Annotated in this window: 376 protein-coding genes and 3 pseudogenes (2 of these 379 running past the window's edge); 273 read left to right on the forward strand and 106 right to left on the reverse strand. The window is 44.3% G+C overall.

Annotated elements, in window-relative coordinates:
- From NYE45_RS13930 to NYE45_RS13965, 8 genes are all read left to right on the forward strand, one after another.
- Positions 1 to 735, forward strand: the 3' portion of a protein-coding gene (locus NYE45_RS13930) for a carbohydrate ABC transporter permease (protein ID WP_083679484.1). 135 nt of this gene lie to the left of the window's left edge; 735 of the gene's 870 nt are visible here — the last part of the coding sequence; the start codon falls outside the window, past its left edge; the stop codon is at positions 733 to 735.
- Positions 736 to 758: 23 nt separating this feature from the next.
- Complete coding sequence (locus tag NYE45_RS13935) at positions 759 to 2297, forward strand: extracellular solute-binding protein (RefSeq protein WP_340017091.1); 1539 nt, start codon at positions 759 to 761, stop codon at positions 2295 to 2297.
- Positions 2294 to 3622, forward strand: a complete 1329-nt coding sequence (locus NYE45_RS13940) for a Gfo/Idh/MocA family oxidoreductase (RefSeq protein ID WP_340017092.1) — start codon at positions 2294 to 2296, stop codon at positions 3620 to 3622. The genes NYE45_RS13935 and NYE45_RS13940 overlap by 4 nt, the downstream gene beginning before the upstream one ends.
- 1 nt (position 3623) lies before the next feature.
- Positions 3624 to 5855, forward strand: a complete 2232-nt coding sequence (locus tag NYE45_RS13945) for a glycoside hydrolase family 88 protein (RefSeq protein ID WP_340017093.1) — start codon at positions 3624 to 3626, stop codon at positions 5853 to 5855.
- A 102-nt stretch (positions 5856 to 5957) separates the two neighbouring features.
- A complete protein-coding gene (locus NYE45_RS13950; protein WP_340017094.1) occupies positions 5958 to 8237 on the forward strand; it encodes an AraC family transcriptional regulator in 2280 nt (759 codons plus the stop codon).
- A gap of 44 nt (positions 8238 to 8281) precedes the next feature.
- The gene (locus NYE45_RS13955) at positions 8282 to 10339 is read left to right on the forward strand and encodes a glycoside hydrolase family 65 (protein WP_340017371.1); all 2058 of its coding nucleotides are present in this window, start codon (positions 8282 to 8284) and stop codon (positions 10337 to 10339) included.
- A 69-nt stretch (positions 10340 to 10408) separates the two neighbouring features.
- A complete protein-coding gene (locus NYE45_RS13960) occupies positions 10409 to 11554 on the forward strand; it encodes a glycoside hydrolase family 88 protein (RefSeq protein WP_340017095.1) in 1146 nt (381 codons plus the stop codon).
- Positions 11551 to 14094: a glycoside hydrolase N-terminal domain-containing protein gene (locus NYE45_RS13965; RefSeq protein ID WP_340017096.1), complete on the forward strand. Its 2544-nt coding sequence runs from the start codon at positions 11551 to 11553 to the stop codon at positions 14092 to 14094. The genes NYE45_RS13960 and NYE45_RS13965 overlap by 4 nt, the downstream gene beginning before the upstream one ends.
- A 45-nt stretch (positions 14095 to 14139) precedes the next feature.
- Here NYE45_RS13965 and NYE45_RS13970 read toward each other — a convergent pair whose 3' ends face one another.
- The 4 genes from NYE45_RS13970 to NYE45_RS13985 all read right to left on the reverse strand — a co-directional run bounded on the left by NYE45_RS13970 (position 14140) and on the right by NYE45_RS13985 (position 18707).
- Positions 14140 to 16368, reverse strand: a complete 2229-nt coding sequence (locus NYE45_RS13970) for an ABC transporter permease (RefSeq protein ID WP_340017097.1) — start codon at positions 16366 to 16368, stop codon at positions 14140 to 14142.
- A 51-nt stretch (positions 16369 to 16419) separates the two neighbouring features.
- Positions 16420 to 17118: an ABC transporter ATP-binding protein gene (locus NYE45_RS13975; protein WP_340017098.1), complete on the reverse strand. Its 699-nt coding sequence runs from the start codon at positions 17116 to 17118 to the stop codon at positions 16420 to 16422.
- On the reverse strand, positions 17075 to 17707 hold the full coding sequence (locus tag NYE45_RS13980) for a TetR family transcriptional regulator (protein WP_340017099.1): 633 nt from the start codon (positions 17705 to 17707) through the stop codon (positions 17075 to 17077). The genes NYE45_RS13975 and NYE45_RS13980 overlap by 44 nt, the downstream gene beginning before the upstream one ends.
- A gap of 214 nt (positions 17708 to 17921) precedes the next feature.
- Positions 17922 to 18707 carry a DUF817 domain-containing protein gene (locus tag NYE45_RS13985; RefSeq protein WP_340017100.1) on the reverse strand — a complete coding sequence of 262 codons (786 nt, stop codon included), beginning with the start codon at positions 18705 to 18707 and terminating at the stop codon, positions 17922 to 17924.
- Positions 18708 to 18979: 272 nt separating this feature from the next.
- Here NYE45_RS13985 and NYE45_RS13990 point away from each other — a divergent pair, with 272 nt between their 5' ends.
- The 8 genes from NYE45_RS13990 (at position 18980) to NYE45_RS14025 (ending at position 24910) form a co-directional block, all read left to right on the forward strand.
- Positions 18980 to 19315, forward strand: coding sequence for an antibiotic biosynthesis monooxygenase (locus NYE45_RS13990; RefSeq protein WP_076331085.1), 336 nt, complete (start codon positions 18980 to 18982; stop codon positions 19313 to 19315).
- A 136-nt stretch (positions 19316 to 19451) separates the two neighbouring features.
- The gene (locus NYE45_RS13995) at positions 19452 to 19796 is read left to right on the forward strand and encodes a YojF family protein (RefSeq protein ID WP_340017101.1); all 345 of its coding nucleotides are present in this window, start codon (positions 19452 to 19454) and stop codon (positions 19794 to 19796) included.
- Between the two features lie 23 nt (positions 19797 to 19819).
- Positions 19820 to 20494: a bacillithiol biosynthesis deacetylase BshB2 gene (gene bshB2 / locus NYE45_RS14000; RefSeq protein ID WP_340017102.1), complete on the forward strand. Its 675-nt coding sequence runs from the start codon at positions 19820 to 19822 to the stop codon at positions 20492 to 20494.
- Positions 20495 to 20893: 399 nt separating this feature from the next.
- Positions 20894 to 22201, forward strand: a complete 1308-nt coding sequence (locus NYE45_RS14005; RefSeq protein ID WP_340017103.1) for a NosD domain-containing protein — start codon at positions 20894 to 20896, stop codon at positions 22199 to 22201.
- Positions 22198 to 22794 (forward strand): nitrous oxide reductase accessory protein NosL, encoded by a 597-nt coding sequence (locus tag NYE45_RS14010; protein ID WP_340017104.1) that lies wholly within the window; start codon positions 22198 to 22200, stop codon positions 22792 to 22794. Before NYE45_RS14005 ends, NYE45_RS14010 begins: the two co-directional genes overlap by 4 nt.
- Before the next feature lie 28 nt (positions 22795 to 22822).
- Positions 22823 to 23644, forward strand: coding sequence for an ABC transporter permease (locus tag NYE45_RS14015; protein WP_340017105.1), 822 nt, complete (start codon positions 22823 to 22825; stop codon positions 23642 to 23644).
- Positions 23637 to 24350, forward strand: coding sequence for a heme ABC exporter ATP-binding protein CcmA (ccmA, locus tag NYE45_RS14020; protein WP_340017106.1), 714 nt, complete (start codon positions 23637 to 23639; stop codon positions 24348 to 24350). The genes NYE45_RS14015 and ccmA overlap by 8 nt, the downstream gene beginning before the upstream one ends.
- 23 nt (positions 24351 to 24373) lie before the next feature.
- Positions 24374 to 24910, forward strand: a complete 537-nt coding sequence (locus tag NYE45_RS14025) for a redoxin domain-containing protein (RefSeq protein WP_340017108.1) — start codon at positions 24374 to 24376, stop codon at positions 24908 to 24910.
- A 174-nt stretch (positions 24911 to 25084) separates the two neighbouring features.
- Here NYE45_RS14025 and metE read toward each other — a convergent pair whose 3' ends face one another.
- The gene (gene metE / locus NYE45_RS14030) at positions 25085 to 27379 is read right to left on the reverse strand and encodes a 5-methyltetrahydropteroyltriglutamate--homocysteine S-methyltransferase (RefSeq protein ID WP_340017109.1); all 2295 of its coding nucleotides are present in this window, start codon (positions 27377 to 27379) and stop codon (positions 25085 to 25087) included.
- A 191-nt stretch (positions 27380 to 27570) separates the two neighbouring features.
- On the opposite strand from metE, the gene NYE45_RS14035 reads away from it, so the two are divergent.
- Complete coding sequence (locus tag NYE45_RS14035; protein ID WP_340017110.1) at positions 27571 to 28194, forward strand: hypothetical protein; 624 nt, start codon at positions 27571 to 27573, stop codon at positions 28192 to 28194.
- Here NYE45_RS14035 and NYE45_RS14040 read toward each other — a convergent pair.
- Positions 28174 to 28854: an MBL fold metallo-hydrolase gene (locus NYE45_RS14040; RefSeq protein ID WP_340017111.1), complete on the reverse strand. Its 681-nt coding sequence runs from the start codon at positions 28852 to 28854 to the stop codon at positions 28174 to 28176. The genes NYE45_RS14035 and NYE45_RS14040 overlap by 21 nt on opposite strands.
- Positions 28855 to 29059: 205 nt before the next feature.
- On the opposite strand from NYE45_RS14040, the gene NYE45_RS14045 reads away from it, so the two are divergent.
- Positions 29060 to 29530, forward strand: coding sequence for a GNAT family N-acetyltransferase (locus NYE45_RS14045; RefSeq protein ID WP_062834343.1), 471 nt, complete (start codon positions 29060 to 29062; stop codon positions 29528 to 29530).
- 130 nt (positions 29531 to 29660) lie between these two features.
- On the opposite strand, the gene NYE45_RS14050 is transcribed toward NYE45_RS14045, so the two are convergent.
- On the reverse strand, positions 29661 to 30026 hold the full coding sequence (locus NYE45_RS14050; protein WP_340017112.1) for a helix-turn-helix domain-containing protein: 366 nt from the start codon (positions 30024 to 30026) through the stop codon (positions 29661 to 29663).
- A 105-nt stretch (positions 30027 to 30131) separates the two neighbouring features.
- Between NYE45_RS14050 and NYE45_RS14055 the strand changes: the two genes are divergently transcribed.
- Together NYE45_RS14055 and NYE45_RS14060 are read left to right on the forward strand one after the other, a co-directional pair.
- Complete coding sequence (locus NYE45_RS14055; protein WP_340017113.1) at positions 30132 to 30989, forward strand: arginase family protein; 858 nt, start codon at positions 30132 to 30134, stop codon at positions 30987 to 30989.
- Positions 30990 to 31117: 128 nt separating this feature from the next.
- Positions 31118 to 32296, forward strand: a complete 1179-nt coding sequence (locus NYE45_RS14060) for an MFS transporter (RefSeq protein ID WP_340017114.1) — start codon at positions 31118 to 31120, stop codon at positions 32294 to 32296.
- An 85-nt stretch (positions 32297 to 32381) separates the two neighbouring features.
- On the opposite strand, the gene NYE45_RS14065 is transcribed toward NYE45_RS14060, so the two are convergent.
- On the reverse strand, positions 32382 to 33194 hold the full coding sequence (locus NYE45_RS14065) for an undecaprenyl-diphosphate phosphatase (RefSeq protein ID WP_036608062.1): 813 nt from the start codon (positions 33192 to 33194) through the stop codon (positions 32382 to 32384).
- Between the two features lie 210 nt (positions 33195 to 33404).
- Here NYE45_RS14065 and NYE45_RS14070 point away from each other — a divergent pair, with 210 nt between their 5' ends.
- The 5 genes from NYE45_RS14070 to NYE45_RS14090 all read left to right on the forward strand — a co-directional run bounded on the left by NYE45_RS14070 (position 33405) and on the right by NYE45_RS14090 (position 37351).
- Positions 33405 to 34433: an ABC transporter substrate-binding protein gene (locus NYE45_RS14070; RefSeq protein WP_340017115.1), complete on the forward strand. Its 1029-nt coding sequence runs from the start codon at positions 33405 to 33407 to the stop codon at positions 34431 to 34433.
- Positions 34434 to 34617: 184 nt separating this feature from the next.
- The gene (locus NYE45_RS14075) at positions 34618 to 35043 is read left to right on the forward strand and encodes a MarR family transcriptional regulator (protein ID WP_340017116.1); all 426 of its coding nucleotides are present in this window, start codon (positions 34618 to 34620) and stop codon (positions 35041 to 35043) included.
- A gap of 137 nt (positions 35044 to 35180) precedes the next feature.
- Positions 35181 to 35825, forward strand: a complete 645-nt coding sequence (locus tag NYE45_RS14080; protein WP_340017117.1) for an SDR family oxidoreductase — start codon at positions 35181 to 35183, stop codon at positions 35823 to 35825.
- A gap of 50 nt (positions 35826 to 35875) precedes the next feature.
- Positions 35876 to 36241, forward strand: coding sequence for a hypothetical protein (locus NYE45_RS14085; RefSeq protein ID WP_340017118.1), 366 nt, complete (start codon positions 35876 to 35878; stop codon positions 36239 to 36241).
- Positions 36242 to 36328: 87 nt separating this feature from the next.
- Complete coding sequence (locus tag NYE45_RS14090) at positions 36329 to 37351, forward strand: NADH:flavin oxidoreductase/NADH oxidase (protein ID WP_340017119.1); 1023 nt, start codon at positions 36329 to 36331, stop codon at positions 37349 to 37351.
- 139 nt (positions 37352 to 37490) lie between these two features.
- On the opposite strand, the gene NYE45_RS14095 is transcribed toward NYE45_RS14090, so the two are convergent.
- The gene (locus NYE45_RS14095) at positions 37491 to 38414 is read right to left on the reverse strand and encodes an AraC family transcriptional regulator (RefSeq protein ID WP_340017120.1); all 924 of its coding nucleotides are present in this window, start codon (positions 38412 to 38414) and stop codon (positions 37491 to 37493) included.
- Between the two features lie 292 nt (positions 38415 to 38706).
- On the opposite strand from NYE45_RS14095, the gene NYE45_RS14100 reads away from it, so the two are divergent.
- Positions 38707 to 39285 carry a TetR/AcrR family transcriptional regulator gene (locus NYE45_RS14100; RefSeq protein WP_340017121.1) on the forward strand — a complete coding sequence of 193 codons (579 nt, stop codon included), beginning with the start codon at positions 38707 to 38709 and terminating at the stop codon, positions 39283 to 39285.
- Positions 39286 to 39386: 101 nt separating this feature from the next.
- Here the strand turns inward: NYE45_RS14100 and NYE45_RS14105 are convergent, their stop codons facing one another.
- Positions 39387 to 39800: a MerR family transcriptional regulator gene (locus tag NYE45_RS14105; protein WP_340017122.1), complete on the reverse strand. Its 414-nt coding sequence runs from the start codon at positions 39798 to 39800 to the stop codon at positions 39387 to 39389.
- A 192-nt stretch (positions 39801 to 39992) separates the two neighbouring features.
- Here NYE45_RS14105 and NYE45_RS14110 point away from each other — a divergent pair, with 192 nt between their 5' ends.
- From NYE45_RS14110 to NYE45_RS14120, 3 genes are all read left to right on the forward strand, one after another.
- Entirely contained in the window at positions 39993 to 41033 is a 1041-nt protein-coding gene (locus tag NYE45_RS14110; RefSeq protein WP_340017123.1) for an NAD(P)-dependent alcohol dehydrogenase, read from the forward strand.
- Positions 41034 to 41212: 179 nt separating this feature from the next.
- On the forward strand, positions 41213 to 41686 hold the full coding sequence (locus tag NYE45_RS14115; RefSeq protein ID WP_340017124.1) for an HIT family protein: 474 nt from the start codon (positions 41213 to 41215) through the stop codon (positions 41684 to 41686).
- A gap of 127 nt (positions 41687 to 41813) precedes the next feature.
- Positions 41814 to 42185 (forward strand): iron chaperone, encoded by a 372-nt coding sequence (locus NYE45_RS14120; RefSeq protein WP_340017125.1) that lies wholly within the window; start codon positions 41814 to 41816, stop codon positions 42183 to 42185.
- Positions 42186 to 42260: 75 nt separating this feature from the next.
- Here NYE45_RS14120 and NYE45_RS14125 read toward each other — a convergent pair whose 3' ends face one another.
- The 3 genes from NYE45_RS14125 to NYE45_RS14135 all read right to left on the reverse strand — a co-directional run bounded on the left by NYE45_RS14125 (position 42261) and on the right by NYE45_RS14135 (position 44838).
- Positions 42261 to 43241 carry an aldo/keto reductase gene (locus NYE45_RS14125; RefSeq protein WP_340017126.1) on the reverse strand — a complete coding sequence of 327 codons (981 nt, stop codon included), beginning with the start codon at positions 43239 to 43241 and terminating at the stop codon, positions 42261 to 42263.
- Positions 43242 to 43492: 251 nt separating this feature from the next.
- Positions 43493 to 44425 (reverse strand): NmrA family NAD(P)-binding protein, encoded by a 933-nt coding sequence (locus NYE45_RS14130; protein ID WP_340017127.1) that lies wholly within the window; start codon positions 44423 to 44425, stop codon positions 43493 to 43495.
- Positions 44426 to 44520: 95 nt separating this feature from the next.
- On the reverse strand, positions 44521 to 44838 hold the full coding sequence (locus tag NYE45_RS14135; RefSeq protein WP_340017128.1) for a helix-turn-helix domain-containing protein: 318 nt from the start codon (positions 44836 to 44838) through the stop codon (positions 44521 to 44523).
- Positions 44839 to 45210: 372 nt separating this feature from the next.
- On the opposite strand from NYE45_RS14135, the gene helD reads away from it, so the two are divergent.
- Together helD and NYE45_RS14145 are read left to right on the forward strand one after the other, a co-directional pair.
- A complete protein-coding gene (gene helD, locus NYE45_RS14140; RefSeq protein ID WP_340017129.1) occupies positions 45211 to 47625 on the forward strand; it encodes an RNA polymerase recycling motor HelD in 2415 nt (804 codons plus the stop codon).
- Between the two features lie 221 nt (positions 47626 to 47846).
- Entirely contained in the window at positions 47847 to 48551 is a 705-nt protein-coding gene (locus NYE45_RS14145; protein WP_264926096.1) for an SDR family oxidoreductase, read from the forward strand.
- Positions 48552 to 48672: 121 nt separating this feature from the next.
- Here NYE45_RS14145 and NYE45_RS14150 read toward each other — a convergent pair whose 3' ends face one another.
- The 3 genes from NYE45_RS14150 to NYE45_RS14160 all read right to left on the reverse strand — a co-directional run bounded on the left by NYE45_RS14150 (position 48673) and on the right by NYE45_RS14160 (position 51759).
- Positions 48673 to 49503 (reverse strand): carbohydrate ABC transporter permease, encoded by an 831-nt coding sequence (locus tag NYE45_RS14150; protein ID WP_017688542.1) that lies wholly within the window; start codon positions 49501 to 49503, stop codon positions 48673 to 48675.
- A gap of 1 nt (position 49504) precedes the next feature.
- Positions 49505 to 50377 (reverse strand): sugar ABC transporter permease, encoded by an 873-nt coding sequence (locus NYE45_RS14155; protein ID WP_062834362.1) that lies wholly within the window; start codon positions 50375 to 50377, stop codon positions 49505 to 49507.
- A 68-nt stretch (positions 50378 to 50445) separates the two neighbouring features.
- Positions 50446 to 51759, reverse strand: coding sequence for an ABC transporter substrate-binding protein (locus NYE45_RS14160; RefSeq protein WP_340017130.1), 1314 nt, complete (start codon positions 51757 to 51759; stop codon positions 50446 to 50448).
- A gap of 206 nt (positions 51760 to 51965) precedes the next feature.
- Here NYE45_RS14160 and NYE45_RS14165 point away from each other — a divergent pair, with 206 nt between their 5' ends.
- The 3 genes from NYE45_RS14165 (at position 51966) to NYE45_RS14175 (ending at position 57661) form a co-directional block, all read left to right on the forward strand.
- A complete protein-coding gene (locus tag NYE45_RS14165) occupies positions 51966 to 53729 on the forward strand; it encodes a histidine kinase (protein WP_340017131.1) in 1764 nt (587 codons plus the stop codon).
- 178 nt (positions 53730 to 53907) lie between these two features.
- The gene (locus tag NYE45_RS14170; RefSeq protein ID WP_340017132.1) at positions 53908 to 55434 is read left to right on the forward strand and encodes a response regulator; all 1527 of its coding nucleotides are present in this window, start codon (positions 53908 to 53910) and stop codon (positions 55432 to 55434) included.
- Positions 55435 to 55675: 241 nt separating this feature from the next.
- Positions 55676 to 57661, forward strand: coding sequence for a methyl-accepting chemotaxis protein (locus NYE45_RS14175; protein WP_340017133.1), 1986 nt, complete (start codon positions 55676 to 55678; stop codon positions 57659 to 57661).
- A 92-nt stretch (positions 57662 to 57753) separates the two neighbouring features.
- On the opposite strand, the gene NYE45_RS14180 is transcribed toward NYE45_RS14175, so the two are convergent.
- Complete coding sequence (locus NYE45_RS14180; protein ID WP_340017134.1) at positions 57754 to 58620, reverse strand: AraC family transcriptional regulator; 867 nt, start codon at positions 58618 to 58620, stop codon at positions 57754 to 57756.
- 244 nt (positions 58621 to 58864) lie between these two features.
- Here NYE45_RS14180 and NYE45_RS14185 point away from each other — a divergent pair, with 244 nt between their 5' ends.
- Positions 58865 to 60064 (forward strand): MFS transporter, encoded by a 1200-nt coding sequence (locus tag NYE45_RS14185; protein ID WP_340017135.1) that lies wholly within the window; start codon positions 58865 to 58867, stop codon positions 60062 to 60064.
- Positions 60065 to 60276: 212 nt separating this feature from the next.
- Positions 60277 to 61032 carry a gamma-glutamyl-gamma-aminobutyrate hydrolase family protein gene (locus NYE45_RS14190; protein WP_340017136.1) on the forward strand — a complete coding sequence of 252 codons (756 nt, stop codon included), beginning with the start codon at positions 60277 to 60279 and terminating at the stop codon, positions 61030 to 61032.
- Positions 61033 to 61130: 98 nt separating this feature from the next.
- On the opposite strand, the gene NYE45_RS14195 is transcribed toward NYE45_RS14190, so the two are convergent.
- Both NYE45_RS14195 and NYE45_RS14200 read right to left on the reverse strand, forming a co-directional pair.
- On the reverse strand, positions 61131 to 63455 hold the full coding sequence (locus NYE45_RS14195) for an MMPL family transporter (protein WP_340017137.1): 2325 nt from the start codon (positions 63453 to 63455) through the stop codon (positions 61131 to 61133).
- 20 nt (positions 63456 to 63475) lie between these two features.
- The gene (locus NYE45_RS14200) at positions 63476 to 64123 is read right to left on the reverse strand and encodes a TetR/AcrR family transcriptional regulator (RefSeq protein WP_340017138.1); all 648 of its coding nucleotides are present in this window, start codon (positions 64121 to 64123) and stop codon (positions 63476 to 63478) included.
- Between the two features lie 236 nt (positions 64124 to 64359).
- On the opposite strand from NYE45_RS14200, the gene NYE45_RS14205 reads away from it, so the two are divergent.
- The 5 genes from NYE45_RS14205 to nspC all read left to right on the forward strand — a co-directional run bounded on the left by NYE45_RS14205 (position 64360) and on the right by nspC (position 70039).
- The gene (locus NYE45_RS14205; protein ID WP_340017139.1) at positions 64360 to 65253 is read left to right on the forward strand and encodes a TetR/AcrR family transcriptional regulator; all 894 of its coding nucleotides are present in this window, start codon (positions 64360 to 64362) and stop codon (positions 65251 to 65253) included.
- A gap of 217 nt (positions 65254 to 65470) precedes the next feature.
- Positions 65471 to 66730 carry a cytochrome P450 gene (locus NYE45_RS14210; RefSeq protein WP_340017140.1) on the forward strand — a complete coding sequence of 420 codons (1260 nt, stop codon included), beginning with the start codon at positions 65471 to 65473 and terminating at the stop codon, positions 66728 to 66730.
- 175 nt (positions 66731 to 66905) lie between these two features.
- Positions 66906 to 67127: a hypothetical protein gene (locus NYE45_RS14215; RefSeq protein ID WP_340017141.1), complete on the forward strand. Its 222-nt coding sequence runs from the start codon at positions 66906 to 66908 to the stop codon at positions 67125 to 67127.
- Positions 67128 to 67671: 544 nt separating this feature from the next.
- Positions 67672 to 68910 (forward strand): saccharopine dehydrogenase family protein, encoded by a 1239-nt coding sequence (locus NYE45_RS14220; RefSeq protein WP_017688530.1) that lies wholly within the window; start codon positions 67672 to 67674, stop codon positions 68908 to 68910.
- Between the two features lies 1 nt (position 68911).
- The gene (gene nspC, locus NYE45_RS14225) at positions 68912 to 70039 is read left to right on the forward strand and encodes a carboxynorspermidine decarboxylase (protein ID WP_062834375.1); all 1128 of its coding nucleotides are present in this window, start codon (positions 68912 to 68914) and stop codon (positions 70037 to 70039) included.
- Between the two features lie 182 nt (positions 70040 to 70221).
- Here the strand turns inward: nspC and NYE45_RS14230 are convergent, their stop codons facing one another.
- A complete protein-coding gene (locus NYE45_RS14230; RefSeq protein WP_340017143.1) occupies positions 70222 to 70995 on the reverse strand; it encodes an SDR family NAD(P)-dependent oxidoreductase in 774 nt (257 codons plus the stop codon).
- A 111-nt stretch (positions 70996 to 71106) separates the two neighbouring features.
- Between NYE45_RS14230 and NYE45_RS14235 the strand changes: the two genes are divergently transcribed.
- On the forward strand, positions 71107 to 71463 hold the full coding sequence (locus NYE45_RS14235) for a MerR family transcriptional regulator (protein ID WP_340017144.1): 357 nt from the start codon (positions 71107 to 71109) through the stop codon (positions 71461 to 71463).
- A gap of 90 nt (positions 71464 to 71553) precedes the next feature.
- On the forward strand, positions 71554 to 72426 hold the full coding sequence (locus tag NYE45_RS14240) for a YitT family protein (RefSeq protein WP_036670902.1): 873 nt from the start codon (positions 71554 to 71556) through the stop codon (positions 72424 to 72426).
- Positions 72427 to 72498: 72 nt separating this feature from the next.
- On the opposite strand, the gene NYE45_RS14245 is transcribed toward NYE45_RS14240, so the two are convergent.
- Complete coding sequence (locus tag NYE45_RS14245; RefSeq protein WP_340017145.1) at positions 72499 to 73170, reverse strand: cyclase family protein; 672 nt, start codon at positions 73168 to 73170, stop codon at positions 72499 to 72501.
- 160 nt (positions 73171 to 73330) lie between these two features.
- Between NYE45_RS14245 and NYE45_RS14250 the strand changes: the two genes are divergently transcribed.
- From NYE45_RS14250 to NYE45_RS14270, 5 genes are all read left to right on the forward strand, one after another.
- Positions 73331 to 73525 carry a hypothetical protein gene (locus NYE45_RS14250; RefSeq protein WP_017688524.1) on the forward strand — a complete coding sequence of 65 codons (195 nt, stop codon included), beginning with the start codon at positions 73331 to 73333 and terminating at the stop codon, positions 73523 to 73525.
- Positions 73526 to 73706: 181 nt separating this feature from the next.
- Positions 73707 to 75677 (forward strand): AraC family transcriptional regulator, encoded by a 1971-nt coding sequence (locus NYE45_RS14255; RefSeq protein ID WP_340017146.1) that lies wholly within the window; start codon positions 73707 to 73709, stop codon positions 75675 to 75677.
- A gap of 29 nt (positions 75678 to 75706) precedes the next feature.
- Positions 75707 to 76291: a nitroreductase gene (locus NYE45_RS14260; RefSeq protein ID WP_340017147.1), complete on the forward strand. Its 585-nt coding sequence runs from the start codon at positions 75707 to 75709 to the stop codon at positions 76289 to 76291.
- Between the two features lie 330 nt (positions 76292 to 76621).
- Positions 76622 to 77755: a serine hydrolase domain-containing protein gene (locus tag NYE45_RS14265; RefSeq protein ID WP_340017149.1), complete on the forward strand. Its 1134-nt coding sequence runs from the start codon at positions 76622 to 76624 to the stop codon at positions 77753 to 77755.
- Positions 77756 to 78052: 297 nt separating this feature from the next.
- Positions 78053 to 79195 carry a DUF4309 domain-containing protein gene (locus NYE45_RS14270; protein WP_340017150.1) on the forward strand — a complete coding sequence of 381 codons (1143 nt, stop codon included), beginning with the start codon at positions 78053 to 78055 and terminating at the stop codon, positions 79193 to 79195.
- Between the two features lie 99 nt (positions 79196 to 79294).
- Here NYE45_RS14270 and NYE45_RS14275 read toward each other — a convergent pair whose 3' ends face one another.
- Both NYE45_RS14275 and NYE45_RS14280 read right to left on the reverse strand, forming a co-directional pair.
- The gene (locus tag NYE45_RS14275; protein ID WP_340017151.1) at positions 79295 to 80263 is read right to left on the reverse strand and encodes a DMT family transporter; all 969 of its coding nucleotides are present in this window, start codon (positions 80261 to 80263) and stop codon (positions 79295 to 79297) included.
- A 157-nt stretch (positions 80264 to 80420) separates the two neighbouring features.
- Positions 80421 to 80981: a TetR/AcrR family transcriptional regulator gene (locus NYE45_RS14280; protein WP_340017152.1), complete on the reverse strand. Its 561-nt coding sequence runs from the start codon at positions 80979 to 80981 to the stop codon at positions 80421 to 80423.
- Between the two features lie 201 nt (positions 80982 to 81182).
- Here NYE45_RS14280 and NYE45_RS14285 point away from each other — a divergent pair, with 201 nt between their 5' ends.
- Positions 81183 to 81596: a cupin domain-containing protein gene (locus NYE45_RS14285; protein ID WP_340017153.1), complete on the forward strand. Its 414-nt coding sequence runs from the start codon at positions 81183 to 81185 to the stop codon at positions 81594 to 81596.
- Positions 81597 to 81944: 348 nt separating this feature from the next.
- Here NYE45_RS14285 and NYE45_RS14290 read toward each other — a convergent pair whose 3' ends face one another.
- On the reverse strand, positions 81945 to 82799 hold the full coding sequence (locus tag NYE45_RS14290) for a helix-turn-helix domain-containing protein (RefSeq protein WP_340017154.1): 855 nt from the start codon (positions 82797 to 82799) through the stop codon (positions 81945 to 81947).
- Between the two features lie 98 nt (positions 82800 to 82897).
- Between NYE45_RS14290 and NYE45_RS14295 the strand changes: the two genes are divergently transcribed.
- On the forward strand, positions 82898 to 86080 hold the full coding sequence (locus NYE45_RS14295; protein WP_340017155.1) for a sugar-binding domain-containing protein: 3183 nt from the start codon (positions 82898 to 82900) through the stop codon (positions 86078 to 86080).
- A gap of 102 nt (positions 86081 to 86182) precedes the next feature.
- On the opposite strand, the gene NYE45_RS14300 is transcribed toward NYE45_RS14295, so the two are convergent.
- The gene (locus NYE45_RS14300) at positions 86183 to 86752 is read right to left on the reverse strand and encodes a TetR/AcrR family transcriptional regulator (protein ID WP_340017156.1); all 570 of its coding nucleotides are present in this window, start codon (positions 86750 to 86752) and stop codon (positions 86183 to 86185) included.
- Between the two features lie 187 nt (positions 86753 to 86939).
- On the opposite strand from NYE45_RS14300, the gene NYE45_RS14305 reads away from it, so the two are divergent.
- The 10 genes from NYE45_RS14305 to glyA all read left to right on the forward strand — a co-directional run bounded on the left by NYE45_RS14305 (position 86940) and on the right by glyA (position 96862).
- Positions 86940 to 87374, forward strand: coding sequence for a nuclear transport factor 2 family protein (locus tag NYE45_RS14305; protein ID WP_340017157.1), 435 nt, complete (start codon positions 86940 to 86942; stop codon positions 87372 to 87374).
- Positions 87375 to 87622: 248 nt separating this feature from the next.
- Positions 87623 to 88600, forward strand: a complete 978-nt coding sequence (locus NYE45_RS14310) for a LacI family DNA-binding transcriptional regulator (protein WP_340017158.1) — start codon at positions 87623 to 87625, stop codon at positions 88598 to 88600.
- A 4-nt stretch (positions 88601 to 88604) separates the two neighbouring features.
- Positions 88605 to 89483, forward strand: a complete 879-nt coding sequence (gene rbsK, locus NYE45_RS14315) for a ribokinase (protein ID WP_340017159.1) — start codon at positions 88605 to 88607, stop codon at positions 89481 to 89483.
- Complete coding sequence (rbsD, locus tag NYE45_RS14320; RefSeq protein ID WP_340017160.1) at positions 89483 to 89884, forward strand: D-ribose pyranase; 402 nt, start codon at positions 89483 to 89485, stop codon at positions 89882 to 89884. Before rbsK ends, rbsD begins: the two co-directional genes overlap by 1 nt.
- A 15-nt stretch (positions 89885 to 89899) precedes the next feature.
- Positions 89900 to 91381, forward strand: a complete 1482-nt coding sequence (locus NYE45_RS14325) for a sugar ABC transporter ATP-binding protein (protein WP_340017162.1) — start codon at positions 89900 to 89902, stop codon at positions 91379 to 91381.
- Position 91382: 1 nt separating this feature from the next.
- The gene (gene rbsC / locus NYE45_RS14330; protein WP_340017163.1) at positions 91383 to 92354 is read left to right on the forward strand and encodes a ribose ABC transporter permease; all 972 of its coding nucleotides are present in this window, start codon (positions 91383 to 91385) and stop codon (positions 92352 to 92354) included.
- Positions 92355 to 92368: 14 nt separating this feature from the next.
- Complete coding sequence (gene rbsB, locus NYE45_RS14335) at positions 92369 to 93301, forward strand: ribose ABC transporter substrate-binding protein RbsB (protein WP_340017164.1); 933 nt, start codon at positions 92369 to 92371, stop codon at positions 93299 to 93301.
- Between the two features lie 322 nt (positions 93302 to 93623).
- Entirely contained in the window at positions 93624 to 94367 is a 744-nt protein-coding gene (locus tag NYE45_RS14340; protein WP_340017165.1) for a YggS family pyridoxal phosphate-dependent enzyme, read from the forward strand.
- A gap of 19 nt (positions 94368 to 94386) precedes the next feature.
- Positions 94387 to 95592 carry a benzoate/H(+) symporter BenE family transporter gene (locus NYE45_RS14345; RefSeq protein ID WP_340017166.1) on the forward strand — a complete coding sequence of 402 codons (1206 nt, stop codon included), beginning with the start codon at positions 94387 to 94389 and terminating at the stop codon, positions 95590 to 95592.
- A 25-nt stretch (positions 95593 to 95617) separates the two neighbouring features.
- Positions 95618 to 96862 (forward strand): serine hydroxymethyltransferase, encoded by a 1245-nt coding sequence (gene glyA / locus NYE45_RS14350; RefSeq protein WP_340017167.1) that lies wholly within the window; start codon positions 95618 to 95620, stop codon positions 96860 to 96862.
- 136 nt (positions 96863 to 96998) lie between these two features.
- Here glyA and NYE45_RS14355 read toward each other — a convergent pair whose 3' ends face one another.
- Together NYE45_RS14355 and NYE45_RS14360 are read right to left on the reverse strand one after the other, a co-directional pair.
- The gene (locus tag NYE45_RS14355) at positions 96999 to 97619 is read right to left on the reverse strand and encodes an SDR family oxidoreductase (protein WP_340017168.1); all 621 of its coding nucleotides are present in this window, start codon (positions 97617 to 97619) and stop codon (positions 96999 to 97001) included.
- A 44-nt stretch (positions 97620 to 97663) separates the two neighbouring features.
- On the reverse strand, positions 97664 to 99094 hold the full coding sequence (locus tag NYE45_RS14360; RefSeq protein WP_340017169.1) for a PLP-dependent aminotransferase family protein: 1431 nt from the start codon (positions 99092 to 99094) through the stop codon (positions 97664 to 97666).
- Positions 99095 to 99379: 285 nt separating this feature from the next.
- On the opposite strand from NYE45_RS14360, the gene NYE45_RS14365 reads away from it, so the two are divergent.
- From NYE45_RS14365 to NYE45_RS14375, 3 genes are all read left to right on the forward strand, one after another.
- Entirely contained in the window at positions 99380 to 101485 is a 2106-nt protein-coding gene (locus NYE45_RS14365; protein WP_340017170.1) for a serine hydrolase domain-containing protein, read from the forward strand.
- Between the two features lie 342 nt (positions 101486 to 101827).
- Positions 101828 to 103276, forward strand: coding sequence for an amino acid ABC transporter substrate-binding protein/permease (locus tag NYE45_RS14370; protein ID WP_340017171.1), 1449 nt, complete (start codon positions 101828 to 101830; stop codon positions 103274 to 103276).
- Positions 103269 to 103997 (forward strand): amino acid ABC transporter ATP-binding protein, encoded by a 729-nt coding sequence (locus NYE45_RS14375; RefSeq protein ID WP_340017172.1) that lies wholly within the window; start codon positions 103269 to 103271, stop codon positions 103995 to 103997. Before NYE45_RS14370 ends, NYE45_RS14375 begins: the two co-directional genes overlap by 8 nt.
- Positions 103998 to 104085: 88 nt before the next feature.
- On the opposite strand, the gene NYE45_RS14380 is transcribed toward NYE45_RS14375, so the two are convergent.
- Positions 104086 to 104904 carry a MerR family transcriptional regulator gene (locus NYE45_RS14380; RefSeq protein WP_340017173.1) on the reverse strand — a complete coding sequence of 273 codons (819 nt, stop codon included), beginning with the start codon at positions 104902 to 104904 and terminating at the stop codon, positions 104086 to 104088.
- Between the two features lie 134 nt (positions 104905 to 105038).
- Between NYE45_RS14380 and NYE45_RS14385 the strand changes: the two genes are divergently transcribed.
- Positions 105039 to 105857: an NAD(P)H-binding protein gene (locus tag NYE45_RS14385; protein ID WP_340017174.1), complete on the forward strand. Its 819-nt coding sequence runs from the start codon at positions 105039 to 105041 to the stop codon at positions 105855 to 105857.
- Positions 105858 to 106078: 221 nt separating this feature from the next.
- Entirely contained in the window at positions 106079 to 106441 is a 363-nt protein-coding gene (locus tag NYE45_RS14390) for a hypothetical protein (RefSeq protein WP_340017175.1), read from the forward strand.
- Positions 106442 to 106531: 90 nt separating this feature from the next.
- Here the strand turns inward: NYE45_RS14390 and NYE45_RS14395 are convergent, their stop codons facing one another.
- The 3 genes from NYE45_RS14395 to NYE45_RS14405 all read right to left on the reverse strand — a co-directional run bounded on the left by NYE45_RS14395 (position 106532) and on the right by NYE45_RS14405 (position 109441).
- Positions 106532 to 107812 carry a glycoside hydrolase family 27 protein gene (locus NYE45_RS14395; RefSeq protein WP_340017176.1) on the reverse strand — a complete coding sequence of 427 codons (1281 nt, stop codon included), beginning with the start codon at positions 107810 to 107812 and terminating at the stop codon, positions 106532 to 106534.
- A 108-nt stretch (positions 107813 to 107920) separates the two neighbouring features.
- Positions 107921 to 108802 (reverse strand): AraC family transcriptional regulator, encoded by an 882-nt coding sequence (locus NYE45_RS14400; protein WP_340017177.1) that lies wholly within the window; start codon positions 108800 to 108802, stop codon positions 107921 to 107923.
- A 27-nt stretch (positions 108803 to 108829) separates the two neighbouring features.
- Positions 108830 to 109441 carry a TetR/AcrR family transcriptional regulator gene (locus NYE45_RS14405; RefSeq protein WP_340017178.1) on the reverse strand — a complete coding sequence of 204 codons (612 nt, stop codon included), beginning with the start codon at positions 109439 to 109441 and terminating at the stop codon, positions 108830 to 108832.
- 138 nt (positions 109442 to 109579) lie between these two features.
- On the opposite strand from NYE45_RS14405, the gene NYE45_RS14410 reads away from it, so the two are divergent.
- The 4 genes from NYE45_RS14410 (at position 109580) to NYE45_RS14425 (ending at position 113222) form a co-directional block, all read left to right on the forward strand.
- On the forward strand, positions 109580 to 110341 hold the full coding sequence (locus tag NYE45_RS14410) for an alpha/beta hydrolase (RefSeq protein ID WP_340017179.1): 762 nt from the start codon (positions 109580 to 109582) through the stop codon (positions 110339 to 110341).
- A 185-nt stretch (positions 110342 to 110526) separates the two neighbouring features.
- A complete protein-coding gene (locus tag NYE45_RS14415) occupies positions 110527 to 110961 on the forward strand; it encodes a ribonuclease domain-containing protein (protein ID WP_340017180.1) in 435 nt (144 codons plus the stop codon).
- Between the two features lie 14 nt (positions 110962 to 110975).
- A complete protein-coding gene (locus NYE45_RS14420; protein WP_062834405.1) occupies positions 110976 to 111251 on the forward strand; it encodes a barstar family protein in 276 nt (91 codons plus the stop codon).
- A 276-nt stretch (positions 111252 to 111527) separates the two neighbouring features.
- Complete coding sequence (locus tag NYE45_RS14425; RefSeq protein WP_340017181.1) at positions 111528 to 113222, forward strand: ABC transporter substrate-binding protein; 1695 nt, start codon at positions 111528 to 111530, stop codon at positions 113220 to 113222.
- Between the two features lie 112 nt (positions 113223 to 113334).
- Here NYE45_RS14425 and NYE45_RS14430 read toward each other — a convergent pair whose 3' ends face one another.
- Complete coding sequence (locus NYE45_RS14430) at positions 113335 to 114207, reverse strand: AraC family transcriptional regulator (protein WP_340017182.1); 873 nt, start codon at positions 114205 to 114207, stop codon at positions 113335 to 113337.
- Positions 114208 to 114370: 163 nt separating this feature from the next.
- On the opposite strand from NYE45_RS14430, the gene NYE45_RS14435 reads away from it, so the two are divergent.
- From NYE45_RS14435 to NYE45_RS14455, 5 genes are all read left to right on the forward strand, one after another.
- Positions 114371 to 115900: a glycoside hydrolase family 43 protein gene (locus NYE45_RS14435; protein WP_340017184.1), complete on the forward strand. Its 1530-nt coding sequence runs from the start codon at positions 114371 to 114373 to the stop codon at positions 115898 to 115900.
- A gap of 7 nt (positions 115901 to 115907) precedes the next feature.
- A complete protein-coding gene (locus NYE45_RS14440; protein WP_340017185.1) occupies positions 115908 to 117449 on the forward strand; it encodes a glycoside hydrolase 43 family protein in 1542 nt (513 codons plus the stop codon).
- Positions 117450 to 117595: 146 nt separating this feature from the next.
- On the forward strand, positions 117596 to 119275 hold the full coding sequence (locus NYE45_RS14445) for an extracellular solute-binding protein (RefSeq protein ID WP_340017186.1): 1680 nt from the start codon (positions 117596 to 117598) through the stop codon (positions 119273 to 119275).
- 63 nt (positions 119276 to 119338) lie between these two features.
- Complete coding sequence (locus tag NYE45_RS14450) at positions 119339 to 121096, forward strand: histidine kinase (protein ID WP_340017187.1); 1758 nt, start codon at positions 119339 to 119341, stop codon at positions 121094 to 121096.
- Positions 121081 to 122706 (forward strand): response regulator, encoded by a 1626-nt coding sequence (locus NYE45_RS14455; RefSeq protein WP_340017188.1) that lies wholly within the window; start codon positions 121081 to 121083, stop codon positions 122704 to 122706. The genes NYE45_RS14450 and NYE45_RS14455 overlap by 16 nt, the downstream gene beginning before the upstream one ends.
- Before the next feature lie 130 nt (positions 122707 to 122836).
- Here NYE45_RS14455 and NYE45_RS14460 read toward each other — a convergent pair whose 3' ends face one another.
- On the reverse strand, positions 122837 to 123706 hold the full coding sequence (locus NYE45_RS14460) for a helix-turn-helix domain-containing protein (RefSeq protein ID WP_340017189.1): 870 nt from the start codon (positions 123704 to 123706) through the stop codon (positions 122837 to 122839).
- A gap of 173 nt (positions 123707 to 123879) precedes the next feature.
- On the opposite strand from NYE45_RS14460, the gene NYE45_RS14465 reads away from it, so the two are divergent.
- The 14 genes from NYE45_RS14465 to NYE45_RS14530 all read left to right on the forward strand — a co-directional run bounded on the left by NYE45_RS14465 (position 123880) and on the right by NYE45_RS14530 (position 145042).
- Entirely contained in the window at positions 123880 to 125235 is a 1356-nt protein-coding gene (locus tag NYE45_RS14465; protein WP_340017190.1) for an extracellular solute-binding protein, read from the forward strand.
- A gap of 105 nt (positions 125236 to 125340) precedes the next feature.
- Positions 125341 to 128238, forward strand: coding sequence for an extracellular solute-binding protein (locus NYE45_RS14470; RefSeq protein WP_340017191.1), 2898 nt, complete (start codon positions 125341 to 125343; stop codon positions 128236 to 128238).
- A gap of 19 nt (positions 128239 to 128257) precedes the next feature.
- Positions 128258 to 129214, forward strand: a complete 957-nt coding sequence (locus NYE45_RS14475; protein WP_339309423.1) for a sugar ABC transporter permease — start codon at positions 128258 to 128260, stop codon at positions 129212 to 129214.
- Positions 129215 to 129216: 2 nt separating this feature from the next.
- A complete protein-coding gene (locus NYE45_RS14480; RefSeq protein ID WP_340017192.1) occupies positions 129217 to 130092 on the forward strand; it encodes a carbohydrate ABC transporter permease in 876 nt (291 codons plus the stop codon).
- Positions 130093 to 130107: 15 nt separating this feature from the next.
- Positions 130108 to 131571 carry an NHL repeat-containing protein gene (locus NYE45_RS14485; RefSeq protein WP_340017193.1) on the forward strand — a complete coding sequence of 488 codons (1464 nt, stop codon included), beginning with the start codon at positions 130108 to 130110 and terminating at the stop codon, positions 131569 to 131571.
- Positions 131555 to 132190, forward strand: coding sequence for a YIP1 family protein (locus NYE45_RS14490; RefSeq protein WP_017688482.1), 636 nt, complete (start codon positions 131555 to 131557; stop codon positions 132188 to 132190). Before NYE45_RS14485 ends, NYE45_RS14490 begins: the two co-directional genes overlap by 17 nt.
- 17 nt (positions 132191 to 132207) lie before the next feature.
- Positions 132208 to 134784, forward strand: a complete 2577-nt coding sequence (locus NYE45_RS14495; RefSeq protein ID WP_340017194.1) for a DUF5696 domain-containing protein — start codon at positions 132208 to 132210, stop codon at positions 134782 to 134784.
- A gap of 53 nt (positions 134785 to 134837) precedes the next feature.
- On the forward strand, positions 134838 to 135683 hold the full coding sequence (locus NYE45_RS14500; RefSeq protein WP_082219083.1) for a sugar ABC transporter permease: 846 nt from the start codon (positions 134838 to 134840) through the stop codon (positions 135681 to 135683).
- A gap of 17 nt (positions 135684 to 135700) precedes the next feature.
- Complete coding sequence (locus NYE45_RS14505) at positions 135701 to 136648, forward strand: carbohydrate ABC transporter permease (RefSeq protein ID WP_105598719.1); 948 nt, start codon at positions 135701 to 135703, stop codon at positions 136646 to 136648.
- Positions 136649 to 136924: 276 nt separating this feature from the next.
- Positions 136925 to 138631 (forward strand): RICIN domain-containing protein, encoded by a 1707-nt coding sequence (locus NYE45_RS14510; RefSeq protein ID WP_340017195.1) that lies wholly within the window; start codon positions 136925 to 136927, stop codon positions 138629 to 138631.
- A gap of 292 nt (positions 138632 to 138923) precedes the next feature.
- Positions 138924 to 141275 (forward strand): helix-turn-helix domain-containing protein, encoded by a 2352-nt coding sequence (locus NYE45_RS14515; protein WP_340017196.1) that lies wholly within the window; start codon positions 138924 to 138926, stop codon positions 141273 to 141275.
- 275 nt (positions 141276 to 141550) lie between these two features.
- On the forward strand, positions 141551 to 142405 hold the full coding sequence (locus tag NYE45_RS14520) for an ABC transporter permease subunit (protein ID WP_340017372.1): 855 nt from the start codon (positions 141551 to 141553) through the stop codon (positions 142403 to 142405).
- A 27-nt stretch (positions 142406 to 142432) separates the two neighbouring features.
- Positions 142433 to 143362: a carbohydrate ABC transporter permease gene (locus NYE45_RS14525; RefSeq protein ID WP_091030502.1), complete on the forward strand. Its 930-nt coding sequence runs from the start codon at positions 142433 to 142435 to the stop codon at positions 143360 to 143362.
- Between the two features lie 39 nt (positions 143363 to 143401).
- Positions 143402 to 145042, forward strand: coding sequence for an ABC transporter substrate-binding protein (locus NYE45_RS14530; protein ID WP_340017197.1), 1641 nt, complete (start codon positions 143402 to 143404; stop codon positions 145040 to 145042).
- A 228-nt stretch (positions 145043 to 145270) separates the two neighbouring features.
- Here NYE45_RS14530 and NYE45_RS14535 read toward each other — a convergent pair whose 3' ends face one another.
- Positions 145271 to 146413 (reverse strand): glycosyl hydrolase family 8, encoded by a 1143-nt coding sequence (locus tag NYE45_RS14535; RefSeq protein WP_340017198.1) that lies wholly within the window; start codon positions 146411 to 146413, stop codon positions 145271 to 145273.
- A 290-nt stretch (positions 146414 to 146703) separates the two neighbouring features.
- Between NYE45_RS14535 and NYE45_RS14540 the strand changes: the two genes are divergently transcribed.
- The 21 genes from NYE45_RS14540 to NYE45_RS14640 all read left to right on the forward strand — a co-directional run bounded on the left by NYE45_RS14540 (position 146704) and on the right by NYE45_RS14640 (position 169276).
- On the forward strand, positions 146704 to 147987 hold the full coding sequence (locus NYE45_RS14540; RefSeq protein ID WP_340017199.1) for an SGNH/GDSL hydrolase family protein: 1284 nt from the start codon (positions 146704 to 146706) through the stop codon (positions 147985 to 147987).
- A 48-nt stretch (positions 147988 to 148035) separates the two neighbouring features.
- On the forward strand, positions 148036 to 148809 hold the full coding sequence (locus NYE45_RS14545) for an alpha/beta hydrolase-fold protein (protein ID WP_340017201.1): 774 nt from the start codon (positions 148036 to 148038) through the stop codon (positions 148807 to 148809).
- 70 nt (positions 148810 to 148879) lie between these two features.
- Positions 148880 to 149515 (forward strand): glycoside hydrolase family 11 protein, encoded by a 636-nt coding sequence (locus NYE45_RS14550; RefSeq protein ID WP_062834426.1) that lies wholly within the window; start codon positions 148880 to 148882, stop codon positions 149513 to 149515.
- Positions 149516 to 149653: 138 nt separating this feature from the next.
- Complete coding sequence (locus NYE45_RS14555) at positions 149654 to 150493, forward strand: SUMF1/EgtB/PvdO family nonheme iron enzyme (protein WP_340017202.1); 840 nt, start codon at positions 149654 to 149656, stop codon at positions 150491 to 150493.
- 261 nt (positions 150494 to 150754) lie between these two features.
- Complete coding sequence (locus NYE45_RS14560) at positions 150755 to 151867, forward strand: helix-turn-helix domain-containing protein (protein WP_340017203.1); 1113 nt, start codon at positions 150755 to 150757, stop codon at positions 151865 to 151867.
- A 4-nt stretch (positions 151868 to 151871) separates the two neighbouring features.
- Complete coding sequence (locus tag NYE45_RS14565) at positions 151872 to 153653, forward strand: sensor histidine kinase (protein ID WP_340017204.1); 1782 nt, start codon at positions 151872 to 151874, stop codon at positions 153651 to 153653.
- Between the two features lie 13 nt (positions 153654 to 153666).
- A complete protein-coding gene (locus NYE45_RS14570; RefSeq protein WP_340017205.1) occupies positions 153667 to 155208 on the forward strand; it encodes a response regulator in 1542 nt (513 codons plus the stop codon).
- 139 nt (positions 155209 to 155347) lie between these two features.
- Positions 155348 to 157003 (forward strand): ABC transporter substrate-binding protein, encoded by a 1656-nt coding sequence (locus tag NYE45_RS14575; protein ID WP_340017206.1) that lies wholly within the window; start codon positions 155348 to 155350, stop codon positions 157001 to 157003.
- A gap of 110 nt (positions 157004 to 157113) precedes the next feature.
- On the forward strand, positions 157114 to 158079 hold the full coding sequence (locus tag NYE45_RS14580; RefSeq protein ID WP_340017207.1) for an ABC transporter permease subunit: 966 nt from the start codon (positions 157114 to 157116) through the stop codon (positions 158077 to 158079).
- A 12-nt stretch (positions 158080 to 158091) separates the two neighbouring features.
- A complete protein-coding gene (locus NYE45_RS14585; RefSeq protein WP_062834432.1) occupies positions 158092 to 158994 on the forward strand; it encodes a carbohydrate ABC transporter permease in 903 nt (300 codons plus the stop codon).
- A gap of 250 nt (positions 158995 to 159244) precedes the next feature.
- Positions 159245 to 159619, forward strand: coding sequence for a response regulator (locus NYE45_RS14590; protein ID WP_340017208.1), 375 nt, complete (start codon positions 159245 to 159247; stop codon positions 159617 to 159619).
- Positions 159609 to 160244, forward strand: a complete 636-nt coding sequence (locus NYE45_RS14595; protein WP_340017209.1) for a chemotaxis protein CheC — start codon at positions 159609 to 159611, stop codon at positions 160242 to 160244. The genes NYE45_RS14590 and NYE45_RS14595 overlap by 11 nt, the downstream gene beginning before the upstream one ends.
- On the forward strand, positions 160237 to 161208 hold the full coding sequence (locus NYE45_RS14600) for a sensor domain-containing diguanylate cyclase (RefSeq protein ID WP_340017210.1): 972 nt from the start codon (positions 160237 to 160239) through the stop codon (positions 161206 to 161208). Before NYE45_RS14595 ends, NYE45_RS14600 begins: the two co-directional genes overlap by 8 nt.
- Positions 161209 to 161567: 359 nt before the next feature.
- Positions 161568 to 162593 carry a succinylglutamate desuccinylase/aspartoacylase family protein gene (locus NYE45_RS14605; RefSeq protein WP_340017211.1) on the forward strand — a complete coding sequence of 342 codons (1026 nt, stop codon included), beginning with the start codon at positions 161568 to 161570 and terminating at the stop codon, positions 162591 to 162593.
- A 25-nt stretch (positions 162594 to 162618) separates the two neighbouring features.
- Positions 162619 to 164169, forward strand: a complete 1551-nt coding sequence (locus NYE45_RS14610) for an ABC transporter substrate-binding protein (protein ID WP_340017212.1) — start codon at positions 162619 to 162621, stop codon at positions 164167 to 164169.
- 63 nt (positions 164170 to 164232) lie between these two features.
- Positions 164233 to 165138 (forward strand): ABC transporter permease, encoded by a 906-nt coding sequence (locus tag NYE45_RS14615; protein ID WP_340017214.1) that lies wholly within the window; start codon positions 164233 to 164235, stop codon positions 165136 to 165138.
- Positions 165139 to 165156: 18 nt separating this feature from the next.
- Complete coding sequence (locus NYE45_RS14620; RefSeq protein WP_340017215.1) at positions 165157 to 165996, forward strand: ABC transporter permease; 840 nt, start codon at positions 165157 to 165159, stop codon at positions 165994 to 165996.
- A 65-nt stretch (positions 165997 to 166061) separates the two neighbouring features.
- The gene (locus tag NYE45_RS14625) at positions 166062 to 167072 is read left to right on the forward strand and encodes a hypothetical protein (RefSeq protein ID WP_340017216.1); all 1011 of its coding nucleotides are present in this window, start codon (positions 166062 to 166064) and stop codon (positions 167070 to 167072) included.
- Positions 167069 to 167890 carry an ABC transporter ATP-binding protein gene (locus NYE45_RS14630; protein WP_340017217.1) on the forward strand — a complete coding sequence of 274 codons (822 nt, stop codon included), beginning with the start codon at positions 167069 to 167071 and terminating at the stop codon, positions 167888 to 167890. The genes NYE45_RS14625 and NYE45_RS14630 overlap by 4 nt, the downstream gene beginning before the upstream one ends.
- The gene (locus NYE45_RS14635) at positions 167887 to 168669 is read left to right on the forward strand and encodes an ATP-binding cassette domain-containing protein (protein WP_340017218.1); all 783 of its coding nucleotides are present in this window, start codon (positions 167887 to 167889) and stop codon (positions 168667 to 168669) included. Before NYE45_RS14630 ends, NYE45_RS14635 begins: the two co-directional genes overlap by 4 nt.
- A gap of 58 nt (positions 168670 to 168727) precedes the next feature.
- On the forward strand, positions 168728 to 169276 hold the full coding sequence (locus NYE45_RS14640; RefSeq protein WP_340017219.1) for a hypothetical protein: 549 nt from the start codon (positions 168728 to 168730) through the stop codon (positions 169274 to 169276).
- A gap of 87 nt (positions 169277 to 169363) precedes the next feature.
- Here NYE45_RS14640 and NYE45_RS14645 read toward each other — a convergent pair whose 3' ends face one another.
- Positions 169364 to 170035, reverse strand: coding sequence for a Crp/Fnr family transcriptional regulator (locus NYE45_RS14645; RefSeq protein WP_340017220.1), 672 nt, complete (start codon positions 170033 to 170035; stop codon positions 169364 to 169366).
- Between the two features lie 184 nt (positions 170036 to 170219).
- Here NYE45_RS14645 and NYE45_RS14650 point away from each other — a divergent pair, with 184 nt between their 5' ends.
- Positions 170220 to 171398 carry an adenosylhomocysteinase gene (locus NYE45_RS14650; RefSeq protein ID WP_340017221.1) on the forward strand — a complete coding sequence of 393 codons (1179 nt, stop codon included), beginning with the start codon at positions 170220 to 170222 and terminating at the stop codon, positions 171396 to 171398.
- Positions 171399 to 172374: 976 nt separating this feature from the next.
- On the opposite strand, the gene NYE45_RS14655 is transcribed toward NYE45_RS14650, so the two are convergent.
- Positions 172375 to 172728, reverse strand: a complete 354-nt coding sequence (locus tag NYE45_RS14655) for a helix-turn-helix domain-containing protein (RefSeq protein ID WP_340017222.1) — start codon at positions 172726 to 172728, stop codon at positions 172375 to 172377.
- Positions 172729 to 173037: 309 nt separating this feature from the next.
- On the opposite strand from NYE45_RS14655, the gene NYE45_RS14660 reads away from it, so the two are divergent.
- The 6 genes from NYE45_RS14660 (at position 173038) to NYE45_RS14685 (ending at position 181736) form a co-directional block, all read left to right on the forward strand.
- A complete protein-coding gene (locus NYE45_RS14660) occupies positions 173038 to 174141 on the forward strand; it encodes a Gfo/Idh/MocA family oxidoreductase (protein ID WP_340017223.1) in 1104 nt (367 codons plus the stop codon).
- Positions 174142 to 174161: 20 nt separating this feature from the next.
- Positions 174162 to 175508, forward strand: coding sequence for an NtaA/DmoA family FMN-dependent monooxygenase (locus tag NYE45_RS14665; RefSeq protein ID WP_340017224.1), 1347 nt, complete (start codon positions 174162 to 174164; stop codon positions 175506 to 175508).
- 14 nt (positions 175509 to 175522) lie between these two features.
- Positions 175523 to 176263, forward strand: coding sequence for an oxygen-insensitive NADPH nitroreductase (gene nfsA / locus NYE45_RS14670; protein ID WP_340017225.1), 741 nt, complete (start codon positions 175523 to 175525; stop codon positions 176261 to 176263).
- Positions 176264 to 176401: 138 nt separating this feature from the next.
- A complete protein-coding gene (locus tag NYE45_RS14675) occupies positions 176402 to 176827 on the forward strand; it encodes a MarR family winged helix-turn-helix transcriptional regulator (RefSeq protein WP_340017226.1) in 426 nt (141 codons plus the stop codon).
- A gap of 252 nt (positions 176828 to 177079) precedes the next feature.
- Positions 177080 to 179371 carry a glycoside hydrolase family 95 protein gene (locus tag NYE45_RS14680; RefSeq protein ID WP_340017227.1) on the forward strand — a complete coding sequence of 764 codons (2292 nt, stop codon included), beginning with the start codon at positions 177080 to 177082 and terminating at the stop codon, positions 179369 to 179371.
- Positions 179372 to 179471: 100 nt separating this feature from the next.
- Positions 179472 to 181736 carry a glycoside hydrolase family 3 N-terminal domain-containing protein gene (locus NYE45_RS14685; RefSeq protein ID WP_340017228.1) on the forward strand — a complete coding sequence of 755 codons (2265 nt, stop codon included), beginning with the start codon at positions 179472 to 179474 and terminating at the stop codon, positions 181734 to 181736.
- Positions 181737 to 181828: 92 nt separating this feature from the next.
- On the opposite strand, the gene NYE45_RS14690 is transcribed toward NYE45_RS14685, so the two are convergent.
- Both NYE45_RS14690 and NYE45_RS14695 read right to left on the reverse strand, forming a co-directional pair.
- Positions 181829 to 182452, reverse strand: coding sequence for a TetR/AcrR family transcriptional regulator (locus NYE45_RS14690; RefSeq protein WP_340017229.1), 624 nt, complete (start codon positions 182450 to 182452; stop codon positions 181829 to 181831).
- 16 nt (positions 182453 to 182468) lie between these two features.
- Positions 182469 to 183671 (reverse strand): MFS transporter, encoded by a 1203-nt coding sequence (locus NYE45_RS14695; protein WP_340017230.1) that lies wholly within the window; start codon positions 183669 to 183671, stop codon positions 182469 to 182471.
- A 249-nt stretch (positions 183672 to 183920) separates the two neighbouring features.
- Here NYE45_RS14695 and NYE45_RS14700 point away from each other — a divergent pair, with 249 nt between their 5' ends.
- The 15 genes and pseudogenes from NYE45_RS14700 to cydC all read left to right on the forward strand — a co-directional run bounded on the left by NYE45_RS14700 (position 183921) and on the right by cydC (position 203278).
- A complete protein-coding gene (locus tag NYE45_RS14700; RefSeq protein WP_340017231.1) occupies positions 183921 to 185903 on the forward strand; it encodes a glycoside hydrolase family 2 TIM barrel-domain containing protein in 1983 nt (660 codons plus the stop codon).
- 20 nt (positions 185904 to 185923) lie between these two features.
- Positions 185924 to 186346, forward strand: coding sequence for a DUF3237 family protein (locus NYE45_RS14705; RefSeq protein WP_340017232.1), 423 nt, complete (start codon positions 185924 to 185926; stop codon positions 186344 to 186346).
- 241 nt (positions 186347 to 186587) lie between these two features.
- Positions 186588 to 188168, forward strand: coding sequence for a histidine-type phosphatase (locus tag NYE45_RS14710; RefSeq protein ID WP_340017233.1), 1581 nt, complete (start codon positions 186588 to 186590; stop codon positions 188166 to 188168).
- A gap of 151 nt (positions 188169 to 188319) precedes the next feature.
- Positions 188320 to 188811 (forward strand): sigma-70 family RNA polymerase sigma factor, encoded by a 492-nt coding sequence (locus NYE45_RS14715; RefSeq protein WP_036615805.1) that lies wholly within the window; start codon positions 188320 to 188322, stop codon positions 188809 to 188811.
- Entirely contained in the window at positions 188811 to 189782 is a 972-nt protein-coding gene (locus tag NYE45_RS14720; protein WP_340017234.1) for a hypothetical protein, read from the forward strand. The genes NYE45_RS14715 and NYE45_RS14720 overlap by 1 nt, the downstream gene beginning before the upstream one ends.
- 281 nt (positions 189783 to 190063) lie before the next feature.
- Complete coding sequence (locus NYE45_RS14725) at positions 190064 to 190819, forward strand: carboxymuconolactone decarboxylase family protein (protein WP_340017235.1); 756 nt, start codon at positions 190064 to 190066, stop codon at positions 190817 to 190819.
- A gap of 127 nt (positions 190820 to 190946) precedes the next feature.
- The gene (locus NYE45_RS14730; RefSeq protein WP_340017236.1) at positions 190947 to 191828 is read left to right on the forward strand and encodes a LysR family transcriptional regulator; all 882 of its coding nucleotides are present in this window, start codon (positions 190947 to 190949) and stop codon (positions 191826 to 191828) included.
- Between the two features lie 177 nt (positions 191829 to 192005).
- Positions 192006 to 193895, forward strand: coding sequence for a beta-glucoside-specific PTS transporter subunit IIABC (locus NYE45_RS14735; protein WP_340017237.1), 1890 nt, complete (start codon positions 192006 to 192008; stop codon positions 193893 to 193895).
- A 28-nt stretch (positions 193896 to 193923) separates the two neighbouring features.
- On the forward strand, positions 193924 to 195348 hold the full coding sequence (locus tag NYE45_RS14740) for a 6-phospho-beta-glucosidase (protein ID WP_340017238.1): 1425 nt from the start codon (positions 193924 to 193926) through the stop codon (positions 195346 to 195348).
- Between the two features lie 132 nt (positions 195349 to 195480).
- The gene (locus tag NYE45_RS14745; protein WP_340017239.1) at positions 195481 to 196671 is read left to right on the forward strand and encodes an MFS transporter; all 1191 of its coding nucleotides are present in this window, start codon (positions 195481 to 195483) and stop codon (positions 196669 to 196671) included.
- A 53-nt stretch (positions 196672 to 196724) separates the two neighbouring features.
- Positions 196725 to 196922: pseudogene (locus NYE45_RS14750) on the forward strand (MFS transporter); the annotation flags it as partial.
- 416 nt (positions 196923 to 197338) lie between these two features.
- Complete coding sequence (locus NYE45_RS14755) at positions 197339 to 198703, forward strand: cytochrome ubiquinol oxidase subunit I (protein ID WP_340017240.1); 1365 nt, start codon at positions 197339 to 197341, stop codon at positions 198701 to 198703.
- Entirely contained in the window at positions 198703 to 199716 is a 1014-nt protein-coding gene (locus tag NYE45_RS14760; protein WP_339170232.1) for a cytochrome d ubiquinol oxidase subunit II, read from the forward strand. The genes NYE45_RS14755 and NYE45_RS14760 overlap by 1 nt, the downstream gene beginning before the upstream one ends.
- A gap of 14 nt (positions 199717 to 199730) precedes the next feature.
- Positions 199731 to 201554, forward strand: coding sequence for a thiol reductant ABC exporter subunit CydD (gene cydD, locus NYE45_RS14765; RefSeq protein WP_340017241.1), 1824 nt, complete (start codon positions 199731 to 199733; stop codon positions 201552 to 201554).
- Entirely contained in the window at positions 201551 to 203278 is a 1728-nt protein-coding gene (cydC, locus tag NYE45_RS14770) for a thiol reductant ABC exporter subunit CydC (protein WP_340017242.1), read from the forward strand. Before cydD ends, cydC begins: the two co-directional genes overlap by 4 nt.
- A 145-nt stretch (positions 203279 to 203423) precedes the next feature.
- Here cydC and NYE45_RS14775 read toward each other — a convergent pair whose 3' ends face one another.
- The gene (locus tag NYE45_RS14775; protein WP_340017243.1) at positions 203424 to 203699 is read right to left on the reverse strand and encodes a hypothetical protein; all 276 of its coding nucleotides are present in this window, start codon (positions 203697 to 203699) and stop codon (positions 203424 to 203426) included.
- 187 nt (positions 203700 to 203886) lie between these two features.
- Between NYE45_RS14775 and NYE45_RS14780 the strand changes: the two genes are divergently transcribed.
- Both NYE45_RS14780 and NYE45_RS14785 read left to right on the forward strand, forming a co-directional pair.
- Positions 203887 to 205503, forward strand: coding sequence for a helix-turn-helix domain-containing protein (locus NYE45_RS14780; protein ID WP_340017244.1), 1617 nt, complete (start codon positions 203887 to 203889; stop codon positions 205501 to 205503).
- Positions 205504 to 205531: 28 nt separating this feature from the next.
- Positions 205532 to 207277 carry a sensor histidine kinase gene (locus NYE45_RS14785; RefSeq protein ID WP_340017245.1) on the forward strand — a complete coding sequence of 582 codons (1746 nt, stop codon included), beginning with the start codon at positions 205532 to 205534 and terminating at the stop codon, positions 207275 to 207277.
- 39 nt (positions 207278 to 207316) lie between these two features.
- Here the strand turns inward: NYE45_RS14785 and NYE45_RS14790 are convergent, their stop codons facing one another.
- The 4 genes from NYE45_RS14790 to NYE45_RS14805 all read right to left on the reverse strand — a co-directional run bounded on the left by NYE45_RS14790 (position 207317) and on the right by NYE45_RS14805 (position 212003).
- Positions 207317 to 208207, reverse strand: coding sequence for a carbohydrate ABC transporter permease (locus tag NYE45_RS14790; protein ID WP_340017246.1), 891 nt, complete (start codon positions 208205 to 208207; stop codon positions 207317 to 207319).
- Positions 208208 to 208225: 18 nt separating this feature from the next.
- Positions 208226 to 209116, reverse strand: coding sequence for an ABC transporter permease subunit (locus NYE45_RS14795; RefSeq protein WP_340017247.1), 891 nt, complete (start codon positions 209114 to 209116; stop codon positions 208226 to 208228).
- 88 nt (positions 209117 to 209204) lie between these two features.
- Positions 209205 to 210806 (reverse strand): hypothetical protein, encoded by a 1602-nt coding sequence (locus NYE45_RS14800; protein WP_340017248.1) that lies wholly within the window; start codon positions 210804 to 210806, stop codon positions 209205 to 209207.
- A 186-nt stretch (positions 210807 to 210992) separates the two neighbouring features.
- Positions 210993 to 212003, reverse strand: a complete 1011-nt coding sequence (locus tag NYE45_RS14805; protein WP_340017249.1) for an alpha/beta fold hydrolase — start codon at positions 212001 to 212003, stop codon at positions 210993 to 210995.
- A 124-nt stretch (positions 212004 to 212127) separates the two neighbouring features.
- Here NYE45_RS14805 and NYE45_RS14810 point away from each other — a divergent pair, with 124 nt between their 5' ends.
- Positions 212128 to 213015 (forward strand): LysR family transcriptional regulator, encoded by an 888-nt coding sequence (locus tag NYE45_RS14810; RefSeq protein ID WP_340017250.1) that lies wholly within the window; start codon positions 212128 to 212130, stop codon positions 213013 to 213015.
- Between the two features lie 111 nt (positions 213016 to 213126).
- Complete coding sequence (locus NYE45_RS14815; RefSeq protein ID WP_340017251.1) at positions 213127 to 213591, forward strand: NUDIX domain-containing protein; 465 nt, start codon at positions 213127 to 213129, stop codon at positions 213589 to 213591.
- Between the two features lie 162 nt (positions 213592 to 213753).
- Here NYE45_RS14815 and NYE45_RS14820 read toward each other — a convergent pair whose 3' ends face one another.
- Complete coding sequence (locus NYE45_RS14820) at positions 213754 to 214101, reverse strand: helix-turn-helix domain-containing protein (RefSeq protein ID WP_340017252.1); 348 nt, start codon at positions 214099 to 214101, stop codon at positions 213754 to 213756.
- Positions 214102 to 214235: 134 nt separating this feature from the next.
- On the opposite strand from NYE45_RS14820, the gene NYE45_RS14825 reads away from it, so the two are divergent.
- Complete coding sequence (locus tag NYE45_RS14825) at positions 214236 to 215150, forward strand: DsbA family protein (RefSeq protein WP_340017253.1); 915 nt, start codon at positions 214236 to 214238, stop codon at positions 215148 to 215150.
- A 92-nt stretch (positions 215151 to 215242) separates the two neighbouring features.
- Positions 215243 to 215815, forward strand: a complete 573-nt coding sequence (locus tag NYE45_RS14830) for a hypothetical protein (protein ID WP_340017254.1) — start codon at positions 215243 to 215245, stop codon at positions 215813 to 215815.
- Between the two features lie 456 nt (positions 215816 to 216271).
- On the opposite strand, the gene NYE45_RS14835 is transcribed toward NYE45_RS14830, so the two are convergent.
- On the reverse strand, positions 216272 to 217765 hold the full coding sequence (locus tag NYE45_RS14835) for an alpha-N-arabinofuranosidase (protein ID WP_340017373.1): 1494 nt from the start codon (positions 217763 to 217765) through the stop codon (positions 216272 to 216274).
- 226 nt (positions 217766 to 217991) lie between these two features.
- Between NYE45_RS14835 and NYE45_RS14840 the strand changes: the two genes are divergently transcribed.
- Positions 217992 to 218918 carry an ArsR family transcriptional regulator gene (locus NYE45_RS14840; protein ID WP_340017255.1) on the forward strand — a complete coding sequence of 309 codons (927 nt, stop codon included), beginning with the start codon at positions 217992 to 217994 and terminating at the stop codon, positions 218916 to 218918.
- Between the two features lie 453 nt (positions 218919 to 219371).
- Here the strand turns inward: NYE45_RS14840 and NYE45_RS14845 are convergent, their stop codons facing one another.
- Positions 219372 to 220202: an AraC family transcriptional regulator gene (locus NYE45_RS14845; RefSeq protein WP_340017256.1), complete on the reverse strand. Its 831-nt coding sequence runs from the start codon at positions 220200 to 220202 to the stop codon at positions 219372 to 219374.
- 197 nt (positions 220203 to 220399) lie between these two features.
- Between NYE45_RS14845 and NYE45_RS14850 the strand changes: the two genes are divergently transcribed.
- Positions 220400 to 221806 (forward strand): glycoside hydrolase family 4, encoded by a 1407-nt coding sequence (locus NYE45_RS14850; protein ID WP_340017257.1) that lies wholly within the window; start codon positions 220400 to 220402, stop codon positions 221804 to 221806.
- An 83-nt stretch (positions 221807 to 221889) separates the two neighbouring features.
- Here the strand turns inward: NYE45_RS14850 and NYE45_RS14855 are convergent, their stop codons facing one another.
- Positions 221890 to 222777 (reverse strand): LysR family transcriptional regulator, encoded by an 888-nt coding sequence (locus tag NYE45_RS14855; RefSeq protein WP_340017258.1) that lies wholly within the window; start codon positions 222775 to 222777, stop codon positions 221890 to 221892.
- Between the two features lie 151 nt (positions 222778 to 222928).
- Between NYE45_RS14855 and NYE45_RS14860 the strand changes: the two genes are divergently transcribed.
- The 3 genes from NYE45_RS14860 (at position 222929) to NYE45_RS14870 (ending at position 225568) form a co-directional block, all read left to right on the forward strand.
- The gene (locus tag NYE45_RS14860; RefSeq protein WP_340017259.1) at positions 222929 to 223675 is read left to right on the forward strand and encodes an acetoacetate decarboxylase; all 747 of its coding nucleotides are present in this window, start codon (positions 222929 to 222931) and stop codon (positions 223673 to 223675) included.
- A 14-nt stretch (positions 223676 to 223689) separates the two neighbouring features.
- On the forward strand, positions 223690 to 224724 hold the full coding sequence (locus tag NYE45_RS14865) for a ketopantoate reductase family protein (RefSeq protein WP_340017260.1): 1035 nt from the start codon (positions 223690 to 223692) through the stop codon (positions 224722 to 224724).
- Between the two features lie 235 nt (positions 224725 to 224959).
- A complete protein-coding gene (locus NYE45_RS14870; protein WP_340017261.1) occupies positions 224960 to 225568 on the forward strand; it encodes a hypothetical protein in 609 nt (202 codons plus the stop codon).
- A 41-nt stretch (positions 225569 to 225609) separates the two neighbouring features.
- On the opposite strand, the gene NYE45_RS14875 is transcribed toward NYE45_RS14870, so the two are convergent.
- Together NYE45_RS14875 and NYE45_RS14880 are read right to left on the reverse strand one after the other, a co-directional pair.
- On the reverse strand, positions 225610 to 227328 hold the full coding sequence (locus NYE45_RS14875; protein ID WP_340017262.1) for an AraC family transcriptional regulator: 1719 nt from the start codon (positions 227326 to 227328) through the stop codon (positions 225610 to 225612).
- A 175-nt stretch (positions 227329 to 227503) separates the two neighbouring features.
- Positions 227504 to 228454 carry an ABC transporter substrate-binding protein gene (locus NYE45_RS14880; RefSeq protein ID WP_340017263.1) on the reverse strand — a complete coding sequence of 317 codons (951 nt, stop codon included), beginning with the start codon at positions 228452 to 228454 and terminating at the stop codon, positions 227504 to 227506.
- 500 nt (positions 228455 to 228954) lie between these two features.
- Between NYE45_RS14880 and codB the strand changes: the two genes are divergently transcribed.
- Both codB and NYE45_RS14890 read left to right on the forward strand, forming a co-directional pair.
- Complete coding sequence (gene codB / locus NYE45_RS14885) at positions 228955 to 230232, forward strand: cytosine permease (protein ID WP_340017264.1); 1278 nt, start codon at positions 228955 to 228957, stop codon at positions 230230 to 230232.
- Positions 230201 to 231469, forward strand: a complete 1269-nt coding sequence (locus NYE45_RS14890) for a cytosine deaminase (protein WP_340017265.1) — start codon at positions 230201 to 230203, stop codon at positions 231467 to 231469. The genes codB and NYE45_RS14890 overlap by 32 nt, the downstream gene beginning before the upstream one ends.
- Positions 231470 to 231628: 159 nt before the next feature.
- On the opposite strand, the gene NYE45_RS14895 is transcribed toward NYE45_RS14890, so the two are convergent.
- Entirely contained in the window at positions 231629 to 232753 is a 1125-nt protein-coding gene (locus NYE45_RS14895) for a GerAB/ArcD/ProY family transporter (protein WP_340017266.1), read from the reverse strand.
- A gap of 129 nt (positions 232754 to 232882) precedes the next feature.
- Between NYE45_RS14895 and NYE45_RS14900 the strand changes: the two genes are divergently transcribed.
- Both NYE45_RS14900 and NYE45_RS14905 read left to right on the forward strand, forming a co-directional pair.
- Positions 232883 to 233845 carry a WYL domain-containing protein gene (locus NYE45_RS14900; RefSeq protein WP_340017267.1) on the forward strand — a complete coding sequence of 321 codons (963 nt, stop codon included), beginning with the start codon at positions 232883 to 232885 and terminating at the stop codon, positions 233843 to 233845.
- Positions 233830 to 234265: pseudogene (locus NYE45_RS14905) on the forward strand (VOC family protein). Before NYE45_RS14900 ends, NYE45_RS14905 begins: the two are co-directional and overlap by 16 nt.
- Positions 234266 to 234339: 74 nt before the next feature.
- Here the strand turns inward: NYE45_RS14905 and NYE45_RS14910 are convergent.
- Together NYE45_RS14910 and NYE45_RS14915 are read right to left on the reverse strand one after the other, a co-directional pair.
- Positions 234340 to 234834 carry a MarR family transcriptional regulator gene (locus tag NYE45_RS14910; protein WP_248278047.1) on the reverse strand — a complete coding sequence of 165 codons (495 nt, stop codon included), beginning with the start codon at positions 234832 to 234834 and terminating at the stop codon, positions 234340 to 234342.
- Positions 234835 to 234983: 149 nt separating this feature from the next.
- A complete protein-coding gene (locus tag NYE45_RS14915) occupies positions 234984 to 236042 on the reverse strand; it encodes an alkene reductase (RefSeq protein WP_340017268.1) in 1059 nt (352 codons plus the stop codon).
- A 201-nt stretch (positions 236043 to 236243) separates the two neighbouring features.
- Here NYE45_RS14915 and NYE45_RS14920 point away from each other — a divergent pair, with 201 nt between their 5' ends.
- The 9 genes from NYE45_RS14920 (at position 236244) to NYE45_RS14960 (ending at position 245701) form a co-directional block, all read left to right on the forward strand.
- Positions 236244 to 236600 carry a DoxX family protein gene (locus tag NYE45_RS14920; RefSeq protein WP_340017269.1) on the forward strand — a complete coding sequence of 119 codons (357 nt, stop codon included), beginning with the start codon at positions 236244 to 236246 and terminating at the stop codon, positions 236598 to 236600.
- A gap of 30 nt (positions 236601 to 236630) precedes the next feature.
- On the forward strand, positions 236631 to 237398 hold the full coding sequence (locus NYE45_RS14925; protein WP_340017270.1) for a pirin family protein: 768 nt from the start codon (positions 236631 to 236633) through the stop codon (positions 237396 to 237398).
- Positions 237399 to 237439: 41 nt separating this feature from the next.
- Entirely contained in the window at positions 237440 to 237892 is a 453-nt protein-coding gene (locus NYE45_RS14930; RefSeq protein ID WP_340017271.1) for a MarR family transcriptional regulator, read from the forward strand.
- Between the two features lie 65 nt (positions 237893 to 237957).
- Positions 237958 to 239013 carry an LLM class flavin-dependent oxidoreductase gene (locus tag NYE45_RS14935; protein ID WP_340017272.1) on the forward strand — a complete coding sequence of 352 codons (1056 nt, stop codon included), beginning with the start codon at positions 237958 to 237960 and terminating at the stop codon, positions 239011 to 239013.
- A 215-nt stretch (positions 239014 to 239228) separates the two neighbouring features.
- Positions 239229 to 241187 (forward strand): beta-glucoside-specific PTS transporter subunit IIABC, encoded by a 1959-nt coding sequence (locus NYE45_RS14940; RefSeq protein WP_340017273.1) that lies wholly within the window; start codon positions 239229 to 239231, stop codon positions 241185 to 241187.
- Between the two features lie 59 nt (positions 241188 to 241246).
- Positions 241247 to 242689, forward strand: coding sequence for a glycoside hydrolase family 1 protein (locus NYE45_RS14945; RefSeq protein ID WP_340017274.1), 1443 nt, complete (start codon positions 241247 to 241249; stop codon positions 242687 to 242689).
- 17 nt (positions 242690 to 242706) lie between these two features.
- On the forward strand, positions 242707 to 243564 hold the full coding sequence (locus NYE45_RS14950; protein ID WP_340017275.1) for a PRD domain-containing protein: 858 nt from the start codon (positions 242707 to 242709) through the stop codon (positions 243562 to 243564).
- Positions 243565 to 243857: 293 nt separating this feature from the next.
- A complete protein-coding gene (locus tag NYE45_RS14955; RefSeq protein WP_340017276.1) occupies positions 243858 to 244430 on the forward strand; it encodes a TetR/AcrR family transcriptional regulator in 573 nt (190 codons plus the stop codon).
- 137 nt (positions 244431 to 244567) lie between these two features.
- Positions 244568 to 245701, forward strand: coding sequence for an NADH-dependent flavin oxidoreductase (locus NYE45_RS14960; RefSeq protein WP_340017277.1), 1134 nt, complete (start codon positions 244568 to 244570; stop codon positions 245699 to 245701).
- A 147-nt stretch (positions 245702 to 245848) separates the two neighbouring features.
- Here the strand turns inward: NYE45_RS14960 and NYE45_RS14965 are convergent, their stop codons facing one another.
- Positions 245849 to 246727: a helix-turn-helix domain-containing protein gene (locus NYE45_RS14965; RefSeq protein ID WP_340017278.1), complete on the reverse strand. Its 879-nt coding sequence runs from the start codon at positions 246725 to 246727 to the stop codon at positions 245849 to 245851.
- 102 nt (positions 246728 to 246829) lie between these two features.
- Between NYE45_RS14965 and NYE45_RS14970 the strand changes: the two genes are divergently transcribed.
- Complete coding sequence (locus tag NYE45_RS14970; protein WP_340017279.1) at positions 246830 to 248773, forward strand: beta-L-arabinofuranosidase domain-containing protein; 1944 nt, start codon at positions 246830 to 246832, stop codon at positions 248771 to 248773.
- An 86-nt stretch (positions 248774 to 248859) separates the two neighbouring features.
- Here NYE45_RS14970 and NYE45_RS14975 read toward each other — a convergent pair whose 3' ends face one another.
- From NYE45_RS14975 to NYE45_RS14985, 3 genes are read right to left on the reverse strand one after another with little or no spacing between them, the layout of a single operon-like run.
- On the reverse strand, positions 248860 to 249744 hold the full coding sequence (locus NYE45_RS14975) for an SDR family oxidoreductase (RefSeq protein ID WP_340017280.1): 885 nt from the start codon (positions 249742 to 249744) through the stop codon (positions 248860 to 248862).
- A gap of 38 nt (positions 249745 to 249782) precedes the next feature.
- On the reverse strand, positions 249783 to 250730 hold the full coding sequence (locus NYE45_RS14980) for a YafY family protein (protein ID WP_340012905.1): 948 nt from the start codon (positions 250728 to 250730) through the stop codon (positions 249783 to 249785).
- Between the two features lie 59 nt (positions 250731 to 250789).
- Positions 250790 to 251575 (reverse strand): DNA/RNA nuclease SfsA, encoded by a 786-nt coding sequence (locus tag NYE45_RS14985; RefSeq protein WP_340012906.1) that lies wholly within the window; start codon positions 251573 to 251575, stop codon positions 250790 to 250792.
- Positions 251576 to 251938: 363 nt separating this feature from the next.
- Between NYE45_RS14985 and NYE45_RS14990 the strand changes: the two genes are divergently transcribed.
- The 3 genes from NYE45_RS14990 to NYE45_RS15000 are packed head-to-tail and all read left to right on the forward strand — an operon-like array spanning position 251939 to position 255940.
- Positions 251939 to 253633, forward strand: coding sequence for a spore germination protein (locus NYE45_RS14990; RefSeq protein WP_340017374.1), 1695 nt, complete (start codon positions 251939 to 251941; stop codon positions 253631 to 253633).
- 31 nt (positions 253634 to 253664) lie between these two features.
- Positions 253665 to 254762, forward strand: coding sequence for a GerAB/ArcD/ProY family transporter (locus NYE45_RS14995; RefSeq protein ID WP_340012908.1), 1098 nt, complete (start codon positions 253665 to 253667; stop codon positions 254760 to 254762).
- Positions 254759 to 255940, forward strand: coding sequence for a Ger(x)C family spore germination protein (locus tag NYE45_RS15000; protein WP_340012910.1), 1182 nt, complete (start codon positions 254759 to 254761; stop codon positions 255938 to 255940). Before NYE45_RS14995 ends, NYE45_RS15000 begins: the two co-directional genes overlap by 4 nt.
- Positions 255941 to 255984: 44 nt before the next feature.
- Here the strand turns inward: NYE45_RS15000 and NYE45_RS15005 are convergent, their stop codons facing one another.
- On the reverse strand, positions 255985 to 256608 hold the full coding sequence (locus NYE45_RS15005) for a GNAT family N-acetyltransferase (protein ID WP_340012911.1): 624 nt from the start codon (positions 256606 to 256608) through the stop codon (positions 255985 to 255987).
- Positions 256609 to 256792: 184 nt separating this feature from the next.
- Here NYE45_RS15005 and NYE45_RS15010 point away from each other — a divergent pair, with 184 nt between their 5' ends.
- The 3 genes from NYE45_RS15010 to NYE45_RS15020 all read left to right on the forward strand — a co-directional run bounded on the left by NYE45_RS15010 (position 256793) and on the right by NYE45_RS15020 (position 260355).
- Positions 256793 to 258100, forward strand: a complete 1308-nt coding sequence (locus NYE45_RS15010; protein WP_340012912.1) for an AraC family transcriptional regulator — start codon at positions 256793 to 256795, stop codon at positions 258098 to 258100.
- Between the two features lie 112 nt (positions 258101 to 258212).
- The gene (map, locus tag NYE45_RS15015) at positions 258213 to 258953 is read left to right on the forward strand and encodes a type I methionyl aminopeptidase (RefSeq protein WP_340017375.1); all 741 of its coding nucleotides are present in this window, start codon (positions 258213 to 258215) and stop codon (positions 258951 to 258953) included.
- Between the two features lie 163 nt (positions 258954 to 259116).
- Positions 259117 to 260355, forward strand: coding sequence for a DUF418 domain-containing protein (locus tag NYE45_RS15020; RefSeq protein ID WP_340012913.1), 1239 nt, complete (start codon positions 259117 to 259119; stop codon positions 260353 to 260355).
- A 73-nt stretch (positions 260356 to 260428) separates the two neighbouring features.
- Here the strand turns inward: NYE45_RS15020 and NYE45_RS15025 are convergent, their stop codons facing one another.
- A complete protein-coding gene (locus NYE45_RS15025; RefSeq protein ID WP_340012914.1) occupies positions 260429 to 260953 on the reverse strand; it encodes a hypothetical protein in 525 nt (174 codons plus the stop codon).
- A 576-nt stretch (positions 260954 to 261529) separates the two neighbouring features.
- Here NYE45_RS15025 and NYE45_RS15030 point away from each other — a divergent pair.
- Both NYE45_RS15030 and NYE45_RS15035 read left to right on the forward strand, forming a co-directional pair.
- On the forward strand, positions 261530 to 261901 hold the full coding sequence (locus NYE45_RS15030) for a hypothetical protein (RefSeq protein WP_340012915.1): 372 nt from the start codon (positions 261530 to 261532) through the stop codon (positions 261899 to 261901).
- Positions 261902 to 261954: 53 nt separating this feature from the next.
- Positions 261955 to 262386: a hypothetical protein gene (locus NYE45_RS15035; protein ID WP_340012916.1), complete on the forward strand. Its 432-nt coding sequence runs from the start codon at positions 261955 to 261957 to the stop codon at positions 262384 to 262386.
- Positions 262387 to 262525: 139 nt separating this feature from the next.
- Here the strand turns inward: NYE45_RS15035 and NYE45_RS15040 are convergent, their stop codons facing one another.
- Positions 262526 to 262927: a MerR family transcriptional regulator gene (locus NYE45_RS15040; protein ID WP_340012917.1), complete on the reverse strand. Its 402-nt coding sequence runs from the start codon at positions 262925 to 262927 to the stop codon at positions 262526 to 262528.
- A gap of 181 nt (positions 262928 to 263108) precedes the next feature.
- On the opposite strand from NYE45_RS15040, the gene NYE45_RS15045 reads away from it, so the two are divergent.
- The 9 genes from NYE45_RS15045 (at position 263109) to NYE45_RS15085 (ending at position 272169) form a co-directional block, all read left to right on the forward strand.
- Positions 263109 to 263669: a sugar O-acetyltransferase gene (locus tag NYE45_RS15045; RefSeq protein WP_340012918.1), complete on the forward strand. Its 561-nt coding sequence runs from the start codon at positions 263109 to 263111 to the stop codon at positions 263667 to 263669.
- A 288-nt stretch (positions 263670 to 263957) separates the two neighbouring features.
- Positions 263958 to 265265, forward strand: a complete 1308-nt coding sequence (locus NYE45_RS15050) for an NtaA/DmoA family FMN-dependent monooxygenase (protein WP_340012919.1) — start codon at positions 263958 to 263960, stop codon at positions 265263 to 265265.
- 59 nt (positions 265266 to 265324) lie between these two features.
- Positions 265325 to 266269 (forward strand): ABC transporter substrate-binding protein, encoded by a 945-nt coding sequence (locus NYE45_RS15055; RefSeq protein ID WP_340012920.1) that lies wholly within the window; start codon positions 265325 to 265327, stop codon positions 266267 to 266269.
- 211 nt (positions 266270 to 266480) lie between these two features.
- Positions 266481 to 267101 carry a TetR/AcrR family transcriptional regulator gene (locus NYE45_RS15060; RefSeq protein ID WP_340012921.1) on the forward strand — a complete coding sequence of 207 codons (621 nt, stop codon included), beginning with the start codon at positions 266481 to 266483 and terminating at the stop codon, positions 267099 to 267101.
- A 189-nt stretch (positions 267102 to 267290) separates the two neighbouring features.
- Positions 267291 to 268058 carry an ABC transporter ATP-binding protein gene (locus NYE45_RS15065; protein ID WP_340012922.1) on the forward strand — a complete coding sequence of 256 codons (768 nt, stop codon included), beginning with the start codon at positions 267291 to 267293 and terminating at the stop codon, positions 268056 to 268058.
- 47 nt (positions 268059 to 268105) lie between these two features.
- Positions 268106 to 269137, forward strand: coding sequence for an aliphatic sulfonate ABC transporter substrate-binding protein (locus tag NYE45_RS15070; RefSeq protein ID WP_340012924.1), 1032 nt, complete (start codon positions 268106 to 268108; stop codon positions 269135 to 269137).
- 15 nt (positions 269138 to 269152) lie between these two features.
- Positions 269153 to 269947 carry an ABC transporter permease gene (locus NYE45_RS15075; RefSeq protein ID WP_340012925.1) on the forward strand — a complete coding sequence of 265 codons (795 nt, stop codon included), beginning with the start codon at positions 269153 to 269155 and terminating at the stop codon, positions 269945 to 269947.
- Between the two features lie 6 nt (positions 269948 to 269953).
- Positions 269954 to 270787, forward strand: a complete 834-nt coding sequence (locus NYE45_RS15080) for an ABC transporter permease (protein WP_340012926.1) — start codon at positions 269954 to 269956, stop codon at positions 270785 to 270787.
- A gap of 35 nt (positions 270788 to 270822) precedes the next feature.
- The gene (locus NYE45_RS15085; RefSeq protein ID WP_340012927.1) at positions 270823 to 272169 is read left to right on the forward strand and encodes an LLM class flavin-dependent oxidoreductase; all 1347 of its coding nucleotides are present in this window, start codon (positions 270823 to 270825) and stop codon (positions 272167 to 272169) included.
- 119 nt (positions 272170 to 272288) lie between these two features.
- On the opposite strand, the gene NYE45_RS15090 is transcribed toward NYE45_RS15085, so the two are convergent.
- Both NYE45_RS15090 and NYE45_RS15095 read right to left on the reverse strand, forming a co-directional pair.
- Positions 272289 to 273638, reverse strand: coding sequence for a response regulator (locus tag NYE45_RS15090; protein WP_340012928.1), 1350 nt, complete (start codon positions 273636 to 273638; stop codon positions 272289 to 272291).
- Positions 273638 to 275329, reverse strand: coding sequence for a histidine kinase (locus NYE45_RS15095; RefSeq protein WP_340012929.1), 1692 nt, complete (start codon positions 275327 to 275329; stop codon positions 273638 to 273640). The genes NYE45_RS15090 and NYE45_RS15095 overlap by 1 nt, the downstream gene beginning before the upstream one ends.
- Before the next feature lie 425 nt (positions 275330 to 275754).
- Here NYE45_RS15095 and NYE45_RS15100 point away from each other — a divergent pair, with 425 nt between their 5' ends.
- The 5 genes from NYE45_RS15100 to NYE45_RS15120 all read left to right on the forward strand — a co-directional run bounded on the left by NYE45_RS15100 (position 275755) and on the right by NYE45_RS15120 (position 282101).
- Positions 275755 to 276549, forward strand: coding sequence for an ABC transporter permease subunit (locus NYE45_RS15100; protein ID WP_240768014.1), 795 nt, complete (start codon positions 275755 to 275757; stop codon positions 276547 to 276549).
- Between the two features lie 18 nt (positions 276550 to 276567).
- A complete protein-coding gene (locus NYE45_RS15105; protein WP_047843039.1) occupies positions 276568 to 277437 on the forward strand; it encodes a carbohydrate ABC transporter permease in 870 nt (289 codons plus the stop codon).
- Between the two features lie 254 nt (positions 277438 to 277691).
- A complete protein-coding gene (locus NYE45_RS15110) occupies positions 277692 to 279377 on the forward strand; it encodes a hypothetical protein (RefSeq protein WP_340012930.1) in 1686 nt (561 codons plus the stop codon).
- Between the two features lie 71 nt (positions 279378 to 279448).
- Positions 279449 to 281167: a discoidin domain-containing protein gene (locus NYE45_RS15115; protein ID WP_340012931.1), complete on the forward strand. Its 1719-nt coding sequence runs from the start codon at positions 279449 to 279451 to the stop codon at positions 281165 to 281167.
- Positions 281148 to 282101, forward strand: coding sequence for a family 43 glycosylhydrolase (locus NYE45_RS15120; RefSeq protein ID WP_340012933.1), 954 nt, complete (start codon positions 281148 to 281150; stop codon positions 282099 to 282101). The genes NYE45_RS15115 and NYE45_RS15120 overlap by 20 nt, the downstream gene beginning before the upstream one ends.
- A 66-nt stretch (positions 282102 to 282167) precedes the next feature.
- On the opposite strand, the gene NYE45_RS15125 is transcribed toward NYE45_RS15120, so the two are convergent.
- The 3 genes from NYE45_RS15125 to NYE45_RS15135 form a co-directional block, all read right to left on the reverse strand.
- A complete protein-coding gene (locus tag NYE45_RS15125; RefSeq protein ID WP_340012934.1) occupies positions 282168 to 282695 on the reverse strand; it encodes a DinB family protein in 528 nt (175 codons plus the stop codon).
- Between the two features lie 151 nt (positions 282696 to 282846).
- Positions 282847 to 284868: an ATP-dependent DNA helicase gene (locus NYE45_RS15130; RefSeq protein WP_340012935.1), complete on the reverse strand. Its 2022-nt coding sequence runs from the start codon at positions 284866 to 284868 to the stop codon at positions 282847 to 282849.
- A 60-nt stretch (positions 284869 to 284928) separates the two neighbouring features.
- Positions 284929 to 286419, reverse strand: a complete 1491-nt coding sequence (locus NYE45_RS15135) for a PLP-dependent aminotransferase family protein (RefSeq protein ID WP_340012936.1) — start codon at positions 286417 to 286419, stop codon at positions 284929 to 284931.
- A 149-nt stretch (positions 286420 to 286568) separates the two neighbouring features.
- Between NYE45_RS15135 and pdxS the strand changes: the two genes are divergently transcribed.
- From pdxS to NYE45_RS15165, 6 genes are all read left to right on the forward strand, one after another.
- Positions 286569 to 287450 carry a pyridoxal 5'-phosphate synthase lyase subunit PdxS gene (gene pdxS, locus NYE45_RS15140; RefSeq protein ID WP_036671277.1) on the forward strand — a complete coding sequence of 294 codons (882 nt, stop codon included), beginning with the start codon at positions 286569 to 286571 and terminating at the stop codon, positions 287448 to 287450.
- A 204-nt stretch (positions 287451 to 287654) separates the two neighbouring features.
- Positions 287655 to 290114, forward strand: a complete 2460-nt coding sequence (locus NYE45_RS15145) for a helix-turn-helix domain-containing protein (RefSeq protein ID WP_340012938.1) — start codon at positions 287655 to 287657, stop codon at positions 290112 to 290114.
- A 203-nt stretch (positions 290115 to 290317) separates the two neighbouring features.
- Entirely contained in the window at positions 290318 to 291550 is a 1233-nt protein-coding gene (locus NYE45_RS15150; protein ID WP_340012941.1) for a PTS transporter subunit EIIC, read from the forward strand.
- A gap of 19 nt (positions 291551 to 291569) precedes the next feature.
- Positions 291570 to 293843, forward strand: coding sequence for a glycoside hydrolase family 3 C-terminal domain-containing protein (locus NYE45_RS15155; protein WP_340012942.1), 2274 nt, complete (start codon positions 291570 to 291572; stop codon positions 293841 to 293843).
- A 259-nt stretch (positions 293844 to 294102) separates the two neighbouring features.
- A complete protein-coding gene (locus NYE45_RS15160; RefSeq protein ID WP_340012943.1) occupies positions 294103 to 295185 on the forward strand; it encodes an ABC transporter substrate-binding protein in 1083 nt (360 codons plus the stop codon).
- Between the two features lie 177 nt (positions 295186 to 295362).
- The gene (locus NYE45_RS15165) at positions 295363 to 296202 is read left to right on the forward strand and encodes a copper amine oxidase N-terminal domain-containing protein (protein WP_340012944.1); all 840 of its coding nucleotides are present in this window, start codon (positions 295363 to 295365) and stop codon (positions 296200 to 296202) included.
- A 197-nt stretch (positions 296203 to 296399) separates the two neighbouring features.
- Here NYE45_RS15165 and NYE45_RS15170 read toward each other — a convergent pair whose 3' ends face one another.
- Positions 296400 to 296738, reverse strand: coding sequence for a cupin domain-containing protein (locus NYE45_RS15170; RefSeq protein ID WP_340012945.1), 339 nt, complete (start codon positions 296736 to 296738; stop codon positions 296400 to 296402).
- A gap of 79 nt (positions 296739 to 296817) precedes the next feature.
- The gene (locus tag NYE45_RS15175; protein ID WP_340012946.1) at positions 296818 to 297645 is read right to left on the reverse strand and encodes an AraC family transcriptional regulator; all 828 of its coding nucleotides are present in this window, start codon (positions 297643 to 297645) and stop codon (positions 296818 to 296820) included.
- A gap of 278 nt (positions 297646 to 297923) precedes the next feature.
- Between NYE45_RS15175 and NYE45_RS15180 the strand changes: the two genes are divergently transcribed.
- The 6 genes from NYE45_RS15180 (at position 297924) to NYE45_RS15205 (ending at position 305322) form a co-directional block, all read left to right on the forward strand.
- Positions 297924 to 299393, forward strand: a complete 1470-nt coding sequence (locus tag NYE45_RS15180) for a HAMP domain-containing sensor histidine kinase (RefSeq protein WP_340012947.1) — start codon at positions 297924 to 297926, stop codon at positions 299391 to 299393.
- 6 nt (positions 299394 to 299399) lie between these two features.
- Entirely contained in the window at positions 299400 to 300092 is a 693-nt protein-coding gene (locus NYE45_RS15185) for a response regulator transcription factor (protein WP_340012948.1), read from the forward strand.
- A 119-nt stretch (positions 300093 to 300211) separates the two neighbouring features.
- Complete coding sequence (locus tag NYE45_RS15190; protein WP_340012949.1) at positions 300212 to 301720, forward strand: S-layer homology domain-containing protein; 1509 nt, start codon at positions 300212 to 300214, stop codon at positions 301718 to 301720.
- Positions 301721 to 301730: 10 nt separating this feature from the next.
- A complete protein-coding gene (locus NYE45_RS15195) occupies positions 301731 to 302435 on the forward strand; it encodes an ankyrin repeat domain-containing protein (protein WP_340012950.1) in 705 nt (234 codons plus the stop codon).
- Between the two features lie 295 nt (positions 302436 to 302730).
- Positions 302731 to 303444 (forward strand): glycoside hydrolase family 16 protein, encoded by a 714-nt coding sequence (locus NYE45_RS15200; RefSeq protein ID WP_340012952.1) that lies wholly within the window; start codon positions 302731 to 302733, stop codon positions 303442 to 303444.
- 189 nt (positions 303445 to 303633) lie between these two features.
- Complete coding sequence (locus tag NYE45_RS15205; protein ID WP_340012953.1) at positions 303634 to 305322, forward strand: extracellular solute-binding protein; 1689 nt, start codon at positions 303634 to 303636, stop codon at positions 305320 to 305322.
- A 168-nt stretch (positions 305323 to 305490) separates the two neighbouring features.
- Here NYE45_RS15205 and NYE45_RS15210 read toward each other — a convergent pair whose 3' ends face one another.
- Together NYE45_RS15210 and NYE45_RS15215 are read right to left on the reverse strand one after the other, a co-directional pair.
- On the reverse strand, positions 305491 to 307131 hold the full coding sequence (locus tag NYE45_RS15210; protein WP_340012954.1) for a response regulator: 1641 nt from the start codon (positions 307129 to 307131) through the stop codon (positions 305491 to 305493).
- Between the two features lie 11 nt (positions 307132 to 307142).
- The gene (locus tag NYE45_RS15215; protein ID WP_340012955.1) at positions 307143 to 308852 is read right to left on the reverse strand and encodes a sensor histidine kinase; all 1710 of its coding nucleotides are present in this window, start codon (positions 308850 to 308852) and stop codon (positions 307143 to 307145) included.
- Positions 308853 to 309064: 212 nt separating this feature from the next.
- Between NYE45_RS15215 and NYE45_RS15220 the strand changes: the two genes are divergently transcribed.
- The 4 genes from NYE45_RS15220 to NYE45_RS15235 are packed head-to-tail and all read left to right on the forward strand — an operon-like array spanning position 309065 to position 315344.
- Positions 309065 to 309949: an ABC transporter permease subunit gene (locus NYE45_RS15220; protein WP_340017376.1), complete on the forward strand. Its 885-nt coding sequence runs from the start codon at positions 309065 to 309067 to the stop codon at positions 309947 to 309949.
- Between the two features lie 15 nt (positions 309950 to 309964).
- On the forward strand, positions 309965 to 310843 hold the full coding sequence (locus tag NYE45_RS15225; protein ID WP_340012956.1) for a carbohydrate ABC transporter permease: 879 nt from the start codon (positions 309965 to 309967) through the stop codon (positions 310841 to 310843).
- Positions 310844 to 310889: 46 nt separating this feature from the next.
- Positions 310890 to 314291, forward strand: coding sequence for an S-layer homology domain-containing protein (locus NYE45_RS15230; RefSeq protein ID WP_340012958.1), 3402 nt, complete (start codon positions 310890 to 310892; stop codon positions 314289 to 314291).
- Positions 314292 to 314303: 12 nt separating this feature from the next.
- Positions 314304 to 315344, forward strand: a complete 1041-nt coding sequence (locus NYE45_RS15235; RefSeq protein ID WP_340012959.1) for a carbohydrate binding domain-containing protein — start codon at positions 314304 to 314306, stop codon at positions 315342 to 315344.
- A gap of 121 nt (positions 315345 to 315465) precedes the next feature.
- On the opposite strand, the gene NYE45_RS15240 is transcribed toward NYE45_RS15235, so the two are convergent.
- Positions 315466 to 316317: an aldo/keto reductase gene (locus NYE45_RS15240; RefSeq protein ID WP_340012961.1), complete on the reverse strand. Its 852-nt coding sequence runs from the start codon at positions 316315 to 316317 to the stop codon at positions 315466 to 315468.
- Between the two features lie 181 nt (positions 316318 to 316498).
- On the opposite strand from NYE45_RS15240, the gene NYE45_RS15245 reads away from it, so the two are divergent.
- From NYE45_RS15245 to NYE45_RS15255, 3 genes are all read left to right on the forward strand, one after another.
- Positions 316499 to 316627 (forward strand): DUF6254 family protein, encoded by a 129-nt coding sequence (locus NYE45_RS15245; protein WP_222126790.1) that lies wholly within the window; start codon positions 316499 to 316501, stop codon positions 316625 to 316627.
- Positions 316628 to 316970: 343 nt separating this feature from the next.
- Positions 316971 to 318269, forward strand: coding sequence for an NCS2 family permease (locus NYE45_RS15250; protein WP_264926441.1), 1299 nt, complete (start codon positions 316971 to 316973; stop codon positions 318267 to 318269).
- A 161-nt stretch (positions 318270 to 318430) separates the two neighbouring features.
- A complete protein-coding gene (locus tag NYE45_RS15255) occupies positions 318431 to 319426 on the forward strand; it encodes an alpha/beta hydrolase (RefSeq protein ID WP_340012963.1) in 996 nt (331 codons plus the stop codon).
- Positions 319427 to 319480: 54 nt separating this feature from the next.
- Here NYE45_RS15255 and NYE45_RS15260 read toward each other — a convergent pair whose 3' ends face one another.
- The 5 genes from NYE45_RS15260 to NYE45_RS15280 all read right to left on the reverse strand — a co-directional run bounded on the left by NYE45_RS15260 (position 319481) and on the right by NYE45_RS15280 (position 324868).
- The gene (locus tag NYE45_RS15260) at positions 319481 to 320413 is read right to left on the reverse strand and encodes a metal ABC transporter substrate-binding protein (RefSeq protein WP_062834561.1); all 933 of its coding nucleotides are present in this window, start codon (positions 320411 to 320413) and stop codon (positions 319481 to 319483) included.
- The gene (locus tag NYE45_RS15265) at positions 320410 to 321243 is read right to left on the reverse strand and encodes a metal ABC transporter permease (RefSeq protein ID WP_062836048.1); all 834 of its coding nucleotides are present in this window, start codon (positions 321241 to 321243) and stop codon (positions 320410 to 320412) included. The genes NYE45_RS15260 and NYE45_RS15265 overlap by 4 nt, the downstream gene beginning before the upstream one ends.
- A 1-nt stretch (position 321244) precedes the next feature.
- Entirely contained in the window at positions 321245 to 321991 is a 747-nt protein-coding gene (locus tag NYE45_RS15270) for a metal ABC transporter ATP-binding protein (protein ID WP_062834562.1), read from the reverse strand.
- Positions 321992 to 322238: 247 nt separating this feature from the next.
- Positions 322239 to 323381, reverse strand: a complete 1143-nt coding sequence (locus tag NYE45_RS15275; RefSeq protein ID WP_340017377.1) for a glycosyltransferase family 61 protein — start codon at positions 323379 to 323381, stop codon at positions 322239 to 322241.
- A gap of 134 nt (positions 323382 to 323515) precedes the next feature.
- Entirely contained in the window at positions 323516 to 324868 is a 1353-nt protein-coding gene (locus NYE45_RS15280) for an MATE family efflux transporter (RefSeq protein ID WP_340012965.1), read from the reverse strand.
- A gap of 136 nt (positions 324869 to 325004) precedes the next feature.
- On the opposite strand from NYE45_RS15280, the gene NYE45_RS15285 reads away from it, so the two are divergent.
- Together NYE45_RS15285 and NYE45_RS15290 are read left to right on the forward strand one after the other, a co-directional pair.
- On the forward strand, positions 325005 to 325685 hold the full coding sequence (locus NYE45_RS15285; protein ID WP_340012966.1) for a TetR/AcrR family transcriptional regulator C-terminal domain-containing protein: 681 nt from the start codon (positions 325005 to 325007) through the stop codon (positions 325683 to 325685).
- 368 nt (positions 325686 to 326053) lie between these two features.
- Complete coding sequence (locus NYE45_RS15290) at positions 326054 to 327316, forward strand: DUF1565 domain-containing protein (protein WP_340012968.1); 1263 nt, start codon at positions 326054 to 326056, stop codon at positions 327314 to 327316.
- A gap of 453 nt (positions 327317 to 327769) precedes the next feature.
- Here NYE45_RS15290 and NYE45_RS15295 read toward each other — a convergent pair whose 3' ends face one another.
- Positions 327770 to 328702 (reverse strand): DMT family transporter, encoded by a 933-nt coding sequence (locus NYE45_RS15295; protein WP_340012970.1) that lies wholly within the window; start codon positions 328700 to 328702, stop codon positions 327770 to 327772.
- A gap of 154 nt (positions 328703 to 328856) precedes the next feature.
- Between NYE45_RS15295 and NYE45_RS15300 the strand changes: the two genes are divergently transcribed.
- Positions 328857 to 329741, forward strand: a complete 885-nt coding sequence (locus NYE45_RS15300; RefSeq protein WP_340017378.1) for an AraC family transcriptional regulator — start codon at positions 328857 to 328859, stop codon at positions 329739 to 329741.
- 65 nt (positions 329742 to 329806) lie between these two features.
- On the opposite strand, the gene NYE45_RS15305 is transcribed toward NYE45_RS15300, so the two are convergent.
- On the reverse strand, positions 329807 to 330208 hold the full coding sequence (locus tag NYE45_RS15305; RefSeq protein WP_340012971.1) for a VOC family protein: 402 nt from the start codon (positions 330206 to 330208) through the stop codon (positions 329807 to 329809).
- A 151-nt stretch (positions 330209 to 330359) separates the two neighbouring features.
- On the opposite strand from NYE45_RS15305, the gene NYE45_RS15310 reads away from it, so the two are divergent.
- Positions 330360 to 331385: a hypothetical protein gene (locus NYE45_RS15310; protein WP_340012972.1), complete on the forward strand. Its 1026-nt coding sequence runs from the start codon at positions 330360 to 330362 to the stop codon at positions 331383 to 331385.
- Between the two features lie 74 nt (positions 331386 to 331459).
- Here NYE45_RS15310 and NYE45_RS15315 read toward each other — a convergent pair whose 3' ends face one another.
- Positions 331460 to 332119, reverse strand: a complete 660-nt coding sequence (locus NYE45_RS15315) for a metalloregulator ArsR/SmtB family transcription factor (protein WP_340012973.1) — start codon at positions 332117 to 332119, stop codon at positions 331460 to 331462.
- Positions 332120 to 332285: 166 nt separating this feature from the next.
- On the opposite strand from NYE45_RS15315, the gene NYE45_RS15320 reads away from it, so the two are divergent.
- From NYE45_RS15320 to NYE45_RS15345, 6 genes are all read left to right on the forward strand, one after another.
- Positions 332286 to 333644 (forward strand): MFS transporter, encoded by a 1359-nt coding sequence (locus tag NYE45_RS15320; protein ID WP_340012974.1) that lies wholly within the window; start codon positions 332286 to 332288, stop codon positions 333642 to 333644.
- Between the two features lie 24 nt (positions 333645 to 333668).
- Complete coding sequence (locus tag NYE45_RS15325; protein WP_340012975.1) at positions 333669 to 333992, forward strand: helix-turn-helix domain-containing protein; 324 nt, start codon at positions 333669 to 333671, stop codon at positions 333990 to 333992.
- Positions 333993 to 333994: 2 nt separating this feature from the next.
- Entirely contained in the window at positions 333995 to 334354 is a 360-nt protein-coding gene (locus NYE45_RS15330; RefSeq protein WP_340012976.1) for an iron-sulfur cluster assembly accessory protein, read from the forward strand.
- A gap of 23 nt (positions 334355 to 334377) precedes the next feature.
- Positions 334378 to 334665, forward strand: a complete 288-nt coding sequence (locus tag NYE45_RS15335) for a Fe-S cluster assembly protein HesB (protein ID WP_340012977.1) — start codon at positions 334378 to 334380, stop codon at positions 334663 to 334665.
- 195 nt (positions 334666 to 334860) lie between these two features.
- Positions 334861 to 336225: an MFS transporter gene (locus NYE45_RS15340; protein WP_340012978.1), complete on the forward strand. Its 1365-nt coding sequence runs from the start codon at positions 334861 to 334863 to the stop codon at positions 336223 to 336225.
- Positions 336226 to 336295: 70 nt separating this feature from the next.
- Positions 336296 to 337513 carry a macrolide family glycosyltransferase gene (locus NYE45_RS15345; RefSeq protein WP_340012979.1) on the forward strand — a complete coding sequence of 406 codons (1218 nt, stop codon included), beginning with the start codon at positions 336296 to 336298 and terminating at the stop codon, positions 337511 to 337513.
- Between the two features lie 151 nt (positions 337514 to 337664).
- Here NYE45_RS15345 and NYE45_RS15350 read toward each other — a convergent pair whose 3' ends face one another.
- Positions 337665 to 338846 (reverse strand): MFS transporter, encoded by a 1182-nt coding sequence (locus NYE45_RS15350; RefSeq protein ID WP_340012980.1) that lies wholly within the window; start codon positions 338844 to 338846, stop codon positions 337665 to 337667.
- Positions 338847 to 338972: 126 nt separating this feature from the next.
- Here NYE45_RS15350 and NYE45_RS15355 point away from each other — a divergent pair, with 126 nt between their 5' ends.
- The 3 genes from NYE45_RS15355 to NYE45_RS15365 all read left to right on the forward strand — a co-directional run bounded on the left by NYE45_RS15355 (position 338973) and on the right by NYE45_RS15365 (position 341638).
- Complete coding sequence (locus NYE45_RS15355) at positions 338973 to 339566, forward strand: TetR/AcrR family transcriptional regulator (protein ID WP_340012981.1); 594 nt, start codon at positions 338973 to 338975, stop codon at positions 339564 to 339566.
- A gap of 42 nt (positions 339567 to 339608) precedes the next feature.
- Positions 339609 to 340241, forward strand: a complete 633-nt coding sequence (locus tag NYE45_RS15360; RefSeq protein WP_340012983.1) for a nitroreductase family protein — start codon at positions 339609 to 339611, stop codon at positions 340239 to 340241.
- A 167-nt stretch (positions 340242 to 340408) separates the two neighbouring features.
- Entirely contained in the window at positions 340409 to 341638 is a 1230-nt protein-coding gene (locus NYE45_RS15365; RefSeq protein ID WP_340012985.1) for a multidrug effflux MFS transporter, read from the forward strand.
- Positions 341639 to 341722: 84 nt separating this feature from the next.
- Here the strand turns inward: NYE45_RS15365 and NYE45_RS15370 are convergent, their stop codons facing one another.
- Positions 341723 to 342685, reverse strand: coding sequence for an HTH domain-containing protein (locus NYE45_RS15370; protein WP_340012986.1), 963 nt, complete (start codon positions 342683 to 342685; stop codon positions 341723 to 341725).
- Positions 342686 to 342790: 105 nt separating this feature from the next.
- Here NYE45_RS15370 and NYE45_RS15375 point away from each other — a divergent pair, with 105 nt between their 5' ends.
- Together NYE45_RS15375 and cls are read left to right on the forward strand one after the other, a co-directional pair.
- The gene (locus NYE45_RS15375) at positions 342791 to 343270 is read left to right on the forward strand and encodes a GyrI-like domain-containing protein (protein WP_340012987.1); all 480 of its coding nucleotides are present in this window, start codon (positions 342791 to 342793) and stop codon (positions 343268 to 343270) included.
- Between the two features lie 216 nt (positions 343271 to 343486).
- Complete coding sequence (cls, locus tag NYE45_RS15380) at positions 343487 to 344926, forward strand: cardiolipin synthase (protein ID WP_340012988.1); 1440 nt, start codon at positions 343487 to 343489, stop codon at positions 344924 to 344926.
- Between the two features lie 102 nt (positions 344927 to 345028).
- Here the strand turns inward: cls and NYE45_RS15385 are convergent, their stop codons facing one another.
- From NYE45_RS15385 to NYE45_RS15405, 5 genes are all read right to left on the reverse strand, one after another.
- Positions 345029 to 346411 (reverse strand): alpha/beta hydrolase, encoded by a 1383-nt coding sequence (locus NYE45_RS15385; RefSeq protein WP_340012990.1) that lies wholly within the window; start codon positions 346409 to 346411, stop codon positions 345029 to 345031.
- Entirely contained in the window at positions 346401 to 346877 is a 477-nt protein-coding gene (locus NYE45_RS15390) for a MarR family transcriptional regulator (protein WP_340012991.1), read from the reverse strand. Before NYE45_RS15390 ends, NYE45_RS15385 begins: the two co-directional genes overlap by 11 nt.
- A gap of 145 nt (positions 346878 to 347022) precedes the next feature.
- On the reverse strand, positions 347023 to 348144 hold the full coding sequence (locus NYE45_RS15395; protein WP_340012992.1) for a Ger(x)C family spore germination protein: 1122 nt from the start codon (positions 348142 to 348144) through the stop codon (positions 347023 to 347025).
- Positions 348141 to 349229 (reverse strand): endospore germination permease, encoded by a 1089-nt coding sequence (locus NYE45_RS15400; RefSeq protein WP_076333939.1) that lies wholly within the window; start codon positions 349227 to 349229, stop codon positions 348141 to 348143. The genes NYE45_RS15395 and NYE45_RS15400 overlap by 4 nt, the downstream gene beginning before the upstream one ends.
- Entirely contained in the window at positions 349222 to 350748 is a 1527-nt protein-coding gene (locus NYE45_RS15405) for a spore germination protein (protein WP_340012993.1), read from the reverse strand. Before NYE45_RS15405 ends, NYE45_RS15400 begins: the two co-directional genes overlap by 8 nt.
- 106 nt (positions 350749 to 350854) lie before the next feature.
- On the opposite strand from NYE45_RS15405, the gene NYE45_RS15410 reads away from it, so the two are divergent.
- The gene (locus NYE45_RS15410) at positions 350855 to 353119 is read left to right on the forward strand and encodes a stalk domain-containing protein (protein WP_340012994.1); all 2265 of its coding nucleotides are present in this window, start codon (positions 350855 to 350857) and stop codon (positions 353117 to 353119) included.
- A gap of 116 nt (positions 353120 to 353235) precedes the next feature.
- On the opposite strand, the gene NYE45_RS15415 is transcribed toward NYE45_RS15410, so the two are convergent.
- Entirely contained in the window at positions 353236 to 354117 is an 882-nt protein-coding gene (locus NYE45_RS15415) for a LysR family transcriptional regulator (RefSeq protein ID WP_340012996.1), read from the reverse strand.
- A gap of 179 nt (positions 354118 to 354296) precedes the next feature.
- Here NYE45_RS15415 and NYE45_RS15420 point away from each other — a divergent pair, with 179 nt between their 5' ends.
- The 10 genes from NYE45_RS15420 to NYE45_RS15465 all read left to right on the forward strand — a co-directional run bounded on the left by NYE45_RS15420 (position 354297) and on the right by NYE45_RS15465 (position 372559).
- Positions 354297 to 355682: an MATE family efflux transporter gene (locus tag NYE45_RS15420; protein ID WP_340012997.1), complete on the forward strand. Its 1386-nt coding sequence runs from the start codon at positions 354297 to 354299 to the stop codon at positions 355680 to 355682.
- 69 nt (positions 355683 to 355751) lie between these two features.
- Positions 355752 to 356534 (forward strand): SDR family oxidoreductase, encoded by a 783-nt coding sequence (locus tag NYE45_RS15425; RefSeq protein WP_340017379.1) that lies wholly within the window; start codon positions 355752 to 355754, stop codon positions 356532 to 356534.
- Positions 356535 to 356739: 205 nt separating this feature from the next.
- Positions 356740 to 357687: an ABC transporter permease subunit gene (locus NYE45_RS15430; protein WP_091030155.1), complete on the forward strand. Its 948-nt coding sequence runs from the start codon at positions 356740 to 356742 to the stop codon at positions 357685 to 357687.
- 13 nt (positions 357688 to 357700) lie between these two features.
- Complete coding sequence (locus NYE45_RS15435) at positions 357701 to 358570, forward strand: carbohydrate ABC transporter permease (protein ID WP_017688329.1); 870 nt, start codon at positions 357701 to 357703, stop codon at positions 358568 to 358570.
- A gap of 65 nt (positions 358571 to 358635) precedes the next feature.
- Positions 358636 to 360222 carry an extracellular solute-binding protein gene (locus NYE45_RS15440; protein WP_340012999.1) on the forward strand — a complete coding sequence of 529 codons (1587 nt, stop codon included), beginning with the start codon at positions 358636 to 358638 and terminating at the stop codon, positions 360220 to 360222.
- A 92-nt stretch (positions 360223 to 360314) separates the two neighbouring features.
- Positions 360315 to 362054 carry a histidine kinase gene (locus tag NYE45_RS15445; RefSeq protein WP_340013000.1) on the forward strand — a complete coding sequence of 580 codons (1740 nt, stop codon included), beginning with the start codon at positions 360315 to 360317 and terminating at the stop codon, positions 362052 to 362054.
- Positions 362054 to 363664 carry a response regulator gene (locus NYE45_RS15450; RefSeq protein WP_340013001.1) on the forward strand — a complete coding sequence of 537 codons (1611 nt, stop codon included), beginning with the start codon at positions 362054 to 362056 and terminating at the stop codon, positions 363662 to 363664. The genes NYE45_RS15445 and NYE45_RS15450 overlap by 1 nt, the downstream gene beginning before the upstream one ends.
- A gap of 96 nt (positions 363665 to 363760) precedes the next feature.
- Positions 363761 to 365992: an FAD-dependent oxidoreductase gene (locus NYE45_RS15455; RefSeq protein WP_340013003.1), complete on the forward strand. Its 2232-nt coding sequence runs from the start codon at positions 363761 to 363763 to the stop codon at positions 365990 to 365992.
- A 17-nt stretch (positions 365993 to 366009) separates the two neighbouring features.
- Positions 366010 to 367218, forward strand: a complete 1209-nt coding sequence (locus tag NYE45_RS15460; protein ID WP_340013005.1) for a GDSL-type esterase/lipase family protein — start codon at positions 366010 to 366012, stop codon at positions 367216 to 367218.
- A gap of 313 nt (positions 367219 to 367531) precedes the next feature.
- A complete protein-coding gene (locus NYE45_RS15465; RefSeq protein WP_340013006.1) occupies positions 367532 to 372559 on the forward strand; it encodes a hypothetical protein in 5028 nt (1675 codons plus the stop codon).
- Positions 372560 to 372812: 253 nt separating this feature from the next.
- On the opposite strand, the gene NYE45_RS15470 is transcribed toward NYE45_RS15465, so the two are convergent.
- The 3 genes from NYE45_RS15470 to NYE45_RS15480 form a co-directional block, all read right to left on the reverse strand.
- Positions 372813 to 373283 carry a ferritin-like domain-containing protein gene (locus NYE45_RS15470; protein ID WP_340013007.1) on the reverse strand — a complete coding sequence of 157 codons (471 nt, stop codon included), beginning with the start codon at positions 373281 to 373283 and terminating at the stop codon, positions 372813 to 372815.
- Between the two features lie 106 nt (positions 373284 to 373389).
- Positions 373390 to 373830: a hypothetical protein gene (locus NYE45_RS15475; RefSeq protein ID WP_340013009.1), complete on the reverse strand. Its 441-nt coding sequence runs from the start codon at positions 373828 to 373830 to the stop codon at positions 373390 to 373392.
- Between the two features lie 486 nt (positions 373831 to 374316).
- Positions 374317 to 375675: an alkaline phosphatase gene (locus NYE45_RS15480; RefSeq protein WP_340013010.1), complete on the reverse strand. Its 1359-nt coding sequence runs from the start codon at positions 375673 to 375675 to the stop codon at positions 374317 to 374319.
- A 356-nt stretch (positions 375676 to 376031) separates the two neighbouring features.
- On the opposite strand from NYE45_RS15480, the gene NYE45_RS15485 reads away from it, so the two are divergent.
- The 12 genes from NYE45_RS15485 to NYE45_RS15540 all read left to right on the forward strand — a co-directional run bounded on the left by NYE45_RS15485 (position 376032) and on the right by NYE45_RS15540 (position 390983).
- Positions 376032 to 377846 carry a family 43 glycosylhydrolase gene (locus NYE45_RS15485; RefSeq protein WP_340013011.1) on the forward strand — a complete coding sequence of 605 codons (1815 nt, stop codon included), beginning with the start codon at positions 376032 to 376034 and terminating at the stop codon, positions 377844 to 377846.
- A gap of 234 nt (positions 377847 to 378080) precedes the next feature.
- The gene (locus NYE45_RS15490; RefSeq protein WP_340013012.1) at positions 378081 to 378395 is read left to right on the forward strand and encodes a metalloregulator ArsR/SmtB family transcription factor; all 315 of its coding nucleotides are present in this window, start codon (positions 378081 to 378083) and stop codon (positions 378393 to 378395) included.
- On the forward strand, positions 378392 to 380860 hold the full coding sequence (locus NYE45_RS15495) for an FAD-dependent oxidoreductase (protein WP_340013013.1): 2469 nt from the start codon (positions 378392 to 378394) through the stop codon (positions 380858 to 380860). The genes NYE45_RS15490 and NYE45_RS15495 overlap by 4 nt, the downstream gene beginning before the upstream one ends.
- Before the next feature lie 254 nt (positions 380861 to 381114).
- Positions 381115 to 381933 carry a helix-turn-helix domain-containing protein gene (locus tag NYE45_RS15500; RefSeq protein WP_340013014.1) on the forward strand — a complete coding sequence of 273 codons (819 nt, stop codon included), beginning with the start codon at positions 381115 to 381117 and terminating at the stop codon, positions 381931 to 381933.
- Positions 381934 to 381957: 24 nt separating this feature from the next.
- A complete protein-coding gene (locus tag NYE45_RS15505) occupies positions 381958 to 383130 on the forward strand; it encodes an MFS transporter (protein WP_340013015.1) in 1173 nt (390 codons plus the stop codon).
- Positions 383131 to 383454: 324 nt separating this feature from the next.
- Positions 383455 to 384030, forward strand: a complete 576-nt coding sequence (locus NYE45_RS15510; RefSeq protein ID WP_340013016.1) for a TetR/AcrR family transcriptional regulator — start codon at positions 383455 to 383457, stop codon at positions 384028 to 384030.
- 135 nt (positions 384031 to 384165) lie between these two features.
- Complete coding sequence (locus NYE45_RS15515) at positions 384166 to 385059, forward strand: NAD(P)-dependent oxidoreductase (protein ID WP_340017380.1); 894 nt, start codon at positions 384166 to 384168, stop codon at positions 385057 to 385059.
- A 28-nt stretch (positions 385060 to 385087) separates the two neighbouring features.
- Entirely contained in the window at positions 385088 to 386140 is a 1053-nt protein-coding gene (locus NYE45_RS15520) for an LLM class flavin-dependent oxidoreductase (RefSeq protein WP_340013017.1), read from the forward strand.
- 54 nt (positions 386141 to 386194) lie between these two features.
- Entirely contained in the window at positions 386195 to 387151 is a 957-nt protein-coding gene (locus NYE45_RS15525; RefSeq protein ID WP_340013018.1) for an alpha/beta hydrolase, read from the forward strand.
- Positions 387152 to 387728: 577 nt separating this feature from the next.
- Entirely contained in the window at positions 387729 to 388952 is a 1224-nt protein-coding gene (locus tag NYE45_RS15530; RefSeq protein WP_340013019.1) for a sensor histidine kinase, read from the forward strand.
- Positions 388949 to 389596 (forward strand): response regulator transcription factor, encoded by a 648-nt coding sequence (locus tag NYE45_RS15535; protein WP_340013020.1) that lies wholly within the window; start codon positions 388949 to 388951, stop codon positions 389594 to 389596. Before NYE45_RS15530 ends, NYE45_RS15535 begins: the two co-directional genes overlap by 4 nt.
- A 115-nt stretch (positions 389597 to 389711) precedes the next feature.
- Positions 389712 to 390983: a choline esterase gene (locus NYE45_RS15540; RefSeq protein WP_340013021.1), complete on the forward strand. Its 1272-nt coding sequence runs from the start codon at positions 389712 to 389714 to the stop codon at positions 390981 to 390983.
- 146 nt (positions 390984 to 391129) lie between these two features.
- Here NYE45_RS15540 and NYE45_RS15545 read toward each other — a convergent pair whose 3' ends face one another.
- Positions 391130 to 391489 (reverse strand): DUF3221 domain-containing protein, encoded by a 360-nt coding sequence (locus NYE45_RS15545; RefSeq protein WP_340013022.1) that lies wholly within the window; start codon positions 391487 to 391489, stop codon positions 391130 to 391132.
- Positions 391490 to 391665: 176 nt separating this feature from the next.
- On the opposite strand from NYE45_RS15545, the gene NYE45_RS15550 reads away from it, so the two are divergent.
- From NYE45_RS15550 to NYE45_RS15560, 3 genes are all read left to right on the forward strand, one after another.
- Positions 391666 to 391965 (forward strand): immunity 53 family protein, encoded by a 300-nt coding sequence (locus NYE45_RS15550; RefSeq protein ID WP_340013024.1) that lies wholly within the window; start codon positions 391666 to 391668, stop codon positions 391963 to 391965.
- 79 nt (positions 391966 to 392044) lie between these two features.
- On the forward strand, positions 392045 to 392779 hold the full coding sequence (locus NYE45_RS15555) for a hypothetical protein (RefSeq protein WP_340013026.1): 735 nt from the start codon (positions 392045 to 392047) through the stop codon (positions 392777 to 392779).
- 136 nt (positions 392780 to 392915) lie between these two features.
- Positions 392916 to 393305 (forward strand): hypothetical protein, encoded by a 390-nt coding sequence (locus NYE45_RS15560; protein WP_340013027.1) that lies wholly within the window; start codon positions 392916 to 392918, stop codon positions 393303 to 393305.
- A 136-nt stretch (positions 393306 to 393441) separates the two neighbouring features.
- On the opposite strand, the gene sdaAA is transcribed toward NYE45_RS15560, so the two are convergent.
- From sdaAA to NYE45_RS15580, 4 genes are all read right to left on the reverse strand, one after another.
- Entirely contained in the window at positions 393442 to 394317 is an 876-nt protein-coding gene (gene sdaAA / locus NYE45_RS15565; RefSeq protein ID WP_340013028.1) for an L-serine ammonia-lyase, iron-sulfur-dependent, subunit alpha, read from the reverse strand.
- Between the two features lie 45 nt (positions 394318 to 394362).
- Entirely contained in the window at positions 394363 to 395031 is a 669-nt protein-coding gene (gene sdaAB, locus NYE45_RS15570; protein WP_340013029.1) for an L-serine ammonia-lyase, iron-sulfur-dependent subunit beta, read from the reverse strand.
- A 4-nt stretch (positions 395032 to 395035) separates the two neighbouring features.
- Positions 395036 to 396478, reverse strand: a complete 1443-nt coding sequence (locus NYE45_RS15575; protein WP_340013030.1) for a M20 family metallopeptidase — start codon at positions 396476 to 396478, stop codon at positions 395036 to 395038.
- 94 nt (positions 396479 to 396572) lie between these two features.
- A complete protein-coding gene (locus NYE45_RS15580) occupies positions 396573 to 397817 on the reverse strand; it encodes an MFS transporter (protein ID WP_340013032.1) in 1245 nt (414 codons plus the stop codon).
- A gap of 146 nt (positions 397818 to 397963) precedes the next feature.
- On the opposite strand from NYE45_RS15580, the gene NYE45_RS15585 reads away from it, so the two are divergent.
- Complete coding sequence (locus tag NYE45_RS15585; RefSeq protein WP_340013033.1) at positions 397964 to 400033, forward strand: helix-turn-helix domain-containing protein; 2070 nt, start codon at positions 397964 to 397966, stop codon at positions 400031 to 400033.
- A gap of 23 nt (positions 400034 to 400056) precedes the next feature.
- Here the strand turns inward: NYE45_RS15585 and NYE45_RS15590 are convergent, their stop codons facing one another.
- Complete coding sequence (locus tag NYE45_RS15590) at positions 400057 to 400671, reverse strand: TetR/AcrR family transcriptional regulator (RefSeq protein WP_340013034.1); 615 nt, start codon at positions 400669 to 400671, stop codon at positions 400057 to 400059.
- Positions 400672 to 400847: 176 nt separating this feature from the next.
- Between NYE45_RS15590 and NYE45_RS15595 the strand changes: the two genes are divergently transcribed.
- The gene (locus NYE45_RS15595; RefSeq protein ID WP_340013035.1) at positions 400848 to 401585 is read left to right on the forward strand and encodes an SDR family NAD(P)-dependent oxidoreductase; all 738 of its coding nucleotides are present in this window, start codon (positions 400848 to 400850) and stop codon (positions 401583 to 401585) included.
- Between the two features lie 128 nt (positions 401586 to 401713).
- Here the strand turns inward: NYE45_RS15595 and NYE45_RS15600 are convergent, their stop codons facing one another.
- On the reverse strand, positions 401714 to 402586 hold the full coding sequence (locus tag NYE45_RS15600; RefSeq protein ID WP_340013036.1) for an AraC family transcriptional regulator: 873 nt from the start codon (positions 402584 to 402586) through the stop codon (positions 401714 to 401716).
- A gap of 206 nt (positions 402587 to 402792) precedes the next feature.
- Between NYE45_RS15600 and NYE45_RS15605 the strand changes: the two genes are divergently transcribed.
- The 8 genes from NYE45_RS15605 to NYE45_RS15640 all read left to right on the forward strand — a co-directional run bounded on the left by NYE45_RS15605 (position 402793) and on the right by NYE45_RS15640 (position 419830).
- Positions 402793 to 409176 carry a GDSL-type esterase/lipase family protein gene (locus NYE45_RS15605; protein WP_340013037.1) on the forward strand — a complete coding sequence of 2128 codons (6384 nt, stop codon included), beginning with the start codon at positions 402793 to 402795 and terminating at the stop codon, positions 409174 to 409176.
- Between the two features lie 287 nt (positions 409177 to 409463).
- Complete coding sequence (locus NYE45_RS15610; protein WP_340013039.1) at positions 409464 to 411176, forward strand: histidine kinase; 1713 nt, start codon at positions 409464 to 409466, stop codon at positions 411174 to 411176.
- Positions 411173 to 412579: a response regulator gene (locus NYE45_RS15615; protein WP_340013040.1), complete on the forward strand. Its 1407-nt coding sequence runs from the start codon at positions 411173 to 411175 to the stop codon at positions 412577 to 412579. The genes NYE45_RS15610 and NYE45_RS15615 overlap by 4 nt, the downstream gene beginning before the upstream one ends.
- Before the next feature lie 249 nt (positions 412580 to 412828).
- Entirely contained in the window at positions 412829 to 414565 is a 1737-nt protein-coding gene (locus NYE45_RS15620; RefSeq protein ID WP_340013042.1) for a sugar ABC transporter substrate-binding protein, read from the forward strand.
- 62 nt (positions 414566 to 414627) lie between these two features.
- Positions 414628 to 415542: an ABC transporter permease subunit gene (locus NYE45_RS15625; protein ID WP_340013043.1), complete on the forward strand. Its 915-nt coding sequence runs from the start codon at positions 414628 to 414630 to the stop codon at positions 415540 to 415542.
- A 13-nt stretch (positions 415543 to 415555) separates the two neighbouring features.
- Positions 415556 to 416449 (forward strand): carbohydrate ABC transporter permease, encoded by an 894-nt coding sequence (locus NYE45_RS15630; protein ID WP_340013044.1) that lies wholly within the window; start codon positions 415556 to 415558, stop codon positions 416447 to 416449.
- Between the two features lie 22 nt (positions 416450 to 416471).
- Positions 416472 to 418100, forward strand: coding sequence for an alpha-glucosidase (locus tag NYE45_RS15635; RefSeq protein ID WP_340013046.1), 1629 nt, complete (start codon positions 416472 to 416474; stop codon positions 418098 to 418100).
- A gap of 59 nt (positions 418101 to 418159) precedes the next feature.
- Positions 418160 to 419830, forward strand: a complete 1671-nt coding sequence (locus tag NYE45_RS15640) for an alpha-glucosidase (protein WP_340013048.1) — start codon at positions 418160 to 418162, stop codon at positions 419828 to 419830.
- A gap of 92 nt (positions 419831 to 419922) precedes the next feature.
- Here NYE45_RS15640 and NYE45_RS15645 read toward each other — a convergent pair whose 3' ends face one another.
- The 3 genes from NYE45_RS15645 to NYE45_RS15655 all read right to left on the reverse strand — a co-directional run bounded on the left by NYE45_RS15645 (position 419923) and on the right by NYE45_RS15655 (position 421110).
- Complete coding sequence (locus tag NYE45_RS15645; RefSeq protein ID WP_340013049.1) at positions 419923 to 420204, reverse strand: GNAT family N-acetyltransferase; 282 nt, start codon at positions 420202 to 420204, stop codon at positions 419923 to 419925.
- The gene (locus NYE45_RS15650; protein ID WP_091020981.1) at positions 420197 to 420448 is read right to left on the reverse strand and encodes a (4Fe-4S)-binding protein; all 252 of its coding nucleotides are present in this window, start codon (positions 420446 to 420448) and stop codon (positions 420197 to 420199) included. The genes NYE45_RS15645 and NYE45_RS15650 overlap by 8 nt, the downstream gene beginning before the upstream one ends.
- A 212-nt stretch (positions 420449 to 420660) precedes the next feature.
- On the reverse strand, positions 420661 to 421110 hold the full coding sequence (locus tag NYE45_RS15655) for a MarR family transcriptional regulator (RefSeq protein WP_340013051.1): 450 nt from the start codon (positions 421108 to 421110) through the stop codon (positions 420661 to 420663).
- A 189-nt stretch (positions 421111 to 421299) separates the two neighbouring features.
- Here NYE45_RS15655 and NYE45_RS15660 point away from each other — a divergent pair, with 189 nt between their 5' ends.
- Together NYE45_RS15660 and NYE45_RS15665 are read left to right on the forward strand one after the other, a co-directional pair.
- A complete protein-coding gene (locus NYE45_RS15660) occupies positions 421300 to 422466 on the forward strand; it encodes a hypothetical protein (protein ID WP_340013052.1) in 1167 nt (388 codons plus the stop codon).
- Between the two features lie 100 nt (positions 422467 to 422566).
- The gene (locus NYE45_RS15665) at positions 422567 to 423136 is read left to right on the forward strand and encodes a YiiX/YebB-like N1pC/P60 family cysteine hydrolase (protein WP_340013053.1); all 570 of its coding nucleotides are present in this window, start codon (positions 422567 to 422569) and stop codon (positions 423134 to 423136) included.
- Between the two features lie 66 nt (positions 423137 to 423202).
- Here the strand turns inward: NYE45_RS15665 and NYE45_RS15670 are convergent.
- Positions 423203 to 423445: pseudogene (locus NYE45_RS15670) on the reverse strand (CcdC protein domain-containing protein); the annotation flags it as partial.
- A 290-nt stretch (positions 423446 to 423735) separates the two neighbouring features.
- On the opposite strand from NYE45_RS15670, the gene NYE45_RS15675 reads away from it, so the two are divergent.
- The 9 genes from NYE45_RS15675 to NYE45_RS15715 all read left to right on the forward strand — a co-directional run bounded on the left by NYE45_RS15675 (position 423736) and on the right by NYE45_RS15715 (position 440017).
- Positions 423736 to 424284, forward strand: a complete 549-nt coding sequence (locus NYE45_RS15675; protein ID WP_340013054.1) for a cupin domain-containing protein — start codon at positions 423736 to 423738, stop codon at positions 424282 to 424284.
- 65 nt (positions 424285 to 424349) lie between these two features.
- On the forward strand, positions 424350 to 428381 hold the full coding sequence (locus NYE45_RS15680; RefSeq protein ID WP_340013056.1) for an S-layer homology domain-containing protein: 4032 nt from the start codon (positions 424350 to 424352) through the stop codon (positions 428379 to 428381).
- A gap of 334 nt (positions 428382 to 428715) precedes the next feature.
- Positions 428716 to 433107, forward strand: a complete 4392-nt coding sequence (locus NYE45_RS15685) for a LuxR C-terminal-related transcriptional regulator (protein WP_340013057.1) — start codon at positions 428716 to 428718, stop codon at positions 433105 to 433107.
- 172 nt (positions 433108 to 433279) lie between these two features.
- Positions 433280 to 435559, forward strand: coding sequence for an S-layer homology domain-containing protein (locus tag NYE45_RS15690; protein ID WP_340017381.1), 2280 nt, complete (start codon positions 433280 to 433282; stop codon positions 435557 to 435559).
- 392 nt (positions 435560 to 435951) lie between these two features.
- Positions 435952 to 436128, forward strand: a complete 177-nt coding sequence (locus tag NYE45_RS15695; RefSeq protein WP_340013058.1) for a DUF6440 family protein — start codon at positions 435952 to 435954, stop codon at positions 436126 to 436128.
- A gap of 18 nt (positions 436129 to 436146) precedes the next feature.
- Complete coding sequence (locus NYE45_RS15700; protein WP_340013059.1) at positions 436147 to 436521, forward strand: GntR family transcriptional regulator; 375 nt, start codon at positions 436147 to 436149, stop codon at positions 436519 to 436521.
- Between the two features lie 5 nt (positions 436522 to 436526).
- Complete coding sequence (locus NYE45_RS15705; RefSeq protein ID WP_340013061.1) at positions 436527 to 437387, forward strand: ABC transporter ATP-binding protein; 861 nt, start codon at positions 436527 to 436529, stop codon at positions 437385 to 437387.
- Positions 437384 to 438010 carry an ABC-2 transporter permease gene (locus NYE45_RS15710; RefSeq protein WP_340013062.1) on the forward strand — a complete coding sequence of 209 codons (627 nt, stop codon included), beginning with the start codon at positions 437384 to 437386 and terminating at the stop codon, positions 438008 to 438010. Before NYE45_RS15705 ends, NYE45_RS15710 begins: the two co-directional genes overlap by 4 nt.
- 267 nt (positions 438011 to 438277) lie before the next feature.
- Complete coding sequence (locus tag NYE45_RS15715) at positions 438278 to 440017, forward strand: ATP-binding cassette domain-containing protein (RefSeq protein ID WP_340013063.1); 1740 nt, start codon at positions 438278 to 438280, stop codon at positions 440015 to 440017.
- A 146-nt stretch (positions 440018 to 440163) separates the two neighbouring features.
- On the opposite strand, the gene NYE45_RS15720 is transcribed toward NYE45_RS15715, so the two are convergent.
- Entirely contained in the window at positions 440164 to 440928 is a 765-nt protein-coding gene (locus tag NYE45_RS15720; RefSeq protein WP_340013065.1) for an SDR family NAD(P)-dependent oxidoreductase, read from the reverse strand.
- Between the two features lie 139 nt (positions 440929 to 441067).
- Here NYE45_RS15720 and NYE45_RS15725 point away from each other — a divergent pair, with 139 nt between their 5' ends.
- Complete coding sequence (locus NYE45_RS15725) at positions 441068 to 441640, forward strand: TetR/AcrR family transcriptional regulator (protein ID WP_340013067.1); 573 nt, start codon at positions 441068 to 441070, stop codon at positions 441638 to 441640.
- A gap of 197 nt (positions 441641 to 441837) precedes the next feature.
- Here the strand turns inward: NYE45_RS15725 and NYE45_RS15730 are convergent, their stop codons facing one another.
- Positions 441838 to 442212, reverse strand: a complete 375-nt coding sequence (locus tag NYE45_RS15730; protein WP_339308332.1) for a collagen-like protein — start codon at positions 442210 to 442212, stop codon at positions 441838 to 441840.
- Positions 442213 to 442404: 192 nt separating this feature from the next.
- On the opposite strand from NYE45_RS15730, the gene NYE45_RS15735 reads away from it, so the two are divergent.
- From NYE45_RS15735 to NYE45_RS15760, 6 genes are all read left to right on the forward strand, one after another.
- Positions 442405 to 442524 carry a hypothetical protein gene (locus tag NYE45_RS15735; protein WP_340017382.1) on the forward strand — a complete coding sequence of 40 codons (120 nt, stop codon included), beginning with the start codon at positions 442405 to 442407 and terminating at the stop codon, positions 442522 to 442524.
- Between the two features lie 473 nt (positions 442525 to 442997).
- Positions 442998 to 444284, forward strand: a complete 1287-nt coding sequence (locus tag NYE45_RS15740; RefSeq protein WP_340013068.1) for a diguanylate cyclase — start codon at positions 442998 to 443000, stop codon at positions 444282 to 444284.
- Positions 444285 to 444519: 235 nt separating this feature from the next.
- The gene (locus tag NYE45_RS15745) at positions 444520 to 445356 is read left to right on the forward strand and encodes a helix-turn-helix domain-containing GNAT family N-acetyltransferase (protein ID WP_340017383.1); all 837 of its coding nucleotides are present in this window, start codon (positions 444520 to 444522) and stop codon (positions 445354 to 445356) included.
- Between the two features lie 277 nt (positions 445357 to 445633).
- Positions 445634 to 447127, forward strand: a complete 1494-nt coding sequence (locus NYE45_RS15750; RefSeq protein WP_340013070.1) for a spore germination protein — start codon at positions 445634 to 445636, stop codon at positions 447125 to 447127.
- 3 nt (positions 447128 to 447130) lie between these two features.
- Positions 447131 to 448225, forward strand: coding sequence for an endospore germination permease (locus NYE45_RS15755; RefSeq protein ID WP_340013071.1), 1095 nt, complete (start codon positions 447131 to 447133; stop codon positions 448223 to 448225).
- Positions 448222 to 449349, forward strand: a complete 1128-nt coding sequence (locus NYE45_RS15760; protein ID WP_340013072.1) for a Ger(x)C family spore germination protein — start codon at positions 448222 to 448224, stop codon at positions 449347 to 449349. Before NYE45_RS15755 ends, NYE45_RS15760 begins: the two co-directional genes overlap by 4 nt.
- Positions 449350 to 449428: 79 nt before the next feature.
- Here NYE45_RS15760 and NYE45_RS15765 read toward each other — a convergent pair whose 3' ends face one another.
- On the reverse strand, positions 449429 to 449809 hold the full coding sequence (locus tag NYE45_RS15765) for a hypothetical protein (RefSeq protein ID WP_340013073.1): 381 nt from the start codon (positions 449807 to 449809) through the stop codon (positions 449429 to 449431).
- 283 nt (positions 449810 to 450092) lie between these two features.
- On the opposite strand from NYE45_RS15765, the gene NYE45_RS15770 reads away from it, so the two are divergent.
- The 4 genes from NYE45_RS15770 to NYE45_RS15785 all read left to right on the forward strand — a co-directional run bounded on the left by NYE45_RS15770 (position 450093) and on the right by NYE45_RS15785 (position 454475).
- Positions 450093 to 450242 carry a hypothetical protein gene (locus tag NYE45_RS15770; protein ID WP_340013074.1) on the forward strand — a complete coding sequence of 50 codons (150 nt, stop codon included), beginning with the start codon at positions 450093 to 450095 and terminating at the stop codon, positions 450240 to 450242.
- A 527-nt stretch (positions 450243 to 450769) separates the two neighbouring features.
- The gene (locus NYE45_RS15775; RefSeq protein ID WP_340013075.1) at positions 450770 to 451993 is read left to right on the forward strand and encodes a stalk domain-containing protein; all 1224 of its coding nucleotides are present in this window, start codon (positions 450770 to 450772) and stop codon (positions 451991 to 451993) included.
- A 201-nt stretch (positions 451994 to 452194) separates the two neighbouring features.
- Complete coding sequence (locus NYE45_RS15780; RefSeq protein ID WP_340013077.1) at positions 452195 to 453094, forward strand: chromosome condensation regulator; 900 nt, start codon at positions 452195 to 452197, stop codon at positions 453092 to 453094.
- 445 nt (positions 453095 to 453539) lie between these two features.
- Complete coding sequence (locus NYE45_RS15785) at positions 453540 to 454475, forward strand: NADP-dependent oxidoreductase (RefSeq protein ID WP_340013079.1); 936 nt, start codon at positions 453540 to 453542, stop codon at positions 454473 to 454475.
- A 194-nt stretch (positions 454476 to 454669) separates the two neighbouring features.
- Here the strand turns inward: NYE45_RS15785 and NYE45_RS15790 are convergent, their stop codons facing one another.
- The 4 genes from NYE45_RS15790 to NYE45_RS15805 all read right to left on the reverse strand — a co-directional run bounded on the left by NYE45_RS15790 (position 454670) and on the right by NYE45_RS15805 (position 458454).
- The gene (locus tag NYE45_RS15790; protein ID WP_340013080.1) at positions 454670 to 456226 is read right to left on the reverse strand and encodes a BCCT family transporter; all 1557 of its coding nucleotides are present in this window, start codon (positions 456224 to 456226) and stop codon (positions 454670 to 454672) included.
- A gap of 402 nt (positions 456227 to 456628) precedes the next feature.
- On the reverse strand, positions 456629 to 457054 hold the full coding sequence (locus NYE45_RS15795; protein ID WP_062834682.1) for a MarR family transcriptional regulator: 426 nt from the start codon (positions 457052 to 457054) through the stop codon (positions 456629 to 456631).
- 133 nt (positions 457055 to 457187) lie between these two features.
- Positions 457188 to 457826, reverse strand: a complete 639-nt coding sequence (locus NYE45_RS15800; protein ID WP_340013081.1) for a nitroreductase family protein — start codon at positions 457824 to 457826, stop codon at positions 457188 to 457190.
- Between the two features lie 370 nt (positions 457827 to 458196).
- Positions 458197 to 458454, reverse strand: coding sequence for a GlsB/YeaQ/YmgE family stress response membrane protein (locus tag NYE45_RS15805; protein WP_340013082.1), 258 nt, complete (start codon positions 458452 to 458454; stop codon positions 458197 to 458199).
- Positions 458455 to 458611: 157 nt separating this feature from the next.
- Between NYE45_RS15805 and NYE45_RS15810 the strand changes: the two genes are divergently transcribed.
- The 3 genes from NYE45_RS15810 to NYE45_RS15820 all read left to right on the forward strand — a co-directional run.
- The gene (locus tag NYE45_RS15810) at positions 458612 to 459319 is read left to right on the forward strand and encodes a response regulator transcription factor (RefSeq protein WP_340013083.1); all 708 of its coding nucleotides are present in this window, start codon (positions 458612 to 458614) and stop codon (positions 459317 to 459319) included.
- A 41-nt stretch (positions 459320 to 459360) separates the two neighbouring features.
- Positions 459361 to 460743 (forward strand): HAMP domain-containing sensor histidine kinase, encoded by a 1383-nt coding sequence (locus NYE45_RS15815; protein ID WP_340013084.1) that lies wholly within the window; start codon positions 459361 to 459363, stop codon positions 460741 to 460743.
- 128 nt (positions 460744 to 460871) lie between these two features.
- Positions 460872 to 461373 carry the 5' portion of a hypothetical protein gene (locus NYE45_RS15820; RefSeq protein WP_340013085.1) on the forward strand. Its footprint extends 200 nt past the window's final position, so the window shows 502 of its 702 coding nt (coding positions 1-502); it begins with the start codon at positions 460872 to 460874; its stop codon lies off the right edge, out of view.

A 461373-nucleotide genomic window follows, 5' to 3' on the forward strand; every position in this document is an offset into this window, starting at 1 on the left:
AAAGAAGTATTTCTGTGGCCTGTCGGTTTTACCTTCGCTTCATGGAAGCACATTTTGCAAAGCTCGGGTTTATGGCAATCATTTGGTGTAACCGTATTCATTACGGTAGTGGGTACTGCACTTAGTATGTTGTTTTCAGTGCTGACCGCTTTTCCGTTGTCGCGCAGAGAATTCATGATTCGCAAACAAGTCATGCTGGGCATCGTGATTACGATGATTTTTAATGCACCGATGATCCCGTTCTTCCTGACGGTGAGGGAGCTGGGGATGATGAATTCCATCTGGTCTCTGATCATTCCTGGTGTAATTGGCACATTTAATATGGTCATTCTGCGTACCTTTTTTATGAGCTTGCCCAAGGAACTTGATGACACGGCAAGAATCGACGGTTGTCATGACTTCCGAATTTTGTTCCAGATCTATCTGCCGCTATCCAAGCCGGTTCTTGCTACGGTCAGTCTGTTCTATGCGGTAGGATACTGGAATACGTTCCAGCGGGCAGTATTGTTCCTTCGTGATCCAGGTCTCTGGCCTTTGCAGATGAAGCTACGAGCATATTTAACTAGCCCGGAGGAACTGGCTCAGGTGAACATGTTCCTAGGTGATTACAACTTCAATACAACCACGTTAAAGGCAGCGACGATACTTTTTGCAAGCGTTCCCATAATTTTGGTGTATCCTTATTTACAGAAGTATTTTGTGAAAGGTTCCTTGCTTGGATCACTGAAAGAATAAACCATGTTCAGGGGGATGATTCCATGAGAAAACAACTGACCCGCAAGATGATGCCGCTGATGCTCAGTCTAGCCATGCTGTTGGCCGCAGGATGTGGCTCGGCTACTACTAATTCCGGAAATGACGGTGGTAACGGCGAAGGCAGTGGTGGAGCTGTAAAAGTCAAAGTATTCAAAAGCCATATGGGTGTCGGAAGCTTGCCAACTGCGGATAATCCACATGTGAAATACATCGCTGAACAGACCGGAGTCCAGTATGAACTCATTACAACGCCTCCGGGTTCAGAGCCATCCGAATACTTGAACCTGATGATTGCCTCGGATGAACTGCCAGATATCCTGCGCCCGATTGGAGGCATTGAGCAGACGCTGATTCAGCAGGGAGGCGCGTTGCCACTGGATGAACTGCTACCTGAATATGCACCGCATGTGTGGGAAAGTATTCCTCAGGAAGCTTGGGATATCGTACGCTCTGCTTCACCTGACGGTAAAATCTATTATGTGCCCAAGGTATTTCTTGTGCCTGAACGTGCACCGTTAATACGTCAGGATTGGGTGGATAAGGTGGGCATGGAGTTGCCAAAGACCACTGATGAATATGTGGAGCTGCTCACAGCCTTCCGTGACAAAGACCCGAATGGCAACGGCAAACCGGATGAACTGCCAACAAGCGGCAGGGAATTCGGCAGATGGATGGACCATCTGTTCGCCATGTATGGTGTGGCGATGTGGGAAGGATATCCCGAATGGGATGAATACGATGGAAAAATCCAGTACGCAGGGACTACAGACAATATGAGGGAAGCAATCAAGTTCATTCGCATGTTATATGTGGAAAAACTGCTGGACAATGAAACCTTCTTGAACAAAGGGGAAGTCTGGCAGGCCAAAATCAATAATAACCTCGTAGGCAGCTGGTACCATTTGCCTGCAAATGTGCGAGATCGGTACAATGCGATGCTGACCCAGGCTCCAGATGCCTACATTGCAGCAATGCCGTTGCCCAAAGCCGAAGGGTTTGAAGCTTTTGTCACCCAGAAGAGCATGGGCGAACCGGAATGGATGATCCCAGCCACCAAACAGGATAATGCGCCAAATGCGCTGAAGCTGCTGGACTTCTTCTATAATCCTGAAAATGATGAGTTCGGTCGCTTCGGTCTTGAAGGTGAGCAGCATGAAGTCAAGGATGGACGCAAAGTCATTCTTCCACCTGCTGACAATAAACCGCTTGCCTTGGGTATGAAGAATCTCACTACAGCAGAAGACATGAATAAACGAATTGAAGAGACATATCCAGAAGATCAGCAGCAAATGGTCAAAGACATGTTCGAAGTCAGTACTGCCGATGCACGGCAAATTGCAGGTGACGGTCTGCCAGCCTCTGTATATGAAGGTTTTCCTGATATCCAGTCCCACAAGCTGTTCCAGGAGGTATTGACCAAGATTGTCATCGGCGAGCTGCCGATCGAGGCTTATGATGAATATGTGAAGAAATGGAATGCTTCCGGGGGAGAAGTGGTCACCCAGCGTGTACAGGAATGGTATGAGAAGGTGAGAAAATGAAAAAAAGATATGCCCTATGTGGAGTCAGCGGCAGAGCATTAGGACAATTTGCAAAACCAATTCATGAGCTGTTTAGCCATAATTCAGAGGTTGTCGCGCTGTTGGATACCGATCCTGCACGGTTTGAAGTCTATCGCGCCCGTTTTCCTGAGCACACAGAAATAGCAGTATATGGAGCTTCGGATTTCGGGGTCATGGTCGATGATACTCGGCCTGACTGTATCATCGTGGCTGGCAGGGATGATACCCATGTCCACTATATTGTTGCCGCGTTGGAGCGGGATCTTGATGTTATTACCGAAAAGCCGATGACGACGACAGGAGCTGATGCCAAACGTATTCTTGAAGCGGAAGCAAGGAGTAAAGGCAACGTCATCGTAACGTTCAATTATCGGTATATGCCGATCCACATGCGCATCAAGGAATTGATTCAGCAGGGGAAACTCGGTCGCGTCACTTCCATAGACCTTAACTGGTATATCGATACCCATCACGGCTCCAGTTATTTTAAACGCTGGAACCGTGAACGGGCATTCTCAGGCGGTCTGTCTGTCCATAAAAGTACCCATCACTTTGATCTGGTACAGTGGTGGATCAATCAAAAGCCAATTGAAGTTTTTGCCTATGGAGCACTGAACTATTATGGGGCTGAAGGTGAATGGAATCCCGCACAGGAGGACGGAAGACATTGCCGTACATGCGATGTGTCAGAAGAGTGTGCCTATTATTCCCGCTGGACGTCCCGCAGTCGTCAGATCCGGGTACCGGATGACCATCTGAACCAGCTCGGTATAGCAAGCCAGAAGGAGTTTCCGTACACTTCATACCGCCCCGACCAGTGTATCTTCGATTCCACCATTGAGATTGAAGATACGTACGCTGCAGCCGTGAAATATAGCGGGGGTGCACTGATGAGTTATTCGGTCAATTTCTCTCTTCCTTACGAGGGTTACCGTCTGGCGGTAAATGGTACAAAGGGGCGTCTGGAAACACTGGAGTATCATATGCCCGCCCGGACGCCTTTTCCCACACCGGTCCAGACGATTGATTACTTTCCGCTCTTTGGTTCGAAAGAGACGATTCACGTTGTTCATCGTGAAGGTGGGCATGGAGGAGGAGATCCACTGCTGCTCGAGGATATTTTCCTTGGTGAAGATAAGAGACGCCCTTACCGAATTCTGTCGGGCGCTGAAGATGGGGCTTATTCCGTTGCCGCTGGAGAAGCAGTATGGCGATCCGTGGAAGAGCATCGGCCTATTTCCATAGACGAGGTGCTGGGTGGTTGGAACAGCAGAGTGCCCACGCACAAAGGGAGGGAGAAGTGATATGAGTAGCCATGTTTATTTTGAACCGGAGGAGAGCATGGCTTATCAGAGTGGTGGAGGCATTAAGCACGCTCTGATGAGCATTGCGGCAAGGTACATTGGAGCCAATCCTCCTCATCCTCCGGTCTACAGAGTGAGTCGACCAGGACTTGTACGCAAGTGTGATGATCACCGCTACGTCTTCCCGCTGGTGGATCTATTCCCCAACATGCAGAGAGGACAACAGGTCTATACATGGGCCAAACTGTGGAGCGACAGTGATCAGGAATTTGTTTTTCATATCACCTGCTTCGGACCTGTTAGGCTATATCATAATGGCGTGTTGATCTATGGTTCTGCTCCAGAGGAAGAATATCCTGAGATACCTGTTCTGAAACTGAAATGTCAACTGGACAGAGGCTGGAATCACTTCGTTCTTGAATTCAAATTAGGGAAAAAGGGGGGAGGTGGCCAGTTTGGCACTGGCTCCCGGAAGAACAAACCACTTCACTTCATTGTGCCTTCGCTCGAACGAGATGGGGAAGAAGGCTGGCTCTACAGCGAGCCGTTGGATGTTCCGTTGTCGGAAATTCCTTCTGGCCCCATGCGAGAGAAGGCCACTGGCGTTAACTGGTTGCCTCGGGAGGAAGACCCCGAGAAGCCATCGCCTTATGGACAGTTAGCACGGATGTATGGATTGACCAGTGGCATGTCTGCATATGCATGGACGAAGATAAGGGGTACGAAATGTGGCTTTGAGACTGTGCAAATCTCTGGTGAGGCTTACAGCCCGATTGAATTCTCGGTGGATAGCAAGGTGCTATTCCGACAAGAGCAGGCCGGTCTCTTCCGTTTCGAACTGCCATTGTCTGCTGCGGTGCAAGATCTGACTGTAAAGTGTACATGTGGCGACCGGAATTGGGGATTCCGTATGGACCTGACTACACAAGAACTGCTGACGCCTGCACTGGATGTAAAAGGGCATAGAGACAATTGGCTGTACCTGGGTCCTTTTCAAGCGAAACAAGAGATTGATCTGTCTTCCTGCCAGAAGATGAAGCGGACTGTTCGTAGCGGAACAGGTGAAGAAGTATACTGGCGAACAGAGGTGCCAGGCGGAGAGGTACGTCCATTTCTGGAAAATGAATGGTATGGCCGATGGAACTATCCCCTAGGCGTCACGTTATACGGATTGCTTCAGCTCGGCAAAGCGGGTCAGCGAGCGGATATTCGAGACTATGTGCTGAACCACATTGAATTTGCCTCTTCACGTTTCAGCTACTCCTTATGGGACAGAGAACGTTATGGTGCAGCTGGGCTGAATAATCAGCTCTCCCATATCGACAGCCTGGATGACTGTGGATCTTTCGGCGCCACCATGCTGCTTGCCGATCAGGAACGCAAGTTGGACGGCGTTTCAGAGACGGCAGCGCATATCGCAGACTATGTTTTGTATGAACAGGCTCGTCTGGAAGATGGCACGTTATACCGCAAGATTGGTGTCTCCAGATCGATGGATAACACGATGTGGTGTGATGATCTGTATATGAGCATCCCGTTCCTGTGCAGGTACGCCGAATGGTCAGGTGACGATAAGCTGCTGGATGAAGCGGCAAGGCAGGTTCTTTTGTATAAAAAGTATCTGTATATTTCAGAGCGTCAAATCATGTCCCATGTATTCGATGTGGAGCGAGGTGAGCCAACACGGACCCCGTGGGGGCGAGGCAACGGCTGGGTGCTGTTCTCTTTGTCCGAACTGCTGACGGTCCTTCCTCAAAAACATCCATCCTATATAGTTCTCATTCAGTTCTACAGGGAATTGTGTGAAGGATACTTGGCATTGCAGGGTAAAAACGGATTGTGGCATCAGGTATTAACGGACCCGGAGTCGTATGAGGAAACATCCTGTACCTCCATGTTCATCTATGCGTACGCCCGAGGGGTGCGAAAGGGCTGGCTTTTAGATCCGAAACCCTATGCACAAGCGGTGCAACAAGGGTGGAAGGGGCTTGTAGAGCGCACAATTGATAAAAGAGGCAATGTATACGGCGTATGTCGTGGCTCCAGTTACTCTTTCACGAATCATTATTATAAGCACGAACTGGGGTGGAATCTGAATGATACCCATGGGATCGGCATTGTACTTCTTGCTGGGCTTGAAACGATTTCCATGCAGGAATGGCAGACGAACACGCCAAATTTCGCTGCGGAAAGGGTCGAAACTCCGGGAGAAATGGAGAAATCATCTTTTTAGAGGGAGAAAATAGGCTGTTGTACCGGGTCGTATTGGGCATATGGGAACGGTATAATATCGGTATATTGCATATGAGGTGGGATAATTGTGACCCTTTCCTTCTTGAAGTGGCTGAAATTTAATGTCACCAATACCCAGACCCGGCTGCTGTTGATTCTGACCGTGGTTGTCTTCATGATTATTATTGCGGTGGGGATGACAACGTATTATTCTTCCAAGTCGGTGTTACAGCAAGAATTAAGTGAGCCGCAGCACCAGATGCTGCGCATCAGTATGAATGATATTGATGAAGTGATCCGCGAAAGTGACCAGATTGCCGTGAAAATTGCACTGAACAGTAATGTATACCGATTTCTCACCAATGAAGTACAAGGATCATACCGCAATATTACGGAACTGGTACAATTTCTGGAAACTTTAATCAGTAGTACGTCCTTTATTAAGAGCGCTTACATTTATGATATGAATCGGGAGAGCATCGTTGCTTTTCCACAAGGCTACAGCTCAAGCAAGGTTAATTTTCCGGATGCGGGTTGGGTTGGCGTTGCCGATGAACTTGAAGAGCGTCCCATGCTGGTCAAGCAACGTGAGATTTCCACTTCTTCTGGTGCATCCATGCCGCAAATTACACTTTACCGAAAAATAATGATTGCTGGCGACTTAAAAGGGGTTATCGCAGTCAATTTCAAGACAGAGAAGATGTTCGAGCACATGCTGCTCTCATCCGTCTCCGACCTTGACAGCCATCGATTCATCCTCGACACCAACAACCAGCCTTTATATGATCTTGGCAATTATGCCGTCGGAGAGGAAGCCGTCAGTCATGTGCTCACCCAACTGGATGGTGAAAAGCTTGGCGAGTTTAAGCATGAGGGTAAGCTTTTACTGGCTTCACAGACCATTTCACCTTACACCGGATGGCGCTATCTGTCCGTAATATCACAAGACAGTCTGCTGGCTAATGCACAGAAAATCCGTAATATTGTTTTTATCGTATCTCTGTTGGCTCTTGTAGCAGGAGCGGCTACAATCACATTTTACAATGCAGCTGCTTTTAGACCGGTAAGACGCATGAGGCAACTACTCAGTGGGTACGACCAGGAGAAAATTCATCCGGAAGAGATCGATCTGGAGAAAATAACGGGTCAACTGTTAACAGATCATGCTCAGCAGGCCATCAATCTCAGGCAGACCCTTCCGGAAGCTTCATCCAAATTTCTGACGGATATTTATAACGGACATATGACAGGAAGTCGGGAGATTAGCGAGAAATGGTGCCGTTACTTCAAGGATTGGAGCGATGAGCCACTCTCTATTGCTATGTTGTCAATTGACAATTATCAGGCCTGGTGTGAACGCTTCAAGAAATCGGATCACTCCCTGCTGAAATTTGCCATTGGGAATATCACTGCTGAACTGTTGTCTGGACAGTGGCGAGTGTTATCTGCCGATCTGGGCAGAGATCGGATGCTCGTGATGCTGCAACCGCTTGATTATGGCGGGGAAATGAGCGTAGCGACATCAATTCGAGAGGCAATTGGCATGATTTCCCGCTTGCTCAAGTTCCAGGTGTCGAGCGGCGTTAGCGGGGGTCAAGACGGGTTCGTACACCTTCAGCGAGCCATGCATGAAGCGGAGAGTGCGTTGGATTACAGATTGTACCGGGGGAATGAGCGAGTTATTTCGTATGAAGAGATATCAGGTCTGCAACCGCCGGAGAACACATCGGAAGAACATGAATTCATGACTCAACTGACGGAGATCATCGAAGCAGGCAGAGACGAAGAAGCCCTGAAGGCTTTTGACAAAATAATCGGTCGAATGGCACATGAGCAATGGCATCCTTCATCTGCGCTGGCCTTTCTTGAAGCTGTTGCAGCTACACTTGAACGTATTCGCCTGAAGCGCGAGACAGAAGGTTGCAGACTCGAAATGGTGGATATGCGGACCATGCATCTTGAGGCTGTCTGTGAAGTGCTGCGAAGTCAGATCGAAAGTTTGGCTGATTGGTTCGATAGCCTTATGCTCAGCAAAGATTTTTTACAATGCCAACATATGATTGCTTTTATGAACAACCACCTGGAAGATCCGGTAAGCATTCAGGAGATTGCCGAGCATGCCGGGATCGGAAGCAGTCTGGCAAGCCAATTGTTCAAGCAGGAAATGGGCGATACCATCCACGGATATTTCACCAAGCTTCGGATGGAACGTGCCTGTGAACTATTGCTGGATACGGATTACAGAATCTCCGAGATCGCAACGATGGTGGGTTATCAGCATGAGAACAGCTTTATTCGTGTGTATCGAAAATACAAGGAAATTACACCGGGTAAGTACAGAGAGATAATGCGAAGCCGTAGGGGTGTGCTAGGTGAGTCTTGATCCATACTTGAATCCCAGATAATGATAAGGAGGCAGAACCATTGATAGATCGACATTCAGTCATCACCAGGAATCATCCGGTATTAACTCAGCTTGAGCCCAGATCAGCTTTATCAGTAGGTAATGGAGAATTTGCGTTCAGCGCTGATTTTACGGGACTTCAGACGTATCCAGATCTGTATGAAATACCTCTCGGTACACAATCCAACTGGGGGTGGCATTATACAGGCGGTCATCATGTATTCGGAGATGAGGATATCGTCTATCAAGCATTTGAGACACATGGCCGTAAAGTGCCGTATCCCATGAAACCCGAAGATAAGGAAGAAGCCTATCACTGGCTTAGGCAGAACCCGCATCGACTTCAGCTTGGACGCATTTCATTTCGTTTGTTAGGAGAAGATGGTCAGGACACGGACGTCAACCATGTGGTCCCTGTACGTCAGGAATTGAATCTTTGGACCGGAATTCTGCACAGTGAATTTACAGTAGAGGGGGAAGAAGTACGTGTAGAGACAGCTTGTGACCCACAGCTCGATTGTATCGCCATTCGTGTACAATCCGGATTAATCCGTAAACAGCGTCTGCAACTGTTTCTTGTATTTCCATCCCCTGATATGACACACCGGAACTGGTCGAAATCAGTATTCCCCGACTGGAAGCAACCTGACAGACATTCTACTGTGCTTACATCGGTCACTTCAACTTCCGCATCATTGAAGCGTGTGCTGGATGAAGATGAGTATGAAGTGAAATGGGTCTGGGACGCAGGCCGGCTGGAACAGACGGGAGCCCATGAATTCACACTATCTCCCGAGGCTGTACATGACTCAGACATCTGGTCTTGCAGTGTATCTTTTGCTGCACATAAGCCGGAAAGCTTGCCAGCAGATGCTGTGTTGCAAGCAAGCTCGGTCCATTGGAATCGGTTCTGGAACGATGGTGGAGTGATTGATTTCGAAGGCAGCTCAGATCCGCGTGCCGCCGAACTAGAGCGCAGAGTAGTCCTATCCCAGTTTCTGAGCGCGGTGCACAGCGGTGGGTCCCTGCCGCCGCAGGAGACCGGATATATGTACAACAGCTGGTTTGGCAAAATGCATCTGGAGATGCATTGGTGGCATGCAGCGCATTTTCCACTCTGGAATCGTACCGATCTGTTGTGCAAGAGTATGGACTGGTACCGGACCATCCTGCCAGAAGCTCGCGAACTGGCCCATTCTCAAGGTTATGTCGGCGCACGCTGGCCCAAAATGGTGGGTTATAACGGGCATCAGACTCCGTCGCCGGTAGCTCCGGGATTGATCTGGCAGCAACCCCATCCCATGGCACTAGCTGAGATGTGTTATCTGTCCCGGCCTGACCCTGCTATGTTAACAAGGTATAAGGATATCGTATTTGAAGCGGCTGACTTTATGGTGTCCTATGCCCATTGGGAAGAGGAAAGACAAGCGTATGTGTTAGGTCCCCCGCTTATTCCTGCCCAGGAGAATCACGCCATGAACGATAGTTTGAATCCGCCTTATGAATTGGAGTACTGGAAATTTGGCTTGGAGATAGCCATCCTGTGGGCAGAGCGCTTGAATCATCCAGCCAATCCAGACTGGGCAAGAGTGGCTTCGCGCATGGTTAAACCTCGACATGAGGACGGTGTGTACCTTGCACACGAGAATTGTCCGGACACTTTTACTGCTAAGAACCACGATCATCCCTCGATGGTTGGAGCACTTGGACTATTGCCAGGTTCGTTGATCGATCCGGAGATCATGAGAAATACGTTGCTCAAGGTTAAAGAGTGCTGGGACTGGGAGTCCGCCTGGGGATGGGATTTTCCGATGTGTGCGATGACAGCGGCAAGACTGAATGAACCTGAGCTTGCAATGGATTTCTTGTTGATGGATGCGACGAAGAACACGTATTTACCTAATGGGCACAACTATCAGAGAGCCGGGTTGTGGGCATATCTGCCCGGGAACGGTGGCTTGCTGACTGCTGTTGCCATGATGGCTGCAGGCTGGACAGGGACGGGAGAAAAAGAAAATCCGGGATTTCCGCGGGATGGAAGCTGGATTGTGAAGTGGGAAGGTCTTCATCCGTTGATGTAATCGTCAGAATGTTAAACCCTCGAAATAACGGTACAGATTGGCTTAGTCCATCAGAAGGAGGATTTCGATATGGTTGGAACGTCGACAAGGGCAGTTACACAGGAACGCAGAATGTCTGTCAAAATAGCAGATACCATGCTTTCCGAATGCCAGAATGGCAATCACCCCAAGATTGCAAACAAATGGGGTTATGTAGGCGGGATGACGTTGATGGCACTTGAACGCGCTGCCGAATGGAATCAAGAATCCCGTTATGCGGAACTTGTTCATCGTCACATGGATGACCTCATTGAGAATGACGGCACCATTCGGACCTATCAGCTGAATGATTACAACCTGGATATGATCAATGAAGGCAAAAATCTGTTCAGTCAGTGGAAGAATTCCGGCAATGAAAAGTATGTTAAAGCGATCCTGCACCTCGTTGACCAGCTTAAAGGACAGCCCCGGACATGTGAAGGTGGGTTCTGGCATAAGAAAATATATCCCTTTCAGATGTGGCTGGATGGCATTTATATGTCTTCACCCTTTCTGGCGGAATACGCCAGTACTTTCGATCACCCCGAGAGCTTCGATGAAGTGGCACGGCAGATTCTGTTGATTGAGCGAAAGACACGTAATCCACGAACTGGTTTATTGCATCACGCCTGGGATGAGAGCAAGGAACAACGCTGGTGCGATCAAAATACTGGTCGATCCTTTCATGTTTGGGGCCGGGCCATGGGATGGTATGCAATGGGGGTGGTGGATGCACTGGAGCACTTTCCGGTGGATCATCCACAGCGTGGACAGATCATGGGTATATTTGAACGAATGGCCTATGCGATTGCTCACGCTCAGGATCAGGATAGCGGACTCTGGTACCAAGTGATGGATCAGAACGGCAGAACAGGAAATTATCTAGAAGCCTCTGCTTCCTGTATGCTGACCTATGCACTCGCGAAAGGCCTTAGGTTACATTATCTGGCTGAGCTGAACCGTGAAGTCGTTGATCATGCCTATGCAGGCATATTGAAGCGGTTGGTCACTGAAGATGAAAATGGGGTGCATCTGCACCACATCTGTCATGGTGCCGGACTCGGTGGCAAGAAGTATCGGGACGGTTCTTATGAATATTACATCAGTGAACAGGTCGTTAGTGATGTACAGATGGGCGTAGCCCCATTCTTGTTAGCCAGTATTGAGATAGAGAGACTTGGAGCGAAAGAAGGGTGAAGCATCACATAGACCATCCAGACACCTCAGGCACACGGCCGGACAAGAACAAGCTATTGCTGAAATATCCCTCTTCCTGGTGGCAAGGGATGTGGCGAGAAGCACTTCCTTCCGGAAACGGTAAACTTGGTGCTTCAGTACAAGGTGGAATTCAGGCGGAAACCGTACTCTTGCAGCACAGTGAATTATGGCACTGGGGGCACAAGGATAAGCTGCCCGATGTCAGTTATACCTTATCAGAGACCCGCAAGTTAATGGATGAGGAACGATATCTGGAGGCAAGTTGGCATCTGACTCGTAAGCTGCAAGAAGAAGGTTACGCGTCAAGGTTGTCTTCCCGCTATCCGCTGGCAACAATGACGGTGGGCATGCCTTGTAATAACGCTTTTCGCAAATATCGGCGGGAACTGCATATGGACACAGGAGAAGTTCAGGTGCGCTGGCTGGAGGGGAGTCAGAGCTATGCAAGAAGTCTGTTTGTCTCGCGAGCAGACGATTGTGTTGTCTATGAGATCCAAACCCATAGAGTGAAAGATGAAGTAAGTGCACAAGGAACAGGTTCGGATGGACATTCATTACTGTCGGGAACTATAGGCCTGCAATTCCCGGAAGGTGACCGGGTGAGAGAAGACGATGAGTTCAACGTTCTACAGTTGTCTATAACAATGAGAATCGACCGGGATGATCGTGGAGACTACCTTTGCTATGGCGGGAAAAATGACGATGGACAGGACTATGGTGCGGTGCTACGACTGATCCAATTGAACGAAATACCTGATGCGATTCATGATAAGCAAAAGGAAAGCGAGCCTAACGAAGATACGCACAGCAGGCAACTTCATTTCCATACCTCTGGAAAAGTGCTTGTGCTTGTCAAAATGTTTGCTACGGGTAGACGAGCGGAGGAATGGACACGGTTGAAGCAGGAACTCGCATTGCTTGAGAGCGACTACAATACGTTGCTGGATCGGCATATCTCACTGCATCAACCGTTATTTAGGTCCGCTGAACTTGATCTGGATGATGAGAATGATGACGGGCGCTGCAATGAAGACTTGCTTATGGAAGCCTATGAAGGTGAAGCACCTACAGGCTTAATGCGCAAGATGTGGGCCTATGGTCGATATCTCTTCATCAGCGGAACTTCTGAACATAGCGGATTGCCATTTGGATTATACGGCTTGTGGGGTGGAGATTATCGCTTGATCTGGGGCCACAATATGGCGAATGAGAATGTGCAAATGATGTATTGGCACACTGCGGTAGGTGGTTTATCCAATCTGAATCGTTCGTTGTTCCGCTATTACAACGGATTAATGGATGACTTTCGGGATAATGCTCGCAAGCTATATGGATGCCGTGGGATTTACATTCCTGCTGGAACAACACCAGGTATCGGTGTGCCTAACCAGATTGTTCCGGTAATCATGAATTGGACGGGAGCAGCAGGATGGATCGCCAGGCATTATTATGCTCATTATCAGTTCACTGGGGATAAGCAATTTCTGCTGGAGGAAGCCCTGCCCTTTATGAAGGAGGCCCTTCAGTTCTATGAAGATTTTTTGGTGCTGGGTGCAGACGGAAAATATAAGATATACCCGTCTGTTTCGCCAGAGAATACACCTGAGAATTTTATGCCTAAGCATGGACAGCCATTGGCCCACCCTATGCCTACAGCCATTAATGCGACTATGGACATTGCAATTATGAAAGAACTGCTACAGCATGTCATTGCAGCCAGTCGACGAACTGGATTGCATACGTCTAAGATTCCGTGCTGGGAAGCCATGCTGAAGCATATGCCCGATTATCTTCTTGAACCTGAGGGAGCTGTGAAAGAATGGCTGCATCCTGCGTTTGAAGATCGACGTGATCATCGTCATCTTTCACACCTGTATCCTGTTTTTCCAGGACAGGAGGTCACCCGTGAAGAACAGCCAGAACTGTTCCAAGCGTTCGAGACAGCAGTTGATCAGCGAAGGCTTGGTGCTCAGAGTGGCTGGTCTCTTGCACATATGTCGTCCATATATGCTCGACTTGGTAATGGTGAGCGAGCGCTGGAAAGTCTCGATATTCTTGCGCGCTCCTGTGTGCTGAGTAATGGATATACGTTGCATAATGACTGGCGCAATATGGGGATATGTATGTCCATGCCTGCTGCCCCGATTCAGTTGGATGCCAATATGGGCTGGGTTAATGCAGTGCAGGAAATGCTGCTCTATGTATCAGAACACTGGATCAAGCTGCTGCCGGCTTTGCCAGAACGCTGGGTACGAGGTTCCATACACGGCTGGCGTATTCCCGGAGGTAGTGTGTCCTGTACATGGGATCAGAGCTCCGGTTTGTTCCGGGCAGAAATCAGCGCCTATCGCCGGATCATGACGAAGCTTCATATTCCTGAATGGGTAAAAGCATGCGAGATGCTCAGTAGAAGTGCCTGCCTATGTGAACTCGATGAGAATGGCATCTATGAGCTTGAAATTGAAGCTGGAGGGAAACTCATTCTGGGGCGAACAAAGTTTGGAACAAATGATGAATAAAATGCCGCCAAATGGCGGCATTTTTTACATAGGGATTTAACCAATCTAATAAATGCCAAGGCTATCGGCCAACTCCATGCCTTGTGTCTGCTTGAACACTTTTCGCTTAAATAAAGTAACGACCAACTGATATTGAAGCAAAATCAGTATGAGGATCAGGATTAGAACCCACCAATGGATCTGAAACGGGATATAATCCCCAGTCTGTAATGAGATCATGTGCAAGATTGCACGCGCTGCCAGGATCGCAAAGGGTATAACAAGCATATACAGAAGGACAAATAGTGGCTTGTATACATCGACGAGCATACGGTTAATGTCTCGATGGCTGTACCCAAGCAATCGAAGGATATGCATATCCTTATGGCTATCCTGAACATTCAGCAGAATGACCAGATATATCAACAGGAAACCGACAAGAATCCCTGCCACTTGATTAATGACAGCACTGGATTGGCTCGATACTGCATCACTACGCAGAGTAGCTAACTTGTTCTCGGCAGTGACCACTCGAGCATTTGAATCCAGAGGACCACCGTTGCTGTATTCCCCGTTATGCATGGAGGGGCTAACGTTCATCCACCTCGCTAGTTGTGTTTTGGATGTATAGATTGTATCTGCTTCACCATTCTGGCTAATCTCCCGGACAGAGACGTTATGCGGTTGATGATTAATGATCAGTTGAACGGTATCTCCCGATTGGATTCCATACAACCAACGGGTCGCCTCACTCACCACAATACCATCTAGCTCAGAAGGCAGAATTAGGGTGTTGTCATGATTCATGAGTTGCACCTGTGTTCCCTGGTCGTCCATACCAACCAGCTCTACTGAGAATTTTTGCCCCTCAACTCCCCTGAGCTGGATGGACTGTCTGAGGTAGTACATGCTGGAGCTATGCGAGGTTACTTCATCTTCCCTTAGATCCGGATAACGGATATCGTACATGTAGTTCATGCCTGCCGTCTGCGATTCCAGGGCGACACCGCTCGATTGATACAATGAAGCACTCATGATAAATAACAAGGTCATCAGAAAGATTGCTGTTGCACTTAAAAATATGGCATTCCACTTGCGAAGTACGACGCGCAGAGGAAGCCTTAATGTTTCCGGCAAAAGGCCAATTACGGATTGAAAAGCTGCGGTTAATCTTCCGTTCGGGAGAGGTTTAATCGTGTTATGCATGACATAAAAGGTTTCCTGGCGTAAAAAAGGGAAGATTGCCATCCAGGTGACCAGCACCGTTCCGATGACAGGAATCCAAAGCCCGAACAAGATAGAACGGAGTTCCAGGCCACGTTCCCAGAAGGGGAAGGAGTACATTTGAGCATACATTTGGATTAGGACAGACGAACCGAAGAAACCCAAAACCATCCCGACGAGTCCTCCCGCGGTCGATAGGATCAGTGAATAAACGAGCGGTGCGCAGCTGATCTGTCTTGCCGTATATCCCAATGCCTTGAAGCAACCGAAATCTTGACGGTGAAGGCGGATGAAACGGGTGTAGAACATGTAGAAAATAAACAAAGTAATGAGTGTGAACAAAAAAAGAAAGCTGTGGGCCAGGCTTTGATTGGAATCGATTGCGATCAGTGGTTCAGTGCTACTTTCAAGACCAGAATCGAAAGCTAAATATGAGAAGGCGGGGTCACTACTTAAGCGCAATTCAGCTGAGCCGGAGTCCACACCAGGTTTGAACTGTGCTGCGTAATAACGCTCTTCCTGACCGTTTATCATATGGTACATATCAGGGGTAACGACTCCAAATGTGGCTTGATTATAATCCTGCTTCAGGTCATTGAAAGGAATAAACGATTGGTAGTCTGGCAAAAACATGGAGCCAACGATGGTGAGATTGTGACTGCCAATCGTAATCGAGTCTCCTATAGTCAGGGCATGATTATCCATATACTGCAGCATTAGGGCAACTTCCGTAGAAGCTACCGGCAGTCGGCCTTCCAATAGATAAGGTACATTAAGCATCTGGGGTGGAGCTAGCAGATAATAATTTGTACTGATTTGTGTAACTTTCTTGAATCTTTTTTCCTCGATAATAGCTTCTGTATGTATCTTCTCTAACACACGTGAACGATCTGTATCCTCTTGCAATTGGAAACGGAAATCTTCCAAATGCTGTGACTCTGCGTATTCTTGAATACGAACCTGATTACGATCCACCGAGAATTCTACAAAAAAATACATAAACGAAGTCAGCACAACCATGAGAAATAGTAGGATAGTGTATCCCCGGTTTTGCTTCAATAAACGGTACACATGCTTGTTAAGATAGCGCACTAGCCTTCCGCCTTCCCATTGTGAGTATCTCTATGCCCAATGCATCTGCGCAGCAGTAATCGGGTACTCGTTCAATCGATCCTGATAGATGGAGCCGTTCTTGATTGTAATTACGCGCTGAGCAGTCTTGGCAATTTCAGGGTTATGGGTGATGAACACAATGGTCACTCCGTATTGCTGGCGGGCAAGATGAAGAAGCGCTATCACATTTTTGCTGTTCATCTCGTCCAATGCACCCGTGGCTTCGTCGCAGAACAAGATACGAGGTCTCTTAATTAATGCACGTGCGATGGCTACCCGCTGCTGTTGTCCACCAGACAGTTGACCGGGAAACTGATTCAGTATGTCCTCAATCCCCAGAAGGGCAGCAAGCTCCTCAACCGTGTGGGGTTCCCCTGTGCCAGAGAGCCCAATGTATATATTTTCTCTAACCGTAAGATGAGACAGCAGGTGGTAGTGTTGAAAAATGTGCCCCAGATGCAGTCTGCGAAAGTTGGCAAGTGCATCCTCATTCAGTTCAGTAATGTCCCGGTCATTGATGAAGACGTGACCATTCGAGGGTCTGAGCAGTCCTGACATTAGATTTAGCAACGTGGATTTTCCGGAGCCACTTGGGCCAATGATGGCTGTAAATTCACCTTCGGCGAGATCTAGACTGATTTCACTGAGTATCATTTCATTTTTCTTAAAATGTTTCGTTACGTTCTGAACGGAAATGGCGATGTTCATTAGGCACGCTTCTTTCATAAAGATGAGTTTGGATGAAATCTAGCTGTTCGCGAATAAAATCTTCAGTCAAATGAGTAGACAGGGCAAGCACTCTTAGTCCCTCCAGAAAAATAACAATATGAGCAGCCGCTGTTCGGCTTGCCTGAACTTGTATTTCACCGCGTTTGACTCCATAATCGATCACTCGACTAAGCTCTGTGATGCTATGATCCTGCTGATGGTGAAGCAACTCACGATCTTCTGCATCGCGGTGTGACAAGAAGAACTCATACGCAGCGGTCATGATACTGTCATTGATCTCCGCCAGCTCGATCTGTTGACTCGACCAGAATGCATCCATGATCTGCTGAAATGGCGTAGCCGCTTCCATCTGGGCTGTAAAAGCTTCTTGCGTCTGCTGACTGTTTTCCATCAGTAACGCTCTGAATATCTCATCTGTGGAGTTAAAATAACGATAGAGGCCTCCGCGGCTAATTCCGCATTGCTCCACAATGTCTGTCATGGTGACAGCATGGAATCCTTTCCTTACAAATACCTGATGTGCGCCTGCAAGGATCATCATTTTTTTTGAGAACGATTTTTGGGTCATAGTTTCCTCCTAATTTAACAGAAGACATAAGTGACACTTGTGTCGCTTTTTTGATTTTATGACGCTGGTGTCGCTTTTGTCAATTGGAATTGTCATCACGTGGGGAAGGGAGATTCTAGAGCGTATTAACATAGCAAAAAAAACAGCGGCATTCGAAGACTTATATTCCAGTCTAAGCATGCTGCTGTTTTTTAGGTTAGGGATGTAATAGTGGTTAGATGGGTTTTGGATCATCTGGGGTTCGATTGGCCTTCACATATTTAAGCTGCGCAACGATGATGACGCTGATGATCACCAGCAGGAACCACGAACTGATCTTACTGAAGCTAACCAGTTGCCAGGCATCATGTTGATCAGGATATTTCCAGGCATTGAAGAATGTCGCGATGTTCTCAGCAGTCCAGATGAAGAAACCAACAATGATAAATGCGAGCGATAACGGCATTCGATAGATCGTTGCCCGTACCCGGTAGATAATCCACGTTTTATAGAAGACTATAAAGACAAGCGCCGTCAACCACCAGCGAAAATCGGGAATAAAATGATGGGTGAAAAAGTTAATATAGATGGCTGCTCCGAGCAGAACAGAAGGTAATAAACCAGGCCATCCGGTCATGTCCATGCGCAGTCTTCGCCACACCTGACACATAAAACTGGCTACACTTGCATACATAAATCCACTATACAAAGGGACACCAAAGATTTTCGTATAGGCTTGCTCAGGGTATGACCAAGATCCCATCCATACTTTATAGATTTCCAGCACCAGGCCAATAATGTGAAATACACAGATGACCTTGATTTCATCCCGGGTTTCCAAGCCGCTTCGATACATCAGATACTGCACACCAAGCAATACGAGCAAAATGGCATCATATCGATGCAGGAAAGGAATCGGGATTACGCTGGAGAGAGCCAATGTTCCAAAGATCGCTACAGGAAATATGCAGCTCATGGCCTGATGATAGCCGAAATGAAGTAGTTGTATTAGAGGTTTCAATTCAAGTGTAACTCCTTTCCAAGCACGTTTGAGCATAATTCAATGATATGATTTAAGGGTGTTCATCATGGGCGTTTTTTTGCCTACACTCCATAATATAGAGTTCATCGGTGAATAAAAAGAGAAAAAAACACGCAAATCTGTTCTTGTTTTCAAATTAAAACGACTCCCTTTCATTGATAATGATTTTCAATTAGATTAGAATGAAAGAATAAAAAGCTCACTATGTCTCGCATAATGCTAGGCATGTGACTCTACCAGGAGGAATGAATATGTTGATTCAAACTCGAAGCATCATTGTCAAAAAAGGAAATAGCGATAAGATCGTGGAACGTTTCAGTGGTCCAACTCCTGTTGTGGACATGCCTGGTCTGATTGATTTCAGTGTCATGGTCAACAAGAAAAGTACAGAGAACGAAGAAGTGATGGTCATCATTCGCTGGGAATCGGAAGAAGCATGGAAGAATTGGGAGAAAAGTGATGTACATATCAAAGGCCACCGTGAGAAGAGAACACAGGAGAAACCTGATTATCTGATAAGCACGACCGTAAATATGTATCAGGTACAGACCGTGAAGACAGGTAACGGTTCCGAACAAGGGGCATAATCAGGCAGCGATTGTTGGAATTTGGCCGATTCTATGAGATGGCTCTATGAGCGTGTGACAGGGTCGCTCCATGTATATTCTCTCGTGGTTATGTTAAAATGAAATTCGTACAATTACATTAGACAAGGAGGCCGCTATGCAACCGATAAAACCTCAAGACATTCAGCTCCGGATCAATCAACTTGCTGATCAGGACTTATACGTACATCTCGAACTCACGTCAGGTGCTTACGCACACCACATGGATAGCACAAGACATCCAGCATCTGCATTCATTACCAATGCGGCCATACGATATACGCAGGGCTCCATCTCAGGTACAGGTCCTTACCGGGTTGGTCTGAAAACAACTCAAGGTTGGCTCTACGCCGAAGGCCTTACACACATTGATGAGCGTGAAGAAGAAAGACTGATTCTGGCTGGTCACGACAGTCAAGGCAAGCTGGTTGTGGCGTTACAACTGAGTCGGGAGATGTTCTGATGAAGACGGAGGATGGAATAACCATGAATACTACACACAACGAGCATGAGCGCATCTTGGTGGTTTACCCACATCCGGATGATGAAGCTTTCTCTGTATCTGGAACGTTAGCGAAGTACATAGATGGCGGTGCTCATGTAACCTATGCTTGTCTGACACTGGGCGAGATGGGTCGCAACATGGGGATTCCTCCATTTGCCAACCGAGTGACGTTGCCTGCTATCCGTAAACAGGAACTCATCGAAGCTTCTGAAGCGATTGGTATTCAGGACCTCAGGATGCTGGGCTTCCACGATAAAATGCTGGAGTTCGAAGACCCACAGTTACTGGAAGACACCATCATGTCACTACTGAAAGAGTTAAACCCCACGCTGGTCATTACGTTTTATCCAGGGTACAGTGTTCATCCGGATCATGATGCAACGGGAGCCGCTGTTATACGTACAATTGCTAAACTTCCAGTGGATGAGCGTCCGATTGTTCACTGCGTTGCGTTCGCTAATAATCAGGAACAGTACATTGGCAAGCCGGATGTATTCGTTGACGTAACCGAATTTTTGGACAGAAAGATGGAGTCCATTCGTGCCCATCGTTCACAATTCCAGGCAGCGGAGCTTGTCGGAAATCGTGAGCTGAATGATGAAGAAATCAAGAAACGTTTTGGTAAAGAAACATTTTGGACCTATCCATTTGAATAATATAATTACGTAGAAGTCGCCTATATGGCGGCTTTTTTCGTTTGACATCACAATATCGACACAAAAATGTATGGTCTATAGCCTGATTGAGCTATATGGAAAAAATATCGTTTTAAGTACACTATGATCAGGATTGTGATAACGCTTCATTTATTGCGTTGCTTCAATGGATGAGGAACATGGAGGGTTGATGCGGAGTGGAAAGGAGGGATGGTGTGTACAACCAACGTATACTTGGGGTTAACGAAAGACCTGTTGAACACAATGCCACAGCAATGAGCATCTGCAACAAGGATCTGGAATTGCGCTGGAAGTTACATGCGTAATCCTTGGGTGAAGTTAGGCATATTCAAGAGCTGTGAGAAGAGTAGGGGTCGAGGATTGGTTTTTCTAATTGGCATGATAATTTTCTTATTATTTTTCCCGCATGGTAAGGCAATGGCCGGCTCCGGCGAGCGTGATCTCATTCCCCTTCAGCCTATAATTGACCGTTCTGCACCGGGAGATATTATTGATCTTGCATCAGGCCGATATTCCGGCCCTGTAACGATTGATAAGAACATCACCATTCAGGGTGATCCTACGGTCATCGTCGTGAATGAGAAAACCACCTCTACGATAACCATTCAGTCGGATGGGGTGAAGTTGAGCGGGTTTACAATTGAGCATAATGCGAATGAACAGACCGCAGCGATTCAGGTTGAAGGTGAAAAAAGTGAAATCACGGATCTGCATATTCAGACCCAGGGTTATGGGATGATCATCCGTAATTCGATTCATGCGACGATTCAGCGGAACCACATTACTTGGGTCGGGTCTGATTCTGCAACCAGCAGCCAGAAGGGCAATGGTATTGATCTGTATAACTCCCATGATAGCTATATTGAAGGCAATGAGATCACCGGCATGAGGGATGGAATCTATCTAGAGAACAGTCGCAAGTCTATCGTGCAACATAACAGGCTGTTACATACAAGGTACGGCATCCACTGTATGTACATTGACGGCTCTTCTGTCATGGACAATACCGGAGAGGAAAACATGACAGGTGCCATGATTATGGGCGTCAAGAATACGGTCATATCGGGCAATTCTTTTCGCAAACAGAGTACTAATGTTCATTCCCAAGGGATTCTATTGTATGACGTGCATCAATCCTCAATTCACAACAATGTGGTGGAGGGGAATCGTGTCGGCATGAATATTGCAGAATCATCCGGCAATGAGATCCGTGGCAATGCGGTGCTTCGGAATTTTGTTGGCATCCAGCTTGTTCTGGCAGAGGCTAATGAGTTTACACGTAACCAAATGGTGTCTAATGTCATTGAAGCTTCGGCGCTGGATAGCCCGAATAATGTCCTGATGGAGAACTACTGGGATTCCTTTCAGGGACTTGACCTGAATCGGGATGGGATCAGTGAAATATCCTATGCCATCAATCCTTTTTATGAGCAACTGGTCAGTCGAAATTCAGCGTATCAGCTCTTTTTTCAATCACCGGGTATGGTCTTTCTGAGTGAGTTGTTTACAGAAGGCAGAGAACAATGGACTACCGACGATTCGCCACGAATGAGCATGGATACGGGATCTGATCTGAACATGTCAGTGGAAAGGGCAACAGGTTCCAATGTGGTGTGGATGCTTGGTTTAATTCTGCTGGGCATAGCAACTTTTATAATCATCTATATGGGGGTATTACGAAAATGAACAAAAGCTTGAACAGAAGATGGACATTGGTCATGGTACTTATGTTTGGCATGGTACTGTTAACCGCTTGCGGAACAAAATACGCGGCATTGCCGATCAATGAAGACGTGGATATCTGTGCGATCTGTAAAATGCAGGTGAAGGACGATGCGTATGCAACCCAGCTCACTACGAAAGACGGCCAAAATTACAAGTTCGATGACATCGGGTGCATGAACCAGTGGAAAACAGAAAATGGCACGGACAACATCGGCATGGACTATGTTCGTGATTATAATGACAAGGAATGGATTGAATACAGCAAAGCCACGTATGTATACGATGCTTCATTGCGCACGCCTATGGCCTATGGAATTCTTAACTTTAAGGACAAGCCTTCGGCCGAAGCTTTCATTGCAGAGCAAGGTGTAGGAACCATTATGACCGCTGAGGATCTTGCTTCTCATGACTGGAAACAGAATACAGAGAACATGGACATGATGGGTGAACATGGACATGATGCACACGGACATGATGCACACGGACATGGTGAAGAAGGGGCAAGTGAGGGAACACACCAAGAAGGTGAGATGGAAGAAGAGTCGGGTCACTAGGTATGACAATAGAAAATGGTGATCAATGATGGCAGATATGATACAGATTGCAAGACGAGAAGTGAAAATGGGGTTTCGCAATCCATGGGCCTATTCGTTTCTAATCCTTTTTTGCACCTTTAGCTTAAGCTTGTTACTCCTGAATTCGCAGAATCTGGTTCAAGGATATTCGGGCACAACAGGTTCGATGTTGAATCTTATTCTCTACCTTTTGCCATTAATGACGCTGTTCCTCGGTTCCTTCTCATTAACATCCGAAAAAGAAGACGGTAGCTGGCAACTGCTGTCCACGTATCCCATCGGCACAATGTCCTTTATTGTTGGGAAGTATCTTGGGCTGTCGATTGTTTTGATCACCATTGTTGCATTTGGATACGGCCTAATGGGTGGCATTAGCGGGTTGATCGGGAATCCACTGGATGTCATGACATATCTTCTCTTTCTGGCATTTTCTTGTGGACTGGTGTTGTTATTCCTGACGCTGGCTCTATTTATCGGTTCGTTGTCACGCAATCGGTGGCAGGCGTTAACCATATCCGTGACCGTATGGTTCTTCGCTGTCATTGGATGGCCGACGTTATTGCTCTCTGTGCTGGGATTAATGCCTTATCTGTGGGTGAAACCGCTGTTGATTATACTAACGCTCATCAATCCGGCTGAACTGGTGCGATTGTTTGTCGTGATCAAACTGGGAGGCGGCTCCATTCTGGGACCGGAGTATTACCAATGGGTGGAATGGGTGCAGCAACCAAGTGGCAGTTGGATCTTCATCGGGATATGCCTGTTCTGGATCACCTGCTCTGTCCTGGCGGTATACGCGATCTGGGAGAGGGGGCGTTCTCATGGATAAGGCGGGACTCGAAGTGATAGGATTGTGCAAATCCATTAAAAAGCAGACTATTGTTGAGGATATCTCCTTTCACATGAATTCTGGCCAAGTGCTTGCGCTCTGTGGAGGGAATGGCGCAGGGAAAAGCACAGTTCTGCGTATGATCGCAGGAATTCTTCGGCCTACCTCCGGCGAGGTTGTGGTGAACAATGTGCGATGGTTGAAGGAACGCAAGCGTTATTCAGAGCAGATTGGATATATGCCGGATGATTATCAATTTAATCAGGGACTGACTGCAGAGGAAGTACTTCTATTCTGGGCTTCTCTGAGGAAAGTTCCGAAGGAGAGAGTACAGGAAGTGCTGACCATGGTCGGGTTGGCGGATCAAAAGAACAAACGGGTCACGACCTTCTCCAAAGGCATGCGTCAACGTGTGTTATTCGCCCAGGCTGTACTGTCGAAACCTCCACTGCTCATCATGGATGAGCCAACGAATGGATTGGACCCATTCTGGATGCAGGAACTAGCTCAGCTGCTCAAGGGCATCAAGCAGGATGGCCACATGGTCGTGTTCTCGACCCATCAGTTGGAGATTGCAGACGATATTGCGGATCAGGTGATATTCATGAACCATGGACGTAATGTGGGAGAGGGCTCCACTCACGACTTTCGTGATCAATTCGGCTCGCTCCATGCAGCATTTCATCAAAGTCTTGGCTTAAAGTGAAGGTGAGTTTATTGCAGAAGAAGATGAAGAGGTTTAATAACAGACATATACTTACAATACTGATTGGCTTGGTTGCGTTGTTCACAGGTGTATGGGCCGTTTTTGAAAATATGTCGACACCCGAGTCTCAGCGAGGCAACGCTATTCAAGCAGGTGCAGTAGCTCCTGAGTTCACAGCGGTTAATTCAGCAGGCGAACAAGTGAGACTGTCCGATTATCGGGGCAAAGCCGTCATGATTAACTTTTGGGCTTCATGGTGCACACCTTGTGTAAGGGAGATGCCGCTCGTTCACCAGATTGCTCAGGATTATCAGAACGACGTGGAAACGCTGTTTGTTAACGTGGGAGAATCGAAGGGGACGATTCGTGAGTTTATGGATAAGCAGGCGTTTGATTTTCCGGTCATTATTGACGTGACAGGCAATATATCAGGCATGTATCGGATTACAGGTTTACCGGCAACGATGGTTATTGATAAGGACGGGAAGTTCCGTCATATATTGCTCGGTGAACTGACCGAAGATACACCGTTGCAGCAATGGCTGGAAGAGAGTATCTAGTCGTAAGCGTTGGATGGTGAGAAAAGGGCAGGAACGCCTGAGTTCGCCCATGTTACAAGTGAAATGAATGTACGTTAAAAGTAACCATATAAAGTAACCACATAAAAAGCCGGACACCCATTTAACGAAGGGGTGTCCGGCTTTGCTTTTGAAGCTATGCTGCTTCGTCGCCGATTACAATACAGCAGCTGAAGCGTGATTGGTACGAGCGATTCTGGTTGCATCAACCATGTTGCGCAGGGAAGCGACCGTTTCTTCCTGCCCACGGGTTTTCAATCCGCAGTCCGGGTTAATCCAGAACAGCTTCGGATCAAGAACGCGCAGGGCACGTTCAATCATGCTGCTCATTTCATCCACACTCGGAACCCGTGGACTATGGATATCATATACGCCAAGACCGATACCGAGCTCATACGTATTTTCTTCAAAGCTGTGAATCAGTTCACCGTGACTACGGGATGTCTCAATGGAAATGACATCTGCATCCATAGCTTCGATGGAATCAATCATGTCATGGAATTCGCAATAGCACATATGTGTATGAATTTGAGTCGTTTCGTGCACTGTGCAAGTGGAGATGCGGAACGCTTTAACTGCCCAGGCCAAGTAATCGGCTTGTTCATTTTCCTTCAGCGGAAGTCCTTCACGAACCGCTGGTTCATCCACCTGGATCATGCCAATGCCTGCCTGTTCAAGTGCCTCGACTTCCTGTCTCAACGCATACGCCAACTGATAAGCAATCTGCTCACGGGCAATGTCTTCACGTACGAATGACCAGTTCATGATGGTAATCGGGCCAGTCAGCATGCCTTTGACAGGGCGCTCAGTCTGCGATTGGGCATATTTCGTTTCTTCAACTGTCATTTCACCAGTAAACGCAACATCGCCGAAGATAATAGGTGGCTTCACGCAACGTGAACCATACGATTGTACCCAGCCAAACTGTGTAAAGGCAAAGCCGGCCAGTTTCTCGCCAAAGAATTCAACCATGTCGGTACGCTCAAACTCACCATGCACCAATACGTCAATTCCGATCTCTTCCTGAAGCTTAATCCAAATATCAATCTGCTCACGGATAAAGGCAGCATACTGTTCGTTGTTCAACTCACCCTTGCGCCACAATTGACGTGCTTTTCTGACTTCAGCAGATTGCGGGAAACTACCAATCGTTGTAGTCGGGAAGAGTGGCAATTGCCATTTGGCCTGTTGGGCTTCATGACGCTCGGCAAAAGGACGGGAACGCTCAGGCTGTTGAACACTGATGGAAGCAACGGCTTTCTGTACAGCGGTGCGGTTCCGGTCTTCGGATTGTTGAAGCGCCTGAAGAGGAAGCTCTGCTTCGTTAATTTTAGCGGTAATCTCTGCACTTGGTGAAGATAAGGCAGTAGTCAAAAGAACGATCTCATCCAGTTTTTCATCTGCAAATGCGAGGGCATTCTTCAGTTCGGATGTAAGTTTTGCCTCACGTTCTGTTGTAACTGGCACATGCAGCAGGCTGCAAGACGATTGCACAATAATATGTTCAGGCGTCACGAACTCAGTCAATTCATTCAGCAAATTCAGTTTTGTTTGAAGGGAAGCTTTCCAGATCCCACGTCCATCAATAATACCTGCTCCGAGCACTTTGTCTGCCGGGAAACCGGATGTCCGAATGGATTGTGTGTTACCAGAGAGTCCGTGTACAAAATCAAGTCCTACACCTTGAACTGGCAATGCCACAATGTCGCTATAGTTTTCGACAGATTCAAAGTACGTTTGCAGCATGATATTCAAGCCTGGAGCGGCTGCTGCAAATGTTTCATATATTTTATACAGACGCTGTACGTCTTCATCGCTTAATTTGGTTACCAGGATAGGTTCGTCGATCTGCACCCATTGAACGCCTTCGCTCGCAAGTTCTTGAAGCAATTGAGTGTAGAGTGGAAGCAAGCGGTCCAACCAAGCGTCTGTCTCGGATTTATCATAGCCTTTGGAGAGCTTCAAGAAGGTTAACGGTCCAACGATAACCGGTTTTCCTTCAATACCAAGTTTTTCTTTTGCTTCACGATAAGCGAGAAGCGGTTTGTTTTCCGTCAGAGTTGGGGAAGCCCCGTCCAGTTCAGGTACAATGTAGTGGTAGTTGGTGTTGAACCATTTTGTCATTTCGCTTGCTGCGGCATCTTTCGTTCCCCGGGCAATACCATAATATACGGACAACGGAACGGAACCACCATCATAAGCAAATCGTTTAGGAATAATGCCGAACATCACGGCCGTATCCAGGATATGATCGTAATAGCTGAAATCATTCACCGGAATGATGTCGATGCCTTTCGCTTGTTGCTTGCGCAAATGATCGATGCGGATCTCCTGCAGACGTGCATGAAATTCGTTTTCCTCCAGCTTGCCTGCCCAGAACGCTTCCAACGCTTTCTTCCATTCCCGATCAGCACCAATACGCGGATATCCTAATACACTACTTTTCGTCATCGCTTAAAACCCCTCTGCTTTTATGTTACACAAAATTTATCACAGATCCGGAGTTATAAAGTAATTCCATTAAATTATACCTAGTTATAGCCTGAGGCTATATCGAAGAGATCATTACGTTTGAAATAGACCCCACTAATGTTACAATGGTGAACTACGTTCATACGAATGATTGAAAGGAAGGCGGTACCATGAATCTGTATCACATCCAGTCCAACGTGCACGGAATCAACAGAGTAGCATCTTTTTTGGAAGACAATTACATTGGAATCGCTTGGTCAGGTACAGGAGATCTGGAGCAAACGCCCTCGGAGCTATGGAAGGAACAGCTGGTTCAACACTATAGCTTGGATGAGTCGGAATTGGCGAGTACACTTGCGACACTACATACGTTTGCTAGCCTCATGCAGGATGGAGATTATGTGTTAATTAGTGATGATGAATGGACGTATGTTGGTGATATCGGGGATTATTATTACGACGATTCCGCTGGTTCTGAAGAGGACTTGATCTGTCACCGTCGCGGAGTTACATGGTTGGGGCGTATTCCTCTCGCTGAGTTGAATGACAAAGTGCAGGCACTGCAAAATGACTCATCCATCCTTGCGAAGTTTGAGTATCCCATATCACAAGCACAGCTGGATCGCGGACTTGCAGTCAGCGTAGCGGCTGAAGCAACCAACCCACCCTCAACGAGGGTAGATGAAGCCACGATTCAAACAGCTCTCCATGTACTGAGAGAAGCGTTGCACAGTGAAGAAGAAGAGCTGCGAATTCGTGCGGCTACAGCTATTTTACAGTTTGCAAAACAATAAACCCTTAACTAGCCCTGAGATCTGTTCATTCACATTCACATGACTTCGTCCACCGTGGTAACAAATCACAGATGAAATGTGGAGTTCCATATACTTTTTCAAGGAGCAACGAGCCGTCTCGATATCAAGTGTGGTAGGGCCATGAACGCCGCCGAGTACGCCGTCGACACTGTACATAGAATCTCCGGCGATGAGCGTCTTGCTACCCATCAAATAAAGACTAATATGTCCTGGCGTATGACCAGGTGTATGAATAACGCGAATGCCGCCGCAAAACGGCAGTTCCTGACCATCGATTACCGTTTCATCAACTTTGCCCTTTGGAGGGTACGCAAGGTGAGCGTCTTTGAGAAGAGGGAGCTGCCCCTCAATATACGGCTTATCCAGTTCATGTGCATATACCCTGACATGATCACCACACGTCTGCAAAATCTCGGGAAGACAGCCGATATGGTCCACATCCTGATGCGTCAAAATCACTGCCTTAAGTTGGTTGATCGGCACGCCTGCCTTTTCGAGTTCGGTACATAAATCGTCATATTGTCCTGGGAAACCGGCATCGATTAACACAGCCATTTCTTCATCCCATATCAGAACAGGGTGAATTATATTTCCATCAAAATCAAGCTGAAGCATTTCTATTCCCTTTGAAATTTTCATCATACCAGACCTCCGAGAGATAAAATTCATATACATCGTTGCTTATTACATTTCTTATGTAAACGAATAGAGACGGCGATAAGATACGCTCGGGTACTTATAGAAATATTCAATGAATGAGGGAATTGACGCTTGCTGTTGGGAATGATAATTTATATATATCAATTAAACCAATAAGTCCAATAAGATAAAGGGGGTATGTGGGATGACACATATCGTGCATGCAGCAGCTGAAGATATTCGAAGCGAGGATTCACTGCAATTGATCAAGGAACTGAGCGAAGAACTCGGTTTGTTATATGGCGGTGATGGAACAGCGGGATTTCAACTGTCAGACGTTGAAGTGCCACGGGCGGCCTTTATCGTTGCCAGAATCGACGGGTATCCGGTTGGTTGTGGAGCACTTAGACCCCTTGATGAAACATCTGTAGAGGTTAAACGCATGTATACTCGCAGTGGCTACCGCCGTAAGGGCATTGCGCAGGCTATTTTGGCCGAGGCGGATCGTCTTGCGAGCGAACTTGGTTACACCAATCTCAAACTGCAAACAGGTCCGCTGCAGCCAGAAGCAGCCGCGCTGTATGAGCGCGTAGGGTATTATCGAATCCCGATTTTCAGTGGCGATTGGGACCGAGTGTTGGCCTATCAGAAAGATCTGGTACACGAAAAAGTATAATTCTACGAACGAATCACAGCTTCCATTCACTGAATGGAAAGAGGAGTATAAGATACAAGAAAAGTCGCCTATGGGCGACTTTTCTGCGTTGTAACTTATCCAATTTTTCTAAAGGAATAGAATCAAGATTTTAATTCTTTGCGCAATGAATGATCGAAGGGTCTTGATGTTGGACCCCCCACTCACATAGTCCTTCCAAAACGGGCAAAAGCGTCTCAGCTTTGGCGGTCAGTCGGTACTCCACTTTAGGAGGGACTTGGGGGTACTCTTTCCGTTCCACCATACCATCTGCTTCCAATTCTTTGAGCTGTGAACTCAATGTTTTATACGTGATGGCACCGATTTGTCTTTTCAGTTCATTGAAACGGACAGGCTGGTTATCAGCCAGAAGATACATAATCACCATTTTCCATTTGCCACCAATAACGGACAACGTGTATCCAAAAGGGGTATCTTGAATATTCTTCACTTTACCATGGTATTCAGCCATACTCATCATTCACACTATCCTTTCGGGTAGTACCTATCCTAAAAGACCGTACTATTTATTTGTTTGGGCTCAGTTTATACTAACCTTACTTTGAAGTAAAGGAGATTTACGATGACTCAAAAAACAATACGTCTGCTTATGCCACAATGGCAAGGTGGGGATAATCCTAACTACTCTTTTGGAGCGGAACTGCTTGCTTGGCTCGCACCTGACAATGATCAACCTCTCATTCATGTTCCTGTTGTGGCTTATGATGGAACACTTCTGGTAAGTGAGAACGGGATAAAAGGCAGAACACCGCTACTTCAGCAATTGCAGGCCGCCCAGCATATCATTCAAGCTCACCAGCCTGATCGCATTGTCATGTTTGGCGGTGACTGTTTGGTTGAACAAGCTCCGTTTGCCTATTTAAATGAACGATATGGCGGAGAACTTGGTTTGATATGGATTGATGCACACGGTGACTTGGTTAAATACGCGGGTTATGACAATGGTCATACATTGCCGCTCGGTAATCTTCTTGGGGAAGGCGATCCGGAGTTTGCCAAACATGTGAAAGTCCCTTTGAAGCCTGAAAATATCTTCATGGCCGGGTTGACGACCCCCACGCAACAGGAAAACGAAGTGATTCAAAGATTGGGTATCCGAACGGCTGGAACCGAAGAGTTAACTCATGGCATGGATTCGATTAAGAAGTGGATTACAGAAAACGACATCAAACACCTGGCAATTCACCTTGATCTGGATGTGCTTGATCCCAGCATGTTCCGTTCATTGTTATTCGCCAAGCCAGGAGAACCTTATGTATTTTCACCAGCAGGAACCATGCAATTACCTCATTTGCTTCAACTGATCAAAGAACTGTCTGAAGAAACAGATGTAGTCGGATTAGGGATAACCGAGCACCTACCATGGGATGCCATTAACTTGAAGAATCTACTTGGAGAAATACCTATTCTGAACCATTGATATAGGATATCAGAATACTGATATATCAAGTCAAAATAGAGGAAGATGACGGATAAAAATATCAATATGATTATATGGGTGGTTCGATGAGAATCAGAAATTAAACGAACTGAGGAGAGTACACCCAGATGGTCACGTTATTGTTAATCATTATCTATCTCGCATTTATAGGGCTGGGATTACCAGATGCTTTACTTGGCAGTGCCTGGTCCGTTATGAAAAACGATATACATGCGACAACAGAAATGGCAGGTTACATATCGTTAATTATTTCATTTAGTACAGTCGTGTCCAGTCTCCTAGCCAGCCGATTGTTACACCGATTCGGAACAGGTAAAGTCACATTATTCAGCATCCTCTCAACAACGATCGCGCTGTTGGGGTTCTCGATCTCTGAGAATTTTGTATTTTTGCTGATTCTGGCGATCCCTCTCGGTCTGGGTGCAGGTTCGGTGGATGCGGCACTAAGTAATTATGTAGCATTGCATTTCAAGGCCAAGCATATGAACTGGTTGCATTGTTTCTGGGGAATTGGAGCGGTGACAGGCCCACTCGTTATGGCATATTGGTTGAATCAAGCAAACAACTGGCGTGCGGGATACGTTACTGTGGGGTTGATTTTGCTTGGGATTGCGGTGATCTTATTGTCAACGTTGTCTCTGTGGAAAATCTTCGAGAAGGGAAGAGTAGAGGAGTCAGGCGATGAGAAGAAACGGGTGAGCAACCGTGAGGCTATCCGTATCCCCGGCGTGAAAATGTCGATGCTGGCCATGCTTTGTTACAACGGTTCGGAAACAGCAGCTGGTCTGTGGATGGCTTCATTCTTCATCGGAAGCAAAGGCGTTTCTCCAGGTACTGCAGCAGCACTATCCTCCCTATTTTTCATTGGCATTATCTTGGGACGCGTAATCTCAGGCTTTCTATCGACTCATGTATCCAGCAAAAATCTCATCAGATATGGTGGAATCGTTGGATGCTTCGGATTGGTTATCCTGGTTATGCCGATTCCTTATTGGCTTGCCGCAGGGGCTTTATTTATCGTGGGATTGGGCGGAGCACCGATCTATCCAAGTATCGTTCATGCGACACCGGAACGCTTCGGAGAGAAAGCATCCCCAAGTGTAATTGGACTTGAAATGGCCAGTGCCTATACAGGTTCAACACTCATCCCGTTAGGTATGGGGCTCATAGCCAGCCAATGGGGAATGTCCATGGTACCCCTGATCCTGCTGATTCTGTTCAGTGTCATGTTCGCGGCTACAGAGCTGATTAACAGGAGCAACAAGGCTACGCGTCTGACCGTCTAGCTCTTGATATGGGTCATTTAGGCTCTGCCACTATACAACAAAGGAACAACCATCGCTGGTTGTTCCTTTTGGTGTGTGGACTTTTTTATAAGAAAATCAGCAATAATGTACCTGCTGCAAAACAGTAATACGAAAAGTATTTCAGGTTGCCTTTGGCCATAATGCCCATAAACCATCTCATGGAGAAATAGGTGACGAAGAGCGTCGTGATGAATGCAATCAGATAAGGGATCGCCAGCTGTGAACGATTCGGATCATTGGCGATGTCGGATACCCCCATGATGAGTCCACCAATGCTTATGGGAATATACAGCATAAAGGAGAACTTCAAAGCTGTTTCCTGTTTCATGCCGACAGCGATGGACGCAATTACAGTTGCCCCTGAGCGGCTAATGCCCGGAATAAGAGCGACTGCCTGAGCCAGACCTACCAACAATGCATCTTTCGTAGACAGATCTCCGTCCTGCTTACGACCACGAAGATTACGAATCAGCCATAAGGCAACCCCGGTGATCAATAGCGCGATGGAAACGGTATATACGGATGAGAAGATTTCTTCAATCCGATCTTTGAACAGGACTGCAACGACTGCCGCAGGAATCGTACCAATAATTATGTATAAGCAAAACATGAAGTCTGCTCGATATTCTTCTTTACGAGTACGCAGGTAACCAAGTGCACCAATAATCAACTTTTTGATATCTTCCCGGAAAATAAAAATAATAGCGATAAGCGATGCCGTGTTTGTTAAAATTTCAAATGACAAGCCATTCTGCTTGATGCCCATGAGTTTCTGAGCGATGATCAAATGACCACTTGAGGAGACCGGGATCGGCTCCGTTGCACCTTGAACAATACCTAAAAACAAATACTTTAACCACAATATAATCTCTTCCATGTTTTCCTCCTTGAATACGTTTCATTGGCTTTTTAATACTCTCTTTTTAAGAAAAAATGAATGGTATACTCTATTGATGATAGCTGTTTAACTTGGTGACTTGCAAGTTAGAGTTCATAGAGGGAGTAAAATAAACATTGCTTGTCAAATCCTGCATAGCATGATATCGTTGATAACGATTATCAATATCAACGAAGAGGTGGGTTTATTTTGCGTAAACAGAGAAAACCAATATGGATCATGATGGCACTCATATTGCTGCTTGTACTTAGTGCATGTGGTCAGGCTGCCACGACGGATAGTACAACCGGGGACAACACGAATGCAGCTGCTGAGACAGAAACCAAGACGGACTCGGATTCAGCTTCTTCCGCTGATGAAGCGGCAACTGGCGAAGAGGAACTCGTTACATATCAATCGGATGCAGGCGAAGTACAGGTGCCCAAAAATCCAAAACGTATTATTGATTTGACATCATTCTCGACAGGGTACTTTGTTGCCTTGGATGCACCGGTAGTCGGCGCTTTATCAGGTGCGATGAACAACAAGTATATCAAGGACCAACTTGCAGCAGCAGGCACCAGCGATCTGGGTGAAGAGCCTACCCCAGAAAAGTTAATCAGCTTAAAACCTGACCTCTTTATCGTGTACACTGGCACAGAGGGCATCGATAAGCTGGAGCAGATTGCACCTGTCGTACAGATTACATTTGGTAAGCGCGATTTCAAAGATTTGATGCTCGAAATGGGTAAGCTCACCAATAGAGAAGACGCAGCTAAAGCTTGGAATGCGAAATGGGAAGCGAAGATCAACGAACTCAAGCCTAAAGTTCAGGAAGCTGTAGGTGATCGCACGGTTTCCATCCTGAATCCGTACGCCAAAGGATTATTTGTATTCGGTCATAACTATGGTCGAGGCGGTGAAATTATTTACGGGGAGTTTGGTCTCAAAGCACCAGCCAAGGCCCAAGCTGAAGCTATTGACAGCGGAACTGGATGGGCTTCGATCTCCATGGAACTATTACCGGAGTATTCGGGTGATATTATCTTCACCAGCCCGTGGTCGGGAGATACAACCGATCCCAAGATCGTGTATGATAATGCATTATGGAAGAACTTGCCTGCGGTGAAGGCAAATCATGTGTTCCAACTTGATCCAACTTCAGATTCGTATAACGATCCGTTAACGTTGGAAGGTCAGCTGCAGTTTATTTCCGATAGTCTGCTTTCGGCGAAGTAATATAGAACTGTATAGATGGTAGTGCAGAGCATTTCCAAGCGTCGTTACTAGACGGGGAATGCTCTTTTTATGAGCGAGTTATTTTATATAGGTCGATTATGGATGGATTTTGACCAATTTAATTAAGCTTGATACAATAAGATAACGGTAGACGAACATTTAAAATCAAGTGGGGTGATCTAGCTTGCAACAAAAAAGTGAACGCTTGAATGTATGGTTGTCTTTGTCTAACATGCATACCCATCTGAACGAGAAGTTGGAACAAGCCCTTCTTCAAGAATATGACTTATCTTTGAAGGAATTTTATGTTTTAAACTTTATATTTAATGCCGAGGGTAAGGAATTACGCCTACAGCAACTACAAGAACTGGTGGGGTTGAGCCAAAGTGCTACATCCAGGCTTGTCGTAAGGATGGAAGCCAAAGATTGTGGGGCTCTGGAAAGACATACATGTGAAGATGATCGGCGTGGCATTTACACTCGTATTACAGAGCTTGGAGAGAATAAATACAAGAAAGCACTTCAAACGTTTAATCAGGTCTTGCAAGCCGAATTGGAACAGGATGGATTTGAGACTCGATTAGAGAACCTCACAAAAGAATTGTTCTAAGGCTAGGGTGAATATAGGGTAATGTATTAATTTACCCTATAGGAAGACTTGACACTCATTCATATATCCGTTAAATTAAATGCATGCGCATGCTTTTATTATGGATGCGGTGATTTTTTTATAAGGAGGCATTGAATATGAAGGTGTTCGTCGTGGGATCGAATGGACAAATTGGTCAACAGCTTATCCAGCTTCTGAAGAATAGTGAAGAGCACACCGTACTTGCCATGGTACGAAAACAAGAGCAGGCAGACAAATTGTCAGCACAGGGTGTGGAAACGGTGCTTGCCAACTTGGAAGGTACGGTTGATTCGATTGCAAATGCTGCAATGGGTTGTGATGCAATCGTATTTGCAGCCGGATCTGGCGGTACAACGGGGCATGACAAAACACTTCTGATTGATCTGGATGGTGCCGGGAAAACCATTGAAGCGGCTCAAAAAGCAGGTATTGATCGATTTATCATGGTCAGTGCAATCCAGGCCAATAACCGTGCAAACTGGCATGATAACATCCTGCCGTACTATGCAGCGAAGCATTATGCTGACAAAGTGTTGGAACTCAGCGGATTAACCTATACGATTATACGTCCAGGGATTTTAAAGAATGAACCAGGAACCGGGAAAATATCTGCTGCTGAGAATATCATATCCGGTAACATTGCTCGTGAAGACGTAGCTCATGTGATTATGGCTAGTTTGAGTGAGAAGAATACCTATAATCGTTCATTTGATCTAATCGCTGGTGAGATTGCAATACCTGAGGCACTGAGTAGACTCTGATCCAGAATGAAAGTTTCTACGATATCAGTAGAGATAAGTGAGGACTTTAAATGATGGGATTCATGCTTTTGTCCTTCATATTAGGTTTTTTCATCGCTGTTCGTCCATTTTGGCCGCAGCCTAATCTTAAACGTATAGATTATGAAGAATTTCTCAGACAACAGAGTGTTTATCGGCAATATAAGGTGATCGATATCCGAGATGCAACAGATTACTGGGCTGATCCTACTCCGGATACCATTAACATCTCACTGGGACGTCTTGCTTTTACATGGGAAAAATACCTTCTGCGAGAAGATAACGTTATTATTATGTCTCCTGGTGTACTCCAATCCAAAAAGGCTGCACGTATATTGCGAAAGCGTGGGTTTAAATGTCTTTATGTGATGAAGTACAAGGTTGATGTGATTTCATGAAATATACAGGAATATTAATGATCGAAACTTTGATGCTTGCGCATGCATTATAATTAGTTTGCTATATGAAAAGGGGAGTTTATTTTGATGACAGATTTGTTTAGTCCATATTCTTTTAAAGGTTTAGAGCTTAAAAACCGGGTTGTAATGGCTCCGATGTGTCAATATTCAGTAGATCAAAAAGATGGTATAGCAACAGACTGGCATTACATGCACTACGTTAGTCGTGCTGTGGGAGGAACAGGTCTCATTATTATTGAAATGACAGATGTGGAGCCGGATGGCCGCATTTCAGACTTTGATCTTGGACTATGGTCGGATGAACAGATCCCAGCTCTGAAGCGGATCGTCGATGCGTGTCACAGTTATGGTGCCAAAGTCGGTATCCAGATTGCTCATGCGGGCCGCAAAGCAGAAGATGCTGAAGTTCCAGTAGCTCCGTCCGCGATCGCCTTTGATGGGAATTCCAAGCAACCTAGAGCGCTCACAACGGATGAGGTTAAAGGAATGGTTGAAAAATTCCGGAGTGCTATAGCTCGTGCTGTAAAAGCGGGATTTGATGCGATTGAGATTCATGGTGCACATGGTTATTTGATTCATCAATTCCATTCTCCACTAACGAACAAGCGCGAAGACGAATATGGTCAAGATTTAACGTTATTTGGCCGGGAGATCATTCAGGCTGCGAAGGCAGAGATGCCCAAAGACATGCCCTTGTTGATGCGTATCTCCGCAAAAGAATATGTGGAAGGTGGATATGGCATTAACGAAAGTTCCGAGTTTGCCAAAGCATATCAAGAGGCAGGCGTTGATGTATTTGACATCTCATCTGGTGGAGAAGGACCTATTGGTGCATCGGGCAGACCAGGAACTCATGCGGCATATCAAGTGCCTCTCGCTAAAGCAATCAAAGAGGCTCTTGATGTGCCCGTGATTGCTGTTGGAAGACTCAATGATCCTACGTTGGCGAACGCAGTCATCGGAAATGAAGAAGCTGATCTCGTTGCAGTGGGCAGAGGTCTGTTAAGAAATCCTTACTGGGCCTTGGAAGCTGCGTCTGCTTTGCGTAAGGCAACGGACGTTCCAAAACAATATACGAATGGTTTTTAATGTATTAACAATTTCATGTTAATGATTTAACGATCTTCATTAATACATGAATAAGAAAGGACTCCTCTGACAAAACAGAAGGAGTCCTTTTTGTGGTTAAACTAGATGAGGTAAAGTGACGATATTAACCAGTAACCAGTCAAGAGATGGTAGTCGTTTCATCGGCTCTGCCTCTCAAGCGTTTAATATCTTCTCTGGGCGGATATCCGAACATGCGAGAATATTCACGACTGAATTGGGAAGGACTCTCGTAACCTACCTGAAATGCTACATCTGCTGCATCGGTGGACTTGGATAATAACAAGCGCCGAGCTTCTTGCAGTCTCAGTTGTTTTTGAAACTGAATAGGACTCATGGCGGTCACTTCTTTAAAGTGTCTGTGCAGCGAAGCAGTACTCATATTCGCCAAATCCGCTAGATCCTCAACCCGAAAATTTTGATCAGAGTGATTCATAATATATTCGATAACGTCTCTGATGCGATAAGTGTGGCTGCCCTCCATGGTAGCTTGTTCCAGGGCAATCCCATGGGGTCCCTTCAGAACTTTATAGAGAATTTCCTTTTTGAACAAAGGAGCGAGTAGTGGGATATCTTCTGAGTGATCTTCCAACAAACGGGCTAACCTGACGACTGCATCGAGCAGAGACGGCTCAGCTTGGCTGACAAACATCGCACGTCGCGTACTTTGCCGCGGTCTTGCTGGGAAATCGGAATGGTTCAATACCTCCAGAATCTCACTGGATGTGAATTCAAGCTTCAGGGCCAGATAGGGAGCCTCAGACGAGGCTTGAATCACTTGTCCACTAACCGGCAAGTCAACGGTTGCCACGATATAACTTCCTAGACCATATCGGAAACGATCCTGTCCCAGCAGGACCTCTTTCTCACCCTGTACGATAATGCAGAAAGAAGGTTCATTCACTCTAAATATAGGTTCAGTAACGATCGATTCACGGATTAGAAATAATGAAGGGATCGCAGTTGAGTGCACTCCATCCTTGTTGGAATAACGGTCAATGCATCTGGCTAATTCGACCTGGTGTTCATGTATTCGATCAGACATACATAGTTCTCCTTTTTCGACACAACATAATAAGTTACATTCTATCGTATTTAGACTCTAGGCGGTAGAAAACGGATAGGAATAGGCAAACAATTGATGTGAATAGATAAGACATGGTGATTGCTGGCGCATATTCACAAGTACACAGGTCATGATATACAACAAGTACACAAGTTATACACTTACGAATTAGCTAATACACGGATCAGATAAGAATGAAAAGAGGTATCTCTGTACATTTTATTTACTGATCGTTCCCAATGTGTTAGATTGATTTTGGGAGGGAAGTCGAATGGCTAGAAGTAAAGAGTTTGAAGTGAACGAAGTATTGGATAAAGCAATGAAGATATTCTGGGAACAAGGTTACGAGAAGACGTCGATGAGTGACCTGGTTGAGCATATGGGCATTCATCGCAGAAGTATATATGATACGTTCGACGATAAACATACGCTGTTTTTGCAGGCTATGGATCGCTATAAAGGGAAGATCAGCACGACATTACTTTCAGAAATTAAAGCGTCCAAGATGGCAGTGGAAGCACTGCATAAAATTTTTGATGTTATGATCAGTGAAGCAGAGGATACACCATCGGGTTGCCTGATCGTAAACTCGGCGGTAGAGCTGGGCACACGTGATTCGGATGTAGATACCCGATCTCTTGAATCCTTTAACGACACAGAGCGGATGTTCGAGCAGATTATCCAATGGGGACAGCGGGACGGAGAATTCGCTTCAGACCATGATGCGAAGGAAATGGCAGAATACCTGCACAATATTTCCGTCGGCATAAGAGCAATGGGAAGAACTTCGATGGATAAAGAAAAATTAAGCCGGATTATCGATGTATCGATAAAACTTTTGGAGAAATGATGAGCAGAGACGTACCACAAAAAAGCAGCTTGAGATCCGTCAGTGGACTTCAAGCTGCTTTTTTTTGTGCGCCAATTTTTTAGAAGAAAAAGCATAAGCCATCAATTGCTGATGGCATTGTCTATCGGTTTAATTTTGTGAATCTCTTCGGTTCCAGCTTCCATAGCCGTTTCGTAGTAGGAGCATTTGTGCTCAATGACTTCCATGGTTCTTCTTAATTCCTCCATTTGTGCTTCCACAATCGCTTTTCGCTCCGTAAACATGTCATATCTTTGCTTCAGCGTGGAGTCCCCTTCAGAGCACCATTCAATGAAGTCCTTAATGTCTTTGATAGGCATTCCCGTTAGTTTCAGGCATTGAATGATCTTTAGAAAATCAATGTCGGAGTCTTTGAACAAGCGTGTTCCGCTCGTGGTACGTTCCACAAAAGGCATGAGTCCTTCCTTATCGTAATAACGCAATGTATATACCGTAAGGTCTAATTTTTTGGCAACTTCACCGATTGAATAGGTCATTTAGAATGAATTCCTTTCTACATGGGGTAGACTTCGAGTTAACTCTAGGATTGATCCGAGTGAATTCTACCATGCTGTATAACTGCATGTCAAAGTGCAGCGAAGATAAAAAAATAAGATAAACATTTGACCTAGAGTTAACTAGAGGGGGTAAGATAACTTTGAACTTTAAATTACTAGGAGGTTATCCCATTGATTATAGCTAAAGCCAGAGCCGTTGACGGACCAGACCAAAAATTCAAAAGTGCTGAAATTAAACGACGTGATCTAGATACCAATGATGTATTAATTGAGATTAAATATGCGGGTATCTGCCATTCTGACATCCATACTGCCCACGGTGAATGGGGTCCTGTGAATTATCCACTCGTTCCTGGACACGAGATTGCCGGGATTGTAACCGATGTAGGAACTGGAGTCTCCAAATATAAGGTCGGTGACCGAGTAGGGGTCGGATGTATGGTGGACTCTTGTGGTGAATGTGTTAACTGTCGCAAAGGTGAAGAGCAATACTGTCTCAAAGGAAATATTCAAACTTACGCTGGAGTAGACAAATACGGTGAGCCTACGCAAGGTGGATATTCAACTCATATTGTTGTCGTAGAGGATTTCGTCGTTCGCATCCCTGATAACATTGCACTTGATGCTGCTGCACCTTTGCTGTGTGCCGGTATTACGACGTATTCACCACTTCATCACTGGGGAGCTGGCCCAGGTAAGAAGGTTGCCGTTGTAGGTATGGGTGGTCTAGGTCATATGGCTGTCAAAATCGCACATGCGATGGGTGCGGAAGTAACGGTTCTCTCCCAATCCTTGAGCAAAAAAGAAGATGGACTGCAATTTGGTGCAGATCACTACTTTGCCACAAGCGAACCGGAAACATTCGAGAAACTTGCAGGCACATTTGATCTGATGATCAACACAGTAAGTGCGAATATTGATATTAACGCTTATTTCTCACTGCTCACACTTGATGGTACACTCGTGAACGTGGGTGCTCCTGCTGAGCCACTAGCTGTAAACGTATTTTCTCTTATCGGCCATCGCCGTTCATTCGCAGGATCCATGATTGGTGGCATCCGTGAGACGCAGGAAATGCTCGATTTCTGTGCAGAACATGATATTGCCCCTAACATTGAGGTTATCTCCGCTGACCAGATTGACGAAGCTTACAAACGTGTATTGGCTTCCGACGTGAAATATCGCTTTGTTATCGATAACAGCACAATGTAATTGTGAAGTGTGATTATTGATAGTTATAGATAGAAGAAAGCAGCTGCCGATAAGGTAAGCTGCTTTTCTGTTTTGTTCATTGCTGATCGTTTTACGACCCACCTTCTTATCGCAACGAAAAGAAGATACCTGCGTCTAATAAATAGTTGGAAAAATATGAAAGGAGTGGGATAAGAAAGATGACAGCATCATTTTCACATCAGCCCGAAGGGTACGAATGTCCATTTTGTCGTATTTGGGGTATTGAGCGACCTGATGAGGGAACAAAACAAAGAGATATCATCTATCAGAATGAAAAGGTAACGGCATTCATAGCGGGCAAATGGTGGCCAAACAATAAAGGACATGTTCTTATAATCCCTAATCAACATTTCGAGAACATCTTTGAACTCCCTGCGGACTACGCTGTTGAAATTCACCGCGCGGCTCAGCTTACAGCATTTGCAATGAAAAGTACATATGGATGTGATGGGATTTCGACGCGGCAACATAATGAGCCTGCTGGTAATCAAGATGTGTGGCATTATCATCTCCATGTTTACCCCAGATACGTGAACGATCAACTTTATCTGACCAATGGTTCTCCGTCCGATCCAGATGAACGCAAGCTCTATGCGGATAAGTTGCGATCTTGGATAAAAGAAAACATTTAAAGTCTAGCAGGCTGCTCATATTTTGTTGAGTTATCGGCAGATAAGGCTTTTTGAATGGGCTATTCATGATAGAATAAGATTGAATTGGGCAAAATAAGTAGCATATTTCTTGTTATAGGGGGAACTAATGGAGACCTTTGCAGAATTTATAGCACGCATCGATAACCCGGAACACCAGGCACGAACGGAAGAAGTCTTGAACTGGATCACTGAAAAATTCCCGAATTTAAAGCAAAAAATAGCTTGGAACCAGCCGATGTTTACCGACCATGAGACCTTTATTATTGGCTTTAGTGTATCCAAGCAACACTTGGCTGTTGCTCCCGAGAAGGCAGGAATTATTCGTTTTTCGGAAGAGATCACGCAGGCAGGTTATGATCACACCAAAGAGTTGGTGCGGATGAAGTGGAAACAGGAGATTGACTTTTCATTACTTGAGCGAATGATTGAGTTCAATATAGCGGATAAGGCAGATTGTTCAACATTCTGGCGTAAATAAATCGCAATAAAAAAAGAAGACCCCCAACTTCCGGATACGGAAAGAGGAGGTCTTCTATATTTTAAGCACAAGCGATTATTGAGCACCTACTACCGGGTGAGGTACATAAGGCTCTTCAAGGAATGTTACGTCTTCTGAGGTCAACTTAACGGAAAGAGCACCTACCGCATCTTCCAGATGCGATAATTTGGTGGCACCGATAATTGGAGACGCTACAGTCTCTTTTTGTAGTAACCAGGCAAGTGCAATGTGAGTGCGAGGGACACCGTATTTTTCTGCAATGGATGCAACTCGCTCAACAACAAGTCGATCCGCATCGCTTGTTGCATTGTACTTGGATTTCTGAATTTCGTCTGTCTCGGATCGCAGTGTCGATACGGACCAGTCACGGGTCAACCTGCCTGAAGCTAGAGGACTGTAGGGAGTTACACCAATCTTCTCTTCCTTGCATAAAGGCAACATTTCTCGTTCCTCTTCACGGTAGATGAGGTTCAAGTGATTTTGCATGGAGACAAATTTGGTCCAACCATTTTTCTCTGCTACATGCAATGCTTTTTGGAACTGCCATGCGAACATGGCTGAAGCGCCAATATATCTCACTTTACCGGACTTCACCACCTCATGTAAGGCTTCCATGGTTTCTTCAATAGGCGTATTGTAGTCCCAACGATGAATGATATACAGATCTACATAATCCGTTTCCAGTCGTTTCAGGCTTTTATCGATCTCACTCAGGATGGCTTTTCTGGAAAGGCCAGCACCGTTTGGTCCTTGATGCATTCGTCCGTGTACTTTGGTTGCAATGACAACCTCATCCCGATTGGCATAATCCTTTAATGCCCGACCAAGGTATTCCTCACTTGTACCCAGAGAGTATACATTAGCTGTATCAAAGAAATTAATGCCTAGATCCAGTGCTTTTTTGATCACGGGGCGAGAGTCTTCTTCATTCAGTACCCACTTATGGACCCATTTACTGGCATCCCCAAATCCCATACATCCCAGGCAAAATCGAGATACGTCCAAACCTGTGTTACCAAGTTTTGTATATTCCATATCATATTCAAATCCTTTCTAATGTTTATTATTGCCACCTGTATGGTGACCTATTTACACATTATTATGTCATATCAAATGAACTAACCTGTACCACATTTCTATCAAAGTTTTGCCTAATCCTATCAGAAGCTCTGAATCAGTTGAGTCCATGAGTTTCTCATATAAAAAGAACAAGCCATTCGTTTCTCCGGTGGAGATTCAAAAGGCTTGTTTATCAATAGAAGGCGAGAGGAGATTTCAAATGAAAACTATTGTTTAATTATTGTTTGATGAATCCAATCGCTTATTTTGGTTAATTTAAGATTGGCTTTGATGTTATCATCCAACTCTTCATACCGTGGAAGAAGATCGGTATGCCCATCAATCCATTGGTACAATCCTTTAAGACCTGCTGCTGTCTCACTTCCCAACAAAGGCTGAATCGCTGCTTCAAAATGATCAAAAGGTAGAGACATGAAGCTGATCTTTTCACCTAATACAGCACTGAATTGTTCCGCTAATTGTGCACCTGTCAGAGCTTCTAATCCGGGTGCTGGGATAATGCTTCCTGCCAATTCCGAATGAGTCAAGGCATAATAGTGGAATTGAGCTGCATCGTTTAAGCTAATCCAGGAGATCGGCTTGTCTGCTGGTACCGGGTAGGCCAAAACGCCATTGTTCAGTATTCCGGGAATCAGGAAGTTTTCCAAGTATACAATGGGTTCCACAATGATATATGGAAGACCACTTTGGTGTAATTCATGGATAACTTCACGTTTCAATTCAATTCCTTTGGAATGGGTGATAGGGTCAGGAACATAGGTACCGGTGTTAACTACAATCAATTTAACGTTTGCCTGTATAGCAGCATCAATTGCATTTTTGGTATATTGTCTGATCTTTTCTGGATTGAACTCCACCGGCAGGTTTAGGAATACTTTACTTACACCTTCATGCGCCGCATGGAGGTGTTCCACATCTGATAAATCCCCGATGAAAGCTTCAATGTTTTGTTCTTTTAGTGTTTTGGCTGTTTCCTCATTTCGAGTAATTGTGCGAACCTCACAACCGTTTTGAATGAGTAATTGAGCGACAGCGCCGCCTTGGGAGCCCGATGCTCCATATACTAAAAATCGATCATTCTGTGTCATAGTGGTCAATAACTTCCTTTCAATATGTGATTGGAATGGATGAGTTAGCACTCAGCATTGACCTCAGCATAACGGATTTAGAATAGGAGGGTAAGTACGCACATTAATGATATAAAGTATCCCTTGAGATACTGTGGGAAGGCGTATTACATATGTTTCGCTCCCCAATCACCTAACTGAAACAAGATCGAAGTCAGACTTTGTCCTTTTTCGGTCAGGGAATATTCAACTTTAGGCGGAACTACAGGGTGAGTAACACGGTTTATCAAACCGGCTTCTTCAAGTTCTCGTAATTGCCTGGTTAACGTACGATGCGTAATAGGACCAAGCATTTTCTGCAATTCATTGAATCGAATTGTTGAATGGCGGATGAGCCGATTTATAATTAATAGCTTCCATTTCCCACCAATCATATTGACTGCAAATTCAACCGGACAGCGGTCCTCCACAGGTTCTATATTCACGGTTATGTATCCCTCCTAGAAAGCATCAACTCATATCTCATGTTTCGTTCATTTTATCGAATTTATAAAGGGGTGTATAGTTTACAACGCATTCAGGTTATGAACCATGCCCAGGACATAAAAAAAAGATGCCCCAAATGTAGCTCAAGGGACATCTTTTTCAAGATGATTTATCGTTCAATTCAGACAGAGAAGAAAAAAAAGCATTGAACGTGAAAAAAAGCCATGATATAATCTATAGCGCAATTGACATTTCAATTAAATATAAAGGGTGAATCATTATTTCTCCTAATTTAATTTTACATCCGACATTCCGATTTGTCAATGCTCTTTTTTTGGTCCTAATAAATGGAAAAGGGAGTGGGCTCATTCATGGATAAAACAAACGAATGGAAGTTGGAAGAGGAAAGATTAGTACAGGTGAGGAACAAACTTCAGGCACGACTCGACGAGTTAGAACCGAAGGTTGCCGGATTGCATGAACAGGCTGCCGAAATTCGTAAACGGTTCTGGGAAGAAGTGACGATTAACACGGGTTCGTACACGGATTTTGAAGATGCATTCTATACCATTAATCAGCAGTCCAGAGTGTTGGCCGAGAGGGAGCGCGGGCACAAGCTGTTAACTCAGCAATGGAAAAATACTAAGAGACTGCTTCCGACGCCGTACTTTGGTCGCTTCGACTATAAGGAAAAAGGCATGACATTTACTGAACAGATCTACATTGGCGTATCATCTTTCATGGATGAGGATGGATTGAACTTTCTAATCTATGACTGGAGAACGCCAATTGCGAGTTTATACTATGATCACTCTCCCGGGCCAGCAGACTATGACACACCTTCAGGACAAATCGAGGGCAAGATGGAGCTTAAACGCCAATTCCAGATTCAACATGGGCAGCTTATTAGCATGTTTGATGCAAACGAAACGATTGGTGACGAATTGTTGCAGCAGGTGCTCGCCAAGGGTGCAGACTCACAAATGAAGAGCATTGTAGCAACCATCCAGAAGGAACAAAACGCCATTATCCGTGATGACCGAAGCCGAATGCTTATCGTTCAGGGGGCAGCTGGCAGTGGCAAGACGTCGGCAGCGTTACAGCGAGTCGCCTACTTACTGTACAAACACCGCCAGACCGTCAAAGCAGATCAGATTGTGCTATTCTCACCGAATCCGATGTTTACCAGTTATATCTCGACCGTACTCCCGGAACTTGGTGAAGAGAACATGCAGCAGACGACTTTTCAGGAATATCTGAATTATTGGCTGGATTCCTCCTTACGACCAGAGGATGCCTTTGATCAGATTGAATATGTGCTGACAGCCCATGAAGATCCAGGTTATGAAGCTCGTCTCGAGGCGATCAAGTACAAAGCTTCCGAGACATTCCTGCAAGTGCTCCAAAACTATGGCGCGTGGCTGGGAAGAGAGGGCATGCGGTTCAACGGTATTCAATTTCGGGAACGTGAATTCATCAGTTCAGACCAAATCAAGACCCAATTTTACAGTTTGGATCAGAATCTTACCTTGTCCAACCGTATACTTCTTTTGCAGGAATGGCTGCTGAGAGAACTTGTTTCGCTGGAACGTCTGGAACGGGAAGCAGACTGGGTTCTGGAGGAGTTGAATTATCTGGACACGGATGAGTATGTGGAAGCTTTCCGCATGTTGCACAAAGAAAAGCCTGTGTTTGATGTGGCGGAAAAATATGCAGCACGAGATAACGGGAATAACAGCGCAGTGCAAGATGAGGGTGCCTTTAACTTTGCAGTGCGAGAAGAGGAGCTGCTTCGTCAGAAACTGGTGAAAGACATGTTTAAACCGTTAAGAAAGAGTGTGCGGAAATTCCAGTTCGTGGATGTAAAAGGCATATATGAACAACTATTTGAAGATGAAGCCGCTTATCGAGAACAAACGAATGGGGCAATTCCCCCACAGCACTGGCCTGAGATTTGTAAACAGACCAAGGCCATGATCCTCCAGAACAAGCTGTTCCATGAGGATGCTACTCCTTATTTATATGTAAAAGAGATGATCGAAGGCGTCCGGACAAACACCGAGATTCGTTATGTCTTCGTAGATGAGGGTCAGGATTATTCGGCGTTTCAGTATGAATATCTCAAGAAACTGTTTCCTCGTGCCCGCATGACCGTGCTGGGTGATTTCGGGCAAGCGATCTTTATGCAGGCTACGGATTTGGCAGCATCCAACTCGCCACTGATTCACCTTTACGGAGAAGCCGAAACTACATTGATACGCCTGGTACGCAGTTATCGTTCAACCAGAGAAATTGTTGAATTTACGAAATGCATGCTACCAGGGGGAGAAGAGATCAGGCCGTTTGAAAGGGGAGATCAGAAGCCTCTTTTAACAAGACTGAAGGACGATAAGCTGCGTAGTGCGCAGATTCTCGCAGACATCGCCGCGCTTAAGGCGGAGGGGTTCGATTCTATTGCCGTAATTACGAAGACTGCGGCTGAAAGCCGTGAGGCCTATGAAAGGTTACGAGGTCAAGGCGGCGAAGGGCTACAGCTCATAACAAAGGACACACAGATTTTTGAAAAAGGAATCATGGTTATCCCTGTGTACCTCGCCAAAGGCGTTGAGTTCGATGCTGTCCTGGTCTATGATGCTTCACCCGAAGCTTACAGCCAGGAATATGATCGCAAGCTTCTGTATACGGCATGCACACGGGCCATGCACCGACTTCATCTATACACAGTGAGTGACTGGTCACCATTTGTGCAGGCTTTACCTGTGAATCTATATGACATAAAATCATAATCAATATGCAAATCCGTTCTCAATGAAGGACCAAAGAAAGATGCTCGGAGCCTTATTTCAAAGGTTAGCGGGCATCTTCTTTTTATAAAGACATGAATCATAAAAGTTATTCTTTACTGATCGTTCCCAATGTGATAGATTGATATTGAGAGTTACGAGAATGATCATTCCCATAACAGCTCGAAAATGAATAAATTCTCAATGAGAGGGAGTAATAATAAATGAATATTTCCAAACAAGTTGCTATTGTAAGTGGGGCTAATCGAGGGTTGGGCAAGGAACTTGCTCTTGAATTGCTGGCGCGGGGAACCAAAGTTTACGCTGGCGCACGAAACCCTGAATCCATTGATCTGCCGGGGGCTATTCCACTGCAACTCGATATTACGGATCCACAATCTGTCATGGCTGCTGCTGAGGTAGCTAGTGATGTAACCCTTCTAATCAATAATGCTGGTTCCGCTACGGGTGCTTCTCTGCTCACAGGTGAGCTGAACGATATTCACTTGGAGTTCAATACACATGTATTCGGTACGCTTTCAATGATTCGTGCGTTTGCACCGGTGATAGAGAAGAATGGGGGCGGTTCGATACTGAATATCCTGTCTGCTCTATCTTGGCTCAGCCTTGGAAACTCAGGTGCATATTCAGCTGCAAAATCCGCTCAGTGGGGAATTACAAATGCATTACGTCTGGAATTAGCCCCTAAGAAGGTTAGCGTTGCCGGATTGCACGTGGCGTTCATGGATACGGATATGACGGCAGGTATCGACGCACCGAAAACGAGCCCAACGGATATTGCCAAAATTGCAATAGATTCAATCGAAGCGGATCTCTACGAGATTATTGCTGATGATACCAGTCGGAATGTACAACAGGGTCTTGCTGGTGGTGTTGCTGCCCTTTACCCGCAATTGTTTCAAAAATAGAGAAGAGAAGTGTAGATGCATTTTCTCGCTATAAATAAAACACCCCCCACCAGAATGGTGGGGGTTAAGTACGTCATGAATACTCCAATTCTATTCCTTGAGAACCGTGAGAATACAAGGTTTATCCTTTAACTGCACCGGCAGTAAGGCCGCTGACAATATATTTTTGCCCGAACAGATACAGGATGAATACAGGCAACGAAGTGAGCACGAGATTGGCGAAGATCAGGTTCCAGTCCCGGCTATATTTGCCGTAAAAATTGTAGATTGATAGTGGCATCGTCCATGTGGAGCTATCTGTCAGGAAGTACACCGGAATTGTGATGTCATTCCATACGGACATGAACACCATGATGGCTACCGTTGCGTTAACGGGCAGGATGAGCGGTGTGACAATGCGGAAGAACACCCCGAACACACTTGCTCCTTCCAGAAATGCCACTTCGTCCAGTGCTCTTGGAATGGTCTTGATGAATCCACTATACAAAAATACACTGAAGGCCGTATTTAACGCGGCGTAGATCAGGATGACACTTGTGATGCTGCCATAGAATCCTAATCCCTGTACGACCCGTATGGTCGTAATAATCGACATCGGCGCAATCAGTCCCATGAAGAAATACATGTAGATCGTACCGGATAGTTTGGTTTCCCGACGTGCCAGAATGAATGCCGCTGCCGAAGAGGCAACGATATTAATGATGGACGATACGCCAGTAATCAAAATGCTGTTGAAGAATGCTCGCGACAGACCACCTTCCTGGAAGACACGAACATAGTTCGAGAACTGCCATGTTTCTGGGAAGCTCAGGGAGAAGCTAAGCACTTCGGCGCTGGTTTTGAAAGAACCAAAGATCAGAATGACAAGCGGCAACAGAACGATAAGGGAGGCCAGAATCAGGAAACCTTCCACGATATAGTTGCGGATGGCGAGTTTGCGTGTATAGCCCATGTTATTCCGTAACCTCCTTACGCCGCATGAAGATCAATAGCGGTATAGCAATAATGGTAACGACCACGAACAGAAGGGTGTTGACCGCCGTACCAAGTCCCCAGTTGCCTTCGCCGAAAGATCGCAGAATGATCGTACCCACGACCTGGGAAGCGTTACCCGGTCCACCACCGGTCATGACATATACTTCGGAGAATACTTTAAGTCCACCGATCAATGTCAGCATCAGGTTAATGTTAATTGCGGGCAATAAGAGTGGCAGTGTGATCTTGAAAAAACTTCTCCACGAGCTTGCGCCATCAATCTTGGCTGCTTCGTAATATTCTTGAGAAATGGACTGCAGACCAGCCAGATAGATGGCCATCTGGAACCCCGCGCTCTGCCAGATCGAGACGATGGCAATTGTCCAGATGACAATCGATGGGTTGGTCAGCCAAGCTTGGCTTAACGAATGTAACCCAACAGATTCCAACAGATTGTTGATGGTACCTTCGGTACGCAACATGGGAGTGAACAAAATGCTGATCACAAGGATGCTGAGAATGGAAGGGGAGTAGAAGATCGCGCGCAGCAGGTTCTTTGTTCTTAATCGCATGTTAAGTCCTACGGCCAGCAATAGACCGATGACATTCTTGCCAACGACGGTGACGATTGCAAATATCGCCGTGTTTTTCAGCGCCAGAATCAGCGTTTTGTCCGAGAAAATTTTCTCGAAATTATCCCACCCGATGAACTTCAGCTCCAGCCGATCCAGCCGCCAATCTGTGAATGAGTAATAGAAAGCGGCGAGAGCAGGCACAACGAAAAAGATGGAGTAGATAATCAGTGCGGGAAATATCATGTAATACGAATACAAATTTTTAGTCCTTTTCATGTCTCACACTCCGTTATAGCTAGGCAGCATAACGATCGTCCATGTTATGCTGCCCTGTATTTCACTCTTTAGAAACCTTCTACACCTTTATCCTGCATCAGCTGACTGAACTTCTCATCCCAGGATTTCAGTACTTCTTCCGGTGACAAACCACCTGCAAATTGATCCTGTAACAACCGATACAATTCGCTGCGGTCAACCAGCATGAAAGCATCCGTTGTCAGCACTGTTTTCTTAGGTGTAATATAGTTGTCTACAATATCCTGCTTGTAAGCCGGCAATTCCGGTGTGGTGACGTCACTAAAATTGGATACGTACCCTTTGGAGTCCACGATCTGTTGTGCAACTTCCTTGGAAGCGATATAGTCCAGGAATTGTTTAGCTTCTTCCAAATGTTTAGATTTCTTAGGAATGAACAGTTGTCCGCCGAGTGGACTTGCACCCAGACTGGCATTGTCTGACGATGGAATCGGGAATACGCCCAGTTCCATATTTGGATCTTGCTCAGCAACGCCTTCAATTAACCAATCTCCCATAAACATCATGGCTACTTCCTTGTTCAGGAATTTACCTACGGCCATGTCATAGCTATCGCTAAGCACATCCGTGTTGGTGTATCCTTTGGTGTAAATTTCATACTGTTGTTCCAGGAAGGTCTTGAATTCCGGAATGTCGGACCATTTTTTCTTATTGCTGTTCAAGTCATCAAAAAACGTCGGCTCATTCTTGGCTACAAAATCGGCAAAAGCTGCAGCAGGCCAAATGTTGGCAGCCCAGGCATCTTTGTAAGGCATGAATACGGGCGTAATGCCACTCGCTTTGATTTTTTCACAGATCGCCAGGAATTCTTCGTAGTTCGTTGGAAGAGACAACCCGAGTTCTTCAAAGATCTGTTTGTTATAAACGACTCCTTGCATCCCTGTATCTTGGCTGACATGGAAACTGTAGAGGTGTCCACCAGAAGAGAGGACGTCTTTGTTCACAATTCTGCTGGCCCAAGGCTCGTTATCCAGAATTTCGAAGTTACGTTCAAGGTTCAGGTCCGTAACAGCGCTCGCCAGATTGTACTGAATAATGTCAGGTGTTTCATCTACAGCGAGTTTGGTTTGCAGTACAGTCGTCGTTTGTTCCGCTGGAATCAGCTGCAAATTGACGCGAATGTTCGTTTGTTTTTCGAATGCATCGAGAATGTCTTGCTGAATGAAGGCAGAGTCCTGAGAACTTTTAGAAATCGCCAGCTCCAGTGTGACTTTACCGCCCTTACTGTCCCCGCCAGCAGCTGTACCGGAATCCGTACCGCCTGATCCACAAGCGGTTAACGAGATGGATAATAAGCTGGCCAGAATAATGGAAATCGCCTTTTTTCTTTTTATTGTTTTCAATGCAAATCCCCCTCTAAAACGTTTAGTGAATCCGTTTACAAGTCCGATTATAGATTCTTTTCTCTCCCCGGTACATGTCTGTGCTTGAACGTTGATGTGTAAAATTCTGAACTTGAAATCGCTATCATTTCATGGAGTACCGTGATAGAGTAGACATGAATGTAAGGGATTTCACATCATGTCGGAACAGGAGGGCACCTCTGAGAATGGCAAAGCTCATACATAAAGCAACTCAATTCAGTTTGCAGACAAAGGTGTTTTTGACGTTTCTGGCTCTGCTTTTGTTCGTGCTGGGCTGTTTTATCGTGTATGTAAATGTGATTGTTGTCCGCCCGCTCAAACTGAAAACGGAACAAGATACCCTTGTGACCGCTACGAAGGTAAGAGAGCAGGTTGACCTTTACGTAGAACAGCAGAACCAGATGTCGCAGCGAATATTGTCCAGTAAGGATATTTTTGCAGCCATGGACAAGAGCTCCTCAGCTCATAGTAATTATGAAAGGCTGAAGCAGATTCGGATCATCAAAGACATCATGTTTCAGGCCATCGGGCCGAGTATGAATATCATGGACATGTCCATCTATGACAAGCAAGGCGTTCTTCTAACGTCCTATCTGGGTTCGGGCAATCCTCCAGCGATCTTGAACACCATGATGAAGAGTAGCCAGATCGGACGAGATTGGACAGAAAGTGGTTTTGTTCTGTTGCGCCAAGCCGATACCATTTCCTTTGTTCGCACGATTAATGATCAGAACGGCAAGGTGTATGGATATCTAAGCATTCAGATGGAACAAGCCTATATACAGAACCTAACGGAAGGCATAACAGCAGGAGATGTTTATATTCTGAATGAACAAGGGGAGCAGATGACAGGCTCGGAAGCGGGTGTGACATTTGCCAATTGGACGAAGCCTGCATCAGATGAGGGACTGGATGTCGACAAAGATGACAATTATATCACGCATTCCAAATCACCCAGTACAGGTTGGATCACGTATATCATAACACCCAAAAAATCCGTACTGGGCTCGATCCATTCAGTTCAGACGATGTCCATTCTGCTGATTACGGCACTGATGCTGGTTTCATTTGTGTATATATTCTTGTCGACGCGTAACCTGCTGTTGCCTATCCGCAAGCTTCGCAGTCAGATCTGGCGTATGAACTATAGCAATATGAATCTGAAAGTGGATGAAACGCCGAAGAATAATGATCTGTTATTGCTAAATGAAGCTTTTCAGGACCTGATGGAAAGACTGCAGCAATCCATTGACCGTGAAAAATCGGCACTTCATGAAGAAGTAAAGGCTCGTAATTCGGCGCTGCAAGCCCAGATTGCGCCTCATTTTATTCATAACGTTCTATATCTGATCAGTATTGCTGCGCAAGAGGGGAAGACCAAAGTTGTATCGGATATGTGCAAGCATCTCTCGGACAGTCTACGTTATATTGTCTCTTCACCATACGCACATGTGACCTTGGCTGAGGAGCTTCAACATACGAGACATTATTTGTCCCTTGTACAACAAAAGTACGAAGAGGATCTGGAGTGGGACATCCGTGCGGACGAGTTAGCGAACGAAATCCGGTTACCTCGTTTGGTCATTCAGCCATTTGTGGAAAACTGCATCGAACATGCCTTTGCCAACACCGCACCGCCTTGGCGTATCCAGATTACCGTGAAGCAATATAACGGATTATGGGCTTTGGAGATCAAGGATAACGGAGAAGGCTTTCCGCCGGATAAGATTCACGAGATTTTAGCCAATATTCAGACATCGGGAACCGGAATGAACCAGACTGCCGATCGTGCCACAGCCCTTGGTAATATGGGGATTATCAACAGTGTCAATCGACTCAAACTAATGTATAACAACCGGCTCTTTATTAATATATTTAACAATCATACGGAAGAAGAACATGGAGCAACGATTCAGATCATCGGCTCATTGACGAAGGATTTTTACTAGGGCGTGTCTGAAAACTCCGAAGGAAGCAGATTTTGCCGAATTTTCGTTCCAAGCAAGGAAGTTTTCCGCAGGCGTGCCGGGGAACGTCAAGGGAAAGTGACGCAGGAGGGGGCGAAAAGGCGGTAAAAGATGCACTTCAGCGAGTTTTGAGACACGACCTAACTAGGAGGTACAGATGATGTATAACGTTATGATCGTTGAGGATAGCAAACCGATATTACGTAATATTAAAATGCTCTTGGAGACGCTGAGCTTCCCGATTCGTATAGCTGCTACGGCAACGAATGGAGAAGAAGCCTTGACAGCGTTAAAGCAGGAACCGATTGACCTGCTGTTAACTGATATCCGGATGCCGAAAATGGATGGCTTATCCCTGATTGAGCAAGCCAAGCTTGCCAACTCAGAGCTGAAGGTTATTCTGATTAGTGGTTATAGCGATTTTGAATACACAAGAAAAGCATTGAACCTGAAAGTATTTGATTATTTGCTAAAACCTGTGGAGCGAGAGGCGCTGGAAGAGGTTATGGGTAGGGTAATTGACCAACTCGATCAACAGATGTCCAAGGACCTGCTGGATTTACAGGAAATCATTCATCCCCAATGTGAAACTGCGCTGAAACAAGGGGAGGCGTTTCCGCCTTTATTCAGCCAGATGATGTTCATTATGAACAAACAGCCCTTCACCGCAGGACATGAACGATGGGTGCAGGTTGAGCTTGAGAGTGTAATGCAGGATTTTTTTACATCCCATGCATGTCGAGTATACACCAGTCAAACTCCGTATCAATTTGTTGCTTTCGTCAACAAGAGTGCACTCGACTTGTACTCTTCCGTACATGAATGTCTAGAATCATTGCGTCGGCATCTGCTTGCACATGACTATGATGGGATAATCGGAGGACAATTGTTGTACGCTGAGTCTGGTAATCTGCCAGAACTCTATCACCGCATGTCCTCCATTGTGTCTGGACAGCAACGGTTGAAACAAGGATTAGCGCTGGATACCGGGAATCCGGTGTCGATGGCCCGATCCGAGACAGGCTGTCTGGATTCGGTGCTGGAATCTGCTTTTGTACAGATGATACAGGCTCGTCAGAAAGAACGATTTACGCTCAAGCTATCCGAATTGCTGAATCGATGGGCAGAGGAAAATGTACATATCACCGAGGTGGAGCGGTTTATCGGGTTAATTGTAGACACGTTCGCTCATCTGTACGAGGAACAGGGGTCGGGGATTCGATTGGGTCTGGAGCTGCGGGCAAGACAATTCACTCAGGCACATTCCTACGCTGATTTTTGCTGGGAACTGACGGAATGGACGGGACAGTGCTTCGATATGCTGCAATCCCACGTTCGAAAAAGCAAGGCGATCTTGTTCGAGCAGATTGACGATCACGTAAAACTGAATAAATACTCTCCATTGTCGATCAACGACATTGCCATGAAATTTCACGTCAGCCCGTCATATGTCAGCAGAGTGATCAAAAATGCAACGCAAATTACGTTTGTTCAGTATTACACCCAGCTTCGCATTCAGGAAGCTTGCAGACTGATGGAATGCCAACCGGACATGAAGTTTAAGGAAGTATCCGATCTGCTGTCGTTTAGTGATCAGCACTATTTCTCGAAGGTGTTCAAGGAATATACGGGGTTAAGTCCTACGGAATATAAACAACAGATGTCTGGCAGTAAGACCCAATCATAGCTAACAAACCCTTTTTATCTGTGGTATAATACAAAACAAATACGGCTTGTTACTGAATTCATTCAGGCAATACCTATGTATATACATGCTCAACGTTTCTTTGAGTGTGTGTATATATGGGTTTTTTTGCGTTTACTTGCTGATTGATTCTACCAAAATGAATAAAGAGAGGGCGATTCATTTGAAAAAGGCAAAGAAACAAAATTCATTTTTGAAGAAAGGAGGAACCGTTTTTCGTTTGATGAGCACCAGACTCATTGCAGCCTTCCTTGCGGTACTTATTATCCCGACTGCACTTATCGGATACTTTTCGTATAATAGTGCCAAAGATCAGGTACAACAAAAAATGACAGATCCCATCAATACCATTTTAACCATGACAGGGCAGCACATTAACAATCTGGTGGGGGAAAAAGCAGCATTATTGAATTATATCGATAGCATGTATGGCTCCACCCTCAGTCAGGCGAACAACGAAGCGGTACAAGTAGGAATCGACCAATTAGCTGATACATATCCTGATATTTTGGCCATAACCGTGGGCAACGACCAAGGTGAGGTTATATCATCTCCAGCAATAGAGGATGCAACATATGATTCACGCAGCACAGAATGGTATGCCAATGGCGAAAGTAACAATGGATCACTCTATTTTTCAAAGATTATGAAGGATTCCGGATCCGGGAAGATTTATGTAGAGATCTCAAAAGCTCTGTCAGATGACCATGGTGTGGCAAGTATTAAACTTGATCTGGAGCGATTAGCAAATGAAATATTGAATGTGGATGTAGGAGGTAATGGGAGTCTGATTGTGGTGGACTCCAATCGGACGATCGCGGCTTGGTCCGGTGCCATTGTAAAAGGTGGGGGAGGAGAGCTCGGCGGAGCACTCATTGAGGGAATTCCAGTCCATCCCAATACGGCTTCAAGTTCAGATGAACCGATGGCATTTTCCCAATTTGTCAGAACGGATCTGGCGTATGATCTTGAAGTGTATAACGGTGTTAATGCCTTAACAGGTTGGAATGTCATTGCTCTGATGGGCCATGAAGACTTTATCGCAGCAGCGAAACCTATCATGGTATCGAGTCTAACCGTCATTGCTATCTCTGTATTGATTGCCGTTGTAATTATTGTCTTCATTCTGCGATCTTTTATCGTACCTATGCAAAAACTGCGAAAGGCAACTCGCAGTGTAAGCGAAGGGAATCTGTCCGAACGAGTGAATCTTAAAACTGAAAACGAATTTGGTATATTGGCAAATGATTTTGATCAAATGACCAGTTCTCTTCAATCGGTAGTTGCTGAACTTCATCAGACATCATCGTTGTTAAGCCACTCTTCCCAAATGATTCAGGAGAGTACTGAACAAACGACCCAATCGGTTCAACATGTGGCTGAAACCATGCAACAGACTGCCGAATCAGCTATTGTTGGGGCGGAAAATTCGGAACAGACAGCGAATGCAGTCGAAGAGATGGCCAGAGGTATCAGTACAATCGCAGAATCTGCGAGTGCGATTGTGGATTCGGCTGAAGAGACGGAGCGCGCTGTCACTAACGGTGGAAAAACGATAAACCAGGTCGGAGCACAAATGGAACATATTCTCGTAGCTGTTGAAGAAACCTCGGCATTGATTAACGAGCTGTCCAGTCTGTCCGCTGAAGCCAATCGAATGAATGAAGCGATTGCGGATATTTCTCGGCAAACCAATCTTCTGTCACTGAATGCTTCTATTGAAGCATCAAGAGCAGGAGAACACGGAAAAGGTTTTGCTGTCGTTGCAGGTGAGGTGCGTACGTTATCCATGCAATCCAAACAAAGTGCGGATGAGATTGGCGCTACCATTGGGAACATGCTCGATCTGATTGCGAAATCCACGTCCCTTATGAATGATAAAGTTCGTAGTCAAGTTGGTGAGGGAATGCGAATCAGCCAAGAAGCTTCTGCAACCATATCCAACATTGAACAATATACAACGCATATCGTGGATCAAATTCAGGATATATCCGCTGTCTCAGAACAGTTGTCAGCCAGTACGGAAGAAGTCTCGGCTACCGTTGCTGCGATGAGTCATATCTCTAAAGTGTCGGCTGACAGTGCTCAGACGACTTCAGCAGCTGCCCAAGAGCAAATGGCGGCAATGGAGGAGATATCGGCATCATCTGCACAGTTATCCAAAACAGCTGAGAACATGCAAGAATTGGTTCGTCGGTTTAAGCTTTAGAGTAGATGTATGTAAGTGTGTACGGAAAAGTGAATAGCCAAGGCGCTCCCCAAGTTGGGAGCGCCTTTTTGCGCTTAGTGAGATTAGTAAGATTAGTATGAATGTGATGCCTCATCCCCGAACATATCCTTTTGATTCTTTTTTCGAAAACTTCTCGGGGATTCACCAACCGTTTTGGTAAATAGAATCGTAAAGTAATTGGGGTTATCGTAACCGACCAGTTTGGCAATTTCCCATATTTTTTTGTTGGTTGAGACTAATAATCGGGTGGCTTCACCCATTCTTCGTTGAATCAGGTAATGATAAGGCGAGGTGCCATAGTGATTTTTATACATATGAATTAAGTAATAAAAATCGATATGAAATTGATCTGCCAATTCCTTCAGTTTAATGTTTTGCCGATAGTTGGTATCCAAATAGTCCTTAATGCTCTCAACTAGGGTGTTGCTCCGAACACTCTCTCCATCAGGAAGCTGCTGACGTGACTGCCGATCGATAATCATAAGTATAGCTTTCAACACATGCCCAGAGATAGACTCGTATCCATGTTCCCGGATTGAAAATTCATTGAAAAGAGTCTGCATTAACGAATGAAGCTCATCGGAATATCGGTTGGCTCGAATGATCGGCTCGTTAGAGGGAGGAATGACCCAATCCTCGTGGGTACCTTCTGTAAAACGAAACCCACAATAAAAGGTGGATAACGGGAATTCAGGATTGGACTTCTCCTCGTGAAGAGTACCCTTGTTATAGATGAGCATGTCGCCTTTTTGAGCCCAGTGCTTGGTACCGTCGATGGTGAACAATCCTTTGCCTTCAGTTACGTAGATAATCTCGTGCAGATCGTCATGCTTATGAGTCGGAAAGCTCCAATGCGGATTGTCGGCCAGTTTTCCTACATAAATAATGGTGCAATCTCCATTTACATGCAGTTGTCCGGATTCGTGGTGTTTGTTCATCTATGTCTTCCCTTCAAATTCTGTAATGAAAGTCTGTGCTGAAATGACAACATATATAATGTTTTGAGATAAAACCACAACAACCTTGATTGTCGTCATGGCAATCTGACAGTACAATTTCACTATCCAAAATGTACTATATATCGAAAGTGAAGGGATGGGAAAGCAGAAAATACATGAATTAATGATTGTGGACAGAATTAAAGCGTTTGCAACAATAGAAAGGATTAGTGAGTATTGATTTATGACTAGAAATAGAGAGAACCTACTTATTTTAACGCTTACGCTGGTCAGCTTTGTACTGGGAACAACCGAGTATGTTATCGTGGGTGTGTTGAAGGAAATTGAAAGTTACATGAAGGTATCACTTGCTGCCGCGGGCATGCTTGTCTCCGGTTTTGCAATTGCATACGCAGTGGGTACACCATTTGCCGTGGCCTTCTTGGCTAAAATATCCAGAAGAAGTTCCATATTGATTGGGTTTGGGATCGTATTAGCATTAAATCTGTTGACCGTGTTCTCAACAACGTTCTATTCTCTAATGGCCATTCGCATCGTGTCAGCCGTTGCTTGTGGACTTACGATATCGCTTTCGATCTCGATCGTAAGCGACGCAGTGAACCGGGAGCGAAGAGGGGAAGCCATCGCCTGGATTTTGGGCGGATTTTCTATTGCGAATGTGCTAGGTGTTCCGCTCGGTACATTTATCGGACAACATCTGAGCTGGTCCATGACATTCGTCGTTACGGCATGCATTGGTGTTGTGCCGTTGGTATTCATGTTTCGCATTCTGCCACGCCGAACGCCAACGATTGCCGGTTCGTTCAGTGATCAGATGTCTCTCTTTTTAAAGCCTCGGATATTACTGGCCTGTCTGATCCCGGTACTGGGCAATAGCTGTATTTTCGTCGTTTTTACGTACATTACGCCACTCCTTAGTGAGACAATGGGTGTGCCTGTACAATGGATTAGTGCCATACTCCTGATCTATGGCGCCTGTAGCATCCTGAGTAACTGGATTGGTGCCAAAATAGCCAAGGGAGACTTCCTGCCCAAGCTCAAGCGTCTTTTCGTCATCCAAGCCATCCTGTTCCTGGGCATGAGTTTTACCGTTTCTAATGTGTGGATGGGCTTGGCATTTCTGTTCCTGATTGGATGTTTGTCATCCTCGATGAGCGCGGCATCCCAGTTATATTTGTTTGATGTGTCTGGAACCATCGCGCCGGGGTCCAAAGCATTCGCATCTACACTCCTGCCTGTGGCAGCCAACGTAGGGATAGCGCTAGGCTCCGGTGTCGGCGGAATTGCCGTCAATATGGGTGGTGTGAAGTGGGTACCTCCAGTGGCTGTGTTGCTTGCGTTGCTTGCTTTTGTTATTACCCAAATATGCCAGCGTTCCATCCAAGTGAGTTCAGACGAAGCAACAACTGCAAAAGCAGCTTAGATGAGATGATGTTTAAACTAAACGGATGAATCCATATCCGTGATTTGAACGACAAACAAAGTCGCTGTTACAGCGGCTTTGTTTGTTTTTATTTTTCCAGCACTCGTGATGAAACGGGTTTGCAGATGATAGAGGTAGGAAAATACAATAATTCAGTGAATTTGTATATGAAGAGATCTGATAAAATGAATGGAACGATAGGAGGGAAACCCATGAAAAAGCCGATGATCGGTGTGCTACCTTTGTACGATACCGACAAAAAAAGTTACTGGATGCTTCCGAACTATATGAACGCCATAGAGGAAGCTGGTGGGATTCCAATGATGCTGCCTTTGACAACGGATACCGAGATCATAGCAACTCTGGCTGATGAGTTCGATGGGTTCCTGTTCACAGGGGGACATGATCTCAATCCTGAGCTCTATCATGAGCATGCAGAGGTTACCTGTGGTGAGTTATGTAATGAACGCGATATCATGGAGTCGAACCTGTTACAAAAAGTGATTGAGCTTGATAAGCCTGCCTTTGGCATCTGCCGTGGACTGCAGCTATTTAACGTTATTATGGGTGGGACGTTGTATCAAGACATTCCAACCAGCCTTCAACTTCAAGTGAACAAGATCGTTACGCACAAGCAAAGTCCGCCGTACACGAATCTTGTACATGATGTACATATAGAGCAAAATAATTTGCTTCATGATATCTTGCAAACCGATACGATAAAAGTGAACAGCTATCACCATCAGGGAATCAAGATGTTATCGGATAAGCTAACTGCCGTGGCAGTTGCTGAAGATGGACTCGTTGAGTCGGTGGTCATGGCGGACCGCTCGTTTGTTTTGGCTGTGCAGTGGCATCCAGAGTACAGCTACAAAGTAGATGACTATAGTCAGAAGTTATTTGCGGCGTTTGTTAATGCTGCTAAATCCCCGCGATATAATATCCATATTGAAGACATAACCGCATAAAAAAATTGGAACAGAAAAAAAGACCTCCTGTTTATAAGAAACAGAGGAGGTCTTTGTATTGGTGATCGTAGTCGCGATATCAGCATTGTATTGGCTGATTATTTTATTCCAGACTTGGTGTTGGCATGCTCTTCAGCATGAAGGGAAGCAATCAGCTTCTCACCTTCAACATCCAGGTTTGGCAGGATGCGATCCAGCCATTTCGGAAGTGCCCAAGCTTTGTCTCCAAAAATAGCCATGATAGCAGGGACCAAGCCCATACGGATGATGAAAGCATCAATCAGAATGCCTACCGCCAAGGTGAAACCAATCTGCTTGATCATGACATCCTCGGTGAAGATGAATCCAGCGAATACAGAGACCATGATCACAGCTGCGGCAACAACCACGCGACTTACCTGATTGTACCCATGAACGACGGATTCGGTTCCGCGTTGCCCATGAACATAGGATTCCCGCATGGAGCTAACCAGGAAGACCTGATAGTCCATCGCGAGGCCATACAGGATACCTGTCACGATAATCGGCATAAAGCTCAGCAGTGGGCCACCGGTATCGAAACCAAAGAGCGAATGCAACCAGCCCCATTGGAATACAGCAGTCGTGATTCCGAATGTAGCCAGGATACTAAGCAGGAAGCCAATCGTTGCCTTGATGGGAACGATGATCGAACGGAATACGAGTAACAGGATGATCAGTGATAGGAGGATTATGATACCTACATAAATAGGGAACACCTGCGCCAGTTTGGCTGACATATCGATGTTAACAGCTGTAAGTCCAGTAACTCCGAGCTTCACATCATAGTTCTGTGCGATGCCGGAATCAGCCGAGCGCAGATCATTGACCAGTGTTTTAGTGAGCGCATCGTTAGGGCCTGTTTTTGGAATAAGACTAAAGATCGCCAAATCTTCTGTCATCCCAAGCGGTGTAACCTGTGCAACGTTGTTTTGACCTTGAAGCTCCATTACGAGACCGCCCAAGAGTTCCGGCGTGACTTTTGCGGAAGATTGATTAGGCTCTGCCACCAGAATAAGTGGTCCATTGAATCCTTCTCCGAAGCCTTCCGAGATGGCATCATAACTCTGTCTTGCGTCTGTATCGAGATTCGCTGAGGAAGCGCCAGGGATACCCATTTCCATTTTCGCGATCGGTGTCGCCGCAAAACCAAGAATGACGATGATGGCGATAATGGTAGCCCAACGATTCTTGATAACGAATTTCACCCATCTATCCGCGACTCCGTGGCTAGTGGCTTTAGGATGTTTCGCGCTTTTCTCACGAGCTTTGGCGGAACAGATGCGTTCTCCTACCAATCCCAGCAAAGCCGGCAACAGGGTTAAAGCAACGAATACGTTGATGAGCACGGTAGCAGCTGCGACCAAAGCCATCGTAGACAAGAAGGTGAGACCGATGACAAGCATACCGCACAGTGCAATAATAACCGTTAATCCGGCAAAAAATACTGCGCTGCCCGATGTGCCAATGGCTCGTGCCGTTGCTTCTTTTGCACTTAAGCCTTGATCAATAATCATTCGACGCTGGCGATTGACAATGAAGAGCGCATAGTCGATTCCGACAGCCAATCCAACCATAAGAGCCAGAACGGAAGTGACACTAGGCATTTCAATGAATTTGGAGATTGAGAACGCACCACCAACTCCAATGGCAACACCGAGGAGTGCTGTGATCAGAGGCAGACCTGCTGCAACGACGGAGCCAAGGGTGATCAGCAATACAATCACAGCAATGACTAGTCCAACAATCTCAGCCGAGCCGACACCAATCGATACCGCTTTGAGCGTTTCGCCCGGTAGCACCGTAATATTGGTTCCTTGCTCTACCGTCATAACCGACTGAATCACGGAATCAAATACATCTTGCGTGATGGCAGACTGTTCGATTGTAAATTGGAACTGGAACAGTGCGATGCTGCCGTCCGAAGAGATCAGCATGCCAGGTACAGGAACACCATCCACCATCAAAGGTCCATAGGGAGGAGGTGTGGTTGTTGCGGATTGCGCCGTATCAGTAGCCTGAGCATTCTGAGCCATCTCAGCCGTAGCACCCGAATTGCCCGCTTCAGCTGCGTAGTCCGCAGGGTTAATGACTTTGTCTAATCCGTAAACTTCATTAACACCTTTCATCATGGCTGCCAAACGTTCAGGCGTATCCAAACGCTCGTTGTCCGGTGCTTTGAACACAACGCTTCCTTGACCGCCAGAGGCGGCTGGCAGTTCTTTTGCCAATTGATCCAGAACCTTCTGCGACTCTGTACCTTCAATCTTCATTTCAGAACTGATGTGAATACCATTGATGCTGATCATGGAGATGACAATTCCCAGAATTAAAACCCAGCCAATAATGAAGTAGGCAGGTTTGCTAAAAGCGGTTTTCCCCACTCGGTATAATAATGTAGACATTTCTCTATTTTACACTCCCTCTAAGATGAATGTGGATGGTTAGCTTGTTCGAATCCTGTTCGCAAGTGACCAAACATGGTTTCTAAAAATTGATCGAACGTTACAGCACCGGGCTTGGTATCTTCAGTAATGGTTTGTCCGGGCAGCAACACATTGAGTCTTCCATCAATTAATGGCAGTATGGTGCCGTACATTGCATTAATTAGAAGATAAGTATAAATCTCGTCGTGCTTTCCGTTAGATAAGTCTAATAAGGTTTCTTGTGCCTGCGTCTGCATTCGGTGCATGGCTCCAAGGTAATGCGGTTCAAGCACGGGATAGGTCTGGGATAGCGATAGTAGCTGATGAAGTCGTCCTATTAGTTCTGTTGTAAGCTGCATCTTGATCAGGTCATACAGTACGTCAAGCAAGGAGACATTTTCGGGCATTTCGGTAAGTAAAGCTTCGAGTTCCGTTGTATTCTGAACGGATGTTGCGCCTCTTGCTACGGCTTCTTCTTTACATGTGAAGTAGTTTGCAAATGTTCTACGTGAACAACCCACCTGATGCACGATATCTTCCACCGTAAAGCCATCAAGGCCATGTTCAAGGGTAAGTTCAAATGCAGCAACAGCAAGCGCTCTTTCGGTTGCTTCTTTTTTCAAATGTCGCAAGTTTCGTTTGATCATTATTCTCCGCTTATGCGTTCACCTCCAGCACCAATAGCTATGGTGTAATTATGTTAATAAAGTGCATACATACTGAGCATGCATGTTGTGAGGTTTATCATAACAAAAATTTGCCCAATGTGCAAATTTACTCATTGTGCAATTATTTTGGTGTAACGGGCATACTTCGAATCAAAGCTTCAACTCCAAAGGAATGAATGTTAAAATCAGAGAAAAACCTGGGGCGATGACGGGACATGAGTAGTCGTAAACAAAGTTTATTGGAAACAGCACTTGCACTATTTTTAGAGCATAGCTATGCAAATACAACAATTCAGATGATCTTGGATCAATCGGGTGTATCCAAAGGCACATTCTACAAATTCTTCAGTTCGAAAGAAGACTGTTTATATTCGATTATTGATCAGCGTATGCAAGAGGATGTTTTCATTCGTAAAGAGCTTGAGCAAAATCACTATACATCGGATTATGACTTGCTCGTAGATCAGATTGCCATTCCTATGTCCGTACCTAATAAAGAGCGAGTATGGGAATTATATTGGACTGGTTTTTATTCCGGGGAGATCAACTCAGCGAAACTAGCTACAGTTCAGCTAAATTGGCTGTCTACCCGCTTGATTGAGGTGTACGGGAAGGACATCAGCTTGTATGCCAACGAAGGTGCAATATTGTGCTATGGCATATTACATCAGATTGCCAACACATCGAGAAGTCTAAATACGCCAAAACCGGTATGGAGCGAAGTGGTTCCCAAAGTATTAACGTACATTGAAGTGATACTAAGAACAATGCACCAGAGAAATGAACATATTTTCGACTTTCAGTCTCTCTATTTCCTGAATGCTGACGAGCGTAACCGTGACATGGGGATGGATATCAATACTCTGCTGGAGGAATTGGAAGAGTTCAACAAGCGTGTTCAAAAATCCAAGGAATCTGCACCATTGAAGCAACTTTCTAAAGGGCTTTTGGCCTTATTACAGGATAAAGAGGATTTAAATATCCCTGTAATTGAAGTTGTACTTCAAGCATTTCACAAAGAGTACAAATCCAGTACTTTTCACGCAGAAGCCAATAGACTCACCGAAGCTTGCTGGTGGTTTTTGGAACTGGTGAAACAACGTCATTAATATGGGGGTTGGCCAAAAAGCCGACCTCTTTTTTTATGCTTTAGGCTTATAAATATTATGATTATACTAATCGTATATTAATAAAATGTTGTTATAACAGTTGTTTTATGTAGTTTTATCTATGAAATTTGAAATTAAATATACGAGTGGTATATAATCGAAATGAACATATATTTCCATAGATTTGAAATAACTTCACTTCGAAAGGAAGATTATTATGAATCATTCGAATAACCAGACATCAGAAAAAGCAGAATTTAATTTATTTAGCGAAGAAAATAGTAAAGATCCATTTGCTATATTTGCACAGATGCGTTCCAAAGGATCCGTTGTCCCTATCCCTAATCCGATGGGTGGGGCAGGGCAAACCTGGATTGTAACTCGGATGGACGTTGCCATGGAAGTGTTGAAAGATCATTCTCGATTTACGGTAGATATGAACTCTATTGATAGTGGCAATGATATTCGAAAGAATCTCTCAGGCGAGCTTGGCTCATCCGAACCCCAGACCTTTTTTACCGGAAAGTCGATGCTCTTTGTCGATGAACCGGATCATCGAAGACTGCGTAGCCTGGTTTCCAAAGCATTCACGCCTAGGTACATGGAAAGCCTACGTCCACGCGTCCAGGAAATTGCCGATGAATTAATTGACCAATTTGAAGGAAAGGGAGAGATGGATCTTGTAAAAGATTATGCCTATCCTTTCCCAATTAACGTTATTTCTGAGATGCTAGGTATACCATTGGAAGACCGACCTCAAATCCATGTATGGTCTGAAGCTATTGCGAAAGGTCTTGGTTTTGGTAAACAGGACCCAGCTGTAGCGCAGCACTTACGATCATTCGCAGAGTACACCTCACAGCTTGTGGCGAATAAACGACTAGAACCTTCAGATGACCTCATCAGTCAATTAATTGCGATTGAGGAGGAGGGAGATCGACTGAATGAAGATGAATTAATATCCATGATCACGTTATTGATATTTGCGGGACATGAGACAACTTCCAATCTGATTGCAACCGGCTCTTATCTTCTTCTGACCCATCCCGAACAACTGGAACAACTGAAACAAGATCTGAATCTGGTTCCTTCTGCGGTGGAGGAGTTGCTGCGATATAACGGACCTGCCACTTCTTCTGGTCCTCGTTATGCAACGCAGGACACGCAGCTGGATGGACAATCGATTCAAAAGGGAGATGTCGTGATTCCTCTTCTAAAATCAGCGAATCGGGACGAACAGCAATTCACTGATCCGGAAGAATTGCATATTGAACGCAAAATAAAACGGCATTTGGCCTTTGGACACGGCATCCATATGTGTCTCGGTGCTCCACTTGCTCGTGTGGAAGGGGACGTGGCGTTTACTACGCTTTTGCGTCGGCTACCGGATCTTCAACTCAGCGTTCCTCAGGAGGAGATTCATTGGCACTCCGCTTTGTCATCACAGGGCTTGGCAGCATTGCCAGTAAAATTTTAATAGAATGAACTTAGTGTGACTCGCTGGAGTATGACGAATTTTCGTCATACTCTTTATTTGTAATGATGATAGAATGGTATGAACAAGAAGCATTTCAATGGAGTGAACATGCTTAATGTAAAAGATAAAGTCGAGTACATAATTTTTGTTGTGGAGGTAAACCTTATGAATAAAGATGAATTTTTCATGCATAAAGCCATTGAAATTGCTCTGCAAGCTTGCAAAGAAGGAAACGAACCATTCGGCCCATGATCAATTAGCTGAAATTGCTGGTGGCAACATCATGATCGCGTGTGAAGAAGTATTCGACAAAAGTCCTCAAAAGCCTGAAGTAACAGGGGAATTACTTAACACAGAAGGCTTGAAAGTCTTCGAAGGATATCAATTTCATGTCTAGTCCTCAGCTGGACAAAAAATTAATTTTTAATTATTGCTTGATTTTTTTTTCAACGTCTGATAGTGTAAGACCTGTGATTTTGGGAAGTTGATTTATCAATATGAATTAGAGCTTTCCAGCAGATAATTTTGACCACTTCACCAGGAAGTTAAGGCCATACGGACAGCCGGGTCAAACGCCGATTGGCAACTTACGTTGCTTTATTGATTGAGTTCAAAGCTCAAATTTTATAAGTTGGTTACTTTACAACCAGTGCAATTGCACATCAACTTGTGAAACGGTCAATAAGAGTGGTAAAGGCGAATTATTTGCTATATAGACTCTGATCCAATATTGATATACATGAAGGAGCTTTCCGCCAAAGGAGTTCTTGTGAACTTTTTTGGTCATGGAGACTTCACGTCTTTTTTATGATGTATATCGATAAGCAAGTGTGATGATGCGCGATTGCGGGCATTTTTCACCTTGCTTTTTTTGTTGTCTTGTTGTTGTCAGCGTATTAAACCAATTAAAAAAAATACATATTGGGATAGGAGAATGTAAAATGGGAAAAGCACTAATCATCGGCGCCGGCGGCGTTGCTTCCGTGGCAGTACACAAATGCGTTCAAAACAGCGAAGTTTTTGAGGAAATCTGCATCGCGAGTCGTACAAAATCCAAATGTGATGAACTCAAAGCCAAGCTGGACGGCGGAAAAACAAAAATTACGACAGCACAAGTAGATGCTGATAATGTTGACGAATTGATCGCTCTGATCAACGAAGTTAAACCGGATATCGTTATGAACCTTGCTTTGCCGTATCAAGATCTGACAATCATGGATGCTTGTCTTGCAACTAAAACGAATTACATGGACACAGCGAACTATGAGCCACATGATACAGCGAAGTTCGAATACAGCTGGCAATGGGATTACAAAGAGCGTTTTGAACAAGCAGGAATCACTGCATTGCTCGGAAGTGGATTTGACCCAGGCGTGACTGGCGTATTCTCCGCTTATGCCCTCAAGCACTACTTTGACGAAATTGAGTACATCGACATTTTGGACTGCAATGGCGGCGACCACGGCTATCCGTTCGCAACCAACTTCAACCCTGAGATCAACATTCGCGAAGTATCTGCGAACGGAAGATACTGGGAGAATGGTGAATGGATCGAAACAAAACCGATGGAGATCAAACGTGTCTACGACTTCAAAGAAGTTGGCGAGAAAGACATGTACCTGTTGTACCATGAGGAACTGGAATCTTTGGCAAAAAACATGCCAGGTCTGAAACGTATCCGTTTCTTCATGACATTTGGTCAAAGCTACCTGACTCACTTGAAAGCTCTTGAAAATGTAGGCATGACTTCAATCGAGCCTATCGAATATGAAGGCAAACAAATTATCCCACTTCAATTCCTGAAAGCAGTGCTGCCGGATCCAGCATCCCTTGGACCACGTACTGTGGGTAAAACGAACATCGGTTGTATTTTCAAAGGCAAAAAAGATGGTCAAGACAAAACATATTATGTTTACAATATCTGTGATCACCAAGAGTGCTACAAAGAAGTGGGTTCCCAAGCGATCTCGTACACAACAGGCGTTCCAGCTATGATCGGTGCAGCAATGGTCATGACAGGCAAATGGAACAAACCAGGCGTATACAATGTAGAAGAGTTCAACCCAGATCCATTCATGGAAGAGTTGAACAAATGGGGCCTCCCATGGGTAGAAGACTTCAACCCGGTACTCGTTGATGAGTTGCCAGAAGAAGTTAAAGAATCGGAGCTTGTTCGTTAAAATGCGGTTTGAGCAATTACCGACACCATGTTTTGTTGTTGACGAGGCGCTTATCGAGAAAAACCTGAAAATCCTGAACGGTGTTATGCAACGTACAGGTGCCAAAATCGTGCTGGCTCAAAAAGCATTCTCCATGACTGCGATGTATCCGCTGATTGGAGAATACCTGAGCGGTGCAACGGCGAGCGGTTTATATGAAGCGCGTCTGGGCCATGAGGAAATGGGCAAAGAGAATCATGTCTTTGCTCCAGCATACCGCGCAGAAGAGATCGACGAGATTCTCTCCATCTGCGACCACATTATTTTCAACTCATTTTCACAGCTTGCAAAATTCAAGGATAAGGCGCTTCAAGCTGGCCGTAAGGTAGGCTTGCGCGTCAACCCTGAATGCTCTACCCAGGAAGGGCACGAGATCTACGATCCGTGTTCTCCGGGTTCGCGTTTTGGCGCGAAACTGGAGGATTTCGATGCAGACCTGTTGGAAGGCGTCTCCGGACTGCACTTCCACACGCTGTGTCAGCAAAACTCCGACGATCTGGAGACTACGCTGAATGCAGTGGTCGAAAAATTCGGACAATGGTTGCCACAAATGGAATGGATCAACTTCGGCGGTGGACACCACATCACACGTGAAGATTATGATATTCCAAGGTTGGAAGCTTGCATCAAGCGTATGCAGAACGATTATGGTCTGGAAGTATATCTGGAGCCGGGAGAAGCGGTTGCGCTGAACGCGGGTTATCTGGTGACTTCTGTACTGGACTTCCATAAAAATGGCATGGACATCGCCATTCTGGATACTTCAGCTACATGCCATATGCCGGATGTGCTGGAAATGCCATATCGCCCGCCGCTGATCGGTTCGGGAGAAGTGGGCGAGAAGGCTCATCTGTATCGCCTTGGTGGACAAACCTGTCTATCCGGTGACGTGATTGGGGATTATTCATTCGATCAGCCTTTGCAAGAAGGCGACCGTCTGGTATTCGAGGACATGGCGATTTACTCCATGGTGAAAACCAACACGTTCAACGGCATGCCGCTTCCAGCGATTGCAGTCAAAAGAAAAGACGGCGATTGCGAAGTTGTCCGCGAATTCGGATATCAGGATTTCAAAATGAGGCTGGCATAATTACTTCATTATATAGTAAGCATTAATATAGAATTGAAAATAAATACAAAGAAGGGAACCTGGAGACAGGTTCCCTTTTTAACGTTAACTGATGTTTAACGATTAGATTAGAAGATGTTTATTAGCCAGGTTAGATGATGTCTAACCGGTTCCGGGGATTCGGTTTCAACTTCAGTTTCGGATTAATTTTGTGGTTTCGAGGCTGCTCGTGCAGCGTACGGAAAAATTGGTTCTCTTAGTTCAAAGTCATATGTTAGCCCATCCACAATGCCGACCACGCTCTCACTGTCATACAATTCAAGTAAAAATCCAGCCATTTGTTCCGCCGTATGGAACTTCGGAACTCTGCCTTCATATTCAAACTCATCTACATTAAAGGAATGTTTCGCAAATTCTGTCTCGGTTGCAGCCGGAGCGAGCACTTTGGCTTGCATTGCTGCGTTCTTACCTTTTAACTCTTGCGCAAGTCCTTCGGTAAAGGCACTTACATAGAACTTGGTTGCGCAGTAGGTTACTGCATCGGCTACAATCGTATATCCTCCACCAGAGGAGATGTTAATGATCTGTGTGCCATCGACATCTGCATAATCGCGTACATATAGGGAAGAAAGAATCGTAAGAGCTTCTATATTAAGATGTAGCATCTGTTCAATCTTGGGCAGATGTTGTTCGCCAACGGAAGCGAAATTCCCGAATCCTGCGTTGTTAATCCATGTCTCAATGGAATAAGCCTGAAGACCTTCATAGAAATCATGCACATTAGTGGCAACGGACAGATCCACTGTACGAATGACAACATCCAGATCAGGATTGATTTCAGCTACTTTTGCTTTCAATTTGTCCAATTCATCGGTTCTGCGAGCTGCCAGGATCATATTTTTGCCACGAGCTGCAAAAGCTAAAGCCGCTTCATATCCAATGCCTGAACTGGCACCGGTAATCACTGTGTATTTCATGGGAATTCCTCCTGAATCTGATTTCATTTTTTATTGTGATGTGACCACGAGTTGATTATACTGATTAGAGCTTACTCTAAGTCAAGCAGGAAAATGGAGGGGAGGTCAACCATGCATACCATTGGTGAAGTGGCAGAATTGCTTCATATTAGTGCGCATACGTTGCGTTATTATGAGAAGGAACAGATTGTGATTCCTCTCCGAGATGCCAGTGGAGACAGGCGATACGACGAGTCACACCTGAAATGGCTTCAATTTGTGATCAAATTAAAAGAGACTCAAATGCCCATTGCGATTATTAAGAAGTATGCATCCTTGTTTCAGGAAGGGGAGCATACGGCGGCAGATCGTTTGAAGCTGCTGGAGGAGCATAAAGAGTCAATCCAAAAACAGATGCACATCCTTAACACAGCTGATGAGATGCTTGAGCATAAAATTTCGTCGTATCGAACGCTCATCGAACAATGAAGTAACACACACAAATGACGATCTATTGCCAAAACAGTGATTTTTATTATAGACTGTTTTTTATCGGTTGTTCATCAAGGGGGAAATGGAATGCATCAAAACAGAAAACAAAAGTCAAACAAGTTAAAGATCCTCTCCAAAGTATTATTGATTATCATTGGGGGATTTATAACGGCATATGGCCTGGAAGCCATATTGATCCCGAATAATGTCTCAGATGGTGGTGTCACAGGTCTAAGTATCGTAGGATCACAGTTGTTCGGATTACCACTGGGGATGCTCATCGGGATTATTAACATTCCATTTGTGTGGCTCGGGTATAAGCAAATCGGTAAAAGCTTCGCGTTATATTCCATCATCGGTATTGCTTCACTGGCAATCAGCACCAGTCTGATGCACCATGTACCAACCATCATTGAAGGTGATACCTTGCTCGTTACGGTTGTCGGCGGGATTATCATCGGTTTTGGTATGGGACTTGCACTCCGTAACGGCGGGGCATTGGATGGCATAGACATGCTGGCTGTACTCCTTTCGCGAAAAGTACCTTTTGGAACCAGTGATCTCATTCTGTTCCTCAACATGTTTGTCTTTATAGTCGTTTCAACCGTATTCGGTTTGCAGGGAGCGATCTTGTCCGGACTTGCGTATTTTATTGCTTCTAAAGTAATACATATTGTTGAAGAGGGCTTGAGCGGCTCCAAAACGTTTAAAATTATTACGAATCAACCTGAAATTATGGTTGAAACCATTCGGGACCGACTAGGTCGTGGAGCAACGTATACCGAGGCATACGGTGGCTACTCTAATGAGCAGTTCAAGGAAATCACTTGTGTCATTAACCGGATGGAAGAGAGTAAAATTAAAGATATCATTCACGAAATTGACCCAACTGCTTTTGTAGTCGTATACGATGTAGCTGAAGTAAGAGGCGGCAATTTCAAAAAGAAAGATATTCACTAACATACAAAAACGCGCTGACAGGAGTAATACTCTTGCCAGCGCGTTTTTGTTTACCTTATGTATATAAAAAAATCAAGCTTCCGTAAAAACTGTACTGAAGCTACTGTCAACGCCTTCAATATATAATGGAACAGCATATACCTTTTCAATTCCAGATAAATCATGGTTTAAATTCATATCCTCTATAAGTAGAATGAACTTGCCATCAACCCGACCTTTCCCAAGCATAATCTGATGAAAAGCGATAGCTTCATCCACATGAATCACAGAGCCTGAAGAGATCATATTCATCCCAACTGCTCGCAATGAATCAAAAACCATCAGGTAGCTTGCAGCATCCGCTGCAAACCCTGGGTTATGATCACTATAACGAACAGGGTCAGATGACCGAAACTTGCCAAAACCTGTACGTATGAGCAGTAGATCAGAGCCAGCGATCTGGTGTTCATACGGCTCCAGGTCAGCTTTTGTAATAAGTTCATCGTCACCTTTGGGAATATAGAGGATTGTTGGATGAGTAAAGATAAAATAGTCTATTGGAATTTCGCTTATCTTTAGACCTTGCGGATTGAAATGCCAAGGCCCGTCAATATGAGTTCCATTATGGTTGAGAGATGTGATGATAAATTGGTTATACAGATCTCCTTGATCTATGCTAGACTGCTGCTGAATCTCAACAGGAGGGTTATCTTTATAAACGGGAGTATTTACACTAAGAGGATAGGACAAGAGGATCCGCTTCATCTGTTGTTCTCTCCTTTATGTCACACAGGCTTTGGTGAATGTATGGACTCATATTATGAAAGGAATCGGTACTTCATGCATAAGCACAGCTCTATTATGGAAAACTTCTGTAGTGCGAATTAAATTGCATGACTTCAAGTATGTATGGGAGGTTAGCATGGTGACAAAACAAGACCCGCAAGAGCTTTTGAAGCAAAAACATGAGTTGGATGAGCAAAAGAGACAGTTCACTAATTTTTCCCGAAATATTTCAGGTCATGGTGAGGTTGAAGCTGGTCAAGAGTTCAGTGTTGACCGGGTACCAGATGATCAAAACCGTATGAAATCGGTTGAGAACAGACGCGGCGAAGTCTAAAACGTTACAACATAAGCTGATCCTTTATTGGATCGGCTTGTTCGTGCGTAACATTTTATCGAATAGGAAGATATATGTTGTAGTTGAGAATGATTATCGATAGAATGGAGAAAAGTGAAAATATCCGCTGATTTTGCTGATGTTTTGCTAACTTAATGGGTTGTGGAAGGTGAAGGAAGAGATGCACGTAGAAGAGCATGTGAAGTTATGGAATCTGGCCTCAATTAAAATATGGGATGTGCGTCACGTCGTCGTGCGCGCTGGCGAACCCATCCATGCCTATCGATTTCCAATTAGCGGTTTTATATATACAGTTCGCGGCAATGCAACGATTACGCTGGATGACACGATGTACGCGATCGATCAGATGCAAGTCTTACATGGAGGCAAGGGGGTATGGATGAATATCTCCCTGAACGAGGATTCATTCGAATTTTATTTGATGTTTTATCGGGCTAATTTGTCGTTATCCAATACTCGTGAGAATCAAGCTCTGCTCAGGCAACATGTCCCGTTTCATGTGCAATATGCTTTCGCCCCAAGCTATCCCATTGATTTATATGATAAAGTCCAAAGAATAGAGCAACATTGGGAACGGACGGATGCGTTCTCGAAATTTCAGGTAAAGACGTTATTTTATCAATTTATTAATGAATTAATGAGGCAATTAAGTGCACAAGGAATTGAGACTGCCAAGCCCGATCTGGTAGCTCAAGCCGTTCGTTATCTTCAAGAGAACTACATGTTGCCCGTTATGGTCGATCCGCTCGCAGAACTTCTGGATTGCAGTACAGGGCATCTGTCGAGAACGTTCAAGAAAGAGACAGGCAGCAGTCTGATTACCTATTTAACTCGGATACGGATGTACAAAGCCAAGGAGCTACTGTTGCACACAGATGCATCTCTTCAGAAGATTGCCGAGGCAATCGGCATTCCGGATGTGATCTATTTTAATCGTTTATTTAAAAAGTATGTTGGCCTTTCACCAGGTCGGTTCAAACAAAAATGTATCGCCCTGCCAACCGATCAGAATAATGCTATCCAAGAATCAGAATTGTCCATTGTCAGTCCCATGCATCGCGGTTATGATCCTATTGATGATGATAATTATTATCAATACAACTCAAAAGGAGAATCACTTACATCTATGAGATCGAGAAAACCCGTTGCATTGCTTTTGATGCTCAGCCTTACATTATTAATATCAGCCTGTTCCCCTTCTCAGGGCAGTTCAGCAACAAGCAGTAATGGAACAAGCGGTAACAATGCTCCAACCACCGAATTCGCGCAATCCACCGAGTCAGCAGTACAGGAGCGTGCTGTTAAACATCCTTGGGGAGAAACTGTCATCAAAGGTGATCCTCAGCATATTATTTCGTTGTTCCCGGCTGCAACTGACTATTTGTTAGCACTCGGTATTGTACCGCAGGCAGCATCCAGTAATGAGGAGGGGAGTGATCAGTTTCCTACCTACCTGTCCGATCAACTACAAGGAAAAGAAAATCTGGGCTGGCAGGTTGATCCCAACTACGAAAGCATATTGGCGGCAGAGCCAGACCTGATTATCGGTCAGGATTTCATGAGTGATGCCTATGACAGCCTCAGCAAAATTGCGCCTACCTTACTGGCAGAGAAGCTGCAGGATGAGCAAGGTATTATTCGTATGAAAACGAGCTTGCTACATATGGGAGATATGTTAGGGAAGACGGAACAGGCAAAACAGGTTATAGAAGCATATGAGAAGAAGGCTGCCGAAGCCCGCGAGAAAATTAAGCATGCCATTGGAGACGAGACGGTGATGTTCCTGCGTTTGTCTGATAAAGAAGTGCGTTATTACAGTAAAAGAAACTATGAGGTTCTGTACGACGATCTAGGCCTGACACCTCCTGTATCCATACCTGACCCGACAGATTCAATGAAAGTAATCTCCATGGAGTCGTTACCATCGATTAATCCGGATCATATTTTCCTGTTGTCATCAGACGAGAATGAAACGACAGAATTGCAAAAAACAGCAGTGTGGAAGAGCCTGAATGCTGTTAAAAACAACAATGTCTACATCGTTGACTACGGCTTGTGGTTCCAAGGTCCAGGAGGACCCATTGGACAGAGCAAGATTATAGAAGAAGCGGTGAGTTTCCTTACCCAATAAGAAAACAAGACAGGAGGACGATCCCCCTTATGGAAACGTCTGTAATGGAAAAGATTATTCGTGAACGAAGAACCATTCGTCAGTTCAATGGCAAACCGCTGGCGAAAGAAACGATCATGCACTTGCTGGAAGCGGCCGTGTGGGCACCTGTTCATTCCCGTAAAGAGCCATGGCGCTTCATATTATTTGTAGAAGAAGGTCGGAAGCAATTTGCTGATGCGGTGCTACATACGTTCTCCAAAGATGAGCGGGAGCGCTGGACAGAGAAGTTGCAAAAGGACTATTGCGAATCTATCCAAGCCCATCTGCTGGTTGTGATTGAGGCTGATCCGAGACAACGGGTATGGGAAGATGCTGTGGGGGCTGGTGCTGCCCTTATTCAAAATATTCAACTCCTGGCATGGGAGCAGGATATCGGCGTAGTGTGGAAGACGAATGAATATAATTTTGACCCTGATTTCTACGCCAAGACCGGTGTAAAAGCAGGGGAGAGAATCATTGGCACACTTCATCTGGGGTATTTTGATACAAACAAGGTTCCCAAACCTCGTCCTCGCACACCCGTAGAAGAATTGATGACCTTTGTCTCCACGGCAAGAGCAGAAGTACAGTAGTAGTGATACTTCATACGGTTCCGAGCTGTGTAGCGAACTCATTGTAAGCCGCGAACATAGCGGCTTTTTTGCATAATTGAATATCGATGTTGATTGGATGTCAGACATTGAGGAGTTCAAACTGTTTCTGATTAACGTTATCTCACACTGCCTGCGAAATCATGAACGAAGTGAAATACAGTATCGGTGGTAAATAAATGGATCGTTGAGCCATTTAGGTGGTGGTCAATATATGTAAAAGGTCGTATATTATTAATATGTGGATTGTAGCAGTGAACATGGACCACATCGCAAAATGATATACGATTATACATAAAAGGACGGGGAAACATGGACTTTAAACCGCTTGCTTCATTTATTGACCGCATGACATCCTGGCGCATTCCGTGGGCAGAGGTGCTGGTGATGCATCGAAATGATACCGTTTTCCATTACCGGAATGGCTACGCCAATCTGGAGGAGAAAACGCCGATCAGCGATGGAGCGATCTTCAATCTATACTCCATGACCAAAATCATGACCTGCGTTGCAGGCTTGCAACTGGTGGAGAGAGGGGAAATGCTGTTAAGCGATCCGTTGTCCGATTATCTGCCAGAGTATGCTGAGATGATAGTTAAGAAAACGATGGCAAACGGAGAGATTCGACTGGAAAAGGCGACAAGAGCCATTACAGTACGCGATTTGTTTACCATGACTGCCGGCTTCTCCTATGATGTTGATAACCCGAGCATTCAGGAAGCTGTCAAAAGAACCAACGGAACATTGCCGACACGGGACTTCGCGAGAGCGCTTGCGAAAGAACCATTGCTGTTTGAACCAGGGACACACTGGAACTACAGCATGTGCCATGATGTGCTCGGAGCATTGGTGGAAGTGGTAAGTGGCAAACGGTTTGGTACGTATCTGCGGGATGAAATCACCGGGCCACTTGGCATGAACGATACGGCATTTAACTTGAATGAAGAGCAGCAGGCGCGCCTGATTCCGCAGTATGCTTACAATGATGAGCTTGAGAGAGCTGTACGTTTGGATGGCAATGGATTCCGTGTGGGCACTGAGCTGGAGAGCGGCGGTGCAGGATTGTTATCCACCGTTAGCGATTATGCACGTTTTCTGAACGCGCTTACTGGTCGTGGTACAAGTCCAGAAGGCGTACGGATTCTGTCTCAAGCCTCAGTGGAACTGATGCGAACGGATCACCTAAACGAGATGACCCGCGGTGATTATTCCTGGGATCATATGTATGGATACGGCTATGGACTGGGTGTCCGGACACATATCTCCAAAGCAGGCAGTGGTTCACTTAGCCCCCTTGGTGAATTTGGATGGAGCGGCGCAGCGGGTTGTATGGCCATTATTGATCCGGATTCAGAACTTACGGTCATGTATGCACAGCACCTGCTGAACAGTCAGGAGCCGTACGTCCAAAGACGCTTACGTAATGTCGTGTATTCCTGTATGTAAATCATAATGTATTCGTAGTTACTTGAAGAGCCGCTAATTAGCGGCTTTTTTATATTATATGGATCGATATTGATTAATTAGATTGTTATTTCTTTATTAGAAAGGGTATGTTATCATTCTTAGGAAAATAGTACTAGTGGGAGGATATGCTTATTGAATATTAACCTATATTAATTACATAGTTTGATCAAGATTACACGTTAGCAAGTACCTGTTTGAATGTTGAGATTGTGCACGGTTTAAAATTAGAAAAGAGCTGTTAGATTTTTATTTTTTTTACTCAAAGGAGAGTCAACGATGATACACCCTAAGCACCAATCAAAATGGGCTTCTCTGGCCTTACTTACCTTATTCGTCTACGTTCTGAGCGCATTGCTGCTGCTACCACCCCATGCCGATGCCAAAGGAGAGCAAATCTCCGCCAAACAGCTCGAAAGTATGAGCCGGCTTTCATTTACGCTTCGTGATGCCAAGCAAACGGCTTACACCGTTTATATTTTCGCTTATGATGAACAGAAGAGCACGTTGACTGAAGAAAATGGCTGGACCAACAATAAAAAAGGCGACAAGAGCTATTCAGGTACGTATCGTGCGGCCTTGCTAAAAAAAGGGGCATCATACGGAACTGTTCAGGCAGCAAAACTGGATCTGAATACGATTATTTTGCCTCAAACCTGGAACTTCGTTGTGAAGAGCAAAGAGACTAGTACACCAGATATGCTGATGATCACTGACTGGGGAACTTCTAATTTCAATGAGGTGAAAACGTATATTGTTCGTTCTGGGGAATTGCGCCGTGTAACATTTGTCGATAATAAGGGGAAAAAAATCGACGATTCCTACTCTGCAAGCAGAAATGATGGAATCCGTACTCTTTCAGGTGCCCGAGTACAGTTCAAAAATTACAACAACCTTCAATTCGTCTATGGAGTTAATACGTTTAAGCTGAGTGTGAACAAATTGGAATTGCGGTTGGAAGATACGCGTAACCTCCGTTCAAAAGCTTGGCCGAACTCGGGTGTTGGCGATCGCGCTTACCTGAAAAGCCTGAAGGATGCCGCTTCAAAGGGTGTATTGCCAGAACGGACGGACGTTAAGATTGGCATGACGCTTCAAAATGCGCAAAAAAAACTGGGGAAACCAACCTCTCGTTCAAACGAGGAATGGGGAGCGTTCTATTATTATTCTAAATTCGGTGTCGGATTCGATTCATACATGCACGAGCTTACCAATAAATCACGTATTGCCGTTTTTGATTTGTACAATGAGAAGCAGAATCTTTCACCATGGAATGTGAAAATATGGATGGGGAAACCTTCCTCAGAATATTACAATGAAGTCGTTGGTGGTTATGAGATGGTATACCAGTTAGGTAATCACGCCATTGTATTCAACTATGAGGAAGAAGAGGACTTGATTGACTTTACGAGTATATATTAAGGTATAACATCGTAAGAAACGATCGTATATCGTATTGGTATATACATGAAAAGCCGCTGATCAGCGGCTTTTTTTGTTGTCCATGAGATGGACGGTTGTCTATTTTATTGGAGTGTTATTAGAGCTTTGCACAGAACGTACACGATTGACTAAATAAATGCCGACCGACACAAACAGCAAAGCAGCCAGATTTTTCAGTTCCAGAATCGTTTCACCTAAGAATAAAGCCGATAACAATGCGCCAAATACAGGGATTAGGAAGTTGTATACAGACACTCTTCCGACCTTGTTGTACTTGAGAAGCATATTCCACAAACAAAATGCGACGGACGACAGTAAAGCCAGGTAGATCAAGTTACTGGTGGATTCCAGAGTAAAATGGGTAACCCGACCGCCGAGTGATAGACCTAACAGCGTAAGTACCAGTCCGCCAACGAACAGGCTGACACCTGTTATGATCAGAACATCGATCGTAGCGGTGAGGCGTTTAGCGTAAAGGGCTGTGACGGAGAAAACAAGTGCTGCTATAATCACGAACCCTTCGCCTGTGAATGAAAAGGAAAAAGTAAGCAGATCCGTATGGAAGTTTACGATGATTACACCAACGAATCCGAGCAAGCAGCCAACGATTTTGTTTCTGCTTAATTTGTCATTCTTATAGATGAAATGGGCCAGAACAACACTGAAAAAGGTCGTAGTTGCATTCATAATGGAACCTTTAACACCCGTTGTATTGGCTACGCCGACGTAGAAAAACATATATTGCAAACCCGTTTGCAATATACCTAACATAATAAGGCCTGTCCACTGAGGCCTGGACAATTGGAGCTTCTGTTTTCTAACGATACGAGAAAGGAGCAAGAGCAGCATGCCTGCCAGTGTAAATCGGTATCCGGCAAAAACATACTTGGAAGCGATATCTTCCGGCAGAATGTTAAATGCGATATATCCAAGTTTGATGGATGGGTATGCACTTCCCCATAACAAGCAACACAGGCTTGCCACGAGCATGACAAAAATGGGATCACTAAACTTACTTGGTTTCTCAAGGGTATTTCTCTCTATCACTTTCGATCTTCTCCTCGCATTTCATGCACATATGTATGTACGAATCTAATATCTTCACTGACCATATCACATAACGCCAATGTTTGTAATGATAATTAATAAACCGCTCCCCAGGTGGTAAGATTATAAAAGAGGAACGGTTCATGAAGCGTCTTTGTTATAGATTCCTTTCTAATAAAATTCCAACTTGTTCTGCGACAATGTGAGGTTTCCGGGGTAATTCATTCGTGAAATAGGATTCCACGATACCAACGATCGCTGTACCAAAGAACGTAAGAATAACTCCTTTTGTTAGTCCTTTATTTTTCCCTTCCGTTATATTCACCTCATCTTCCAGTTCTTCAATGACGAGTGCCAGGAAGCGATTGCGGAAAAAAGGGGCTCCTTTACTCCGTAACATAGCCGAGAAGAATGAATAATGAACTTCAAAATAATCGAACCAAAGTACATTGCTTTCTATAAAATCCAGATCGGATGCTTCCTTGCACAATCTTCTTAGTTCATCGATATGTTCTTCGATTAATTTATCCAGCAAGTCGAATTTGTCCGAATAGTGATGGTATATCGTTCTGCGGCCGACATTCGCATAATCAGAGATATCCTGCATCGTAATGGTATCGAAAGGTTTCTCGTTCATGAGTTTGATAAAAGCGGATTTGATCGCTTCCCGAGACTTAAGTATTCTTCGATCTGTGATAGAAACGATAGTAATCACCATTCTTTCAAGAGAGTAATTGCACAAATGTTGTCCCCTTGCGCAATAAGGCACAGATCAGGTTCATTTGATCCTTGAAGAGGCAGTGCAATTATTTTATATTATACACGAATGTGCGATATCGCACTTATGTGTGCAATCATATTTAGGTCAACATAGGAGCAGGACGGATTAATCAATAAGATCACATTGGAGGTACTTGAAATGGCTAAGCATGAAGAAGTTAGAGATGGAGTTATTTTCCCGGTAGGAGAGAAAAACGAAGCATATGCACAATATTTTGTAGGACAAAGTTATCTCCAATCCTTGGTTGCTGATCCCAAAGTGAATGTGGGTGTTGGGAATGTAACGTTTGAACCGGGATGCAGAAATAACTGGCATATCCACCGTGGTGGATTTCAGCTGTTGTTAGTGACTGGTGGAGAAGGTTGGTATCAGGAAGAAGGAAAACCTGCTCAATTCCTAAAAGCCGGCGATGTTATTGTGACTCATGATGGTGTGAAACACTGGCATGGGGCCGCTAAAGATAGTTGGTTTGAACATATTGCGATCACTGCGGGTACACCGGAATGGTTGGAACCTGTAACGGAAGAAGTGTACGGAAGAGCTACAAAATAAGCGGTGAATAATATGAACAGTAATATGGCGAAAAGGTGACTGAATGTCATCTGGTAAGCCTTCTGTAATGATAGGGAAGTCAAGAAAAGCCTTACCGGGAACGGTAGGGCTTTTTCTGCTTACAACTATAAAAGAATGATAAGGAATACTAGGGATAGAATTCCCAAGTTTTAATTCAATAGGTTTTACATGAGATATTCATTAGTTTAATCACTTTTCAAAGTGGGCTGGCTGAAACTACTATATAAGGAAGCGATGGGCAGGTCATATAAAAAAATGCTGAAGCAACAGTATTCAACATGGCCAACGGACAAGTTAGAATTGCATAGTATTCTGCTTAATTGGAGCTTAAATGGCTTCCCTATATCTCTTCCGATAGTTCGATGGGGAGACTCCAAAGCGGCTGGAGAATTGCCGGGAGAAATAGTCGGGTGAATGGAAACCAACCGCCAGAGCAATCTCGGTAATGGGCCTGAGGGTATATTGAAGTAATGGTTCAGCTTGTTTCAAGCGATACTTCATTAACGTTTCCATGATGGAATCTCCCACTTGTTCCTTGAACAAATGAGACAGACGGGAAGGGGATAAACACACCCTCTTGCCCAAATCTTCGATAAGAATATGATCCATGTAATCCCGAGATATAATGTTTAGCACTTCCTGAACGCGTGAATCCAGTTCCTTCTTCGATTGATTCTGACTGGCGACCAACAAGATGACCTCTTCCAGTGCATTCAATGTCAGCTCATCCCTCAACATGGAATCCTCGTATAATCTGTAGGAGATCACTCTGCTAAAAGCCGATTCAATCGCTCTCCGGGAGCTTTCCTTGTCGAAATGGAGTTGAAAGATCGGGCCATCTGTATTGCTGGAGGGTATCCAATCCATCCAAGGTAGACGTGGAATGAAGTGAGCCCACATTTTATCCCATACATGTCCTTGCTCGGTGAAATAGTCTTGCGCGGTTCCAGGAGAAACAATGGTTAACGTTCCAGCTGTACAGCTCAGGTATCCACTGGCTCCATTATGAATACGTCCTTTTCCCGATAAAGTATATATGATTAGCCAATCCTTGGTTCCCTGTGCACGATGACAGGAGTATCCATAGGGCTGAAAATAATGGTCGGACACCAGAATACCAGGAGGATGTGTGTATTGTTGTCTTGTTGAAAAAATAGCAGGATTGTCTGGTTTGTTAGCCATATCCTCATTCCTTTCGATTCAGTACATATTCTAAAATAATATACGAGAATCACTTGCAATGAAAGCTTATATATCAGTGAAAGCAAGAGGTGGACCGTATGTTAGATCAACAGCATAACAGGAGAATAGTTCAACTTGCGGGGGAGTGGAAATACGTACTGGATCCCCAGGATATCGGCGAAACCGAAGAATGGTACGAGTCGTTCGTTTCCCAATCAAAGAATCTGGTAACACTTCCTGGTACGCTGACAGTCAACGGCATTGGAGACGCAACGGAATGGGGCGATGAGATGAATCGGGAGACGGTCCGTTCTCTACGGCAGCGGTATTCCTATATTGGATCAGCATGGTACGAATACGAAATCCATGTGCCTGCTGAATGGGTTGAAAAACGATTTGTCATATATCTTGAGCGGATCATGTTCCAATCCACCTTATGGGTGAACGGTCAACTTGCCGGACAGCAAGACCATTTATCGGTTGCTCATGAATATGACGTGAGTACATTCATTCAATCAGGAAAGGTCAACCGGTTCACCCTTCGGATTGATAATCGGGATGTTCAGAATCTGGGTAGTCATTCGAGCGCTTATACAGAAGAGACGCAGACGATCTGGAATGGGATTATAGGCCGGATGGAGCTACATATTTCAGAGCAGTTCTGGGTCAATAATATACAGGTCTTCCCAGAGCCGGATCTGCGCTCCGTTGTATTGAAGGGTACATGTCATAATAAAACCGATACTGAAGCTCATGCCAGTTTGCAAATATCCGCACATATCAAACAGGGCGTAGCACCGCATGCGGTTCCTGAGATAGAAAAAAGTATCCATGTCTCCGCCTCATCCTCCGAGAACTTTGAATGGAAAGTGGATATGGGTGAAAATCCCTTGTTATGGGACGAATTCAACCCCAATATCTATGAGTTGAGAATAGAAGCAAATGTATTATTGGAAAAATGCAATCTCATTCACATTGCAGAAAATCAGACATTTGGCATGCGATATTTTCATCGCAAGGACAGAGAATTGCAGATGAATGGAAGGCCTATCTTTTTGCGAGGAACCTTGGAATGTTGCATCTTCCCGCATACAGGTCATCCGCCGATGGACATTGAATCATGGCTCAAGCTGTTTCAGACAGTTAAGAACTATGGATTGAACCATATCCGTTTTCACTCCTGGTGCCCACCTGAAGCTGCATTCGAAGCAGCTGATCAATTGGGGGTCTACCTGCAAGTCGAGTCTCCCATGTGGATGGATACGTGGAATATGGCAGTTGGGGCCCACCCAGAGCACTACACGTACTTGCCTCAGGAGGCTCGACGAATTGCTCATGTCTACGGGAATCATCCTTCCTTTTGTATCTACAGTAATGGCAATGAATTGAATGGTGACTTCGACCTGTTGCACAGGATGGTAGAAGACTTGAAATCGTTCGATGACAGACGGTTATACACGCTCACCACCAATTGGGATCGGCAGCTTGATCCAGCGGATGATCTGTTTATAGCCCAATCGGTTGATGGCATTGGTGTTCGCGGGCAATATTTCCCGGAAGAATTAGCGTTGTCCACGCAGCTAGACTTCCGAGGCGCCGTAGCCAATCGACCAGTACCTGTTATTTCACATGAAGTGGGACAGTATGCTGTCTACCCGGATGTACAAGAGATGGAGAAGTATAGCGGAGCGTTACGTCCCGTTAATCTGGAGGTCATCCACGCAGATATGAAAAAAAGAGGCTTGCTTGGTGACCTTCGTTCATTCGTCCACGGTTCAGGCATGTTGGCGTTGCAATTATATCGCGATGAGATCGAAGCTGCCCTACGCACGCCGAGTCTTGGAGGATTTCAGTTGCTGGATTTGCATGATTTCCCTGGTCAGAGCACCGCAACCGTGGGTCTGCTTAATGCATTTTGGGAATCCAAGGGCTTGATTGAACCTCAACAATTCCGAGAGTTTTGCGGGCCCACGGTACTTTTGCTTCGCATGCCGAAACGCATCTATACGAATACAGAGCTGTATGTGGCAGAGATCAACATTGCCCATTTTGGTGTAAAAGAACTTCCGCCATCCTCCATCCAGTGGACAATTGCAGATGGGCAGGGCCGCACGCTCGATTCAGGTTCTCTGCTTACAGATACAATTCCTCTTGGATCAGGTCAACCGTTAGGTCGCTTGGTTTCAGACGCGCCACATCGAATACAGAAAAGCGACAGACTGACGATATCTTTGGTACTGGAAGGTAGCGAAATACGAAATGAATGGCCGTTCTGGGTATATGAATGCAGCGGGCAGAATCAGGAACTTCCTCAGGGCATAGTGCTGAAACGAAGTCTGGACAAAGGAATGGAACAAACCCTTGAAGAGGGAGGGAGCGTTTTATTTCTGGCGAAGGATAGTGACTTAAGAAATACGACCCCAGGGAAGTTCTATCCGGTGTTTTGGAGTCCGGCACATTTTGCAACTGAAGCTCCGTGTGGCATTATGGTTGATGCTGAACATCTGGCCTTGAGCGGCTTCCCGACCAGGGAGTACGCGGAATATCCATGGAAGGACCTGCTGGAGCGATCCGTAACTCTTGTCGTGAACGATGACATTGCATTTAACCCGATTGTTCAGGTCATACCCAACTTTGTTCACAACCGAAAACTGATGAATCTTGCGGAATATACCATTGGAAAAGGAAAGCTGATCATCTGCGGAATCGATATCGAGAATGATATGGACAGTCGACCTGTCGCAGCGCAGCTTCGCAAAAGCTTAATCGACTATATGTCCTCAGATTCTTTTGCCCCCAAAGTATCGATGGAGTTGAATGAGCTTCGCCAATTGCTTGAGAAGAATGAGCAACCTGCCATGACAGGAAGTGCAGATCTATGTACTTCGGAGCATGAGCTTGCCTGCGGGAAGTTCGCATCAAGCGATAGCATGAACGAAGGCAATGATGCCACGTATGGAAACGATGGTGTCGATGAAACGTTCTGGCAGGCACAAGACAATCATCCAGGCCACTGGTGGCAGGTGGATTTGTTGCAGGAACGTTCCATCACAGGAAGCAAAGTAAGATTTCATGAGGAGGGTAACTTCCTATATGTGATTCAGGTTTCAAGCGATGCAATCGAATGGCGTCTGGTCGTCAACCAGACGGGGCAGACGTCACATGAACAGATACGGATGGATCAATTCGAAGCAAAGGGCAGGTATGTAAGAATCGTATATAATGGGTTACCGAAGGGAGTTAGGGCAGGACATCGTGCATTTGAAGTGTATGGCAGCTGATTCAAGCAATATGAATTGAAGGAAAAATAACGTTACCTTCAAGTAACGTTATTTTTCTTCATGAGAAAGTAAGAGGTACGAATATTTTGCGTAACATTGAGCTTAGTTAATAACTTGGTTTCTTTTTAAAAGCCCCCATAATTGTTCCGCTACCTCTTCCGAGGACTGAGGCATATCATTCATAATCCACCATTCAATGATGCCGACAAAGGCTGATGCCATAAATTGAGTGACGAATTCTTTGCTGTAGCTGCTATTGTCACCATCCATATTAATATTCATCCGGATGTGTGTTGTTACGAGTTCCAACATCTGTTCACGAAACGCAGGAATTCCTTTGTTAGAGAGCATTGAAGCGTAAAAACGATGGTGCTCTTCGAAATATCGAATTACAGGTAGAAAAGAGGATTGAATGAGATCAATCGTTTCACCATTCGCATTCGTTGTCGTGGTTGCGGATATCATTTTGTTCAAGTTCTCTTCGATGCACTTGTTCAACAGATCATACTTATCACTGTAATGAAAGTATACCGTTCCCCGATTGATGTTAGCTCGATCAGCAATTTCGTTAATTGTAATGTCCTCAAAATTTTTCTCGGCAATGAGAGAAAGAAAGGACTGGAAGATAGCTTGCTTCGTTTTGACCACTCTTCGATCGATTTTAATGTGCACTTGGTAACCTCCACACCGAGTTATCTAACACTTTGTTATTGAACGTTGGATATCGAACAAAAAGCGCCAGATTAACGATTGTAGTTATTTTTGTACTCCTTATAATAATCAATAAGTCATACTTATTCAACAAGTGTTGGATTACAAAATGCTATGGCTCAGATGATACATCAAGGAGGACAAGTATATGTCACTGGAAATTTTAAAAGCAAAATCCGAATTGAGAGATTTGGTGGACTCGTATGCTACTTTAACCGATGCCAATAAAATTGCAGATCAGATGCTCTTATTCAAGCCGGATACACGATTCAAAGTATATTTTGGTGATCAACTGATGTCTGAAGTAATCGGAACCAAGCAACTGCAAGAAGAGTTTAACGGTCATGTGGCGCTAGTAAAACGTTATTTCACCACGAACGCACAGCATGTAGTGAATGTGGAAGGTGATACTGCAACAGGCGTTGTATTTTCTCAGATTAAAATGGTTAGGGACGAAGACGGCAAAGAAGTTCTCACGGATTATAGTGTTCAATATCATGATGTTTATGTCCGCCAGGGCGAAAAGTGGTTGATACAGGAGCGTACTTCACAATATATCATCATCGAAGCAAGACCACTATAAGCATAATGATATACGCAGAATAATGGTTAAAGAAATGACGAGGACGTTATTTGATGTTCTCGTCATTTTCTATGTTTTGCAGCATGCTATTTCAGGCGTCGAACTGGCAGTAAGGCTTGGATTTGCGTATATTACAATGCATTTTTCAATGGACTTGGAGAAATTTCCAGAATGAAAACGCTTGTCAAACGGATAAGAATATGATAATTTAATGTCTGTAACCGGTTACACATAGAGGAGAGCAACTTATGACAACAATTAAAGACGTAGCTCAACTGGCTGGCGTATCTGTTGCCACCGTATCCAGAGTCATTAATGATAGAGGTTATGTTCATGCGGACACACGCAAGAAAGTGGAAGATGCTGTGAAGGCGCTTAACTTTTCGCCGAATGAAGTGGCCCGCTCATTATATAAGCGCAAGTCCAAACTGATTGGCCTGTTGTTACCGGATATTACCAACCCTTACTTCCCGCAGTTGGCCCGCGGCGTAGAGGACCGGATGCAGGAGCAGGATTACAGACTGATATTCGGAAATAGTGATGAGGATGAACAGAAGGAGCAGGATTACATCCAGACGTTTATCCAAAACAACGTAGTCGGTGTGATCTCTTCAACGAACTACCCTCATTCTTCAATATATGAAAAACTGAAGATTCCCGTCGTGTATCTGGACAGAACTTCACTGGATCGTCCATCCGTGTATGCGGATGGCAGGGAAGGTGGAAGACTAGCTGCAAGGGAGATCATTAACCGCGGCAGTCGCCGGATCACGGTTATGCAAGGACCGTCACAGATTAGACCTGCGCAGGATCGCTTCGAAGGAGCGATTGAAATTATCCGTGATGCAGGACTAGACTATCACGTCATTCAGACGACCTCATTTTCGATTAACGAGGCAGGGGTATGGGCTGAAGAATTATTCAGGAGATATGCTGACACAGACGGAGTTATTGCCAGCAATGACATCGCAGCCATGGCGGTACTACATGAGGCATCACGAATCGGAAGGAAGGTTCCTGATGACGTACAAGTGATCGGTTTCGATGATATTCCGATGAGCAGCCTGTTATCGCCGGCATTGTCCACCATCCGTCAGCCAGCATACGAGATGGGAAGAGAAGCGGCGGGATTACTTATCCAGCTTGTGGAACAAGCTGCAGTAGAGAACAAAAACATACAGTTGCCCGTCAGCTTCATCGAACGAGGCACAACGAGAAAGGTGTGATCAGATGGCTAAAATATGCGTAATTGGAAGCAGTTCGATGGATCTGGTTGTTACTTCTGCAAGACGGCCGGGAGCGGGTGAAACCGTTCTTGGCGATAGCTTCAAAACGGTTCCTGGCGGCAAAGGAGCTAATCAGGCTGTTGCGGCTGCACGACTGGGTGCCGAGGTTGCGATGATCGGCCGGGTAGGCGACGATGCTTTTGGCAAAGATATTTTAGAGAACTTTAGAGCAAATGCTGTAAATACGCAAAATGTGAAACCGGTTACACATTTGGAAAGTGGAACGGCTCATATCATTCTGGCGGAAGGTGATAATAGTATTGTAGTGGTTGAAGCGGCGAATCGCGAAGTCACTCCTGCATATGTCGATGAAGCAGCGGAAGTGATCCGCAATGCAGATATCGTACTAATTCAGCAGGAAATTCCAGAGGAAACGGTTGTGCATGTGAGTGCACGATGTGCTGAATTCGGAACACCTCTACTGCTTAATCCTGCTCCGGCAAGAACATTGCCGCAAGAAGTCATCGACAACGCCGCATATATCACGCCAAATGAGCATGAAGCGGAGATTTTGTTTCAGGGTATGAGTCCGGCAGAGGCATTACGTCAGTATCCTAACAAATTGTTCATCACGGAAGGCAGTAAAGGCGTTCGTTATTTTGATGGCTCAGAAGAAATTTTAGTCCCAACTTATAAAGTGGAGGCAGTAGATACTACTGGGGCAGGGGATACGTTCAATGCCGCATTTGCAGTTGCTTTGGCTGAAGGAAAAGAGTTACAAGAGAGCATCCGCTTCGCCAATCGGGCTGCATCGTTGTCCGTCACCAAGTTCGGAGCGCAGGGCGGCATGCCAACGCGTGATGAAGTAGAGGAGAGCTTGTAATGAAAAGAAATGGCATACTGAATAGTCACATTTCCAAGATACTGTCTGATCTGGGCCATACGGACATGATTGCAATTGCGGATGCAGGTCTACCCGTACCGGACGGGGTGCTCAAAATCGATCTGGCCCTCAAACTGGGGACACCGAGTTTTCGCGAAGTGGTGGAGGTGATCGCAGAAGATATGGTCATTGAGAAAGTCATTGTGGCCGAAGAGATTCGCGAAGGCAATCCTGTAGCCCTGCAATTCATCACGGAGAAATTTGGGGTAGAAGCAATTGATGCTTCTGTCAGCCACGAAAAATTTAAAGCGTTAACCCGGCAGGTGAAGGCGGTCATCCGCACAGGTGAAGCCACACCTTATGCCAATTGCATTTTACAATCGGGAGTCCATTTCGGGTAAAAAGGAGGTTGCGTAATGCACATTCAGATGCAAGACATTCATAAAGCGTTCGGTACCAATCAGGTGCTGAGCGGAGTGGATTTTGAACTAAAAGATGGTGAGGTTCATGCCCTGATGGGGGAGAATGGAGCCGGCAAATCCACACTGATGAACATTCTGATTGGTCTTCATCAGCGAGATCAGGGAACCATCACCATAGACGGAGAAGAAAACTATTTTGCAAGTCCGAAGGAAGCGGAGAAACTGGGCATCACCTTTATACATCAGGAGCTGAACGTATGGCCTGAAATGACAGTGCTGGATAATCTCTTCATCGGTAAGGAACTGACATCATCGTTCGGATTGCTCAATACAAGACAAATGAAAGCGCTTGCCAAAGAACAGTTCGCCAAGCTTTCCGTAGACATACCACTGGAACGTCCTGCGGGAGAGTGCTCTGTCGGGCAGCAACAGATGATCGAGATTGCCAAAGCGCTAATGACAGATGCCAAGGTCATCATTATGGACGAGCCAACAGCAGCACTTACGGAGCGCGAGATCCAGAAGCTATTTGGTGTAATCAGCTCGCTGAAGAAGGAAGGCGTATCCATCGTGTATATTTCTCACCGAATGGAGGAGATATTCACGATCTGTGACCGGATTACCATCATGCGTGACGGAAGAACGGTAGACACACAAGCTATTCCGCAGACAAGCTTTGATGAAGTGGTGCGGAAAATGGTTGGTCGGGAACTTACGGAGCGATATCCTGCCCGGAATCCTTCCTATGGTGAAGTTGTTCTGGAAGTAAGGAATGCAAGCAGCAAAGGGTTGTTTGAGAATATTAACTTCACTGTAAGAGCGGGGGAGATCCTCGGTTTCTCAGGACTTATGGGTTCTGGACGGACAGAGATCATGAGAACCATCTTTGGTTTGGATACGTTGGATAGCGGTGAAATCTTCATCCGCGGCAAAAAAGCGAACATTCGTAAACCGGCAGATGCCGTGAAACATGGAATCGGGTTTATTACAGAAGACCGCAAGGATGAGGGGTTGGTATTAGACTTCTCCATTCGCGAGAATATGGCCTTGCCGAATCTGTTCAGTTTCTCAAGCAAAGGCTTTATCTCAGCTTCGAAAGAACAAGACTTCGTAGATACACTGATCAAACGGCTCCAGATCAAAACGCAATCCTCCGAGACGGCGGCAAGGAATCTATCCGGGGGTAACCAGCAGAAGGTCGTTATCGCGAAATGGGTTGGTATCGGCCCAAGCGTACTTATCCTGGATGAACCCACGCGCGGAGTGGATGTGGGAGCGAAGCGCGAAATCTATGAATTGATGAATGAACTGACAGATCGCGGCGTTGCAATCATTATGGTATCGTCGGAGCTGCCTGAAGTGCTCGGCATGAGCGACCGGATCGCGGTTGTGCATGAAGGACTCATCAGTGGCGAGGTCGCAAGGGAAGTAGCAACACAAGAACACATTATGACATTGGCCACAGGGGGACAGTGATATGACAACAATGCAGGAAAACAAAACGGTCAAGAGCGGCTTCCGTTTCTCACATGTAATACAAAAATTGGGACCGCTGCTCGGCTTAATCATTCTTATTCTCATCGTATCGGTGTTGAATCCAAGTTTCTTGGAACCGCTTAATATTTTGAATCTACTGCGTCAAGTTTCGATTAATGCGCTGATTGCCTTCGGTATGACGTTTGTTATCCTGACGGGCGGAATCGATCTGTCGGTCGGCTCGATCCTGGCTTTATCCAGTGCTTTTGTAGCGAATATGATGTTGTCCGGCCTGGACCCGATCTTGTCCATCATTATTGGTGTAGCGCTTGGTGGTGTCATGGGTATGGTGAACGGACTGATGATTACCAAAGGCAGAATGGCTCCATTTATCGCTACATTGGCAACCATGACGATATTCAGAGGACTGACGTTGGTGTACACGAATGGTAATCCAATTACAGGACTCGGGGATAATCTGTTGTTCCAACTGTTTGGTCGCGGTTATCTGCTGGGTATTCCGGTACCTGCAATTACAATGCTGATTACCTTCATGATTCTGTGGATTGTTTTGCATAAAACGGCTTTTGGCCGCAAAACGTACGCTATTGGTGGTAATGAGAAAGCCTCCATTATCTCGGGTATCAAAGTCAATCGTGTGAAAATTATGATCTACTCCCTGACAGGTATGCTTGCTGCTCTGGCGGGTGCAATTCTGACATCGCGCTTGAACTCAGCACAACCAACCGCAGGTACATCCTACGAGCTGGATGCAATCGCTGCCGTCGTATTGGGTGGTACGAGCCTTGCTGGAGGACGCGGACGCATCGTCGGTACACTGATCGGTGTTTTGATTATCGGCGTGTTGAATAATGGATTGAACTTGCTGGAAGTAAACTCATTTTACCAAATGGTTGTAAAAGGCATCGTCATTGCCATTGCCGTCCTGCTGGACCGCAAGAAAACAGCATAAGGAGAGAAGCGAATATGAAAAAGTGGACTGTAACACTCGTAAGTATGCTGATGATCATCGTTCTGGCCGGGTGCTCTCTGGAGCCACCGGAATGGGCGAAACCTAACCCTAACAAAAGTAACGGACAGAAGAAAATCGGTTTGTCGATATCTACGTTAAACAATCCATTCTTTGTATCACTGAAGGACGGGGTCATGGCAGAAGCCAAAAAACAGGGAATACAGGTCATCGTGGTTGATGCACAGAATGATTCGGCCAAACAAACCAATGACGTAGATGATCTCATTCAGCAAGGCGTTAGTGCACTTCTGATTAACCCTGCGGACTCTGCAGCGATCTCCACAGCGGTTCAATCCGCCAATAGTGTGGGCATTCCCGTGATCACGCTGGATCGCTCCGCAGATAAAGGTGAAGTGGCGGCATTAGTGGCATCTGATAACGTAAAAGGCGGACGTATGGCAGCTGAATACTTCGTAGAACATCTCGGAGAGGGAGCCAAAGTTATTGAACTTGAGGGTGTGCCAGGCGCTTCCGCAACAAGAGAACGGGGTAAAGGCTTCCACGAAGTGGCTGACAAGCAACTCGATGTAGTTTCCAAGCAATCTGCTGATTTCGATCGGTCCAAAGGATTGAATGTCATGGAGAACCTGCTTCAGGGTAATCCTGACGTGCAGGCGGTATTTGCTCATAATGACGAAATGGCACTGGGTGCGATTGAAGCCATTCAAAGCTCAGGTAAAGACATTCCAGTCATCGGCTTCGACGGCAATGATGATGCAATCAAATCCATTCAGGATGGGAAATTGACGGCAACTGTTGCTCAGCAGCCCGTACTGATTGGCCAACTGGCGTTGCAAGCTGCTCTGGATGTACTCAGTGGCAAACAAGTAGAGTCATCGATCCCAGCAGAATTGAAGCTGGTGACGAAGGAAAACGTGAACGAGTAAATCATGATATAGCATGCTTCCCGTTGGGGATAAGAATAGGATTATACCAAGCCGCTAATTTAGCGGCTTTTTTACATTTTGAAAGTGTGTGTGCATCGCTTTACTAGATTATTAGCTTTTAAAAGCACACAAAAAAGGTACCCCAATTGAATTAATGTTCACTTTATAGTTTTGGACTGCTCTAAAATGGTGTTTTTGGATATGTATAACCAATCCATCTGTTGATACACTAGCATGACGTTCTACACAGTCTTCACAATACATAAGGAGGAGCTAATCTCAATTATCCATTCCTGTGCGGAATAGAAAGAAGGTGGCTGACATGCGGCATCTGGTAGAAGAAAATCTTCAATCTGTAAGACAGCAAATGGCACTGGCCTGCCAGGCTTCCGGTCGCAACATAGAGGAAATTCAGTTGTTGCTCGCGACCAAAACGGTACCGCTTGAGAAACTAGAGGTAGCGATTCAAGCAGGTGAGGTTCTATTCGGAGAAAACAAAGCTCAAGAACTCCGAGACAAATTCCCACTCATGCAGCAACACGAACAGGTGGAATGGCATTTTATCGGACATCTGCAAACCAATAAAGTAAAGGACGTTGTTAAATATGCTACGCTCATCCATTCCGTAGATCGTCTGAAACTGGGTCAAGCGTTACATAACCAGCTTCTCAAAGAGAATAAGACCTTAGACATTCTTGTGCAAATTAACACGTCCTACGAAGAAAGTAAATTTGGTGCCTCTCCAGAAACAGCCGTCGATCTTGTAGAACAGTTAACTCAATTCGAAACGTTAAACGTGAAAGGCTTAATGACCATTGGAAAACTGAATGCAACGAACGAAGAAACACGACATTGCTTTCGATTGTTAAACCGTATTCGCACTCAAATTAAAGAGAAAAACATCCCGCGTGTAGAGATGGATATTCTATCGATGGGTATGTCTGGTGACTTCCAAGTCGCCATTGAAGAAGGAGCTACAATGATACGTGTAGGGACAAGTGTATTTGGTCAACGCTACTTACCGGACGAGTATTACTGGAATGAAAACACACGCATCGATGATTAAGTGAGAGGTAGTGTTAAATATGAAGACAGCATCCCCTTCGTTGAGTGGTCGCGATTTGATATCGCCGGTCATAGCCGCTTTAATATCCGTGATTGTTAATTACGGGGGTACATTTATTCTTGTGTTTCAAGCTGCAAAAGTGGCTGGTTTAAGCCCGGAAATGACTGCTTCCTGGATTTGGTCCATCTCGATTGGGGTAGGCGTAACGGGGATTTGGCTCAGTTATCGATACAAGGAACCGATTATTACAGCCTGGTCAACACCGGGTGTGGCGTTTCTCGTTTCAGCATTAGCGGTAACCCCTTATCCAGAAGCTATTGGCGCTTACATGATTTCAGCAGTCGGATTTATTATTTTGGGTTGGTCAGGCATGTTTGAACGTTTCGTTCGACTTATTCCCCCAGGCATCGCCTCCGGATTGTTAGCAGGTATTTTGCTACAGTTTGGAATATCGGCCTTTGGAGGGGCAAAGCTTGATCCTTTGCTTGTTACTGTGCTATTTGCAGCTTACATCGTCCTAAGAAGGTTTACTTCCCGTTACGCCATTGTTGGCATATTGGCAATTGGTTTGATTTATTTGATATGCATGGGAAAAACAGACTTCAGTACGATCCAATTGGCAGTCGCTTCGCCTGTATTTGTTGTCCCAGCGTTTTCGTTAAATGCTTTACTTGGCGTTGCGTTACCGCTGTTCATTATTACCTTGACAGGGCAGTATATGCCCGGAATGCTTGTTCTCCGTAATGATGGATTCAAGACAAGTGCCAATCCTATTTTAGCTGTAACAGGTTTGGGTTCGCTTCTTGCAGCCCCATTCGGATCACATGCTTTTAATGTGGCAGCTATTACAGCAGCGATTTGTACAGGAAAAGATGCACATGAGGATTCAACTAAACGTTATATTGCAGGTATTGCTTGTGGAATCTTTTATATTTTTGTCGGCATTTTTGGCGTAACATTGGCTGCTTTGTTTTTGATTCTTCCTGCTACCTTTATTGCAACATTAGCGGGATTGGCCTTACTTGGAACCATCGGTGGAAGTCTCGCTAATGCATTAACGGACCCTAAAGGACGTGAAACCGCATTGATCACATTTCTGGCGACAGCAGCGAATGTGACTTTGCTTGGCGTTGGTGGTGCATTTTGGGGATTGTTTGCAGGAATGATGGCACATCTACTGATGAATAGTAAATTTCCCAAAAAGCAATTTGGATCGAATAGATAACCGTAATATTGAGAGGAAGATGTTCATGAAACATTTGGTGAAGCAAGATAAAGGAGTAGGAAATGCTGTTCAGCAAGAACTTGCACGGCAGCGGAATACGATCGAACTGATTGCATCAGAGAATTTTGTAAGTCAAGCTGTGATGGAAGCAACGGGTTCAGTATTGACCAATAAATATGCGGAGGGGTATCCAGGCAGAAGATATTATGGCGGGTGTGAGTATGTCGATACAGTCGAAGAGATAGCGAACCGCCGCCTTAAAGCACTTTTTGGCGCTGAACATGCGAATGTGCAGCCTCACTCCGGTTCTCAGGCCAACATGGCAGTATATTTTGCCTCGGTTGAGATTGGTGAGACGATCCTTGGCATGAATTTATCCCAGGGTGGTCATCTAACACACGGAAGTCTGGTTAATTTTTCAGGGAGATTTTATAATTTTGTTTCATATGGTGTCGACGCACAAACAGGCCGCATTGACTTTGACGAAGTACGTAAACTGGCTTATAAGTATCGTCCACGCATGATTGTTGCAGGTGGAAGTGCATACCCGCGGACCATTGAGTTTGAATTATTTGCTCAGATTGCCGCCGAAGTGGGAGCTCTTTTCTTTGTAGATATGGCGCATATAGCCGGAATTGTTGCAGCAGGTTTGCATCCTAACCCGGTACCACATGCACATTTTGTCTCAACTACCACACACAAGACCTTACGAGGACCACGAGGGGGAGCCATTTTGTGCCGGGAGTCGTGGGCACAGGCGATCGACAAAGCTGTATTCCCAGGAACTCAGGGTGGTCCATTCATGCACGTTATCGCGGGGAAAGCGGTGGCATTAGGCGAGGCATTGCAATCCGAGTTCACAACATATATTGAAGGTGTTCTGAATAACGCCAACGTATTGGCAGAAACTTTAATGAATGAAGGACTTACCCTTGTATCGGGAGGAACAGATAATCATATCGTGTTGGTTGACTTACGAACTATGGGCCTTACAGGCAAAGAAGCCGAAGCTTTACTGGATGAAGTAGGGATTACGGCGAATAAAAATGCAATACCTCACGATACGGCAAGTCCTTTGGTTACAAGCGGCATTCGTTTTGGAACTCCGGCTATGACTTCAAGAGGGCTCGGAGCCAGGGAAATGAAAGAAATTGCTCAGCTGATAGGGCTTGCTTTTAAAAATCCAAAGAACTCGGATGTAAAAAATCAAATATTAGGTAATGTCCGCGAAATCACTTCGCAATTCCCTTTATATGAAGACCTCAAATAGTTTAACAACAGACACAGAATGAGCCTGCAATTGTTAACGACGGATAACAATCGCAGGCTCTTATTTTGCTTGCTTATCTTAAAGCTTACTTTTTTGAACAGAAGAGATGTATCGTTAGTACGATTTAAGACACGCCTTAGTAGGCTATACCTACACGAGACTGCACATACTCAACAGACATTAATTGCTGATAAGCAAACTCCGCAGTATCGATTACAGATATAGAAGTTCCTCCGTCAGGCAAGTAGTCGCGCTCAACCCGGTATTTACCAAGAGATTCTCCATCATATAAGTAGGTAGGGCACACAATGGTCCATTCTAACTTTGAAGCTTTGAGAATGTTGTACATCTCCAGATGTTCTTCAGCTGCCCGCGTGGACTTGCGTCTGGACTCGGTCGATTGAAAACGAAGCAAGCCAGGATCCGTTCGACTTTCCAATATTCCAGCTGTACCAATGGTAATGATTCTTTTGATATGCTCCTGAGCCATAGCCTCAACAATCAATCCCGTGGATAGTGATAAAGTAGTCGTTCCATCGGTACTCAATGAACTAACAACAAGATCCACACCCTGTATGGCGTGATGAATATCTTCTTTGACTAAAGCGTTCCCTTGATGCAGAACGAGATTGTCATCGTTGATTCGTACCTTTTCCGGGCTTCTAACCAGTGCGGTTACATGATGATTGGAACGTAGGGCATGAGAGACGAAATGACTTCCAACCCGTCCGGTGGCTCCTAACACTAAAATTTTCATCACAAAAACATCCTTTCGAATCCGAGTGGAGAGTATGTTCTCCATCATAGTACAATCTTTGCAAGTCGATGTATGCCTTCCTTAATCTGATCCTCATCCACTTTCGCAAAACCTAATATCCATCCTTTACGATGACTCTCCAGGCAATATTTACTAAGCGGATACACGCGCACGCCTTGATCAAGGGCAGCATTCGTCATCGCTTCTTCGTCAAATGACGTTTCAGATTCAAGGAGCATATGCAATCCCGTTTCCACACCACTTAAAGTAAATCGTGAGCTTAGCCCAGAAGCAACAATGGCTTTGGTCATGACTTCGTGTCTGCGTCGATATATGTTCCGAACTCTTCTCATATGACGCATAAAATGACCACGCTCGATAAAATGAGTTAGCGTTAATTGTTCCATAATCGGCAGATGACGATAGGTTAATTCATGAACTTGCGTAAGGCGATCAATGGCTTTTTTGGGTCCGATGATAGCGGATAGCCGAATGCCAGGTGCAACCATTTTGGAAAAACTCATCATATAAAGCGTATTCTGAGGTTGTTGACTGAATATCGTCGGAAGCGGGTCTCCACGGTACCTAAATTCGCTATCGTAGTCATCCTCTACAATCCAATATCGATGATGAGCTGCCAAGTGCATTAATTGTTGCCTGCGTGGCTCCGACATAATAACACCAACGGCGCATTGATGAGAAGGTGTGACAAATACGAGTTTCGTCTGTGGGTGAATATGATCTACACATAATCCATACTCATCGACTGGAACGGGATCGACTTGCATCCGGCGGTATTTCATCGCCATCCAAGCAGCCGGGAAGCCGGGATCCTCTACCGAAACTCTGTCTCCCTCACTTAAAAGTGCCTGGGCAATTAAATCAATGCTATGTTGTGCACCGGAGGTTAACAAGATTTGATCAACATCGATATGAATGCCTCGTTCAAGTGACAAATAACGTTGAATCTGTTCTCTTAACGCCAGTAACCCTCTGGCATCACCATAAGCCCATATATCCAGATTGGGTTCAGTAGAAGCTTGTAAAAAAGATTGCCTCCAGGATTTTGTGAAATTTTCATCCAGATAAGGCTCGTGGGGATTAAAATCAATTTCTACTTTGCGATCGTCTCTATTACCGAACCAACTATGCAGATGACCAATCGAATCGTTTAGTATAGGCAGTTCGGGCTGGATAGGCCCTTTCATTGTGACCTCTTCTAATGAACGAGGTGCATATGTCCAGTCACTAACCCTTGTCCCGGCCCGACGGGAGGTGACCGTATATCCGCGGCTGAATAATTCCTCGTACACAATCTGTATGGTTGACCGTGAAACACCAATTAATTGAGCAAGTTCGCGTGAGGGGAGTAGCAATTCGCCGGGTTGCCATTTCCCGGTTGTAATATTATGAATCGCTTGATCCAGAAGTTGCTGCCAGATCGGGCGATGGTCATTCCGATTTACTTTTAGCATTGTTTCAACTCCAGTGCTCATACTGAATTATGGATTGCATTCACTTATGTAATTATGGATCTTTTGGCAATCCAATGATTGATATATTATTATAGCAAAAGTTTAATTTGCAAACAAAACAAAGCTAGACTAAAGTGATGTTTCCCGTGAATCCAACCTATTTTGGTTGGTTCTGCCTGGTTCATACTCGATTCATATTCAAGCCACAGATAGTTCATCTTCTTCGGTTACACTACTGGAGTAGGACCACAGAGATTCCTAAATCCATAGACTAGACAGGAGAAGATGAGATTGACACGAAAGAAACGAACTTCAATCGCCGCCATTACCTTGGTGATCGCGATGATGTCCCCAATGTCGGCCATGGCCACACCCGCTACCAGTAACGGTAGTAGCCCTACGTATGATCTAACTAAAAAAGCAGTAGGCGCGAAGGCCAAGGTACTTACTGAATCATACGCTACGACAAGTGTGCAGTACGCACTGATGGATGAGGGCCAGATTGTGATCTCCGGTCAGGAAGGCAAAAATGACCTGAAAAACAACATCCCGCTTTCCTCTGATACCATGTATGGCATTGGTTCAACCAGTAAAATGGTGCTCGCCACCGCCATAATGAAGCTAGTAGACCAAGGCAAGATTGATCTTGATGAGCCTGTCGTGAAGTATATTCCGGACTTTAAAATGAAAGACAAGCGTTACCAACAGATTACACCACGCATGCTACTGAATCATTCATCCGGACTTCTCGGAACGTCAAGTAACAGTGCAATACTGTTTGGAGATAATGATACCCACGCACATGATATGTTATTGGATCAATTAGCGACGCAACATCTGAAGGCCGATCCTGGCGCATACTCCGTGTATAGTAATGATGGTTTCACATTAGCTGAGATTCTGGTTGAGCGGGTCAGCGGAATGAGTTTTACCAGTTTCATGCATCGGTACATAACCGAACCCCTGGGTATGGAGCATACCAAAACACCGCAGGATGTAGTGGATACTACCCAAATGGCAGCAACATATTCCCCTGCGCATGAGGGACAGCTTCCATTAGAGACCACAAACATGATTGCTTCCGGAGGCCTATATTCGACTGCTGAAGACCTCGTTCAATTCTCAAAAATCTTTACAGGTGAGGTTGAAGGTGTTCTTTCAGAGGAATCCGTAGAGGCCATGGAGCAAGAAGAATACAAGAGAGGCATGTGGCCGGAAGAAGGGGATTCATCCGTTGGCTACGGCTTGGGCTGGGACAGCGTGAACCTGTTTCCTTTTAATGATTACGGCATCCAGGCAGTAAGCAAAGGCGGCAATACGATAACCTATCATTCCTCATTGATTGTGCTTCCGGAATACAATATGGCTGCTGCCGTAACCTCTTCGGGTGGTCACAGCTCAACGGATCAATTGCTGGCAACTGAACTTTTGCTGGGAGCACTTGAGGAGAAAAATATCATTCCGGAACGCAAGCCGGAGAAGTCATATGATGCACCTGTGAAAGCCACCATGCCAACAGAACTTTCACAGCACACAGGCATGTACGCTGGTGGGGCCAACATGTTAATGAAGCTAAACGTAAAAGATGATGGGCAATTAACGTTATCTAATCTGTCGTCTCCTAACAGTCCTGCTCAGACCTATACGTACACCGCTGATGGCTCATTTGTTAATGATCCAGGTACAGAAAAGCTAAAATTCGTTCAGGAAGTCAACGGGAACACATACTTGTGGTCTCGCTCGTATCAGTCTGTGCCTGGGCTTGGGCAAGTTGCTTCCTCTGAATATAAGGCAGAAAAGCTTGAAACCAATGAATTGTCAGAAGAAGTAAAGGCCGCATGGAAGGAGCGGGAAGGCAAAGCGTATGTGTTAGTCAATGAAAAATACACATCAACACTGTACAACACAGCCATGCCGATGATACCCATTCATACGTTTAATGAGCTGCCCGGTTATGTCTACACGAATAAAATCATTGGAGCTAACCAAGCCGTGAACCAATTGCAAATTCCTGGATTGGCAGGTCGTGACACGATGGAATTCAATTTCTATGAGGAAAACGGCGTGGAATACGTTACAGCTGGAGGTAACGTCTATGCTGCTCAAGACATCATCAAACCGATCTATGCGGGAAAACAATCGAAGACAACGATTCAGGCGAATGGTCATGCCACATGGTACTCGATTCCAGCCTCAGCAGCAGGTAAAGAAATGACGGTCAAGATGTCTGCAAACAGCGCATTTGCTGTATACAACCAAGCGGGCGTAGGCATTAATCATACAGTGGTCAGTGGACAAAACGAAATTGTATTGCCTGAGAACGGAACCATTGTGTTCGCGGGTGAAGCTGGTTCGAAGTTCGATATTGTATTGACAACCAGGGCAAATTAATAGATGATAAAAAAACTGTACAACAAAAAGTCGCGGATAACGCGGCTTTTTTTGAGCTTTAAATTTTAAATACTTCGGTTTAAAGTAAATGAATCTTTTTCAGATTCACGATGTAATATTGGGTTTCGCAAAGCTTACTTGAAGGGTAAGTATAAGAGGACATTTACTGGTTGGAAAAAAAATGACGGAGGAAAATGTTGCAAGTGGAAAGGCAAAGCATTGATTGTTAATATACAGTAAATAATAACAATCTGATGTGCAAAAGTTCGACATAAGGACTACAGAAATACTTATGAAAAGAAAATAATGAATATTCGGACAACACCGAGACGGGGAGGACATATGAAAACAACGAAGATCTCATTTTTTATACTTTCACTGATGCTGCTCCTGGTGAGCGGTTTATCAGGATGGGCGGGAGAAGCCGCGGCAACATCCAATTCCGGTAAGACTTATGTGATCGGGACCGATATCACCTTTGCTCCATTTGAATATCAAGATGAGAATGGTGATTATGTTGGTATCGATATGGATTTGCTGGATGCCATCGCCAAAGATCAAAATTTCAAATATCAAATTAAAGCTCTGGGATTCAATGCAGCTGTTCAGGCACTTGAGACGAATCAGGTCGATGGTGTGATCGCAGGGATGAGTATTACCGATGAAAGAAAAGCAAAATTTGATTTTTCTGATACCTATTTTGAATCGGGCGTCGTGATGGGTGTCAGCGCAAACAATGACACCGTTAAAAGTTATGAAGATCTACGCGGTCAGAAAGTTGCTGTAAAAACAGGTACAGAAGGATACAGTTTTGCTGAGTCTATCGCTTCAGAGTATGGATTTACAATTGTCCCATTCGATGATTCTTCCCAAATGTATGACGATGTAAAGACGGGGAATTCCATAGCCTGCTTTGAAGATTATCCCGTACTGGCTTATGGTGTAAATCAGAAAAACGGTTTGAAAATTGTTACCGACAAAGAAGACGGCGCTCCTTACGGTTTTGCAGTAAGCAAGGGGAAAAACCAGGAGCTTCTGGAGATGTTTAATACAGGTCTTGCCAATATCAAAGCTAATGGTGAATATAAGCGCATTACCGAGACATATCTTGGTGACAACGCTCCGACTGTTGCCAATCAAGGTCGCTGGGAGCTAATTCAGAAATCTCTTCCTGCCCTGTTTAAAGGTCTGGGAAACACACTTTTATACACGATTGTGTCCCTGTTCTTCGCGTTTATCATCGGTCTGATTTTCGGATTTATGAAGGTAGGACAGAATAGATTCCTTCGTGGTGTTGCTACCGTATTTGTAGATATCTTCCGTGGTATTCCGCTGATTGTCCTGGCATTCTTTATCTATTTCGGGATTCCACAGGCGATGGGCTTCACGATGCCATTGTTCCTGGCGGCTATTCTGACACTTAGTCTGAATGCAGGGGCGTACGTAACCGAGATTATCCGAGGCGGGATTCAATCGATTGATCGCGGTCAGATGGAAGCTGCCCGTTCATTGGGACTTCCTTATCGCAAAGCGATGATAAAAATTGTCATTCCGCAGGCAGTGCGGGTTATGATTCCGTCCTTTATTAACCAGATGGTAATCACGTTGAAGGATACGTCAATCTTATCCGTTATTGGTCTCGTAGAGTTGACACAATCGGGTAAAATTGTAATTGCAAGAACGTTCTCCTCTTTTGACATTTGGTTAACGGTTGCTGTTATGTACCTGATTGTTATCATCACATTGACCAAAATTGCTGATTATCTGGAGGTGAAGGTTCGTCGTGGCTAAAATAAAAGTTGAAGGTTTGAAGAAGAGTTTCGGCACGAATCAGGTCCTGAAGGGCATTGATGTGGGCGTTAACGAAGGAGAGGTCGTCTGTGTCATTGGGCCTTCCGGTTCAGGGAAAAGCACTTTCTTGCGTTGCATCAACCAATTGGAAGAGATTACGGCAGGCAGGGTTATTGTAGATAATCAGGATCTCAATGATCCTAAAACCAACATTAACAAAGCGCGTGAAAATATTGGAATGGTGTTTCAACATTTTAACTTATTCCCTCATTTTAGTGTTTTGAAAAATATTATGTTTGCGCCAAGAGAACTAGGAGTTTTAAACGCAGAAGAGGCTCGAAAAACAGGCCTCAGCCTACTCGACCGTGTCGGATTGTCTGATAAAGCGGATAGTTTCCCCAGTCAACTCTCCGGTGGGCAAAAACAACGGGTTGCGATCGCTCGTGCGCTCGCCATGAATCCGGACGTCATGTTATTTGATGAACCGACCTCGGCGCTTGACCCTGAGATGGTAGGAGAAGTACTTGGTGTAATGAAAGACCTCGCGAGCGAAGGTATGACGATGATAATCGTTACTCATGAAATGGGTTTTGCCCGCGAAGTAGCTGATCGCGTGATCTTCATGGATGGTGGTTACATTGTCGAGCAGGGAACTCCCACAGAGATATTTGGAAATCCAAAGAATGAGCGGACGATCAGCTTTTTGGAAAAGGTACTCTAGCACTTAATCAAACAATCTATACAGGTAATACATTGAAAGTCGCTATTTAAGCGGCTTTTTTTGTTGTATTATTTAACGGCATCACTTCTTACTTTGAAATGCGAACCGAAATCTTGATCGTATATTGCTCATAACCTCTGACGGAAAGATCATCTAACAAAACATCCTCATAAAAAAATCCAATTAGTTTTAAACCCTCATGTTCACAGTATTTTAGCATTCGATCATAGGTTTTCTCCACACTGGAATACCCATCTGTATGATAGGCAATCAAATAAGTACCGTTCTCTTTTATGAAATTGGCATGCGTCGAATCCTTACTAATTCGGGTATACAGATAATCATAATTGAACGCTTCATTGGCTAAAACTGCTTTGGTATCTCGCATCCAGCCTACGGTATAAGATGCATTCAGATTATGGCTAACTAAGTACTTATCATGCTTAAGCATCGATTCATAGAAGCTTTCGTCATTAGTGTATGGATCGGCCTCGGTGATAACCAAGGATTGCTCCGATATTTCTTCTAAACCGATGTAGGCATGATTGATTCTCAGCGCAGAAGCAGTGATTTGTTTTTTCTCTGAGATTACCTTTTTCATTTTATTCAGTTTTTCAATCTTTACATTCAGCAATTGTTCTTCTTTTTCAAGTAAAGTGATGAGTTCCTCTGGGGATCTTCGATCCAGATACTCTCTTATTTCCTTTAGAGGCATATCTAATTCTTTGAGGATTGTAATTACTTTGAAGACATCCATCTGATTCATTGAGTAGTACCTATATCCATTATCAGCTTTAATCTCCGGAGAAAGAATGCCCAATCGGTCATAGTGAAAAAGAGTATCTTTGCTGACCCCCATCAATTTAGCAAATTGTCCGGAAGACAGATGAGTTAGAGAATGATTCATAAAACCCTCCTTGACTATGGTGTTACACCATACTTTATTGTAACGAAGTACCTTAAGTTTAACAAACGAGAGGAACGATCAAAGTTAACCCAAAAGTGATGTCGATTGAAATAAAGAATCAGGAGGATTTATCAATGAGAGTATTAGTTACAGGCGCAACAGGTAGTGTTGGAGGACATATTGTTGAGCAGTTATTGGAAAAGGGAATAGCGGTGAAGGCATTATCCAGAAAAGAAGGGAACTTACCTGAGGGTGCACTCGCAGCCCTTGGCGATTTAGACCAACCTGAAACTGTTGAACCTCACCTTCAGGGTGTGGATAGCGTATTTTTGATTACACAAAGTGACCAATCGGATACCAAGTTTGAACTGAACAAAACCATCATTCAAATGGCAAAGAAAGCAAATATTAAAAAAATCGTGGCATTGATTGATTTTTACAATAATCCAATCGAAGAAGTCATTCAACAGAGCGGGATGGAATGGACCATCCTGAAACCTGTTGAATTTATGAAAAATGCTCTTTATGGATGGGACGAGACGATTAAACAAGAAGGTGTCGTACGTCATGCTTTTCCCAATAGTTTAAGTGCACGAATTCATGAAGCAGACATTGCCAGCGTTGCTGTTAAGGCATTAACTGAACCAGAACATAACAGCAAAATATACAACTTGACCGGGCCTGAAGCATTGTCTATTCGGACTATGGTCCAGCAAATATCTGAAGTTATTGAAAGACCGATCAAGCTAATGGAACGAAGTGAAGAGCAAGTGATACAAGAATGGAAGGAAAAAGGGTATGACGACGAGTTCATTCAGTACTTTATTATAGAAATGGTCAAAAATCCGCCAGCAGAGGTATATACGGTACTACCCACTATCGAAGAAGTAACCGGAAAACCAGCTAGAACGTTTGCCCAATGGGTTAGCGAAAATAAATCATATTTTATCTAAACCCGTTCTCAGCAGTTGCTGTCATAACTCACCGATAGCTTGAAAATGAACTTGAACTTTAACACCCGACAAAAGCCTTCGATGACATAACAGTCATAAGGCTTTTTCGTTGTTGTTCTAATTGTTCAATCTCTCTAAGTGGCGTAAGATATATTCAGGATCTGAAATGTATACAAATTGCAAGAGGAATAGTTTTGGAGAAAAAGAGAGGTCAGTGCTCCATGGAAAACGTGTCACATGAAGAACAACTGGAATCCATCAAAGCCTTTCAATCAACCATCCGCAAATCGGAAAATGCCTTAGTGAATATGACTCAGAACAGTAATAACACGACCTTGTTACAAAAACGCCTCAAAGCTCTACACATCGGTGCAGCGTTATTAGAAAATGTCTGGAATCATGAAGTTGAACCTCATTCATACACTAAGGAAGAGATAACAGAAGCTCGCCTTGTTTTGGTTGGGTTGTTTCCATCCCTTGAGAGCATGTATACCAAGTCCAAAGCAGGTAGCCCTCAAAAGACACTTCTGGAAAGAAGAATTAAAGCATTTCATCTGGCTGTTCAAGCCATGGATACATACTGAAATGCTTAAGCAATCCATCTTAACGATGAACATGAAATCAAAGAGAGGTCTGTCTAATGAACGACAGATCTCTCTTTTTCTTTTGTAAGTTTAGGAAAACTGATACAGCCGCACACCATGCGCTGGCACAGTCGTAGCTAAGGAATTCTCGCTAAATTCAGCTGCTTCTCCACTCCACAATTCGGTACCTTTGGTAATGCTCGAGAGGCCGATTTCCTCAATGGACAGATCCACAGGTAGAGCATTCTCACCGGTGTTAAACACAGCGACGTAAGAGGAGCCATCCGCATGCTGGGCAGTCCACACAATAAGATCGTCTTTGCGTAAGGCTTCTTTGGCTCCGTAACTCTCGCGATGCATTCGCAGAACCTCACGATTGGTTAACAGGGACAATGTCCAGTCATCGTTATCTCGCAACTCACCACCGAAGATGAGAGGGGAACGGAAGATGCTCCAGAGCGACATCATCGTCAACTGCTCGTCAGGCGTGAACCGAGTCCAGCGATCCGCTCCACCACCATCTACAGAACGGATACCGATATGACCCAAAGGCAACATATCACAGTCTGGCCAGCAGCCTGCTTGGGGAACGCCCTGCCATGTCCGGCAGCGGTCGAACATATCCAATAACAGCGGCCAAAGGTCCCAGAAATCGTCCGTGACCCGCCACATGTTGGCATGCTCGGCTAAGAATTCGGAGTATTCTACCGGAGCAGGGCCGGGAGAGAGACTCAGTACCATAGGCCGACCAGAGCGCTCAATCGCTTTGGATATCATTTCGATCTCAGGCTGATGGGTGTCATAGAGCCTTGAAGCAGCAATATCGTCTACTTTAACCAAGTCAACGCCCCATTGTGCATACAGTTCAAAAAGCGAATTATAATAGGCCTGTGCGCCTTCTTTTGAGCTATCAACACCATACATATCCGTATTCCAGGGACAGATGGAGTTCGGATGAGCAATATCGCGCGCAGTGGCGGTTGTACCCAGAATCGGAGTAGCCGCATGTGCAGCCTGACGTGGAATACCGCGCATGATGTGAATGCCGAATTGTAGTCCAAGACTATGAACGTAATCGGCTAATGGCTTAAATCCCTGTCCATTTGCTGCGGAAGGAAAGCGATTCTCAGCAGGCATAAGCCGCGAATATTCATCCATAATTAGTGGAACGAACGGACGATATTGCGAAGAATTGGCCAAAGGTTCGTACCATTGAATATCGACCGTAATATAGCTCCAGCCGAAGTCTTTAAGATGTTCTGCCATGTACTCGGCGTTGCCACGGATTTCGTCTTCCGTAACGGCTGCACCGTAACAATCCCAGCTGTTCCAGCCAAGTGGTGGAGTTGATGCTGCAAGCGTATGATTCATGGTAATGCTCCTTTATGGATTAATTATTGCTCTCGCTAAATTCATCATAATAAAGGATTTTATTAATATCTACAGTAATGTTGAGTGTAGAATAGCAAAATATTGCGGTTAGTCGAAGAACAATTTACGGTACACAAGGCTTTCTCCGCCACTACGAAATTCACCTGGTGTAACCCCGGTTATGCTGCGAAAGGCTTTGATAAAATAACTTCCGCTGGAATACCCGACTTGTTCGGCGATGACTTCAACACTAAGGCTAGTTCCGCGCAGCAGTTCCATCGCCTTCTCAGTGCGTACACGGGTCAGATAAGCACCTGGCGTCAAGCCTGTACTGGAGGAAAAGCGACGTATAAAGTGATATTTGGAAAGAGAAACCTGCTCGGCAAGGTGATCGATACTGATCATCTTGGAGTAATTGTTTTCTATGTATTCAACGGCTATTTGAATGTTCTCAGACCAATTTTCCCTGTTGTGCAATGTTGTTTTCTGTAGTCGGGTCAGTTCTGTCATGAATTGATACACGCTGGATGATGCGATCAGAGGATCAGTAATTCTGCCTGCAGCCGCATCAGTCACGATCATCCGCAACAGTCGGATCGGTGTACAATCAGCAGGAAGATAGGGAACTTCTCCCGCTTCACGAAGAAATTTTCGCCAATGGGGCAGAATAAGAGTGGGCTTGACCAGCAGGAACAGAAACTCCCAAGGTTCTTTTGATGCTGGATGGTAGTAATAGCGATGTGGTCCTGGAATTTCTGCTAAAAAAGCTTGTCCTGCGGTAACATGATGAATACGATTATTCGACTCAAATACACCTTCACCCGAAATTGTATATTGGAACAACAGGAGAGGACCGTCCGAACGCTCGAGTCCATCCCAATGATAAGAAGGATCGGTTATTGAATCACATCCAGCCGCAAACAGTACACACAGCTGGAGCTCCTTGTCTTCGGTGAATCGAAACCCATAGGTTCCTCTGGGGATATTCATATCAGTTCTCCTTGTTGCCCTGAATTTTTACTGCGCTCCGCGAATGAATATATCTACTAGCTTTTGGGCCAATGAAAAATTTGAACCATATTTGTGCAGGTTATCTTCCCGATTACCCATAAGCATCAAAGTCGAGAAGGTCTCTGCCAGGAAAAACGGATCGTCCGTCCGCAGTCTATTTTCCTCCATTGCCCGTTGGAAATGGGCGGCTAACACTTCGTGAATCTGATGCTCCGCGTTGCGTATATCCTGAATTTGAGCATGGTCGAGAAAAGGCTCAGCTTTTCTGAGCATGGTTTCAATCTCCGCATGTGGATTGCCCAATCTGGCCTCTGCCAGACGAACAAGCCCCGACTCCAAATTCTCGGCCTGATCAAGCATCTGCGAGGTTAATTGACTCACATTGTGTAGCATCGTTGTAAAGGCAACCTTAAAAAGCTCTGGTTTGCTGGTGAAATGATAATAAATGGTTGGCTTTGACACGCTACATGCTTTGCCAATTTGCTGAAGCGTGACCGTTTCGTAGCCATACTCCATGAATAGCTTTGAAGCCGTTTGAATAATAGTTTGCTGAATTGAGATATCTTCGTCGCCATGTTTCGGTCTTCCAGGCAAACGTTTGGGTGATTTTTTTGTCATTGGACTTCCCTCCATGAATATTTTATGACAAATAACGATAGTAAGCAAAATCACTTGTAATTATACTTACCGGTAAGTATAATTTATAAAGAGTTAACAAAGGCAACACATTATCCTCATGACAAGGTGGTTTTAGGGTTGAAGACAGCACAACGTACAAACAAATGGAAAAAGATAATCATGTGGACAATCTTGTCCATCGTTATCATCGTGGCCGGAGTTTTCGTATATCTCAATTCGGTTACGTATAGTCCTTCTGAACGAGCTGAAACGGCGATGACAAGCGATGCTCAGGTTAATGTCACCAAGATTAAGGACGGTTACCGGTTTGAACCTTTGGGTACAGAGGTAACCGAACCGAATATTATTTTTTATCCGGGCGGTCTAGTTAAACCTGAAAGTTATTCTCCACTCGCCAGAGAAATGGCAGAACAGGGTCACCGTGTATACATCGCGAACATGCCGATAAACTTGGCGATTTTCGGTCAAAACAAGGCTGACTCCTTTATCGAGGAACATCCTAACGAAGCGTTTGTTATTGGCGGCCATTCATTGGGAGGCTCATTCGCAGCACGGTATGCTGCGGAGCACAAGGAGAATTTGGAAGGCGTCTTTTTCTTGGCTTCTTATGCAGACGAAGGGGGTAGCTTGAAGAATACGGACTTGTCTATTTTACAGATTACAGGCTCGGACGACGCAGTTCTTAACTGGGAAGACTGGGAGAACTCCAAAGCAAATCTTCCGGAAGATACGACATATGTAAGTATTGAGGGTGGTAATCACGGTCAATTTGGCTCATACGGCATGCAAAAAGGAGATAATCAACCTGTTATTACGGAAGAAAAGCAGTTGGAAGAGGTTGTCGCAGCACTGGAGAACTGGATGGATACTTTAAATTAAACTATTAAATGAATGTATTGTATGGATAATTAACGTGGTACAATTGAAGTCGCTATTTTAGCGGCTTTTTTTTGTTTAAAGAATTGCTTTAATTACCACTAATCGTTAACATTAGAAGCATTGTCATCGAAGTAGCAGCAAAACGAAGGGCAGCAAGAGCAAGAACATCAAAAGGAGAAAAGATTATGTTTTTCAGAAAATTCACTTACACATTATTGATCATCATCGCCGCATTATTGTTCTCGGGTTGTACTTCACAGTCACTGCTTGATCTCGGGTCACCTCAAGTTTCGGAGGATATGGGATTTGATGAGGTCGCCGACTACATCTCTGAGCACAATGAACTCCCACCTAATTACATTACCAAGAAAGAGGCCAGGGATCTGGGATGGGAACCAAGTGAAGGGAACCTGCATGAAGTGGCTCCAGGCAAAAGCATCGGCGGTGACGTATTCGGGAACCGGGAAGGATTACTCCCCAACAAAAAAGGCCGTATCTGGTACGAAGCCGATATAAATTACTCAGGAGGTCGGCGCGGAAGCGATCGAATTCTATACTCGAATGATGGTCTAATCTACCAGACGACAGATCATTATAAGTCATTTGAACAGTTAAAATAAACGGAGGGATTGCTATGAGCATCATTCAGATTAACGGAAACGATTTTCACAGCAAGGAAGAGCTTCATCAAAGTCTTCAAAACCAGCTTGAGTTAGATGAGAGCTATGGAGGCAATTTGGACGCACTATGGGATGTCTTGACTGGCGCTGTAAGCATGCCGCTTACTTTTCAATGGATCGGGTTCGAGAAGAGCAAAGAGATTCTTGGAGATTACGCTGACCAAGTCATGGAATTGTTGCGGGAAGTTGAAGCAGAGATCCAAGGATTCACGTTGGAACTATATTATTGAAAAGTATTATTAAGATTATGAGGCGATGGACAACCATCGCTTTTTTGATTTTCCACAGTTTGACTGAGACTCATGTCTAGATCATGCTATTTTCATGGCTTAATAATCAAGGTTGGGGTTAATAGACTTCCTTATACTTTAAGCATGGAATAGGGTAGGCAGGATTTTAATCGTTTGTTAACGCTTGGATATGTAAGCGTATACTATTCCGAAGTGAACCATCGTAATGTCTGGATTAGTTAACACGAATAACATCATCTAGGGGGCAGAGAAATAATGAGAGCCGTATCAAAAGTGCTAGGAGCTTGTCTCGTAACAAGTGTTGTGCTAGTTTCCGCCGGTTGCGGAAATGCTGCAGAGAATTCCGAATCAAATACCAGTGACCCTAACAGCCCAATTACATTTAGCTTTTTCGGCGCAGATGCAAGTCCCAACTGGAACAAAATGCAAGATGCGGTAGGGAAGAAAATTACGGAAGAAACCGGTGTAAGCATTGATGCAGAATTCGATATCTCGAGCGGAGGCGGCAACGACCGTATTTCCCTGATGGCTGCCAGCGGTGATTATCCCGACCTGATCTTCCCCAAAGGCAACTTGACCAGACTCGTTGATGCTGGTGCAATGCTTGATTTGACAGATCTAATCGAAGAACATGCCCCCAATTTGAAAAAGATCTACGGTGAGCACTTCAATCGGTTGAAATACAGCAATGATGATCCTTCAATCTATTGGATTCCAACGAACGGTGCAATCGATCAAGTTAGCTTCGATGCCACGAACGGTGCGGCTATTCAACATCGTGTAGTCAAGGAACTCGGGTATCCTGAGATCAAAACCTTAAACGATTTCGAAAATGTGCTACGTGACTTTTACGAGAAGAATCCGACAACAGAGGATGGCCAACCTACAATTCCACTGACGCTTAGTGCAGATGGATGGCGGCGAATGATCACCGTTACCGATCCAGCTGCCATGTCTACGGGTGGCCCTGGAGATGGCGAGTATTTCATCGATCCTGACACTTACGAGGCCGTACTCCATTACAAACGGCCAGAGGAAAAGGAATATTTCCGTTGGTTGAACAAGATGTACAATGAAGGGTTGCTGGACAAAGACAGTTTCGTTCAAAAAGATGACCAGTATAAGTCGAAAATTGCCAGCGGACGCGTGCTTTCTTTGCTTGATCCAAACTGGGGATTCAGTGATGCGGAAAATGCGCTGAAAAGTGCAGGGAAAGACGACATGACCTACGGATTCTATCCGGTAACACTGGATGACAGTTTTCAGCGCAAAGACTTCCAAAATATTGGTTTTGACGGCTATGGCATTGGCATAACGGTCGATTGTGAAGATCCTGTCCGGGCCATCAAATTTTTGGATTGGATGTCTTCCGAAGAAGGGCAAGTATTGAGAAACTGGGGCGTTGAAGGCGAGCAATATAACGTGGAAGACGGTGTTCGCACCATCCCGGCAGATGTACAGGAACGTAAAAACAAAGACAATAACACATTTACAAAAGAAACCGGCGTAGGTTTGTACTACATTTTTGGTGCACATTACGGAGATGGTGTTAAAGATTCAACGGATAACTACTATACAACCAATTATCCCGAACAGATTCAGCAAAGTTATTCTGATGAGGAAAAAGAAGCGTTGAAAGGCTATGGCATCACTACCTGGAAGGACTTGTTCCCTTCCGAAGAGGAATTCCCGGTAAAAGAGTGGGGCGCTGCATACAATATGCCGATTCCATCCGATAGCGGAGATTATAATGTGGTGTATCAGAAAACACAGGATATTATTCAGAAACGGATCGCCGAAGCGATTACATCCTCTCCGAGTGCTTTTGAAGGCATATATGACAATATGATTGCTGAACTTGATAATGCAGGTGCAGTAGGCATGGAACAGCAGTATACCGAGTGGATTAAAGATCGTGTTAGACTGTGGACGGGAAAAGAGATCAATTAACTAACAGATATGATCATAATAAACGGATCAGATTCAATTCCCGATCCTGTGAAGAAAACATCGAGCCATGCAGGATGGCTCGATGTTTTCTTGCCTTCATTGAAAAAGCTGGTCATGATCTTGGTAATGCCTCCATCGCATCACGCCGTCGTTTGATATATCTACCCGGGGAAATGCCGACCATTTTGGTAAAACTGCGAATAAAATTGGCGTAGTCACTGAATCCTGACTGAAAGCACGCATCCGTAATGCTCATTCCTTCAGACAGGTGGTATTTGGCCCGTTCAATACGGCGACCCAAAATGTAGGACCGGATCGTCAATCCGGTATGCTTCTTAAATTGGCGGCTAATGTAGGTGCTGTTCATATAGAACTCTTCGGCAAGTTTGCGAAGTGTAATGTCTTGATGTAGATGTATTTCAATATAATCCATGGTTTCACGAACCAGTTCAGGCATAATGTCATGGGGAACAAAGGAATTGTTATGAAACCAGACGTTAATTATGAGCAATAATTGGGCTACGGCTGCATTTATTTTGATGTCGGTGCCATAAGCATCGGAAGCAAGTAATTTTTCCAGTTCGTTCGTCCATTGCAGCATCTGTTTCAAGTTATAATCGTCTAAATGTACGATGTTGCCTGTCCCTTTGGGGCGATGATCAAAACATGATGATAAATTGGTTGATGGTGTAGACAACTGATATAGATATGTTTTTTTAAGATTGATGGTTATTCGTTCATACTCAGATTCATCCAGAATAAGGGCTCGGTGCATCTCCTCAGGTGACATCACAAGTAAATCCCCTGGCTGCACATGATAGCATCGATTATCTACATAGAAATGAACGTTGCCACGAAGAAACAGATAGATCTCATAAGCATTATGGCGATGGTAAATGGTATCCAGCTTATACGTAGTTACGCGGTGCAGATATAGGAATTCAGGCTGGATAGGGTCATAGAAACACTCAGAGGATCCAGTCATGAAGCACCTCCCGTCATTTCACGCAATAAATTGAGCGGTTTACGCAATGAAATTGTATTCAGCTTACCTTAAAATGTAATCATCCTATCATGATACCTTTTGTATTGCAAACGCTTTCGGAGTAATGTGAGAACTAATAACGTTTACAGGGGGAATTCTTTCAATGAATCATAATTCTACATCACATGCTGGTGAACAAAAGCAAGTCCTGCCTGCCAATCTGGAGAGTATAAACGGGGAGATTGGAAAGCTTCGTCCTAACGGTAACCCTCTGATGGCCCACAAATTCGGAGCCGATCCCTATGCTTTGGTATTTAACAATCGAGTCTACTTATATATGACTAGCGATAAGCTGGAATATGATCAGGACGGTCTTCCTCAGAAAAACAGTTATAGTTCAATCAATCGGATTACGGTGATCTCTTCAGATGATTTGGTCAATTGGACAGATCATGGCGAAATTAGAGTTGCTGGACCTCAAGGTGCAGCGACATGGGCTTCGCAATCCTGGGCCCCGGCCGCTGCTCATCGAATTATTGAAGGCAAAGACTGCTTCTTTTTGTATTTCGCAAATAATGCCAGTGGAATCGGTGTATTGTCCGCACCGACACCTGCAGGTCCATGGGTAGACCCTATAGGAAAAGCACTCATTACAAGAGAGACTCCGGGAGTAGAAGAAGTGACCTGGTTATTCGATCCTGCTGTGTTCGTAGATGACGATCATCAAGCCTATATATACTTCGGTGGTGGTATTCCAGAGGGGAAGGCCGAGAGACCGGACACGGCAAGAGTGATGCGATTGGGAGATGATATGATCAGCGTTGTTGGCACAGCTAAGGTTATTCAGGCGCCTTATATGTTTGAAAGCTCAGGGATACATAAATATAATAATAATTACTACTATACGTATTGTTCCAATTTTGACAAGGCAGATCGGCCAGAGGGTAGCCCGCCACCCGGTGAGATTGCCTATATGACTAGCGTTCAACCAATGGGTCCATGGACATATCAGGGCACGCTGCTCCAGAATCCGGGCCACTTTTTTGATGTTGGCGGCAACAACCATCATGCTATATTCGAACTGGCGGATCAGTGGTATATTGCCTACCATGCCCAGACGTTGTGCCAAGCCATGAATATACCGGAAGGTTACCGCTCAACGCATCTCAATCGAGTGGAACATGACGAAACCTCTGGTCGGATCAAGAAGGTTCAAGCAGATTATCAGGGCGTAGATCAGATCAAGTGGTTCGATCCCTATCAACAGGTAACTGGTTCGACGATTGGATGGAGTAGCGGCGTATCAACAGAGCAATGTCTTGACTCCGATGAGATGTCTGCTGAGATGTCAGCATCAGATTCGAATGTGATTTCTGCTAAGTTGCAAAGTGACAGTTGGATCGCTATATCGAATGTCGACTTTGGTATTGAGGGACCTTCAATCTACAAAGCCCTTATTTCGAATCAAGCAACCGAAGGTGCGTTGGAGCTCCGGCTTGATCGTGCAGACGGACCGTTAATTGGAGAAATGATTATTCCTTCCGCGACCGGATCCCTTCACTGGGTGGAGCTAACAACTGAAGTTACGGGTGCGCAAGGTGAGCATGACTTGTATATTATGTTTAAAGGTTCAACAGACAGCTCAACGATCCTATTAAGAGAATGGAAGTTTAACAGACAAAATGAGGTGTAATTGAAGCATGTATCCGAATCCAATTATTTGGGCCGATTACCCGGATCTTGACGTCATTCGTGTAGATGACACATATTATATGGTCAGTACAACTATGCACATGATGCCGGGATGTGTCATTCTGCGTTCATATGATCTCATTCATTGGGAAGTAGCCACCTATGTATATGATAGGCTTGACGACACACCAGCCCAGCGGCTGGAGAATGGTCAGCACATATACAGCAAAGGCATGTGGGCCGCATCCCTTCGTTATCATCAAGGCAAGTTCTATGTGATCTTTGTCGCGAATGATACCCGTAAAACATACTTATACACATCCACCTCCATCTCGGGAGTATGGAAGAAGCAGATCGTAGAAGGTTTCTACCATGATTGCTCCTTATTTTTCGACGATGATGAACGGATATATCTCGTGTACGGTAATACCGAGATCTATCTGACCGAATTAAGCGCTGATCTTTCCGGGCCCAAACCTGATGGATTGCATCGATTGATCGTAAAAGACGAGCAGCCTTACCACCTTGGTTATGAAGGAGCACATTTCTACAAGATCAATGGTAAGTATATGGTGTTTCTGATTCATATCACGAAAGCTTCCGGACGCAGAACACAGGCATTTTACATGGCTGACTCTCTTGAAGGTATCTTCACGGGTGGTGAAGTATTCAATGATGATATGGGTTATTTCAATTCGGGTATTGCTCAAGGCGGCATCGTGGATACGCCGGATGGGGACTGGTATGCAATGCTTTTTCAGGATCATGGGGCTGTTGGCCGCATTCCTGTTTTGGTTCCGCTACATTTTGATCAATATATTCCGGTATTTGCAAGCAAAGCTCCGAAACAGATTGATATCCCAAGCACCAGACCTGAGCACGGTTATAACCCTTTGGTAGGTAGCGACCTTTTCAATTATGAAGCCGAAGAAGATGGAAGTGTACGCCTCCGCGATTTTTGGCAATGGAATCATACACCTCATGACGAACTCTGGTCCCTTACGGAGAAACCGGGAGTTTATCGTGTTCGTACTGGACAGATCAGCCCAAATCTGACGTTTGCCGTAAACACACTAACCCAGCGTTCCATGGGGCCCGTTTGCGAAGCAACGGTCACGCTCGATGGTAGTCATCTGAATGATGGAGATTTTGCGGGACTGTGTTTCCTGATCGGTTCATACGGTATGATCGCTCTTACGAGACAGGCAGGTAAGTTTTACTTGGTCATGCATGCTAGAGATAGTGTGGATTCAACGATATTTGGTAATCTGATCGATCAGGAGCCAGCTACTGAACATGCACGTATTCCGGTATCAGACCCCGTAGTTAAACTGAAAGCATACGGAAATTTTGAAAACAATCTGGATGAGTGCTCTTTTGCCTACTTCGATGGGACTGAATGGAGAGAGATAGGGATTGCCCATAAAATGATATATAAACTGGATCATTTTATGGGTTGCCGGATAGGGTTGTTTGCATATTCAACCGAAAAGGTTGGAGGAACAGCTGACTTTTCGAGCTTCGAATATTGCGTGATTCATCCTGATTGAGCACAATGATGAGAACAGTGAGAATTTGTAAAAGCCGCCGAACAGCGGCTTTTCGTATTCAATGGGTATAAGTTGTTGTACAATGATATGGATTCAAATCGACAGAGAGAAGAGAGTTGTTCAAACCGAACTGGGGGCATGTCATCATGTATAAGAGATGTCTGGACATAACAAGATGGACCTTCATTCTGTTTCTTGCTGTGTCCATTCCAGCAGGTCATACCGAAGGGAACTCCAAACAACATCATCCGCAGCCAGATGGGCAGCAGATTCAACTTCCCTCTACGATTGAGAGGTATTCTCCTCCCATAGAGGTCTCTTTTGTCAGGGAAACTGGAGATGACCTTGAGCGAATGATTAACCAGTTGCCTGGTGAGACGATGCTGGATAATCGTTGGACTCGTTTGTACGAGAAAGAATTAGGTATTCAAATTCATTATGACTGGATTGCGAACGGGGATGTGTACAGTCAGAAGCTGGGTGTATCCCTCGCTGCAGGACGTTTCCCGGATGTGGTCAAAGTGAATCCATATCAACTTAGACAACTAAGCAATGCTGGAATGATCGAAGACTTAACCGATGTGTACCAAGAGTATGCTTCCCCACTAACAAAGAGTATTTTGGAGGCGGAGGGAAGAGGAGCATTCGACGCGGCAACCATTGATGGCAAACTTATGGCGATTCCCGAATCATCTTCCTCGATTGAGACTGCGCAGTACCTGTGGATTAGAACCGATTGGTTGGAGCATTTAGGGCTACGGCCGCCTGAAACGCTGGAAGATGTGCTTCAAATATCGAAAGCGTTTACAGAGAGAGATCCCGACGGGAACGGAGAGCAGGATACGTACGGACTGGCGCTAACGAATCACTTATGGGATCCCGTTATGGGAGCTGCAGGATTCATGTCCGGATATGGTGCTTTCCCTAATATATGGGTCAAAGATGCAGAAGGACACCTCACTTATGGAGGCATACAGCCTGAAGTTCGCGAGGCGCTGCAAGTATTGCAAACGATGTATCTCGAAGGCCAATTTGATCCAGATTTTGGTTACAAAAGTGGCAGCAAGGCGTTTCGTATGGTTCAGAATGGGAGAATAGGGATGCTCTACGGCGAACAGTGGACATCCTTTATGCTTCAGACTACACGGGCTACAGATACAGATTTAGAATGGCTGGCATATCCCATTGCTGCGAAGTCAGGCAGAGACCTGAAGGTACCTCTCCGTTCTAACACAGGGCAATACTTTGCTGTGAAAAAAGGGTTCTCTAACCCCGAAGTTGTCGTTAAGCTCATGAATTTGCATCTCGAAACGAACTGGGGGGATGAGGCAGAGTACGAAACCTATTACAATGATGATTCCCGAGCCGTGTGGATGCTCTCACCGGTTACGCCTTTTCCCGGCAATAAAAATATAGATGCCTACAAACAAATCCGTGATGCCAGAAGCACAGGAGACTTCTCTATTCTCCAGAATGAAGCTCTCGCCATTCACAAACGAATTGCGGCCTATGAATCAGAAGGTATGGATAGCGGCTGGGGTTGGAAACAAACCTATGGACCTTCGGGTGCCTTTAGCATTGCAGATTCTTACGAGAAAAATGGCCAACTTCTCTATGATCAGTTCACGGGCGGTATTACGGACACGATGGTTGATCGACAGATTATTCTTCGGGATCTTCAGCTTGAAGCATATATGAACATTATTCTCGGTAAGCCAATAGATGAGTTTGATCGATTTGTGGAGAACTGGCGCAAGCTGGGCGGAGATCAGATTACATCTGAAGTTAACGCGTGGTACACAACCAACAAGCCAAAGGAGCGCTAACGTTCTCACTCACTTTACTCATATAAGGAACTAATCCAGCTTTTGGCATTGGAGGTGGATGCATTGATCAAGATCCCGGCTAAATCATGGTTTAACAGTATATTTGCGCGATTAATCATCACCTATCTGGTATTCGTGCTTCCCCTTATTCTTCTTGGCGTGTATCTGTATCATTGGAGTTATGACAATGCAAGCCAGGAAATATCCTTGTCAACGGAGAGACGATTGAACCAATATGTCGTGGAATTGAACAGGGAACTGGAATGGATGGAGCTACAGCAGTTTGATATCGTCGAGGATCGAAAACTGAATCGTTTGGCTATTCTCTGGGACATGATGGATCAGGTTGAGCGGCGTGATACGTTGAATTATTTATCGGAACGGCTCGCTACGTTCAAAAACAGCACAGCTTACATCAAGAACGTTCATGTACATATCCCTACAGTCGACAAAAGTATATCCGCGACACAAGGCATCGACGATTTCGATAAAAGTTCATATCTGTACTTCAGTTCAGGCATAGAAGGAAAAGGTACACGATTCACTGTGAAAGAGGACACCCTGAACTTGAGTGCAGTCCGGTTGACAGGCAAGAGAGAGGAAGCGCCGCTTTTTGTCATTCAAGTAGAGCTGGATACTGAGCATTTTCAAAATGAACTCACGCGGCTTAATTTGTACCCAGAGAGTTCAACTTTTCTGATGGAGGACAAAACGGGACATGCCATCACAGATAAGCAAGAAAGTAGTGTTATTCTGGCGAATTACCGTGAGCACAATGTAAAAGGTACACTTGATGGTTTTCGGATGAAAGTGGGGGACACCATGTATCATGTGAGTCAGTTGCATATGGACTCCCTGGGCCTGTCTGTAGCTACATATTTGCCTGAAGAAATTGTAACCAGACCACTTAGCAAGTTCTATCATTGGGCTTGGTTATTTGCCATTACATCATTTGTTGCGATCACGGCTTATCTCTATTCAAGCTACAAGCTGATCCACATTCCATTGTTATTATTGGTGAAAAGATTCAAAAAAATGGAGGGAGGCGTGCTTGATGTTCCCATCGCTCACAATCGAAAGGACGAGTTTGGCTTCCTTTATACTCGCTTCAATCAGATGATTGAAAATCTTCAATCCCTGATCGACCGAGATTTTAAGAAAACACTGATGATGCAACGGGCCGAGTTGAAACAACTCCAATCCCAAATCAATCCTCATTTTCTGTACAATAGCTTCTTTATTCTAAATTCGCTTGCAAGAACAGGCGAAACAGAACGTATTGAGCAATTCACGAACATGCTTGGTGAATATTTCAGGTTCATTACCCGGAATGAAACAGATCATGTCCAGTTGAAAGAGGAAGTGGAGCATTCACGAATCTATACGGATATCCAACAGTTGCGTTTTTCCAGACGAATCAAGGTCGATTTCGGGACACTACCTGCTAATATGGAACATATTCACGTTCCCAGGCTCATCATTCAACCCATTATTGAGAACGCCTATGAACACAGCCTGGAAAAGAATACGGATTCCGGTCTTCTACTCATCCGGTTTAATCTTGAAGGTTCACATGCTGAGATCACGGTGGAAGACAACGGCAATGAGCTTGAGGAGGGACACATCCATGCCCTTCAACAACGTATGCATAAGGACGGAGGTACGGAAGAAATGACTGGCTTAATGAATATACACCGACGTCTGGTTCTGACGTATGGAGAAGGGAGTGGCCTTTTCCTATCCAGAAGTGAACTTCAGGGATTAAAAGTCACAATTCGAATCCAGTGGGAAGAGGGAGAAAACGAATGTATCGACTTTTGATTGTAGATGACGAGGAGATCATTACGGACAGTCTCTATGAAACGTTTGCCAGACATATGCCTGACCGGCTTGACGTATGCAAGGCCTATTCCGCGGCTGAAGCTTTGTCCTGGATGCGTAGATCAAGAATCGATATCGTGCTAACGGACATCCGCATGCCGGGGATGAGTGGCCTGGAACTGACCGAGCAGATTCAAGCTAGCTGGCCGAACTGTCGCGTCATTTTCCTGACAGGACATAGCGATTTTGATTATGCCTATCGAGCTTTTCAGATGTCCAATGTGCGTTATTTGCTCAAAACAGAAGGCTATGACAAGGTGATGTCTGTCGTCGAACATGTGATGGAAGAGATCCGGCAGAGTCACAGTATGCTTGAATTATTGGAACGATCTCGTGAAGTCAACTCCCAGCTTGCAGTGATTCAGCAAGAGGAATATTTGCGGAAGCTACTTCAGGATTGTACTACAATCATATCTTCTCCGCTTGTAATGCAAGATGAATTCACGAAACGAGATATTCCCTTGCAGGTGGATTCGCCAGTGTATCTCATACTGGGTCGGTTTAACACCTCACCAGAAACAGGATCGGAGCTCACACAACTCCAGGAATCTGTGCGCATTATCGGCTCTTCGCTAATGCATGAGCGTACAGTGTACGTTAGTGTAACGGACCATCATGGGGATACGATCTGGCTGCTTCAGCCGAAGCAGGAGCAAGAGATGGCGAATGATAAACTTGTGCGATTTCTGGAGGGTACATTGGAACTGGTTCAGGAAGCTTGCATGGTATCCCTTGGCGTATCCATTGCTTTTTCATTAAGTGGGCGAAGCTGCGACTGGTCCGAGTTAACCAAACAATATGAACGGCTGAGATTGCTCCAGTGGATGAAAATTGGAGACGGTGTATCCATGGTACTCACGGATCTTCGCAATGATCTTTCGGCTGGTGTACCCAAAGAAGCGATACGGCTCTCAAGCCGAATCGAGATTATGTCGGGCTATTTGGAAACGGGGCGGATCCAACCATTTTACGATAGTTTTGAGGAGCTTGCAGGCGAGCTGCTGCAACAGGAGATTACGATGGAACGTGCTATGGAGACATATTATCATCTGGCATTGTTGTTGCATTCGACAATCAATCGATGGGGGCTCCAAGATAAAATACCGGATCAACGAAGTTTGCTTCATTTGGGGGAGTATACGTGTATGAAAGATGCTGTACAATATCTCTACCTTGTTGCCGACGAACTGGTTCGATTCAAGAGATCCAATGAACAAGAACGCGCCAACATCGTGATTCATTCCTTGTGCAGTTACGTGAAGGAGAACCTTGAGAAAGATCTCTCTCTGGTGAGACTGGCTGAACTTCATCATTTTAACCCATCCTATCTGTCACGATTCTTTAAGCAGGAAATGGGAATCAACGTGTCGGAGTTCATTGATGACTGCCGAATACGGAGAGCCAAAGAATTGCTTCAGAATACGAATCTCATGGTGCGTGAGGTGGCGCTTCAAGTGGGGTACGAGGCTGCGCATTCATTTACTAGACTTTTCAAGAAACTAACGGGAATGACCCCGCAGGAATACCGAGAATCTCTTCTGGTACGCTAAATATGAATCATGCCGAAAGGGCATAAGCCACAGTCAATTCAGACAATGCAAAAACCGCAGGGAGAATAAATCCTGCGGTTTTTTTGTGGTTGATATTCAATGGATGAACATACAAATTCGAGATCCACTCTTAAGCGGAATGGATTTTTTGACGTCTGTAGGCATTTGGACTTGATCCGGCATACGTTTTGAACTTTTTATAAAACCAATCGATGTCTTTATAGCCTACTTCTACAGCAATCTCATATATTCGCAGATTGGTGGATGACAGAAGCTGCTGTGCCTTTTCCATACGTTGCTGGAGCATATAATCATTGAAAGACATCTTTTCTTCCAGCTTGAACTTCTGTCCAAGGTACGCACAGTTAAAATGAAGCATGTCAGAGATCTTCTTCAGCGTGATTTCATCACTCAGATGATCCCGTACATAGGCCTTGACGATACGAATAACATGACTGGAGTGCATGGGCTTGCCATTCAGTTGAACGGGCGTTTTGAAGAACGAAGACGTTTTGTGTGCCGGGTCGGTTTCAAGATGGGATCGAAGTCCATGCAGACTGTTAAGTAAAGAAGAGGGACTAACAGGATACGGGAGATAATCATTTACCTGATACGTCAGGGCTTTGCGTACGAACCTGAAGTGATCTCTTCCACCCATAAGGAGGATAGGTATCTGACTTTTTTTTCGAATGTCGTTGCATAACAAGAGCCCCGCGGTATCAAACCTCTCTGTATGTACCATAACAAGGGAAAAGTCTCGTTCTGACAATGCGGTCAGAGCCTCGTGCGATGAGAACACACAATTTGCGATAGTATATTGAGCTTTGCTCCGTAGCAACATCTGTTGCAACTCTCCGCACAAACGACGGCTGAAATCCACAAGTAAAATATCATACATGAAGAAATACCTCACCTTCTGCTGAATTGTAATGCGCGAGATTAACTGAAATGTTGACTTAATTTCATTATGGTAATAAAAGAAAGCGCATACAATGTGCATATTTTTGTAGACAGTGCATTTCTTTACCAAATAAAACCTATAATGCACTTTGCTCGCACAAAATTACGAGGATCTATATTCACTCCGGGTAAACATCTGTATTCTGGCAGGTTGTTTGCGCTTTCATTTGAACGATACACTGTGAGAGCAAAAGACAATCAGGGGGGAAGACGATGAGAAAAAACAAGTTCATGCTACTGAGCCTGGTATTTGCGGTCTTGTTGGTGATTGCTGCATGCAGTTCTGCACCTACTGCTCAACCCGAGCCGGAAAAGACAACACCACAGGAGGAACAAAAACCCGCGGAAACCGAGCCGAAGAATGAAAACTCCACGCCAGAAATGGACTTTGACATGGGCGGCAGAACCATCAAGGTTGTTGCTTGGTGGGACATGGAGATACAAGGGAATAACCCGGACAACATTCAACGCCTTGAGAATCTCGAAGCGCTGAAGAAAAAACACAACTTTAATATTGAATATGTTTCCATCGATTTCGGTGAATATCAGGAAAAAGTAGTTGCTTCCCTGATGGCTGGTGAACCGCTTGGCGATCTGGTGAGACTGGGCAAAAACTATGCCATTCCGGCATTGACCAAACAGGATTTGTTATGGCCGGTGGATGATTATATTAAAAACGACAAGGTATTCAACCAGAAAACAACCAAAGAATACATGCAATATGAAGGCAAAGGTTACGGCTTTACCGAGGACCAGTCCTCGTTTATCAACGGAATTTTCTATAATCGCACACTCATGCAAGAGCTCGGCTTGAAGCCGCTTCAAGAGTATGTGGATGCCGATGAATGGAACTGGGATACGTTCATCAGTGTTGCCAAGCAAGCGAACAAGGATCGAAACAATGATGGCAAGCTGGACACTTGGGGACTCGCTCAAACGGGCTTGCTGGAACCGATTCTGTATTCCAACGAGGCTTCTCTGACCAATGAGGATAAGCAGAACCTGGAAGATCCAAAAACGAAAGAAGCGTTGAACTTCCTGTCCAAACTGGCTACCGAGAAGGTCGGCAGAGCTTCTGAAGGCGGCGATTGGACAGAGCCATCCACGTTCTTCCGTCAAGGCAACACCTTGATGTATTCAGGTGCCATGTATGAAGTCGAAGGCATTATGACGGATATGCAGGACTACGATATTGGTTTTGTACCGTTTCCAAAAGGTCCAAGTGCAACAGCGTATCACTCCGGTGAGTCACGTTACCAAGCTATAACGATTCCTAAAGCGGTAGAGAATCCGGAACAACTGATGTACATCTGGGAGAAAATTAACGAGATCGATTCGATCTATGAGTATCCGGGGCAATCCACACTGGAGACACATCTGACCGATGAAGCAGATATCAACAACGCCAGAGAGGTCGCGGAAGGTATGCTGGTTCTAGACCATAACACATTCCCGTCCTTGCCTTTCTGGGACTTTGATGCAGAGCTCAAAGAAGGGGTATCCGTATCTACGTTGATCGAGAAATACAAGGCTCCTTTCCAAGCTGCGATTGATGAGGTATACAAATAAGCATCATGTTACACGGGCAGAACGCACCAGTGAAGGTGCGGTCTGTCCGGGTTAGTCAATCGTCCAGTTCTCGCAACACTTAGAGGAAAGGGGATACATTCAAACATGCGGTCACGTAAGAAAAAGGGACTAATCCTGGTGCTTGTCCTGGCCTTGGTGCTCTCCATATGGACACTATATCCATCGCGGGATCGTAATCTGGGAACGGTACATGCGCTTGAGGACTTTGAGGCGGTATCGGGGACCGAGGATTCATTCAGTTATGAGCATTATCTGACTGCTCATGACAATACGGCGAAACCAGATGAAATTGTACGCATCGAAGGCGAATCTTATGTTCAGGCAGAGGATGGGGAATTTGAGGTTGTGCAAGGGTACGCCGGATTAGACGGAAATGCCGTAATTACGCCGGAAACCGGAACCATTCGCTGGGATGTTCCCGTTCAAGTGAGCGGTTTGTACAACATTCGCATTCACTATTATCCCGTAGAAGGCAAAAGCTCCGGGATCGAACGCAGGTTTGAGCTTAACGGTAAGGTCCCGTTTAGAGGGGCCGATATTCTACTGTTTGACAGGGTATGGGGGAACCGCGAGGACAACGTCCGGCAGGACGATCGTGGCAACCAGCTTAGACCAAGACAAGTGGAACAGCCCGAATGGCAACTGACTTCCTTCAAGGACAGCGCAGGGTACTTCGAGGAACCATTTCAGTTTTATTTTGAAAAAGGCAATCAACAGTTCTCGCTTACTTCATTAAGAGAAAGCATGGCAATCGATTATATCGAGTTGTACCAGGAAGGTGAAGTCCCGTCCTACACAGAGCTGGAGCAGACCTATGCCTCACTCGGCTTGAAACAAGCGGCTTCTGTCATGCTGAAAGTACAGGGGGAGGAGGCTGTCAGCAAATCATCCCCTACACTGGCACCAATCTCGGACCGATCAAGCCCTTCACTCGAGCCTTATAATGTATCAAAAATTCGGATGAACGCTATTGGGGGCATTAACTGGAAGCTGCCGGGCGAATGGATTGAGTGGGAGATTGACGTGCCTGAAGACGGATTGTATCAAATCGCGCTTAAGGTGAAACAGGATCAATTGCGTGGCATCTATGCCACCCGCAGTCTGACGATTAACGGGGAAGTTCCTTTTAAGGAAATGAAACGAATTCGGTTTAACTACAGCCCGGCCTGGCAAACTCAGGTGTTGGGATCGGGAGAAGATCAGCCATATCAGTTTCATCTGGAAAAAGGGAAACACCGCATCCGAATGACGGTTACACTTGGCGACATTGCTCCGCTGCTGCGGACCGTGGAATCCAGCGTGCTGGAATTGAATGAGATGTATCGCAAAATATTAATGATCACCTCCAACAGTCCGGACCCACTGCGGGATTACCAGCTGGAACAGCGTATTCCGGAGATGACGGAGGTGTTTGAACGACAAGCTGATACCTTGCGCTCCGTTGCAGATTACCTGGAAAAGGCCACGGGTGAGCAAAGTGACAAAGTGGCCGTACTGCACGCCATGGTATTGCAGCTTGAAGATATGGCGGCCAGACCAGAGACGGTTCCCAAACGGCTGGATACATTCAAAATTAACGTAGGCGGTCTCGGCACATGGATTCTATCGGTACGTGAACAGCCGATTACGTTGGATTACCTTGTCGTATCTCCGCCGGGTGAAGCGTTGCCAAAAGCGGAAGCGAGCACCGTCCAGCAGGTGAAGCACGAACTGGGCGCATATGTTGCCTCGTATACCGAAGATTACGACAGCATTGGCAACGTGGAACAAAAGAAGGATGCCATCACCGTATGGATCACGACCGGACGAGATCAGGCCCAAGTTCTGAAAGGTATGATCGACGATTCGTTTACCCCGGATACGGATGTGTCCGTGCAGTTACGTCTCGTTCCGCCTAATATTTTGCTGCCCGCAACACTCTCGGGGGAAGGACCGGATGTAGCCATGCAGATGGGCGAAGACATTCCGGTGAACTATGCGATGAGGAATGCAACAGCGGATCTGAGCGAGTTCCCCGATTTCGAGGAAATTTCGGGCAGGTTCCGTGAAAGCGGATTGACACCTTACCGCTACAACGACGGGGTATATGCCCTTCCGGAGCAGCAGCATTTTCCAATGCTCTTTTACCGCAAAGATATTCTGAATGAACTGGGCCTCGAACCGCCGAAAACGTGGCAGGACGTATATAACGCCATCGCCGTGCTACAGAAGCATAATATGGAGTTTTATCTGCCGATAGAGGATACGCTGAACAATGCCAACCTGGTTCCGAATTCAACCTTTGCGATGTTGTTATATCAGAATGACGGAACGTTCTACACCGAAGACCAGAAGAAAAGTGCACTGGATTCGGAGATTTCAATGGACGCGTTCAAACGCTGGACGCAATTTTATACCAATTACAAGTTTCCGCTCAAAGCCGACTTTCCGAACCGCTTCCGCACAGGGGAAATGCCGATCGGGATTGCTGATTACACCACGTATAACATGCTGACGGTTATGGCTCCGGAAATCCGCAATCTCTGGGACTTTACGATTGTTCCGGGTACACAGCTTCCGGATGGGTCCATACGGCATGAAGTGGCCAGCGCAACGAGCGCGGTGATGATGCTCGAAAATGCCGACAACAAGGAAGCGGCGTGGAAGTTCATGAAGTGGTGGACTGATGAGCAGACCCAGATTGAATACGGGAGAGAAATGGAAGGTCTTATGGGAGCGGCTGCCCGTTACCCGACGGCCAATATCGAGGCCTTGAAGCAATTGCCTTGGCCTGTGAAGGATTATCAAAATCTCGAGAAACAATGGGAATGGGTACAAGGGATTCCACAGCTTCCTGGAGGTTATTTTACGGGACGACATCTGGACAACGCCTTCCGCAAGGTGGTCAATGCAAATGAAAATCCGCGTGAAGCCTTATCGGACTATGTGTTGTACATCGATGATGAAATTGAGTTGAAACACAAGGAATTTAATCTGAAATAGAGGAAAGGGAGGGTAATGGTTGCAAGCTAAAACTACCAAGACAGCCGCCGCTCCTGCCGTCCATACCCGCCAGGTCGGCTGGTGGTCCCTATTGAAGCGGGATCTGTATCTCAGCAGGCATTATTATGTATTGATGGCACCGTTTATGCTGATTTTTTTCATGTTTACGGTCATTCCGGTCGGCATTTCACTCGGGCTCAGCTTTTTTCACTTCAATATGCTGGAGCTGCCGCGATTTGTTGGCTGGCAGAACTATTCCCGGCTTTTTCTGAACGATGACGTATTTCTGATCGCGCTCAAAAACACGCTCCTTTTTGCCGTAATAACAGGCCCTGTCAGTTATATAGCCTGCTTTTTGTTTGCGTGGATCATCAATGAGCTGTCTCCTAAAATTCGGGCGGTCATGACGCTGGTTTTCTATGCCCCATCCATATCGGGCAACGTCTTTTTCATCTGGCTGATCATCTTCTCGGGTGACAGCTACGGGTATATGAACGGCTTCCTGATGCGCCTTGGCGTCGTACTGGAACCAATCCAATGGCTCGCAGACGAGAAGTATGTACTGGCAATCGTCATTATTGTACAGCTGTGGCTGAGCCTGGGAACCAGCTTCCTGGCCTTTATTGCAGGACTGCAAACCATTGATCGTTCTTTGGTTGAAGCAGGAACCGTAGACGGGATCAAAAACCGCTGGCAGGAGCTCTGGTACATCACCTTGCCTTCGATGAGACCGCAGCTGATGTTTGGTGCGGTAATGCAGATTACCGCTTCCTTCGCCGTAGCCGAGATCTCCATCGCACTGGCAGGTTTCCCGAGCGTCAACTATGCGGCACATACAGTTGTCACGCATCTGATGGACTTCGGAACCATTCGTTTCGAGATGGGGTATGCCTCGGCCATCGCAACGGTCCTGTTTGCCCTGATGCTGGGTACAAACGTTTTCACGCAAAAAATGCTTAGAAAGATAGGTGAATGACGATGACCAGCAAAGTACGTGCCGTGTTTGGCATGCCAAAAAGGCTTAATCGGTCATTTACCGTCAGCCTGATGTTATTTGCATTGCTGGGTGTGTTCGGCTCCTTTATGGTGCTTCCGCTCATCTATGCTGTCAACAATGCATTCAAGCCGCTGGATGAGCTGTTTATTTTCCCGCCGCGCTTCTGGGTGAACAATCCGACAACGGAGAATTTTGCCGATCTGATCAACCTCATGGGCAATTCGTGGGTGCCGTTATCCCGCTATATTGCCAACACATTGCTCATTACGATACTTGGCACAGCGGGGCATATCCTTCTTGCATCTGCAGCGGCTTATCCGCTGGCGAAGTATCGTTTTCCGGGTTCCACAGTGTTGTTCACCATTGTCATTCTGTCCCTGATGTTCTCGCCGCATGTTACGGCGATTCCGAACTACATGGTCATGTCCTGGCTTGGCTGGATTAACACTCATGCGTCCATTATTGTGCCATCACTTGCGTTCTCGCTGGGACTCTTCCTGATGAAACAGTTCATGGAGCAGATTCCCGATGCTTTGCTGGAGGCAGCTAAAATCGACGGAGCCAATGAATACCGGATATTCTGGAGCATCGTGATGCCCAATGTGAAGCCGGCATGGCTCACGCTCATGATCCTGCAGTTTCCAGCGTTATGGGGAACAGATGGCGGGAGCTTCATTTACAGCGAAAATCTCAAAACGCTGCATTATGCGCTCAGTCAGATTGTGCAGGGAGGGATTGCAAGAGCCGGTGTAGGTGCGGCTGTTGCCTTGCTGCTGATGATCGTACCGATCACTCTGTTTATTATCTCTCAGAGCAGTGTTATGCAGACGATGGCCACTTCGGGCATGAAAGAGTAGAAAGGAGGCAGCGAGGTGCGGAGAAGCACATGGAAAAAACGTAAATCGATCATCATGGGCATGATCTGCCTCCTGTTGTTCGTTCAAGAGGCGCCCTACGTGAGTGCAGACGGTAAAACGGATGCGTATCATTATTCCTTCTGGGGTGACGCAGTTCCTTCACCGGCGGCATATGAGGCAACAACCATTATCACCGGCAAGAAGCTGAACACAACTTCTATGAAAGAGCCAAGCGACATGCATGTTACCGCCAATCAGCACGTCTTTGTGCTCGATTCGGGCAATGGCCGCATCATTGAGATGGATCGCAACTTCAAGCTGATACGGACGATTGATTCATTTGAACAGGAAGGCAAGGAAGATCATTTTAAAAATCCACAGGGATTGTACGTCACGGAAAAAGGCCATCTATTGGTCGCTGATTCGGATAATCATCGGGTGGTGCATCTGGATGAACAAGGGAAGTTAGTCAAGATTGTATCTGAACCGAAATCGGATCTGCTAAAAGCAGACTTCCAGTTTAAACCGATGCGGATTGTTATGGACAAAGGGGAACGCATCTACGTCATGGCCGAAGGCGTATTTGATGGATTCATGGAGTTCAGCGCCGACGGTACGTTCTCTTCCTTTATTGGAGCGAACAGAGTTCAGGTGGACCCGGTGGAATATCTGTGGAAACGGTTTGCAACACGGGAGCAGCGCAGTCAGATGGTCATGTTCACTCCAACGGAATTTACCAATCTGGATATGGATGAAGAGGGCTTCATCTACGCCACTAGCGGGGATCGCGGCAAAGATCCGGTCAAGAAGCTGAATGCCCAGGGTACAGACATTTTGCGCAGAGAAGGCTATCAGACTCCACAGGGTGATTTGCTGTATACCCAGGAAGCAGGGCCATCCCGCCTGATTGATGTGGATGTGGGTGACAGTGACATGTATTCCGTACTGGATTCCAGCAAGGGCCGAATCTTTACCTACAATGGAGACGGATATCTGCTCCATATTTATGGCGGCATCGGGAACCGGCTGGGCCAATTTAATACACCTGTTGCTCTGGAACGTGCGGGAGACCGGATGTTAGTTCTGGATAAAGCGCTGGGTGAAATCACCGTCTTTCAGACAACCGAATACGGACGTACACTCCACGAAGCGGTGCGCAGCTACTATAACGGTGATGAAGATCAATCTTCGGTGCTGTTTGCCCAAGCTGCCGAGATGAACGCTAACTTGGAATATGCGTATGCGGGAATTGGCAAAGCATTGCTTCGTCAGAAGGAATACGCCGAGTCTGCAAAATATTTCAAGCGCAGCATGGAGCCCAAAGGGTATTCCAAAGCTTTTCTTTTGTACCGCAAAGAGCTGATGCGTGAGCATTTTTCATGGATGATGTCCGGTATATTCCTGGCTGTCGCTGCGATTGTCACCGTCATCATCGTTCGCAGGCAGAAAAGGAGGACTACGAATGCAGGCATCAAGTAAGCAACTATACCAGTACCCGCTGCATCTGATTTTTCATCCGTTTGACGGATACTGGGAATTGAAATATGAACGGAACCAGAGAAACTCACTGCTGATTGCTTTCATGATCCTGGTGCTTCTGGTCATCACCAAAATTTTGCATGCCCAATACAGCGGTTTTCTCATTAACCTCAGTAATCCAAAGTACCTGAACAGTCTGCTTGAAATGGTATATGTCATTATACCGGTGCTGTTTTGGTGTGTGGCTAACTGGTCGTTAACCACATTGATGGACGGGGAAGGCAAGTTCTCCGAAATTTTCATGTCAACGTGTTTTGCACTGGTACCGTTGTTCCTCATTCATTTTCCATGGATCTGGCTGAGTCTTGTGATCTCTGCGCAGGAAACTGCCTTTTATTATTTCTCCAATGCACTCGCCGTTGCGTGGACGGTATATCTGTTATTTGTGGGGAATATGACGGTTCATCAGTACACACCAGCCAAAACGGTGCTCACGATGCTGCTGACACTTGTAGCGATGGCGTTTATGGCATTTCTGTGCCTGTTATTCTTTAGTCTTGTACAGCAGATTGTATCGTTTGTCGTAACCATCTATCAGGAATTAGTGCTTCGGGGCTAAGGGAGGAGGAAATTGTTATGAATTATACCGTAGCCAAAAAAATAACAGGAATGTTGCTCGCGGGCAGTTTGCTTCTTGGCGGTTGTCAATTCTCGCCAACACCGCTCTCTCACGAGACAGTGACTGCCGCAGATCCGACGGAATTTCCCTCCCTGCCTCCCGGAGAGAAACTGAAATCATCGTTCAGCGATGTCCGCCTTCCCGGCATGGTAGGCATTGCGCAGAATGCTGCGCTGCAGTTGTTCATTAACGAAGAGACTGCCGAGATTGCAGTGATTCACACGCAGAGCGGTCAGATCTGGCGCAGTAATCCTGCAGATCGTGAGCAGGATGGGGTTGCGGCCGGGATAAACAAAGACCTTTTGTCATCACAAACGAAGCTCAGCTTCTTCAACAGCCTTGGACAGAGCAGCACCGTGAATTCCTTCACAGATAGTGTTGCACACAAGCAAATAAGCTACGAGGTGCTGCCAAGCGGCGTGCGGGTCCACTACCAGTTTGGAAGCACTGAGCGATCCATAGAAGACTTGCCGATGAAGATCAGTAAGGAGCGATTTGAACAAAAGCTGCTTGCACAGCTAGATAAGGCTGGGCAGCGGGCCTTGAAGGTCGGTTATGCGGAAGATAAGGATGAAGGCACTTACGTCCGGATTGATAAGGCGATGCAAGGATTGCAATTGTCCCGGGCCTTGAAGGCTTTTGACACAGCCGGTTACACATCGGAGGATCTGGCTCAGGATCATGCCGAGTTTGGCATTGAAGAGGAACGAAGTGGACCACGGTTGTTTATGCTTACGATGGAATATGAGCTGGATGGAGAGGATCTGCTCGTGCGTGTTCCGTCCTCAGGCATTCATTTTCCGGAGGAATATCCGATCAACAGCATATCTGTAATGGATTACTTCGGGGCCGGGGGTTCAGAAGAAGATGGCTCCATACTGGTGCCGGACGGTTCGGGAGCGCTGATCCATTTTAACAATGGCAAGCTGCAGTATCCTGCCTATCAACAAGATATATACGGACCGGATATGACCATGAAACTGCGGGAAGCAAGTTCGAATGAAGCCAGAGCCAGGTTGCCGGTATTTGGACTGATTCGGAAAGAGGGAGCTTTCCTGGGCATTATTGAAGAAGGGGATGCCGTTGCAGTTGTGAATGCCGATATCAGCGGTAAGCTGAACAGTTACAACAACGTATATCCAAGCTTCTATGTGGTGAACAAGAGCGATGTGACGCTTCAGGCAAGTGATATGGTTCGTACACTTCCGAAATTCCAGAAGAAACCGACCGCGTCTGATTTCGTCGTTCGATATACTTTTGTCGGGGCGGATAAGGCCTCGTACTCGGGGCTTTCATCTCTCTATCGGGATTATCTGATGCAAAATGGCGGACTTCCCGAGTTGAACGCCAGCAAGGAGCAGAGTAACGTTCCCTTTTATCTGCAACTGTTCGGTGGCATGACAACAAGACAGCATATGTTGGGCATACCGTATGATTCAACGGAGGCTTTGACCACATTTGATGAAGCCAAAAACATTCTCTCCGCCTTGACGGAGAAGAAGGTATCCAATATTCAGGTGCGTTATGCGGGATGGCTTAACGGCGGACTCCATCATCGACTGCCGGATTCCATCCAAGTAGACGGCGCGGTAGGCGGGAAAAAGGGATTGCGGAATTTCAGTGCATATACACAAGAAGCGGGCATCGGATTCTTTCCCGATATCGCTCTGCTGAATGTGCAATCCAAAAAAGGGTTTAAACCGTCCAAAGAAGCTTCACGCACATTAACTCAGGAACCGGCGGTCTTGTATCCGATGAACCAGGCCATCCAGCGGCGGGACCGGGATCGTTCACCATCCTATGTGCTTTCGCCCAACATGCTGGAGGACGTGACGGCAGACATGTTAGATGAGCTGAGGTCCCTTCAAAAGGATGGACTGTCGCTAAGCCTGAATGATCTGGCAGCTCAGTTAAACAGCGATATGAATCCGAAAAAGCTGGTGGACCGAACCCAAGCGCTCGGCTCCGTGAAGAAGGCACTTGAACAGATCGGGCAGCAGGCTGGCGCGCTTGTTGCTGAAGGCGGGAACGCTTATGCCCTGCCGTATGTAACTGGTCTGACAGATGCACCGATGACCAGCAGTCGTTTCAAGCTGGAGGATGAAGAGATTCCGTTCTATCAGCTCGTTGTACACGGCAGCATCGGTTATACGGGGACGCCATACAATCTCTCCACATATACCAATGCAAGGCAATATGTGCTGAAGCTGATTGAATATGGAGCCAGCCCTTACTTTGCATGGTTCAATGCGCCAAACCATGTTGTGAAAGAAACGGATTATGATGATCTCTACGCGGCGAATTATGAACAATGGATCGATCTGGCTGCCGAAATCTACAACGAGGTGAACCAGGTGAACCAACCGTTTGCCGGACGTTCCATGATATCTCATGATTCCCTGGAGGAGGGCGTCTTCCGGACAACATATGAAGGTGGCGGGTTCGTAATCGTCAATTATAACGACTTCCCTGTAGAAGTTAACAACGATACAGTGGAAGCCCAAAGCTATGTGACTGGTGGTGAGCAGCTCTGAAGACGCTCCTGAAATGGAAATGGGGAAGTCGTACGTATGCTCAGCAGAAAGCCATGTGGGGCGTAATCTACGTGCTTCCCTGGCTCATTGGTTTTGTGTTGTTTTTCTTCATCCCGCTGTTAGCCTCTCTGCGATACAGCATGAGTACAATTCAGGCTAACGCGGAAGGCATAGCGATTCAGTTCAACGGTGTTGCCAATTACATTCAGGCGCTGACCGTCAATACAAGCTTTAACCGTGCGTTAATTGAGGCGATCACAGACGTGCTCATCAACGTACCGCTTATCGTTATATTCAGTCTGTTCCTTGCCGTCATCCTGAATCAGAAGTTCAGGGGCCGTGCTGTAGCGCGGTCGATCTTTTTCCTGCCCGTTATTCTGGCATCGGGAGTGATTATGACACTGGAGAGCACCAGCCTGATTGAAGCGGTTAATCAGAGCAGCACAGGTGGAAGCTCACTCGGGACATTTGAACTCGAAAATCTGATGGTTAACGCCGGAGTGAGCGATTGGATCGTTACGTATCTGAGCAGCGCCGTAGATCGGATCTATCAGATCGTCAGTCAATCCGGTGTACAGATTTTGATCTTTTTGGCAGGGATCCAGACGATTTCCCCTCAACTGTATGAGGCTTCGAAGATGGAAGGGGCAACGGGTTATGAAGCCTTTTGGAAAATTACGTTCCCAATGGTCAGCCCGCTGATTTTTGTCAATGCGATCTATACAATCATTGATTCGTTTGCCAATAACGCCATGACGGAACTGATCCGGGATACCGGCTTCGTCAAATTTGACTTTGGATTAAGTTCTGCCATGGCATGGGTCTACTTTCTGGCCATTGCCATCATTCTGGTTATCGTAAACATCATTTTCTCGAAGCGAGTCTTCTATCAAGATTAGAAAGGAGGGTGTCCCACGTGACAACATCACGATTATTATCGCTGGAGCATTGGAAAGGCTGGCTGTGGGCCATGATCCGATTCGTTCTGATTACCGGGCTTTCCTTCGTGATCCTGTTTCCCATATTTCAGAAGGTTTCCACATCCATCAAAGCTAAAGGTGATCTGTATTCGGCAGTGGTGGTGTGGATTCCACAGAACTTCTCCATCGACAATTTCAAAGAGGCGATACGCGTCATGGATTACTGGGCAACGCTGTTTAATACGTTTGCCCTGTCTGCAACGACTACACTGCTGACTACAGCATCCTGTGCACTTGCAGGATACGGATTCGCCAGACTGAAATTCAGGGGAAGCAACTGGCTGTTTGCTGGTGTAATTCTGACGATTCTTGTACCGCCAACGACCATTCTCATTCCGGTATACCTGAATCTGAAAAGCTTTGATCTCATGGGGCTTATGACGCTTATAGCCGGCAAACCTGTTAATTTGCTTAATACCTATTGGCCGTTTATTCTGACGGCGATTACGGCCAATTCACTTAAAGCCGGTTTGTACATCTTTATCTTCCGGCAATTCTTCAGGGGTATTCCGAAGGAAGTGGAGGAGGCGGCCTATGTGGACGGCGCGGGCATCGGACGAACATTTTCAAGAATCATGCTGCCCAATGCCATTCCGTCCATGGTAACAGTCATGCTGTTTTCCTTCGTATGGCAGTGGAACGATAGCTTCTATACGACGACTTATCTGACTTCAAGTAAAGTCATGTCGACCCAGTTATCGTCCCTTCCGTATAATCTGGCCCAGCAGGTTACCGACGGTGCAGCTTCCCAGGCCGATCCGTTCTATCTGAGCATGATCCAGGATACAGGAATTCTTCTTGCCATTCTGCCTTTGATCGTCATCTATTTGTTTGTGCAACGATATTTCGTAGAGAGTGTAGAGCGTACGGGAATCGTCGGTTAAGTTAAGTTCTCCTGTACGTTGGGAGTGGGATCAGACTGGGAAGAGGAAGGAGGAACTCCATGCAACATTCCATCTGTGAAAAGGGGGCATGTAACGCTCTCATGAACGTCTGCTCACAGCAGAACCGCGATCCTTCCCTGCGCAGAATCCCCCTGCTGGTATGGAACGGGCTGCGGGAGCGGGCGCCGACCTGAACGATCTGTTTGATCAGAGATACTCTGACGGAGCTTACCTCGCAATATTGCAAGGCAATATATCAGATCAGGAGGAATTAAAGTGAAGAAGTTCATGACATCTTGTAAACTTGTACTCATTCTCGCTTTATTGATCACAATTGCTCCATGGGGAGGCAGCCGCGCCGAAGCATGGGTGGGCATGCCGATGGGCAAGCTTCACGTAAACGGCAAAAACCTGGTGAACAGCAACAACCAGCCTGTGCTTCTGAACGGTTGGCATCAACCTTCAGGTGCCTACTGGACATATCAGGACAGCAATTATTATCTCAATCTGCACGGCAATAACCGTCATGCAGCTACACTGGCTTATCTGAAAGACATTACCGATACATTTGCGGACACCAGCGCGAAATACGGAAGCAATCATGGCTGGAATATGAATCAGGTACGTCTGTTCATCGATCGTCAGGACATGGGAGATGTGGCTGCTGGTACATATAACTTTGCCGGTGTGCAGACCGTTACGCAAAATGTAATTATTCCGTACATTCAATATGCCAAAACAAAAGGTGTCTATGTTGTCTTGGGACTGGACTTCACATTGAAGGATGATCAGGCAACAACACCTGCCAACCTGCAAAAATTCAACGAAATCTGGGGTTATCTCGCTTCACGCCCGGAGATCAAAAGTGCAGACAACGTTCACTTCGAACTGATCAACGAACCGGTGAAATCCTATGCCAATGGACATTGGGGTGGATACAACGGGGAAAATGACTTTGTGGATCACTGGAATGACTTGCGTAATTTCCAAAATTCCATGATTTCAACAATTCGCAGCAAAGGTGCGGACAACGTCATCTGGGCGGCAGGTCTGGGCTACAACCAATTTTACAGCTTGACGGCAAGCCATCCATTGACTGACCCGCTCAACAACTATGGGTATGCGGTTCACTGGTACCCTGGTTATGGCGCATACGACAACTTCTCCATCCTGCAAGACCAGTGGAATACCAACGTGAAGGCAGCCGCTGACAAATATCCGATTAACATTACCGAGGTAACCTGGTTCAAAAACAAACCTGGCGATTCGGCCTATTGGAACTTGTTTAATGGCAGCAATGAAGGATTCGGCACGAATACCAAAACGATCTTCAACGCATCAGGCAATGTCAGCATTGCAGCTCATATGAACGGATTCATTCTAAGTGAAGGACCACGAAGCTCCTTTGCCGATCCTACGGCAGGCCTGAAGTGGGACGGGGATGCTTCACGGAGTGCCATGGGACGATTCCTGTTCAACTGGTACCATGAACGTGCTCAGACTTACCCGGGCAGTGGACAAGGCGGCGGACCGACAACGGGTCTTGTATCCGGTGCAACTTATAAAATTGTAGCCCGGCATTCCAACAAGGTTGTTGATGTCCCTGGTGGTCAAAACGAAAACAATCTTCAGCTCCAGCAGTGGAGCGATCTGGGCGGTAACCCTCAGAAGTGGGTTCTGACTTCGATCGGAAACGGCAACTATACACTGACAAGTGTGAACTCGCCTGACAAAGTCATCGATATTCGCAACGGTACCCTCACCAATGGGGAAGCGGTTCAACTCATGAGCAATCTGAACACGACCGCTCAGCATTTTAAGGTCAACGATCTTGGTAATGGGTACTGGAGTATCATCAACGTGAACAGTAATAAAGCGATTGAAGTGGCGAACGCTTCCACTTCGGATGGAGCCAAGCTGCAGCAGAACACCTACACGGGTGCTACAAACCAACAATGGAAATTTGTTGCCGTTAGCAACTAATAGCACAACGTTAATCAAAAACCTCCCCAAGTCATTCCATGTCTTGGGGAGGTTTTTTGCGTTTATTTTTGATACTTTGGGATGGATGTCATGCGAAGGTAAAATACAACTATATTTGTGCGCTAACCCGCAGACTGACAATTATTTTCATGCAAGCATTGTACGCTGCAGTATGTAAATGTACCATAAGGAAGAAGTTGTACCTTCACCAGGAAGAAATGCCCGGTGTATCATTGAACAGCTACCTTATCATAGAGAAATGTAAGCGCTTGATAAAAAAGGGAGGGTACATATGCAGCTCCTATGGTCCAAATTCTCACCCGTGTTCCGCCGATTCCTTATTTCGTATCTCATCATCCTGATGATTCCTCAAATTGCGGGATATGCCTCTTACCGAGCTTCCATTGAAGCGGCTCGTTCAAGCTCCATTGAGAACAGTGTGAAGTCGCTGAGTCTTGGCAAAGAGATCATTGAGCGAAATCTTCTTCAAGTCGAAGCCTTTACCAGACAGCTTGCCGTCAATCCCGATTTGCAAAATTTAATTGCTGGCCCAAAGCCGCATGATCTCTACAATGTCTACGGTATGAACCGCATGCAGCGGAGCCTCTCCATGTACAGCAGCACCAATGATTACTTGTCCCATTTCTTCATTCACATTCCAAACTACAATGCCATCATCACACCAAGAACCGTGTATTATCGTCCAGAGCATTATTATGCTGCCAATCAGCTGGACGGTATGTCGTATGAGCAATGGCATGACCGAATTCTCAAACAACCACACTTTAACGAAATCATACCGCTTCGAAACTATAAACGTGAAATACTCGGCACTGTGCTTGCAGACGTTCCCGCCATTACATTTCTGCAATCTCTGCCTTTGAACAGCTTCAACAAACCGCAAGCCACGATTGGTGTCATGATTGATCAGGATCAGATGGCCAGCCTTACTCAAAATATTGTGGATCAATATGGCGGCTGGACTCTCGTCACCGATGCGGAAGGGCAGATCATTTTCTCCCTTGGCATTGAACAGGCCGAAGCCGAGCAAATGGCACAGAGTCATCGGAGAGAAGGTAACGCTGCGGAAACGGAGCTGAACGTGCAGAATGTAGAGCCTGGAAGCGATGGTCGGCTGCTGATATCGATACAGTCCAGTCAAAATGGATGGAATTACATGGCAGGGATTCCGGAGAAAGCACTCATGACAAAAGCGGACCAAATCAAACAAGTCACGCTGGTCTTTACTTTGGCAACCATTGCTTTGGGACTGTTATTCGGGCTGGTTCTGGCCTATCGGAATAGTGCACCCGTCTACAGATTGTTGGCCTCTTTTCGGGAACAAATCACCGATTCCCCAGGCAGACGGGGCAATGAATATGATTTTTTGGCAAGCCATATTAACAATCTGATTGCTAATAATGACTCACTTAAAAATGCCATGAATGAGCAGATTCCGTTATTGAGAGACGGTTTTATCAAACGTTTGTTAACCGGAGAAGTCTATACCTCACTTGAGCTGGAGGTCATCTCTTCTCAGGCGCACATTTCTCTTCATAGCAGCAAGGGCTTGGCAGGTTTAGTGAAGGTAAACGGATATGCCAATCCGGATAGTGAAGAAACTATTCATGAACTGGGTGTCGCAAGGCTGCTCATCAAACAGGTACTTACAGAGTGGAATGCGCAGCTGCTGATCACGGATTGGGGAACAGACCAGATCGCTTTTGCCTGTCCATTGGATGAGAACTCACTGAATGAAGCTATAGGGAGATGTGAAAAAGAGCTGAACACCTTGATGGAAGTGATCTACCGGGAGCATCGGATATCCACAACAATTGGCACAGGTACAGCTTACGAGGTCTGGAATGACGCAGGACGTTCCTTTGACGAAGCCAAACAAGCTCTGGATTATGCCATTCATATGGGAACAGATCATCTGGTGAGATTTGAAGATACGATGAAGGAAAATGAAATGTTCTATTATCCGATTGAGTCTGAACAGCGCCTGCTGAACACGATCAAAGTCGGTGAGCCTGAAGAGGCGATACGCATTCTGGAGCAATTGTTTCTTCGTAATTTAGAGGAGAGAGAACTGTCCTACGAGATGACACAGCAGTTCATCATGGAGCTGAAGGGGACTTTTCTGAAGCTGGACGAACCAAAATTCAAGCTGGATGCTTCCCTGCTGGAGGAATATAAAACTCGGGTGACATCCATTCAGATGACAGAAACGATCACTTCGCTGCGTGAAAAATTCAAACAGTTAACAGAAGACATCTGCGTTGATTTTCAGAGAAGAAGAGCAGGAGCACATGCGGATACTGTAAACGAAATGATTTGTTTTATCCAACATAATTATGGGGATGCAAACTTGACGATTTATCGGATTGCGGAGCACATGAGCAAGTCCGAGAAGTTTATATCTCAACTGTTCAAAGAACATACGGGAGAGAATCTTTCCGATTATGTAGAACGGGTACGCATTGATGCTGCCTCGAACTTGTTACAGTCTACCGGTCAGACCATTGACGAGATTGCGGAGGCCACCGGGTATAACAGTGCACATTCATTCCGCCGAGCTTTCAAGCGGGTACGTGGCATTTCTCCGAGTGTGTTTCGGAAAATGGACGTTCATAGCAGTTAATGTAGGCTGTTTCTCGGGAACTATATTCGCTTTTTGTACTTTCTCAGCGCAACTGTACCTTTACGCATCCCCAGCGCAATCTTATGATTACCCAAAAAGTAAGCGCTACCAAATTAAGCTGAAGTTCAGCACGATTGGGAGCCAAGAATGGGGGGATGATTCTGAGAACAACAATGACCAGAGAATCAAAGTCTGTGGAGACACCAAGTAAACCGTCTGTTTTGAAGCAAGCATTATTCAGAAGCTGGAGGCGACATTGGCAGCTATACCTGCTGATCCTGCCACCGATTGCTTACTTTATTATTTTTAAGTATGTACCCATGGTGAATGCGGTATTGGCATTTAAAGACTACAACGTCATCAAGGGGATCTGGGGCAGTCCGTGGGCCGGAACCAAGTATTTCGAATTACTTTTTAAAAATCCGGCGTTTGTCATGCTGATCAAGAACACACTCTACATTTCGTTTTACAGTCTGATCGTTGGTTTCCCGATTCCTATATTACTGGCGCTCGCGCTGAATGAAATCAAAAACATACGATTCAAAAAAACGGTGCAAATGGTGACGTATGCTCCATATTTCATCTCTACTGTTGTTATGGTCTCCATTATTATGCTTTTTCTGTCTCCGAGGCTGGGTATTGTGAACACGATTGCAGGCGTCCTTGGTTTCGAAGCGGTGAATTTTCTCGGTGAGCCCGGACTGTTTCGATCCATCTACGTATTTTCCGATGTGTGGCAGGGAATGGGTTACTCCGCTGTGATATATCTGGCTGCTCTTGCAGGCGTTGATCCATCCCTGTATGAAGCCGCCAAAGTGGACGGAGCCAACCGAATACAGAAAATCATCAATGTTGATCTGCCTGGACTACTTCCGGCAGCCGTCATCATTCTGATCCTGAGTGTAGGGAATATCATGGCTGTTGGGTTCGAGAAAATATATTTGCTGCAAAATCCGCTCAACCTGTCTGCTTCGGAGATCATCTCCACGTACGTCTATAAAATAGGATTGCTGAATGCCAATTACAGCTTCGCTACGGCGGTTGGCCTGTTCAACTCGGTGATTAACCTGATTCTGCTATTAATCGTAAACACGGTCGCCAAGCGACTGTCCAATACAAGCTTATGGTGACGGGAGCGAAAGGAGGAGAACCAACCCATGCCTAACACACAGACAAATGCAGGTCGTTCGCGGATCAAGAGCAGCAGTACGATTCGTGAATCCTGGGGAGACCGCGTATTTATAACGGTTGTTTACTTCATGCTGACGGTGGTGCTGATTGCCGTGCTGTATCCCTTGATATATATTGTGAGTTCTTCGCTTAGCAGCCCTGCTGCCGTCTCCTCGGGAAAAGTTTGGTTGTGGCCCATTGACCTGACGTTCGACGGTTACAAATCTGTATTGCGGAATGATCAAGTCCTTACCGGGTATGCCAATTCCCTTTTCTATACAGCCTGCGGCACCTTCATCAGCGTGGCACTAACCATTATGATTGCTTATCCATTATCCAAAAAAACGTTTGTTGGTCGCAGCTCGTTAATGATGTTTATTACCTTCACCATGCTGTTCTCGGGCGGTTTGATTCCTACCTATCTGGTGGTCAAAACCATGGGACTGATTGATACCCGCTGGGCGTTGCTGATTCCAAATGCCGTTTGGGTATGGCAAGTCATCATTGCCCGTACCTTTTTTCAGAATTCGATACCGGAAGAATTGTCCGAAGCAGCAGACATCGATGGCTGCAGTGATATCCGGTTTATCTTCAGTATTATCCTCCCACTCGCCAAACCGATTATCGCCGTATTGTCACTAATGTACGCTGTTGGTCAGTGGAATGCATACTTTGACGCCCTCATTTACCTGAAATCACAGTCGCTCTATCCGCTACAGCTGATATTGCGCAGCATTCTTATTCTGAACAGCAGTACGGGGAACATGGATGCATCGGAAATGATCAAACAGCAGCAAATGGCTGAACTCATGAAGTACTCGTTAATCGTGATGGCCAGCTTGCCGGTGTTAATCATTTATCCTTTTGTTCAACGGTATTTCGTGCAAGGCATGTTGATTGGCTCAGTCAAAGGATAGGTTCATTTTTTTCTATTATTCATGAGGGAGAGGATTGTATTGAAAAAAGCGGGATTCATCATTCTTGCTTGTATGCTGTTTACCTCGTTGGTACTTGCCGGATGTTCAAGTTCTGATAAGGGGAACGGGGAAGGCAGCGATCCATCAGGCAAGACAGCCATTAATGTGTTTGCTCACCAGGGTTCAGATACCAACCTGTCCACTAACAAATTCACGAAGAAAATGGAAGAGAAGTTTGATATTCAGTTCAACTGGACTACGGTTCCATTCGACGGTGCAGCGGAGAAAAGACAGATTTCACTGGCTTCCGGTGATTATCCGGACTTGTATCTGCTTATCCCTTGGGTAGATCGGTTCTCCCAGACAGACTTGTTGAAGTTTGGTCAGCAGGGGGTTATTTTGCCGCTGAATGATCTGATTGAGGAGTATGCTCCCAATATTAAAAAAGTGCTTGAAAGCAATGACTATTATCGGGCCATGAACACTGCTCCCGACGGAAATATCTATGGTCTGACAGGTCTGAATGAATGTTTTCACTGTTCATACCCGAACAAGATGTGGGTCAATACCAAATGGATGGAACAACTGGGCCTGACCGAACCCACGACGACAGAAGAATTTAAGGAAATGCTTCGGGCATTTAAAACGAAAGACCCGAACGGGAACGGCAAAGCCGACGAAGTACCGCTAAGCGGTTCGACTGAAAATTTCGGTGTGCACATTATTCCGTACTTGATGAACGGTTTTATCTATGACGACGATCGGAATTATCTCATTGTCAATCAGGGGAAAGTGGAGACCGTAGTGAACAAACCGGAGTGGAAAGAAGGGCTTGCCTATATTAAATCCCTGTACGATGAAGGGTTGATTGATCCAGGGGCATTTACCCAAAACGTTGGGGCCTTCAAAAAAATTGGAGATAACGCTGATGCACAGCTTCTCGGTGCGGGAGCAGCGATGCATCCATCATTATTCGTAACCACTGCCGAAGGTTCTCCTTACGGGAATGATTACAATCCGATCCCTCCATTGAAGGGACCCAATGCTGCTTATGCTACGTACAACTATCCTATTGATCCCGGAGCGTCCTTTGTACTGACAAACAAAGCCAGTGAGGAAACGCAGATCGCGGCCATAAAGCTGCTGGATTATTTCTATACCCAGGAAGGAACCATGGCATCATATCTGGGAGAAGAGGGCGTAAGCTGGCGCAAACCACAAGAAGGAGAAGTGGCACTCAATGATCAGATTGAGCCGCTATATAAAGCCATTCCGCTTCCTTCTGGTGAAGAACCTCGTAATGACAGTTGGGCTGCATTGAGTCAGTACAATCATCATCGGGCATATCGGGACGCCGAAGTACAGGGTACAGACATCTATGCCAATGATGGTTATGAGCGACGTCTCTATGAGGCGACATTGTTAATGGAGGGCAAGGAACCGAAAGAGGTTTTCCCTCATTGGGCATTGTGGGTAGATCCGTCCCTTGCTGATGAAGCCAGCATGATGCAGACCAATCTCAAGGATTACATTGATCAGAACGCCCTGCAATTTATTACAGGTGCCAAAAGTCTGGATAAGGATTGGGATGAATATGTGAAAGGGCTGGAGGGACTGAACATTAATCGCTATCTGGAGATTATGCAGTCTTCCTATGATACTTCTTCTGTTTCCAAATAATTAAAGTATCTGAATCATATCCAGTCAGAGCGGAAAAGTTAATGCCTGTATTTGCACAAACAAACGTTACCGGTTCGCAGTCAGTACTTGCGAGCCGGTAACGTTTGTTTATTTGTATAGATTAAATCGTAATATCATTGCATCCTTCTTAAAATTCTGTGGTTGAACCTGTCCTGCAAGCCCATTATTCACAGGACAGGTTCAACGGCTCGTGCAAATTCCCTTGGTTTAGTAAATACGATATCGGCCGCTCAGTGCGAGCATGCTGAAAAAATACAGGCAATTGTCGTAATAACGTCGCTCTCCCTGACGCAGAGGTGTGTTCCAGAACTCACGAACGAATGTTTCAGTATGTGGACCGTCCGCAGCAAGTGAAGCCATGGCATTGGTAGCCAGCAAACCTACAGGATGCAGTGAAGGTTCGTCGAAAGGTTCACCTTCTATTGTATAACGACGATAATCGGACATTTCAATATCACTGAAGAAGGATTGAATCCGGTTGGATTGTTCGATCTGCCAGTGATCCTTGCGGAACCATTCCCAGTCCAGCGCAATATTTGCAGCAGTACGATATGCATCACTGTAAAAATGCCTGAAATCCCCATGTGGCTGTATTGGAGCCGGAGATCCGTCATAGTTCGCGTATTCAGGTGAAAGTCCGGTTACGGGATGGCAAGCTGTATGCAGGTAAGCCCGACTAGCGGCCGCCGCTTCATTCCAAAAAGCCTGATCTTCTTCATCCGCATATTTCGCGAATAGTTCATAAAAATGAGGCAGATGGTAGGAGGGATCGCTAAACGGTGTTTCTGGAATGAATTTGATCAGTTTTGTTTCCGGGTCCCACATCGGATCCCCCTCGCCGTCTTCGCCCTGATGTATACAGGCACGAAGGATCTTGCGGGCTTGTGCCTTGTAATCATAAGGTTCAGCGCCATCACCCCAACGATTGGAGGCAAAAAAAAGCGCCATGGCAAAGAACTCTTCACCGTCCGGCGCCGGTCCTTGCGACAAGCGTGTTCCGTCAGGCTTGCAATGCCAAGCGAAGTAATCTTTGTATCGACCCTCGGTATGCTGCATAAACGTGTGGGAGAAATTCCAGAGTCGGTCAAATTCTTCTTTTTTGCCCATTTGCACAGCCATCATCATGCCATAAGACATACCTTCAGAACGAACATCGAGATTACCGGTATCCAGCAAATATCCTTTGTCCTCACCCATGGAATAATATATTCGAGTATTCTCATCGCCATAAAACAGCTCGTTCCATGTGTTTTCCAATCTGGTGGTAATTTCATTCTCATCATAGCCTAATTCGAGAAACAGATTCGTATATGTACTCGTATCGAAAGCACCCTGACCCGTGATATTCATGGATATTCTCCTTCGTTAATGTGGTTTTTCAAAATTATAACATGGAAACAGTATACAAATTAAAGCGTTTACATGAAAAATTATAGGTGTTCGAATCGGTGTGTTATTCTAGTCAACTTGAAATGATATAGTGGTTAAAATCCTATACTTTGCCAGGTTGTTGTAAAATTATGTAAGCGCTACACTTTGGGAGAAGGATCACACCTGAACTAATCATAACGCAAGCTGTGATCCTTCACATGTTGTTCGAGGATGATCAAAATCTAGCGGAAAGGAGGTGACGGCGAGTTATGCTTCAGGATTCAGAAGATACCGGTGGGAACACGGAATTCACTGCACCGCGCGATCCAGTGGGCGTGAAAGAGTCTACAGTCAAGCCTCATATTGACTTTGGATCACATGGATATCGCGATATGATTGGCCGATCTCTTCTGAACAAAGGGAATAATGTCAGATTAAAACGAGCCATTGAGAAGGCAAAAAACGGGGAGCCAGTTGTGATGGCTTTCATTGGAGGTTCCATTACCCAAGGTGCTGGTTCGGCACCGATTCATCTCCAAAGTTACGCTTATCGGTCGTATGAGTCGTTCAAGTTTATGTTTGCGCTTTCAAAAGAGAGTCCTGTACATCTAATTAAAGCAGGTGTGGGTGGTACACCTTCAGAACTGGGGATTGTACGCTATGACCGAGATGTGCTACGGGAAGGTACCGTTCAGCCGGATGTTGTGGTTATCGAATTCGCAGTCAATGACGCAGACGATGAAACCCAAGGCAATTGTTACGAGAGTCTGGTGCTCAAAGCACTTGCTGCCGATAACAAGCCAGCGGTCATCTTATTATTCAGTGTATTCGAGAATGACTGGAATCTGCAGGATCGTCTCGCTCCGGTGGGCTGGCACTATGACCTGCCAATGGTAAGTGTAAAGGACGCTGTCGTAGATCAGTTCCACAAGACAAAAGGTGAGGGCAACGTTATTTCCAAAAAGCAATTTTTCCATGATATATATCATCCAACTAACTTGGGGCATCGTATCATGGCCGATAGTTTGGAATACTTGTTCGACGTGACGAATCGCTCTGAGTGGGACGAGCAAGATCATGATATTGAAAAAGCGCCGCTAATTGGAAATGACTTTGTGCATGTAAAGTTGTTGGATCGGAAAAACGGCAACAATATCGCCCGAATCGATGCAGGTTCTTTTGATAAAACGGACGCTGATCTGCAGATGGCTGAGATGGATGCTCATGACTATGGTACACCCCAATTCCCCAACAACTGGATGCGAACGGGAGAAGGAAACGATGCCCAGCGCAGCTTTAAGATAAGTTTGCGGTGCAAACGCCTTATTCTGGTCTTCAAGGACTCTGGTCACGACGAATTTGGAAGCGCACAGATCAGGATAGATGGGAAAATCGTCAAACAAGTCGATCCACGTCAGGTGAACTGGACCCATTGTCATGCCACACTCCTGCTTAATGAAGAGCACACGGGGGATCACTCCATCGAGATCAAAATGGCAGAAGGCCATGCACATAAATGCTTCACCATTTTGGGCTTTGGCTATGTGGATTAACTGAGGGTGAATGGTCACTCATAGTGAAATGTTCGGAGAGAAAGGAGAATGACATTGATATCATCAGCACCAGCGGGATATGACCAATATCGGGAGAAAATACCGCGTGGAGTAATGGAAATTATAGACTATCCTTCAACATCGGTGGGAAATTCGCGTAAAGCAATGGTGTACACCCCACCACAATACTCTTCCACCAATGCGTATCCTGTACTCTATCTATTGCATGGTATTGGTGGAGACGAAGCCGAATGGCATAATCATGGATCTCCGCAAATTATTCTGGATAATCTGTGCAGCGATAACTTGCTTGAGCCGATGATTGTCGTCTTCCCTAACGGTCGTGCCATGGTTAATGACCGGGCTGAAGGAGACCTGTTTGATCCTGAGAAAATCCAGGCATTTGAAAGATTTGAATCCGATCTGCTTCATGATTTGATACCTTACATCGAGTCCAACTATCCTGCGCACACAAGCCGGGACAAAAGGGCGATTGCCGGTTTATCTATGGGCGGAGGTCAATCCTTGAATATCGGATTAGGCAATCTTGACCATTTCGCCTGGGTCGGTGCTTTTTCCGCAGCTCCAAATACCAGAACACCAGAGATACTTGTCCCCGAACCATCGGAAGCCACGTCACTTCTCTCGTTGTTATGGCTCTCTTGCGGTGATCAGGACAATCTCATCAACATCAGTCTCGGAGTTCATCAGTATCTGACCCAACACGGAGTGCCTCACATTTGGCATGAGGAAAGTGGAGGACATGACTGGCCCGTGTGGAAGAACGATCTGTATCTGTTCTCGCAACGTCTTTTCAAGTAAATCGGCTGGGGAATCTCATATCGGTTGGCGTTTCACCCAAATCTATTAAAATATCAGGAGGTATCATCCTATGTTCAAATTCAGCAAAAAATTAATGACTGTTGTTCTTGCAGCTTCCATGAGTTTTGGCGTCTTTGCAGCAACATCCAGCGCTGCAACAGATTATTGGCAAAATTGGACAGATGGCGGAGGAACGGTCAACGCCGTGAATGGATCGGGCGGAAATTACAGCGTGAATTGGCAGAATGTAGGTAACTTTGTGGTCGGGAAAGGGTGGACATCTGGCACGCCGAATCGGGTAGTCAATTACAATGCAGGTGTATTCTCTCCATCGGGTAACGGATACCTGACCTTCTATGGATGGACCAGAAACGCTCTAATTGAATACTACGTGGTGGATAGCTGGGGAACGTATCGTCCAACCGGAACGTACAAGGGCTCTATGACTAGTGATGGCGGCACATACGACATCTATACAACGATGAGATACAATGCACCTTCCATTGATGGTACGCAGACCTTCCCTCAGTATTGGAGTGTTAGACAGTCCAAGAGACCGATCGGAGTCAACTCTACCATTACGTTCAGCAATCATGTGAATGCTTGGGCGAGCAAAGGGATGAACCTTGGAAATAGTTGGTCCTATCAGGTGATGGCGACGGAGGGTTATCAGAGCAGCGGAAGCGCTAACGTGACTGTTTGGTAAAAATGACGATGTGATGCAGATGAACGTCTGCATTTGTATTTGGAATTAATGTATTCCGGAAGCGTTGAGGACCGCTATTCACCAGACTAACGGCCCTCGACGTTCCTGGATACAAGTTTAGCAAAGGAGGATAGTTGAATGAGAAAGCTGGTATGGTTAACTTTAATCGCCATGGTTATTAGTCTAAGTGCCTGTTCAGCGAGTAATTCTAAATTAAATGATGATATGGTATTCGTCGAAGGAGGAGCGTTCAAGAGCAGTAAGTCAAGTCAAATTGAACGAAATGAAATGATGGGTTCCTTCTATATTGGCAAATACGAAGTGACGCAACGAGAATGGATGGAGGTCATGGGGGAAAACCCGTCTGGCTTCAAGGGAGACGACCTGCCCGTTGAGATGGTGAGCTGGTATGACGCCGTGGAATACTGTAATCAAAAGAGCATCAAAGAGAACCTGAAACCTTATTACAATATAGACAAAGACAACCAGGACACGAATAATCACAATGAAAACGACAATATAAAATGGACTGTAACGATTAATGAGGATGCTAACGGCTACCGTTTACCAACAGAAGCAGAATGGGAGTACGCTGCAAGCGGAGGTCAAAAGAGCTTAGATTACACCTACAGTGGAAGTAATAATCCCGATGAAGTGGCTTGGTACTGGAAAAATGCTGGTGACCACGTATTGACTGGTGACTGGAGCTGGCCCGCTATTGAGAGCAATCGTAATCAAACCCAAAAGGTCGGAACCCAGAAGCCTAATGAGTTAGGAATCTATGATATGTCTGGAAACGTGAGAGAATGGTGCTGGGACTGGTACAGTGATTCAGAGAGTGCAGATCATTCCTGGCGAGTAGTAAAAGGCGGTGGTTGGATTGGCGGCGTCAATAACAATGAAATCTCATTCCGAGGTAAATTTGATGCGAATGGTTATGGTCCTGATCAAGGATTTCGAATCGTGCGTGGAGAATAACCTCCTTTTCCGAAAGAGGCAAGCGCACAGTTCAACCTATACTTTATCGGGTGAAAACCTATAATTTCTCAGGTTGTTGTGTGCAATTGTAAGCGTTACACTTGAATTGCATATGATGAACGTTGGGTTCTTCGAGTTGGGCGAGCAGACAACAATCCTGCTGTTGTTCTGCTGTTTAGTGTGTTCACGAACGACGGGAATCTACTATTCCATATAAACGAGTTTCATGTAACTGATCACGGAGGAATGGCAGGTGAGGTAATGTATAAGGTTATCGTCGCGGATGATGAACCGTTTATGCTAGAAGGATGGAGAACCATGATCGACTGGCAAGCTTGTGGGTATGAACTCTGTGGAACAGCAACGGATGGAGAAGAAGCACTTTCTTTATTCAATGCTGTTGAACCGGATCTTGTGGTCACTGATATTCAAATGCCTGTTATGGATGGTCTGGGTTTGATCCATACCTTGCGAGAGGATCTCGCCTACACTTCGAAAATTGTTATTGTTACAGGATACTCCGACTTTAATTATGCCAAACAAGCGATACGGTATCAGGTTGATCAATATGTGCTTAAACCTCTTGTCCCTGAGGAGATTCATCAAATTCTTATGGAAATGATTGAGCCTCTGGACAAACGGAGAGAAGAACTCCAACAGCAGGATGGAGTCATGTTTACAGATGATGCTCATGTAGATCATCTTGATGAACGACGCATAAGCGAAGAATATGATTTAGAGCAAATGATGAATATCGCTAAAGACATATTGACATTAATTGAAGCGGGAGACACAGATCCGCTCGATACTGCCGTGAGTAAATTGCTGCTGATGACTGAGAACGCAGAGGTTTCATTGGAATGGATACACCATGTCATCCGATATATCCATGGCGATCTGCTACGAAAATATGGCAAAAGGGAGGTTTGCAGAGAAATATTATGCGAGAAGGAATGGCATGAGACTGCAAGTTGGTCTTCCGGCACATTGCAAGAGCTCTGTGTTCGGATATCTGAGCAACTATCCCAGTCTGATCTGAAAAAGTCGGGTACAGGGGGCCTTGTTGCGGAAGCAGTCCATGAACTGAAGCAACACTACCGAAGTAAAATTAAATTGCAAGATGTGGCTAATCGTATTCACGTTAATTCTGCCTATCTGGGCCAGCAATTCAAGCGGGAGATGGGAGTCAGTTTCAGCGACTATGTGCACCAGCTTCGAGTTGAGGAGGCACGCAAACTTCTGCGACGTACCAACATGAAAATTACTGACATAGCATTCAAGCTTGGATATCATGATGCCGAGTATTTTACTCAAAAATTCAGAGCGCATACAGGGGAGCTTCCATCCGTCTATAAAAACAAAAACCAAGGGTGATCACATGCGCCATAAATTCTGGATGTTCCGTAACGTTAATGATATTCCTCTCCGATCCAAATTTCTGCTTATTTATGTACTTAGCATTCTCCTTCCGGTAATAACGATTAATATCTTCTTTTATCAGCGAACCTCTGCAGACATCAAGATTCGAGAACAGGAAAATCTGCGCAAATCCATCGACAGGGCTGCGGGGGAACTGCTGGGCATGATTGATGAGAGCGTAGCTCTGAGCCGAATCATCGCAGCAGACGATTCACTCTATGAGCTACTTGATCGAACGTATCTTTCCCCTGTGGATTATTACAACGAGTACCATGCATTTCTGAGAGATAAATTAACACGTTATATGTCGGCCAATATTTTGGAGGTGCGCATCTTTACCGAGAACGATACTATTCAGACCGGCAGCCATTATATCGTGATGAATGACAAGAATATACTTCCCGGATTAAAACAGCTGAAATCCACCAGCGGCGGCATTCTGGTCGTGGACTATATTGAACCATCCGGGTTTAACGCCGGAAGAAGGATCAGTGTGATTGGCAAAATGGATACCTATACCTCGTATGCGAATTATGCAAAGTATTCCAAGATTGATCTGGAAGTTAGCCGGATATATAGCATTTTAAATCGTGAATCAGACAGTCTTCAGCTGCGTCTGGTGGACAGCAACAATCGTACTGTCGTTACAAGTGGGGAATTCAGCGAAACCGATTTATCCAACTCGAATAACGATTCAATACTCAAGGAATCTGGCAATTCTGCTTACACGCTCGAAAAATCATTGGGGAATCTAGCCTACCTAAAAGGTTGGAAATTGATTGGAGTTGCCGATACGCGTCACCTTGACCACCTTTTGCAAGAAGCCTTTAAATCAATTCTGGGGTTGCTTGCATTAAGTATCGTGGTCCCCTCTGTATTGATCTACATTATTTTGCGTTCCTACCACTATCGGATTCGCAAGCTATCCAGACATATGGAGAAAGTTCGCAACGAACGATTCGATCTGATTGAAATTCACGAAGGCCGCGACGAAATCGGCGGGCTTATTCGTACATTTAACATCATGATTGGTAAAATTCATACGCTGATTAATGACGTATATAAACTGGAAATCCGTCAAAAAGATTTGGAGCTGGATCAAGTGAGGACCGAATTGTCCATGCTTCAGAGTCAGATGAATCCCCATTTTTTATTTAACACATTGAATGCCTTGCTGGTCGTTAGTACGAAGAATGGATATACCGAAGTCATTGAGATTATTAAAAGTCTGTCCAAGCTGATGAGACAGCTGCTCAGTCATTCTGACAATCTGATTCCTTTGCAAGAAGAGCTTCAATTTACGAATCTGTACCTCCAGATTGAGAAGTTTCGCTTCGGAGAATTGTTTGATTACACCTTCGAAGTTGATCCTGATGCAGCTTCCTTGCTCATTCCGCGCATGAGTATTCAACCTCTCGTCGAAAATGCATGCAAACACGGATTGCAAGCGCGCAAAAATGGAAGACAGATCAAGGTGACGGCGAGACAAAACGCTTCTGAGTTGGTTATTCAGGTGATCGATAATGGGATCGGTATGGATGCGGTGAGACTAAGTGAGCTCCTGAGAGATATTCGTTCTGAAAGACCCAGAAATGGCGAGCATGTAGGACTACGAAATGTATATCGCAGATTGGAACTCTTTTATGAAGGGAATGCGATCTTTGATCTAAGTAGTGTGCCTGGAAAGGAGACTATCGCGGGTTACCGTATACCGATCTGCAAGCTGGAACAGAGGAAATAGGAGGTAAACTCTCATGTATAAAGTGCTGTTAGTAGACGATGAACCGTACGCCCTTGAAGGATTACAGCTTCTGATCAACTGGGAGAAGTATGGTTTTGAAATCAGAGGTGTATGTGCCAATGGGGAGGAAGCCATTCGGATGATGCAACAAGACCAACCTGATCTCGTGGTGACGGATATTCGTATGCCTGTCATGAATGGGCTGGAGCTGGTCGAAGAAGCCCGACGTTTGGAACATGAATCCGTGCTGTTTGTCATCACGAGCGGATACAGTGACTTTAATTATGCCAGACAAGCTATCCGATTAGGTGTCTCTAACTATTTAACCAAGCCGGTTGACAGTACAGAAGCAGAGGAGATGCTGGAACGACTCCGTTTGCAGTTGCAGGAACGTGAAAAGCAGGAACGTCTTCGGGAACATGCAAAGATGCAAAAGATCAAAGCATATTTGTCCACACTGATCCGAGATAAACAGAATATATCGGAGCAGGAGATCTCAGAGATCGTTCCTTATGTAAATAAGTCCCATTGGACCTACCTGCGGATTACTTTTCAGGGAGATATTCAGGAGGCCTGTTCAGTGGCTGAACAAACGGCTGGAGGATCAACCTGTTGTTATGTGGTAGACAAAACAAGAGACTCATTAGGACTTGTATGGGGGGAGGATGTTCCTAGCAGAAGCGGGGCATCTGAAGCAATTAAAGCTTTTACACATCGCTTATTGAACAACATGCAAAATAATGGCTGTGAAGATATTCATATCGCTGTCGGATTAATGACCACCAATCTGGAACATTTGTCTGCATCCTTCCACTCTGCACAGGAAGTTGGACGTTATTTGTTTTTTAATCAAGAGCGTCTTTTGTTTGCCGAAGATATCGAGCTGGAGAAATGGCAGTTTGATCCGGAAACCATGTCAGAGGTTGATCGTATTACCGATCTGCTGGAGAACGGATCTGTAGATGAACTCTTAAGTTCCATTCGTGATGTCTTTGAAATCTTTCTGCAGATGAAGGCTGCGCCAGAGATTGTACATATTTTTTCCACACACATTATGTTCCGTGGACACTCCCTATGTAAAGAATTGGGGGGAGATCCTAATGCTCTGATGAACGAATCGACGAGCCGAATTCTGGAGAAGAGTCATCGAAATATAGAAGAGGTTGCTGGCAATCTGGAACACTTCTGTTTGCAGTGCAAATCGGAACTGGCTATTCTGCGTGAGAGGCAAGTCGGGGGCATTCAGGCTAAGGTGGCTGAATATGTGCAGACCTATTACAGGGAAACCTTCACGATCCAGGAGCTCGCAGAACGTTTCTACGTGAACCCCGTCCATTTAGGCCAATCCTTCCTGCGCAAGTACGGCAAGGGTGTCATAGAGGTGGTGCATGACCTGCGAATGGAAGAAGCGAAGCGTCTTCTTCAGGAGACGAATCAGACATCAAGCGCGATTGCAGAACAGGTAGGGTATCGCAGTTACCAGCATTTTCTCAGACATTTCGAGAAACGAACAGCGATGAAACCTTTGGAATACAGGCAAAAGTTTGCGACCTGATTCGCCAAAGAAAAGAACCGCTCTTGAATAAGACCTGCAATTACAGGGGGGAGGAGCTTAAATGTATATATTTTGTAACCGCATACATTTATTCATACTAAAAACAGTAAGACATACCACTTCCAAGGAGGGCAAGTACATGGGGGGACTGAAGAAAAAGAAGCTTTGGGGTTCCGTATCACTCGTTCTGGCTTTAAGTTTGGCACTGGCAGGATGCAGTGGTGACAATGAGAAAGCGACTACACCGGATGGTAAAGAGGTATTGAACATCTCGGCCTTTATCGGAACGCCGAATCAGGCACCAGCTAAAGATAACCGAATCTACAAGAAGATCCAGGATGAACTCGGCGTCAATCTTGAGATGGAGTTTCTGGTAGGTGATCTTCAACAGAAGCTCGGCGTTATGATCGCCGGTGGCGATTTCCCTGACTTGATCACAGCAGACACCAAATTGGTCTCAGCCGGCGCGGTCATTCCGCTGGAAGATCTGATCGAGGAGCACGCACCCAATCTGAAGAAGCATTTCGGTAAAGACTGGAACCGGATGAAAGACTCCAGTGACGGACATATTTACTGGTTGCCTAACTATGGCGTGTATACAGGGGAGTTCATTAGTAACTATTATTCTGGCCCTGCATTCTGGATTCAGAAGTCCGTACTGAAGGATGCCGGGTACCCGACGCCTAAAACGTTGGATGAATTCACACAGTTGATCCGTGATTACGCAGCCAAGAATCCAACCATTGATGGTCAACCGACAATTGGTTTTACTACACTGGCCTCTGACTGGCGGACGTTCCCATTGCTTAATCCACCAGAGCATCTTACGGGTCATCCCAATGATGGCGGTGTGGTCGTAGATGAGAATGGAGTGGCGAGTGTATTTGCCGACAAGGACATCTCCAAACGTTACTATAAGGAACTGAACACATTGTATAATGATGGATTGCTGGATAAAGAAGCCTTTGTTCAGAACTACGATCAATATTTGGCTAAAATCTCATCGGGACGTGTGCTTGGCATGTTCGACCAGCACTGGAATTTCCAATCCGGTGAAGACCCACTCGTAGCTCAAGGCAAGATTGGCCAGACCTACGTAGGTTTCCCGCTAGTCTATGATACAAGTATTACAGACCATTATCTGGATCGCCCAGTTATCAACTTGAACAATGGTTTTGGTATCAGTAAAGATGCTGAAGATCCTGTCGCACTCATCAAATTCCTCGATAAGCTTATGGATGAGAAGTACCAGAAGCTCCTGTCATGGGGTGAAGAGGGTGTAGATTATCAGGTAAATGAAGAGGGAAGATTCTATCGTACACCAGAACAACGGAAAGAGCAGGACGATCCGGCATGGAGACTGGTTAACAAAGCAGAAGGTTTCTATGCTGCGGCACCGAAGCTTGAAGGAACATTTGAAGATGGTAATGCGATTGGAGCGATTAACCAACCTGAGGAATTCTATGACAACCTCAAACCGGAAGATAAAGAACTTCTGGACGCATACGGCTTCAAAACATGGAGTGACTTCTTCTCTCCTGCACCAGAGAATCCGGTGTACTATCCAGCATGGCAGGTCGATCTGAAAGAAGGCTCTGATGCTGCGGTAGCGAACAAGCAGATGACAGACACTTCCTTAAAATTCTTGCCTAAGGCGATCATGTCAAAACCGGATGAGTTTGATAACATTTGGACCGAATATGTAGACGCTTACAAGAAAATTAATGTGAAATCCTATGAAGACCGAATTAATGAACAACTGAAATGGAGAATCGAGAACTGGTCTGTTAAATAAAAAATACGGCAATGATTGCCTCGGAAGGTATCAACCAGAGGATTACTCAGGCGAGTGCCTTCCGGGACGATCATGCATAATGTCGTTGCAAGCCAATAGGAGGAGTGAAGATGGCGAACACGCCTGGAGCCATACCGGAGCAAACTACCCGTACAACCGTTGCCAAAACACCAATACTAAAACGGTTGCGCGGACAAAGACAACTGATGTTCATGTCATTGCCCATCGTTGCGTACATTCTCGTATTCTCGTATTATCCCATTTGGGGTTGGGTTATGGCCTTTCAGAATTATAGTCCTGCCAAAAGCTTCTCCCAGCAGGAATGGGTCGGCCTTAAGCACTTCAAGTTTTTGCTAACAGACGATGCATTTCTAAACGTGCTTCGTAATACCATTGCGATGAGCGTAATCAATATGGTACTCGGATTTGCGACAGCGATTATATTTGCCATTTTACTTAATGAGATCAAACATAAGTTCTATAAACGAACCATTCAAACGATATCGTATTTGCCTCACTTTCTCTCATGGATCATCGTGACAGGCATCGTGGCAAGTTCCCTGTCTGTAGACGGCGGGATTGTCAATGTGGTGCTCATGAAGCTGAACATCATTCAAGAACCGATCATGTGGCTTAGTGTTCCCGAGTACTTCTGGGGCATTGTAGGCGCATCTCATGTGTGGAAAGAAGTAGGCTGGAATGCCATTATCTATTTGGCGGCCATCACGTCTATCGATCCCTCGCTCTATGAAGCGGCAGAGATTGATGGTGCGAACCGATATAAGAAAATGCTGTATGTGACCTTACCCGGAATCAAATCCATTGTTATCATCTTGCTGATCATGAATATGGGCTGGATTTTGGAAGCTGGATTCGAAGTTCAGTATCTGTTGGGTAATGGTGTAGTTGTGGACTGGTCACAGACGATAGATATATTTGTCCTGAAATACGGACTACAGATCGGGAATTATTCTTTGGCTACCGCGGCAGGTATCTTCAAGACGGTGGTTAGTATTACGCTGATCTTTGCGGCGAATTCTATTTCCAAACGACTCGGGGAAGACCGATTAATATAAGGGGGACTAGAGATGGGAATCAATAAATCTCGGCTTGAACCGATTGTCTTCCATACGTTAAACGGTATACTGATGATCGCAATCGCGATTGTTACCCTATATCCGTTTGTGAATACACTCGCCGTATCGTTCAATGCCGGTAATGACACCATCCGGGGTGGGATATATCTGTGGCCTCGGGTATGGACAGATCAAAACTACAGAGCTGTATTTGCAGGAGGGACCATCTTCAGCGCCTTTGGCATCTCGGTTGCGAGAACGGTGCTCGGAACAGTCTTGAGTCTGTTTCTGACCTCCATGCTAGCTTACACATTAAGCCGAAAAGATTATATATTACGGAAACCAATCACCATTTTCGTTGTACTTACGATGTATTTCAGTGCAGGACTTATTCCAACGTACTTCCTGATGAAAGATTTGCATTTGTTAAACAACTTCCTGGTGTACATTATTCCTGGACTGATTAGTGCCTTCAATATGATTGTTATTCGGACCTACATCCAGACACTACCCGAGGGACTGATCGAATCAGCCAAAATTGATGGTGCTGGAGATTTCAGAACATTCATATCCATTATTCTACCGCTGTGCCAACCGGTTCTGGCTACGGTTGCACTGTTCATTGCAGTCGGTCAATGGAACTCGTGGTTCGATACGTTTCTGTATGCGTCTTCCAAGCAAAACCTGAGCACTCTGCAATATGAGTTGATGAAATTACTGTCTTCTTCCATGAACTCCAACAGCAGTGCAGCCGTTGCCAATGGTGCAGATCTCGGCGCTGCGCGTAACATGGTTACTCCTGTATCTATCCGGGCAGCGATTACGATTGTAGCCGCATTGCCGATCTTGGTTGTCTATCCATTTTTGCAAAAGTATTTTGTTCATGGCTTGCAGCTTGGTGGGGTAAAAGAGTAAACTTAGTTGCAGTTGCAGATAACCGATCAAAAACGGTCACGATGGTGACCGTTTTTTTATGTTTTTCAAGTGGCATGCCATGCCATTTCAATTGTACACGAATCTAATCTATTCAATAATGTTGTTGACAATTAAATTAAAGTTACTATAATTTATATTTACTTGATTCACGAGTCAGTCTCTCAAGAACTGTGAACAGCGCCTGACAATCCCGAACTCTTACCATTTTATTGAGGAGATTGAAGAGAAAATGAAAGTATTAATTGTGGAAGACTCCATATTCGTACAGAAATTGCTTCGAAAGCTGATTGTTGATCATATTCCAGAATGCGAGATTCAGATTGCTAGCAATGGAGAGCAAGGATATAACCTATTTCAGGAGTTCCGACCTGATTTTATAACAACCGACCTGCTGATGCCTGGCTTGAACGGACAAGAAATGCTGCGAATGATCCGGGAAACGGATAGCGAAGTCAAGATTATTATTCTATCTGCAGACATTCAGAAGACGACTCGGGATGAAGTAGAGAATCTGGGGATCTCCGGATTTTTAAATAAACCGTTAACCGCGGAAAAGGCAAATACTTTGATTCAACTGATTCAGGCGGCCTATCATGCTGAATGATTTACAGAAAGATCTGCTTACTGAACTTGTGAACGTTTACGTGGGACAAGCGGCTAATATGTTGTCAGAGATTGTAGACAAACGTATCGTTTTGAATATTCCGGAAGTGGAGCTGATCTCCATATCGGATGTTGATCCTGGAGATCGAAGATACAACATTTTCTTCAGTGAAGGTCACCTGTTCAGGTCGTCTTTGCAGTTTGGCTACGAATTTCAGGGGAAAGCATTTCTGATGTTTCCTGTTGAGCAGGCTAAAGTGTTGGCCAATATCTGCCTTGGAGAACTGGGAGAGACCGTTATTCCTGCTGATCCGAGCTTGATGGATACGGATCTGGACGTGCTAAAAGAAGTTAGCAACGTCCTGCTTAACGCCATTATTGGCGAATTCGGAAATTTCCTGGAGATCAAACTGGAATATGTACTGCCTGATATTGAGCTGATCTATGTCACCAATTCCGACCAACAAATACTGTTGCAGAATGAAGTATATGTGCTGGTGTTGCACACATCGTTTTTACTTGCCGATACCGATGTGACAGGTATTATTGTTATAGCGCTGAGTATGAACTCCATATCGAGTCTGTTGGCCAAAATGGACGCTTTACTGGAGGAAGACCATGGATAATCTCATTTCACAAGCTTTGAACAAAGCCAATATGGGCATTATGATAGTCGACAGGCATCTGAAAATTGTTGTGTGGAATGGTTGGTTGGAACGCCTTACTGGCAAGAGTAGGGAAGAAGTCATTGGTCTGAATCTGCTTGAAGTTTGTCCACGCTTTAAATCCAATGTTTACCTGAATATTTTGCAAAATGCACTGTATCATGGTCAGAGCAGGTTTTGCTCAAGCGCCTTACATAAAGCGTTTATTCTCCCTAGTGAAGGCGAGGATGAACATTTAATCAGGCAAAATATGCATGTTGAACCGCTCTATCAGGAAGATCGTTGTTATGCCCTAATTCAGATTACTGACATGACAAACATGAATACCCGGGTATATAAACTTAAAAACCTGATTAAGGAACTGGAGACGGAGTACACCAAAATCAAAATCTCCGAGAAGATCAGTAAGCATATGTCCCTGCATGATCCACTTACAGGGCTGCCTAATCGTCTTGCTTATAATGACCGCCTTGCATGGGCCATCAGCAATGCCCAAAGAAATGATAGCAAACTTGCTGTCATGTTTGTGGATGCTGACGGATTCAAGCAAGTCAATGATACGTATGGGCATGATGTTGGTGATCAAGTGTTGCTGGAAATGGCCAAGCGATTAAGCGAAACGATTCCAACGACAGACACTGTGGCACGGCTCGGCGGGGATGAATTCATCATATTAAGCCACCTGAAGGATGATCACGACGCTGAAATCATCGCCAAACAATTGGAAGCAGCATTCAGCACCCATTTTAAAATTGCCGGAAATTATATTAATATATCGATCAGTATTGGCATAAGCCTATTTCCGAAGCATGGACAGGAACCTTCCGAACTTTTGAGACATGCGGATCGAGCCATGTACAAGATTAAGAAGAACGGAAAGAACGGATACGGAATCTTTGAACCTGAAAGTGATGAACAAACATAAATATGTCATTTCTTAAAGTTGCTGCATAGCAACTTTATTTGTCTATACAATTAACATTAGAAAAAATACGTTTTCTCCTAAACTGAAAAGCGCCTGGTCCTTTGTATTTTCAAGGACAGGTGTTTTTTTGTATACAATTCCTGTTCAACAAAAAAAATCTAAGGAGAAGTATGAGTTTTGATCATAATATAAGATTTTTGTAATCGATATCAATCGTTTATTTCCGCCTTTTATTCGACATATAACGTGGTTAACAGCCATTATATGACATTGACATAAAGACTTATCGTTTGATAGGATCAATTAAATTTTACAATTCATACAAGAATACTTGGTTATAGAAGGGCGGTTAAATTTACATGCAGCAAACCTCATCCGAGACACCATGTTTTGCGGCAACTCATTATGTTTTTGACAATTTGGAGGAGGCCTTCGCTCAGCAACCTGTCGCAACCGTATCCCGAATCAACGAAACTTACGAGGAGCAATCAATCATCTTGTTTCTTGTTAAGGGTTACGAGACTGGACCGTCCGTATGGATTCAGGCCGCCTTACATGGGGATGAGCATGATGGAATTGTAGCTTGTGCCAGATTGTTGGCAGATGTCTCGTCAGAAGACCTGCGTGGGAATTTGATTGTATGTCCTGTCACTAACCCAACGGCCATGCTCGCAGGGACCAACGCCAGTCCGCTGGATGGTATCAACCTAAATCGGGTTTTTGGTCAAAATGTTGATCCAGCGTCATACTCCAGTCGTTATGGTCAGTGGCTGGCTGATCACATTACAAAATATGCCGACTTTTTGATTGATCTGCATGGGGGAGGTCGCTGGCTTGATGTATGTCCGTTCGCAATGGTTGCGAGTGATCACGATGGCGCGTTCAATCGTAGCATGGCTGCGCTAAGCCAGGTACCGCTGACAGCAACGTTCATCTGTCGCGATGATGCCAAAGGCATGCTTATCAACGAGGTTTGCAAAAAAGGCATCCCGGCAGTATTGCTGGAGAGCGGAGGTGGCAACCGTTGGACAGACACTGCCGTTCATACGCACTTTCATAGTATTCGCTTGATTCTGGATCAACTCGGCGCATATTCAGCCGATGCGCAACAGAAAGAGTGCGGAACTTATCGTGCAAACTGCAAACCATTACAGATTAGAGAGATTGCGGAATTGAGGTTCGTGAAGAGTGGTATTCTGACATTCAGCCGGCAAGCCGGGGATGTCGTCAGACAGGGTGAAGAACTGATCCGGGTATTGTCATACCCGGAACTAGAAGAGCATTCTATAATCTGTCCTATTGCACATGGTGTCATTTTATCCATCCATGCAGCATCGACCGTCCACAACGGCGGTTATGCGGTCATGCTGGGCAAATTAACATAAATTAAACAAAACGGGGGTTTACATCATGAAAAAGAGCAAATTTCTCCTGAGCCTTACCTTATTGGCTGTAATTGCCGCAGGCTGCTCAACCACAAGCAAATCGGGGAGCGAACCAGATGTCGCCGGTGAAACACCAGCACAAAAGCTGGAGATCACGATTGCGCGGGCATTCGACGTTAACGGTCTTGATCCTGGATTTCTCACCGAAAATGCACAAGTCGTGGATAACATCTTCGATACACTCGTCAAGCGGGACGAGAATGAACAGCTCGTGCCAGGACTTGCAACAAGCTGGAGCCAAGTCGATGACACCACGTGGGAGTTCAAACTACGGGAAGGTGTAACGTTCACCAACGGTGAGCCGTTTAACGCCGATGCGGTTAAATATTCACTTGATCGCGTTCTTGATCCGGCGAACAATGCACCGACTGCCAGTTACGTTTCCACAATCAAAGAAGTGAACGTGGTGGATGAACATACGATTAATGTCGTGACGAAGAAGCCTGATCCACTCGTCCCTACGCGTTTTAATCGTTATCCAACTGAGATTGTGCCTCCAAAATATGCCGAAGAAGTTGGACAAGAGCAGTTTGCTCAAAAACCGGTCGGCACTGGTCCATACAAGTTCGTAAGTTGGGACAAAGGCAGCAACGTTGTTCTAGAAGCTAATGCTGATTACTGGGGCGGAGAACCTGCTGTCAAAAAAGTAACTTTCCGTTCCATCCCTGAGGCTTCCACACGTGTAAGTGCACTGCTCAATAATGAGGTAGATCTCATCACAGCCGTATCTCCAGAAGATCGTGAGAAGATTGAATCTTCATCTACAGCGCGTTTGTCCACTGTGGAACGAGCAGGCAACACCGTATATGTCGGCTTCAAAACCGATGTGAAACCTTTTGATGATCCAAAAGTAAGACAAGCACTGAACTATGCTATCGACGTGAAATCCATCGTGGACAAAGTACTTCAGGGTGCTGCTGTTCAGACCAACAGCTTGATCGGTCCGAAAGATTTCGGATACGCTGGCGAGCCTGAAGGTTACGGGTACGATCCAGAGAAAGCGAAGCAGCTGCTGGCTGAAGCAGGATACCCAGATGGTTTTTCCGCAACGCTGGATACGGTAGGCTGGTACATTAAAAACACCGATGTGGCACAAGTCATCGCAGAACAACTCAAAGCCGTTGGTGTGAACATCAAAGTCAACAATGTGGAAAGTTCGGTATATCGTACGCTTGTACCTGCAGGTAAGCAATCCGACATGTACGTCCTTGGCTGGAGCAGCACCAACACACTGGATGCAGATGCGGCGATCTATGCGATCCTTCGTTCTGGGGAGTCTTACTCGACATACGCGAACCCAGACGTGGACGCAAAGCTGGATGAAGCACGGTCCGTTACAGACGAGAATAAGCGTAAACAACTTTACCAAGAAATTCAGGATGAAGTGTTGAAAGACGCACCACGTGTCTTCCTGTACCAGGAGAACCAGTATTATGGCGTGGCAGATCGTTTGAAATGGGACGGCCGCGTAGATGGGTCAATTCCAGTATCTACCATTACAGCTAGTAACGAGTAAATCGGCAAGCGTCAACGGTGTTTGGCCAAGTCCGGATGGGAGTGTTAACCATTGAAGCATTACGTGCTGAAACGTTTGGGACAATCGGTACTTGCAGTCCTCGGCGCGGCAACCCTAGTATTTTTCATTATCCGGTTGTCGGGTGATCCCGCACGCCTGATGCTTCCACCCGAAGCCAGTGAAGAACAGGTGACCGCCCTTCGGGTGAGCCTTGGCTTTAATCAGCCACTCTGGATGCAGTACATTGATTATCTGAAAAACCTGTTTACCGGTGATCTGGGTAATTCCCTATATTACAAGGAATCTGCGCTGAAACTGGTGCTGGAACGCATGCCCGCAACTATCGATCTTGCCATGTTCGCCATCATTATTGCGATCACTGTCGGACTGCTTGCAGGTATCGTGTCGGCGTACAAGAAAAACAGCTGGATTGACTATGTGATCAATGCTTGGATTTTCTTAACCCAATCGCTACCGGTATTCTGGATCGGGATTGTGTTGATTATGATCTTCGCTGTTAACCTTCACTGGTTGCCGACTTCAGGCAACCGGGGGTTGGAATCAATTATATTACCCGCGTTGACTCTGGCAGCATACCCAATCGCACCCATTGCTCGCACCATGCGAGCATCACTCATTGAAGTCATGGATAAGGGCTATATGATCACAAGTCAGGCCCAAGGCTTCTCTAAACCAAGCCGGATTTTGAAACGCGGACTCAAAAACGCGTTTCTTCCGGTCATTACCGTCATCAGTTTGGAATTCGGGGTCATGATCGCTGGTGCAGTCGTGACGGAAACGATTTTTTCCTGGCCAGGTGTAGGACAACTGATTATCCAAGGTGTCAGCAACCGCGATTTCCCACTGGTGCAGGCAAGTATTCTTGTGATTAGTGTCATCTATATTGCCATTACATTGGTGACAGATCTGATATACCACCGCATTGATCCTAGAATCAAAGTGCACTAAACGAGGAGGGGGATATCCATGAAAAAACGATCTTTGCTCCGCGCCAATGCCAAGGGCATTGCCAGCATAAGTTCGTTAACCGTCATCTTTGCGCTGACGGTGTTTGCCCCGCTGTTCGCACCGTTTGATCCGTACAGGCAATCTTTGCAAGATATCCTCATTTCTCCACTGAGCTCTTACAGTGCAGGTGGAGGCACGAGCTTGCTGGGGACCGACCAGTTGGGCAGGGATGTGCTCAGCAGATTGTTGTATGGTGGCAGGCTGTCGCTCTGGATCAGTATCATCGCTGTAGTGATTTCCGGTGTGCTGGGTAGCGTGATCGGTATCGTTTCCGGATATTTCGGAGGTAAAACGGACGCGGTTTTAATGCGTCTTGCGGACATTCAGATGTCTATTCCAAGCATGTTGCTGGCCATCGTTATGGTTGCCGTGCTGGGATCGGGGTTGACCAATATTGTCATCGTACTTGCAGTGACAGGCTGGGTGACATTTGCTCGCGTCGTTCGTAGTCAAGTACTGTCACTGAAAGAATTGGAATATGTCGAAGCGGCTAAAGCAATGGGCGTGCCGAGCATCAACATCATGGCAAAGCACATCTTGCCGAACACACTTTACACCATTGCGACGCAGGCAGCCTTACAGATGTCACATATGATCCTGCTCGCGGCAGCATTGAGCTTTCTGGGGCTAGGCATCGATGTATCCACGCCTTCCTGGGGTGGTATGGTCAATGATGGTAAAAGTTATATCAGCTCGGCATGGTGGTTATCCACGATTCCTGGTCTGGCCATTGCATTAGTTATCATGACCATTAACTTGTTCGGGGATTGGCTTAGGGACAGAGCTGAGTTGCGATGAACGAGGGATTGATGTCCACGGACAGATAAAATGGTTGAATCATCACAGAAAGGAGGCTGGAGAGCGTGTACTTTATATCGCGAGAACGCATCGAACAGAGCGGCATTGCAGATCCCATCGTTACGCAGCGTCTGATCGAGCGAACCTTCCGACAGAAGGCGCAGGGAACAGCTGTTAGTGCCCAAGAGGTTGCGATGGCTGCCGGAGCCAGAGAAGCGGGAGCATTCTATTCCTTGCCTGCGTATCTGGCAGAAGAGGGAGTGGCTGGCCTCAAATGGACTTCACATGTGCCACAACCGGACCACGGCTTGCCATATACCCACCCGATCGTCTTGCTTAATGAGCTGGCAACGGGAAGACCCCTTGCCATTCTGGAGGGTGAGTTGATCAGCGGTCTGCGCACAGGTGCGGTCTCCGCTACAGCCATCAAAACCTTGGCTGGATCGCGTGCATCATCGCTACTTGTCTGCGGCTCGGGTTATCAGGCCGGTCACCAGCTTCGCAGTATCGTACCGTTCATGCCTGAACTGAAGGAAGTTCACGTGTGGAGTCGAACGCCGCTACATGCAGAGCAACTGGTAGAGCAACACACATGTATACTCAGAGAGCGCGGTATTCAAGCCCGTGTACACGTGTCTTTGCCAGATCATCTTGATTTCGCAGAGGTCGTGGTCGGTGCCACGGCAGCATCTGAACCTTATCTGCGTGCGGAACATTTTGTTCGGGGGCATCTGTACCTTCATGTCGGTATGCGCGATATTGATTCGGAAGCTATTCAGTCATTTGATGATATCGTGTGTGATGATTACGAAGCTGGTGTTCCATCCAGCAGCCAGTCATTGTTCGGTCTTGCACGTAAGTCGCCTGATATTGTCCGGAAGGTGACTTTGCTGGAAACTCTTTTAGCCCAGCCAGATCAAGCAAAACAACAGCATCCAAGTCGCAAAACCATGTTCAACGCGTTCGGATTATCCATTTTCGATCTTGTGCTTGCCCACGAAGCGTTGAAACGGCTGGTAGAGCCAGCGGGAGAAAACTTGGAACAATTCGTTCTTAGCAAGGAGAGAAAGATATGACAGAACCAAAACTCCTGCGCATGGAAGAATTAGGTGTTCGATTTACCAAACGGGATCAGCACACCGATGTGCTCCATAAAATATCTTTTGACATCCATGAAGGAGAAATACTGTGTCTTGTCGGCGAGTCTGGCAGCGGCAAAAGTGTTGCTGCCAAATCGATTATGCAACTGTTGCCTCGACCTGCTGCGGAATATACTCACGGGCATATCTGGTTCGACGGTCAAGACTTGCTGACATTAAATGAGAAACAGATGGAGAGCATTCGCGGTAAACGAATCGCCATGGTGTTCCAGGATGCCTTGAGTGCACTGAATCCGGTCTATACGATTGGAACGCAGATGGTGGATGTGATTCGCCTGCATGCCCCTAAGCGGATCAGTAAAAAGGTTGCGCTTGAAGAAGCAAAATCATGGTTAACGCAAGTGGAAATCCGGAATGTAGGCGATGTCGTGAAGCAATATCCGTTTCAACTATCTGGTGGCATGCGGCAGCGTGTGATGATTGCGATGGCCTTGTCATCACGACCAGAACTGTTGCTTGCTGACGAGCCGACAACAGCGCTGGATGTAACGGTGCAAGCACAGATTTTACGACTGATCCAGAAACTGAAGAAACAATACGGTATGACCGTGCTGTTCATCACCCACGACCTTGGTGTTGTTCACGAGATTGCTGATCGGGTTATCGTCATGAGGCACGGGAATCTCGTGGAAGAGGGTACAAAGGAAGATATATTCCAACGACCTGAACATCTGTACACAAAGCAGTTGTTAAATAGTATGCCTCGCATTTATTTCGAGGGGGTGGAATCATGAACAAGCCCCTACTGGAGGCACAGGGACTGAATAAAGTATATCGCACGCGGAGCGGCACCGATTTTGCGGCTGTTCGTGATGTATCCTTTCATCTTCGGCAAGGGGAGACGTTAGGCATTGTTGGCGAATCCGGAAGTGGCAAAACAACAGTTGCGAAAATGGTCACTGGCATGATTCCTCTCACATCGGGCACGATTTCCTTGGGGGACAAATCCTTGAGCGGAACGAAGCGTATTCGCTCCGACAGACGCAGCATCCAGTACGTGTTCCAGGACCCAGTGTCCTCCCTGAACCCAAGATGGAGGATCAGAGATATCGTGGCTGAACCACTGAAGCTGTACTTTCAACTGAGTCCTAAAGCGATCGACAGCCGTGTTGATGAGTTGCTGGACGATGTAGGACTACCAAGGGAGTACAGATCCCGTTATCCTGGAGAACTGTCCGGTGGGCAATGTCAACGGGTGGGTATCGCCAGGGCCCTTGCTGCGGAACCAGCTGTCATCGTCTGTGATGAGCCGACTTCGGCGCTGGACATGACGATTCAGGCTCAAATTTTGGATTTGTTGAAAACTCTCCAGCAGCAGAAAGGACTTTCATATCTGTTTATCGCCCACGGACTTGAAGTAATCTATAGCATTTCGCACCGCGTAATGGTCATGAAAGATGGACAGATCGTGGAAGAGGGCGAGACCAAACGTATTTTCCATGAGCCACAGCATGACTATACACGGACGCTGATTCAGGCGATCCCACGAATCGAGATTCCTCGTTTCGAATAAGTATCCACGTGATCGTACAATTCATAACATTTAATTGAATAAGAGGAGGAACCCCAATATGAGCAGTGTCGTACCTGCATTACAATATGAAGAGATGACTCAGGAAGCCAAGAATTTCGTTGATGAGCGAATCAAAAGTGGCAGTCGTGTAACCAATATGGTAAAAACGCTGCTGTATTCCATGCCGTCCTTCGATGCAATGGAATTTTATCCTGTACGCAATGAATTGCAAAAGATTATTGGCAGCCGCGCCATTTATTTCTACTGTTATGCCATTTCTACCGAAAATGATTGTCTTGTTTGCTCCACGTACCACGCCAAGCTTCTCCGGGATCTGAATATCAGTTTTAATGAGTTCGAGTTCACTGAAATTGAACAGATGCTGATTGATTACGGTCGTGGGCTGGTTAACAACGCGAACACCATCGATGAATCCATATACGACAGATTAAGAAGTCAGTTCACATCGGAAGAGATCGTACTCATCACCACGGTTGGATGCAAAATGATCGCTTCCAACATCTTCAACGAAGCCTTAAAAGTCGATCTGGATGAGTATCTATTCGAAGTGGAATTTGACAAAAACATACTTCCTGCCAAGTCCTGATTCAATTAGAACCACCTCATTCATCCGGAAACGGTAATGAGGTGGTTTTGCTTATGCTGGATGCTGTTTAACTTGGGGCAAAACGATTTAGAAATCGGTTGAATATCGATGTAACTGCTCCATATCCAACACCTTTAATGTTCTATTTTCCTTAATGATGATCTGCTCCTGGGCCAAATCGCTTAATAATCTTCTAATATGTCGATCGGAGATTCCCATCATGCTTGAAATATCTTTCATGACAAAAGGAATCGTTACCGACTCAAATTTTTCCGAGGTTTGCAGAATATATTTACAGAGCTTATTTTTTGCAGGATACAACAATGACCTTGCATTTTTTGCTGAAGACTTCATGAGTTTATCCGTGAGAACCGTACACATATGCGATAAAAAAGAGACTGATTTGGTCAAATGAGAATGTACAATCTCCAAAGGGATCAGAAGAATGGTTGACGATACAACAGCGACAGCAGTATGAAGATAATTGCATTGTTGAAAAAATTCCAAGTCACCCAACACTCCATTTTTTTCTACATAATCGACAACGGCTACGTTTCCTTGATCAGAATAATTATGAATTGCGACCCTGCCTTCAATTACGATATAAACGTACTGCAATTCGTTGCCTGAGACGACAACCGTCTCGTTTTTCTTATACATTTTCACTTGCAGAGTGGTCAAAGCTTCATCAGTAATGATTTCCTGTAAATTCGCTTTGAGGACCGCTGCTGTGATATCAGGGTGAACCTTTATGGGCATAACACATGAGGACTCCTTCACTAACTATTTTAGATCGTCCATTTTCTCCCGATCATTCTACATAAGTGATTATTTGATGTACTCTCCAAAAGGCGGACATTTGTCCTTATTGACAGTCCTTTTTTAATATTATACTTACCTCGAATTATAAAACAACGGAGTGGGACATAGGGGGGAACTTGTGATGAACAGTATTATTGATGATCAAAGTTTGGCTAATGCGGGGTTAGTGAGAATGCAGTGGTTTAGAGAGAGAATGCCTTTGATCACAGAAGTGAATCAATTGTTACAAGAGCAGCAAGTCCTTAAAGGAATGACTATTGCGATCAGTATGCATATTGAGCCCAAAACGGGATTCTGGGTAGAGGGTCTTCTAGCGAGTGGGGCTGCACATATCTATTTAGTCGGGTGTCTTGGAACAACGAAGAAGGATACCGCAGCATATTTGGCATCACTACCTAATGTCACGGTTTTAGCGAAAGAAGGAGATCGTTATGACGATCACAAACGTTACCTGCAGATGGTCATGGAACATAAAATCGATCTCTTCCTCGACAATGGTGCAAGCCTGATTCTTGCTCACCATGAACTGAAACCCGATTGGAACCCCATCGGTGCAAACGAAGAGACACGTACGGGAAGGTTGTTGATTGAGAAGAGTGGTGTTAAGCCTGATTATCCCGTTATCGTGATTGATGACTCGCCCTTGAAGCAGACTTTTGAGAACGCGCTGGGTGTTGGACAGTCTGTTGTAGATGGTTTCATGCGCACAACCAGTCTTCTCGTTGGAGGGAAAAAAGTTCTTGTTGTAGGTTATGGTTATTGCGGCAGCGGCATTGCTAAAAAGTTCCGGGGATTAGGCGCGAATACGTTAGTCTATGACATGAATCCTGTTCATCTCTTAAATGCAAAAACGGACGGGCATTGGGTTGGCGAACTGCACGAGTTAATTCCCGAAGCGGATGTGATCATTACGGCAACTGGATCTTTTAATGTTATTACCAAGCAGCATATCCCACTTTTCAAAGAAAAAGTCATTCTTGCTAATTCAGGGCACTACGGTTTTGAAATCAATGTGGAAGAAATCAAGCAAGCTTCTCAATCCGTTGAAATCGTGAAAGAAGGGATTGAACGAATAAGTTTTGCAGAGAAAAGTATCTATTTGCTTCATCATGCAAACCCTCTTAATTTGGCAGGAGCTGACGGTAATCCCATCGAGATTATGGACATGGGCTTTGCACTAATTTCCTATTCTGCCTATCGTATAATTACAAATGCGGAATCACTGCAACATGGTTTGCAACCTGTACCGAAAGATATTGATAGTCAAGTTAGTAAGTTATTTATGAACTCTATACAATAGAGACGTCTATTTGAAAATATACCCCTAAAATGGATTTGGAACAAAACACTAGTTTATCTAATGACATTCTAGGGGCACATAGCTAAATTGATTGAGAGCATAGAATGTTCGATCCTTAAGCTATGATTTTTAATTTGTTTGATGTAAGATTGACAAGGAATAAGTTTATATTTTTACATATGAAGATGAGAACAGTGATACATATAAAGGAGTGCACTGATTGAATGTAATAGATGGTGAAATAGTCGTACTTTTGCTGTTCAGTTTCTATATTCTATTAATGTACGGAATGCCGATTATCTTAATCATAGTGGGATATTTTATATTTAAAGGTTACAAGAAGCGCAGGGGTATGAGGACGAGCGATAAGTCAGTGGCTCCTGATGGGAAGCAAGCTAATATTAAACCATAGGATTAATGTTGGTACCACCACATTTAGAGGGACCAGAGTATGGCCCAATTGAGAGCCGCTATTGTAGCGGCTTTTTTTGGTTTTTATTAAATAAGGGGAAAACATATCATCCCCCCCTTAACATAGATAAGTAATAAGGAACCCTATTGATCATATTGATGTGTCTATGCTGGCTGAGAATACCTGAATGCAGACCTATGAAGAGTTACGTTTTTTGAACACTTTGAAGAAAATCGAACTGTAAAGGTACGCCATCACCATAGGGATTAGATATGAAACGTAAGACCAGAAGATATTCCATCCATTAAAATACCACACTTTTCCGAACTCTTTGGCGATCCATTCAACAATAGTCAACATGAGAGCTGATACAAATACGGCGATCCATGGATGTGCTCGATGTCTGTTAATAAAGTATATCATGAGACATCCTGCCATAGGGAAAAGGCCCACATCGAAAGGCAGACCTGCAAAGGAGCGATTCGTGAATTCCGGAGCAAGGTGCCAAAAATAATTAAAACCGATATTATTGATAACGGCCGATGTTGATGTTGTAGTCTAAGCTTACGTTGTCTCGCCGTATTCTTTACCGTAGTCCGCCATCTTTTCAAGGATCGGAAGTAATTTGATTCCCTTGTCTGTTAATGAGTACTCGACCCGTGGAGGAACTTCCGGATAGACAACCCGTTGAATAACGCCATCATTCTCCAATTCTTTAAGCTGCTTCGTAAGAGAGCCTTGAGACAGATCTCCAAGAAATTTTTTGATATCCGTATATCGACGTGTTTCGTCTTTTAGATACCATAATATAAAATATTTCCATCGTCCGGAAAGAACATTCTGTGTAAAAGCTATGGCGTACATATCACTTTTTCCATCTATAAAGTCTTGATCAAATCCTTCGTTGCATACTCTCATTCTTATCACTCCTGATCCAAAGGTACAAAAAGATGTACTATGTTCATTTAAATTGCCCTCTTTGCAAACAAAACGAATACACCTATGATGGTGTCAACACCAAAACAATTTTAGTTTACCTAAAATGTGAAAGAATGATATCTTGCTTGTATAGTTAGCAAGCTAAATAAATATACCATAGAAAGGAGTGACTGATAAGAGCATACAGCAAGTAGAAGGAAATAGGGATGCGTTTTTTTAGATATACATGGTTGGGAACAAACTGATATTCGATCATACCGTGAACTATAACAAGGGAGTTGTTTAATCATGAGTAAAAAAATTCGTACAGGAATCATAGGAGCTTCAATTAATAACGGATGGGCAAATGGAACCCATATTCCAGCTATTGAGAACCTGGATGAGTACGAGCTTACCGCAGTGGGAACAAGTAATATGGCAAGTGCCAAGAAGAGTGCAGAAGCTTTCCGCGCAGATCACGGATTTGATAACATCGAGGAATTGGCTAATCATGCCGATGTCGATATGGTAGTTGTTAGCATTAACGTTAGGGAGCATTATCATGCAGTCAAAGCCACCGCTACTGCTGGAAAACCAATCTATTGTGAATGGCCTCTGGGTTCTAATACAGAGGAAGCGCTTGAAATGAAGGATTGGGTATCCTCTGCCCAATTGCCAAATGCGATTGGACTTCAGGCCAGACAAGCACCAGCAATTCAGTATGTGAAAGATCTGTTGGCAGAGGGTTATGTTGGGAAAGTGTTGTCTGCCAACCTGAAGATCTCTATAGATGGCATGGGTGGCGTTGGTGACAAGTCGACTGCGTACTTGTTTGACCGGAAGGTTGGAGGGAACTTGCTGACCATTGTAGGGGGACATAATCTGGATGCCTTCACTTACATGCTTGGGGACTTTACAGAATTGTCTGCCAACACAGCTCAACAGTTTCCAGAAGTTGAATTGGTAGATATTCAGAAAGTCATCAAGAAAACAACAGATGATCAGATCATGATTACTGGAAAATTGACTAATGGTGCAGCAGCCAGCGTTCATATTCAAGGTGGAGTTAAACATCTGACAGGACAAACGTTAGAAATTTTCGGAGACAAAGGAACCATCGTGCTGAGTGCACCTGCATCCATTCAATTCGGATCACACCAATTACGTGGTGCGGGATCAATGGACAACGAACTTCGTGAACTACGTATTCCTGATTCCTATTACTATGTTCCTGATTCACTTAAATCCGACTCTGGATTTGTTCTGAATATAGCTCAAGCTTATCGCAAGTTCGCCCAAGATATCCAAGAGGGGACATCTCTGACACCTAATTTCGCGGATGCGGTAAAACTTCATCGGTTACTTGATGCTGTCGAAAAATCAGCACAGAGCGGTGAACGTCAATATCTATAATCTTCAAGGAGAAGAACGTTATGAATAAAAGAAGAGAGATGCAACTGGCACTACAGATGGTTTCGGGATATGGAGCAGAATTCAGTGCGTGGAGGATGCCTGGGACAGATCCGGGAGCTTATACAAACACGGATAGTTATGTGGAACGAGCCAAAATGGCCGAAAAAGGAAAATTTCATATGATTTTCATCGCTGATACACCAGCACTAACCGTTAAGTTGGGTCCTCAAACGCCTATGTTTCCTATGGACCCAATGCTGGCACTGATGGCCGTAGCAAGAGAGACAACGCACACTGGATTAGTTGCTACGCTATCAACGACATTTAATTATCCCTACAACATTGCACGTCAGTTCAAAGCATTGGATGTAATCAGTCATGGACGTGTGGGATGGAATGCGGTTACCACATCCGATCCTGCAGCCGCGGCAAACTTTGGGGCACGTGTGGCAAGTCGCCAGGAACGTTACGACAAAGCACATGAAAGCATTCAGATTGTTCAGTCCTTATGGGGAAGTTGGGAATCAGATGCTTGGACGTTAGATGTGGAGGGAGGGGAATTTGCGGATATGAACAAAATCCGGCCTATTAACCTTCAAGGTCAATATTATGCATCTCGTGGTCCTCTACCGATTCCTCCATCCGAGCAAGGACAGCCGGTTATTTTCCAAGCTGGAGGGGGAAGTGAAGGACTTGAGTTGGCGGGAAAATACGCTTCAGGTGTATATGCTAATCCATATGACATAGAGTCCGCTCGTGAGCAGAGACTAGCTATTCAACAAAGTGCTATTCGTTTCGGTCGAAACCCAGATGATATCAAAATGTTTGCAGGTTTTATGTTTTCTCTGGCTGCTACGGAAGAAGAAGCGTTGGAACGTCGAAAACAGCTCATGAGTTTTAATCCCCAGGAAATCCCCAGCAGAGTAAGTTACCTTGGTTCCATGATCGGTATACCGCTCTCGGTAAACTCGGTAGATATTGATAAACCATTAGAACCAAACTTGTTGAGAAATGCATATGCCAACCCAATGGACCCCCGTTCCGCAAGGGCTTTGAAGTTACTTTTAGAAGGATTAACGATACGCGAGGTTCTGGCCCATGGTGTTATTAACTATCACCCAGTGGTTGCAGGCACCCCGACACAGGTTGCTGACTTCTTGGAAGAATGGTTTTTGGCTGAAGCATGTGACGGATTCTCAGTTGTGCCCGATGTATCTTTTGATGGCGTTGCAGATTTTGTGAATCAGGTAGTACCTATCTTGCAGGAACGCGGTTTGTTCCATAAGGAATATGAAGGAAAAACACTACGCGAGAATATGGGCGTTCCTTACGAATACGGATTGCAGGAAAATGGAATCAACGGATAAAGGAGAGGTTCTTAATGAATAACACACTCGAATTGCTTCATAACCATACATCGTATCGTTCTTACACATCTCAACCTTTGACAGCAGAGCAAAGAGATGCAATCTTTCAGGCAGCTAATCAAACTTCATCGTTCAGTCTTCTGCAGGCTGTATCCATTATTCGCATCACAGATCCAGTGCTTCGAAAAAAAGTCAGACATCTCTGTGTCGATCAACCCTATATTGAAGAAGCAGCAGAATTCTGGATCTTCTGTGCAGATTTCAACCGAAATCATGAAATTGCTCCGGATGTGGATATTGAATATATTGAATTTCTGTTGATTGGTTCATTCGATGCCGGACTGATGGCACAAAATGCATTAACCGCGGCTGAATCGCTGGGACTTGGCGGCGTGTTCATTGGTGGGGTCAGAGCTAATATTAGCGAACTATCTGACGTATTGAATTTACCGAAATATGTTATCCCTCTGGTGGGATTATGTATCGGTAATCCAGCTGAAGATAAGCCGGAACTGAAACCTCGGCTCCCTCAATCCATGGTATTGCTTGATAATCAATACCAACCAATGGATCAAGAGAAATTAGCAATTTATGATGAGACCATGCTGAAGTATTATGAAAATCGTCCGACGAGAGCTCCTTTCACCGTAAAAAAAGTAAAAGGATGGAGTGACCATATCCAGGATCACCTCGAGAGAAGTATTCAACCGCAAATGATGGCCTACTTGAACAAGCAAGGTTTTGCCAAAAAATAAGGACCAAACCAATGTATCCTTCTGAAACTTGGTTAGAAAAAGGTACTTATAACGATACTAGGGTGAATTGACACCTCTATTACCCCATGATACATTTAGTCTGCTAAATATAATTCGGATGGCAGGGAGGAATCGTTCATGACAGATGCAGTAGATTGTGATATTCGACAGTCCTTAGATCGAATTTCCTCCCAAATGCGTCGAAATTATAGTGAATCTCTTCGGGAACTTAATCTCTATGTAGGACAAGATAATTTGTTGTATCGACTGTGGTTGGGTGATGGTGTAACACAGATGCAACTAAGTGATCATATGAAATGCGAACCACCAACCGTCACGAACATGGTCAAATCATTGGAGCAGAACGGATTTATATATCGTAAACGGGATGTACAGGATGCAAGGATTATGCGTATCTTTCTAACCGATAAGGGCAAAGAATTAGAAAAACCGGTTGAGCTTAAATGGAGAGAGCAGCAAGAGAAATTACTTCAATCCATTCCTTTGGAGGATCGGTTAATATTGCGGAAATTAATGCATCAAATGGAGCGAAACATCCTATAATTTAAGCAAGTTTCACTAAACTAAATGGAATGAACGATACAGAGTCGCTATTATAGCGGCTTTTTTTTATTGCTGAGATAGGATTGTGATAATTCAAGTTAATTTTGTTCATTTAGATGCTCATGAGATTACAGTACACTGAAATTACATACAACCGGAACACACTAAACATGAACAATGTGAGGAATTATAATTCGTTGGAGGTTTTAACGTGAAGACCAACAATATTGGGTTTAATCAACCTGCTGGAAGATGGGAAGAGGCATTACCTATCGGAAATGGAACTCTTGGGGCATGATTTTTGGGAAAACACAGATCGAGAGAATTCAGCTCAATGAAGATAGTCTATGGTACGGTGGTCCGATGCAGCGGAATAATCCTCAAGCACTTGAATCTTTATCTCAGATCAGAAACCTGATTTTTGATGGCAAGATTAGTGAAGCAGAAGAACTCGCAGCAGTTACTCTGGTAGGTGTTCCTGATGGGCAAAGACATTATGAGCCATTAGGGGATTTGTATATCGCTATGGATCACAGTGAGTATGAACCGAATGAATACCAAAGACATCTCGATCTGGAACAAGGCAAGGTAAACGTGAATTATACCGTAGATCAATCCATTTACAGCCGTGATTATTTTGCTAGCTATCCGGATCAAGTACTCGTTGTTCATCTCCAATCTAGCGTGCCTGGAAAGTTATCTTTCTCCACTATTTTTGGCAGGGGAACCATTCTGGAATCAACATCCTATTCAGATATTCTTAAGCATCCTGTTGGTTTTCAATCCTATCTGGACCGGATCGAGAAGCATGGAACGAATAACTTGATCATCCGGGGAAGAAGTGGGGGAGAAGAAGGAATCCGATTTTGTTGTGCGATTCGTCTTATATCTGAAGGAGGGCAGATTCACTATTCAAGCGGTCAGCTTTCTTTGAAGCACGGTAATTCAGCGACTATTCTAATCTCGGCCTGCACAGATTTCCGAGTACCCAAGGAACAACTCGAATCGGAGTGCCTCCGCAGAATTGAGGCTGTTTCAACAAAGCCATATAGCGAACTGCTCGCCGACCATGTCTCGGACTATCAATCCTTATTCAAAAAGATGGATATACATTTCGAAGATGAAAATAACGATGTGATATGTTCCGAACTTCCAATCGGTCAGCGCCTTGAACGGCTTAGAGCTGGTAAGCATGATCCGGAACTGATGAGTCTATACTTTCAATTTGGTCGCTATCTGCTTATCTCAAGCAGCCGTCCAGGTTCTTTACCGGCAAACCTTCAAGGGATATGGAATAAAGACATGCTTCCGATATGGGATAGCAAATATACGATTAATATTAATACACAGATGAACTACTGGCCTGCAGAAAGCTGCAATCTGTCTGAATGTCACGTTCCATTGTTTGATTTTATAGAGCGATTGCAAGTCCGAGGAAAGGAAACCGCTAGAACCATGTATGGATGCAAGGGGTTCGTTGCTCATCATAATTCGGATATCTGGGCAGACACTGCTCCGCAGGATGTATGCATGACATCGACGTTTTGGACCATGGGAGGAGCATGGCTTTCATTACATCTGTGGGACCATTACGAATACAATAAGGATATTCAATTTCTCGAAAACGTTTACTCCACGATGAAAGATGCCGCTATGTTTATTCTGGATTATCTAATAGAGGATCCTTCCGGCCATTGGGTGATATGTCCTTCGTCCTCACCGGAAAATCGCTATATATTAGATAATGGAGAGGCGGGGTCTTTATGCTTTGGTGCTTCAATGGACAATCAGATTATTAGAGAACTCTTCACGCGTTGCATTGAAAGTACCCGGATCTTGCAAAAAGATCAGGAATTCGGAGAAGTGCTCCGTAGTGCTTTAACCAAAATACCGGAGACCTCCATTGGAAAACATGGACAGATCCAAGAGTGGAGTAACGATTATGATGAATTGGAACCTGGTCACAGACATATTTCCCATTTATTCGCTTTGCATCCTGGAACGCAAATTACGTTGCAATCAACGCCTGATCTGGCTATGGCAGCTCGCGTAACACTCGACAGAAGATTGGAACACGGTGGTGGACACACTGGATGGAGCAGGGCATGGATTCTCAACATGTGGGCACGATTAGAGGAGTCGGAACTTGCACACGCTAACATCGTGGAACTTCTACGTTCCTCCACGTTACCCAATCTGTTCTGCGACCATCCTCCATTTCAAATTGATGGGAACTTTGGAGGTACTGCAGGGATAGCAGAGATGCTTCTCCAGAGCCATGACGAAGTAATCAGATTGTTACCTGCTTTGCCCACAGCCTGGCCAAAAGGATATATTCATGGTGTTCGGGCTCGTGGCGGATTCGAAATAGATCTGGAATGGGAAAATGGTCGTCTGTTGAATACCAGAATTCGCTCTATTGAAGAAACAAGAGTAACCGTATCCTATCAGGACCAAAAGATAGAATTAACCTTTCCTGGCCCCAATTCTATGATTGAATTGAAAGGTTACGACTGGAACGATAATCAAGAAGTTCCTGATTAAGAAATTTATGGTTTTCATATTCAATACTATTATAAAAACGCAACAAATCATACAGTAGTAGCGTCTATTCATCCATAGATTAACAACAGGAGTGAAATAGATGCATGTAAAATGGAAGACGATTTTTGGAGCCGTTCTCGGTTTTATGCTGATAGGGGCGGGGAGCGCAGCTGCGGAAGAAGGTTTTGTCGATCTGCAGCACTCGAAGTGGGCAGAGGATGGCATCACGTATATGGCGAAACGGGGAACAGTGGCCGGATATGGCAATGGGATATTCAAGCCTGAGGCACAGGTGACGAGGGCACAAGCCGTCACATTTATGGTTCGGGAGCTTTATTCGGAGCAGCTTCAAAGAGAAGTGAAAGGCACAACCTATTCGGATGTTCCAACTACACACCCCTTTTATAGAGAAATTACAATAGCAACCAAAAATGGACTTGCGAGCGGATTCCCTAACGGGACCTTCCGTCCGGACGTACCGCTTAGCCGCGCAGAGACTGCGGCGTTCCTTACACGCGCATATTCACTCGCGGAAGGCAATGAACCCGCAAGATGGACAGATACGGACAGGCATTGGGCAGCAGCACCTATTCTAATCATGAGTTCCAATGGTCTGGTCGGCGGTTATTCGGATGCTACTTTTCGTCCAAATCAATCTGTCACGCGCGCTGAATATGCCGTGTTTATGTCGCGTGTGATTCGGTTCGAACGCGAAGCCGCCATTCGGACCCAAGATTGGGACAAGCTGATATCCTATATGACGGTAAATGAGCAAGTTGGCCAGATGCTTATGCCTGACATTAGGCAGTGGAATGGTAAAGCGACGACGACCGTTAATGAAGGACTGAAACGCAGTATCCATGATCAGGACCTGGGCGGACTTATTCTTTTCGATAAAAATATCGTAGACGTGAAGCAGCTTACAACGTTCACACATGATCTGCAAAGAGAAGCCGGTGATATTCCTCTATTTCTTAGTATCGACCAAGAAGGAGGCGTTATTAAGCGCATACCCGGCGGGACGAATCTGCCGGGTCAAATGGCGCTTGGCGCAACGGGAGACACTGTACTGGCTCAAGCCGCCGGGCAGCTGACAGGGGAGGAGCTGAAGGCACTGGGACTGCAGATTAACTTTGCGCCAGTGCTAGACATCAATAGCAATCCGGACAACCCCATCATTGGCATCCGATCATTTGGCTCGAATGCAGATTTGGTGACGCGGCTTGGTCTCGCCACAATACAGGGCTTACAGCAATCCGGGGTGATGGCGGCAGTGAAGCATTTTCCGGGGCATGGAGATACGCAGGTAGACTCCCATCTCGGAATGCCGGTATTAACTCATAATCGGGAGCGTCTTGATGCGGTAGAATTAAAACCGTTTCGTGCTGCAATCGAGAATGGGGTAGAGATGATTATGACCGCACATATTGCTTTTCCTGCCATAGATAACGAGCAGGTCACTTCGCTCAAAGACGGAGAACGTGTGCCGATTCCTGCCACTTTATCGAAAAAGGTACTGACCGGACTTCTTCGCGGAGAGCTCGGATATGAAGGTCTCATCATCTCGGATGCTTTTACCATGAATGCAATTGCGGAGCATTTTGGAGAAAATAAATCGGTAGAGCGCGCCATTTCCGCAGGTGTTGATATCATCCTTATGCCGAAAGATTCAGCAGCGGCCCATCAAACGTTGGTGAACGCGGTGAACAATGGAACGATCAAGGATGAAACTATACATGCATCCGTGAAACGAATCTTGGAGATGAAAGCGAAATATGGTTTGTTTGAACGCAGTCAAACTCTTGCGCAAAAGCTAACTCAGCTCAACGGTATCATTGGATCGAAGGCGCATCGAGCAGTGGAGCAGACAATTGCAGAGCGAGCAGTCACTCTACTCAGCAGTCGCGACGGTGTGCTTCCTGATCCAATGAAGCAAGGAGACCGAATTGTCATTGTCGCAGCCGAGCAGGACCAGGCGAAACAGCTTGAGAAGCAACTATTGCAAGCCGCTAATAACCTGTCATTAAAGACAGAAATATCAGTTGTTGGTCAAGACAAAATGAATGAAACCCTTCAGGCGGCGATTGGCAAAGCCAATTATGTCATTCTTGCATCTTACCAATTCCGTAATGTTGCCAGCCAGTTCGGTTGGAGCGATTATCAAACCTTGATTGATGCGATGAACAAGAGTAATCAGCGATACACCCTATTGTCACTCGGCAACCCTTACGAGATGATCTATTTGCAGAACGTGCGCTCAGGGCTTGCTGTGTATGGAAAGCAGGAGCCGAATACGTCTGCCGGGATCAAAGTTTTGCTTGGTCAACTGAAAGCGGGGGGGACATTGCCCGTACAAACGGATTAACGCCTCATTAATAATGAAGAAAAAAACGGATTCCAGCATACGGAATCCGTTTTTTATTTTAAACTTTGATTTTACCTATCCATGCTAACATGCTATCCCTCGGGTATTTCCTCGCTACAGACAAAATGAAGCAGCATCTTCACAAATTGCTCCGTCATCCGAGTATCCATTGCATTGGATTTCGACGGATCGATCTTAACAACCCGTTGAAGCATGCCCATCAACGTTGTGAAGATAAACTGAGCAAGTTCCAGCGGAGGAGACAGATTCTTGATACTGCCATCAGCTACGCCTATGGATAAAGCGTGCAAGAGGAAATGCTTTTCTTTTCCGTTCTGGTTGAACTTATCATACTGTTCTCTCAATTCTGGACTAAAATCATACATCTCATAGTTGATATCAAATAATTGAATGAATCGGATGTAGTCTGGATGCTCCTGGGCAAAAACAACCCATGCATTCAACATGACCGTGAGCTGCTCTCGTCCGTTCAAATCCTTCGTTGATGTACGGCTAACCTCATCGGTTAAATGTTCGATCAATTGCATCTGAATGGCTAGAAGAAGCTCATCCATCGACTGAAAATGTTTATAGAAGGTCACTCTGCTAAGTTCAGCTTTCGTGCATACATCCTTTATCTTCACCTGGAGCAATCCATATTTCAAAAAAAGCTCTTTACCTGCTTTTATCAGATCATCACGATTTTTATTTCTCAATTGTTGATGCCAGTTTTCATTCACTTGTATACAGTTGTCCTTTCCTTGAACGGAATGCTTTCATTGTAAGTGCAAGAGAAGCAAGAAGCATAATTGCACCAAAAATATACGGGAAGTTGATGTTTTTGTCAAATAGTAGCCCTGCGATCAGTGGGCCGAATACCGTTCCCAGACTGGAGAATGTGGTGTTCAGACCAGACGCATAACCTTGCCGATCACCTGCGTTTTTGGATATTAGCGTGCTGATTGCTGGTCGCAAGAATGAATTGAATGCAAAATATAGCGCAGAAGCAAATAATAGAAAGACAAGGTTGACCTTAATTAACATCAACAATAACGCTATGGGTGTAATCATTAATGAAAGACGGATGAGCTTGACTTCACCAATTCTCTGCACGAACCAATCCAGTAGCCAAATTTGCACAACAATACCGATAATCGCTCCCAAGGTGATGATGATGGAGATCGTTGTGGCGTCAAAACCGTATTTTTGCTCTGCAAAAAGAGCGAATACCGTCTCATAACTCATGAGGCCAAAGGTCATGACGAGAAGCAAAATTAAGTATTTGAAATAAGGTACTTTAAACGAACTCCAGATTTTTTTACCTAGGTGATCTCTCTTTTGAGTACGAATGGAGGCCGTTCTTTTCTCAGGCGGAAGTGTCTCAGGCAGTAGCAGTGTAAGTAAAGCCGCTATCAATCCCAAACCGGCTGCGAAGAAATAAGGAATGCGAATGCCCATCTCAGCGATTAAACCACCCAGTCCAGGGCCAAGTACAATTCCCAGATTCATGGCTGCCCCAAAGTATCCCATGCCCTTGGCACGAGTCTCTGGCGTTGTAATATCAGCTACATAAGCGAGGTTCGCAGGGACCATTAAGCCAAGACTGATTCCACCAATGAAACGTGCGACATACAAGAGAGGCAGCGAAGTGGAAAGTGCAAAGATCACATCCGAAACAACGGAAAGAAACATGCCGGCCATGATCAATTTTTTGCGCCCAAAGCGATCAGACAATTGTCCCCCGAGTGGTGAAAACAAGAATTGAGCCGCCCCAAAGGCGGCTACCAAAAATCCGGCGACGGTACCTCCCGCATGAAAAAGCTTCAGATACTCTGGCAATATGGGAATAAGCATTCCTTGCCCCAATAAAGCAATAAACAGATTCAACATTAGAATGAAGAGCGGCAGGCGAATTGATTTTGGCAATGTACTCATGTACGTATTATTCTCCTTTATTTACACAATGTTAACCTTTACAATATGTAAACCATATTAATGGACTAGAAGGAGATTTGTAAATCTTTTTTTAGTGTGACAGTGAATTAAACGTTAAGATGGCACTTCTCTCACCAACACCAGAAATGGTCACCAGATTGTCCATGACATTCAGCGGATGTTGAATGGCCTTACAGTGGAGTCTTCTATATCATATTAAAAAACAGCATGAGAAAGAGAGGAATCAGAGTGAGTGCTAGAACAGTAGTTTTATTGGAAGAATCATGGTTGTTTCAGGCAGATACCGAGAATCAGGGCATGGAACTACAATGGTATGAAGAGGGTCCTCCCTTGGGTGAAATCGTTAAGATTCCCCACACGTGGAACGTGAAAAATGGGTTAGAGGAGTTCCGTGGAACGGGATGGTACAGTCATGATTTTTACGCTCCTCTGGAATGGGAAGGGAAATTACTGCGGTTACAGTTTGATGCAGTTTATCGAGATGCGGTGGTTTGGGTAAACGGAAAACGTGTAGGAGAACATACTCAATCAGGTTACACTCCATTTGTTATAGAGATCTCCGACACAGTCATCTTTGATACAACCAACCACATCGTAGTATCAGTGAATAATGAAAATAGCCACACGGCTCTTCCCATGGGAAATAGCTTTGATTGGGCAGACGACGGCGGAATTATTCGCGGCGTATCGCTGCTGGTTAGCGGTCGCACGGCAATCGACTATTTCAAACTTCAAGCGGCTCCTTTCTTTACGGACGATATGGATGGAACTGAAGCTCCATACGGCATGTTATCTGGTGAGATTCGTTTGTGGGAGCAACCACCACATGAGTCTGAGTGCAAATTTGTAAAACTGAAAGTGATCATTTCGTATGAAGAAGACATATTAACTTCGAGGGAATGGGAAATGTCCAGCGATGAAGGTGTTCTACGTTTTCGTGACATCAAGGTGGAACGTCTGAAGTTGTGGCATTTTGATCATCCCCATCTATACACAGTATCCATTTCTTTATACTCGGATGGCGCCCTTACAGATGAGGTAACCCTAACTGTTGGATTTAGAGAGATTCGCTCAGAGGGAATTACGTTGTTGCTGAACCGTGAGCCGGTGCGTCTTATGGGGGTTGAATGGATGCCCGGATCGAATCCTCAGAGCGGCATGGCAGAATCGGTAGCACAGTTGGAAGAGATGCTTGGTCATATGAAACACGCGAATTGTGTTATTACTCGCTTTCACTGGCAACAGGATAGCAAGCTGCTGGAATGGTGCGATCGTAACGGGTTACTGGTACAGGAGGAGATTCCACATTGGCAGACTCCAGAAGATCCTAATGATGAATGGTTGAACATTTCAATTAAGCATGCCCAAGAAATGATCCATCGGCACTACAATCATCCTTGCATCTATGCATGGGGTATCGGCAACGAGGTGAATGGACAGTCCACTGTTACAGTTCGGTATTTTGAGAAACTCAAATCTCTGGTGCATGGACTTGACGATACGAGATTCATTAACTATGTGTCTAACACTGTGCATGAGAATCCCGCCCAGGATGCCACGGGTGTAGGTGACATGGTCATGTGGAACGATTATATCGGGACATGGCATGGTGAGTTGGACAGGCCGGAAGTTATCCAACATATGACTAGGAATTTACCAAATAAACCTCTCGTGGTAGCTGAATATGGACTATGTGAGCCTGCTTTTAATGGCGGGGATGAGCGACGTACACAGATCCTATTGGAAAACACAAGGGAGTACCGGAAGCATCCTGCCATTGCAGCGCTCATATACTTCAGCCTAAACGATTATCGTACGCAAATGGGGGAGGAAGGCGAGGGAAGGCTGCGCCAACGGGTGCATGGTTCCATGAGTTTAGATGGCACGCCCAAGCCTTCTTACGAAGCTATGCGCCGATTAGCTTCACCAATCAACCTCAACGTGGAACTGGTTAAGGAGAAGGCTCAAATCGTAGTAACCGTGGAGAACCGAAATGACATTCCCTGTTATCGGATATCTGGTTATACGCTGAGACTGGTTAACCCGCTCGGTGATTGCATTACTGAACACATCCCGGATTTATCACCTGGGGAGAAGCACGTGTTTTATTTTACCGACATTCCTGAGAATCGATGGAACGAACTTATGTTAGATATCATCAGACCCACCGGATTTTCGGTGAGTAGCGGTTCGCTGATGACATACACGTAAATAACTGGAGGTGGGAACGCGTGAAATTAGAAGAGTTGTTCACGGTACATGTGAATATCGAGAAATCATTTGATCTACAGAATAGCGAAGGCGATTCGGTTGTTATGATTACTTTTACAGGCAGCGCAACAGGAAAGTACTTTGAGGGAATCGTGTTAGGTGGAGGCGTGGATACTCAAATCATCGGGAAGAATGGGGACCCGCATACTCTCTCGGCAAGATATATGCTCCACGGAACGGACAACACAGGGCATAGCTGCAAAATTTATATCGAAAACAACGGAAACATCGACAAATCGCTGAAAACTGCATTGTTCCGCACTTCCCCCAAAATGATTACGAACAGCGAGGCTTTATCCTTTTTGAACAGTGCGACGCTTATTGGCGAAGGTCATCCAACGGAATCTGGAATAGATATAAAAATATATAGGGCCGCGCTATGATAACAGGAAACATATGATAACTATTTTGTTCATGTGTCGGGGCGCAAGATAGCCTGTTATACAGAGTCAGAGTCGCTAATGAGCGGCTCTTTTTGTCGTAATGCGATTTTAGGTCAATATTTATATGTATTCTTTTACATTGAATTAACAAAGAATGGGTACTACGCAGACATTCCTCGCCTATAGTATGATGAGCGAAAATAAACCGATATTAAGCGGAATAAGGAGAAAACTATTCAATATGATCATCAAAAAAATCGGAATTTCAGTAGTATCACTCACCATGTTGACATCAGTAAGTATGTTTGACGTATATGGTGCAGCTTCAAAACGCATGATCGAAGTGTCCGAACAATCGGCTAACGTGGTTGTGAACGGTCAAAGGGTGGAAGGAGAATCGTTTCTATACAACGGAGTCACTTATGTACCGGCAAGAGCGATTGGGGAAGCCTTGGGAAAAGAGGTAGACTGGGATAACAACACCCAATCGGTGTTTGTTGGACAAAAGATTAACGATGAGCAGGGGTACCGTGGTACCAAAACGCCATATCCTTTCAAAGAAGCAAGTTATACAGAAGCTCCTGATGGATATGAGCCCGTATTTATTAACTACGTAGGAAGACATGGTTCCAGACATCTATCCAGTTCCAAGTACGACAAGACGCTTTTTGAACTGCTCGACATCGCTGAAAAGGATGGGCAGATTACCAATCTGGGCAAAGAGCTGAAGAAGGAAATTGGCAAACTGATGGTGGTTGAAAAAGATCATTATGGATTGCTATCCACCACGGGTGGAGAAGAACTGAAAGGAATAGGAAGCAGAGTCGGGCAGAATTTCAAAGAACTATTTACATCAGATAAAAAAGTAATTGCACAAGCAACTTTCAAAGATCGAACGCCCCAGAGCAGAGATCAGTTTATTGACGGGTTAAAGGACAGCTTGGGAGATAACAAGGTAGACATTCTGGCTTCAGCCTTTGAAGAAGAGCAAGATCCTTATCTACGTCCCTACGATTTAGCTACAAAGTATAACGAATATGCTGAAGATGGAGACTGGGTTAAGTTATACGAGGATTATGTTACTCAGAGCACAGGAACGCGTTATGCAAAAGAAGTACTTTTGCAATTTTTCTCTGAAGACTTCTACAAGCGGTTGAACGCTGGAGAGTTCGAGCTGAAGGATGAGAAGGGAAAAGTGAAGCTCAGCAACCCAACCGAGGCTGCTTCTAATCTATATGAACTGTACATCATCTCTTCGAATATTAAAGGAGAAGGTGACTTCGAATTCGGGCGGTATTTCACAACCAATCAGTTAAAGTGGTACGAGAGCGTCGACAATATCAATGACTTTTATGAAAAAGGTCCATCCTTAACGTCAACAGATCTGCCGCAGAATATCATTGCACCCCTGGTCAAAGAACTGATCGTGTCAACCGAACAGTCCATTCAACAGAAAGACACGGCTGGTATATTTCGTTTTGCTCACGCAGAAACCATCATTCCACTATCTTCATTCCTGGATATCGCCGGAGCGAATGTTAGTGTAGACAAGCCACAGGACGTGACCCAAAACTGGAATGGCTCGGTCATCTCACCAATGGGGGCAAATATCCAATGGATTCTGTACTCCAACGGTAAAGATGTTTTGGTAAAAATGCTTAGAAATGAAGAAGAAATCGCCTTCCCAATTGAAACCAAGACCTACCCATACTATAAGTGGGAAGATGTGAAGACATATTACCAAAACAAACTGCAGAAGGTAGGCGTAAGCTTGGACAGCAGTTTGGAAGATAATATTGAACTTTTACAGAAGAAATTCTAATTGGTTGAACGAAGAAAGCAACTCCACTCCAAGGGGCTGCTTTCTTTTTTTGCATTTTGAATGAAATGGATCAATAAAAAAATTCCAAAACAAAATGTGACCAAATGCCGTCCTTAAGAGTGTTAGAGGTATAAAGGAGGGCATACCAACCATGCAGCGATCAGTTCCCCAGCTGGGCGATCATGTGATGAAAGTCTATGAGACATACGCGGATACGCTGTTCCGGATTGCCATGGTGCACCTCGGCAGACGAGAAGACGCGGAGGAAGCCACTCAGGATACCTTCATCAAACTAATAGAAAAAGCCCCTACATTCAACGATGCGGAGCATCAGAAAGCATGGTTGATTCGGGTCATCACCAATCATTGCAAATCCTTATTAGGCAGAGGCTGGCGTAAACGGGAGGTCAAGTTGGAGGGAGTCGATCCCCTTACTACGGACAACCCTGAAGATCACGCATTGATCGAACTCGTGCTGTCACTGCCCGTCAAGTATAGATCGGTGGTCCATCTGTATTATTACGAAGATTATCCAATCCGAGAAATCAGCGAGATCCTGGAGATTAGCGAGTCAGCAGTGAAAATGAGATTGAAACGTGGCAGACAGCTGTTAAAACTGGAGCTTGAAGGAGAGGAACTGTAATGAACGAAGAACAATTCAAACGAAACTACAAGAAAGCGGTGGATCATATGAAAACAAACGAGCAAATGAAAAAACGGGTAGAGCAATCTTTGAACACGCAACATCAGGGGCCAAAACGTCAACGTAAACCACTATACATTGCAGCAAGTGTCGTTATCGCTGCCAGCATTGGGTTGGCTGCGCCAAGTGTATGGCAACAATTCAATGGACCAGCGGCACCAACACCACAGGTGGCAGGGGTTACCCCGGGCGCATCATTCAACCCGATTGTGATTCCGAAGATGGAGTTGCCGGATTCAAACGGCAAAGGTGCCATGGCAAGTATGCTGCAACTGGTTGTCTATGAGGGTAACGTATATACACAGTCCCCAACATTAATTGAAGGCACCAGTGCGCTCAACCTGCGCGGCGAAAAACTGGGTACCACAACTGGCGGCATCGATGAGCTGAGCGGCCAGGATAAATACACGGAGCTTGCTTCCAACATTGGCGAAGCAGACATTTATACGGTCAATGGCTACGATAAGGATTTCCGTATCATGTCTTACACCGAGATTGATGGTCAGGTGTATGCTCAACTATTTGACAAAAACAACGGAATCACCATCAGTAGCGGAGCCGACCTGATCGGCAAACTTCATCTCGAAGGCAACATCGCTTCGGCGCAATGGGAGACGTTTGACAGCTGGAACAATGGATTGCAGCAGCTTCAGCCGTTAGCAGCGGACGAATCGTTGGAAAGCTTCATCTCGGCGTTATCTGCTGCAAAACCGATCGCAACGAGCCCGGAGTTGGAAGAGAACCTCTACGGCAAGGAAGATCGCAAGATCATCTACCTCACGCTTGAAGATAAAACGCAGGTTCCACTGGTTCTGTTCGGTGAAGGTCTGGTGCGCTATGGTAATGTTCCGGCATTCCTGGAAGTTGAGAAAGGCGCGTTTCAAACATTCTGGAACAGCCTGGGCGAGTAAGGAAGACACAGCGATACAAGTGCAAGGAGTAGATGGAGAAGAGCGAACAGTGCACTCAAGTGCTTTGTTCGCTCTTTTTTGAATAACAAAAAAACAAAAGCTGAGGCGATCATCAGGAAACAATAATTGATTTGAACTTGTGTGAGCAGTTCAATATTCAAACAATCACTTGATAGGATTAGGCAATAAAATGATATGAATAGGATATAGTTTCTTTTCTCTTTCAATGTAAAATGGGTACACCTAGCTTTAACAAAGAAGAAACAGGAGGTTTGATGAATATGAATCGAATTGAAAGAAGCCAAGAAACATATAAAAAACTATTCGGCGATGGGGTTCCAGCGGCATATGCTACACATCCTGAATTTCAGGGCATATTGAGTCGCTTCATATTTGGTGAAATTTTCGATCAAGGGGCCCTTGACGATAAACAACGTGAGCTTATTACACTGGTCGTACTGGCTACGAATCAAACGTTGCCCCAGCTTAAGGCACATGTTCTTGCCGCGCTAAATGTTGGACTGACACCAGTGGAGATCCAAGAAGCAATCTACCAATGTGCACCTTATTTGGGATTCCCGAAAACCTTAAATGCCATATCGGAAATGAATGAAGTTTTCAAAGAACAACATGTTGTACTGCCTCTTGAAAGTCAAAAACGGGTTGAAGAAGATAACCGCCTTGACAAAGGACTTGGTATCCAAAAAGAGATTTTTGGCGATATTATTGAGAAAAACCGGAAAAATACCCCGTCAAATCAGAAGCATATACAGGACTACCTTTCAGCATTTTGCTTTGGTGACTTCTATACCCGTGGAGGTCTGGATCTCAAAACAAGAGAGCTACTTACTCTTTGTATACTAAGTGCACTCGGAGGTGCGGATAGTCAAGTCAAAGCACACGTTCAGGGCAATATCAATGTTGGCAATAATAAAGAAACCATGATCACCGCTATTACTCACTGCCTTCCCTACATGGGATTTCCTCGAACACTAAATGCTTTAGGTTGCGTTAATGAAATCATTCCAGAGAAATAATCTTCTTTATTTAAAGCAACAGGCAGTTGATTATCCCAATCAACTGTCTTCTTCTGGTTAACAGGAAGGTATAGCAAGAAATTAATGATTCAGAAGACACTTAACACGATGTAAACCAGGAGGATTTATGGAATTAAGAGTACTTCGATATTTTTTGACAGTAGCTCGTGTTGAAAATATCACACATGCTGCGACGATCTTACATGTCACACAGCCTACGTTAAGCAGGCAGTTGGCTGATCTGGAAAAAAACTTAGAAACTCAATTGTTTATACGCGGGAAAAGTAAAATAACACTGACAGATGCAGGCATGCTTCTACGTCAAAGAGCAGAAGAAATTCTCACGCTTGCGGATAAAACGGAGAAAGAGTTTAAAGATCAGAACAACCTGGTTGGAGGAACCATATCGATCGGGAGTGTCGAATCATTGACATCCAATGTTATTTTACAATTATTAAAAGACTTCAATATGGAGTATCCGCAGGTTAAATATCACATCTATAGTGGAACGGGGGATGACATAAAGGAGCGAATCGATAAAGGACTGCTCGATGTGGGCATTTTGTTAGAGCCCATTCACATTGAGAAATACGATTTTATCAGACTGCCCCAGAAGGAGCGCTGGGGAGTCCTTATGAAGACCTCATCACCTCTTGCACAGAAAGAATATGTAACTTCAACAGATTTAGCCGGAGTACCTCTGCTCATATCCAGCCGATCTGTCGTACAGAACGAGATTGCAAGCTGGTTTGCCGATGAGTATGCACATTTAAACTTCGTTGCGACCTATAATTTAATATCTAACGTACTTAACCTCGTAGAGGAGGGGTTAGGGGCCGCAATTTGTATTGAGGGTGCGCTTGCAATGAAGCAGTCTGACACGTTATGCTTTAGACCTTTTCAACCGGAACTTCAGTTTCCAACGGTGATTGTCTGGAAAAAACATAAGGTATTCAGTCAAACTGAGGTGCGTTTTTTGGAACATATCAGGCATGCCTTTCAGGCATAATGAAGTATAAATTATAGGTATTGGCTATAGCTGTTTATCAGATGATATTTTAAAGGTGTAATGAATGCAGCCTTTATGTATTACAGATAAATAGCTTTTTTATTGTAATGAGAAGTTATTTAGAGCGCTTTCGGTTTCATTCATTTAGGTGGCAACAACAAGAGGGGGCATTATTGGATGAGCAAGAAACATGAAAAGTTGGCTCAGGATATTGTAGAGAAAGTGGGCGGTAGTGAGAATGTATCCACTCTGACTCACTGTATGACTAGGCTTAGATTTGCACTGAATGATACAAGTAAAGCAGATCAAAAAGCGCTTAAGTCGTTTGATGGCGTTATTGATGCGGTTGAGAGCGGCGGACAATTTCAAGTCGTTATTGGCACACATGTTGAAGACGTTTACAAAGAAGTGATCAAGCATCTTCAACCTAACACGAGTTCATCGGGTGAACCAACTCATGTTAGGAAAGTTAGTATTTTGGGGAAACTAATCGATTTCGTCTCTGGAACATTTAGTCCGATTGTTCCTGCTATAGCTGGTGCTGGTATGATCAAGGCGTTACTCGCTCTCCTTATTTTGTTCAACTGGATTTCAAAAGATTCCCAAACCTACTATGTCGTAAGTCTTATGTCAGATGCTATTTTCTACTTTTTACCATTCTTATTGGCGTTCTCAGCTGCAAATAAACTAAAATGCAGTCCCGTCTTAGCACTCGTTTTAGCCGGTATTTTACTCCATCCCAACTTGACACAATTGCGTTTGGATGGGACTGACGTAAGTGTTTTTGGAATCCCGCTAACTCTTGTATCTTATAGTTCATCTGTAGTTCCAATTCTCTTAATAGTTTGGTCACAATCATATATTGAATCTATGTTTAAAAGGATCATTCCGAATGCAGTAAAAGTTATTTTTGTTCCCATGTGCACTATTTTAGTAACGGGAATTCTGGCCTTAACCGTATTGGGACCACTGGGGTCATTTTTCGGAACGTATTTAGCTATGGGCTTTGACTTCTTGGCCGCACATGGTAGCTGGCTGGTTATTTTCCTGGTTGCAACCTTCTGGCCAATACTGGTTATGTTTGGATTACACCATAATATTGTTCCTCTATCCATTGCTCAAATCACCACATCAGGCTATGAGAATATCCTCGGTCCTGGAGCGATGATCAATTGTATAGGTCAAGGTGTTGCGGCATTAGTTGTAGGGATGAGAACAAAGGATAAAGCGTTAAAACAAATTTCAGCTTCCAGTGGGATCACAGCGTTGATGGGCATCACAGAACCAGCTCTTTACGGCGTAAACTTACCGAAGAGATACCCACTTGTAGCGGGTATGATCGGAGCTGCCAGTGGGGGACTCTTTGCAGGGTTAATGGATGTTTCTCGTTACGCAACAGGCGCTTCAGGAATCCCGGCGATTCCGCTGTACATTGGTGAAAATATCTGGAATCTATATAACATTTTGATCGCACTTGTTATAACAACTGTCGTAACTGCTGTGCTTACCTATTTGCTCAGTTTGAAATATGAAAAAGACGCACCTTCACAGAACACTATTTCAAATGCGAACGAAGTGAGTGGGGTTGCGGATGAAGTCATTACAATTAACGATTCCGTTATTGCAACTCCACTTAAAGGTCAGCTTATTCAACTTCAGGATGTACAAGATGTAGCGTTTGCCTCAGAGGCGATGGGTAAAGGAATTGCTATTGAACCCAGCGAGGGGAAAGTCATTGCTCCATTTGATGGCATGATTGTATCTCTATTTCCTAAGAAACATGCTATTGGACTATTATCCGATGAAGGAGTCGAAATTCTTATTCATGTCGGCTTAAATACAGTTAAGTTGAACGGAAAATATTTTGAAGCTTTCGTGGAAGAAGGTCAGAGAATCACGAAAGGACAGACCTTGCTGACTTTTGATCTGGAAAAAATAAGACAAGAAGGATATGTCACTCAAACGCCTGTTATTGTAACCAATACGTATAGTTACTCGGATGTGATCGCAGAGACTAGTCCCCAAAATATTGATTTTAACAATACATTGTTGGTTGTCAAAGCTTAACAAGACTATAAGTTAGGAGTGTATTTTAATGACATTAAGAAAAGACTTTTTGTGGGGCGGAGCTGTTGCTGCAAACCAATGTGAAGGTGGATATGCCGAAGGTAACAAGGGACTATCCACAGTTGATGTAATCCCGGCAGGGAAAGATCGTGTTCCTGTCATGCGAGGGAAATTAAAAATGTTGGAGTGTGATCAAGAGCATTTTTATCCGAGTCATGAGGCTATTGATTTTTATCATCGGTATAAAGAAGACATTGCATTACTTGCAGAGATGGGCTTTACATGTTTCCGTTTATCTTTGGCATGGACTCGGATCTATCCTAATGGAGATGACGAGTTGCCCAACGAAGAGGGCTTGAAATTCTATGAAAATGTATTTGATGAATGTTTGAAGTATGGCATTGAGCCGTTAGTCACCATTACCCATTTTGATGTCCCTATTCATTTGGTAAAAACAATTGGATCGTGGAGAAGTCGAAAAATGGTGGATTATTATGAGAGATTGTGTGAAACGATCTTCTCCCGTTATAAAGATAAAGTGAAGTATTGGCTTACCTTTAATGAAATCAACATGCTGTTGCATCTACCTTTTGGGAGCTCTGGTCTAGTGTTTGAAGAAGGTGAGAATGAGGATGCTGTGAAGTATCAGGCAGCTCATCATCAATTGATAGCAAGTGCAAAAGCAACTGAAATTGCGCGTAGAATTAACCCGGAAATCAAGATTGGCTGTATGTTAGCAGGTGCCAACACTTACCCGTATACATGTGCACCAGATGATGTCTGGAAAGCCATGACAAGAGATCGCGAGCATTACTTCTTCGTCGATGTACAATCCCGAGGAGAATACCCAAACTATGCCAAGAAAATGTTAGAACGAATGAATATTCACTTAGCCATGGAAGATGGGGACGAGGAATGTTTGAAAAATAATACGGTTGATTTCGTTTCGTTCAGTTACTACGGTTCACGGTTAACCAGTGCAGACCCGGAAGTAAACACACAAACGGCAGCTAACCTGTTTCCCACACTGCGCAATCCTCATCTGAAAACGAGTGAATGGGGATGGCAAATCGATCCTGAAGGACTAAGAATTACAATGAACTCCTTGTATGACCGATATCAAAAGCCACTATTCATCGTTGAAAATGGCTTAGGAGCGATAGATACTCCTGATAAGACGGGATATGTTGCTGATGATTATAGAATCGAGTATCTGCGTCAACACATCCAAGCTTTCATAACAGCAGTGGAAGAAGATGGCGTAGAGTTGTTGGGTTACACGTCCTGGGGTTGCATTGATTTAGTAAGCTCAAGTTCTGGAGAGATGAGTAAACGATACGGATTCATTCATGTCGACAAAGATGACGCTGGAACTGGTACGTTGAAACGCAGCAAGAAAAAATCCTTTGAATGGTTCAAAAAAGTTATTCAAAGTAACGGCAAAGAACTCTAATCGACTGAGCAGTAACGTATGAAGTCATCGACTTATGCGTTACTGCTTTATCCATTTATCGCAGCATCAAGGCTAACTACTGGCCATATGAAGCAAAAATAAACACTTAGGAGTTGGTTTTTTATAATATCTATGGAGAAGCTTAAAACATATTCGTTATTGTCTGTTGCGTTATTAATTTCTTCAGGTCCAGTGATTGCCGCTAACATTCCTGCAATAGCCAATGATTTTCCAGAGATATCGGTAACACACGTAGGATTATTAACGACCATACCTTCATTATTTGTTATTCTTGGTGTGTTAATTGCTAATCGACTTGAACTTCTCATCGGGAAGAAAGCAACTATACTAACTGGTTTAGGACTTGTTCTCCTTGCGGGAGTATTCCCTGCATTGTATCATGACCTTTTTTCGTTGCTGTTCATTTCTCGTTGTTTGTTTGGGTTAGGTGTAGGTTTATTTAACCGGCTCATCATTCAGATGATCAGTGACATGTATCATAACAATCCAGGTAAACAAGCAACCGTAATTGGCTTAGAAAGTGCCTTTGAGGGATTAGGAGGCATTTGTCTGACACTACTCGTTGGTCAACTATTGAAAATGGGCTGGCACACATCATTTTATGTCTACGCCCTGGCACTTCCTATTTTCATCGCGTTCCTGATTTTCGTTCCTTCTGATAAAAAAGAGCTTAATAGAAGAGAAGAGGTCACAACGAATCCAAGCCACACAAATAATAGAAAAGCCCTTCAAGTCATGATCGGCTATGGTCTCTTATTATTTGTGATTGTAGCTATCTTCATCAATTATAATTTACAGATTACTCCTTTGATTTTGGAGAAAAATATCGGAACTGCGACAAACGGAAGCAATATGATTGCATTTATAGGTTTAGGAGCTTTTGTAGCCGGCTTTTCTTTTGGAAAAGTATACAAAACATTCGGTAACTATATCGTTCCATTATCGATTCTGTTACTTGGAGGCTCGATGTTCGTTACGACAATCTCGCAAAGTATCATGCTTACTACCGTGTGCTCAATGATCATCGGGTTTTCATTCCGCTGTATAATGCCCTATTTATTGCATACGTTTGCTCAACAAATCGCCAAAATGGCTAAGTTGGGTACCACCATTGTTCTGATCGCATATAACTTGGGAGCCACACTTTCACCGTATGAAGGAAGGTTAATTACGCAATTATTACAACTAGATACAGTGCAATCATTAGTCTCCAGTAATGCAATGATCCTATTATGGATTTCAGCAGCTAGTTTTGGAGGAGTAACCCTTCATCGCAAAAAGAAGAATATTCAACAAACATAGAAGACAGGGAACATCTTGATATGGAGTTCCCTTGTTTTAGAGTGAGTTGTATGAACCGTTTAAATTTTAATACGTCACGCTACCTGGGGACCATTTTATCGTCATTATTGATTGGGATCGTCATGGGAGATACATTCAGTGTTACAGGATTTCAAATGCTTGGAATCATCCTTACGGTGCTTGCTTTATCGTTGATCATTATGAGCATACGTAGCAAGGAGGATGGGGTGAATCCAGAGCAGGTAAACTAAGCGAATCCGTCTTGCAATACCACGGTTGCACCCAATGAATCAATAGCTCCATTGGGTGTTTTTTTTGTTTTTCACCAAGTTGTCAGAAAGAGTTGATCCTTTCTTGAACGTTTAGGGTAGAAGACGTGACTTTGATTGAATTAGATAAAAATAAAGATATAATAATTTTGATTATTAGGTCTTGTAGAGCATTTTCTATGCATTTGATATCAGGAATCAACAGGAGTAAACGCAAAGAACATGTGGCAAGATATCGTTGTCGTTTACTTTGTGAAATTTTTCTCTTAATTCGTTCACATGAACGATTAGGAACGTCCAAACCTGGTATTTAATGCAACTAATGAGTAGCAGACCTGGTCCTAAGCAAAAATTGATCACAAAAATGAAACAGAGTTTGAAAGGAGGCAACACAAAGAATGGCTATTGATACGGTGTTATGGAGCAGGCTGGTGACGGGTTTGACGCTCGGTTTCCACGTGATTTTTGCAACGCTTGGTGTCGGCGTACCTTTGATGATTGCTATTGCAGAGTTCATCGGTATTCGGAAGAAAGATCACCATTACATACTTATGGCAAAGAGGTGGTCCAGAGGGTTTGTCATTTCTGTGGCGGTGGGTGTCGTGACAGGTACAGCGATATCACTGCAGTTGGCCCTGGTATGGCCGAATTTTATGAAACTGGCCGGGAATGTCATTGCACTGCCACTATTTATGGAAGTATTCGCATTCTTTTTTGAAGCGATATTCCTGGGCATTTATCTGTACACGTGGGATCGGTTCAAAAATCCGTATATCCACTGGCTGCTGACTATCCCGATTGTCGCCGGGGCAGGCATGTCAGCTGTTTTTATTACAACAGTGAACGGATTTATGAACCAGCCTGAAGGCTTTGTCATGGAAGCAGGTCAATTCATGGCAGTGAACCCCGTACAAGCGATGCTGAATACGGCGACTTTCTCCAAGGTGTTCCATGTATTAAGCTCAGCCTATCTGACAGGAGCTGCACTGTTAGCGGGAATTGCAGCCTTTGCGATGCTGAGAAAAGGAGTTTCGGACTACCACAAGAAAGGCTTGAATCTCATGATGGCCGTTGTGTTGGTATTCAGTTTATTAAATTCCTTAGCTGGAGATGTATCTGCCAAGTTTTTGGCTGAGCATCAGCCGGAGAAGCTTGCAGCTGCCGAGTGGCATTTCGAGACAGAAAGCGGAGCGGATTTAATTTTATTGGGATGGCTGAATGCTGAACATGAAATTATAGGTGCGCTGCATTTGCCGAAAGTGCTAAGCTTCCTCGCCTTTGGAGACTTTAACGCCGAAGTAACCGGATTGAATGAATTTCCACCAGACGAGCATCCACCATTACTTGTGCATTACTTGTTTGATCTAATGGCTGGAATAGGTTTCGCTCTGCTCGCTATATCAAGTCTGTACTTCCTGTTTGTATTCTGGAAGAAACGTAATCAGTTTAACAAGTGGATGCTTCGTATGGTTGCACTCAGTGCACCGCTTGCTTTTCTGGCCGTTGAGATGGGATGGTTCTATGCAGAAGTGGGGCGACAGCCATGGATCATCCGAGGTTATATGCGGGTAGAAGAGGCTGCTACGTCTTCCCCGAGTGTGAGAATTTTATTTTTCGTTTTCTTGCTTTTGTATATCGTACTCGGTGTTATCTGTGTTCTCGTGTTGAGACGTTTGTTTAATAACAATCCTGCTGACCTTGAGATGGAGAAATGGTTGAAAGAGAAGAATAATCAATCAGCCGAGAAAGGGGAGCAGGCCTGATGAGTTATGAATTGATTGGTATATCGGTACTCTGGCTGTTCTTGTACGGCTATCTTATTGTAGCATCCATTGATTTTGGAGCAGGGTTCTTCGCCTTTTATGCACGCCTGACGAAGCAGGATCACCTCATTAATCGTCTGATCTCTCGCTATCTATCACCGGTCTGGGAGATCACTAATGTATTTTTTGTCTTTTTCTATATTGGTATCGTCGGGTTTTTCCCGGATACCGCTTACTATTATGGCTCCGCGCTGCTTGTTCCGGGAAGTATTGCCGTCATTCTACTTGCCATTCGTGGGTCGTTCTATGCTTTCGAAAATTATGGTTCCAAAAAAAGTATCGTGTACTTGTTTTTATACGGAGCTACTGGTTTGCTTATTCCGGCGTCGTTGTCAGTAGCACTGACATTGTCTGAAGGTGGCTTTATTTTGAAGCAGGGGGATACCGTTTCCCTGGATTACTGGGCGCTGTTCACCAATCCATTATCGTGGAGCATCGTTGGTCTAGCCATCGTGTCCGTATTGTTCATTAGCGGATCCTTTCTCACATTTTACGCTTCACGGGCAGAGGATCATTCGGCATTGAAGCTGATGCGGAACTATGCTTTGTTCTGGAGCACACCGACCATTATTCTCGCGCTGACTGCATTTATATATTTGGGTCAACACAATGAGCGTCATTTTCAAAACATGATGGATTTATGGTGGCTGCTGGCGCTTTCCGTTGCATTTTTCATGATTGCCATGTGGCTTTTATATAACGGACGCCGTTATGGTTTAGCTTTTATATGTATCATGCTGCAATTTTTCACAGCCTTTTTCGCCTACGGAATTGGGCAATATCCTTATATTCTTGATCCATACATCACCATTCAGAGCAGCGCCACATCGCCTGCAATGGGCTTCGCACTCGTCGTTGTGTTTATCGGGGGGCTGTGCCTGTTAATTCCTTCTCTGATTCTGGTCTTCAAACTGTTCCTGTTTGATGCGGATTATGTGAAAGGGAAAAAATAAAGGAGGAGCATTCAATGAAGAGGAGAGCCAAATCCAATCTGATCTTGCAGCAAATGTCTTTACAACGAAAAAACAGGCTTTTCCTTGCGATCATCTCGCTGGCGCTTGGTGTAGCTATTGTAAGTCAGGCCACATTGGTGGCTGAAGCAGTCCAGCGAATCTTTGTAGAGAAAGCTTCCTTTTCATCAGTGATCCTGCTGCTTGTTCTATTGCTGGCTGTTATGGCTGTACGCACACTGTTGACGTATGGCAATGGGAAAGTGGGCTTGCATATGGCAGCTCGTGCCAAGACGAATATGCGAGCAGCCGTTTTACAGAAACTGACGCAAGCCTCCATGCCTTCAACCCTTCGTGGACAGACGGGAGGAAAGGTCAGTGTTGCTTTGGATGCTGTGGATGAAGCCGACAGTTATTTCAGTCAGTACATGCCACGAATGATGGAAGCTGCGATGATCGCGATTCTGATTCTGGTTGTTACGTTTACGCAGCACGCCAACACAGGCTGGATTATGCTGTTTACGGCGCCATTTATTCCACTGTTTATGATTTTGGTGGGGCTCCAGACGAAGAACAAATCAGAAGAAAAATACGCGCAACTGGCCGAGTTCTCCGGTACGTTTCTGGATTCGCTTCAAGGGCTGGTTACGTTGAAAATATTCGGACGGGCGAAACGTCAGCAGCAGGAGATTGAACGCAGCAGTCTGGGTTATCGTGATGCCACCATGGGCATTTTGAAGATTGCATTTACCAATACGTTTATGCTGGAATCGATCGTGATGTTAAGCATCGGTATCGTCGCGCTTGAACTGGCTATCCAGTTACTCGTTTTCAAATCGATGACCTTCCACACGGCCTTTCTCGTGTTGTTACTCGTGCCCGAGTTTTACAGTCTGTTGAAGAATACGGGAACGGCATTTCACAGCGGGCGAACCAGTATGGGGGCGATTCGTAAAGTGGAACAGATGCTTGCGGAAACCAATATCAAGAGCACACAAATGGAGCGGGAAGAAGGATCGGATCAAAGCGATATAACCGATGTCGATGCAACAGCACAGACGGAAGAGCTCCGTACAGCTCGTGCCGAGTTGATAACAATGCCCCCGACCATTGAACTGAACGATGTCCGATTCCAGTACGCGCCTGATTCCTTTGGACTTGAGACAGGACAGATCTCAATTGGAGCGGGAGAACAGATCGCTATTGTAGGCAAAAGTGGCTCGGGTAAAACCACGCTGCTTCATCTTATTGCTGGTTTGCTGAAACCAGATTCGGGAGCGGTTCTGGTTAACGGAAGCCAGCTTTCGCAACATGATGAGGCTGCATGGTTCGAGCGTGTTAGCTACATTACACAGCATCCGTATATTTTTGCAGGTACATTTGCCGAGAATATTGCAATTGGGGCGGGGCGGAACGTCTCCAGAGTTGAAATTGAGCAGGCGGCAGAGGAAGCAGGACTCACTGGCGTTGTTGCACAATTGGAGCAGGGATTAGATACGTTTGTTGGTGAAGGTGGCCGGGGATTATCTGGTGGGGAAAAGCAAAGACTTGCCTTGGCACGTGCTTTTCTGAAGAGACCCGCTGTCATTTTGTTCGATGAACCCACCGTAGGACTGGATCTGCATACCGAGCGGGTACTGCAACAATCCATTGCGTCATTAGCCAAAACGGCAACGATGATTACGGTGGCACACCGTTTATATACGATTCAACATGCGGATAACATTTTGTTTATGGACAATGGGGTATTAGTGGATTCAGGTCATCATAACGAGCTTCTAGCACGTTTGCCGCAGTATGGGGAGATGGTGGACGTCCAACGGAAAGGAGGGTTAGCATGAATGAGCTGACGATTCTGTCAAAAGCGATGATTCAGGAGCGCAAGGATATCTTGCTTTCGATATTGGGCGGATTCATCGCCGGCATAGCAGGTGTAGCTCTCTTTTCCGCGAGCGGGTATATGATATCGCAAACGGTATTTGCGCCACCGCTGTACACCTTAATAGTACTCACCTCGATGGTTAAACTGCTCGGTTTCCTTCGAGCGGCAAGCCGCTACGGAGAACGCTTGTATTCCCACAGGGCCACATTCTCCATGCTGAGCCGTTTACGGACGTCCTTTTTTGCCAAACTGATTCCGGTAACGCCGGGTATATTGAACAAAAACCGAAGCGGGGATCTACTTGCGCGAATCGTAGGTGATGTGGAAAGCTTGCAAAATTATTTCTTGCGTGTCGCGTATCCACCAATCATGGTCGTTATGGTGTTTTTGGCTACCATGCTGTTCACTTCGGCCTTTTCGATCTGGATTGCGTGCTTGTTAGTACTAGGCATGCTAATCACGGCATTTGTTGTACCAGGCATTGTCTTGTTAGGTCAGCGCAAAATACACGGACGTGTCCGCCAGCAACGAGCTTTGCTGTCCACGGAAGTAACCGAAGTGTTGTATGGTTTCCGGGATCTGAAAGTATACGGCCAATTGGAACAGCGGGAGCAGCAGCTTCAGCAGGCTTCCGCTGCATTGGCAATAGAACAGAAACAAGCGGCTTCGCACTTGCTGCGCGGGCAATCCATGCATGTTTTTGTAACGTATCTCGTTACATGGGGTGTGCTGGCACTGAGCGCTTTCTTAATTGTGAATGGAGCGTTTGCCGGTGTATTCCTCGCCATGCTGATCCTGGCCACGCAGACCGTGTTCGAAGAAGCTGCGGCAATGGCTATATTACCTCTATATAAGCAGGACAGTGAACATGCCGCTCAACGACTGGCGGAAACGGTGCCAACCTCCGATGTGCAACCTGTACAGCCAAGCGGTGAAGTGTCAGCCGATCAGGCGATTTCGATTGAACTATCCGGTGTTAACTTCCAATATGAAGGGGAATGGAGACCGGCGCTGAGGGAGCTCTCTCTGCAACTTACAGCAGGCTCCAAAACAGCGATTGTCGGCCCAAGCGGGTCAGGCAAGTCAACGATTATCGATTTGTTACTCAAGCTGCGTGCACCAACGTCTGGCGATATACGATTAAACGATGTTTCGGTGAAGGAACTGAATGAAGAGAGCATTTGGCAAAGAGCGAATGTTGTGTTGCAGCAAAGTCATTTCTTCCGGGGAACCATCCGGGACAACCTTCTTCTGAGCGGAGAAGAACATTCGGATGAACAACTGTCGGCTGTGCTGGATAAAGTGCAACTGCCCAATAAATCATTGACCGACATGGTATATGAAAAAGGGGAGAACCTGTCAGATGGCGAGAAGCAGCGGCTGGCTCTGGCACGGGCCATGCTGCGCAACGGACGGTTATGGCTTCTGGACGAACCGACGTCCTCACTGGATTACGTCACAGAACAACGTGTGCTCCAGCATCTTTTTGCACAGGCCTCCGAAGATACACTTCTCCTAATCTGCCATCGGCTGACGGGATTGGAAGAGATGGATCGGATTGTGGTCATGGACCAAGGCAAGATTGTGGAATCGGGTTCCTTCTCCGAGCTGATGGAGCAAAAAGGATATTTTTATGAAATGAAACAAATTGAACGACAAATGATTGGAGACGCCGGGGCGTGAGAATGTAAGATTAGTCCTGATCGTGGTGTCAGTAACACTTCAAAAAAGACTAAAGGATGGTCACTGATTATCATCAGTTAGCCGTTCTTTAGTCTTTTTGTCTATCCATTGCAGATAACCGTTAAGACGTAATGTTAATTCATCTTTACATAACAGCAGATGATTCAGATGCTCTATTTTTCTTGGAAAGTGGTTTTTTCCTCAAGGTTCGATCATACAGATACGGTTTTCCGTGATATTCCCATGCATTCTTTTGTTTCTGCTTTTTATGTATATCAACCTTTATCTCCAAATTGGCAACGTTGCTCTGGAATTCAGAAGCAATTCGTTTGCACCATTTCAGTCCACTTTCTTCAGATGCACTGAAATGAACGCGTAACAGATATCCATTCACCGTTAATTCAAACTTGTATAAATTCATGAGATGTATCCTTTCCAGGTAGGGATTCTATACTGCACAACATTCGATAATCTAATTATAACAGGAACATACGTTCTGTAAAAGTGATATTTATGAAATCCTCAATTCAAGAAGGGTCGCTAGACATCTTTGCAACGGTTCGTTTAATGGTAAAATATCTAAAAATGGTTCATGTTGGGGGATGCGCATGTACAAACTGATGATCGTTGATGATGAATTACTCATGCGGGTTGGAATTCGTTCCATGCTGAATTGGGAAGAGTACAACTTCTATGTTGTTGGTGAGGCTGGAAATGGAAAAGAGGCATTGAACCTTGCGCTTGAAGTGATGCCTGATCTAATTATTACGGATATCAAGATGCCGATTATGGATGGGCTACAGCTTATACAAGAGACCTCCTGCGTGCTGAAAACCTGTAAGTATGTCATCCTGAGTAATTTTGACGAATTTCATTATGTGAAAGAGGCACTGAAACTTGGCGCTTCAGACTACTTGATTAAAAGCGAGATTACAGAAACTGCCCTTATTGAGCTCCTGAGTACCGTTGAACAGAAACTACAAAGCGAACATGTACATCCAACCAACACACCTTCTCTGGTACATGATTATTCTAATAGCCTTAGACATCTAAAGGACATCTTCTTCCAAGATATTGTAAGCGGATTCATAAGTGAGTCGGATATGACCACCAAAGCGGAAGAACTGCATTTTCGTATACGATCGGACCAGTTGGTCGTCATCAAGTTCATCGTGAACTATTACGAGGATGCGAAGAGGAAATATGTCGAGAAGGGGGAAAAGCTGCTCCGATTTTCGATGCTTAATATTATGGAAGAGATCATTCCATCGAAATGGGAGAAAGAGATATTCGTTGAAAGTTCTTCTGAATATTGGGTTATCGTCAATGTACTTCCGGAAAGTCGATCTGTCCAAGAAGACTTAAATAAACTATGTAATAAATTGCTGTCTTCCATCAAAGATTTTATGAATCTATCGCTCACGGCTGGTGTAAGTAGAATGACTTCCGGTTTCCCTCACATTAAAAAGGCCTGCCAAGAGGCAGAAATGGCTCTACAACAGGGTTTCTTCACAGGTAGCAACCAGGTGTTGTATTACGATGATATGGTTCAATCCCCCGATCGAAATGAAGTAAAAGGAGCTCTGAGCCCGCAACAAGAACGAGATTTTATGAAGTTGTGGGTAAGCAAAGACATCCAAAAGGCGGAGGAGTTCCTTGAAGGAATTCGTTCGGAACTGGAAGCGCAGCGGGCGGATGAGAATAGCATTCGCAAGCAATATATCATGGTAATGGAAACGATACACTCCCATCTATCTCGAGCTACGGAAAGAGGTGCGCCTTCTTTTACAGAAAAATCGCCATATGAAACTGTTCTGAAGGGCGAGTACTGGGAGGATATCCATCAGGATATGCTCGCTCACATTGCGTATTACTTTAAAACTGATTCCCAAACGAAGCAGGAAAGTACCTACACAGACCTCGCCATTGCATTGATCGACAAGTATTATGCCGAGGATATTTCGCTGCAAAGTATCGCTAGCCAAATCAGTGTTAATCCGTCGTATCTCAGCCGATTGTTTAAGCAGGAAAAAGGAGAGAACTTTATCACGTACTTGACACGAGTTCGGATTGAACATGCCAAGGCGTATCTATTAAGCAGAGGAATGAGAGTGTACGAAATCGCAGAAAAAGTGGGCTACCATAATTACACGTACTTCAGTAAGATTTTCAAAAAATCGGTAGGTGTCACTCCAGAGGAATATCGAGAACGACAGCAGGCATGAATGTAATCGGTGAATAGAGGTGCAGCATATGAAGCTTGTCCAGCCCTTCCAAATCAAGCACAAAATTATGGTGATCTGTATGACGGTCATTATCCTTCCCGTATTGGTAATGACAATCAATTCGTACTACTCGTCAGAACGGTTATTGGCACAGAACTATACAACGTTGCTAAGTGATCTGGCCAAACAGACGAATATTCGTATCGACGAGTTCCTCAAGGAGATTGAGAAAATCACGCTGTTAGCCAGTAATGGCCTTAGCAACAATCTATCTGCGACCCATGAAGGAAGTTTTCCGATCCAGGATTTTCTACGGGAGGGTAACGAACAAAATGAGATTGCCGCATACAATATTCTGATGAATTATATCATGATGAAGGATCGCGTATTCTCCATTTACCTCTACAATATGAACGGGGGACAGGATCTGTTCGTCAGTCCACACCAGCCCATTGACCCAGACTTCAAAGTGGCGAACGAATTGTGGTTCAAAAAGTTTATGCACGATAATGAACGAACCATTACGCTCACAACGCGAATCGATGAGCAATTGGAGAATAAAATACTGGCAGTGTCACACGCTCGCAAAATTCATGATGTGGCTAGTGGGGAGCTTCTTGGCGTAATCGTTGTCAGTATTGATATCAAATTCATCGAAATCGTCAACCGCAACTTGCAGGAAGGCCTACGATCCAGATTTATGATTGTCGATGAGAATGACAAGATTGTATATAACGTAAACGACCGATTAATCGGGACACTGTTCCGTGACAACGTTCGTCCGCCTGAAGCATTAAATGTCGTGGTGACCAGTCCCCTTAGTCAGCAAAAATGGACAACGTACTTATATATGCCCTTGGATGAGCTGACTGCCGATGGCAAAATATTGGGCCGTAATCTGGTGACACTCGCCATTGTCATTGTTCTTTTTGCTGCGGTCATATCCATCTTTCTATCTCATGTCATCACAACTCCGATTAAGAAGCTGCTCCGGAATATCGCTCTGGTCGAAAAAGGCCAGTTTGAACAAGTTGAACCTATTGGCTCCAGAGATGAGATTGGACATTTATCCATTCGATTCAACAGAATGTCGCATGAATTGAAGCGGATGGTCGAACGTATGCAGCAGGAAGAGATAGAGAAAGCCAAGGCCGAGATGCGTGCGCTCCATGATCAGATCAAGCCTCATTTTCTATATAACACACTGGGGTCGGTGAAATGGATCGCCTCGATGCAACAGGCTGACAAAATCGTGGAAATGACCGATGCACTAATCTCGATGCTTCGTTATGCAACCAAATCCGATGGAACCCTCGTAACCATTCGTGAAGAACTCGATAATATAGCGAATTACGTAACGATTCAGAATGTCAGGTACTATGATTGTATTCAGATGAGATATGAGGTAGAGGATCGAATGCTGGATTATCGCATGCCCAAAATGATCCTGCAGCCCATTGTGGAGAACGCCATTTTTCATGGACTGGCCGAACTCGAAGAAGACGGAATTATCACCATTCGGATTCAATCACAGCTGGATGAAGTTGTGATCCAAGTCTGCGATAATGGCGTCGGTATGGATCATCATACGATGCAGAATTTGATGGAAGAGAAGTCCGCTGCAGGTACGGGAACGAATGGCATTGGATTGCACAATGTGCAGCGGCGGATTCAACTTCATTTTGGTAAACCCTATGGAATACAGGTGGCTAGTAAACTAGGTGAAGGTACCATTTTTTCCATTCTGCTGCCGGCCATCTCAGAGTTTAGATAGAACAAAAGGGCTCGCAGTATGAACTGCAAGCCCCTTGTTTCACCCTTTGACGCTACCTAGCACCAAACCCTTGGTAAAGTATTTCTGTAAGAACGGATACACGAGTAAAATCGGAATGGCACCCAAGAACATTTGAGCGGCACGCCCCGTTCTGGCGTTCATCATGGATAACAGCTGCGTATAATCTGATCCCGATTTCAGCATGATTTGCTCAAAACTCTGCAAGAGAGTCTGGAGGTAGCTTTGTAATGGATAATTGGCTGGATTGTTCATATAGATAATGCCATCGAACCAGGAATTCCAGTGGGCGACGATACTGAACAAACCGACTGTTGCGAGAGCGGGCTTGAGAAGCGGGAGTAGAATACGAAGCAATACTTGTACAGGTCCTGCACCATCGATAATAGCTGATTCTTCAATTTCCTCGGGCAGACCCCGAATGAAATTCATGAGGATAATCATGCTGAATACGGGGAGAGCCCCAGGCAGGATCAGAGACCATATGGAATCGATCAGTCCCATTTTGACGACCACGAGATAGGTTGGAATTAGTCCTCCACTGAATAACATGGTTACGATGAAAAATCCCATATAGATATTACGCCCCATTAATTTTTGTTTTGACTTGGAGAGGGGGTAAGCCGTGAGCACGATCAGAACCAGATTCACCAACGTTCCGAGAACGGTACGCTGGATGGCGACCCAGAGGGAGGAGAAGAAGGAACCTCCAGTTAATGCAAATTCATAGGCTTTTGTCGTAAATTCCACAGGCCAGAACGTAACACTCCCCGCAGATACAGCCGCGCTGCTGCTGAATGAAACAGCCAACAGGTTAATAAACGGCAGGATACAGAGTAGAGAGATCAGAAGCAATATGATGTAGTTTAGGATAAGAAACAAACGCCTGCTCATACTTTTGTCATAGATCATAGTGTTAGTTCCTCCTTCTTAGAAGATACGATAACCAGCCACCCTGTAGGCCAGGATGTACGATACAGCAACGAGAACACTGGAAATGATGGATTTGAATAATCCGACAGCGGTACCGATTGAATACTGTGCCTGCTGAATTCCCAGACGGTATACATAGGTATCAATAATATCACCGGTCTGATAGACAACAGGGGAGTAGAGATTATAGATTTGGTCAAAGCCAGCATTGAGTACATTTCCAAGCGACAATACAGTCATTAAAACAATCGTTGGCATGAGGAGGGGCAACGTAATGTAGATGGTCTGCTTCCACCGTTTCGCTCCGTCGATCACAGCGGCCTCGTAAAGTCCCGGGTCAATGCTGGTTAAGGCTGCTAAGTAAACAACCGTGCCAAAGCCGAAGCCCTTCCATATGTCACTTACAATCATCGTCCAGGGAAAAATAGAAGGTGTGCCAAGAAAGGAGATCGGTGCAATCCCGAATACACTTAGAAATGTATTGATAATGCCGTCGGAGCTAAGGATATCCAGCATGATGCCGGCCATAATGACCCAAGAGAGGAAGTTAGGAATGTAGACAAGTGTTTGGAATGTACGTTTGATTCCACTGTGAAGTACCTCGTTGAGCAGTAATGCGAAAATAACGGGCACGATTATACCACCGATAATCTTAAAGACAGACATGTACAGTGTATTCCAGATCGTTCTTACGAAGTTCGGCTGATTAAATATGTGGTTAAAATTATCCCATCCTACCCATGGCGAGTTGAACCCGAGGCCCGGATTGTACTTCTGAAATGCAATAATAAGTCCGTAGAAAGGGATGTAACTAAAGATGAAGACCAGGACCAGGCTTGGGATCAACATGAGATGGTAAGCACGCTGCTGCTTCCATTTGCTCAGCATTCGTATTCCTCCGTTCTTGGTGCGATATATTGTAACCGTTACCAAGAAGAGACGAGAACATTCCCATCCCTTCTTGGCAACAGACTCATTATTTTCCGTATGCCTCATTGACTGCCTGGGTTGCGTCATCGCCTCCGGCTGCACGCCAATTCTGGACAATCACATCGAAATAATCGATACTTTCGCTACCCATAATGATCTTGGTGAAGCCTTCGGTCAGGATATCATCCAAGGTTGTGCCGTAGCTCGATAGAATTTCTGGCGTAACACCCCATAGGGCCGTCTTGGTATAGTTCTCGCTGTCGAGTACTTTCTTGGCAAGACCATACGCATTCTTTGGAGCCCCTTGTTGCAAATAGTCGCCGACTGCTCCTGGTGTAGCATTCTCCATGAATTCCACACTGTTGTTATATTTTTGCCACATACCCGAAGTTGTGAGTCCACTGGTATCCTTGGATTGAAGGGCAGCGGAGACCGCCTCAAATTGCTCGTAATCGGAATTCGGATTAAGTACACGGAACGCTCCAACTACATGGGCAATATCGTTGTCCAGCAAGGCGGATAGCGTTTCTGTGGATTCCTTGCCATTGCCTTCATCAACAATATAAGCATAATCGTTCAAAATTTTGATCACTTCTTCGGGGCTCTTGAATCCCTTTTTCATGACGATATAATTGTTGTTGGCGAAGAAAATGGATTGTTTTGCTTCTTTCCCATCAACGGTAGGGATGATATAAGGGTAGAAGATGGCGTCCTTACCCAGATTGGATACCGTATCGACACCCGGATTATAACCCCACCATTGGTAATAAGGTTGCATGCCCACTTTGCCGGCTACAATGTCCGCGTTCATCGCATTAAAGTCTTTGATTGCAAACTCCGGATCAATGATGCCTCGCTTGTACCATTCTGACCACTCAGCGAGCGCATTCTTCATCTCGGGTTGCACGGAGCCATACACTAATTTTCCACTGTTATCCTCCATCCACATATCCGGATGCGCATTCCATGCAATGGCGAGCAGGTTAAGGTAATCCAGCGATTGGTCTACGGCTATACCATAACCACCGTGCTTTTCCATGAATTTCAGTGCGATATTCTTGATGTCTTCCACAGACTTCGGATCCTGGACTCCCAATTCTTCTTTCCAATCGTTCCGGATCCAGATGAAGTCTGGTTGTTCAATTAATCCCCAGTGCATCTGCGGTATGCCGTACAGCTTACCGTCTTTCTTTCCAGATTCGTAACTGTCTGCATCCGCTTCCATATAACCTTTGAGACGATCTGAAGCGTGTTGATCAAAGACCTCGGAAATATCCATGACCATATCTGCTTCGACCAACTGTCTCAGTTGTGATGGATTAACTCTGAATACGTCAGGAAGATCGTTCGATGCGATAGCCAGATTCAGTTTTGTATCGTATTCATCGCTGACCCAGTCTGTTTTGACATCGATATTGAATTTCTCCTTGTAGCGCTTAATCCACACATTGTTTGTGATATCATCGCCCTTTGGATACTTGGCAGAAGTGTATTCTGACGTCACGGTGTGAATGGTTGTCGTTCCAGCCTCGTTGGAATCGGGGTCCGTAGTTGCATCTTTCTCCGTGCTGCTTCCATTGTTACAGGCTGCGAGCAATAAGGTTGACATGATTAAAGACAAGACTAAAGTTTTGGTTTTCTTGTTCATTTCTTTTCCCCCTTATCAGTCGTATTTCAATAACGCTTACTTGAAAATATTCTAAACGAGAAAGGGGGAACGGGATATAAAAGTTATTGACGAGAACCCATATGTTTTTTTACTTTCGAGTCGGGGCGGAGAAAAGATTAAAGAGTTCTGTGCACTTTTTTTACTTTTTACTCCTTCTTTTTTTACTCATGTCTCCAAAAATCGCTTTAGATGACGATCGATAACGAGTGAATCCGCTTCATTAGCTCCGATCCCAAAGCAGTGTCCCCACTTGGACTCTATAGGTTGAAAAACAGCGTTCGGTATATGTTGAGCATCATAGGCACTGTCTTCTGGCGTGAAAAACAAGTCACTTGATCCTGGCATAACGAGTGCAGCAGAAGTGATCTTGCTTAACGCCTGTTCGAAGTTGCCGTCATCTACGGGATTATCGCTAATGTCGCCATATATTCCTGTACGCAGCATGGTAATCAAGTCGTTAGCATCAAAGGGAAGAAATACCTGATCCCAGTAATCTTCTACATAAGATTGCAAGGTATCGTAACCTTCGGTTTGATACAATTTCTCCAAATAATATGCCTGCGAGAATCCCCATGGAGCATAAGCTCTTCCCATTGCTGCGAGACCGTCAACCGGTGGGTGCTCATATCTACCATTTTTAAAATTCGAATCTGCCTGTAACGCCGCGATCATGGATTCGAACACGAGCTGTGTATGCGGTCTGCTCTTTGCCGTTCCGCCAAAAGGGGCGATCCGTTCGACCATCTCAGGATAACTCGTTCCCCATTGAAAAACCTGCATAGCACCCAAAGACCAGCCTACAACGAGTTGGATTTTGGTGATACCGAACTTTTGAGTAAGCAGTTGATACTGAAAACGTACATTGTCATACATGGAGATGAGGGGGAAATTCTGCTTATCATATGGGGCAGGGGTATTGCTGGGAGAAGACGATAATCCGTTACCCAACATATTGGGCACAACGATAAAATATCGACTGGGATCCAGTGCCTTATCCGCTCCTATCAACCATGCATTATCTGTGTGAAGTCCAGCAAACCACGTTGGAACGACAATAACATTGTCCTTTGCGGCATTTAAGGTTCCATACGTCTTGTAAGCGATAAAGGCTTGAGGGAGCTGTTGTCCCGATTGAAGTAGTGTATCTCCAAGGTTATAGGTTTCATAATCGTTCATGGCTAGACTCTCCTTAAAATATCGTAATAACTTGATTTCACTCTACAATACGTCTATCATCAATTCAACGAAACGTTATCGAACATAACATTCATTTATTTTGAACATAGGAAGTGACTGATTCATGGAAATACGCCAATTAAAAACCTTTTGGACACTTGCATCGACCTGCAGCTTTCATCAAACGGCTGAATTGTTGAGCTATGTACCGTCTACCATAACCATGCAAATTAAATCGCTGGAAGAAGAGCTCGGTGTGAAATTGTTGGATCGATTAGGCAAAAAGGTCGTGTTAACGGATGCTGGAAAACAGTTTCTGCCGTATGCCACTAAGATTTTAAACGATGTAGAGGAAGCAAAGTGCATATCATCTAGCCAGCACGGAGAATTGGCGGGAACAGTTGTAATCGGAGCAGACGAAGTGCTATGTGCATATCTTCTTCCAGCCTTGTTCAAACGCTTCCGAGCGGACTATCCTGGTGTGCGGTTATTGTTCCGCCCGTTGTCTGGGCAAGAGCTTAAATCAAGTCTGAGAGAAGGGCATGCCGATGTTGTTTTTGTATTGGATGAGCCGGTTGCTTCCAAAGACCTTCATTCCGAGTTTTTAAAGGATGAGACCTTTCAAATGGTCGTTGCTCCCGATCATATGTTAGCATCACGTTCCGCGTTGGTCATTGATGACTTCCACAAACAGCATTTTTTGCTGACCGAAAAGAACTGTTCGTATCGCACTTATTTTGACCAATCCATAACAAAGAAAGGTGCAGATGCTCTGACAGAGCTGGAGTTTCATAGTGTAGAAGCTATTAAACAATGTGTTGCGGCTGGTCTAGGGATCGCTTTATTACCTGAAATGGCTTTGAAGAAAGAGTTAAGCGAGGGGGAACTGGTTGCTTTACCGTGGGACTTATCAGATGTATCCTTTTCTGCACAAATGCTCTGGCATCGGGAGAAGTGGATATCTCCGTCCATGGCTGCTTTCATTCAGGTCGCTAAGAGTGAGTTGAAATGATTGTTCAGAATTTGTTTAGACGTATATGTTAAAATACTCTTCATGGAGAAGGTGAAGTGAGATGGAATCAACCTTCAACATTTTGATACAGATATATATGGGGGATTAGCAATGGAGAGAAAGATTAGAAATTCTGCAAAAGCATTGATCATCATAGATGGGAGAATGCTGGCAATGAAGCAGGATGATAATGATGAAGTGATCTATATTCTGCCTGGTGGGAGCCAGAATGCAGGTGAAACATTAACCGATGCGGTGAAGCGTGAAGTTGCGGAAGAAATCGGAGTAGACGTAGAACCGTTATCATTGGAATTCGTCATTGAAGGGGTATACGGTGAAGCTCTTCATCGTGTAGATTTTGTTTTTTTATGCGAGTACATAGGTTTAATGGACCAAGATAGTTCTATTCTGCCAAGTGACGAAAACCAAGTGGAATATGAATGGCTCGAAATTAAACATATAAACGAACTACCTTTATTTCCTTCAAAATTACGAAAGCAGATCATTAGATTGGTTGAGGGAGAAAAGACGATTATGTATTTAGGAAATGAAGAAGATGAGGATCTGAATGGTTAGACGTGCACACGTCGTAAACAAGCGGCCGTCTTGTATTTATAGAGGAAAGGCTATTTCAAAGGACATGATGGTCCAGTGAAATAGCCTTTTTGCCGTTGAACAAAGTGTACAGAGCGATTCGAAAATGAACATCTAGGCTAAGGGGTTACATTAGGCCAGATATTATATTTCTTGTTCCTTCACAGCTGTTGTCATATTTTTCTGACCCCACATGACCATGGATTCAATTAATGGAACCAATTCCTTGCCCGATGCTGTGAGCGAATACTCCACTCTCGGTGGAACCTCGTTATATTGCTCCCGATGCACGATGCCGTAATGAATCAAATCCTTTAAACAGTTCGTTAGCATCGTTCCAGTAATGCCAGGCAGTCTTCTTTTTAATTCATTGTAACGTATACAGTCATTTTCACTGAGGATTGCCAGGATCGGAAGATTCCACTTGCCTCCAATGACCTGAAATGCATAAGTCGCAGGACATAACTGATCGAAATTAAACTCGTATTTCACTTGATACCCTCCAATAGTATACTTTTTGATACTAAGTCAGAAAAAGAATCGTACTTGTTCAGAAGATTGTAGACATTATAATCAAACTAACACAAGAAAATCAATTCATAAGACAAGATAAAGGCGGGATAAGTGTGAGTAACGAATCTATGATGTGTGATCTGGAAACAGGCGTATGTGGTGTGAGCGAGGAAGAAGCGATGCAAGAAATCAATCTGAATCACGTTGAGAAAAGGATAACTCTTTATTACGCAACAGATCCGATCTGCTCTCACTGCTGGGCGCTTGAGCCTGTGCTTCATCGGTTTGTTGAGGAATACGGTCATTATTTTACGATGCAAATTAAAATGGGTGGGCTCCTGGCTAACTGGAATGGTTTCTCGGATGGCGCTAACGGGATTCAGAAGCCTTCGGACGTTGCAGCGCATTGGAAGGAAGTAGGTGAGCATTCACGCATGCCCATCGACGGTTCCTTATGGCACGATAATCCCATACTTTCTTCCTATCCGCCATCTCGTGTATTTAAGGTTATTCAGAGTACTCACCCTGGTAAAGAGCATGACTTTTTAAGACGTGCGCGTGAAGCCGTGTTTGCATTTAATCGAAATATTGGAGAAGATGATGTGCTGACGGATATCGTCGATCAACTGGGCTTGAATGGGAAAGAAGTGGTTGAGGCGGCTGCAGAGCAATCTGCACAAGAGTTATTAGAGGAAGACTTTGATAGTGTGGCTAGTTTGGGAGTTAGAGGTTTCCCATCCATTATTCTTGTGAATGAAGAGAACCAGGGTATGAAAATTGTCGGAGCCCGTTCTCTTGAAACCTATGTGCAAGCCCTTCAGCAGGTGTTCGGTGGTGATCTGAAACCCAAACAGATAACCTCGTTGGAGCAGAAAATCAATGAGGGACACCTTCTTTTTTCTAAAGAAATTGAGGTCTTGTACAGTATCGAAAAGAGTGATGTTGATTCATATGTGAAATCTGAATTGGCAGAGCACACATATCGTATGGGTCATATTTTGAATGAGATGTATATTGAGCATATTTGAGGAACCATGTCACACGGATGTGTTATTCGCACAGGCAAGTCGTCCACCCATTGCGTAGACTGAAGTAGATCAAGTCAAGTGAGGTGAATTCCATGGCTAAAACCAATGAAATACACGTCCGGGTGAAACGGCTCAAGGATCGCCCAGTCTGCGTGACTCTTCATAATGGCGAGACGTACGTCGGGTACATCTCTGGTGTTAACAGCGCAGGCGTAGTGCTTACCGGGGGCGGAAAGCTTACTCAGGCCGCAATCACAGCACCCTCATCTGAAGGCAGTGCTCGCAAAACGAAACCTAAAGCAGGGGCTACGAGAAAAACAGCATCCTCTCGAAACCGTAAACGGGTGAACAGCACACGTAAGTCGAAAGCACGATCCCGGTCGATGTCTCGCTCAACGTCTAGGCAAGCCCAGGTATCATCTTTCATGCCTATGCTAGGCTCATTGTTAGGTGGCTTTGGCGGTGCAGGCTCGATTGGAGGTATGTTAGGCGGGGGTATGCGGTTGTTTGGCATGATCCAGCGGTTTACACCTGTGGTCAAAATGGGGTATGGCATGATTAAGCAGATTCAGCCATTTATGGGGGCAGTTCAAGGGCTGATGACACCGCAGAGCCAAGCAGCTCAGGCTGAAACCGATGGTGAAGAGGAAGCACAACAAGGATAATACTTGAAGTGAAAATCGTGAAATAGAACACAACCTTCGTTGCATTTGGGAAGGAAGCATTGCTAGTATGTGGGGTGATCTGATCTCTTTCTGATCTGTTCTGTTCCTTATCTTCTCCGCTAGATGCTAACTGCAAGCTGCTCTCCGTACGGCAAACGGAGGGTGGCTTATTTGCTTATCTAACGAACATGACAGTCCCTATTCGCTGCAAAATGTGAAATATAGTGTGAAAAAGGGGCTGATTCTGCAGCATAGCTTCTCCTGTGTTTGTTAAATTCGTTCGTTGCGAGGAATGGAAACTGAGATTTCCAATACGCACCACACGTCTAACGTTGGAACTATGTAGTTGGGCCGACTACCCTCATACAGCAAAAAGCACCGCGCGCAGGGAGCTGCACGCGGCGTGGAAAACAATGCTGATGTTGCAGAGTAGGAGAAAACTCTATCCCGCTCTTATTATGCCTGTTTTGTTTTGAGGCGAATCACGTTCCATGATGCTTTGTTCAAGACTGCTTGCACTTTACCCTGGTCAACCGTTGTATATCCGCCGTTGTGAGGAACAACGTTACGTGGGTTTTCTTTGGTATTGGTGGCTTTCAAGTCGTTGTTCTCCAATACGATATGCTCCACAAATGTGGTTTCTCCGAAGGAACGCAGATCCACATTCAGTTCCAATTTCTCATCCAGATGTCTGTTCACCGCAAAGATTGTGATCGTGCCGTTCTCTTCATCATGCACACTGATCGCTTCGAGATAAGGCACATCTGTAAAGTCTTTGGAATCATATTTAGGTGAAGTTGTGATGGATCGCAACACCGTACCCCGACCGAAGTTGGATGCGTGCATGAATGGGAAATACGTCGTCTGGAACCAGATTGCTCCGTTATTTTCCGTCATGATTGGTGCAATGGTGTTAATCAACTGAGCAAGGCAAGCCATTTTTACACGGTCGGCGTGCTTGAGTATGGTAATCAGATAACAGCCCACTGCGAGAGCATCTTCATGTGTATATACATCTTCGAATTCTGGTGGTGCAATCTGCCACCGTTCTTCCATACGGCTTGTGCCGATGGATTTCCAGACATTCCATTCATCCAGAGACAGCATTAATTTCTTTTTGCTACGTTTCTTGGCTTGTACAAAATCACAGATTGAAGCCACACTATCAATAAATTGATCCAGATCCAGCGATGTCGCCAGGAAGTCATACGTGTTGTCTTTATTATTGTTGTAATACTGATGCAGGGACAAGTAGTCCACATTTTCATAGGTAAGATCCAGCACGGTTGCTTCCCAATCTGCAAATGTACTCATGTCACGGCTGGAACTGCCGCAAGCCACAAGCTCAATTTCCGGGTCTACCCATTTCATCGCTTTGGCGGTCTCATTGGCAATACGGCCATATTCATATGCAGTCATTGCACCAATCTGCCAAGGGCCGTCCATTTCGTTGCCTAGACACCAGGTTTTGAATTTATGCGGGTCCTTGTAACCGTGAGAGATACGCAGATCACTCCAGTATGTGCCAGATGGGTGGTTACAGTATTCGATCAGGTTTCTGGCCGCATCAATGCCGCGAGTACCCAGATTTACAGCCATCATCACTTCGGTTCCAACCAGCTTGGCCCAATCTGCAAATTCGTTTGTTCCTACTGCATTCGTTTCAATCGTCCACCAAGCGAGTTCAAGTCTGCGTTTACGCTCCGCTACCGGACCAACGCCGTCCTCCCAATTGTAACCGGATACGAAATTGCCACCCGGATAACGAACGATGGGTACGTTCAGAGCCTTGATCGCTTCAATGGCATCCTGACGGAAACCTTGAGCATCAGCAGTAGAATGACCTGGATCATAAATTCCGCCGTATACGGCCCGTCCCAGATGTTCTATAAATGAACCATAGACACGCGGATCTACTTCAGCAATCTGAAAGTCTTTATCGATAAGCATTTTGGATGTAAGCAATGAGAAAACCTCCATAGAATTAATTTTAGGTGTATAAGAAACCTTATTTTCACGTTGAGTTCGCATAAAAGCAAAATCAACTTATTGATTTGTTATCTAATGTGTATCATAATGCTATTATATTGAGCAAGCTTATTCTACAGGGTTCGCTAAATAGCGAATTCTGAATCAATAATATATTGAATTCTAGAGAGATAGGGAAGTGAAGTTCATGATGCTTGGCACGGATTCCTCATCCTTGATCATATATGAGGCGCTCGCCAGCGAGGCCCGTTTAAATATCGTTCGCTTATTATTGCAAAACAGGGAGATGCATATCAATGCGCTTGCCAAAGAGCTGTATCTGAGCAAAGCTATCGTTAGTACACATGTGAGCAAATTACAAAAAGCAGGCATCGTAGGCAGTCGCATGAAGCGTGAGAATGGTGGAACCTATAAATACTGTTTTATCGTACGAGAGTTCATGACTATTAACCTGTCACCAGAGCCTGTTGATGCTCCCTACCATGAAATATCCATACCGGTAGGTCAGTATACAGATTATGAAGCCTGGCCGACCTGCGGGATTGCGACAACAACGCAGATGATTGGACAGTACGACACACCGGCCTGCTTTATGGACCCGGATCGGGTGAACGCGGGAATCCTTTGGATGGCACGAGGTTTTCTTGAATATAAGATTCCCAACTATCTGTACAATGATCAGCATCTTCGAGAGATTGAAATTTCCCTTGAATTAAGCTCGGAAGCACCAAAGGTGAACGAAAACTGGCCGTCAGATATTCGCTTTACCCTTAATGGCAATGACCTCGGTACTTGGACAAGCCCTGGCGATTTCGGAGATCGGAAAGGTAAACATACGCCACTATGGTGGAAGCTGGATGTCAACCAGTATGGTGTATTGAAAATGCTGCGTATTAACGGGGAGGGCACGTTTATTGATGGTCAGCGCATCTCGGATGTGCGTGTCCATGATCTGCAACTGGATTCTTCCACCTACTGGACGTTTGGATTAAGACCGGAAGAAGGGCTGCCTGGTCGGGGCGGACTTACCTTGTTTGGGAAAGGGTTCGGCAACTACGATCAGGACATTTTGATTCGGTACTATTACGAGGATATCGCGTTGAAAAAGGACTAGAATAAGCTGGAATTTTAGGATAAGGTATAACCATCTGAACAAAAAGGATCATACGTTCTTTATCTGTATGTTTGTGAAGGGTCCCACTTACCGAATACTATTATAATAGCGGCAAAATTCTGGGCAAAATGCATCAGCTATCGAAAGGCTTCACTCCCATCCATCGCCGACATCATTTGATGGACAATTACCAATTACAGCGGTGAAAATATCGATAAACTGGTACCTGAATTACTCTCTTTGCTTAAGGAGAAGATGGTCGCGCTCCTGAAATGTCTGGAAGAGGATATACCGTACAAGGGATTTTTCCATGAGATGTATTCCACTGAAGCTCCTTTTGAGTATGAGGAACGCTGATGGGATGCACACATCCCAATCATGAATAATTAATGTTAAATTAAAACGAAGAGGCAGCCGGATCGACCAGTTGCCTCTTTGTTTGTCTGCGGCATGTTATTCGAATTTGGAAGGAGCTACGTTGTAAAATTTTTTGAATGCTTTGGAGAACGTAAAGGGATCGGGATAGCCCAGAAATCCGGCAATTTGCTGGATCGTATATTTTTTCTCGTACAGATAGTCTCTGGCCCGGTTCATTTTGATCTGATTGATGTACTGTCCGGGTGTGATACCCAGAATTTTTTTGAACAACGAAATAAAATATTTCTCAGAGACGCCCGCAATGGCCGCAAGCTCGTTAACTCGGATGGCACGATGCAGATTCGCATCCACGTATGGGAAGACATTCTGCAGAACCTCCAGACTTCCTTCGATCTTCCTCGGTTTTCGGTCTTTCAGAAACTCACCGTGATACAGCCCTTGCCTATGTAATTCCAAAATTTTGGCGATGACGAGAAGCAGAGAGGCTTTCAAGTAAAGTGGACTGGCAGAAGCGCCGCTGCTCTGCTTGAATCTTCGATAGGAAGAGGTGAAGAGCGTTGATTCCTCTTGAATCAGATTGCCAGGTACGATGCCCGGGAGTTGAAACTCGCCCAGAATTCGCTTTTGCTCAGCGATGCTGAAATCAAAGTGCATGTATACGAATCGGCACAACTCTCCGGTCGTGGAAGCCGTGTAGGGCATATCCGGATAAAAAAACACGACGTCACCCGGTTCTGCCATATGCTCGATTCCATCGATGGTAATCTGGACGGAGCCTGCTGTAATGAACCACAGATCATAATCGGAATGAGACTTGTGCTCTGTCCAGTTACTGTCGTGCGTTTGTTCCAAATAAGAGCTCATGCGAAGTGTGATATACTCCGAAAGTTCGTCAATTATACTCATATTTACAGGCTCGGCATGCATCTAATCCAACTCATTCCTCTCTACTTTATGACATCCTACGTTTTTAACTATCATACCAAAGGATTTATATCTTGTTAATTATCGTACCATATGACATGTTTTGAAAACTATCGCACATTCCGATTCCAGCTCACTCACCTATAATGAACTTATATCGTTAAGAGGAGGGGTTATTAATGAATGCTACAAGCACACAGCATCCGAAGGTAGTCGTTATTGGGGCAGGAAGCCTGTTTTTCGGTCGTCAGTCCATCTGGCAGATGGTTCACTCCCCATACTTGAATCAGGGAACGCTGGCTTTGGTGGATACGGACGAGGAACGACTTTCAAAAATGGTAACACTGGCGGAAAGGGTCGCTCGGGAGAATAACGTATCCTTAAAGATTGAAGGCTCGGTGGACCGAAGACAGGTGCTTCCGGGAGCAGACTTCGTTGTACTCAGCTTTGCGGAGCAATCGGTGAAGTATCGAGGCATCGACTGCCAGGTTTCTCTGAAGTATGGGATTCGCATGTGTTCCGGCGATACGATTGGCCCGGGCGGAATCTTTCGTGCGATGCGGGAACTGCCGGTTATCATGGAGTGTGCCAAAGACATCGAGGAGCTGTGTCCAGATGCGTGGGTGATCAATTATATTAATCCGTCTACCGTTCACGGCATCGCTTTACATCGTTATGCACCGAAGCTCAAATCGTTTGCACTGTGCGATAGTCATCATATGCCGCATAAAAAAGCCTATTACGCTGTACGAGCCGGAATTATTGCAAACAATAGCCAATTCACCGAAGAGATCAACCAGAAATTCGATTTTCGCATCGCTGGTGTCAATCATTTCACTTGGCTGCTCAAAGCGGAGTATGAAGGAAAAAATGTGATGCCTACAATCGCAGAAGCCATGCGCAAGCTGGCAGGTGATGAGAATAATGGCGGTGATCGCGGCGCAAAAGCTCTTTTCAACGATGCGATTACCTATGAACTGTATGATATTTTCGGAATCATTCCCACTTGCACGGCGCATACGAAGGAATACGTTCGGTATTGGCAGGGTCTTGGCAAAACTGCGGACACCATCCCGCCATTATCGATCTGGGAGACAGAGGACAGGTATCAGCGCCACGATGAGATGTGGCAGCAGGTCGATGACTTCCTTGCAGGAAACATCCCGATTTCCGATTACATGAGTACTTTTGGACCGGATCATGCGACAGATATCATCGAAAATATGGTGGGGAATTTGGGCAAAAAATTCTTCATCAATACGCTCAATCAAGGTGCAGTAACCAATATGAATGCGGATTCGTTCCTGGAACTACTATGCGATGTAGATATGGATGGGGTGAAACCGCTCCATGTAGGCGAGATGCCGCGTGGGATAAGAGGGATGCAAGAACTTGTACTGGATACGCATGAGCTTACGGTTGAAGCTGTTCTGGAACAGAGCTACGAGAAGCTGAGAAGGGCGATGCTCACTGATCCGCTCGTAAATTCCATCAGTGACGCGGACAAGATCATCCATGAATTGTTGGAACTGGAACGTGAGATGATTCCGGACGTTTGGTACAAGGATAGACTGCAGTATAGCTAAGAACAGATAAAGATCAAAGACCACGTCGATGCCTTCAGAGGGACTAACGTGGTCTTTATTTTTTATCTTTTTGACAATAAATCCTACTCCGCTTTAAACAACCCAGCATGATCTTCATAGTACGAAGTAATGAAATCACGAAATTCCCCAACAGCAGGAGATAACCATTTTTGTTTGACCCAGGAGAGGCTAATTGGATATATCGCTGAATCATCAGCAATTTTTACATAACGTAACCCCAGTGTTCTGCATACAGAGATAGGAAGTAGTGCGACACCCTGATTAAGCCTGATAATTTCAAGCAAAGTATGAGAATCGACCTCAAATGCAAGGTTGGGCAGGAAGCCTGCTTTTTCACAGAGCATGGTGGTAAACCGGCTGTACTCCTTATTATCGGCAAGGGAAATAAAGGGCTCATTTGCAACAACGTTTAATGAGATGCTTGTCTCTCCGCCGTATGCATGATTCATGGGCACAACCAGAACAATATCCTCCTCAACCAGGACAACACTCTCAATCTCCTCATCCTGGATCGGATGCCCCGTAATGCCCAGATGCATGTCGCCTTTCTTCAATCCTGTAATAATTTCACTGCGGGTGCCAATGCCTTGATGAAGCTTGGTATCGGGGGAACCGTTGATATAGTCACTGATGAGGCCAGTGAGGAATCGGGTATTGGTAATCGAGATCCTGATCGTATTGGAGATCTGCTGTTCCTTCGCTTTAATCTCCATCTCTGCATTTTCAATTTCAATAAAAATCCGGTTGACGTGCTTCAATAAAATCTCACCTGAGGAATTCAATTGAATGTTTCTTCCTCTCCTGTGAAATAGGGGAGTACCCAGTTCATCCTCAAGTCTTTTGATCGTCAAGCTTAGGGAAGGTTGAGCAATATTCAATTGTGCAGCTGCCTTGGAGATATGTTCAGTATAGGCAACAGTCTGAAAGTATTTGAGTTGAAGCAATTCCATATATCTGCACCCCTTATTTATTCTGATAAATATATATAGTACTTATTATGTATTATATTAAATTTAAATATTGGTGTAGAATTTTTTTATGAGATACGGATCAAATTTTAAATAACAAAATTCAACTAAATTTATAAGGTAGGTGTCTTTGATGAAAATCGATGTGAATAACATAGCTAAAAATCTGAATACACCCCTAACGGCACCGGCATACCCGATGCCACCGTACAAATTCGTGAATCGTGAATACTTGAATATTATTTACCGAACCGATGAAAAAGCTTTGCGGGCAGCCGTACCAGAGCCTCTGGAAATTACGGAACCATTGGTTAAATTCGAAGTGATGTGGATGCCGGATGTTTCTGGACTGGGTGCTTATACTGAAGCTGGACAAGTTATCCCTGTGCAATTCAATGGGGAGGAAGGCGATTATGTGCATTCAATGTACGTAGACAATTTCCCCGCGATTGCGAGTGGTCGAGAGCTCACTGCCTATCCGAAAAAGCTGGGTGCACCCAAGTTGTATACCGATTCAGATACACTTGTTGGCACACTTGATTATGGAACGCTGCGTGTAGCCGCGGCAACGATGGGCTATAAACATGTGGAGATGGATAAGGAGCTCGCCAAACGTGAAATATGCCGACCTAATTTTATGATTAAGATTGCTACCGACTATACCGGGAATTTAAGAATATGTGATCTGATCCGAACTCAGATTACGGACATCGAAGTGAAAGAGGCCTGGACAGGACCTGCCCGGCTCCAACTGTTCGAACATGCGTTGGCACCTCTTGCAGATCTGCCTGTGTTGGAAGTGGTGTCCGCTTCTCATATCCTTACCAACCTAACCTTAAACGCAGCACAACCTGTATATAACTACCTGGAAGAAAAATAAGGAGGATAAATAAAATGAGAATTGCAATTGTAGGCGCGGGATCTTTGGGAACCATCGTAGGTGCATACCTTGCAGATGGTGGACTTGACGTTGAGTTAATTGATGCATATCAGGAACATGTAAATGCTTTAAATCAGACGGGTGCTAAAGTAACGGGTACCACAGAGTTTCAGGCCAAAGTAAAAGCCATTACTCCTGATCAAAAATCAGGACAATATGACCTCGTATTACTTTTAACCAAACAACTCTACAACGATTCCATCCTTCAGGAACTACTTCCATTCTTGAATGAAGACAGTATGGTGTGTTCCTTGCAGAACGGGATTCCGGAAGAAAAAGTGGCGTCCATCGTGGGTGAAAAACGTGTCATCGCTGGCTCCGTTGAATTTGGCGCTACGTTCATTGAACCAGGTGTATCAAGTCTGACAACCGAGTACACTCAATTTAAGCAGTATGCTTTTCAGATTGGCGAATTAAATGGTGAAATCACCGAACGAATTCAACGTGTGAAATCGGTGTTGGATCTTGTTGGTGGAACACATATTTCCGATAACCTGGTTGGAACCAAATGGTCCAAATTGCTGATTAACAATGCATTCAGTGGTTTATCCGCTGCATTGAATGGGGAATACGGAGACATTATTGATCACGAAGCAGGCATTGTAAGTGCAGCTCATATTGCGGACGAGACGATTAAAGTTGCTCGCGCCAATGGGGTCACATTGGTTAAAATGAATGGATTCGACATCGCTTCACTCGAACTGAACAGCGAAGAAGATATCCCTGAACGGGTGAAAACGTTACGTTACGTAATGGAGCCCTCCAGATTGCTCAAAGCAAGCATGCTTCAAGATCTGGAGAAGAACCGCAAAACGGAAATTGATTATATTAACGGGGTTGTTTCTAGCAGAGCAGAAGGTACCGGAATTGCGACACCTTATAATGATTTAGTTGTAAAACTGGTCAAATCTGCTGAAGAAACTCAAACCGTTCCTGATTTTGACACGAATATAAAAGCTTTTGAAGAACTATTAAGTGCACAACAATAAAATTAATTATTTCAATTGAAAGTCGCTATTATAGCGACTTTTTTTGTTGTATGAGTAAATCCTAGCAGGTTTGATTTTACGACAGATAGAATATTCTTCGTGATTTTTGTTTCCTAAGATTATACAAAAAGGGGAATTAAATTTGATATAATATAGACTTGCTTGTTATTTTTCTATTCGAAGGAGATACATTATGAGGTATTCTAGGTGGGAATTCGGGTTTTATTTGGTTGTATTGATGTTTGTCTTGTTTATGCAAATAAACGAATATCCTCTATTTCTGATTGTGGGGGTTGTAGTCGTTACCATTCTTATCGCATTTATTAAGCATGTTTTTTATCCTTTAGTATTTGATAAGCGTATAGATCGTTTAGAGTCCTTTTTATCCAAGCAGCAAAATACACCCGGGACATACATTATTTATGTTTTTGCAAACAGACTTGATGATGAGGTAGAACTAGTTATGGAGCAAATTATGCAGAAATATAAGCGAAGAACAACACAAGCACAGTTCAAAGCCGCTTACGGATTATATCGCAAGGATATGTTTGCCGTTCGGCAAGCTTTACCTCATATCGGCTTATCGGATTACCGTACATATTACGAAACCATTCTACTCCTGGAAGACGGGGAAAGTGAAGATGCGCGGGAAAGACTTCAATCCATTAAGAAAAAGTGGATGCGATCAACATTGCTCGCGGGAATTGAAATCAAAGCAGAAAACCGCGATACCGCTATTCAGCACGCGCATGAAGCACTTAACTCTTCCAGAGGTGTTGATCGTTATGTTTTATATAAGGAATACGAAAGAGTATTACCAGAAGTTGTTGGGCAGATATCGTAAAATGGTGAAAATGGTATAAAAAATAAACCGTGCTCCACGGTTTATTTTTTTTCATTTACTAGCAGAGGCGTGAGTCCATCCTTAGCAAAAATAGAGGGTAGAATCGTCAATAACCTCTCACGGGTAAGGGGATCATCGTAGTTCCAGCCAGCTTCTACTATATGTACTTTACTGGGTGCCAACATTCCAACCAAACTTTGGAGCGGAGAAGGGGTGTTTACATTCATCTCCTCCTGGGGAACCATCACAAAGCTTCGGTCTCCAGCGTATTGCGTGATTTTATTGTGATCAATTTGTATCCAAGGTCTGCCATCAACGATCAGTTGATTTACGGATTCGGTGGGTCGAAAGCCAAGTGATTCATACACGGTAGCGGCAAATCCCGTCTGTCCCATAACATATATGTTCTTGCCCAGCAACAGATAGACAGTTGCTCGTTCTCCTGCAATATAATCATCCGCCAATTGTCGCCGTATCCTCCTGACACTTTCCTCATAGCGGTCGATCCACTGTTCAGCCGTTCTGCTTCGACCAAAAAGATCCGCAATATAACGAAGACGCTCAAAAGTGCTGGTTGATTCGTGATAAACGATGGTAGGTGCAATGGCATCCAGTCGAGGTAACTGCTGCTCACTATAGTTTCCTAACAGTATGAGATCAGGCTTTAATAGGGAGACTTGTTCCGGTGCACCTTGCAAACCAATGTCCGAGATGTGATGCAGTTTGTTTCGATATATGACTTGTGATTTCATTGTAGTTATACCCGCGCCGACTGGGCGGATACCGATAGCAAGCAACTCACCAAGGGTATTGGTGCCTGTCGCCACGATTCGCATAGCCTCATCAGGAAGAGAAATCTGCCTGCCGAGGGAATCGGTGATCGTTCTTTGCCTGGTACGTCTTAGTATATTGGCGTATTCTCGTGGAGGGTGACCCGTGAGTTGATGAAAGCGCCGACTGAAATAATACTCATCTTTAAAACCGACTTGTCGGGATATTTCACGTAAGGTCTCGGTAGAACTGGACAGTAGCCTTTTAGCATGCTGGACCCTAAGAGCTGTCAGGTAGTCCGTCGGCTTCTTACCAGTCATCACCTTAAACATTTTGCTATATTGCCATCGAACCATCCCAGCCATTTCCGCCAAGAATTCTACGGTCAGATCTTCGTTGTAGTGCTGCTCCATATAGCTGAGTGTACGTTGAACCGCTTGATCATGTTGCTCTGGCGGAGCAGCGCTTTCCAGCTGAGCCATCAGACCAAGAATCAGTTGCAGCCGGGCCTGAGTAACTGCTAGTTTTGAATGATGAGTAGGGGGGGATTTCTTCTCCTGCAATCGACTTTGCTTGTTGGATTGCAAAGGCAGCGGAGAAATCCAGTCCTCACTTGCAAACGCAAGTTTTATAGTAGAAAGAGACAGCCTGTAAGGAAAGCCCAGAATAAGAGGAGGGCAAGCCGGGAGCAGATTCAACTGATCCACTTGAAAAGCAAGAAAGGTCAACCGGGCTACATGCGCTTGCTCTTTTATCGTTAGGAGAATGTAGGATTGCTGAGTAGGGAGCAGAATACAACTGCCTTGGCTCAGATCTTGGGGAATATTGTTCGTTAACAGCCGAATTCCGTGATCCAGAGCAATAAGCAGTGTGTATTCATTGGCCTCCTTGCTCTTGGTTGATGGATTATGATGATTGCTTTCCTGCAGTGGTGTGAGCTGAAGCAGATCATACTGCTGCAGTTGGATGTATAGGGAAGCCATTTGCATTCGGGAGCACTCCGATCCAGTGATAATAATTCTCAATTACTAGTTTACCACACTTTACACGTTAGAGAATGTTTCGTTGCAGACGCTTATTACACGCAGTACAAATTTACAAAATCAAAAAATCCTCCATAGCCCAAAGGGTTTGGAGGATTTTGACGCCATCATCAATGCGTTATTATTGATTCATCCATTTCGGTAATTCATCAAGCAATTGCTCCAGTGCCAGCAGGTTGTCGGTATTCCATTCGGCTGAAGCTGTATAGACGTGTCCTTGCTGAACGGCAGGCAACGTTTTCCACAAGGTGCTCTGTAACAAGCGTTCAGATTCAGCTCGGCTTTCGCCATTATCGAGCGTTAGGACAAAGAGATGATCACCTGCATAGTCCGGCATTAGTTCTTCCGAAAGTTGGATAAATGTTTGGTCCTTGTCGATAATGTTTTGCTGAATTGCTGGTGGAATTGCAAATCCGTGCTCTTGATACAAGACTACACCCAATGAGCGATTACCCATCACATAGAGCTGTTTACCCAACTGCAAGAAGATGGTCGCTGTCTCGCCCTCTGCCACATTCAGCTTGTCCCACATCGCTTCCGCTTTTGTATCAAATCTGCTGATCCATTGCTCTGCCTCATCCTGTTTGCCAAAAATGTTGCCAAGCTCACGTACACGTTCTGTAAATGGCAACGCCGAGTTGAACGGAATGGTAGGTGCAATCTTCGAAAAAGCGGTGTTTCGGTCAGCATCTTGGTTATAACCATTCAAAATCAAGTCAGGCTGCAAGGCTGTTATTGCCTCCAAATCACCAGGATTTCCGACATCCTCAATACCTTCTAATCGGTCTACAATATAGCTTTCGGAAGCATGAATCAGATTGGCTCCAACGACAGGGATATCCATTGCCAGAAGATCTCCAAGTGTTGAACCCAGATAGATCACTCGTTGTGGCTGAGTGGGTATTTCAATCACTTCGTCTGTTTGGGTTGTATAGCTTTTTGTCGTTTGCTCATTGGTCTTCACAGGTTCTTGTGAAGGGGCGCTTTCCGAACGGCTGCATGCTGCAAGGACGGATAGAAGAAGAAAGCATGCTCCCCATATGAATAGGTGTTTCTTAATTGTACTGTTCATATTGTTTCCCCCTGAATTCTCTTTTTCTCATTGATAACCATTATCAATTACAATGTAATTATAGGTGCCATTTCCGGGGCTTACAATGAAAAAAACGCAGTGAATTTATTTGTACAAATGTCAATGCGTGCATCTATTTGTTCGGTGCATTATTTTCAATCCGCAGGTGCTTTGTCATCAAAGTATGAGTGATCAAAAACAACTTGCTATATAAGGAATTAATAACATTTGGATAATAATGACATTGACAACTGCAGGTTTTTCCAAAATAATAGTATGTAATTGAATACTGGTACCTTTAATTCAGTCCAGAGAGGCTGGCAAGGGCAGCGGATTTCATAATCACGCGAGAATCAGGGCATGTTCCGTAATGGAATGCTCTGTGTCTTCGCGCGGGTTATGATGCAAAAAGAGGCTACTTGTCAGTGTATAACTTGACGAGTAGCCTCTTTTTTCTGCTTTTTATGGTATCAGATACACTTTACGTTGGGGGTATTCTGATGAGCAAACAAGATCAAGAGTTTTCATGGCAAGCCGTGCCGAAAACGCAAAGAAACCACTTTTGGAAGACGTTATCCGTCATGCTCGGTTTCACATTTTTCTCAGCCAGTATGTTGGCAGGAGGGACGTTGGGCGTAAGCTTGACGTTCATGGAGTTCATTGGCATCGTGCTTGCAGGCAATCTGGTGCTCGGTATCTATACAGGGGCACTGGCACATATCGCTGCCAAAACGGGCCTGTCCACACATTTGCTTGCTAAATATGCGTTCGGTGCAAAAGGGTCGTATCTGCCTTCGTTCCTGCTAGGATTCACACAGGTTGGATGGTTCGGAGTCGGCGTAGCCATGTTCGCGATTCCGGTCGCCAAAGCTATGGATTGGAACGTGTACCTGTTGATTATCGTGTTTGGACTTGCCATGACAGCGTCAGCCATCTTCGGCATGAAGTCACTCGTCATTCTTGGATATATCGCGGTTCCTGCGATTGCTATTCTCGGTGGTTACTCCATGTTCGAAGGTGCAGGTTCGCTGGGTGGTCTGCAAGGGTTGCTTGATTACACGCCGACTCAGTCGCTTACCGCGGCGGCAGCATTAACGATCTGTATCGGATCATTCATAAGCGGCGGAACGCTGACACCCGATTTTGCCCGGTTTTCACGGACATCCAAACAGGCGGTTACCGCAACAGTGATTGCATTCTTCCTGGGTAACTCACTCATGTTTCTGTTCGGTGCAGTTGGTGCGATGGCTTATAACTTGGCTGATATCTCGGAGGTCATGTTCCTGCAAGGATTAATCATTCCGGCAATCATCGTTCTGGGCTTGAATATCTGGACGACCAACGATAATGCACTGTACGCTTCGGGTCTTGGTTTCGCCAACATCACCAAAATTTCGAAGAAATTCTTCGTCATCGTTAACGGCATCGTCGGTACTGTATTCGCCATGTGGATGTACAACAACTTCGTCAGTTTCCTGAACGTATTGGGCGCGGCGGTACCATCCATCGGAGCTATTATTATCGCAGATTACTTCATTGTAAAACGTAGAAACTATAAGCCATTTGCCGACATGTCATTCAAAAATGTAAACTGGGTAGCGATGGTCGCATGGGCCATCGGCGTGGCATTCGCCCAACTGGCTCCTGGCGTAACACCATTGAACGCACTGCTTGGTACAGCAGTAGCCTATATCATCTTGATGCTGATTGTTCCTGCGAAAGAATCCAAAGAAATGGGGAAAATAAATGATTATACAGAACGCAAAATTGCGGGGTAAAGAAGGACTATGGAATATCGTTGTGAAAGACGGGAAGTTCGAACGAATCACACAATCGTTGGAAGTGACCGAAAATGAGGAGATCCTGGATGTCAACGGATCGCTTGTGCTGCCACCATTCATTGAACCACATATTCATCTCGATACAACGCTCACAGCAGGCGAGCCGGAGTGGAATCTAAGCGGAACGCTGTTCGAAGGCATTCAGCGCTGGTCAGAGCGCAAGGCTTTCTTGACACATGAGGATGTCAAAACACGTTCCAAAACGGCACTCAAGTGGCAATTGGCACAGGGCATCCAGCATGTACGGACCCATGTAGATGTTACCGATCCAAGCTTGATCGCCGTTAAAGCCATGCTTGAAGTGAAAGAAGAAATGGCTCCGTATATGGACATCCAGCTTGTTGCTTTCCCACAGGAAGGCATTCACTCTTATCCAAACGGTGCAGAATTACTGGAAGAGTCGTTGAAAATGGGCGTTGATGTAGTCGGTGGTATCCCACACTTTGAATTCACACGTGAATACGGCGTTGATTCAATGAAAGTTGCGTTTGATCTGGCCGAAAAATACGATCGTCTCATCGATATCCATTGCGATGAAATCGATGATGAGCAATCCCGTTTTGTTGAAGTCGTTGCCAAGGAGGCTTACGAGCGTGGACTGGGTTCACGCACAACAGCAAGTCACACGACAGCGATGGGGTCATATAATGACGCTTATACGTACAAGTTGTTCCGTTTGCTGAAGATGGCTGATTTGAACTTTGTCTCCAATCCGCTGGTCAACATTCACCTGCAAGGACGCTTCGACACGTATCCGAAGAGAAGAGGGCTGACGCGTGTCAAAGAGTTGCAGGAAGCAGGTCTGAATGTATGCTTCGGTCATGACGATATCTTCGATCCGTGGTATCCGCTCGGAACAGGCAACATGCTTCAAGTGCTTCATATGGGGATTCACGCTTCGCAGCTGCTTGGTTATGACCAGATCGTGAATTCGATTGACTTCATTACGAAAAACAGTGCAAGAACGTTACACATCGAGGATGTATACGGTGTTGAAGAAGGCAAACCTGCCAACTTCATCGTACTTGAAGCAGAGAATGAATATGAGGCAGTTCGCAAACAAGCCGGCGTACTTTATTCCTTTAGAGGCGGCCGTAAAATCGCGGAATCGAAGCCTCGGGACACATCCATCATTTTTGATGGCAATACGGAGAAGGTTACGTTCAATAAATAAAGTAGCTTACATGACTTCGGTCTTAAACTAAATCAAAAAGAAATCATATACCCAAAAAAAGTCGCTATTAGAGCGGCTTTTTTTGCTTTTTGTGCGGTCTATGCAGTGTATCCCATATGGATTACGAAAGCTGCAGCCTGCATGTGAGAATCTAACAATTCAGCCTGCCTTTAGTGCTCCACTAGATGCCTGCTTTCCGCCTTTTTTACGAATGAAACTGATGATCAGCAACAACAGTGGCAGCAGGCCAAATAAAAAAATGGACATATTGCCGAGAAAATCACCCAAAGCTAACGTTTCCTCCAGGTTTTTAGGCAAGTAAGCAATGACATACAAGACAGGCAACATCGCGAATTGTATATAGGTAATATTTTTGAGACGAAACAAATCTCGAATACCGATCGCCGCAAAATAGTGTTTAAAAGCATATGTTGCAAATATTTGCATCAGCCAAAATACGATGAACAACGATTCATAGCGTTCAAAAAGAAATCCCTCAATTTCAAAACTTCGAACCATGTCAAATGTTGGCCACATCCGCGTTTGAATTCCTGGCAAAGATAAATTCCCCACCACGGTGACAATTGTGATCAAATATATAATCGTACATATAAGTATGCTATGTATAGCAGCCTTATTGCTTGCCTTTACATCTGTCATGTATGCAGTGATGATAAGTAAAACTTCATATCCGGAATAGGAGAGACACGAAGGCTTCAGTCCTTTCAACACAGGCATAAATCCATCGCCTAGGAGTGGTCTGAGATTATTGATTTCAAACATCTTAGTGCTTAAAAGGAAAACCAGCGCAAGCAACACCAGAGTAACGGGCAATACAATTGAAAAGACCCGGATGATGACCTTAAGACCACCCGTTAACATGTAAATGCCAATCCACAAACTGACCATAATGGTCACCCAAGTAGGCGTACGCTCAAGTATGTACATGCTTGTAATTTCAGCCATGACTCTGACTTCAAATGAACACAGAATAACAAAATATATGATAATTACAAGTCCCAACAGATAAGCAATCCATTTGCCTGTAATTTCAGGTATAAACTCAAACACCGTTTTACCGGGAAATCTACGACTCAAAGTTACAAGGAGCAGGCTGATCGCGGTTACGATCAAGCCAGCCAGAATGACGGAGATCCATACATCTGGTGTTCCCACTGCTTTGCTAATGGTCCGAGGGAGTGTAAGAATCCCGGCTCCAAGTATTGAATTGATAACCACAATAATAACCTCGGAGGTATTGATATGAGATGTGGATTGCTTCATTGGCTTCACTCCAGACCGGCGAATATATTTGTAGGTAGTATCGCCCAACGAAGTTGTTTTATGTAAAATGTGCTGTACTGATATAAAATAAAGATGTGCAATAATTATTAGAAGATAAGGATGTAGGTTATGCCAAAGAACGATAATATGTTAGCGATTCTATGGATGCTGAATTCAGGCACCAAAGTAACTGCAAAACAAATGTCTGAAAAGCTAGAAATCAATATAAGAACCGTCTATCGATATATTGATGCATTATGTACCAGTGGCGTGCCGATCATTTCCGATACAGGTCATAACGGCGGGTATAGCTTGCTCAATCAACATATCAAAGCACCTCTGTTATTCGATATTGAAGAAAAAAAGGCTCTTCTCCAAGCTGCAGTGTTTGCAAAAGAAGCTGGATACCCTTTGAGTGACGCATTGGACAATGCGACATCCAAGTTGAAAATGTATTCGAATCAGGAGCAGGAAAACACTCTGCGTCGTCATTTAGCCGGGTTTAACGTTATCAATCGCATGGGAGACCCTTCCGTTCAGCCAATCTTGGCGGAATTGGAACAAGCCGTGGCTAACGAATACTCTGTCGAAATTGACTATCGCACAAGCGGTGAAGAACAACCCAAGAATAGGGTAATAGACCCCTATGGCATGGTTCACTGGAATAATAAATGGTATACCATTGCGTTTTGCCAACTTAGAAATGAACTCCGCAGCTTCCGGGCAGATCGTATTCTACGAATCAAGCCTACTTCGCTCCGCTTTGAGCGTTCGGAAGCTTTTTCAGCTCGTGAATATTTTATGCAAAATTTGTTACCCGATGTAACGGGAAAAGAGGGGTTAATTTCCTTAGTTATCGGAGGCAGATCAGAGGCATTAGATGACTTGGGGTTACATTGGTTTATGGGACACTATCTGAAAGAGCGGACGCCCAATCAAGCTATCTTTTTATTTGAGGAAGAATCAATTGATACATATGTCCCTTATTTTCTCCTATCCTACGGGAAATCCATTCAAGTCATTGAACCACAGCGTCTGAAGGACAGACTTGTTGCTGTTGTGTCCGAGTTAATGGAATACTATCAACGCTAATAACTTCACTGACAGTAGACCCATTTATAACAGTGAAGGACCCTTCTGAAGCAATGGAGTTCTACAAATTTGTTTTCAATGCAAGAGTGAAGGATATCACGGAGCATCCAGCTGGAAATGGTAACACAATGATCGTTCATGCGGAATTAGATTTTGGACATGGCTTCTTACAGCTGGGAGCAGCGAACCCGGCATATCAATTGGCTCTGCCGCCAGATCAAGAACTTGCATGTTATTCTTTAGGGATTTACGTCATGAATGTGGTTGAAACCATTGCAACTGCCGTATCCAGAGGGGCGACAGTAAGAGAAGAGATTATAAACTTTGCCTCGGGTGATCGGTTCGGAAGTATACTGGACCCTTTTGGCAGAAGAAGAAAGTAGTCGGAGGGTTGCTGCGTGGACCAAAAGTGTTAGCTGATGAATAGTGGAGTTTAGAATAACCCCCTCTAAGGTAGAAGTATTCATATATACCTTTAGAGGCGGGTGTAAGTCCTATAGGAAACCCTCTAGGTTGGATGAAATTTTTTGAGATATCGAGATTAACAGCTCACGTTCTTGTTCCGAGAGATCTTGTGAAGCAACTTCCTCCATTTTTGTCCAAACGGCAACAGCCTTATCCACGAGTTGTCTGCCATTTTCAGTCAATGTAACTAGCGTAACGCGTCCGTCTTTGGGCGATTTAGAACGAGTAACCAGGCCAGATTCTTCTAAGCGCCGAACGGATTTGGTAATCGTTGAATGATCCAGTCGCATCGTCCGTCCGAGACTCTGCTGTGATTGTCCATCTTGTTCTCCTAATTGCATCAACATAATTTCTTGACCAGTAAATAGACCCACTTCACGCAACAAGTGTGCGGCTAAACCACGATGTGATCTCGCCATGGAAAAAACGGCGAAGTTAATGGGGAATTGCTGGATGACTTGCATTTCCTTTTCTACATTAGATGTTTTAGAGTCTGGTTTGGGTTCTTCTTCAAAGTTGTTCATCATTTTCACCTTTCCGCTTTAACTTTCTATAAGCTATAAGCGTAGTGAATAATTCAATACTTGTAAAGTAACGGAGTAATAAAATGAACAAATGCCCCACAACAGCTTCGCCGTAGTAGGGCACCGAATAAATAAGGTCAGGTTGACTTTTATTTCATCGTTGGATAATCAGTATAGCCGCGGCTATCTCCGCCATAAAAAGTTTTAGGATCGGCTTCATTCAACGTTGCTCCTGATTTCAAACGTTCCACTAAGTCAGGATTAGCCAGTGCCAAGGTTCCTACTGACACGATATCCGCCAAGTTATTATTCAAGTCTCTATCCAGTTCTTCTAAAGGACGTCCTGGTCGATTAACAATAAGTACATTGGACCAAGTCGAACGAATATTTTGAAGATTTTCTTCATCCCCACCATGCAGAATATGAAGATAAGCCAAGTTCAGTTTAGCAAGTTCAGAAATCAGATACTCATATACTTTAGGACCGTCTGTGCCTTCAATAATATCCCCTAAAGGAACCCCGGGAGAGAGTCGAATTGCTGTGCGACTTGCTCCAATTTCCTCAGCTACAGCTTTTGCTACCTCGATAGCAAATCTAGCTCGATTTTCAATCGAACCACCATAAGAGTCGCTACGTACATTCGCATTTTCAGAAATAAACTGATGTACAAGATAACCGTTAGCGCCATGAATCTCTACACCGTCAGCGCCTGCCTCTATCGCAGATGCAGCAGCTTTGCGGAAGTCCTGAATCGTTTCCTGAATTTCTTCCAGACTTAACTCACGCGGAGTAGGAATATCTTGCATACCTTCTGCAGTATACATTTGTGCCTTTGGAGTAATTGCGGAAGGGGCAACGGGTTGACGGTGGTGAGGTGTATTCTCTGGGTGAGACATCCGACCTGCATGCATGAGCTGAATGAACAAATACCCTCCGGCCTGATGAACGCGATCAGTGATCTGTTTCCAACCTTTAATATGCTCCTCTGTATAAATACCTGGTGAAGATAAATAACCTTGTCCATCCTCAGACGGTTGAGTTCCTTCACTAATGAGTAGTCCCATCGAAGCACGTTGTTCATAATATTCTGCACTATATGTTCCAGGCGTACCGTCATAAAGGGCACGTGATCTAGTCATTGGGGCAAGAGCCAAGCGATGTGGCAAGTTCAAATTCCCTACGGTTACTGGTGTCCAAGTTGTATTCATACGAAAAACTCCTCTCGATTTTGCGGAAATATGTTTCCGGCAACATAAATTTAACAAACAAATATTTGATTGTCAACACTTAGCGAATATAGGCAAGAAGGTGAATTGACTTTATCATTGACACTCATATAGCCTAATGTTAGGATATATTAATCCTACAACTAGGATAAATAATAATAGGATAAAGAGGAGATTGAATTTATGAGTGTTCTATCGATTGTTTTGCAAGTGATTTTAGGGTTAGGTTTTCTTATGTTTGGGTTTATGAAGTTTGGGTCCAAGCAGATGGTGGAGGGATTTAAGAACTATGGATATCCTGGAGCGTTCCGAGTATTTACAGGGTTGATCGAAGTCATTGCAGGAGTTTTAGTTATTGCAGGTATTTGGAATGAGGTTTTAGCTGCATGGGGTGGTTTACTCATCGTGGTAACGATGATCGGTGCGATCATGACTCATATTAAAATAAAAGATCAATTGAAACAAATGTTTATGCCGATCATTTTATTAATTCTGGGCTTGGTCGTATTGCTAATCAATTACGGATCTTTGTTTGTGTGAATGGTCCGTTAAACCTAAGGAGTGAGTATAATGGGAATCCAAATTATTCAACCCAAAGATCAAGCAAGTGGTCAGTTTGATGGCGGCAAAATAATAGAACAAAAACCAATTGGTTTTTCCGGAGAAGGCTCCATCATTACTCGACTGGGACCGCTATTTTACTGGGCTTGGGCTCATTCTCAAAAATCTGCTGAAATTGGTTTCCACCCCCATAAAGGCTTCGAAATCGTCACCTATGTGATTAAAGGCAAGGCATATCATCAGGATACACTGGGTACGGAAAGTGTTGTAGAAGAAGGGGGAACCCAACTGATGCAAACAGGCTCCGGTGTACAACATGCTGAAGCGTTAAAGGAACCGACTGAAGCCTTTCAAATTTGGTTTGAACCACATCTAAGCCAAGCGGTGAAACGTACACCCATTTATTCGCAATTTGATTATAATCAGTTTTCGTTAGCAGATATAGATGGTGTGAAAATCAAAACACTTTTAGGAAACGATTCTCCTATGCAGACCGTGACTGATGCTCAAATGTGGGATGTACGTATTCCTGCGGGAACAGTATATACTCATAGCCTTTCCTTGGGTCGTACATTGGCTAGTTTAGCCATTAGAGGAGACGGAACTCTTTTGTCAGACACAATTAAAGCAACTCATTTCTCACATAAAGATTTCATTATCGTTCAATCAGAGCAAGAGGAAAGAGTAGTCGTACAAGCTGTTGATCAATATCTTAGAATCTTGGTTATTGAAGTTCCGACTGAAGTTGATTATCCTTTATACAGAAAACCAACATAACCATTACTATTTTTAAAGGTATCTAATAGGAGGTCCTGTACATGTTTGAAGGAGATGAACAAAGTCAGATCGATTTACGGCTTTTCCGTGTGTGGGTAAAGGCTAGTAAAACTGTTTTTGATGATGTTGTAAAAGATATAGAACGATCCGGCATTAGTAATGAGAACTTTATGGTTCTGGAACTTCTCTACAATAAAGGACCACACACGGTCCAAAATATAAGCGAGAAATTTTCGATCCCAAGCGGGAGCATCACCTATGTAGTTGATAAGCTTGAAAAGAAAGAATTAGTAAAGCGAGAACCAAGTCCAACAGACCGTCGATCTTCAAATGTAGTCATAACGGATCAAGGTCAAAATTTATTTAAAGAGATCTTTCCTCAACACGTTGAGGTGATATCTAAGAATCTGTCTTCGATTACCAATGAAGAAAAAATACAGTTAACCAATCTTCTCAAGAAGCTCGGACTAGGCGCCAGTAAGATCAACGAATGAATTGAGATGAAACCGATTTTGGGTTTCTAGGCCTCCATGGAACTCATATGGAAGGACAGACTAAGATGGAACAATATCGTATTCACCAAGAAAAAGGTATGGAGATCGGTCTCTATTCCATTGGAGATCATTTAAGTAATCCACTAACAGGGCATCGGATCTCTGCACAGCAACGGATTAATGAATTAATCGAAACTGCCAAGCTGGCTGAAGAAGCAGGACTTGATGTATTCGCAGTAGGGGAGAGTCATCAGCCGTTATTTGCAACCCAGGCACATACTGTGATCCTAGGAGCAATTGCCCAAGCAACCAAAACCATTAAAATCGCCAGCTCGGCAACAGTCCTGAGTACATCCGACCCGGTTCGCGTATATGAAGACTTTGCCACGTTGGATCTGATTTCAAATGGACGTGCGGAGATTGTAGCAGGACGTGGTTCACGTCTAGGTGCATATGAACTATTAGGTTATGATGTGAGTAACTATGAAGAATTGTTTGAAGAGAAATTGGCTTTACTGCTGAAGATTAACGAAGAAGACCGTGTTACATGGCAAGGGGAATTCCGGGCCCCCCTACATTATGCCGAAATCATTCCCCAACCATTACATGGGAAAATGCCGATATGGCGTGCAGTAGGCGGACCACCAGCAAGTGCGATTAAAGCAGGTTTAGCAGGGGTACCCATGATGTTAACGACACTTGGTGGACCGTCAACAGCATTCAAAACTGCTGTAGATCGTTACCGTGAAGCTGCACGAAGCGCAGGCTTTGATCCTGCAGGATTACCCATCTCCACAACGAGTCTCATGTACGTAGCTGAAGATAGCCAAACAGCCTTACGCGAATACTACCCACATATCAATAACGCTACGATTCAATTAAGAGGTAGTGGTTACCCTGAGCAACAATTCTTGGCTTCTACCGATTATCGAGATGCACTCATGGTGGGCTCTCCTCAACAAATTATTGAAAAAATGTTGTATCAATACGAGATGTATGGTCAACAACGATTCTTAGCCGAGATCGATGCAGGTGGCGTCAGTATGGATCAGATTAAAAAGAACATTGAGCTACTCGCAACAACCATTATGCCTGCTATTAAGAAACACACACAAACATAACAAATAAAGTGATTGCTAACTAATTTATTGTGTGATACTATGATCCAGTAAACGTTTACATCGACAACGAATTAACGAATTGAATATTAGCAGTGTTTGGCTGTTACTGGTAAAGCAGGCATGACCAAAATGATTTTGCATTTTCCTTATGTGAGTAGGGGAAGGCATATCGTTTTGGTCTTTTTTATATCCAAATTCAGAAATGGGGCAAAGGTATGGACTATCGCAAGTTGGGACAAGAGATTACGGAATTGGTTGGAAAGAAGGATAATATCGCTCGGCTTACGCACTGCGCAACCCGACTTCGGTTCGAATTGCACGACATCTCCAAAGCGGAGACAGAAAAACTCAAAGCTCTTCCAGGCGTCATTACCGTTGTGAATAATGGTGGACAGTACCAGGTCGTTGTGGGAAATGAGGTGCAGCAGGTCTATCGTGTTATTACTCAGCAGATGGGTTCGGCAACCCGGAGTGCAGACTCCAAATCAGATTCCGGCAAAAATAACGGACCAAAACAAAAACAGAGCTGGATTTCCAGATTCATCAGCGTGATCTCAACGACATTTACTCCGGTCATTCCGGCAATCATTGGCGCGGGTATGATCAAAGCAATATTGGCCGTACTTGTGCTGACAGGCCTCGTAACGACAGAAAGCCAAAACTATTATATCCTTAACACCATTGCGGACGCAGCGTTTTATTTCATGCCTATTCTGTTGGCTTATGGAGCTTCCATTAAGTTTGAAACAAGTCCAATTCTGGCGATGACGGTTGCCGGAGTGTTGTTACACCCGGGATGGAGCGCACTGATGACGGAAGGAAAAGACGTGTTTTTCATCGGTGTTCCGGTTCGACTAACCGACTATGCAGGCTCCGTGCTGCCGATTATTATCGTCGTTTGGCTCATGTCCTATATTGAACGTTTCGCGGATCGGGTATCGCCTTCCATGATTAAATTTTTCACAAAACCGATGATTGTACTATTGATTACAGCACCACTTGCATTGGTGGCGATCGGGCCTTTCGGAACGTATCTGAATGATCTGGTTGCGATGGGTGCAGAAGCGATTAATGCCAGAGCCAGTTGGCTGATTCCTTTGTTAATGGGAACTTTGCAACCATTTCTGATCGTGACAGGCACTGCATGGGCAATGACACCAATTGCTACTAGCCAACTGACCAAAAATGGATATGAAATGATCAATGGTCCGGGAATGCTCGCGTCCAATATTGCTCAAGGTGGGGCTACGCTTGCTGTAGCATTGAAAACGAAAAACAAAAAACTGAAACAGCTTGCTGCTTCATCCGGTTTCACTGCTGTACTGGGCATCACGGAACCATCTTTGTACGGCGTAACGCTGAAACTGAAGAAACCCTTAATTGCGGCAATGATCGGTGGTGGCGTAGCAGGGATATACGCTGGTCTGACCGGATTAGTACGTTATGCCTTCGTTTCTCCGGGGCTTGCCGCGTTACCTGCCTTTATTGGCAGCAATCCAATGAACATCGTTCATGCCATTGTAACGTGTCTGATCGCCTTTATCGTGACCTTTGCTCTGACATGGATCATTGGTTTTGAGGATCCAGTGGATGATGAAGAAGAAGGCAATACCAACGTTAACGATGACAAGACGCTTTCCGGCCAACCTGTTCAAGACAACACCCCAGGCACGAAGTCTGCTCCAACAACAAATACAAATGTACTGAACCAAAATGAGATACGCTCACTCATGATCGCCAGCCCGATGCAAGGGGAATTAGTGCATCTGGACCGTGTACCAGACGATGTCTTCTCTTTGGGATTACTGGGTAAGGGCGCTGCGATTATTCCTGCAAAAGGAGAACTCTATGCACCGATCGCAGGTGAAGTTACGGCTTTCATGGACTCCAAACATGCAGTCAAATTAAATGGTTACAATGGAGAAGAGATACTCATTCATATTGGTGTGGATACCGTCAACCTGAAGGGGAGACATTTCGACTCTTCCATTAAAGTAGGGGATCAGGTACAACAAGGTGACTTGTTGATCAGCTTTGATATCGACGCCATCAAGGCAGAAGGCTACGAAGTCATAACCCCGATCATTATCGCCAATTCGGATCGTTTCCCGGACATTAAGCTGGAAAAGCAGCGTTCTGTGGAGGTTGGAGCGACCATTATGCACCTTTCATAACAACCGTAATACGGTACGTCATATCTCTTGATCATCATTCAAATGAAGGAGTGTTTGAGATGTTATATCAACACATCAAGCCATTCCCCAATGAATTTCTGTGGGGAGGCTCCACCTCGGCCTATCAAGTGGAAGGAGCCTGGAACGAAGATGGCAAAGGCCTGTCCGTCATCGATATGTGTGATCATCCCGCTGGAACCGCCGATTTCACAGTTGCGAGCGATCACTATCACCGATTCAGAGAAGACGTGAAGCTCTTTGCAGAGCTGGGCCTCAAAGCGTATCGTTTTTCCATTGCATGGACTCGAATCTTGCCTTCAGGCACAGGGGATGTTAATGAGAAAGGACTCGATTTTTATCACCAGTTGATTGACGAATTACTGCTTCATGGCATTGAACCCATTGTGACTATGTATCATTTCGACTTACCTTACGCGCTTGAGAAAACCGGAGGCTGGAACAACCGGGAGACAATCGATGCTTTTGTCGAGTACGGGCGTATCTTGTTTGAGCATTACGGGCATAAAGTGAAATATTGGTTGACCATTAATGAGCAAAATACGATGATTCTCCATCCAGGTGCTATTGGTACACCAAAAGGTGGACGTTTGCCTTCCAGTAAGGAACTGTATCAGCAAAATCATCACATGTTTGTAGCTCAAGGCAGAACGATGCGACTATTTCATGATATGTTTCCGCAAGGCAAGATCGGTCCTGCATTAAACATGACTTCCATGTACCAGGCAACCTCCAGACCAGCAGATGCAATCGCTGCACATAACTGGGAGACGATTCGTGGATGGGGTTTTCTCGACTTATCGGTGTGGGGACGGTATAATCCATTATTCTGGAGTTATTTGCAGGAACGTGGCATCGAGCCGGTTATTGAGCAGGGCGACATGGAGGACATCCAGTCGGGCCGTCCCGATCTGGTAGCTATCAATTATTACTCGACGGCAACCATTGCCGCCAGTATGGGGGATGCGTCGGATGTTACAGCTCGTGCAGGGGATCAGCAAATTATGCTTGGCGAGCAGGGAGTGTACCGGGCCGCGGAGAATCCATTTACGGAAAAAACGAAATATGGCTGGGTTATTGACCCGGTTGGGCTAAGACTGACATTGCGTAAGGTATGTGAACGATATGGTCTCCCGATTTTAATTACGGAAAACGGCATAGGAGCTCCGGATGTACTGGAAGCAGATCACACGGTTAACGATACGTACCGAATTGATTTTATCGAGAAACACCTGGAGCAGATCAGACTGGCTCTAACGGATGGTGTGGATGTGATTGGTTATTGCCCTTGGTCCGTTATTGATGTGGTAAGCACTCATCAGGGGTATGGGAAACGCTACGGCATGATCTATGTCAACCGTGGTGAACAGGATCTGAAAGACTTGAAGCGCTTGAAGAAGAAAAGCTTCTCGTGGTATCAGGAGGTCATTAAACAGAATGGCAGATGTATCGGAAATTCGGATCAGGCGGTCACGAAAGAATAAAGGATCGTGATGAATGCATGAAAGTAATCAAAATATTGAACAATAGCTTGCTGCTGACCAAAGATGAACAGGGACAAGAAGTGATTGTCATGGGAAAAGGCTTGGCATTCAAAGGCAAAGTCGGCGAGCGACTGGATGAAGAGCACATCCAGAAACGATTCATTCTGCAAAATAATCCGTCTGCCCAGGCTTATGTACGAACCATCGAAAACATGCCGGAATCACATGTGAACGTCATTAACAAACTCATTTCGAATGCCAAAGAAAAGCTCTCACTTGATGATCAAATCTTCTTTACACTTATGGATCACCTGTCATTTGCCATTGAACGTTGGAAAAAAGGTGTATCCTTACAGAATCGTATGTTGTGGGAGATCCAAAGGTTTCATCCGGTCGAATTCGAACTGGGCATGGAAGCCGTCCACTTGTTGAATCAAGAACTTGGCATTGAGCTTACGGAAGAGGAAGCGGGCAATATCGCCTTTCATTTCGTCAATGCCCAAACGCATGAACAGAATATGGAGCGCACGATGCAATCCGTTAAAATGTTAAAAGATATTTTCAATCTTATTCAATACAGCTTTGACATGCAGTTGAATAAAAACTCCATCCATTATGTGAGACTCGTCACACACCTGCAGTTTTTCATCCAGCGTTTACAAGAGGGCCGCTTGGGCAACTCGCCGAAAGATTTCATCTTTCAGCACATGGTGAAGGAGCATCCACTTGAATACAAGTGCGCAGAGATGATTAAAACCTACGTGCAAAACATGCTGGATATCTCCATCTCGAACGAGGAATTATTATATCTGATGATTCACATTGCTCGAATTGTGCAGGAGGAGCAAGGTGATGAGGGGCAATTATCCCATTGATCTGTTCACGAACATATAACGAAACAATAAACGAAATGATCATGTAGCTACGACCGTTCTCTGGTATTTCACCGGAAAACGGTCGTTTGGTTTGAGTAACCTTTGAAGAATATGTGGAAGGGGATAATTTTCACGCTTGATTTTAATCGAATGATCGTTTAATATAGGTCCAGTGAACGCTACGTTGTCTATGAGGTGGAGGGATAGTTGGATATCAAAAACGACGTTGGAGTGCTCTTTATATAACGCATCCTTGATTGACTTTAATCAAACGATTATTTAATATCATGTACATGAGACATAAAGATGAGAATAAAAGAGAGCGTATTTTTAACGCAGCAATTCAATTAATTAATGAATATGGTTTATCGGAAACATCAATGTCCAAGATCGCCAAAAAGGCTAACGTATCTGCTTCAACGATATACGTTTACTTCGAAAACAAGGAGGACATGCTCAATAAACTGTATTTAAGCATCAAGAAAGACATGAGTCTGGCCGTATTCCACAATTATGATGAATCGATTTCGATCCAATCTGCTTTCGAGCATGCATTGAAAAATTTCTCGGATTTTATTTTAAGCCATAAAGATGAATTTTTATTTGCCGAGCAATTCTCCAATTCACCACTTCTTCATAAGTTGTCCCTGATGGAAGGAGCCAGTTTATTCGAACCTCTATTTAAGTTGTATGAGAAGGGCAAGCGCGAACAGGTCTTTAAGCAAGTGGATACGAGTTTGCTTCATATGTTTACATTCAATCCAACCATGCAATATGTTAAAGAGGTTTTTGGCGGCCGGATCGAGTTGGAGCAAGATCGTTTGGACGAATTAGTTCAGATGACCTGGGATGCGATTAAAGCTTAATAAAGTTCTATGTTAGAGGGAATTACATTCACTATGGAAATCCCTCTGTTTTAACGCTATATATTAATCGAATGATCGTTTATTTATAAGAATTAAAAATTGATTTACATTTACTACTAATAGAAAGAGGTTATGTAATGAACGCACAATACAACAACATGTTTGAATCTTTTACACTCAACAACGGAGTAAAGCTTCGGAATCGAATTGTTATGGCACCTATGACCACATGGTCCAGTAATGATGATTATACCGTTTCAGATGCGGAAGAAAACTATTATAAAAAAAGAGTAAATGGTGTGGGGCTGGTTATTACAGGATGCACACATGTCCAACCTAACGGGATCGGCTTCACAAATGAATTCGCCGGTTACGATGATGCGTTCATTCCGAGCTTGCGCAAATTAGCAGATGCAACGAAGAGTGGAGGAGCTTCTGCAGTACTTCAAATTTTCCATGCGGGTAACAAGGCACTTCCGAATCTCATTCCTAATGGAGAAGTGGTTAGTTCCAGTGCTGTACAGACGGAGGCCACTGGATTTGCACCTTCCGTTCTACCTAGAGAGCTTTCGCATGATGAAATACTGGAAGTGATTCATGCGTTTGGAGAAACGACCAGACGTGCAATTGAAGCAGGCTTCGATGGGGTTGAAATTCATGGTGCTCATGGATTCCTGCTGCAAAACTTCTTTTCTCCATTCTTCAACAGACGAGAGGATCAATGGGGGGGTTCCATAGAGAATCGCTTACGCTTTCCGCTCGCTGTCATTGATGAGATGAAACGTGTCATTCAAAAACATGCTTCCAAACCTTTCATTCTCGGATACCGGATTTCTCCTGACGAACATCAGGAAGGTGGTCTAAGAATGAAGGATACCTATGTGCTGATTGATCGCCTGATTGAAGTGGGTGTTGATTATATCCATGCTTCATTGGGGGATGTCTTTACATCTAAACCCGCTGACACTCAAGGTGGCAAAACACACCTGGAATTCATTGCTGAACATGTGAGCGGTCGAGTAACTCTCCTGGCTGCAGGTTCAATAGTGACTCCAGATGATGTTAATAAAGCTATGAATCAGGGCGTATCGCTGGCTGCGATCGGACACGCGCTCATCATGAATCCGGACTGGGTTGAGAAAGTTCAAGGTGGACGTGAGTCTGAGATTCAAACAACGATTAAGGCCTCGAAGGTAAATGAGCTTGTGCTACCGGAAAAACTGTGGGGCTTCATTCAAGCTTCTGGTCCATGGTTCAATATCGAGGAATAGTATTAACCATCAGACTTCAGACTGCATCTGCGCAAGGGGGTGAGTTTGTCATCTGCCAAATTTTAAAGAAATGGGTTTCCTTCAATTGAAGGAAACCTATTTCGCATAATATGTGATTTCGGATGATATAGAAGAGTATGCATTTAACTAGTTAAGATATTTCTTCCGAAACTGGAGGGGAGTTATTCCAACACTTCGCTTGAAGCAGGTAGAAAAGTAAGGGGAATATTGAAAGCCCACTTCAGCCGCTATACGATCAATCGACCATTCTGTCGAAACTAGAAGCTGCTTGGCCCGCTCAATCCTGAATTGTAGTAAGTAATGAACCGGTGTGACACCGTATTTCATTTTCATACAGCGAACGATGTAGCTGGGGTGGAAGTGTAGTACCGACGAGAGTGTTTCATTGGTGATCTCTTCTTGGTAGTGTTGCTGGATGAAAACAGCTACTTTCTCTGCAAGCCGTGAAGCAGGCGTTTTGGCCATATCAGAGATGCCATTTTCGAGTATAGCCAGAAATCGGAACAGGAGTTGCTGCTTCTCCCAGAAGGCATCACCTACCGGCAGTTCCAAAAGCTGTTGCATTAGATCAAATCCGAGCTGGGGACTTAGTAGCGTGGATTTCTTAGGTATTCGTATTAATTTTGGCTTATCAAACGGCGATAACGGACTTACCGCTTCCGATTCTTCTATTAAGGGACTCTGATGCCAGTTCACATGCTCAAAATGAACCCAGTAAAACGTTGTTTCCTGTTCGCAGGGCTTGAACGAGTAATGCTCACCTTCAGGCAGTAATAATAGTACATCACCTGTGCCAAGTGTCCATTCCGTCCCGTTCTCACCGATATGTAGTTCGCCATTAACCACGAACAGTACATCAAACAGGCCGAAATTTCTTCGATTAGGATGACGATCGCCTACTCGGAACGTTGAACGACCAGATTCCCAGTAATATGGAAGAGGTGGAGTTTGTAACGCAACAATTAATTGTTCATTCAATGAATTAACCTCATTTTTTAGTGTCATTTTGTATAGAAAAAAGATCATTCCATTCCTATTCTCACTTTAAGAAAAAGCATATACTCGACTTTGGAAAGAGTCAAATTTTATACTTTTGAGGTGTGTATAATGGGACAGAATCAGATCCAAATTCAAGACCAATTTTGGAATACATATTCCGATCTTGTACGAGAAACGGTTATTCCTTATCAATGGGAAGCTCTGAACGATAGGGTAGAGGACGCTGAGCCTAGTCATGCCATTCGAAATTTCCGTATTGCCGCAGGCTTGGAGCAAGGAGAGTTCGGCGGATGGGTATTTCAGGACAGTGATCTCTACAAGTGGTTAGAGGCCGTTGCTTATTCGCTCCGTCATCATCCAGATCAGAGGTTAGAGAAGATCGCCGATGAATCCATCGAATTGATCCGCCAAGCCCAACATGACGATGGTTATCTGAATACCTACTTCACGATTAAAGAACCTGGAAAACAATGGACCAATCTTTATGAAGCTCATGAGCTGTATTGTGCGGGTCATTTAATTGAAGCGGCAGTTGCGTATTACCAGGCGACAGGCAAGCGTAAGTTACTAGACATCTCATGTCGATTCGCTGATCTGATTGATCGTATGTTCGGAACCAAGCCGGGACAGATAAGGGCTTACTGCGGTCATCAGGAGATTGAATTGGCTCTGGTTAAGCTATACGGTGTTACGGGAGAAGAGCGTTATTTGAACCTTAGCCGGTATTTCATAGATGAACGGGGAAAACAGCCCAACTATTTTATCGAGGAATGGGAACGCGGAAGCCGGACAAATATCTGGTCCCAGGGAGCGCCTAATCTTGAGGTCTATCAGTCTCATCTGCCTGTTCGTGAGCAAAAGGTAGCTGTTGGACACTCCGTTCGGGCAGTATATATGTACACGGCGATGGCTGATCTTGCGCGACTAACAGGTGACGAAGAGCTAAAGGAGGCCTGTGAACGGCTCTGGTCGAACACAACAGGCAAACAAATGTATATTACCGGTGGCATTGGTTCAACACATCTTGGGGAAGCCTTTACGTTCGACTATGATCTTCCGAATGATTCCGTTTACGCGGAGACCTGCGCCTCGATTGGTTTGATTTTCTGGGCACGTCGCATGCTTCAATTGGAAGTTAAAAGTGACTATGCGGATGTGTTGGAGAGAGCGCTGTACAACAATGTGCTGGGAAGCATGTCTATGGATGGGAAACACTTCTTCTATGTCAATCCACTTGAGGTATGGCCAGAAGCAAGTCTCAAAAATCCAGATAAACATCACGTAAAGCCCATCCGACAAAAATGGTTTGGTTGCTCCTGTTGTCCTCCCAATGTCGCACGGTTGCTAGGTTCGTTAAACGATTATATTTACGACGTGTCTGGGGATTCCAGAACGATCTATACCCATTTGTATATTGGAAGTAAAGCGTCGTTCGAGCTTGCCGACACCACAATAACTTTGCATCAACACTCTGAGTTGCCATGGAACGGCCGCGTTGAATTCTCGGTTCAGCTTCCCAAAGACAGCGAATGTGCCGAGTTCGAGCTTGCGCTTCGTATACCAGATTGGTTTCAGGACGGAAAACCAACGTTGAAAGTAAATGGTGAACGGCAAGATGTGCATGTTGAGAATGGTTACGCAAAAATAAATCGCAGCTGGTCAGATGGAAATACAGTGGAGTGGCTACTCCCGATCGAGCCGAAGTTAGTTGCTGCACACCCTTTAATTCGGGCAGATGCAGGCAAGGTGGCGATTCAACGCGGCCCGCTCGTTTATTGCGTAGAAGAAGCAGACAACGGAGCACCGCTCACTTCGCTCGCGTTGGCTGCGGAGCCACAATTAACGGCGTATGCTGATCCAGATTTGCTAGGTGGTTGTGTCGTGGTAGAAGGGGATGGTCTCGTGACTGACGACAGCGATTTATGGTCAGATGAGAAGCCGTACCGTTCTTATATTAAGCAGAAAAAGGAAGTACGTTTCAAGGCCATTCCCTATTATCTGTGGGGCAATCGGCTGGCTGGTGAGATGAGCGTGTGGCTACGCTATTCTTAGCGTTCTCTGCGCATACGAGTAAAATAGAAAAAACGAAGGCGGGGGATCCACCTTCGTTTTTTCTATTTTCATGACACTGCCTAAGATTAACCGTTCTTCTGCGCTGCCAGAAACTGTTTGATACTTATTGGATTTTGACCTGTGAGTTCTTTGAAATCCTGAGTTACCAGCTCATATTCACCTTTTGCTGAAGCCGCATCAAAAGAAGCAAGGGCTTCCGCCATAGGCTTCGGCATGTGAAAGGATTCATATATTCCAACGAGTTGAGGAATCTCTAACGGCACATACGATACGGGTTTGCCTACAGCTTCACTCAAAATACGGGCAATGTCCTGACCCGAAACAGCTTCCAAGCCGGTTAGATTTAGTGTTTTATTATCGTTGTTAGATGATGATACAGCCACAGCCGCAGCGATAGCACAATCTTGACGAGCAATATAAGAGATCTTGCCTTCACCAATAGCAGATGCGTACATTCCTCTTTCAGCCGCTTGTCCCAAGGCTTGAAGAAGGTTTTCAGCGTACAGATTGTTACGAAGAATCGTATACGTTAATCCGCTATCTTTGATGGCTTGCTCCGTGAAGTAATGGTCCGCAGCGGTAACGTTAGCTGTTCCCGGCTCATTATTAAAGAAAGAAGTATACACAATATGGTTTACTCCAGCTTTAACGGCAGCACGCACGGCTTGGGTTTGTTGATTGAGCCGAATGTCCGGAATGCCGATCGCATCTGTGCTGATCAGAAGCAGGCGTTGTGCGCCGGCAAAAGCTTCATCGAGTGATTCCGACTGATCAAAATCAGCATGACGTACGATGACTCCACGTTCAGCCAAATCCGCAAGTTTCTCAGGATGGCGAGTAGTCGCTATAATCGAACCGTTGTAATTTTCTAGCAACCAATCCACGACCAACCGACCGACATTACCGTTAGCACCTGTAACCAAAACATTATTTTCTTTCAATGTACTCATTTTTATATTCCTCCTGTAAATGTAATTTTCCATCCATATTAATAGCGCTTTAACATGAGTTCTATTTCTTCTTTCACCCGGGTTTTGAAGGACTCCGGTTCGATAATGACGACCTCTGAACCCCAACCGAGTATCCATTGCAGTAATTCTTCCATCTCTCGAACGCGAAAAGTCACATCATACCCCTCATCATGAAGCTGAGCCTCCTCCATGTAATATAAGTTGGATTCTTTCACTTTGTCCGCGATGCCTGTGTCAAAACGTGCTCGTATCCGAAACGTTCGTTCATCCTTCGGCTGATATTCGTGAAGTCTGAAGTCTTCCGGGACCTGATAGTACTCATCCATAATGGAGAGATCGCTCATTCTGGAAACTCGAAAATGACGGATGTCTTGACGCAAGTCACATTGTGCAATTAGAATCCACCCGCCATCAACGAGTACCAAACCCAAAGGAGCTGCACTACGACTCGTTTCTCGGTTGTTTGTGGCATCTTTATAACGTTTGTGACGGGTGAACCTGATTTTTTTTCGGGTAAGCATTGCTTCTCTCAGCGTTTCAATATGAGCTTTTTCTCTGGCGCCGATATCGGGCTCTTCTTTATATAACAAACGAATGCTTTCACGTACTCGATCCGCATCTGTGCGTATGGATTTAGGCAAAATGGCCTCAATTTTAGCATGTGAGGATCTGGCACTACGACTGTAACGCTCATCAAAACGTTGTTCAATGAACTCCGTACCCATGAGAAGTGTCAAGGCTTCTTCTGATGTAAAACTGATGGGAGGAAGGAAGTAGCCCTCCATTAAAGAATAGCCGATGCCAGGTAATCCAATGACTGGAACACCGGCTTCATTAAGTGTCTGGATATCTCGATAGATCGTACGAATACTTGTCTCAAACCGTTCTGCGAGTTCTTCCGCTTTTACCATCTTCCGATGCTGCAACTCCAGCACAATGCCCAGTTGTCGACTTGTTTTCTGCATAGGAGTTCCTCCATTGTAGTGCCATGGCCCAGTAATTTTCCCGACAGGCGAACTGACGATTACGGTTTTCTTGAGATGATCTCACCATTCAAAAACTGTGAGGTAATGTTATAGTATCCAGTTAAGCTAACCTCTGTGGGCGTGATTTTAAAATCAGTTTGCCAGATTTCAACGCCACGTTGTACCGAATCTTGAACCGACTGCATAATGTAGTTGCTATGTTTGCCGCCCATGCCTACCTTGAAACCTGAATTTTGATATATTAAGCAAACTAACAGAATCGCTCTTGCATTTTCCGTCAAGCTACCACTTAGCTCTCCAATATGTTTGATGAAACGCTCAAACGAATTAAATTCGCTCGATTTTTTGATTTCAATATGCTCCTTCATTTCAACTTGTAACTGGGTGAGTGGTGTCTTGACCTCAATGTACGTATTATCTACGAGAAAATCCAATTTGGAATTGCCCAGTTTTTTTTCACGCAGGACCGTTTCACCGTTGCTCACCATGTTAAGCAGTTGACCATTCTTCAGAAAGTGCTCTACATACCGATTTGCAGCATTCTGATTAATGCCAATCCATGATTTATGTTCCTCAGCAGGCAAGTCAAGTGAAATAGCTTCAATGGTGAATTGAGTTTTTCGTTTGACATTATCACTTTTGGAAACAAGGCAGGCAATATCACGAAACACAATATCGCCAATGCTTCCCGTAGCAGGACAATGACAGTCATATAAAATGCCTTCCATTTCTACAATCATAATAAATCGATTTTTACGTTTACGAATGATGCCCTCCAGCAGAGGTTTTTCAAATATGAATGGATCATGTACAGTTTCCAACAAAAAACAGCTCCCATATGATTAATATTGTAAATGTAATATTTCCTTGGCTTTAACATTTAACAACACTATACAACACGCCTCCTGACAACAGCATGGCAGTAGCGATTCACTCGCAGTTATCACAAATTAATCCAGGACGGAGTAGGAGGGAGGATATTAAGCCAGATAAATCGCCTGCCCCGATGCGAGGGATCGAAGAGCTACATATCCAATAGCTGCGGCCTCAAAGTCCATTTTCAAGTTGCCTTCAGTCAAGAGATTCTCCTATGCAACATCTTGGGAAAGGTCATGAATGCATGAATTGTAGAATATTGGTCATTCTACTTGAAAACAGTATGTGAAGTAAGGAGATCTGATCAGGTGGTGTGGAAACGAATACTGGATCATATACCTGACTGGGGTGCCTGGGCGGGCACCGTGTGTTTAACGTTAGTACCTTTTCTCATTATGGGCCTCTTTCGTCAGATTAAGCTTATGGATGCACGGCTGGGCCAACGAAAGCAGAGAATGGAGAGTCCTCCCGCAGAAGAAGAACAGTCGAGTGACCCTAGTCCTGTTCCAACGGTCCCAGATGATGAAGCCTTGTTATATACAGCTGATTTTGTAACCAACATGAACCGGTTCAAACAAGTTGCAATGGATATGGATGATATTAATGAAAGAACATTTTATCTAAGCAACCTGGATTGTCGTGCCGTCTTGTATTTTGTCGATGGTTTAACCGATAAGATGGCGCTGGATCATAACGTGCTGAAACCGATGTTGGAGTGGGGAAACACGCCACTTGGGCATGAAAAGTTAACTCCCAAACAGTTGGTACATTTACTGGATCAGCAGCTGTTGCTGGTATCTGAAACAGAATTTGTACAGGAGGTCATTCCGAGCTTGCGCAAGGTTCTGTTTGGCTCCGTGATCCTTTTGCTGGATGGAGTTCAAGGGGCACTGATTCTGGGAACGCCAAAGGGGAAATCAAGATCAATCGAAGAGCCAGTATCGGAATCGGTTCTTAGGGGGCCAAGGATTGGCTTCACGGAAGTGCTGAGTGACAATACAGCAATGCTGCGCAGACACGGGGAAACCAATGAACTTGCAATGGTCTCCTGCAAAGTGGGAAGCAGAGTCGAGAAGCAACTGATGATCGTCTATTTTCGGGATATTGCTAATCCTGAACTGGTCGATGAAGTCAAACGACGTGTGCGAGCAATTGATGTAGATGAAGTTCTGGAGTCCGGGTATGTGGAGCAGTTAATTGAAGATAATTTCCTTAGCCCGTTTGCGCAGATTCAAAATACGGAACGACCGGACAGGGTCATGGGGGCCTTATTGGAAGGAAGAGTCGCGATCCTGCTGGACGGGTCACCGTACGCCTTGTTAATGCCGGTTACCTATGCCATGATGCTGCAATCACCCGAAGATTATTATGAACGCTGGATTCCCAGTTCGTTTATCCGCTTTTTACGCTTTGTAGCGACCCTGATTTCGCTGTTTGCTCCGGCTATTTACATTTCGTTTATCTCGTTTCATCCTGGACTGATTCCTACCAATTTGGTGATTTCAATCATTGGAACGAGGCAGGGTGTGCCTTTTTCCACGTTAATTGAAGCACTTATTATGGAACTTGCGATTGAGATTTTGCGTGAGGCGGGATTACGTTTGCCGAAGCCTATCGGCCCAGCCATGGGGATCGTTGGTGGTCTCATCGTTGGACAAGCTGCGGTGGATGCCGGTATTGTAAGTCCCATCCTGGTCATCGTTGTTGCGGTGACGGCGATTTCTTCTTTTGCCACGCCAATGTACAGTGCAGGTATTGCCATGCGGTTATTACGGTTTCCCATCATGTTCACCGCCGCGATGTTCGGATTATATGGTGTGATCATGGCTTTTTTGTTCCTGGTCATCCATATGTTCAAATTAAAAAGTTTTGGCATTCCTTACGTAGGAATGGCTGCCCCGCCTTCCATTAAGGAGTGGAAAGATTATTTGATTCGTGCTCCAATACAATTCATGCGGGAAAGACCAGGACTGTTGCAGACCAAAGACCGGAAACGCAAGAGTTAACATGTAACACTTACAATGAGGAGGGACCATAATGGCATCTGGACTGAATGAATCAGGCAAGCTTACAACATTACAGGGCATAAGTCTGATCATTGGTTTTATTGTTGGTGTGGAGCTTTTTACGTTACCCAGAGAAGTCGTTCATGCTGTTAAAAGTGCAGATGCCTGGTTGTCCGTCATTCTCGGAGGATGTGTAACGTTACTTCTGGCGTGGATGATGATTAGGCTAAGTCGAAAATTTCCAGGAATGAACTTCTATGAATTCGTGCAACAGATTGTAGGTACATGGATTGGCAAGATTGTTAGTTTAGTTGTGATCGCGTATTACATTCATTTGGGAAGTTATGAAATGCGGGCGATGGAGGAAGTCACATCGTTTTTCCTACTTGAAGGTACACCATGGTGGGCCATTCAGGCCCTATTTGTCTGGATCTCCTTGTACTTGTGCATGGAGGGCACAGACGTGATCGCAAAAGTATGCCAGATCATTGTTCCGATCACGATCGTGATCTACCTCCTCATTTTATTGCTTGGGGTGAAAAACTTTGACGTTAGCACCCTACGTCCTTTTTTATCTAAAGGCATGTCTCCCGTCTTTCATGGCATGAGTACCACTACCTTGGCATTTAGCGGGAGCGAAATCATGTTATTTATATTAGCCAAAATGGAAAAACCCGAAAAAGCAGTTCGGATTATGGGATGGGGGCTTGGCGTAGCTATCGTGCTCTATACGACCGCTACTATTCTGTGCATCGGTGCATTCACTGCGGAAGGAGTTACGACCCGTGTATGGCCTTTTTTCGACCTCACACGCAGCGTAGAAGTAGAGAATTTACCGTTGGAACGATTCGAATCCCTACTCTTATCGATCTGGGTGCTGGAGATTTTCGCGACATTTAATATCGCTTTTTATTGTGCAGCATTGGGATTATCCCATGTGACAAAGCTTTCTTATGCACGAAGTCTCTGTATTCTGCTGCCCATCATGCTGATCGTATCTCGTGTCCCTCGGGATATCAACGAACTATTCCAAATGGGGAGATATATTGGCAAAGCCAACCTTATTCTATTCTCCGGTCTTTCTCTGATCCTGCTACTCATTTCGCGCTGGAGGTCAAAATTGACGTGATCCATTCCCGAAAATTTGCGCTGTTTATGTTGGTGGCAGGAGCATGTATCTTCCTGACTGGATGTTGGAGTAGCTCGCCTATTGAAAAGCGGTATTTGGAGGCAGGTATTGCCTACGACAAGGTAGAACCTGAAGACAGAGTTGCTTCTGAGCGAGTGGATTATCCTCAAAAACAGAAGATTCGGCGAACGGTGCAATACATTTTGCCCGAAGCAGGAGCTAAGTCTAACAACTCTCCAGGCAAAAAGTTTTACAACAGAGAGGAGATCGGGGATTCCATTATGGAGATGACAAGGGAGACGTATCTCACGAACCGCTCACCCGCTGGTTTCCATCTAAAGACAATTGTGATCAGTTCCAAGTTACTACAAGAGATTCCAATGCATGAGTTACTTGATTTTTATCTAGCAGATAATGATATTCGACTTAGTCTTCAGGTATATATGACGACAGGAACAGCTAGTGACGTCCTCAAGGAAAATGCATCCGGAGAGATTCCTGCTTTCCTGCTCAAAGAGCTGTCTGGCAACCGCAAACGAATCTCCCGCCTCATCAAACCCGTTACACTTGCGAACCTGATCGGACCATTAAAATCGGAATCCAGTTATCTTCTGCCAAATGTCAGTGTGGAACAAGGTGCCTTAAAGATCAAAGGTGCGGGGGTAATGAAAGGCAACACCCAAAAGTACGGTGGATACTTAAATGAATCCCATGTGGAAGGTTTGCAATGGATAAAAGGTGATATTTCAGGGGGGATATACAAGATCAAAGAACCTGAACTACAGCAGCAATTCGTATATGAGATCAAATCCATCAAGAGCAAAATCAAGGCAACCGTGCATGGGGATGATATTTCGTTTCACGTTGACATGAAGTCGGAAGGTCGCCTGTCTGAAGTCTTTGCATCCAACATTAAGAAAATGAATAATCGGACGCTGGAACAGCATTCCGAAATCGTGGAAGCAGAGGTTAAAACGCTCGTAGAGAACACCATGATCAAGCTGAAAAAAATGCATGTAGAGGTTGCAGGTTTGGGTAAAGCTCTGCGCATTCAGCATCCGGCTGTATGGGAAAAAGTCAAAGGAAATTGGGATGACACATTCACCACAATTCCAGTGACCTTCAGTGTGAAGCTGCATATCGATGATTTTGGAGCCTCTACCATGAGTATGGATTAAGTTGGAGGTCAGTGGACATCAAAGTCCGCTTGGCCTCCTTTATTCTAATTTGATTGAACAATTAGGACTCTTAAGCATTTTTGCATAAATATCACTTTTTTGAAGCCGGCCTTGGCAGTAAATGGGCCGGATTTCAGTTCTTTTTGGAGTATATAACCGAACCGTTCATATAATTTTTGTGCCGAAGGATTCGTATCCACGACCTCCAGATTGATTGTAGTAATTTGCTTATTGATTGCGACTTGTTCCAATTTACTTAATAGCAATTTACCTATTCCATGACCACGAGCTTCTTCTGATACGGCAATAGGGTCAATATGCAATACATGTTCGTGATACAAATGAAATTTTAAATAAAACGCATAACATAAAAATCGCCAAGTCGCTACAAATGGGGAGTACACGTTCCGAAAAGCTGCATAATTGGCAGGTGTGAACGCTTTTTTTCCGATATTGTAACCGAGAAATCCAACGACGTCATCATTTCTTAATGCGTAAATGCCTTGTTCAAATTGAATAGACTGAGATAATAGTTGTACTGCTTGTTTTTTCGTTTTCGCATAAAACCAAAGATGTTTTACTTTCAATGGAAAAGCTTCGTAAAATAAATGAGCAACTTGTTCTTGTTGATGTCCATTAAGCTGCTGAGTGATTCGAATTTGGTTCATGGATATCTCCCCGATTCTTCATTTAAGAGTTAATTGATGTTCTATCATTCATTTTCCTAAAATGAAGCAGCGTGAACAATTCACATTTCTTTGGTTTATGGGTACATTTCTTAGATTTCTTCGTATCTTGCTCGAATCTTACTTGGGATTACGTTGGAGTGGAGCGAAAGGAGGAGGTCACAAGATGAGTGATACGGGTTATTTCACCGACAGTTCTCCCATGAATGTACAGTTTCTAAATGTCAAAGATGAGCCGTTCCGATGGCATAATTCCATTGAAGTGGTAATTGTGTTGGAAGGTAGCGTTCATGTTGCCATTGCAGATGAGCAAAGAACGTTAGGTGCTGGTGTAATAGAAATTTTCAACATCAATCAAGTTCACCGTCTATGGCAGACCGATGAAAATAATGTCGTCCTCCAAATAAATATTGATGCTGAATTTGCAAAAGCTTATTATCCAAATTTATCATATGTCTGGTTCGCGCATGAATTTAGCCCTGGGGCATATGTAGGATTAGAACGAGTAGAAGAAATCATTGAGGCCATATGTACGTTATTAACTCCAATTGTAACTACGAGTGAGATACCATTTTTAACGTTAAAGCATACAGTTGAACCATTGTTGGACCTGCTCATTATGAATTTTGATGCGAAAAGAATGTTTGAAGGGAACCCGACCAAGCTGCAACGAATAGGAAGAATATATGATTATTTATTTAATAACAGTGGTTTTATCAACAAGGCATCTTTGAATGAGATCGCCAAACATACCGAGGAATATTTAAATTTGGATTATTTGTCATCACAATTCAAGTTATTAATAGGAGATACGTTGCAAAACTTGCTTCATTACTTGCGTATTGAGCAAGCAATCAAACAATTATTGACGACAGATCGAAGTCTGGTAGAAATATCAATCGAGAGTGGTTTTTCTTCGCCCAGATATTTTTATCAACGATTTAATAAGATTTTTCCGGAAGGACCGAAAGCATTTCGTGAACAATATCAAAAGAAACAGAAGTTGAAAGAACATTGCAGGGAAATCATCGATCCAGCATTGGTTCTTGCAAGTCATCGCGGATTATTTAAAATTCCTGAGACAGTAAACAGCGAACTAAATAAACGGATTCACATCGATATATTTGGGCCTAATGAACAATATTCAACTTCTCTATATTTCATCAAGATATCTGAATTAATAACAGGCGATTCACAAGCGTATTTTAAAATGATCCTTCAGGTAAATACCTTAAGCCCCAACAACGTTTTTGGATTTGAAGAAACTTTGGATACTGCAAACCGTGACGATTTTCAAGTTTTGACATGGCTGCTCAACCAATTCAGGGAAAACGATATTTCTCCTGTATTTATCGTCAGAACGAGTAGTAACACTATTTCAGAACAGATCACCACGATACAAGGACTACTCCAAAACTATACCCTCACTTATGGCGCAGAATATATGAAGGGATGGAGAATTGAGCTTCAATAACAGAAGGAACAAGAGAACAATCACACTCACGATGTGGATAAAAAAGTTGCGAAGCTTTGCTGCTTTGGATATGATTAATTAATTGATGATAAAAGATAGTGAGGTAGAAAAAATGATCGCAAGAACAGAAGAAGATTTTAATGGTTTGAAGGAAATTGGCAAAATTGTGGCTTCTATTAGAGATGAATTGGTTCAAAAAACCATTCCGGGCATAACGACTAAAGAACTTGATGATCTGGCCGGAGAGCTTTTTGAGAAAGCTGGTGCAGTTTCTGCTCCTAAAAGTGAATATAATTTCCCGGGATTTACTTGTATTAGTGTTAATGAAGAAGTGGCACATGGCATTCCGGGAGAGCGAGTTATTCAAGAAGGGGACATCGTCAATATTGATGTGTCTGGCTCGAAGAACAGTTATTTTGCAGATACGGGAATCTCGTTTGTCGTAGGCGAAGGTGAAGAAGTGTTAACGAAAATATGCGACGTTGTTAAACTAGCATTCGAAGCAGGTCTTAAAAAAGCAAAACCGGGCTCCAAAAAAAGCGGAATCGGAAAAGCCGTATTCCAAACTGCCAGACAGCATGAATTAACGGTTATCAAAAACCTTACAGGACACGGTGTTGGACGTGCGATACACGAAGCACCTGACCACATCTATAACTATAATGATCCATCGGATGATGAATTGTTAAAAGAAGGCATGGTTATCGCATTCGAGCCATTTGTCTCCACTTCAGAAGAAGAAGTAGACCAAACTGGAGACGGCTGGACCTTTGTTACTAAAAACAGCTATGTAGCTCAAATCGAACATACGATTATTCTGACTAAAAATGGTCCAATTATTGTTACACTCTAAGATGTTTCAATTGAAAGTCGCTAATTTAGCGGCTTTTTTTGTTTTAATGGTACGTCAAAGTAAACCATAATATAAACGTTCACTTATTATTTTATGTTGAAATTTTGGAAGGATTTAACGTATATTTAGATCTGATCTTTATGTTATAGACAGAGGTGATTGATTGAGCACATCAAAAAAGCGTATCCAATTAATAGATGGACTGCGCGGATTCAGTCTGGTCGGCATCGTGCTGGCAAATATGCTGGCTTTCCAATACGGGATGTTCGGCCAGAGTAAACCCCAACTATTCGGGATCGGCGGTGCAGACCAGGCTTTTCTCTCGTTCCTGCTTATCACGGTGGTGGGCAGTTTTATGCCGATTTTTGCATTTATGTTCGGCTTTGGCATGATTAAGCTATCGGAAAGCCTAAAATCACGAGATTTACGACCAAAGTGTCATCTGGCTCGACGCTTTCTACTGCTGTTTGGTATCGGATTGCTGCACATCATCTATCTGTGGGAAGGGGATATCCTGGCGTTTTACGGTGTACTGGGTTTCTTCCTGCTGATGTTTCTTAATCGGAAGCCCAAAACATTGCTTATATGGGCGTTAATACTACTCGCTGGAGCAGGGCTGCTAGGTCTACCGGCATCCAATCCAACGAACCCGCTGGCTTTTGAATCCACGCATATGGAGAACTACATTGTTCAAAGTCAGGATGTATACGGCAGCGGCAGCTACGCGGAGATCAGGGATTTCAGCAATAATGGTGATCCATTCGGTGGGGATTTAGAGGTGTCATACGCCCTCATAGCCTTGGTGCTGGCCCCACTTATGACGATACCGATGTTCCTGCTCGGTATGCATGCTGCAAGAATTGGTACGTTTAACGACCCTCAGGCAATGCGACATATGTATCTTCGTCGTGCCTCGTTTTTGATTCCAGTTGGTTTGATGCTCAAAGCATATGGCGTACTGGCGCCACAATTTGGTGCGGAAGGATGGCCCGGAATCGGAATCAGGGAAACGCTTGGAGGAACGTTGCTTGCACTCGGCTACATTTACGCTTTTGCGCTGTTGTATGCGGGAAGCCATCGTTCCAGTCTGATGGGCAGGTTCGAGGCGGTTGGCCGTCTCTCCCTGACGAATTACCTGATGCAGAGCGTAATCTGTACGACCATCTTTTATGGATACGGCCTCGGACTGTTTGGTCGTGCTGGCGTGTTCATCGGAGCAATTATTGTGCTTGCTGTCTACGGCATTCAATTGTGGCTCAGTCCACTATATCTTAAGAAATTCAGCAATGGACCGGTCGAGTATGTTCTACGGATTTGGACATATCTCTCCTGGAAGGGTCAGCCAAGAAAGAAGAAAAGATCGAACTCGAATGTGCAAGAAAATGCGCCTGGTGTCCAGTGAAATTAAAGCTTTGCTGCAAATGTACAAAGAAGCCCGTTCTGATGAAATAAAGGGCTTCTTTTTTTGTAAGATACTAATTTGTAACAGATAAGATACGCCAGTCGGATCCTTCCTTTTTCATAAAGTACAGCTTATCTGTTTCGTCTGCTACTAAGGGCGAATCACTGAAATATACATTTCGTTGCTTCACAAAAACCTCAATAATACCATCTGGAAGCAAGTTAAACCTCGGATCATCGATGGAAACAATTGCACCGTAAACATGAGTGAAATCTTCTTTTTGAGTCGCATGTTCCTTAGAATAGGATGATCGTACTAAGTCGCCGTCAAAATCCAGTACACCTTTCATCAATCGATTCAAAGCCTGAACAATTTGTAACTCTTCACCTTCATATTTTTTCTCATCGATGTAGTGAAACTTGTTAATTCCCGCTTCCATAAGAGTAGCTGTGATTTCTTCTTTACTGGAATAGGTGACAAGCTGGGGTTCAGATAACTCATGGCTTGAAGTATTAGGTAATGGCTTCAAGTCGGAAATTAAAATACTGCCAGAAAGCAAGATGCCTAACAGTAAATATGAGATTAACCATTTTAACATCAGACATCACCTCCATAGGTCGTCCTATTTAAACTTAGGGACTGAATGTACTCTTATGTAACTTTAACGTTGCTTATGAGTAGGTTGTTGGTTTAGCTTGGAGAATTACCATAATTAATTTTGTGTGCTTATATTACCTTTATTTGTTATGCTTACTGAAGAAATAAGAAATCCCCCTAATGTTTCCTATTATAATTAGAAATTTTTTATAGATTCAACATATCAACTTTAATACATAAGTTAACTATTATAGTGCGGACAGCGTTAAGATATACGAAATAAACGATGCAGCGTATATCTCCGACTGTTTCCACTTGGACTTGAAAGGATCGTTATTGTGCTGAAAATTATTAATTTTCTTCTTTTCTTGCTGATCATTTGGGTACTAATCCTGTATCCTTTTCGTTTAGCTTGGTTTGAAGGCTTAAAGCAGATTCCTGCAGATCTTCATGGTGTTTATTTACTTTTCTTGTTTTTTGGATATCTAATCTGTTCATCGGGTATGGGACTTATTGCAGGCAAGATGTTTTTTAAACGAAAAGAACAGTAATTATGGGTAAGTACGGGGGTTAGAGATTGGACAGGAACATTTTAATCAATCAATTCTTAAAACTTTTTCCTGAATTCCACGATTGTTATATAGAACATTTGGAATTAAATCAAGAATTTTTAGGACATGTGTTTTTTGGTGATGAAGTGGCTACTTATGTTGAAGGACTGCTTCGTGAAAATGATGACACAGAACAAATTGAGAAGTTTTTCAATTTTTTTGAATGGATGGAAACTCAATCGAGCCTTTATATTGTACAAGTGTTATCTACTACCATATTGTATGATCTAGGTGGACATACAGATATTTTACAAAAAGCTCAAAGTTATATGAAGCCAGATACTAAAAGACTCTCTCAAGAAATAGAAGATTTGCACTCAGGGAAATATTTTTTATAGATTAATGTGCAGGAGATCGTGTTGAATTTTCACAGTGATAAGGGGGATTTTGCATGTCTGTTTCAATATCTATTGAAATCAGTTTATTAAAGCAAATCTCAAGAATGGATATTCTTAGCAAACTAGAAGAGTTTGGTTGGTCATATAACGATCAAGGAAAAGCAACTTTTTTACCTGTTGGGGATGAGGATGACTTTGATTGGCAGCACAAAGATATTCCTATAGACGAGTTACTAAAAATTCTAGCTATAAAGGATAATCAAGGAGAATTAATTGGAGTGGCTATGACTTGGAAGGACACGGATGTAGGGGGCACTTTTTTAATTAAAGAGAACGGCACCATACTGTTGAGTCCTGGTATCAATCGGAAAGTCCTTGATGTAGAAAGTTATAACAAAGTAACTGATATAAATTGGTATACAACTAAACTAATACCTATATTTGGTCCATTGTTTCAGTCGATTTCTTATGGAGAACATGTGTAATTTTTATAAGATATTAAAATACTCCCTTGGACCATACGGGAATAACCTAAACTAAGAAGGATTCCCCGCTGGGATTCATGCCTGATCTAAAGAGAAGAAGGAGCATCGAAATGCCCCTTCTTTTTTAACTTTTTTTAACTTATTCTAAAGCTGCATTGCTATTTCGTTGACTTTGTTTTTCTACATACTTTTCTTCAAGATCATCGAAATAATCGAGTTTTTGGGCTATCTTTTTAAAAGCTCTATCTAATTTATTTTGCTCTTCCATTAATTTAGCTTTGTGTTCTAAAATTATCTCTTTTCTTGCTTGAATAGTCCAATCTCCCTCTTGAGTAAGCTCAACGATCTTTCGCAAATCTGCAATAGATATATTCGTAATCCGCAAACAAGTAATCAGATCCAACCAACTTAAGTCCCCTTCGTTAAAAACTCTTCTTCCACCTTGATCACGTTCAACGAACGGCAGTAATCCTTCTTGTTCATAGTACCGTATCGTATGAGCTTCAATTCCCAATTTCTCAGCGGCTTCCTTGATATACATAATCGTCCTCCCAGGATGGTACTAAATATCTCTTCAAACGAATCGTTCTTCTGAGACACTCTAACGGATAAAGAGTGAATGAAGCAAGTTTATATAAAAAATCAATTGACTTAAAGTGCACTTTAATTTGTATCCTAAATTTAGAAAAAAGTGAGTTAAACAGTCCAAGAGGAGATTCGATATGCAAACAGAAATGGATAAATATCTTGCTGGGGAAGCGTTTTGCTTTTTAGATCCAGAGATTGCTTCACTGAAAGAGAATGCAACTCGACTATGTAAAAAATTCAATGAAATTGATACTGGAAATATCCAGGGACAACAAGAAGTAATCCGCAGATTATTTGGTTCATGTGGTACTAAAGTTTATATGCAGCCACCTTTCAATTGCGATGTGGGTAAGAATATTCATGTGGGGGAAGATTTCCTGACCAATTACAACGTTACAATTCTTGATGTCGACACAGTAACGATTGGGGATTATTGCATGATAGGCCCTAACACTACGATCTCTACAGTAAATCATCCGATGACAGCCAAAGGAAGAAGAGAGAAGTTGTCCATTACGAAACCCGTTACGATTGGTAATGATGTTTGGATCGGAGCGAACTGTGTGATTCTACCAGGCGTAACGATAGGAAACAATGTAATTGTTGCTGCGGGTGCTGTTGTATCCAAGGATGTCCCTGATCATTGTGTTGTTGGGGGTGTACCTGCCAAAGTAATCAAAGAGCTTGAATCGTAGGTCATCAAATGTCGCGGGATAAGAATTCAGTATCATTCAAAGTCGCTATTCAAGCGGCTTTTTTTGTTTTATCCATGTAATTTTCTATCTAAGATGGAGAGGGCAAGAGCTTCTTTTAATACAGATTAGATAATTATGCATATCTAATTCGTCACTTGTGCATTCAAATGGAGTTGAATCCTTGCTAAACTTTATTTCTGATAATGAGAATCATTATTAATTGTTGAAGCATAATGTTTTAGCGCAGGTCTTATGGGAGCAAATCAATGATATGAAAGGTTGGTAGAAATGATTTCAAATCGACAATTATGTATTGGATTATCCTTAAATGCAACATGGAATAAAGGGGATGGCTGGCGGGACCCGGATAGCGGAGTGGAGCAGACAGGAACCATTGACTACTATATTCATTGGGCAAAAATAGCGGAGAAGTTCAAGCTTGATTTTCTTTTCAGAGCGGATTATCTGTATATTAGCCCGCAAATGTTAGGCGATTCCTCCAACTTTGGCAGCCCGGATCCTACGCTGTTCTTTGCAGCGATCGCTAGAGAAACGAACCGGATCGGACTGGTTACGACGATCTCTACCACGTTCAATCCACCGTATGTAGTTGCCAGACAACTGCAGTCTTTACACTGGCTAAGCAATGGACGTGCAGGCTGGAATATTGTCACTTCTATTGAAGGAGCAGATAATTTCGGCAATTCACCTATGCCATCACCGGAAGAGAGATATGCTAAGGCAATGGAGTTTACGGAAGTCGTATGCAAGCTTTGGGAAAGTTTCCCGGATGAAGCCATTGTCATTGACCGCAAGTCTGGCCTGTTCTCAGATAAGGATAAAGTGACTGCCATTAATCATTCTGGTGAATTTTTCAATGTAAAAGGGCCGTTAACGTTACCATCTCATCCATCCGGAAGCATTCCTTTGTTTCAAGCTGGCGCTTCAGATATCGGGCGGAATTTTTCCTCTTCCGTCGCGGATGCTATTTTTGCAGCAATGCCGGATCTTGAATCAGGAGTGGAATTACGAAATGATTTGCGAAGACGAGCGCTAGAACATGGGCGCGATCCAAATGCCATCAAAGTTTTGCCGGGTCTGTATTTTTTCCTGGGCGATACGTATGAAGAAGCGCTTGAGTTGCATAAGGCTGCGCATTCGCATCTAACTCTTGAACGCAGACATGCCTCACTCCAATCGGTAATGGGACTTGATCTAACAGGTTATCCTTTGGATCAACGCGTAATTGCTGAAATGCTTCCCGATCCAAGTCAAGCTGTCCGCAGCCGTACACACGCAGAGTTACTACGCAGCTTTATTACAAAGTATCAGCCTACCGTGGAAGAAATTCTGGATCGACCGGAGGTTGTTGGATCAGCCCATTGGGTATCTGTGGGGACCGTCGAGACTGTAATGAATGATATTATCGAGCGGCTTGAGGCTGGCGCGATTGATGGATTCATGGCGTTGCCGGGCGGTTCAGAAAAATCGATGGAGATATTCTTTGAACAGCTGATTCCAAAGTTGGTTGAACGAGGCATGTTCCGGAGCGAATACGAGGGAGCTACTTTACGAGATCACCTAGGGATTTCATAGATCATTAATAATAAAGCAGTGATACAAAATAATTGATAACTTATCGGATGGGGAGCCATATGAACAGACTAATTGGGTGGATTGCAACATTAATAATATTAACAGGGGTACTGGCTGGATGTTCACAAACGTCCAACAGTGTTACGCCTGAAACCAGCAAGAGCCAGGGGGAGGCATGGCCAAGAACCATTCAGGATGCTAGTGAAAATGGAGTGGTGCTTGAAAAACGACCAGAGCGCATAGCGGTGCTTCATCCGTTGTACTTAGATTACTTTTTTGCTTTGGATACGCCTCCAATCGCGTCAACAAGCGCGACAGAAGCGATGAAGGAGTTCGCTACATTACAGCCTTACGCCGGATCTGCCGAGATTATTGACTTGGGTAGTGACTCAGCGAATCTGGAAAAGATTATGGAGGCTAACCCTGATGTCATCGTAACCTTTAAGGGTTCAGTGGATACCATATATGATGAGCTGAGTAAGATTGCACCTGTCATTTTAATCGACTACACCGACACATGGGAAAAAACGACCATGCTTTGTGCACAAATTGTTGGAAAAGAAGAACTGGCGGAACAATTGATTCAGGAAACACAAGAAATGATAGCATCCACGAAAGAGCGGTTAAGCACGCTTGAGAATAAAACCTTTGCCTTGTTGCGGGTTGACGGAAAATCCAATTTTAATGCGCAAGGATCTAAAAACACGATGTACTACAATCAAACTGCAGGCTTTGGATTATTGGCACCAGAGGGATATCCTGAGGGAGGAGAATCGCTTACGTTGGAGGGGCTTTCTAGTATGAATCCCGATTATATTATTATCCAGCATCGTATTGGCGTCGCAGAGGCAGCAGTCAAGGATAAGCAATCTTCAAAGGTATGGAACTCACTGGAAGCGGTAAAAAACAACCATGTTGTTATCTTTGATAATTCACTGAATAGCGCAAGTATTCTGGCTGTCCGTTTGGCTTCAGAATATTTTGTGAAATTGGCTGAACAATAGATACGCACACAAAATCCAAGTACCAATCACAGTCGCTATTATAGCGGCTTTTTTATTTTGAATTAACATCGTAATTTCCTATACCGAGGTAATTAGTCCTGATAGGTTGGCCTGCCATCCTTGTAAGGAACTCAGGTAACATGTTTCTTAGTTCATCAAGGCTTCAAAACGGCTATGCTATAATGAAATTCAGAAAGGGGATGCCACGTTAATGTCACCTAGAAACATAGAGAAGGACTTGCAACAACGGGAAATAAAAATCAATCACATCCTTGATTCCGCGCTGGAGATCATTGCTCTTAAAGGAATTGGTTCAGTGAGCATCAACCACATCGCAGCGGCAGCAGGCATGAGCATTGGGAACATGTATCACTACTTCAAGTCCAAAGATGAGATTATCAGCGAAATTTTGAGAAGAGGCCAGACCAGTTACGGAGAACATGTCTCCCAGCTCGCTGAGCAATCAGGCGATGCTCTGAACAAACTTTTACTACTGTCTGAGTCTTGGCTTGCGTTGGAAAACAATTGGGCTTACACGATCCTTATCCACACAGCCCGACTTTCGGAAACTTCCTCCGAAGAGATTAGACGAGAAGTTACCGAACGTTTCACAAATAACCTTGGTCCTGTCGCGAACATAATGGAACAGGGGCAAAAAGAAGGACTCATCGTCAGTGGTGTTCCCTTGGAGCTTGCCTATTATTTTGTAAGTTTAATTCAAGGACTGACGCTGCAGAAAATGCCAGGCACTGAAGTGCCGATCCGTGCGCAGGCACGCTCGATTGTCTCTTTATTTGCTGTGTCTTTACATAACTCCAAAAGAAATGATTGACAACAGATACAGGCCACTGCTACAATTTCCCCAACAAACCGAGTAATCGCTCGGTTTGTGAACGAGAGTTCGACTGGACAACCAGAGATCGTTCATGGAGAAAGATAACCAAGCAGAAGGCCTTTTTTTATAACTATAAAACCAAGTAAATAGATCCGAAAAATTATTTTAAATTGGAGGTATCACCCTATGCTGATTATTGAGCGGTTGAACAAAACGTTCTCTGCTCCTACCGGGCCGGTTATGGCGCTAAGTAATATACGGTTGCAAGTTGAGCCGGGACAATTCATTACTTTTATCGGACCAAGCGGATGTGGCAAAAGTACATTGCTCAAGATCGTGGCCGGGTTAGACACGACCTATGAAGGCACAGTTGAATTAAACGGAAAAGCAATTACCGGACCAAGTGTAGATAAAGGGTTTATTTTTCAAGAGCCACGTTTGTTCCCCTGGATGACGGTCGAAAAGAATATTGCAGCCAATCTCTCGCTTGGCAATGCTCAGGTTCGCCATCAAGTCCAAGAGCTGATTGAGCTGGTTCGTCTGAAAGGATTCGAGAAAGCGTATCCGAAGGAACTGTCCGGAGGGATGGCTCAACGCGTAGCCATTGCAAGGGCATTGTTGCGTAAACCGGAGATACTGCTGCTCGACGAGCCTTTTGGAGCACTCGATGCCTTCACTCGCACACACATGCAAGAGGCGCTGCTGGACATCTGGCAGAATAGCCGGACGACCATGTTGTTTGTTACGCATGACTTGGACGAAGCGGTATTTCTTGGAGAGAAAGTCGTCATTATGAACCCTCGCCCCGGTCATATCCGCAATGTAATTCCTGTAGATCTTCCCTATCCGCGCAAGCGCAGTGGGGGGTCCTTTCAGGAGCTTCGTTCCCGCGTGTTAGGCGAGTTCGAAAAAGTGGAACATGCTCCCCTGATTGATAAGGGCGCCGGCATTTAAATTGGATACCATAAACGAATTTACGTTCATAAAGGGGATACGAATATATGGTTAAAAAATATAATTACATCGCAGTCTTACTCGTTCTGATACTGGTTGTGGCGGGATGCGGCAGTGCAAACAACAATGCTGGCAATGGCGAAGATGCCAAGCCGGTAGAAGGTAGCTCGAATCCGAATGCATCCTATGATGATGTCACGGTGAAGATTGGTGTGCAGGGCAAGGGCGGCTTGTTCGGCAAGGCACAAGAACAGAAGTGGTTTGAGGATGCATTCGGAGAGTTGGGGGTAAAAGTGGAGTGGTTGGAGTTCCAGAGCGGTCCTCCAATGATCGAAGCGATGGCCTCTAATCATTTGGACTTTGCTGGCATGGGCAACATGCCCCCAATCTCTGCACAAGCAGCTGGCATTGACTTCAAAATCATCTCACAGCTACTGGATGGCAAGAACAATGTAGCGATCATTGTGCCGAACGACAGCCCGATCAAAAGCATTGCGGATCTCAAAGGCAAAAAGGTGGCTGTCACGAAGGGGAGCAACGCCTATAACTTCCTATATCAAGTACTCCAAAAAGCTGGTTTAGATAACTCCGATATTCAAGAGATTCAATTACAACCTGATGAAACGCAGCCTTCCTTTGAAAGCGGAAAAGTGGATGCCTGGGCCGTCTGGGATCCTTACATTACCCTGAATACATTAAGTGGCAAGGGAAAAGTGCTGGCTGATGGGGAAAGTGAAGGCGTACTGTCTCCATCCTTCCAATTGGTTCATTCGGATTTTGCGAATGACTATCCTGAGCTGGTTACGCTTTATCTAAAGACATTCGAGCAAGCACGTCAGTGGGAAGCTAATAATCAAGAGGAAGCGTACCAACGCTATGCCGACGAACGCAGTATCCCGATTGACCTGGTGAAGGGCATTCAATCGCGGGCGGCAATGATCAATATTCCGGTAAGTGACGAAACGATTGCGAATCAGCAGAACACCGCAAACTTTCAATTTGAGTTAGGTACAATCCGCAAGGAAATCAACGTGGCTGACGTATTCGACAACCAGTACATTGAAGAAGCTCTTAAATAAAGTAGAGGTGCAGTTATGCAAATATCGGGAAACAAGCTTGTTTTTCGGACTATTCATCTCCTGATTGGGATGTCGGTACCGGCGGCGATATTAATTATTTGGCAGATTGCATCCTCGAATGGGTGGGTAAATCCGGTGTTAGTTCCTCCTCCGAAGGACATCGTGGCTGAGTTTGGACGGATGATCTCTTCAGGAGAACTGCTGACGAATTTGCGTATTTCGACGGGGAGAGCAGCACTCGGGTTCTTGTTGGGCGGCGGTCTGGGATTAGCCGCAGGATTATGGGTCGGGTTTTCGTTAAAAGCGGAACGGTTGCTCGATCCGTCACTTCAACTGCTTCGGACACTGCCTCATTTGGCTGTTGCACCATTGTTCATTCTGTGGTTCGGCTTTGGAGAAACTTCAAAGATTGTACTCATCGCTAAGGGGGCATTCTTCCCTTTATATGTAAATGCCTTTTTGGGTGTTCGTTCGGTGGATCGCCAGTTGTTCGATGTAGCTAGCGTATTGCAATTCACGAAACTTCAAACCATTACCAAGCTGATTATTCCTGCCTCACTTCCTTCCCTGTTTTTAGGCGTTCGGCTCTCGATTGCGGTAAGTTGGCTTGGCCTGGTTGTCGCGGAGATGATGGGTTCAAGTTCCGGGATCGGATATATCATCAATGACGCACGATCCTTCTCACTAACGTCTGTCATCTTCGTCGGCATAATTGTCTTTGCCATTGTTGGCAAAGTGACCGATTCATTGGTTAGGCTGGCGGAGAAGAAGTTACTGCGTTGGCAGGATTCCATAGAGGGAGATGGATAACAGATTATGAGTACGAACGATGTGACATTAAACTCGAAGGCTAATAAGGAGCAGACGGTAATAAGAAGGGGACGTCAGTGGAGAATGCCAAATTGGCTGTATGGCTGGGTGTTGCCCGTTATTATATTAGCTTTATGGGAGGCAGGCTCTGCTCTTGGACTGTTGTCTGACTCGGCACTGCCAGCTCCATCCCGCATTGCTCAAACATTCTGGCAACTGTGCGTAAACGGCGATATGACGCAGCATCTCACAACCAGTTCCATTCGGGCGAGTGGTGGATTCTTACTTGGAGCCGTCACAGGATTACTGCTCGGTGTGTTTACTGGGCTAGGTAAATGGGCTGAACAAACGCTTGATCCGACGATACAGATGCTGCGGACGGTTCCGTTGCTTGCGGTTATTCCGCTGTTCATTCTTTGGTTCGGAGTAGGGGAATTATCCAAAGTACTGCTCATTGCACTAGGGTCATTTTTCCCGCTCTATTTTCATACACATTTGGGGGTCCGCAGTGCGGACAGAAAGCTGTATGAGGTTACTCGCATCTTGCAATATTCTAAGTTCGGGCTGTTAACCAAGCTAATTATTCCCTCGGCGTTGCCAAACATTCTACTTGGCATTCGGTTATCTGTGGGTGCCTCCTGGCTGTTGCTTACCGTGGCAGAGATGATGGGTGCAAGCGCAGGAGTTGGCTATATGATACAAGACGCACGTGTATATGCACAGACAGATGTCGTCTTCGTGGGCATAATTATGTTTGCATTGGTGGGCAAACTGTCGGATTCAGCAGTCAGACTGGTGGAAAGAAGATTACTGCGATGGAATAACACATATAAAGGCTGATGATAGATTTTTAGAATGAAAGCGGAGGAACAGATATGACGAAAAAACGACAGGGCCAGCTTCATCTTGGTGCATTTATATATTTCACTGGACATCATCATGCCGGATGGCGTCATCCTGAATCAGGGGTAGAGAAGATGTTCGATATCGAATGGTATAAGCGGATTGCCCAGACAGCTGAAAAAGGTAAGCTTGATATGATTTTTTTTGCGGACTTACTGCACTTGATCTACCCAAGTCGCGCTGCAGCAGGGATGCTGGACCCGGTGTCGCTGCTCTCCGCACTATCCATGGTAACGGATAAAATCGGGTTGACAGCAACGCTATCGACGACCTATAACGAGCCGTTCAATGCCGCGCGCCGTTTAGCTACGCTCGACCACATAAGCGGAGGACGGACCGGATGGAATATTGTCACGTCCCAAGTTGACACGGAAGCTCGAAACTTCGGTCGAGATAAGCATCCTGAACATGGAACACGTTACGAGATGGCGCAGGAATTCGTTGATGTCGTTGCGGCATTATGGGACAGCTGGCCACAGGATTCACTCGTCATGAATCGGGAATCAGGCACATTCGTCGATGAATCCAAGCTGCGTGTCGCTGACTATAAAGGGCAATGGTATTCCACGCAAGGGCTCTTGAACGTCCCCAGTCCACCGCAAGGTTACCCCGTCCTTATTCAGGCTGGTTCCTCGGATCCAGGTCAGGATTTCGCTGCAAAAGTCGGAGAGGTGATCTTCACTGCACAGACCTCACTCACTGCTGCGCAAGATTTCTATCGCACGGTGAATGAGAAACTTCTGGCAATCGGACGTGAACGTGGCAGCTTGCTCATCATGCCGGGTTTGTCGCCGATCCTCGGTTCAACTGTGGAGGAGGCTCGACGCAAGGAACGCGAGCTGCTCGACCTCATCGATCCGCAGGAAGCGGTAATGATGCTGTCTGGCATGCTACAAACAGACCTCAGCGGGTATCCTGTGGACGGTCCATTACCAGACATCTCAGATCCGGTCCAAGCAAGCAACGGAATGAAGAGTCGCGTGCAACTCATTATGGACCTTGCACGTGACGAGCAATTATCCATTGCCGAACTCGGGCGGAGGCTTCTCGGTGCCCGTGGTCATATGCAATTTGTAGGCACGCCGGAGCAACTTACTGACCTCATGGAAGAATGGTTTAATGGATACGGATGCGATGGCTTTAACATCATGCCGCCGGTTCTGCCTGGAGATCTTGATGACTTCGTCGAGCACGTCGTTCCAGAGCTTCAGCGACGTGGGCTCTTCCGCAGGGAGTATGAGGGGACAACGCTGCGAGAGCATTTGGGACTTTCGGAGCCAACAGTGTTAGTAAGCCATAAACAGCAAGTTCACGGCTAATCCGTTAGGAAGAACCAATCATCGAATTCACTCTAATAGCTAAACTGTAAAATAAATAGATTTAGGCTGAGGCCGTTTTACGGTATTCTACCGGGGAACGGTCATTTAGTTTTATAGCACTATTTGTGAATCATATTTCTGCGATACTGGTAGGGCGTAACCCCGTATTCCACTTTGAACAACTGGATAAAATACTGATTTTTTCTGTAACCGACCATTTGTGCTATATCGTTGACACGGAGTTCCGAATCTTGAAGCAGTTGAGAAGCTTTCTCCAGCCTTTTCTTAGAAATGTAATTTGACACATTTTCGCCCGTCTCTTGTTTAAACAGTTTGGAAAAGTAAACGGGATGTAGATGTGCGACTTTCCCCAACTCATCCAGACTAAGACCATGTGACAGATGGTCTTCGATATACGTTTGCACTTTCTCGACGATAGTTTGGATGGACATCTGTTTGTTGTTTCTGATCCGAATGACCCGATCCATGAGAGTTGACCACAGTTCATCAGGTTGCTCTAACTGATTGAACATCCAATCTACGGTTTCAGAGGTATCGTGATCCTTATCCGCCAGATATACATATAGAATGGTTTCCATGAGAAAGATTATTTTTTGCTTTCGGAGATGGATCTGATCATATTTTTTAATGATATTTCCCGCCGACTCCCAATCACCGCATGATGGAGAATGGTTGAATATGCTAATAAAATCTTCTGAGTGTACATCCTCATTAAGGAAGAACCTGTAGAACATCTGCCGGGTCACGTTTCGGTCAGTCAATAAAAAGGGAGGCGACACGACCGATTGCTCCAGTTGGATAGTCAGTTCCCCAGCAACTTCTTCCGGAACAAGAGCGACCAGTCGGGTACCAGCAGCCCAAACGAGACAATCTAATTTGTCTGCGACATCACGTTTTATAACATCCTCATGTTCTTGTGTGAAACCCTCCAGCTTGAAGTAGCAAAAACGGTGTTCCCCTAAAAAATCAGTATAAGAATCATATTGCTTTCTTATTGTCTCGTTTTGACCTAGCAGCGAAAGCAGATACCCCAATCCATCAAAGTTCTCCCATGCGATAGGTTGAGCGGGCCGTGTCTTTGTAATATTCTTGATGGCTTTAGACATGGCTTTCTCCACATCATCTTTGTCTACAGGTTTGAGCAGATAGTCAAGCGCACCTAAACGGATTCCTTGCTGTGCATACTCGAACTCGGAATAGCCGGAAAGGATGATGACTTTGGTTGGCAAGCTATGTTGGTGGATATGTTGAAGCAGATCAATACCCGACACCTCGGGCATTCGTATGTCAGTGATCAGAATATCGATATGGTTTTGAGTCAACATGTCCCGGGCTTCAATCGAATTGGTCATCGTCTCGATCTGATGAATGCCGAAGGTTTTCCAATCGAGCAAGTGCTTCATATACTCAACGACATAATGTCCGTCATCCACAATTAATAATCGCATTAGTTATCTCCTTTCACCTCGGGTATGCTGATGAGCAGCAAGACGGACAAGCCGCCCCAATCATTCGTAGCAAAATGTAGCCCGCTACGTTCGCCGTACGTATTTTTCAGACGCCGATTTACATTCCAGAGCCCTACGCCTTTAACTCCTTCAGGCGGGGTATCGCTCTCAAGCCGAGCCTCCAGGCTGCGGATATCATCCAGCGACAGACCTTTGCCGTCATCGGATACCTTGATCGTTATCGCAGCTTCCGTCTGTTTGACATCGATCGTCACCCGATGGGCACCTTGTTGTCCTTCAATTCCATGTTGAATTGCATTTTCAACCACGGGCTGGATGATCAGCGGCATGAGGGGAAGGGAGGCCAGTTCTGGCGGCAGATTAATGCTGTACTCCATTTTTTTGCTGAGAGCCATAATAATCAGGAAATGTTCTGCAAATTGGAGTTCGCTTTCCAGCGTGACTTCATGCCGGTCCAATTTGGTTAAATAACGATAATATTCAGCTAGATGCTTGCTCATGCGCATGACAGAATCAGGTGAAAACTGAGCCACCGACATGATGAAAAACAAACTGTTGTATAAAAAATGAGGGTTAATCTGAGCTTGAAGTTGTTGAAGTTCCGCACCTCGTCTCAGTTCCGTTTCAGTCTTCAAGGATACGAACAGATCCTGGATTTCGGTAACCATATGGTTAAAACTTCTGAACAGGCTGTAAAACTCTTTGCCCGTATTCTCGGTAATCCGCGTGTTGTGATTGCCTTGCTCGACCTGTGAAAACTTTCTCTCCAACAAACGGAGATTACGGTAGTAGTTCCGATAAAACGTAAAGATCACAACCAGACCAAGCGTGAACACGGCTAAAATGCTGGCAAAGAACACTTTGCGATTGCGGTCAAGCGGTTGCAAAAAATCGTTCGTCTGTGTATATGTAATCAGGTAGCCGTCGATCGATTCAATATATCGCGAAAGAACATAGTAGTCATCCGAATTGGTATGATAATCGTATTTTAAAGTGACTTCTGGCTGGGGCGAAATCATTTCAGTAACCGCTTTCAATAGATCGGTGTCGATTTCTTTCTCACTCCATAACTGCTGGGGGTCAAAGAGAAAAAAAGCGTTCGAGCTGTCGTTATTTACAGCCTTTTTCAGCAGGCTTTTTAAATAATCGGTATTCAGCTTTACACCAACCACGTACTGAGTCGGTTCATTTTGTCCTGATTTCTGGATGTAAGGGTAGAGGGCAAAGTAATACAAGCTGTTACCGACGATTTGCCATCCCCGCTCATGAACATCCTTGAACGGAAGTCTTGCCTCCTGCGTATTGTTCGTGGAGAGAAACGCTTCTTCAGTCTTCCAGTAAATGCCGATCGATTCAATGGATCGACTGGAAAGGAGCGTTTGCCGCAAGCGATCCACGATATCGTTTTTTTTCATTTGGGAATCGTAATTGCTCAGCTCGATAACATACCTCTGATAGAACCGCACATCACTGTCAGCTGCATACTGAACCCCGTACATATTAGCCTCGTATATAATCCCGTCTAGAATGCCTTTCACATAATCAAGCTGGTTTTTGGAAGCGCTGATCAGATTTTCTTCAAGTGTTTTGGAGCTCAATCGGTTCATCACGAAAAACAAACTCAACGTCAGCAGCAGAAAAAAAACAAAGAAATAGATGAATCGCTTCATATACATTTTTCTGATCATATGCGTTTCCTTTCATATCGCGAAACGTAGAAGTTTAAAATCCATATCGGATTAACTTTAATATAAGCCAAACCTTCGAAAAGCGGAAGGGCAGCATCCGCGATAAATGAAAGCGGTTTTAAAATGGTTCAGCGTGGGGTGATAATCTTGAAATTTTGGCATTTTGGAGTGAGAGCGCTTTTGTTAAGCTTATCTTCAAGGATCGCTTTCGAAGAGCCATCATAGAGGAGGTATGCAACATTAACGAGATCGTGCCCGCCAGATCCGCAAAAAAAACAAAAACAAAGCTTCCCCAGCGAACTTCATTCAAAAAGGAACTCAAGAAAAGCTGGCCTTTGTATGTACTGTGTATTCCCGCTTTTGTGTTTGTCTGCATCTTTTCTTACGGCCCGATGGTAGGTTTGCTCATGGCATTTCAGGACTACAAACCATGGCTGGGCATCACAGGTTCACGGTGGATCGGATTAGATAATTTCGAACGGATTTTCCAGTACAAAGAAGCCACACAAGCAATCATTAATACGCTGATTATCGCCGTTTCCAAAATTATCGTCGGTATTATCGTTCCGATCGTCATGGCTATTCTGCTGAGCGAGATCCGAAATATGGGCATTAAGAAAAGTGTTCAGACACTGGTGTATCTGCCGCACTTCTTGTCCTGGGTTACGGTCGCGGGGTTGATGATCGACATTCTCGGATTAGACGGAGGAATCAATCACATCTTGACACGGATTTTCGGGAACGATCCCATTTACTTCCTGGGTGATCCTGATCTGTTTCGATTCACGGTTGTAATCAGCGACGTGTGGAAAAGCTTTGGCTTCGGCATGATTGTTTATCTGGCCACCATTGCTGGGATTAATCCTTCTTATTACGAAGCGGCCGAGATCGATGGCGCCACACGCCGACAGCAAATTCGATACGTTACCTTGCCTAGCATGTTGCCTATGATTATCGTCATTTCTACACTGAGTCTGGGCAATATTCTGGATGCGGGCTTTGATCAGGTCTTCAATCTGTACAATCCGCTTGTCTACAGTACAGGAGATATCATTGATACCTATGTCTACCGTTCATCCTTGTTAAACGGGCAATACGGCTTCGGGACCGCAGTAGGACTGTTTAAATCGGGAATCAGCTTGATCTTGATCGTTGTCTCCTACAGGCTGGCCTATAAATATGCCAATTACAAAATATTCTAACAAGGAGGGAGAGGGATCATGTACCATAAGACGACAGGCTATAGAGTATTCTCCTATTTTAATTACGCATTCATGATACTGGCGGGTCTGGCGTGTTTTCTTCCACTGCTTCATCTGCTCGCGCAATCGCTCAGCAGCAAAGCGGCCATTAGCGGTAATATGGTTTCATTTTGGCCGGTCGGGTTCAACGTGGATGCCTATATCAAAACGTTCAATAATTCCAACTTCAACGGTGCCATGCTGACATCCATCACTCGGACCGTTTTGGGTACGACCATCAGCATGTTTATCCTTACCTGCGCAGGATATGCCTTATCCAAAGAATTCCGGGGACGCAACGTGCTCATGTGGTTTTTTATCTTTACCATGCTTTTCTCGGGGGGATTGATACCTTCTTACATATTGATCACCGCCCTTGGATTAAAGGATACGATTTGGGCCCTTGTGCTGCCGGGAGCTTTCGGAGCTTATAATTTGATTCTTCTCGTCAATTTCTTCAAAACGATTCCCAAAGCCCTGGAAGAAGCGGCATTCATTGACGGGGCGTCCTTTTTCGTAATCCTCAGCAAAATATATTTACCATTATCTCTGCCTGGCATCGCGACCGTATCTTTATTCATTATGGTGGGGCACTGGAATTCCTGGTTTGACGGGATATTGTACATGTCCGATGCGAGCAAGTATCCGTTGGCTTCGTTCCTACAGACTGTTGTTGTACAGAGCAACATGCAAAATATGGCGATGAGCCAGTCTGAGGTGGCAGCCATGTCTGAACAGAGCATCAAGGCAGCTCAAATTTTTGTAAGCACGCTCCCGATCATTTTGGTCTATCCATTTTTACAACGATATTTCGTGAAGGGGATTGTACTAGGAGCCGTCAAAGAATAGTTGATGTGACGAAAAATTGGATCACTATATGTTCAACTAAACATTTACACGATAACGGAGAGGACAGAAAAAGCCTGAAGAAGCGGAGCGTTCGCCTTTATTACCAGAATTTCACCTTTGTAAAAGTGAATCAAAAATTCTGGGAATAACAGCGATCGGAAGGTTGTTCTGTCATCGGAGTGCCAGTGTAAATATGCAATTAGTTGAACTTATATAGAAAACAAATTAAGTATGAGTGAAGGGGGCATGTTTCCATGAAGAAAAGAAACGATTTATGGAAAATGGCAAGTATGGTTATGCTGTCGGCTATTCTAGTGGCTGGCTGTAGCAAAGGGGAGAGCGCTTCCGAGACCGCACCGGCATCGGTGCTTAAGGATGGAAAATATGATCCGCCATTTACGATCACCATCGCCAAACAACAGGATGAGAATGCTGGAAAGTATATCAATGGTGAGACGTTGAATGACAATGTGTTGACCCGTTGGGGCGAACAGAACCTGGGTATCAAAATCCAAACCACCCTGCTGGGAGGTGATGCTTCACAATATAATACCAAGCTGCGGCTGGCACTGACAGGTTCCGAGAAGCTGCCCGACGTTCTGCCCGTCTATGATACCATGCTGGTCAATGATCTGATCGAGTCGGGGCAGGTCAAGGAGATAACGGAAGACATCTCAACCTACATGCCTGACCGGATAAAAGAAATATACAAACAATACCCGACCACCTTCAATCCAGTAGTTAGGGAGGGCAAGGTCTACGGGATGGCGATTGCGCCGAATCTGACGGAAGGCGAAGTCATGCTGATTCGCCAGGACTGGTTGGACAAATTAAATTTGAAAGCGCCAACAACGATTGAAGAGTTTGAGCAAGTTATCGCGGCGTTCAGCAATGAGGACCCGGATGGGAATGGCAAGAAAGACACATACGGCTTTACATTTTCGGGGAAAGACTCCTACAATACGGGCTGGGTCAGCGATCCGGTCATGATATTCAGCGCATACACGGGCAAGCACCTTCCAAGGCAATGGTATAACGAGAACGGCAAACTTACTTATGGATCTGTGGCTGATGGCAACAAAGAGGCACTGGCCAAGTTACGCGATTGGTATGCGGAAGGCTACTTAAACAAAGAATTGGCCACCCAGGGCGCATGGGACGCACTGTCTGATTTTACGGAGGGGAAAGCGGGCATTATCATTGGTCGTCCTTGGTTATACGACAGTGTGAAAGACGTGGAGAAAAATGTAGAGGGTGCGAAAATTAGTGCTTATCCGACCATTCAAGGCGTGAACGGCGATAAGACCTATCAGTCCGCCCAGTTGAACGATGGGGTGTTCATGTTTAACAAGGACTTTCAGAACATGGAAGCCTTCTTCCTGTACTACGATAAAATGTACGATGCGGCGTTCAGCACGGGAGATTTCAAATTCGGCTACGCTCAGGGATATGATTACGATATCGTCAACGATGAAGTCACTTTTGATCCAACGAAATTCAATACACCATTAGAGGCTGTGCAAGGCGTTGGGAAAATGGCATTTACCAAAAACACACCGAGCGTGGACGGTCCCGGCCAATCTTACTTCGATCTGGCGAATGGTGTCGAAGCCGATACGGGCGTCCTCATTCAAAGCGCTTCAAAGGATCAAACGACGCAGGATGGATATCGGATTTCGTATGAAAACAGGGATGTTTTACTGCCAAATGAGTTCAACGGTCCACCAACGCCGACAATGCAAAATGTGTGGGAACAGTTGACCACCATGGAACAAGAGACTTTTACCAAAATCATATATGGCAATGAGCCGCTTGAAGCATTTGATACCTTTGTCCAACAGTGGCACGAAAAAGGTGGAGACACCGTAATCCAAGAAGTTAACGATTGGTACAACCAAGCTAGTGAGACCGATGTAATGACACTGATGAATTTGAAATAAAGTCAAATTTCACCTGGACCAGCCTTCTGGCAAAAGGAAGGTTGGTCCTCTAAAAAAGGAGATGATGAGACATGATCAAAGGTAAATCGTGGATGGCTATCGTCATTGCATTGATGTTGTTAACAGTTCATTTAACATCTTCAACTCAAACCGTTCACGCTGCTGCAAGTGAAGAGACCCATATTGCTGCAACACTGTTTGTATTGAAAAATGAATCCGAAGTATCCAATGCCAAAATCCATTGGGCACCTGTGCAGGGAGCAACTGCATACGAATTGTATAGATCCGAGAACAATGAGCCCTATCATTTATTACAGACCCTAACCGGTACTACGACGGATGATTATGACCTCAACATAGGTAGCACGTACAAATATCAAGTGAAGGCATATGGCGGAACTTCCTTGTTAACCTCCGCTGTTTCGCCAGAATATACCCCCTACAGCCTTCCAGAGAACCTCACCACTTTTGACAACACAACGCAATCTACGCTCATGCTCCCGAATGAACTTAAAGTTGGAGACACCTACTACAGATTCAATTTCGTGCAAAAGTCATCAGGCGGTTTTGGCGAAATGATTCAACAGACGTCAACGGATGACATCACCTATGGTAACGACAAAGTGGTCCTTTCCTACACGGATCATCCCGATCTGGCGAATTCTAAATTTGAGGGGATCAATATCCTCTACCATGCGCCAACGAATAAGTTTGTTTTTTGGGCTCACTATGAAAACAGTACAGACTACACACTTGCCAGGGTATCGGTGGCTTCAGCCACGCCTGGAGAAGACTTTACCTTTCACAAAAGCTTTCGGCCGGAAGGGAACCAATCTCGGGATATCTCCATTTTCAAAGATGATGATGATTCGGCTTATCTGATCTCTACGGCTAATAATAATTCAGATACGATTTTGTATAAGTTAACCTCCGATTGGCTGGATGTGGATCATCAAGTTTCTGTTATATATCAAGGTCAACACAGAGAACTGCCCAAGATGATCAAAAAAGATGGCATTTATTATTTGTTCTCTTCCCAAGCGGCAGGTTGGTATCCGAGTATACCTTTGTATTCTTCGGCAACAAGCATAGACGGCGATTGGTCTGAATTACGGACGATTGGCAACACGTCAACCTTCTCGGCGCAGTCGGGTTCCGTCATGCGGGTGAAGCCGGATACGGGCAACAACGTCGTTATGGTTGCGTATCGCTGGATGTTCGGCTGGGCAGGTACGCAAAATGGGACAACGGAGGAACGACTGCTTCCCGTTTGGTTCTCCGATGGTTACGCATTTTATGATTATTTTGATCAAGTGCTGTACAACACGAGCGATGATGTCGTTGTTCCCGTTCAGAATGGAAAACTGCTGTCACAAGGTAAACCTGCAACAGCACAAACGGCCTCCGGAACGAACCCGGCAAGTTATGCTAATGATGGTAACTATCAAACCGAATGGATCGGCACAGGCAGCTCCTGGCCACATTGGTGGAAGGTCGACCTCGGCTCTGTTCAACAATTGAATAATGTGCAAATCTCCTGGTGGATGCAAAAAGGCTCTGAAGGATTCTACAAATACAAAATTGAGACCAGTACGGATAATGTAAACTGGACCGTGGCATTGGATCGAACCAACAATACATCGTACGGTTTCACTTCAGATACACTATCGAGCACTGCTGCCAGGTATGTACGAATTAATATGCAAAATGCGGCACTTCATAACAACCCTAACAATTGGTACACGCCAAGGCTATGGGAGGTGAAGATATTTGGAACAAGCGCAGAATAATCAATTAACCAATGGTGGCATCTGGAATGATTCAAGTGGTAATCCAATCCATGCCCATGGTGGACATATGTTGTTTTATGACGATTATTATTACTGGTATGGTGAAGATCGTAGAGAGGATATATATGTGAGTTGTTACCGTTCCAAAGATCTATTCAACTGGGAGTTTCGGAACCATATCCTGACGACTTCAACGCCAGCTACACCCATTCGAGTCAGGACGAATCTGGCGTTAGTGAACGATAAAGGTGGAAAGGTGAATCTTGAACGGCCTAAAGTGCTGTTCAACATGGTGACAAAGAAGTTCGTCCTCTGGGTTCACTATGAGAATGGTAACCATTACAACGATGCCGCATGCGTCATTGCCACATCTGATTCTCCGGATAGCGATTTCGTTTATCATGGCAGCTTTAATCCATATGGTTACATGTCGCGTGACTGCACACTCTTTCAGGATGATGATGGGACGGCTTATTTTATTTCGGCTGCAAGAGACAATGCGGATCTTCACATCTATCGTCTGCAGGAGGATTACCTTAATGTCGAAAGCCTTGTCGGAAAGCTATGGCAGGGGGAGTATCGAGAAGCGCCAGCCGTCTTCAAGCGGAACGGGAAGTATTATATGGTGACCTCATTTTGCACGGGTTGGGCTCCCAATCAAGGCAAGTACGCGATGGCTAATATGATGGATGGTCCATGGGGGATGCTCAGCGATTTTGGCGATGAAACGACATATCGAACGCAACCAGCGTTTGTGCTGAAGCGATCAGAGGAGGAGTACCTGTACTTTTCGGATCGCTGGAACGGTTCGGATTACTTTCAGTCCAGCTATGTGGTACTACCCATTGAGTTCAATGGGGACATTCCGATTCTGAATCATTATTCCACGTTATCTTTGGGAGAGGATACACATTTGATTCATTTTGAACGATGAAGTAGCTGATGAGAAAAGACTTTGATCCTGCTGAGAATGTAGGTTCAAAGTCTTTTTGAATGAATTTTATAATTTCAAATCTAACGAATAGCGATCGCGAAGTACTGATAAATGGTGGAGCTCATGTCCAGCCATAACAAAGGCGATTGATCGAGCTGAAGCAGGATTATCACTGACGATCCCTCTACTGAGCCAAGCTTCCGGCGTGAGGCGACGGAGCATAAGGATGGTTGAGCGGCGTGTGACGGCATATTCTTCACTCAAATCGGCCAGGGTATATGCATTGAAAGGGTGGGTCTGCATAAGCACGTCCTGATCGTAGCCGGGATGATTCGCTTGGTCGCCTCTGGCGATGCGAAGCAATCGGCTGCTCATGATGCGTTCGTTATCCAAAAGGTGGCCGATGACCTCTTTCACGCTCCATTTGCCTTCAGCGTAACGATAATTTGCTTGCTCCTCGGTCAATGAAGAGAGCAAAGTGGGTACGATGTTGGCTTGCAGTTCTAAGCGTTCGATGATGTTCCCATCAGGAACAAGCTTGATGTAGCCTTCATAATAAACTGCATATTCATCTGTAGTTGGTCTTTCAACCATGTAAATGCCTCCTTTGGGATTCAAAACAAAACTCTGGAATATATTGTAGCATATATCTTGCTTTCAGCATTAACATTGGCCCCTCCGCTTGATTGGCGGAAGGGCCGTTTCATGTGATTTGAGAAGTTTATAGCGTTTGGTTGTACCACTTCTAATCCGTACGTCGTATTCCTTTATTTTGGACGAATTTCTCCAAAACCGCAAAATCCTCTGTCACTTTTTTGAACGGTAACGTGTTCAGCACCTGTTCCCGGTAACTCTTTTTAGCCGCTGCGCTGAGACGGGAGTCAAGTATGCTGAGTAGGCCGAGGTCCGTTTCACTACGAATCAAACGACCCGTTCCTTGCCGTAACCGAAGAAGCATGTCCGGTACAAACACCTCCATGAACGAATTCTCCGTTACAGATGCCTTATATTCATAAACAGGATCCGATGGAACAGGGAAGGGCAGACGGAAAATAATGACCTGAGACAGGTCAGGACCCTCAATATTCACGCCTTCCCAGAATACACCGGTACCCAGAAGTACTCCTTTGCTTTTCCTGAATTCGGCGATGACACTGTCCTGTGATGATCCCTCTTTTTGAACATGGACTGCCCATGAATATTCCTTAACCTCTGAAATCAACTTCTTGTGAATGTACTTCATGTCCTCCTTTGCTGAAAAAAGGACGATTGTTCTTCCGTGAGTTAAATTACAGAGTTGAACCATTTCCTTATAAGCTGCTTCAAGATAGTTTTCGCGCTGGTCATGGTGGTAATAGGGAACTTTATTCGAGATGTACATCATGGCATGGTTGGTGTAGTCAAAAGGGGAGGATTTGCGATCCATAAAATCCCCCTTATAACCCAGGGAGCGCGTCAAATAAGAGTATTCTTCCTCCAATGTATCCCCGCCTTGGCACAGCGTTGCCGACGTCAGGATTACAGGTGCCTTGCCATTAAATAAAGCGTATTTCAGAAATTGGCTTATGTCTTTGGGACAGATGCTGATCGTGGCCACTCCAAGGGGACTGCTTGCCCATAAGAGATAGTTGTCCTCCAGTTCAGATAAGACACGAATGAGAGTAATAAGCCCGTTGATGGCCTCAAAAGCGTCATCAATCTCCCGCTCGTGGCGAGAAGTCAAAATGGAAAGGCGTAGACTGAAATCTTTCAAATCGTTTAAGACTTGGTTCAACGGTATTCCTTTGATCTCCGACACTTTGATTCGGTCGTTATCCTGCTTGGCATGGTGGAGCAGATCCGCGTTTACCTGTTTGAAGATGCGCTCAGCGCAGTTTTTGATGAACTTGGATTGTGAGAAGAGACTTCTATCCCCAGACTGCTTCGTGAGAAGCTGCACCGTGGTATCCAGAATGCGGCAGATTCCCCGATAAGTGAACTCAAGTGTTCTGGCATCCCGAACTTTTGCTTCCAAATTATGCGCTTCATCAATGACGATCAGAGCAGGCTGTTCCGAGATAATGCTCTTGGTACCTTCTTTTTTCTTCATCAAATCCCGTATGAGCAGATCCTGGTTCACGATAATAAAATCAATCTCGTGAGCTTTTGCATTTAATTTCGCTCTCATATCGTAGAACAAACATGCATTTTTATGATGGCAACGTTCAAATGTGCAATCATTCACGGAAACGTGGGACCATTCGGCATCACTAATTCCAGCCTTAATATCGGCTCTTTCATCAATTTCATAATCTAATATGCGCTGGGCGAGGGTAGACACGGAGGAGTTTGCATCATCAGGACTGATCAATTCCACTGCCCTGCTTCGGCAGGCATACTGGCCCATGCCTTTGCCCACGACGGAACGAACCGTTGTGAATCCCAATCTGCTTCCAATGATCCTTAAATCTTTATGTATCTGTTCCGAAAGCTGAATGGAGGAAGTAGCTATAATGACTGGTTTCTGAGACATTTGATTCGTGAGCAGACTTGGGATCAGGTATGCAAAAGACTTACCGATTCCGACACCAGCTTCAATCATGGCATTATGTCCATGGATATAAGCATCGGCTATATCGAGAGACATCTCTTGCTGTCCGATCCGCTCTCTAAGACCAATTCGGGGGAATCGGTCATAAATTCGGAAGATGGCGTTAACCAAAGAACGTTCGATTTCCTTGTTCGGTTCCTGCTTATTTATTTTATAGAGTTCATTTAACCAATTCATAACGATCGCCCCTCTTCCGAATGATGATCTTCTTGTACTATATTTTGGAGACGATGTACCTCACAATGAGGCTGTGACGGCATTTTTTAATCTGGATACGCCTTCCTGTAACTGTTCATCTGACAAATGTGCAAAAGATAAATAGATACCATATTTCGTACCAACTGACGTTGAACTGCTGACTTCTGAGTATACCACACCTTGTGACTTAGCCGATGCCCGAAAGGCCTCATACGTGGACACATTACCTCGCCACCAGCCAAACACGTGCAGACCCGCTTCATTCTCCACCCAATCAAACCATGTAGAAAGTTGCTTGTTCAAAAGTTTGAGTAACAGATCGAATTTGCGACTGTATAATCGATTCATCCTGCGCAGATGACGCTCATATTGACCGCTTGTCATGAATGCAGCTAATGCCCGTTGTTCGATCAGGTTGACGGGTCTTGGCTCGTATAATGCCTGTGCCTTTCTAAAGGTATCTGCCAAGGTAGGAGGAAGCACCACAAAACCAAGCCTAACTTCAAAAGGCAAGGTTTTCGTAAAGCTGCCCAGGTAGATTACACGTCCTGCTTTATCAAGTGTTTTCAGGGGTTCAACATGCATTCCGCGATATCGGAATTCACTATCATAATCATCCTCGACAATCATGGCATCATGACGATGTGCCCAGTCCAGCAAGGTTTGTCTGCGTTCAAGGCTGAGCATTTCGCCAGTGGGAAACTGTCGTGACGGCGTGACAAACAACATACGCGCTTCCCAGTCTTGGGGCACAACGCCCTGACCATCGAGATTGGCTTCAATCAACTGTGCACCCGCAGCCAAAATGGCTTTAGAAATCCCGACATAACAAGGGCTTTCCGTCACGACATGATCCCCAGGATCTGCAAGTAATTGAGTGAGAAGAGCTATAGCTTGCATGGAGCCTGCAGTCACTGCAATATGATCCGGATCGACTTGAATTCCCCGCATTCTTCGAAGGTAAGCAGCAATGGCTTCTCTCAATCTCGGATCCCCGGTTGAAGTAACCATCGCAGAGGTTGTTTCCAGGTGATGCTCACGCTGCCGTATCTCTGCATACAATCGATTATTCCATTCATCGTAAGGGAATTTGGATAAATCAGGTTGGTATTTGCTAAAGTCGATCACTTCGTCGCGATCCATTCTGGAATCATGTGTTGGGGCATTGGTTGGTGCATTTCTTTGAGTTGTCTGCTGTTCAAACTGCTGAATACGATTTCCCCAGGCTGATAAGTGATGGTTACAAGCTTTCACGGTGGACGCATCATTGCTTAAATCCAACTGATACGCAACAAAGGTTCCTCTTCCATGCTCTGATTGAATGTAACCTTGAGCAGTCAACGTATCATAGACCTGATTCACGGTTCCTCTGGAAATGTGATATGTCGAGGCCAACTCTCTAGTCGAGGGTAACTTCTCGCCATGTATAAGATTACCTTCATGAATAGCATCACGAATGGCATGATAGAGAGCCTTCATCTTGGTATATTTTCGGTTCAGATATGAACTGTAAGCTACATGAAATTGCATATGCCCTCCAGAAGTTATAATTGAAGTGGTACAATAAAAACCGAAATTATTGGATCTTTTTAGTTGACCATTCTCATTTTATACTAAATCATAGTTTAGAGCGATGCCTTTATTGAAAACCACCCAAAGTTAACAGGAGGAATACAAACATGCAAACAGGTACAGATCGTGTAAAAAGAGGAATGGCTGAGATGCAAAAAGGTGGCGTCATCATGGACGTTATGAATGCAGAGCAAGCTAAAATCGCTGAAGCGGCAGGCGCAACAGCTGTTATGGCTCTTGAACGGGTACCTTCCGATATTCGTGCAGCCGGCGGTGTAGCTCGTATGGCAGATCCAACCATTGTTGAAGAGGTTATGAAGGTTGTGTCTATTCCAGTTATGGCCAAAGCGCGTATCGGTCATTACATAGAAGCCAAAGTGCTTGAATCCCTAGGTGTGGATTATCTCGATGAAAGTGAAGTTCTTACACCTGCAGACGAAGTGTTCCATATTGATAAACATGAGTTCACTGTACCATTTGTATGTGGAGCCAAAGATTTGGGAGAGGCTCTTCGCCGTATTGGTGAAGGTGCATCGATGATTCGTACAAAAGGTGAGCCTGGAACGGGTAACATTGTTGAGGCAGTTCGTCATATGCGTCTAATTAACAGCCAGCTCCGTAAAGTGCAAAATATGTCCAAGGACGAGCTGTACGCTGAAGCAAAAAACCTGGGCGTAGCTTATGAGCTTCTGCGCGAAGTACATGAAAATGGAAAACTTCCTGTCGTTAACTTTGCAGCAGGCGGTGTAGCTACACCAGCAGACGCAGCATTAATGATGCACCTGGGGGCAGACGGTGTGTTTGTAGGATCAGGCATTTTCAAATCAGATAGCCCCGAGAAATTCGCTCGTGCAATCGTTGAAGCAACAACACATTACACAGATTACAAATTGATTGCTGAAGTATCCAAAAACTTGGGCGCCCCTATGAAAGGGATCGAAATTTCTAAATTGGCTCCAGAAGAGCGCATGTCCAACCGCGGTTGGTAAGATAGCAGGGCATCTGGTTGAATAGGTAATTTGAACATTTATATAGAAGAGCCGATCAATTGAACTTAATTGATCGGCTTTTTTGTCATTACTGTTTAGTTTGTTGATATCTTCAAAATGCTGTGCCTATAATAATCGGTATGAAGGAAGGTGCAGACAATTCGCTATCTATACGAGTTTATTCAACATCAGGACGATCTGCCTATGAAACTCTTCGTGAACTCGGTAAAACATATTGATTTCCATTGGCATAAGGAAGTGGAAGTTGTATATGTGCTCCACGGTTCAATCATCATGTATCTGGACCAGCAGCAATATACACTGCAAAAAGATGATGTGATCGTGGTTAACAGTATGTCAGTCCACAAGATCGAACGAACCAATCAGGACAACGTGTTATTAACATTGCAGTTCGGTCCCGAGTTGATGAACAATAATACCTTTATCACCTGTAACTCTGCCTTGAATGTGGAGCAAGATGCTCCCCGGCTGCATAGCATTAAACAATATCTTGCGCAGATGGTATGGGAAATTAACAAAAAAACACCGGGTTATCAAAATTTCACAATGGGTAGATTACAGATGTTATGCGGCTACCTGCAGAGGTATTTTTCCAGTGGAACCAATGCCCTATTGGAAGAAGGCAGCAGGGATTATGACTATAAGAGACTGAACAGGGTCCTCACATATATTGATCTACACTACAATGAGAAGATTACGCTTCAGGATATGGCGCATTCCGAACATTTAAGTTTGCATTATTTCTCGCACTTCTTCACCGACAAAATCGGAATACCTTTCCAAAAGTATTTGACGCTCATTCGATTGGAGAAGGCTCAGGCGCAGCTGGCTGCAAACGATAAAAACATTTCGGAGATTGCGCTGGATTGCGGATTTGCCAATGTGAAGCTGTTTAACAAATACTTCAAGGAAAAGTACGGCTGCACGCCCGGTTCCTATCGGGAAGCTTCGCGTACACCGGAACCCCATCAGTTGAATGTGAACCGCAAGCCCAAAACGTATGAGGAATCTTCAAGCGGAGATTATTACGAGATGGAAACGTTGAATGCGATTGGCTCACTGTATCGATATCTGGATGCTAAGGTAGACGCCGATCAGGACATGCTCCCTGTAACGTCTGCACATCTGTCAGACCAAACTAGCATTGAAATTCGTGCGGATCAGACGTCGTCTGTCTATGAAAAGCACTGGAATATGACCATGACGGCAGGGAGAGCCATTGAAGGTTTGCGTGAAGATTGGCGGAAGCAGCTCTCCGCGCTGAAAGGCAAAGTACCTTTTCAATATATTCGATTTCACGGCATCTTCAATGACGAGATGATGGTGTACAGCGAAAACGAGCAGGGCATCCCCCTCTATAATTGGTCTTATGTGGACAAGTTGTATGATTTCCTGCTGGATCAAGGCGTTCGGCCATTTGTGGAATTAAGTTTCATGCCGAGCCAACTGGCGAGATCCAAAGAAACGCTGTTTTGGTGGAGGGGGAATATCAGCCCGCCATCCGACCCTGCCAAGTGGCAGGCGCTTGTTGGCGAATTCGTTCGCCATTGTTTAAATCGTTATGGGGCGGAAGAGGTGAGACGGTGGTATTTCGAAGTATGGAACGAGCCTGACCTGGCTGGTGTTTGTTGGGCAGGAAGCAAGGAAGAATACTTTGCGTTTTACGAATCGACCGTTCATGCCATCAAATCAATTCTGCCGGAATTGAAGGTGGGGGGTCCAGCTATGGGTTACGGATCTATCTGGAATGATACCTGGGCGGAGGAATTTTTGTCCTATTGCCACAAGCGGGAAGTGGCTCTCGACTTTTTTTCATTCCACATCTATTCGGAGTATCCCAAGCTCAAAGTTGAAGAGGATCGTTTAACCCAAATCATGCCCCCTGCTTTTTATAAAGAGAGTATTGAGCTAATGCAGCAAAAAATGAATGCGTCATCGTACGGACATGTTGAACTTCATGTCACCGAGTGGAACTTTTCGCTGTATGACCGTAACTTGCTGCACGATACCATGTTCATGGCTCCGTTTGTCATCTACCACACCATGAACACACTCGGTGACGTGAAAGCGATGGCTTTCTGGTCCTTTACCGATGTATTCGAAGAAAGTATCGTTCCCGCTTCTCCTTTCTACGGAGGCTTTGGCCTGATTAACCGCGATGGGCTGAAGAAACCCAGCTATTATGCATTTGAGCTTATGCAAAAGCTTGGGGATGAGCTGATGGTCAAGGGAGACGGTTATGTTGGAACCCGAAAAAGGGATGGAAGCATGCAATTTTTGTTCTATCACTATGTTCACGTAGACCAGCTGTTTGCAAGTGGAGATTGGTCGGAATTATCCAGCTCAACCCGCTATGACGTATTTGAGGAAAAAGGCAGCAAAGCTTATGAACTTACCCTGAGCAATCTCGAGGGCCCTTACAAATGCACCAGTTATAGACTGGACCGGGAGCATGGATCGGTATTTGATGAGTGGACCCGCATGGGATCGCCCTACTCCTTGACTGAAGAAGAAATCGCCTATCTAAACGGCAGGAGTGGACCCGTGATGGGGACAGAGATGGTAAGAGATGAAAGTTGGCGCAGAGAAATTTTGCTTCCACCGCATGGGGTAATGCTGCTCATGTTGGATAGACAATATTAAAAAAAAGTACTCTTAAGGCATCCTTTCAGTATTGAAGGGATGTTTTTTGTTGTTTATTTCTTGTTCAGGCTGGCAAGCTAGAACAATAGCGATGAATTGGGCAAAAAACGATCCATGATGCGGCAAGTTCCAACAAGAAAGCGCTAACACAAATCGATATACTATGGTTGTGGCAGCTTAGAGGAAGACAGGGGGAGTTTTGGATGAAGCGTTTCATGAGATGGATGACAGATTCGTTTGCGCCAAGATTGGAGGCGTTTACGAACAATATTTGGGTTTCTTCGATTCAAGAAGCCATCATGGTCGCCATTCCGATGATTTTCATCGGTTCGATTATTACATTGATTTCGATTTTGCAGGATTTCATTCCGGGAATGCCGGACCTGACACCCATCACGACATTCAGTTTCGGTTTGCTGGGGTTGTTTATTGCTTTTTTGACGCCTTATGTCGTGATGGAAAAAAGAGAACGACACAAAATCAAGTTGCTGGCGGGAATGACGGGGATATCTCTGTTCGTCATGCTGCTTAACCCGACGGTAAACGAAGACGGTACCATTCAGTTCATCCTTGAACGATTTGGACCCTCGGGGATGATTACAGCACTCTTGGTAGGTGTATTCGTCGCTCTTGTAATGATCTTATGCAACAAATTTTCGTTCTTCAAAAAGGGTTCTTCACTTCCCGAATTCATTATGGACTGGTTCGATTTTCTCGTCCCGATCGCCCTGGTATTAACAACAGGATGGGTGCTTGTATATCAGCTTCATTTTGATATTTTTGGACTGATCGTGAACGTATTTGAGCCGATCAATGCTGTAGGGCAAAGTTTAACCGGATTTTTATTGTTCAACTTTATTGGTGTTGTACTGTATTCTTTCGGCGTAAGCCCATGGGTCATGACACCGATCTGGTACGCGATCTGGATACCTGCCATCGAAGAAAATGCAGCTCTTGTGGCAGCGGGACAAGATCCCGTCAATATCAACACATTTGAAACCTTTTTCTCCGGATGGCTGGGTATTGGCGGTATGGGAGCGACCTTGCCGTTAGTTGTTTGGTTCCTGATGGCACGTTCGAAAAAGCTGAAATCTGTCGGCAAAGCGACGATTATCCCGTCCTTGTTCAACATCAATGAACCTGTCGTATACGGTGCACCGATTGCCTTTAATCCATTACTCATGGTGCCGATGTGGATTAATTCACTGATCACACCGGTGATTGTGTACTTGGCTCTCGACTGGGGTTGGGTGCGGATTCCGAGCCAGATCTTCCAGCTATGGTACACGCCGATCGGCCTGTCCACCTACATTATGTCCGGACTCAATGGGCTTATCTTGCTGGCGGTCGTTCTGGTCATTGTATTTATTGTCTGGTTTCCGTTTTTCAAACTGTATGATGCACAGGAACTGAAGAAAGAACAAGAACAAAATTGAGATCAGAAGGGTGAGTACTATGGATAAATCAATTAATGAATTGTTGTCGGCATTGACTCTGGCCGAGAAAGCTTCACTCTGCGCAGGATTGAATATGTGGATGACGAAAGGAATTGAACGGTTAAACATTCCGCCAGTTCATATGTACGATGGGACAAACGGCATCCGTAAAACGAACAGCGATGAAGAAATGGGGATTACAACGGAAAATGTCCCCGCAACCTGTTACCCTACGGGTTCAGCCATCGGTTCTTCGTGGAATACGGAATTGTTGCATGAAGTCGGTGTGGCACTGGGACGTGAATCCAAAGCGATGGACGTTGAGCTGCTGCTTGGACCTGGTGTCAATATGAAAAGAACGCCACTTGGCGGAAGAAACTTCGAATACTACTCGGAAGACCCATACTTGACGGGAGAACTTGGTGCGGCGTTTATAAACGGGATCCAAAGCGAAGGCGTGGGCGCTTCTGTCAAACACTTTGCCGGCAACAACCAGGAGTTCGAGAAAATGGTGACCAGTTCGGAAATCGACGAGCGGACGCTTCGCGAGATTTACCTGAGTGCCTTTGAACGTATTATTAAGAAATCCGACCCTTGGACGGTTATGTGTTCTTATAATTTATTGAATGGAACGTATACAAGTGAGAACGAACATTTGTTGCATGACATTTTGAGAGAAGAGTGGGGTTATGAAGGCGTTGTTATATCCGACTGGACCGCTGTTAATGATCGTATACGCGGACTGAAGGCCGGGCTTGATCTGGAAATGCCGGGTCCCGCAAATTACAATGCCAAAGCGATCATTGAAGCGGTTCAGCACGGAAGCCTGTCCGAAGAACAGTTGAATCAGAGCGTGGGTCGTATTTTGAAGCTGGTTGAGCGGGTAACGGGCAAAAAAGACATGGATTCTTCTCCAGATGCGGACTATCATGCACTTGCACGTAAAGCGGCGGCCGAGAGTATTGTGCTTCTGAAAAATGAGAACGCGATTCTCCCGTTAGGGCAGGATTCCATTTCGTCGATTGCCGTGATCGGACGGTTTGCCAAAAAACCGAGAATTCAGGGAGCGGGCAGTGCGAAAGTAACGCCTACAAAGGTTGATATTCCATGGGACGAGATAAAAAATCTGGCTGGCGATGCCATGACCATGAACTATGCAGAAGGGTACCCGGAGGATGACTCTATCAATGATGAGCTAATCAAGGAAAGCGTGTCATTAGCCATGAATTCCGATGTTGCTGTACTGTTTGTTGGCCAACCGGAATATGCCGAATCCGAGATGCACGATTTGCAAGGCATTGATCTTCCCGAGCATCAAGTAAAATTGATTCTTGCGGTAGCCGCGGTTCAGCCCAAGTGTATTGTCGTAACGAGTAGCGGTTCCGCACTGGCGATGCGTCCATGGGTACAGCATGTATCTGGTGTCATTCATTCGTGGTTGTCGGGTCAAGGCATGGGTAAAGTGATTGCAGATGTATTATTCGGACAGACGAATCCTTCGGGCAAGCTGTCTGAGACATTCCCCGTCAAACTATCGGACAACCCTTCACATATGCGAATTCGCGGAGAGAACGGCAAGCTGTATTATCGCGAAGGCCTGTTCGTGGGTTATCGATATTATGACCGGAAAGAACTGGCACCTCAATTCCCGTTTGGACACGGATTGTCTTACACATCGTTTTTGTATACGGATCTGGAAGTGGCTCAGACCCATACCGGTGTTACTGTGTCCTTCCAATTAAAGAATACCGGTAAGCGCAAGGGAAAAGAAGTTGTTCAACTGTATGTTCACGATGAAGAGTGCACATGGACCCGTCCAGAGAAAGAATTAAAAGCTTTTGAAAAAGTTGAACTGGAGCCGGGTGAAAAACGCAAGATTACTTTTGAACTGGAAGAGAGAGATTTTTCATATTACAACACAAAGTATAATCGTTGGGTGGCAGAGACCGGATTTTTCCAAATTTCACTTGGCAGCTCCTCCAAAGATCTCCGAATTACGGAACGTCTGTATTGTGACTTTGGTAAGGAAGAAATCACATTCCACAAATTCAGTCTGCTTAGTGAGTGGGTAAGTGATCCAGTAGCGAAAAAGGAATTGGAGCATTGCCTGAATGAAATGAACGAGCACGTTACGGACAAGGTATATCTTAACGAGGAGTTTGTAGGATTCTGGGCAGATTTCCCGATGATCAAAGTATTCCAAATGTTCGGTCAGCAATGGATGAACGAACGTTCACCTGATGAAGTTATTCATGAACTTATCGCCAAAGTTAATCAGGCACGTAATGAATAGATAAATAAAAGAGAAACCAAGTTCAATCCTAAACAAAGGACATGAACTTGGTTTCTTTGTGAGCCTCCAGGTTGCATGAACTAAAATTTATCGCCAAAGTAAGAGGCATCCATATGGGTGTCTCTTTTAATTTATCAGACTAGTGATATTGATTATTGTTCTCATTTACACACTTCGACATTTACTGTATACTGACAATAGTTATTTTACATATTGGTCTAAAAGACAAGAGAGAATTCAAAAGGGAGAGATTATTTACATGTTGGTATCCGTTAAAAAAGGGATGTTTCTTTGTTTAATTACTGCAATGATTCTGGTGCTCGCAGCGTGTTCAAGCAGCAATGGTGGCAGTAAAGATGCAAATGGCGACTCACAGCAAGCTGCGGAGAGCAGCGCCACGAATGAAGCAACAAATGGGGAACAAACCGACGCAGACGCTTCAGCACCTGCTGAAACAACTTACCCGGTAACCGTTTCAAATTATACAACAGAGAATGGCACATGGGTGAAGAAGGATCAAACGTTCGACAAGGCACCTGAACGAGTAGTTGCCAATACACAAGGTGCAGCCGAGCTGATGATTCGCCTTGGTTTGACAGACAAGCTTGTAGGTGTAGCTGCGTTGTTTGGTAGTGTACCTGAAGATATTGCTGACGAGTTTAAACAAATTCCTGTGCTTGCTGAAGGCTATGTTGGTAAGGAAGTGACAATAGGGGCTACGCCTGACCTGGTTGTAGGGCGTGGTGGATTGTTTGAGGATGCGGACTGGGGTGTTGGTACAGTAACCAGCTTGAATGATATGGGGATTAAAACGTACGTACAAAGCACCAGTGTTCCTGACGCATCGTTAGATAGTCTGTATCAGGACATTACTGAATTAGGTGAGATATTCAACGTACAAGCGAACGCAGCAGCATATATTGAGACGCTTAAAGCACGCGAGACTGCGTTGTCGGCTCGAGCTAGCGATGAAACGATCAACTATGCATCTTTTTCGGATAATGGTGACGGAACCATTGGAATCTACAACGGAAATGGTGATACGTTTATTGAAAGTGCAATGTCATTAATCAATATGCATAATATGCTGATTAATGAAACCGGCACACTCAGTCTGGAGAAGCTAATCGAGATTAATCCGGATGCCATGATTATTTCCAGGTATGCTGGTGGTATTGATCCAGAAGAAACGATTAAAAAGCTGCTTGCCAACAAGCAGGTACAAAACATTAACGCAGTTAAAAACAAGAAAATCTACATTATTGATTTCAACAACTTCTGGGGATACGGAGATTCCATCTTCACAGGTGTTGAAGGACTCGCTGATGATCTCGGGTTGTAATGGCAATTTCGTGCTAAGAGCATAGTACCAATGAAAGTCGCTATATTAGCGGCTTTTTTTTGTTATCAGGAACCCAATTTCTGTCTTAAGCTGATCAAACTTTTATTGGAATCTAACGTTACTATTGTATAGTTAAAAATTACATGGAATGGGTGAGCCGCTGTGAAGATGAAGCATATGAGAAAAGTAGTTGCCGTTGCATTAGTGATGTCGGTGTTATTACCATCGGGGCCTCAAAAATCTGAAGCGGCATCCAAATACGTTGATTTGGAAATTCAGTGGGCAGACGGTCGTATTAACCATGTTGAGACGTTAATCAAGGATGGAGTCACGTACGGAAACTTTTTCTCACTGGGTATTAAGGCAGGCCTAGTGTGGGGGATGGAAGATGATAAGACGGCCGTACTAAAGAGCAGTGAGAAGCATATTGTTGTGCACTTGGGAAGCAGAATTGCCGAAGTGGATGGTCAAAAAGTAGATATGGGCACAGAACCTGTGTCGTATATTAGTCACCTTTATGTGCCCATTAGATTTCTTGCATCTGCTTTGGACGGGGAAGTGACTCATCGAGATACGAAAACGAAAAAGATAACCGTGACTGGGCTGAGCAATTATACCGATACTTTTTATGGTAGCGACATGGGTTACACCTATGTCATTCGCGCTACAAAAGGAGATCTTGAAATTACGAATACTTCTACTGGACAAAAGAGTTCAATTCCGTTAGGTATAAAGGACATTAATGTGAATACTCATGATCTCAAAATAAATTTCAAGAGGAGTCCCCAAAATCTACTTATTGTCATCATTGAACACACTAATCGAAAAACAGAAGACTACGATCTTTACACGCTGGTATTCAAAAATAAAGGTCTGATTCGCAAATCCATTGCTCATGGGGTAATGGAGCCGCATGAAATTTTGAATTCAGATGGTAGTATTCAACTCATAGATGACAATAAGATACGTATTATCGATGATGGAAGCGGTAAGGTGCTTGAAGTGCTTCCTCGATGAATATATATCTGATCTGATATTCATACGTCACCAATTAAAGAACAATAATACAAACATCTCAAAGAGCCGCTGATCACGATGATCAGCGGCTCTAGCATATTTCTTCCTGAATCTTTTTATAATGATATCTTTCAAGACTAGTTGACTTGTGAATTTATTATCGTTATAGTGTGAATCAGTTCACACTTAAGTGACGCTTATTCGGCCTTAGTGCCGCCAGTGTTTACTTCACTTCCAGGCTCCATCAACATGATATGACATTCTTTTTCCGCGGAAGGCTTGATCTCAACTCCCTTGGGAACAATGTACATCTCTCCCTTGGAAATCTTCACTTGCCCATCACGAAAATCAATAATCATTTCCCCTTCGAGCACAAAAAATAACTTATCGGTTTCTTCATGAACGTGCCACTCAAAATCTCCAGCAATCTTAACGATCTTAAACTGATAGTCATTCATTTCACCAATGAGTTTCGGAGACCACAGATCGTCTAATTTCGAAAATTCCTCATTTAATTGAATAGCTTGATAGTGCATCGTCATTCCCCCTGTGTATTAAGCCTTTATATTCAGTATACGGATTTAATTTTGGGTATAACATGGATGCCTGTTGAAATCAGGATGGATTATTGATGAACTTCTGGCGATACTCAGTAGGAGAAATACCATTTTGTTTCTTGAACACTCTACTAAAATAGAAGGGATCTGCAATGCCAACGGTTTCGGCAATGTGTTGTACAGACGCGTCACTTGCAGACAACATTTGTTGCGCCATGTTTATACGATAATTCAATATATAATCTGCTGGCCCCATGCCCGCATGTCTTCTAAATACATAAGAAAGTCGATTGCGATTCACATTATATAGCTCTGCGAGCGATGATACTGTCAGGCTTTGATCATAGTTTTCATGAATATGAGTAGAGACCCGTTCGAATAAAGCATCTGATTCATTACTATTTTGCCGATGATCCACACATATTAAGGCCTCATTCAGCACATCACGGAACAGCATCTCGGTCTGAAACTTTGACATGCCTCCACGCTGATTATACACATGCCAGAGCCGCGTAATTAATTCAATTAGACGAGGGGATTGACCCGTTGATAATTCAAAATGCTGATGGGAAAAGCTTGATTCATCGAGATCCGAACTACATATTCGGTATAAAACAAGGATGTATTCCCAGTCGTTTTTATTAAACACGGTTTGGTCCAGTTTCATTTTCGCACCCCCGTGTACAACTTTTCCTGGTGAGAAGATATAGGGCGTACCATCAAATTGGAATTGAATCTTTCCTGTCAGAGGAAATACAAATCCAGGAAAAGAATCGGTATAGTCAGCGTGGGGCACGCCTGGATTTCTAGCATATCGATATATTCCTTCTACTTGAAAAGGAATGTGTGCAAAATGCGCTGCTAACTGATTCACATCTACTTTCACATTTCGTACCTCGTTTCAAAAGTGTTTGCTGGTCATGCTGACATAAATCTCTGTATATCTTACTCCAACACTATTGATAATCATTATCACTGTCAACATATAAAATGAAAAATGATGCTTTTGGCTACGCTCAAACCAGCATTAAACGGTTCCATGCCGCTTAACCGAACCAACATGGCGAATGCGGAAGCACTTTTTTTAAAATATGGGCAATGAGATCGATCTTGTGTTAACATGTGCACTAACTAATCCAATTGCATGTTTAAGAAGGGGAACTTATGTCAATTCGAATCAAAATGCTGCTGTCTTTTACGGGTATGCTCGTTATAAGCCTGCTGTTCATCCTGCTTACGGCAAGCCTGTATACGATTGCGGCTACAGGGGATCTACAGAGTTTTCGCGATATATACAAGGTACATTATCAGATCAATCCATTGACTGAACAGGGAGAATCGATCTTTCAAGAGATGAAGTTTCTGGCTAAAAATGACCCTGATGACCTGCAGAACAAGGTTTTGCTGCGTGAATATGATATGAAGCTTCGAGCTGAGAAGTCAGGGCTCTACATCAGACGAGAGAATAGTCAGATCTTCGAATCACTGACCTTCAACCAGCCAGAACTGAAGCAAGCACTGCCTGCCTATGATCTTAACAATTATCAGATTCGGAGCACCTTCAATATTGGTGAGCGATTCTACGCGTATGCGAAATTTGATTTTCAATATTCAGATGGGGAACGAGGGAGTATATTCGTCATTCGTGAGAAAAGTCCCTTTGCGGAGCTTACTCGCAAGCTGCTGCCTGTGATGTCAGTTCTGCTTATCGGTGTCCTGATTATTACCAATCTGCTTTTGTTCCGCTGGATCACTCGCAGCTTCATTAAGCCTCTGAATCAACTACGAAGTTCAGCCGAACATATTAAAGAGGGCAATCTATCCTTTAAGCTACAGTTAAATTCCAATGACGAAGTTGGGCAACTCAGCGAAGCGTTTGAGAGCATGCGGAATCAATTACAGCTCTCCTATGCGTTACGACAGCAGGACGAAGTGAACCGTAAAGAGCTCATCTCCAACATTTCGCATGATCTCCGTACGCCAATTACCAATATCAAAGGTTATATTGAGGGTATTCGTGACGGAGTGGCTAATACTCCTGAGAAAATGGAGAGTTACGTTAATATCATTCACTCCAAAGCAGTTAGCATGGACAAGCTGGTGGATGAACTGTTTTTGTATTCAAAGCTCGACTTGAACCAAGAGCCTTTCCTGTTCAAAACAGTTGATCTCGCTGATTTCCTTGAAGATAGCATTGAAGAGCTGAGATACGATCTGGAGGATAAAGGCGTTTCCTTAGAGTGGAATAATCAGGTGTCTGGTCCCGCTATGGCTGCTGTGGATCCAGAGAAGTTAAAACGTACCGTTGTTAATGTGGTCGATAATGCACTCAAATACATGGAGAATGAACACAAACAATTCGAGATTACACTTCAAGCTGATGAGACTTGGATTACGATGGCGTTTAAAGACAATGGCAGGGGAATAGCCGAAGAAGCACTACCTTATATATTTGAACGCTTCTATCGTGCAGAACAATCCCGCAATTCCTCAACGGGCGGAAGTGGGCTCGGGCTGGCAATTGCCCGCCAAATCATTGATGGACATGGGGGCTTCATCTGGGCAGAAAGCCAGCCCAATGAGGGCACGAGCATATATATCAAACTGAAACGGCTAAATGAAGAGAGGGACTAATGAGTAATGGCAAACATCTTGATCATTGAAGACGAAACAACAATTGCAGAACTGGAACGGGATTATTTTGAGCTCAACGGATTTTCTGTGGATCTCTGCCATACTGGAGATGAAGGCCTGAAGCAAGCGCTGGAGGGGGAGTACAATCTGATCATTGTTGATCTGATGCTTCCGGGACTCGACGGTTTCGAATGTTGCAGGCGCATTCGTGAGGTGAAGGAGGTGCCCATCCTTGTCGTTTCCGCGAAAAAGGAAGAAATCGATAAGATCCGGACGTTCAATCTGGGAGTCGATGACTTTATTACAAAACCGTTCAGTCCAAGTGAATTGGTTGCACGAGCAAAGGCTCATTTGACCCGATACGAGAGACTGCTTGGCAAAAATAAACCAGCCGAGCAGGATGGAATCCACATTCGCGGGCTTCACATTGACAAAGGATCACGGCGCGTTTTCGTTAATGGCGAAGAGGTGGCGATTACAACGAAGGAGTTCGAGCTGCTTGTCTTTCTTGCGAGTCATCCCAATCGTGTATTCAGCAAATCCGATCTGTTCGAGCGGATCTGGGGCATGGATTCCACCGGAGACATTGCAACGGTTACCGTCCATATTCGCAAACTGCGTGGGAAGCTGGAGACAGACCCCAAAAATCCGGAGTATATTGAAACCGTCTGGGGGGCAGGTTACCGGTTCACTGCATAAGTTTCGTGAAAATTTAGAGCCAGTTTATATTTTGTTAATAACTTTGTCCTTGGGAGTTTCTTTTTGTCCTCTATTCTATAGATACAGGCAACTACAACCTATAGAGGAGGAATTCAACCATGAATTCTACAACCCGCAAAATCGCTACATTTCTAACCATAACTGCATTAGGCACAGCAGCATTCCCGTTAACTGCGAATCAAGTACATGCAGCTACATACGTTACTAACATTGCGGCAACAACCACACAGCTTAACCAACAACAGATTGAAGCTGCTATCAAGGATCTGAATAGCTTGGGGATCATGAACGGGTATGCAGATCAATCTATGGGTGAACATCGAGCGATTACCCGTGCTGAATTAGCTTCATTGGTTTTCAAAACGTTTAATTTGGAGAGCAAGACGGGAGAAACCGTAGAACTAACAGATGTTAATCCCAATGCATGGTATGCGCCATATGCGTCAAAGCTGGTCGAACTCGGCATCATGCAGGCGAACGATGGACAATTCCAGCCACAAGCGCAAGTGACAGATGCTGAACTCGAACAGGTCGTATCCAAAGCGATGCAGCGTGATGTAAAATCCGTTCACCATTGGATGAGCGCGTTTTACTCCGAGAACGGTTCAGCAACGCGCGGCGAAACAGCAGTTTTGTTGCAAACCGCCCACCAAGCCATTCCTTCGGAGCAAGCTCAAATTGAGAGTGTCAGATCGCTGAATGCCATTACGTTAATCGTCACATTCGATAAGCCGCTGACAGCAGCGGATGAAGCTTTTACCAAGGCACAAACGGACTTTGTGTTTAACGGTGGGCTGACGTTAACCAATATGCCCCGTTTGAAAACAGGGTCAATTGCGACTTACATCGTTCCAACGTCCGTACAAAATGCTGGTGAAGTGTACAGCCTGACTTACAAAGGGCATGACGCTGGTTCCTTTGAAGGCAGTGGCACGAAAATAAACATGACAACGGCTAGTCAAGTGACGAATGATACATTCGAGATTGAAGCACTGCAAGAGAACGGTGTAGTGGATTATGGTTACATTATTTCGGCTTACAGCGGTGGTCGAGGAGCTAATGCATTCGTGCTGAATGATCAGGAGCAAGCAGGAGGCAAAACGGTTCAAATCATCTCTTCCATGCAGGCAAGACAAGTTGTAATTACGCCAGAAGGTGGCGAGCCTATCGTTGCCAGATATGTTCCGTTCACGCAATCCACAGACGGTAAACAAGAACCGAAGTTCCGTTTGCCTGAAGGACAAACGCTGAAATCAGGTGTCACATATACGGTTTCTTCAGATTGGGCCAACATCGAAAATGCTTCATTTACGGCGAAATCGTTTGATGCACTAGTGGTTGCAAGTGCTCAAGCCGTGAGCGAAACCTCCATTGAAGTTACGCTTGACCAGGATCCTGGAGATGAATTGTTCTCTGGTCGAAGTGTAACGTTAACTTCACCTAGCGGGGATGTTCTGACGGCCACTTATAAATATTCAAGTCGAAAAGGTGCGACGGGTGTATTTGACCTAACAAATGATGGGAAGTTGACTCCGGGTACTACGTATACAATAAACCCAGTTGGGGATTGGAGTATCGCTTCTTCGGTCACCTTGACACTGGAGTAAAGGAGGCAGTATGAGTAAATCGCTGATCATCGTTGTCCTGATAAGCAGTATGTTAATTGTCCAGGGCTGCGTGCCTGAAATGAGAAACGACTCTAACGTGGAGGAAAAGGCCATGACTTCAGCAGATGAACAGCTGTTCAAGGCAGTAGAGGACAGTGATACTGAACGCATCGAACAAATGATTCAAGCAGGTGCCAATATCAATGCTCAAGATCAGAATGGACGAACGGCTGCCATGATTGCAACCTACAATAATGATCTAACATCGGCCAAAGTGTTAATTGAAGCGGGTGCAGATGTGAATATACAGGACAATATGAAGAATAACCCGTTTCTGTACGCTGGCGCTGAAGGAGACTTGGATATTCTGAAGCTGACGATTAAGGCGGGAGCGGAGCCAGCGATAACGAATCGATACGGAGGGACAGCACTCATTCCAGCTTCGGAGCATGGATATGTGGATGTAGTGAAAGAACTACTGACTCAAACTTCGGTGGATGTGGACCATGTTAATCAATTAGGATGGACAGCACTACTCGAAGCAATCATTCTTAACGATGGCAATGTACAGCAGCAGGAGACGATACAATTACTCATTGAGCACGGAGCAGATGTCAACATTCCGGATCGTGATGGGGTGTCACCGCTCAGTCATGCGAAGAATAAAGGCTTCAAGGAAATTGAAGAGATTTTGGTTGGGGCTGGTGCGAGGTAGAAATAGTTTAGGGTAATAAAAGACCAGCATATTGAGGTATGAAAATGGTAATCCTGGAGCGTCTGATTCTTCTACTTTGAAGGACAGACGCTTCATTTAACAGATATGAAAATCTTAAAAAATGAATATCTCTGCTTTGAAGTTTGCTATAGTTTACGATACACCTTACATATAAAATGGAAACACCAACCATGTAAGCGTTATCTATTATTTCATGCAGGTGTCGTCAACCTTTCTCGCCTGTGCCTTGATAGCACTAACATTTACATGTTGGAATCATTCATGGAGGTGTATGATGAAGAAGAAGTCTTGGTATACTTTGGCGGTAACAGGTGTCATTTCTTTATTTTTTTCAGTAAGCGCTTTCGCGGGTTATGTGTTCTGGGAACCTCTAACCTATTTTAACGCAAGTACGTGGCAAAAAGCGGATGGGTATTCCAATGGGAACATGTTCAACTGTACCTGGAGGGCTAACAATGTTAATTTCACAAGTGATGGCAAGCTTAAGCTTGGTTTGACCAGCTCTGCACAGAACAAGTTTGATTGTGGAGAGTACCGCTCCACGAATACGTATGGATACGGTTTGTATGAAGTCAGTATGAAGCCTGCCAAAAACACAGGTGTAGTTTCCTCATTTTTCACATACACAGGACCCTCTCATGGCACACAATGGGATGAGATTGATATCGAATTTTTAGGGAAAGACACGACCAAAGTACAGTTCAATTATTATACCAACGGGGTTGGCAATCATGAGAAGATTATCAATCTCGGCTTTGATGCCTCCCAAGGTTTCCATACGTATGCATTCGATTGGCAGCCAGGACATATCAAATGGTATGTCGATGGAGTATTAAAACATACGGCAACCAGCAATATTCCAACCACACCAGGCAAAATTATGATGAACCTCTGGAATGGAACGGGTGTGGATAGCTGGCTCGGACCTTACAACGGTGCCAATCCGCTTTATGCAGAATATGATTGGGTGAAATATACGAGTAATTAAGCATCCAGGAGCAGCCGCTAACGGCTGCTTTTTTCCTGCCTCCAGGCGTTGTATTTATTCAATATGTGTATTCATTATTCAATATCCTAAATTAATGCAATAAATGTTGCAATATTAGTATGGGCATAAATATCAATCATTCATTATGATTAACCTGTAAGCAACATTACATAGACTGGGGGAACGAAGTTGGACACAAGTAAAAAGAGACGAGTAGGCAGTTTGGTTATGATCGGTGTACTGGCCCTATCAGCAGCCTTGAGTGGATGCAGCAGCGGCGGGAGCGATAAGCCAGAAGAATCAAGCACACCAGCGACAACGTTGGAACTCAAAAATGGGAAATACGATCCGCCGGTGTCTATTACATACCTGAGACCATGGGGTCCAGATGTGAAGTTTAAGCCAGGTGAGGATCAGGATAATAATGTGCATACGCAATGGGCGAAGGAGAAGCTCGGAATCGAGCTGAAAAACCAATGGATATCTCCATCGACCAACAATGCATTTGAGACCAAACTGCGTCTATCGCTGGCTTCCAACGCAGACATGCCAGATATTATTTCGTATCGCGGCGAATTCAATCTGGTGCGTGAATTGATTGAGTCCGGGAAATTTGTCGATGCTGGAGAGTTGTTTGACCAATATGCCAGTGACACATGGAAAGAAGCCGTAAACGAAGATCCTTCCGTATGGTATCCCTACATGCAAGACGGCAAAAAAATCGGCATTCCGATTCTGGATTATGCCTATAATGGCGATCCTGTGATGTGGATACGTGAAGACTGGATGAAGAAATTCAACCTGGAAGCACCTAAAACCATAGATGATCTTGAAGTCATCATGGAAACGTTTACGAACCAAGATCCCGATGGCAATGGGAAGCAGGATACGTACGGGCTGACTATCGGCTTCAAGAACTGGTTGAATACATGGATGTCAGAAGCTGGATGGGTCTTTGGCGCATATGGCACTATGCCGAACCAGTGGAATCTGACGGAAGATGGAAAACTTGAATATGGTTCCGTAACTCCTGGTGCGAAACAGGCTTTGGCCAAATTACAAAGCTGGATGAGCAAAGGATATATACCGGAGGAAGCTGGCGTATATGACGAGACGAAAGCTGCAGAAGAATTTACTGCTGGAAAAGCAGGTATTGTGGTAGGTCCTCACTGGATGCCATCCTGGCCATTGGAGGATGTGAAGAAGAACAATCCTGAGGCTGAATACAAAGCCTATCCAATTCCTTCCGGTCCAAACGGTCAAGCCGGCAGACATGGTACGTCAAACGGAAATGGCGTAATTTTGATTAACAAAGACATGAAGAATCCTGAAGCCTTTTTCACTTATCAGAACTATCTCTTTGACCACTATGCGAACCCCAAAGAGGGTGATGAATTCGAGCATGGATTTGCCGAAGGATACGATTGGGTAATGGTCGATGGGAAACCATCCACTGATGCGAGTCTTACGGGCGGCTATGCTCCTGAGAAGTACACCTTAACGTTTGATGGAGCACGCATTCCCAATCTAAGCATGACGACACTTGCGAAACTGGCAAGCGGTGAAGAAGCAACTACACCGTTCGAGAAGAAAATCAAATCAGGTGTACCCATACCTATGCTTGATGCAGCCAAGATTGTTTTGGATCAAAAAGATATCGTGTTCAATCAGATGTTTACCGGTGCACCTTCAATGACGATGCAGATGAATAATGATATTCTGACGAAGATGGAGAAGGATACCTTCTCTCAAATCGTATATGGCAAAACCTCTGTGGATGCGTTCGATTCCTTTGTTGAGAAATGGAAGTCTTCAGGCGGAGATCAGATTACGAAAGAAGTTAACGAGTGGTATGAGTCCGTGAAAAGCGGAAAATAGTCTTGGGCAGGGTCACGATCACACGATCATGGATACGGTGATCACGGCCACATAAGCAACCAAAAGGCATTGCAGGAGATAAACTCTGGCAATGCCTTTTGCTATGCAATATAAGAAATGGAGTAACGGGGAGCCTGCCTGTAAGTCGGATTTGGTCTGTGGTCCCCCTTAAACAGGCAGATTTTCCCGATATTCTTGCGGAGTAAGATCATAAAATTTCTTGAATACTCGAATGAAATATGCGGTATTGTTGTAACCCACTAGTTCAGCAATTTCGAACACTTTAGCTGTTGAAGTTCGCAAATGATATGATGCTTTCTCCATTCTCAAGCGGTATACATAGGCTGTAAGTGCTTCTCCTGTCTCAGCCTTGTAGACCTTCGACAAGTATACGGGATGCAGATGGACGTGATCAGCAATGGCAGGCAGCGAGACATCACCAGCCAGATGAATATCCACAAAACTTTTGACACTGCGCACAATGGTGCTGTGATTGTCTTTAAGCTCTTGTTCCGCATCGTCACGTATGTAATCAAGTGTGCGCATGGACCATTCCTGCAATTGCTGTGCAGTAGAATAGCTGGGAGCTTGGAAGTAGCGATAGGATTCTGCTGGCATCAATGAGGATATCTGTTTTCCATTTTTATGAATAATATAAGTAAATGCGCCTGCGATAGCAAAATATACTTCGATGGTTAACTCCGCAATATCATGATGTTCATTCGAGTGCAGCAACTCTTCAAAAATATGTTCGATTTTACGTCCCACATCGTCAAAGCGTCCAGCTTCTAGAAGACTGATCAACGTCGGCGGCTGATAGAGAGACCTGATTGTATGAAGGGGATTGGTCTCCGTCTCATCAGAGGCTGTTACAAACAAGCCTTGAACTTGTCCCATCCGTTTCCGCATGGACATGACCGTGCGCTCATATATTTCTCCGATTTCATGAGGGGACTTTCCCCAGTTGGATACAGAAATGGAGATTGCACCTTTCAAGTATAACTGAACGTTGGTTTGAATCTGGGCAGCATACTGCTCAAGCAACGTCTGAGGTGTCTCGCTTCTGCTGAAACTCATCGTTGTCGCAGGTTTCATACTAACTAGAACAACAATGTAATCGTGAACATCCCGGGTGTGCCAGATATGAAAATGAGTATGCATCACTTCACTAATGATATTGCATATAGCATATTCCATCAGAGCAAGATCGCTATGAGCCATGTCGGATAGGTGCTCTTCCATGCGAATAATCAACATGCCGAGATCCTCACCAACGAAGTAGGGAAGCTCCAGCAGATCCAGCTTGTTTTCCAGCGTCTTCTGATCATAGACTTTTCCTGTCAGCAGCTCATGCAGCATCGTGGATTGCAGTAACGGCAGATGATCCTGAAAGGCGTGGAGGGCTCTCTGATGGGAAGCCGCAGCTTCCCATTTATCTTTAATTCGATGAACGAGACGTTGGACCGATTCGATGAGATCTTCATCGCTAACCGGTTTTAGCAAGTAATCGAAGCTTTCCTGCGCAATAGCCTGTTTTGCGTATTCAAAATCTGCGTGACCTGATAACAGGATCGTTTGTACATGGGGCCACTTTTCATGAATCGCTGTAATAAGTGCAATACCCGACATTTCGGGCATGCGTATGTCTGTAATGACAATGTCAATGTCGTGGTTTTCCATGATTTCCAACGCTACCGCGCCGGATAGTGCTTCATGGACCGTGCCGATCCCGCAGCTTTCCCACGGAATGGTCTCTGACAGGGTCTCCACAACTGAACGTTCATCGTCCACCAGTAATATTTGCAGCATGGGGCTTTCACCTACTTGTTAGTATTGTCGTGCCATACGATGTTAACTTTTACACCACCCAATGCAGAATGATCATAGGTAAGTCCTGATCCATCACCATACAGAAATGATAAACGCTGATGGACGTTCCAGGTACCGCAACCCATGTTCTCATCAAGGGGTTTGTGAAGATTATTTTTCAAGTCCTCAAGTTGTTCATCAGACATGCCAAGTCCGCTGTCTTCCACTGTAATCGTGTATACATCATCCTTGCAGTCCGCATAAATTTTGATCTCACCGTTCTGTGATTTGGGCTCCAAGCCATGAATGATAGCGTTCTCAATGATAGGCTGCAGAGTCAGTCTGGGAACCGTTTTATCTAAAATATCATGGGGCACTTCGATTGTAAAATGCATCCGTTCCAGTCGAAGCGACTGAATTTCCAAATAATTTTCGACCATCGTCAGTTCTTCACGAAGCGTGGCTTGATCCTTTTCGGACCTGGTTATGTATCGGTAATACTCTCCCAGATTCAGGGCCATGGCTACCACAGCCTTTTCATTTTTCATTCGGGCCATGTTCTTGATGTAAAACAGACAATTATAGAGAAAATGCGGGTTAATCTGCGATTGCAGCTGTTTTAGCGTAGCTTCGCGACTTCTTAATTTCTCCTCATATACGTTCTCGATTAACTCTTGAATTCGTTGAGCCATAATGTTGAATCGAGCAAATAAAAGACTGAATTCATTGCGCGCAGGATGATGCAGACGAACGGAAAAATCCCCGGTAGACAAACGATTTGTTCCTTTCACTAACTGTAAGAGTGGAAGCTGCACACTGCGATAGAGTGTATACAACACAACTACGCTCATCACGATCAGAACGGCAATTGAAGCGTAAAAGAGATTACGGCTGCTCGTAATCGGCTTTAGTATTTGCTGCATGGGAACATAGTCAACATAGTACCAGCCGAGGCTCTTGGATTGAATGTAAGAGACGTAATATTCCGTCTTGTTCAACGTTGTGCTGAATCCGCCACTGGCTTTCAGATTTGCTTCTTTCAGAGAAGGCAGGATGGAATTTAATGTATCCTTTCCAGAGCTATTACTGATTAAACCATATTCCGGATGGAACATAAACGGATCACCTTTGTTGTTTAACTTGTTTTGATTCAGAAGTGCAGTTAAATGGTGAGCCGGAAAACTGATTTTGGTAATTAAACGAGCTTTGCCGGGTTTCGCCATTGCAGTCGTTGGATCGGTCGTATACCAGATGAATTGATGATCGGCATAGGTCCAGGACTGCGAAAGCGGCTCCGTAAATTCGTTATCCTTGTAAGGGATGTAAGCATAATAATCCGTTGATATCACTTTTTTCATCCGGGGGAAGTATAGCGTAATCGTCGAATGCCATTTACTTGCTGCGTTGTACAGATTCATCTTCTCCAGAATGGCACTTCCGACTTTTACACGTTCGTAAGGTACATCTTTGTAGTCGGGGCGTTGATATTCCTGAATACTGGAATCTTGTCCAATGGACATCCCATATAGCGATAATTGGTAAATGTTAGATTCTACTGATTCCGCAAATGTCGATAGATGATTCATCGTATTGTTCTGAATCTCATGTTCAATAACTCGCACGCTTTCCCGGTTGGAGTAGGTGTAGAGAAACAATACCAAAATATGCAGCATCACAAACAACAAGGTGATTTTGGTAAAGACATTCATGCGCGTGAGCAAAGTTCAACCTCCTTAATCTCATTTAAATAGTGATATCGTTGTTGCAATATTAGGATATAGATCGCAAATTACCATTGCTATAATTTTAATATACAAGTTCACGATGACTTGTAAAATACAAATTTTAGAACATGGGGGATGCAGGAGTGAAGGAACATACGTTAGAAACGCCGCATAAACGGCGCTCCACCAGAGTCAAGCAGCGCTGGAATATGCAACGAAATTGGACATTGCATATGATGCTCGTTCCAGCGGTACTGCTGGCAATAGTGTTTCAGTACATACCGATGGGTGGTATTGTGATTGCTTTTCAGGATTTCAAGCCATACCTGGGATTTTCGGAGTCCAAATGGGTAGGTTGGGACAACTTTAGATACTTGTTTTTATATCCGGATGTAGGCCAAGTAATCTGGAATACGCTAGTCATTGCATTTTTCAAAATCATCGCAGGATTATTCGCTCCATTCTTGTTTGCCATTTTGTTGAATGAAGTCCGTTTGGTGGCATTCAAAAGAGTAAGTCAAACGCTCGTCTATCTGCCGCATTTCCTATCGTGGGTTATCCTCGGCGGAATTTTGCTTGATATTCTGTCTCCGCAAGGAGGCATGGTGAATCAGCTTGTCGTAGCATTCGGAGGAGAGCCAATCTTTTTCCTTGGTGATGGGACATGGTTCCGGATCACGCTAATCGTCAGCGATGTCTGGAAAGAATTTGGTTTTGGTACGATCGTATTTCTGGCTTCTCTATCAGGCATTAATCCGGCGCTTTACGAGGCGGCTGAAGTGGATGGGGCCAATCGCTTTAAACAGACGCTGCACATTACAATTCCAGCATTGATGCCGATCACGATTGTACTGATGACACTCTCCATCGGCAACATCCTGAATGCCGGTTTTGATCAGGTATTCAACCTGTACAATCCGCTTGTCTATGACAAAGGCGATATTATCGACACATTTGTATATCGACTGGGGATTCTGAACGGGAAGATGAGTTTTGCCACAGCAGTAGGGTTGTTCAAATCTGTGGTTGCTACCATTTTGATTGTTATATCGTACAGAATGGCTTACAAACTGGCCAATTATCGAGTTTTCTAGAGAGGAGAAAAGGGCTTGTATTATAAAACAAAAGGATACCGCATATTCAGCATCGCTAACTATACTTTTCTTGGCATATTATCAGTACTTTGCATTTTACCTATTATTCATATTTTAGCCGTTTCATTCAGCAGTATGGCCCCAGCTTCATCGAACTTGGTCACCTTATGGCCCATTGGTTTCACAACGGATGCTTACGTGAAAACCTTCGGTAATTCCAACTTCATTAACTCGCTGCTGGTATCTCTTAAACGAACTATCATTGCAACGATTCTCGGTATGGTCATTATGCTCATCACTGCATTTCCGTTGTCGAAAGAAGATATCAGTTTCAAAGGTCGCTCCTTATATACGTGGTTTTTCGTATTTACCATTTTGTTCAGCGGCGGTTTAATTCCAAGTTACATTCTGATCCAGAAGCTTGGTCTAATGAATACAATCTGGGCACTGATTCTGCCCGGAGCACTGTCGGTGTGGAACGTCATTCTCATGATGAATTTCTTTCGCGGTTTGCCCAAAGAGCTTGAAGAAGCAGCCTATTTGGATGGAGCAGGTCATATCAAAACATTGATTCTGGTCTACGTTCCACTGTCGCTCCCGGCGATCGCAACCTTGTCTTTATTTACGATGGTGTATCAGTGGAACTCCTGGTTCGACGGGATGATCTACATGTCTGATATTAAAAATTATCCGCTTGCTTCTCTATTACAGACCATTATCGTTCAGCAAGACCTCAGTAAAATCAACGTGGATCCATCCATGCTGGAGAATATCTCTCAGCGAACTGTACGCGCAGCACAGATCTTTATAGGTGCTCTTCCGATTCTGATGGTTTACCCGTTTTTGCAGCGTTTCTTCGTAAAAGGAATCGTTATTGGAGCCGTCAAGGAATAGGTAGGCTATGCAATGTAAGCATAACTGAGCTGAGGGAGGAAGTAAGATGAGAAGAGGACTGGCCTGGTTGGTTGTCTCGAGTTTAATGGCTTCGCTCGTTTATCCAGCAACAGCTGGAGCTGAAAGCGTACAGGGTTCAGGGGAGGTGGGGAATGTGCAGGCGAAAAGCCTGCACTCCCCTGTTTCTTATAAAGATCTGAGCGGGCATTGGTCACAATCTGCAGTTACACGGTTGCAAGACTTGGATCTATTGAAAGGGTACACGGATGGCACATTTAAGCCCAGTCAGGTCATTAGCCGATCTGAATTCGTTATGATTCTGGATCGGGCCTTTGGTTTCGCCGGTAATGCCGCGACAGGTTCATATGCGGATGTGACTTCAGACGATTGGTACTATGACGTGATGGTACGAGCGAATGGTTCTGGCATCATCGAAGGAACAGACCGTGAACATTTGTCACCACATCAACCGATTACACGCCAAGATGCAGCCGTTATGGTGGATCGAGCTTTTCAACTTTCAACGGCCACGAACGAAGATAGTGAACTATCGAAGTTTCAGGATGTAGATGATGTTTCCAGTTATTCCAAGAAAGCGCTTACCTATCTGGTGAACGAAAATATTATAAAAGGTTTCCAGGGGAAATTAACTCCCAAAGCCCCGATTACAAGAGCAGAGACCGCACAATTATTGTCCGCGATGATTGCCGATGTGAAAAGTTCACCCGGAACATATGAGTCCCAGGTGGATGGAAACTTAATACTAAAATCCACGGACATCACATTAAAAAATGTGTTCATCAACGGAAATCTGCTACTAGCTGAAGGAATAGGTGAGGGGTCTATTGTGCTTCAAGGCGTAACCGTTACAGGAAAGGTCATTGTTAAAGGCGGCGGTCATTCGATCAACATCAGCAACTCCAAGCTGAATCAATTGGTGATTGATAAACGCGGGAAGCCTGTCAAAGTTACCATGACAGAAGAAAACGCCATTCAAGAGGTGCTTGTTATGCAGAAATCCATATTGGAAATTTCTTCGAATAGCTTGATCGATTCGATGAATATACGCCCAGAAGCGAGTCAGACACAGATCAATACGAATGGTACAATTAAAAAATTGAGTGTGGATGCCAATGATGTTGTCATTAACGGTGAGAAAGTAAAACCTGGATTGCGCACTGCCATGGTGGGTGAAGCGCAACAAACTAATTCATCAGAGCCTGGCGGTTCAACGAATGCACCAAGCAATCCAATACCATCTGTTCCAGAGGGGCAAACCCCACCGACACCATCGAATCCAAGTAATCCGGCGGGTGAAAAGCCGATTCCGGCAACAACAATTCCGCATGATCAATGGGAACTTGTCTGGAATGATGAGTTCGATGGACCTGTGATCGATTCTTCCAAATGGACCGTGCAGGATACGGGGCTGGTCTATAACAATGAATTGCAATATTACAGCCCAGACAATACTCGTATTACGAAAGATCAGAATCGAAGCGTGTTACAGATTGAAGCGAAAAAAGGGCAGAAAAATGGTAAAGATTACAGCTCTGGTAAATTGATCTCCATGGGAAAAGGTGACTGGACCTACGGTAAAGTGGTGGTACGTGCGAAGCTTCCTATAGAAAAAGGCATGTGGCCTGCCATATGGATGATGCCAACAGACGAAGCACATTATGGAGGATGGCCTGCCTCTGGAGAGATCGATATTATGGAGTTAATTGGTGGCAAAGAGAGTAATAACAAGGTATATAGCACTTTGCATTATGACAGCGTGAAACCTGACGGTTCCCACGGACACGATCAGGGAAGCCTCACTCTTCCGAAGGGAGAAACTTTTGCAGACGATTATCATGATTTCCAGGTTGAATGGTTGCCGGGCATGATTCGCTTCTATGTGGATGGAAAGCTACACCATGAAGTGACCAACTGGCAAACAAAGGCCGCGGGCCAACCTGAGTATTACACGTTCCCTGCACCATTTGATCGTCCATTCTATCTGATTCTGAATCTGGCAGTTGGAGGAGACTGGCCGGGCTCACCTGAAAGCAACTTCACTTCCGAAAAGATGAATGTTGATTTTGTGCGAGTATATTCTTATAAAAATCTAGACACATGGCCTGATGTAACAACAAATCCCATCGAGCCTGCTCAACAGCGTGAACCACAAACCGATGGCAATCAAATCTATAATGATCATTTTTCAGAAGGTTCTGGTGAAAATGGTGTTCCTCTTCAGTGGAAATTCATTACAAATGCTGATGGAGCCGGCAGTGTCAACGTTGTAAATGATGAGCAGAAAGGTAAAGCAGCACAAGTTACTATTGATGCATCGGGGACTGAAAACTATTCAATTCAACTCACTCAGATGCCGATGTACATCCAGAAAAACAAAAAATACAAAATACAATTTGATGCGAAGGCATCTGCTAACCGTACAATCATGTCCAAGGTGAACCAATACGAAAAAAGCTGGACGAATTACTCCGGTGACCATCCCTTTGCACTCACAACAGATTGGAACTCCTATGAGTATACCTTCAATATGAGGGATGGATCAGATAATAACGCCAGATTTGAATTTAATTTGGGACTCGATGATAAAACCGTTTGGTTTGCCAATGTTCGACTGGTTGAATTGGGTGAGGCTGACCCACTAACTGTAGAACGTACCACGCTGCCTGATGGGAATTTTATCTACAATGGCACATTTGATCAAGGGAAGGACCGTCTAGGTTTCTGGACCAGCAGCGTTCAGGAAAACGCTGAAGCCAAGGTTAGTGTGAACAACTTTTTGAAATTCCCGATTATGGAGCGTCAGCTAGTCGTTGATGTTACTCAAACGAATGGTGATCCACAGCAGGTTTCCGTGAACCAACCGGAGTTGAAACTGGAGGCAAATACAACCTATGGCTTCTCCTTTGAAGCTAAGGCAGATACACCGCGAAGCATGGACATTGATGTTGTCAGCAGTGATGGACATTCGGTACAGGTTTATCAAGGGCAGAACCTTTCATTAAGCAAAGAGATGAGAACCTATACTGGAGAAATTAACATTGGTGAAGGAGCATCCATTGCAAATTCCGAGCTTAGACTCTTATTTGGCAGTTCCAAAGGTAAGGTATATGTGGACAATGTTCGTCTGATGAAACGCGGAAAACCTCTTTCAGTGAATGGATACGCCCATGTACCTGCAACCGAAGCGTGGATGATGCAAGGCTTGCAACTCGAGGACTCCACTGAAGGAGGCAAACACGTCAGCTACATGGATCAGGGAGATTTGCTTCAATATAAAATTGATGTAGCACAAGATGGTTTTTACACCCTATCTGCCCGGTTAGCCAGTGGCAAGAGTGACTCGAATGTTAAGTTGAGCATTCAGGATGAGCAAGGTACCGCCGTTGCACAATCGAACGTGAGTCTGGGGGACACAGGAGGATGGTAAGCATACAAAACAGTGTATTTCCCAGCGGCGGCGCTGACAGCAGGCAAATCATATTATGTGAACTTTGAAGGGGCAAATTATAACACACGCTGGATGGATATTTCACAAAGCAAAGTTCAGAACGGTGAGCTTGGAGCTGATCTGAATCATTGGGAGCTAATTCCTAATGATCTGACAACTTCATATATCGAAGGCAAAGGCCTGCAGATTAACTTGCCAGGTACGAGTGAGCATTGGTGGGATGACTTGTTGCAACAAGGTCAGATTGAACTTGGCGCAAACAAAACGTATCGACTTACCTTCGACGCATCGGCTTCGAGTGCCAAATCCATGCAGGCGGTTCTTTCACAGCATGAAGGGGACTTTGTGAAGTATCTGGAAAAAGAAGTGGAATTAACTGCAGATCAAAAGTCGTATGCTTATACATTCACCATGGGAGACACTGCGGATTCGGCAGCAATACTTGCATTTGGGTTAGGCTACCCGCTATCCTCAGGGAATCATCAGATTTCCATCGGTAATGTACAATTATATGAAGTTAACCCGAATGCAGATCGGGGAGGGCAACCGGCTCATGTCAATATTATTCCAAATGGGGATTTCTCCAAAGGTACTGAGGGTTGGTTTACCCATGCGGATGGTAATGCAGCAGACCTTGAAATCCATGTTAACAATCAACAACTTCAAGCGAAGATTGGAAATGTAGGATTGAATCCATGGAATCGTCAGGTTATCAACGAAGGATTTGGCATCCAAAAGGGGTTCAAGTACAAACTTACATTTAAAGCCAAAGCCGAGAAGTCCAGAAAGTTGGGCTTGGGTATTGGATGGGTTGATGCAGCATCAAATTATGAATGGCATGGTTACTTTGGACAACAAGTTGATCTGACTCCAGAAGAGCAGGAATATACGTTTACATTTGACGCTACAGAAGAAAGTTATCCAAAAGCTCGAATCTCATTTGATCTGGGTAACATCGGCGGTGTGGGAGATGGCAACACAATGATCACCTTGTCCAATGTCAGCCTGATCAAACTCGGTCCTATCCAATAGCTTATTGTTCCTGATAAATAAAAAAGAGGCTTACACTGTATTTGAATCTTGTTGTGATATACATGAAAAGCCGCCAATTGGCGGCTTTTTGGGCTTCATAGCTTATCATTACAGCATGAAATTAGATATCCAGTTTACGATTACTAATCCATTTCACCATTTCAGGATCGTTATGGGAGAAGAACAGGCTTTGCTTAGTATCTAGCGCAGTAATCGACTCGATATCCTCGTGGCTTAATTCGAAATCAAAGATATTGAAGTTTTCAATAATTCTATCTTTACGAACCGATTTTGGAATGACAACGACTTCTCGTTGGGTCAACCAGCGCAAAACCACCTGAGCGACCGATTTGTTGTACTTTTCACCTATAGATACCAGTACCTCATTCTGGAACAAGTCATTTTTCCCTTCAGCAAAAGGTGCCCAAGACTCGATCTGAACATTATTTTCTTTCATGAATTGTCCAGTTAAGATCTGCTGGTTGAAGGGATGCGTTTCGACTTGGTTTACAGCAGGAGTTACTTCGTTTTGCAGAATCAAATCGATCAGACGATCCGGCTGGAAGTTACTTACTCCGATTGCACGTACTTTTCCTTCACGATACAATTCCTCCATCGCACGCCAAGAGCCATGTACGTCTCCAAAAGGTTGATGAATTAAATATAAATCCAAATAGTCCAATTGTAATCGTTGCAAGGATTTCTCAAATGCTAATTTTGTGCGTTCATAACCTGTATCCTGAACCCAAAGTTTCGTTGTGACAAATAATTCTTCTCTCGCCACACCGCTACGTTTAATGGCTCTACCAACGGCTTCCTCATTTAAATAAGAAGCGGCTGTATCAATGAGTCGGTAACCTGCCGATAGGGCATCTATAACACTTTGTTCACACTCGTTTGCATCTGCAATCTGAAACACACCAAAGCCGAGGATCGGCATTTCAACACCATTATTTAAAGTTACTTTTTCCATGTATTTTCCCTCCAGTTATAGCATGTCTATATTATTGCATTCCTGATCTCAGAACCGATATCTAATTTGTCTTATATGCTTGCCGATTTCTCTTATTACCTATGCATGAAGAATAAAGTTATTCAGGAATGACATCATAAAGAAGTAGTATATATCTCAATTCCAGAGGAGGATACCTTTTATGGCTAACCAGAAGAAACGAAAAGAAGCTGCCTGGAAGTCACGAAAGCAAGAACAGCATCCCCATGGTAAAATCAAATCGCTAAAAGAATTGTCCAGCGAATATGAAGAGAAACATACTACAAGTTAAGCAAAAGACTGTCGGAGAACATGCCGGCAGTCTTTCTTTACCTTTATAGATAACATGTGATTTCCCGTTCTAAAAACGAATGAACAACACTTGGAATATCCATATAGTTCGTAAATAACTGTGAACAAATCGTTAATTCGTTGACATTACATGTTATTTTTATTAGAATACGAAATGGACTTCAGGTTAAAACAGATATGGGTATCCTTAGTTTTGGTTTAGACTTAGCTGTTAAATCCTAACGACGAATATAGGAGCGATAATATTACAATCCTATATGAAGATTAGGATTTTTTGTTTTTAGCTTTGGAGCACAATTTGAAGGTTGGAGGCTGGCTTTACCATGGACAATTGGTTCAAACTTAAAGAACGAGGCACGAGCATTTCCACAGAAATTATCGCAGGGGTTACAACATTCTTCACAATGGTATACATAGTTATCGTAAACCCAGGAATACTCAGCAGTACGGGCATGGACTTTAACGGAGTATTCATAGCAACGGTACTGGCAAGTATTGTGGGAACTCTGATTATGGGGCTATGGTCCAATTATCCGATCGTCATCGCACCGGGTATGGGTCTGAATGCATTCTTTGCCTATAGTGTAGTTGCCGGATATGGCGTGTCTTGGCAGGTTGCACTGGGAGCTGTATTTATAGCAGGTATTTTGTTTATTATTTTATCGCTTACTTCATTCCGTTACATGTTGCTTGATGCAATTCCCGCAAGTCTAAAACATGCAATAACAGCAGGGATCGGATTGTTTATTACAACGGTAGGTCTGCAAAATGCCGGCATTATTGCCGATTCAGAATCGAATTTGATTACGATCGGGAACTTGGCAGAGCCAATGACTTATCTGACCATTATCGGATTGATTATCACCGTTGTGCTGATGGCTTATAATGTGAAAGGTTACCTGTTCATCGGCATGGTCGTTACAGCGATACTTGCCTGGATCATGGGACTATTCCAAATGCCGGAATCGATTGTATCCATGCCGCAAGGCCTCGCGTCAACGGCTCTGCAACTGGATCTCGCAGGCGTATTCTCGAATGGCTTGTATACGATCATATTTACGTTCCTGCTGATCACGCTGTTTGATACGACGGGCACGATGCTCGGCGTTGCTGAACAAGCAGGATTGCTGAAGGAAGGTAAATTTCCACGCTCGCGTGGCGCACTATTGGCAGATGCCGTAGGAACAACCAGCGGTGCTTTGCTCGGAACAAGCCCAACATCGGCTTACATCGAATCCAGCACAGGGGTAGCTGCAGGGGGTAGAACGGGACTGACGGCGGTAACGGTAAGTGTGCTGCTTGCGCTGACGTTGTTCTTCACACCGATCGTAAGTGTAATTTCAAGCATTCCGGCGATTACTTCTCCGGCACTGATCATTGTTGGGTACTTCATGATTAACGTTATCAGCAAAATTAAATGGGATGATCTTGAAGAAGCATTTCCGGCCTTCCTGATTATTATCCTTACTCCGTTGACGCATAGTATTGCGACAGGTATCGGCGTAGGCTTCATCTTCTATCCGGTACTCAAGCTGCTTCGTGGAAAAGGTAAAGATGTTCATCCCATATTCTATATTTTTGCGGTATTGTTCTTCATTCAGCTTGTATTCCTGGACCACTAAGAAGAAACGGCCATTTCATAAAGAGAACTGCTCTAAGAAGCAGTTCTCTTTTTTTTGCAGTTCATACTCCGTTCATATTCCCGTCACGAAGGGTACATCTTCCATGGTTACACTATACCTATGTCGCAAGAGCGGCTCTACAGATATAAAGACAGGAGAAGATGGATGTGGCAAAAACAGTAGATATAACAACAACGGGGACTAAGGGCCGTAAAAAACGGAACTTATGGTTAAAAATAATGGGTGGTATTGTCGGCGCGCTGGTGCTATTCATGGGCATTACGTTTGTCGTTCATACCATCAGTAATGGGATCGAGAAAAAGAAAATTGAATCGTATGGCCAATATGTCAACGTTGATGGGAAAAATATGAATGTGTCCATTCAAGGCAGCGGGGAACAAACCATTGTGCTTTTGCCTGGACAAGGAACCCCGTCACCCGTACTTGATTTCAAATTGTTAATTGATGAATTAACTTCTGATTATAAAGTTGTGGCGATCGAGCCTTTCGGTTATGGATTAAGTGACGAAACCGAGACGGAGAGAACAACGGAGAATATCGTCAGCGAAATTCATGAAGCTGTACAGCAGCTCGGAATTGACCGTTATATTCTGATGGGGCATTCCATCACGGGACTATACGCGGCGACTTATGTGAACACGTATCCGGATGAAGTTTCTGCATTTGTCGGAATCGATAGCAGTGTTCCAAATCAACCCGGCATGGATGTTAAATTACCTTTAAACTTAATGAAGTTCCTTCAAAAATCAGGTCTAATGAGAGTGCTTCAAAAAGTGAGCGGAGATTCCTATAAATCACTTGCATACGATGAACATACCAAAGAACAGATGAAGTTGATCGCGAATCAAGTCTCGACGAATCCGACACTGATCGATGAGCTTAAACACCTGGGTTCCAATTTCAAAAATGGAGAAAAACTCACTTATCCTCGTGATCTGCCGATGCTTCTCTTTGTACAATCCAATAACGAACACAATCCACAGTGGATTCCACTACATGAAGATCTAGTGAAACAATCGGCACAGGGCAAAATGATCCCAATGGAGGGATCGCATTACCTGCATCATACGAAATTCAAAGAAATCGCCGAGGAATTCAAATCTTACATGAAACAAATTCAACCGAATCGTAATTAATTTTAATAAAAAATATAGAAAAACGAGTCACCACAAGGTGACCCGTTTTTTTGTTTACTGCGACAAGCCTTCTGTTACTTTGTCGATGTTCCATTTGACCATGGTGATGTATGTGTCTCCGTCTTCGCCTTTTTTGGCGAGGGAGTCTGTGAAGATTTTTGAGTGAATAGGGGCGCCTGTCTCAGTAGATACCGTCTCCATCGTTTTGGGATTAACGCTGGTTTCTACAAACAGAGCTGGAATCTGGTTTGTTCTGATAATATCAATAATTCGGTTCATCTGATCAGGCGTACCTTGGCTATCCGTATTGATTTCCCAAATATATGCCGCTTCAAAGCCGTAAGCCTTGGAGAAATACTTGAATGCACCTTCACTTGTTACCAGAATCCGCTTATCCGCGGGAACTTTGGCAATTTGATCTTTGGCATACTGATCGGCTTCCTCTAATTTGGTAACATAGGCAGCTTGGTTGTCCAAATAATACTGCTCATTTTCCGGATCTTTCTCAATGATACGCTTCGTAATGATGTCCACATATTTAATTCCGTTTTGAATGTCCAGCCAAGCGTGTGGATCTTCCTGCGTTTCTTTGCCTGCTTCGCTAAGATACATCGGTGTTACTTCTTCCGAAACTACGAACGCAGCGTCCGTTTTGTTAGTAACCTTCAGGAGATCCTGGAACCAGCCTTTTCCCGTTTCAAGGTTAAGTCCGTTATAGAAGACCAGATCGGCCTCTGATATTTTCTTAGTATCTTGTGGCAAAGGGTCATACATGTGCGGATCGGTTCCAATGGGAACCATGCTGTATACTTCGGCTTTGTCACCTGCAACATTCTCTACCATATCCGCAATAACGGAATATGTAGCTACAATCTTTAATTTATCCTCTGGAGTGGTCGATGCCTCCGTGCTATTGGATGTTGTATCGGAACACGCAGATAGAATAACCATAAGGGCAATAAAAACACCAATCATTTGTTTTTTCATTGTGCTTTCAATCCTTTCTTAAAAAAGTTGTTTTTCGGAGACAGAATAAACGAAATGGCGAAACCACTCACACCAACAAGCACAATCGTTGCACTCGTCGGCAGGTTGAATTCGAAACTAAGTATTACGCCAACGACTCCGGATACTGCTCCGTAGATCGAAGCAAAGATGATCATGTGAAGCAATTTGTTAGTCCATAGATAGGAGGTCGCTGCCGGTATAACAAGCATCGCAATGACCAGTACAATCCCCACTTGGGACAGGGAAGAGACGGTAACGACAGAGAGCAGAAGCATGAGCAAATAATGATAAAAGTTGGTGTTCAATCCATACGCTTTGGACACGACCGGATCGAACGAACTGATCAACAACTCCTTGTAGAACAAGGATACGACAGCGATTACGGCAAGCATGATGATAAAGGACTGCGCCAATTCTGACTGCGGAACCGCCAAAATGTTACCGAACAGAATATGTGTTAAATCCAGACCACTTTTCGCAAACGTAATGAGAACGATGCCTAATGCGAAGAATGAGCTCAAAACAATGCCGATGGACGTATCGCTTTTAATCGTGCTGCGGTTGGTGATAAATTGAATCAGAATCGCTGCAATGAGTCCGAACACTGACGCGCCGAGCAGTACGTTGATTCCCAAGATGTAGGATATGGCTACTCCAGGCAAAACAGCGTGTGACAACGCATCACCCATCAACGACATTTTCCGAAGCACGATGAAGCTGCCGAGTACCCCTGATACAATCCCCAATATTATCGCAGATAGACCTGCGTTCAGTGCATACACCGGAATATCAAGCCACGTTGACAACATGTTAATCATTCTGAACATCTCCCAACCCTTTAATCTGGATATTACCTAGAGATGATCCATATGCGGCTTGTATGTTCTCTGTTGTAAACGTGCTAGATACGTCTCCAAAAGCAACCAGTTTTTTGTTGAGAATGATGATCTTGTCAAAATACTCTTCAACCTCATGCAAGTCATGGTGAACAATTAAGATTGTTTTTCCTTGCTCCCGAAGATTCTTCAGCAGATCCACGATGATTCTTTCGCTCACGAGGTCAATACCTACAAAGGGTTCATCCAGAAAGAAGATATCTGCCTGCTGGGCAAGCGCCCTTGCAATGAATACCCGTTGCAGTTGTCCCCCGGAGAGGTTGCTGATTTGTTTGTTCGCCAGATCAGCGATATCCACCAGTTCCATACAGTGGTCCACGTAGGCTTTTTCTTTTTTTCCCGGTCTTTGAAAAAGCTTCAGCTTAGGGTACGTTCCTGTCAGGATCGTGTCCCGTACCGTGATGGGAAAAGTCAGATCAACATCGCTTTTCTGTGGTACATATGCGATGTTCTTTTTTTCCTGAGCAATCGCGGTGCCGTTAACGGTAACGTTACCCGTGCGTTTCTTGATGACGCCCAATAAAGATTTGATGAACGTCGATTTTCCCGCTCCATTAGGTCCAATAATGCCGATCGTGAATCCGAGTGGAATATCGATATCTACATTTTGAAGCGCAGGATTACCAAAGTAATCCACATTCAGTTGACTGATTTGTATCATGGTTCTTCGCCCCTTCAAACGTTGACTCTATTAAAATATATTTCCTTAGTATAAAAAACATTCGCAAGCGCTAGTTTGTTTCCTCAGGGAAACTTTATTTCCTTAATCAATATATTATTGAGTCGGGCTTTTTGTCAACCATAAAATATTTTGTGAAGACAACGATTGAATCACAACACACGGCTTTTACGGCACAACAAAAACCCTTCTATAATTTCTTGGAAAAGAAGAGAAGGGCTGATGCTGATCATTTATGATGTGTTACTCCAGCTAAACAAAGAGTTTGTTCCAGTCGATCCAGATCCACGGAGAAGTCTTCCAATCCCGAAAAACGGTCCTGTGTCGTCCCGTCCTCTTGCCCATACATCATATAATAATCAAGTTTGTTATGGTTGCTGATCATCCAATACGTAGGTACTACATGCCGGATATGATAAATTTCGATCACTAGGGTTCCTTTACTGCAGAAAGCAAGATTGGCCAATCCCGCTCCGTGTGGTGACACGATTGCTTGTGCAGAAGCAAAGAGCTGAACTTGCTGGGCTACGGTCCAATCCTCCAGGCAAACAGGAATAAACCCGTACGTCTCCAAATGCTGGATGACTTCATCCTCATTAGTTATTCGTCGAGCAGAGGCTTTGCTTCGAGATATGAAAATACGAACAGGAGAACGGAGTGTTGTGTCGCGCGTGGGTAACATAAACGTCCGAAGGATAGCTGTTGTCCAAGGTGGATAATGGGAATTCATCATTAGGGAAGGCACGACCAATCGATCGGCCTGAAACTCCCAATCATCTCTAGTACAAATCACGGTTGATTTCGATACGCCAAACATAGATAACGTTTCTTTCACAAAAGATCCATGAGGATTTGGATTCATGATAAGGGATTCAAAAGGAACATTTAGCATTCGAAGCATACCCAATCGAGGTAGAACATCATATAACCAATGAAAATAATTATGACTCCCGCAAAAAGTCAGAACCGCAGCAGTCCCATGGAAATGATGATGTTCCTGTGCCTTCCTCCGATGCAAGGCGGGGTGTTCTTCCAGTGTCATCATTCTGTTTTGTCGTCCATCGTATTCCGGGGAAAGGTCGAAGATCAGTTTTCCGTCGGAAGTCAGGATAGCGCCTGATGTTCCCCAAACACGTCCATTCGAAATATATGCAACATACCCACCTTGGGGATGAAGGGTATAGGGCATCAAATAACGGTGAATCTCCGTTTCAAGGGTATTCGGAATCTTGAATTCAGCGGCTCCGCCAAAATCAAAAGGGGCAATCCTTTCTTCGCCGCCGGGGGAAACGGAAGCGATCCAATCCATAATGTCTCTATAAAAACCGAACTTATTTGGACTCTCGTCTGTCGATTTAGCGTTACTGCACATATCATTCACTCTTTGTCCCTCCATGACCCTTGTTACTATGATGCTAATTTATGCAAACAGTACTTAAAAGGGACGAAGATGGGAAAATAGGTTTCAAACTTGGTGACGTATTTTTTTTAATACCATTTGTGAAATTACTGTACCAAATGTTCCAGATCCGGCTGCAATTTGTTCCGCAGAACATATAGCATGATGGCACCAACGAGGAACGCGACGGCATCAGCAATAACAAGTGACCAGATCACTCCATGAAAGCCGTTCGTTTGATTAGCGATATACAATACAGGAATTAGCGTAATTCCTTGAATGATGGACATTATAAACGCGGCGGTTCCTTGGGCTGTTGCTTGGAAGATCCCCATAAACAAAGACGTCATTCCTGTAATGAACAAGGATAAAAAGGTTACATGAAGAATGTAGCTACCCATTTCAATTAATTGTGGGTCAGTCGTAAATAAACCAATCAAGTGGTCCGAAATCAGGTAGACGATAACCCCGAACACGACGGCTAACGCCAAAATAGCTTTGATCGTGAATCCAATGGTTTGCTTCATGCGTAATTTGTTTGCTGTGAATGAGAAGGCAATCAACGGCACAACTCCTTCGCACAAGCCCATCAGAATAAACTCGGGAAATTGCAATAAACGTGATGAAATTCCATATCCCGCTATAGCCTGATCGCCATATTCGGCCAGAAAAAGGTTAAGAATAAGCGACATTGCACCCAAGAAGACACTCATTACAAAGACGGGAACTCCAATTTTGAATACGTTGCTCAGAATGTCCTTGGAAACCTTGAACCATTTTAGAGAGACGGTTAAGAATTGACTCTTATAACTCATATGGAAAGCGTAGAATGCACTCGCAACCAAGTTAGAGATGACCGTAGCAGATGCAACTCCGATCACGCCCCAATGAAAGACAAAAATGAATATCGCATCAAGAATAATATTAATAGCAACACTGAGAATCATACCGATCATCGACGTGATTGCTGAACCTTCTGAGCGCACGATATTCTCCAGCGTGAAAAATAAAATGACAAATGGTGAACCAATAAGCATAACCGTGACATAGTCTTTCGTAAATCCGAAGGACTCAGGCGTTGCCCCCAGCCCATGAACGATTGGCTCGATCAATGGGAGGCCCACGGCAATCACGATAAGTCCCAGAACTAAACTACTGTAAAAGGCAAATGAGGATACATGTTTCAGATCATCAGCTTTTTTCTCACCCAACAGACGAGAGATGAATGTACCGCTGCCGATGCCAATTAAGTTGCCAAGCGCCATAATGACCGCGAATAACGGCAACGTTAGTGCGAGTGCGGTTAACATTGCTGTATTCCCCAGTGTGCCAAGGAAATAGGCATTCAAAATGGAGTAAATTACACTCATTGAGGTGCCTAGCATCATTGGAACAGCAAAGTGAGCTACGGCTTTGGCGATCGGTGCTTTTTCAAAATAATGGAGGTTTTCTGCATCCATGTGGGTCACTACTTTCTTCGTTAATATTGATCCAATCTAACACCGTTAGATTGAACCTTACAGTGTTAGATGTTATCATGAAGCTATGAACCTGTAAAGCATAAACTTACACTGTTAGATAAAAGGGCGGATACCAATGAAAAAACAGCAGCCTCAGATTTCAGAAGATAAGATTTTGGAAACTTCGTGGGAGCTTTTGGCGGAAGAGGGCATCGAGAAATTCAGCATGAGACGATTGGCCGACAAGCTGGGGATTCAGGCTCCATCTCTATACTGGTACTTTAAAAGCAAGCAGACACTCTACCAACGGCTGGCCAACCAGATATCGAAAATTATTTTGGACGAGTTTCAGTCTGAAGGGGACTGGAAGGAACAGATGGAGGGGCTTGCGATCACCGTAAGGAGCGTGCTCAGCCGATACCCGTGTTCCACACAACTCATGATGATGACGCTGCCCCACGAGCCGGACATGATCCGGTTCACCAACCGCATGTTGCTCTGTATGGAATCGACGCCACTAGAGCAAGAGCAGAAATTACAGGCCGTTCTCACGCTTGTGAACTATGTATTCTATTTCGTTCTCGACGATTATCAGCATCAGCGCAATATTTCTGCTGTTCTTAAGGACCAGGAAGCACTTCAGGGTGAAGAGATGATCAGCCTTCTGGACTCTATGAGTGAGAAGGAAGCTGGACTATTCAGCAGGATGTATAAGAATGGTCTGTTTGAGGTGATGGGAACCGACGGAGCGTTTGAGTTCGGCTTGAAGCTGATTCTGTTGGGGATCGAACAAGTGATAAAGGAACAAGAGAAGTAGAAGCTCATCCAATTTGAATGAATTTTATTATCCCCTCAAGGTAGATAGTGAAAAAGAGATGATTTTAGAATGATCTCTACACTGAAAACCCGAAGGGGATTTTTGTTATACGAGGAGGACAGCTGGCTTTCGAAAGCAGTGTTCGAAAACAAATATCATGTCATGGGTAAGAAAATAGTCCCACAGAGTACGCTTACATATCATAGTCTTTGCACAAAAAATCAATATATTTTAGATGGCATGACGTTATGATCCATTGACGACAAAGAAAAATAAGGAAAACTTCCTATAAAGAAGGAGGTATACATCAGCGATATAATAAAAGGAAACTTGTTCAACTATTCTATTGATGTGGGGAGATTTTTTCAGTGAAGAAAGTGGCTAGTTTATTAGTGATTGGTTGCATGTTTACAGCATTGTTTATGACATTTTCTGTTTATGCGGCCGGAAGTTCAAACATCTATTATGTTGCTTCAACGGGTAGTGATACGAATGCAGGCACCAAAAATGCACCATTTAAAAGTATAACAAGAGCACAGTCAGCAGCATCTTCTGGAGATACAGTATACATTCGCGGAGGAGTGTACGACGATTTTGAGATCGCAAGAATCGACAACACTTATAATTACGTACATGATATAACAAAGAGCGGGATCACTTATGAAGCATATCCTGGAGAAAGACCGGTATTTGATTTTAAAAACGTACCAACGAATCTGCGCGTAGCAGCATTTTTTGTGGGGGATAAAGTAACCGACATTACATTCAAAGGATTTGATGTAATAGGTATCAAAGTAGGCGATCAAGCGCAATCGGAAGCTTTCAGAATTAGAGGACAAGCTGATTTTGTACATATGGCTGCTCATGATAATGAAGCTATTGGTTTCTACTATACTGGAAATGGAACAGGAACCGTTCTGAATTCAGATGCGTATAACAACATCGGCCCAACGCCACTATCTGCAGGAAATATTGATGGATTCGGTGCTCATGGAGGGGACGTCTCATTCATTAACTCCCGTGCATGGAATAATAGCGATGATGGATTCGACAGTATCAGCTCTAAAGGGACTGTAATATATGACCATTGCTGGTCGTTTAACCATCGTGGCAACCAGGATGGGGTCGGCGACAAAAATGGATTCAAAGTCGGGGGCTATGCCTATAGAACAAGCGGGTTCCCAGATACACTACCTGTTCACACGGTTAAGTATTCTCTTGCTGTGAATAATGGAGCGAATGGCTTTTATGCCAATCATCAACCTGGACAATCAGCTACCTGGACGAACAACACAGCCTACAATAACAGTAGAGCAAATTTTGATATGCTGGAGCGTGTTAGTCTAACGGACATAACGAATATTCCAGGGTACAGAGAAGTATTACATAATAACATTGCGTTTACGGGTCGGGCAATCGTTAATGATAACAATTTGCCGGTGAATGTAACTAATAATTCGTGGACGATTAACGGAGGGCTTGATATCACAGCTGATGATTTTGTGAGTCTGGATACAACTCAACTATCAGCGCCACGAAAATCGGACGGTACTTTGCCTGATGTTTCATTCATGCTTCCTGTATCTTCGAGTCCTCTTAGTCAATACAACTTAGGCTATCTTGCTGACTAATCATTTGTGTGTTGAAACCGCTGGTCTTGATAAAAGATCGGCGGTTTTTTGATGTTTTGAACCAGTATAATCTGATCCGAATTGTGGTCGGAGATCTCTGACTGTAGAACAGTACACAACAATGGGACATATTCACAAGTTCGGTTCTTGCTCTTCAACTCAGCTATTCACTGAATTTGGAGTCAACAAAAGTACTATTACATCCATTATCAATCGCTTGGTAGAACGACAATTGGTTGAGAGAAACAATGATCCAAATGATCGTAGAACAATCGATCTGTCCCTGACTGATGATGGAAAAGACCTTTTTCTCAGGCTTGATTGAAAACTTCGAGAACTTGTCCAACCTGTCATTTATACGCTAATCAAGAGAAAGTGAAGTGCACCCCTAGAATTTCATCGGATAAACCCGTTGTTGATTCCAATGTCTATTCTGAGGGGTGCACTTCTTTATTATCCTAATTTTCTGAATCGATTAAATCGCAGGAACTTAGGCAGTGGAATATGGTAAGATTTCAGCCCAAAGTACATCAGCATGCCTGACAAGGTGATTAATCCGCCTACGAATTGAAAAGCAGAGATGGTTTCTCCCAACAGTAGATAAGCCAGCATAATGGCCAAAACAGGTTCACCGATAATACCTACAGAAACCGTTGTTGCACCAATGGATTTGAGCAGCAGATTGAAAATGTATTGACCAAAAATGGTGGGGATGATTGCAAGTAGAAGGAAGTACATCCAATCGGATGATTCGTAATTGGTCAAAGAAAGGTTATTCCATAAACTGTAGACCAGCAGGACACTTCCGCCAATAATAAAGACAACAACACTGTAAATATTCGCGTCGATTTTCCCACTCACTTTCTGTCCAACCAGCATATATGCCGACACCAGTATGGTTCCTATCAGGGACAGACCGTCTCCGATCAGAGCCTCTCTCGAAACGCCTATATCACCCCAGGCGATAATCACCGAACCGAACAGAGCGGTAATCAAACATAGAACAGTAGGTATACTCGCTCTTTCCTTAAACATAACGTATGACCCGATCATCACAAACAAAGGTTGCAACGCCAGAATGACCATGGAACTAGCCACCGAGGTATACACCAGTGATTCCATCCAAAACAAAAAATATAGACCAAGCAGCAGGCCAGCCAGAAAAACTGCGCTCCAATCCTTTGAACTCATTTTTAAGAAACGAATCGTCTTCCAAGGGATAAAAGGGAGCATAATAATAGCTGATATATAAAGTCTGTACATACCGGCTATAGCGGTCGGAGTATCCGAAGATTTGATCATGATTGAAGAGACGGATACCGACAAAATGGCGATAAAAAGCAATACATAAGGATGAAAAAGCAGGGACAATTTATTATCTTTCACATATAAGCCTCCAAAGTTCTTATCCGGTCGTCTGTGCACAGGCTATTGTGATAAGTCAAAGATTTGATATAATAATATCATTATTTTTGTGAATTTCGTGCAATTAAATCGCTGTATAATATAGATATATCGTCAAAGAAAGGAACGTCATAGCATAGTGAAGCAACTTTATGAGAATATTCTGTATTCCGATCTTTCCTTTCCCTATATCATGTACACACATACACGTCATACAAGTATCCCCGCAGGCAGAGGGTTCAACGATCTGCATTGGCACGAAGATCTACAGATCACATTAGTCACAAAAGGGAAACTGGTTATGCAGATTAATGGAATTGATCATACATTGGAAACGGGTCAGGCGATCTTGATCAACAAGAGAATTCTTCATATCACAACAGAGCTGACGCAAGATGGTCAATATGTTAGTTTCAATTTTCCCGAAAAGCTATTAGCCTTTCATGTAGACAGTGCAATGGAAAAAAATTATGTATTGCCGTATACAAATTCTTCTTTGGTTTCGCTTGTGATTAAAAAAGATTCGGAGTGGGAAACGCAGATATTAGACATGCTTTGGGAAATGAGGGAGACGTTTAATGCAGAGAAAAAATGGGGATGGGAATATGAAATTTCAATTAAAACGGTACAACTATGGTTTGTATTAATATCCCATATTTCAATTCCTTCCGGAGAAACCCCAAGAAGCGAGAAGCGTCAGCAGGAAAGACTACAGTTAATGCTCAGCTTCATCCATCAAAATTACGCTCATCCGGTCACGCTTCGTGAGATTGCTGATGTAGCACATTTGAGCATTTCAGAGTGTACCCGATGTTTTAAGAAAACGGCTCATATGACCCCATACGAGTACTTGATCAAATACCGAATCAAGAAAAGCAAAGATCTCTTATTATCGACGAATGATACAGTAACCGAGATCGCCGAGAAAGTAGGCTTTAATCACGTGAACCACTTTATCCAGTCTTTCAAAAAGCACGAAGAAAAAACACCGAAAGAGTTTCGTAAGTCTAGAATTGAGTGATACTGAAATAACAGAGGTAATAAAAAACGCCGGTGACCTTAAAATAGGTGACTGGCGTTTTCATATTAGCTTTTCGGCATTTTGCTCTCATCCATATACAACAGGTTCCAGCGGTGACCGTCCAGGTCGGCAAATCCTGCACCATACATCCAGCCATCCGTTTCACTTGGCTTGTCAAAGATGGTTCCTCCGGCAATCTCTACTTTTTGAACAAATGCATCAACTTCTTCTCTGCTGTCAGCGCCAATGGAAAATATGACTTCTGCGCTATGAGAAGTATCTGCGATTTTGGCACCTGTAAATTTCTCAAACGTTGACTCCGGAAAAAGCAGAATCGTTGTTGAGCCTATGACAAGCTGGGCTCTTTCGTTACCAACATTCTCCCCATGGAATCCAATCGCATTGAAAAAGGTAGTGGATTTCACAACATCTTTCACTGGTAGGTTCATCCAGATTTTTTGTGACATAGCTGCAGCCTCCTAGTATATACTTTCAACTACGTTTACTATACTCTACTTCTAGCAGGGTTTGAACCCTCGGAGTGTTCTCTATATAATAACCATAACGCTTACCTAACTTACCTAAGTGAGGGATAATTTGAAAGGATGGCGATGGTGGATGAGCGAACCTTGGGCTGCTTCAATGAGTGGTGTTCCGTGGGATGAGGAAAAAATGAAGAACGCTATCACGCAATTGCGAAACCGCGCTACGATAAGTTTTGTTGTTGGGCTGGACGAGGTGCATGATCTACGTCAACTGGATGAACTTGTGTTTGCCAAACGCCCGGATCTGATACTATCTGTATCAAACACTGATGCAAAGGCGCGTTATACCGAAGAATTTCTGGAGATGCTCGCCACATTAAAGCATGTCACCGCTTTGCAGCTGGATCTCAAGCAACCACAAGACCTGAATATACTCGGTGCGATGCAAAGGATGACATTTCTCACCATTCGCTCGCCCAAAATTCAAAACTTGGATTTCATACGAAACTTTAAAACCTTAGACTATCTCGCACTTAGTGGGAAATTCGCTGATCTCTCCCCAATCGAGGACTGTATTCGCCTGCGTACCCTTGTCCTAAACTGTGCCACTGATCAGCTTGATTTTGTAGTGGACCTGCCGTTCATCGAGTATTTGGCTATCGATCAATGTACATTGAATGGTTCGCTTGAGGTGCTGGCTGAATCAAATATCCATATGCTGAGATTATCCTCAGTCCGTAATCTGACCCATATTGATGCACTGGGGGCTCTGCATAATCTAGTCTATCTGCATCTGTCATTACCTAAGATCGAGCGGTTGTGCGACTTTTCAGGTATGAACAATCTCCGTCAGCTAGAATTGGATTTCATGAAATCATTACAGGAGATCGATAACCTGTGGACTGCGTATCAATTAGAGGTACTGGTCTTGAAAGAGATACATAAGGGGATCAAGGCGGAAGCCTTCGAACGTTTGACCCAAATGCAAAGTCTTCGCCAGGTGGATTTCCGTTATATCGATCACAGTAAAGGACGTATTGCGGCCATGCGTAAACGAATGATGGATGCAGGAAAAGAACACCTTCTCTATGAGAATATTGCGGAGGAAGAACGCATTCGTTCCACAGGTCTTGTACATCTGTCAAAAATCCTAATGTAAATAGGACATAACTACATGAAGCATAGTTGAGAAATTAACCAAAAGAGCAATCTCCAATGAGGTTGCTCTTTTAGTCATGGCTTATTTTGCCTAACGATGTATACGCAGTTTCTTCCTCCGGCTAAAAGGTATTCTCCCCGTTCAATATGAACATTATCGCCTAGAACCGTTTTGAATAAATGTAATTCATTCTTGCATAGTCCGGTACATACCGCAGCTGCTTCACAGATGGGGCAATGCTTCTCAATGAGTAGGAGACTGCCATCATCCTGCTCCTTAACCTCGGCCATATAACCTTCATTGGTACGAATCTCAGCCAATTTCTCCAATCTCTCTCTAACATTTGATGCATCGCCAAGATGCTGAAGATATTGTTCCTGCATATTTTTATTTCGAACATCCAGCAGCTTGTCCAGCCCTTCATGACCAAAAGCTTCTTTCATCGAATTGATGAGGCTGACGGATAAATCCGAATATCCACTTGGGAAAAAACGATTAGCCGCAGGAGTTAATATCCATAGCTTGGTAGGTCGACCCATGGGACGTGCCTCTTCAATAGTGGTAACCAATCCTTCTTCTTTTAGCGCATTCAGATGTTGCCGAATCGCCATTCCGGATAACGAAAACTGAGAGGAGAGTGCGACAACATCCATTCCCCCGCGCTCCTTTAAGAGATCAATGATCGCTCTCCGGGTACTGGTCGAGGCATCCTTTTTGGTTTGATTTACGCTCATGGTGCACCTCCTTTTGAAGCTACTTAATTTACATCACTCTCTACATTTTAAACAAAAATGTTGACAAAGTCAAAGTCGAACTGTAGCTTAGACATTATAAACAAAAATGTTTACTAAGTATCCGGATACGATGTATACATACCAATTTTCTTGGAGGTCACATTTCATGTCGTCTAATCATCAAAGTATTTTCAGCCCGCGTTATTTTGCACTGTCCATAGGAATTATTTTGTCAGTGATGGCCGTTGGATTCGAAGGTCTATCTGTCACCACCATTGCTCCTTCGATTGCTGGAGACTTGAACGGCCTTAGCCTGTTCGGGTGGATATTCAGTACGTATCTGCTTGCGCAGATTATCGGGACGCTGGTCGTCGGTCGAATCATTGATAAAAGAGGACCTGCAGCACCGTTCACTTTTGCACTTCTGTTGTTTATTGTAGGGCTGATCGCTGCCGCAACCGCAGGCGACATGTATACCATGATAGGATCACGGGCCCTGCAGGGTTTGGGTGCCGGAGCTATGATGACTTGTGTGTATACGGCTATATCCTTAAGTTACCCGGATGAGTTACGTGCCAAAATACTTGGAGCATTTGGTACAGCCTATGTTCTTCCGTCCATGCTTGGTCCATATGTAGCCGGTCTTATCGCAGATCAGTGGTCCTGGCGCTTTGTTTTCTGGGGGATCCTACCCGTGCTGGTGGTTTCAGCATTGCTTAGTTTACCTGCCTTTAGGAAATTGAAAGTGGAGAAGACGGGAGGAGATAGCGGATCTTCATCCACTTGGATGGCGTTACTCTTAACGTTAGGTACAGGGATTTTCTTGGTTGGTCTAAGTATGCTTCCGAGCATTATGGGATTTGTTTTAGTCGTGATTGGCCTAGTATTGATGTTATTTCCGCTCCGTAAATTGCTACCGAAAGGAACACTTACGTTGCGAAGAGGTATGCCAGCGATTCTGGCAACACGCGGGTTGTTCTTCGCTGCCTATACCAGCACACAGAACTTCTTGGTATTAGCTCTAATTGATGTGAAAGGAATTACACCTTCTCAGGCCGGATTAATTGTAGCGAGTGCTGCATTAAGTTGGTGTATCATTGCGTATCTGCAAGGACGGTGGGATGCGGCAGATCAGGGCCGTGGACGTCATATGAGAATTATGCTGGGGGTAGGGCTGCTTGCAATAGGGATTGCGATCGTATTTTGGGTACCTGTTGTGACCGTTACCATTGCAGTCATTGGTCAGATCATTGCAGGAGTCGGTATTGGATTGGCACATCCGATTAGCGGTGTTGTCGCATTTTCCCAAACGGGGGAGGAAGGCGTGGGCCAGACTTCGGCCAATCTGCAATTTGCAGATTCGTTTACACCGGGGGTAGTTATCGGTATTGGTGGTTCGATCCTTGTCGTGTGTCAGGCAGGTGGGATGTCACTTCAATCGGGCTTAATTGTAGCCATGGGTTTCCATCTCTTATTGATCGTCACGAGTATCATTGCCAGCACTCGGATCTCACCACGCGGATGATTAAGAAAGTGGGTGTACAGACCATTGTTCACTGAAGATCCGAATAAACTATTTACAGCATATCGTATCATCGGAACGAAATGGACCATCCATATTTTATGCACTCTTTCTCAGGGTCCGAAGAAATTCGGTGAAATTAGCGAAAGCATTCCTTCCATTTCTGAAATGATCCTCTCCAGACGTTTGAAGGGTCTTCAACATGATCATTTGGTCAAAAGAACAACACTGACACGCCCTACACAAATCATTTATGAACTTACACCAAAAGGCGTTGCTCTTGCTACATTCATCCCCTGTCTAATGGAATGGGATACCAAATTTCAAAATAATAGCCCCCGGGAGGAATGAAGATGATCATTGAGGTCAGTAATACAGCATCGGACAAAATCGTCGAGATCTTATCAAGTGCGGACACCCAAAATGCCTTCCTTAGAGTAGGCGTTGATGAAGGGGGATGCAGTGGTTTATCTTATACCCTTATCGTGGACGAACAGCAGTCAGAAGAAGACATTGTGTTAACTAAAAAGCAATTCAGAATATTGGTTCATACCAGTAGTATTCCATATATTGATGGCCTTGAAATTGACTATGAAGAGAGCGGAATGTTAGGCGGATTCACCATGAATAATCCAAATGCCAAAGTTTCGTGTGGATGCGGGGCCAGTTTCAGAATGGCCAATTATCGCGGCGAAGTGAAAAAATGTGATTAAACGGAAGGAAGGAGTGCAGAGCAATGATTTCATTTGTAATATCTGATCAAGCGATCCATTCATTTCAGAATGAATGGGATTTGGAAGAAGGCCAATATGTAAGGATATACGCAAAATATGTCGGAGGAGGCTCAGATGCTTTTACGGTTGGCATAAATGCGAGTGCTACACCGATTGATCCCGCATTGGTTCAATCGATTGGAGGATTTCATTTCTTTGTTGAAAAAACAGATGCCTGGATCTTGCAGGACGAACTTCTCCAAATTGACTGTAATGAAAACGGCATATTTTCAAGCAAAATCTCCTATTAAAGATAGGGTCATAATCTAGACCACGATTCTACTTTTTAAACATTTAACTTTACAAAGTAGAACAGTTCATGTATATTCAGGGTGTTAAAAGGTTTAATTTACCATAATAACCATCATATTACGGAGGTGTAGAAGACAAACAACAATCAGATTGGGATATTTGATGCTCAGTACAGGGCGCCTACAATTGGCATTATGCTGGTTCTGGCAACCGTAGCTTTCGAAGGACTGGCTATCACAACGATTGCCGCCAAAATGGCACAAAGTTTAGAGGGCATTCATTTATACGGTTGGATCTTCAGTGCATTTTTGTTATCTCAGCTTATTGGAACCTTGGTTATGGGTCAGCAGATTGACAAGCGCGGTGTTTTTACATCCATGCTGATATCTTTTAGTGTTTTTGTGTTAGGAACTGTGGTCTCCGCTATCTCTTTCGATATGCACATGCTTATTGCCGGAAGAGCCCTTCAAGGTTTTGGAGCGGGGGCCCTGATCACATGCGTTTATAGCTGTGTGACGTTACATTATCCAGATACACTTCGTACTCAAATCCTGGCCGCATTCTCCATGGCATTTGTCCTGCCTACCTTAATCGGACCTTATGCAGCAGGCCTGATTGCTTCCTACATCTCGTGGCGATATGTTTTCTGGATCGTTTTACCCTTGATTGGAATAGCGCTCAGTCTCACATTCCGTTCTTTCCGTAATTTGCAGCTTCAGCAAGATCTGACAGGTCCAGCGCGAGCAACCGACTCGAAGATTATGTATGCGATTCTGCTTGCTGTTGGAACGGGGCTGTTACTCACAGGACTTGGTATGATAACTGATTGGAAAGGTATAGTACTCACTTTGGGTGGGTTAGTCGTTATGATTCAACCCATGCGTAGATTGCTGCCTGTTGGCACTTTTTCGGTAAAAAAAGGATTGCCTGCAACTTTGGTGTCCAGAGGGCTATATGTTGCTTGTTATTTTACAACAGAAAGTTTCGTGATCTTGGCACTAACCGAAGTGAAGGGGTTATCAGCTGATCTTGCTGGCCTCATTGTAGCAGCAGGTTCTCTGAGCTGGTCCGCCGCAGCGTGGTTGCAAGCCAAGCTTGATGCGCGAGATCAAGGTCGTGCCCGAAAGGGCAGGGTCATGACCGGCATTGGTATTATGATCGTTGGAACTGTACTCGTGATCCTGGCTCTTATTTTGACGGACGGGGGGATTATACTTATCCTTCTCTCACAAATGATTACAGGATTCGGTGTTGGTTTGGCCAACCCTACAACGGCAGCCATTGCTTTACAACATGCCTTGCCCAGAAAAGAGGGAGAAATGTCCGCGAATCTGCAATTTGTGGATTCCTTCTATATGGGCGTAAGCATTGGCGTTGGTGGCGCCCTGATTGCCTTGTCCGAAACTTTACAGTGGGGCATATCGACAGGTGTTTTGATCGTGTTAACACTGCAATTACTATGGGTCTTGTTAAGTTTCTTGGCTTCACTACGTATTACCAAACTCGTTCATCAAGAACATCATCCAATCAGCCAGGTGAAAGACAACATATCCATGTAACGGATGACTACCGCGTCGCTAAATACATCACGAAGAACGGGGGGACTAATTGCATTGGGAGGTAGTTAAGATGGCACGTGTATTAGTAGTCATTACTCCAGCTGAAGGACATGTGAATCCGTCGTTAGGATTAGTTACTCAGTTGATGAACAATGGTGAGGAAGTCGTCTATGTGTGCACGGAGGAGTACCGTTCCCGAATTGAACAGACCGGTGCCCAGATCATTACCTATCCGTTTCCACAAGATGCCTTCTCTCATGATCCGGTGTTGAAACCCCAGGAGTATAAACATTCTTATCAGTTCATTTATATGATGGTGAACGGCATCATTCGGAGAATTATCCCCAATGTGCTACGAGTGATAGAGAATCAAAAGTTTGACTATATAATCTTTGATTCCCTGATGGGATGGGGAGGAACTATTCTCGCAGAAAAACTGGGAATTCCCGCGGTGTGTTCGATTGCATCCTTTGCTTTTGTAGAGCCTCTCGGATCTGGCGAAGACCTGAAGGAGACAGAGACGAAGGAGCTATATGAGGCTACGATGAAGATCACAACGGAGTTAGCCGAAGAGTTTCAAGTGAGTATTCCAGCCATCGAAGAGATTCCGGCACATGCTGGTCAGTTAAAGCTCGTGTACACCAGCCGTTATTTTCAGCCGCAGGCAGAAAAGCTGGATGATCGTTTTATTTTCACGGGTCCTTCGATCATAACACGTCAAGATGCTCCGACCTTCTCATTCGAGCTGCTTCGTGAACGGTACCCACAAACCGTATACATTGCAATGGGTACGATCTTAAATAAAAACTTGGATTTCTATCAACTTTGCTTTGAAGCTTTAGGGGATCTCCCCGTGAATGTTGTTCTATCTTCTGGGAAATACACGGACATGGAGCCGCTGGCGGAACAAATCCCTACTAATTTTATCGTCAAGCCCTACATCGCCCAGTTGGACATGTTACAGCATACCGATGTCTTTATTACACATGCTGGAATGAACAGCACGAGTGAGGCTTTATATTACAATGTTCCGATGGTAATGATTCCGTTAACATCGGATCAGCCTCTTGTCGCCAATCGGGTACAGGAGTTGGGAGCCGGTATTACTTTAAATAAACATAACCTCAGTGCAAATATTTTGAGAGAAGCGTTAAAAGAAGTACTACACAATTCGCAATATAAACGGCAGGCTTACCTCATCGGTGAATCTTTACGCCAGGCTGGCGGTTACAAGCGAGCTGCTGAAATGATTATGAGTCATATGGGTTCAGGAGGAGTACTTAATTAATTTGGATAAAGCAGCCAGCTTCATTTAAGCATTGAAAATAGACGATCCTGTTCATTCAGGGTCGTCTATTTTCTAATGTTGAATGATCTTCTGTGAACTTATAACCAAGTTGTACGAAATAGATAATGCCTGTGATCCATGATCAGTGAGTCTAGTTCGTCACCTCGGCCTTTTTAATTGGTAGTAATCGATTTGTTGCGAATACGACCATTACAACCAGAAGAGCTGTTATCCCGATCAAAAGTTGGATATTGCCTAAAGGATACAAAAAACTCCCAATTAGTGGAGCAGTAGCCATACCAAGATAACGAACAAAGTTATAGACACCCATTGCCGTAGCACGCTCTTCAACAAACTCTGAGGACAAGAGGGTTGGCATCACAGGTGTTGCAAGTCCCATAACAAATCCAGTAAGCATCAGAGAGATAAGCAAACCAATTAGAGAATAATCTGCAGCAAAAATAAAAATCACAAGACTCAAAATGGTCATTATACCGGCCCAGAAGAGTGTTCGAACTGACCCTATTCGGGTTTGTAAACTTCCACTCATTTTACTTCCAACAAGATTGAATATCATGAGGGCAAGGGAGAAAAATCCAATACTTGCGGCACCTAAAGCATACTTCGTTTGTAATATTGTAGGTAGAAATACGATGAATGTGTAAAAGACATCATACATGATGAAACCGCTCAAAAGAACTACAACGCCGGTTTTATTTCCTAGAATTTTTCCAAATGCTTTTAAACCTAGTCTTGTTCCTGTTGGTTTTATGTTGACCGGTTTTGTCTCAGGTAATATAAATGTGGCTGCTATCAGGATGAGAAGAGCACTGACTGCTGCAAAACCAAAAGTACCCGTGTAACCGAATTGACTACCGATAATGCCTCCGATGAGCGGACCAACTGCTGGTGAAATTCCAAGAATCATCTGATATGTAGCCATACTTTCGGCACGCTCTTTACCCTCAAAAACATCTCCGATCATTGTAGCAGCTACTAATGGAACAGATGATGCACCTATTCCTTGAATCACTCGAAAAATGAGGAGCATTTCTATTGAACCTGAAAACATACATCCAATAGTAGCAATTACATAAATAATTATACCCGGGACTAGGATTTTCTTACGTCCATTACGATCAACAATGGGGCCAAGTATGATTTGCATGGTTGCCATGGCCACAGTGAATAAAGTAACCGTTAGATTTACTAGATGTAATGACGTATTTAGGTCTTGTTGCAGATCAGGTAGCAAAGGAATGTACAGGCTTTGAGCAAGTGATACAATAGCGGCAGAAATTCCCAAGATGAAGAGCAATCGTTGTTTGTTCATAAAACACCTCCAAATTATATTGACTGACAGTCAGTCATATTGTATATTGAGCTTATAACATTGACTGACAGTTAGTCAAGTTGTACATTTAAACTAATATAAAGGAGTGACAAAGGAGATCTGACAATGACACGAGTAAGCAAGAATCCCCAGGAACGAAAAAATGAAATACTGACTGTAGCTATGGAATTATTCAACTCGAAGGGCTACGAAGATACATCCGTCAGTGAAATCGTAAGAAAAGTTGGTGTTTCACAGGGAACTTTCTACAATTATTTTCAATCCAAAGAAGATGTACTTCATGCTGCTTGTGAACGAACATTATCATCTCGTTTGGAAGCAATACATCATTTAATTGAAAATGACGAGCTCAACGCGAGAGAAAAACTCATTCGTATTTTTATGGATGCAACCCCTGACGAACATGATGAGGATGTATTTGAATATCTTCATAAGGAAAGTAACAGTACTTTGCATCAAAAATGGATTGTAATCGAAATTAATGCATTGATTCCCTATATCAAAAAAATCGTTCAGCAGGGGGCAGAAGAGGGAGAGTTTCTTGCTCAACAACCTGAGCTTAAAGCAGAGTTCCTTTTGGTAGGTGCTGCATTTTGGCTTGATCGCGGTGTGTTTACCTGGAATGAACAAGAATATCTGGAGAGAAAGAATGCTTTGAACGGGATCATTGATCAGCTACTTGCTGTTAATAAGCAATGATTTGCATAGCTTAAACAGACTACGGGAAGAAGGAATACAAGAATGACTGCATTAACAAAAGATTTTAATGAGGTTTTACATGGCCGTCGTACGATAAAGAAATACGATCCACATTTTAAAATTAGTCGGGAAGAAATTATTGAAATGCTCGAAGATGCTGCTTTGGCACCGTCAGCATTTAATTTACAGCCTTGGCGATTTGTTGTTATTGAAAGTGACCAAGGTAAGGAAGACCTGCTCGAAATTGCGCCTTTCAACTTTTCACAAATTAATACTTCGTCAGCGGTTATCGCCGTCTTTGGTGATCTGAATTTTGTTGACAGCGCAGAAGAAATTTATAAGGAAACCGCTGATCTTGGCTATATAACGCAGGAAATTAAAGATAAGATGCTGGCTATGGTTGTACCCATGTATAATCAATTTTCGATGGATAAGAAAAAAGAATCTGTGTTGCTGGATGGCGGACTTGTCTCTATGCAGTTTATGCTTACGGCATATGCTCACGGTTATGCGACAAATCCAATGTCTGGCTTTAATAAAGAGAAGATTGCAGCAGTATTGGGATTAGATCCAGAGCGATATGTTCCAATACTGCTCATTTCAATCGGCAAGGCAGCTTCAGATGCGCGCCCACCTGTTCGTCTTCCGATCAGCCAAATTACAGAGTGGAAATAACGGAATTTTTACTACGAAAAAATGCCTCGACTATAGTACCAATGAAAGTCGCTATTTTAGCGGCTTTTTTTGTTTTAATAGTCTCAAGACTTGACCTACAGTCAACTCTATGTCTTATACTCCGAATAGGCTTGAAAATTATATAGAGAATTGGAGATTTATTTAACATGACGAAGAGCACGAATTGGAGTGTTTTTGGACTGGCCATACTACTTGGTTTATTTTCTACATTAGGTCCATTTACGATTGATATGTATTTACCGGCTTTTCCGGAGATTGCTCAAAATATGAATACAACGGCATCACTTGTACAATTTAGTCTTACTGCTTGTTTATTAGGACTAGGTGTAGGACAACTTGTTATGGGTCCTTTGAGTGACGCGTACGGTAGACGTAGACCATTGTTGATCTGCATGGCAGCCTATATTATTTGTTCCTTGGCATGTGCTTTTGCTCCGAATATCGGACTATTGATTTTGTTTCGTTTCACACAAGGATTTGCGGCTTCAGCGGGAATTGTCATTTCCCGTGCGATAGCTAGAGATCTGTACAGTGGACATGAACTCACCAAATTTTTCTCTTTGCTTTTACTTGTAGGGAATTTGGGGCCTTTGGCAGCACCGATTGCGGGAAGTGGGGTTCTTTCATTCACGACATGGATTGGCGTGTTTATCTGCCTTTCATTCCTGGGGATTTTCTTATTAATCATGACAAAGTGGAGTTTAAAAGAAACACACCCCGTAGAAAAACGTATGGTTCCCGACTTCAAACAACAATTGGGGAATTACAGAATGCTTCTGCGTGACCGTAAGTTTGTAGGCTACATGCTGGCACAGGGAATCATGACGGCAGGGGTCTTTGCTTATGTGGCCGGAACTCCATTTATTTATCAAAATATATATGGCGTTACACCCACTGTATTTGCCATATTGTTTGCTTCAAACGGAATCAGCTTAATTATCGGATCTCAAATCGTGGGTCGATTGGCAAAACGCATACCTGAGCAGACCCTTCTATTATCTGGTCTATGGCTTGCTATAATAGCAAGTGTGGCTGCTTTGGTGGTAACTCTGGCTCATGGTCCACTTTTCGCTTTGGTCATTCCATTGTTCTTCTTTGTTTGCTCGATCGGCATTACGTCTACAGCGGCATTCCCACTTGCTATGGAGAGTCAAGCCAAGATGGCCGGAAGTGCAGCAGCACTGCTCGGAGTCGTTCCTTTTCTTCTGGGTGCATTGGTTGCGCCTCTGGTCGGTATCGCGGGTGAGGACACTGCCGTCCCGTTAGGACTCACTTTATTAATGACCAGTATCATTGCGATTGTTACTTATTTCATACTCGTTAAAAACGTCCCGCAGCATACACCTAATCATGCCCAATCTAATGCTGACTTTTAAATAGAAGGAACAGCTCGCCATGCCTTGGCGTGAGACATCAATATGATCCCATCATAAGTCGCTAACATAGCGGCTTTTTTGGGTTTAAGGGCAGAATAAGTTTAATCTCTCTTGTACAGCATTCAGGACGTCTTCCGGAATCTCCTTCACCTTGATATCTTCTCCTAGAAAAAGTAACCAATTGGTGACTTCGGTTAATTCTTCTAAGTTATGAACATTCACAAATGTCTTTAAGAGGGCAGTAGTTTGGTACGGATTCGTATAGGCAATTGTAAACTTTAAAGGATGGTATTTTTTGAATTGAGCAATCGCCTTTGGACCAAGTTCCAGGACAAGATTAATAACTTCTTCCTGTGTACTTAGCTGGTCAATAATCTTTTTAGGACTCAACCTTTTTTTCGTCGGGTATACTTCTACATCGGTGAGGTTGTCGACAGATACAATGCGTCTCTTTTCTTCCTCTAAGTCATAACCTTCAATGATCCAATGGCCTTTTTGATGATGAAGGTGCAAGAGAACAATGGGATAGGACTTTGTTTCCTTCTCTTCTTGGACAGTAACTAACAAATCATTTTCTAAGAGAAGAATTTGGATGAGTTTTTCCAAGGTAGGATGGGGCAGGTCTGACAGATCAAGCAAGTCTGGATTATGAGGATTGGTCCCTTCAAAAAGCAATATTTGATTCAAATGCACCAGTTCATCCTGCTGATTTTCTGAAATAAGGCCCAATAACTTTTCAGCTAAAGATTGACGGCTCTTCAGATAAGGAAGCTGTTGATTTCTTGTCGCCATAAAGGCAATGAATAGCGCTTTGATTTCATTATCCGTAAACCGGACCGTAGGCAGGAGGGAGTTGTTCATCACAAAATAACCGCCATCCCGTCCAACTTCAGCGACAAGTGGCATTCCCATGGCTTCAATTTCTCTGATATCTCGAATGGCTGTCGAACGAGAAATATTAAATTCTCGCATAATTTCAGAAATGGTAAAGTGGGCACGGTTATTGATATACCGCTTGATGACATTAATGCGTTCAACTTTTTTCATGGGGCCCCCTAAACAGTATCATATTCTGACATGATTTAAGGTTATTATAAACCCATCAAGTGAAAAGACAAATCAATTGATAAACTAAAGAGGACGGTGTAAATCATGAGTAATTATCATTTTGAAGAAAAAGAGAGCTTTATCGTGTTAGGTATTGGAACGGATCTTAAGAGCGACTATACAGACTATGTTGGCATCAGCAAGGAGAAGGCGGATTTTTGGTCCACGGTGAAAGAGGATGGAAGCCTGGACAAACTAAAGTCTCTGGCAACAAACGACTACATTTTTGCCGTAAACGAAGCAGTGAATAACAAGATGATGCATTATGCTGGTGTCATGACAGAAGAAACTTTGCCTGAAGCAACGAGAGTGATCCAATTTCCTAAGGGAGAATACCTGGTTGTGAAGGGCGAAGCAGAGACAGCTGATGCGCTTAGTAATATGCTTACTGGCATTGCCTTTGGTCAAGCCCTACCGGTAGAAAAGGATTATGCCTATGTTGGTGGTCCGAATGCAACGGTTGAAATGGGGGAGAGAAACGGCGTGGTATATGGTGAAATGTGGATTCCTGTTGTAAGGAACTAACTAAAGCATAAATATTCAAATGTGAAAGAATCCCTTCTTTTATAGGAAGTGGATTCTTTTTTAGTTCGATGTCTAGTGATTACCATTTAATAGATTTAGTTTTCCTCAAGTATGTTATCATATTCTTTGTGATGACGGCTTCATTCGAGAATAGCTAAGTAATAAGCACTTTTTATTATTTACATAAAGTCAATGGAAGGCAGGAGATATAGCAGTATGGTCACGCTGATACTTTCGCTCGTTATGATTATGAACATATTACTCTCAGCGGTATTTTTGTTTTTTGAAAGGAGAGACATCGGTTATACTTGGGCCTGGCTTATGATTTTTTATTTCATTCCTATTGTAGGTTTTATCGTTTATCTCTTTCTGGGCCGTAATCTCAAAAAGAAAAATTTCTACGGGCTTTCAGCTGAAGAGAGAAACTCTCTAAAGTTAATTGTCGAGAACCAAATAGTGACTTTAAAGGAGCAACGTAAGGAAAATAACCCCCTGCTCATGAAATATGCTGATCTGATTCAATTGAATCTCACTTCATCCAATGCAATCCTAACCAATGACAATGAGATATTCATCTTTGATGATGGACAAGAGAAATTTGATTCTTTATTTGCTGATATCAAGAATGCCAAGAAAGAGATTAACATCCAATATTACATTATTCAACCGGATTCCTTAGGGAAGAAATTACGAGATGAATTAACCATAAAAGCTAAAGAAGGCGTAAAAGTGCGAGTTCTCTATGACGAAATTGGTTCAAAGAAAATTTCACTGAAATTTTTCAGAGAACTGATCTCTGCCGGTGGAGAAGTGGAGGTCTTTTTCCCATCACTGATTAGACCTTTAAATTTCCGCATGAATAATCGAAATCATCGCAAACTTTGTATCATTGATGGAGAGATTGCTTATATCGGCGGATTTAATCTGGGAAATGAGTATCTAGGCATGGATAAAAAGTTTGGATACTGGCGTGATACACATTTTAAAATGCACGGAGATGCCGTTAATCATATTCAAGGTAGGTTTATTTTGGATTGGAAACACGCCAGTAAATCCGGTCAAGTAAGTTACGAACAATTCTCCTTCAACACAGTCAAGCTTGGCGGTTCAAGTCCAGTTCAGATTGTGTCTAGTGGTCCTAACTCACAGGTAGAACACCTGAAGAATATGTACATCAAGCTTATAGTAAATGCCAAAAAGAGCGTGTATATTCAAACGCCTTACTTTATTCCTGACAGCACGTTTATGGATGCATGTAAAATCGCTCTCCTATCCGGGGTGGATCTGCGCATTATGATTCCCAATAAGCCCGATCACCCGTTTGTATATTGGGCAACTTGGGCGTATGCTGGTGAATTATTGGACTATGGCGCCAAGATTCTGTTATATGACAACGGATTCTTACACGCAAAGACTATTGTAGTAGACGAAGAAGTCGCTTCAGTAGGCACGATGAATATTGATTCCCGGAGCTTTAGGTTGAATTTTGAGGTGAATGCAATTGTATATGACGAGCGAGTTGCAAAACAACTTCAAGAATTGTTTCATCAAGATAGCCAGTTAAGTTCAGAGCTTACTTCCGATCGTTATAAAAATAGGTCCCTTATTATCAAATTTAAAGAAGGAATATCACGTCTTCTTTCACCTATTTTATAGCTCGGCTTCTCTCAGTATGGGTGATGAACTTCACCGTATAGTCAACAAAGAAACCGTTGCCTACGCAGGCAACGGTTTCTTTGTTATTAAATTCTATCAACATTAATCTAAACTATCCAAGAAAGCTAGTTTTCTCTGAATATACGTTCGAGTTGCCTCAGTATCAATCGTGTTCATATATCCATGAACTTCCTTGCTCACATGAATATCAGGAATATACAAATCTGTTTTGACTCCTAATTCTGTTAATCGGTTATAATACTCTTCAGCCTGATCTGGGAATGTACCTGTGTTTCCATCTGTAATAAACGTAGGGGGGAAATTACTCGTCGCCCGTGGTATTACATTAAGTGATTGTAAGATATCTTGATCCGCGCTTACGACCGGCTGACCAATGTATGCACTACCTGATTGAGCAAAAATATAGTCAGTCACAATGTCTTCGGTTACCGTTCTATGTCCACGACTAAAGTCAAGAATAGGTACTTCTAGTACTAAAGCTCTGACATCTTTAAGATCTATAACAGGATTAATATCAATGTCTTTTGCATACTCAGGGTTAGCTTGAATTGTTATAAAGTCTGCAGCGATAAATCCACCTGCACTACCTCCACCAAAGATGACATCATTCATATTAATGCCGTATTGTTCTCCATTTTGCTGCATGAACTGCACGGCTTCTGATAATTGTTTTATGGGAGTAGGGTGGATATATTCAGGAGCCAAAGCATAATTGATGGTTACTACATTATAGCCATGATCCACCATTAATTCATAATGATATAACATCGTATTTAGAGCTGCTCCTGCGTTAGGATCCCCCCCTATAGAATCTCCTGCTACAAAGCCACCACCATGTACATAAAAGTATGTTGGACGTTCTTCGTCAAATGCACCATCTGGTGTAATGATATTCAAAAAACTTCTTGGATACTTTCCTCCATATTGAATATTGGTTGTTAACTGATATTTACCATCAATATTTGTCGTAGTAGAGGGCTCTGCCGTGTACGAATTTTCTGCTCCCGAACTGCTTTGCAAATATAAAGCAACTGGTTTTGGCGTAATTGTAAATACAATTAATATTGATGTAGCCAACAATAATACAAGAACGAGAACCCATTCACTAATTCTCACCGCTATGGATTGGAAACTTTGATTTATTTTCGTATGCATGCCTAAGGCCAAAATAAGAAAAGCAAACCCAGTCACCACAAATGAAACTTGCGCAACTGCAAATAATCCGATGTTATCAAAGATCATCCAGAGGATTTCGGTAGCTACAAACAAGGCCGAAATACTCAAGCAGGCACGATAAACCTTTTCACTGAAGTGCTTCTTCACGACTAGAATATTTGCTACAGACACAACCATGGCTACGATCCCTAATGGAATAACATAATTTATAAAAAAAGACTGTGACCAAGACAATAAGATCATGATGAATCCCACAATAACGCCGTATAACCTCATATTAAATTTCATTATTAAACAAATCCTTCTTAATATTATTTAATTGTGCATCAATCACAGATAAGTACTGGTTTAATTCTTCCAGCTCTTTAAGCGTCAGTTTGTTTCCTATAGGCATCAATGCAGCTAATATTTTTTGCCTTTCTTCAACCACAATGTGTTGACCTTCTTTTGTTAATTCAAGCCAGACCACGCGTTTATCTTCTTCGTTATACTTACGTTTAATTAATCCCTTATCCGTTAATCGATTTACAATTGCAGTAATAGAACTTTTTTTGACATTGAGTGCTTTAGCTAAAAAACTTGATGTGCAATTCTCAGTCGTATTGATGACATTCAATAAATTAAACTGATCTGGAGTAACACTGCTAGATTTCGAAATATCCTTTTGAATCGATTGCATGCTAATGGATATTGAGATCGCTCTCTGCGTGTACATATCAATGTGTTGTTCTAATTGTTTTCTATCCATATTCATCGTGGATCCTCCTTGATCACATTGGTTTCACTATCTAACTGTTAGACTGTGAAACTAATATTAACAGCATGTTTTTTTAAAGTCAACAGATAAAAAGCTCTCTTCAACATTGAAGAGAGCTGCCCAACTGCATGACACCAAGCTGCTAATTTAAAACACCGCTACCGACTATTTTAACTTTTACTTCCGGGTGAAAACGAACTTGGCCATATTGTTTATTCCAGTCTAGGCTTTTCCACAATTCTGGGTAATGGGCAATTAAATGTCTGCCAATCCCGAAGGAATCACAACCACTTTGCTGAAGTGTCTTGATAATTTGTTCTGCGTCCTGAGTCATGTCATCGGATAGCTTACGGTTCAGACGATCAATCGTCTCCTTTTCCTGAAGATGATTCATAGCATACTCAACAATCGTTACAGGAAGTTCAATATGGAGATTTACATCAATCTGGCTGTCATCAACTACTTTTACCGCCAGTTTGCGCTTAATCTGTTCGGTATTCGCTTCGTAAGTGACATAGTTCCGTGGATTGTTGGAAGGCCCTGGATGAATCTTTTTGACAAAACGCGCCGCTTTATTCCATTTACCACTCATAATAATGTATAGCGGAGCCTGTTCCGTATTGAGACTCCCACTGAACCTTTGCCCATGAAACAGGGCGATTCCCCGAGCATCAATTTCTTCTCCGTCCTTATAGAGGTAAGGTAGCGTAAAATCCTGTCCGGGATCCAGCATGGGAGGGAGAAGGGTCTCTAACGTCATTTCAGGAAAAATGCATAATTCCTCCAGGCTCTTAATTTTTTTCGTAATAAACTCACCAATTAATATACTGCCGACTCTTTTCTGGTGTAACAAATCTCCGGCATCGCCATCCACAATCGCAATTTTCACATGCGAGGTCGGGTAATCGGGTTCCCGATATAAGACATCCAAGTAAGGATAAATGTCATTTTGTGCGAGTTTATTCCCGTATAGGATCATCCCATATTTGAAAAAACGAATATCACCCGTCACTTTAGCCCGGATTCTATCTGTGCTTTGACGAACCGATCTCCCGGTACCTGAATGGACTTCATTAACGCTACTCCCTTGTTCACTTTCAAAATCATCGACAATTTCAAGCGTTTGTTTAATTTCACCTTCTGAGGTGATGTCATATGCTGAAGCATTTGCCAGTCTTGCATCTTTTAGACTATCCTGATCCCAGCATCCCGTCATCAACATGAGCAGGATCAGCATGCCAAGAGCCATTCCTTGTTGACTCATATCATCTTCTCTTTTCGTTTCAATATATAAGACAGGAGCAGGAGCAATAGGGGCAAGATCATCAGAAAAAAGTAAGCCGATCTGTTGGCAATCGTACTAATTAACTCAAGGTTTTCCTTCTGTTGTGGCAGATAGGCAATTACACAAGAAGCAATAACGACATAAGGCACGGCCTTTTTATGGTGTTTTTGTTTGAACAGGTAACTTATACCGTAGGATGCCGTATAGTAGTAGCCACAAATGGCCCCGAAAATTGAAATTAACCAGATGGGCAGGAACAGGAAATCGGCCCGATCCATTGTCCCGAGTGGGATAGAGCGGAGCAGATAAATGACTGGTTCAGGCATTAAGTCAAGTTGCTGGGGGCTGAAAGCCGTTGAACAAATGAACACGGTAAATGCATACAACAAAACGACAACAGCGCTTGCTAAAGCAACAGACTTAAGTTTGCCACCGCTGCTACCTTCAACCATAGGAAAGACAACGAGAAAAAATTCGAATCCGAACATCGCCATTAATGTCTCGGTTGAACCACTAATAATATTGGGCCAACCTGCTTCGGTCATAGGCAAAAGATATAACAGATTGATTTCCTTGATTCCGTAACTGATCAATACCATCATGGGCAAGACCAAAAAGGAGATGAGTACAAGCACCCGGGCAATAATTCGCAATTTTTGACGAACCAAATAGATGCTGCTGAACAAAAAGAGGGCTAAAATAGCCCACCGTGGAGTATCCTGCAGCATCCAGCGGTTAATTACACCGTAGGCGTTTACCAGGACAGAAGTGCCCATCAACAGGAAATATCCGACATAGGCAATAATCAGGATCTTCCCAATCCATTTCCCCGTGATCAGCGTTACAATTTGATATATTGAAGAACTCGGGAATCTTCGCATCAAAAGCCAGCATAGCAGGATGATAAGTTGAATCAGGAATCCTCCTAGGAAAACAGAAATCCACCCGCCGCCCTTGGACAGAAGGTGTATCCGGTAAGGGAGGGACAAAATGTCTACACCGATTTCAAATTTCATAATGAGCAAGAACAATTGTCCCCGAGTGATTGTCGTTTCCTTATTCACGTTTTTTCCAACTCCTAGAGAACTTCTGCTGATTCAGCCGCTGCGGGCGGGCATCATGAGGACGCTCGCGAAGCGCCCAGATGGGAAATCGAATCCATACATCCTTCATGTCCTTTAATCGGAAAGGGGCGACCGGAGCAAAATAAGGCGATCCGAAGTTCTCCAGCTTACAGAGGTGAATGGTTAGAATCACCAGACCAAATGCGATGCCGATATATCCAAAAAGCGCCGCTCCTATCATCATCGGAAAGCGGAGAATACGCACTGCTGAACTCATCTCATGCGAAGGTACCAAGAACGACGAGATGGCAGTCAGTGATACCACAATAATCATCGTATAGGATACAAGCCCAGCACGTACGATAGCATCTCCGATAACCAAACCGCCGACGATGCCGATCGTCTGGCCCACGCGGCTGGGAAGTCGGACCCCGGCTTCTCTTAATACTTCAAAGATCAGTTCAAGCAACATGGCCTCTACCAGGGCAGGAAAGGGGATACTTTGCAGTGATTTCTTGATTGTGTGTGCCAGCTCCAACGGTAAAATCGCGGAGTGAAACGAGATAGTTGCAATATAAACAGCAGGTAATGTAAACGCAATGACGAAGCTCATCATGCGAATTAAACGTAAAAAAGAACTGACGATCCAGCGACCATGATAATCGTCCGGACTTTGGTAAAATGCAAAAAACGTAACTGGCGCAATAAGAGCTGACGGGCTGCCCTCGGCAAGTATGGCGACGCGTCCCTCCATCAAATTAGCAATGACCCGATCAGGTCGTTCTGTACTAAGCTGCTGAGGGAACAGAGAAAAGGGATTATCCTCAATAAACTCTTCAATAAACCCTGGAGCCAGCACCATATCAGAAGATATGGATGAGATTCGCTCTTTTACCTCTTCTACCAACGCTGGATTGGTCACATCCTGAAGGTATACGACTGCAATTTTGGTATGTGTTTTCTCGCCAACGTTAAAATATCGAATGATTAAGGATGGACTGATAATTTGTCTGCGGATCAGATTCAAATTAACGGAAAGTTGCTCTATGAATCCATTGTGCGGTCCTCGAATAACACCTTCGTTTTCTGGTTCGGTTGTGTTGCGGACATACATTTTCTCGGTTGAAAGAATGTAAAACTCCGGGTTTCCATCAAGTATGTAAAGACATTTCCCTTGAATGAGTGAGTCTATTCCGTTTTGCAGATCAATATCTTTTCGACTTTCTAATGTGGTGAACGATGGATAGATTTCCGAATGAGTCTGATCCTTTAGAGCTGTTAAGACATGAGTTTGAATGATTTCCTGATCTACAAGTGAATCGATATAGAGAAGCACACTCTGCACACCATTGAATAAGAGCGATTGTTGTTTCAAATCGTCAGTATGATAAAGGGACTGCTCCACATAAGAAATATTCATTTTTAATTCAGAGCAGGCATGATTGGTTGGGGCCATTGATCCACCTCGTTTCAAAATGCGACTTGGATTATTTTGTGCAAAATCAAGACGATTATTCAATAATTCACAATCCAATTAGAAACTTTTTCCTAAATCTAGCGTCTAATACTATGACTTTTTGAGGGGATACAAATTACTAGAGAGCAGAAGGAGCCAAAGACAAAGCATGAATATGAAGAAGAAATTGTCCATTTTTACCGCTTTAGCCGTTTTCCAAGCATTTGCAGTCGGTTCCGTGAGTGCGCAGGCAGTACCGCAAAGTGACACAGCGTCCGTAAACACGGCCAACGTAGAATCGGTTGAGGTGATAAAGGAAGTGCAACCCATTGCAGAACGTGAGGTGAAGACGGAGAGCACTAATGCATCGATCGATACTCCAACCTCTGATGAAACGAAAACTGAGGAGGAGAAACCCGCCAGTAATGGAGGGAACACGACTTCAAATGTAACAAGTACGGATTCTACCACTCAGGAAGGAAGCACTGAGGAGGTTGAAACACCAGCTACGCCTGCTCAAGTAGAACAACCATCCGTTGATGGGAAGTCTCCAGTAGGTTCAGGCGGAAATCTGACGTTGTACATGAATAGCAACAAAATGGAACAGGATGGAAAAACGTATCTTGCTGGCCAACCAATGGCTGTAAAAAACGGTGTATCCTATGTTGCAATTCGTGCGCTGGTTGACCGTGTGGGATATGGGGTTAAATACGATAACAAAACCAAGGAAACCATCATTATTAGTGGTGACGATGAACTCCGATTCAAGACCAACAGCAAAGACTACACTGTAAATGGAGAGACCAGAACGATGAAAGGCCCTGCTTATCAGCAAAAAAATACGTTCATGGTGCCTTTAACTTCCATTACTCAAGCTCTGAACATCACTTATAAAGTAAATCAGCCGGCTAAGACGGTTGTGCTGAATCTAAATACCAAACCTGTTGCGAGCTTTACCATTTCCCAAAAGGAAATCTTTGCGGGCGATCAAGTGGACTATGTGACTTCTTCCAGTTCTCCAAATGCACTGGATATCGTTGACGAACGCTGGACAGGTCGTCAAGAATCATTTGATCAAGCAGGTACATATACCATTTCATATGAGGTTCAGGATTCCAATGGCCAATGGAGCGATCCCTATTCCATTACGATTGAAGTTTTGACTCCTAATCTTCCTCCTGTAGCCATGTTCGCCACGGATAAAGAAGAATATAAAATGGGCGAAAAAATAACATATACAGACCAAAGCACTGATGATGAAGATAATATTGTTAAAGCCGTATGGGAGAACAATTCACTTGCTTTCTTTGAACCAGGTCCAAAAACGGTGACACTTACGGTTACTGACAATCACGGCGCTACCAACACGTACTCCAAAGTCATCACCATAACAAATGAGACCTTATATTCATTTACCGATTTCAATCTGCTCTTCACACCGGTAGGACAGAAATTCACCTTCAACGGTGGCGAAGTGACTACGATGGAGAAAGTGCCTTATACGTACATGGATGAGCCAAGTTTGCTGATCCGCAGCAACAGTCCGGAAACAGTGAACACAGAAGGCATCGTATATAAAGAATCATCTTCGGGGCAGACCCGTTTCATGATTCACCACGTGAACAATACAGGCAAAAGAGTGAAAATGTATGTAATTGCAACCAATAACAACCCAAATCCAGCTGTATTCGAACAACAAAATATGGGCTTTGCAGGACCTACACCATACGCTACCGTAGCTGGGAAATTGTCTATTGATAAGTGGTTCAAGTCGATTCAGACTGGAGCTGATCAGAAGAAGGAATACCTTCAACCTGGAGAAAGTAAACTGATCTTGACTGAACTTAATAAAACGCCGATGAAAGAAGGACAAGTCATCTCGCTCTATTCGGATGCTTATAGTGATTACTCTCTGGACTATAACGTTATCCTGGTCGAGGAAAATAAAGATCCATTCGAGACTCTGCCGTTGCTACCTGTGCTTGATCGTGACGGAGTGCACAACCGTGGTACGTACCCGAATGCGACTCGCATTATAAAGTACGATGAGCACGTGGGAATCAAACCTGCCCGTCTGCCACTTGGTGACAATTCAAGCGATCCCAATCTGGTAGGAACAGATCCGATGGCATACACAGACGCATCCAATGCGGGTAATTTCGGCGTATTGTACAAAATCACGCTGACCAATGTTGCACCGCGTACGCTTATCTCCTTTAACCCTCGTGGAGGGAAATACTCCGGAGTAGCTCTGGTGAACAATCAGTTGGTATCGATTGCCGAAGGTAACGTTGCGGTTACCAATTCAAGTGAACAAAGCGTTCTTTACCGCACCGGGTTAACTGGAGAGAGCGTAACGATTCTATTCTCTGCCGCGCCAGGAAGCAACCTGCCGGTCAATCTGCTCTTTACACCACTCCCATCGGAGAAGTAAATGTATACAAGGTTTTATATCTAAATCAAAGGCAACCGAACAGGATGATTCGGTTGCCTTTTTTTGCGTTGGTAGAAATCAGACTGTAGTTGGGATTAAAGGTACAGCGCATCCTTTTATGAATCATAGATATCCTTTATAAATTGAATAAAGTGAGCGGTAGCTGAACTAAATATCCTATTCTTTTTCCAAGCCAGTACATGATTTGTTATTCGTTCAGGTTCAAAGGGAACAAAACATGTGCTATTACTTTCCCGGATTGTATATGATCCGCTTACACATATGGCATACCCCAGTTTTCGTTCTACTAACTGCATCGCATTAGTCAATAAATTATGGGATGCGAAAATAGTAAGACGATCATTCTCCACACCAAGCCAACTTGCAATCTCATTCTGCACAATTGTCCGACGGGGTGGAATTAAGGGTAAAGAAAGTATTTCTTGAATCTCAATGGATGATTTCTGAGCAAGAGGATCATCTCGTCTCATTAGAATCCCCCACTTTTCCGGATAGGGTAATGGAACATAGTCATATTTTGCAGTTTCAATGGGTTCCAATAATATGCCGATATCGATATTTCCTCGGTCAAGCTTTTCTCTAATATCATCTCCATCAGCACTATACAGTTCATATTGTACTCTAGGATGCCGGTTGGAGAATTTCTCTACGATTTCTGCCAAAGCTCTGGATACAATGGACTCCACACAGCCAATAGAAACCACTCCGCCAATCAGATCCTTCTGTTCTGCCAAATCTCTTTCTGTCTTGTCTAAGAGGGAAACGATCTCTTTTACCCGTTGCTGATACAAGAGACCGCTATCTGTTAATGTAATCTGTCTTTTTCCTCGTATCAGCAAACGCGTACCCAGTTCTTCTTCAAGATCCATAAGCTGCCTGCTTAGTGTTGGTTGCGTAATATGAAGGATTTCTGCTGCTTTTGTTATATTGCCTACTTTAGCCACAGTTAAAAAGTATTTCAAAACCCGAATATCCACACCTTATCATCCTTTCATAATACGTCGGATAGATCATTCACAGATGATTATACGATACATATTAGGCATGATACAAAATACACCATAGGTATTAGTAATTATACAGATAGGAATTTACAATGAATGGAGAACGTGACTTGAGAGTTGTGTAGTTAATCATACAATATGAGGTTAAGATTATGAAAAAATCAAAAATGCCATTTTCGAACCCGTTGTTATTTACGGATAAAGATTTAATGAGAATCTTTATCCCGTTAATTATTGAACAAATGTTAGCATCTTTGATCGGATTATCCGATTCAATCATGGCAGCTTCTATAGGAGAGTCAGCCGTATCTGCAGTTTCTTTAGTCGAAATGATTATGTTACTGTTAATAAGTTTATTCGCAGCTTTAGCTACGGGTGGCACGGTAATTGTAGGGCAATATCTCGGTAAAAAACAGGAAATCCAAGCCAGAGAAGCCTCGAATCAATTAGTTTGGTTTGCTGGAGCAGCAGGGCTTGTGATTATGATTTTTATTTTTCTCTTTAAAAGTATTATTTTAGATGTTCTCTTTGGCAATATCACCGACGAGGTATATAACTATGCCAACACTTATTTATTGATCGTCGGAGCTTCAATTCCTTTTTTAGCTCTCTATAACGCTGGAGCTGCCATATTCAGAACGATGGGCAATTCCAAATTGCCTATGAAAATTATGCTGGCTATGAACATTCTGAATATAGCGGGCAATGTCTTGTTCATCTATGGGTTCAATATGGGGATTGCAGGGATTGCTATTCCTACTTTAATTTCCAGGATAGGTGCTGCAGTATGCATTCTCATTCATGTAAGAAATCCTAAGCATGTTCTTCATCTAAATAAAACCTTGAAGCATAAGTTTAATTCATTGATGATTAAACAGATCATGCGGATCGGTGTACCTTATGGATTAGAAAATGGAATGTTCTATTTTGGACGTTTGTTGATATTAAGTTTGGTATCTACATTTGGAACAGCTGCTATAGCGGCAAATTCAGTTGGCAGTACGATTACTTCATTGCAAGCTTTACCTGGAATGGCCATTGGTTTAGGCATGTCCATAGTCATTTCCAGATGTGTGGGTGCTGGAGATTTTACACAGGCTAGATACTATACGAAAAAGATACTTGGTATCATTTTTGTGGCACAGATTGTGAGTTCCGTAATAAGTTTAGCCTTGTTTCCAAGTATATTGAGCATTTATCATTTTTCAGCAGAAGCAACGCGATGGACTACGGAGATTGTGTGGAGCCATGCGATTGTCATGATATTGATTTGGCCTTTCGGCAATGCACTTCCATCGGTATTTCGGGCTGCTGGAGATGCAAAGTACCCCATGATAGTGAGTATGATTACTATGTTTTGCTGCAGAATTATGTTCGCTTATGTGTTGGTATATGTATTTGATATGGGGATGTTTTCAACATGGATAGCTATCTATTGTGATTGGTTCATAAAAGGAGGGCTATTCATTTGGAGGTATGTTACTGGGAAATGGACTAAATTCCAAGCTATTGAGCTAACTGGCAGGAAAGCGGAATAATAAATCGAATTGATTGAAGAGATGGCGTTAATTAATGAAGTTCGCGATGGGAAAGAGGAGGATATCGTAATGGATTTGGGATTAAAGGATAAAGTAGCGCTAATTACAGGCGGCAGCAAAGGAATCGGACTAGAGACAGCCGTGATTTTAGCATCGGAAGGGGCAAAGGTGGCAATCGTTGCCCGCAACGAAGAGGCGCTCCAAGCTGCGGCGCAACGAATTAAAGAAGCTACTGGTACAGATGCACTAGTCATTTCTGCAGATATTTCAGTAGAAGCAGAAGTACGAGGTGTGGTGGAACAGACTGCAGAGCATTTCGGTGGACTGGATATCTTGGTCAACAATGCGGGCACCTCTGCGGCCAGGCCGTTTGAAGAGGTCGGTACCGAAAGCTGGGCTGCTGACCTGGATTTGAAATTGTTAGGAGCAGTGCACAGTTCTAAGGCGGCAGTTTCTTATATGCGCCAAAGAGGTGGTGGTTCTATCCTTAATGTGACGGCGACTGTTGGGAAAACACCATCTGCGTCATCTTTGCCAACATCAGTCAGCCGAGCCGCAGGTCTTGCACTTACAAAGGCGATGAGCAAAGACCTCGCCAAGGACAATATTCGTGTTAACGCGGTGTGCATCGGTCTGATTCGTAGCGATCAGATTGAACGGAAATGGCAGGCTTCAGCACCAGAGCAAAGTTGGGAGGAGTTCGCTTCCGACCCAATTCATGACATCCCACTTCAGAGAATAGGTCAGACCGAAGAGGCGGCAAAAGTCATTGCTTTTCTCGTGTCAGGAGCAGCCTCCTACGTAACAGGAACTGCCGTTAACATAGACGGCGGTAAATCCTCTGTACTGTAAACAATGATTTAACTGCGGGCGTTCCCGGTATTCCACCGGGGAACGCCCGTTTATTCTTTTCTGGAATCGGTTCTGGTTATAGAACAGAATATATTCGCTCTCTGACACACTTCCTTAAAATCTTATAAGAAATTCTTGATATTTCAGAAATTTATCCGATCGGGGGGTGCTAATATACAAATACAAACAAAGACGAGGTGATGAAATGCAAGCAAAATTGGCAGCGGACGCCATTCCCATCTCCAAAAAGCGAAAGACATGGATAAGGACGATCCAAAAGTATAAAGTGATGTATGCTCTCTTATTACCAGCCTTAATTTACTTTGCGGTATTCAAATACATTCCTATGGCGGGAATCATGATTGCTTTTAAAAACTACAACCTGGCTCTGGGACTATGGGATAGCCCATGGGTGGGATTCAAAAATTTCACGGATTTTATGAACGGCGTTTATTTCTGGGACATCATGAAAAATACGATCATCATATCGTTGTATAAGTTATTGTTCGGTTTCTCCGCGCCCATCGTACTTGCTTTACTCCTTAATGAAGTGTATAGCCAATGGTTTAAGAAAATCGTACAGACCATCACTTATTTACCTCATTTTCTGTCATGGGTCATCGTTTATGGAATTATGGTAGCCTTACTAGCCCCTGGGGATGGTCTCTTTAACATGATTTTGAAGGATTTTGGTGTTGAACCCATCTCTTTTCTAACCGAACCTGCCTGGGGCAGAATGCTGATCATCTTATCTGAAGTATGGAAGGATATTGGATGGGGGGCGATTTTGTACCTTGCCGCCTTGGCAGGAATCGATCCAAGCTTATATGAAGCGGCTCGAATAGATGGTGCTTCCAAATGGAGACAGCTCTGGCATATCACTTTACCTGGCATTCGAGGAGTCATTATCCTGATGCTGATTCTTAAATTAAGCCATATCCTGGATGCAGGTTTTGACCAAATATTCATGTTTGCCAACACCTTTAACCAAGAAAAGATCGACATTATCGACACATGGGTATACCGGGAAGGGTTGGAGCGTCTTAAGATTGGCTTGGCTACTGCTGTAGGATTGTTTAAAGCTGTCATCGGATTTGCTTTAGTGTTGGCAGCGAATAAGCTCGCCAAAAAATTCGATGGGCAAATCTGGTGAGGTGGTCTTTAGTATGATCCATTTGACAATCGGGGAAAAAGTCTGGCAAACCGTCGTTTATGTGATTCTTATTTTGTTATCCCTACTGTGCGTGCTGCCCTTCCTATATGTGGTTGCTGTCTCCGTAACGCCAGAATCGGAAGTATTAAGAAGAGGGATTGTCATTATACCAGAATCCTTTACCTTTCTGGCCTATAAAGAAGTATTCATTTCTCATGGAATCTGGCAGGCGTATAAAATTACGTTGTTCCGAACGATTGTAGGGACTGCGTTAAATGTGTTTTTTACGGTGATCGCGGCCTACCCGTTATCCAAAAAATATTTGCCCGGAAGAAGTCCGTTTTTACTCTTCATAGTATTTACCATGATGTTCAGTGGGGGACTAATTCCGACATATTTACTAATCCGCTCTCTGGGATTGTTAAACAGTCCTTGGGTATTGATTATTCCAAATCTCATTAGTGCATTTAATCTGGTGATCATCAAAGGTTTTTTTGAGCAATTACCTGGTGAAATTGAGGAATCAGCGAGGGTAGACGGTGCGAGTGAGCTTCAGACATTATGGCGGATCATTTTACCCTTGTCCTTACCCGTCCTGTCCACCATTTCCTTATTTTACGCAGTCGGGCATTGGAACAGTTATTTTGATGCCATTGTATATATCAATGATTCCAACTACATGCCACTTCAAGTGATTTTGCGTAACATCCTGCTTAACGTTGCAACTCAAAGCGCTGATTCGCTCGCCAATTCCGGGGCTGTAAGTACGTTCGCTGTGCAGATGGCTACAGTTGTTGTAACTACAGTCCCGATATTGATCGTTTATCCATTTTTGCAAAAGCATTTTACCAAAGGTGTACTCCTGGGATCCGTTAAAGGATAAAAGATGTTCCAACCTAACTTATTACGGGGAAACCGTGATAATATACAAGCAAAGGAGAGGTCAATATGCAGCGTAAAAAGATTTCATTTGCTATTCTGTCGGCAATCTTAGGACTTGGAACGCTATTGTCAGGATGTGGGGGAAATGAAGAAATTACATCGACAACTTCGGGTAATTCGCAAGGCCAGTCTGGGCAGTTTGCAACCAAAATGAAAATCACAATGTTTAACCAAGGCACTTTCAACGCTGCAGCGCCGGTACCTCCACGTGATGAAGATGTTCAACGCCAAATGTTGGAAGAAGAGATGAATATCGACTTGGAGATGATGATTCCTCAAGCGGGTCAAGCAACAACCAAACTGAATACACTCATTGCAGGCGGGGATATTCCAGACTTGATCTTCTTGAAGAGCCGTGCTGATCTCGCGCAATATTACGACCAAGGTGTTCTTGCGGATTTGACACCGTATATGGACCAATTCCCTGAACTACAGAAACGGTTTGGCAACGACTCCTGGGAGGCGATGTCTTATCAAGGAAAAACGATTGGAGTTCCAGGCTATGATAATGTAAACGGTATCAGTCGAAGCTTCTTCATCCGTAACGATTGGCTGAAAAAGTTGAATATGGAGGTACCAACGACACCTGACGAGCTGTTCGAAGTTATGAAAGCCTTTACAGAGAAAGACCCGGACGGGAATGGTAAAAACGATACGTACGGATTCATCGGCGGTATGAATAAAGAAGGCAATCTGCAAACCTACGGCTTTGATAGCTTGATGTGGATGTTTGGCGTCAATCCGCCTTCAGCCGTTGAGATAAAAGATAATGAACCGGTATTTCTATTTATCGATCCCAAAATGAAAGAGGCGCTTGCTTACATTAATAAAATGATGGCAGCCAAGGTGGTTGACCCGGACTGGGTGACGATGAATTCGCCTGATCTGTTGGACCAAAAGATGTTTAAGGGTAAAGTTGGCTTCATGATCAGGGATGCTCGTAGACTGGAGCCGGATTATCAGCAGAAAATGAAAGAAATTAGTGGCGAGGTGCCTGAATGGATCGTTATTCCTCCGATGAAAGGTCCTTACGGCGATCAAATTGTAGAGCGAAAATCATTCCAGGGCAATTCATGGGCCATATCCGCAAAAGCGGACGAGGACAAAATCATTCGGATCTTGTCCATGCTGAATTATCTCTTTACGGATGAAGAAACCTATCCAAACTTTGCATACGGAATCAAAGGAATTCATTGGGATGTCGTAGACGGCAAGATCAAAAATAAAACCTCCGAGTTATCGAAGGAAATGAAGGAAAAATACCTGTGGGTTGATCATTATAGAATGCCACGCCGTGGTGATGATGCAGAGTACTTCAGTTTCCAGAATCCGAAGACAGCGGAAGCTTTCAAGGACAATCAGCAATTTGTGGGGCCAACGTTGCCCGGAAATTTATTGACCCCAGACCCAAGCGATACCTTGGATGCTGACCGCACTCGTTTCATTAATGAAAGCTTGGTTAAATTTATGACGGGCAAAGAGCCTCTATCCAACTGGGACAATTTCCTCCAGACGCTGGATACCAAGTTTGACATGCAGAAATATAAGGAAACCGCAATCCAGCAATTTAAAGAAGCCGGCCTTATCAAATAAAATAAACGAAGAGAGAGTGGCTATTCTTAGCCCCTCTCTTTATTAGCATATGCTATTCTTAGTTTAAAACGGAATTAAAAGGAAGATGATCGATGCGAAGAAGAATCAGCTTGCCTTTAAAATTATTTTTTATCGTGTTTGCCTTTGTATTAGGCTGCATTATCTTGATAAGCCAATTGTCGTATCGCTATGTCCAAAAGGAAATAAGAACCAATGACATTTTTTACACCAATCAAATACTAGACAAGGTGGACCAGTATTTCACCGTTAATTTTTCCTCCTTCCAGACGATTCTCTTCTCAGTTGAAACATCAGTGAAAGCCAACATTAACAATACCGAAGTGATTAAAAAGCAATTAAGGGAGCTGTATGAACTCAACAGTATTTATGTCAGTAATATTTATTTGATCAAAAGCGATTTATCCATTCTGGGTGGAAGTACACCTACTCGAATATTCGATGAACCTTTATCTGAAAGAGCACCTTTATTTGACGCGGCTGACAAGAATAGAAGGACTACCTTTGTTAGTGAACCTTACAAATCGAAGTATTCCGGCTGGACCGTTACGATGGTTCGATATCTGAACGGTGCTCCGTTTCCTATGGCCATTGCGGTTGATTTGGATCTAAATGCCATTGAAGAAACCTTATTCAAGATTAATAAACAGGAACAAATGAATCTGGCTCTGATCACTGCGTCAGGTAAGATCATTGCCGGATTTTCTGAAAATAAAGAACCTCTAAATATTCAAGATCATTCTTTTTCGATTGGAGAGACGTCAGCGGAAGAAATTCTGGATACAACAGAAACAAACCTTCAACTGTATACCAACGATGGTACTCCGATTTCCCTTTTGAAAAAACCAACGGAGAAATTCAACTGGACCATCATCTCGATTAACGATGAATCACGCTTAAAAGCAGCGTTGTCCAGGTTGGAAACCTATTACCTCGAACTGCTCGCTGCAGGTCTTCTTTTAAGTTTGTTCATTTCTTTTTTGGTTGCCAAATATATAAGAAAACCACTTTATACGCTCAAAACAAAAATGAAGCAGGTGGAACAAGGCATCCTCACAACAACAGTAACGATTAATCGAAACGATGAGTTTGGAGATCTTTCACGAGCATTCGATCGTATGCTTCAGCAGATTGTGGAACTGATTCGCCGAGCTGAACTTCATAATGAACTAGAGCGCAAGTTGGAAATCCAGGTGTTACAGTCTCAAATTAACCCTCATTTTCTGTATAACACACTTGGTTCAATCAGCAACGTGATACGTCTCGGACAAATAGAGAAAGTAGATGTAGTGATCGGGTCACTCATTTCATTATTGGAATATGGGATAGATGATGCATCAGAGAAGGTTTCCCTACGCCAGGAATTACGCAATGTAGCCGACTATATTGAGATCCAGAACATTCGGTATAACCGAAACTTCCACTTGATTGAAAATATCGAAGCAGGACTGATGGATTTTCCAGTTTTCCGAATGCTGTTACAGCCCCTTGTAGAGAATAGTATCTTCCATGGTTATAACGGAGGGGAACTTGAGGGGCCTATTACGATTCATGCGTACAGGGAGGACGGCATCGTCATCATCGAAGTTGTTGATCAAGGTGAGGGAATTCCAGCTGATAAAATAAAACATATTTTAATCTCAGAACCGAGTGAAGAGGAAGTGAAAAGAAAACGAATCGGGCTGAATAATATTCATGGGCGAATAAGACTCCACTACGGAGATCAATTCGGGCTGGATATCATTAGCATACCTAAGGAAATAACCCGTATACGCGCTGTATTCCCGGCAGAATTGCCAAAAGGAGATGCATAATGGGGAGAGACTATACCTGCTTCATTGTTGACGATGAAGACCTGATCATTCAAAGATTGGAATTGTTTTTTAATGAACTCTCTTATAGGGATAGACGATTTGTTCTAGTGGGCAAAGCGAATAATGGGTTGAATGGGATCGAGGAGATCATCAAACTTAAGCCGGACATCGTCATATCCGATATCGTTATGCCGCGAATGGACGGAATCTCCATGATTGAGCAGCTCAAGGCGGAGCTCCCCCATACCCAATACATACTTCTCACCGCCTATTCATCCTTCGAATACGCTCAGCGAGCGATTCAAGCCAACGTATTGGAGTACATTGTAAAGGTTCCACTGCGGGAAGCAGATTTGAATCGAGCGTTGGATAAGGCAGCCGGAATTTTAAATGAGTTTGAGAAAAAAAAAGCGGAATTTCACTCGTTAAACGTATCCGTGCTTGAAAATAAATATAGAGTCCGCAAGCAATTTTTTAACGAATTGATCCGAGGTGAAATTCCTTCTCATCGGGCATCGGATTTTACCAATCGCATGCAGTTTCATTTCTTTCAAGCCAACTATTGCTGCTTCATCGTTGAGATGAATACGTATGAAAGTTTCCGAAACGAATACGCGGCCGCAGATCAAAACATCTTGAAGTATGCGATTACAAATATCATCGAAGAAACGGTGATGAATGGTAGCAGTGGCGTAGCTGCGGATCTGTCCGATAATCGTTTTATTGGTTTTCTATCCTGGGAAAATAACCGCAGTGATATGGAAACGGAATATGCTTGCCTATCCTTGGGAGGGCAGATCATCTCTCATTTGCATCAATATTTGAATAAAAGGGTATCTGTCGCTTTTGGAAGTCCGCACCGAGGCTGGGAATCGATCAAACAGGCGTATACGGAAGCTAAAAATGTAAGTGAGGACTTCTATTATCATACCGAAAAAGTCGTAAAAACACCGATGCATCGGTTCCAATACCATAATGACAAAAAAGCAGACTTTCAGCAGAAGTTGACTGATTTTCTTATACGGCTAAAGAGGAAGATTTCCAAGGAAGAGCTGGACAATGCACTTGCCGATCTGTCGCAATTTGCTACGGACCATAAAATCCACAAGTCCATCATGGTGCCAATGATTAGAGACTTGTACAGAGACATTACCGTCAAATTTAAATCGGGGAACAAGATGGCCACGGAAGTTCCAGACTTCCCCATGGAATTTATGGCTTTTCAGGAGCAGCTCGCCTATATTGGTGACTTCACATTCGAATACGTGCATGCGGGCCAACTATTACATCGCGCAGAAATCATGAGTGCTATGCATTATATAGAGAATAACCTGAAACAGCGCTTAACGCTGGAGGCAATTGCGGAGGAAGTGAACTTAGCACCATCGTATTTTAGCAGCTTATTCAAAAAAACAATGAACGAAGGCGTGATTAGCTACATCAACCGTAAAAAAATCCATCTCGCTCTCGAGTTGTTAAACGTTCGGGATTATTCTTTATTGGAATTGTGCGAGGAAGTAGGCATCGTTAATGAAGGTTACTTTTGCAAACTGTTTAAAGAATATACGGGGGATACGCCCAAGCAATATCGGATAAAAATGACACGGTAGGAATTCAAATAAGGATGCAAAAAATGTATGATTTTTTCGCGAAATCCTGTAAAAAAAAAGGGACCAAAACCATTACCATGATAGGAGCATCTAATCATGGAGGTTATCCAAATGGAGCTTATGAAAGCAGATGTAACCATCGTAGGCGGAGGTATTGCCGGGATATGTTCTGCCATTGCTGCCGCACGCCAAGGACTCATGGTTTCACTTATCAATGATCGGCCAGTATTGGGGGGAAATGCGAGCAGCGAGGTCAGGGTTCATATCAACGGGTCGGCATATCTCGGAAACAGTCCATCCTATTATGCTCGCGAAGGCGGATTGGTGGAAGAACTCAAGCTGAAGATCTTTCATTATAATCCGTTATACAACAAAAAGCTTATGCTTTCGCTTTCGGATACGGTTTTGCTCGACATGGTGTATGATGAGCCCAACATTTCTCTATTTCTGAATACATGTGTGCATGAAACGGGCATGGAGAACGGCAGAATCAAATGGGTGGAGGGCCTTCAATTGGCTTCAGAGAGAAAATTTCGTTTTGAAAGCCCAACCTATATCGATTGCTCCGGGGATGGAATTGTTGGATACCAAGCAGGTGCTCACTTCCGATGGGGAAGAGAGGCGAAGCATGAATACAAGGAGGAGCTCGCTCCAGAAGTGGCGGATCATTACACGATGGGTGATACGATTCTGTTTCAAGCCCGTGACGTAAACTATTCCGTTCCTTACACAAGGCCTGGATTTGCGTATGATATTACGAAATTGGAGTTTTTCGATAGTATCAGAAAAGGATTAAACCATCGGTCTTTTCCAAGAAAAATCAACGGACTTGGCGGATTGTGGTGGCTGGAATACGGCGGACATATGGACATTATCAAGAATAATGAAGACATCGCATTGGAACTGCGAAAATTGGTGTACGGGATATGGGATTATATCAAAAATAGCGGTGAGTTTGATGATGTAGACAATCTCATCCTGGATTATGTATGCCCGATTCCGGGAAAACGGGAGTCGAGGCGTTTTATCGGGGAACACATGCTGTCTCAGAACGATCTTACAACAAAGCCTCATTTCGAAGATGCGGTATCCGTCGGAGGCTGGTATATGGATCTGCATGCAAATAAAGGCATCTACGATGAGGGGCCGGCTACCGCGTGGAATTTTGTGCCGGGATTGTATAATATCCCGTTTCGTAGCTTATTTTCACACAATATCCCAAATCTCATGTTCGCTGGCCGCAATATAAGCGCTACTCATGTGGCTTTTGGGTCTACAAGGGTGATGGCAACTTGTGGTTGTATGGGGCAGGCGGTAGGAACGGCTGCTGCGTTATGCGTAAAATACGAGACAGACCCCGCGGCCATCGTCAAAGCGCATATGGGTGAGCTTCAGGCTCAGCTGCTTCGAGACGGGCAAACGATTGTAGGGCTTCAAGAGCCGTTAGATTCTTATTTCGCAGACGGATTAACGATTCGTGCCTCGTCTCAGCGAAGCTATGAACAACTTCATCCAACCGAAGAAATCTCCTTGGAGAAAGCGTTATGTTTGGTCTTGCCGATTCAGACATCTGTGGTTGAGAGCGTGCAGATCAAAATTAAAAATAGATCCGAGCATTCGGAAACGCTGCAAGTGAAGCTGTATGGCGGGGATCGGAAGGAAAACTATATTCCCACCAGCAAGTTGAAAGACTATCCCTTGCTTATTTCAGCGGGTCACGATGACTGGATTACACTGGAACTGGGCTGCGAGAAACCAGCTGATGACAAGGTCTACATCGTATTGGAAGGTACGGTGAGCCTTACCGTATACAGCAATGAGGAGAAAATGACTGGAGCGGTTAGCTTCCTTTATAGACCGGAAGAGCCGTCCAGACTGAAGAAACTTAATAAGAGCATTTGTTTCAAGGATCTACAACCATCCCAGGATATGTATAATCCCGCGAATGTCGTCAACGGTTTCTCCAGACCTTATGGTTTGCCGAACGGCTGGATTTCGGAACGTACGGAAGGACAGGAATGGTTGGAATTTGGTTTTGCAAGCCCTAAGAATCTGGATGAAATCCATCTTGTTTTCAATTCGCAGCTGAATTTGGAACATTTCGACGATCCGATCGAGCCACTGATCCAAGATTATGATGTGACGTTAACTTTGGAAGACGGAACCGAGAGTGAAATTAAAGTCCATGGGAATTATCTTTCGTTGAATAAACATCAGGTGCTTGCAAAAGGTATAACCCGGATCCGGTTTGATTTCTACGCAACGTATGGTTCACCTTATTATGAAGTGTTTGCTGTAAAACTTTTTGCTCCTAAAAACGCTAAGTGAGGGCAGGTGAAATCATAATGAAGGAATTTTTTCCTCGAAGAGGGCTGCCTAATGTCATTCAGAAGTTGGAAAATGGAGAAACCGTGACCATCGTCTATTTCGGCGGCAGTAATACACGTTCGAAAGGATACAGGGTCATGACGGCGGATTGGCTGCGAGGGCAATATCCCCGTGCCGATATCCGCGCTGTGAATGCAGGTATTGATGGGACAGGATCGGACCTCGGCTGCGCCCGTTTGGAGACAGATGTACTGCGTCATCAGCCTGATCTTGTGTTTGTTGAATTTGTTGGCAACGATGGCGGAGTGCCCGAATCCAAAGCGCGCATCGAAGGCATTGTCCGACAGATTCGCAAGCGGAGCCGGTTTAGCGATATCCTGTTTGTATATACGATTAAGGAGCGGGATTTGACCTCATTTCAATCCGGTGAATACCAGAAGGGCGCTCTTATGCAAGAGGAAGTCGCCGAATATTACGGCATTCCTTCCATTCATCTGGGCGTAGCGGTCAGTCAATTGGTTTCGGAAGGAAAGCTCATTTTCACCTCCAGGGCAGACGTGGCCATTCCCGGAGCGGTTATTTTCACACATGATTCGATCCATCCGACGATTCCCGAAGGACACCAGATTTACACAGACACCATCATTCGGTCATTCGAAAAAATGAGAGAGCTTCGAGATCACGTGGGAAAAATCGAACATCACTTGCCGCAGGACCCTTTGGTCCCGGCCAATCCTTGGGAGTATGCAACCATGCTGCCACTGGATCGTCTTACTCATTTTTCCGCAGGATGGTCTTACATGACCCCCGATGATTTTCCCTTAGTACGCGAGTATGATTGGTTATTCCCCGGTCTATGGCGAGCAGTTGATCCAGGAGAGACGATCACAGTGGAGTTTGAGGGAACACACATCGGCTTATTCGATATCGGGGGGCCGGATTCTGGCCGATTGAAGGTGTCGGTGGATGGAGGGGAAGCCTTACTTATCGATCGATTCACCCCCTACAACGATCATAATCGAAATCAATATGTTTTCTTGCCAGAGCTACCAAATGGGAAACATACCGTTCGCTTCGAGATCGATCACGAGAAAACTGACAAAGCGGCTGTGTTTGAGGCTAGCGGCAATGAACGAAGTATGGAACATGTTCGGCAGCATCCAGCTTGGTATGATCAAACGGTCATTCAGCTTGGAAAGTTGTTATTGCTTCAGCCGCCATTTTAATTGATTGGTTCACTTGGAACACTTGGAAGACCTATATTCTAGCTGACTGCAACTGAGCAATCAATTAGGATGTAGGTTTCTTTTTTTACTTTACTTAAAATCGTATAAGAAATTCTTAAAATGAAAGAAATTTCACCGTGATGTAACATGCTAAGATGAAAACGACAGAACGGGATTTAGGCAGAAGGATAAGGTTAAGTGCTTTTTTACGATCATTTGAGCAAAAGGTAACTCATTTTTGGAAGCGTTATCATTATGAGGAGAGGCTGTGAATTGTATGGTCAAAAGGAAGCTGTTTTTGTTCATCGTTTTCATGTTGACGATCGTAGTTCCTTTCAGCCTGATCGGAATAAGGGCCGCTTACGCGGAGACCTTACCTTATCAGACCATTATCATCGATGACGGTAGCGTTAAGATTAATGATGTTGTGACACCTGATGCGGGTAACGAGAACAATGGATATTCGGCTCCAAATTGGACCACAAGCACAGGAGTGAAGGGGTATGATCTTTCCAGCTCCAAGTATACAAGTACAGCAGGCAGAACGATCACATGGAATCCACGCTTGGAAGCAGGAACGGCGAAAATATCGTTCTATAAGCTGGATTGGGCGGATAAGGCTGATAGCAATGTGAAAATTGAAATTGTTCATAATGGAACGACGGATGTAGTCTTTATGGATCTAAGACCTTCATCTGGTGATCCAGCGGGATGGGTTGATTTGGGAGAGTACTATTTTTCTGGAGTTGGGGAAGAATTTGTTCAATTGACCCGGTCTACCGGCACCACAAACACGATCCTTACGCGCGCGGATGCGGTCAAGTTCGAAGGGAATATTGAGCAAAAAGAGCCACATAAGACGATTATCATTGATGATGGGAGCCTCACAATTGATCATGTCGTTACGGTTGATTCCGGCAACGCTAATAACGGATTTTCCGCTCCTTATTGGAGCACAAGTGCGGGAGTGAAGGGTTACAATAATTCCAGTTCCAAATATACAGACGCCGTAAATAGAAGCATCACATGGAATCCACGCCTGGAAGCAGGGACGGCGCGAATATCGTTCTATAAGCTGGATTGGGCGGATAAAGCAGATAGTAATGTGAAAATTGAGATTGTTCATAACGGGATTACGGATGTTAAGTTTATGGATCTCAGACCTTCGTCAGGTCCATCGGTTGGATGGGTGGATCTGGGAGAGTATGAGTTTAGTGGTGATGATAGCGAATTTGTCAGGCTGACTCGAACGCAGCCTTCTACGGGTACAATTATTACGCGGGCTGATGCAGTCAAGTTCGAGGGGAATATCCGTCAACAGGCACCACCGTTGCCCCCGCTGCGGAGCCGCACATTAACGAATCTCAGTTACACAGAGAAAGGCAGCATCGAAAATGCAAACTACAAGGCAACCTTCTATGAGGCAGCATGGGATGAAGGTAAATCCATCGTTCGTGACATGTTCTACAAAAACACAGAAACCGGGAACTGGGTTCCAATCAATAATGAATCGGAAAGACTTGAGGAACAATGGGTTTTATTGGACGGGAACGCGGGCAGCCGGACCAATTACTACGATACGATGAACAAACGCTGGATTACATTCGACGGGGTCCATTTTCCCGACAGCCAGACAGCGGTATTAACCGATTCTACGCATGGCAGTGAGTATGATTTTGAAGTGAACTGGTCCATGGAAGGGGATAAACCCGATGTTTCTTTTGCCTTTACGCCTCGCCGCAACGGCAATTATGTGATTGGATATCAGTCCTTCACAACAGAGGCAGTCTCGGGCATCAATGAAGTGTTAAATGGATTCAGGTCACATGCCAAAATGGTAGGTACGGTGGAATCCACAAGCTTAAGAGAGCTGAGCGCTCCGATGAGCCTGATTGAGAAAAATAATGGTGCGGGAAATCCATTGACCTATGGCGTATTTGTACCTTCGGCAGAGCTTCCGGTTGAATTTGAACCGACGGGAGGCGTTACGAAACAACGGCTTGGCATGAGCCTGGTCAACAATGAAGGCAGCGTACAACCAATCCTGTATGCGCCTCAATTAGGGACTTATTCGCAAATGACCGCAGAAAACACCTATCAATTTCATATGGGGCTAATTGCTCAAAAAAGCAATCTATATGAGTCCTACGTGGATATTCTTCGCAATGAGTACGATTATTCGGCATACCGGGAAAATGTGTCAGATCAGTCGCTAACTGACGCGATGTTTAATATGATCGATTTGCTCAAGATAGAGCCACAAGGGGACGACTCTGTGAATTATGTCCCGTCACCCAGCGGGTGGTGGAGCCGTGCCAAGGGCTTTATTGATATTGAAAATGAAGATAGCGTTCGAACAAGCTCAAATGCAGTTCTTTTGGGAGCTTATTATTTAACTGGGGATGACCAGCTATACGATACGAGAGCACTGCCGTCCGTCCAGTATGGCGTATCGCGAAATGGTATCGGCTGGTCGCCAACGCAGAAGAAAGTATACGGTGTGCCTTCCTTATGGAAAATGGCTACTCTGCCGTTCGATGTTTCAAGCGTAGCCGCTGTCAATCAGATGATGGGCACTTCGGCAGGAATTGGTGCACTGGCACAGGAAGAATACCTCGTGCGTGACCCGGATCAGAAAGACAGGGGTCCTGTCATTCAGCCCCTGATGATGTATCGGATGACGGGAGATTCAAAGTATTTGCAAGCTGCGAAGGATGCAGCCGACAGTTATATCACGCAACATATCGATACGCCTGCATCCGTGGATGTAAGTAAAAATGAGTTCATTTATTATTATAGCAAGCTGTGGATGGAGATCTTGGAGCTATATGAGGAAACTCAGGATCCCAAATACTTGGATGCCGCCTATAAGGAAGCCAAACGCTATGCAACCATGTTTGTTGCTCGTCCAGTTCCTGAAGGTAACGTTACGATTCCGCAGCCGGAGACATATAATTATGCGGAGTCGTTCCATTGGCCGGAAAGTGGTAAATTTCAATATCCTAGGCTCAAGCTTCCAGAAGATATAGCCGGAGGGGTTCAAGCGGAGCGTTGGCTTGTTTCACCGAGCGGATTAACGTTTGAAGCAGGAAGTACAACCGGCTATTATCGGATGAATGCTCAGGAAGCTCCATTCATGCTGAGATTGTCGCTCTATACAGGGGATAAACTGCTGCAGGATATTGCTCATAATGCGGTTATTGGACGATATTCCAGTTATCCAGGTTATTATTATAAAGGCTTCGCCGTTAGCCAACTTGAACCGGACTTTCCGCTGGAAGGCCCAAGCGGGGCTACATCCATCTATTATCACCATATTCCGGGGCAGCTTGGACAAACGATGGATTATTTGATTAGCGAACAATCATTGAAATCAAACGGAAGCATTACGTTTCCTTCTGTATTTGAAACGAATTTTTTATGGTTCAAATATCACCTTTATGGGAATAAACCAGGTCAATTTTATGGTAATTCAGACGTCTGGCTTTGGATGCCTAAGGGGATTATTAAGACCAACCATCCTCAATTGAATTGGATAACGGGTGAGAGCGGGGATAAATTCTACATCGGGTTAAGCAACGCATCTTCAGAAGAAGTTCAGACTCCAATTGAATTAAATGAACAAATCATTGGATTCAACCCGGCACAAGATTACGCCGTAACGATTATCCGCGACAATGGTACACCAGAGCAAACGGTAATGAGTGGTGGAATCATTCAAGCTACGGTTTCAGGCAAGGGAATCACCGCAATCATTGTAGAGGGACTCGATATTGATGTACCGCTGCATCAGGTCAGAACGGCAGAACCATCGGATGCAAGCTATTTCTTTGATACCCACAGTCCAATTGATGCGGTTAAAGGCATGCTGATCGTTAAGCCTGACGAAACGGTTTATGATGCTTATGTGCAGGCCAAAACAACGAAACCAGCGACAATCCATTATTCCCTGGATGGCGGGGCCACGTACACAACCTTGCCAGATACGATATACCCAATGGAGTGGTCGATACGGGTGAATGATTTATCCCAGACTTTCACTTATTATGTGGAATCGGAGGGGAAGCAGACCCGCAAGCGGACACTCTATCTGCCGGATCAGGTATCGGAGACTCCAGTTCAACCCGATGGGCAGGATAGTTCAACCATCATTGTGGATAATACGGAGGCGGAGACAGAAGGCGTCTGGATAAGGGATACGACGGCTAATGATTATTATTATGATAACTATGTGTATGCCAAATCTACGTCCGGCACAGCGACAAGCAAAATGAGATGGCGGCCTGAGCTGCCGGAAAGTGTCACTTACAGTGTGTATTACAAGATTCCGCAAATCACGGCTGCGAGTGAAAATTGGGCAACAAATGCCTCATTTACCGTTTATTATAGCAGCGGCTCCGAGACGGTGACAGTTGATGAGACGACAGCGAATGGTACTTGGGTGCACCTAGGGGATTATCCTTTTGCTGCAGGCGATAGCGGGTACGTGGAATTAACCAATAAGGCCAACAAGTCCAGAGTCGTTGCCGATGCAATCATGTGGGTGGACTCAAACAGGATACCGCAATTGGAGTCTGCGGTGATCATGTCCGATCGGAACGAGTTGCAGATGACTCAAACCGCACAACTGAGCGTAACCGGCTATTTGGATAACGGTTTGATCGGTGATCTTACACAGGCCGATGTGCAGTATTTCGTTGATCGTACGGATCTGGCTGAAGTGAATAGCAGTGGGTTGTTGACTCTTCTTAATCTCGATGGGAACACGGATCACATTGAGGTATGGGCTACTGTCACGATTGACGGAGTGACCTTAACCACAGCACCTTTGAATATCACGATCAGGGACCTAACGGTTATCGTGGACAGTACAAATACAACAGGGTTATACACGACAGAAGGGTCTTGGAGCCAAAGCAATTTAGCTGGATACAAAATTGGGGTTAAATCCCGCTATTCAACAGTTCAAGGATCATCAGCAACGTGGAAAGGCGAGTTTCCAGAGGGGAAATATACGGTCTCGATCTACAAACTTGTCCATACGACCGCAAACGATAACAATGTCAAAGTGGAAGTGAAACATAAAACGGGTACCGAGGTCACCTATATCGATGCAACGGCCGGCTCATCGGGTTGGGTTAATCTGGGAACGTTCGACTTTACAGGTGACGGCAGCGAGTATGTCCGGTTAACCAGAGTTACGCCTACAACGGTAGACCCGCCAACGCTTCCAGCGGATATGATCTATACGAGGGTTGACGCGGTTATGTTCGAACGGCATTCTGATGATTCGGATCTGCTTGCAAATGAGGTGCAAGGTGAACCGACACTTTCTGAATGAGGGCAGTGATTTATGAATGGATTCTCTAGACCCACACAAATCTTCAATGGTACCATCATACACCTGCTTGAATTGAAGATTGCAGGAGGATATCATGTGGAACCTGATATGTTGGAAGAGTACATTTAAACTTAGGATTATAGAAGAGAGACTCGGCAAAACGAAAACCAGTGAAGTGTACTCATTCACTGGTTTTTACTGATTTCAGTTTTGATCTTTAAAAGAGTAAGGACCTTCGTTATCTCATACATGCTCATCTCGGCAAATTATACATAATCAGATTGTTATATTTATCCGCATGTTTCTGTTCGTCCAGGATGATTCCCCACACCGTGTCTTTATATATGCCATAAGGGAGGCCAAACCATATTTTTCTATACTTTTCCACGGCAGCCAATTCACCCTGAAACGCCTTTTGCAGTCCAGCAAGATAAGAGGAGACCGTCTCAATCGGCTCACTGCTTACGCCCGTAATCTCCTGGCCTGTCAGATCCTTGTACATTTGCCGGAACATTTGATTATGTCCGCGTTCATCATTACGGATGCTCGTGATGATGGCAGCCTGATTGGCATCGGGTGACAACTGAATCAGTGAATCATAGAACATCTCATCGTTTCGTTCTCCTTGCACAGCCGTTTTGATTAATTCAAGTGCTTCGGCTGATGATGTTGCCCATACCGGAGTATACGTGTACCTGTAACCATAAGGATATGCCACATACATTACGAATCCCTCCAAGACGAATATGAGTTAACATATGCACGTATGCCCATCAGCGTTAACCCATATCATCTGTCCTGCCTTATTAGTGGAAAGCTTCAGTAAAACTTCACTTCGTATACCTCAATAGTTTACTGTAACCATATGCAAGAACAAATGGCAGGAGGTATGACAAAAAGGTCCAAATAATGTTCCATCCATTAAAATAAATGACATGCCCCATCATTTTGGCAACCCATTCTAATAATGTGAGAGACAAGGCTGCAACGAGAATCGCCACCCATGGCTTGGCATCTTTAACTATGATGACATACATCATCAAACATCCGGCAATTGGATAGATCCCCAGGTCCATAGGGAGAGCGGCAAAGGACTGGTTGCGAGTGTTGGGAAGTATATTCCAGAAATAATTAAATCCCACATTGTTGATGCAAGACGCAATAGCCACGCCGAGTGGATAATAGATAACAAGGATCTTCAAGTTCCGTCGTAAAATCCATACTGCCAATAGTATAGGGACGACCATACCCAACAAAAAGTTTCCTAACATGCATTTTTCCTCCAAAGCTTGTTACTTGTATAGCTCACAATAAGCTGCATCACTCCGTTGTCTTCTCTTCCAGAAGGCGATCTACCTTATCTGAAAAGCATCCAATTTTTTATCATAATGCTTGTACGTATAGAATCCAATGACGGCTTTGATTGCAAAAAAGAGCACCGCAGCAATGATAATGAGAATATAATTGTGGGCAAGCTGCCTTAACCAATCGTTAACTGCATTTATTGGATTTCTCTCCCTTCAATGCAAGTGGTTTTTGTATAAGGTAACCAACTCCATGGGATATAATGCATATTAGCCAAACTCGGAATAGGCATTTGCTTTACTCGAAGTGAATGAACAAGTTTCGGTCATGAAAAAAGCCAATTATAGAACGGCTACGGTTAAGGATGTTCATAAGGATTTTATGAAAAAAATCCCTTCTCTTCGGATGAAAGAAGAGAAGGGATGATCCTAAACTATTGAAGTATTATCGAATTATTGATGCTTGCTGAGAATATCAAATATGATCCTGGCATTATCTGTGTTGTCGATCAAACCAGCAAAGCGATGACTTGCCGGTCCGTAGGCATAGACCGGAACATCTTCACCTGTATGTCCACCTGTTGTCCAGCCCGTAAATGAACGGTTATCAATAATCGCTTCAATGGCATTATCAATCTTTGTTACATCCGCACTTTGGGCTGCTTCTTTCACCGATTGAATCTCTTCAGGTTTCAACTCCAGTTTGAGATAACTTTTCAGTGTTTCTTCAACCGAAGCACCTTTTGCAATTTGTGCTGCCATGAAGTCAGGCGTGCGCAGTGCAGCTTTGATTGGGTCTACGAAGAAGTTGTATTCTCCGTCTTTTCCAAGCGTAAGTCCACCCGTGGAGTGGTCGGCAGTAGCTACGACAAGTGTTTCACCGTCTTTTTTGGCAAAATCAATAGCTGCCTGAAATGCTGCTGCGAAATCTTCCATTTCACTCATCGCGCCAACGATATCATTATCATGTCCTGCCCAGTCGATCTGGCTGCCTTCGACCATTAAAAAGAATCCTTTGTCGTTTGAACTTAGACGATCAATCGCTGTATTGGTCATCTCAGCCAATGATGGAGTTGCAGCAGTACGATCTATCAACTTGTCCAGACCTCCGTCCGCAAACAGTCCAAGCACTTGTTGATTCTTATCCGCAAGGAGAGAGGAACGATCTGTAACATAGCTGAATCCGGCCTTCTGGAATTCCTTTGTCAGGTCACGACCCTCGCGTACAAAATTGGATTTCCCTCCACCCAGAAGTACATCCACCTTATGCTTGCCATTAATCAACTCATCATAATAATCGTCTGCTATTGCATCCATATTTTTTCGACTGATATCATGGGCACCGAATGCAGCTGGTGTGGCATGAGTGATCTCCGATGTAGCCACGAGTCCGGTGGACTTGCCGTTTTCTTTAGCCTGCTCAAGTACGGTTTTGACTTCCTTCTGCTCAGGGTCAACCGCAATGGCCGCATTGTAGGTTTTTACGCCCGCCGACATAGCCGTTGCTGCGGAAGCGGAATCCGTTACATTTTGTTTATCATCATCCGGATAGGTCATTTGTGCCCCAACCAGATAAGGGTCAAATACGGTTTTGTCCATGCCCTTCGTCGAAGGGTCATCTTTCATATAACGGTAGGCGGAAGTATAAGAGGTCCCCATGCCATCCCCAATGAGGAAGATGATATTCTTGATTTGTTTTTTCTCCACACTTACAGCTTGAACGGCACTTGCTTGTCCGGCAGACAAGAGAGTGGAAGCCGATACAGCCAGAGTCAGCGCTACCGCTGGTAATACTCTTTTGGATAATTTCACAATGATTCCTCCTCATAATATCTCGACAACAAAAATGAATGCATGAATCTATATTCATTTGTTCATCATTGAGAAGATTAGCATTTATTTGTAAATGAAAACAAAGAATTTTGTATAACTGAGGTAAAATAAAGGCGATGCGTTAATTCTTTGCATGTGGAGAGCAAGTCAAGGATTCCAATCAAGGCAAAATGTTTCCGGGGAAAGTTTCACATGATCTTCTACATACGAGATTACATTACAAAAATATACTCATCCCGCTGTTTTTGAAGTATGATAAAACATAAGTAGAACGCTTTCATTTTCATATTACTGTTAGTACACAATCAATTTCATTTTCAGGAGGCTCTTTACCATTGACCAAAAAAATTCCAACTTATGATGGGTATCTCTTTGTACATTTTATTGGCGAACAACCAGGCGGAGAGCAAGTCTATTTCTCCTATAGCGAGGATGGTCTTCACTGGAAGGACCTTAATGGCGGCTCACCTGTGCTGTTTTCCAACCTTGGAGAAAAGGGGGTAAGGGACCCGTTTCTGGTTCGTTCAGTCAAGGATAATAAATTTTATCTGATTGCTACGGATCTCCGCATCGCAAGCGACAAAGGATGGACTCATGCTGTTAACGCCGGGAGCCGTGATGTGATTGTGTGGGAATCCAGTAATCTTGTGAACTGGTCTTCTCCTTGGAACGTTACACTTGGTGTTGAGGGTGCAGGTTGTGTCTGGGCACCCGAAGCAGTGTATGACGAAGCAGCAGACGAGTTTCTCGTGTTCTGGGCTTCGGCGACTCAGGAGCCCCAAGAGCATGAACGAAAACAAAAAATATACAGCGCGCGTACAAAAGACTTTCGTTCGTTCTCCACATCGGAAAAATACATTGAGCGGGATAATCATATTATTGATACAACGATTCTTCCTGCGGATGGATCTTATTATCGATACTCCAAGGACGAAACAACCAAAAACATACGGGTAGAAAAAGGAGACTCTCTGGACAAAGGGGCGTTCGTTACGCTGCAAGCACCGGTACTAGAGGCTGTGGCAGGTGTGGAGGGGCCTCAGATCTTTAAATTCAATGATCGGGAGGAATGGTGCCTCATTGTTGATCGATTTGCTGAAGGCAAGGGCTATCTTCCTCTGCTGACTACAGATCTGGGAAGCGGTGAATTCCGCATTGTACCTGAAGGCGATTTCGATATGGGAACGACGCAAAAGCGGCATGGAAGTGTCCTGCCAATCACAGCCGAGGAGTGTGGCCGGTTGCTAGCGGCTTTCGGAGATGGCCATCAGGTGCTTCCCGGACAATATGCCGATCCTGACGTCGCGTGGTTTGAGGATCGTTACTATATGTATCCGACAACAGATGGCTTCGATGGTTGGTCGGGAACACAGTTCAAGGTATTTTCTTCTTCAGACCTGAAGCATTGGCAAGACGAAGGTGTGATCCTTGATTTAGGGACAGACGATGTAACCTGGGCAACCGGTAATGCTTGGGCACCTGCAATTGCCACCCAAAACGGGAAATTCTACTTTTATTTCTGTGGCAAAATGCTGAACGGCGAAAGTGCCATCGGCGTTGCTGTGGCGAATAAACCGACAGGTCCATTCCTCGCCGAACCGCAGCCCTTAATTACAATGGAGCAGTTGAAACGTCTGGGCATTACCATGGGACAAGCTATTGATCCTTCCATCTATGTCGAAGATGACGGAAAACCGTATCTGCTATTTGGCAATGGACATGGTGCCATTGTGGAGCTTGGTGAAGACATGATAAGTGTCGTTGAGGACACAATGAGCAATCTGGCGGGTTTGCATGATTTTCGTGAGGCGGTAACCGTGTTGAAGCAGGGTGGCCTATACCATTTTACGTGGTCCTGTGATGACACAGGCAGTGAAGACTATCATGTAAATTACGGAACAGCAGAGCAGTTATACGGTCCAATCACCTATCAATATCCGATCCTGAGCAAAAATGTCGAGAAGGGCATGCTGGGCACAGGTCATCACTGTATATTTAATGATTCCGAAACAGGTCAATACCGGATTGCCTATCACCGTTTTGTAACACCACTATCCAGATTTTCCTCTGGAAAGGGTTATCACCGCGAAATATGTATGGACCCGCTTCTGTTTGGTAAGGACGGACTGATTCAGCCTGTTATACTCTAGTATAAGACGTTTAATTAAATCGCTATCTATAATAAAGATCTGATACAATATGAATGCCTGTCAAATGTCGCTTTTAGCGGTTTTGGCAGGCATTTTTATCATCCACCTGGAACAAGCCAAAACCGTAGGGCTGAGAGGGTTTAAAACTTATTGAACGTATTCACTTCGGAATACATTTGACAGGAGAATCAATAAATCTTATTATTACGATATAACGATTTAGGAGGAATACTTTTGAACACTCCCGCTTTTGACAGCAATAACATTAAACAGTTCGATGAACCTGCTAATCTGCTGAAAGCTTTATCTCACCCCATTCGTTTATGCATTGTGCGCGGACTGATGATGAAAAAAAAATGTAATGTTTCTTATATGCAGGAATGTCTGGATCTTCCCCAATCTACAGTGTCACAACACCTCCAGAAGCTTCGTAGTGCAGGTATTGTTGCTACGGAGCGCAATGGTCTTGAAGTGAACTATGTGCTTGCTGATCCACGGGTTGAACAGATTATTAAAACTTTATTTGAAAAGGATGACTGTGAATCATGAGCAAAAAAGTATTGATTGTTGGCGGTGTAGCTGGAGGTGCATCTGCAGCTGCACGTCTTCGCCGTCTGGATGAACATGCCGAAATTATTATCTTTGAGAAGGGACCCTATATCTCATTTGCCAATTGTGGTTTACCTTATTATATAGGTGGCACAATCGATGATCGAGAGCGTCTGCTGGTGCAGACGCCAAAAGGGATGGCAGATCGCTTTCGTATCGATGTGCGTACAAAAAGTGAGGTCGTGGCTATCGATTCGCAGAAGCGAGTGATTAAGATACAATCCCAGGAGCGGGGTGAATATGAAGAAAGCTATGACGAGTTGATATTGTCACCAGGTGCAAAACCGATCATTCCCGATCTGCCAGGTAAGGACAATCCGCTAATTTATACCGTACGAAGTATTCCAGATATTGATCGGATTAAAGACCAAATAAGTTCTTCTAACAACAAGTCTTCGATCGTTATAGGCGGTGGATTTATAGGTGTGGAAATGGCTGAGAATCTAAAGGAAGCTGGTCTGGATGTAACGCTGGTTGAGGGGAACGCACAAGTACTCACACCATATGATCCCGAGTTAGCAGCCGCATTGTCACAGGAAATGGAGAATCATGGTGTGAATCTGCTGTTTTCCAAGCGTGTTCAGGGATTCCATTCCCTGGGACAGGGCATAGGGGTTGAACTGGCGGATGGTCATGTGTTGACAGCTGACATGGTTATTCTTGCGATAGGCGTAACACCGGACACCTATTTTTTGAAAGATAGCGGCGTTTCGCTGGGTGCACGTGGACATATAATCGTAAATGAAGCTTTGGAAAGCAGTGTGCCACATATCTACGCTGTTGGGGATGCTATCGAAGTAACGGAAACCATTCATGGTACGAAGGCAACGATACCACTTGCCGGACCTGCCAACAAACAAGGTCGTATTGTTGCCGACCGAATTGCAGGGCTTCATTCTACTTATAAAGGAACACAAGGTACGTCCATTATCAAAGTATTTGGAATGACCGCAGCCACGACAGGCAGTAATGAGAAAACACTGCAGCGTCTCGGCGTGGACTATCAAACCGTTATCGTACACCCTGCTTCTCATGCATCGTATTATCCGGGTTCGAGTGCAATTACTCTTAAACTGCTGTTTACTCCGGAAGGTAAAATTTTAGGCGCACAAGCAGTCGGTTATGATGGAGTGGATAAACGAATTGATGACATTGCTGTAGCCATTCATTTTGGAGGATATGTCCGAGATTTGACAGAACTTGAACTGAGTTACGCGCCACCTTATTCTTCTGCCAAAGATCCCGTGAATATGGCTGGATATGCAGCAGAGAATATGATCACCGGACGTGTTCAGACGTTCACTTATAATCAACTGGCTGATCGTCAGCCGGGGCAGTCGATACTTCTGGATGTTCGCAGTGAAATCGAGCATCAAAATGGTCATATTCCGGGTTCACTCTCTATTCCAGTTGATGAGCTTCGTGAGCGGTTAGATGAATTAGACCCATCCAAAGAAATCTGGCTATACTGTCAAGTCGGCTTACGTGGTTACACAGCTTCGCAAATTATGCGTCAGTATGGTTTTAGCGTAAAAAACTTGAGTGGTGGTTATAAAACATACCGTCAAGCCCAGTTTAAGCCTGCTCCATTAACTGCTGCAAAACAAGATCAGCATGATCCTGCGGTGGACGTTAAGGAAAAAAAGTCTATTTCCTCTGAGTCTACACAGCCGCAACGTATTGATCATGAGTTGAACGTATGCGGATTAAGTTGTCCTGGTCCGCTAATTCAGGTTAAGCAGAAAATGGATCAACTCTCAAACGGAGAAACCCTTCGTGTGAAAGCTTCCGATCCAGGATTCTATGAAGATGTCAAAGCATGGGCCACGATGTCGGGTTCCACAATCTTGCAGTTGGAAAGACTGAAAGGCGGTACGATTGAGTCTGTCATTGCTAAAAATACAGCACAACCCGTATCCGATTCCCCAATCAGCGATCCTGCCAGCACGATGGTTGTCTTCAGTGGCGATCTGGATAAAGCGATTGCCTCACTCATTATTGCAAATGGGGCAGCAGCGAGTGGACGGAAAGTAACCTTATTTTTCACATTTTGGGGATTAAGTATTATTCGTAAGCAGCAGCCGCAGAAGTTATCCAAAACTATGATCGGCCGTATGTTTGATATGATGTTACCTCGTGGAAGCCAGAAGCTTGGCATGTCCAAAATGAATATGCTCGGAGCAGGCCCGAAGATGATTCGTGGTTTGATGAAAAAACATCATGTGCCTCCGTTGGAAGAATTGATAGAGAGCGCAGTTACACAAGGAGTAGAGATCGTTGCTTGCCAAATGTCCATGGATTTAATGGGAATTCAGCGTGAAGAATTAATAGACCAAGTCAAAATTGGTGGTGTAGGTTACTATCTTGGACAAGCTTCACAAGCCAATCATAATCTGTTTATTTAAAAAAATTAGTAATGCTGAGCAGGATAATTGAATGAGTACCGAGAGAATGCCACGATGAGTGGCATTTTTTTGTTCAAAAAAAATGAACGTTTCATTCAAAAACGGTTCTTTGACTTACCCAAAACTGCAACATAGAGTGATGACAAGGACGGTGGTTGATTTAGCTATAGAAATGAGAAGCATATACACCCTTGACTTTCCCCTGTACGGGAAACTATATACTCGCATTATGTTAAAAGATTGGAGATGATATGTTGTTCAAAATCAGTGCGTTTTCCAAGCTAAGTAGGGTCTCACAAAAAACACTGCGTTATTATGACCAGATTGGCATACTTAAGCCGAGAAAGGTAGATCATGATACGGGTTACCGTTACTATTCCGCAGATCAGCTTCTCGAGCTTAACCGAATCTTCATTTATAAAGAATTGGGGTTCACGTTGCCACAAATCACACAGCTGTTACAGGAACATATTACATTGGAGAATATCCAAGGCATGTTTAAGCTAAAAAGAAGCGAAATTCAGCAGATTATCGATACGGAACAAGCCAAACTCGTCAGAATCGAGGAACGCATGCAGCTTATAGAGGAAGAGGGGCACGTCGAAACTGGGCAAGAAATCCGAATCAAAGAGGAAGGTGCTCGGCAGTTCCTTTTTCAGACAGGGTGCGGGAGGGAAGAGGAGATCCCGAGTTTATTTCGTCAGTTTGACCAGTCAGTAACAAAAGAAATGCGCCAAATGATCGACGGACCTCAGGTTGTTTTGTGGAAAGAAATCGCAGGACAAGAGGAAGAGTTCGAGTTTGAAATAGGTTACTTCTTAAGCTGTGAGCTGGGATCACCTCCCGACCCATTTCAACTGCGGACTCTTCCTGCCGAGCCCATGATGGCCACCATAGCTTATCGTTCCAATGTCGCCTTTGCCTGTAAAGCCTGTGTTCATCTAGCTACATGGATTGAGAATAACAACTATCAGATCAAGGAGAACGGAGCTGGTAGGGAATTATATTTACCCTTATCTCAAGAACAAGATGCACGGTTTATAGAAATACAAATTCCAATACTAAATAGATAACTGAAGAAGACGGAGTGGATTAAAGTGAAAAATAAATGGATTATATATATCTTGGCATTGGCTGTTTTCCTGATCGGAACCCTTGAATACATTATTACAGGAGTCATAGAAATGATCGCCTCAGACTTGAGCGTATCTACTTCTGAAGTGGGTTTACTGGTGACTGTATTCGCTCTGGCAGCGGCCATTATCGCTCCGATTCTCATTGCAATTACAATAAATATGGATCGCAAGAAGTTACTGTTGTCCGCCCTCAGTGTGTTTATTGCCAGCAATGGACTTATGCTTCTTGACCTTTCTTACGAAACTTTACTATGGGTGCGAATTATTCAAGGGGCTAGCGGAGGAGTGGCTACCGTAGTAGCGATGGCGGTATCGACACGACTGGTTGAAAAAGAAAAAAGGGGCAATGCCATCGGCATCATATTGATGGGGCTAAGCAGTTCGCTAGTGCTCGGTGTCCCATTGGGCACATTTTTTAGTGAAATGTTTGGATGGAGAGTTCTATTTATATTCATTGGATTGTTAAGTGTTCTTCCATTACTTATTATCTACAATAAGGTTCCGGCAATCAAAGAGGAAGAAAAGATCACCCTCAGAATGCAGCTCTCCATTTTAAAAAATCCACTCATTCTGACTGCCTTGCTTATTACGTTATTGTATATCGGCGGCTATTCGACACTGTTCACGTATATTACGCCTTTCTTGCAAGCTACATCCACTCTTACCATGACAGAGATAAGCGGTGTTCTGTTTCTCGCGGGAATTTGCAGCTTTGTCGGATCAAAAGTGGGCGGACAATTGGCAGATGCAAAGGGATCAAAGTTTACAATTTGTCTAGGCCTTCTGTTACAAGGTGTAACTCTTCTTTTGTTTGCTCTAGCTGGAGTTAATCTTATGATGTTAATCTTGGTTTTAATGATTTTTATGTTAGCAACGTGGAGCATATCTCCGGCCCAGCAATTATATCTGGTTACACTGGCACCTCGTAATCCCGACATTGCCCTTAGCGTAAATACGTCATTTATCCAATTTGGTTTTGCATTGGGATCTGGATTAGGTGGGATTGTGATCAGTCGTACATCTGTCCTCTATTTAAATTGGTTGGGGTTTGGAGCTGTAGGAATTGCTTTACTTCTTGCCATCTTACTATTTAAGAAATCGAGAAGCAGAACTGGAACGCCAGATCCAGAGTGATTTCAGGGATGGGTAATTCTTGCTTCTCAGTTCTTGGCTTTTTTGAGTTGTAATTGACGGTTATATGTAAAATAAAAAAAAGATCTCTTCAGCATTCACTGTACAAGAGATCTTTTTGGTGTATATATGCTGTCTAAAACGTGTCTGAAAACTCCGAAGGAAGCAGATTTGCCGAATTTTCGTTCCAAGCAAGGAAGTTTTCCGCAGGCGTTCCGGGGCACGTCGTCTAATGGATAAATTTTCAACAAAGATCAAATCTGTAAGATTCTTTTCTGGACTGATCAGTTCAGATATGTTATATTTCTGTAACGGGAGGTGTTACTTATGGCCAGGACTAAAGAATTTGACAAAAATCAAGCGTTACACGAAGCGATGCTGTTGTTTTGGAAAAAAGGATACGAGGCTGCTAGCATACCAGATTTACTGGAAGTGATGGGCATTAGCCGATCCAGCCTTTATGATACGTTTTCCGACAAGCAAACCTTATACAGAGATGCCCTGGAGCATTATAAAAAAGGGAGTTCCAATAAGCAGACCATTCTTGAACAAGCATCCAACGTTAGAGAAGGAATTCTTCAATTTTTTGAGTATCATATTGCTTCAGCATACGATACCAGCCTACCGGGCGGATGTTTTGTTACGAATACAGCTACAACATTGGAGTCACCAGATGAACAGATAAATGTCTTGATACAGTCTAGTTTTTCGGAGTTGGAACAAGCATTTTGCGAGCTTTTGGAGAAGGGCCAACAATCGGGAGAGATAGATAAAACAACAGATATCAAAACATTGTCTTATTTATTGCTAAATTTACATCAAAGCATAAATATTATGGCTAAAACAGGTCAAAATCCAGAACGTGCAAAAGAGATGATTAGCTATATAATTGCAGGGATATAATTTTTTTTGGCAATATTGGAATGATTGTTCCGTTATTATACTCCTCATATTTTGAAGGTGTCATTTGAAGAGTATCTGTAAGACCATAATTTTTTTAACCATTCTGGAACATTCATTCCGTTATCGAAACAATCCATCAACAATAAGGAGATGCAACCAATGAAGGTATCGTTTATTGGACTTGGTAATATGGGGCTTCCAATGGCACAAAACCTGTTGAAAGCGGGTTATGAAGTCGTCATCTTTAATCGGACCCCTGAAAAAGCTGAACCATTAATAAAACAGGGAGCACGATATGTCCAAACACCACTAGAGGCAGCGAAAGAAAGCAATCTTGTAATTACCATGTTATCTGATGATGCTGCTTTGAGAGAGATTGTTGAGGGACCAAATGGAGTTCTGAACGGATTATCTGAAAATGGAATTCACGTATCTGCCAGTACGATCAGCGTAGATCTGGCTCGGAAATTATCCGCTTTGCATTCGGAGAGACACCAGCACTTTGTGTCTGCCACCGTAATGGGGCGCCCGGATGCCGCTAAAGCAGCTACATTGCGCATTATTTTAGCTGGTCCGGAACATGCAAGACAGCGAGTACTTCCCATGTTAACAGTACTAAGTCAAGAGATATTTGAGATTGGGGATCATGGCGAAGAAGGTAACATTGTCAAAATAGGCGTTAACTTTCTAATTGCTTCAATGCTGGAAGCTTTGTCGGAAGCTCAGCTCATGGTTGAAAAGCACGGCATTAAGCCGTCCCGATATATGGATGTTGTGAATGCTCTTTTTCAATCTCCGGTATATCAGAACTATGGCGCGATCATGACCGAACAACGCTTCGAACCAGCCGGTTTTAAAATGAAGCTCGGGTTAAAGGATGTTGCATTAGCTATCGAGGCAGCCAAGTCAGTTCAAGCTCCACTACCTTTAGGTCAGCTTATTCATCAAAACCTCTCTGAAGGAATTCCCCATGGTTATGGTGAGTTGGATTGGACGGCTTTAATCCGTTGTCTTGAGCATTCCTCTTAAGGAAAGAAAATATAAGGAGAGATTAATTATGGAAATAGGTGTTACTTCATTCGTAGAAACAAAACCTGATACTAAGACCGGAGTTGTGATGAGTCACGCACAGCGATTGCGAGAAGTCGTGGAAGAGATCGTCCTTGCAGATCAGGTAGGACTTGATGTGTTTGGCATAGGTGAGCATCATCGTGATGATTATGCAGCATCTTCACCAGCAATGGTGTTGTCCGCTGCCGCGCCCCTCACAAAACGGATTCGATTGACAAGTGCTGTGACGGTCCTATCTTCAGCAGATCCTGTCCGTGTGTTTCAGGATTTTGCCACGCTTGACGGTCTCTCCAATGGACGTGCCGAGATTATAGCGGGTCGAGGTTCCTTCATTGAGTCCTTTCCACTGTTTGGTTATAACCTGCATGACTACGAGGATTTATTTAATGAAAACATTGAATTGCTTCTTAAATTACGGGAATCCGAGAAAGTAACATGGAGTGGAGGCCATCGTCCAGCGATACATAATCTGGGGGTATACCCGCGTCCTGTTCAGAATTCTATACCTGTATGGATCGGTAGCGGAGGTACTCAGGAGTCTGCCATACGTGCTGGCATTCTAGGTCTGCCACTAGTTCTGGCAATTATCGGTGGAAATCCAACGAAATTTGCGCCACTTGTAGAACTGTATAAAAAGGCGGCAACTCATGCTGGTCATGATGTATCACAGCTTCGGGTAGGTTCACATTCTATCGGATTTGTTGCAGAAGATACGGAAAAGGCCGCAGAACTCTTTTTCCCATCCACTCAGTACGGCATGAATAAACTCGGCAAAGAGCGGGGATGGGCATATTACAACCGTTCCAGCTATGATGCTGCCCGCAGTTCTGATGGTGCGTTGTATGTAGGGGATCCGGAAACAGTTGCTCAAAAAATTATTCATCTTCGCAAGCATGTAGGAATTACACGTTTCATGATGTATGTTCCCTTAAGCACGATGCCACATGAGTTGGTAATGCGGGCTATAGAATTGCTCGGTACAGAGGTTGCACCGCGAGTACGAGAGGAAATTTCCAAGTGGGAAGCTGAAATGAGATAAGAATGAACTGAAAAAACGTACACGATCGAATTCATTATATTTGGAGGAATTATCATGAGTATTGAGAAACGTATATTACCAGAATTAAGAGAGGTTTATTCACAATTTCCAGGGTTTGAATTGGAGAAAAATTTAGAGTGGAGCAGAAGCTTGGTATCGGCTACCTCTGTGAAGAGCTCAGCGCATGTTACCACAACCCGTCGGAAAATTCCGAGGGATGGAGGTGAAATGCTGGTCAAAATTTATGAACCTGCCGATCGAACGAATGATTTACTGCCAGCCATGTTATGGATTCACGGGGGCGGATACGTGTTAGGACATCCAGATATGGACGACAAATTGTGCGAACGTTTTGTTCAGACAGCAGAATGTATTGTCGTATCAGTGGATTATAGGCTCGCTCCCGAGCATCCATATCCTGCGGCGATTGAAGATTGTTATGCTGGATTGGTATGGATGACGGAGGAGTCAACAATGCTTGGCATTGATGTGAATCGGGTTGCAATTGCTGGTGCTAGCGGTGGTGGAGGGCTGACAGCAGCACTCGCGCTGATGGCACGTGATAAAGGAGGTCCGTCTATTATCTTCCAAATGCCATTGTACCCGATGTTAGATAATCGTAACATCACGCCATCCAGCCATGAGATTACGGAAGTGGACGCAATCTGGAGCCGAACGGACAACATTGCTGCTTGGAATATGTACTTGGGCAAGGAGAACGATGTCAGTGGAGGATCTACTTATGCAGTACCATCTAGAGCGGAGAACTTGGCAGGATTGCCGCCAGTCTATACTTGTGTAGGTCAGCTCGATCTATTCCGAGACGAAACGATGGAGTATGTGGCAAGACTTGCACTAGCAGGTGTAGATGTCGAATTTCACCTGTATCCTGGTTGCTTCCACCTTTTCGAAATTTTTGCTCCAGAAACAGAAGTGAGTCAGCGTGCTGTTCAAGGTTATATGGATGCGATGACACGAGCACTTCATCCCAACAGGACCGTTGATTGCTAATGATCATCCATCCTCAATTTGTAATGATTACCGGTGAAAATAACAGAATTCAAACATAAGCTGTCATCATGGAATAAATGATGCTTGAGCATTGTATACTTGCCATCGTCCCATTGGATTTCTCCATCTCAAATAGTTGTTGAATTTTTGCTCTTTGCAGGATGAAGGTATTAAGGAGCATTGGGATTTTCCGCAGTTTAACAGATATCTGTAAATGTTTCGGGACAAGAACAATGTGTCATTTCCAATTAAGTTTTCATCTAAATACTAAGTTTAAAAAACCGCTCACCCGATACTGGGGTGAGCATTTTCTGATCCGTTGCTTAACGTTAATGAACTCCATGGTACGCATACAGATGTTGGATTGGTGGTTAGTATTTGTGCAGATTTGAAGACGAGCTTGACCGTAGGGGAAAGGCCTAGAAAAATTTGTGGTTGTTCCTTTCTAGGGCTAGACTTAGAGATGCGTAGTACCTTAACATAGATTGAGTGAGTCAATGATCGGTACAGTAATGTACCGTTTTTTTGTGTCCAAGGAGACTGTTTTATAAATAGTACCTGATAGAGGTGATCAAGCATGAGTGATTATTCGATAAACCAACCGTATACAAGCTCCCAATCTGATATTCAAAATGTTCTGCGTGATTCTCGGCTGCCTGCTTTGATCTGGGGTATTCTGATTTATTTTTCTGCATTGTACTCCCAGCTACCGATGTTGCCCACATGGTTTGAATTGATAATGTTTACATCTCTCATTCTGGTTCACATTCTGCTGCATTGGTATGCCGGATACGTTGTCGATCGAAGACCCTGGATTTATTTTGTGACACAAGGAGGTATTGTCTGGGGGTGTGCGTTATTCATGCCTAATGCTCATTCTCTCATCTTTGTAAGTCTATTGACGGCTTTGGCGGGTCAGAGTATTGGCGTATACGCTCAACGTGTGAAGGTGCTTCTGGTATGTACTTTTTACTGCACCTTGTTTTCTGTCTCCCTGGTTTGGCTAGGGACTACCGAGGATTTGCCATCTACAGTTCCATCGCTCTTCTTCATCATGTTTTTCGTAATCGGCTATGCTTCTTTGTTCTATAAACAAGTTCGTGCCAAATTGCGGACCCAGTCGTTTTTACGTGAATTGGAACGAGCGCACAGGAAAGTGGAGGAGCTAACGATTGCCAATGAACGTCAAAGGATGGCTCGTGATTTACATGATACCTTGGCACAAGGGCTGGCAGGTCTGATCATGCAGCTTGATGCCGTGGATGCGCATTTAGAAAATGATAATAACCATCGTGCCCACGAGATTGTTCAGTTGTCAAAAGCCCAAGCAAAGCGCACGCTTTCAGAAGCGAGAAGCGCAATTGACGACTTGCGTTCGTATTCTGTCGAGGTCACAGATATTTCTAAAGCGGTGAAGGAAGAGGCTGAACACTTTTCACATATAACAGGGGTTCGTATTGTCACTCAATTATCGATGCCCCATCTGGTGCTGCCGAAGTTGATCTTCGAACATAGCTTACATATCATCCGAGAATGCTTGGCCAATACAGCTAAATATGCTCATGCGACGAACGTAGAAGTCGTCGTTGCTGCACGCGAAAACGTAATCGAGCTAAGCATTACGGATGACGGAATAGGGTTCGATACCAACCTCATCGAGAAACAATCCGGTAGTTATGGCTTAATTGGCTTATATGAACGAACCCGAATTATGGGCGGGAAGATCGAAATTGAAAGCGGAAAGCAGGGAACCCAAGTTTCTGTTCGCATCCCATTACAACAGGAGGACACTAACGTATGACAATCAAAATTCTTATCGTGGACGACCATTTTGTCGTTCGGGAGGGACTTAAACTGATCCTGGAAACCAATCAAAGGTACGAGGTAGTTGCAGAAGCATCTAACGGTATGGAAGCGGTTCGACGGGTGGATACTTACAAGCCGGACATTATCCTATTGGATCTAAACATGCCTGAAATGGGTGGCCTGGATACCATGACAGCGCTCAAAGTTAAAGGAATTGATATACCGATCATTATTTTGACTACATATAACGAGGATGAAATGATGATCCGTGGACTGGCATTAGGTGCCAAAGGGTATTTGCTGAAGGACACGGGAAGAGAGATGATATTTCGTTCAATTGATGCAGCGATGCGGGGGGAAACGTTGCTATTACCGGAGATCAGCGAGAAAGTATTTGCTCACAAGACATCAGAAAAGACGAAAGAATCATCCTCGGCGAGGATATCGCTTACAGACAAAGAGCTGATCGTGCTTCAAGCGATTGCCCGTGGCTCTCGAAGTAAAGAGATCGGCTTCGATATGGGCATATCCGAACGGACTGTAAAGACTCATTTAACGAGTATCTATAATAAATTGGGTGTGGATTCGAGACCGCAGGCCGTTGCCGTCGCGGTGGAGCGTGGAATATTGCATTTATAATCAAACATTTTATAGATTTGCCCGATCGTACACTGGGGTCTTGCCCTTTTGTACGATTTTTTATTTTTCTCTTCCGTCTATGATAGATGCATGAACATAAATTGGAGGAAAAATGATGAAAAAAAGACTGACAACGATTCTGGCAACTGTTCTCTCACTAACCATGCTTTCTGCCTGCAGCAGCACTAATAGCGGGACTTCCACACAGGAGGAAATTCCGAAACCTGAAAATAGCGTTGCTTCCGCACAGAATGAGTTTCCAAAACCGATGGGAAGTTATACGGTCGGGCGTACGCAGATGGACTTCAAGTACACAGCATCCAACCATTCAGAAAGAGAACTGACGGCATTATTTTTCTATCCTTCCGACAGCAATGAGGGCAAGCCGACGGCAGAGTATGCATTTCCGGAGTTTCATTCACTGAGGGATGAGCTTTTGGTTAGATTAGGGGGCACAGCGGGTGGTGAGCAGCTGTTTGATTCCAATTTCAAGACGTGGTCTTACGACGATCTGGCCTTATCTGAAAAGGAAAAACAATATCCAGTTTTATTCTTTGTTCATGGCGCAGGCGCTTACCCACAGCAAGGCACTTTGTTTGCTCAAGACCTGGCAAGCGCCGGCTATATTGTGGTATCCATCGGCCATGCCGAAAGTGGTGTATACAAATTTAAAGATGGACGAACGGCTGGTATGTCAGAGGAATTTATGGACGAAGTAACGAAATACGGAATGGAAGCAGCCACCTTAACACCACCTGAAATTGTAACTGAGAAGCTTGAGGAAGAAGAAGCTATTGAGATTGCTCGCAAATTAACTTCGGCGCCTGAAGCAGTCAAGTTTGCAAAATATGCCGTTTTACAGAGCGAGGATATACGATATGTTGCAGATAATCTATACAAAATGAATACAGGTGACATGGAATCCATGTTTAAAGGCAGATTGCAGCTTGATCTCGGAATGGGTGTGTTCGGACATTCTTTTGGAGGAACGACAGCGGCAATTGTTAGCCGTGACGATGACCGATTTGTCGGTGCTGTGAACCTTGACGGTAATATGTTAGGTGCCTTGGATAGCGATTTTAAGAAACCCTTCATGCAGCTCAGCACCGTACTTGCCTATAATACGAATGCATTTCTGCTTGAATCCAACAGCAAGGACACCTACTTTGCCATTATTGATAATGTAGTCCACGGTGACTTCTCCGATTCCTTGTTTACAACTACGGATAAAGCAGCCAGAGGAACCCGGGACGCGATGGAACAGCGCAACATTATCACTTCTTATACAAAGGCATTCTTTGATAAATATATGTTGAAAAAGGATACGGATATTGACAGCCTTACCTTTGACGGCGTAGAGATGATTAAGAAACCTCAAAAGCCTTAGGATTGATTTGCCTGAATTTCGGGAGGGTTTATTGCGTAATAAAAGGAGAGAAGCGGGGGTCGGATTTAACTGCACGTGATTCAACTCTGAAATCTGGGAACCAAAACGGTAAAAAGACCTTACGTTCATGGAAACGTTAAGGTCTTTTAATCATTGATTCTTTCAATACTCACAACCGTTCTAATGGGTGGCGAGGGTTCTAGTTGGTCTAAGCCAGCAGTGATTCTTACTCTTTGCCCTGCTTCAATTGTTTCATATGTTTCTCTATTGACCAAATAATACGAAGCTTCCTGGTCTTGTGCTAGTTCTATAAAATCCTCAAGATTTCCATTCTCCAGGTCTTCCTTACTTATATTTTGTAGTACAAGAAATTTGTACTTGTCATTTTCATCTGTTTTAAATACCACAGTACCCTCGAAAACTGGATAATTCTCTTTCTCATCCTTGTTAGAACAGCCCGCAAGTATAATCATACTAATGAAGATAAACAATATTATTTTTCTCATAATAACCTCCTTGATTTGAAATAAAGTTTTCCCCTTGCTTTTAAGTATATCCTACATAAAAAAGTGGATTATTACTAAAAGGTAATTCATACGAAAAAAGTATGACCCATGGCATAAGGATCCCTTTAAACAATAAGTTCCTAGAATAAAAAAAAACAAAAAAAGAGGTCACGATGATGGATACCCTAAAATGGATTCAAAGCTGGTTTTATGAAAACTGTGACGGTGATTGGGAACATTCATACGGTGTAAGAATTGATACTGTGGATAATCCTGGTTGGTCTGTCGAAATCGACTTGACGGATACATATTTAGAAGATGTACCATTTGATTCGATTGAAGAAGAGAGAAATGAACAAGATTGGTTCTACTGTATCGTGAGAGATGGAGTTTTTCACAGTGCAGGGGGAGCAAAAAATTTAGAAGAGATGCTTCATTGCTTTAAAAATTGGGCTTCAAGTTTGGATAGAAGTTGATAATGCACTGACTGAGGATGAAGCCTTGAATGGCTAAATGCCTTTTAGTTTTTTTATAATAAACCATGGAGAGGATCAGATGATGTATCTAAAAGAATTCAATTTGGATTTACCGTATATTGAAGATGATGAAAGTATTGAATCTATAATGAAAAAACAAAACTGTGAGTACAACGAAGCAACAAAATTAGATTATGCGTTGAATTGGAAATGGAAAAGACGCTCTTTTAGTTTGGAAACTCGCTGTATTACAGCGATGTATGAACGTCTGTTGGGGAAATACAAAACGAAAGATTGTTGGAAAGTCCTAATAGAGTGTATAGAAAACATTACGGATGAACGGATTGTTAACGTTTCTGGTGTGTGTTCGGTACCGATCCAATTTAGTTTGAATGACTTTAGTGAAAAAAATGAGTTGGAGAAAAAAAAGGTTACGCTTCGCCTGCTAATGGAAGGCATAGAGAAACTTGCTCAGGGTAAAAATTGGGATATTGATCCGTTTAGGGAGATAGCTCTGCAAATCGAGGAGTTAGATTTTGTAAATCAATGGACTTGGAAAAAGAGTGTAAGGAACCCTAATAAGAAGTACTATGCTAAAGTCATATGTCATCATAATGTAGATAGCATGGATATATTCCTATCTATTTTACAACGAGATGGTACGCAAGTACTTTTAGAGAAGGTCATATCAGAACAACCAGATGAATTTGCCTATGCTAAACATCTAGGTGAACTTACATGGGTATCTGATGTAGAAGTCGCTTTAATTAATAAAACAGGCACTGAAAGGCACTCTGCAGCCCTGAATAATTAATACGCTGTTAGAACTTCCACTTAGAAGACTAGGTCAAATAAAAAAGAAATAGCAAAGGATAAAGTAATGAAAAAAAGAGTTCAGGTGAAGTTAGGAGATGTCTTTTCAATAAAGCTTAATAAGGATCAGTACTGTTATGGTCAAGTTGTTTCTGAAGGAAGGATATCAGATTGTATTTGATTGGGTATCAATGGCACACCCACCAGTAAGTGAAGTCACTTCTAAACCAATCATTTTCTTAATACAGACTGTAAACTCCAGGATTGAAGATGGTATCTGGAAAGTGATTGGTAATGCTCCAATACCTAGGATGACATTTCCGTTATACAAAGTAGAAACTGAGGATGGATATATGTTGGTAGATCATAAGGTCGATCTTGTGATTGAAAATGCCAGTACTTCAGAAATTGAGCAAGTCTCCGAACTGGAGTCTTACTCACCAGTTAGTCTAGAAAAAGCGGTTATTGCCAGGTTTGTAACTGGAGAATGGGACCCGTATTATAATGAGTTTATTTATACAGAGTAGTCTATGTTCAATTGTCTAGAGAAAAGAAAAAAGTCCAATTACTTACCGCTTAGGCTTGTATTTAAATTAATTTTTAATTAGGCATGCATTTATCTTGAGGATTTTATTCCTCTCGTATAAATGACATGCCTGTTCTTTATTTGTGCTGTAAATGTCTTGTAATTTTGCGTCCTGTCGGGGTCTGGGCGAGGCCGCCAGCTGCTGTTTCGCGTAGCGATTCAGGCATGGCTGATCCGACCTCCAGCATGACCTGTACCACCTCATCCGAAGGGATGACACTGCGTACGCCGGCAAGAGCCATATCGGCGGCTCCGAGAGCGGTAATTGCGCCAAAGCCATTGCGCACGATGCAAGGTATCTCTACCAAGCCAGCAACCGGATCACAGATCAGGCCGAGGGTGTTTTTCAGAGCAAGCCCAACGGCGTGGATAGACTGAGAAGGGGACCCGCCCCGGATATCCACCAACGCCCCGGCTGCCATCCCGATGGCAGAACCCACTTCCGCCTGACAACCGCCTTCCGCACCAGAGATGAACGAATTGTTGGCGATGACGTAACCAATGGCTCCAGACGCGAACAGGCCGTAAACCATTTGTTCATCAGTCCACCCAAATCGTTCCTGGCTGCTAATAAATACCCCAGGGATGATACCGCAGGAACCCGCCGTCGGCGTAGCAATAATTCGGCCCATCGAGGCGTTGACCTCGGACACCGCGAGTGCGTAACTCATCGACAGACTGGCATGGTCGCCTAGCAAGGATTGCCCATCTGCACGGTAAGCCATCAGTTTACGGGCATCCCCACCAGTCAAGCCGCTTTTGGAAGTTGTATCGGTATGCAGACCTTGATGCACCGCACTTTTCATAATTCCGTAATACTCATGCATTTGGCTGAAGACCACTTCCTTGTCTTCGCCCGACTCATGACATTGCTCTTCCAACATGAGCTGGCCGAGGGTAAGGTTACGAGTCTCCGCCAGTTCGGCAAGTTGTTTTAACGTTCGGAAATTCATTGGCGAAACTCCTTTTTTTGAGAAAGCTGAAGTCAGATATTTAAGCTATAAACAGAGTAGAGTGACATCATGGACTTCCCGAAGCATCTCAATCTGACGGACCACGACAGGATCCATCTTGCCATCACATTCCAGTACCATCATGGCTTCGCCGCGCCGGTTCTTTCGATCCACAGACATGTGTCCAATATTAATGTGATTATCCACGAGCATCCGAGTAACGATAGCAATAACGCCAGGTTCATCGCTGTGACGAATGATGAGAGTAGGATAGAGGGCTGTCAGCTTCAGGTTGTAGCCGTTGATCCGAACGATTTCGATATTTCCCCCGCCGATCGACGTGCCTACCATATTCAATGTGCGATTTCCCGCAGCGTTGGTTAATACAATCTCGGCCGTGTTCGGATGAGGGTACAGACCTGTCCCTGGACGGATAATGGTTTCCATACCGGCAGTGTCTGCATGGGCAAATGCATCAGGCAATCCAGGGTCATCCGTGTCCATGTCCAGCAGACCACCCACAATGGCGGTGTCGGTTCCATGTCCTTTGTACGTTGCGGCAAAAGAACCAAACATGAGGATCTCCGCATGCGAGGGACACTCCCCGAACAGATGTCTGGCTGTACGTCCAATCCGTGCTGCTCCAGCGGTATGGGAGCTTGAAGGTCCAACCATGGCTGGACCGATAATGGAAAATACGTCTTTGAATCTCACTGTCTTATTCTCCCCGCTTCGGAGGTTGCACATCTGCCGGAACGAGACAGTCGTAGGCTTCCCCGCCAAGTCTGTCCAACAATTCCTGTTGCGCTTCCTTGACGATCTTCGGATGTAAAATGGATTCAATGGCCGTAGCCGCCATCGCTTTGGCTGCGAGTAGCATGCCTTTGTGAGCAAAACTGCTCTTGCCCTGAGCAACGGTCTGCCATGCGTGAAGTGGCGTACCAAAGGCCATCGTTGACGTGATGCACTGTGCCGTCGGCACATTCCAGCTGACATCTGCTACATCGGTTGAACCGCCCATGAACGTTTCCCGCTCATCCGAATACGGAGCGATGAAGTTAGGCAGTGGGCGTTCAGCCAATAGAGGTGCAAGCTCAGGGCCGACTAACAACCCAGCTTCTTGTTTATTCTGAACCGGCAGCGTATCATAGATCGCTTTGGCATAATTGTATTCTTGCTCTTCATACTCAGGTGCGCCGAAAGCAACGAGATGATGATGCATTACTTTCTCAAGCGTACTATTCGGAATCAGGTTGGCGCAGGCGCCTTCATATCTAAAGTCCATTGTGGTTTCGGTCATCAGGGCGGCGCCTTCGGCCACTTTCACCAGACGTTCGAACAGACTACGTACCTGTGCACTCTTGGGAGCTCGAACGAGATAAGTGACCTCAGCTTCCGCTTGCACTACATTGGGAGCCAAGCCGCCTGAGTTCGTTATCGCATAATGAATTCTGGCCTGATCAATCATGTGTTCCCGCATATAGTTCGAACCGATATTCATCAGCTCAACCGCATCGAGAGCACTGCGCCCCAGATGAGGAGCAGCCGCTGCGTGAGCACTGATACCTTTGAAGGTAAATGTACCGTGAATGACAGCATTGGAACTTCCGTGCATAACGGCATTCAAGGAATGAGGATGCCAGGAGAGAGCAGCATCTACATCTTTAAAATAACCTTCACGAGCCAGATATGTTTTACCATATCCACTTTCCTCGGCAGGGCATCCATAAAAGCGCACCGTTCCTAAGGTTTCCGGATGTTCCTGAAGATAGTCTTTGACCGCTACGGCAGCAGCCAATGCACCAATGCCGAGCAGATTATGCCCGCATCCATGACCGTTTCCACGCGGCTGAACAGGATGATATGTGCTGATTCCGGCTTCCTGGCTGAGATCAGCCAAGGCATCGTATTCGCCCAATAGAGCAATGACGGGCAGCCCCGAACCATAGGAAGCGATAAACCCGGTTTCCAATCCTGCCACACCTTTCTCAATCGTGAAGCCTTCGGATTCCAGCATCTCCATGAGTAGCTCAGCAGATTGGAATTCATCGAAACGGGTCTCTGCAAATCCCCAGATTTGGTCACTGGCATTGGTGAACAAATCACGTTTTCCTTCAATGGCTTCCGAGATATATTGGGTCAAATCTACAGTTGTAGTCATAATTATCCGCACCTCTTATTCTTTAAAATGGTTGTATTGTTGTATAGAACATGAACTAAATGTCGAAGTAACATGTGGCGGTAAACCTTGCTGTTTAGACTGCTTTTGCTTGCATCTCAGTTGTGTTATCCTGATCCGAATTGGAACGGCGGGAGAACATCAGGGTAATGGAGCAGACCAGAGCGAAAGCGATCAGCATGATGAAGGCAGTGGCATATGATCCTCCGGAGGCTTCAACCAAGAAACCGATTAGCATCGGAGTCAGAAAACCTGCAAGCTGAGCACCTGTGTTAATAAATCCATTGGCTGTCGCGACGACAGATTCGGGCATCGTTTTAAGGGACTTCGAAATGATCAGTGTCGAGATAAATCCGGCCATTGCCGTAACGATCGTCATGTACGTAATGAATGTGGTGATGCTGCCCGCTGAGCCCATCAGATACAGGAACAGGGCAACAAGTACAGCGAACACAGAAGCGATAATTCGATCTTTGCCAGCGGGGATACGGTCAAGCACATAGCCACTGAGAATCATGGTGAAAATGCTGACTAAAGCCGGAATGGCGGCGAGCATTCCCATTTGAGTCATATCCAGTCCTCTGACATTGACCATGTACGTCGGCATCCAGGATTGAAGTCCCCAGTTCACTGCATAAATGCTGAAGTAGCTGATGAACAAATTCCAGATCATGGGCGTCTTCAGGACGGTTTTAAGCGACGTTTTAGGTTGTTGGCCCGAGCCGGAGGTCGCAAGTGCAGGCTTGGCGGGTTCTTTTAATAAAAAGAACATCATGGCTGTGATAAGGATGCCCACCGCACCAATGATATAGAAAAGGTTGCGCCAGCCAATAGTCACAAGGGCATGTCCGGTTAGAATCGGAGTGACAACCCCCATAATGGCTGCGGATGACAGCATAATGGACATGGCTCCACTGCGCTGATTAATGGGAAAGTTCGTGGCGATGGCCTTGGAACCGGAAGGGAAGAAGCTGCCTTCTCCGATCCCAAATAGGAAACGAACAAAGATAAGAGAGAACAACGACCAGGCTGAACCAGTCAGAATAGTGAATACGGACCACGAGAACAAGGAAACGAGAATAACTTTCCGATAACCGAAACGGTCGGCGAGTGCTCCGCCTGGAATTTGCATAATGGCATATCCGAGAAAAAAGCTACTGAGGATGATTCCTTGGGCGGAAGCACCTAGACCCAGATCCTGAGTAATGCCTACAATGGCATAGTTGATGACGAAGCGATCCAGGTTGCCAAGACACCAGCCGAGAAACAAGAGCGTGAGAACAATGTACTTGAAGTGTTTACTGTGCATGATTTTAGACATCGCGTTACCTTCTTTCTCATCGAATGTTAACTAAATTTCTGTGTTGCTTTAAAGTTACAGTATGTAGGGGTTTCAAGACAATGTATATCTCTGTATAATTATCTTATTCATGATGTGAAAACCTACATTGACAGGGGGCGACTGCGTTGAATGGAATCTTACATAAAATCATGCAGGAACGCTTGGGGAATTGCGATTATGAGGTATGGATCAGCAGTAACTGGGCGGATTGGGTACTAATTGAAACGCTAGGCAAAAGAGAAAGTACACCGCCTTGGTTTGCAGAACATCTTCCACTGCAACACCCCAAAGTAGAACGGGAATCAGAAAATGTTATGTTAGTTTTCCTTCCATACAATAACAATGTATGTGTGGCTATCCGCGTGTTTAAAAACAGGGAGTTTTCTACGGAAGATTTAGTTACACTGTCGTCTTTGCTTTACCCATACTATACGGAAGCTGTGGCAAACAAGAATGAACGGGCCTTGAATGAAATCATGAACAGCATTAGGGATGTGACTCAACTTCTGGATTTGAACGAGTTGCTTGGACGGATTTTGGTAAGCGCACTTTCGGTTATCCCTTATGAGTGCATAGGTGTTTTGTGGAGGTATGACCCTGCCATCGATGCATTAACGGTTAAGGCACGAGCAGGGGAGATGGGCGAAGGCATGCTGAGAATGAAGCTGAAACCAGGTGAAGGGATCATCGGGAACACCTTTAAGCGAGGTACACCAAAGCTTTACAACGGTTTATCTACAGTAGAAGACGACTTTGGCAATATGACATTGGACAACAAATATCATCTAAATTCGGCGTACAATTTCCAAAATATAGGTTCAATCATTTCGGTGCCTATCAAGGTGGAAGGCCAATCGGATTGTGTGTTAATCGTTTATCAAAAAGGGCGGGTCCCGCTATTCACGGAGTCGGATGTTAGGCTACTGCAAAGTTTTGCCGATCAGGTTTCGATTGCAATTACGAATGCCAAACTGTACGAGAATCTGAGCAAACAGAACGCGACACTTATCAAGCGGGATGAGATTCACTCCTCGCTCATGCGGCTTTCGCTGCAAAATAAGGGCGCGGTATCTATCGTTAACGAACTGACACGTGTTATTGGCGTACCGATGACCTTTGTGGATTTTATCGACAACGAATGGATTCCGAAACGCAGCAAAGTCTTGAATGGCTGGAATACGGAAAGTCTGCGCAGATTGTACGAATCTTTGCACCATCCGGATTATCTGACGTGTATCGAGGGAGAGGCCGACCGGTTATATCAATATCTATATCCGATTGCCTCAGCCAATCAGTGCCTTGGTTATCTCATTATCCAGATGAACACACTGCTCGAACCATTACAGTTGATTGCGCTGGAGCAGGGAAGCTCTATTTTGGCCCTGGAATTGATGCGCAAGCAGTCCTTAGCCGAATTTTATTTCAAAAAAACACAGCAATTTTTCAACGATCTGAGGCTCAGTCAGGATTCGGAGGATTACTGGCAGAAGTCCGGGGAGATTGGAATTGTTCCTTCAACCTCCATCGTGGTGGGACTGTTGGAGTTTGCGGAGTGGGTCAATCCTGCTACGCTTAGCGCGTTGTCTGTTCAATTGGTAACGTATCTAAGAGAGAAAATGCCAGCAGGCGCGCTGCCCATTGCGTTTGGCAATGAAAGACGAATTACAGTATTACTTGTGCTGGTGGAATCGTACAAGCCCGGCAAACTGGAACAACAATTCAGCGCATTGCTGCCGGAGTGGGAACATCGTAATCACGTGAAGTTGCTGGGGGGATTAAGTTCCGTGCGCTCTGGAGTCGATGCCATTAATACCGGATACCAGGAAGCGGACAAGGCGCTTGCATACCAGAAGACAAGAGGAGAACAGGGGACGATCCGATATACGGATATTGGTATTAACCGTTTGTTTATCCGGCAACCGGCTGAGGATCTGAATGCGTTTATGGCAGAGATATTTGAGCCGCTTCGGCCTGCCAAAGGGCAGACCAGCGGACTAGAGGAAACCCTCATGACGTATATGGCGTGTGGAGGTTCTGCAGTTCAAGCTGCAGCAGGGCTTCACATTCATATCAATACTTTGTATCAGCGTATTCATAAAATCGAAGAGATACTGGGCATGTCCCTGAGTAATCAGGAGCATCTGCTCCATCTGCAACTGGCCTGCTATCTAAGGCAGACATATCGTTCACCGTGATTTTCAAATCAACTAACTCAAGCTCATGAATCAAACGTGTTACCCACATAATGGAAAGAGTGAATATGCGTTTTGGTGAGTTCGATCACGTTTTTGATAAATGACTCGCGTGACTCACGATATCCGCTTAATATCCAATTGTTCAACAGTCCAAAAAAACCGTAAGCGGTATAGTACTTGAAATAATCCATGTTAACTGGGGAGTTGTTGATTGTCTCGAAGACAAACTGCTCCTCATAGATTTTGAGTATCGTTTGTGGAAAACCTGTATGTAGACCGGGTAACGTATCATCGTATTGAATCAGTTCAAAGAAGTCACGATGCTCATAGATGTAATCCACGATTTGAAAAGATTCAGCATCCAGCTTGTTGGTCAAGACCTTTTGACCGTGCCAATAGGGTTTACCCACCGCGCCCCTCAATCCTTCGAGTGTCATAGTCAACAACTCTTCGGCGAGAATGTATTTATCCTGGTAGTGTAAATAAAATGTGCTGCGATTATAGCCCGCCTGATCCACGATGTCTTTGACAGAAACACCATGGAATCCTTTTTTCTTAATGAGCTGAATTAGAGCAATTTTCAGGTGCTCTTTGGTTCGATTACGATGTTGAGCTGTCACAGTAAGTTCATCATTCATTCAAAAAAACTCCTATAAATATAGACATAGTTTTATAAAGTGTCTACGAGGTAGACACTTGGTCATATCTTAATGATTGGATTGTTACAATTTTAAGCATAGAATTAGTTTTGTAAACATCATATAGCACTATTTATATAGGCGCTATTCAAAATATTATACTGGGGGATTTATTCATGGGCAAACTTCAAGATAAAGTTGCAGTCATCACAGGAGGAGCATCCGGGATTGGTGCAGCGACAGCTCGCTTATTCGTTTCCGAAGGAGCTAAAGTGGTCTTGGTGGATCTGAATGAAGAAAAAGGCAAGGCGTTCGAGCAGGAACTGAAAGCGCTTAAAGCAGAGGCTCTCTTTATTAAAGCAAACATAACGAGTGAAGAAGAGGTTTCTGAGATTTTTAAACAAACTGTAGCAGCATTCGGTCAAGTGGATATCGTATTCAACAATGCAGGAATCGGACGTGTTCATCCGACACATGAGCTTGACTATGCAGAATGGCGCAATACGGTCAATGTTGATCTGGACGGCGTATTCTTGGTCGCTCGTGAATCGATTCGCGAAATGCTCAAAATTGGCGGAGGTACAATCGTCAACACAGCTTCCATGTACGGATGGGTTGGTTCGCCTGGCTCTGCAGCCTACAATGCAGCTAAAGGCGGAGTAGTGAACCTGACTCGTTCGCTCGCGCTCGAGTATGCTGAGCAAAATATTCGGGTGAACTCCCTTTGCCCAGGCTTCATCGACACACCGATTATCCCGGAAGAGAGTAAGCAAGCACTGTCTGCGGCAACACCAATGAAACGTCTGGGTCAAGCAGATGAAATGGCGAAAGCCGTTCTGTTCCTAGCTAGTGACGATTCTTCATATATGACAGGAAATAGTCTGATCGTAGACGGAGGATACACCGCTCAATAAGAGCAGCAGTTGTTCGAAGTACAAGAACATAGTCCCATTAAAAGTCGCTATTATTATAGCGGCTTTTTTTATTTTATCGGAAAAGTGCATCTTCCATGCCAAAGAAAACTAGCAAACAACGAGTTTAGCTATTCATAATAGATGGCTTCATAAGGAAACTCTAACTTATTCATGCGATATTCTTTGGGAGACATGGACATATATTGACGAAACACTTTGCCGAAATAGCTTGGACTCTCAAAGCCGCATTGTTGGCCAATTTGGGAAATTGGAAGTTCGGTCGTGCGGAGTAGTCGGATTGCAACTTCAATCCGTCTGTCTTTGAGATAAGCTAAGGGTGAAGTTTTCTCGGATTTCTGAAATAACCTGCACAAGTAGTGTTTATTGATATCACAATGGCTGGCGAGCAGATCCAGCGTCAATGGGGATGCATAATTCTCTCGGATGAACTTTTTACATTTCTCGATTGTTGTTATGGAAAGGGCACCGATATCCCTCTCCGCATCCCGACTTGTCTGCACCAAAATAAGCAACCAACGATAGACTTGCATGGACAAGCGATACTTGTCCGTAACTTTATCTTGATGAATCAAATGGATGATCTGCCATAACTCTTGAATCAAGGGGGAATCCGCGTTTCGTAGAATGACACGCCCCTCATTATCATGAATCATATCCCAAATTCGGTTGGCTTCATCCCCACGAATGTTGATCCAAATAAATTCCCATGGTTCGTTATTCTCTTGCTTATAGTAATAGCAGTGTTCTCCTGCGATTTTAACAAGTAATGCATGTCCCTTAGGTAAAGGGAGCGTTTGATTGTCAATATCAAGATAACCTTGTCCATTAAGCGTGTATTGAAAAACAACGTGCCCCGGATCCGGTCTATTGTCACTTGGACAACGATATTCCTCGCTTGAGACGATCTGCCATCCAATAGAGTCCAGTGTCATGATTGATGTATCGTCATTACGAAAAGCATAAGAGACCGTATGAACCATCTTTCATCCCCTTCCTAAAAAAGTCAATTATATTATATAATACGTCACATTTTTTAGATTGTCTGTCTTTTTTTAGACCTGTAAGATAAATGTAAGCGGTAACATATGAAGGAGGTGACTGTAATTTGTGTTCAATTGACAACAAGCAGGGCAGATCGAACTGATGATTCTAAAAAATTATTTTTAGATAAGGAGGACTTAATCCAATGAACCGAAGAAATGGTTCCATCCAGAAATCGATATTTGTATCTTTATTAGCGCTCCTTATGGTCATTTCACTGGTCATCCCCCCGGCGCCAGCGCGTGCAGAGTCATCAAGCAGCCTGCCCGGTCGCCAAGGAGAATATCTTAACCGAGGTCTGGTTGCGGTTCTTGTAGACAACGGCGTTTTTTTAAGCTGGAGGTATCTGAACAATGATCCGGATGATATCGCTTTCAATATATATAAAAATGGAACCAAAGTGAACGCTTCGCCTATAAGCGATGTGACGAACTATGTAGACACCACTGGTTTCGACAGCTCACAATATCAGATCTCCACCGTTATTGCGGGCAAGGAGCAAATGCAGCCGGAGGTTGCATCGGTCTGGCACAACGATTATCTGCCTATTCCGCTGGATAAACCAGCCGACGGACGGACCAAAGACGGTGGAACCTATACGTATTACGCAGGTGACGCTTCCGTAGCTGACTTGGACGGCGATGGCGAATATGAAATCGTCTTCCTGTGGAGTCCGAGCAATTCCAAGGACAACTCGCAGGCAGGTTATACCGGCAATGTGTATATCGATGCCATCAAACTGGACGGCACCAAGCTGTGGAGGATTGACCTGGGAGTCAACATCCGCGCCGGAGCGCATTATACACAGTTAATGGTGTATGATCTCGATGGCAACGGAAAGGCCGAGGTGGTTGTGAAGACGGCGGACGGCACGAAGGACGGCCAAGGTACGGTCATTGGTGACGGGACGAAGGATTATCGCAACGAGGGCGGATACATACTGTCAGGGCCGGAATATCTCACCCTGTTTGATGGTGAGACCGGAGCGGCCGTATCCACCGTGGACTACGATCCACCAAGAGGCAACGTCAGCGATTGGGGTGACGGCTACGGTAACCGTGTAGACCGGTTCCTTGGCGCAATTGCTTATCTGGATGGCACGAAGCCAAGTGTCGTGATGAGCCGGGGATATTATACCCGTACAGTACTTGTTGCTTATGATTATGTTGGCGGGGAACTCGTCAAACGCTGGACGTTCGACACGAACGAAGCAGGATCACAATATCAATCACAGGGCAACCATAATTTAAGTGTGCTGGATGCCGATAATGACGGCAAGGACGAAATTATGTTTGGCGCCTTGGCGATAGACGATGATGGCAGCTTGCTTTACAGCACCGGACTCGGCCACGGCGACGCCATGCACGCCGGTCAGCTCGATCCGAACCGGGAGGGCTACCAGGTCGTAAGCGTGCATGAGCATTCGGATGCGGCATACGGACTGGAGATGCGCGATGCGGCAACAGGTGAAATTCTTTGGGGTGAGAAAACAGGTTTTGACACGGGTCGTGGCATGTCAGCGGACATTGATCCGAACTATCCAGGATACGAATCATGGGCCACAACCATTACCAACGGGCAAAGTGTTCCTGTAACCAATACCTACTCAGCAGCTGGAGAGGCTATCTACACTGCGGAAGAAGGACCAAAAACCGCAAACTTTGCGATCTGGTGGGATGGAGATCTTCAGCGGGAGCTGTTTGACCATGAGTGGGATAACAGTACCGCGAAAGGAATTCCACTCATTTATAAGTGGGATTACGAGAACAAAAAGCTGGATGAAATCTTCCGAGCAACCGGTACATTAACGAACAACCATACCAAAGGAAATCCGGCGCTTCAGGCGGATATTCTGGGGGACTGGCGTGAGGAACTTTTGCTGCGGAGCGAAGATAGTTCAGAGTATCGTCTCTATACGACGACCATTCCTACAGACTATCGCATCCCTACGCTGATGCAGGACCCTGTGTATCGACTTGGCGTAGCTTGGCAAAATGTAGCCTACAACCAGCCGCCTCATACCGGCTTTTATCTTGGAGCGGAAGCTACAGCATTCCCTAAAGCCAATCTGGCGCTGACTCGCGAAGCAGAAATGCCGGAGCCGGTTTACCGCTTTGATTTCGGTACAGAGACAGCTTCAGGAAATACGGCTATACAAGACACATTATATACACAAGAGACGGGATACGGCTTCAAGGATACAAGCGGTGTTACCGTAGGAGTAAATGAGGTTTCGGTCGCGACAGGCACGACATTTGCTGTTGATCTGCCCAATGCCAACTATAAGGTAACGTTACGATTGGGCAATGATGCGCATGACTCGAACGTCGGGGTCAAATCCGAATTCGTTCAGAAGCTCGCTGTAACGAATGTGACAGTGGGAACACCGCTGGAGTATTCCTATGATGTTGCATTGGTGGATGGACAGCTCGATCTTCTCTTCACCGGTACAGCCATAGACATCCAAGACGTCATCATCGAGAAATATCCAGAGAAAGCGGCTGGTGCGGCAACAACGATCTATATGGCTGGTGATTCAACCATGCAATCTTATAGTGAAGCGCAGGCTCCTCAAGAAGGATGGGGCCAGCAGTTCGGACGTTATTTCTCCAATGGGGCAGTCGTCGTGAACGATGCGATCGGCGGTCGTAGCAGTAAATCCTTTATGGTAGACGGTCGTTTGGATACGATCCTGCAACGAATTAAGCCGGGGGACTTCTTCTTCATTTCCTTTGGTCATAACGATGCCAGTGCAGGGATACCGGACCGGTATGCATCCCCTGAGGATTATAAGACCTACTTAGCTCGTTATGTAAACGGTGCCAAACAGCGCGGCGCTACACCTGTATTGCTCACTCCGGTTGGACGCCGAGATTTCAACACGGTGACTCAAGAATTCAACGTCAGCTTCCCGGCATACGTGCAGGCTGCCAAAGAAGTGGCGGAGGAGCTTGACGTGCCGCTGATTGATCTGAGCAAGTTAAGTATTGCGTACTATGACAAAATTGGTAATACAGCTACGGAAAAAGTATTCCTTTATGCTAATCCGGGTGAATATCCAAAATACCCGAATGGGATCAACGATAATACGCATTTCAGCAGTTATGGTGCCCAGAAAATTGCCGGACTTGTTGCCGGTGCGGTCAAAGACATGGAGCTAAGCATTTCATCACTGGTTATCGACCCGGATCTTTCCGAGCCAGAACCAGAGCCGGAAATCCAACTCTATGAGGAGGATTTTGAAGGCGATGCTGCTAACTACCAGTATGCAATGGTCAATGCCACGGGTATTGCAGGAACCATGACAGGAACCGTTGTTGACCAGTCCGGAAATAAGGTACTGTCCGTCGCGGGTTCCGGATCGGGCAATCGGGCCAAGGTGTTCCGTCTGTTCGATGCCGTAAACGGCGATCAGGTGAACGTGAACTTTGACTGGCAATCCGGTAATGTGAGTGCCTATCCATCAGAAGGTCATCTCACGGTCCAGGATTCGAACGAAAATGCCCTTTTCACACTGTTTACGAAAACCGGAAGCACCAAAATTCATTATTTTGTCGGTGCATATAATCCGGACTACGGCACAGGGGATACGGCCATACCTGAAGGGGGAACGGCTACAGATATTTCCAAGAACCAGTGGGTCAATGTGGATGCTACCGTTAATTTTGCCGAGAAAACATTGGATCTGACATTAACGAACCTAGCGGATCCGACAGTTACCCAAACGATTGCAGATATCTCACTGAGTTCAGCCGCATATGCGGACAACGTCAGATCCATGCGGTTCCTGGGAACAAGAAAAGGCGGTGGAGGCACGTTGAACTGGACTACCCAGATCGACAACGTGCGAATTGAAGGCACGCAGCTCTCTTCGGAGGGTGGCGATCAGACTGCATTGATCGCTCTGTACGATGAGATCAAAGCAATTGATCTATCGGATTATACAGATGCATCGAAGGCTGTGGTGAACCGGGCTTTGGCAGCTGCAGAAGCCATTTTCAATACGGAAGCTACCCAAGCTCAAGTTGACCATGTGTTTAACATGTTAACTGTCGCGAAGGATTCATTAACAAGTGAACCGGGCGAAGAGTTAAGTGAATACAAATTTGACTTTGGTTCTGGCGACGCAGCCGACGGATACATCAAAGTAGATGCCAAAAGAGCGTACATCGAAGGTAACGGGTACGGATTTTCCGATACTGCGCTGACCAAAGATGAGAACCGGGAAACTGGAGATTCGCTCAAGGAAGATTTCACACGGGTAAACGGTACCTCTTTCCTGGCAGAGATGGAACCGGCCAATTACAGAGTAACGATGACCATCGGGGATGCGGAGGAATCAACCAGCGCGAATGTCGTTGTAGAGCAGATGACAAAGCTGCCGCTTACAAGCATTGCCAAGGGCGAATTCAAAGAAATCACGTATGACATTGCCCTAATTGATGGGGTATTTAACTTCAACTTCACCGGAAATGCACCGAAGATCAATGCGCTGAAGCTGGAGCGACTGCCAGATCACAGTGCAAGCGATAAACCTGTTATTTATTTGGCCAGCGATTCCACTGTGGCCAATTACGCGGAGAACTATCGTCCGCAAGCGGGCTGGGGAGAAACGTTAGGTGGATTTTTTGATCCAAATGAAATCAGTATTGATAACCGGGCAGTTGGAGGTTTGAGCAGCAAGACCTTCCTGGTCGGCGGATATCTCAACGATATTTTACTCGACATTCATGAAGGCGATTATCTGTTCATGCAGTGGTCTCATAACGATTCCACACCTTCACGTCCAGAGCGTTATCTGACACCAGAGCAATTTAAGGTATATCTGAAAGAATACATTAACGGTGCTCTGCAGAGAGGGGCAATTCCAGTTCTGGTCACGCCAGTGAATCGTCGTGATTTTACCGGAGAGGTGCTGAACAAGAGCTTCCCGGAATACGTAAAGGCGATGAAAGAAACAGCACAGGAAACAGACACGCTCATCATTGATCTGAACCAAGCCAGTTGGGAGCATTTCCAGGAGCTTGGCACAGAAGGAACCAAATCGATATTCATGTGGGTAGGTACAACCGAAGATAATACACATTTGCAAATGAACGGTGCAATCAAGGTGTCTGAACTCGTGGCACGTCTTGTGAAGGAATTGAATATACCTTTATCTGACTTTGTTACGCTGGAAGGGGAATCTCCGGAGCAGGAAGCCCCGCATACCACGGCAACTGTGGAAGGAGAATCGAAGAACGACTGGTATACTTCTCCAGTACAAGTAACCTTTGCAGCAACTGATGAAGATTCCGAGATCGAAGGGACCTATTATCAAATTAATGGTGGCGAAACGGTGAGTGGCACACAGTTGACCCTAACTGAAGAAGGAACACATACCATCACCTACTGGAGCGTTGATGTTGACGGTAACAAAGAGAGTGAACAGTCTTTGTCCATATCCATTGATCTCGTACCTCCAACCATTGAAATTCATGGTCAAACCGAGTACACCATTGATCAGCACGTGGAAATTGGCTATACAGCCTCCGATACGGGTTCTGGTGTGGCAGAACCGGAGGGTGTGCTCCTGGACACTCCGGCATATACACTGGAGCCCGGCCTAAACCACGTTACGGCAATCGTCTCCGATTTGGCTGGGTGGGAACAGACGGTAGAATATAGTTTTGCGGTTATTGCAACATTCGACAGCCTGATCAATCTGACCAACGCCTTTGCAGATGAATCGATCGATCCTAATGCCGGCGCTCTTGCTGATCAGCTTGCGAACACGTTACAACAGGCCAAACAGGCAGCAAACGATCGTGAAGGAGCAAAAGCGCGTCAACTTCTTGCATCCTACGGTAATGACGTTCAAGCAGCTCGAGGAACCGTATTCTCGGATGAGCAGGCAGATGTGCTGCTTAAGTGGCAGGAATGGCTCCATCAGGGAACGCCACTAGCGAACGGGGCGCCTGGCACTCCGGTGTTATCTGATAACAATGGTTACGACACGGGTCTCAAAGACGGCGACTACACAATCACGATGAATCTATGGTGGGGAAATAACGGCAATCAGTTCAAACTGTATGAGAATGGAGAATTGATTAAGGAAATTTCTCTGGTCGATCAATCCCCGTCCGCCCAATCTGTTCAAGTTGATATTACTGGAAAGAAAAATGGTACCTATGTCTATACTGGAGAATTGATCAATGCACTGGGTAAAACCATGAGCGTTCCGCTGACAGTCATCGTCACGGATGCTTCCCCGGGGCAAGCCGTTCTGTCGAACGACAACTGGGACGGTGACGGCAACTTTAATGTCACCATGAATCTGTGGTGGGGAACAAATGCAACCGAATACGAACTTTACGAAAATGGTGTTTTGATTGACACTCAATCGCTGCAATCTCACTCTCCTGGTGCACAGTCTGCGGTTACTGCAATCTCTGGAAAGGCACCTGGAATCTACGAGTATGAAGCTGTACTTCGTAATTCTTCAGGGGAAACCAGATCACACAAATTAAATGTGACTGTAAGAGAGTAGGCTGAAATGTTTGAGGCATTCCCTTAACAACAAGTGATTGGAATTGACGTAAGGTAAGCCTATAAAAAGTGCTATTCCTCATCATTTTGAGGAGTAGCCTTTTTTATATGCACTCAGCATGAAAGCGTTTGACTTATTTGAATATCAATCTATAATGATGAAAGGAAATTGGACTTGGTCGAGGCCTATGGAGAAAACGATAACCGGCATAGCTGTATGTATATTCACAGCAAGCTTCCATACGCAGGAGGCTTGCTGTTTCATTTTCAGAAGGAGAATCGGTCCCCATGACACTCAAAAAAAGAATCTTTTTACTGTTCTTTCTCAGTGCGTTTATCCCCTTTATCAGCATATTTGCGATCTCTTACTATACGATTGACTCCATTTTCGCAAATAAGATCGATGATGGCATTCGCAGCAATTTACAGCAGGTGACATCTTCATTGGAGAATTCCATCACCAATCTGAATCACGTTACACAGCAATTGTCTTACGGTGGTACTGTAGGCAAAAGGTTGGATGAATTTTTGAATCCATCCTCCGATATCTTCGAATTAATCGAGGCCAGAGACGAATTAAAGAGCGAGTTAAGTGTGGTCACGTTTACCAATCCGAATATCGGATTGACCTTATATTATTTCCAGAAAGAAGGCACTACGCAGTTCGGCAATTTTCCGATTAAGGATCATTTCTCTCCGGAGTCTTTGCCGGTGCTCTTCCAAACCTATGGCATTAAGTATTATGGTCCCCATATCAGCATGAACCGGTTTGATGACCAACTTGTTCTGTCTGCTGTGCGAAAAGTACAACTGCCCAAAAGGGACGACGTGTACATATACGTAGAATCCGGCTTTCGCCTTACACAGGATATCTTGGGTTACAATCAATACAATGGCGCATTATCTCATCTCATTCTGGATGGTACAGGAAACATTGTGTACAGTGAAATACCGGAGGCCATGAAGGTCGGGGAAAATTTCTCCAGCTTAACGGTCGATCCTGCCAAGGACGGAATATCCCGTGGGTATCACTGGTTCAAGGAGGATTCCTCACAGAAATGGAGCGTCGTATCGGTCATTTCGCAGGCTCAGTATCAACAGGAGAAAAACCAGTGGTTGCTTCAAATATTGCTGGTCGCTTTATTTTTCCTCGGCTTTACTGTGTTTCTTGCTTGGCTTCTGTGGAAGATGGTCTACAAACCACTCGGCCTGTTCCATTCGGAAATCAACGGGATGTCCAAAAATCCACAAAGGACAGTGAGCCGAGCTCGCACTCAGATTCCCGAATTTGATTTTCTGTTGGGTGAATTTTCGAATATGCAGCATCAAATTGGTGACCTCTTCACGGAAGTGCAGCAGAAAGAGAAGATTCGTGCAGACCTGGAAGTGGAAAAGCTGCTCTATCAGATCAACCCGCACTTTCTAATGAATACGCTGGATACAGTGCACTGGCTGGCCGTCATGAACGGACAAGGGGAGATCGACAAGCTGGTGCAATCATTGAACAAGCTACTCTATTACAATCTAGGCAAATTAGGGCAAGTATCCACAATGGAAGAGGAGATCGATGCGCTAAGGCAGTATCTGATTTTGCAGCAAATTCGCTATGACTTTGAATTCGACGTCCGCATTACTGCAGATGAGCAAGTGCTTCAAATTCCTGTGCCCCGATTTATTCTGCAACCGCTAGTTGAAAATTCGCTATATCATGGATTGAGTGACGAAGGGTTTATTCAAATTGAAGTGACATGCACTGCAACGCTGAACATTATGATCCAAGATAATGGAGCAGGTATGACCGAGGAAACCATTCATAATCTGCTGAACAATCGTGTAGCTGAGCATCAAAAAGTAGGAATGGGTATCGGACTCAATTACGTTCACCGCATGTTGAAGGCGCAGTACGGGGATCAAGCACAACTGGTGATCGAGAGTGAATTGGGAACAGGGACAAGCATACTGCTTGTATTGCCTATTAAAGGAGAAGATATCTCGTCATGATTAAGGTATTGATTGTAGATGATGATAAGCTGGTACGCAAAGGCATTAGCTCTGCGATGCCATGGAACGAGTTCAACATGGAGGTTGTAGGAGAAGCCAGCAACGGAGCGAAAGCACTGGATTTCCTGAAATCCCAACCGGTCGATCTGATGTTGACGGATCTTGCGATGCCGGTCATGTCGGGGATTGAACTGATGCGAGCTGCGAGGAAGCTCTATCCTGAACTTCATATCGTTGTGTTAACACTGCATCAGGATTTCGATTATATTCAGGAAGCGCTCAGGCTGGGAGCCATCGACTATATAGCCAAAGTGCAACTGGAGAAAGAACAATTCGAACATGTTCTGGATCGAATACATACCCGAATTAGCGGGTTGACGAACACGATCAGAAAGATGCCTACACTGAATGAGATTAATGTCCATTATCCCAATGTGTATGCACTTGTTTCACAGGATCGCAAAATCGAACATAAGTGGCCAATGGAGCTAACTGCACTTGAAGATGAGATAAGGTGGGAGGTTGATCGTAATAGCTGCATGTGGGCTGCATCCCCTTCAGAAGAGGATCAACTATTTCATCAATTGAAGGAATCCCTGGATCAAATCCCCCAAAGTACGTTATTGGTTTTGACGGATGTACAAGATCGCACGTGGTCGCAAATCAAAAGCTGGATTATGCATTATACAGAGATGTCTTTATTCTATGCGTACAACCCCAATAACCAAGTTATTGCTGTTTCGATGAATGAGGCAGATACATTTTCAAAAGAACCGCAGGATGAAGACATTGACCGGATTAAGCAAAGTTGGTTCCAAACACCTTGGACCCACCATGACAGTTACTACAACCAACTTGTTGACCAGTTCAAATCATTACGATTACATAAAGGTCATTTGATGGGATTGCTGTATTCGATCGTGATGGAGTGGAACCACCTTTTTGCCCAAACTACCCTTGGAAGAATCTCGATGATCCATTCTTTCGAGTCTTGGTATGAGGTTGAAGAATGGATCAAGCAGACAGCTGCCGGCATTCGCAAGGCCGATGAACAGACTTCATATTCACAGGAAATTATCGATGCCGTGAAAAAAGCGGTGATGATTGTGCAGCAGGATTTGGAGCAGGCCTATACGGCCTCAGGTCTCTCCCAACAACTCAATATCAGCCGAAGTTATTTCAGTCAATGTTTCAAAGATCTGATGGGGAAAACCTTTAATGAGTACTCCCGATTCATCCGGGTAGAGAAGTCCAAAGAGTATTTGCTCAATACCAACAACACGATTTTCTGGATTGCGGAGCGAGTGGGGTATACGGATGAGAAATATTTCAGCCGGATTTTTCGCGAACTGACAGGTCTTCTGCCAAGCGAGTATCGGCAGCTAGGTAAAGGAAATAAATAGCCGCCAGCTTCCTAATTAGGAGCTGCCGGCTTTTGTTTTTAATCAAAAATAAGAGTAGTTAGACAAATGTAGTTCAGTAGGTAGGGTAAATGTTCACAAACTAAACCATGCTTTATCATACCAACTGAAAACTGTAACCATTTCTCTATCCAAACGGACGTGTAATCCCTATCTCGATGAGCCTTCACTCCATTTTATAATGAAAGCGTAAACATAATTGATATTCAGAATAAAGGGGAATCGAACTAGATGAGAACAAAATGGTCTATGAAAAGCAAGCTGTTGACAAAACGTCTGTCCGTGCTGTCCATGTCCGCCTTGATGGTTGCAACCCTTGCGGCATGTGGGAGTTCTTCCAATCCTCCTACTGCAGAGGAAGCAGGCAAATATGAGGTAACGCCAGGTGATCCGTTCAGTGCCTATAAGGATGAGATTAACGTAACCATGGGAAGGGTAACCACAGCCAACCCGAAACTGCCGGCTGGTGATACCTATGAGAACAACGCCTATACGCGGCTGGTCAAAGACACGTTTAACGCTCAGATTACAGACCAATTTGAAGCCAATGGTGAAGATTATAGCCGTCAGGTTTCGCTCGCCATCGCATCCGGGGAATTGCCTGACATGATGCGCGTCGATTCCAAAGATGAACTGAAAGAGCTGGTGGATAATGACCTGATTGAGGATCTGACAGCCATCTATGATCAATATGCCACGGATAACATCAAGCAGATGTACGATTCCTATGATGGACGTGCATTAGACAATGCGACGATTGATGGACGTTTGATGGGCCTTCCGGCGACTTCTCTGGATTCCGCACCAACGATGGTTTGGGTCCGTCAAGATTGGCTGGATCTGCTGGGGATTCAACTGGATGCAGACGGAGACGGCGCCCTTTCACTGGATGAAGTGGAGCAAACCGTACTGGAATTCCTGAAAAGAGATCCTGGCCAATCCGGAAATCCGGTAGGTATTCCATTTGTGAACACGATGAACACAACAGATTATAATGGCTCTGCTTATACCATGATGGGTGTGGCCTCAACCGAGGGAGCCTTTCCGCAATATTGGATGAATGGTGAAGACGGCAAAATCGTGTATGGTTCCACAACAGAAGAAACGAAGAAAATGCTGGGCACCATGGCGGATTGGTTCAAGAATGGTATCATTGACCCGCAATTCGGAACCCGCACGTTTGATGATATTACCGCACTCTACGCCAATGGTCAAAGCGGTATCGCCTTTGGTCCGTGGCATATCCCTGACTGGGGACTGATCAGTGCAAAACAGATGGATAAGAATGCGAAATTCTCGGCTTATACACTGGAGGATGCAAACGGCAAGGTCAACGTGGCACATGCCAATCCATCCAATCAGTTTATCGTGGTGAGAAAGGGATATGAACATCCTGAACTGGCCGTTAAGATTGTTAACCTGTTCTACGATAAACTGGCCAATGATAAAAATGTCGCAACAACCATGCCGGAGGCTGCCAAGTATCAGGAGACCGGGGTAGACGGTTCCACAAGACCGTTTAATATTGAAGTCAATTCGGCTACATCACTGCTGGATGATTACTCTGACGTGGTTCGTGGGATTAAAGGAGAAATTTCCCTGGATGAGGTTCGCACAACCGAATCGAAAAACAATATCGGAAGCATCAAAACCTATTTGAGTGACATGGATACGGATGATGTAACGGCTTGGTCGAAATATCATTCACGGATCAACGGAGTTGGACTGATCGACAAACTGACACAGGAAAACAAATTCGTCTGGATGACACCTGCTTTCTCTGGCACTACACCAAGTATGAAACAGACGTGGGCCAATCTGACGAAGTTGGAACAGGAATCGTTTATCAAAATCGTAACGGGTTCAGAACCGCTCGATTACTTCGATACATTCGTCAGTAACTGGAAGAAACAAGGTGGTGATCAAGTCATTCAGGAAATTGAAGACGAGATCGCATCCAAACAATAAACATCCATGAACAGTGGCAGGGCTGCGATACGCAGCCTTTCTTCAACGAAAGGGGTTCATCCATGAAACAGAGGAATTTGAAAGCGAGAGGGCGGCTCGGCCCAGGTGCCATGTACCATATGATGATGCTGCCGGGCATTTTGTTTTTGCTTGTATTCAGCTATGTTCCAATGGTCGGCATCATTACGGCGTTTCAGGACTATATACCGGCCAAAGGCATGTTCGGCTCCGAATTTGTAGGCCTGAAGCATTTTATGTATATGTTCAAGCTGCCGGATATCGCGCAGGTCGTCAGCAATACGTTGGTAATTGCGATTGGCAAGATTCTGCTCGGAACGATGATGGCCATCATTTTTTCCGTTTTATTAAATGAAATACGTATCAAATACGTCAAAAAATCCGTGCAGACGATTGTTTATCTGCCACACTTTCTATCCTGGGTTGTCCTGGCATCCGTCGTTGTCAACATGTTCAGTTTGGATGGCATTGTGAATCAGATGTTGGCGTTCTTTGGTCTGGAAAATATTAATTTCCTTGGCAGCAACACTTGGTTCCAGCCACTGATTATAGGTACAGACGTATGGAAAGAGTTTGGTTACAGCTCTATCGTTTATTTGGCTGCCATTACGTCCATTGATCCCGGTCTGTACGAAGCGGCAGGAATGGATGGAGCCAGTTGGTGGAGAAAAGTGTGGCATATTACATTGCCAGGTATGCTGCCAATTATTCTGCTCATGGGCGTAATGAGCCTGACCAACATTTTGAGCGCGGGTTTCGATCAAGTCTATAATCTGTATAACCCGATTGTCTATGAGTCAGGCGACATCCTGGATACCTATGTCTATCGGATCGGTCTCGTTGGACGACAGTATAGCTTCGGTACAGCTGTTGGTTTGTTCAAGTCCGTAATCGGCATTGTTTTGCTCTTGTCTGCCAACCAGTTGGCCAAAAAATATACGGACCGAAAAATATTCTAAGGAGGCCAAACCTGTGTCCTATTCTGCAAACTTCAAAGATCGAATTGGCCGGTTTGTCATCTATGCCATCGTCATCATGCTGGCATTGGTCTGCCTTCTTCCGTTATGGAATATCGTCGCCATTTCATTCAGCAGCAGCGAGGCAGTATCAGCAAATGCCGTAGGTCTCGTTCCGGTCAATTTCACAACGGCGGCTTATAGCAAAATTATTGATGATGCACAGTTCTGGCGTTCCTTTGGCATATCTGTTCTACGTGTCGCGCTTACCCTTGTGCTTAACATGATTCTGATTATTTTGATGGCTTATCCGCTATCCAAATCAAAAAGGGAATTTAAAGGCAGAAATATTTATATGAATATCATGATTTTTGCCATGTTGTTCAGCGGAGGCATGATTCCGAGTTACCTGCTGATCAAAAATCTGGACATGCTGAATACGATATGGGCACTGGTTCTGCCAGGCGCTGTCCCGATATTCAGTGTCATCCTCGTGATGAATTTCTTCTCCGCTGTACCTAAGGCGCTTGAAGAAGCCGCGTTTATCGATGGGGCGAATCCGCTTCAGGTCTTGTTCAAAGTGTATGTTCCCGTGTCCATTCCTGCGCTGGCGACTGTCGCCTTGTTCAGTATCGTGGGGACATGGAATGACTTCTTCAACGGTTTGATCTATATGACCAAAGTTAGCAATTACCCGCTAATGACCTATATTCAGTCCCTTAATGTGAATATTGCCGATTTGCTTCAAGCGGGCACGAATTCCAGTGAACTCAGTAACCTGACTGAAATATCGAACAAAAACCTGAATGCAGCCAAAATCGTAGTCGCTGTTATCCCGCTATTGCTTATTTATCCGCTGCTGCAAAAATACTTTGTGACTGGCATTGTCGTAGGATCGGTCAAAGAATAGCATTAGAAAGGTTGAATGGAACATGGAAAACAAAAAATGGTGGAAAGAAACCGTTGTATATCAAATATATCCACGCAGTTTTCAAGATCGAAACGGAGATGGAATCGGCGACTTGCAGGGCATTGTGTCCCGATTGGATTATTTGCAGGAACTGGGCATTGGTGCGATCTGGTTATCACCCGTTTGCAAATCCCCTCAAGATGATTACGGATATGATATTTCAGATTATCAGGATATCGATCCGATGTTCGGATCTTTGGAAGATATGGAAACATTAATTCATGAAGCCGGGATACGAGACATTCGGATCATCATGGATTTGGTGTTGAACCATACGTCGGATGAACACCCCTGGTTTCGAGAAGCCAAAAAAGGTAAAGACAATCCGTTCCATGACTACTACGTCTGGAGAGATGGTGTTGAAGGAACACCTCCAAATGACTTGGGCTCCACCTTCGGTGGTTCAGCCTGGGAATGGGTGCCTGAGATTGGGCAATATTATTTGCATCTTTTTTCCGTAAAACAGCCCGATCTTAACTGGGAAAACCCAAAAGTCCGGCAGGAAATATACAATATGATCAATTGGTGGATCGACAAGGGTGTGGGTGGTTTTCGCCTCGACGTGATCGACTTAATTGGTAAAGAACCAGATTTGAAGATTACAGGAAACGGGCCTAATTTGCATCAATATATCAGGGAACTGAGCAAGGAGACGTTTCAAAAAGCAGAAGACCTGCTAACGGTTGGAGAAACATGGGGCGCAACTCCGGAGATCGCCAAACTGTACAGCAATCCGGACGGCAGTGAGTTTTCAATGGTCTTTCAATTTGAACACATCAGCTTGGATGAACAGGAAGGCAAAGGAAAGTGGGATCTTAAACCTTTGGATGTGATGGCATTAAAAAAAGTGCTGTCCAAGTGGCAAACGGAGCTCAAGGGCGATGCCTGGAACAGTCTGTTCTGGAACAACCATGATTTGCCTCGAATCGTGTCACGTTGGGGAAATGATGGAGAATTCAGAGTTGAATCGGCTAAAATGTTGGCTACCCTTCTTCATGGCATGCAAGGTACGCCTTACATATATCAGGGTGAAGAGCTGGGTATGACGAATGTTCAATATGCGATTGAGGATTATCGGGATATTGAATTGCTCAACTTTTATAAGGAAAGAATGGGGAAAGGTTATCCTGAACAAAGCGTGATGGAGTCGATCTACGCCAAGGGACGTGATAATGCACGCACACCTATGCAATGGGATACTTCCGATAACGCAGGTTTTACACAAGGCGAACCTTGGATTAAGGTGAATCCAAATTACAAGCATATCCATGCAGAGGAAAGTTTGAATAACCCCGAATCCATATTCCATTATTACCGGAAGTTGATTCAACTACGAAAAGAACATGAAGTCATCGTATATGGTGATTATGAGCTGATCTTTCCAGAGATTCCAGACGTGTTTGCTTATACCCGCACGTTGAATGGTACAACAATTCTTGTCGTATGCAATTTCCAAGGATATACGATCGAACTCCCGCTTCAGGAGCAATTAACAGGGGCGAATCAGCTATTGATTTCCAATTATACAGGTGAACTGTCAGAGAGCGAATTACGTCCATATGAAGCAAGAATGTACCTTATTCATAATTAAAGCATAATACGTAATACGTTATATCATGTTCAGTTCTCAAGAAAGAAGGATTGTATTTAATGAAAAGATTATGGTGGAAAGAAGCAGTAGCTTATCAAATCTATCCGAGAAGCTTTATGGATTCCAATGGGGATGGAGTTGGTGACATCAAGGGGATCATATCCAAACTGGATTATATTCAAGATCTCGGTATTGATCTGATATGGATCTGTCCGATGTATAAGTCACCCAACGACGATAATGGGTATGACATCAGCGATTACTGTTCCATTATGGATGAATTCGGCACGATGGCGGACTTTGATCAATTACTGCATGAAGTGCATCACCGCGGCATGAAACTCATTATGGACCTGGTAATCAATCATACAAGTGACGAACACCCGTGGTTTATTGAATCGAGAGCTTCACTGGATAACCCCAAACGAGATTGGTACATCTGGAGGGACGGAAAGAACGGAGACGAACCGAATAACTGGGAGAGCATCTTTGGCGGTTCAGCTTGGGAATATGATGAAGTGTCCGGACAGTACTATCTCCATCTGTTCTCCAAGAAACAACCAGACTTGAATTGGGCAAATAAAGAGGTTCGGAAATCCATATATGAAATGATGAATTGGTGGCTGGATAAAGGGATTGATGGTTTCCGTGTCGATGCCATCAGCCATATACACAAAGAAGAGGGCCTCTTGGACATGCCAATCAGAGAAGGCGTCAAATACATCTCTTCTTTTGAAAAGCATATGAATGTGAAGGGAATCCAGAGTTATCTGCAAGAAATGAAAGAGAACACATTATCCAGATATGACGTCGTGACTGTTGGGGAAGCGAATGGAGTAAAGGTTGAGGATCAAGAAGATCTGCTGGATTGGATCTGTGAAGTCAGAGGGAAATTTAATATGGTCTTCCAGTTCGAACACCTGGACCTTTGGAAAAATAGCACGGAAAGGCAACTGGATGTTCCTAGATTGAAAAGCGTCTTGACCAAGTGGCAAAAATCCTTGGAAGGCGTCGGCTGGAATGCTTTGTTTATTGAAAATCATGATCAGCCTCGCAAAGTTTCAACTTGGGGAAATGATACGGAGTATTGGTATGAAAGTGCCACAGCACTTGGAGCCATGTACTTTTTCATGCAAGGCACCCCATTCATATATCAAGGGCAAGAGATAGGCATGACAAACGTGGCTTACCCTTCCATAGCGGATTATAACGATATAGCAGACCGGAATTTATATCAGATCAAACGCGAAGAGAGGATGTCGCATGAGGAGATCATGAACATCATCTGGGCTTCGAGTCGCGATAATTCCAGAACCCCGATGCAATGGTCTTCGGCCAAAGAGGCCGGGTTTACCACGGGTACGCCATGGTTAAAGGTGAATGACAATTACATCCATATTAATGTAGAGAAACAACTCCAGGAACCACATTCCATTCTTCACTTTTACAAACAAATGATTCAGCTGCGAAAAGAGCACGATACGTTGACTTATGGTATTTATGAGCTCCTTATGGCTGATCATCCGAGTGTATTTGCATATACACGTACACTGGCAGACCAACAGGTGCTGATAGTAAGCAACCTTACTGAACACATCGTGGAGCTTGAGGAAGATCAGCTTGGCCTCAACTTCTCAGAGATCTGGCTTACCAACTATGAGAATGGTATGCTGCCAAGGATGTTGCGACCGTTCGAAACAATCGTTGGGTTAGTGATAAAGAATAAGTAGGTTAGGCAAAAGGCGTCTATATCATTGTTTGGATGATATAGACGCCTTTTATTGTTATGTAGCCACATGAAAATCAGCTGCGAATATTGGTTTTATTGATGCAGAACATCCGCGTATTCGGAGATACGTTCGAAACGTCCCTTGGCAAACGGACATAAAGGTAAAATTTTAATATCCTTTTCCCGCGCGTATTCCACCATAGCTTTGATAAGTTCATCGCCAAGCCCTTGTCCTCGGTATGCATTTTCGACCAATGTGTGATCAATAATGTATAGCTCTGGACTTGAAATTACATATGTCATCACCGCAGCAATCTCACCGTTATCTTGAATAAGAAATCTTTTATTGGCAGGTTCATGTTCTACGTTATGCATGTTCATCCTCTTTCTTTGTTGAATATTCACCGTCCAGAAGCTTATAGGTCAATGCTCCGCTTGGACATGTGTCAATATGCCGGGCAATGGCCTCCGAAGTGTCACCATCGGGATCAACCCAAGGACGCTTGCTCAAATCAAAAACAGCAGGGAGGCCCTTTACGCAAATACCGGAATGAATGCAGACATCTGAATTAAACATAACCTCAATATCTTTACCGTAGTATAACTTTTGTTTACTCACAATTCCTCACATCTTTCACTGTTGAGTTTGTTTACAGATCCATATTCCAGGCTTTCATGGCAAGCAGTGTCTGCTTGGCTCTTGTGTTCGAATTATAAATGAGGAATCGTTAATAAGTCAACGTAACGAATCTCCTAATACGTTGGTGGAAACAAGAGAATAATGGGCTTGGAGAGCACGGTGTGGAATGCGATACAACCCATTAAAAACAACTAAACCTGATCATTCTCTTCCAAATAAATAAATGCCTTCTCCAACAGGTGGATCAGCTGATCACTTTGTACTTCACCGAGGTGATGAATCAGCCCTTCGAAGATCGAAGTGTATTTCTCATCCGCCTCGTCTGCACAGGCAATCCCTTTTTCAGTTAATGAGAGAATAGATACCCTGTTGTCCTTAGGGGAGGTGGAGCGAGATACATAGCCAAGTTGGATCAGATTATTAATCATCTGCGTTACCGTTGGAGAGGTCACATGTAACACTCTGCTGATTTCAGAGACGGTTGCGGTGTGACTTTCTCCTTTGCGGATCGCGAGTAGAGCACGCACTTCACTAGCTTTTAGTCCCCACACCGTTTTCTTTCTCCAATTCATTCTGGCCATCTTGGAAAACAATTCGACGAATCTGTCGATATTCGGGTCTTTCTCTTTCGTATATGTCAAAACAAACACCTCATTTATCTTATTTCATTCCTTTATTTCATTGTATATAACATCAAGCTTTCGATTCAATCCCAATAAGGATGCTTGAGCTTCTTCGGTATTAGAGTTATAGTATACTATAATTCAATTAGGTTGGTAACCTATCTAATTATAAATGGACAGTATTCTAATCCTGAAGGAGGATTCATCATGTTTGGAAATCTCAAAGCATTGCCCAAACCAATGGGGACATACGTTGTTGGTCTGACAGAAATGTCTTTTACGGATGATACAAGAGTAGGCCTATTTGAATTTGCCACTGAAGAGCCGAGACATGTTCCGGTTATGATTTTTTACCCTGCGGATCATCATTACGGCAAGCCCCAGTCTCCCTATACATCAAAAGAAGAGGCTGAACATTTCAGCAAATCCTCACGCGGTTTGATTTCTTCCAAAGTCCAACATCTGAAAACGCATAGCTATCGAGACATTCCGCTATCTGCAGAGTGCGAAAGTTATCCCGTTATATTCTTCAATCACGGTTATTCAAGCCAGATGTCGCAAAATACGGTGTTATGCTCCGATTTAGCCAGTAGCGGTTACATTGTTGTTTCCATAGGACACCCGTATGAAGCAAGCATACTGAAGTATCCTGATGGCCACATCGTCAAATCTCATACATCTCTCATTAATGAGTTCAAACAAACCATGAGTCCTGAAATTCAGAAGAAATTCAAAGACATGAAAAAAAGAGAGTACACCGACGAAGAGATTCTTCCCGCCGTTACTGATTTTTTCGAGTATTTCAAATCCACCAAAGTCTGGAGCCATGTTCATATCTGGGCGGACGATAATCGGTTTATCGCAGACAAGCTCGAACAACTGAACGATGGAATCCTGCCATCCCCGTTCCAAGGGAAATTAAACTTTCAAGCTGGCATTGGAGTTACTGGACACTCGTATGGTGGATGTACTGCAAGTCAGGTATGTCTTGATGATACTCGTTTTAGCTGTGGGATTAACATCGATGCCCCGACATACGGAGAGTTTTGGAACAAGGATCTGCGTAAACCATTCATGGTGATAGGTAGCAAAACGGTAGAGTACCTTGCCAGGACGACTTTCCTGTTGAATTCAGAGGATAGTTATCTCATCACAATCGATCAGACGGAACATATGGATTTCACGGATTACATCTATTATGCTCGGCAATTCAAGTATTTAAGATTACTCGGAAAACGAAAGATGGATCTATTGCGTGATGTACTGTCTCACTATCATATTTCTTTTTTTGATCAATACTTACGTGATGATCGTAGCGCTGACCTTCTGCAGTTCCGATGGGATGGCGTGCATACACGCAGCAGAATAACGTAACTTTGTCGAAGGACAATAACGTAATAGAAGGCGTGATTGCTGGGTATGTTAAATCTGTAGTTTTGTAGAAGGTCGACGAAACGAAGGAGGATGCATGGTCATGGAATCAAATCAATATCAAATTATCCGAGATCAAATTAAAAATGGAGATTTTCTATTTTGTAGCGGTAATGGACCCATGAGTGAATTAATAAAAAGAACAACCAATTCTCCTTATAGTCACGTTGCTTTGCTAATGTGGTTCCACGATCGCCTTATGGTTCTAGAAAGTGTTGAAACGATTGGCGTTCACATGGTGCCGTTATCTTCTTATGTACAAAATTATAACAATACAAATAAGCCTTATAATGGGGATGTGTTTATCGGTCGACATAACACTCTTTCTGATCTTCTATTCGTTAGCCCAAATACAGAAAAAAACACAACGTTACGTATCATGCAACGAGCCCTAGATTTATTGGGGAAAAAATATGGAACCAAAGATTTAGCAAAGATTGCGTTAAGGCTTACTACGGGTATAGGTAGACGAGAAGATGACGATGAATACATCTGTTCAGAGTATGTGGCAGAGTGTCTTCGTCCTGTAGGAATATCTTTTACAAACATTGGAGGGTTTACTGTTCCTAAGCATATAGCGGCTTTTTTTATCGATACAAGTTCTTCTCCCTAGCCAAGGACAAGAACTTGTACCGATTGCCAAGCCAAACAGGGCTACCACCTCAGACTAATTCTACTACTAAGCGATTTTGTCCCACGTTGGGATCAGTGTAGACTTCGAATTATGAAATTTAATGAAGCTTGCCATTCTCCAAATGGCAATATAGGACAGGGCGACTACATTATTCAGGAATCCCAGTGTTTTGGGATCAATGTCTGTGATGAACATGAAGTCAAAAAAGCGGATCGCAAAAATAACAACAATGAACACATAGAGAGATGCGTTTCTTTTATAATACATCCCACCATCTGATTTCCGTTCAAATTGCGGTGTAACCTAAGTATCGAGGATATTTAAATTTTTTATAAGTGAACAAAGTCATTCGTTTGGATGACTTTTGTCATCCCGACAGGATAGAGCAACACAGCTAGAAGTATATAAGTTATCGTTCTTTTCCATGGCAGTGTACTACTTTCGTATGACTACAAGCTCCTATAATTCTCTCTACAATGTTAGATGGAATTGAATTATAGGAGCTTTTTTTGTGCGAAGACAATCAGGATACTTTTATCGGTTGTTGTGCAATGAATGAATACAAGGAGCGATTATCAGTGAAACAAACGGTTACGAATAAAATGACAGGTGAACAAATTACGTTTATAGAGACGGCAAAGGATACGAACGGTGAATATTTATTAATTGAAGTCGCACTTCCACCACGTGGCAAAGGTCCACCCCTACATATTCATGATCACTTCGAAGAGGAATTTGAAGTGATTGCTGGTACGCTCACAGTTACCTTAGGTAAAACAAAGCACTTGTTAGTGACTGGAGAACGTTGCATTGCCCCGATCAGAACGCCACATACATTTACAAACGATCACGATCATCCTGTTGTATTTCGCGTTCGATTAACGCCACCAAGCAAGTTCGAGCAATCCGTACGCATTCATTACGGGCTTATGGACGATGGATTAACCGATGAGAAGGGCAATCCCAAATCACTCGCCCATACCGCTTTAATATTAACATTACAAAACACACTGATCATGGGTATTCCACGCTGGCTGCAACGTTGTCTCTTTGGACTAATCATCAAGCGTGCTCGTAAAAAAGGCATGTATGCCACACTAGAAAAGTATACGGGACAGGAAATTTGAATGAGATGAACGATGAGAAGGATAACTGGAAAAGTTAAAAATAGGCAAGGGGGAAGATTGTAAACATGCGTCAACATTGGATAATCAATAAAAAACGATGGTTAATTTCATTAGTCGTCATAATGCTATTCGTCAATACGTATTCCGCAGCTGGGGCATACGAGGAAAGTGAAGTCAGCTCGGTGATGACTCAAAATCCTATTTTGTTTAAAACACCTGTTGCACTAGCCATAAATGATCAAGGCATGATCCACGTTGCTGACTATGGTAACAATCGAATCGTAGTATTAGATCCTGTTGGGAGATATGTTGCGGAGTGGGGCGGGATGGGAAGCGGCAATGGACAATTTAACTACCCTAGTGGGATAGCCTTCGATTCACACAGCAATGTATATGTTGTGGACAGACAGAACCACCGGATCCAGAAATTTGACGCGAATGGCAACTATCTGGCGCAATGGGGGACAAGGGGCAATGGAGATGGGCAGTTCCTAAATCCTTCAGGAATCGCGATCGCTTCTAACGATATCCTGTATGTGAGCGATCGTGATAACCAACGAATCCAACGCTTTGACACCAACGGAAACTTTCTAGGCCAATGGGGGAGTCTGGGCAATGGAGACGGGCAGTTTAGCCACCCCTATGGGATAGCGATTGATCGAAGGGGTCATGTCTATGTAGCGGATGCAGAATTGCATCGGATCCAAGAGTTTGATGCCAATGGCGTATTCTTGAACAAATGGGGAAGTCAAGGGACTGGTGATGGACAGTTTAGATATCCTTTTGATATTACGGTAGATAACAGAAACGGTCATATCTACGTCCCCGATGCTCAAAACAATCGAATCCAAAAGTTTGATCTGGATGGAAATTTTATAAGTCAATGGGGCAGCGCGGGGATTGGAGATGGACAATTCAGTTTTCCAAACGGTGTAGCGCTTGATCGAAACGGTGACGTCTATGTATCCGAAGCTACCAATCATCAAGTCCAAAAATTCAATGCGAATGGAAATTTCCTCAATAGGTGGTCTGGCACAATCACAGTTCCCGAAGCACCTGTGAATGTTACCGCTGAGCCTGGTAATGGGCAAGCAACAGTTTCGTTCGCCCCACCTATATCTAATGGAAATCATTTCATTACAGGTTATGAAGTCATTACCTATCCCGGAGGACTCACAACTGAAGGATCCGGAAGCCCCATTACAGTCAGCGGTCTTACTAACGGGGAAAGCTATGCATTTACCGTAAGAGCAATCAATTCAGCAGGTATCAGTGCGGAGTCAACTGTTTCCGACAATATAACCCCTTATGTGCTAACCTACAAAGTTCAACTGGATGCACAAGGTGGAACGGTGCATCCAACTGAACAAGTCAAGCAATATCATGCGACGTATGGCGAAGGTTCGGATGGCGTGACCGTTGATCGTTTGCCGAAGCCGGAGCGAGGAGGTTATGCATTTGAAGGTTGGTTTACTGAAGCCGACGGAGCAGGGCTTGAAGTAACCAACACCTCTCGTGTCACCAGATCAGAAGATCATACGCTTTATGCCAAGTGGACGTTGAATTACCCGTCCATTCCAGTCATTCGTTCCGTTGAAGCAGGTGACTCTTCCGTCACGCTTAAGTGGCAAGCCGTCCCCTATGCAGACGGGTATAACCTTTACCAAAGGACAGAGACAGGTTCATATGGAGCGCCCATTGTAATAGCTGATAGCTCTGTACTTCATTACACATATGAAAAGCTAACAAACGGCACACGTACTTTTTTCAAAATAGAAGCGTTCAATAGTAGGGGCGCAAGCGGGGCTTCAGTAGAAGTCAATGCTATGCCGATCATGGTTCCGACCATAATTTCCGTGAGCGTGCCCACGAATGGTAGCTATACAGCTGGTGATACGCTCAACTTTAGCATCCATTTTAGCGAACCCGTGACGGTAAATGGTTCTCCGTCGCTGGAATTGGACATTGGTGGCGTTATACGGCAAGCGAACTACGTAAGCATCAGTGCTCCCGCCACCTTAAACTTTAGCTATACGGTCCATAATGGGGATTTGGACTCCGACGGAATTAGCATCGTCGCTTTTGCACTTAACGGAGGAACTGTGTGGGGCAGTACCGGAGTCAATGCGGCCCTGTCTCTTGTTAGGGCTACAATTCCATCCACTGCCGGCATCATCGTTAATGGGCATAATCAATATACTCTGCGCTATGATGGCAACGGAAACACGGGGGGCAGTGTCACGTCAGACATCTACTCACATGTTATTGGAGAGACAGTACGTGTAATGGGCAATAACGGCGTATTGACTAAGGATGGCTTTACGTTTGCAGGCTGGAACAACAGTGCGTCTGGAAACGGCACGGATTATGCACCAGGCTCAACGTTTGTGATGGGCCCCACCCATATGACGTTATATGCGAAGTGGAATGCTAGTCCCCCCATTATCGACAATGATGCTAAGCTGGCCAATCTGTCCTTATCAGGTGTAGCGTTGACGCCAGTGTTCAGTTCGGGTGTGACCACCTATACCACAAATGTGAGTTCGAGCATAAAAAGTGTTGTTGTTACAGCGGCACCTTCCGATCCGAATGCAACGGTGGTTATAAACGGTCAAGCCATAGTTAGTGGCAGTCCATCGCAACCGATCTCGCTCTATGCCAGTAATAATCCAGTCGATATTGTTGTTACCGCTGCTGACGGAGTAACGACGCTCACTTACTCGATCCAGGTGAGGCGAGCATCCGACTCGATTGATAATCCTGTAGTTAACCATCCTATAGTCAACAACCCGATACCCTCAATATCTAACGTTCAAACGATTGAAGTCCCTATAGAGAGTGAGGATGGAGACGTTTTGTTGTCAGTGACGATTATCCGTACGACTGAGTCATCGGACAAAAAGAAAGATGATATTATCATGACCGCACAGCAAGCGGAACAACTTAGAGCTGCATCGGAGGGAAAAAACGTCTCTGTAGCAAGGCTGGTTCTGCCGAATGAAAAGGATGAAGTGTCCGAATGGACGGCGAATTTACAGAAGGGGGCAGTTGCACTTCTTGCCAACATGGGCATTGATCTTGAGGTTGTCACAACGAGAGGATCTATTCATCTATCGAAGGATACCTTGGCCAAGCTCAGTAGTGATACCACATTTGAGATCGCCCTACTCCGTTCGGAGAGTGAACGCTCTGCGCTTCAGCAGCTGATTGAAACGAATGCTTACGTACTTGAACGAATGGGAACTTCCTCGATTTCGGTTGTCGATACTCCCGTCAGTATTAAGACGAATGTGTCGAGTCTGCAATCGGAGATTACTCTCCCTCTGAGTGATCTGAACATTAGCGAGGCTGAAGCGAAAAATCTGGCCGTCTTTATCAAGCATAGTGATGGTACGGTTGAACTGCTGAGAGGAGAAGTCGTGATTTACAACAAGTCTGGTCAACAGGGGATTCGTTTTGCGATGGATCGTTTCAGCATATTCGCCATCGTTCGCTCAGAGGCACTCATCATCAAACATCATGACGCCTACATTGCAGGTTATGAGGACGGTACGTTCCGGCCAAATACGTCAATCACGCGTGCTGAAATGGCGGTGTTGCTCTCCCGCATCTTCGAAGATCGCAGTATGGATGGACCATCTAGTATCAGCTTCAACGATGTTGGCACATCTTATTGGGCTAAGGATGCCATTACCCTCGTTTCGACTAATGGCTGGATGATCGGGCAAGTCCGCGGAAGCTTCCTGCCTGGCAAGACAATTACACGTGCCGAATTGGCAACCATTGTAGCAAGATTCATTGAACATTCCGAAGTGAAGGAGACAACCTTCACGGATGTGAGAGGACATTGGGCCGAAGTTGCGATTGCTAAGGTTCAAGCCTCAGGTATGATGAATGGTTACGCCAGCGGCAAGTTTCGTCCTAATTCACCGTTAACAAGAGCAGAGGCCGTTGTTATTCTGAATAAGCTGCTAGGTCGTGATCCAATTGAGGGAAGTACCATGAAGTGGAACGACGTTGCTGAAGGGTTCTGGGCGTATGACGATATTCATGCGGCTTCCAACGTCTATGTAGAGGATCTACTTGCAAAGCGATAGTGGTTACTAGAGGGCACCTAATCAGGTGCCCTTTATTTTTTCATTCTATATACGATGATGTAATCATATAAGAGAGACAGCTTTTACAAAGCTACAGCTTATCCCCCTCTGCACATAGGTTCAGAGGAGAGCTGCAGCTTATATTTGTTGTGATTTATGCCCTATTCGCAAAAATTGTTTATGCATCACGCAGGCTAGACTCAACATGCATCATAGATTAAAATTTATTTAAGTTAGTATCTTAATAAATCTATTTCATCAAAACGAAATTTTTATTATTAAATTCTGATATATATCCTTTTCGCGAAACGAAATATAACTTAGATAGGTGTGCATGAACATCAAGATTTTAAGAGAATACATCACAGATCCCCCAATAGAGCTTACTATGTTCATTGAACTGTCTATTATACTGGCCAAAATGGTGCAGCGTGAACACGAGCAGAATAGGATCATTGCATACCTTAGCCCTGATCATATCAGCGTGCAGTGGCAGGGGAAAACGGCGCATATAACCTGGCATACAGAAAGTCATGCAGCTTATCATTCTCCAGAGCAATTTGGGCGACTCAATCTCGTGCCGAGTGAACGCAGTGATCTCTACGCATTAGGTGTTATCCTCTACGAGTTGTTGACCGGGCAATTGCCTTTTCATGCTGGCAGTGACGAATACTGGGATACCGTACACACCCGTAAGGTTCCTCATCCTTTATCCGATATTCGACCGGAGTTAGACGAAACACTGCAAGCGATACTGATGAAATTACTTGCCAAATCACAGGTGGAGCGTTATCAGAGTACATATGGGGTGCTTGAAGATCTGAGGTTGTATCAGAACATGATGGGTAACGATGGAGTGTTTACGCCATTGGAAGTGGGACGTTTCGATAAAATCCGGACGCTTTCCCTATCCGATTCGTGGTATGGACGTCGTGCCGAAGTGATGCAAATGGAGACCGGATTGGAGCAGGCTTTTCAAGGAAAGAATACATTTCGTTGGGTGATAGGAAAAGAGGGAACGGGTAAAACGACGCTTGTCCATAGAATCCAACAAAACGTCATTCGGTATGGTGGCCGGATGATCGCTATGAAAGCGGAACCTTTTCAACAAAACATGCGGTGTGGCCCGATCCTTCAGGGGATGCGGGAATGGGTCTATCAACTGTGGAGTGAGCCGGTTGAACTCATTACACGTCTGAAATCCAAACTGCAAGCCGAGTTCGGACCAGAAATGCAGGTAATCGTCTCCTGCTGGCCCGAGGCCAAGCTATTGTTCGACAACGCTGTGAAGGTATCGCATATCTCGGACGCTGCGAAGGTCTGGGACCGGTTTGAAGAATTACTGCCAGACTTGATCTGTTGTATGGCTGAATGCAAACCACCGCTTGTTCTGTTTATGGACAATCTGCAGTGGGTCGACAATGGTACACAAGAAATCATTCGTGAACTTGCATTAACACAAAAAGCGCATGGATTATTCCTAATCGGGGCCTATCGTACGGAAGAGATGATCACTTCTGCTGAGGACGAACCGAATACTGATCAAGAGGAATTTCTGGCTTGGCTAAGCCAAAGATGCCTTGCGAATCCACAGGAACAAGTGACTCTTCCGCAACTGGCTTACGAGGATGTCAGGCAGCTGATCTCGGATGTTCTATATGAAAAATCCGCTCGCATTCAACTGCTGGCACGGTCTGTCTACGATCAGACAGGTGGTAATCCCGGCTCGGTTCGTCTCTTGCTGGAGGGATGGTTAGCGGAGAACAGACTATGCTTTGATGAGAAACGACGTCAGTGGGTGTGGGACTCAGAAATAACCCGGCAACGAAGCAGGTCGGAAGAACATCTGCGTCTGCTAGAGACAGACTTCTCCATACTTGAGGAAGATCGTAAGGAGTTCTTGGCCATGGCGGCCACAATAGGTCCGGTATTTCCGTTAACACTCTTGGCCGAAGTGTGTGGCATAACAGTAGATAGGGTATTCCGTAATCTTCAAGAGGCGGAAGCGGAAGGGTTTATTTATCGGGTAGACGAAGCAGGGCAAGAACATGGACAGGATTTAACTTATGGGTTTGCCCATGAGTTCATTCACCGAATGGCATATGCCTTCGATTCTGGACGCAATATCCACCGACACCGAGCAATTGGACGTTTACTATTGGAACGCACGCCGGAGTCGGGTGATGACCTGTCAAGAACAGCGATTGATCATCTGAACTTGGCAGCTTCCGTATTATCAGACCAAGAAATGAAGCAATTAATCGAGCACAATCTTCAAGCGGGACAAGAGGCGTTGGCATCCGCGCATTATGCGAAAGGGAAGCATTATGCCGAAAATGGGCTTCGACTGCTGGCAACATGCAAGGTGGATATACCAGATACACTAGAGGTCGGATTGCAGCTTTTATTAGCATGGACGGAATATATGGGTGGCAATAGCGCACGTGGGAAAGAACTGCTGGTGGACTTGAACCAAGACAGCGATCGACTGAGCCGATCAGAGCGGCTCAAAATCTGGGCACCTTTAATCCGATTCCATGCACTCGCGGACAATGAGACTGCAATTCAATTTGGGATGGAGGCGCTAGGATCCTATGGTTGGAAGCTTGGGAAGAAAAGTTCACTGTTGTCTATAGGAAAGGAAGTGACCCAAACCGCGATCCTTTTACATCGAAAACGGGAGAAGCATCTTCTGCTGTCCGACCCACTCGATGAGGATTATGAAGAATTATGCCATGTAATGGAGCTGTTGTTTCTTCCATTGCTTGCACACGATGCGCGATCGCTTCTGGAATTGTATGCCCGATTTATTCGTTATGGGTTGCATAAAGGGGTGAATGAGTCCCTAGCCGCCATGATCGGAGCATACGAACTGATTGTGCAAAGGTCATTTCCGAGCTTCGTTCGAGCGACTCCGATTGCTGAGCAGGTGTTTCTGCAAATCGCCAACACCTCTACATTCAGGAAAAAGCATGTTTTTACGTTTCTGAGCGGAATAATCAAGCAAATGGACAGTCCTTTGGAATCTTCTGTTGTCCTGTTCAATGCGATGCGGCAAGCGATGGAATCCGGTGACCATGACTTTGCTAATCCTGCCTTAATTTTCAGTGTTATGTGTAATCATGGGAATGTATATGCCCTAAATGATTTGCTCCAATACTTTGAGGAGAACATGCGACAGGTTGCCGACGACAAGATACTGGACATGATGCGGCTGACGAGCAGTTACGCAGCAGTGCTACAAGACGATTCTTTGATCGACAGTTTTGTTGCTATTCCACAAGTGCCAGCTGACAGCGAGTTGGAGCAACGGGACGAGGACAATTATAGCTGTGGTCGCCGGCTCGAGGTGGCGTATCTGTCGGGCAGGTACAAGGAAGCGCTATATTGGTCGCAGCGAGGAAGGGGAAACGAGTTGCATCTGGATTGGATGCAAATTCGTAAACACCGCGTTTACGAGGCTTTGGCATTAGCTGGATTGTATTTCGAAACGAATAGGGAAGAACGTAAGCGGATCCGCAAGGCCATACGCGCGCAATTGCGATTGATGAAGAGTTGGCGAGGATTCTTGGACAGTACGTCCTCCGCATACTTGCTAATCAAAGCAGAGGCTGAACGGATCACAGGGAATTCGGTGGGCGCCATGCAACAATATACGGCTGCAATCAAGCTGGCGAGAACAGAGAAATACGTATTGCTGGAAGCCATTGCTTGCGAACGGCTTGCGGTATGTTATCAAGATGATCTGCTCAGCCGATCCGGAGCGGCAATTACGATGATGGATGCATGTGCGGCATACGCCGAATGGGGAATCACCTTCAAAGTAACTCAGATTAGAAGCAGAGATGCTAAATTACTGGACCCGATATACAAACGTTATAAAGGTCCTGTATTACAGGATCGTATCCAAATGACTCAAACCGGCACATCGTTACCTCACCAGAACGGCTCCAAGACGGGTGAAGGTTTGAAGCGTGAAGAGGAACTCGAGATTGTGCAACGACTTATCCATGGGTTAGCACAGACGAATCCGGCCGACTGGAAGTTAAATCTCTTGGAAACGGCTTTACGACAAACTGGAGCAGAGCGTGGTCTGTTGCTGAAGCGTCAAAATAATGTATTCGTTATTGAAGCTAACCGTTCTGAATGGACGGATCAGAAAAAAGGAGCCGGCTTGTATGCGGAGAGCGTCTTACGTCATACAACGATGACGGGCGAACCGCTAATTTTGCATGACGCGCTTCAGAGTTTTTGGGTGAAGGATGCTTATGTTGCAGCAAGAAAACAGAGGTCGATTCTGTGCATGTCCATTGATGCTCCGGGAGAACAAACCTCCTATCTACTCTACTTGGAAAATCGACAGATGCCGGGTGTGTTCACAAAGAGGGATGTTCAGATGTTGGAGCTTATTGCAACACGGCTCATTTATCTCAAGCTGCTGGAAGACGAAGCTGCGAATACAACAATCGCGAGTGCTTTTGAAAGTAACGCTTCGTTTGTGGTGCCTAGTCTCGGTCAACCGGGGCTGACTGAACCGCTGACCGAACGAGAAACGGAAATTATAACAGCAATCGCAAAAGGCTTGTCGAACAGAGAGATTGCCGAGCTCTTTGGCATCGCAGAGACAACGGTCAAGACACATACATCTAGAATATACGGCAAGTTGGGTGTAAAACGGCGGGGGCAAGCTGTCGTACGTGCCAGAGAGTTGCAATTAATAGAGTGACAAACAAGGAAGCGAGCCTGAAAGGGCCGCTTCCTTGTTTTTTATGGAGTACTACTTTAGTAGGACTTTAAAATCCTAGGATGAGAATATGATGATGAGATGCAGTCAAATGATAGGAGGTCGTTCTGAGAAATAACGAATTCCATGAAAGGAAGTGTACGTGGTGAGAAAAATGTCAAGTTTGCTAGTTGTAATAATTTGTATACCATTCATCCTATTTTATGATCATCAAAGTTTGGCTTCTGCCAATAAGGTTACAACACCAATCTATGTATCTGAGGACACTTCAATCGTTTACGAGGGTATCCATACTAGAATGGTTTATGAGGATGTAAATCCTGGATATCTTGATGTTGGCTATCAAGGAACGTTTGGTGATCCATTAGAGGTTCAAGTGAACATCGAAATTACAGGTGTTACAGATGGCGGTATATACAACACAAATGTTATCCCACAATTTAATGTCGGAACAGCAACACTGAACGGTAGTCCCTTTACAAGTGGAACGACGGTTAGTGCTGAAGGCACTTATACTCTTGTAGTTACATCTGGAGGCCAACAAGAAATGGTACAATTTAGGATAGATAAAACGCCTCCTACTGCAATTGTGCTAATAAATAATGGAAGCTTATTCACCAATCAACAATATGTGAATGTGAGAATTACACCAGATTCAGGTGTGAACGATATCGTTCATATGAGGTATTCGGTTAATGATTCTCCTGTATCCACCACTCAACCATATCATTCAGAATTTTCCATCGGGGTAGGAAGTACTAACGGAGAAAAGTCTGTAAGAATTCAATTAATAGATGCGGCGGGAAATGTATCTCCACTGTATAAATGGAATTTTTCTCTGAACTCGAATATTCCAACGGGAACTCTAACGATTAATGGCGGTGCTACCTATACAACAGTGAGAGAGGTAGATCTCCTTGTAACACCTGATGCAAATGCTAATGAAATTGTTAAAATGCAATTTTCAACGGACAATAATGGTTGGTCTTCAGAAGAGAGCTATAGCCCAAGCAAAAGCTTTACCTTGCCAGCGGGAGATGGAATCAAGACGGTATACGTAAGATTTATCGATCGAGCAGGTAATGTAGGTTCAGCTCAAAATAGTATCATTTTGGATACGACCGCACCTGTTGTTCGTGGTGTAGCAGAAGGAGGAAGTTATACTTCCTCACGAACCATTACATTTAACGAAGGTGCTGCAACACTAAATGGTGGTTCTTTTGTGAGTGGGACGACTGTGGATACTGATGGTTCCTATGTACTCGTGGTTACGGATAGCGCCGGTAACTCAACTACCATAACATTCAGTATCAATAAACAAGCTCCAGTTAGATATACCGTTAAATACGACGGAAATGGTGCTACTGGCGGACAAGAACCAGTCGATAGTCAATTTTACGAAAATGGACATGACGTTACAGTATCTGATAATAGTGGGAATTTAGTCAGGACTGGTTTTATGTTTAATGGATGGAATACAGAAGCAGATGGTAGTGGGATGAATTATGTGGCAAATAACACGTTCACTATTAACGCTTCAGATGTCATACTGCATGCCATGTGGAAAATGAATTCTTATACCTTGTCATTTGAATCAAATGGAGGCAATGTTGTCGCAACGCAGAATCTATTTTATAACGCAACAGCGATAGAGCCGACTGCTCCAACCAGACCAGATTATACATTTGGTGGTTGGTTTAAAGAAGCAGCCTTCATTAACCAGTGGAACTTTAAGAAAGATGTCGTTACGGCGAATAGTACGTTATATGCAAAGTGGAATATGAACAATTCTTCTAACAATAATGGAGGAGGAAGTAATCCACCGCCTCCTCAAAATTCAATACCCGTACCAACACCCGATCCGCAACCAACACCAGACGAATCCAAATCTGAACCTGAACCTGAACCACCCGTCGTTACTTTTGACGACCTTTCAGGACATTGGGCAAAAGAAATGATTGAGGAATTAGCTAGTCAAGGGATAATAGCAGGGTATCCCGACGGTTCTTTTCACCCGAATGAACACATCAAGCGCCATCATATGGCTCTACTATTCACACGTGCTTTCGAGATTAAACCCATACGTGCGGCAGTTTCGTTTTCTGATGTATCCCCAAGCCATCCTTACTATGAAGTCATCATGTCACTGCAACAAGCAGGAATAGTGGATGGAACAAAGGGGAACTTTAATCCGAATCATTCGCTGACTCGTGCAGAGATGGCCAAAATTTTGACGCTGGCCCTTGGAATAAAACCTGGTGGAACAGTTGCTTTCCAAGATGTACCTACAACGCATTGGAGCTATGATTACATCGCTGCATTGGCAGAACTAGAGATTGTACTCGGGGATAACGGAAAATTTAAGCCGGATGAACCCGTGACACGTGCACAGTTTGTGGCAATGATGTACCGAGCCTTGAATGTTATACAATAAGCATCTAATTACATTAATCAGCAACGTATTCGGAAGGTGCATATCTTAGTTACGGTAAATAGAAAAACACGAGGGACTGCATTCGCGCCTCGTGTTTTTTTCTGTATCATCCTAACTCATGGCTGTTGATTGCAGAAACGGTCGATATATTCGGCACATTTCCACCTAGATCGTGAGCTGCGACATGTAAACGATCCATTCCGAGTTCGTCTAAAAGCTGACTGAACAGCGTAATAGGATTGATGGGGAAGTACTAAAGACTTTATAAGCATAATTGACAATTGTACTCCTGTGTACTATATTGTACTTGTATAATAAGTACAATATAGTACAGGTTGCAGCGCCGAATTTTTAACAGAACGGTGTTTAAACGCAAAGTAAGGAGGAGAATGATGAAAAATGAACCTCGATTTGGAGTGGAACATACTCAAGCGGAAAGTGCAGTAATGACACAAGTCATCACTGACAAAGAAACTGGAGTGCAATATCTACTAGCTATTTTCCCTAATGTTGGATCAGGACTTACCGTGTTACTGGATAAAGAGGGTAAACCTTTACTAAAAAAATAATCTAATCGGAGTATGTATATGGAGATTATCATAAGCAGCAATACAAGTAAGCCCATTTACGAACAGATAACATCACAGATCAAAGCGATGATTATGAGTGGGGAATTAAAGACTGGCGACCCCATTCCATCGATGCGCGCTATGGCAAAATCTATTCATGTCAGTGTGATTACTGTTCAAAAGGCCTATGAGGATTTGCAGAGGGACGGTTTTATAGAGACTACCGTAGGACGGGGAAGTTTTGTATCCGCGCAAAACAAAAATTTCTATCAAGAAGAAATCCAGCGTAAAGCTGAGGGACTTTTGCAGGAAGCCGCAGATATCGGGCGTACAAATGGGATCCCTGTCGAAAAACTCATTGAGTTATTAAAGCTGTTCTATGAGGAGGAGTAATGATCATGAATCATGCTTTGACTGTAAATGGACTGACAAAGACTTATCACGACTTTGTTCTGGACAATGTATCATTTCATGTGCCTCGCGGGTCGATTGTAGGGTTGATTGGCCAGAACGGGGCAGGAAAGAGCACAACGATCAATTCGATTCTTGGATTGAAAAATAAGGATTCCGGCACGGTGACGATTTTGGGCAAGCAGGATCAGGAAATTGATAATGCCGTTCGCAATCAGATTGGTGTTGTTTTTGACGGCAGTAATTTCCCGGAAGGATTATCACCTAAAAAGCTAAACCGTGTCTTCCAAAATATCTTTGCAGCTTGGGACGAAGAGAAATACTATTCTTTGCTAAATGAACTATCCTTACCTGCAAACAAAAAGATCAAAGAGTTTTCTAAAGGGATGAAAATGAAGCTGTCTATCGCTGTCGCACTTTCGCACGGTTCCAAACTTCTGATCCTGGATGAAGCGACGAGCGGACTTGATCCTGTTGTTCGCGATGATATTCTGGATCTATTTTTGGAATTTGTGCAGGACGAAAGCAACTCTATCCTGGTATCCTCACATATCACAAGTGATTTGGAAAAAGTTGCTGATTATATCGTATTCATTCATAACGGTAAGGTTATTTTTAACAAACCAAAGGATGAATTGCGATATAAGTACGGGATCATTAAATGTGGTACAGCACAGTATGATGCCCTTGACAAACAAGATATAATCGCTTACCGGAAGCAGGATTATGCTTGGGAAGTATTAGTTGACGATAAAGATTTGGCACAAAAGAAATACCCGAATGCAGTGATTGATCCTGCCACAATTGATGATATTATGCTGTTGTATATCAAGGGGGAGAGAACATGAGAGGGCTTATGCTGAAAGATTTCTATGCTATTAAGGATGCGTTGCTTATCCCCCTAATATTAATGATCGTCATTGGAATCGTTTTGTCCGTCGTAAGCTCTCCTTGGCTTTTGATTGTGATCGCAGGAACCTCATTTGGAATGATGGCGGTAATGAGCATTCAAAGTGACAAAACAGCGCAGTGGGATAAATTTTGCGCTACGCTCCCTGTCTCAAGGATTCAAAGCGCTTCAAGCAAATATGGTTTGTATGTGCTCCTTAGTTTATTTGGAATTTTGGTTGCTACGATCATTTGTGTAATTGCTTCAATGATATTATCTAGCTTTGAGTCATCTGCTGTATATGTGAATGTATCCTTTGCGCTGATTCTTGCATTTCTTCCAGCCAGTGTGAATATCCCTAGTTCTTTTTTACTCGATGGAGAAAAAAGTATTGCCGGAATAATCCTTTCTTATGTAGTTACTGCCCTTGCCATTGCAGGATTAAGAACATTGCTAGGCTACTATATGAACATCGAAGAAAATCTGCTTTTAGTATATGGAATCGTAGCTGCCTTTAGTGTAGTCGTATATATACTCTCATGGATCCTATGCCCAAGATGGCTAAGTCGTAAAGAATTATGATGCAAAAACAGGTAACTTTAATCAATGTAGTACAACCGAATGATCCGTTATCTCAGAGCCAGACGCTAAAGCGCAGAGCCGATGACCGCGAGCAGAATCGCAGTTATCGGCTCTCTTTGCATTCATTCATAACGTTCGATACTCATTTCTACACTGGAGGGCTAAAAATCGATTGTACTTGGTGGTAAACAGTGTTACTCTAAAAGTCTGTGTTCGACAATATATTCAATAATAGCCACCAATTTAGTTATAAAGAAAGGTAACACTATGATAAAAGTTGAAAACTTATCCTTCTCATTTCCACAAAAGGAACTATATAGAAACATTTCATTTACGTTTGAAGAGACACAACATTGTGCTTTTATTGGAACAAGCGGCAGTGGGAAAAGTACACTGATCGATATCCTGATGGATCCGGAACGTTATTTGTTCGAGGGCAAGTTAGAGATAGACCCCGATTGCAGAATCGGGTATGTGAGTCAGTTTTTGCAAGTAGACAAAACGAAAGATATGACCGTTTTTGAATACATCGCAGAAGAATTCATCAAGATACAAGATGAAATCACAGCCATTTATGCTGAAATGGAAACCACATCGGATATGGATTCCCTTATGGAAAAGGTTCAATTAGCTTTGGATGCCTTCGAGGCGATGGATGGGGATAATTTCGAAAAAACCATTAATAAGCAGCTAAACCTGGCCAACCTCATGAAGCTCAAAGACCTTAGTATATCCGCCATAAGTGGCGGGGAATTCAAACTTATTCAAGTGATGAAGGAAATGCTGAATCGTCCAGACTTAATGATTATGGACGAACCCGATGTATTTTTAGACTTTGAAAACCTGAACGCGCTTAAAAAATTGATTAACACCCACAAGGGAATGCTGCTGGTCGTTACGCACAACCGATATCTATTGAACCATTGTTTCAACAAAATCATACACCTGGAAAACACAGAGCTTCAAGAGTTTGACGGGCGCTATATTGATTACAACTTCTCGTTGCTTCAGACTAAGATCGAGCTGCAAGAAATCGCAGTTGCTGAAGCTGAAGAAATTGAGAGATACGATCACATCATCGACAATCTTAGAGAGATCGCCACATATAATTCGGAAGCCTCCAGAGGCAGAGCGTTAAAAGCCAGAGTCAAGTTTCAAGAGAGATTGGAAGCACGTCGAATAAAAGAGCCATTTGTCGATATCAAGCAGCCGAATATCCGTTTTGGTACCGATAAGGAAATGGAAGACACCGTTGTGGTAAACGTCAATAACTATAGCGTTGCCTTTGACGAGTTGCTTTTGGAAAATGTGAACTTCGAGATAAAATCGACAGATAAAGTAGCCCTGATCGGTCCAAACGGTACCGGGAAAACGACTTTACTGCGAGAAATCTTTAAAAACAATCAGGATTCCATTGAAATCAATGCGGATGTTAATGTGGCTTATTTATCTCAGGTACAAGGCGAAATGCTCAAAGATTCGAATACCATACTAAATGAATTCATAGATTCCGGGTTTCAAACGTATGACGAGATTAGATCGTATCTTCCAGACTATGGCTTTGAAGGAGAAATCCTTGATCAAAAGATCGAATCGTTATCTGGCGGAGAAAAAAATATGCTTCAATTAGCTAAAGTTTCTGCCAGTCAAGCCAACGTATTGCTTCTTGATGAACCGACAAGCCATTTAGACATCTATACTCAAATCGCATTGGAGAAAGCCATTGAAGACTACAAAGGTGCGATTATCATGATTTCTCATGATTTCTATTCTGTTGTCAATGGTATGGATTATGTTCTAATTATTGAGGACAAGACGATTAGTAAAATGAGTATAGAAGAATTTAGACAGATGATTTATACTAGTCATTTTGATGAAGACTATCTAGAAAATGAACAAAAGAAAAAGTCTGTTGAAATGAAAATCGAATTGGCTTTAAAAGATACTAATTTTGAACTTGCCAAAGGTTTGGTTGATGAGCTAGAAGAGCTGATTAAGTTGCTTTAAGTTACAACGCTTGGATTGAAATGATAGACCAGAAAAAAGTCGCTATCTTAGCGACTTTTTTTTGTTTAGTAGTCCAATCGAAGGTCAATCATGTTTATGCGTAATGTATCGCAACCGTATCTAATAAGAAAAGAATCGGATCAGAATCACATTGCTTGATCCGTTGGACGAACTAAAATCTCGTTGACCGCAACGCGACGTGGGCGAGTAACAATAAATTCAATCGTTTCCGCAATATCTTCTGCTTCAAGAACTTCAATATGGCTCAGAATATTAGAAAGTTGTTCACGCACGTCGTCACGTAAGTGATTACCTAGTTCCGTTCCCACTGCACCTGGCTCTAAAACAGCCACACGAACGTTAAGCCCGGCAGTCTCTTGCCGCAGCGCTTCAGTAAACGCTGCAACACCAGATTTCGTGAGACTATATACCGCTTGCCCTGCCGATGGTTTGCGTCCAGATACTGAACTAATATTAATTAAATCAGTAACTTTCCGTTCGGAAGTCATGGCTGATTGGATTAGATGCGGTAGTGCAGCATGGGATATGTATAACAACCCATTTATATTCACGGATATCATCCGTTCCCATTCGATTGAGGGCGCCTCTGCCACACCCCCGATTAACATGAGTCCTGCATTATTTATAACGGTGTCCAAACGTCCATATTTATCGATAACCTGCTGAACTGCATGTTCCGCTTGCTTCTTATCTGTTATATCTGTTTCTATTACAAGAACCTCACCTCCAAGGTTCTTTAGCTCGGAAGCCAGATTCTCCAATCGATCTCTACGACGTGCGACAAGGACAACGGTTGCTCCTTGAACAGCGAGCCTTCTGGCAGTCGCTTCACCGATTCCACTACTTGCTCCAGTTACCAACGCCACCGTATCTTGCAATTTCTTAAACATGTTATATTCCTCCTCAAATTTTATTTGCTAAACGCTAAGATGTTACTGTTGTAACGTCTTGTTGAGCTCAGTATAATGTGTATAACATAAAGATATCAATGCGTTTTAAGGCAAGTGTGACATAAAAGGAGATGTTGTAATGTCAAACCCATCTAATCAACTCAGAAGTGCACTGACGAAAGAATGGATCTTCGATGCACTCATGATATTAATGCAAACCAAAAATTTAAATAATATATCTATTACCGAGGTGTGTACAAAAGCTGGTGTTTCACGCATGGGGTTCTATAGAAATTACAACATTATTGAGGATGTAATCGTGGAACGCATTGATCAAGTGTTTACTGACTTTTTTGATCAGGCATTGGCAGGGGAGAACTTTGATAATTATTATTCAACACTATTATTTTTCAGATGTTTCAGGAATGAGAAAATCTTAGTAGAAAATCTGGTAAAGTCCAACGTTAGTTACTTATTGCTGGCCAAGTGTAATGAATACCTGCACAAATTAGCCACAAGAATTGTAGTTAAAACCTACGACGATTCTTTCAAAGAAAACTATATTGCTAAGTTTTATGTAGGTGGATTTTATTGCGTTTTAATCGAATGGGCGTTAAATGGCATGAAAGAAAGTGATACGTATATGGCTGATATTTTGTATGAGTTCTGCGGGGTCACTATTCCGAAGGGAAATGCTGAAAAAATAGTGTAATTTAAGGTGGAGAACACCCCCTGGTGAAGCTCCTAATAATCCACTTTGGGTTTATTTATTGATTCCTCTTGGCGCTATTGTAATTACGTCTCTTTTTGATGATCCTTAATGATTGAGTAGCTAACGTATATTTATTCTTATAAGATAAATGTAAATCCCCCTGTATGCGGATTGATCCGCATACAGGGGGATTACTTCTAGAAACAGCTAAACGAGCTAATTCGCTGCAGATCAATGCCGGTGTACAGCCAGAAGAAGCCATTCCAGCGGAAGCCAGCCACCGAATTTCTACCTACAAATACCGGGTACATCCAGAAGCCGGGACCACGATCCGGCCAAATATATGTGTAGCGAAACAGACAGCCGGATATGGCTCTCGGATCTACCGCAAATAACGAAGCCGGTTGCTGTGGAATGAATGATGGTGGCGGACCGGTAGGTGCTTGCACGCCTTGTGGTCCGCCTCCTCCACCCCCGGGGAACGATGGCGGACCAGGCATTCCACCAGGTCCTCCGGGACCCCCAGGTCCGCCAAACCCTCCACCAGGTCCAAAAGGAGGTAAAAATGTCATATAACATCACTCCTGTTCATTAGTCTAATGTATTGTATGTAGGCAATTGAACAGGGGAATGGGTGGGAGCCTATAGAAGGCCGCTAATTTGGTCATAACCCTGTCAGGCGTTAAGGAATGGTTTGGGTGGAACGTTTAATTCTAATTGATCCAGATAGAATTTTAATTTTTGGTGCAGGTGTCATCGGGAGCATGTACGCAATTAAGTTTATTGAAGCAGGGCTTGAGGTAACCCTGTTTACACAATCTAATCGATTTAAATCATTTATTTCGTTACCTTTCGTTATGATCGATCCGAATCAGCATTGTTAGCGCTAAAAGATAATCAAAGCAAAAATATAGTTAAGTTGACTAGTAATTCAATTGGATTTTCTTCGTGGCTGGATATCGCAGGAGATAGACTTTTACCATCTTTTCCGGGATTCGGCGGACAGATAAAAGATGGAGTATTGCATGCTCGATTCCTGAGATTGTGCAGCTGAGTAATGATTTAATAAAATTTTTAAATCAAAATGAGATCAAAACAGAAATACAGGACACAACTAACGGGAGGGAAACTCATCCGATCTGCAATTTAAGAGATTTATGTATTCAAAAGTACTTCATCTTTATAGGAATAGGTGGTCGTTTGAAGATGATAAAGGTAATAAATGACTTCCATGTTAACTACCAACCCTACTGAAACTGGATAATTTTAGTAATATTAAATGAAGACAAAATTTGCTAAAATATTATATAGTAATTCTACTAATTCAGCCATGCTAGCGGAGGATTGATCGGAAAGTATGAAAGAGTTTTTGAGCGAGCAGTCCATTGAAGCATTTAGATCAATCATAAATCACAATCCAGATGCCACGTTTATCGTTTCCAACGAAGGGACGATCGTAGAAGTAAATGAAGGGGTTAAAGAGTGTTTAGGATTTCAAAAGAGTGAAATTATGGGTTCATCCTACAAAGATCTCTTTTGTCAACATCAGCTTGATTTGATCATCCGATATTTTTCGGAGGTCTTAAAGGGTGCATCGTGTCAATATGTTGCCGAAGCCCATCATAAAAATGGAGATATCGTTTATTTGCAAATTAAGCAAGTTCCTTTATTTTTTGAAGGTAAGGTAAATGGTATTTTTGGAGTGGCTAAAAACATTACGGAGTATAGGCAGCTGCTTAAGGCTTTGAAAGAAAGCGAAGAGCGCTATCGACTCTTAGCCGATAATTCCCTCGATCTGATCCAGTTGATCAACCTGGATGGCATTGTGGAGTACGCCTCTCCTTCTCATAAAATGGTGCTTGGCTTCGATCCAAAAGAATATATAGGTAAATGGGTATTCTACCAACCAAATGGAGATGTGGACGATAAGTTTCGTACAGTATTTATGAGTATGTTGCTTTTGAGAAAGCCCTTTACCTATGAAATAGAGCGGCAGCACGAACAGGGCTATCCTGTATGGCTGGAGATGAAAGGAACACCCATGTTCGACGAGGACAGTGATTTCAAAAACATGATGCTCGTGGGAAGAGAAATTACAGAGCGCAAAAAGCATCAAGTTCAACTGGAACAATTAAGTTATCATGATGCACTTACCGGTGCCCCTAACCGGAGATATCTCAATAAAATGCTCAGTGATGTTTTGAGTGCAGGAACGACAAGCGTTGGTCAGTTAGCCGTCATGTTTGCTGATCTAGACAATTTTAAACAGATCAATGATACATTAGGTCATGATGCAGGGGATGAATTGCTTCGACAGTTTGTAAAGCGGGCAGGAGCTTGTCTCCAAGAACAAGATGTTCTGGCCAGAATGGGTGGTGATGAATTTGTCTTTGTACTTCCTCACGTCAAATCCTCCTCAGAACTCAGTCTTTTGGCTGAAAACATCTTAAAAACATTGCAACTTCCTTGGATCCTCGATGGGGAGGAGCTCTATACGACTTCAAGCATCGGTATTGCCTTCTATGAAGAAGACGATTCAGTAAAAGAACTGCTTCAAAAAGCAGATGCAGCACTTTATCTTGCCAAAGCGGAAGGCAAAAATACATATCGCATCTACTCATTCCGTGACTTGTCAAAGCCCTGAATGTATACTTGCGATGAGTTCTTCCCGAAATAATAAGAACACTGACAATGAAAAATAGATCTACCAGCTACGACAGCGCTGATTCAATTAAAAGTGACGGCGCTGTTTGTTGTATTCAAATTCTCTACTACGAAAATCAATTCTTCAGTACCACGGATGGAGCAACCCAAGGCGGAACTTGATTATATGAGGCGTTCCTCTAGGGTTACTGGATAAGCATCTGCTGAACAGCAATATTTCACTTTCGGAAGCTCGAGTTCTATATGAGATTGGAAATACAGATAATTGCACTGCCAGAACACTCATTGACCTTCTAGGCATTGACGCGGGCTATCTAAGCCGAATATTGAAACGTTTCGAAAAATTGGCTTTAACTTACCGTGTACAATCTCAAAAAGATGGCAGATCCTCCTTATTGTACTTGACTGCCCTAGGTGAAGAAACACTTTCAAAACTGAATGATCTATCTGATGATCAGATTCGTAATATGGTTATTCAATTACCAGAACGAAGCAAAGATAGCATGATCAGGGGTATGACTGCTATAGAAAGGGCACTGTCGGATATTTCTGCAGAGCAGAGCATACAAATTCGGTCTGTTTTGAAACCAGGAGATGTCGGTATGCTCATTCATTTACATGGGTGGATTTACGCAAGGGAATGCGGATATAATCATATATTTGAAGCATATGTTTGTAAAACCTTTTATGATATGCTCATCGCCTATAACCCAGACAAGGATCGGTTCTGGTTAGCGGAATTGGATGGAGAAATCATAGGTAGTATAGCTATTATTGGCCAAAACATTGAAAGTGTACAGCTCAGATGGTTTATGTTGCATCCGAATTTTAGAGGAATGGGACTCGGGAAAAAACTTTTCCAGGAAGTGATGAATTACTGCACTGAAAAGGGTTACCAACGTATCATGCTGGAGACAACAGAAGACCAAAAAACAGCCATAGGCATGTATGAAAGAGCAGGGTTTAGAAAAATTTCCGAACATGAAAACCATTCATGGGGTTCGCGTCATATCGAACAGACCTATGAGCTCCATCTGAATGAAAAAAATTAGACTATGAAACCCGATATATAATGATAACAACCATGATTTAAAGGACGATGATCTATCTAAATACAGAACTCTCAGAGAGTTTTAAGGAGCAGCCCGCACGGGCTGCTTTTTTTTGTATGCGTACGGAGTACATCAATACCTTTCGAAATAGTGATCTTATGGAGCTGAAACGTTGACTTCAAACTTCAAAGTGTACCTGTGAACAACCCTCGATGTATATCGAAGAGAATAATCGTCATAATAAGGAAATGTTGCTGGAAGAAGGGAGGTAAATCATGTGGATGAACATACTGCCACGAATACAAAAGAGGAGAATATCACCAAAAGTTTGAACGAATCCATTGGTAGAATTGAAGAAATCTTTACGAATACCCCCGACTTAATCATCCGAAAGTTATGCATAAAACAGACCGGAGAACCAGCCGCCATAATCTATATGGAAGAATTAACAGATAAAGCATCACTTAATCAGAATGTCCTTGCTCCGCTTCAACTAGAAACCGGAAATCCCTCCGGAGATTTCATTACAACAGTGGGTTATGTCAAACCTCACTCCACGTGGGAAGAGCTCAGACTTTCCATTATACTCGGCTACAGCGTGTTATTCATTGAAGGAAGAAGTACTGCATACGCATTGGATACAAAAGGATTTCCGCAACGCGCTATTGAGGATCCTCAGCAAGAGCCCTCACTGAAAGGAGCTCATCAAGGGTTTATAGAGACAGGTTCTCAAAATATAGCCATGATCCGTCGTTATATTGCGGACAAAGAGTTAAAGGTGAAGCGGTATATTGTTGGACAGCGGGGACAAACGCCAGTATCTTTGCTTTATTTAGAAGATGTGACCCAACCGGACATCATTAAAGCGCTCGAAGAACGGATTCAATCCATTGATGTGGATGCCATCATTAACACCGGAGAATTGGCTGAATTTATTGAGGACCAACCGCTTGCGTTGCTTCCCCAAATGATTACGACAGAGAGACCGGATACGGCTGCTTCTCAAATACTGCAGGGGCGTTGTGTCATTGTAGTCGATGGTTCGCCAAGTGTTCTCGTTGCGCCGGCTACGTTCATGTCTTTTTTTCAAACGGTTGATGATTACAGTTCTCGATGGTCCATTTCGTCATTTCTCAGAATATTGCGCATCTTTGCCTTTTTCATCGCTATTTTTTTGCCTGGATTTTTTATAGCCGTCATTTCGTTTCATTTTGAGATTATACCATTGAAGCTGTTATTAACGCTTGGTGAGTCACGGGGGCAAGTTCCATTCCCACCATTTGTTGAAGCGATCATTATGGAAATTACACTTGAGATGCTAAGGGAAGCGGGAGTTCGTCTTCCAGCTCCAGTAGGACAAACCGTAGGAATCGTTGGTGGTATTGTCATTGGACAGGCAGTTGTGCAGGCAGGATTAATCAGCAATGTAATGGTTATCGTGGTGGCTTTTACAGCTATTTCATCTTTTATTATTCCCAATCAAGACATGATGGCAGCTGTACGAATTATGCGGTTCATGATGATGATACTAGCTAGCTGGTTCGGATTTGTAGGACTTGTCATTGGCATGATGAGCTTCATCATCCGGCTAATAACATTAAACTCGCTCGGTAATTCCTATAGCACACCTATAGCACCATTTCGGGCCATGGATTGGAAGGATACCTTACTGCGGTTGCCTTTGTGGATGATGAACAACCGCCCTGTAAGCACGAAATCCCGCCAGTCGATAAGGCAGGGAAAAAGCAGAGGATGGAAGGAGAAGAAATAAACCATGAAGTCATTACGCCCGGTAACGATGCTTCAATTCATTCTTATTATTTCTTCTTTCCAAATCAGCGTTGCTTTTTTGTCTATTCCCAGAGAGCTGGCGAGGCATGCGGGAACAGATGGCTGGATGGTCATTTTCTTAGGCTGGGGGCTGGCCACGGTATCCTCTGTAGTAATCGTCAAGCTGATGAAACATAGTCCAGACAGTTCAATACTCGAATTGATTCAGCGTTATACTGGCGTGTGGGCAGCAAAAGTAGCTGCTTTTATATTTATGGTCTATTATTTGCTTCTGGCATATGACGGTTACATGATCGCTTCACTCGTTATTAAATTATGGTTATTGCCAAGCACGTATATCTATATTCTAGTTCTACTTCTGCTCATCCCCACATTCCAGATTGCGCAGCATGGTTTTCAGGCGATCGGGCGGTACAGCGAAATAGTCACAATGCTCTCCATATGGATTCCGTTCATTTATATATCTACACTGAGTAATGCCCACTGGCTCTATTTACTGCCCATCTTAAAGGAGGGGTGGCTTCCGATTCTTTCATCCATAAAATTTATGATCTATCCTATGCTTGGCATCGGCCTGGTTTTGTTTCTCTATCCCCAACTAGTAAACAAAGAAAAAGCATTACCTGCCATGATCATCTCCAACACGCTCACTTGCATCGTTTACTTAGGAATCACCCTGATTTGTTACGTGTATTTTAGCCCTGATGAGATCGGGGAGTATAACGACCCGGTGATTAGCATTATGAAGTCCGTTGAATTTCAGTTTATTGAGCGGGTGGAAGTGGTATTCATTGCATTTTATCTATTTGTGTTCTCATGCATATGGATTCCCTCTATGTATCTTGTATCAAGGTGCTCCGCGTCGCTGGTGGGAAAAGGTCAGGAAAGATACCACCTTGCCGTGTGGTGTATTGTCATTGAGATTAGCTTTCTCCTGTATCGGCCCAGCTTTATCGAATCTACTCAAATAAACTATGCACTCAATTATATTGGTTTTATGATGGAGTTTGCTCTGCCTGCGGGCATTCTTCTATATGTAGCGATCCGCAAAAAGATGGGAGGGGGGCAACGCAGATGAGATGGGTCGGAAAATTCATTATCTCGGTTGTTTCCTGTATTTTATTAGTTGCGCTCGTAGGTTGTGCCAATGATAAAACCAATTTGGAAGATGCAACGGTTCCTTTGGCTCTTGGATTGGATGTCAAAGATAAAAAGCTCCATTATTATATTTCTACTCCTGTATTCAGTAAAGATATTCAAAAGAAAAGCCGTGAAGGGGAAGGAATAGCAGAAGGTTTAAGACAGTCGAGAAATCAGCAGGATGCCCAATTTCCCGGTTCACTTGCGGGACGTAATTTTCAAGTCATCATTGTAGGGAAACAATTGCTTCAATATAAGGATTGGTTTAAAGTACTTGATGTCATGTTCCGCGATCCTCGCAATACGATTACCGACCGCATTATTGCTTTTGACGGTCCAATGGAGGATATTTTCAATTTACAAGCCAAAGATCAACCGCCGTTACCTTTATTTATCAAAGCGATTGTCGATTCAGGAAGCAAAAGTTCAGCTACTGTAAAAACAACCGCGCAGGAGCTACATAGACAATTGTATGATCGTGCGATGACGCCTTCCATCTCGGAAATCAAGATCGAAAATAATAAAATCATGCTAAAAGGAACGACTCTTTTATCCCGAAAAGGGGAGTACAGAACTTCCCTGACCTATCAGGAAACGTCACTTCTTCACATTTTGAAAAATGAAGCTGAACCAGGAGTCAGTCTCACTTTTCCTGTTGATGATTCACAACAATCATTGCCATTTAATATCGACAAAGTGAGTTTTTCTTTAGGTGACATATCGTTAAAAACGAAATCCTCTCATGAAAATGGCAGATTTCAATTCAACATTAAAGTGAAGTCGATCGTCAGCATAAATGAAAAGTTTCTTGAATTTGAACTTCTGGAAAATTCCGAGGAAATGGCAAATAAATTAAGCAAAGAAATGAAAAAAAGCATTGAGGCGCTCATTAGAAAGTGCCAAGACTATAATATCGATCCTTTTGGGTATGGCTTTTATGCCAGGGCATATCAGTATCCCTTATACAAGGAAGCACAGGCCGACTGGGGGAAGGAACTATCCCGAGCACATTTTGATGTGGAAGTTAATCTTCGAATCGGGGCCACTGGAGCAGTGGAGTAATTGAACTAACGAGAAATTATAATTGATCAAAACAAGGAGCAGAGCCGAAAGATAATTGGAGCAAGCTGGAAAAGAAGAGTTAATCTTTTGAACTAGTGAGTAGAAATTTTCCGATAATATTCTCGTTGCTATCGTACAAGTTTATATACTTATCGACTTTTGGTTCATTCATACTCTGAATTGCTTCTTCGGGAGTTTGTGGCAAGTCTTGATTCATATCTGAACTCTTGATGTAACCTTCAATTCCGTCTACACCAAAAGCCTTAACTAGATCTAATTCTGTTTCATCATGATAAAGAAGTGAACCATATGTTTCACCTTTATCATTGATTTTTATTTCCATTTGATCTTTAGAGGGATTAGTATCAGCAGATGCAGCTCCCCAGCCATAAATACCTATTCCAACGCCTAAAGCAAGAGTCACACCAACTGTAATCAATTTTAGTGATTTGGTTTTCATCAGAATATCCTCCTAATGTTGAATGATTGGAGTTTAAGAACGGCAAACACGATGGTAATCCCCAGATCCGTAAACCTCAGTATAATCTATTAAATTACTTAATTTCAAATTAATGTAACACTGCATGTCGTAATTGTAAACCATTTCTAGGTTATTTAGATTTTTATGCAACCGTGGGAAGGAAAAAATTCTTTCACAATCATTGTCAGTACGTTATAATACACTCACCAGATGGATTACCCAACAAAGTGAAATATTGTAATTTAAAATTGGAGGTATGGTTATGGTCAAGAAGAAAAAAATGTCCACAGTCCTCAGCGCAGCTTTAATCGTTTCTATGTTGGCTACTGGCTTGATAGTCGCTATTCAAGGTAATACAACGTTAGAGGTAGCGAAGTCAGCAGGGGATAAAAAGGTAGAAGTTATTAAGTAAAGAAGATAGGTGCGATTCTAGTAGTCCCAAATTAGGGTATTCGAAGCACCTGATGTGGAATCTAAAGACTCCAACAGTGGTAGCAACAAATTTATTACCTCAGCTCGGTTAACCCAGCTGAGGTTTTTTCATTTCCTCGTTGGGGAAGACTGGCGAGAAATTTAAATCAAGGGGTCCCAAGAAACAGGTGAGTTTAATAAGAAGATCGCTATAAATGACTTAACAAGAAGATGTCCCCATTTTCGATTAGGTGAATATCTAAGTGTGAGTGGTGAGTCTCTTTTGAGCGACTAACAGGCTTCGGGGATGGAAAAACTGTTTCTACCTATACCGGAACGATCGTTTTTTTCAGGGCAGCGTACTACTTTCGTATGACTTCAACTCCTATAATTTTGTCTACAATGTCTACGTAGAGAATGATAGGATCCTTTTGTTGCGGCTTAAGTTAAAATCGCAGGGCTCGAATTCTACAGATAATCGCAACCGGGATTAAGGAATAAAAATTCATTAATATGGGGGAACGTTAAGTGATAAAAAGATTGAAATTATCCATGGTATTTTTGCTTGTAATGACGTTGTTTGTGGTTTCTGCTGCTCAGGCGGCTCCAATCGGCCAACTAGACGAGATCTCTATTATTGTTAATGATAATGTAGTCCCGAGTGACGTCAAACCCGTTGTCCATAAAGGAACCACACTTATACCATTAAGGGTCCTTGAAGAATCGCTCGGTGTGTCTCTTAACTGGAACAGTTCTACACAAGCCATAACGGTTATTAAAGGATATACATCGGGTATTTTAATTATTGGCAACCCGACTGCCAGCGTTAAAATCGGTGATGTAGAGGAGGAGGTCGCGCTCGATCAACCTGCAAAGATCATTCAGAACCGGGTTATGGTACCCGTACGTTTTATTGCGGAATTATTTGGAGCAAAAGTAGTATGGAATTCCACCATCAAAACCATCATCATCAGTACTTTACCATCAGTTGTCGAAGAATCGCAGAATTCTACAGGCGATGGAGCCAAGGGAGATAAAGGCGATACCGGAGCAACTGGACCCGTTGGAGCACAAGGACCAGCAGGCTCCACGGGAGCACAAGGAGCTTCGGGGCCACCAGGACCACAAGGCCAAGTGGGACCGCAAGGAAATTCAGGACCAGCTGGAGCACAAGGTCCGGTAGGGCCGCAAGGAGATCCAGGGCCAGTAGGTGCACAAGGTCCGGTAGGGCCGCAAGGAGACCCAGGGCCAGTAGGAGCACAAGGGCCAGCAGGTCCCGCGGGGACTCCTTTTACCTCGGAAGGATTTTCTGTTACCGGTACGACATACTCAATCAATAGTAGCAAGCTATTTTCGAATTGGAGCGAGGCGTCTCCATATTACGGAAGCCCTACATTTAATCCTGCTACAGGGATATTTACGGCACCGGACACTGGTAGATATGCCATACATGCAACTGTTAATTATAAGATTGACGCAGCAATCAGTGTGAGCATAGGAAGAGACATTGATCCGGTTTTTACTGTAAAGAAGAATGACAATATTGATTTAATAAAAGGTTATATGCCTTTCTTTGACGTTAATATACCGTTAATTTTAACTATGAGAACTGTACTAGGTAGTGCAACGGTGACGTTAACCGGTGATGTAGAGCTGCAGGCAGGTGATCAAGTCGGGTTATATTACGAAGCTGATGGTCTATCCATTGGATTCAGTACGGATATAGTATGGTCGATTCATCGGCTATCCTAATACAAGGTTACATATGGAAGTTATGATACTATAGGAGAAACTTACCTGCAGTTGATATCTTTTTTAACAGATAAAAATTTGCAACTAGAAGATTTAGGGATTCATTAGGAGATATGAGGGCAAGGTACTATCGTATCAAGCAATCTTTATGACTTACATTTGAGCTAACGGAGGATTTCAATTTGTGGAGGGGAGGAAGATATGGACTACAATTCACGGAAGGAAGCGGTGTTTGAGGCGAAACAGTTCCGTAACTGTACCATAGCTGCGGGTCGTCGTCATACCGTTGCTCTTAAATCTGACGGAACAGTAACAGCTGTGGGTGATAATAAATTCGGTCAATGTAAGGTAAGCGATTGGTGCCAGATCGTCGAAGTTGCTGCTGGTAATGTTCATATGGCTACGAACACCGGTAATGCCCATACCGTTGGTCTTAAATCTGATGGTACTGTAACAGCTATAGGTTGGAATAAACATGATCAATGCAATGTAAGCGAATGGCACGATATTGTAGCAGTTTCGGCAGGTTGGTGCCGTACTGTTGGGGTTAAATCAGATGGCACCGTGGTTGCGGTGGGGCGAAATAATGAAGGGGAATGCCACGTGAGCAGCTGGCATGATATTGTATCGGTCACAACGGGTGACTGGCATACAGTTGGTCTTAAAATAGACGGAACGGTAACAGCAGTTGGTAACAATAAATATAACCAATGTAGCGTAAACGACTGGAGCGACATATTGGCTGTTTCGGCGGGGTATCTTCATACTGTTGGGCTCAGATCGGATGGCACGGTAGTGGCTGTGGGTAGAAATAATGAAGGTGAATGCGACGTAAGCGGATGGCGCGATATTGTAGCAGTTGCAGCGGGAAGTTATCATACGGTTGGTCTTAAGTCTGACGGTACGACGGTTGCTGTAGGTTCGAATAAACATCACCAATGCGATGTAAGTGGCTGGCATGAAATTCGAGCTGTTTCGGCGGGCTGTGCCCATACGATTGGACTGAAATCGGATGGCACGATAGTTACTGTGGGTGATAACGATTATGGACAATGTGATGTAAGCGGATGGAGTAACATTCAACAATCAATAATGAAATAAGATGCAAAATGTCTTTTGTCTGCTGTTGGCGATGGCGCACTCTATTTCCTGCCTATTATTCTTGCCATTAGTGCAGCGAAGAAATGGGTAGCAATGTTTATGTGGGAGCTGCACTAGCGGCCGGCCTCATGCGCCCGAGCATTATAGCGTTTCTTCAAGAGGGTAATCACACTAAACAATCTTTGCAATGAATAAACACTTGTAGCAACAAATAAAGCAGCTGTCCCTTGTGATCAGCTGTTTTATTTGTTTTATATTCATAACTCAGTAATCAGTAGATATAGTCGAAGTCGAAGGTGCTTTGACAACCATTTAGTTATTTTTTTGCATAATTTTATCCCAGTTGTTAAACATAAGTAAGGATAATATTCATTAACGCAGTGACTGGATCTAAATAATAGGGAATAGCACGTAAAAGGACATTAGCTTAAAGGAGTGTTAAAAAATGAAAGCAGTTGTAATTAATCAATATGGGAGTAAAGAAGCGCTAGTCGAGCAGGAAGTGAATAAACCAAGTGCAGAAGCTAATCAAGTGGTTGTAAAACTAGAGGCTACATCCATTAATCCAATCGATTGGAAATTAAGAGAGGGTTACTTAAAAGAAATGTTTGATTGGGAATTTCCTATTATCTTAGGGTGGGATGCAGCAGGAGTCATAAGTGAAATTGGTTCAAACGTTACGAAGTGGAACGTTGGAGACCGCGTATTCAGTCGCCCTGAAACAACTCGTTTCGGTACGTATGCTGAGTATACAGCAGTTGATGAGCACCTACTGGCAAAACTACCTGATTCAATCTCATATGAGGAGGCTGCAGCGGTACCTTTAGCTGGTTTAACAGCATGGCAGGCATTGTTTACTCATGGCCATTTAAAAGAAGGTGAAACTGTACTTATTCACGCCGGGGCTGGTGGTGTAGGTATTTATGCCATTCAATTAGCAAAGCACGCCGGCGCTCATGTTGTTACAACTGCAAGTGAAAAAAATCATGAACTTCTCTATTCATTAGGTGCTGATCAAGTTATTGATTACAAAAAGGAAAACTTTGAAGACATTCTAAAAGATATAGATTTAGTGTTTGACACGATGGGTGGAGAAGTAGCTGAGAAAAGCTATACGGTACTTAAGCAAAATACCGGAAGATTGATTACCATTGTTGGTGAACCCAATCATGATACGGCTAAGTCTCACAATGTATCAGCAAAGGGGATTTGGCTACAACCAGATGGTGATCAATTGCAGAGAATGGCTGATCTGATGGAAGAGAAAAAGATGAAGTCGATTGTAGGGGCAACATTTCCGTTTAGTAGACAGGGTATTTATGATGCACATGCTTTGAGTGAAACTCACCACGCTGTTGGTAAAATTGTCATTACATTTTAGAAAGGAGACTGAAAAAACGATAAACACATATTCCCATTGAAGTCGCTATTTTAGCGGCTTTTTTTATTTTTATCGGTACAAATTCTTGTCTAAGCCCAGAACAAGAATTTGTACCGATTGCCGGAATGGACAAGACCATAATCCGATTGCCTGGAGGCAGGCACCATTGCTATAGAGATCAAATCAAGTATACATTACCTGCCGGAAATTTCATTCAGCGAGATTTCTTGTTCCTCCAGCAGTCGTTTCAGCTTTTGACGCTGCCGTTTTTCCTTCTGACGGCGCTCTTTGTCCTCAGCCTTTAGAGCCTTGAGGAGGGAGAAACACATACCGATTAGGACAATAGCGAACGGCAATGCGGTTACAATGGATGCCGTCTGGAGTCCAGTTAACCCCCCGCTGATTAGTAGTACTACCGCGATGGCGGACTGCATGATTCCCCAGGTTAATTTCACTCTTGTACTCGGGTTCAACTTGCCATCTGAAGTGAGCATACCCAGTACAAAGGTAGCTGAATCAGCCGACGTAATAAAGAAAATCATGATCAGGATTGTGGCGATGAATGCCACGATTGTGCCCAAAGGCAGCTGCTCCAGCATAAGGAATAAAGCAGTTGTCGTATCTTCCATAACGGCCTCCGCCAGATGAGCGGCATTGAACAATTCCATGTGAAGTCCTGTTCCGCCGAAGACGGAGAACCAGATAAATCCGAAAAGACTTGGAATAACCATGACGTAAATTACAAATTCCTTAATGGTTCTTCCTCTGGATACCCTTGCGATAAAAGTGCCAACAAAGGGAGCCCATGAGATCCACCATGCCCAGTAAAATAACGTCCATGCTCCAATCCAGGTTTCTCTGGAGAACGGCGTCAGTCTCAAACTCATGTTAATAATATTCTGCATGTAACTGCCCAAGGTTGTCGTGAATGTGTCAAATATAAAAGAAGTAGGTCCAGTCACCAATACAAACAACATCAATAGCACAGCTATAACGAGGTTGACGTTGCTAAGAATCTTAATACCTTTATCCAGACCGGAGGTTGCCGAGATTAAAAACAGTACGGTTACAACTGTGATAATGACAACCTGAGTCAGAGTCGAGTTAGGAATACCGAATAAGTGATTCAGACCTCCGCCAATCTGAAGTGCACCCAATCCAAGCGAGGTCGCAACACCAAAGATGGTGGAAATGACCGCCAGAATATCAATGACCTTACCAAGCCAGCCTGAAGCAAGACGCTCACCTATCAGAGGAATAAAGGTGGAACTGATCAGCCCTTTGTATCCTTTCCGGAACTGGAAGTAAGCAAGCGCTAGGCCGATGACGGTATAGATAGCCCAAGGATGCAGCCCCCAGTGGAAAAAGGAATAACGCATTGAAAGTATGGCTGCTTGCGTTGTTTCGGGTACCGCCCCCTCAGGGGCAGATAAATAGTGGGACAGCGGTTCAGCAACTCCCCAGAAAACCAGCCCAATGCCCATACCAGCGCTAAACAGCATGGACAGCCAGGAAACCGTAGAATACTCGGGCTCATCATCGTCATCCCCAAGCCTAATACCGCCAAATCGGCTGAACGCCAGATAGAAAGCAAAGATCAGGAAGAACAGTGTCGCTAGCAAATAAAACCAGCCAAAATTCTGAATAGAGAAGTTGTAGGCAACATTAGCCACATCCGCCAGCTGATCAGGAGCGACGGCTCCCCATATTGCAAACAGTGCAACGATGATAATTGTGATTGTAAATACCATGAAGAGACCTCCGTTATGTAAGCTTCAGCCAACTGTTTCTTAGTATGTGCTAGTCCAGCTAGTAATATTTCGGAAAGCCAGCTGTTGTAAAATAAAACAAACCGCCGTGAAATGAAACACCCGTCGGTTTGTTTTGATCTTGCCTGAATAATATATAGTGCCTATAAACGCGTGAATTGAACAGGTGCGTTATGGAACAGTGGTTTCGATTTGGGTCTATAATGGCAGTTTTTTGGAAGGGAAGGATAGATTAATGAATGTGTTGTATTAGGTAATAATGAGGAAGGATATCGTTATCATTAAATGGATCGGGGCAATGTACTGGCTGCTGCGCGTCACCTGAAAAAGATTCTGATCTAGAAAAGGTTGGCTCCCAAAAAATGGTTGACTGTCATCGTAAATTTACAGATCCTTCAGATTAACTTGCATGCGTTTAAGCATGTCGGTCATCATTGCAACTTCTTCTTCACTGAAATCCAGTATCATCTGATGAAGAAACTGGTTTCGATCCTGCTTGAAATTGGCGATATGCGTTAGCCCTTGTTCTGTTAACCGGACGAAAGTTTCCCGATGATCATCGGGGTTTCTTCTTCGTGACACCAAACCATCTGCTTCCAGTTGCTTCAAATGGCGTGTAATAGCAGCACTGTCGATATGAATGGCCTTCTGCAAATGGCTTTGTGTAACTTCTTGATGAAGATAGAGATGATACAACAGAACGTATCGTGAGGAACTGATCCCCGTACTACGTTCAAATTTAGGTTTCAGCTGATTGCTTATATTTTTAAGTAATATTAATAAGGTTTCTTGTTCCAGCGAACAATTCATGTTTGCCCCTCCTCGAATGGTACCGAATGTCTTGGAGAGCTTCATATTAATAAGGCCAGATTCCTTCCAAGACATTCAGCAGCTAAAGGCAACTATATCATAATGTGGAGACTACTCGCACTATCGCTTTGAATCATGCCCAAAACGTAGTCTCTTCGGCTGGCATGCGGTAGGAGGTGTATCCCTCGCTTGCAGCTTTTCCAATTGTCAGTAACATGACTGGTACATGGCGTTCTTTATCCAAGCCAAACACTTCGGCAATTTGATCTTTTTCATAACCGCCGATTGGATTGGTGTCATACCCATGCGCACGGGCAACCAGCATCAATTGCATGGAAACCAGACCGGCGTCAAGCATAATGACATCGTTCATTTCAGCATCGGACATGTTGTTATAGATCGGTTTGAATGCGTTCAACTGAAAGTCCTTAACATCTTGTGGCATTAAGCCATGCTCAACAGCTTTTCCATAGATGTTTTCTGCATAATCGAAATTGTTTTTGTCCGCAAACACGGCAATGACAGCAGAAGCTTGAGCGACTTTTTCTTTGTTGAAGCGGGACAGTGGGACGAGTTTTTCTTTTCCCTCTGGAGTATCTACCACAAGGAAGCGCCAAGGCTGCATGTTGATGGAGGAAGGGGCGGTGCTAGCTTCATTGATGATTTGAGTCATTTCTTCCCTGCTGATTTTTACGGATGAATCGTATGTCTTAATGGAGCGGCGTCCATAAATAATCTCGTTAAAATCGTTTGTTTGTTGATATGGTTTCATAATAATTACTCTCCCTTTATATTTTGTTGAGGCATCAATATTTGACTAGTCAATTGTTGATAAGTCAAATATAATCGAAATCGAAGTCCATTTCAAGAGTTTTTTCGTGCTAAAATATTACAATAATCACTTATTATTTGTCATTGCCCAAATGATTAGCGTCTTGCCAGGATGTGATTCAAAATAATAGGAAACTGTAACTCTTAAAATATAGAATGGATGAAATCAGTACAAAAATAAAAAAAGGACCGTAAGAGTTCATCTTCCATCGATGAATGCTTTCGGTCCTTCTATGTTTATCCTGTACCTTTATGCCCTGGCAGCACCTTTATAAGAATATCTACGATGGTATCGGTTCCGCCATACTTGGTTAACGTCTTCGGAAGGCTCCGCCGCGTGCCAGAGCGAAGAAGATGAGTAAGGTAATAATCGAGCCAACGATGGCTGGAATAATATGAAATCCGCCAATCACTGGCCCCCTTGGTCCCAGCAATTCCGTTCCTAACCAGGAACCGATAAAACCCGCAATAATGTTCCCAAGTACACCGCCCGGTACGTCTCGCCCAATCAAGTTGCCGCTTAACCAGCCAATAAGTCCACCAACAATGAGTACCCAGAGCAGATCCATGGATTGTTCTCCTTTCTTCGGGTTTATTACAAGTTATGTTGGGTTCGTTGGAATATACCTTATCTTCCTGCTGGTGGAGGAATCTAAAGTGCCTGTGCTAAGATGGGTTAATAATTGATTGAAGCTGCTGAAAACAAGGCTAGATAGGGGTGTTCATTTGAAGAAAATCCTAGTCATTGATGATGAAATCGCAATTCGAGATTTAATTGAGCTGGTGCTAAGGCGAGAAAACTACAATGTGCAGACCGCACAGGACGGCAAAACGGGCATGCAGCTGCTCGACTCTTTTCAACCCGATTTAGTGGTACTTGATCTGATGCTGCCAGACTGCTCCGGATATGACTTGTGCAAGGAAATTACCGGACAGCGTGCCATTCCAGTGATCATGCTGTCTGCCAAAAATGAGGTCATCGACAAGGTGTTGGGACTAGAGCTAGGGGCCGAAGATTACATGACCAAACCCTTTGACAATCGTGAATTGCTCGCTCGGATCAAGGTGATTCTGAGAAGAAACGAGAGCAGGGAGGACACAAGTGAAGGGACAGAAGTGCAATCGACACGTATCATTCATGAAGAGCTGACTTTTGATCTGGAGAGCCGAAGAGTGCTGAAAAACGGTGTGCCCGTGTCTTTAACGGCCAAAGAGTTTAAAATTCTGGAAACGTTACTCAAAAGGCCCGACAAAATCTTTACCCGGGATGAGCTGCTGCAGATCGGATGGGGATATGACTTTATGGGAGACAGTCGCAGTGTGGATATGACCATCATGCGATTACGGAAGAAGCTCGAGGATAACGCGGACGAACCGAAGTATGTCAGGACGATCTATGGATTTGGCTATCAGCTTGGAGGTGGCGAGGCCTGAAGTATGCAACCCGGTTACTGCTGAATTATTTATTTTTCTCCGTGCTGTCCTTTGGCATCATCATTTTTGCGGTAAATAAAGCTATCGATTACTACAGCTTCGTTACCATTGAGAAACAGATGATGGAGAAGGCAGATCTGTCGGAGTTGTCCTTCCGTGAGGTGTTGGCACAGCATAGGTCATCGTCAGGAGAGCCTCAGACGAATGAAATTGTGAGACTTGCTCTGGAGAAGCTGAAAGCTTCAGGCAAGGAGGTACGTATCTATGACAGCTCCAAGCAATTGCTGGGCCTGGCTGTGGATGGCATCATCATTAATGATGGCAAACCGCTTATTTTTGAAAAAAATATTGAGAAAGCACTGAGCGGCAGTTATGCCTACACCGTTACAGAAAATCATCTGCTTTATTTTGCGACGCCCATTCAGAATCAATTCTACGAAAACGCTTATGTGTATGAGTTCGTGGAGGACATTTCCTACTTTTATGCAATTATGGATCAAATCCGTTATATCCTGTTTGTCGGCGCAGGCGGATTTATTGTGCTGATTACGTTATCCAGCCTGTGGATTGCCCGCAACACAACCAAGCCAATTAAACTGTTGCTTGGCGCTGCGCAAAGTTTCTCTAGACAGGAGTTTCGGAGAGTTCAACTAAACCGGAAGGATGAGCTGGGCATGCTGGCAGATGGGCTGGATTCCATGGGGCGGCAGCTTCATGATTACATTCAGTACCAGAAACAATTTGTCTCCAACGTATCTCACGAGTTAAAAACACCATTGGCAGCCATTCGTGGTTTCTCTCAATACTTGGTTGAAGGGGAGAACGAGAACAAGGAACTGCAAAAAATCTATGCTCATCTGCTACAGGAATCGGATCGGCTGACACGCTTGATTAATGAACTGTTGTTGCTATCCAGATTCGACAAAGCTGGTTCCAGCGAACTGGAAGTTGAAAAGACGGAAATGAATGAACTGATTCAGGAAGTCACAATGAATATGGGAGCCAAGGCTAAGGATAAAGGGATCGAGATCAGAGTCAGTAAAGTGGAGGGAGGATCGGCAGATGGAGGTCTGAGAAGAGTCTACGCCGAGGTCAATCCAATGTTGATGTCCCATGCGATCGCCAATCTTGTGGATAATGCCATCAAATATTCAGCCAGTCCATCGCTAATCGAATTGAAGTTGGAACATACGCCAAGCGAGGTAGTTATAAGGGTACGTGATCAAGGGATTGGTATCGCGGGCGATGAGCTGGAGCGAGTGCAGGAACGTTTTTACCGGGCGAAAAATGCTAGCACAGCGAACGGCTCAGGTCTTGGACTTTCCATTTGCAAAGAGATTGTAGAGCGGTTTAATGGATATATCGACATCGAAAGTCAACTGGGAAAAGGTACGACCGTTACGATTGTATTGCCTCGTACGTAGTCCTGCATCTACACCCAAGCCTGAATAGGTAACGTTACAAGATTGGTACATTTCTGTTATGAGACTAACAAATGTTTTATTTATAATCACTTCATAAGAACAAATCACACATTTATGGAGGGATCATGATGAAGTTAACAAAAAAAGCTGCAGGTTTTATCGTACTAGGTGCTTTACTAACGGTTGCATTGACGGGCTGTCAGTCCAATGATGCTACGCCCCCAACAACCGGACAGAACACAGCGAATGAACAGAGCAAAGGTGAAGAAGCAACAAATGCGAATGCGAATGCTTCCGAAAGCTCTGAAGAAAAGGGTACTGAAGCTATTAAGGAAGGTTCAATGGAGAAGGAAGGCAATGTGGTGCTGAAGGAACTTGCTTTTGTCTATAATGAGCACACTATTGCGATTTCGGATATAGCAAATGAAGATCAGATGGAACAGATGCTGGGCAAACCGGATAATATGAAATCTCATACGTACAGTGCTGACGATGGAACAAACATGGATACGTTAATCGGCTTTACAGAAAAAGTTTATACGTATCCTGGTCTGGAGATTAAAACAATCAGTATACCAGAGGGGAAACAAGACTCCATCTTTCATATCGAAATCACAGATCCTAAGTACA

The organism is Paenibacillus sp. FSL K6-1318 (genome assembly GCF_037976905.1).
In the GTDB taxonomy this organism is placed as follows: domain Bacteria; phylum Bacillota; class Bacilli; order Paenibacillales; family Paenibacillaceae; genus Paenibacillus; species Paenibacillus amylolyticus_A.

Bases quoted from the DNA above. Each gene is read 5' to 3' on its own strand.
- NYE45_RS13960 (WP_340017095.1), top strand. From the start codon at position 10,409: ATGGTTGGAACGTCGACAAGGGCAGTTACACAGGAACGCAGAATGTCT.
- NYE45_RS14635 (WP_340017218.1), top strand. From the start codon at position 167,887: ATGAACAAGCCCCTACTGGAGGCACAGGGACTGAATAAAGTATATCGC.
- NYE45_RS14445 (WP_340017186.1), top strand. From the start codon at position 117,596: ATGTATAAGAGATGTCTGGACATAACAAGATGGACCTTCATTCTGTTT.
- NYE45_RS15530 (WP_340013019.1), top strand. From the start codon at position 387,729: ATGAGTGATTATTCGATAAACCAACCGTATACAAGCTCCCAATCTGAT.
- glyA (WP_340017167.1), top strand. From the start codon at position 95,618: ATGAAACATTTGGTGAAGCAAGATAAAGGAGTAGGAAATGCTGTTCAG.
- NYE45_RS14535 (WP_340017198.1), bottom strand. From the start codon at position 146,413: ATGAATATCACGGGTCAGGGTGCTTTCGATACGAGTACATATACGAAT.
- NYE45_RS14230 (WP_340017143.1), bottom strand. From the start codon at position 70,995: ATGAAATACACAGTGATTACCGGTGCCAGTTCAGGCATTGGATATGAA.
- NYE45_RS14810 (WP_340017250.1), top strand. From the start codon at position 212,128: ATGGAAATACGCCAATTAAAAACCTTTTGGACACTTGCATCGACCTGC.
- NYE45_RS14890 (WP_340017265.1), top strand. From the start codon at position 230,201: ATGATTATACAGAACGCAAAATTGCGGGGTAAAGAAGGACTATGGAAT.
- NYE45_RS14105 (WP_340017122.1), bottom strand. From the start codon at position 39,800: ATGACCTATTCAATCGGTGAAGTTGCCAAAAAATTAGACCTTACGGTA.
- NYE45_RS14630 (WP_340017217.1), top strand. From the start codon at position 167,069: ATGACAGAACCAAAACTCCTGCGCATGGAAGAATTAGGTGTTCGATTT.
- NYE45_RS15410 (WP_340012994.1), top strand. From the start codon at position 350,855: ATGAATATGAAGAAGAAATTGTCCATTTTTACCGCTTTAGCCGTTTTC.
- NYE45_RS14915 (WP_340017268.1), bottom strand. From the start codon at position 236,042: ATGAATACAACTTGGACACCAGTAACCGTAGGGAATTTGAACTTGCCA.
- NYE45_RS15285 (WP_340012966.1), top strand. From the start codon at position 325,005: ATGAAAAAACAGCAGCCTCAGATTTCAGAAGATAAGATTTTGGAAACT.
- NYE45_RS14420 (WP_062834405.1), top strand. From the start codon at position 110,976: ATGAGCATCATTCAGATTAACGGAAACGATTTTCACAGCAAGGAAGAG.
- NYE45_RS14910 (WP_248278047.1), bottom strand. From the start codon at position 234,834: ATGAACAACTTTGAAGAAGAACCCAAACCAGACTCTAAAACATCTAAT.
- NYE45_RS15495 (WP_340013013.1), top strand. From the start codon at position 378,392: ATGAGCAAAAAAGTATTGATTGTTGGCGGTGTAGCTGGAGGTGCATCT.
- NYE45_RS14815 (WP_340017251.1), top strand. From the start codon at position 213,127: ATGGAGAGAAAGATTAGAAATTCTGCAAAAGCATTGATCATCATAGAT.
- NYE45_RS15740 (WP_340013068.1), top strand. From the start codon at position 442,998: ATGAAAGAGTTTTTGAGCGAGCAGTCCATTGAAGCATTTAGATCAATC.
- NYE45_RS15735 (WP_340017382.1), top strand. From the start codon at position 442,405: ATGTACGCAATTAAGTTTATTGAAGCAGGGCTTGAGGTAACCCTGTTT.
- NYE45_RS15665 (WP_340013053.1), top strand. From the start codon at position 422,567: ATGGAATCAAATCAATATCAAATTATCCGAGATCAAATTAAAAATGGA.
- NYE45_RS14235 (WP_340017144.1), top strand. From the start codon at position 71,107: ATGCATACCATTGGTGAAGTGGCAGAATTGCTTCATATTAGTGCGCAT.
- NYE45_RS14775 (WP_340017243.1), bottom strand. From the start codon at position 203,699: ATGAATTTATACAAGTTTGAATTAACGGTGAATGGATATCTGTTACGC.
- NYE45_RS14470 (WP_340017191.1), top strand. From the start codon at position 125,341: ATGCGGTCACGTAAGAAAAAGGGACTAATCCTGGTGCTTGTCCTGGCC.
- NYE45_RS14760 (WP_339170232.1), top strand. From the start codon at position 198,703: ATGAGTTATGAATTGATTGGTATATCGGTACTCTGGCTGTTCTTGTAC.
- NYE45_RS15180 (WP_340012947.1), top strand. From the start codon at position 297,924: ATGTCAATTCGAATCAAAATGCTGCTGTCTTTTACGGGTATGCTCGTT.
- NYE45_RS14355 (WP_340017168.1), bottom strand. From the start codon at position 97,619: ATGAAAATTTTAGTGTTAGGAGCCACCGGACGGGTTGGAAGTCATTTC.
- NYE45_RS15350 (WP_340012980.1), bottom strand. From the start codon at position 338,846: ATGAACAAACAACGATTGCTCTTCATCTTGGGAATTTCTGCCGCTATT.
- NYE45_RS15425 (WP_340017379.1), top strand. From the start codon at position 355,752: ATGGATTTGGGATTAAAGGATAAAGTAGCGCTAATTACAGGCGGCAGC.
- NYE45_RS14440 (WP_340017185.1), top strand. From the start codon at position 115,908: ATGTATCCGAATCCAATTATTTGGGCCGATTACCCGGATCTTGACGTC.
- nspC (WP_062834375.1), top strand. From the start codon at position 68,912: ATGCGGTTTGAGCAATTACCGACACCATGTTTTGTTGTTGACGAGGCG.
- NYE45_RS15310 (WP_340012972.1), top strand. From the start codon at position 330,360: ATGAGCGAACCTTGGGCTGCTTCAATGAGTGGTGTTCCGTGGGATGAG.
- NYE45_RS14205 (WP_340017139.1), top strand. From the start codon at position 64,360: ATGAGTAGTCGTAAACAAAGTTTATTGGAAACAGCACTTGCACTATTT.
- codB (WP_340017264.1), top strand. From the start codon at position 228,955: ATGAGCAAACAAGATCAAGAGTTTTCATGGCAAGCCGTGCCGAAAACG.
- helD (WP_340017129.1), top strand. From the start codon at position 45,211: ATGGATAAAACAAACGAATGGAAGTTGGAAGAGGAAAGATTAGTACAG.
- NYE45_RS14735 (WP_340017237.1), top strand. From the start codon at position 192,006: ATGAGCAAGAAACATGAAAAGTTGGCTCAGGATATTGTAGAGAAAGTG.
- NYE45_RS15155 (WP_340012942.1), top strand. From the start codon at position 291,570: ATGGATAAATCAATTAATGAATTGTTGTCGGCATTGACTCTGGCCGAG.
- NYE45_RS15010 (WP_340012912.1), top strand. From the start codon at position 256,793: ATGAGTGATACGGGTTATTTCACCGACAGTTCTCCCATGAATGTACAG.
- NYE45_RS14745 (WP_340017239.1), top strand. From the start codon at position 195,481: ATGGAGAAGCTTAAAACATATTCGTTATTGTCTGTTGCGTTATTAATT.
- NYE45_RS14465 (WP_340017190.1), top strand. From the start codon at position 123,880: ATGAGAAAAAACAAGTTCATGCTACTGAGCCTGGTATTTGCGGTCTTG.
- NYE45_RS15705 (WP_340013061.1), top strand. From the start codon at position 436,527: ATGAATCATGCTTTGACTGTAAATGGACTGACAAAGACTTATCACGAC.
- NYE45_RS15720 (WP_340013065.1), bottom strand. From the start codon at position 440,928: ATGTTTAAGAAATTGCAAGATACGGTGGCGTTGGTAACTGGAGCAAGT.
- NYE45_RS14945 (WP_340017274.1), top strand. From the start codon at position 241,247: ATGTTATATCAACACATCAAGCCATTCCCCAATGAATTTCTGTGGGGA.
- NYE45_RS14965 (WP_340017278.1), bottom strand. From the start codon at position 246,727: ATGACACTAAAAAATGAGGTTAATTCATTGAATGAACAATTAATTGTT.
- NYE45_RS15305 (WP_340012971.1), bottom strand. From the start codon at position 330,208: ATGTCACAAAAAATCTGGATGAACCTACCAGTGAAAGATGTTGTGAAA.
- NYE45_RS14025 (WP_340017108.1), top strand. From the start codon at position 24,374: ATGAAGAGGTTTAATAACAGACATATACTTACAATACTGATTGGCTTG.
- NYE45_RS15600 (WP_340013036.1), bottom strand. From the start codon at position 402,586: ATGGTTCATACGGTCTCTTATGCTTTTCGTAATGACGATACATCAATC.
- NYE45_RS14180 (WP_340017134.1), bottom strand. From the start codon at position 58,620: ATGAACAAACACCACGAATCCGGACAACTGCATGTAAATGGAGATTGC.
- NYE45_RS15625 (WP_340013043.1), top strand. From the start codon at position 414,628: ATGAAACAGAGGAATTTGAAAGCGAGAGGGCGGCTCGGCCCAGGTGCC.
- NYE45_RS14490 (WP_017688482.1), top strand. From the start codon at position 131,555: ATGCAGGCATCAAGTAAGCAACTATACCAGTACCCGCTGCATCTGATT.
- NYE45_RS14405 (WP_340017178.1), bottom strand. From the start codon at position 109,441: ATGACAAAAAAATCACCCAAACGTTTGCCTGGAAGACCGAAACATGGC.
- NYE45_RS15055 (WP_340012920.1), top strand. From the start codon at position 265,325: ATGAACAGACTAATTGGGTGGATTGCAACATTAATAATATTAACAGGG.
- NYE45_RS15165 (WP_340012944.1), top strand. From the start codon at position 295,363: ATGAGAAAAGTAGTTGCCGTTGCATTAGTGATGTCGGTGTTATTACCA.
- NYE45_RS15455 (WP_340013003.1), top strand. From the start codon at position 363,761: ATGGAGGTTATCCAAATGGAGCTTATGAAAGCAGATGTAACCATCGTA.
- NYE45_RS15260 (WP_062834561.1), bottom strand. From the start codon at position 320,413: ATGAAAAAACAAATGATTGGTGTTTTTATTGCCCTTATGGTTATTCTA.
- NYE45_RS15470 (WP_340013007.1), bottom strand. From the start codon at position 373,283: ATGTATGTGGCATATCCTTATGGTTACAGGTACACGTATACTCCGGTA.
- NYE45_RS14425 (WP_340017181.1), top strand. From the start codon at position 111,528: ATGAGAGCCGTATCAAAAGTGCTAGGAGCTTGTCTCGTAACAAGTGTT.
- NYE45_RS14430 (WP_340017182.1), bottom strand. From the start codon at position 114,207: ATGACTGGATCCTCTGAGTGTTTCTATGACCCTATCCAGCCTGAATTC.
- NYE45_RS15200 (WP_340012952.1), top strand. From the start codon at position 302,731: ATGAAGAAGAAGTCTTGGTATACTTTGGCGGTAACAGGTGTCATTTCT.
- NYE45_RS14435 (WP_340017184.1), top strand. From the start codon at position 114,371: ATGAATCATAATTCTACATCACATGCTGGTGAACAAAAGCAAGTCCTG.
- NYE45_RS14645 (WP_340017220.1), bottom strand. From the start codon at position 170,035: ATGCCCATAAAGGTTCACCCTGATATCACAGCAGCGGTCCTCAAAGCG.
- NYE45_RS14725 (WP_340017235.1), top strand. From the start codon at position 190,064: ATGAATCGAATTGAAAGAAGCCAAGAAACATATAAAAAACTATTCGGC.
- NYE45_RS14085 (WP_340017118.1), top strand. From the start codon at position 35,876: ATGATGGGATTCATGCTTTTGTCCTTCATATTAGGTTTTTTCATCGCT.
- NYE45_RS15150 (WP_340012941.1), top strand. From the start codon at position 290,318: ATGAAGCGTTTCATGAGATGGATGACAGATTCGTTTGCGCCAAGATTG.
- NYE45_RS14540 (WP_340017199.1), top strand. From the start codon at position 146,704: ATGCTTCAGGATTCAGAAGATACCGGTGGGAACACGGAATTCACTGCA.
- NYE45_RS14120 (WP_340017125.1), top strand. From the start codon at position 41,814: ATGGAGACCTTTGCAGAATTTATAGCACGCATCGATAACCCGGAACAC.
- NYE45_RS15185 (WP_340012948.1), top strand. From the start codon at position 299,400: ATGGCAAACATCTTGATCATTGAAGACGAAACAACAATTGCAGAACTG.
- cls (WP_340012988.1), top strand. From the start codon at position 343,487: ATGGTCACGCTGATACTTTCGCTCGTTATGATTATGAACATATTACTC.
- NYE45_RS15110 (WP_340012930.1), top strand. From the start codon at position 277,692: ATGAAGAAAAGAAACGATTTATGGAAAATGGCAAGTATGGTTATGCTG.
- NYE45_RS15540 (WP_340013021.1), top strand. From the start codon at position 389,712: ATGAAAAAAAGACTGACAACGATTCTGGCAACTGTTCTCTCACTAACC.
- NYE45_RS15125 (WP_340012934.1), bottom strand. From the start codon at position 282,695: ATGGTTGAAAGACCAACTACAGATGAATATGCAGTTTATTATGAAGGC.
- NYE45_RS14640 (WP_340017219.1), top strand. From the start codon at position 168,728: ATGAGCAGTGTCGTACCTGCATTACAATATGAAGAGATGACTCAGGAA.
- NYE45_RS15240 (WP_340012961.1), bottom strand. From the start codon at position 316,317: ATGGAAAAAGTAACTTTAAATAATGGTGTTGAAATGCCGATCCTCGGC.
- NYE45_RS14580 (WP_340017207.1), top strand. From the start codon at position 157,114: ATGGCGAACACGCCTGGAGCCATACCGGAGCAAACTACCCGTACAACC.
- NYE45_RS14860 (WP_340017259.1), top strand. From the start codon at position 222,929: ATGAAAATCGATGTGAATAACATAGCTAAAAATCTGAATACACCCCTA.
- NYE45_RS14515 (WP_340017196.1), top strand. From the start codon at position 138,924: ATGCAGCTCCTATGGTCCAAATTCTCACCCGTGTTCCGCCGATTCCTT.
- NYE45_RS15660 (WP_340013052.1), top strand. From the start codon at position 421,300: ATGTTTGGAAATCTCAAAGCATTGCCCAAACCAATGGGGACATACGTT.
- NYE45_RS14095 (WP_340017120.1), bottom strand. From the start codon at position 38,414: ATGTCTGATCGAATACATGAACACCAGGTCGAATTAGCCAGATGCATT.
- NYE45_RS15220 (WP_340017376.1), top strand. From the start codon at position 309,065: ATGCAACGAAATTGGACATTGCATATGATGCTCGTTCCAGCGGTACTG.
- NYE45_RS15075 (WP_340012925.1), top strand. From the start codon at position 269,153: ATGCAAATATCGGGAAACAAGCTTGTTTTTCGGACTATTCATCTCCTG.
- NYE45_RS14065 (WP_036608062.1), bottom strand. From the start codon at position 33,194: ATGGAAGAGATTATATTGTGGTTAAAGTATTTGTTTTTAGGTATTGTT.
- NYE45_RS14285 (WP_340017153.1), top strand. From the start codon at position 81,183: ATGGCTAAGCATGAAGAAGTTAGAGATGGAGTTATTTTCCCGGTAGGA.
- NYE45_RS14620 (WP_340017215.1), top strand. From the start codon at position 165,157: ATGAAAAAACGATCTTTGCTCCGCGCCAATGCCAAGGGCATTGCCAGC.
- NYE45_RS15680 (WP_340013056.1), top strand. From the start codon at position 424,350: ATGCGTCAACATTGGATAATCAATAAAAAACGATGGTTAATTTCATTA.
- NYE45_RS14585 (WP_062834432.1), top strand. From the start codon at position 158,092: ATGGGAATCAATAAATCTCGGCTTGAACCGATTGTCTTCCATACGTTA.
- NYE45_RS15345 (WP_340012979.1), top strand. From the start codon at position 336,296: ATGGCACGTGTATTAGTAGTCATTACTCCAGCTGAAGGACATGTGAAT.
- cydC (WP_340017242.1), top strand. From the start codon at position 201,551: ATGAATGAGCTGACGATTCTGTCAAAAGCGATGATTCAGGAGCGCAAG.
- NYE45_RS14240 (WP_036670902.1), top strand. From the start codon at position 71,554: ATGCATCAAAACAGAAAACAAAAGTCAAACAAGTTAAAGATCCTCTCC.
- NYE45_RS14190 (WP_340017136.1), top strand. From the start codon at position 60,277: ATGAAAAAGCCGATGATCGGTGTGCTACCTTTGTACGATACCGACAAA.
- NYE45_RS15715 (WP_340013063.1), top strand. From the start codon at position 438,278: ATGATAAAAGTTGAAAACTTATCCTTCTCATTTCCACAAAAGGAACTA.
- NYE45_RS15780 (WP_340013077.1), top strand. From the start codon at position 452,195: ATGGACTACAATTCACGGAAGGAAGCGGTGTTTGAGGCGAAACAGTTC.
- NYE45_RS15580 (WP_340013032.1), bottom strand. From the start codon at position 397,817: ATGTCTAAAATCATGCACAGTAAACACTTCAAGTACATTGTTCTCACG.
- NYE45_RS14545 (WP_340017201.1), top strand. From the start codon at position 148,036: ATGACATTGATATCATCAGCACCAGCGGGATATGACCAATATCGGGAG.
- NYE45_RS14575 (WP_340017206.1), top strand. From the start codon at position 155,348: ATGGGGGGACTGAAGAAAAAGAAGCTTTGGGGTTCCGTATCACTCGTT.
- NYE45_RS15005 (WP_340012911.1), bottom strand. From the start codon at position 256,608: ATGAACCAAATTCGAATCACTCAGCAGCTTAATGGACATCAACAAGAA.
- NYE45_RS14590 (WP_340017208.1), top strand. From the start codon at position 159,245: ATGAAAGTATTAATTGTGGAAGACTCCATATTCGTACAGAAATTGCTT.
- NYE45_RS14610 (WP_340017212.1), top strand. From the start codon at position 162,619: ATGAAAAAGAGCAAATTTCTCCTGAGCCTTACCTTATTGGCTGTAATT.
- NYE45_RS15475 (WP_340013009.1), bottom strand. From the start codon at position 373,830: ATGTTAGGAAACTTTTTGTTGGGTATGGTCGTCCCTATACTATTGGCA.
- NYE45_RS15025 (WP_340012914.1), bottom strand. From the start codon at position 260,953: ATGTTAAAATGGTTAATCTCATATTTACTGTTAGGCATCTTGCTTTCT.
- NYE45_RS14365 (WP_340017170.1), top strand. From the start codon at position 99,380: ATGAGATTGACACGAAAGAAACGAACTTCAATCGCCGCCATTACCTTG.
- cydD (WP_340017241.1), top strand. From the start codon at position 199,731: ATGAAGAGGAGAGCCAAATCCAATCTGATCTTGCAGCAAATGTCTTTA.
- NYE45_RS14840 (WP_340017255.1), top strand. From the start codon at position 217,992: ATGATGCTTGGCACGGATTCCTCATCCTTGATCATATATGAGGCGCTC.
- rbsB (WP_340017164.1), top strand. From the start codon at position 92,369: ATGAAAAAGTGGACTGTAACACTCGTAAGTATGCTGATGATCATCGTT.
- NYE45_RS15440 (WP_340012999.1), top strand. From the start codon at position 358,636: ATGCAGCGTAAAAAGATTTCATTTGCTATTCTGTCGGCAATCTTAGGA.
- NYE45_RS15390 (WP_340012991.1), bottom strand. From the start codon at position 346,877: ATGAATATGGATAGAAAACAATTAGAACAACACATTGATATGTACACG.
- NYE45_RS14080 (WP_340017117.1), top strand. From the start codon at position 35,181: ATGAAGGTGTTCGTCGTGGGATCGAATGGACAAATTGGTCAACAGCTT.
- NYE45_RS14500 (WP_082219083.1), top strand. From the start codon at position 134,838: ATGTGGGGCGTAATCTACGTGCTTCCCTGGCTCATTGGTTTTGTGTTG.
- NYE45_RS15430 (WP_091030155.1), top strand. From the start codon at position 356,740: ATGCAAGCAAAATTGGCAGCGGACGCCATTCCCATCTCCAAAAAGCGA.
- NYE45_RS14460 (WP_340017189.1), bottom strand. From the start codon at position 123,706: ATGCACATTGTATGCGCTTTCTTTTATTACCATAATGAAATTAAGTCA.
- rbsK (WP_340017159.1), top strand. From the start codon at position 88,605: ATGGCTAAAATATGCGTAATTGGAAGCAGTTCGATGGATCTGGTTGTT.
- NYE45_RS15080 (WP_340012926.1), top strand. From the start codon at position 269,954: ATGAGTACGAACGATGTGACATTAAACTCGAAGGCTAATAAGGAGCAG.
- NYE45_RS14740 (WP_340017238.1), top strand. From the start codon at position 193,924: ATGACATTAAGAAAAGACTTTTTGTGGGGCGGAGCTGTTGCTGCAAAC.
- NYE45_RS14555 (WP_340017202.1), top strand. From the start codon at position 149,654: ATGAGAAAGCTGGTATGGTTAACTTTAATCGCCATGGTTATTAGTCTA.
- NYE45_RS14550 (WP_062834426.1), top strand. From the start codon at position 148,880: ATGTTCAAATTCAGCAAAAAATTAATGACTGTTGTTCTTGCAGCTTCC.
- NYE45_RS14970 (WP_340017279.1), top strand. From the start codon at position 246,830: ATGGGACAGAATCAGATCCAAATTCAAGACCAATTTTGGAATACATAT.
- NYE45_RS15105 (WP_047843039.1), top strand. From the start codon at position 276,568: ATGTACCATAAGACGACAGGCTATAGAGTATTCTCCTATTTTAATTAC.
- NYE45_RS15085 (WP_340012927.1), top strand. From the start codon at position 270,823: ATGACGAAAAAACGACAGGGCCAGCTTCATCTTGGTGCATTTATATAT.
- NYE45_RS15190 (WP_340012949.1), top strand. From the start codon at position 300,212: ATGAATTCTACAACCCGCAAAATCGCTACATTTCTAACCATAACTGCA.
- NYE45_RS14495 (WP_340017194.1), top strand. From the start codon at position 132,208: ATGAATTATACCGTAGCCAAAAAAATAACAGGAATGTTGCTCGCGGGC.
- NYE45_RS14380 (WP_340017173.1), bottom strand. From the start codon at position 104,904: ATGAATCATTCTCTAACTCATCTGTCTTCCGGACAATTTGCTAAATTG.
- NYE45_RS14955 (WP_340017276.1), top strand. From the start codon at position 243,858: ATGAGACATAAAGATGAGAATAAAAGAGAGCGTATTTTTAACGCAGCA.
- NYE45_RS15045 (WP_340012918.1), top strand. From the start codon at position 263,109: ATGCAAACAGAAATGGATAAATATCTTGCTGGGGAAGCGTTTTGCTTT.
- NYE45_RS15340 (WP_340012978.1), top strand. From the start codon at position 334,861: ATGCTGGTTCTGGCAACCGTAGCTTTCGAAGGACTGGCTATCACAACG.
- NYE45_RS15730 (WP_339308332.1), bottom strand. From the start codon at position 442,212: ATGACATTTTTACCTCCTTTTGGACCTGGTGGAGGGTTTGGCGGACCT.
- NYE45_RS15545 (WP_340013022.1), bottom strand. From the start codon at position 391,489: ATGAGAAAAATAATATTGTTTATCTTCATTAGTATGATTATACTTGCG.
- NYE45_RS15595 (WP_340013035.1), top strand. From the start codon at position 400,848: ATGGGCAAACTTCAAGATAAAGTTGCAGTCATCACAGGAGGAGCATCC.
- NYE45_RS14525 (WP_091030502.1), top strand. From the start codon at position 142,433: ATGCCTAACACACAGACAAATGCAGGTCGTTCGCGGATCAAGAGCAGC.
- NYE45_RS15465 (WP_340013006.1), top strand. From the start codon at position 367,532: ATGTTGACGATCGTAGTTCCTTTCAGCCTGATCGGAATAAGGGCCGCT.
- NYE45_RS15555 (WP_340013026.1), top strand. From the start codon at position 392,045: ATGATGTATCTAAAAGAATTCAATTTGGATTTACCGTATATTGAAGAT.
- NYE45_RS14720 (WP_340017234.1), top strand. From the start codon at position 188,811: ATGAACGAAGAACAATTCAAACGAAACTACAAGAAAGCGGTGGATCAT.
- NYE45_RS14560 (WP_340017203.1), top strand. From the start codon at position 150,755: ATGTATAAGGTTATCGTCGCGGATGATGAACCGTTTATGCTAGAAGGA.
- NYE45_RS14480 (WP_340017192.1), top strand. From the start codon at position 129,217: ATGACCAGCAAAGTACGTGCCGTGTTTGGCATGCCAAAAAGGCTTAAT.
- NYE45_RS15805 (WP_340013082.1), bottom strand. From the start codon at position 458,454: ATGGATCTGCTCTGGGTACTCATTGTTGGTGGACTTATTGGCTGGTTA.
- NYE45_RS14980 (WP_340012905.1), bottom strand. From the start codon at position 250,730: ATGCAGAAAACAAGTCGACAACTGGGCATTGTGCTGGAGTTGCAGCAT.
- NYE45_RS15395 (WP_340012992.1), bottom strand. From the start codon at position 348,144: ATGAGTCAACAAGGAATGGCTCTTGGCATGCTGATCCTGCTCATGTTG.
- NYE45_RS14100 (WP_340017121.1), top strand. From the start codon at position 38,707: ATGGCTAGAAGTAAAGAGTTTGAAGTGAACGAAGTATTGGATAAAGCA.
- NYE45_RS15100 (WP_240768014.1), top strand. From the start codon at position 275,755: ATGGCATTTCAGGACTACAAACCATGGCTGGGCATCACAGGTTCACGG.
- rbsD (WP_340017160.1), top strand. From the start codon at position 89,483: ATGAAAAGAAATGGCATACTGAATAGTCACATTTCCAAGATACTGTCT.
- NYE45_RS14150 (WP_017688542.1), bottom strand. From the start codon at position 49,503: ATGGGCTATACACGCAAACTCGCCATCCGCAACTATATCGTGGAAGGT.
- NYE45_RS15420 (WP_340012997.1), top strand. From the start codon at position 354,297: ATGAAAAAATCAAAAATGCCATTTTCGAACCCGTTGTTATTTACGGAT.
- NYE45_RS14395 (WP_340017176.1), bottom strand. From the start codon at position 107,812: ATGAATCATACGCTTGCAGCATCAACTCCACCACTTGGCTGGAACAGC.
- NYE45_RS14125 (WP_340017126.1), bottom strand. From the start codon at position 43,241: ATGGAATATACAAAACTTGGTAACACAGGTTTGGACGTATCTCGATTT.
- NYE45_RS15765 (WP_340013073.1), bottom strand. From the start codon at position 449,809: ATGAAAACCAAATCACTAAAATTGATTACAGTTGGTGTGACTCTTGCT.
- NYE45_RS14045 (WP_062834343.1), top strand. From the start codon at position 29,060: ATGACACATATCGTGCATGCAGCAGCTGAAGATATTCGAAGCGAGGAT.
- NYE45_RS14115 (WP_340017124.1), top strand. From the start codon at position 41,213: ATGACAGCATCATTTTCACATCAGCCCGAAGGGTACGAATGTCCATTT.
- NYE45_RS15330 (WP_340012976.1), top strand. From the start codon at position 333,995: ATGATCATTGAGGTCAGTAATACAGCATCGGACAAAATCGTCGAGATC.
- NYE45_RS14280 (WP_340017152.1), bottom strand. From the start codon at position 80,981: ATGGTGATTACTATCGTTTCTATCACAGATCGAAGAATACTTAAGTCT.
- NYE45_RS14785 (WP_340017245.1), top strand. From the start codon at position 205,532: ATGAAGCTTGTCCAGCCCTTCCAAATCAAGCACAAAATTATGGTGATC.
- NYE45_RS15755 (WP_340013071.1), top strand. From the start codon at position 447,131: ATGAAGTCATTACGCCCGGTAACGATGCTTCAATTCATTCTTATTATT.
- NYE45_RS14960 (WP_340017277.1), top strand. From the start codon at position 244,568: ATGAACGCACAATACAACAACATGTTTGAATCTTTTACACTCAACAAC.
- NYE45_RS14975 (WP_340017280.1), bottom strand. From the start codon at position 249,744: ATGAGTACATTGAAAGAAAATAATGTTTTGGTTACAGGTGCTAACGGT.
- NYE45_RS14605 (WP_340017211.1), top strand. From the start codon at position 161,568: ATGCAGCAAACCTCATCCGAGACACCATGTTTTGCGGCAACTCATTAT.
- NYE45_RS15060 (WP_340012921.1), top strand. From the start codon at position 266,481: ATGTCACCTAGAAACATAGAGAAGGACTTGCAACAACGGGAAATAAAA.
- NYE45_RS15160 (WP_340012943.1), top strand. From the start codon at position 294,103: ATGTTGGTATCCGTTAAAAAAGGGATGTTTCTTTGTTTAATTACTGCA.
- NYE45_RS14950 (WP_340017275.1), top strand. From the start codon at position 242,707: ATGAAAGTAATCAAAATATTGAACAATAGCTTGCTGCTGACCAAAGAT.
- NYE45_RS15270 (WP_062834562.1), bottom strand. From the start codon at position 321,991: ATGATACAAATCAGTCAACTGAATGTGGATTACTTTGGTAATCCTGCG.
- NYE45_RS15275 (WP_340017377.1), bottom strand. From the start codon at position 323,381: ATGTGCAGTAACGCTAAATCGACAGACGAGAGTCCAAATAAGTTCGGT.
- NYE45_RS14920 (WP_340017269.1), top strand. From the start codon at position 236,244: ATGAGTGTTCTATCGATTGTTTTGCAAGTGATTTTAGGGTTAGGTTTT.
- NYE45_RS15520 (WP_340013017.1), top strand. From the start codon at position 385,088: ATGGAAATAGGTGTTACTTCATTCGTAGAAACAAAACCTGATACTAAG.
- NYE45_RS15450 (WP_340013001.1), top strand. From the start codon at position 362,054: ATGGGGAGAGACTATACCTGCTTCATTGTTGACGATGAAGACCTGATC.
- NYE45_RS14010 (WP_340017104.1), top strand. From the start codon at position 22,198: ATGAACAAAAGCTTGAACAGAAGATGGACATTGGTCATGGTACTTATG.
- NYE45_RS15360 (WP_340012983.1), top strand. From the start codon at position 339,609: ATGACTGCATTAACAAAAGATTTTAATGAGGTTTTACATGGCCGTCGT.
- NYE45_RS15575 (WP_340013030.1), bottom strand. From the start codon at position 396,478: ATGACTACAACTGTAGATTTGACCCAATATATCTCGGAAGCCATTGAA.
- NYE45_RS13945 (WP_340017093.1), top strand. From the start codon at position 3,624: ATGAGTAGCCATGTTTATTTTGAACCGGAGGAGAGCATGGCTTATCAG.
- map (WP_340017375.1), top strand. From the start codon at position 258,213: ATGATCGCAAGAACAGAAGAAGATTTTAATGGTTTGAAGGAAATTGGC.
- NYE45_RS14345 (WP_340017166.1), top strand. From the start codon at position 94,387: ATGAAGACAGCATCCCCTTCGTTGAGTGGTCGCGATTTGATATCGCCG.
- NYE45_RS14015 (WP_340017105.1), top strand. From the start codon at position 22,823: ATGGCAGATATGATACAGATTGCAAGACGAGAAGTGAAAATGGGGTTT.
- NYE45_RS14900 (WP_340017267.1), top strand. From the start codon at position 232,883: ATGCCAAAGAACGATAATATGTTAGCGATTCTATGGATGCTGAATTCA.
- NYE45_RS15145 (WP_340012938.1), top strand. From the start codon at position 287,655: ATGAAACTCTTCGTGAACTCGGTAAAACATATTGATTTCCATTGGCAT.
- NYE45_RS15635 (WP_340013046.1), top strand. From the start codon at position 416,472: ATGGAAAACAAAAAATGGTGGAAAGAAACCGTTGTATATCAAATATAT.
- NYE45_RS14390 (WP_340017175.1), top strand. From the start codon at position 106,079: ATGGAAAACGTGTCACATGAAGAACAACTGGAATCCATCAAAGCCTTT.
- NYE45_RS15770 (WP_340013074.1), top strand. From the start codon at position 450,093: ATGGTCAAGAAGAAAAAAATGTCCACAGTCCTCAGCGCAGCTTTAATC.
- NYE45_RS14675 (WP_340017226.1), top strand. From the start codon at position 176,402: ATGACAGATGCAGTAGATTGTGATATTCGACAGTCCTTAGATCGAATT.
- NYE45_RS14310 (WP_340017158.1), top strand. From the start codon at position 87,623: ATGACAACAATTAAAGACGTAGCTCAACTGGCTGGCGTATCTGTTGCC.
- NYE45_RS14665 (WP_340017224.1), top strand. From the start codon at position 174,162: ATGAATAAAAGAAGAGAGATGCAACTGGCACTACAGATGGTTTCGGGA.
- NYE45_RS15590 (WP_340013034.1), bottom strand. From the start codon at position 400,671: ATGAATGATGAACTTACTGTGACAGCTCAACATCGTAATCGAACCAAA.
- NYE45_RS14340 (WP_340017165.1), top strand. From the start codon at position 93,624: ATGCGGCATCTGGTAGAAGAAAATCTTCAATCTGTAAGACAGCAAATG.
- NYE45_RS13995 (WP_340017101.1), top strand. From the start codon at position 19,452: ATGCAACCGATAAAACCTCAAGACATTCAGCTCCGGATCAATCAACTT.
- NYE45_RS14755 (WP_340017240.1), top strand. From the start codon at position 197,339: ATGGCTATTGATACGGTGTTATGGAGCAGGCTGGTGACGGGTTTGACG.
- NYE45_RS14325 (WP_340017162.1), top strand. From the start codon at position 89,900: ATGCACATTCAGATGCAAGACATTCATAAAGCGTTCGGTACCAATCAG.
- NYE45_RS14790 (WP_340017246.1), bottom strand. From the start codon at position 208,207: ATGATCTATGACAAAAGTATGAGCAGGCGTTTGTTTCTTATCCTAAAC.
- NYE45_RS14265 (WP_340017149.1), top strand. From the start codon at position 76,622: ATGGACTTTAAACCGCTTGCTTCATTTATTGACCGCATGACATCCTGG.
- NYE45_RS13940 (WP_340017092.1), top strand. From the start codon at position 2,294: ATGAAAAAAAGATATGCCCTATGTGGAGTCAGCGGCAGAGCATTAGGA.
- NYE45_RS14255 (WP_340017146.1), top strand. From the start codon at position 73,707: ATGCACGTAGAAGAGCATGTGAAGTTATGGAATCTGGCCTCAATTAAA.
- NYE45_RS14570 (WP_340017205.1), top strand. From the start codon at position 153,667: ATGTATAAAGTGCTGTTAGTAGACGATGAACCGTACGCCCTTGAAGGA.
- NYE45_RS15210 (WP_340012954.1), bottom strand. From the start codon at position 307,131: ATGCTGCAAATATTACTGGTGGACGATGAACGTTCAGTTGTGGAGACC.
- NYE45_RS14995 (WP_340012908.1), top strand. From the start codon at position 253,665: ATGGCATCTGGACTGAATGAATCAGGCAAGCTTACAACATTACAGGGC.
- NYE45_RS14155 (WP_062834362.1), bottom strand. From the start codon at position 50,377: ATGAAAAGGACTAAAAATTTGTATTCGTATTACATGATATTTCCCGCA.
- NYE45_RS14050 (WP_340017112.1), bottom strand. From the start codon at position 30,026: ATGAGTATGGCTGAATACCATGGTAAAGTGAAGAATATTCAAGATACC.
- NYE45_RS15250 (WP_264926441.1), top strand. From the start codon at position 316,971: ATGGACAATTGGTTCAAACTTAAAGAACGAGGCACGAGCATTTCCACA.
- NYE45_RS15050 (WP_340012919.1), top strand. From the start codon at position 263,958: ATGATTTCAAATCGACAATTATGTATTGGATTATCCTTAAATGCAACA.
- NYE45_RS14415 (WP_340017180.1), top strand. From the start codon at position 110,527: ATGTTTTTCAGAAAATTCACTTACACATTATTGATCATCATCGCCGCA.
- NYE45_RS14060 (WP_340017114.1), top strand. From the start codon at position 31,118: ATGGTCACGTTATTGTTAATCATTATCTATCTCGCATTTATAGGGCTG.
- NYE45_RS15090 (WP_340012928.1), bottom strand. From the start codon at position 273,638: ATGCGATTATTAATTGTGGATGACGGACATTATGTCGTTGAGTATATG.
- NYE45_RS14185 (WP_340017135.1), top strand. From the start codon at position 58,865: ATGACTAGAAATAGAGAGAACCTACTTATTTTAACGCTTACGCTGGTC.
- NYE45_RS14170 (WP_340017132.1), top strand. From the start codon at position 53,908: ATGTATAACGTTATGATCGTTGAGGATAGCAAACCGATATTACGTAAT.
- NYE45_RS14875 (WP_340017262.1), bottom strand. From the start codon at position 227,328: ATGCAAATGGCTTCCCTATACATCCAACTGCAGCAGTATGATCTGCTT.
- NYE45_RS15375 (WP_340012987.1), top strand. From the start codon at position 342,791: ATGAGTAATTATCATTTTGAAGAAAAAGAGAGCTTTATCGTGTTAGGT.
- NYE45_RS14385 (WP_340017174.1), top strand. From the start codon at position 105,039: ATGAGAGTATTAGTTACAGGCGCAACAGGTAGTGTTGGAGGACATATT.
- NYE45_RS14005 (WP_340017103.1), top strand. From the start codon at position 20,894: ATGATAATTTTCTTATTATTTTTCCCGCATGGTAAGGCAATGGCCGGC.
- NYE45_RS14655 (WP_340017222.1), bottom strand. From the start codon at position 172,728: ATGAGAGTATGCAACGAAGGATTTGATCAAGACTTTATAGATGGAAAA.
- NYE45_RS15800 (WP_340013081.1), bottom strand. From the start codon at position 457,826: ATGAAACCATATCAACAAACAAACGATTTTAACGAGATTATTTATGGA.
- NYE45_RS14035 (WP_340017110.1), top strand. From the start codon at position 27,571: ATGAATCTGTATCACATCCAGTCCAACGTGCACGGAATCAACAGAGTA.
- NYE45_RS14220 (WP_017688530.1), top strand. From the start codon at position 67,672: ATGGGAAAAGCACTAATCATCGGCGCCGGCGGCGTTGCTTCCGTGGCA.
- NYE45_RS15725 (WP_340013067.1), top strand. From the start codon at position 441,068: ATGTCAAACCCATCTAATCAACTCAGAAGTGCACTGACGAAAGAATGG.
- NYE45_RS15315 (WP_340012973.1), bottom strand. From the start codon at position 332,119: ATGAGCGTAAATCAAACCAAAAAGGATGCCTCGACCAGTACCCGGAGA.
- NYE45_RS15130 (WP_340012935.1), bottom strand. From the start codon at position 284,868: ATGAATTGGTTAAATGAACTCTATAAAATAAATAAGCAGGAACCGAAC.
- NYE45_RS14290 (WP_340017154.1), bottom strand. From the start codon at position 82,799: ATGGCTAACAAACCAGACAATCCTGCTATTTTTTCAACAAGACAACAA.
- NYE45_RS14845 (WP_340017256.1), bottom strand. From the start codon at position 220,202: ATGAGTATAATTGACGAACTTTCGGAGTATATCACACTTCGCATGAGC.
- NYE45_RS14210 (WP_340017140.1), top strand. From the start codon at position 65,471: ATGAATCATTCGAATAACCAGACATCAGAAAAAGCAGAATTTAATTTA.
- NYE45_RS15700 (WP_340013059.1), top strand. From the start codon at position 436,147: ATGGAGATTATCATAAGCAGCAATACAAGTAAGCCCATTTACGAACAG.
- NYE45_RS14880 (WP_340017263.1), bottom strand. From the start codon at position 228,454: ATGAACAGTACAATTAAGAAACACCTATTCATATGGGGAGCATGCTTT.
- NYE45_RS15640 (WP_340013048.1), top strand. From the start codon at position 418,160: ATGAAAAGATTATGGTGGAAAGAAGCAGTAGCTTATCAAATCTATCCG.
- NYE45_RS15435 (WP_017688329.1), top strand. From the start codon at position 357,701: ATGATCCATTTGACAATCGGGGAAAAAGTCTGGCAAACCGTCGTTTAT.
- NYE45_RS15255 (WP_340012963.1), top strand. From the start codon at position 318,431: ATGGATGTGGCAAAAACAGTAGATATAACAACAACGGGGACTAAGGGC.
- NYE45_RS14835 (WP_340017373.1), bottom strand. From the start codon at position 217,765: ATGCTTATCGATAAAGACTTTCAGATTGCTGAAGTAGATCCGCGTGTC.
- NYE45_RS14295 (WP_340017155.1), top strand. From the start codon at position 82,898: ATGTTAGATCAACAGCATAACAGGAGAATAGTTCAACTTGCGGGGGAG.
- NYE45_RS14200 (WP_340017138.1), bottom strand. From the start codon at position 64,123: ATGATCAAACGAAACTTGCGACATTTGAAAAAAGAAGCAACCGAAAGA.
- NYE45_RS14660 (WP_340017223.1), top strand. From the start codon at position 173,038: ATGAGTAAAAAAATTCGTACAGGAATCATAGGAGCTTCAATTAATAAC.
- NYE45_RS15605 (WP_340013037.1), top strand. From the start codon at position 402,793: ATGAACCGAAGAAATGGTTCCATCCAGAAATCGATATTTGTATCTTTA.
- NYE45_RS14400 (WP_340017177.1), bottom strand. From the start codon at position 108,802: ATGAATATCCCCAGAGGAACCTATGGGTTTCGATTCACCGAAGACAAG.
- NYE45_RS15335 (WP_340012977.1), top strand. From the start codon at position 334,378: ATGATTTCATTTGTAATATCTGATCAAGCGATCCATTCATTTCAGAAT.
- NYE45_RS15525 (WP_340013018.1), top strand. From the start codon at position 386,195: ATGAGTATTGAGAAACGTATATTACCAGAATTAAGAGAGGTTTATTCA.
- rbsC (WP_340017163.1), top strand. From the start codon at position 91,383: ATGACAACAATGCAGGAAAACAAAACGGTCAAGAGCGGCTTCCGTTTC.
- NYE45_RS15195 (WP_340012950.1), top strand. From the start codon at position 301,731: ATGAGTAAATCGCTGATCATCGTTGTCCTGATAAGCAGTATGTTAATT.
- NYE45_RS14650 (WP_340017221.1), top strand. From the start codon at position 170,220: ATGAACAGTATTATTGATGATCAAAGTTTGGCTAATGCGGGGTTAGTG.
- NYE45_RS14165 (WP_340017131.1), top strand. From the start codon at position 51,966: ATGGCAAAGCTCATACATAAAGCAACTCAATTCAGTTTGCAGACAAAG.
- sdaAA (WP_340013028.1), bottom strand. From the start codon at position 394,317: ATGAATTTCCGAACGTTAAAACAACTTGCCGAACTGGCGGAGACTCGT.
- NYE45_RS15445 (WP_340013000.1), top strand. From the start codon at position 360,315: ATGCGAAGAAGAATCAGCTTGCCTTTAAAATTATTTTTTATCGTGTTT.
- NYE45_RS15535 (WP_340013020.1), top strand. From the start codon at position 388,949: ATGACAATCAAAATTCTTATCGTGGACGACCATTTTGTCGTTCGGGAG.
- NYE45_RS14595 (WP_340017209.1), top strand. From the start codon at position 159,609: ATGCTGAATGATTTACAGAAAGATCTGCTTACTGAACTTGTGAACGTT.
- NYE45_RS14215 (WP_340017141.1), top strand. From the start codon at position 66,906: ATGAATTTTTCATGCATAAAGCCATTGAAATTGCTCTGCAAGCTTGCA.
- NYE45_RS14850 (WP_340017257.1), top strand. From the start codon at position 220,400: ATGAATGCTACAAGCACACAGCATCCGAAGGTAGTCGTTATTGGGGCA.
- NYE45_RS14175 (WP_340017133.1), top strand. From the start codon at position 55,676: ATGAGCACCAGACTCATTGCAGCCTTCCTTGCGGTACTTATTATCCCG.
- NYE45_RS14780 (WP_340017244.1), top strand. From the start codon at position 203,887: ATGTACAAACTGATGATCGTTGATGATGAATTACTCATGCGGGTTGGA.
- NYE45_RS15685 (WP_340013057.1), top strand. From the start codon at position 428,716: ATGAACATCAAGATTTTAAGAGAATACATCACAGATCCCCCAATAGAG.
- NYE45_RS14455 (WP_340017188.1), top strand. From the start codon at position 121,081: ATGTATCGACTTTTGATTGTAGATGACGAGGAGATCATTACGGACAGT.
- NYE45_RS14090 (WP_340017119.1), top strand. From the start codon at position 36,329: ATGACAGATTTGTTTAGTCCATATTCTTTTAAAGGTTTAGAGCTTAAA.
- NYE45_RS15230 (WP_340012958.1), top strand. From the start codon at position 310,890: ATGAGAAGAGGACTGGCCTGGTTGGTTGTCTCGAGTTTAATGGCTTCG.
- NYE45_RS15135 (WP_340012936.1), bottom strand. From the start codon at position 286,419: ATGCAATTTCATGTAGCTTACAGTTCATATCTGAACCGAAAATATACC.
- NYE45_RS14925 (WP_340017270.1), top strand. From the start codon at position 236,631: ATGGGAATCCAAATTATTCAACCCAAAGATCAAGCAAGTGGTCAGTTT.
- NYE45_RS13935 (WP_340017091.1), top strand. From the start codon at position 759: ATGAGAAAACAACTGACCCGCAAGATGATGCCGCTGATGCTCAGTCTA.
- NYE45_RS14145 (WP_264926096.1), top strand. From the start codon at position 47,847: ATGAATATTTCCAAACAAGTTGCTATTGTAAGTGGGGCTAATCGAGGG.
- NYE45_RS14930 (WP_340017271.1), top strand. From the start codon at position 237,440: ATGTTTGAAGGAGATGAACAAAGTCAGATCGATTTACGGCTTTTCCGT.
- NYE45_RS15355 (WP_340012981.1), top strand. From the start codon at position 338,973: ATGACACGAGTAAGCAAGAATCCCCAGGAACGAAAAAATGAAATACTG.
- NYE45_RS14865 (WP_340017260.1), top strand. From the start codon at position 223,690: ATGAGAATTGCAATTGTAGGCGCGGGATCTTTGGGAACCATCGTAGGT.
- NYE45_RS15645 (WP_340013049.1), bottom strand. From the start codon at position 420,204: ATGCATAACGTAGAACATGAACCTGCCAATAAAAGATTTCTTATTCAA.
- NYE45_RS15265 (WP_062836048.1), bottom strand. From the start codon at position 321,243: ATGTTGTCAACGTGGCTTGATATTCCGGTGTATGCACTGAACGCAGGT.
- NYE45_RS14055 (WP_340017113.1), top strand. From the start codon at position 30,132: ATGACTCAAAAAACAATACGTCTGCTTATGCCACAATGGCAAGGTGGG.
- ccmA (WP_340017106.1), top strand. From the start codon at position 23,637: ATGGATAAGGCGGGACTCGAAGTGATAGGATTGTGCAAATCCATTAAA.
- NYE45_RS15690 (WP_340017381.1), top strand. From the start codon at position 433,280: ATGTCAAGTTTGCTAGTTGTAATAATTTGTATACCATTCATCCTATTT.
- NYE45_RS14710 (WP_340017233.1), top strand. From the start codon at position 186,588: ATGATCATCAAAAAAATCGGAATTTCAGTAGTATCACTCACCATGTTG.
- NYE45_RS15550 (WP_340013024.1), top strand. From the start codon at position 391,666: ATGGATACCCTAAAATGGATTCAAAGCTGGTTTTATGAAAACTGTGAC.
- NYE45_RS15170 (WP_340012945.1), bottom strand. From the start codon at position 296,738: ATGCACTATCAAGCTATTCAATTAAATGAGGAATTTTCGAAATTAGAC.
- NYE45_RS14270 (WP_340017150.1), top strand. From the start codon at position 78,053: ATGATACACCCTAAGCACCAATCAAAATGGGCTTCTCTGGCCTTACTT.
- NYE45_RS14600 (WP_340017210.1), top strand. From the start codon at position 160,237: ATGGATAATCTCATTTCACAAGCTTTGAACAAAGCCAATATGGGCATT.
- NYE45_RS15035 (WP_340012916.1), top strand. From the start codon at position 261,955: ATGTCTGTTTCAATATCTATTGAAATCAGTTTATTAAAGCAAATCTCA.
- NYE45_RS14040 (WP_340017111.1), bottom strand. From the start codon at position 28,854: ATGAAAATTTCAAAGGGAATAGAAATGCTTCAGCTTGATTTTGATGGA.
- NYE45_RS15785 (WP_340013079.1), top strand. From the start codon at position 453,540: ATGAAAGCAGTTGTAATTAATCAATATGGGAGTAAAGAAGCGCTAGTC.
- NYE45_RS14895 (WP_340017266.1), bottom strand. From the start codon at position 232,753: ATGAAGCAATCCACATCTCATATCAATACCTCCGAGGTTATTATTGTG.
- NYE45_RS13990 (WP_076331085.1), top strand. From the start codon at position 18,980: ATGTTGATTCAAACTCGAAGCATCATTGTCAAAAAAGGAAATAGCGAT.
- NYE45_RS13980 (WP_340017099.1), bottom strand. From the start codon at position 17,707: ATGACCCAAAAATCGTTCTCAAAAAAAATGATGATCCTTGCAGGCGCA.
- NYE45_RS15070 (WP_340012924.1), top strand. From the start codon at position 268,106: ATGGTTAAAAAATATAATTACATCGCAGTCTTACTCGTTCTGATACTG.
- NYE45_RS15695 (WP_340013058.1), top strand. From the start codon at position 435,952: ATGAAAAATGAACCTCGATTTGGAGTGGAACATACTCAAGCGGAAAGT.
- NYE45_RS14715 (WP_036615805.1), top strand. From the start codon at position 188,320: ATGCAGCGATCAGTTCCCCAGCTGGGCGATCATGTGATGAAAGTCTAT.
- NYE45_RS15320 (WP_340012974.1), top strand. From the start codon at position 332,286: ATGTCGTCTAATCATCAAAGTATTTTCAGCCCGCGTTATTTTGCACTG.
- metE (WP_340017109.1), bottom strand. From the start codon at position 27,379: ATGACGAAAAGTAGTGTATTAGGATATCCGCGTATTGGTGCTGATCGG.
- NYE45_RS14940 (WP_340017273.1), top strand. From the start codon at position 239,229: ATGGACTATCGCAAGTTGGGACAAGAGATTACGGAATTGGTTGGAAAG.
- NYE45_RS14695 (WP_340017230.1), bottom strand. From the start codon at position 183,671: ATGAGTACATTGCCAAAATCAATTCGCCTGCCGCTCTTCATTCTAATG.
- NYE45_RS14565 (WP_340017204.1), top strand. From the start codon at position 151,872: ATGCGCCATAAATTCTGGATGTTCCGTAACGTTAATGATATTCCTCTC.
- NYE45_RS14195 (WP_340017137.1), bottom strand. From the start codon at position 63,455: ATGTCTACATTATTATACCGAGTGGGGAAAACCGCTTTTAGCAAACCT.
- NYE45_RS15760 (WP_340013072.1), top strand. From the start codon at position 448,222: ATGAGATGGGTCGGAAAATTCATTATCTCGGTTGTTTCCTGTATTTTA.
- NYE45_RS15620 (WP_340013042.1), top strand. From the start codon at position 412,829: ATGAGAACAAAATGGTCTATGAAAAGCAAGCTGTTGACAAAACGTCTG.
- NYE45_RS15245 (WP_222126790.1), top strand. From the start codon at position 316,499: ATGGCTAACCAGAAGAAACGAAAAGAAGCTGCCTGGAAGTCACGAAAG.
- NYE45_RS15710 (WP_340013062.1), top strand. From the start codon at position 437,384: ATGAGAGGGCTTATGCTGAAAGATTTCTATGCTATTAAGGATGCGTTG.
- NYE45_RS14245 (WP_340017145.1), bottom strand. From the start codon at position 73,170: ATGAAGCGGATCCTCTTGTCCTATCCTCTTAGTGTAAATACTCCCGTT.
- NYE45_RS15115 (WP_340012931.1), top strand. From the start codon at position 279,449: ATGATCAAAGGTAAATCGTGGATGGCTATCGTCATTGCATTGATGTTG.
- NYE45_RS14795 (WP_340017247.1), bottom strand. From the start codon at position 209,116: ATGCTGAGCAAATGGAAGCAGCAGCGTGCTTACCATCTCATGTTGATC.
- NYE45_RS14685 (WP_340017228.1), top strand. From the start codon at position 179,472: ATGCATGTAAAATGGAAGACGATTTTTGGAGCCGTTCTCGGTTTTATG.
- nfsA (WP_340017225.1), top strand. From the start codon at position 175,523: ATGAATAACACACTCGAATTGCTTCATAACCATACATCGTATCGTTCT.
- NYE45_RS14800 (WP_340017248.1), bottom strand. From the start codon at position 210,806: ATGAACAAGAAAACCAAAACTTTAGTCTTGTCTTTAATCATGTCAACC.
- NYE45_RS15065 (WP_340012922.1), top strand. From the start codon at position 267,291: ATGCTGATTATTGAGCGGTTGAACAAAACGTTCTCTGCTCCTACCGGG.
- NYE45_RS15385 (WP_340012990.1), bottom strand. From the start codon at position 346,411: ATGAAATTTAATATGAGGTTATACGGCGTTATTGTGGGATTCATCATG.
- NYE45_RS14805 (WP_340017249.1), bottom strand. From the start codon at position 212,003: ATGAACGATTATGAAACCTATAACCTTGGAGATACACTACTTCAATCG.
- NYE45_RS15095 (WP_340012929.1), bottom strand. From the start codon at position 275,329: ATGAAGCGATTCATCTATTTCTTTGTTTTTTTTCTGCTGCTGACGTTG.
- NYE45_RS14935 (WP_340017272.1), top strand. From the start codon at position 237,958: ATGGAACAATATCGTATTCACCAAGAAAAAGGTATGGAGATCGGTCTC.
- NYE45_RS15560 (WP_340013027.1), top strand. From the start codon at position 392,916: ATGGTCAAGTTGTTTCTGAAGGAAGGATATCAGATTGTATTTGATTGG.
- NYE45_RS15795 (WP_062834682.1), bottom strand. From the start codon at position 457,054: ATGAATTGTTCGCTGGAACAAGAAACCTTATTAATATTACTTAAAAAT.
- NYE45_RS14370 (WP_340017171.1), top strand. From the start codon at position 101,828: ATGAAAACAACGAAGATCTCATTTTTTATACTTTCACTGATGCTGCTC.
- NYE45_RS15365 (WP_340012985.1), top strand. From the start codon at position 340,409: ATGACGAAGAGCACGAATTGGAGTGTTTTTGGACTGGCCATACTACTT.
- NYE45_RS14305 (WP_340017157.1), top strand. From the start codon at position 86,940: ATGTCACTGGAAATTTTAAAAGCAAAATCCGAATTGAGAGATTTGGTG.
- NYE45_RS14680 (WP_340017227.1), top strand. From the start codon at position 177,080: ATGGGAAGAGGCATTACCTATCGGAAATGGAACTCTTGGGGCATGATT.
- NYE45_RS15040 (WP_340012917.1), bottom strand. From the start codon at position 262,927: ATGTATATCAAGGAAGCCGCTGAGAAATTGGGAATTGAAGCTCATACG.
- NYE45_RS15510 (WP_340013016.1), top strand. From the start codon at position 383,455: ATGGCCAGGACTAAAGAATTTGACAAAAATCAAGCGTTACACGAAGCG.
- NYE45_RS14360 (WP_340017169.1), bottom strand. From the start codon at position 99,094: ATGCTAAAAGTAAATCGGAATGACCATCGCCCGATCTGGCAGCAACTT.
- pdxS (WP_036671277.1), top strand. From the start codon at position 286,569: ATGCAAACAGGTACAGATCGTGTAAAAAGAGGAATGGCTGAGATGCAA.
- NYE45_RS14855 (WP_340017258.1), bottom strand. From the start codon at position 222,777: ATGGAATTGCTTCAACTCAAATACTTTCAGACTGTTGCCTATACTGAA.
- NYE45_RS14830 (WP_340017254.1), top strand. From the start codon at position 215,243: ATGGCTAAAACCAATGAAATACACGTCCGGGTGAAACGGCTCAAGGAT.
- bshB2 (WP_340017102.1), top strand. From the start codon at position 19,820: ATGAATACTACACACAACGAGCATGAGCGCATCTTGGTGGTTTACCCA.
- NYE45_RS13975 (WP_340017098.1), bottom strand. From the start codon at position 17,118: ATGAACATCGCCATTTCCGTTCAGAACGTAACGAAACATTTTAAGAAA.
- NYE45_RS15460 (WP_340013005.1), top strand. From the start codon at position 366,010: ATGAAGGAATTTTTTCCTCGAAGAGGGCTGCCTAATGTCATTCAGAAG.
- NYE45_RS15370 (WP_340012986.1), bottom strand. From the start codon at position 342,685: ATGAAAAAAGTTGAACGCATTAATGTCATCAAGCGGTATATCAATAAC.
- NYE45_RS15615 (WP_340013040.1), top strand. From the start codon at position 411,173: ATGATTAAGGTATTGATTGTAGATGATGATAAGCTGGTACGCAAAGGC.
- NYE45_RS14730 (WP_340017236.1), top strand. From the start codon at position 190,947: ATGGAATTAAGAGTACTTCGATATTTTTTGACAGTAGCTCGTGTTGAA.
- NYE45_RS15280 (WP_340012965.1), bottom strand. From the start codon at position 324,868: ATGGATGCAGAAAACCTCCATTATTTTGAAAAAGCACCGATCGCCAAA.
- NYE45_RS15790 (WP_340013080.1), bottom strand. From the start codon at position 456,226: ATGGTATTTACAATCACAATTATCATCGTTGCACTGTTTGCAATATGG.
- NYE45_RS14260 (WP_340017147.1), top strand. From the start codon at position 75,707: ATGGAAACGTCTGTAATGGAAAAGATTATTCGTGAACGAAGAACCATT.
- NYE45_RS15610 (WP_340013039.1), top strand. From the start codon at position 409,464: ATGACACTCAAAAAAAGAATCTTTTTACTGTTCTTTCTCAGTGCGTTT.